The 461373-nt window shown below is 64.4% G+C and carries 399 protein-coding genes, 21 tRNA genes, 12 pseudogenes and 1 riboswitch (1 of these 433 running past the window's edge); of the genes and pseudogenes, 172 read left to right on the top strand and 260 right to left on the bottom strand.

The genetic code is table 11. From position 1 onward, the window contains the following. The first annotated feature begins 98 nt into the window (after positions 1-98). Complete coding sequence (locus FBY31_RS02870) at positions 99-929, top strand: hypothetical protein (RefSeq protein WP_142036632.1); 831 nt, start codon at positions 99-101, stop codon at positions 927-929. 240 nt (positions 930-1169) lie between these two features. Here the strand turns inward: FBY31_RS02870 and FBY31_RS02865 are convergent. After that, positions 1170-1241, bottom strand: a tRNA-Gly gene (locus tag FBY31_RS02865). A 179-nt stretch (positions 1242-1420) separates the two neighbouring features. Beyond that, positions 1421-1493: transfer RNA gene (locus FBY31_RS02860), tRNA-Phe, on the bottom strand. Between the two features lie 39 nt (positions 1494-1532). Here FBY31_RS02860 and FBY31_RS02855 point away from each other — a divergent pair. Beyond that, on the top strand, positions 1533-1778 hold the full coding sequence (locus FBY31_RS02855) for a hypothetical protein (RefSeq protein ID WP_142036629.1): 246 nt from the start codon (positions 1533-1535) through the stop codon (positions 1776-1778). A 20-nt stretch (positions 1779-1798) separates the two neighbouring features. Here FBY31_RS02855 and FBY31_RS02850 read toward each other — a convergent pair. The 15 genes from FBY31_RS02850 to FBY31_RS23190 all read right to left on the bottom strand — a co-directional run bounded on the left by FBY31_RS02850 (position 1799) and on the right by FBY31_RS23190 (position 6326). Beyond that, a tRNA-Pro gene (locus FBY31_RS02850) sits at positions 1799-1872 on the bottom strand. 35 nt (positions 1873-1907) lie between these two features. Beyond that, positions 1908-1998 (bottom strand) — tRNA-Ser (locus tag FBY31_RS02845). 12 nt (positions 1999-2010) lie between these two features. Beyond that, a tRNA-Pro gene (locus tag FBY31_RS02840) sits at positions 2011-2084 on the bottom strand. A 132-nt stretch (positions 2085-2216) separates the two neighbouring features. Continuing rightward, a complete protein-coding gene (locus tag FBY31_RS02835) occupies positions 2217-2582 on the bottom strand; it encodes a hypothetical protein (protein WP_142036627.1) in 366 nt (121 codons plus the stop codon). A gap of 273 nt (positions 2583-2855) precedes the next feature. Continuing rightward, positions 2856-2928, bottom strand: a tRNA-Ala gene (locus FBY31_RS02830). Positions 2929-2980: 52 nt separating this feature from the next. After that, a tRNA-Ala gene (locus FBY31_RS02825) sits at positions 2981-3053 on the bottom strand. A 105-nt stretch (positions 3054-3158) separates the two neighbouring features. After that, positions 3159-3247, bottom strand: a tRNA-Ser gene (locus tag FBY31_RS22760). Positions 3248-3361: 114 nt separating this feature from the next. Beyond that, positions 3362-3452, bottom strand: a tRNA-Ser gene (locus tag FBY31_RS22755). Between the two features lie 24 nt (positions 3453-3476). Next, positions 3477-3560, bottom strand: a tRNA-Leu gene (locus tag FBY31_RS02820). A 176-nt stretch (positions 3561-3736) separates the two neighbouring features. Continuing rightward, positions 3737-3820, bottom strand: a tRNA-Leu gene (locus FBY31_RS02815). Position 3821: 1 nt separating this feature from the next. After that, a tRNA-Met gene (locus tag FBY31_RS02810) sits at positions 3822-3897 on the bottom strand. Positions 3898-3899: 2 nt separating this feature from the next. Beyond that, positions 3900-3981, bottom strand: a tRNA-Tyr gene (locus FBY31_RS02805). A gap of 191 nt (positions 3982-4172) precedes the next feature. Continuing rightward, a tRNA-Trp gene (locus tag FBY31_RS02800) sits at positions 4173-4245 on the bottom strand. Positions 4246-5115: 870 nt separating this feature from the next. Beyond that, entirely contained in the window at positions 5116-5880 is a 765-nt protein-coding gene (locus FBY31_RS23195) for a Fic family protein (RefSeq protein WP_235012908.1), read from the bottom strand. A gap of 56 nt (positions 5881-5936) precedes the next feature. Next, a complete protein-coding gene (locus FBY31_RS23190) occupies positions 5937-6326 on the bottom strand; it encodes a hypothetical protein (RefSeq protein WP_235012905.1) in 390 nt (129 codons plus the stop codon). Position 6327: 1 nt separating this feature from the next. Between FBY31_RS23190 and FBY31_RS22750 the strand changes: the two genes are divergently transcribed. Then, positions 6328-6471 carry a hypothetical protein gene (locus tag FBY31_RS22750; protein WP_160142427.1) on the top strand — a complete coding sequence of 48 codons (144 nt, stop codon included), beginning with the start codon at positions 6328-6330 and terminating at the stop codon, positions 6469-6471. 69 nt (positions 6472-6540) lie between these two features. On the opposite strand, the gene FBY31_RS02790 is transcribed toward FBY31_RS22750, so the two are convergent. Then, a complete protein-coding gene (locus FBY31_RS02790) occupies positions 6541-7347 on the bottom strand; it encodes a hypothetical protein (RefSeq protein ID WP_142036625.1) in 807 nt (268 codons plus the stop codon). Between the two features lie 262 nt (positions 7348-7609). Between FBY31_RS02790 and FBY31_RS02785 the strand changes: the two genes are divergently transcribed. The 3 genes from FBY31_RS02785 to FBY31_RS02775 all read left to right on the top strand — a co-directional run bounded on the left by FBY31_RS02785 (position 7610) and on the right by FBY31_RS02775 (position 9778). Continuing rightward, positions 7610-8155, top strand: coding sequence for a hypothetical protein (locus tag FBY31_RS02785; protein ID WP_142036622.1), 546 nt, complete (start codon positions 7610-7612; stop codon positions 8153-8155). 335 nt (positions 8156-8490) lie between these two features. Further along, complete coding sequence (locus FBY31_RS02780) at positions 8491-8769, top strand: hypothetical protein (protein WP_142036619.1); 279 nt, start codon at positions 8491-8493, stop codon at positions 8767-8769. A 316-nt stretch (positions 8770-9085) separates the two neighbouring features. Then, the gene (locus FBY31_RS02775) at positions 9086-9778 is read left to right on the top strand and encodes a hypothetical protein (RefSeq protein ID WP_142036616.1); all 693 of its coding nucleotides are present in this window, start codon (positions 9086-9088) and stop codon (positions 9776-9778) included. A gap of 120 nt (positions 9779-9898) precedes the next feature. Here FBY31_RS02775 and FBY31_RS02770 read toward each other — a convergent pair whose 3' ends face one another. Beyond that, positions 9899-10171, bottom strand: a complete 273-nt coding sequence (locus tag FBY31_RS02770) for a hypothetical protein (protein WP_142036613.1) — start codon at positions 10169-10171, stop codon at positions 9899-9901. Positions 10172-10999: 828 nt separating this feature from the next. Between FBY31_RS02770 and ltrA the strand changes: the two genes are divergently transcribed. Further along, positions 11000-12376 carry a group II intron reverse transcriptase/maturase gene (gene ltrA, locus FBY31_RS02765; RefSeq protein WP_200833292.1) on the top strand — a complete coding sequence of 459 codons (1377 nt, stop codon included), beginning with the start codon at positions 11000-11002 and terminating at the stop codon, positions 12374-12376. A 76-nt stretch (positions 12377-12452) separates the two neighbouring features. Here the strand turns inward: ltrA and FBY31_RS02760 are convergent, their stop codons facing one another. Continuing rightward, on the bottom strand, positions 12453-12869 hold the full coding sequence (locus tag FBY31_RS02760) for a CBS domain-containing protein (RefSeq protein ID WP_142036608.1): 417 nt from the start codon (positions 12867-12869) through the stop codon (positions 12453-12455). A 349-nt stretch (positions 12870-13218) separates the two neighbouring features. Further along, complete coding sequence (locus FBY31_RS23755; protein WP_142036605.1) at positions 13219-13695, bottom strand: hypothetical protein; 477 nt, start codon at positions 13693-13695, stop codon at positions 13219-13221. Between FBY31_RS23755 and FBY31_RS02750 the strand changes: the two genes are divergently transcribed. Next, on the top strand, positions 13686-14378 hold the full coding sequence (locus tag FBY31_RS02750) for an SGNH/GDSL hydrolase family protein (protein WP_142036602.1): 693 nt from the start codon (positions 13686-13688) through the stop codon (positions 14376-14378). The two genes, FBY31_RS23755 and FBY31_RS02750, sit on opposite strands and share 10 nt — an antisense overlap. Positions 14379-14415: 37 nt before the next feature. Here the strand turns inward: FBY31_RS02750 and FBY31_RS02745 are convergent, their stop codons facing one another. The 3 genes from FBY31_RS02745 to FBY31_RS02735 form a co-directional block, all read right to left on the bottom strand. Then, positions 14416-14628, bottom strand: coding sequence for a hypothetical protein (locus FBY31_RS02745; RefSeq protein WP_142036600.1), 213 nt, complete (start codon positions 14626-14628; stop codon positions 14416-14418). 63 nt (positions 14629-14691) lie between these two features. Continuing rightward, positions 14692-15663 (bottom strand): glycosyltransferase family 9 protein, encoded by a 972-nt coding sequence (locus FBY31_RS02740; RefSeq protein WP_142036597.1) that lies wholly within the window; start codon positions 15661-15663, stop codon positions 14692-14694. Beyond that, positions 15660-16802, bottom strand: coding sequence for a glycosyltransferase family 9 protein (locus tag FBY31_RS02735; RefSeq protein WP_142036594.1), 1143 nt, complete (start codon positions 16800-16802; stop codon positions 15660-15662). The genes FBY31_RS02740 and FBY31_RS02735 overlap by 4 nt, the downstream gene beginning before the upstream one ends. Before the next feature lie 208 nt (positions 16803-17010). On the opposite strand from FBY31_RS02735, the gene FBY31_RS02730 reads away from it, so the two are divergent. Then, the gene (locus FBY31_RS02730; RefSeq protein ID WP_066275770.1) at positions 17011-17313 is read left to right on the top strand and encodes a DUF4193 domain-containing protein; all 303 of its coding nucleotides are present in this window, start codon (positions 17011-17013) and stop codon (positions 17311-17313) included. Positions 17314-17399: 86 nt separating this feature from the next. On the opposite strand, the gene FBY31_RS02725 is transcribed toward FBY31_RS02730, so the two are convergent. Then, positions 17400-17864, bottom strand: coding sequence for a GatB/YqeY domain-containing protein (locus FBY31_RS02725; RefSeq protein ID WP_142036590.1), 465 nt, complete (start codon positions 17862-17864; stop codon positions 17400-17402). Between the two features lie 139 nt (positions 17865-18003). Between FBY31_RS02725 and FBY31_RS02720 the strand changes: the two genes are divergently transcribed. The 4 genes from FBY31_RS02720 (at position 18004) to FBY31_RS02705 (ending at position 22210) form a co-directional block, all read left to right on the top strand. Beyond that, positions 18004-18735 (top strand): M50 family metallopeptidase, encoded by a 732-nt coding sequence (locus FBY31_RS02720; protein WP_142036587.1) that lies wholly within the window; start codon positions 18004-18006, stop codon positions 18733-18735. A gap of 18 nt (positions 18736-18753) precedes the next feature. Continuing rightward, positions 18754-19845 carry a glutathione S-transferase family protein gene (locus tag FBY31_RS02715; protein ID WP_142036584.1) on the top strand — a complete coding sequence of 364 codons (1092 nt, stop codon included), beginning with the start codon at positions 18754-18756 and terminating at the stop codon, positions 19843-19845. Positions 19846-19876: 31 nt separating this feature from the next. Further along, complete coding sequence (locus FBY31_RS02710; protein WP_142036582.1) at positions 19877-20986, top strand: serine hydrolase domain-containing protein; 1110 nt, start codon at positions 19877-19879, stop codon at positions 20984-20986. Positions 20987-21061: 75 nt separating this feature from the next. Continuing rightward, positions 21062-22210 (top strand): FUSC family protein, encoded by a 1149-nt coding sequence (locus FBY31_RS02705; protein WP_442858158.1) that lies wholly within the window; start codon positions 21062-21064, stop codon positions 22208-22210. A gap of 9 nt (positions 22211-22219) precedes the next feature. Here the strand turns inward: FBY31_RS02705 and FBY31_RS02700 are convergent, their stop codons facing one another. From FBY31_RS02700 to FBY31_RS02690, 3 genes are read right to left on the bottom strand one after another with little or no spacing between them, the layout of a single operon-like run. Further along, positions 22220-23131, bottom strand: a complete 912-nt coding sequence (locus FBY31_RS02700; RefSeq protein ID WP_142036579.1) for a MaoC family dehydratase — start codon at positions 23129-23131, stop codon at positions 22220-22222. Then, entirely contained in the window at positions 23128-24468 is a 1341-nt protein-coding gene (locus tag FBY31_RS02695; RefSeq protein ID WP_142036577.1) for a 3-oxoacyl-ACP reductase, read from the bottom strand. The genes FBY31_RS02700 and FBY31_RS02695 overlap by 4 nt, the downstream gene beginning before the upstream one ends. 9 nt (positions 24469-24477) lie before the next feature. After that, a complete protein-coding gene (locus tag FBY31_RS02690) occupies positions 24478-25839 on the bottom strand; it encodes an acetyl-CoA C-acetyltransferase (RefSeq protein ID WP_142036574.1) in 1362 nt (453 codons plus the stop codon). On the opposite strand from FBY31_RS02690, the gene FBY31_RS02685 reads away from it, so the two are divergent. Then, positions 25838-26590: a TetR/AcrR family transcriptional regulator gene (locus FBY31_RS02685; RefSeq protein WP_142036571.1), complete on the top strand. Its 753-nt coding sequence runs from the start codon at positions 25838-25840 to the stop codon at positions 26588-26590. The two genes, FBY31_RS02690 and FBY31_RS02685, sit on opposite strands and share 2 nt — an antisense overlap. A 92-nt stretch (positions 26591-26682) precedes the next feature. Further along, positions 26683-28791: an acyl-CoA dehydrogenase family protein gene (locus tag FBY31_RS02680; RefSeq protein WP_142036568.1), complete on the top strand. Its 2109-nt coding sequence runs from the start codon at positions 26683-26685 to the stop codon at positions 28789-28791. 85 nt (positions 28792-28876) lie between these two features. Here FBY31_RS02680 and glgA read toward each other — a convergent pair whose 3' ends face one another. Then, a complete protein-coding gene (gene glgA / locus FBY31_RS02675) occupies positions 28877-30082 on the bottom strand; it encodes a glycogen synthase (protein WP_142036565.1) in 1206 nt (401 codons plus the stop codon). Positions 30083-30184: 102 nt separating this feature from the next. On the opposite strand from glgA, the gene glgC reads away from it, so the two are divergent. The 3 genes from glgC (at position 30185) to FBY31_RS02660 (ending at position 33607) form a co-directional block, all read left to right on the top strand. Further along, positions 30185-31603, top strand: a complete 1419-nt coding sequence (gene glgC / locus FBY31_RS02670) for a glucose-1-phosphate adenylyltransferase (RefSeq protein WP_142036562.1) — start codon at positions 30185-30187, stop codon at positions 31601-31603. A gap of 77 nt (positions 31604-31680) precedes the next feature. Further along, the gene (locus FBY31_RS02665) at positions 31681-33132 is read left to right on the top strand and encodes an SDR family NAD(P)-dependent oxidoreductase (protein ID WP_142036559.1); all 1452 of its coding nucleotides are present in this window, start codon (positions 31681-31683) and stop codon (positions 33130-33132) included. 16 nt (positions 33133-33148) lie between these two features. Continuing rightward, positions 33149-33607 carry a pyridoxamine 5'-phosphate oxidase family protein gene (locus tag FBY31_RS02660; RefSeq protein WP_235012903.1) on the top strand — a complete coding sequence of 153 codons (459 nt, stop codon included), beginning with the start codon at positions 33149-33151 and terminating at the stop codon, positions 33605-33607. A gap of 45 nt (positions 33608-33652) precedes the next feature. On the opposite strand, the gene FBY31_RS02655 is transcribed toward FBY31_RS02660, so the two are convergent. From FBY31_RS02655 to FBY31_RS02645, 3 genes are read right to left on the bottom strand one after another with little or no spacing between them, the layout of a single operon-like run. Next, positions 33653-34504, bottom strand: coding sequence for a transglutaminase family protein (locus FBY31_RS02655; RefSeq protein ID WP_142036553.1), 852 nt, complete (start codon positions 34502-34504; stop codon positions 33653-33655). Continuing rightward, on the bottom strand, positions 34501-35427 hold the full coding sequence (locus FBY31_RS02650) for an alpha-E domain-containing protein (protein ID WP_013600945.1): 927 nt from the start codon (positions 35425-35427) through the stop codon (positions 34501-34503). Before FBY31_RS02650 ends, FBY31_RS02655 begins: the two co-directional genes overlap by 4 nt. Before the next feature lie 60 nt (positions 35428-35487). After that, positions 35488-37044 carry a circularly permuted type 2 ATP-grasp protein gene (locus FBY31_RS02645; RefSeq protein WP_142036550.1) on the bottom strand — a complete coding sequence of 519 codons (1557 nt, stop codon included), beginning with the start codon at positions 37042-37044 and terminating at the stop codon, positions 35488-35490. 113 nt (positions 37045-37157) lie between these two features. On the opposite strand from FBY31_RS02645, the gene FBY31_RS02640 reads away from it, so the two are divergent. After that, positions 37158-38219, top strand: a complete 1062-nt coding sequence (locus tag FBY31_RS02640; RefSeq protein ID WP_142036548.1) for a YeiH family protein — start codon at positions 37158-37160, stop codon at positions 38217-38219. 33 nt (positions 38220-38252) lie between these two features. After that, on the top strand, positions 38253-40886 hold the full coding sequence (gene pepN, locus FBY31_RS02635) for an aminopeptidase N (RefSeq protein ID WP_142036545.1): 2634 nt from the start codon (positions 38253-38255) through the stop codon (positions 40884-40886). A gap of 100 nt (positions 40887-40986) precedes the next feature. Here the strand turns inward: pepN and FBY31_RS02630 are convergent, their stop codons facing one another. The 5 genes from FBY31_RS02630 to FBY31_RS02610 form a co-directional block, all read right to left on the bottom strand. Beyond that, the gene (locus tag FBY31_RS02630) at positions 40987-42078 is read right to left on the bottom strand and encodes a lipoate--protein ligase family protein (protein ID WP_142036542.1); all 1092 of its coding nucleotides are present in this window, start codon (positions 42076-42078) and stop codon (positions 40987-40989) included. A gap of 129 nt (positions 42079-42207) precedes the next feature. After that, complete coding sequence (locus FBY31_RS02625) at positions 42208-42465, bottom strand: type B 50S ribosomal protein L31 (RefSeq protein WP_018761303.1); 258 nt, start codon at positions 42463-42465, stop codon at positions 42208-42210. 141 nt (positions 42466-42606) lie between these two features. After that, a complete protein-coding gene (locus tag FBY31_RS02620) occupies positions 42607-43416 on the bottom strand; it encodes a TrmH family RNA methyltransferase (RefSeq protein WP_142036531.1) in 810 nt (269 codons plus the stop codon). A 7-nt stretch (positions 43417-43423) separates the two neighbouring features. Then, positions 43424-44209, bottom strand: coding sequence for a sulfite exporter TauE/SafE family protein (locus FBY31_RS02615; protein WP_142036528.1), 786 nt, complete (start codon positions 44207-44209; stop codon positions 43424-43426). A gap of 17 nt (positions 44210-44226) precedes the next feature. Further along, on the bottom strand, positions 44227-45012 hold the full coding sequence (locus tag FBY31_RS02610) for an ABC transporter ATP-binding protein (protein ID WP_142036525.1): 786 nt from the start codon (positions 45010-45012) through the stop codon (positions 44227-44229). A gap of 120 nt (positions 45013-45132) precedes the next feature. Between FBY31_RS02610 and FBY31_RS02605 the strand changes: the two genes are divergently transcribed. Continuing rightward, a complete protein-coding gene (locus FBY31_RS02605) occupies positions 45133-45489 on the top strand; it encodes a VOC family protein (RefSeq protein ID WP_142036522.1) in 357 nt (118 codons plus the stop codon). A gap of 82 nt (positions 45490-45571) precedes the next feature. Next, entirely contained in the window at positions 45572-46465 is an 894-nt protein-coding gene (gene serB, locus FBY31_RS02600; RefSeq protein ID WP_142036519.1) for a phosphoserine phosphatase SerB, read from the top strand. Positions 46466-46550: 85 nt separating this feature from the next. On the opposite strand, the gene FBY31_RS02595 is transcribed toward serB, so the two are convergent. Together FBY31_RS02595 and FBY31_RS02590 are read right to left on the bottom strand one after the other, a co-directional pair. Next, the gene (locus tag FBY31_RS02595) at positions 46551-47315 is read right to left on the bottom strand and encodes an SDR family oxidoreductase (protein ID WP_142036516.1); all 765 of its coding nucleotides are present in this window, start codon (positions 47313-47315) and stop codon (positions 46551-46553) included. A 124-nt stretch (positions 47316-47439) separates the two neighbouring features. Next, on the bottom strand, positions 47440-48165 hold the full coding sequence (locus FBY31_RS02590) for a beta-ketoacyl-ACP reductase (protein ID WP_142036513.1): 726 nt from the start codon (positions 48163-48165) through the stop codon (positions 47440-47442). Between the two features lie 153 nt (positions 48166-48318). Here FBY31_RS02590 and FBY31_RS02585 point away from each other — a divergent pair, with 153 nt between their 5' ends. Genes FBY31_RS02585 through FBY31_RS02575 form a run of 3 tightly spaced genes read left to right on the top strand, consistent with a single transcriptional unit; the run spans position 48319 to position 49892 of the window. After that, positions 48319-48753, top strand: coding sequence for a DUF3099 domain-containing protein (locus FBY31_RS02585; RefSeq protein WP_142036510.1), 435 nt, complete (start codon positions 48319-48321; stop codon positions 48751-48753). After that, the gene (locus FBY31_RS02580; RefSeq protein ID WP_142036507.1) at positions 48750-49016 is read left to right on the top strand and encodes a hypothetical protein; all 267 of its coding nucleotides are present in this window, start codon (positions 48750-48752) and stop codon (positions 49014-49016) included. The genes FBY31_RS02585 and FBY31_RS02580 overlap by 4 nt, the downstream gene beginning before the upstream one ends. Continuing rightward, a complete protein-coding gene (locus tag FBY31_RS02575) occupies positions 49017-49892 on the top strand; it encodes an SURF1 family cytochrome oxidase biogenesis protein (protein WP_142036504.1) in 876 nt (291 codons plus the stop codon). It abuts the gene before it with no gap. 232 nt (positions 49893-50124) lie between these two features. Here FBY31_RS02575 and FBY31_RS02570 read toward each other — a convergent pair whose 3' ends face one another. Further along, positions 50125-51723 (bottom strand): ABC-F family ATP-binding cassette domain-containing protein, encoded by a 1599-nt coding sequence (locus tag FBY31_RS02570; RefSeq protein WP_142036501.1) that lies wholly within the window; start codon positions 51721-51723, stop codon positions 50125-50127. A 245-nt stretch (positions 51724-51968) separates the two neighbouring features. On the opposite strand from FBY31_RS02570, the gene arfB reads away from it, so the two are divergent. The 8 genes and pseudogenes from arfB to FBY31_RS02530 all read left to right on the top strand — a co-directional run bounded on the left by arfB (position 51969) and on the right by FBY31_RS02530 (position 57547). Further along, the gene (arfB, locus tag FBY31_RS02565) at positions 51969-52391 is read left to right on the top strand and encodes an alternative ribosome rescue aminoacyl-tRNA hydrolase ArfB (RefSeq protein ID WP_142036498.1); all 423 of its coding nucleotides are present in this window, start codon (positions 51969-51971) and stop codon (positions 52389-52391) included. A 107-nt stretch (positions 52392-52498) separates the two neighbouring features. Continuing rightward, positions 52499-52726, top strand: a complete 228-nt coding sequence (locus FBY31_RS02560) for a hypothetical protein (protein ID WP_235012902.1) — start codon at positions 52499-52501, stop codon at positions 52724-52726. Positions 52727-52864: 138 nt separating this feature from the next. Further along, the gene (locus FBY31_RS02555; protein WP_142036494.1) at positions 52865-53572 is read left to right on the top strand and encodes a hypothetical protein; all 708 of its coding nucleotides are present in this window, start codon (positions 52865-52867) and stop codon (positions 53570-53572) included. Next, entirely contained in the window at positions 53556-54239 is a 684-nt protein-coding gene (locus tag FBY31_RS02550; protein WP_142036491.1) for a DUF4166 domain-containing protein, read from the top strand. Before FBY31_RS02555 ends, FBY31_RS02550 begins: the two co-directional genes overlap by 17 nt. Before the next feature lie 52 nt (positions 54240-54291). Then, positions 54292-55355, top strand: a pseudogene (locus tag FBY31_RS02545) (spore photoproduct lyase family protein). A 37-nt stretch (positions 55356-55392) separates the two neighbouring features. Beyond that, positions 55393-56250, top strand: coding sequence for a hypothetical protein (locus FBY31_RS02540; RefSeq protein ID WP_142036488.1), 858 nt, complete (start codon positions 55393-55395; stop codon positions 56248-56250). A 152-nt stretch (positions 56251-56402) separates the two neighbouring features. Then, entirely contained in the window at positions 56403-56729 is a 327-nt protein-coding gene (locus FBY31_RS02535; RefSeq protein ID WP_142036485.1) for an ArsR/SmtB family transcription factor, read from the top strand. Next, the gene (locus FBY31_RS02530) at positions 56726-57547 is read left to right on the top strand and encodes a cation diffusion facilitator family transporter (RefSeq protein ID WP_142036482.1); all 822 of its coding nucleotides are present in this window, start codon (positions 56726-56728) and stop codon (positions 57545-57547) included. The genes FBY31_RS02535 and FBY31_RS02530 overlap by 4 nt, the downstream gene beginning before the upstream one ends. A 154-nt stretch (positions 57548-57701) precedes the next feature. On the opposite strand, the gene FBY31_RS02525 is transcribed toward FBY31_RS02530, so the two are convergent. Together FBY31_RS02525 and FBY31_RS23645 are read right to left on the bottom strand one after the other, a co-directional pair. Further along, positions 57702-58010, bottom strand: a complete 309-nt coding sequence (locus tag FBY31_RS02525) for a hypothetical protein (RefSeq protein ID WP_235012898.1) — start codon at positions 58008-58010, stop codon at positions 57702-57704. Between the two features lie 184 nt (positions 58011-58194). Then, the gene (locus FBY31_RS23645; RefSeq protein ID WP_327436906.1) at positions 58195-58383 is read right to left on the bottom strand and encodes a hypothetical protein; all 189 of its coding nucleotides are present in this window, start codon (positions 58381-58383) and stop codon (positions 58195-58197) included. Positions 58384-58924: 541 nt separating this feature from the next. Here FBY31_RS23645 and FBY31_RS02515 point away from each other — a divergent pair. The 3 genes from FBY31_RS02515 to FBY31_RS02505 are packed head-to-tail and all read left to right on the top strand — an operon-like array spanning position 58925 to position 60948. Continuing rightward, on the top strand, positions 58925-59587 hold the full coding sequence (locus FBY31_RS02515; RefSeq protein WP_142036480.1) for a biotin transporter BioY: 663 nt from the start codon (positions 58925-58927) through the stop codon (positions 59585-59587). Between the two features lie 9 nt (positions 59588-59596). After that, a complete protein-coding gene (locus tag FBY31_RS02510; protein WP_142036477.1) occupies positions 59597-60328 on the top strand; it encodes an energy-coupling factor ABC transporter ATP-binding protein in 732 nt (243 codons plus the stop codon). Further along, positions 60325-60948, top strand: coding sequence for an energy-coupling factor transporter transmembrane component T family protein (locus FBY31_RS02505; protein ID WP_142036475.1), 624 nt, complete (start codon positions 60325-60327; stop codon positions 60946-60948). Before FBY31_RS02510 ends, FBY31_RS02505 begins: the two co-directional genes overlap by 4 nt. 18 nt (positions 60949-60966) lie before the next feature. Here FBY31_RS02505 and FBY31_RS02500 read toward each other — a convergent pair whose 3' ends face one another. Together FBY31_RS02500 and FBY31_RS02495 are read right to left on the bottom strand one after the other, a co-directional pair. Next, entirely contained in the window at positions 60967-62142 is a 1176-nt protein-coding gene (locus FBY31_RS02500) for a thiolase family protein (RefSeq protein ID WP_235012897.1), read from the bottom strand. Continuing rightward, on the bottom strand, positions 62132-63538 hold the full coding sequence (locus FBY31_RS02495) for a class I adenylate-forming enzyme family protein (RefSeq protein ID WP_142036470.1): 1407 nt from the start codon (positions 63536-63538) through the stop codon (positions 62132-62134). The genes FBY31_RS02500 and FBY31_RS02495 overlap by 11 nt, the downstream gene beginning before the upstream one ends. Positions 63539-63597: 59 nt before the next feature. Between FBY31_RS02495 and ypfJ the strand changes: the two genes are divergently transcribed. Further along, positions 63598-64476 (top strand): KPN_02809 family neutral zinc metallopeptidase, encoded by an 879-nt coding sequence (gene ypfJ, locus FBY31_RS02490; RefSeq protein ID WP_142036467.1) that lies wholly within the window; start codon positions 63598-63600, stop codon positions 64474-64476. A gap of 154 nt (positions 64477-64630) precedes the next feature. On the opposite strand, the gene FBY31_RS02485 is transcribed toward ypfJ, so the two are convergent. The 6 genes from FBY31_RS02485 to FBY31_RS02460 all read right to left on the bottom strand — a co-directional run bounded on the left by FBY31_RS02485 (position 64631) and on the right by FBY31_RS02460 (position 69812). After that, positions 64631-64963 (bottom strand): metal-sulfur cluster assembly factor, encoded by a 333-nt coding sequence (locus FBY31_RS02485; protein WP_066275677.1) that lies wholly within the window; start codon positions 64961-64963, stop codon positions 64631-64633. 14 nt (positions 64964-64977) lie between these two features. Beyond that, complete coding sequence (gene sufC, locus FBY31_RS02480) at positions 64978-65766, bottom strand: Fe-S cluster assembly ATPase SufC (protein ID WP_142036465.1); 789 nt, start codon at positions 65764-65766, stop codon at positions 64978-64980. A 79-nt stretch (positions 65767-65845) separates the two neighbouring features. Continuing rightward, a complete protein-coding gene (locus FBY31_RS02475) occupies positions 65846-66205 on the bottom strand; it encodes a non-heme iron oxygenase ferredoxin subunit (protein ID WP_142036462.1) in 360 nt (119 codons plus the stop codon). Positions 66206-66229: 24 nt separating this feature from the next. Further along, entirely contained in the window at positions 66230-67513 is a 1284-nt protein-coding gene (gene sufD / locus FBY31_RS02470) for a Fe-S cluster assembly protein SufD (protein WP_142036459.1), read from the bottom strand. 2 nt (positions 67514-67515) lie between these two features. Then, entirely contained in the window at positions 67516-68979 is a 1464-nt protein-coding gene (gene sufB, locus FBY31_RS02465; RefSeq protein ID WP_104997916.1) for a Fe-S cluster assembly protein SufB, read from the bottom strand. Beyond that, positions 68979-69812, bottom strand: a complete 834-nt coding sequence (locus tag FBY31_RS02460) for a helix-turn-helix transcriptional regulator (RefSeq protein WP_142036457.1) — start codon at positions 69810-69812, stop codon at positions 68979-68981. Before FBY31_RS02460 ends, sufB begins: the two co-directional genes overlap by 1 nt. Positions 69813-69927: 115 nt before the next feature. Between FBY31_RS02460 and FBY31_RS02455 the strand changes: the two genes are divergently transcribed. From FBY31_RS02455 to FBY31_RS02445, 3 genes are read left to right on the top strand one after another with little or no spacing between them, the layout of a single operon-like run. Next, the gene (locus FBY31_RS02455) at positions 69928-70896 is read left to right on the top strand and encodes an ABC transporter ATP-binding protein (RefSeq protein WP_142036454.1); all 969 of its coding nucleotides are present in this window, start codon (positions 69928-69930) and stop codon (positions 70894-70896) included. Between the two features lie 47 nt (positions 70897-70943). After that, positions 70944-71705: an ABC transporter permease gene (locus FBY31_RS02450; RefSeq protein ID WP_142045001.1), complete on the top strand. Its 762-nt coding sequence runs from the start codon at positions 70944-70946 to the stop codon at positions 71703-71705. A gap of 7 nt (positions 71706-71712) precedes the next feature. Further along, complete coding sequence (locus FBY31_RS02445; RefSeq protein WP_142036451.1) at positions 71713-72657, top strand: COX15/CtaA family protein; 945 nt, start codon at positions 71713-71715, stop codon at positions 72655-72657. A gap of 83 nt (positions 72658-72740) precedes the next feature. Here FBY31_RS02445 and FBY31_RS02440 read toward each other — a convergent pair whose 3' ends face one another. Further along, the gene (locus tag FBY31_RS02440) at positions 72741-75068 is read right to left on the bottom strand and encodes a SulP family inorganic anion transporter (RefSeq protein ID WP_142036448.1); all 2328 of its coding nucleotides are present in this window, start codon (positions 75066-75068) and stop codon (positions 72741-72743) included. Between the two features lie 231 nt (positions 75069-75299). After that, a complete protein-coding gene (locus FBY31_RS02435; protein ID WP_142036446.1) occupies positions 75300-76256 on the bottom strand; it encodes a heme o synthase in 957 nt (318 codons plus the stop codon). A 540-nt stretch (positions 76257-76796) separates the two neighbouring features. Here FBY31_RS02435 and tkt point away from each other — a divergent pair. From tkt to pgl, 6 genes are read left to right on the top strand one after another with little or no spacing between them, the layout of a single operon-like run. Further along, positions 76797-78914 carry a transketolase gene (gene tkt, locus FBY31_RS02430; protein ID WP_142044999.1) on the top strand — a complete coding sequence of 706 codons (2118 nt, stop codon included), beginning with the start codon at positions 76797-76799 and terminating at the stop codon, positions 78912-78914. A 26-nt stretch (positions 78915-78940) separates the two neighbouring features. Next, entirely contained in the window at positions 78941-80056 is a 1116-nt protein-coding gene (gene tal / locus FBY31_RS02425; protein ID WP_142036443.1) for a transaldolase, read from the top strand. 6 nt (positions 80057-80062) lie between these two features. Further along, positions 80063-81697: a glucose-6-phosphate isomerase gene (locus tag FBY31_RS02420; RefSeq protein ID WP_142036441.1), complete on the top strand. Its 1635-nt coding sequence runs from the start codon at positions 80063-80065 to the stop codon at positions 81695-81697. Between the two features lie 15 nt (positions 81698-81712). Further along, positions 81713-83284, top strand: coding sequence for a glucose-6-phosphate dehydrogenase (gene zwf, locus FBY31_RS02415; protein WP_142036438.1), 1572 nt, complete (start codon positions 81713-81715; stop codon positions 83282-83284). After that, entirely contained in the window at positions 83281-84222 is a 942-nt protein-coding gene (locus tag FBY31_RS02410) for a glucose-6-phosphate dehydrogenase assembly protein OpcA (protein WP_142036436.1), read from the top strand. The genes zwf and FBY31_RS02410 overlap by 4 nt, the downstream gene beginning before the upstream one ends. Further along, entirely contained in the window at positions 84212-85030 is an 819-nt protein-coding gene (pgl, locus tag FBY31_RS02405; RefSeq protein WP_142036433.1) for a 6-phosphogluconolactonase, read from the top strand. The genes FBY31_RS02410 and pgl overlap by 11 nt, the downstream gene beginning before the upstream one ends. Here the strand turns inward: pgl and FBY31_RS02400 are convergent. The 17 genes from FBY31_RS02400 to FBY31_RS02320 form a co-directional block, all read right to left on the bottom strand. Next, positions 84983-85375, bottom strand: coding sequence for an RNA polymerase-binding protein RbpA (locus tag FBY31_RS02400; RefSeq protein ID WP_142036430.1), 393 nt, complete (start codon positions 85373-85375; stop codon positions 84983-84985). The genes pgl and FBY31_RS02400 overlap by 48 nt on opposite strands. Positions 85376-85487: 112 nt before the next feature. Continuing rightward, positions 85488-85745: a preprotein translocase subunit SecG gene (gene secG / locus FBY31_RS02395; protein WP_142036427.1), complete on the bottom strand. Its 258-nt coding sequence runs from the start codon at positions 85743-85745 to the stop codon at positions 85488-85490. Between the two features lie 49 nt (positions 85746-85794). Beyond that, complete coding sequence (gene tpiA, locus FBY31_RS02390) at positions 85795-86610, bottom strand: triose-phosphate isomerase (RefSeq protein WP_142036424.1); 816 nt, start codon at positions 86608-86610, stop codon at positions 85795-85797. A gap of 104 nt (positions 86611-86714) precedes the next feature. Then, entirely contained in the window at positions 86715-87941 is a 1227-nt protein-coding gene (locus FBY31_RS02385; protein WP_142036421.1) for a phosphoglycerate kinase, read from the bottom strand. Positions 87942-87951: 10 nt separating this feature from the next. Then, positions 87952-88962 carry a type I glyceraldehyde-3-phosphate dehydrogenase gene (gene gap, locus FBY31_RS02380; protein WP_142036418.1) on the bottom strand — a complete coding sequence of 337 codons (1011 nt, stop codon included), beginning with the start codon at positions 88960-88962 and terminating at the stop codon, positions 87952-87954. Between the two features lie 261 nt (positions 88963-89223). Next, positions 89224-89850: a superoxide dismutase gene (locus FBY31_RS02375; RefSeq protein ID WP_102978081.1), complete on the bottom strand. Its 627-nt coding sequence runs from the start codon at positions 89848-89850 to the stop codon at positions 89224-89226. 99 nt (positions 89851-89949) lie between these two features. After that, the gene (gene whiA, locus FBY31_RS02370; RefSeq protein ID WP_142036416.1) at positions 89950-90930 is read right to left on the bottom strand and encodes a DNA-binding protein WhiA; all 981 of its coding nucleotides are present in this window, start codon (positions 90928-90930) and stop codon (positions 89950-89952) included. A 9-nt stretch (positions 90931-90939) separates the two neighbouring features. Beyond that, a complete protein-coding gene (locus tag FBY31_RS02365; protein ID WP_142036413.1) occupies positions 90940-91956 on the bottom strand; it encodes a gluconeogenesis factor YvcK family protein in 1017 nt (338 codons plus the stop codon). Continuing rightward, positions 91956-92879, bottom strand: a complete 924-nt coding sequence (gene rapZ / locus FBY31_RS02360) for an RNase adapter RapZ (RefSeq protein WP_142036410.1) — start codon at positions 92877-92879, stop codon at positions 91956-91958. The genes FBY31_RS02365 and rapZ overlap by 1 nt, the downstream gene beginning before the upstream one ends. Before the next feature lie 108 nt (positions 92880-92987). Further along, the gene (uvrC, locus tag FBY31_RS02355) at positions 92988-95027 is read right to left on the bottom strand and encodes an excinuclease ABC subunit UvrC (protein ID WP_142036408.1); all 2040 of its coding nucleotides are present in this window, start codon (positions 95025-95027) and stop codon (positions 92988-92990) included. 115 nt (positions 95028-95142) lie between these two features. Then, entirely contained in the window at positions 95143-95811 is a 669-nt protein-coding gene (locus tag FBY31_RS02350; RefSeq protein WP_142036405.1) for a lysophospholipid acyltransferase family protein, read from the bottom strand. Beyond that, positions 95798-96514 carry an HAD hydrolase-like protein gene (locus FBY31_RS02345; protein ID WP_142036402.1) on the bottom strand — a complete coding sequence of 239 codons (717 nt, stop codon included), beginning with the start codon at positions 96512-96514 and terminating at the stop codon, positions 95798-95800. The genes FBY31_RS02350 and FBY31_RS02345 overlap by 14 nt, the downstream gene beginning before the upstream one ends. Before the next feature lie 78 nt (positions 96515-96592). Next, a complete protein-coding gene (uvrA, locus tag FBY31_RS02340; protein ID WP_142036397.1) occupies positions 96593-99517 on the bottom strand; it encodes an excinuclease ABC subunit UvrA in 2925 nt (974 codons plus the stop codon). A 47-nt stretch (positions 99518-99564) separates the two neighbouring features. Next, positions 99565-99945, bottom strand: coding sequence for a GntR family transcriptional regulator (locus tag FBY31_RS02335; RefSeq protein WP_142036394.1), 381 nt, complete (start codon positions 99943-99945; stop codon positions 99565-99567). Continuing rightward, a complete protein-coding gene (locus FBY31_RS02330) occupies positions 99942-101663 on the bottom strand; it encodes an ABC transporter ATP-binding protein (RefSeq protein ID WP_200833430.1) in 1722 nt (573 codons plus the stop codon). The genes FBY31_RS02335 and FBY31_RS02330 overlap by 4 nt, the downstream gene beginning before the upstream one ends. A gap of 86 nt (positions 101664-101749) precedes the next feature. Further along, a complete protein-coding gene (locus FBY31_RS02325; RefSeq protein WP_235012896.1) occupies positions 101750-103582 on the bottom strand; it encodes an ABC transporter ATP-binding protein in 1833 nt (610 codons plus the stop codon). 150 nt (positions 103583-103732) lie between these two features. Beyond that, positions 103733-104509: a trans-aconitate 2-methyltransferase gene (locus FBY31_RS02320; RefSeq protein WP_142036388.1), complete on the bottom strand. Its 777-nt coding sequence runs from the start codon at positions 104507-104509 to the stop codon at positions 103733-103735. 93 nt (positions 104510-104602) lie between these two features. Between FBY31_RS02320 and FBY31_RS02315 the strand changes: the two genes are divergently transcribed. The 3 genes from FBY31_RS02315 to FBY31_RS02305 all read left to right on the top strand — a co-directional run bounded on the left by FBY31_RS02315 (position 104603) and on the right by FBY31_RS02305 (position 109162). Further along, positions 104603-107149 (top strand): DEAD/DEAH box helicase, encoded by a 2547-nt coding sequence (locus tag FBY31_RS02315; RefSeq protein ID WP_142036385.1) that lies wholly within the window; start codon positions 104603-104605, stop codon positions 107147-107149. Between the two features lie 145 nt (positions 107150-107294). Then, positions 107295-107795, top strand: coding sequence for a GNAT family N-acetyltransferase (locus FBY31_RS02310; RefSeq protein ID WP_142036383.1), 501 nt, complete (start codon positions 107295-107297; stop codon positions 107793-107795). A gap of 5 nt (positions 107796-107800) precedes the next feature. Further along, entirely contained in the window at positions 107801-109162 is a 1362-nt protein-coding gene (locus FBY31_RS02305; protein ID WP_142036380.1) for an alpha/beta fold hydrolase, read from the top strand. Between the two features lie 25 nt (positions 109163-109187). On the opposite strand, the gene FBY31_RS02300 is transcribed toward FBY31_RS02305, so the two are convergent. From FBY31_RS02300 to coaE, 4 genes are all read right to left on the bottom strand, one after another. Continuing rightward, the gene (locus tag FBY31_RS02300) at positions 109188-110546 is read right to left on the bottom strand and encodes an MFS transporter (RefSeq protein ID WP_142036377.1); all 1359 of its coding nucleotides are present in this window, start codon (positions 110544-110546) and stop codon (positions 109188-109190) included. 107 nt (positions 110547-110653) lie between these two features. Then, complete coding sequence (locus tag FBY31_RS02295) at positions 110654-111682, bottom strand: TerC family protein (RefSeq protein ID WP_142036375.1); 1029 nt, start codon at positions 111680-111682, stop codon at positions 110654-110656. A gap of 202 nt (positions 111683-111884) precedes the next feature. Then, positions 111885-113981: an excinuclease ABC subunit UvrB gene (uvrB, locus tag FBY31_RS02290; protein ID WP_142036372.1), complete on the bottom strand. Its 2097-nt coding sequence runs from the start codon at positions 113979-113981 to the stop codon at positions 111885-111887. Between the two features lie 119 nt (positions 113982-114100). Next, positions 114101-115321 carry a dephospho-CoA kinase gene (coaE, locus tag FBY31_RS02285; RefSeq protein WP_142036369.1) on the bottom strand — a complete coding sequence of 407 codons (1221 nt, stop codon included), beginning with the start codon at positions 115319-115321 and terminating at the stop codon, positions 114101-114103. A gap of 82 nt (positions 115322-115403) precedes the next feature. Here coaE and FBY31_RS02280 point away from each other — a divergent pair, with 82 nt between their 5' ends. Together FBY31_RS02280 and FBY31_RS02275 are read left to right on the top strand one after the other, a co-directional pair. Continuing rightward, a complete protein-coding gene (locus FBY31_RS02280) occupies positions 115404-116093 on the top strand; it encodes an IMPACT family protein (protein ID WP_235012894.1) in 690 nt (229 codons plus the stop codon). Then, entirely contained in the window at positions 116077-116580 is a 504-nt protein-coding gene (locus FBY31_RS02275) for a GNAT family N-acetyltransferase (protein ID WP_142036364.1), read from the top strand. The genes FBY31_RS02280 and FBY31_RS02275 overlap by 17 nt, the downstream gene beginning before the upstream one ends. 109 nt (positions 116581-116689) lie before the next feature. On the opposite strand, the gene rpsA is transcribed toward FBY31_RS02275, so the two are convergent. The 5 genes from rpsA to polA all read right to left on the bottom strand — a co-directional run bounded on the left by rpsA (position 116690) and on the right by polA (position 123803). Beyond that, the gene (gene rpsA, locus FBY31_RS02270; RefSeq protein ID WP_142031173.1) at positions 116690-118165 is read right to left on the bottom strand and encodes a 30S ribosomal protein S1; all 1476 of its coding nucleotides are present in this window, start codon (positions 118163-118165) and stop codon (positions 116690-116692) included. Between the two features lie 226 nt (positions 118166-118391). Continuing rightward, on the bottom strand, positions 118392-118814 hold the full coding sequence (locus tag FBY31_RS02265; protein WP_142036361.1) for a DUF6098 family protein: 423 nt from the start codon (positions 118812-118814) through the stop codon (positions 118392-118394). Positions 118815-118949: 135 nt separating this feature from the next. Further along, positions 118950-120239, bottom strand: a complete 1290-nt coding sequence (locus FBY31_RS02260) for a GNAT family N-acetyltransferase (protein WP_142044995.1) — start codon at positions 120237-120239, stop codon at positions 118950-118952. Between the two features lie 76 nt (positions 120240-120315). After that, positions 120316-120927: a GyrI-like domain-containing protein gene (locus FBY31_RS02255; protein ID WP_142036359.1), complete on the bottom strand. Its 612-nt coding sequence runs from the start codon at positions 120925-120927 to the stop codon at positions 120316-120318. Between the two features lie 32 nt (positions 120928-120959). Then, positions 120960-123803 carry a DNA polymerase I gene (gene polA / locus FBY31_RS02250; RefSeq protein ID WP_142036357.1) on the bottom strand — a complete coding sequence of 948 codons (2844 nt, stop codon included), beginning with the start codon at positions 123801-123803 and terminating at the stop codon, positions 120960-120962. Between the two features lie 19 nt (positions 123804-123822). Between polA and FBY31_RS02245 the strand changes: the two genes are divergently transcribed. Next, on the top strand, positions 123823-124299 hold the full coding sequence (locus FBY31_RS02245; protein ID WP_142036354.1) for a hotdog fold thioesterase: 477 nt from the start codon (positions 123823-123825) through the stop codon (positions 124297-124299). A gap of 116 nt (positions 124300-124415) precedes the next feature. Here the strand turns inward: FBY31_RS02245 and FBY31_RS02240 are convergent, their stop codons facing one another. The 7 genes from FBY31_RS02240 to FBY31_RS02210 form a co-directional block, all read right to left on the bottom strand. Continuing rightward, complete coding sequence (locus FBY31_RS02240) at positions 124416-124967, bottom strand: dihydrofolate reductase family protein (RefSeq protein WP_142036351.1); 552 nt, start codon at positions 124965-124967, stop codon at positions 124416-124418. Positions 124968-125038: 71 nt separating this feature from the next. After that, a complete protein-coding gene (locus FBY31_RS02235; protein ID WP_142036348.1) occupies positions 125039-125260 on the bottom strand; it encodes a hypothetical protein in 222 nt (73 codons plus the stop codon). Continuing rightward, complete coding sequence (locus FBY31_RS02230) at positions 125257-126582, bottom strand: inorganic phosphate transporter (protein ID WP_142036346.1); 1326 nt, start codon at positions 126580-126582, stop codon at positions 125257-125259. The genes FBY31_RS02235 and FBY31_RS02230 overlap by 4 nt, the downstream gene beginning before the upstream one ends. 150 nt (positions 126583-126732) lie before the next feature. Beyond that, positions 126733-127242, bottom strand: coding sequence for an HAD domain-containing protein (locus FBY31_RS02225; protein ID WP_142036343.1), 510 nt, complete (start codon positions 127240-127242; stop codon positions 126733-126735). 108 nt (positions 127243-127350) lie between these two features. Further along, on the bottom strand, positions 127351-127782 hold the full coding sequence (locus FBY31_RS02220; protein WP_142036341.1) for a VOC family protein: 432 nt from the start codon (positions 127780-127782) through the stop codon (positions 127351-127353). Between the two features lie 105 nt (positions 127783-127887). Further along, the gene (locus FBY31_RS02215; protein WP_142036338.1) at positions 127888-128583 is read right to left on the bottom strand and encodes a response regulator; all 696 of its coding nucleotides are present in this window, start codon (positions 128581-128583) and stop codon (positions 127888-127890) included. Further along, entirely contained in the window at positions 128580-130508 is a 1929-nt protein-coding gene (locus tag FBY31_RS02210) for a DUF4118 domain-containing protein (protein WP_235012890.1), read from the bottom strand. The genes FBY31_RS02215 and FBY31_RS02210 overlap by 4 nt, the downstream gene beginning before the upstream one ends. A gap of 94 nt (positions 130509-130602) precedes the next feature. Between FBY31_RS02210 and FBY31_RS02205 the strand changes: the two genes are divergently transcribed. Then, entirely contained in the window at positions 130603-131223 is a 621-nt protein-coding gene (locus FBY31_RS02205) for an L-threonylcarbamoyladenylate synthase (protein WP_142036332.1), read from the top strand. 4 nt (positions 131224-131227) lie between these two features. Here the strand turns inward: FBY31_RS02205 and ligD are convergent, their stop codons facing one another. After that, positions 131228-132250 carry a non-homologous end-joining DNA ligase gene (ligD, locus tag FBY31_RS02200; RefSeq protein WP_142044993.1) on the bottom strand — a complete coding sequence of 341 codons (1023 nt, stop codon included), beginning with the start codon at positions 132248-132250 and terminating at the stop codon, positions 131228-131230. 69 nt (positions 132251-132319) lie between these two features. Here ligD and FBY31_RS02195 point away from each other — a divergent pair, with 69 nt between their 5' ends. Then, positions 132320-132997, top strand: coding sequence for an alpha/beta hydrolase family protein (locus FBY31_RS02195; RefSeq protein ID WP_142036329.1), 678 nt, complete (start codon positions 132320-132322; stop codon positions 132995-132997). Positions 132998-133063: 66 nt separating this feature from the next. Here the strand turns inward: FBY31_RS02195 and FBY31_RS22945 are convergent, their stop codons facing one another. From FBY31_RS22945 to FBY31_RS02180, 4 genes are all read right to left on the bottom strand, one after another. Next, positions 133064-133219, bottom strand: a complete 156-nt coding sequence (locus FBY31_RS22945; RefSeq protein WP_200833289.1) for a hypothetical protein — start codon at positions 133217-133219, stop codon at positions 133064-133066. A gap of 151 nt (positions 133220-133370) precedes the next feature. Next, positions 133371-136013 carry an ATP-dependent helicase HrpB gene (hrpB, locus tag FBY31_RS02190; protein WP_142036326.1) on the bottom strand — a complete coding sequence of 881 codons (2643 nt, stop codon included), beginning with the start codon at positions 136011-136013 and terminating at the stop codon, positions 133371-133373. Positions 136014-136038: 25 nt separating this feature from the next. Continuing rightward, positions 136039-136608, bottom strand: a complete 570-nt coding sequence (locus FBY31_RS02185; RefSeq protein WP_142036325.1) for a hypothetical protein — start codon at positions 136606-136608, stop codon at positions 136039-136041. Continuing rightward, a complete protein-coding gene (locus tag FBY31_RS02180; protein WP_142036322.1) occupies positions 136598-137011 on the bottom strand; it encodes a hypothetical protein in 414 nt (137 codons plus the stop codon). Before FBY31_RS02180 ends, FBY31_RS02185 begins: the two co-directional genes overlap by 11 nt. Before the next feature lie 268 nt (positions 137012-137279). On the opposite strand from FBY31_RS02180, the gene FBY31_RS02175 reads away from it, so the two are divergent. Further along, entirely contained in the window at positions 137280-137693 is a 414-nt protein-coding gene (locus FBY31_RS02175; RefSeq protein ID WP_142036320.1) for a CBS domain-containing protein, read from the top strand. A gap of 171 nt (positions 137694-137864) precedes the next feature. On the opposite strand, the gene FBY31_RS02170 is transcribed toward FBY31_RS02175, so the two are convergent. Then, on the bottom strand, positions 137865-138380 hold the full coding sequence (locus FBY31_RS02170) for a flavin reductase family protein (protein WP_142036317.1): 516 nt from the start codon (positions 138378-138380) through the stop codon (positions 137865-137867). A gap of 311 nt (positions 138381-138691) precedes the next feature. On the opposite strand from FBY31_RS02170, the gene FBY31_RS02165 reads away from it, so the two are divergent. From FBY31_RS02165 to FBY31_RS02150, 4 genes are all read left to right on the top strand, one after another. Next, positions 138692-139525, top strand: a complete 834-nt coding sequence (locus tag FBY31_RS02165; RefSeq protein ID WP_142036314.1) for a DUF4397 domain-containing protein — start codon at positions 138692-138694, stop codon at positions 139523-139525. Between the two features lie 163 nt (positions 139526-139688). Continuing rightward, positions 139689-140468 (top strand): class F sortase, encoded by a 780-nt coding sequence (locus FBY31_RS02160; protein WP_235012889.1) that lies wholly within the window; start codon positions 139689-139691, stop codon positions 140466-140468. Between the two features lie 50 nt (positions 140469-140518). Continuing rightward, positions 140519-141163 (top strand): RNA polymerase sigma factor, encoded by a 645-nt coding sequence (locus tag FBY31_RS02155; protein ID WP_442858157.1) that lies wholly within the window; start codon positions 140519-140521, stop codon positions 141161-141163. Beyond that, positions 141150-141917 carry an anti-sigma factor gene (locus tag FBY31_RS02150; RefSeq protein ID WP_142036308.1) on the top strand — a complete coding sequence of 256 codons (768 nt, stop codon included), beginning with the start codon at positions 141150-141152 and terminating at the stop codon, positions 141915-141917. Before FBY31_RS02155 ends, FBY31_RS02150 begins: the two co-directional genes overlap by 14 nt. 27 nt (positions 141918-141944) lie before the next feature. Here FBY31_RS02150 and FBY31_RS02145 read toward each other — a convergent pair whose 3' ends face one another. The 4 genes from FBY31_RS02145 to FBY31_RS02130 form a co-directional block, all read right to left on the bottom strand. Further along, positions 141945-144110 carry an elongation factor G-like protein EF-G2 gene (locus FBY31_RS02145; RefSeq protein ID WP_142036305.1) on the bottom strand — a complete coding sequence of 722 codons (2166 nt, stop codon included), beginning with the start codon at positions 144108-144110 and terminating at the stop codon, positions 141945-141947. Positions 144111-144173: 63 nt separating this feature from the next. Continuing rightward, entirely contained in the window at positions 144174-144599 is a 426-nt protein-coding gene (locus tag FBY31_RS02140; protein WP_142036302.1) for a ChaB family protein, read from the bottom strand. Between the two features lie 132 nt (positions 144600-144731). Then, a complete protein-coding gene (locus tag FBY31_RS02135) occupies positions 144732-144938 on the bottom strand; it encodes a hypothetical protein (RefSeq protein ID WP_142036299.1) in 207 nt (68 codons plus the stop codon). Between the two features lie 161 nt (positions 144939-145099). After that, positions 145100-146044: a 5'-3' exonuclease gene (locus FBY31_RS02130; protein WP_142036296.1), complete on the bottom strand. Its 945-nt coding sequence runs from the start codon at positions 146042-146044 to the stop codon at positions 145100-145102. 14 nt (positions 146045-146058) lie between these two features. Between FBY31_RS02130 and FBY31_RS02125 the strand changes: the two genes are divergently transcribed. The 7 genes from FBY31_RS02125 to map all read left to right on the top strand — a co-directional run bounded on the left by FBY31_RS02125 (position 146059) and on the right by map (position 155796). Then, complete coding sequence (locus FBY31_RS02125) at positions 146059-147447, top strand: SWIM zinc finger family protein (protein WP_235012888.1); 1389 nt, start codon at positions 146059-146061, stop codon at positions 147445-147447. Further along, a complete protein-coding gene (locus FBY31_RS02120; protein ID WP_142036294.1) occupies positions 147444-148919 on the top strand; it encodes a DUF5691 domain-containing protein in 1476 nt (491 codons plus the stop codon). Before FBY31_RS02125 ends, FBY31_RS02120 begins: the two co-directional genes overlap by 4 nt. Next, entirely contained in the window at positions 148916-150022 is a 1107-nt protein-coding gene (locus FBY31_RS02115) for an ATP-binding protein (protein ID WP_142036291.1), read from the top strand. The genes FBY31_RS02120 and FBY31_RS02115 overlap by 4 nt, the downstream gene beginning before the upstream one ends. 17 nt (positions 150023-150039) lie before the next feature. Beyond that, positions 150040-152376 carry a DUF5682 family protein gene (locus FBY31_RS02110; protein WP_142036288.1) on the top strand — a complete coding sequence of 779 codons (2337 nt, stop codon included), beginning with the start codon at positions 150040-150042 and terminating at the stop codon, positions 152374-152376. After that, positions 152373-153560, top strand: coding sequence for a VWA domain-containing protein (locus FBY31_RS02105; protein ID WP_235012887.1), 1188 nt, complete (start codon positions 152373-152375; stop codon positions 153558-153560). The genes FBY31_RS02110 and FBY31_RS02105 overlap by 4 nt, the downstream gene beginning before the upstream one ends. 131 nt (positions 153561-153691) lie before the next feature. Continuing rightward, positions 153692-154978: an MFS transporter gene (locus tag FBY31_RS02100; RefSeq protein WP_142044987.1), complete on the top strand. Its 1287-nt coding sequence runs from the start codon at positions 153692-153694 to the stop codon at positions 154976-154978. Between the two features lie 41 nt (positions 154979-155019). After that, entirely contained in the window at positions 155020-155796 is a 777-nt protein-coding gene (gene map, locus FBY31_RS02095) for a type I methionyl aminopeptidase (protein WP_142036282.1), read from the top strand. A gap of 14 nt (positions 155797-155810) precedes the next feature. Here map and FBY31_RS02090 read toward each other — a convergent pair whose 3' ends face one another. Continuing rightward, complete coding sequence (locus FBY31_RS02090; protein WP_142036281.1) at positions 155811-157826, bottom strand: vWA domain-containing protein; 2016 nt, start codon at positions 157824-157826, stop codon at positions 155811-155813. A 53-nt stretch (positions 157827-157879) separates the two neighbouring features. Further along, positions 157880-159268: a sigma 54-interacting transcriptional regulator gene (locus FBY31_RS02085; RefSeq protein WP_142036279.1), complete on the bottom strand. Its 1389-nt coding sequence runs from the start codon at positions 159266-159268 to the stop codon at positions 157880-157882. A 224-nt stretch (positions 159269-159492) separates the two neighbouring features. Here FBY31_RS02085 and FBY31_RS02080 point away from each other — a divergent pair, with 224 nt between their 5' ends. The 3 genes from FBY31_RS02080 (at position 159493) to FBY31_RS02070 (ending at position 161733) form a co-directional block, all read left to right on the top strand. Continuing rightward, complete coding sequence (locus FBY31_RS02080; RefSeq protein WP_142036277.1) at positions 159493-160143, top strand: MSMEG_4193 family putative phosphomutase; 651 nt, start codon at positions 159493-159495, stop codon at positions 160141-160143. A 31-nt stretch (positions 160144-160174) separates the two neighbouring features. Beyond that, entirely contained in the window at positions 160175-160876 is a 702-nt protein-coding gene (locus tag FBY31_RS02075) for an SCO1664 family protein (protein WP_142036276.1), read from the top strand. An 86-nt stretch (positions 160877-160962) separates the two neighbouring features. Continuing rightward, the gene (locus tag FBY31_RS02070; protein WP_142036273.1) at positions 160963-161733 is read left to right on the top strand and encodes an MBL fold metallo-hydrolase; all 771 of its coding nucleotides are present in this window, start codon (positions 160963-160965) and stop codon (positions 161731-161733) included. A 44-nt stretch (positions 161734-161777) separates the two neighbouring features. Here the strand turns inward: FBY31_RS02070 and FBY31_RS23530 are convergent. Together FBY31_RS23530 and FBY31_RS02060 are read right to left on the bottom strand one after the other, a co-directional pair. Then, positions 161778-161864, bottom strand: a pseudogene (locus tag FBY31_RS23530) (hypothetical protein); the annotation flags it as partial. Positions 161865-161943: 79 nt separating this feature from the next. Then, positions 161944-162642, bottom strand: a complete 699-nt coding sequence (locus FBY31_RS02060) for a cyclodeaminase/cyclohydrolase family protein (protein WP_142036271.1) — start codon at positions 162640-162642, stop codon at positions 161944-161946. Between the two features lie 208 nt (positions 162643-162850). Between FBY31_RS02060 and FBY31_RS22745 the strand changes: the two genes are divergently transcribed. Continuing rightward, positions 162851-163027 carry a hypothetical protein gene (locus FBY31_RS22745; protein WP_160142424.1) on the top strand — a complete coding sequence of 59 codons (177 nt, stop codon included), beginning with the start codon at positions 162851-162853 and terminating at the stop codon, positions 163025-163027. 28 nt (positions 163028-163055) lie between these two features. Here FBY31_RS22745 and FBY31_RS02055 read toward each other — a convergent pair whose 3' ends face one another. Next, positions 163056-164087 carry an NADPH:quinone reductase gene (locus tag FBY31_RS02055; protein ID WP_142044985.1) on the bottom strand — a complete coding sequence of 344 codons (1032 nt, stop codon included), beginning with the start codon at positions 164085-164087 and terminating at the stop codon, positions 163056-163058. A 546-nt stretch (positions 164088-164633) separates the two neighbouring features. Next, entirely contained in the window at positions 164634-165269 is a 636-nt protein-coding gene (locus tag FBY31_RS02045) for a dihydrofolate reductase family protein (protein WP_142036269.1), read from the bottom strand. A gap of 138 nt (positions 165270-165407) precedes the next feature. Here FBY31_RS02045 and FBY31_RS02040 point away from each other — a divergent pair, with 138 nt between their 5' ends. From FBY31_RS02040 to FBY31_RS02030, 3 genes are all read left to right on the top strand, one after another. Further along, positions 165408-165821: a Rid family hydrolase gene (locus FBY31_RS02040; protein ID WP_142036267.1), complete on the top strand. Its 414-nt coding sequence runs from the start codon at positions 165408-165410 to the stop codon at positions 165819-165821. Between the two features lie 229 nt (positions 165822-166050). Then, positions 166051-166653: a dihydrofolate reductase family protein gene (locus FBY31_RS02035; RefSeq protein ID WP_142036264.1), complete on the top strand. Its 603-nt coding sequence runs from the start codon at positions 166051-166053 to the stop codon at positions 166651-166653. Positions 166654-166783: 130 nt separating this feature from the next. Then, positions 166784-168286 (top strand): FAD-binding oxidoreductase, encoded by a 1503-nt coding sequence (locus FBY31_RS02030; RefSeq protein WP_142036261.1) that lies wholly within the window; start codon positions 166784-166786, stop codon positions 168284-168286. Positions 168287-168345: 59 nt separating this feature from the next. Here FBY31_RS02030 and FBY31_RS02025 read toward each other — a convergent pair whose 3' ends face one another. The 4 genes from FBY31_RS02025 to FBY31_RS02010 all read right to left on the bottom strand — a co-directional run bounded on the left by FBY31_RS02025 (position 168346) and on the right by FBY31_RS02010 (position 173290). Next, positions 168346-169377: an aldo/keto reductase gene (locus tag FBY31_RS02025; protein ID WP_142036258.1), complete on the bottom strand. Its 1032-nt coding sequence runs from the start codon at positions 169375-169377 to the stop codon at positions 168346-168348. 2 nt (positions 169378-169379) lie between these two features. Next, positions 169380-170282 carry an SMP-30/gluconolactonase/LRE family protein gene (locus FBY31_RS02020; RefSeq protein WP_142036255.1) on the bottom strand — a complete coding sequence of 301 codons (903 nt, stop codon included), beginning with the start codon at positions 170280-170282 and terminating at the stop codon, positions 169380-169382. A 303-nt stretch (positions 170283-170585) separates the two neighbouring features. After that, positions 170586-172712: a bifunctional polysaccharide deacetylase/glycosyltransferase family 2 protein gene (locus tag FBY31_RS02015; RefSeq protein WP_235012884.1), complete on the bottom strand. Its 2127-nt coding sequence runs from the start codon at positions 172710-172712 to the stop codon at positions 170586-170588. A gap of 56 nt (positions 172713-172768) precedes the next feature. Further along, a complete protein-coding gene (locus FBY31_RS02010) occupies positions 172769-173290 on the bottom strand; it encodes a hypothetical protein (protein WP_142036252.1) in 522 nt (173 codons plus the stop codon). Between the two features lie 428 nt (positions 173291-173718). On the opposite strand from FBY31_RS02010, the gene FBY31_RS02005 reads away from it, so the two are divergent. The 7 genes from FBY31_RS02005 (at position 173719) to FBY31_RS01975 (ending at position 179888) form a co-directional block, all read left to right on the top strand. Further along, positions 173719-174885, top strand: a complete 1167-nt coding sequence (locus FBY31_RS02005; RefSeq protein ID WP_142036249.1) for a cytochrome P450 — start codon at positions 173719-173721, stop codon at positions 174883-174885. 11 nt (positions 174886-174896) lie between these two features. Then, complete coding sequence (locus FBY31_RS02000) at positions 174897-175682, top strand: isocitrate lyase/PEP mutase family protein (protein ID WP_142036246.1); 786 nt, start codon at positions 174897-174899, stop codon at positions 175680-175682. A gap of 420 nt (positions 175683-176102) precedes the next feature. Next, positions 176103-176546, top strand: a complete 444-nt coding sequence (locus FBY31_RS01995) for a GyrI-like domain-containing protein (protein WP_142036243.1) — start codon at positions 176103-176105, stop codon at positions 176544-176546. A gap of 74 nt (positions 176547-176620) precedes the next feature. Then, a complete protein-coding gene (locus tag FBY31_RS01990) occupies positions 176621-178018 on the top strand; it encodes a DUF5129 domain-containing protein (RefSeq protein ID WP_235012880.1) in 1398 nt (465 codons plus the stop codon). Between the two features lie 77 nt (positions 178019-178095). After that, positions 178096-178566 carry a universal stress protein gene (locus FBY31_RS01985; RefSeq protein ID WP_142036238.1) on the top strand — a complete coding sequence of 157 codons (471 nt, stop codon included), beginning with the start codon at positions 178096-178098 and terminating at the stop codon, positions 178564-178566. After that, the gene (locus tag FBY31_RS01980; protein ID WP_142036235.1) at positions 178553-179419 is read left to right on the top strand and encodes a universal stress protein; all 867 of its coding nucleotides are present in this window, start codon (positions 178553-178555) and stop codon (positions 179417-179419) included. Before FBY31_RS01985 ends, FBY31_RS01980 begins: the two co-directional genes overlap by 14 nt. A gap of 10 nt (positions 179420-179429) precedes the next feature. Next, positions 179430-179888: a pyridoxamine 5'-phosphate oxidase family protein gene (locus FBY31_RS01975; protein ID WP_142036232.1), complete on the top strand. Its 459-nt coding sequence runs from the start codon at positions 179430-179432 to the stop codon at positions 179886-179888. 38 nt (positions 179889-179926) lie between these two features. Here the strand turns inward: FBY31_RS01975 and FBY31_RS01970 are convergent, their stop codons facing one another. The 3 genes from FBY31_RS01970 to FBY31_RS01960 all read right to left on the bottom strand — a co-directional run bounded on the left by FBY31_RS01970 (position 179927) and on the right by FBY31_RS01960 (position 184416). Next, positions 179927-181828 (bottom strand): heavy metal translocating P-type ATPase, encoded by a 1902-nt coding sequence (locus tag FBY31_RS01970; protein ID WP_142036229.1) that lies wholly within the window; start codon positions 181826-181828, stop codon positions 179927-179929. A gap of 73 nt (positions 181829-181901) precedes the next feature. Next, positions 181902-183464 (bottom strand): DUF4389 domain-containing protein, encoded by a 1563-nt coding sequence (locus tag FBY31_RS01965; protein ID WP_235012879.1) that lies wholly within the window; start codon positions 183462-183464, stop codon positions 181902-181904. Positions 183465-183564: 100 nt separating this feature from the next. Continuing rightward, positions 183565-184416, bottom strand: a complete 852-nt coding sequence (locus FBY31_RS01960) for a universal stress protein (protein ID WP_160142423.1) — start codon at positions 184414-184416, stop codon at positions 183565-183567. A 218-nt stretch (positions 184417-184634) separates the two neighbouring features. Here FBY31_RS01960 and FBY31_RS01955 point away from each other — a divergent pair, with 218 nt between their 5' ends. Further along, positions 184635-185321, top strand: coding sequence for a response regulator (locus tag FBY31_RS01955; protein WP_142036223.1), 687 nt, complete (start codon positions 184635-184637; stop codon positions 185319-185321). A gap of 21 nt (positions 185322-185342) precedes the next feature. Here the strand turns inward: FBY31_RS01955 and FBY31_RS01950 are convergent, their stop codons facing one another. Continuing rightward, positions 185343-187061: a GAF domain-containing sensor histidine kinase gene (locus FBY31_RS01950; RefSeq protein ID WP_235012877.1), complete on the bottom strand. Its 1719-nt coding sequence runs from the start codon at positions 187059-187061 to the stop codon at positions 185343-185345. A 161-nt stretch (positions 187062-187222) separates the two neighbouring features. On the opposite strand from FBY31_RS01950, the gene FBY31_RS01945 reads away from it, so the two are divergent. The 8 genes from FBY31_RS01945 to FBY31_RS01910 all read left to right on the top strand — a co-directional run bounded on the left by FBY31_RS01945 (position 187223) and on the right by FBY31_RS01910 (position 194353). After that, on the top strand, positions 187223-187540 hold the full coding sequence (locus FBY31_RS01945; protein WP_142036220.1) for a pyridoxamine 5'-phosphate oxidase family protein: 318 nt from the start codon (positions 187223-187225) through the stop codon (positions 187538-187540). 23 nt (positions 187541-187563) lie between these two features. Further along, positions 187564-188577, top strand: coding sequence for a zinc-dependent alcohol dehydrogenase family protein (locus FBY31_RS01940; RefSeq protein ID WP_142036217.1), 1014 nt, complete (start codon positions 187564-187566; stop codon positions 188575-188577). A gap of 72 nt (positions 188578-188649) precedes the next feature. Further along, a complete protein-coding gene (locus tag FBY31_RS01935) occupies positions 188650-189108 on the top strand; it encodes a universal stress protein (protein WP_142036215.1) in 459 nt (152 codons plus the stop codon). Continuing rightward, positions 189101-189616: a universal stress protein gene (locus FBY31_RS01930; protein WP_142036212.1), complete on the top strand. Its 516-nt coding sequence runs from the start codon at positions 189101-189103 to the stop codon at positions 189614-189616. The genes FBY31_RS01935 and FBY31_RS01930 overlap by 8 nt, the downstream gene beginning before the upstream one ends. 7 nt (positions 189617-189623) lie before the next feature. Then, positions 189624-190487 carry a universal stress protein gene (locus tag FBY31_RS01925; RefSeq protein WP_235012876.1) on the top strand — a complete coding sequence of 288 codons (864 nt, stop codon included), beginning with the start codon at positions 189624-189626 and terminating at the stop codon, positions 190485-190487. 105 nt (positions 190488-190592) lie between these two features. After that, complete coding sequence (locus tag FBY31_RS01920; protein WP_142036206.1) at positions 190593-191648, top strand: zinc-dependent alcohol dehydrogenase family protein; 1056 nt, start codon at positions 190593-190595, stop codon at positions 191646-191648. Then, positions 191645-191914, top strand: a complete 270-nt coding sequence (locus FBY31_RS01915; RefSeq protein WP_142036203.1) for a hypothetical protein — start codon at positions 191645-191647, stop codon at positions 191912-191914. Before FBY31_RS01920 ends, FBY31_RS01915 begins: the two co-directional genes overlap by 4 nt. Before the next feature lie 3 nt (positions 191915-191917). Further along, positions 191918-194353, top strand: a complete 2436-nt coding sequence (locus FBY31_RS01910; protein WP_142036200.1) for an HAD-IC family P-type ATPase — start codon at positions 191918-191920, stop codon at positions 194351-194353. A gap of 29 nt (positions 194354-194382) precedes the next feature. On the opposite strand, the gene FBY31_RS01905 is transcribed toward FBY31_RS01910, so the two are convergent. The 7 genes from FBY31_RS01905 to FBY31_RS01875 all read right to left on the bottom strand — a co-directional run bounded on the left by FBY31_RS01905 (position 194383) and on the right by FBY31_RS01875 (position 205695). Further along, entirely contained in the window at positions 194383-194847 is a 465-nt protein-coding gene (locus FBY31_RS01905; RefSeq protein ID WP_142036198.1) for a pyridoxamine 5'-phosphate oxidase family protein, read from the bottom strand. 103 nt (positions 194848-194950) lie between these two features. Then, on the bottom strand, positions 194951-195976 hold the full coding sequence (locus FBY31_RS01900) for an ATP-dependent 6-phosphofructokinase (RefSeq protein ID WP_142036195.1): 1026 nt from the start codon (positions 195974-195976) through the stop codon (positions 194951-194953). Next, positions 195973-198375, bottom strand: coding sequence for a phosphoenolpyruvate synthase (gene ppsA / locus FBY31_RS01895; RefSeq protein WP_235012875.1), 2403 nt, complete (start codon positions 198373-198375; stop codon positions 195973-195975). Before ppsA ends, FBY31_RS01900 begins: the two co-directional genes overlap by 4 nt. Before the next feature lie 81 nt (positions 198376-198456). Continuing rightward, entirely contained in the window at positions 198457-201033 is a 2577-nt protein-coding gene (locus tag FBY31_RS01890) for a cation-translocating P-type ATPase (protein WP_142036192.1), read from the bottom strand. Between the two features lie 52 nt (positions 201034-201085). Continuing rightward, positions 201086-204229 carry a beta-phosphoglucomutase family hydrolase gene (locus FBY31_RS01885; protein WP_142036189.1) on the bottom strand — a complete coding sequence of 1048 codons (3144 nt, stop codon included), beginning with the start codon at positions 204227-204229 and terminating at the stop codon, positions 201086-201088. Position 204230: 1 nt separating this feature from the next. Continuing rightward, positions 204231-205094 (bottom strand): hypothetical protein, encoded by an 864-nt coding sequence (locus tag FBY31_RS01880; RefSeq protein WP_142036186.1) that lies wholly within the window; start codon positions 205092-205094, stop codon positions 204231-204233. 184 nt (positions 205095-205278) lie between these two features. Beyond that, a complete protein-coding gene (locus tag FBY31_RS01875) occupies positions 205279-205695 on the bottom strand; it encodes a DUF1003 domain-containing protein (protein ID WP_142036185.1) in 417 nt (138 codons plus the stop codon). 220 nt (positions 205696-205915) lie between these two features. Here FBY31_RS01875 and FBY31_RS22740 point away from each other — a divergent pair, with 220 nt between their 5' ends. The 3 genes and pseudogenes from FBY31_RS22740 to FBY31_RS23745 all read left to right on the top strand — a co-directional run. Beyond that, entirely contained in the window at positions 205916-206425 is a 510-nt protein-coding gene (locus tag FBY31_RS22740; protein WP_160142422.1) for a hypothetical protein, read from the top strand. Positions 206426-206445: 20 nt separating this feature from the next. Beyond that, positions 206446-206643 (top strand): amidase family protein, encoded by a 198-nt coding sequence (locus FBY31_RS23750; protein WP_160142421.1) that lies wholly within the window; start codon positions 206446-206448, stop codon positions 206641-206643. Then, positions 206640-206933: pseudogene (locus FBY31_RS23745) on the top strand (amidase family protein); the annotation flags it as partial. The gene FBY31_RS23750 and the pseudogene FBY31_RS23745, both read left to right, overlap by 4 nt. 138 nt (positions 206934-207071) lie before the next feature. Here the strand turns inward: FBY31_RS23745 and FBY31_RS23525 are convergent. Beyond that, positions 207072-207197 (bottom strand): hypothetical protein, encoded by a 126-nt coding sequence (locus FBY31_RS23525; protein ID WP_268815621.1) that lies wholly within the window; start codon positions 207195-207197, stop codon positions 207072-207074. A gap of 342 nt (positions 207198-207539) precedes the next feature. Here FBY31_RS23525 and FBY31_RS01860 point away from each other — a divergent pair, with 342 nt between their 5' ends. The 9 genes from FBY31_RS01860 (at position 207540) to FBY31_RS01820 (ending at position 217409) form a co-directional block, all read left to right on the top strand. Then, positions 207540-208271, top strand: a complete 732-nt coding sequence (locus FBY31_RS01860) for a DUF998 domain-containing protein (RefSeq protein ID WP_142036179.1) — start codon at positions 207540-207542, stop codon at positions 208269-208271. A 58-nt stretch (positions 208272-208329) separates the two neighbouring features. Further along, entirely contained in the window at positions 208330-209901 is a 1572-nt protein-coding gene (locus FBY31_RS01855; protein WP_160142420.1) for a serine hydrolase domain-containing protein, read from the top strand. Positions 209902-209973: 72 nt separating this feature from the next. Next, positions 209974-210402, top strand: coding sequence for a WS/DGAT domain-containing protein (locus tag FBY31_RS01850; protein WP_142036175.1), 429 nt, complete (start codon positions 209974-209976; stop codon positions 210400-210402). A gap of 222 nt (positions 210403-210624) precedes the next feature. Further along, positions 210625-212010 (top strand): MBL fold metallo-hydrolase RNA specificity domain-containing protein, encoded by a 1386-nt coding sequence (locus tag FBY31_RS01845; protein ID WP_142036173.1) that lies wholly within the window; start codon positions 210625-210627, stop codon positions 212008-212010. A 31-nt stretch (positions 212011-212041) separates the two neighbouring features. Next, positions 212042-212350: a DUF3040 domain-containing protein gene (locus tag FBY31_RS01840; RefSeq protein ID WP_160142419.1), complete on the top strand. Its 309-nt coding sequence runs from the start codon at positions 212042-212044 to the stop codon at positions 212348-212350. A gap of 385 nt (positions 212351-212735) precedes the next feature. Beyond that, the gene (locus FBY31_RS01835; protein ID WP_235012874.1) at positions 212736-214391 is read left to right on the top strand and encodes a GAF domain-containing sensor histidine kinase; all 1656 of its coding nucleotides are present in this window, start codon (positions 212736-212738) and stop codon (positions 214389-214391) included. A 199-nt stretch (positions 214392-214590) separates the two neighbouring features. Then, positions 214591-215061: an Hsp20/alpha crystallin family protein gene (locus tag FBY31_RS01830; RefSeq protein ID WP_142036164.1), complete on the top strand. Its 471-nt coding sequence runs from the start codon at positions 214591-214593 to the stop codon at positions 215059-215061. Positions 215062-215365: 304 nt separating this feature from the next. Further along, positions 215366-216433 carry an alpha/beta hydrolase gene (locus tag FBY31_RS01825; RefSeq protein WP_235012873.1) on the top strand — a complete coding sequence of 356 codons (1068 nt, stop codon included), beginning with the start codon at positions 215366-215368 and terminating at the stop codon, positions 216431-216433. 28 nt (positions 216434-216461) lie between these two features. Beyond that, complete coding sequence (locus tag FBY31_RS01820) at positions 216462-217409, top strand: alpha/beta fold hydrolase (protein WP_142036161.1); 948 nt, start codon at positions 216462-216464, stop codon at positions 217407-217409. Here the strand turns inward: FBY31_RS01820 and FBY31_RS01815 are convergent. Beyond that, positions 217406-218167, bottom strand: a complete 762-nt coding sequence (locus tag FBY31_RS01815; RefSeq protein ID WP_142036159.1) for a glycosyltransferase family A protein — start codon at positions 218165-218167, stop codon at positions 217406-217408. The genes FBY31_RS01820 and FBY31_RS01815 overlap by 4 nt on opposite strands. A gap of 218 nt (positions 218168-218385) precedes the next feature. Here FBY31_RS01815 and FBY31_RS01810 point away from each other — a divergent pair, with 218 nt between their 5' ends. Both FBY31_RS01810 and FBY31_RS01805 read left to right on the top strand, forming a co-directional pair. Next, positions 218386-219384, top strand: coding sequence for a polysaccharide deacetylase family protein (locus FBY31_RS01810; RefSeq protein WP_142036156.1), 999 nt, complete (start codon positions 218386-218388; stop codon positions 219382-219384). A gap of 259 nt (positions 219385-219643) precedes the next feature. After that, the gene (locus FBY31_RS01805; RefSeq protein ID WP_235012872.1) at positions 219644-220591 is read left to right on the top strand and encodes an adenosine deaminase; all 948 of its coding nucleotides are present in this window, start codon (positions 219644-219646) and stop codon (positions 220589-220591) included. 38 nt (positions 220592-220629) lie between these two features. Here the strand turns inward: FBY31_RS01805 and FBY31_RS01800 are convergent, their stop codons facing one another. Then, positions 220630-221499, bottom strand: a complete 870-nt coding sequence (locus tag FBY31_RS01800) for a universal stress protein (protein ID WP_142036154.1) — start codon at positions 221497-221499, stop codon at positions 220630-220632. Positions 221500-221722: 223 nt separating this feature from the next. Between FBY31_RS01800 and FBY31_RS01795 the strand changes: the two genes are divergently transcribed. Beyond that, positions 221723-222247 (top strand): hemerythrin domain-containing protein, encoded by a 525-nt coding sequence (locus FBY31_RS01795; RefSeq protein WP_142036151.1) that lies wholly within the window; start codon positions 221723-221725, stop codon positions 222245-222247. 24 nt (positions 222248-222271) lie between these two features. Here the strand turns inward: FBY31_RS01795 and FBY31_RS01790 are convergent, their stop codons facing one another. The 6 genes from FBY31_RS01790 to FBY31_RS01765 all read right to left on the bottom strand — a co-directional run bounded on the left by FBY31_RS01790 (position 222272) and on the right by FBY31_RS01765 (position 226967). Beyond that, the gene (locus FBY31_RS01790; RefSeq protein ID WP_142036148.1) at positions 222272-223183 is read right to left on the bottom strand and encodes a CPBP family intramembrane glutamic endopeptidase; all 912 of its coding nucleotides are present in this window, start codon (positions 223181-223183) and stop codon (positions 222272-222274) included. Positions 223184-223254: 71 nt separating this feature from the next. Then, the gene (locus FBY31_RS01785; RefSeq protein WP_235012871.1) at positions 223255-223779 is read right to left on the bottom strand and encodes a flavodoxin domain-containing protein; all 525 of its coding nucleotides are present in this window, start codon (positions 223777-223779) and stop codon (positions 223255-223257) included. 120 nt (positions 223780-223899) lie between these two features. Next, positions 223900-224646, bottom strand: a complete 747-nt coding sequence (locus FBY31_RS01780; RefSeq protein ID WP_142036142.1) for a hypothetical protein — start codon at positions 224644-224646, stop codon at positions 223900-223902. Positions 224647-224919: 273 nt separating this feature from the next. Beyond that, positions 224920-225396, bottom strand: a complete 477-nt coding sequence (locus FBY31_RS01775) for a DUF4383 domain-containing protein (protein ID WP_142036140.1) — start codon at positions 225394-225396, stop codon at positions 224920-224922. A gap of 123 nt (positions 225397-225519) precedes the next feature. Continuing rightward, positions 225520-226206 carry an SRPBCC family protein gene (locus tag FBY31_RS01770; RefSeq protein WP_142036138.1) on the bottom strand — a complete coding sequence of 229 codons (687 nt, stop codon included), beginning with the start codon at positions 226204-226206 and terminating at the stop codon, positions 225520-225522. 71 nt (positions 226207-226277) lie between these two features. Continuing rightward, on the bottom strand, positions 226278-226967 hold the full coding sequence (locus FBY31_RS01765) for an SRPBCC family protein (RefSeq protein WP_200833288.1): 690 nt from the start codon (positions 226965-226967) through the stop codon (positions 226278-226280). Between the two features lie 283 nt (positions 226968-227250). Between FBY31_RS01765 and FBY31_RS01760 the strand changes: the two genes are divergently transcribed. Then, the gene (locus FBY31_RS01760) at positions 227251-227709 is read left to right on the top strand and encodes a universal stress protein (protein WP_142036137.1); all 459 of its coding nucleotides are present in this window, start codon (positions 227251-227253) and stop codon (positions 227707-227709) included. Between the two features lie 232 nt (positions 227710-227941). Further along, complete coding sequence (locus FBY31_RS01755; RefSeq protein WP_142036135.1) at positions 227942-230710, top strand: cation-translocating P-type ATPase; 2769 nt, start codon at positions 227942-227944, stop codon at positions 230708-230710. 42 nt (positions 230711-230752) lie between these two features. Here the strand turns inward: FBY31_RS01755 and FBY31_RS01750 are convergent, their stop codons facing one another. Both FBY31_RS01750 and FBY31_RS01745 read right to left on the bottom strand, forming a co-directional pair. Continuing rightward, positions 230753-231364 carry a hypothetical protein gene (locus FBY31_RS01750; protein ID WP_142036133.1) on the bottom strand — a complete coding sequence of 204 codons (612 nt, stop codon included), beginning with the start codon at positions 231362-231364 and terminating at the stop codon, positions 230753-230755. A 227-nt stretch (positions 231365-231591) separates the two neighbouring features. Beyond that, positions 231592-232032 (bottom strand): universal stress protein, encoded by a 441-nt coding sequence (locus FBY31_RS01745; protein WP_142036131.1) that lies wholly within the window; start codon positions 232030-232032, stop codon positions 231592-231594. Positions 232033-232327: 295 nt separating this feature from the next. On the opposite strand from FBY31_RS01745, the gene FBY31_RS01740 reads away from it, so the two are divergent. Both FBY31_RS01740 and FBY31_RS01735 read left to right on the top strand, forming a co-directional pair. Next, the gene (locus FBY31_RS01740; RefSeq protein WP_142036129.1) at positions 232328-232798 is read left to right on the top strand and encodes a pyridoxamine 5'-phosphate oxidase family protein; all 471 of its coding nucleotides are present in this window, start codon (positions 232328-232330) and stop codon (positions 232796-232798) included. A gap of 15 nt (positions 232799-232813) precedes the next feature. Next, complete coding sequence (locus FBY31_RS01735; RefSeq protein ID WP_268815620.1) at positions 232814-233206, top strand: DUF5655 domain-containing protein; 393 nt, start codon at positions 232814-232816, stop codon at positions 233204-233206. A gap of 72 nt (positions 233207-233278) precedes the next feature. Here FBY31_RS01735 and FBY31_RS01730 read toward each other — a convergent pair whose 3' ends face one another. The 8 genes from FBY31_RS01730 to FBY31_RS01695 form a co-directional block, all read right to left on the bottom strand. Then, on the bottom strand, positions 233279-233521 hold the full coding sequence (locus FBY31_RS01730) for an acyl carrier protein (RefSeq protein WP_142036124.1): 243 nt from the start codon (positions 233519-233521) through the stop codon (positions 233279-233281). Beyond that, complete coding sequence (locus tag FBY31_RS01725; protein ID WP_142036122.1) at positions 233518-234954, bottom strand: 2-oxo acid dehydrogenase subunit E2; 1437 nt, start codon at positions 234952-234954, stop codon at positions 233518-233520. The genes FBY31_RS01730 and FBY31_RS01725 overlap by 4 nt, the downstream gene beginning before the upstream one ends. Continuing rightward, positions 234947-235927 carry an alpha-ketoacid dehydrogenase subunit beta gene (locus FBY31_RS01720; protein WP_142036119.1) on the bottom strand — a complete coding sequence of 327 codons (981 nt, stop codon included), beginning with the start codon at positions 235925-235927 and terminating at the stop codon, positions 234947-234949. Before FBY31_RS01720 ends, FBY31_RS01725 begins: the two co-directional genes overlap by 8 nt. Beyond that, positions 235924-236979, bottom strand: a complete 1056-nt coding sequence (gene pdhA / locus FBY31_RS01715; protein WP_142036116.1) for a pyruvate dehydrogenase (acetyl-transferring) E1 component subunit alpha — start codon at positions 236977-236979, stop codon at positions 235924-235926. The genes FBY31_RS01720 and pdhA overlap by 4 nt, the downstream gene beginning before the upstream one ends. Next, positions 236976-238793: an acetate--CoA ligase gene (gene acsA / locus FBY31_RS01710; protein WP_142036113.1), complete on the bottom strand. Its 1818-nt coding sequence runs from the start codon at positions 238791-238793 to the stop codon at positions 236976-236978. Before acsA ends, pdhA begins: the two co-directional genes overlap by 4 nt. Before the next feature lie 80 nt (positions 238794-238873). Continuing rightward, complete coding sequence (locus FBY31_RS01705) at positions 238874-240199, bottom strand: erythromycin esterase family protein (RefSeq protein ID WP_200833287.1); 1326 nt, start codon at positions 240197-240199, stop codon at positions 238874-238876. Continuing rightward, complete coding sequence (locus FBY31_RS01700) at positions 240196-241539, bottom strand: phosphoribosyltransferase family protein (protein ID WP_142044966.1); 1344 nt, start codon at positions 241537-241539, stop codon at positions 240196-240198. The genes FBY31_RS01705 and FBY31_RS01700 overlap by 4 nt, the downstream gene beginning before the upstream one ends. 6 nt (positions 241540-241545) lie before the next feature. After that, complete coding sequence (locus FBY31_RS01695; protein WP_142036110.1) at positions 241546-241893, bottom strand: CU044_2847 family protein; 348 nt, start codon at positions 241891-241893, stop codon at positions 241546-241548. Positions 241894-242444: 551 nt separating this feature from the next. Here FBY31_RS01695 and FBY31_RS01690 point away from each other — a divergent pair. Continuing rightward, a complete protein-coding gene (locus FBY31_RS01690; protein WP_142036107.1) occupies positions 242445-242867 on the top strand; it encodes a pyridoxamine 5'-phosphate oxidase family protein in 423 nt (140 codons plus the stop codon). Positions 242868-242956: 89 nt separating this feature from the next. On the opposite strand, the pseudogene FBY31_RS23740 reads toward FBY31_RS01690, so the two are convergent. Beyond that, positions 242957-243321: pseudogene (locus FBY31_RS23740) on the bottom strand (pyridoxamine 5'-phosphate oxidase family protein). Between the two features lie 354 nt (positions 243322-243675). Between FBY31_RS23740 and FBY31_RS01680 the strand changes: the two are divergent. The 6 genes from FBY31_RS01680 (at position 243676) to FBY31_RS01655 (ending at position 253307) form a co-directional block, all read left to right on the top strand. Then, entirely contained in the window at positions 243676-247389 is a 3714-nt protein-coding gene (locus FBY31_RS01680; RefSeq protein ID WP_200833286.1) for a nitrate reductase subunit alpha, read from the top strand. Continuing rightward, on the top strand, positions 247389-249194 hold the full coding sequence (gene narH, locus FBY31_RS01675; protein ID WP_235012869.1) for a nitrate reductase subunit beta: 1806 nt from the start codon (positions 247389-247391) through the stop codon (positions 249192-249194). The genes FBY31_RS01680 and narH overlap by 1 nt, the downstream gene beginning before the upstream one ends. Continuing rightward, complete coding sequence (gene narJ / locus FBY31_RS01670) at positions 249191-249811, top strand: nitrate reductase molybdenum cofactor assembly chaperone (protein ID WP_142036104.1); 621 nt, start codon at positions 249191-249193, stop codon at positions 249809-249811. The genes narH and narJ overlap by 4 nt, the downstream gene beginning before the upstream one ends. A 2-nt stretch (positions 249812-249813) precedes the next feature. After that, the gene (narI, locus tag FBY31_RS01665) at positions 249814-250626 is read left to right on the top strand and encodes a respiratory nitrate reductase subunit gamma (RefSeq protein WP_142036102.1); all 813 of its coding nucleotides are present in this window, start codon (positions 249814-249816) and stop codon (positions 250624-250626) included. Positions 250627-250677: 51 nt separating this feature from the next. Next, positions 250678-251892: an MFS transporter gene (locus FBY31_RS01660; RefSeq protein ID WP_142044962.1), complete on the top strand. Its 1215-nt coding sequence runs from the start codon at positions 250678-250680 to the stop codon at positions 251890-251892. Positions 251893-252164: 272 nt separating this feature from the next. Beyond that, positions 252165-253307: a tellurite resistance/C4-dicarboxylate transporter family protein gene (locus tag FBY31_RS01655; RefSeq protein WP_142036099.1), complete on the top strand. Its 1143-nt coding sequence runs from the start codon at positions 252165-252167 to the stop codon at positions 253305-253307. Between the two features lie 457 nt (positions 253308-253764). On the opposite strand, the gene FBY31_RS01650 is transcribed toward FBY31_RS01655, so the two are convergent. Then, positions 253765-255162 carry a wax ester/triacylglycerol synthase family O-acyltransferase gene (locus FBY31_RS01650; protein WP_160142418.1) on the bottom strand — a complete coding sequence of 466 codons (1398 nt, stop codon included), beginning with the start codon at positions 255160-255162 and terminating at the stop codon, positions 253765-253767. Positions 255163-255764: 602 nt separating this feature from the next. Continuing rightward, on the bottom strand, positions 255765-256160 hold the full coding sequence (locus tag FBY31_RS01645; protein ID WP_142036094.1) for a hypothetical protein: 396 nt from the start codon (positions 256158-256160) through the stop codon (positions 255765-255767). Between the two features lie 103 nt (positions 256161-256263). Between FBY31_RS01645 and FBY31_RS01640 the strand changes: the two genes are divergently transcribed. Beyond that, on the top strand, positions 256264-257013 hold the full coding sequence (locus FBY31_RS01640; protein ID WP_235012868.1) for a hypothetical protein: 750 nt from the start codon (positions 256264-256266) through the stop codon (positions 257011-257013). An 890-nt stretch (positions 257014-257903) separates the two neighbouring features. Here FBY31_RS01640 and FBY31_RS01635 read toward each other — a convergent pair. Further along, positions 257904-258830, bottom strand: a complete 927-nt coding sequence (locus tag FBY31_RS01635; RefSeq protein ID WP_160142417.1) for an alpha/beta fold hydrolase — start codon at positions 258828-258830, stop codon at positions 257904-257906. A 729-nt stretch (positions 258831-259559) separates the two neighbouring features. Further along, a complete protein-coding gene (locus FBY31_RS01630; protein WP_442858204.1) occupies positions 259560-259817 on the bottom strand; it encodes an IS110 family transposase in 258 nt (85 codons plus the stop codon). On the opposite strand from FBY31_RS01630, the gene FBY31_RS23170 reads away from it, so the two are divergent. Beyond that, complete coding sequence (locus tag FBY31_RS23170) at positions 259797-260159, top strand: hypothetical protein (RefSeq protein WP_235013231.1); 363 nt, start codon at positions 259797-259799, stop codon at positions 260157-260159. The genes FBY31_RS01630 and FBY31_RS23170 overlap by 21 nt on opposite strands. A 1411-nt stretch (positions 260160-261570) precedes the next feature. On the opposite strand, the gene FBY31_RS01620 is transcribed toward FBY31_RS23170, so the two are convergent. From FBY31_RS01620 to FBY31_RS01585, 7 genes are all read right to left on the bottom strand, one after another. Further along, entirely contained in the window at positions 261571-261876 is a 306-nt protein-coding gene (locus FBY31_RS01620) for a helix-turn-helix domain-containing protein (RefSeq protein ID WP_142036089.1), read from the bottom strand. A 42-nt stretch (positions 261877-261918) separates the two neighbouring features. Beyond that, positions 261919-262230, bottom strand: a complete 312-nt coding sequence (locus FBY31_RS01615) for a type II toxin-antitoxin system RelE/ParE family toxin (protein ID WP_200833285.1) — start codon at positions 262228-262230, stop codon at positions 261919-261921. An 840-nt stretch (positions 262231-263070) separates the two neighbouring features. Further along, positions 263071-263805, bottom strand: coding sequence for a hypothetical protein (locus FBY31_RS01605; protein WP_142036086.1), 735 nt, complete (start codon positions 263803-263805; stop codon positions 263071-263073). A 29-nt stretch (positions 263806-263834) separates the two neighbouring features. Then, the gene (locus FBY31_RS01600; RefSeq protein WP_142036084.1) at positions 263835-264080 is read right to left on the bottom strand and encodes a hypothetical protein; all 246 of its coding nucleotides are present in this window, start codon (positions 264078-264080) and stop codon (positions 263835-263837) included. A 27-nt stretch (positions 264081-264107) separates the two neighbouring features. Continuing rightward, positions 264108-264530, bottom strand: coding sequence for a hypothetical protein (locus FBY31_RS01595; protein ID WP_142036082.1), 423 nt, complete (start codon positions 264528-264530; stop codon positions 264108-264110). 410 nt (positions 264531-264940) lie between these two features. Beyond that, positions 264941-265384: a cytotoxic translational repressor of toxin-antitoxin stability system gene (locus FBY31_RS01590; protein ID WP_142036081.1), complete on the bottom strand. Its 444-nt coding sequence runs from the start codon at positions 265382-265384 to the stop codon at positions 264941-264943. Further along, positions 265381-265821 carry a prevent-host-death protein gene (locus tag FBY31_RS01585; protein ID WP_142036079.1) on the bottom strand — a complete coding sequence of 147 codons (441 nt, stop codon included), beginning with the start codon at positions 265819-265821 and terminating at the stop codon, positions 265381-265383. The genes FBY31_RS01590 and FBY31_RS01585 overlap by 4 nt, the downstream gene beginning before the upstream one ends. 676 nt (positions 265822-266497) lie before the next feature. On the opposite strand from FBY31_RS01585, the gene FBY31_RS01580 reads away from it, so the two are divergent. Further along, complete coding sequence (locus FBY31_RS01580) at positions 266498-267538, top strand: DUF2293 domain-containing protein (protein WP_142036077.1); 1041 nt, start codon at positions 266498-266500, stop codon at positions 267536-267538. A gap of 85 nt (positions 267539-267623) precedes the next feature. On the opposite strand, the gene FBY31_RS01575 is transcribed toward FBY31_RS01580, so the two are convergent. Together FBY31_RS01575 and FBY31_RS01570 are read right to left on the bottom strand one after the other, a co-directional pair. Next, positions 267624-267839 (bottom strand): hypothetical protein, encoded by a 216-nt coding sequence (locus FBY31_RS01575; protein ID WP_142036074.1) that lies wholly within the window; start codon positions 267837-267839, stop codon positions 267624-267626. A gap of 357 nt (positions 267840-268196) precedes the next feature. Next, a pseudogene (locus FBY31_RS01570) lies at positions 268197-268573 on the bottom strand (VOC family protein). Positions 268574-269386: 813 nt separating this feature from the next. On the opposite strand from FBY31_RS01570, the gene FBY31_RS01565 reads away from it, so the two are divergent. Both FBY31_RS01565 and FBY31_RS01560 read left to right on the top strand, forming a co-directional pair. Beyond that, complete coding sequence (locus FBY31_RS01565; RefSeq protein ID WP_142036072.1) at positions 269387-269683, top strand: hypothetical protein; 297 nt, start codon at positions 269387-269389, stop codon at positions 269681-269683. Between the two features lie 279 nt (positions 269684-269962). After that, positions 269963-271828, top strand: coding sequence for an alpha-amylase family glycosyl hydrolase (locus FBY31_RS01560; RefSeq protein WP_142036069.1), 1866 nt, complete (start codon positions 269963-269965; stop codon positions 271826-271828). A gap of 77 nt (positions 271829-271905) precedes the next feature. On the opposite strand, the pseudogene FBY31_RS01555 reads toward FBY31_RS01560, so the two are convergent. Then, a pseudogene (locus FBY31_RS01555) lies at positions 271906-272415 on the bottom strand (IS3 family transposase); the annotation flags it as partial. 784 nt (positions 272416-273199) lie between these two features. Next, on the bottom strand, positions 273200-273406 hold the full coding sequence (locus FBY31_RS01545) for a ribbon-helix-helix protein, CopG family (protein ID WP_235012867.1): 207 nt from the start codon (positions 273404-273406) through the stop codon (positions 273200-273202). 449 nt (positions 273407-273855) lie between these two features. Between FBY31_RS01545 and FBY31_RS01540 the strand changes: the two genes are divergently transcribed. Next, the gene (locus FBY31_RS01540; RefSeq protein ID WP_142036067.1) at positions 273856-277590 is read left to right on the top strand and encodes a heparinase II/III domain-containing protein; all 3735 of its coding nucleotides are present in this window, start codon (positions 273856-273858) and stop codon (positions 277588-277590) included. Positions 277591-277765: 175 nt separating this feature from the next. Here FBY31_RS01540 and FBY31_RS01535 read toward each other — a convergent pair whose 3' ends face one another. From FBY31_RS01535 to FBY31_RS01475, 13 genes are all read right to left on the bottom strand, one after another. Then, a complete protein-coding gene (locus FBY31_RS01535; protein WP_142036064.1) occupies positions 277766-281692 on the bottom strand; it encodes a Tat pathway signal protein in 3927 nt (1308 codons plus the stop codon). 125 nt (positions 281693-281817) lie between these two features. After that, positions 281818-283446, bottom strand: coding sequence for an extracellular solute-binding protein (locus FBY31_RS01530; RefSeq protein ID WP_142036061.1), 1629 nt, complete (start codon positions 283444-283446; stop codon positions 281818-281820). 48 nt (positions 283447-283494) lie between these two features. Beyond that, positions 283495-284433 carry a carbohydrate ABC transporter permease gene (locus FBY31_RS01525; protein WP_142036058.1) on the bottom strand — a complete coding sequence of 313 codons (939 nt, stop codon included), beginning with the start codon at positions 284431-284433 and terminating at the stop codon, positions 283495-283497. Then, entirely contained in the window at positions 284430-285443 is a 1014-nt protein-coding gene (locus tag FBY31_RS01520) for an ABC transporter permease (RefSeq protein ID WP_142036055.1), read from the bottom strand. Before FBY31_RS01520 ends, FBY31_RS01525 begins: the two co-directional genes overlap by 4 nt. A gap of 153 nt (positions 285444-285596) precedes the next feature. Beyond that, positions 285597-287525, bottom strand: coding sequence for a glycoside hydrolase family 127 protein (locus FBY31_RS01515; protein WP_142036052.1), 1929 nt, complete (start codon positions 287523-287525; stop codon positions 285597-285599). A gap of 74 nt (positions 287526-287599) precedes the next feature. After that, on the bottom strand, positions 287600-288553 hold the full coding sequence (locus tag FBY31_RS01510) for an N-acetylglucosamine kinase (RefSeq protein WP_142036049.1): 954 nt from the start codon (positions 288551-288553) through the stop codon (positions 287600-287602). Beyond that, the gene (gene manA / locus FBY31_RS01505; protein WP_142036046.1) at positions 288550-289854 is read right to left on the bottom strand and encodes a mannose-6-phosphate isomerase, class I; all 1305 of its coding nucleotides are present in this window, start codon (positions 289852-289854) and stop codon (positions 288550-288552) included. The genes FBY31_RS01510 and manA overlap by 4 nt, the downstream gene beginning before the upstream one ends. A gap of 107 nt (positions 289855-289961) precedes the next feature. Next, a complete protein-coding gene (locus FBY31_RS01500; protein ID WP_142036043.1) occupies positions 289962-292058 on the bottom strand; it encodes a glycoside hydrolase family 36 protein in 2097 nt (698 codons plus the stop codon). 2 nt (positions 292059-292060) lie between these two features. Next, positions 292061-293110 carry a hydroxyacid dehydrogenase gene (locus FBY31_RS01495; RefSeq protein WP_235012866.1) on the bottom strand — a complete coding sequence of 350 codons (1050 nt, stop codon included), beginning with the start codon at positions 293108-293110 and terminating at the stop codon, positions 292061-292063. Then, a complete protein-coding gene (locus tag FBY31_RS01490) occupies positions 293107-293955 on the bottom strand; it encodes a sugar phosphate isomerase/epimerase family protein (protein WP_142036040.1) in 849 nt (282 codons plus the stop codon). The genes FBY31_RS01495 and FBY31_RS01490 overlap by 4 nt, the downstream gene beginning before the upstream one ends. 23 nt (positions 293956-293978) lie before the next feature. Then, positions 293979-294848 carry a carbohydrate ABC transporter permease gene (locus tag FBY31_RS01485; RefSeq protein WP_142036037.1) on the bottom strand — a complete coding sequence of 290 codons (870 nt, stop codon included), beginning with the start codon at positions 294846-294848 and terminating at the stop codon, positions 293979-293981. After that, entirely contained in the window at positions 294841-295797 is a 957-nt protein-coding gene (locus tag FBY31_RS01480) for a carbohydrate ABC transporter permease (protein WP_200833284.1), read from the bottom strand. Before FBY31_RS01480 ends, FBY31_RS01485 begins: the two co-directional genes overlap by 8 nt. Next, the gene (locus FBY31_RS01475) at positions 295794-297071 is read right to left on the bottom strand and encodes an extracellular solute-binding protein (protein ID WP_142036035.1); all 1278 of its coding nucleotides are present in this window, start codon (positions 297069-297071) and stop codon (positions 295794-295796) included. The genes FBY31_RS01480 and FBY31_RS01475 overlap by 4 nt, the downstream gene beginning before the upstream one ends. Positions 297072-297270: 199 nt before the next feature. On the opposite strand from FBY31_RS01475, the gene FBY31_RS01470 reads away from it, so the two are divergent. Together FBY31_RS01470 and FBY31_RS01465 are read left to right on the top strand one after the other, a co-directional pair. Then, positions 297271-297855, top strand: a complete 585-nt coding sequence (locus FBY31_RS01470) for a DUF624 domain-containing protein (protein ID WP_160142416.1) — start codon at positions 297271-297273, stop codon at positions 297853-297855. Positions 297856-297895: 40 nt separating this feature from the next. Beyond that, complete coding sequence (locus tag FBY31_RS01465) at positions 297896-298939, top strand: LacI family DNA-binding transcriptional regulator (RefSeq protein ID WP_142036028.1); 1044 nt, start codon at positions 297896-297898, stop codon at positions 298937-298939. 1095 nt (positions 298940-300034) lie between these two features. Here FBY31_RS01465 and FBY31_RS01460 read toward each other — a convergent pair. The 19 genes and pseudogenes from FBY31_RS01460 to FBY31_RS23730 form a co-directional block, all read right to left on the bottom strand. Continuing rightward, complete coding sequence (locus tag FBY31_RS01460; RefSeq protein WP_142036025.1) at positions 300035-300238, bottom strand: hypothetical protein; 204 nt, start codon at positions 300236-300238, stop codon at positions 300035-300037. A gap of 806 nt (positions 300239-301044) precedes the next feature. Continuing rightward, positions 301045-301752, bottom strand: a complete 708-nt coding sequence (locus tag FBY31_RS01455) for a GntR family transcriptional regulator (protein ID WP_142036022.1) — start codon at positions 301750-301752, stop codon at positions 301045-301047. A gap of 422 nt (positions 301753-302174) precedes the next feature. Continuing rightward, on the bottom strand, positions 302175-303449 hold the full coding sequence (locus FBY31_RS01450) for an NAD(P)/FAD-dependent oxidoreductase (protein WP_142036020.1): 1275 nt from the start codon (positions 303447-303449) through the stop codon (positions 302175-302177). Then, entirely contained in the window at positions 303446-303778 is a 333-nt protein-coding gene (locus tag FBY31_RS01445) for a 2Fe-2S iron-sulfur cluster-binding protein (protein WP_142036017.1), read from the bottom strand. The genes FBY31_RS01450 and FBY31_RS01445 overlap by 4 nt, the downstream gene beginning before the upstream one ends. Before the next feature lie 36 nt (positions 303779-303814). Further along, a complete protein-coding gene (locus FBY31_RS01440) occupies positions 303815-304789 on the bottom strand; it encodes a phosphotriesterase family protein (protein ID WP_142036014.1) in 975 nt (324 codons plus the stop codon). A 32-nt stretch (positions 304790-304821) separates the two neighbouring features. Beyond that, on the bottom strand, positions 304822-305595 hold the full coding sequence (locus tag FBY31_RS01435; protein WP_142036012.1) for an HpcH/HpaI aldolase family protein: 774 nt from the start codon (positions 305593-305595) through the stop codon (positions 304822-304824). Further along, entirely contained in the window at positions 305592-306680 is a 1089-nt protein-coding gene (locus tag FBY31_RS01430; protein ID WP_142036009.1) for an amidohydrolase family protein, read from the bottom strand. The genes FBY31_RS01435 and FBY31_RS01430 overlap by 4 nt, the downstream gene beginning before the upstream one ends. Further along, on the bottom strand, positions 306677-307243 hold the full coding sequence (locus tag FBY31_RS01425) for a Rieske (2Fe-2S) protein (protein WP_142036006.1): 567 nt from the start codon (positions 307241-307243) through the stop codon (positions 306677-306679). The genes FBY31_RS01430 and FBY31_RS01425 overlap by 4 nt, the downstream gene beginning before the upstream one ends. Before the next feature lie 18 nt (positions 307244-307261). After that, entirely contained in the window at positions 307262-308470 is a 1209-nt protein-coding gene (locus FBY31_RS01420) for an alpha-hydroxy acid oxidase (protein WP_142036003.1), read from the bottom strand. Between the two features lie 5 nt (positions 308471-308475). After that, positions 308476-309639, bottom strand: a complete 1164-nt coding sequence (locus FBY31_RS01415) for an amidohydrolase family protein (protein WP_142036000.1) — start codon at positions 309637-309639, stop codon at positions 308476-308478. Between the two features lie 35 nt (positions 309640-309674). Then, entirely contained in the window at positions 309675-311024 is a 1350-nt protein-coding gene (locus tag FBY31_RS01410) for an MFS transporter (protein WP_142035996.1), read from the bottom strand. A 1324-nt stretch (positions 311025-312348) separates the two neighbouring features. Further along, positions 312349-314766, bottom strand: coding sequence for a DEAD/DEAH box helicase (locus FBY31_RS01405; RefSeq protein ID WP_235012865.1), 2418 nt, complete (start codon positions 314764-314766; stop codon positions 312349-312351). 254 nt (positions 314767-315020) lie between these two features. Further along, a complete protein-coding gene (locus FBY31_RS01400) occupies positions 315021-315365 on the bottom strand; it encodes a hypothetical protein (protein ID WP_142035990.1) in 345 nt (114 codons plus the stop codon). A 3-nt stretch (positions 315366-315368) separates the two neighbouring features. After that, on the bottom strand, positions 315369-315824 hold the full coding sequence (locus FBY31_RS01395; RefSeq protein WP_142035987.1) for a prevent-host-death protein: 456 nt from the start codon (positions 315822-315824) through the stop codon (positions 315369-315371). An 866-nt stretch (positions 315825-316690) separates the two neighbouring features. After that, complete coding sequence (locus FBY31_RS01390) at positions 316691-317059, bottom strand: type II toxin-antitoxin system death-on-curing family toxin (protein WP_142035984.1); 369 nt, start codon at positions 317057-317059, stop codon at positions 316691-316693. Continuing rightward, positions 317056-317262 (bottom strand): ribbon-helix-helix protein, CopG family, encoded by a 207-nt coding sequence (locus FBY31_RS01385; RefSeq protein ID WP_235012864.1) that lies wholly within the window; start codon positions 317260-317262, stop codon positions 317056-317058. Before FBY31_RS01385 ends, FBY31_RS01390 begins: the two co-directional genes overlap by 4 nt. Before the next feature lie 107 nt (positions 317263-317369). After that, a complete protein-coding gene (locus tag FBY31_RS23735) occupies positions 317370-317534 on the bottom strand; it encodes a transposase (protein WP_142035981.1) in 165 nt (54 codons plus the stop codon). An 89-nt stretch (positions 317535-317623) separates the two neighbouring features. After that, complete coding sequence (locus FBY31_RS01375; RefSeq protein WP_142035978.1) at positions 317624-318154, bottom strand: YbhB/YbcL family Raf kinase inhibitor-like protein; 531 nt, start codon at positions 318152-318154, stop codon at positions 317624-317626. Positions 318155-318163: 9 nt separating this feature from the next. Further along, a pseudogene (locus FBY31_RS23730) lies at positions 318164-318313 on the bottom strand (carbohydrate kinase); the annotation flags it as partial. 954 nt (positions 318314-319267) lie between these two features. On the opposite strand from FBY31_RS23730, the gene FBY31_RS01365 reads away from it, so the two are divergent. Then, the gene (locus tag FBY31_RS01365) at positions 319268-319654 is read left to right on the top strand and encodes a VOC family protein (RefSeq protein WP_142035976.1); all 387 of its coding nucleotides are present in this window, start codon (positions 319268-319270) and stop codon (positions 319652-319654) included. A 756-nt stretch (positions 319655-320410) separates the two neighbouring features. Here the strand turns inward: FBY31_RS01365 and FBY31_RS01360 are convergent. The 11 genes and pseudogenes from FBY31_RS01360 to FBY31_RS23725 all read right to left on the bottom strand — a co-directional run. Beyond that, positions 320411-320719, bottom strand: a complete 309-nt coding sequence (locus FBY31_RS01360) for a type II toxin-antitoxin system death-on-curing family toxin (protein ID WP_142035973.1) — start codon at positions 320717-320719, stop codon at positions 320411-320413. Positions 320720-320966: 247 nt separating this feature from the next. Further along, entirely contained in the window at positions 320967-322001 is a 1035-nt protein-coding gene (locus tag FBY31_RS01355; protein WP_142035970.1) for a LacI family DNA-binding transcriptional regulator, read from the bottom strand. A gap of 131 nt (positions 322002-322132) precedes the next feature. Continuing rightward, positions 322133-324460 (bottom strand): glycoside hydrolase family 3 N-terminal domain-containing protein, encoded by a 2328-nt coding sequence (locus FBY31_RS01350; RefSeq protein WP_142035967.1) that lies wholly within the window; start codon positions 324458-324460, stop codon positions 322133-322135. Positions 324461-324648: 188 nt separating this feature from the next. After that, a complete protein-coding gene (locus FBY31_RS01345; protein WP_142035964.1) occupies positions 324649-325428 on the bottom strand; it encodes an SDR family NAD(P)-dependent oxidoreductase in 780 nt (259 codons plus the stop codon). A gap of 261 nt (positions 325429-325689) precedes the next feature. Beyond that, positions 325690-327060: an MFS transporter gene (locus FBY31_RS01340; protein ID WP_142035961.1), complete on the bottom strand. Its 1371-nt coding sequence runs from the start codon at positions 327058-327060 to the stop codon at positions 325690-325692. A gap of 352 nt (positions 327061-327412) precedes the next feature. Next, a complete protein-coding gene (locus tag FBY31_RS01335) occupies positions 327413-328279 on the bottom strand; it encodes an ATP-binding cassette domain-containing protein (RefSeq protein ID WP_142035958.1) in 867 nt (288 codons plus the stop codon). Beyond that, positions 328276-330075: a dipeptide/oligopeptide/nickel ABC transporter permease/ATP-binding protein gene (locus FBY31_RS01330; protein WP_142035955.1), complete on the bottom strand. Its 1800-nt coding sequence runs from the start codon at positions 330073-330075 to the stop codon at positions 328276-328278. Before FBY31_RS01330 ends, FBY31_RS01335 begins: the two co-directional genes overlap by 4 nt. After that, the gene (locus FBY31_RS01325) at positions 330072-331013 is read right to left on the bottom strand and encodes an ABC transporter permease (protein WP_142035952.1); all 942 of its coding nucleotides are present in this window, start codon (positions 331011-331013) and stop codon (positions 330072-330074) included. The genes FBY31_RS01330 and FBY31_RS01325 overlap by 4 nt, the downstream gene beginning before the upstream one ends. Positions 331014-331124: 111 nt before the next feature. Further along, positions 331125-332546: an ABC transporter substrate-binding protein gene (locus tag FBY31_RS01320; protein ID WP_235012862.1), complete on the bottom strand. Its 1422-nt coding sequence runs from the start codon at positions 332544-332546 to the stop codon at positions 331125-331127. Positions 332547-333259: 713 nt separating this feature from the next. Then, positions 333260-334129 (bottom strand): substrate-binding domain-containing protein, encoded by an 870-nt coding sequence (locus FBY31_RS01315; protein WP_235012861.1) that lies wholly within the window; start codon positions 334127-334129, stop codon positions 333260-333262. Between the two features lie 44 nt (positions 334130-334173). Continuing rightward, positions 334174-334284: pseudogene (locus FBY31_RS23725) on the bottom strand (hypothetical protein); the annotation flags it as partial. 393 nt (positions 334285-334677) lie between these two features. Between FBY31_RS23725 and FBY31_RS01305 the strand changes: the two are divergent. Both FBY31_RS01305 and FBY31_RS01300 read left to right on the top strand, forming a co-directional pair. Continuing rightward, on the top strand, positions 334678-336051 hold the full coding sequence (locus FBY31_RS01305) for an MFS transporter (protein ID WP_142035941.1): 1374 nt from the start codon (positions 334678-334680) through the stop codon (positions 336049-336051). A 62-nt stretch (positions 336052-336113) separates the two neighbouring features. Continuing rightward, complete coding sequence (locus FBY31_RS01300; RefSeq protein WP_142035939.1) at positions 336114-338666, top strand: glycoside hydrolase family 2 TIM barrel-domain containing protein; 2553 nt, start codon at positions 336114-336116, stop codon at positions 338664-338666. A gap of 804 nt (positions 338667-339470) precedes the next feature. On the opposite strand, the gene FBY31_RS23720 is transcribed toward FBY31_RS01300, so the two are convergent. Then, complete coding sequence (locus FBY31_RS23720) at positions 339471-339764, bottom strand: alpha/beta hydrolase fold domain-containing protein (protein ID WP_142035936.1); 294 nt, start codon at positions 339762-339764, stop codon at positions 339471-339473. 42 nt (positions 339765-339806) lie between these two features. Here FBY31_RS23720 and FBY31_RS23715 point away from each other — a divergent pair, with 42 nt between their 5' ends. Further along, complete coding sequence (locus tag FBY31_RS23715) at positions 339807-340007, top strand: IclR family transcriptional regulator domain-containing protein (RefSeq protein ID WP_142044947.1); 201 nt, start codon at positions 339807-339809, stop codon at positions 340005-340007. Between the two features lie 468 nt (positions 340008-340475). Here FBY31_RS23715 and FBY31_RS01285 read toward each other — a convergent pair whose 3' ends face one another. Genes FBY31_RS01285 through FBY31_RS01275 form a run of 3 tightly spaced genes read right to left on the bottom strand, consistent with a single transcriptional unit; the run spans position 340476 to position 345764 of the window. After that, positions 340476-341153, bottom strand: a complete 678-nt coding sequence (locus FBY31_RS01285) for an SDR family NAD(P)-dependent oxidoreductase (RefSeq protein ID WP_142035934.1) — start codon at positions 341151-341153, stop codon at positions 340476-340478. Continuing rightward, positions 341150-344050 (bottom strand): FAD-binding and (Fe-S)-binding domain-containing protein, encoded by a 2901-nt coding sequence (locus FBY31_RS01280; RefSeq protein ID WP_442858156.1) that lies wholly within the window; start codon positions 344048-344050, stop codon positions 341150-341152. Before FBY31_RS01280 ends, FBY31_RS01285 begins: the two co-directional genes overlap by 4 nt. Beyond that, positions 344037-345764, bottom strand: coding sequence for an IlvD/Edd family dehydratase (locus tag FBY31_RS01275; RefSeq protein WP_142035931.1), 1728 nt, complete (start codon positions 345762-345764; stop codon positions 344037-344039). The genes FBY31_RS01280 and FBY31_RS01275 overlap by 14 nt, the downstream gene beginning before the upstream one ends. Positions 345765-346044: 280 nt before the next feature. Here FBY31_RS01275 and FBY31_RS01270 point away from each other — a divergent pair, with 280 nt between their 5' ends. The 4 genes from FBY31_RS01270 to FBY31_RS01255 are packed head-to-tail and all read left to right on the top strand — an operon-like array spanning position 346045 to position 349724. Next, positions 346045-346863, top strand: a complete 819-nt coding sequence (locus FBY31_RS01270; protein WP_142035929.1) for an IclR family transcriptional regulator — start codon at positions 346045-346047, stop codon at positions 346861-346863. A 13-nt stretch (positions 346864-346876) separates the two neighbouring features. Further along, entirely contained in the window at positions 346877-347734 is an 858-nt protein-coding gene (locus tag FBY31_RS01265) for a fumarylacetoacetate hydrolase family protein (RefSeq protein ID WP_142035926.1), read from the top strand. A 1-nt stretch (position 347735) separates the two neighbouring features. Beyond that, positions 347736-348752, top strand: a complete 1017-nt coding sequence (locus tag FBY31_RS01260) for a zinc-dependent alcohol dehydrogenase (RefSeq protein WP_142035923.1) — start codon at positions 347736-347738, stop codon at positions 348750-348752. Between the two features lie 57 nt (positions 348753-348809). Next, on the top strand, positions 348810-349724 hold the full coding sequence (locus FBY31_RS01255; RefSeq protein WP_142035920.1) for an SMP-30/gluconolactonase/LRE family protein: 915 nt from the start codon (positions 348810-348812) through the stop codon (positions 349722-349724). A 135-nt stretch (positions 349725-349859) separates the two neighbouring features. Here FBY31_RS01255 and FBY31_RS23710 read toward each other — a convergent pair whose 3' ends face one another. From FBY31_RS23710 to FBY31_RS01245, 3 genes are read right to left on the bottom strand one after another with little or no spacing between them, the layout of a single operon-like run. Beyond that, complete coding sequence (locus FBY31_RS23710) at positions 349860-350306, bottom strand: LacI family DNA-binding transcriptional regulator (RefSeq protein ID WP_200833283.1); 447 nt, start codon at positions 350304-350306, stop codon at positions 349860-349862. Positions 350307-350360: 54 nt separating this feature from the next. Next, positions 350361-350522, bottom strand: a complete 162-nt coding sequence (locus tag FBY31_RS22730; protein ID WP_160142413.1) for a hypothetical protein — start codon at positions 350520-350522, stop codon at positions 350361-350363. 23 nt (positions 350523-350545) lie between these two features. Further along, positions 350546-351133 carry a TetR/AcrR family transcriptional regulator gene (locus tag FBY31_RS01245; protein ID WP_160142412.1) on the bottom strand — a complete coding sequence of 196 codons (588 nt, stop codon included), beginning with the start codon at positions 351131-351133 and terminating at the stop codon, positions 350546-350548. Between the two features lie 303 nt (positions 351134-351436). Here FBY31_RS01245 and FBY31_RS01240 point away from each other — a divergent pair, with 303 nt between their 5' ends. The 4 genes from FBY31_RS01240 to FBY31_RS01225 all read left to right on the top strand — a co-directional run bounded on the left by FBY31_RS01240 (position 351437) and on the right by FBY31_RS01225 (position 356968). Next, positions 351437-352789 carry an MFS transporter gene (locus tag FBY31_RS01240; RefSeq protein WP_200833282.1) on the top strand — a complete coding sequence of 451 codons (1353 nt, stop codon included), beginning with the start codon at positions 351437-351439 and terminating at the stop codon, positions 352787-352789. 163 nt (positions 352790-352952) lie between these two features. Beyond that, positions 352953-355427 (top strand): glycoside hydrolase family 2 TIM barrel-domain containing protein, encoded by a 2475-nt coding sequence (locus tag FBY31_RS01235; protein ID WP_142035914.1) that lies wholly within the window; start codon positions 352953-352955, stop codon positions 355425-355427. A gap of 27 nt (positions 355428-355454) precedes the next feature. After that, positions 355455-355691, top strand: coding sequence for a hypothetical protein (locus tag FBY31_RS01230; RefSeq protein WP_142035911.1), 237 nt, complete (start codon positions 355455-355457; stop codon positions 355689-355691). Positions 355692-355756: 65 nt separating this feature from the next. After that, complete coding sequence (locus FBY31_RS01225) at positions 355757-356968, top strand: family 1 glycosylhydrolase (RefSeq protein ID WP_142035908.1); 1212 nt, start codon at positions 355757-355759, stop codon at positions 356966-356968. A 632-nt stretch (positions 356969-357600) separates the two neighbouring features. Here the strand turns inward: FBY31_RS01225 and FBY31_RS01220 are convergent. Both FBY31_RS01220 and uidA read right to left on the bottom strand, forming a co-directional pair. Next, positions 357601-358608 carry a LacI family DNA-binding transcriptional regulator gene (locus FBY31_RS01220; RefSeq protein WP_142035905.1) on the bottom strand — a complete coding sequence of 336 codons (1008 nt, stop codon included), beginning with the start codon at positions 358606-358608 and terminating at the stop codon, positions 357601-357603. 300 nt (positions 358609-358908) lie between these two features. Beyond that, entirely contained in the window at positions 358909-360729 is a 1821-nt protein-coding gene (gene uidA, locus FBY31_RS01215) for a beta-glucuronidase (RefSeq protein WP_142035902.1), read from the bottom strand. An 889-nt stretch (positions 360730-361618) separates the two neighbouring features. Between uidA and FBY31_RS01205 the strand changes: the two genes are divergently transcribed. From FBY31_RS01205 to FBY31_RS01195, 3 genes are all read left to right on the top strand, one after another. Further along, positions 361619-362650 (top strand): alpha/beta hydrolase fold domain-containing protein, encoded by a 1032-nt coding sequence (locus FBY31_RS01205; protein WP_142035899.1) that lies wholly within the window; start codon positions 361619-361621, stop codon positions 362648-362650. A 67-nt stretch (positions 362651-362717) separates the two neighbouring features. Next, entirely contained in the window at positions 362718-363914 is a 1197-nt protein-coding gene (locus FBY31_RS01200) for a hypothetical protein (protein ID WP_142035896.1), read from the top strand. Positions 363915-364092: 178 nt separating this feature from the next. After that, positions 364093-364689, top strand: a complete 597-nt coding sequence (locus FBY31_RS01195; protein WP_142035893.1) for a TetR/AcrR family transcriptional regulator — start codon at positions 364093-364095, stop codon at positions 364687-364689. Positions 364690-365297: 608 nt separating this feature from the next. Here FBY31_RS01195 and FBY31_RS01190 read toward each other — a convergent pair. The 3 genes and pseudogenes from FBY31_RS01190 to FBY31_RS23165 all read right to left on the bottom strand — a co-directional run. Next, complete coding sequence (locus FBY31_RS01190; RefSeq protein ID WP_142035890.1) at positions 365298-366887, bottom strand: glycoside hydrolase family 43 protein; 1590 nt, start codon at positions 366885-366887, stop codon at positions 365298-365300. A gap of 172 nt (positions 366888-367059) precedes the next feature. Further along, complete coding sequence (locus FBY31_RS01185) at positions 367060-368052, bottom strand: alpha/beta hydrolase (RefSeq protein ID WP_142035887.1); 993 nt, start codon at positions 368050-368052, stop codon at positions 367060-367062. Positions 368053-368622: 570 nt separating this feature from the next. Further along, a pseudogene (locus FBY31_RS23165) lies at positions 368623-369078 on the bottom strand (substrate-binding domain-containing protein); the annotation flags it as partial. 12 nt (positions 369079-369090) lie between these two features. Here FBY31_RS23165 and FBY31_RS23160 point away from each other — a divergent pair. Beyond that, a complete protein-coding gene (locus FBY31_RS23160) occupies positions 369091-369540 on the top strand; it encodes a hypothetical protein (RefSeq protein ID WP_235013230.1) in 450 nt (149 codons plus the stop codon). Here the strand turns inward: FBY31_RS23160 and FBY31_RS23705 are convergent. Both FBY31_RS23705 and FBY31_RS01175 read right to left on the bottom strand, forming a co-directional pair. Then, a pseudogene (locus tag FBY31_RS23705) lies at positions 369541-369714 on the bottom strand (LacI family DNA-binding transcriptional regulator); the annotation flags it as partial. It abuts the gene before it with no gap. Between the two features lie 90 nt (positions 369715-369804). Continuing rightward, positions 369805-370965: a GDSL-type esterase/lipase family protein gene (locus tag FBY31_RS01175; RefSeq protein ID WP_160142410.1), complete on the bottom strand. Its 1161-nt coding sequence runs from the start codon at positions 370963-370965 to the stop codon at positions 369805-369807. 79 nt (positions 370966-371044) lie between these two features. Here FBY31_RS01175 and FBY31_RS23700 point away from each other — a divergent pair. Continuing rightward, positions 371045-371152: pseudogene (locus tag FBY31_RS23700) on the top strand (hypothetical protein); the annotation flags it as partial. 96 nt (positions 371153-371248) lie between these two features. Here the strand turns inward: FBY31_RS23700 and FBY31_RS01165 are convergent. Beyond that, the gene (locus FBY31_RS01165; RefSeq protein WP_142035877.1) at positions 371249-372535 is read right to left on the bottom strand and encodes a glycoside hydrolase family 1 protein; all 1287 of its coding nucleotides are present in this window, start codon (positions 372533-372535) and stop codon (positions 371249-371251) included. Between the two features lie 225 nt (positions 372536-372760). Between FBY31_RS01165 and FBY31_RS01160 the strand changes: the two genes are divergently transcribed. From FBY31_RS01160 to FBY31_RS01125, 8 genes and pseudogenes are all read left to right on the top strand, one after another. After that, positions 372761-374314: an ABC transporter substrate-binding protein gene (locus FBY31_RS01160; RefSeq protein WP_142035874.1), complete on the top strand. Its 1554-nt coding sequence runs from the start codon at positions 372761-372763 to the stop codon at positions 374312-374314. A 62-nt stretch (positions 374315-374376) separates the two neighbouring features. Next, entirely contained in the window at positions 374377-375330 is a 954-nt protein-coding gene (locus tag FBY31_RS01155; RefSeq protein WP_142035872.1) for an ABC transporter permease, read from the top strand. Further along, positions 375327-377456 carry a dipeptide/oligopeptide/nickel ABC transporter permease/ATP-binding protein gene (locus FBY31_RS01150; RefSeq protein WP_142035871.1) on the top strand — a complete coding sequence of 710 codons (2130 nt, stop codon included), beginning with the start codon at positions 375327-375329 and terminating at the stop codon, positions 377454-377456. Before FBY31_RS01155 ends, FBY31_RS01150 begins: the two co-directional genes overlap by 4 nt. Then, positions 377453-378460 (top strand): oligopeptide/dipeptide ABC transporter ATP-binding protein, encoded by a 1008-nt coding sequence (locus FBY31_RS01145; RefSeq protein ID WP_142035868.1) that lies wholly within the window; start codon positions 377453-377455, stop codon positions 378458-378460. The genes FBY31_RS01150 and FBY31_RS01145 overlap by 4 nt, the downstream gene beginning before the upstream one ends. 390 nt (positions 378461-378850) lie before the next feature. Then, entirely contained in the window at positions 378851-379777 is a 927-nt protein-coding gene (locus FBY31_RS01140; RefSeq protein WP_160142408.1) for an alpha/beta hydrolase, read from the top strand. A gap of 157 nt (positions 379778-379934) precedes the next feature. Continuing rightward, a complete protein-coding gene (locus FBY31_RS01135) occupies positions 379935-382508 on the top strand; it encodes a beta-glucosidase (protein WP_142035862.1) in 2574 nt (857 codons plus the stop codon). Next, positions 382505-384844 (top strand): glycoside hydrolase family 3 N-terminal domain-containing protein, encoded by a 2340-nt coding sequence (locus FBY31_RS01130; RefSeq protein ID WP_235012859.1) that lies wholly within the window; start codon positions 382505-382507, stop codon positions 384842-384844. Before FBY31_RS01135 ends, FBY31_RS01130 begins: the two co-directional genes overlap by 4 nt. Positions 384845-384935: 91 nt before the next feature. Continuing rightward, positions 384936-386791 (top strand): annotated as a pseudogene (locus FBY31_RS01125) (glycoside hydrolase family 3 N-terminal domain-containing protein). Positions 386792-388009: 1218 nt separating this feature from the next. On the opposite strand, the gene FBY31_RS01120 reads toward FBY31_RS01125, so the two are convergent. Continuing rightward, positions 388010-388091, bottom strand: a tRNA-Leu gene (locus FBY31_RS01120). 205 nt (positions 388092-388296) lie between these two features. Here FBY31_RS01120 and FBY31_RS01115 point away from each other — a divergent pair. Next, a complete protein-coding gene (locus tag FBY31_RS01115) occupies positions 388297-388902 on the top strand; it encodes an ANTAR domain-containing response regulator (RefSeq protein WP_120691251.1) in 606 nt (201 codons plus the stop codon). A 70-nt stretch (positions 388903-388972) separates the two neighbouring features. Here the strand turns inward: FBY31_RS01115 and pyk are convergent, their stop codons facing one another. From pyk to hisI, 11 genes are all read right to left on the bottom strand, one after another. Next, positions 388973-390463 carry a pyruvate kinase gene (gene pyk / locus FBY31_RS01110; RefSeq protein WP_142035859.1) on the bottom strand — a complete coding sequence of 497 codons (1491 nt, stop codon included), beginning with the start codon at positions 390461-390463 and terminating at the stop codon, positions 388973-388975. Positions 390464-390527: 64 nt separating this feature from the next. Then, entirely contained in the window at positions 390528-391985 is a 1458-nt protein-coding gene (locus tag FBY31_RS01105; RefSeq protein WP_142035856.1) for a glutamate synthase subunit beta, read from the bottom strand. Continuing rightward, positions 391978-396591: a glutamate synthase large subunit gene (gltB, locus tag FBY31_RS01100; RefSeq protein ID WP_142035853.1), complete on the bottom strand. Its 4614-nt coding sequence runs from the start codon at positions 396589-396591 to the stop codon at positions 391978-391980. Before gltB ends, FBY31_RS01105 begins: the two co-directional genes overlap by 8 nt. 263 nt (positions 396592-396854) lie before the next feature. Further along, positions 396855-398009, bottom strand: a complete 1155-nt coding sequence (gene lgt / locus FBY31_RS01095) for a prolipoprotein diacylglyceryl transferase (protein WP_142035851.1) — start codon at positions 398007-398009, stop codon at positions 396855-396857. Between the two features lie 3 nt (positions 398010-398012). Further along, entirely contained in the window at positions 398013-398840 is an 828-nt protein-coding gene (gene trpA, locus FBY31_RS01090; protein ID WP_142035848.1) for a tryptophan synthase subunit alpha, read from the bottom strand. Further along, the gene (gene trpB, locus FBY31_RS01085; protein WP_142035845.1) at positions 398837-400165 is read right to left on the bottom strand and encodes a tryptophan synthase subunit beta; all 1329 of its coding nucleotides are present in this window, start codon (positions 400163-400165) and stop codon (positions 398837-398839) included. Before trpB ends, trpA begins: the two co-directional genes overlap by 4 nt. A 124-nt stretch (positions 400166-400289) precedes the next feature. Beyond that, positions 400290-401111 (bottom strand): indole-3-glycerol phosphate synthase TrpC, encoded by an 822-nt coding sequence (gene trpC / locus FBY31_RS01080; protein ID WP_142035842.1) that lies wholly within the window; start codon positions 401109-401111, stop codon positions 400290-400292. Continuing rightward, complete coding sequence (locus FBY31_RS01075) at positions 401111-401398, bottom strand: HGxxPAAW family protein (protein WP_142035839.1); 288 nt, start codon at positions 401396-401398, stop codon at positions 401111-401113. Before FBY31_RS01075 ends, trpC begins: the two co-directional genes overlap by 1 nt. A gap of 104 nt (positions 401399-401502) precedes the next feature. Further along, positions 401503-402165, bottom strand: coding sequence for a Trp biosynthesis-associated membrane protein (locus tag FBY31_RS01070; protein ID WP_142035836.1), 663 nt, complete (start codon positions 402163-402165; stop codon positions 401503-401505). Beyond that, a complete protein-coding gene (locus tag FBY31_RS01065; protein WP_142035833.1) occupies positions 402165-403727 on the bottom strand; it encodes an anthranilate synthase component I in 1563 nt (520 codons plus the stop codon). Before FBY31_RS01065 ends, FBY31_RS01070 begins: the two co-directional genes overlap by 1 nt. A 154-nt stretch (positions 403728-403881) precedes the next feature. After that, positions 403882-404337 carry a phosphoribosyl-AMP cyclohydrolase gene (gene hisI / locus FBY31_RS01060; protein ID WP_142035830.1) on the bottom strand — a complete coding sequence of 152 codons (456 nt, stop codon included), beginning with the start codon at positions 404335-404337 and terminating at the stop codon, positions 403882-403884. A 111-nt stretch (positions 404338-404448) separates the two neighbouring features. Here hisI and FBY31_RS01055 point away from each other — a divergent pair, with 111 nt between their 5' ends. Further along, entirely contained in the window at positions 404449-405093 is a 645-nt protein-coding gene (locus FBY31_RS01055) for a TIGR03085 family metal-binding protein (protein ID WP_142044937.1), read from the top strand. Between the two features lie 72 nt (positions 405094-405165). Here the strand turns inward: FBY31_RS01055 and hisF are convergent, their stop codons facing one another. The 14 genes from hisF to FBY31_RS00985 form a co-directional block, all read right to left on the bottom strand. Further along, the gene (gene hisF / locus FBY31_RS01050; protein WP_142035828.1) at positions 405166-405942 is read right to left on the bottom strand and encodes an imidazole glycerol phosphate synthase subunit HisF; all 777 of its coding nucleotides are present in this window, start codon (positions 405940-405942) and stop codon (positions 405166-405168) included. Positions 405943-405999: 57 nt separating this feature from the next. After that, complete coding sequence (gene hisG / locus FBY31_RS01045; RefSeq protein WP_142035826.1) at positions 406000-406860, bottom strand: ATP phosphoribosyltransferase; 861 nt, start codon at positions 406858-406860, stop codon at positions 406000-406002. Positions 406861-406951: 91 nt separating this feature from the next. After that, complete coding sequence (locus tag FBY31_RS01040; RefSeq protein WP_015936881.1) at positions 406952-407215, bottom strand: phosphoribosyl-ATP diphosphatase; 264 nt, start codon at positions 407213-407215, stop codon at positions 406952-406954. 104 nt (positions 407216-407319) lie between these two features. Further along, entirely contained in the window at positions 407320-407808 is a 489-nt protein-coding gene (gene ribH / locus FBY31_RS01035) for a 6,7-dimethyl-8-ribityllumazine synthase (protein WP_142035823.1), read from the bottom strand. Positions 407809-407857: 49 nt separating this feature from the next. After that, a complete protein-coding gene (ribA, locus tag FBY31_RS01030; RefSeq protein ID WP_142035821.1) occupies positions 407858-408637 on the bottom strand; it encodes a GTP cyclohydrolase II in 780 nt (259 codons plus the stop codon). After that, positions 408634-409374, bottom strand: coding sequence for a 3,4-dihydroxy-2-butanone-4-phosphate synthase (gene ribB, locus FBY31_RS01025; RefSeq protein ID WP_142035818.1), 741 nt, complete (start codon positions 409372-409374; stop codon positions 408634-408636). The genes ribA and ribB overlap by 4 nt, the downstream gene beginning before the upstream one ends. After that, the gene (locus FBY31_RS01020) at positions 409371-410015 is read right to left on the bottom strand and encodes a riboflavin synthase (protein ID WP_142035815.1); all 645 of its coding nucleotides are present in this window, start codon (positions 410013-410015) and stop codon (positions 409371-409373) included. Before FBY31_RS01020 ends, ribB begins: the two co-directional genes overlap by 4 nt. Continuing rightward, positions 410015-411082, bottom strand: a complete 1068-nt coding sequence (gene ribD / locus FBY31_RS01015; protein ID WP_142044935.1) for a bifunctional diaminohydroxyphosphoribosylaminopyrimidine deaminase/5-amino-6-(5-phosphoribosylamino)uracil reductase RibD — start codon at positions 411080-411082, stop codon at positions 410015-410017. Before ribD ends, FBY31_RS01020 begins: the two co-directional genes overlap by 1 nt. Before the next feature lie 224 nt (positions 411083-411306). Beyond that, positions 411307-411457: riboswitch (FMN riboswitch) on the bottom strand. A gap of 39 nt (positions 411458-411496) precedes the next feature. Further along, on the bottom strand, positions 411497-412174 hold the full coding sequence (rpe, locus tag FBY31_RS01010; protein ID WP_142035812.1) for a ribulose-phosphate 3-epimerase: 678 nt from the start codon (positions 412172-412174) through the stop codon (positions 411497-411499). Positions 412175-412276: 102 nt separating this feature from the next. Next, complete coding sequence (locus tag FBY31_RS01005; RefSeq protein WP_142035810.1) at positions 412277-413968, bottom strand: RsmB/NOP family class I SAM-dependent RNA methyltransferase; 1692 nt, start codon at positions 413966-413968, stop codon at positions 412277-412279. Continuing rightward, complete coding sequence (gene fmt / locus FBY31_RS01000; RefSeq protein WP_142035807.1) at positions 413965-414885, bottom strand: methionyl-tRNA formyltransferase; 921 nt, start codon at positions 414883-414885, stop codon at positions 413965-413967. The genes FBY31_RS01005 and fmt overlap by 4 nt, the downstream gene beginning before the upstream one ends. Next, on the bottom strand, positions 414882-415496 hold the full coding sequence (gene def, locus FBY31_RS00995; RefSeq protein ID WP_142035804.1) for a peptide deformylase: 615 nt from the start codon (positions 415494-415496) through the stop codon (positions 414882-414884). Before def ends, fmt begins: the two co-directional genes overlap by 4 nt. An 86-nt stretch (positions 415497-415582) precedes the next feature. Continuing rightward, positions 415583-416443, bottom strand: coding sequence for a cytochrome (locus FBY31_RS00990; RefSeq protein ID WP_142035801.1), 861 nt, complete (start codon positions 416441-416443; stop codon positions 415583-415585). Between the two features lie 95 nt (positions 416444-416538). Then, positions 416539-416610: transfer RNA gene (locus FBY31_RS00985), tRNA-Val, on the bottom strand. Positions 416611-416973: 363 nt separating this feature from the next. Between FBY31_RS00985 and FBY31_RS00980 the strand changes: the two genes are divergently transcribed. The 6 genes from FBY31_RS00980 to FBY31_RS00955 all read left to right on the top strand — a co-directional run bounded on the left by FBY31_RS00980 (position 416974) and on the right by FBY31_RS00955 (position 418022). Further along, a tRNA-Gly gene (locus tag FBY31_RS00980) sits at positions 416974-417046 on the top strand. Between the two features lie 47 nt (positions 417047-417093). Continuing rightward, positions 417094-417164: transfer RNA gene (locus FBY31_RS00975), tRNA-Cys, on the top strand. A gap of 43 nt (positions 417165-417207) precedes the next feature. Continuing rightward, a tRNA-Val gene (locus FBY31_RS00970) sits at positions 417208-417282 on the top strand. A gap of 57 nt (positions 417283-417339) precedes the next feature. After that, a tRNA-Gly gene (locus FBY31_RS00965) sits at positions 417340-417412 on the top strand. Between the two features lie 41 nt (positions 417413-417453). Further along, positions 417454-417525 (top strand) — tRNA-Val (locus tag FBY31_RS00960). Positions 417526-417767: 242 nt separating this feature from the next. Beyond that, positions 417768-418022 (top strand): antitoxin, encoded by a 255-nt coding sequence (locus tag FBY31_RS00955; RefSeq protein ID WP_142035799.1) that lies wholly within the window; start codon positions 417768-417770, stop codon positions 418020-418022. Positions 418023-418391: 369 nt separating this feature from the next. Here the strand turns inward: FBY31_RS00955 and FBY31_RS00950 are convergent, their stop codons facing one another. The 4 genes from FBY31_RS00950 to zapE all read right to left on the bottom strand — a co-directional run bounded on the left by FBY31_RS00950 (position 418392) and on the right by zapE (position 420804). Next, positions 418392-418763 carry a hypothetical protein gene (locus FBY31_RS00950; protein WP_142035796.1) on the bottom strand — a complete coding sequence of 124 codons (372 nt, stop codon included), beginning with the start codon at positions 418761-418763 and terminating at the stop codon, positions 418392-418394. Positions 418764-418772: 9 nt separating this feature from the next. After that, positions 418773-419285 (bottom strand): hypothetical protein, encoded by a 513-nt coding sequence (locus tag FBY31_RS00945; RefSeq protein WP_142035793.1) that lies wholly within the window; start codon positions 419283-419285, stop codon positions 418773-418775. Beyond that, positions 419282-419554: a hypothetical protein gene (locus FBY31_RS00940; protein ID WP_142035791.1), complete on the bottom strand. Its 273-nt coding sequence runs from the start codon at positions 419552-419554 to the stop codon at positions 419282-419284. Before FBY31_RS00940 ends, FBY31_RS00945 begins: the two co-directional genes overlap by 4 nt. Positions 419555-419766: 212 nt before the next feature. Further along, positions 419767-420804 carry a cell division protein ZapE gene (zapE, locus tag FBY31_RS00930; protein WP_142035788.1) on the bottom strand — a complete coding sequence of 346 codons (1038 nt, stop codon included), beginning with the start codon at positions 420802-420804 and terminating at the stop codon, positions 419767-419769. Between the two features lie 214 nt (positions 420805-421018). Between zapE and FBY31_RS00925 the strand changes: the two genes are divergently transcribed. Genes FBY31_RS00925 through ybaK form a run of 3 tightly spaced genes read left to right on the top strand, consistent with a single transcriptional unit; the run spans position 421019 to position 422951 of the window. Then, positions 421019-421942, top strand: a complete 924-nt coding sequence (locus FBY31_RS00925) for a sulfurtransferase (RefSeq protein WP_142035785.1) — start codon at positions 421019-421021, stop codon at positions 421940-421942. A gap of 39 nt (positions 421943-421981) precedes the next feature. After that, positions 421982-422440, top strand: a complete 459-nt coding sequence (locus tag FBY31_RS00920; protein WP_142035783.1) for a SufE family protein — start codon at positions 421982-421984, stop codon at positions 422438-422440. A 16-nt stretch (positions 422441-422456) separates the two neighbouring features. Next, entirely contained in the window at positions 422457-422951 is a 495-nt protein-coding gene (gene ybaK / locus FBY31_RS00915; protein ID WP_142035780.1) for a Cys-tRNA(Pro) deacylase, read from the top strand. Here the strand turns inward: ybaK and FBY31_RS00910 are convergent. Continuing rightward, positions 422935-424221, bottom strand: coding sequence for an alpha/beta hydrolase family protein (locus FBY31_RS00910; protein ID WP_142035777.1), 1287 nt, complete (start codon positions 424219-424221; stop codon positions 422935-422937). The two genes, ybaK and FBY31_RS00910, sit on opposite strands and share 17 nt — an antisense overlap. A gap of 116 nt (positions 424222-424337) precedes the next feature. Here FBY31_RS00910 and FBY31_RS00905 point away from each other — a divergent pair, with 116 nt between their 5' ends. From FBY31_RS00905 to FBY31_RS00865, 9 genes are all read left to right on the top strand, one after another. Next, the gene (locus FBY31_RS00905; protein WP_142035774.1) at positions 424338-424829 is read left to right on the top strand and encodes a hypothetical protein; all 492 of its coding nucleotides are present in this window, start codon (positions 424338-424340) and stop codon (positions 424827-424829) included. Between the two features lie 14 nt (positions 424830-424843). After that, the gene (gene msrB / locus FBY31_RS00900; protein WP_142035771.1) at positions 424844-425362 is read left to right on the top strand and encodes a peptide-methionine (R)-S-oxide reductase MsrB; all 519 of its coding nucleotides are present in this window, start codon (positions 424844-424846) and stop codon (positions 425360-425362) included. 141 nt (positions 425363-425503) lie between these two features. Next, positions 425504-426871, top strand: a complete 1368-nt coding sequence (locus FBY31_RS00895) for a DUF6421 family protein (RefSeq protein WP_142035768.1) — start codon at positions 425504-425506, stop codon at positions 426869-426871. A 59-nt stretch (positions 426872-426930) separates the two neighbouring features. Further along, positions 426931-427674, top strand: a complete 744-nt coding sequence (locus FBY31_RS00890; RefSeq protein ID WP_142044933.1) for an SDR family oxidoreductase — start codon at positions 426931-426933, stop codon at positions 427672-427674. 31 nt (positions 427675-427705) lie between these two features. Further along, positions 427706-428806: a threonine aldolase family protein gene (locus FBY31_RS00885; protein ID WP_142044931.1), complete on the top strand. Its 1101-nt coding sequence runs from the start codon at positions 427706-427708 to the stop codon at positions 428804-428806. A 58-nt stretch (positions 428807-428864) separates the two neighbouring features. Next, the gene (locus FBY31_RS00880) at positions 428865-429515 is read left to right on the top strand and encodes a DUF3000 domain-containing protein (RefSeq protein WP_142035765.1); all 651 of its coding nucleotides are present in this window, start codon (positions 428865-428867) and stop codon (positions 429513-429515) included. A gap of 87 nt (positions 429516-429602) precedes the next feature. Further along, positions 429603-430937, top strand: a complete 1335-nt coding sequence (locus FBY31_RS00875; protein ID WP_142035762.1) for an HRDC domain-containing protein — start codon at positions 429603-429605, stop codon at positions 430935-430937. 254 nt (positions 430938-431191) lie between these two features. Then, positions 431192-432502: a thiolase family protein gene (locus FBY31_RS00870; protein ID WP_142035759.1), complete on the top strand. Its 1311-nt coding sequence runs from the start codon at positions 431192-431194 to the stop codon at positions 432500-432502. Further along, a complete protein-coding gene (locus FBY31_RS00865) occupies positions 432499-434679 on the top strand; it encodes a 3-hydroxyacyl-CoA dehydrogenase NAD-binding domain-containing protein (RefSeq protein WP_142035756.1) in 2181 nt (726 codons plus the stop codon). Before FBY31_RS00870 ends, FBY31_RS00865 begins: the two co-directional genes overlap by 4 nt. An 87-nt stretch (positions 434680-434766) precedes the next feature. Here FBY31_RS00865 and FBY31_RS00860 read toward each other — a convergent pair whose 3' ends face one another. The 11 genes from FBY31_RS00860 to FBY31_RS00810 all read right to left on the bottom strand — a co-directional run bounded on the left by FBY31_RS00860 (position 434767) and on the right by FBY31_RS00810 (position 449820). Further along, entirely contained in the window at positions 434767-436368 is a 1602-nt protein-coding gene (locus tag FBY31_RS00860) for an ABC transporter ATP-binding protein (RefSeq protein WP_142035753.1), read from the bottom strand. Further along, positions 436369-437106, bottom strand: a complete 738-nt coding sequence (locus FBY31_RS00855) for an energy-coupling factor transporter transmembrane component T (protein ID WP_142035750.1) — start codon at positions 437104-437106, stop codon at positions 436369-436371. Between the two features lie 10 nt (positions 437107-437116). Further along, positions 437117-437935, bottom strand: coding sequence for an ECF transporter S component (locus FBY31_RS00850; protein ID WP_142035747.1), 819 nt, complete (start codon positions 437933-437935; stop codon positions 437117-437119). A gap of 236 nt (positions 437936-438171) precedes the next feature. Next, entirely contained in the window at positions 438172-439197 is a 1026-nt protein-coding gene (locus FBY31_RS00845) for a nucleoside hydrolase (protein ID WP_142035744.1), read from the bottom strand. A 7-nt stretch (positions 439198-439204) separates the two neighbouring features. Continuing rightward, positions 439205-440182, bottom strand: coding sequence for an aldo/keto reductase (locus tag FBY31_RS00840; RefSeq protein WP_142035742.1), 978 nt, complete (start codon positions 440180-440182; stop codon positions 439205-439207). A gap of 8 nt (positions 440183-440190) precedes the next feature. Further along, the gene (locus tag FBY31_RS00835) at positions 440191-440751 is read right to left on the bottom strand and encodes a hypothetical protein (RefSeq protein WP_142035739.1); all 561 of its coding nucleotides are present in this window, start codon (positions 440749-440751) and stop codon (positions 440191-440193) included. Beyond that, a complete protein-coding gene (locus FBY31_RS00830) occupies positions 440748-441365 on the bottom strand; it encodes a DUF402 domain-containing protein (RefSeq protein ID WP_142035736.1) in 618 nt (205 codons plus the stop codon). The genes FBY31_RS00835 and FBY31_RS00830 overlap by 4 nt, the downstream gene beginning before the upstream one ends. After that, entirely contained in the window at positions 441362-443335 is a 1974-nt protein-coding gene (dxs, locus tag FBY31_RS00825) for a 1-deoxy-D-xylulose-5-phosphate synthase (protein WP_142035733.1), read from the bottom strand. The genes FBY31_RS00830 and dxs overlap by 4 nt, the downstream gene beginning before the upstream one ends. Positions 443336-443476: 141 nt before the next feature. After that, positions 443477-446302, bottom strand: coding sequence for an aconitate hydratase (locus FBY31_RS00820; protein WP_142035730.1), 2826 nt, complete (start codon positions 446300-446302; stop codon positions 443477-443479). Positions 446303-446467: 165 nt separating this feature from the next. Further along, entirely contained in the window at positions 446468-447847 is a 1380-nt protein-coding gene (locus tag FBY31_RS00815; RefSeq protein ID WP_142035728.1) for a class I SAM-dependent RNA methyltransferase, read from the bottom strand. Next, positions 447844-449820 (bottom strand): APC family permease, encoded by a 1977-nt coding sequence (locus tag FBY31_RS00810; protein WP_235012858.1) that lies wholly within the window; start codon positions 449818-449820, stop codon positions 447844-447846. The genes FBY31_RS00815 and FBY31_RS00810 overlap by 4 nt, the downstream gene beginning before the upstream one ends. A gap of 120 nt (positions 449821-449940) precedes the next feature. On the opposite strand from FBY31_RS00810, the gene FBY31_RS00805 reads away from it, so the two are divergent. Next, positions 449941-450615 carry a potassium channel family protein gene (locus FBY31_RS00805; RefSeq protein ID WP_142035725.1) on the top strand — a complete coding sequence of 225 codons (675 nt, stop codon included), beginning with the start codon at positions 449941-449943 and terminating at the stop codon, positions 450613-450615. Next, entirely contained in the window at positions 450612-451355 is a 744-nt protein-coding gene (locus FBY31_RS00800) for a potassium channel family protein (protein WP_142035722.1), read from the top strand. Before FBY31_RS00805 ends, FBY31_RS00800 begins: the two co-directional genes overlap by 4 nt. Here FBY31_RS00800 and FBY31_RS00795 read toward each other — a convergent pair. From FBY31_RS00795 to dut, 4 genes are all read right to left on the bottom strand, one after another. Continuing rightward, entirely contained in the window at positions 451352-452167 is an 816-nt protein-coding gene (locus FBY31_RS00795) for a DUF3159 domain-containing protein (protein ID WP_142035720.1), read from the bottom strand. The genes FBY31_RS00800 and FBY31_RS00795 overlap by 4 nt on opposite strands. Beyond that, entirely contained in the window at positions 452164-452418 is a 255-nt protein-coding gene (locus FBY31_RS00790) for a hypothetical protein (RefSeq protein ID WP_327436902.1), read from the bottom strand. Before FBY31_RS00790 ends, FBY31_RS00795 begins: the two co-directional genes overlap by 4 nt. Before the next feature lie 100 nt (positions 452419-452518). Beyond that, a complete protein-coding gene (locus tag FBY31_RS00785) occupies positions 452519-453232 on the bottom strand; it encodes a DUF3710 domain-containing protein (RefSeq protein ID WP_142035717.1) in 714 nt (237 codons plus the stop codon). Between the two features lie 116 nt (positions 453233-453348). Beyond that, entirely contained in the window at positions 453349-453882 is a 534-nt protein-coding gene (gene dut, locus FBY31_RS00780) for a dUTP diphosphatase (protein WP_142035714.1), read from the bottom strand. A 140-nt stretch (positions 453883-454022) separates the two neighbouring features. On the opposite strand from dut, the gene FBY31_RS00775 reads away from it, so the two are divergent. Further along, the gene (locus FBY31_RS00775) at positions 454023-454511 is read left to right on the top strand and encodes a DUF3093 domain-containing protein (RefSeq protein ID WP_142035711.1); all 489 of its coding nucleotides are present in this window, start codon (positions 454023-454025) and stop codon (positions 454509-454511) included. A 107-nt stretch (positions 454512-454618) separates the two neighbouring features. Here the strand turns inward: FBY31_RS00775 and FBY31_RS00770 are convergent, their stop codons facing one another. Next, positions 454619-454918 (bottom strand): DUF4193 domain-containing protein, encoded by a 300-nt coding sequence (locus tag FBY31_RS00770; RefSeq protein ID WP_142035709.1) that lies wholly within the window; start codon positions 454916-454918, stop codon positions 454619-454621. Positions 454919-455143: 225 nt separating this feature from the next. Here FBY31_RS00770 and sepH point away from each other — a divergent pair, with 225 nt between their 5' ends. Then, the gene (sepH, locus tag FBY31_RS00765) at positions 455144-456565 is read left to right on the top strand and encodes a septation protein SepH (protein WP_142035706.1); all 1422 of its coding nucleotides are present in this window, start codon (positions 455144-455146) and stop codon (positions 456563-456565) included. A 138-nt stretch (positions 456566-456703) separates the two neighbouring features. Here the strand turns inward: sepH and FBY31_RS00760 are convergent, their stop codons facing one another. The 4 genes from FBY31_RS00760 to FBY31_RS00745 form a co-directional block, all read right to left on the bottom strand. Further along, on the bottom strand, positions 456704-458635 hold the full coding sequence (locus FBY31_RS00760) for an HNH endonuclease signature motif containing protein (protein WP_235012857.1): 1932 nt from the start codon (positions 458633-458635) through the stop codon (positions 456704-456706). A gap of 284 nt (positions 458636-458919) precedes the next feature. After that, complete coding sequence (locus FBY31_RS00755) at positions 458920-459651, bottom strand: thymidine kinase (protein WP_142035703.1); 732 nt, start codon at positions 459649-459651, stop codon at positions 458920-458922. Next, on the bottom strand, positions 459644-460876 hold the full coding sequence (locus FBY31_RS00750; protein ID WP_142035700.1) for an alkaline phosphatase family protein: 1233 nt from the start codon (positions 460874-460876) through the stop codon (positions 459644-459646). Before FBY31_RS00750 ends, FBY31_RS00755 begins: the two co-directional genes overlap by 8 nt. Beyond that, on the bottom strand, positions 460876-461373 hold the 3' portion of the coding sequence (locus FBY31_RS00745) for a DUF5998 family protein (protein WP_142035697.1). It continues 246 nt past the right edge of the window; 498 of the gene's 744 nt are visible here — the last part of the coding sequence; its start codon lies off the right edge, out of view — the gene reads right to left on this strand; its stop codon occupies positions 460876-460878. The genes FBY31_RS00750 and FBY31_RS00745 overlap by 1 nt, the downstream gene beginning before the upstream one ends.

The following is a 461373-nucleotide window of genomic DNA, read 5'->3' as shown; positions in this document are numbered from 1 at the left end:
CGTGATTAGTGTCCAGGTCTCTTGGGTAGGTCGTGACCCCGATACTTGCGTGCGAACGACTCAGAACGTAGGGCCGCAAGAGGGAGCCGGAGGCAGCGATGGCGTGTGAAGACATTGACAGCGCGTTGCAAGACGCCAAGGGGGTGCTGACAGCCGCCCAAGAAGACCTCGCGGCAGCAAAATCCACGAAGGAGAAGGAATTTTTGGGGAAGGCTGTCAAGAAGGCCAGATCCCGTGTTGACACGCTGACCAACGAACTGAACTCATGCCTCGGCTGCCTCCCTGTCACCACCACCCTTGAACCTAATTTCATAAGCTCAGTTAATTGCTCGCACCCGCGTCTGGGTTTGGACCCCTTCCCGACCTTTATCTCCTCCCATGAGGACACCGAGGGCAAACGGGCCCTGTCCATGGTGTTCCAAGGGTGTGATCACGAGTCCGTTGGTCCGAGGCTCGGCTGGGCCATGACTTTCTTCCCATGGTTTCTTATCACCGTCCCCGTGCCCAGGAGGTTCCCGGACATCTTCACAGGCTTCCCGCCAGTGTTCACTTTCGCCCCTCGTACTGTCAGTTTTTCACCCACGGGTTTCATGAAAGCTGTCACTGGCCACTTCGACCGCACATCGGGTCACCTTGACCTTTGGTGTGATGTCAGCGTCATCTTTGCCGGCTTCACCGGGCTCCCGCCGCTTCTGTACGACGACCTCGATTTCGGCGTCTCGACATACTCGGGCCTGTTCACCACCAAGTCGGTCCACAGGACCGTGGCCCCTACGGGAAGCGACTTGGTTGGAAAGCAGCTCGACTGGACGACAAAGAAGCTGAGAATGGTATCCGCCGGAACCTTTCAGGACGGCTTTGCCGGCGGACGGCAGATCGAGTTCGTCTTGGACTGCGTCGTCGCCGACGAGCTGCCTAAGGGACCGTAGGACCACCGCCCGCAATCCGTCCAGCTTGAGATCCGTCAACAGCAACCCGTTCGTCGAAGACCCCGTGGGTTTGGGGCAACGTCGAAGACCCGCCCCTCTGGGTGGGGGCAGGCCTTCATTACCCAGCCAATACCGATCGATAACCACGGTCCTCTCTGCCGCCTCCCTACGGAGGGCCCCGGTGACACCGCTCGTGAAGTAGATTCAGGGAGTAAGAAGATGCTTCCTGAATCTGATTCGAGTCGGTGACGGGAATCGAACCCGCGATGACAGACTGGCAGACTGTCGTGTTGCCGTTTACACCACACCAACAGTGCAGGGTTAGGGCCTTAGCGGGGCCCTACACCTGCCCGGGATCTCGTTCCCGCGGACGACCTCATGCCTGGGCAGGTTTTCCCTCATCGGTGTTGGGGCGCCGTTTCTTCGCACCGGCGCAGCACGACCGCTGTTTCGACTCATCGCGGCGAACAAGGAAGGACGCTACTCCTACGTGGCTACTCCCAGACTTGAACTGGGGACCTTCTAGTTTTCACCTAGACGCTCTACCAACTGAGCTAAGAAGCCGAAGTCCCGAGGCCTCGATTGGAGGCCAGGGTGATCCAAGTGCCGACCCCGCCTGCCAACGTTTTCCAGCGCGCCACAACCTGGGCGGTTATGCTCGATGGATCGTCGATTAGCAGGGAAGACATGGACAACTTTGAGAAGGCCGTCTGGACAGGAATGGCTGCCATCTTTGTGGGGCTGGCTGGCGCGTTCCTGAAGAGTGCATGGGACGACGCTGAGAAGCAGGCCGAGGAGGCCGCGAATCCGCATATTCGGTGGACTGACGGGACCCGCTGGGAGAAGTAGCAATTCCCTAAGCAATCCAGTCGGGATGACAGGATTTGAACCTGCGACCCCCTGGCCCCCAGCCAGGTGCGCTACCAAGCTGCGTTACATCCCGAAGACCGGAGCGCCAGGCACCCCGGGTACTGCAAGCGGCGGGACCGGGATTCGAACCCGGGGATGGACTGGTAGTCCATCTGCTGTTTTCAAGGCAGCCGCCTTAGGCCGCTCGGACCATCCCGCCATTTTTACTGCGTCGGGGTGACAGGATTTGAACCTGCGACCTCATCGTCCCGAACGATGCGCGCTACCAAGCTGCGCCACACCCCGATTTCTACTGCGGCGCCGGTCACGGAATCGAACCCAGGAACACTTACCTGCCCGGACCCCCATCCGGGGTGAACTCCCGCCAACTCGGGCGGGCGCGTTGCCATTTCGCTAACCGACGTGCATCCGTCCGGGTCAATGCTGCTGGTTGAGCGGCACCATCTCAACCACGTGGCTCCGGGTGAGCCCGTCGGTTGTCTTCGGGCAAACAGCCAGATGCGGCAGGTCGATGGTCCGCAGCCAATGGACGGCAGCGGGGTCGGAGGTGATGTCGTCGTCGAGCCAGATGAAGCCCTCGGGACGGTCCTTCTCCAGGTCCTCGTGGATCTTTGCCAGCTTCCACCAGTGCCAGTTCATCGGGTCGTCTTCGTCAACCCCGAAGATGACCTCCCAATCAGTCGCGTCCAGGCCAATCGCCGGAGCGAGCTGAAGGGGCGCCTGTTCCTCCCAACGGGTGAGCCATTTGCCGGTCACACCGGGATGACCCGCGATCCTGTTCACGGCGTCCACCTGCTCCCCCGGACCAGTAGCCCGGGAATGCGCCAGGCACGGTGATTGGGTGCCAGTTCTCCCAGCCGGTTTGTTCGGCCGGTGGTGGGGAGAAGCGGTGGTCTGTAGCGGCGTTGAAGATGCCGTCAGCATCGAAGTAGGCGGTGATCATGTGTCTTGCTCCGATCGTTGGTTATTGCCAATGCCGGGTGGCTGGCGGTCGATGTCCAGTGTCCTTCTTAGGGATCTTCTGACTGGAATCAATCCGCTGCCCTACCCCAGCCGTGGCGCCACGGGGTCTCGAACCCCGAACCCTCTGCTTGCAAAGCAGGTGCGCTACCAATTGCGCCATGGCCCCATTCGGATCCCGCCCTGAGCAGAGAGCGGGACCTATGATCTTGAGGAGATCGTGGAGCTACGGAGATTTGAACTCCGGACCTTCTGCATGCCATGCAGACGCGCTACCAACTGCGCCATAACCCCCATTGCCGGTGGCCTTCACCATCGGTGTTGGTTGTTCTGTCCCGCCTCATGTGTGCGGAGCCTACAAACTCTCTCACCACTGAGCTGCGGACTGTCCTTACGGAGCGGAAGGCGCGGGGTTCGAACCCGCAAAACGGTGTCACCCGTCTTAGCCGATCAGCAGTCGGCCTGCTCCCCAACTTCGCTTACCTTCCTCGTGTACTGCTCGCGGAGTCCAGGAGGATCGAACTCCTACGCGGTTGCCCGCAACCGGATCTCGAATCTGGCGCCGCCGCCAACCCTCGGCTGGGGACTCCATCTGTACTGCGCGGAAGGGACGAGGTTCGAACTCGCACACGGACCAGGTCCGTCAACTGCGCTCCAGGCAGCGGCCGTCGCCATCAGTCGGCTGGCCCCTCCAAATGCACTCCCCTGCGGGAGCAGTGCCCATCCCCGGACTTGAACCGGGACGTCCTTTCGGACAACAGCCTCTCAGACTGTCGCGTCTGCCAATTTCGCCAGACGGGCGAGACGCCGGGCGCCTGGACGCGGGATAAGCAGTGACTAGCTGCCGTCCGCGGACAAGCCTTGTGGTCGAAGCAACCCGGCGGCGGGTATCTGTTTTACATCACCCAGGCATGCACCCGCCGGTCAAGGCGTTGCGGTTAATGCCTGCGCTTGGGCAACCCTGCTCATGGCCACAGTGCCCATTCCCGGACTTGAACTCGGACGTCCCAAAGGACACCAGCTCCTGAGGCTGGCGCGTCTGCCAATTTCGCCAGACGGGCGTTGCAGAGGCGGGATTTGAACCCACGATCTCCGGGGAATGAACCCGGCGGGGACGGCCGACCTCCCCTACTCTGCGCGTGGCGAATACTGGATTCAAACCAGTGAAAGCTGAGCTACCGAATTTACAGTCCGGCCCCTTTAGCCACTCGGGCAATCCGCCGAGAATTCCCGGACCGGCCTTCAGGAATAAACCTGCGCGCCGGTCCGGAAACCGTTTATCACTTTGTTTTTGAGCGCGAAGAAATAGCACCACAGGATTTGGCTTTCCTGTAGATTCTCCGTCTCGTACTTCACATTCACTATGGAATTCTCAATGAGCAATTGCATCTCTTGCGAGTGCTTTGTCTTGCGCGGGGCGGACAGGGCTTGAACCTGCGACCTACGGTTTTGGAGACCGTTGCTCTACCAACTGAGCTACCTCCCCAGTGCCGGGATCCCGGCTGGGTGGAGGCGGTCCGCTTGTCCTCATGGGGACAAAAAGAGAGACCGCCTCGGGGTTGGACTCACCCGAAGCGGCCTCTGGTGGACGGCCATGCCGTCAAAACTTAGAGGATACTTCGGTGCCTTGCGTGGTCATTCCGCTGCCAGGTGTTTCCATAGGCTTTCGGGGATTCCAACGCCGGCTTGGTCGTGGGCAGGACAAAGCCGCGGCGGCATACTGCTGCCGAGATGCTGAGCATGGATGATGCGAGCATGGCCTGTCCTTTCCTGAACGATTTCGCGGGCCCTGATGACCTGCTGAATAAACTCAAACTGAGAGACGTTGAATTTGCATTCCAAATCTCTCACGAGTTTCAGAAGGAAAATCCCCCTCCATTTAAATGTGTGCGGCGATTCAAAAGAGCGTCACCGCGACAGAAATCAGGCGCGGCGGGCTTCAGCACGGCTTCTTCCCCGAATAAGGAAGAAAGCCGTCAGGGCGCCGGAAGTGGTCGCTCCCAGGAGGAACCATGCAGAGCGTGCGAGCATGCTTCCGGTGTAGTCCCCGCACGCCCTGTCGCTGAAGTCCACTGATGCCCCGCTCGTCAACGAGGTGAAAGCTGACGGGCATACCTGAAGGCCGCTCTCACCTTCGCTGCCGTTCAGGACGAGTGGAACTGTCAGCGTTTGGAAGATCGCCGCCAGGAAGATGACAGCAACCGCGGTACCTGCCAGAAGGAGCCCACGACTGATCCATCTCCTCGCCGGCACATCTCGACTGCCGTCCCGAGTATCACCATGATCTGCCAGCATCGTTCCCCCACCCTGAAGTCGTCTTCCTGTGCAGGCTACCCCGTGGACGGGACATATCTGGCTAATGCCGGGTCCGACGCCCTGCCCGGTCAGCGAAGGCGTCCAGGGCCGCGATGATGTCGGGAGCTACCCAGACGCGGGTGCCGCGGATCTTGCCGGCGGATGCCAGGATGCCCGCTGCTTCCAACCGTTCGACGGCCCGGTACGCTGTCGCCAGAGACGTCTCGGTGTGTTCTGCAACCATCTCTGCGGTCAGCGCCGGCTCCCGCGGTACCAGGTCCAGGACTCTGCGGACGGACGATGGGCCTCCGGCCAGCCGCTCACGGTAGCTTTCCTCTGCCGCCTGGATGTCGGCCGCCAGCTGGCGGCCATTGTCGACAGCCCTCACAGCGGACTCGGCGAAGCGTTCCACGATGGGCTGGGTGGCTCCTTCGCGATAGGCACTCAGGGCATCGAAGTACAGGCGGGTATCTGTCAGTAGTCCGGAGGACACCGGGACTGTGACATTCTCGGTGACGCCCTTGGCCCGCAGCAGCGCGCTGACGATGGCTCGGCTGGTTCGGCCGTTGCCGTCCGCGAACGGGTGGATGGTTTCGAATTGGGCGTGCGCGATCGCAGCCTGGGTCAGCGCGGGAATGTCGTCGCGGCGCATGAACGCCACCAGGTCATCCATGGCCGGCAGGACGCGGTCAGGATGGGGCGGGACGAACTCTGCGGTGTGCGGCGAGTTACCGCGGATCCAGTTCTGAGCGTCCCGGTACTCCCCTGCGATGTTGCTGTCCGAGGCATTGAGCAGGGCAAGGTGCATGACGGCGATGTTCTCCACCGACAGGTCCTCGGACAGATCGATCGCAGCCTGCAGCGCCTTGACGTTGGAAGCGATCAGGGAAGCGTTTTGCTTGAGGTGTCACCCAGCTGGGCCAGGGCAATCTTGCGGGCGCCTGCGGTCAGGTTCTCGATTTGGGAGCTGGACGCGGATTCACTGCGCAGCAGCAGTGCGGCGAAAGGAGTGGTGTCCCGGCCCAGTTCGGCGTCGAAGCGGACCATCTCCAGGGTTGCCGCCTCAGGCAGGGCCTGGGTGCGGGAATCGATGGAAGGATCCAGGTCTGCGATCGCAGGAGTGACGGCGGCCTCGTAAGGCCCGCGGGCCAGCAGCCGCTGCCGCTGGGAGGCGCCGCGGTCGAGGTCGGTCTCCCAGGGGTGCTCCTCGTAGCCAATCGCGGGCCAGGCCGCCGTACCAACGGGCAGGGAGAAGCCGGGCTCGGCATGCACGTTGGCAGCAAACTCCCCGCCGGCGGGAATCGCCGCAGCCAGTCACGGACTGTTCCGCTACCGCGACGAGGATGATTTCCACACGTTCCTGGACGGGCAGGCCGTCGGTGTCGAGGAGTCCATCGGCTTCCGGCCGAAGGATTAGCGAGCGTCTACACGAGCAACCACCAGCATGGGGCAGACGATACCGTCCGATGCTCGTGGTCGCTTGTCGTTAGCCCCTGTAGTTGCCGGGCCCACACGCCGACTTGATGTCCTGCTCATAGTCTTCGGGAGCAGGAACGACCTTCTTGCAGATACTGCCGCCTAAATAGACGGCCTCGTATGCGGATTCCCGCGACGGATCGATGGCTTCCTCGAAGGGAGCGAGCACAATGTCCTGATCTGTAATCCGCTGCTTGATCTCCTTCTCGCCGTCCATAACGGTCATCTCGACATGGACCTTGCACAGTTTTGTTCTGCTCGGAATGAGATTCAGGACCACATATTCTTCTTCTTCGGGACTACTGAGGGTGATCGTGCGTCCTGGAAAAAAGGGTTCGGTCTGGGCGGCGCCCGGTGTGTAAAGCTCTACAGGTTTTGCCGGATCATCGACGAATAAGTAGAGGATAGTTGACGGGGGCACGGCTCCCCTCCCCCATCCAGTCCTCACGAGAGTTCCGCGGCTCGGGTCCTCGCATTCGCTTACGGGTCGAATGTCGGTTACCCGTACCAAGTGACTACGGTTGCCTTTCATGGTCACGGTGAATTCCCGCGCCCCCACCGGCACACCGCTGTTCTCTTCAAGCCAGGCAATTTGAGCGGCTGGCTCCAGGGCGTTCATCCGTTCGAGGTCTGCGCTGGAAAGTGACCTGCTCGCCGGGAGCGATACGTCCCCATCGGATGGCTTCAGTGAAGTAACGACGGAGATCGGATCCCCACTTTCAATGACCGTCTCGATTGCGTCTGTGATCCTGGGCTGGAGCCAGGCAGTGATCGCAGCGCCTATCGCGGCCAACAGGAGGGTTCCGCCCCAGACCAAAGGTCTCTTCCACCACCGAACATTTCCGCCAGTAGACGGACGCGATGGCGCCTTCTTCCCCGCAGAAGCTTTGGCGGGTTTACGGTTCTTTGGCTGTCCCACTCGCAGGCTCCGCTTCAGCGTTGGCTCTCATCTAAGGGCTTTATGGTAGGAAGCCAGCGCCCCACCGTCAATGGGCGCCGGCTACCCTATTTGCCGCGGTTATCCGGAGGGTCAGGCAAGTGACCTGGCGTACTCCACAGTAGCCGTACACATCCGGAGTATGACCACCATCACTAGCCCCCAGCCCCACATCCCCACCGGAGGCCAATTCGCCGGCATCGCCCGCGCAGAACCGGCTTTCAGCCTCGACTTGAGGTCCACAGCGGACCTAGCCGCGCTGGCGACCGCCGAGACGCCGCTGCTGGCGCGCCGGCGGGCCTTCCTGCAGGACCAGCTGCTCATGGTTGAGACCCGGCAGCGGGCCATCGCGTGCGCGGCCGCCGCCCACCATGTCCTGCAGCAGCACCCCGATGCCGCGACCATTATCGTCTCGGTGAAGGATGGCAGTCCTGTCATGCTGTCCAATGTCCTGGACAGCGCCGGCAGGATCCTGCCGGCCCACCGTTTCGGGGACTGGGCGGATACCGTTATAGCCGAGATTCGGCAAGAACGTGCCGGTGCGCTCGGAGAAATTGATGGCGTCGAGGCTGCCGGAGCCACTCTCCGAATCGACATCGCAGCGGTCGTCGCAGGCGCTGCGGACGAGGTAGCGGGGCAGTATCTCTACCAGCCGAAGCACGACGCCTCAGCTATCCGTGCAGCCTGAGAGAGTCTCCTAACTACTCTGCTGTGTGGCCCAGTCCTCCCCGCACGCTTCGTCCTCCTCCGCGCCGCCCGGACCAAATTTGTCGCCGTCTGCATGGCTTCCCGCTCGGCCACTTCGGCAGGTTCCCCCTGGACTGCAGCAACACGCTTGGCGGCAGCTGCACGGCGCGCGGGGAGGTGACGCACGAGCTGCGGAACAGGCCCTGACCCCGCCCACTCCCGGTACGTTGGTGTCCTCACGTTCTCCATAGTGAGCGACAAGCCGTTGATCTGAACGAGCCTATGAGGGTCAAGGGTCCGCGACTCAGCCGGCCCGGGCCCAGACTCTGAGACGAGATGGAGGATCGGCAAGTCAAATTCGATGATTTCCCTGACCTGCCTCAGGCTTCTACCTCTTCAGCCACTGGTGACCAAGGGCTCGACACCATTGTCGACGATGAGGATGTCGATCATGAGATTTTGCCCCCACCCGGCGCCATTTTGAAGCGTGTCCGTCCGAGCAACCTGAACCTTGATGAAATCGCTGGTCGTTTCGCCGACCATGAGGGAAAACTGATTCGGCCATTTGAAGCCGTCGTTGTCGAACTGTCGTGTTTGGAGTTGGATGACGTGTAGTCTGGCGACACTGAACCGGAAGGGTGGATCGGGGACGAGCTTCACTGTGAGGTTGGCACCTCCAGCGAAGGGTCCTACGAGGGCGTTTCCAAATAGAAAGATGCTGCTGGCCGTCAGGTTATTTTGCTGCCCAGTGGAAGTAAAGGTGATTTGAACTTCACGCTCGATGACGTTGTTCTTGATACCTCACTTCGATTGGAACCGCTGTCGGCAACTCTGAGGAAGTTTGAAGAATGCTCCCGCCGTCCCGTGATGTCAACAGAGTCCCGCCATAGCCCGCTAGACCGGACCACTAACAGCCGCACACAGGTAAGTCATGACGTATTCACGCCAGCCTCGAGGCATCCCCGGCGGCGGCCAGTTCGTCCCCACCGCCCACGCCGAGCCGGGCTTCGACCTGAACAGCTCAGCTCCCGCGGTTTCTGTGCCTTTCCAGGGCAGCGTTGACCTCCACAACAGGGATCTCGGCAACCTCCCGCCGCTACCCGCCAGCGTAGGCACACCTGAAATGGCCTTCGACTTCAACATCGACGGCAAGCTCGAAACCCACGTCAATGTGGGAGGCAGCAAGATGTCCTTCTCGAATGACGACATGGCTGACGAGATCACGAACACCGTCGAATCCGGCCGTAGCGGCGAAGATGACGAAGCGCCCTGGTCGGGCATCGCTGAACGAGGGCTGGCAGCAGACCCGCACCTGGGCCGGGTCGGTACACGAGCCCATCCACGGCGACACCCTCGATGTCCTGACCACTGCTGTGGACACCAACGCCGCCCGCGCCTCGATCATCAGAAGGAGCTTGGGCCAAGCCATCGAACGACTGGAGGGACGCGGACTGGATCAAGCTGGGAGCCAAGAACGCGTTCTCCAACGCCGCTGTCCGCTTCACCAACGGGGCTCTTCCCTCACAACCGCCATCACGAAGATCGGTTCGCCAAACTGCTGATGGAGGGCGAAACGAATATCGACACGATCATCGGTGAGACGTTCGACGAGCAAGCCTTGTAGAAGTTCAGGAAGCGGCGCTGGACGCCTGCAGGCGGCCCTGGGTGCACTCTTGTGGCCTTTGGTGTCTTGCCCAATCCCAGCGACGGCTCTCGGCTGCAGACGGGCAGCGAAGCGCATGCCTTAAGCCGGCCGCTTTTGGCTCAGCAGTTCGGCCAGCTCGGATGCCTTCTGTGCAGATGTGCTTTTACGGACCAAAGTAGCGGGCCTCTTCTCGCTGAGCTCAAGGATTTGTTCGTAGTGATGCTCTGTGAAACGAACGGTTCGTTTGTTCAACCGGAGATGCGGCCAAGTGTTCGTATAGTACATCTCCCGCACCATGCGCAAGGAAACACCAAGACGCTCCGCAAGCTGATCTGGTGTTATCAGTTCATTTCTGTGTTCCGTGGCCGTCATCGCCGTGCCCCTCATCGTGTGATTCTAGGAATATTCCCTACTTACGGATACCCCTATGCCTCAACTTTTTCGACGGGTGTACGTTTCGGTAACAAGGCGTCTTTACGAGTATCTGTAAGGACCTGTCGCGGGACGCCGCGTGGGTGGTTTTTCGCGTGGGTGACGTGGGTGGAACTGGGAGCTCCCAGGATTGTTTACTGGAACAAGCAGTAACAAAAAGCCCGAAATCTAGGCGATCTTGTAGTTGACGACACGCCGTGAAGGGGGTTCAAGTCCCCCTCCGCGCACAAACGGAAGCCCCGGAAAATCAGTGATTTTCCGGGGCTTCTTTGTGGTTGCCCAGCATGGGCATTTGCTTGGAGGTGAAAGTCCTCTGAAGGAGAAGGTGGTTTAACTTCTAGCCAAGGGCAACTGCGTCATCGTGAGATGGGGTGGGAAGGAAGCCGGAGGCAAATCCCTGCACCGAGGGACACGAACCGCATAGAAGGCGTGCTGGTCGGGGTAAGCCAGCCACAAATGGTGAAGCCCGTTCCACCGAAACGGCCAGTGTGTAAATGCGGCGGCGGCAGGGGGAAAGTGAATGTTCTTATCTGGGGAGATCTGTCCCAGTGCGTCATCCGGTTTACCGGGTGGAGCGGTGCGGCTCTAAGGGTCGTTGCTGATGGGGCAGAAGTCAGCCGAGGCCATAGTACCGGCGGAATCATGCGTGATTGCCGGGAAGGGCTGAACGCTGGGAATTGATGGTTTGAAGCGGTGCTTCTCGCGTGTTCCCACAAGAATCGCAGCCAACCCACGGGAGTGGTGGGACAGAGAGTGAAGGAGCGAACGGTGAATCCGGGAGAGCCCCTGTCTGTGCGTAGTGAGGACCCGGCGGGTATCGGGGAGAACATCAGGGATACATCGGATCTGTGGGAGGCAGTGTTTTCCCGGCAGAATCTGATGATCGCGTTGAAACGTGTTGAGCGTAACCGGGGTGCTGCCGGTGCTGACGGGCTGCGCACGGACGAACTTCGTGCGTGGTGTTTAGGACATTGGACAGAAACGCGGGAAGCGTTGGATGCGGGTACTTATGCTCCGTTGCCGGTTCGTCAGGTGATGATTCCCAAACCTGACGGCGGGGAACGGAAACTGGGAGTACCGTCCGTGCTGGATCGATTGATCCAGCAGGCAGTCGCGCAAGTCCCGTCCCCGGTCTTTGATCCGGGGTTCGTGCCGGTCTCGTATGGGTTCCGGCCGGGCAGAAGCGCCCATGATGCTGTGAAGGTCGCCCGAACGGTGATTTCACAGGGGTATCGGTGGGTGGTGGAGGTTGACCTGGATGCGTTCTTTGACCGGGTGAACCACGACGTGCTGATGGCCAGGGTTGCGCGGAAAGTGAAAGACAAGCGGCTCTTGAAGTTGATTCGGCGCTATCTTGAAGCCGGGATCATGGCTGATGGGGTGCGGCAACCGACGGTGGAGGGGACCCCGCAGGGGTCGCCTTTGTCGCCGTTGCTGTCGAACATCATGCTGGACGATTTTGATCAGGAGTTCTGGGGCCGGGGGCACCGTTTCGTGCGGTATGCCGATGACATCAGGGTCTTTGTGAAGTCCAGGAGAGCCGCGGAACGGGTGCTGGATCGGGCAACGAAAGTGCTTGAAACAGGCCTGAAATTGAGGGTCAACCGGCAGAAGTCCACGATTAATCCGGCAAGTGTAGCTACATTGCTGGGTTTCGGGTTCTACTTCGCCAAGGGTGAGGTGAAAATCCGGATCGCTCCGAAGGCGTTCAAACGCATGAAGGACCGCATCAGGGAATTGACCTCGCGCAAATGGAGTATTTCCATGGCTGACCGCATCCAGCAACTGAACCGCTATGTCCGGGGATGGATGGGCTACTTCCGGCTGTCACAGACGCCGCGGAAGTTCTCCGACCTTGATGAGTGGTTCAGACGAAGGATGCGCCAAATCCGGTGGAAGGAATGGAAACGTCCGCGAACACGGGTGGCAAAGCTGCGCAAGCTCGGGATCAGGCCTAATCTGGCCTACCAATGGGGCATGACCAGCCGCGCCTACTGGCGGATCGCGGGCTCGCCCATTCTCCAACGCGCCCTCCCCAACCAACACTGGGTGGAGGAAGGCTTCCTACTCTTTCACACTGCTTGGGACCGTTTTCAACGACCTAGCGAACCGCCGTATGCGAGGCCCGCACGTACGGTGGTGTGAGAGGAGGGCCGGGAAACCCGGCCCTCCTACTCGATTCTCCAGCCATGCGGTTTGTAGTTGGCGGTATGAGGTCCACTCAGTAGAAGGAAATGAGCTCGACGAGTTCCCCCACTCTGTCCTCCGGGTAGTTGCGCGCGATGTCCGCCTGGGTGAGGATGCCGACCAGATCATGGCCGTCAATGACCGGAAGCCGACGCACCTGATGCTCCTGCATGGTGCTGATCGCTTCTTCGATGGAATCGTCCGCGCCGATGGTGACCGGCTTGCCCTGGCCAAAATCCCCCGCCTTTGCGGTCCGGGGATCACCACCCTCCGCGAAGCATTTAATGACGATGTCCCGGTCCGTGATCATGCCCTTGAGCCGGTTGTCCTCCCCGCAGATCGGGAGTGCACCGACGTCCAGGTCTTTCATCTTGCGCGCCGCTGCTTCCAGGGTTTCATTTTCACCGATGCATTCAACGCCGCCGGTCATAATTTCACGTGCAGTGGTCATGGCATTCTCCTTATATTGCGCCCGAGCGGGCGTTAGAAGTTCCCCGGTCCGCGGGGGGTTCCCTACGATTTCGTCGCCCTGCGTCAGATTTCTTTGCCGCCTGGTTCGCTGAACGCCATGACTTTCCACAGGTCCGCACTGACCTGCCTGCCACAGGGATTCAGCCTTTGTCCCGGTTCTCCTATAGGTTTCCTCCTATCCTTGCTGGATGGCCCTCAACGCGGACCGGAAGCAGTGGGGTTGCCCGGAATGCTCCAGTCTAAATCGGTGTGCTTCGTCCGGACAGTCCCGCGCCGGAGCGAAAGTGAGGGGTATCTTCGCGCTACGGGCCAGGGGGTTAGAAATGTCCCTACCAGCCAACGGCATTTGGGACACCGGCGGAATGGGCAACGTTGACGCTGATGCCAAAGAGTGTCTCCAGCGCGGCCGTGTACTCGTCATGCCGGCCCGCAGCAGCCATTTCTCTTGCACGGACCGCAGGCGTGTGCAGCACCTGGCGTACAAAACGCCGCAGCACCCTGGCAGTTTCCTCAGCGGAGGTGCCGGCTCCATTTCGCTTTCTGTCCTTTTCCATTTCACGCTCAAGCGCCCGATGAAGGTGGTGGCGCCGGTCAATAATCGCAGCATCGATGGTGCGGAGGGATTCTTGTTCGTGAAACCGGCAGGCGGACTGCCGGATCAAGGTTCGGGCCAGCTGGATTTGTGCAGCGTCCGTCTGTGGACCGGCTGCGGCCCAGCACGTCGTGCGTAATGAGTGGAGCTGCCGATTGCACCCTGGCTCTGTCCACAGTCGCCGCAATGGTGCAATATGTCCTGATGGAGGCATTTCCGGCGGCCAGCCTTGGCCACGTGGTTCTGCTGGGCGATTCCATCTTCGATAACAGGGCCTATGTTGGCGGCGGCCCGGACGTCATCAGCCAGCTTCGCCAGGAACTGCCGGGCTGGAAATGTTCGCTCCTGGCCATCGACGGGGATGTCATCACCGGCGTCGCCCGCCAGCTCCGCGACCTCCCCCCGGACGCCACCCACCTGGTGGTCAGCGTTGGTGGAAACGACGCCCTCGGCTACGCGCCGCTGTTGCAGGAGCAGCCTGCCTCAGTAGCCGAGGCACTGCTTATGCTTGGCGGGGCGAGGGAGAGGTTCGACGCCGACTACCGCACCATGCTGTCCGCCGTCCTGGCCCAGGGATTGCCGACGGCGGTCTGCACCATCTACGACACACCCTCCTCGCAGCCGGACCACAAGGTCATCAAGACGGCTCTGTCCCTTTTCAACGATTCGATAACGCGGGCAGCCTTTTCCAGCGGTACACCGCTGATCGACCTGCGGCTGATCTGCAGCGAAGATGGGGACTACGCGAACCCGATCGAGCCTTCATCTCAGGGCGGCTGGAAGATGGCGAAGGCTATTGCCACGCTGATAGGATCCGGCGCGGCCGGCCCTCATTCCATTGTTGTCGCGGGGGCGTCAAGGCATGAACCCGTTACCCCGCCAAGTCGGGCGAGGTAAAGGGGGCGCTCCTGCCATCAGTGCTGCGGGGCAGGCTTCACGTCCGCGGATGCCTGCGGCGTCCGGCCAGCCGGGAGCCAGCCGCGACGGGCCGGTACTGCACCCGCCGATTATCCATCCGGGTGGCCCGCCGCTCCTGGCGCCGGGCCTTCCGCTCCGCCCGGTCGATACCGGACAGGATAGCGAAGGTGCCCACAACCCAGAGGAACGCCATCGTCAACACCAAGGCAATCTCCAACTCAATGCCCATGGCTTTATTTTAGGACTTCGGAGCCGTAAGCGAGAGCCCTGGACTGACCGATCTTTGCTCGCTCTACAACACGCCCAGCCCCCGCGCCGCAGCCAGAACATCCTGCACGGTGATTGCCAGCAGCGCCGGATCCGGCTGGTCGGCGAAGGTGTCCCCCCGCCGCAGCTCAGCGCGGGTGAGGACGGCGTGCGGGCCCGGGGGCGGACCCCAGATCTCAGGTGGAGCCGGACCAAAGAGCACCACCGATGGCGTTCCGTACGCAGAGGCCAGGTGCGCAGCTCCGGTATCCGCGGAGATCACAAGCCGCGCTGCTGCGATGGTGGCTGCGAACTCGGCCAGCCCCAACTGCCCCGCCAGCACCAGATCCTCTGCAAAGCCTGACCGTCGGCAAACATCCAGGGCACGTTCGCGTTCACCGCTGCCACCGGTGAAAACAACGTTGTGCCCGGCCGAGGCGAGCGTGGAGGCAACTGCCGCGAAGCGCTCGGCCGGCCAGAGCCGGCTGCCGTAGGCGGCGCCCACGTGCAAAACAGTGGCACCGGGAACGGGGCTCGGCACGTGGGGTGTGTTCAGACCGATATCCAGGGGGTCGGCCTCGATGCCATGCCATTCCAGGAGCCGGACCCAGCGTTCCCGTTCATGCAGTTCCGCGCGCCAGGGCGGCCCGTCCCGGTACTGGCTCCGGTGCCCTATGGTCTGCCTGGCCTGCAACGCCTCGATCCGGCCCTGGCTCTCCGGCCCGCTGCCGTGCAGGTTCACGGCCACGTCCACCACGCCGGGCTCCATGGCCAACGGCTCATCAAGCCCGTGGGTGGGGAAAAGCTCATAACCGCCCACCAGGCCCAGCGCGTCAGACAACCATCCCTGGGCCGCGTACCGCAGCCTGTGCTCGGGGAATGTCCGGCGGATGGCCTTCAGGGCCGGAACCGCGACGAGCAGGTCCCCAAGCTTTAAGGCCCGAAGCACCAGGAGCTCGGGTTTCCCGTCGTGCAGCCCGTCCACTTCCCGCACTGGCGCACTTTCCGTAGCGCTCATGCTTGCTGGCTGATCAGTTCGGTTGCCGCAAGGCTCCGGACGTCCTCGTGGACATCCCGCGCGGCAATGCCGGCCACCACTGAATCATCGTGGGGGCAGCGCGGGGCCGTCCAGCCCACCTGGGTGACATCTATGCCGCAGGTGGGGCAGGCAGTCACCCAGGAAGCGTGAATCCGGTGAAGGCTCCGGCCCAGTGCGCCGGCATTGATAACGTTCCCGGCCCAGAAGATGCCGACCGTGGGAATCCCCAGGGCCTGGGCGAGATGGCGCGGGCCGCTGTCATTTCCGACCACCACCGCCGCGGCTGCGATCAGTGCCACCAAGCCTGCCATGTCCAGTTCACCGGCCAACGAACGTACCTGGCCCGAGGCGGCCAGTTCGACGATCCGCCCGGCAAGCGCCTTCTCGCTCTCATCCCCTACAACCACCACCTGGAAGCCGTCCGCGGTGCAGGCCAGCGCAAGTTCAGCGAAGCGCTCAACCGGCCAACGACGACGTGGGTCCGTAGCGCCAGGATGCATCACCACCAAAGGCTGGCCGTCGTCGTCGGCCATTCGGGCAAAGGGGCGCAGTCCCTCCGCCGGCGCCAGCCGAGCCTCCAGATCAACCGGGAACGCACCCGCGAACCCGGCTACCTCCAGGGCCCTCAGAGGTTCATGCTGGTAATAGAGGTACGGCACCGTCCGCTCGAGGCTCGCTGCGTCAGGCGTGCGGGTGCCCACCGTATGCCGGGCACCCAGCCGGAGCAGGAAGGGATTGGAATACCGCCCGCCCCCATGAATCTGAACCGCCAGATCAAAACGGCGGGCCCGCATCTCCTCGAAGAACCGTTCCAGCTCATCCTGGCTTTCGGCCCCGGGCCGGACACCTTCGGAAAACGGCAGGACCTGAACCTCGTCCACGGGACTCTTCGTCGCAGCGATCAAAGCCTTGTGCGCCGGGGTGCCCAGGAGGGTAATGGAAGCCCCGGGATATGCCGCTTTCAATGCGGCAATGGCCGGAATGGCGAAAATCAGGTCGCCGAGGCCCCCGCCGCGCAGGACGACTATCCTTGATACTGAGCCGAACTTTTCCAGAACCGGACCAACGCCTGTACCGGCCCGCCCGGCGCCCCCGAACTCCGCAGTGAGCTGCTCCACATATACCCCTTCGAATAGTGCGTCAGACCACAGCGTTCGCCGCGGCCTCCCTGCCCGTACAGCCACAGTAGGGTGATGAACCTTGAGGCCGCTTCCTTAAACCTCTACCCAAACGGCAGTCAATATACTCCGGCTATTGGGGAATACCCGGATGATGCTGTACGTTTCATACGCGACAGACGAACCAAAGAAAAGAGAAGCACCTAAATTGGCAACCGATTATGATGAACTGCGTTCCGACGTCAAGGAATCGCAGGACAACTCCCTCGAGCAGCTCCAGTCAGCCAACGCTCCCGACGCGCGCAGCGTTGTCCTGGAGCTGGACGAAGCTGACGGCCTCGACGGCGCGGGCGTACCCGGCGGCGAGTTTGTCGCTGAGGAGCTCGTGGTGCAGGTCATTCCGCAGGCCGAGGACGAATTCACCTGCTACTCCTGCTTCCTGGTCCGCCACCGCTCGCAGATTGCGCGCCAGAAGGATGGCCACAGCTACTGCACGGAGTGCGAAGGCTAATCAGGAAGTCAGGCCGGGGCGCGCATACAGCCGCCCCCCAACTGAGCAAAGGCACGCCCGCCATCCGGTGGACGTGCCTTTCCGCTTTAAGCGAGCTTTTGGCGCACCAGCTGGCTGACTTCCTTGCCGTCGAAGCGCCCTGCAACCTTCGCCGTCACGGGCTTCATCACCTCACCCATCTGCCGCGGCGTCAGCTCGCGCCCCCCGGCACGGAGCCCGGCGACGACCTCGTCCACAATCGCCTCCACCTCCTGCAAGGACAGCGGCTTCGGCAGGTAAGACTCGATCACCTCCGCTTCAGCAATCTCCGCTGCCGCCCGGTCCGGCTGGCCGGCCTCCGCGTAGATGGCTGCCGTGTCGCGGCGCTTGGCGGCTTCCTTCTGCAGCAGGGACGTCACCTGCGCGTCATCGAGCTGCACGGGTGCCTTACCCGACTTCTCCCGGGTCTCAATCTCACCCAGGACGTTCCGGACCGTGGTGAGCGCCGTCTTGTTGCGCTCCTTCATATGGCTGACCACATCGGCCTGCAGCCGTTCTTTCAGTGACGACACGTTTTCCTCTGTTCCTTTGGTTCCTGTTAGCCCTTGTTCGCTGGGCGGCGCCTGAGTACTCCGGCCGCGTACAGCCATCCCTAGTACCGTAGGGGCTTATGCCCGAAAAAGACCACCTGTCGTCCCCGGACCGTACCTCGTGAGCCTTCCCACCGACCTCTGGACCGCGTTGCTTAACGCGTTCGCCCGTACAGCTATCCCGGCCATTACCACCACGGAGCTGCTGCTGGTGGTGTCCATAGCCATTGCGTTGTCCATCCCCCGCCGGTCCTGGAAGTACGTTGGCCTGCTCGCCACCGCCACTCACGAACTGGGACATGCCTTCGCCGCTGTAACGAGCGGGCAGCGGCTCTCCGGAATCCGGTTGAGGTTTGACCATTCCGGAGCTACCACCACCTACAGCCGGAGCAGGCTTGCCACTGCCTGGTCCTGCTTCTGGGGCTATCCCGTACCTGCTGTTGTTGGTGCAGCGTTTGTCTGGTGTGGCTTCAATGGATGGGGGCCGGCCGCACTTGCCGCCAGTACCGTTGCCCTGGCCGCCACGCTGGTGTTCCTCCGGAACGCCGCAGGTTTCCTCATCACCACTGGAGCGATCCTGGGCTGCATCGCGCTGATTCTCCTGGTTCCTGCCGGGTTCTTGGGCCATACCGCCGTCATTCTTGGCCTGGTACTCCTGGTGGGCGCGGTGCGGGACCTCATCAAGCTCACCCATGTCCATCTGCGCAGGAGGGACAGGCTGGCCACGTCCGATGCCTATTTGCTGTACCGGACAACGGCGGTCCCTTCCGGGATCTGGATCCTCCTGTTCAGTGTCCTTGTGGCGGGGTCCTGGCTGGTCGCCTGGCAACCTGTCTCGGCAATCCTGCCGTAGGGCGCATAGGGTGGTTTCATGAGCCAGGAAACTGAAAGCACCCAGCAGACGGACAGCGGCAAACCCACTGAACACAGCACGCGTGGCGCCTACGTAACAGGCGGAGCGGAGTTCAACCGCGACACCAACTACATCGAGGACCGGATTACCTCCGACGGCAGGCCGGGTCTCAACGGGGAGCCCGGTTGGCCGGCCGAGGCCGGACGTTACCGCCTCATTGCTGCAAGGGCCTGCCCCTGGGCCAATAGAACCGTGATTGTCCGCCGCCTCCTGGGGCTGGAGGACGCTATTTCCCTCGGCCAACCCGGCCCTACCCACGACGCCCGGTCCTGGACTTTTGACCTGGATCCCGGTGGAGTGGATCCGGTCCTGGGTATCGAACGCCTCCAGGAGGCCTATTTCAAGCGGTTCCCGGGCTACCCGCGGGGCATTACCGTTCCGGCGATTGTCGACGTGGCCACCGGCGAAGTGGTGACCAACAATTTCCCGCAGATCACGCTCGACTTTTCCACCGAATGGAGCCAGTTCCATCGGCCAGGCGCGCCCCGGCTTTACCCTGAGCATCTTCGGGAGGAGATCGACCAGGTCAACAAGCGGGTGTTTACCGAGGTTAACAACGGCGTCTACCGCTGCGGCTTTGCCGGTTCGCAGGAAGCGTATGACTCGGCCTACGAACGGCTCTGGACTGCCATGGACTGGCTGGAAGACCGCCTCTCCCGGCAGCGGTACCTGGTAGGCGACACCATCACGGAAGCCGACGTCCGGCTGTTCACCACCCTGGCCCGGTTCGACGCCGTCTACCACGGCCACTTCAAATGCAACCGCGAGAAACTGAGCGAGATGCCGGCCCTCTGGGGCTACGCCCGGGACCTGTTCCAGACCCCCGGGTTCGGTGACACCACCGACTTCGTGCAGATCAAACAGCACTACTACATCGTGCATGAGGACATCAATCCCACCGGCATCGTCCCTGCCGGCCCCGACCTGGGCGGGTGGCTGGAACCTCACGGGCGCGAGTCCTTGGGCGGCCGGCCCTTCGGGGAGGGAACCCCGCCGGGGCCGGTAAAGGCCGGTGAAGAAGTTGCGCCGGGCCACGGCGCGACTTCCTGAAGGGAAGCGTTTGCTCGCCTAGACTGGCCGCATGCAGACTTCTCAAGGCTTTGTAGCGCCCGGTTTCGAAAATGTACTGGAGCTGTTCGAATCGTTCCTGGCCGTGGACCCGCAGTACAGTGCACAGCTGTCCGTGTACCGGAACGGGGCGCAGGTGGTGGGGCTGGCCGGCGGGCCGGACATGGACGCGCAAACCATCACGGGCGCATACTCCTGCTCCAAGGGAGTGGCGGCCATGGTGATCGCACTACTGGTGCAGGACGGTCTGCTGGACCTCGACGCCCCCGTGGCCAAATATTGGCCGGAGTTTGCAGTCCAGGGCAAGGACCGGCTCCTGGTGCGGGAGGCGTTGTCCCACCAGGCCGGACTGATGGGAGTGGAGGGCGGGTTCGCCCTCGAAGAGTTCACTACTGCGCAGGCTGCTGCCCGGTTGGCGGCGGCGCGGCCCGCCTGGCATCCGGGCCGGCAGTTCGGCTATCACGCCCTGACCATCGGGATCATCATGGAGGAATTGTGCCGGCGCGCGGCCGGAGAATCGCTGCAAAGCATCTACGACCGGCGGATCCGGACGGCGCTGGGCATCGACTTCTTCCTTGGCCTGCCTGCGGAGCTGGAGCCCCGCTACCGAGACGTCCTGTACACCGCCGATCCCCAAGAGCCCTGGGTCGATCCCCTCAGCCTCGAGGGCCTGAACAGCAACGCCCCCGTCAGCACCGTTATGGAGCTGCCCAATCTCCGCAGCGTCCGGCGCGCAGGCATGTCGGCGGCCGGCGGGGTGGGGTCCGCGGAGGGACTGGCCCGGCTTTATGCAGCGGCCACCACGGGGACCGACGGTAAGGCAGCCTTCCTCAATCTGCAGACACAGGAGCTTATGTCCCAGGAGCAGGTGTGGGGCCTGGACCGTTCGTCCGGGCTCGACAACGCTTTCGCGGTGGTGTTTATGAAGCCGCATCCTTCCCGGAACTTCGGCAGCCACCGCGCCTTCGGCCACGAAGGCGCCAATGCCGCCCTCGGGTTTGCCGACCCCGCCTACGGCCTCGGTTTCGGTTACGTTCCCCGGCGTGCGGAGGACGGCCGGACGCCAGGAAAGGCGCACCGGCTGGCTGCTGCCGTGCGCCGTTCGGCAGCTGTCCTCTCCTGAACGGGCCGGCCCGGCGGGTTGCGTGCTTGACCTGCGCTTTTGTGGTTGCGGAGCAGGCCCCCTAGTGTAGTGCGGATGGGCAATTCTCGAGCACGTCCGGATATCCGATGGGCCAGGGGAACCCAACTCTTAAAGCAGGCAGTGGAGGAACTGTCCGCGGCGTTCGCTGCACAGCGCCTGCAGTTGGCGTCCAAAGCGGCACTGGCCGCGGGGGTGGCATTTTTCATCGCCCCGCTGATGCCCGGCAGCGCGTCACATTACGCCTACTACGCGCCCCTGGGGGCCCTGGTGGCGATGTACCACAACGTGGCCGGTTCCGTTCGGCAGGGCCTGGAAGCCCTCACCGGACTGGCCGTGGGCATCGGGCTCGCGGTGGTCCTGGTCAACATCGCGGACCCGTCACCATTGACGGTGGCGGTTTTTATGGGGATCGGGGTGCTGCTGGGCGGCCTGCCGGGCCTCGGTTCAGGCAGTGATTGGATTCCGACGGCGGCCCTGCTGGTCCTGCTGGTGGGCGGAAACAATGCCGGTGACTTTTCCTTCGGCTACCTGGTGCAGATGGCTGCCGGCGTCGCAGTAGGCATCGCCGTTAATTTCCTGGTCTTTCCCCCGCTCCACCTGAAAGCAGCAGCGGCAAGCCTTGATGACCTCCGCCTCGCCCTGGGCAGGCAGTTGACAGACATGGGTACCGCGCTGAAGGAAGAGTGGCCGCCCGAGCACGACGAATGGTCGCGCCGCTCGGACGAGCTGGCAACGGCCACGCGCTCGGTCCGGCACCTCGTCAAGGAGGCCGACGCCAGCCGGAGGGCCAACCCCCGGCGCCGGCTCCACCCCCGCGACATGGACCTGGACTACCGCAACCTCCGGCAACTTGAACGGGTCACGTTCCACGTCCAGGACATGACGGACGTGCTCTCGGACGTGATCTGGGAAAGCGACGTGCCCTACACCGTTCCGCTGCAGGACAACGTTCCCCTCGCCGACGCCATCACGGCAACCGGTGAACTGCTGCGCTCCTTCAGTAACGACGATCCGCAACAGCAGGCGGAGCGCTTCAAGGCCGCCGAGACGGCGGTGGACTCCTGCATGGCGTCCACCGCGGGACGGGAGCTGGACCGACGGGAGCTGGACCAGGGTGTCCTCCCCGCATCCGAATCGATCCTTCTCAGCCTGCACCGGATCCTGCGTTCCGTCCGTCCGGGAACTGAGGCCGCGCCGTCGTAAAACGGAGGCCTAGAGCACGGCAACGGAGCCGCTGAAATGCCGGCGGCCCGAACGGGGGCTCCACGCTGCGAAGTCGGAACGCTCCCACGCCCCGAAAGTCCCCTGGGCGCTGCTGATATCCAGGGCAACCCCGCAGGGCAGGAACACCGGCGCCTCAAAATCGACATCCCAGGTGAAAGAATCGCCGCGGACAGCACCGACATCGGCGAGCGCCCGGGAGGCCAGGTACATTCCGTGGGCGATTGAGCGCCGCATGCCCAATGCCTTCGCTGAAAGCACACTGAGGTGGATGGGGTTGAAGTCGCCGGACACCGCTGCGTACGCCCTGCCGGTATCAACCCCAAGCTGCCACAGTGCCGTGGGATTGGGGGCCTTGAAGTCGGCACGCACGGGCGCGGGCGAGGGTTTGTCGATTCCCGGCAGGAAGACCCCCTTCGCGAGATAGGTGGAGACACCACGCCAGCAGGTGTCCGCTGACCCGGTCCGGCGCACTTCGCTGACCACGTCCACTTGGGTACCCCCACGGTGTCCGCGCAGGTTTTCCACGTGGGCCGTAATGTCCAGGGCGTCCGTGAAAAGCACCGGAGACCGATGTTCCACGCTGTTTCGGAGGTGGATCATGCCGAGCAGGGGAAGTGGAAAGTCGTCCCTGTTCATCACGCTCATGGCCAGGGGAAACGAGAGGGCGTGGATGAAACCGGCCGGCAGGACGTCACTGGCGGTTTCACCGATGAGGTGCTGGTAGGCCGTCAGGTTCCCGACGTCCACGCTCACCCCGCGGACCTCGTGGCTCTCAGCCGGCAGGGCGGAACCATCATGGGTACCCAGCAGCCGCCTGCGTGCCGCCTGGGCTGCCGCATTGATGTACAGCTTGGAAAGCGACGGCATCTCCCCCAGGATGACCGGCTGCGCTGGGATCATGCCCCCACCAGGTTCTGTCCGCAGACCCGCAGCACCTCGCCGTTGATACCGCCGGCGGCGTCACTGGCCAGGAAAGCGATGGTTTCCGCGACGTCGGTTGGCTGCCCGCCCTGCTGCAGCGAGTTCAGGCGGCGGCCCACCTCCCGCAGGGCAAAGGGTATCCGGGCCGTCATCTCGGTTTCGATGAAGCCCGGTGCCACGGCATTGACGGATCCCCCAAGGGCAGCGATCAACGGCGCGGTGGCCCGGACCATTCCCATCACGCCTCCCTTGGAAGCCGCATAGTTTGTCTGGCCGCGGTTGCCCGCAATGCCGCTGGTGGAAGCGACGGAGACTATCCGGGGAGACGAGCGGAAGTGTTCCGACGCGAGCAGGGCTTCGTTGATCCGGAGCTGCGCGGCAATGTTGATATCGATGACCGAACTCCAGCGGGACTGGTCCATGTTGGCCAGGAGTTTGTCCCTGGTAATTCCGGCGTTGTGGACCATGATGTCGAGGTGCCCGTGCCGCTGCGCGGTGTGCTCGAGGATCCGTTGTCCGGCGTCCTCCCTGCTGATGTCCAGCTGGAGGGCAGTGCCTTTGACCTCGTTGGCGACCTCGGCCAGGTGGTCCCCGGCCGCGGGGATATCCACCAGCACCAGTGCGGCGCCGTCGCGGTGCAGGGTCCTGGCGATGGCAGCACCGATACCCCGCGCTGCTCCGGTGACGACGGCAACCCTTCCCGCCAGGGGTTGCCCGACGTCCTGGGGAAGTTCGCCTGCCGTCGTCGATACCGTCACGAACTGGCCGTCCACAAAGGCGGACCGGCCGGAGAGGAAGAACCGGACCGCCCCCAGCGTGCTGGGGCTTGTTGCCCCCACCCCCGGTGCCAGGAGCACACCGTTGCCGGTGGCGCCGGCGCGCAGTTCCTTGGCCAGGGAGCGCAGGAACCCGTCCACCCCCTGCCGGGCGGCAGCCTGGGCCGGTGAGGAAGCGTCGGAGGCCGGCTTGGAAAGGGTGATGATCCGGCCTCCGGGGCCGAGGTCCCGAAGGGAAGCCGCGGCGGCAAGGATGGGCTTCGCCAGGTCTTCGGGGCGTGCCACTTCGTCCAGTACCAGGATTATAGCGCCGAGCTTCTCCCGCGGAACGGCATGTCTCCTGACATCGAGGCCCCAGGACAGCAGCTCGGCTGCCAGGCTGTCGGCGCCGGCCGTGTCTCCCTGGACCACAAGGGGCCCGCTGATCGGCGGCTGGCCCGGCTGGTACCGGCGCAGGACCGCCGGCTGGGGCAGCCCAAGCTTCCTGGCGACATTCCTGCCCAGGCCGTGGTTGACGAGTTGTGCATACTTGTCAGTCATCAGGGCCCCCTACACTGATTCCAGAATCGCGGCGACGCCCAGGCCGCCGGCTGCGCAGACCGAGACCAGGCCCCTTGCGGGACGGCCCTCCGTACTGGCCTTGGCGTGCAGCGTCTTGGCAAGCGACGCGACGATCCGGCCACCTGTTGCAGCGAAGGGATGGCCGGCAGCGAGGGAGGACCCGTTAACGTTCAGCCTGGACCGGTCAATGGTTCCGAAAGCGCCTTCCAGGCCCAGCCTTGTCCGCCCGAAGTCTTCGTCCTCCCATGCGGCCAGCATGCTCAGGACCGTGGACGCGAAGGCTTCATGGATCTCGAAGAAGTCAATGTCCGCCAGGGTGAGCCCCTGCCGGGCGAGCAGCCTGGGGACGGCGAAGACCGGTGCCATCAGCAAGCCGTCCTTCCCGTGCACAAAGTCCACAGCGGCAGCTTCAGCGTCCACCACGGCAGCCAGTTTGGGCAGGTCCCGGGCGTCGGCCCACTCGTCCGAGGCCAGCAGGACAGTGGAGGCTCCGTCGGTCAGCGGAGTGGAGTTGCCCGCCGTCATGGTCGCATCCGCCCCGAGGTTCTTCCCGAAGACAGGCTTCAGCCCTGCGAGCTTGTCCAGTGATGTGTCGGCACGCAGGTTCCCGTCACGGGTCAGGCCCCGGTAAGGAGTGAGGAGGTCATCGAAGAACCCGGTGTCGTAGGCCGCTGCGAGGTTCCGGTGGCTGTTGCGTGCCAGTTCATCCTGCGCCTCCCGGGGGACCTTCCACTGCGAGGTGGTGAGCGCCTGGTGCTCCCCCATGGAAAGGCCTGTCCGGGGCTCGGACGTTCCGGGGGCCAACGGGGCAAGGTCTTTAGGCCGCAGGCGGCTGAGGATCTGCAGGCGCTGGGGAAGGCTCCGGGCCCGGTTGAGGTCGAGGATGACTTCGCGAAGCCCTTCGCTGACCACCACGGGTGCGTCCGATGCGGAGTCAACACCGCCTGCGATTCCCGAGTCGATCTGGCCCAGCTTGATCTTGTTGGACAGGCCCACGACGGTCTCAAGTCCGGTGGCGCAGGCCTGCTGGAGGTCATAAGCGGGTGTCTCGGGTGACAAGGCCGAGCCCAGGACTGCTTCCCGGGTGAGGTTGAAGTCCCGGGAGTGCTTCAGTACGGCGCCCCCGGCCACTTCCCCAATCCGCTCGTCCTGCAGGCCAAAGCGCGCTATCAGCCCATCCAGCGCCGCCGTCAGCATGTCCTGGTTTGAGGACTTGGCATACGCCCCGCCGGCCCGGGCGAACGGAATCCTGTTGCCGCCGACGATGATTGCCCTGCGGAGCCCCGGGTCGGAGGCTGCGGCAGGAGTGGCAGGTTCGGGTCCGGTAGTGGTCTGTCCGTCAATGGACATGGATATCTCCTCGGGTCACGTGCGGTTACCGATACCCAGCGTACCTGATACGCTGGGTATCGTGAACATCCAGCAAACCGGCTCCTCACCTGCGCCCGCTGCTGCCGGCGCTGACGGCCGCTCTTCACGTTGGCAGAGCCACCGGGAGGAACGCCGCCGGGAGCTGATCAAGGCAGCCCGCCGGGCCGTGCACGCACTGGGCAGTGACGCGTCGATGGAGGACATTGCGGCTGCCGCCGGTACGTCAAAGTCCGTGTTCTACCGTTATTTCGGGGATAAGGCAGGACTCCAGCAAGCAGTGGGTGAGGTTGTCCTCGGCCAGATGCAGCGCCGGATCCGGGAGGCCGCCCAGAGTGCGGACACTCCCCGTGAAGGGCTCCTGGCCATGGTCACCGCCTACCTGCAGATGGCCAGCACCAGTCCCAACGTCTACACCTTTGTCACCCGCCACACCGCCGACATGGACAGTACCCAGGACCCGGGAGCAGGGTCCGCCGCCCTGGGCCACTTCTTTGACGCCGTCGCCGAAATGATCGCCACGCCCATGCGCTCCCACCTGGGCGACGGCAAGGAAGCGGTTATCGGCTACTGGCCCAAAGCGGCCATCGGCATGGTCCGGAACGCGGGCGAGCAATGGCTCAGCACCCCCGCCTCCCCTGCCAAGCCCGGGCAGGAAGCGATGGCGCGGCAGATCACCGACTGGCTCTGCATCGGCGTCGCCCCCGAGCTGTCCCCGTCCACCCGGACATAACAATCCATTGCCGACCCCTCGCCATTGCCCCCAGCGGCTCCTACGAGCCGCAGAACCATACCCGCCTGTCAGCACCAACGAAGGACTATGACATGACTGAACTAGTGGATCGCCCCGCAAGAAGAAGGCAGCGCCCCGCCACAACGGCAGCTGCCTCCGGAGCAGCTGCAGCACATCCCGCCGTCGACGTCGACGCGCTGGGTGAACAGCTCCTGGGCAAGTGGGCAGCAGCCCGGCGCCAGGCCCGGGCCCTTGCAGCACGCCCCGAGCTGCATAAGGTCGAGGGGCTCACTCATACCGAGCACCGCGCCAGGGTGTCCGGGCAGCTGAAGTACCTGGTGGAGAACGAAGCGGTCCACCGCGCCTTCCCGGAGTCGCTGGGTGGTTCCGATGACCATGGCGGAAACATCGCTGGTTTTGAGGAACTGGTAGTGGCGGATCCTTCTCTGCAGATCAAGGCAGGTGTGCAGTGGGGGCTCTTCGGTTCCGCCGTGATGCATCTCGGCACTGCTGAGCACCATGCGAAGTGGCTCCCCGGCATCATGAGCCTTGAAATCCCCGGCTGCTTTGCGATGACCGAGACCGGACACGGTTCCGACGTGGCCAGCATCGCCACGACCGCTACTTACGATCCCGCCGCCGGCGAATTCGTGGTGCACACGCCGTTCCGCGCAGCGTGGAAAGACTACATCGGCAACGCCGCCATCGACGGCCTGGGCGCCGTAGTGTTCGCCCAGCTGGTGACCCGGGACGTCAACCATGGGGTCCATGCGTTCTATGTGGACCTCCGGGACCCGGTCACAGGGGAGTTCCTGCCCGGCATCGGCGGCGAGGACGACGGCATCAAAGGCGGGCTCAACGGGATAGATAACGGCCGGCTGCACTTCACCAACGTGCGAATCCCGCGGACCAACCTGCTGAACCGCTACGGCAACGTCGACGCGGCCGGGACCTACAGCTCCCCTATCGCCAGCCCCGGCCGGCGCTTCTTCACCATGCTGGGAACCCTGGTGCAGGGCCGCGTGTCCCTCGATGGTGCTGCCGTGGCAGCCTCCAAGGTCGCCCTGAAGGCGGGCATCCAGTACGCCACCGAGCGCCGTCAGTTCAATGCCTCCTCCCATACGGAAGAGGAGGTGCTGCTCGACTACCAGCGCCACCAGAAACGCCTGTTCACCAGGCTGGCCACCACCTACGCGGCGGGTTTTGCCCACGAGCAGCTTCTGCAGAAGTTCGACGACGTCTTCTCCGGCGCCCACGACACCGACGTAGACCGCCAGGACCTGGAAACCCTCGCTGCCGCGCTGAAGCCGCTCAGCACCTGGCATGCCCTGGACACCCTGCAGGAATGCCGGGAGGCCTGCGGCGGCGCCGGCTTCCTGATCGAGAACCGCTTCGCCTCGTTGAGGGCGGACCTGGACGTGTACGCCACCTTCGAAGGCGACAACACCGTGCTGCTGCAGCTCGTGGCCAAACGGCTCCTGGCGGACTACGCCAAGGAATTCCGCACCGTGGACTTCGGCGTGCTGGCCCGTTACGTGGTGGGCCAGGCCACCGGGGCGGCCATCCACCGCACCGGCCTGCGCCAAGTGGCCCAGTTCGTCGCTGACACCGGTTCAGTGCAGAAGGCCGCGATCGCCCTCCGTGACGAGGAAGGCCAGCGCGCGCTGCTCACCGACCGGGTGCAGACCATGGTGGCTGAGGCCGCAACAGCGCTCAAGGGCACGGGGCGGTTGTCGCAGGAACAGGGCGCAGCCCTGTTCAACGGGCACCAGAACGAACTGATCGAGGCAGCCCAGGCGCACGCCGAGCTGCTTCAGTGGGAGGCTTTCACGGACGCGCTGGGCGATGTTACGGACCCTGGCACCAAAACCGTGCTGACCTGGTTGCGGGACCTGTTCGGCCTGTCCCTGATCGAAACGAACCTGTCCTGGTACCTCATGAACGGCCGCCTCTCAATGCAGCGGGGCCGGACGGTGGGCGAGTACATCAACAGGCTGCTGGTGAAAATCCGCCCGCATGCCCTGGACCTCGTGGACGCCTTCGGATACGGAGAAGACCACGTGCGGGCAGCCATCGCCACCGGCGCCGAGAAGGAACGGCAGGACGAGGCGCGCGCCTACTTCCGTAGCCAGCGGGCGAGCGGCAAGGCATCTGTGGAGGAGAAGCTCCTGCTGGCGCGGAGCGCCGGGAACCGCGGTTAAGCGTCCCCCCAACGGCAATAAACGACGACGGCGCCGCCCACCTTGCGGGGTGGGCGGCGCCGTCGTCGTGGGTTGCCTGGAAACGCTAGCTCTGGGCCGGCAGCACAGAGCGGTACACGTCGAGTGTGGTTTCCGTGATGGATTCCCAGGAGAAGTGCTTTTCGGCGCGCTCCCGGCCGGCCTGTCCCATGGCGCGGGCGCGCTCGGGATCCGAGACCACCTCGGTGAGGGCGGCAGCGAACTCGGTGACGAACTTTTCCGGGTCGAGGGGTGTGCCGGTGCCGTCGGTGACCTGCTCCAGTTCCACGAGCAGGCCGGTCTGGCCGTGCTCCACCACCTCGGGGATGCCGCCGGTGGCGCTGGCCACCACAGCGGCCCCACAGGCCATGGCTTCCAGGTTCACGATGCCCAGCGGTTCGTAGATGGACGGGCAGGCAAACGCGGTGGCGTGGCTAAGCACCTGGATCAGTTCATGGCGGGGCAGCATGCGCTCGATGAGCACCACGCCGGAGCGCTCGCGCTGCAGGTCCTCGATCAGGCGGGCCGTCTCGGCGGCAAGCTCCGGGGTATCGGCAGCGCCCAGGCACAGGACCAGTTGGACGTCGGCGGGGAGCTTTGCCGCCGCGCGCAGGAGGTAAGGGACGCCCTTCTGGCGGGTGTTCCGGCCCACAAACACCACGCTCGGCTTGTCCGGGTCGATGCCCAGGGCGCGGATGGCGTCGTCGTTCTCGTCGCGTTGCCACAGCTCGACGTCGATGCCGTTGTGGACCACGCGGACCTTGGCCGGATCAACGTTCGGGTAGCTCCGCAGGATGTCCTGCCGCATGCCCTCAGAGACGGCGATGATGGCGGCGGCTGCCTCGTAGGCGGTCTTTTCCACCCAGGAGGACAGGGCGTATCCGCCACCGAGCTGCTCCGCCTTCCAGGGGCGCAGCGGCTCAAGGCTGTGGGCACTGAGCACGTGTGGAATGCCGTGCAGCAGGGAAGCGAGATGCCCTGCCATGTTGGCGTACCAGGTGTGCGAATGGACCAGGTCCGCGCCCTCGATGTCCGGGACGATGCGCAGGTCCACCCCCAGCGTCTGCACCGCGGCGTTGGCCGAGCCCAGGTCCTCCGGCACCGAGTACGACGCCACCGCCGCACCATGATAGTCGGCGTCGCGCGGAGCCCCAAATGCACGAACGCGCAGGTCAACGTGCTTGCTCAGCACCCTGCTCAATTCGGCTACGTGGACTCCGGCGCCTCCATAGATCTCCGGCGGAAACTCTTTAGTCACAATGTCTATTCGCACATGACCCAAGGTAGTCCTTCGCGGATAACTGTTCTAGTGTGAAGAAGTCCGGGCATGCCGGACTGTCTTGGGGAGTTACGAAGGCGTACAGGAGCGACCATTATGCCGTTGAACAAAAAAGTCCTGGCCATTGTCCTCGCGGGTGGCGAGGGAAACAGGCTGATGCCACTGACGGCAGACCGCGCGAAACCGGCGGTGCCCTTCGCCGGAAGTTACCGCCTGATCGATTTCGCCCTTTCCAACCTGGTGAATTCCCGCTACCTGCAGATCGTTGTGCTCACCCAGTACAAGTCGCACAGCCTTGACCGGCACATCTCCGAGACCTGGCGCATGTCCACCCAGCTGGGTAATTACGTGGCTTCAGTGCCGGCCCAGCAGCGCGTGGGCAAGAGCTGGTTCCTGGGCAGTGCCAACGCCATCTACCAGTCCCTGAACCTCATCCACGACGCCAACCCGGACATTGTTGTGGTGGTCGGCGCCGACCACGTCTACCGCATGGACTTTGCCCAGATGGTGGCGCAGCACGTCCACAGCGGCGCCAAGGCAACCGTGGCCGCCGTACGCCAGCCCCTTAGCATGGCCAACCAGTTCGGCGTCATCGAAGTGGACCAGAACGATCCCCAGAAGATTGCGGCGTTCGTCGAAAAGCCCGCGAGCACCCCCGGCCTGGCAGCCGATCCCACCCAATTCCTTGCCTCCATGGGCAACTACGTCTTCGACGCCGACGCACTCGTCGCGGCGCTGCACGTGGACGCTGAACGGCTGGACACCAAGCACGACATGGGCGGGGACATCATCCCCTACTTCGTGAACCAGGGCGAGGCCGGCGTCTACGACTTCACGCTGAACGACATCCCCGGCTCCACCGAGCGTGACCGCACCTACTGGCGCGACGTTGGCACCATCGACTCCTTCTACGACGCCCACATCGACCTCATCTCCCCGCTGCCGGTCTTCAACCTCTACAACTCCGAGTGGCCCATCTACACCCGTCAGAGCATCTCGCCGCCGGCTAAATTTGTCCGCGGCCAGAACGACACCGTGGGAACGGCCCTTGACTCGATCGTTTCCAGTGGCGTGGTGATTTCCGGCGGCGTCGTGGAAGGTTCGGTCCTTTCCAACGATGTCTTCGTGGGAACCAGCAGTCGGGTCATCGACTCGGTCCTGATGGACAAGGTCCACGTCGGTGCAGGTGCAGTGATCAACCGCGCCATCATCGACAAGAACGTCAAGGTACCGGCGGGCGCTGCCATCGGGCTGGACCCGGAGCTGGACCGTGCCCGCGGTTTCAAGGTCACAGAATCGGGAATCACCGTGCTCTCCAAGGGCCAGGAAGTCCCTGAGCCGGGCGAGGCCGAGCGCCAGCTCGCGGCGGACAACCTGCACCTCGTGCCGAATGCCGTCAAGGCCGCCGTTGAGAAGTACCCGAGTGTGCGCGAATCGGTGGACAAAGTGGCCGAAAGGCACGCCGCGGCCGCCGCGGACGCTGCGGACGCTGCACCTGCCGCACGCATTTCCTGAACGTTCCTCCCCGGAACTTCCCCGCGGCCCCTGTGATGGTGGGTCCGCGGGGTGTCCCAGGCTGTAAAATCAGTACAATGAGCTCCCCCGATCTGACGCCTGAGGAAATCCAGGCATGCCTCAAGGTCCTCAACACGATCCACGCCTATGACGAGGAGCACCCGGACTACATCTCGGTGCGCCGCGCCACCGGCAAGATGTTCAAGGCCGTCAAGAGGCACCGCCGGGTCAGCAAACGGGACCTGATTTCCGAGGCTGACCGGGCAGTCATCGCCCAGACCGCAACCGCAGCCCCTGACCGGATCGACGACGAAACCCGCGGCAACAAGCTGGCCACCTCCGCCACCGGCAAGGTTGCCGGGCACCTGATCCGCTCGCGCCCGTGCTACATCTGCAAGCAGCACTACACCCAGGTTGACGCCTTCTATCACCAGCTGTGCCCGGAGTGCGCCGCGTTCAGCCACAGCAAGCGGGACGCCCGGACCGACCTGACCGGCCGCCGTGCGTTGCTCACCGGCGGGCGTGCGAAGATCGGGATGTACATCGCGCTCCGGCTGCTCCGCGACGGCGCCCACACCACCATCACCACCCGGTTCCCCAAGGACGCCGCGCGCCGGTTTGCCGCCATGGAAGACAGCGGCGAGTGGCTGCACCGGCTCCGCATTGTTGGTATCGACCTGCGCGACCCCGCGCAGGTCATGGCCCTGACCGACTCACTCAACGAGGCCGGGCCGCTGGACATCATCATCAACAACGCGGCCCAGACCGTGCGCCGGTCAGGCAACGCCTACAAGCCCCTGGTGGACGCCGAGGATGAGCCGCTGCCGGCTGCCCTCGAACACGCCCACGGCGGCCCCGAACTGGTGACCTTCGGCCACGCGCACGACAAGCACCCCCTGGCCCTGGCCAGCAGCGTCACTGAGCATCCGGTCCTCGCTGGAGATGCCATCACATCGTTGGCTCTTTCCACCGGTTCGGCTTCGCTGGAGCGGATCGCCTCCGGGACGGCGATCGACGCCGGCGGGCTGGTTCCGGACCTGGCCACCATCAACAGCTGGACCCAGGTGGTGGACGAGGTGGATCCGCTGGAGATGCTCGAGGTCCAGCTCTGCAACGTCACTGCTCCGTTCCTCCTGGTCAGCAGGCTGCGGCCCGCCATGAAACTGTCCGCCGCACGGCGGAAGTACATCGTGAACGTCTCGGCCATGGAAGGCCAGTTCTCGCGCGCGTACAAGGGCCCTGGCCACCCCCACACAAACATGGCCAAAGCTGCGCTGAACATGATGACCCGGACCAGCGCCCAGGAGATGCTGGACACGGACGGGATCCTGATGACGGCGGTGGATACCGGCTGGATCACGGACGAACGCCCCCACTTCACCAAGGTCCGGCTTATGGAGGAGGGCTTCCATGCGCCCCTGGACCTCGTGGACGGTGCGGCACGCGTCTACGATCCAATCGTGATGGGCGAGAACGGCGAAGACCAGTACGGGGTGTTCCTGAAGGACTACAAGCCCAGCCCCTGGTAGGCGTATGCTCAGCGGCATGACATCCCCCGAGGTACAGAATCTGGAACACCACGAGTGCTGGGCCATGCTGCGGACGGTCTCGGTGGGCCGGCTCGCTGTGCTGGCCGACGGGCGCCCGGACATCTTCCCCATCAACTACACAGTCGACGGCGGGACGCTCGTCTTCCGCACTGGAGAAGGCACAAAGCTGGCCGGCGCCTCGAAAGGCGCCCCGGTTGCACTGGAGGCCGACGGCGTGGATCCGGACACCGGTCTCGCCTGGAGCGTTGTGGCCAAAGGCACAGCCAGCGTCGTCACCGGAACGGAGCAGGTGATGGAGACTGCACAGCTCTACCTCTTCCCCTGGCAAGCGGGGAAGAAGGACGCTTTCGTAAGGATCACACCCGACAGCATCACCGGCCGCCGCTTCAAGGTCACCGAGCCACTGACCTGGTGGACCCAGCTCAGCGGGGCCACCAAGGCGTCGCCGGAGTAGGAACGGGGCCGGCCTGCCCAAGGCCGGACCGGCCGCCGTCATTGATCAGGCGAGCTGCGTGATTTCCACGCTGACATTCAGCGCCGAGCCGCCCCCGCCGGACAGGATGCCCTTCAACGGGGGCACATCACGGTAGTCCCTGCCCCGGGCGACCGTGACGTGGAAGTCCCCGGCAGGCTTGTGGTTGGTGGGGTCCCAGCTCCGCCAGTCGCCGTCCCACCACTCCAGCCAGGCGTGCGACTGCCCGGCCACCGTCTCGCCGATGCCCGCACTGGATCGCGGGTGCAGGTAACCCGAAACATACCGGGCCGGGATGCCGCAGCTGCGCAGCGAACCGATGGCGAGGTGGGCGAGGTCCTGGCATACGCCCTTGCGCTGGCCCCACGCCTCCTCCGCGTTGGTGGTGACGGCGGTGGAACCCGACATGTACGTCATCTCGCCGCGCATCCACTCAAAGACCGCCATGGCGGCGTCGTGCGGGTTCTTCCCGGCAACCACCCCGGGAATGATGCCCAGGACTTCGTCCCCGGGCCCACTCAGCCTGGACTGCGGAAGCCAGTCACTGAAGGTGTTGCGGGTCTCGGGTGAAGCCAGGACGTCCCAGCCCGCGATATCCGACTCAGACGGTATCTTCCCGGCCCGGTGCACCTCCACGGTGATGTTGGAGACCACCTCGAGGTGCTCATGCGGCATCTGCATGTCGAACGCAGTAACCTTGGTCCCCCAGTAGTCACGGTAGGTGCTGACAGCCGCCTGGGTGGGTGAAACCTTCACCACCGATTCCAGCACCACCTGCTGGGAATCGGTGAGCGGTGTCATCCTGGCCTCGTTGTAGGACAGGGTGACGCGCTTGTTGTACTTGTAGGCCGTCTTGTGCACGATGCTCAGCCGGGTCATGAAACTTCTCCCACCCAGGCCAGTTCGTCCGCCTGATTGAAGTACTTACGGGAAATGGCGTCGGAGGCCTGGGACACTGCCTTCTGCACCCGCTCCATATGTTCCGGCAGTTCGGACATCAGGTCGTCGGTGCGGTGGAACTCAAGGAAGGTCCGGGCCTGCCCCACAATACGGCGGGCGTCGTTGATAAAGCCCACCCGCTGGGCGGAGGGATCCAGTTTTGCCAGGCACTCGTCGGCATCGCGCAGGGCATAGACGATGGAGCGCGGGAACAGCCGGTCCAGCAGCAGGAACTCGGCCGCGTGCTGGTCACCGAAGGCCGCCCGCCTTGTGCGCAGGAAGGACTCGTAGGCACCGGCGCACCGGAGCATGTTGACCCAGGACATACCTGCGGACAGGACGTCACGGGTGGAAAGCATACGGGCGGTCATGTCAGCACGCTCCAGCGAGCGTCCGAGGACGAGGAACAGCCAGCTTTCGTCATGGCTCACGGTGGTGTCCGCGAGGCCGCTGACCATGGCGGTGCGCTCCAGGGTCCAGTTGCAGAACCGGTAGGTGCCCACCACGTCCTTGCGGTGCTGGCTCAGCCCGTAATACGTGGTGTTCAGGCTCTCCCACAGGCCGGACGAAACGGTCTCCCTCGCCCGCCGGGCGTTCTCCCGGGCAGCACCGAGAGACCCCGCGATGGAAGTGGCACTGGTTTTGTCGTAGGCCAGGGCATGGAGCAGCTCCGGCAGGCCGAAGTCTTCACTTTGCGGGCGCGCGCCCATCACCGCCAGGAGCTCCTGGGCCACGCTTTTGCGTTCCTCCATGGGGAGGTGGTTCAGGCGTTCCAAGTGGACGTCGAGGATGCGGGCGGTGCCGTCGGCCCGTTCCACATACCGGCCGATCCAGAAAAGGGACTCGGCAATACGGCTAAGCATTCGCGGTTACCTCCTGCGGGCGCGAAACTGTAAAAGACATTGGCTCGGTAGCGGCCGTGCTCACTGCTGCTGCTCCGACTGGCGGTCACGCCAGTTACTTTCCACCGGCCATACGGAGACGCGTTCGCGGACGTTGATGGAGGGCCGCGGCACGGTTTCCACGGGAACCTGCGGCGAATCCGCCAGGACCCAGGTGTCCTTGGAGCCGCCGCCCTGGCTGGAGTTCACAATCAGTGAGCCTTCTTTCAGGGCCACGCGTGTGAGCCCGCCGGGCAGCACCCAGACGTTCTCGCCGTCGTTCACTGCGAAAGGACGCAGGTCCACGTGACGGGGGCCAAACTTGTCCCCGCTCAGCGTGGGCACCGTGGAGAGTTGCAGCACCGGCTGCGCGATCCAGCCACGGGGGTCTGCGATGACCCGCTGGCGGAGGGCGTCGAGTTCGTCCTTGGAGGCGTCCGGGCCAATGACCAGGCCCTTGCCGCCGGAGCCGTCCACCGGCTTGACCACGAGCTCTGACAGGTTGTCCAAGGTGTACTCCCGCGCTTCCTTCTCCTCGAGGCGGTAGGTGTCCACATTGGCGATAATGGGCTCCTCGCTCAGGTAGTAGCGGATCAGGTCAGGGACGTAACTGTAGACCAGTTTGTCGTCGGCAACGCCATTGCCCACGGCGTTGGCGATGGTCACCCCGCCTGCCCGGGCGGCGTTAACGAGTCCGGGGCAGCCCAGCATCGAATCGGCCCGGAACTGCAGCGGGTCCAGGAAATCGTCGTCGATCCGCTTGTAGATGACGTCGACGCGCTGCTCGCCGGCGGTGGTGCGCATGTAGACGCGGTTGCCGCGGCAGATGAGGTCGCGGCCCTCCACCAGTTCAACACCCATGAGGCCGGCCAGCAGGGTGTGCTCGAAGTAGGCGCTGTTGAACACGCCTGGCGTGAGGACGACGACGGTGGGATCGTCCACGCCGGCGGGCGCGGTTTTGCGCAAGGCCGAGAGGAGCCGGCGGGGGTACTCCTCCACCGGGCGGATGAGCTGCTGGCCGAAGGCTTCGGGCAGGCCCTTGGCCATGGCGCGCCGGTTTTCCAGGACGTAGCTCACGCCGGAGGGGACGCGCACGTTGTCCTCCAGCACCCGGAATGTGCCGGCGGCATCGCGGACCACGTCGATGCCGGAGATGTGCACCCGGACGCCGCCGGCCGGTTCGAAGCCGTGCACCTGGCGGTGGAAGTGCGCACTGGTGGTTACCAGCTGACGCGGGATCACGCCGTCGGACACTACCGTCATCTTGTCGTATACATCGTTGAGGAACGCCTCGAGCGCACGGACGCGCTGCGCGACGCCCCGTTCCATCACATCCCATTCCGCGGCCGGGATCACCCGCGGGACGATATCCAGCGGGAACGGGCGCTCCTCACCGGCGAAATCGAAGGTGACACCACGGTCCAGGAAGGTGCGGGCCATTGAATCGGCACGTGCACTGACGTCGGCGAGGGACAGCTTGCGAAGGGCGTCCGCCACTTGCTCATAAGAGCTCCGGGCCTGTTGACCGGGGGCGAACATCTCGTCGTAGGCTCCGGTCCGGCCGGCGGCCACGGAGTAATCCTGGAATAGGTCTGACATGTCCTCAAGCCAACCATCTTTTTGTTTCGAATTCATTACTGCCATCCATTCTGGCGTGTTGGCGGAAGCGGCCTGGTTCGCGGATTCCGCAACTTTTCCGGCACAGTAGGTGAGTGCCCGTCAGCAGAAGCCTCCGAACCCCGGGTGCGGGCCTGCCTGAACGTGCCGACCGGCTCATCCCGGGCCTGGCCACAGCGGCCCTTGCGCTGGCCGCGGCTTTCCTCGTCCACCGGCTGGTTCCCGCACTTCCGGCCATGACCCTGGCCGTCGTTTTGGGCGTCCTGGCAGCCAACCTGCCCGCGGCCGGGGTGTGGACGGCCGGCAGGGCCCGGCCAGGGCTGGACTTCGCGGGCAAGCACCTGATGCGCGGCGGGATCATCCTGCTGGGGCTGAAGGTGAGCATCATGGACGTCCTGGGACTGGGCTGGCTTGCCCTGGTCCTGATCGCAGGGGTGGTCGCTGCCAGTTTCGGCGGCACCTACCTGATCTCCCGGCTGTTCCGGCTGCCGCCCGTGACCTCGCTCCTGGTGGCTACGGGGTTCTCCATCTGCGGCGCTTCAGCCATCGGCGCCATGGCCGCTGTCCGGCGGATCCGGCACGTGGACACTGTCCTGCCCGTGGCGCTGGTAACGCTGTGCGGAACCCTTGCCATCGGAGTCTTGCCCCTGCTCGTCCACCCACTGCAACTCTCCGCGCCCGCTTTCGGCGCCTGGACGGGCGCTTCCGTGCACGACGTTGGCCAGGTGGTGGCTACGGCGCAAACTGCAGGGACGGCGGCACTGGGCATCGCCGTCGTGGTTAAACTCACCCGGGTGCTGCTGCTGGCGCCCGTGGCCGCCATAGCGGGTACGCACCAGCGGCTGGCCGCCCGGGACGGCGCAGGCACGGCGGCAGGAGATGCCGACGCCAAGCTCCCGCCGGTGGTGCCGTTGTTTGTCCTGGGCTTCATCGCCATGGTGGGCCTGCGTTCCACGGGTTGGCTCACCGCCGGTTGGCTGGAGGCGGGCGCGGCGCTGCAGGACATTCTGCTCGGTGCCGCGCTGTTCGGTTTGGGATCGGCGGTGCGGATCCGCACCCTGCTGCACACCGGCGGACCGGCGCTCCTGGCAGCCCTTGCATCCTGGCTCCTGATCGCCCTCCTGGGGCTGGCGGCCGCCCTGCTGATCACGGCGTGACTTTGGACACCAGCGCCGTGATTAGATAGCTGGGTGTCACGTGAGAATCTGCAGCGCGCCGAAGCTGCCGCCCGGTCAGCACTGATCAGCACTACCAGCTACGACGTCTCGCTGGATGTGCGGCAGGCACCGGATCCGCAGGTGGCCGGCTATCCGACCCGCAGCGTGATCAATTTCACCGCAGCGCCGGGCGCCTCGACCTTCCTGGACTTCATCGGCAGTGATGTGCACAGCGTGTTCCTGAACGGCAAGGGACTCCGCGTGGAGGACGTGGTGGACGGCGCCAGGATCAGGCTGGACAACCTGCAGGACGAGAACCAGGTGACCGTCACCGGAACGGCCCTCTACAGCCGCTCGGGCGAGGGTATGCACCGTTTCGTGGATCCCGCGGACGGCCAGTGCTACCTCTACACGCAGTACGAGCCGGCCGACGCCCGCCGGGTCTTCGCCAACTTCGAGCAGCCAGACCTCAAGGCCGCCTACACCTTCCATGTGATGGCCCCCGCGGAGTGGCAGGTGGCGTCCAACGGCGTCGAAGTTAACCGCACCCTCCTCACGAGCGACCCCGCAACGGCGCGCTGGGACTTCGCCACCACCGAGCCCATGTCCACCTACATCACCGCTGTCCTCGCCGGGCCCTACTTCAAGGCGGAGGACCACTGGCAGGCAACGCTCGACGACGGGATCTCCCTGGACGTCCCGCTCGCCCTCTACTGCCGGGCATCCATGGCGGATTCCTTTGACACCGACGAGCTGTTCCGGCTCACGAAGAACGGCCTGGACTTCTTCAACCGGCTTTTCGACTACCCCTACCCCTGGGGCAAATACGATCAGGCCTTCGTCCCTGAATACAACCTCGGCGCCATGGAAAACCCCGGCCTGGTGACGTTTACCGAGAGCTATGTCTTCACCTCCCGCGCCACGGACGCCCAGTACCAGGCCCGGGCCAACACCCTCCTGCACGAGATGGCGCACATGTGGTTCGGCGACCTGGTGACCATGCAGTGGTGGGATGACCTGTGGCTCAAGGAATCCTTCGCCGACTACATGGGTACCCTGGGCGTGGACCGGGCCACGGGCTGGGACACCGCCTGGGTCAACTTCGCCAACAAGCGGAAGGCCTGGGCCTACGTCCAGGACCAACTGCCTACCACCCATCCCGTCGTCGCGGACATCCCGGACCTCGAAGCGGCCAAACAGAACTTCGACGGCATCACCTACGCCAAGGGCGCCTCGGTGCTGAAGCAGCTGGTGGCCTACGTGGGCTTCGAGGCCTTCATCGCCGGCTCCCGCGAGTACTTCCGCAAGCACGCCTACGGGAACACATCCCTGGCAGATCTGCTGGCCGCCCTCAGCACCGCCTCCGGGCGGGACCTGGCCGGCTGGGCGCAGCAGTGGCTGCAGACCTCCGGCGTTTCCACGCTGTCGCTGGAGTTCGAGGCAACGGACGACGACGACGTCCCGGGCCAGGTGGCCATCGTCCAGGAGGCCACCGATCCGGTGACGGGACGGAAAGAGCTGCGGCCGCACCGGCTGCGCGTGGGTTCCTACGACTTCGATGGCGGCGGCGCACTGGTGCGGACTGGAAGTTTCGACACAGACGTGGCGGGTGCACGGACGAACGTCCCCCAGCTCGCCGGCCAGCCGCGGCCCGCGCTCCTGCTCGTCAACGACGACGACCTCACCTACGCGAAGGTCCGGCTGGACGGGGCATCTGAGGCAACAGTCCGTACGTCCCTGGACCGGATCGCAGATCCCATGGCCCGGGCCCTGTGCTGGAGTGCACTGTGGAACTCGGCCCGTGATGCCGAGAGCCCCGCGGCGGGATACATTGACGCCGTAGCCGCATTCGGGCCGGCCGAAACCGGAATCGGTGTGCTGCTGAACATCCTCGACAACGCGGGCACCGCCGTCGAACGCTACACCCCCGGCCAGGAACGGATTGCCGTGCGGGCGTCCTTCCTGGCCACCGCAGCCGCTGAACTGGACCGGGCCAAGCCGGGCTCGGACCAGCAGCTGGCCTGGGCGCGGACCCTCGGAACCGTCAGCAGGCACGACGACTCCGTGCTCCCCCGGCTCCGTGGTCTGCTGGACGGCACAGCTCCCGTGGAAGGCCTGGCAGTGGACGCCGAGCTGCGCTGGCACATCTGGCACGCCCTGGCGGCAAACGGGCAGGCAACGGTTGCTGAGCTGGACGCCGAGCTGGCCCGGGATACTACGGCATCCGGACGCGCCGGCCACGCCACCGCCATGGCCGCCCGGCCGGACGCGGACGTCAAAGCCGAGGCCTGGAATGCGGCGGTGCACGGAAATGACCTCTCCAACCAGCTGCTGACCGCCACCATCAGCGGGTTCATGACAGCCCCGGCGGACCTGCTGGAACCGTACGCGGCACCGTACTTTGAGTGCCTGCGGGCCGTGTGGGACGAGCGGAGCATCGAGATCGCGAGCCGGATTGTCCGCGGCCTCTACCCGCTGGCGCAGGACCTGGCGGAAGGCGCGGAACCGGCGGAGCATCCGGTGATGAGGCGGACGGACGAGTGGCTGGAATCCAATGCCGACGCCCCCCGGGCGCTGCGCAGGATCATCATCGAGCAGCGCAGCCACCTGCTGCGGGCACTCACCGCGCAGGCCGCCGTCGTCACCACCCCATCGATTGCCCCGTAACTGCCCTTTTCAGCGCTCAAAACGGCGTTTACGGAGCAATCGATGGGGTTTCTGGCACGATTTGAGGGCACCACCGGGCACGGGCAGTACGAACCGTGCATTAAGGAACCCGGCGGAGCCATTCTTCGGTGCCGAATTTGGTGGCAACGCGCTTGCGGGCAATGGCCAGTTCAGACTCAGTCAGGTCCGAGGGCGTGGCACCGTACCGCTCGGCGAAGACCTCCATCATGGCCCCGATAATGTCGGCGCGGGCCAGGCCGGTCTGGCGGCGGAGCGGGTCCACCCGTTTCTTCGCGCTGCGGGTGCCCTTGTCCGAGAGCTTTTCCTTGCCGATGCGGAGCACTTCGACCATCTTGTCCGCGTCGATGTCGTAGCTCATGGTGACGTGGTGCAGCATGCCGCCGTTGGCCAGGCGCTTCTGGGCAGCTCCGCCGATCTTGCCCTGGTCCGTGGCGATATCGTTCAGCGGCACGTAGAACGCGGTGATGCCAATTTTCTCCAGCGCCGCCATAACCCAGGCGTCAAGGAACGGGTAGGAGTCGGCGAAGCTGAGCCCGTCCACCAGGGTGTGCGGCAGGTACAGCGAGTACGTGATGCAGTTGCCCGCCTCCATGAACATCGCTCCTCCGCCGCTGATCCGGCGGACCACTTTGATGCCGTGCTTCGCCACGCCGGCCGGGTCCACCTCATTGCGGTAGGACTGGAAACTGCCGATCACCGTTGACGGTTCCTGCCAGTCCCAGAACCGGAGAGTGGGATTGCGGCGGCCGGCGCCCACCTCCTCGGTGAGTACCTCGTCCAGGGCGACATTGATTTCGGTGGGCAGGACCGTGGGTGCGATCAGGTTCCAGTGGTGGTCCGCCCAGGATGTGGCCTTGGCCAGGGCGCGGCGGACTGCGATGGCGACGGCGTGGGCAGAGAAGCCGAACAGGGCGGCGTTGGGGGGCAGTGCATCCGTGACGGCGGCGGCAAGCTCGGACGCCGTCATACTCTCCGGCAGTCCAGTGAGCCCGCCGTTGATGTCCAGGAGTGCCTCGTCCGGCTCCAGGAAGAAGTCCCCGCTGACGGAGACGTCGGCCAGCCGGCCGGCCGCGACGTCAAGGTCCACCACCACCATCTTGCCGCCGGGGACTTTGTACTCGCCGTGCCGGCGGGATACGGAATCAGCTGCTGGAGATGGCATGGGGGTCATGGCTCCCATCCTGCCCCAGGAACGTGCATCGGCGCCAAGCCGCCGGAACGCACCGGCGGCTGACCGTTAAACGCGAAAGCCCGCGCCGTTGCCGGTGCGGGCTTCCCTGTGAAGCTTGGGCGAAGTGGATTACTTCTTGCCGCCGAAGCCCTTGAAGCGAGCGTTGAAGCGCTCGACGCGGCCTGCGGAGTCCATGATGCGCTGCTTGCCCGTGTAGAACGGGTGGGACTCGGAGGAGATTTCGACGTCGATGACCGGGTAGGTGTTGCCGTCTTCCCACTCGATGGTCTTCGAGGAAGACACGGTGGAGCGGGTCAGGAACTTCGTGCCGGAAGCCAGGTCGTTGAAAACAACAGCTTCGTATTTCGGGTGAGTATCAGACTTCATAATGGGACCTTTGTTCGCACAACTGGATTTTGCCAGCTGCCAGGTATGAATGGGATGGCCGTAAGCCGCGCCCGGAGGCGCACTACAGCCAGCTATCAATAATAGCGGAGAACGCGGGCACCCGCGAACCACCCGCGGGACCTAGTCCCGGGGGCGCAACTCCCAGAAGGCGACGGCCGATGCGGCGGCAACATTCAGGGAGTCCACACCGCTGCGCATGGGTATTTTCACGGCGAGGTCGACGGCGGCAAGCGTCTCTGCGCTCATGCCGGCGCCTTCGGTGCCGAGCACCAGGGCAAGTTTCTCCGGGTTCCGCGCGGCGACCTTGTCCACGTCCTGCGCATCCTGCGTGAGCTCCAGGGCGGCAACGGTAAAACCCTGGTCCTTGAGCAGGTGCAGGTCCTGCGGCCAGTTGCTGAGCCGGGCCCACGGCACCTGGAAGACCGTTCCCATGCTCACGCGGACACTTCGGCGGTAGAGGGGGTCTCCGCAGCGGGGCGACACCAGGACGGCGTCGATGTCCAGGGCGGCGGCTGACCGGAAGATGGCACCCACGTTGGTGTGGTCCACGATGTCCTCCAGGACGGCCACCCGGCGCGCGCCCGCGAGCAGTTCCGGCAGCGGCACCGGTGCGGGACGCTGCATGGCCGCCATGGCACCGCGGTGAAGATGGAAGCCCGTAATCTCCTCTAAGAGTGCTGCCTTGCCGATGAAGGCAGGTACCTCGGGGTAGGCACCCAGGACGTCCTGCAGGTCATCCAGCCACTTCTCCGCCAGGAAGAAGGACCGGGGCTGGTGCCCTGCCGCCAGCGCACGCCGCAGCACGCGGGATGATTCAGCGATGTACATGCCCTCGGCCGGCTCGCGGAGCTTCCGCAGGTGCACGTCCGTGAGCTGGGTGTAGTCGGAGACGCGCGGATCCGCGGCGGACTCGAGATAGTGGATTGTCACCGGCAGATTATTTCAGCAGATTGGCGGTCATGAATCCGAGGGCCACCAGCCCCAGGACGAAGATCACCCCGCGCAGCACCGTGGGTGACAGCCTGCGGCCCACCTTGGCTCCCAGGAGGCCGCCGATGCTGGAGCTGATGGCAATCAGCAGCACCACGAGCCAGTTGATCCGGTCGAAAGCGAACAGCAGGTAGGAGATGGCAGCCACCAGGTTCACGCCGAGCACCAGGATGTTCTTCATGGCGTTCGCGTTCTGGATGGTACCGGTGAGGAAGACGCCCAGGATGCCCACCAGCAGAATCCCCTGGGCAGCCACGAAGTAGCCGCCGTAAACACCGGCAAGGTAGACCAGTACCACCAGGAGGACAGCGTGCCGCTTGTCGCGCACGGCGTGCTCCGGGTTCTCCTCGCGATTGCGGACCCAGGCCTGCATGCGGGGCTGGAACACCACCATCAGCAGGGCCAGGACCAGCAGGACCGGGGCCACGTAGTGGAAGACCTTTTCGGGCAGGTGCAGGAGCAGCCACGCACCGGAAATGCCGCCGAGGAGGGACGCCGGCAGCAGCCTCATCAACTGGCGGCCGCGGCCCTTCAGTTCCCGGCGGTAACCGAACGCCCCGGCAGCCGTCCCGAAAACCAGGCCCATGGCGTTGCTCATTGAGGCAACCACGGGTGCGACTCCCAGGGCGATGAGGACGGGGAACGTCACCAGGGTGCCGGAGCCCACCACGGCATTGATGGTGCCGGCCCAGAGGCCGGCGATGGACACAAAAATGCTGCTGAGAAGATCCAAGGTGCTGCGGTGCCGCCTTAGCGGCGGGCGACGGCGGTGTACCGTCCGGCGTTCTCAGTCATGTCGAGCTCCAGCCCGAAAGTCTCGCTGAGATTTTCGGCCGTCAGCACCTCGGTGATCGGACCCGCCGCAACCACGCCGCCGTCCCGCAGCAGCATGGCGTGGGTGAAGCCCGGCGGAACCTCCTCGAGGTGGTGCGTCACCAGGACCATGGCGGGCGCGGCTTCGTCCCGCGCCAGTTCTCCGAGCTTGTGGACGAGTTCCTCGCGGCCGCCGAGATCCAGGCCGGCCGCCGGCTCATCCAGCAGCAGAAGCTCAGGATCGGTCATCAGTGCGCGGGCGATCTGGACACGCTTGCGCTCACCCTCGGAAAGGGTGGCGAACGTCCGGTTCATGAGGGGGCCCATTCCCCAGTCGTTGAGGAGGCGGAAAGCCCTCCGCTCGTCGTCGCGCTCGTATCCCTCGCGCCAGCGGCCCGTCACGCCATACGCGGCGGTGACCACCACGTTGAGGACGTTCTCGTGCTCGGGGATCTGGGTGGCGAGGGCGGCGGAGGAAAGCCCAATGCGGGGGCGGAGCTCAAAGACGTCAACGCGGCCCAGGATCTCGTCGAGGATCCCTGCCGTGCCGCTGCTCGGATGCATCCGGGCGGCCGCAATCTGAAGGAGTGTGGTCTTGCCGGCACCGTTCGGGCCGAGGATCACCCAGCGTTCGCCGTCGTTGACCTGCCAGTCGACTTTGTCCAGCAGGGTCTTTTTACCTCGGACAACGCTGACGGAGTCCAGTTCCAGAACATCACTCATAGGAGTAGACACTAGGACAAAAAAGAGGCCGACTGATAACTGGTGTGACCAGCCCAACTACGCAAATTCAAGCCAGCAAAACTGTATACGGTCCCGGGAGCCGCACCTAGAGTGTTGGCTATGGCTATCGCACGCTTTCCCGTCGTCGTTCTCGATTGTCCCGACCCCAAAACCCTGGCGGAGTTCTATGGCGCCCTGCTCGGATGGAAGGTCGAGGAGGGCGAGGACTGGTGCTCCGTCAAAGCCGAGTACGGCGATTCCCTGAGTTTTCAGAAGGTGGACTCCTACCGGCCGCCGCAATGGCCGGGCCAGGACGTACCCCAGCAGATGCACCTCGATGTGGTGGTGGACGACCTCGACGCCGCCGAAATGGAGGTGCTTAAACTTGGCGCCACGAAGCACGAATACCAGCCGGGAACAACATTCCGGGTGTTCCTTGATCCGGCCGGCCATCCATTGTGCCTCTGCCTGAGCTGACGTAATCAACATCAGTTCCTTACGTTGCGGCGGGACGCCTTGAATTCAAGGGGCAGCTCCGCCGAAAGCTAAGATTGCAGGCATGACTTCGAACGTGACTGCGGTCAGCTATGGCCTGAATGTGACCCCTGACGGGCTGGAGCAGCTGCGTTCCGTCCTCACCTCGCAAGGTGCCTCGGTGCTGTCTGAAACCAGCCTCGGGGACGAGCGCTACCAGGTCCATGTGGCCGGGCTTGAGCTTCCCGACGCCACCGCGGCTGGCCTGGCCGGGCTGCGCCGCGCCGTCGCCGAGGTCCCGGTCAGCGGATTCGACACCGCGCTGGTCCCCAACGGACTCCGCTCAGCCGAACGCAAGCTCCTGATCATGGACGTCGATTCCACCCTGATCCAGCAGGAGGTCATCGAACTCCTGGCCGCCTATGCCGGCAAGCGCGAGGAGGTGGCGGCAGTCACCGAAGCTGCCATGCGCGGCGAACTGGACTTCGCCCAGAGCCTCCACGCACGTGTGCAGGTGCTCGCCGGGCTGCCGGCCGACGTCGTCCGTTCCGTCCGCGAGGAAGTGAAACTTAGCGAAGGGGCGGCTGAGCTGGTGGCTGCCTTCAAGGCGGCAGGGCACGTGGTGGCAGTGGTGTCCGGGGGGTTTAACCAGATCCTGGAGCCCATTGCCGCTGAACTGGGCCTGGACTACTGGCAGGCGAACGAGCTGGAGATCGTGGACGGCGCCCTGACGGGCAAGGTACTCGGCGCCGTGGTGGACCGCGCGGCGAAAGAGAAGTACCTCCGCGAGTGGGCAGCAGCGGAAGGCATCGCCCTCGAGCACACGGTTGCTGTGGGCGACGGTGCGAACGACCTGGACATGCTCGGCGCTGCCGGGATCGGCGTCGCGTTCAATGCAAAGCCCGCCGTGCGCGCCGTGGCTGATGCCGCCGTCAACATGCCCTATCTCGACGCCGTCCGCCACGTCGCCGGCGTCTGAATCCCCCTGCCGCTTAACCGCGAAATGGGCCCACGCCTCCAGGGTGACCTGACGGGGTGGACCCATTTCGCGTTGTGCAAGGAACCTAGCTGGCGGGCTGGCTGGCGCCCTTGCCGAAGTAGTCCGCACCGCCGGCGTACTCGGTGTGGCCGCTCTCGACGTCTGCCGTAACCATGCTGGCCACTACCTCGGCGAACTCTTCCACGGAGTACAGCTTCCCGGCCTCAGCCCGGCGCGCCTCAATGGCACCGGGCGCGGAGCGGTCCAGGAGCGTTGCGGTGACGGTGCCCTCGATCATGTCGCCGGAAACAACCACCAGGGTGATGCCCTTTTCTGCAAGGTTGGGGATGAGTTCGCGCAGGGCGTCCTCCCCGGCGCGCTTGCTGCGGGCCACGGGCTCGTAGGCCTCCATGGTGGGCACTGTGTTGATGAAGTGGGCCTGGTGGCTGGTGACGAACACCACGCGGGAGCCTTCCCGCATCAGCGGCACTGCGGCGTTGAGCATGTTGACCTGGGCGTCGCGGTTCAGCTTGAGCGCGTAGTCCTCGCCCATGCCGGTTTCCATCCCGCCGGAGGCGTTCAGCACCAGGATGTCCAGCGACCCGAAGTTCTCCATGGCGGCGGAGGCCAGGGCCTGCACGCCCTCCTGGGTGGTGAGGTCTGCGCCCACGGCCACGGCGCGGCCGCCGGCAGCTTCAATCCCCTGCACCACCTTGTTGGCGCGCGGCGCCTTCTGGCGGTAGTTGACCACGACGGCGGCACCTTGGCCGGCGAGGATCCTGGCTACGTCAGCGCCGATGCCGCGTGATGATCCGGTGACGATGGCGGTCTTGTTGTCGAGCAGTCCCATACGAGCTCCCTTTGTTCGAAACGTCTAAATCACTGATGGTCTGCTGTCCATCATGCCAGTGGGTGTTGGCGATTCGCTTGTGTGACCCCCACAAAGAAGCACCGCACCTGGTGTGCTGAAAAGGTCAGTGGCCCATGCCCAGGCCGCCGTCCACGGGGATGACAGCGCCCGAGATGTAGGCTGCCTCGTCGCTGGAGATCCAGCGGACCACGTTGGCAACCTCGGAGGCTTCGGCAAAACGGCCGGCGGGAATGCTCGTCAGGTAATCCTTCTGGGTGGCTTCGGGGAGCTCTGCGGTCATGTCCGTATTGATGAAGCCCGGCGCCACCACGTTGGCGGTGATTCCGCGCGAGCCCAGCTCGCGGGTCAGCGAACGGGCGATGCCCACCAGGCCCGCCTTCGAAGCGGAGTAGTTGATCTGCCCCGGCGCGCCGTACAGCCCCGACACGGAGGAGATCAGCACAACACGGCCCTTACGGAGGCGGATCATGCCCTTGGAGGCGCGCTTGATGACGCGGAAGGCGCCCGTGAGGTTGGTGTCGATGACTGAGGTGAAGTCGTCTTCGCTCATGCGCAGGAGCAGGGTGTCCTTGGTGATGCCGGCGTTGGCGACGAGGACTTCCACAGGACCATGGGCAGCTTCCACTTCTTTGAAGGCTGCATCCACCGAAGCCTCATCAGTGACATCGGCCCTGACGCCCAGGATTCCCTCCGGCAGCTTCGATTCGCTGCGGTACGTCACGGCCACCTTGTCGCCATTGGCCAGGAACGCTTCAGCAATCGCGAGTCCGATGCCGCGGTTTCCACCGGTGATCAGGACGCTGCGGGGGGCGGTGGCTGCTTCAGTCATGTAGGGGCTCCGGTATTCTGCGGCAGGGTGCACCGCGGTAGAAGAGGGTGATTTGGCTGACTTTGATCTTAGCGTCCCCTTGCGGGAAGGGTTTGGGCGCCACTGCCGATGGTGAGAGAATTGACGCAAGCCTTTGGAGCGTGATCAACCACTGTGACCCTTGAAAACCATGCGGGACAATCCGTGCCTGGAGAACCCGGCCGGTTCTCCGGTGATGCGGAAGTCCACAGCATCACGGATGCCGCGGGAGCCCATTCCGAGGACATGCGGCAGCGCATGATCAAGTACGCGCTGGCCATGGGCATCCGCATGGTGTGCCTGATCATGATCTTCGTGGTGGATGGCTGGCTTAAGATTGTGATGGTTGCCGGAGCGGTCTTCCTGCCGTGGATAGCGGTGGTCATCGCGAACGGCAGCGACAAGGCGGAGGAGCACAGCGACCTGCTGCTGGACTCCGCGCCGCTGGCGGAGATCGAGAGCCCGCCCGCCCCTACCGCCGATGATGAGCATGGCAACGAGGTCCTGCAGGGCGAGCTCATCAACGAGGACGAGGAAACACCAACTGAGCAGGAGCGGAGGGCATCATGAGTATTTTTGACTTCGCTGCGGGAACCGATCCCACGATGGGCGGATCCGCTGACATCTGCTCCCGCAAGGCGTGCCGGTCCCAAGCCTCCTGGCAGCTCCTGTGGAACAACCCGAAGATCCACACCCCGGAGCGCCGCAAGATCTGGCTTGCCTGCGGAGACCACCGCGAGTGGCTTGAGGACTACCTTCAAACACGTGGCCTGTGGAAGGACACTGTGCCGCTCGAGGACCGGATATCCGGCGCCCTGGAGCAGGACAGCTGAATGTACCGTTTTCTCTTTTCCAGCAAATGGCTGGGCTACCTCCTGCTGGCTGCCATCTTCGCGTCTGCCTGCGTTTTCCTGGGCCGCTGGCAGATGGACCGTCGCGCCGAGACGCTGGCGGAGATCAACCGGGTGGTGACCAACTACTCGGCAACGCCCATCCCCTTTGCCGATGCCAGGCAAGAGTTCGATCAGCTCGACCCGGGCAAGGAGTGGACGCAGGTGGAGCTGAAAGGCTCGTATCTCCTTGACGGGCAGCGCATCGTCCGGAACCGGCCCCTGAACGGCCAGCCGGGCTACGAAGTGGTTGTCCCGTTCCGGCTGACCAGCGGCGAAACCGTGGTCATTGATCGGGGGTGGCTGCCCATCGGCAACAACAATCCCGGCAGTCCCGATGCGGTTCCGGCACCTCCCGCGGGTGAGGTGACCGCCGTCGTGCGTTTAAAGCATCCTGAGCCTGCACTCCAGCGTGGCGCCCCGGAAGGGCAGCTGGCGTCCATCGACCTCACCGCCTACTCTGCCCAGCTCGGGTATCCCCTGCTGACCGGGGCCTACGGCCAGCTCGCGTCCGAGACGCCGCCGGCCGCGGAGATGCCGCTGCCGTTCCCGAAGCCTTCCACCGAGGAAGGCACGCACCTGTCCTACTCGCTGCAGTGGTTCGCGTTCGGCGTGCTGATGTTCGTGGGCTTCGGTTACGCCGCCCGCCAGCAGGCGCGCAACGCAGCCATTGACGCCGAGGACGACGACGATGAGTCCGGGCGGCCAATTCATTCCGCGACTGCCGCCACACGCCGTCGTCCGCCAACTCCACGCAAACGCAAGCGCGCCACCTCAGAAGAAGAGGAAGACGCCCTGCTGGACGCCCAGGGGTACTGAGTCGCCCTTGGTTGCGTCCACTGCGCACCCTGGGTGATTTCCCGCGTGCTGCTCGTTCCTCGCTTTGACGCACGCTACATAAATCACCCACGCTGCTCCGCTTGTGCCTACGCCCGGGACCTGACCTCGAGCGCCAGCAGCCGCATGATTCGTGTAGCTTGCGTCAAGGGCGAGGGACGAGCCAGCAAGCGGCGAATTATGCGGCTGGGGGCGCGAACGCAACCCCAGGCGGCTAAGCCAGAGTGATCAGATCCAGGTAGTCTTCGTTCCAGTGGTCTTCGACGCCGTCGGGCAGCAGGACAACGCGCTCCGGATTGAGGGCTTCGACGGCCCCTTCGTCGTGGCTGACCAGGACGACAGCGCCACTGTAGTTCTTCAGGGCGCCCAGGATCTCGGCGCGGCTGGCAGGGTCCAGGTTGTTGGTCGGTTCGTCCAGGAGCAGCACGTTGGCGCTGGAAGCCACGATCGTGGCCAGCGCAAGGCGGGTCTTCTCGCCACCGGAGAGGACGCCGGCAGGCTTGTCCACGTCGTCACCGGAGAACAGGAAGGAGCCCAGGATGCCGCGCACTTCCGCGTCCTTCATGTCGGGAGCAGCGGAGCGCATGTTCTCCAGGACGGTGCGGCCGACGTCGAGGGTCTCATGTTCCTGGGCGTAGTAGCCCACCTTGAGTCCGTGCCCGGCGATGACGTCCCCGGTGTCCGGCTTGTCCACGCCCGCCAGCATCCGCAGGAGGGTGGTCTTGCCGGCGCCGTTGAGGCCGAGGATGACCACCTTGGAACCGCGGTCGATCGCCAGGTCCACGTCCGTGAAGATCTCCAGCGAACCGTAGGACTTGCTGAGGCCTTCGGCCGTGAGCGGGGTCCTGCCGCAGGGCGACGGATCCGGGAAGCGCAGCGCTGCGACGCGGTCCTGCTCGCGGACGGCCTCCAGCCCGCTCAACAGGCGCTCGGCACGTTTGGCCATGTTCTGGGCGGCGACGGCTTTGGTCGCCTTGGCCCGCATCTTGTTGGCCTGGTCAAAGAGGACCTGGGCCTTCTTTTCGGCGTTGGCGCGTTCCCGCTTGCGCGCGCGCTCGTCGGTTTCGCGCTGCGTGAGGTAGCGCTTCCAGTCCATGTTGTAGAAGTCGATCTGCGCGCGGTTGGCGTCGAGCAGGAAGACCTTGTTGACGGTGGCTTCGAGCAGCTCGGTGTCGTGGCTGATCACGATCAGCCCGCCCTGGTGGTTCTTCAGGAAGTCGCGCAGCCAGGCGATGGAATCGGCGTCGAGGTGGTTGGTGGGTTCGTCGAGGAGCATGGTCTCGGCGTCCGAGTAGAGGATCCGGGCCAGCTCCACACGGCGGCGCTGGCCGCCGGACAGGGTCTTGAGCGGCTGGTTCAGCAGGCGGTCCGGCAAGGCCAGGTTGGAGCAGATCGCCGCGGCCTCGGCTTCGGCAGCGTAGCCGCCGGCGGCGAGGAACTCGGACTCGAGCCGGTCATAGCGGTTCATCGCCTTGCGCTGTACCGCGGCATCCTCGCTGGCCATCTCTTCATGGGCCAGGCGGAGTTTGCCGACGGCGATGTCCAGGCCGCGGACGGACAGGATGCGGTCACGTGCGAGCTGCTCCATGTCGGGTGTGCGGGGATCCTGGGGCAGGTAGCCGATTTCACCGGTGCGGGTGACTTTGCCGGCGGCAGGAAGTCCTTCCCCCGCCAGAACCCTTGTAAGCGTGGTCTTGCCCGCTCCGTTGCGGCCCACCAGGCCGATCTTGTCTCCCTTGTCGATGCGGAAGCTCACCTGGTCCATCAGGAGCCGGGCGCCGGCACGCAGTTCAAGATCCTGGACAGTAATCACAGCAGGTAGAGCCTTTCACAAAGGGGATAAGCCGCAGCCCGGAGCGTCTGTGGCGGGCGTGGGCGGCTATGGCCGGAGAACGGCCTATCCAAGTCTACCGTCCGCGCCTGCACTGCAGAACCGCAGCACGTGCGGGGACTGTTCGGTTTCGGGTGCCGGACGCGGATCGGGTTTGCGTCCGCACCCTGTCGAATCGGGAAACGAAGAAGCTTCTTGAAGCTCCCGGATCATGCAACGCTGGTTCCATGGATCTGGAGGTGCTACCCGAGCTCACGATTCCCGCGTCCGAACTCGACTGGCGGTTTTCGCGCTCGTCCGGACCAGGCGGTCAGCACGTCAACACCACCGACAGCCGGGTCGAGCTCTCGTGGAACGTCAGTGAGTCATTGGCGCTCTCAGACAGCCAACGGCTGATCCTGCTCACGCGTCTCGGACCACGCCTCATCGGCGGGGTGATTACCGTGACCGCTTCCGAGCAGCGCTCCCAGTGGCGCAATCGCGGGATTGCCCTGGCCAAGCTCGCCGACCTTGTGGCAAACGGCCTTGCCCCGGCTGCACCCGCCCGCCGGGCAACCAAACCTACCCGCGGCTCGAACCGTCGCCGGCTCGTGGCGAAGAAACTGCGGTCAACAACGAAACAGCAACGCAAGCGGCCGTCCGCCGAGTAGCGGAACTTTGAGAAGTCGTCAGCACGGAAATGTCCGGGACATCAGCTGGCTCCTCGTTAACGACGAAGTACTCCAACACTTCAATGATGAGATCAGGACGAGGGGGCATGAGCGGAAGGATCACCCACGAGCTTCTGGCCGGATTCTGGTCAACGGCCGTAACGGTTGAGTTCGCCCGCATCTGGCGTGACAAGCCCAAGTTCGTCTTCTCCCGTGTGGTGCCGGGCCAAGGACGGCCGCTGTTCCAGGCGCCGGACGTCAGGATGAACCTCAAGCTGGACGGGACGTGGACCTTCGGCAACGGATTTGTTCTACTCTGCCACCAACCCCAATAAGCAAGCGCTGCCGCTTAGGATGCTCAGATGGGGGAAAATTCAAGCAGGAAAAAGTCGGCGCCGCACCGGCCCATTTACGTTGAGGCCCGCATTCAAGCTCCCATGGACCGGGTATGGAAACTGAGCCAGGATACTTCCTTGCATGCCAAGTGGGACCTGCGGTTCTCGAGGATTGTTCCACTTTCGATAGACGGCGAGGGAGTACAGCAATTCCGCTGCGAGTTCCGCCTTCCGTTCCATACCATGCACGGAACCGGGACATCTTTGGGAAACCGGGACCGGTCCGACGGGCAGTCGACTTCGGTACTGAAATTCGACACCTTTGACCCATTGTCGCCAATAGGCCGCGGCTCCGGTTATTGGCGGTATATCCCAACGAAGGCCGGTCTTCGGTTCATTACGGGGTACAACTATTCGCCCGGCATGGGGGCACTGGGAAAGCTGATGGATTCCTGGTTGTTCCGCCCGGCATTGGGTTGGGCGACAGCCGTAAGTTTTGACCGTTTACGGATGTGGGCGGACTTCGACCTCGATCCGAAGGCATCCCGCAACCGGTGGTTCATGGATGCAGTGGCCAGGGCGGTAGGCATCGTCACGGCCGCCTTGTTGCTTCGCGCAGCGGTGGAAAAACGAAACGCCACAGCTGCCATCGCATGCCTGGCGGTTGCGGGTGCCTCGTGCCTCGTTCCGCCGCATCGGACGGTGCCCAGGGCAGGGCGATGTTTGCGGCAGGCTCCGGACCTTCGTTCCTGGCACGCCCCCTCCGCCCTCGCCACCCTGGCTGCTCCGGCCGGTCGTGACGGTGTCAGCTTTCGAGCAAAGGGTGGCGATGGCGTCGATTTTTGAGCGGGCGCTGGGGAAAGACTTCCACCGTCTGCATCCGATGCTGCAGAAACGCTTCGGCGTTGGCACTGCCGCGGGCTACGCCTGCGTGGGGCGCGGCGTGTTTTCGGAGGTCCGCCGGGGGGCATGGTGGACCGTCCCGTTCCTTCAGCTGGGGGCCTACCGCAACATCCTCTTTCCGGACCAGGGCAAGGACATCCCCTTCACTATCGAGAATTACCCCTACACCGACGGTTTCGGGCGCCCTACAGTCACTTTCGTCAGAACTCTGGAACTGCCCGGATCCAAACAACGGCGTTTCGACGCCACGATGGTGCACAGCGCAGGAAGGGGCGGCGTTGTCGACTATCTGGGCACGCACCAGCATCTGGCAACTGACCTCGCCCTGGAGGTCTTGTCCGACGGGTCGCTTCACCTTCAAACGGGGGCGCAGCGATTTTACGAAGGCTTCGCGGCGTTCGAGTTTCCGGCTGCCCTCACCGGCACAGCGGACTTGTATGAGAACTTCGACGACGCCCGCGGGGTTTACACAATTCAGATGCAGGTGCGGAACCCGTTCCTCGGATTTCTCTTCGGATACCGTGGCGAGTTCACATGCACGTTTCCCGCTCTGTCCGCTGGAGCAGTCCCTGGGCACCTGAAGCCAGTGCGGGAAGAAAGCCGCGAATAGGCCGTGGGCTTAACAGCCGGGGACGGGTTCGGAGGCTTGGGAGAATCTATCCATGGAATTCAACCGGCTGTTGCAGATCCGGCGCATCTATGCGCAGCCTGCTGCACTCGACCTTCCCCGGGGCAAGGAGATCATCGAACGCTGGCCGGACGCTGAGGTGGTGCTGGTTGAGAACCACTGGAACATCCCGGAGGTGCACGGTGACGAAGCGAACGTCCCGCGCTGGTCCCGGATTAAGACTGAGGCGCTGGTCCTCGGCGTCAAAAAGGCGCTGACGGTCAAACCGAACGGCAGGTCCGCGGATTTCATTGCTCCCTCCACCGCTAACGGCTGCGCCATGGCATGCGCCTACTGCTACGTGCCCCGCCACAAGGGCTACAGCAATCCTGTAACGGTGTTCGCGAACATCGAGCAGATTGCGGCCACCCTTGAACGCCACGCCACCCGCCAGGGCATGAAGCTTGAGCCCAACCAGTGCGACCCTGAGCTCTGGGTTTACGACATCGGCGAGAACAGCGATTGCTCCGTTGATGCCCTGATCAGCGACAACGTGGAAGATCTTGTGACGCTCTTCCGCGACCTGCCCACCGCAAAGCTGTCCTTTGCCACCAAGTACGTGAACCCGGCGATGCTGGGCTGGGACCACGGCGGCCACACCAGGATCCGCTTTTCCCTCATGCCGGCGGACCTGGCGAAATCGATTGACGTCCGGACCTCGCCGGTGGCCGATCGGATGGCTGCCATTAACCATTTCGTTGATGCCGGGTACGAGGTCCACGTGAATTTCTCCCCCGTCGTCATTACTGACACCTGGCTCAGGGACTGGGAGGAATTGCTGCGCGAGCTCGACTCCACCCTGAGCCCCGCCGCCAAGGCCCAGCTCGCGGCAGAGGTGATCTTCCTGACCCACAACGAACGGATCACGAGGTGAACCTGGGGTGGCACCCGCAGGCCGAGCAGGTCCTGTGGCGTCCGGACCTCCAGGAACCGAAGGTCTCCTCCAACGGCTTCAACAACGTCCGCTACCGTTCAGGAACCAAGGCCCGCTACGTGCATCAACTGACCGCCCTTATTGAACAGATTGCCCCTTACTGCCGCATCCGCTACGCCTTCTGAGGGCATTTCCCCCGCGCCGCGCTAGACTGGATCGATCATGATCGGTGCCCGTAGGCGTCTTCTGGCCTGGCTCATTGTCCTGGCAGGCTTCCTCGCGGGCTGCACACCCACAATCGGCGTCGGCGACGCCGCGACAGGCCACCCGCTCCCGGCTTCCTCCGCCACGACGACCGTGACTGAAGCCGCCGTCGCCCCTGAACAGGTCCCGGCAGCCGTAGGGGATGCCGCCGTGGCTCCTCAGCAGGCGCCGTCACCCACTTCGACGCCGGTTCCCACCCCACCCCCGGTCCCCCAGCCGTTCGCCCTCAACCTTTACCAGGAGGGGGACTTCGTGCCGCAGTACACCTTCGACTGGTGTGTTGCAGCGAGCATCCAGATCGCGCATAACCTCGTGGACGACACAGGGGGCGGCAGCTGGACCGATTCCGGCCAGCAGGGTGAGCTGTGGGAGATGGCCCGGGCAAGGTCTTCGAACTCATTCAACGGTGCCAACCCCTTCGGTTGGGCCCAGGTGCTTACCGAGGCGGGGATGGGGCCCTACGGTGTGGTCAGCATCGCCGACTACGACAACGCGCTGCAGGCCGCGGCACGCGCCATGGCCGACACGGGCCGGCCCGTCGGGCTGGTGATGTGGAGCGGTCGGCACGCGTGGGTGATGAGCGGGTTCGAGTCGATCGGCGATCCCGCCGAGTTCCCCGAGTTCTCCGTAACCGGCATCCGCGTCCAGGATCCGCTCTACCCATACGGCAGCGGCCAGTGGGGACCGTCGCCCGAGCCCAACAGCCTGCTCACTCCGGAGCAACTGGCGACGCAGTTCGTCGTCCGCGAGCCGCGCCGGTGGAGCAGCGACCTGCCAACCGGCTACCTGCTGGTACTGCCGCAAGCCCAGGGCTGACCTGGCCCTCGCGAGGAATGGAAGGGTGCTGCGTCCTTACAGGCCAGGACTTAGCACCCCTTTTGAAGAATTGGTCCGCGTTGGAAATCGCGGGCGGTCGCATGCTTTTATACACTTTGCCGTGAATACAGCCAAGGCTGTACTTTTGGGTTATGGAAAAGCTCATGCAGGCACCAGTGCTGGCCCGGTTCGGCTATGCGGTTTCAGACCCTACCCGCGCCCGGGTTCTGCTGGCACTCTCGGGCTCCCCGTCCTACCCCTCGGACCTGGCTGAGTCCCTGGGCGTTTCCCGGCAGAGCATGTCCAACCATTTGACGTGCCTGCGGGGTTGCGGCCTGGTGGTCGCTGTCCCGGATGGGCGTAGGAGCCGGTATGAGCTTGCCGACGCGCGGCTGGGCCGTGCGATCAAGGACCTGCTCGGTGTTGTCCTGGCCGTGGACCCGGCCTGCTGTGCTCCGGATGGGGAGTGCTTCGCATGACCGCGCTGCTGCAGAGGCTAAGCTCAGAACGCCGGGCGTTGCTGAACCGTCGGATTCGGCTCTTTGCCGCCGCGACCATCACCTACAACCTCATTGAAGCGGTGGTGGCGCTCTGGGCCGGCAATGTTGCCGGCTCCGTTGCCTTGATTGGGTTCGGGCTGGACTCCGTCATCGAGGTGACCTCCGCCTTGGCGCTGTCGTGGCAGTTCTCCGCGAAAGACCCAGAACGGCGTGAGCATCTGACGTTGCGGATTATCGCTATCTCCTTCTTCGCCTTGGCCGCGTTCGTAACCATGGACGCTGTGCGGTCACTGACGGGCGGGGAGGAAGCTCAACATTCCACCCCCGGTATCGTGATCGCGGCCCTGAGCCTGGCGATCATGCCCGTTCTGTCCTGGGCGCAGCGCCGGGCTGGACGGGAACTGGGGTCCCGGACGGCCGTGGCCGACTCCAAACAGACCCTGCTGTGCACATACCTTTCCGCGGTCCTGTTGGTTGGCCTGGTCCTCAACAGCACTCTGGGCTGGTGGTGGGCCGATGCAGGCGCAGCCCTGATCATCGCCGGTATCGCAGTCCGTGAAGGCGTCAACGCCTGGCGGGGCGAAGCCTGCTGCGCCCTTCCCCGCACCGGAGACGTCCACGGCCATGGTGAAGAAGACGATGACTGCTGCGCACCTGCAACCACCGTCACAGCCTCAGCAGTATTGGGAGCTCGCGTGGATCTGGAGCAGGAGGGCGGCTGCTGCGCCGGCTGCCAAGCCGATGCTAAGCCTGCGCCGGGGATCCTTACCCTCGGGACGAAACCGGTCGATCGTTGAGCGCCCTCTCCACCGCCGGAACGTCCGGATCGCAATCCGGCCCATCCTCACGATCCTCTTTACTCGCGGTTTGATGGGCAGCTGAGCCCCGGTGCCCTTGCAGTTGTGGTCGGTTATCTACGGCCCTGCGCACCACCGTGGGTCGGCTTTTGTTCTACAGCCTCTCTTCGCGGGCGTCAGGGTAGTCCTCTTCGTCGTCGAGGGAGGGAGCCATGGCCTGTTCCATCAAATCTGCTTCCGAGGCCTCCTGTCCTGCTGCTGCGCCCGCTATCCCGGCATAGCCTGTGCTGCCGGGCAGCACGTCCGTATGTTGCTCGATGACATCGGCTTCCGGGGCATCATCAGGCAGCGGGTCTTTGACAGTGAACTCCTCGGACCCCTCAGGCAGGATGGGCGTCTGCTGCTCGAGGGCGTCAGCCTCCGGTAAGTCCCGCGGCGTTTCCGGCTGTGAGTCCGTGTTCATCATTTACCTCCTGTAACCGAGTGGTGCTGTTCTCTGCCAATGGATGCCCACCGGAACGTGGTCCGAACCCAGGAAATGCGCCTCTTGCATCAGTCTGACACTGGTCCTGAGAAATTTACAGGCGGGGATCCCCGTACTCATGGGCCAAAGCCGCCATTCACGATTCAGCTCGCAGGGCGTGACCTTAACCGATCCGCTCCGCCAGGGACACGATGATTCCTTCCGGGCCCCGCACATAGGCCATGCGCCAGACGTGCTCGTATTGGCCGACGCCGCCCACCAGACCGTAGCCGTCCGCGGCCAGCCGCTCAAGGGCGCCTTGAAGATCGTCCACCTCGAAAGCGACGTTCCGCAGGCCCAGTTCAGTGGACATCGCAGCGGGAGACCCTGGCTCGTGGCCCGGTTGGACGAAGCTCGACAGCTCCACGCCAGCACCCCATCGGGCGGCCGCAGCATAACGATCTCGCTGCGGGAGTCGGGAATGCCGATGACGGTGTCCACAAACTCTCCCTCCATGAACATCCGGCCCTCCACCTCAAGCCCCAAACCGACGAAGAATGCCGTTGCTTTATCCAGGTCAGCAACAGTGATGCCGACGTGGTCGAAGCGTCGCACAAGTGACACAGGGGGCAGTCTCCAGTTCCCGGTTGTAGTACGTCTGCCTGGCCGGAGCGGTGGTGGGATCTGCCACCCTGAAGGTACTAGCCGTCAGCCTACGCCCCGAAGGCCTGGAACGGTGCTCTCCACCGCGCACGCCTGAGGGAAGCAACCGCGGAGGAGAAGAGACAGAGTTGTGCCGAGCGCTCAGCTCCGGCCCCCGGCCTTAGTAGGTCACCTACAAAATGCGGGCAGTCACGCCCCGGTAACGTCGGCAGTACATTAGATTCCGCTTGTACAACCCCGACAGGACCGCCATGAGCAACGCCGACACCGCCGTTACAAACACCCTGAACAGCGGGCGCCGCCGCTGGAACGCCACCGACCTCGGACTGATTGCCGTCTTCGCCGCCCTCGTCGCCGGCGCAGCCCTCGTGCCCGGACTCGCGGTCAACGGCTTCGGCGTCCCCATCACCTTCCAGACCCTTGCCGTGATGCTCACCGGCCTGGTCCTGGGCCCCGGCAGGGGCTTCGCCGCCGTCGGCCTTTACACCCTGCTGGGCCTCGCCGGCCTCCCCATTTTCAGTCAGGGCCGCAGCGGGCTGGGTATCCTCGCCGGCCCTTCAGCCGGTTACATCATCGCCTTCCCCATCGCCGCCGGCATCGTCGGATGGTTAGCCACCGTGGTGATCCGCCGGACCACCAAGGCCCGTGCCCTGTGGCTGTTCCTGTCCGCCACTGTCACCAGCGTGCTGGTGGTGCACTCACTCGGGGTCGCCGGCATCGCATTGAACACCAAGGCCACCCTGGGCCAGGCCTTCGTGAGCGACCTCGTCTTCTACCCCGGCGACATCGTCAAGAACATCCTGGCCGCGGTCATCGCCGTCGCCCTCCACCGCGCCTTTCCGGACATCCTGGTGCGCCGGGTCCGCCGCAACGCCGCCAAGACCACCAACGCCGCCCAGACCACCAACGCCTAGGTCTCCCGCATGCCCGCTGTGACCTTTGACCAGGTAACGGTCGCCGCCGAAACAGAAAACTCGCCGGAGCCCAAAGTCCTCCTTGACGCCGTCGACCTCCGCCTCACGGAGAGGCGCGTGGGCGTCATTGGCGCCAACGGTTCCGGGAAATCCACCCTCCTGCGCCTGGTCAACGGCCTCATCCAGCCAACAACAGGCAGAGTGGAGGTCGACGGCGACAGTACAGTCAGTGCCGTCCGCAAGGTCCGCAGGAACGTCGGCTTTGTCTTCACAGATCCCCTCTCCCAGCTGGTGATGCCCACCGGCCGGGAGGACGTGGAACTCTCCCTCCGGCGCTCGGTGAAAAACGGCGCCGAGCGGCGGAACCAGGCAGGCGCAGCGCTGGATCGCCTCGGGCTCCTGCACCTGGCCGACCAAAGCATCTACGAGCTCTCCGGCGGTGAAAGGCAGCTGATGGCGCTCGCCGCCGTGCTCGCGGTAAACCCAAAAGTCCTGGTGCTCGACGAGCCTTCCACCCTCCTGGACCTCCGCAACCGCGAACTCCTCCGGGGGACCCTGGCCGGGTTGGACCAGCAGATCATCATGTCCACCCACGACCTTGACCTCGCACTGGAAATGGACCGTGTGCTGGTTATCGAAAACGGCAAAGTCGCATTCGACGGCGCCGCGGCGGAGGCTGTGGCGGCCTACCGCACCCTCTGCATGGAGGGCCTCCACGCGACAGAACCGAGCCCCCGGTGAGGGGCCACGGCTTCCTCCTGGCCAACTACGTCCCGGGGAACTCCCTGGTCCACCGCTCACCGCTGGCGCTGAAGTTCCTCCTGGTCTTCGGCTGCGGCCTGGCCTCGTTCATCATCCAGGACTGGCTCATCTCCGCGGCGGTGCTCGCCGTACTGGGCGGCCTCTTCCTGCTCACCGGCGCCGGCATGAAACGGTTGTGGGGCGCGGTCCGACCGCTTGCCGCCGTCCTGCTGGTGATCGGGCTCTTCCAGTGGTGGCAGCTGGGAGCACCCACGGCGGCCCGGATCGTCCTGAACATCCTCATCTGCGTAGTGGCGGCATCGCTGCTCACCGCCACTACACCGGTGCAAAAGCTCCTGGACGGCGTGGTCAAGGCGGCGACGCCGTTCCAGAGATTTGGCGCCGACCCCGAACGCTTCGCCCTGACCATCGGCATCATGCTGCGCAGCATCCCCTACATCGCCGGCACGTTCGCCGACGTCCGGGATTCCGCCCGGGCGCGGGGATTGGAGCGCAATCCGCGGGCCCTGATCCTGCCCGTGTTCATCACCTCCGTGGCCTTTGCCCGGCAGACGGGCGAGGCACTCGCTGCCCGCGGCCTGGGTGAGGCAGAGGACTGACGTGCCGCTGGTAAGCGGCTAAAAGCACTCGTACCGCAACAAGGCCGCCGTCCCCATGCCGCCGGCGATGCTGATCATGGCCAAGGCCAGGCTTCCCGGCGTTCCGTTTCGGCGTGCCTGGGCGAGCAGCCGGGTCACCAAAACGGCGCCAGACGCACCGTACGCGTGGCCCAGGGCCAGCGCCCCGCCGTCGAGGTTTACCCGCCCGGCGTCAATAGCCAGCTCGTCGAGGCTGGCCAGCGTCTGCGACGCGAACGCCTCGTTGAACTCCACGAGGTCCAGCTCATCCGCGCTCACGCCGGCAGCAGTCAACACGTCCCGTGCCGCGGCGGCAGCACCGATGCCCAGTACCTCTGGTTCCACACCGGCAGTGCCGGTGCCCAGCACGAGCAAGCCGTCCGGCGCACCCAGTTCCCGGGCGCGTTTCATTGAAGTGATCACGACGGCGGAGGCAGCGTCCGCGTCGAAGCAGGAGTTTCCGGCGGTGACAGTTCCCCCCTCCACGAAGGCCGCCGGGAACCGCGCCATCACCGCTGCGCTCAGCCCCCGGCGGGGGCCGTCATCCACGGCAACCGTCCCGTCGCCGACAGCGAGCGGAACCAGTTCGTCGTCGAAATGTCCCGCCTCGGCTGCGGCAAGGGCCCGCCCGTGGCTGCACAGGGCGAACGCATCCTGCCGGTCCCTGCCGACGCCGAACTTCTGCGCCACGGTTTCGGCCGCCACGCCCATGTCCGGGTCGCCGAACTTCTCCGGCACAAACCGGGCGCGCCGGTAAAACTCCGGTGCACCATCGTCGTTCCGGTGCGCCCGCAAAGGCGCGGTGCTGGTGCTTTCCACTCCCCCGGCCAGAAACAAGGGATTACCGCCTGCCGCTACCAGGCCCGCAGCGAGAACAATGGCGTCCAGTCCCGAACCACACTGGCGGTCCACCGTGAGGCCGGGCACGCTGACCGGCAGGCCGGCATCCAGCAATGCAAGCCGCGCTACGTTTCCGCCGCCGCCCACGGCGTTGCCGACTACAACGTCGGTGACGGCACCAGGCGCCAGCCCGGTCACGAGCTCGCGCAGGACGGGCGCCAGAAGCTCATGGGCCCGGAGTTCCCGCAACGCACCATTGGTCCGGCAGACGGGAGTCCTCCGGGCTGCGATGATGACAGGCTGGCGGTCCGGCGGAAGGAGGAGTTCAGGTGCCAAGGCTGCGGATCCTGGGATCTCCCGCGCTGATCCAGTCCAGCAAGAGGTTCCGGCTGACCTTGCCCCGCTCCGTGGCGGGCAGTTCAGTGACCGCATAGTATTGCAGCGGCCACTTGTCGCGCGTCAGGATGCCCTCCAGTCCCGCCTTCAGCTGGGTGGCAGTCACAGCTCCGGCGGAGGGAACGATTGCGGCCACCACGCGCTGGCCCCGCAGGTCGTCCGGCATCCCGGCGGCAATCGCAGCGGCTACGCCGGGCACAGCGGCCAGGGCCAGCTCCACCTCATGCGGGTACACATTTTTGCCGGCGGTGAGGATCATGTCTGCGCGGCGGCCCAGGATATGCAACTCCCCTGCTTCCAGGTAGCCCTGGTCCCCCACGGTAAACCAGCCATCGAAGGACTTCAGGGCCTGGCCGTCGTCACCCCAGAGGTAGCCGTTGCTGACCATCCCGCTGCGCACGCAGATGTTGCCGGCTGCCCCGCCCGGTAAGAATTCGCCGGAGTCACCGAGGATCCTGACGTCCACGCCCGGGAAGGGCCGGCCAATGCCGGTTCCACCGGCCGCGGCCGCTTCACCGGCAGGAAGGCCCGCGCCGGAAACGAAGCTCAGCTCGGAGGCACCGTAGTACTCAAAAATCGTGGCATGAGGCGCCCAGCGGCGGGCAGCTTCCAAGGTCCGGGCGTCCAGCTTGGACCCGGCACAGATGATGGTGCGCACCCCGGACGCGTCCACGCAACCGGTCATTCCACGTTCGCTGAGCATCCTCAGCATCGTGGGCACCAGTACCAGCCGGGTGACACGGTCGTGCGTAATGGCCGCGTGGACGTCGCCGACGTCGAACGCTTCGAGGGTCTGGAATTCCGAACCCGCGTACAGGCACTCGGCCAGGGCATACAGGTTGAGGCTCGCGGCGAGCGGGCCCGGCGCCAGCGTCACGTCGTCCTGGTCCAGTCCGAAGAATTCGATGGAGGCTTCGAACGATTCCTGCCAGGACCGCCGCGACCGGCTGAAGGCCTTCGGGACGGAGGTTGTTCCCGAGGTGAGCCCTATAAGGAACGTGGCCTCGGGCGCGCCGTCGGCAAGGTCATCATCCGGGGATACAGCGGCAGGCCGGGCGGAAGACTCCACCCGGCGGACGATATCCTCCTGCAGTGCTTCAGGCCAGGCAGGATCAAGGACGGCGCACTGGCGGCCACCCGCTACAGCGGCAGCGAACTTCACCGCGAAGTCCACCGAATTGGCCTCGCAAAGGGATGTAACGGCTTTTGTATCGGGCACCATGCGGGCAGCGGACGCGCGCAGCTCCGCCCACGTGAGCCGCTGACCGGCAACCACGACGGCAGTGTCGTGCGGCCGCTCTTCGGCCCAGCGCTGGATCTTGTTGAGGAAAGGCATCGGATCAACTTTACCGGCCGGCGCGGATTGAACTCCGAGTCCGCGGGTATTGTGACCTTATGAGCTTCAACGACAACGTTCAGCTGGATCCTTCACAGGTCCAGGATCGGCGCGGCATGGGCCGTGGAGTGAAGGTAGGCGGAGGAATCGGCGGCGGGCTCATCCTGCTCATCGCCACGTTGCTGGGCGTGAACCCGCAGTTGCTTGAGGGCCTCGCGGGTGCCGGGCAGGCACCGCAGAGCCAGGGCACGGCACCGGCCTGCGAAACCGGCGCCGACGCCGACGCCCGCGTGGACTGCCGCATTACCGGCACCGTGAACAGCCTGAACGCCTTCTGGCCGGCTTATCTGCAGCAGTACAACGTGCAGTACCCGCAGCCGGAGACGGTAATTTTCGAGCAGGGGGTCGACACCGGCTGCGGTACGGCCTCCAGTGCCGTTGGACCGTTCTATTGCCCCACCGACACCACGGCCTACTTTGATCCCGGTTTCTTCCAGGAGCTGGTGGACCGTTTCGGGTCCTCGGGCGGTCCCCTCGCCCAGGAATACGTGGTGGCCCACGAGTTCGGGCACCACATCCAGAACGTGCTGGGAAACCTGGACCAGGCCCAGCAGGATCCGCAGGGACCTGAATCCGGCGCCGTGCGCGTTGAGCTCCAGGCCGACTGCTACGCCGGCCTGTGGGCAAAGCACGCCTCCACCCAGCCCGGGCCGGACGGCCAGCCCTTCCTGGAGCAGCTCACCCAGCAGGATCTCAACGACGCCCTGTCCGCTGCTTCGGCGGTGGGCGACGACCGGATCCAGGAAGCGGCTACCGGGCGGGTCTCTCCCGAGGCCTGGACCCACGGCTCCAGCGAACAGCGCCAACGCTGGTTCTACACCGGCTACGAAACCGGAGACATCAACCAGTGCGATACCTTCTCAGCAACTAACCTCTAAGCCACCGACTGCTCCGTAAACGCCGTTTTGAGGGTCCATAAGGGCACTTACGGAGCAGTCGATGAGCCAACGACGACGGCGGGTCACCCAGGAAAGGTGACCCGCCGTCGTATTCCCAAAAGGGGCCTCCGCCGGCCAGGGAGGCGGTGGGGATTTAGATGTTGAAGCCGAGGGCCCGCATCTGGTCCTTGCCGTCGTCGGTGATGCGCTCCGGACCCCATGGCGGCATCCAGACCCAGTTCAGGCGCCAGTCGTCAACCACGCCGTCCAGCGCCTTGCCCACCTGCTCCTCGAGGACATCGGTGAGCGGGCACGCTGCGGTGGTCAGGGTCATGTCGATCAGCAGCGCACCGTCGTCGTCTGAGTACTTCAGGCCGTACAGCAGGCCCAAGTCCACGATGTTGACGCCGAGTTCAGGATCAATAACGTCCTTCAGCGCCTCCTCGACGTCCTCAAGGCTCGTGCGTGCCGCGTTGATTTCGGTCATGGCGAATGTCCTTACTAGGCCTGTGCTGCAGCGGGGGCAGCGGCTGTGCCGGCGCCCTTGGCGTAGCGGTCGTAGCCTTCTTCTTCAAGGCGGTCGGCGAGCTCGGGGCCGCCCTCTTCAACAACCTGGCCGTCCACGAACACGTGCACGAAGTCAGGCTTGATGTAGCGCAGGATGCGCGTGTAGTGCGTGATGAGCAGCGTGCCCATGTTGCCGTCCGCGTGGGCGCGGTTGACGCCCTCGGAAACAACCTTCAATGCGTCAACGTCCAGGCCGGAGTCAGTCTCGTCCAGGACGGCAAACTTGGGCTTGAAGAGCTCCAGCTGGAGGATCTCCACGCGCTTCTTCTCGCCGCCGGAGAAGCCTTCGTTGACGTTGCGCTGGGCGAAGTCGGCATCGATGCGCAGCTGCTCCATGGCAGCCTTGACGTCCTTGGTCCAGGTGCGCAGCTTGGGGGCTTCGCCGTCGATGGCGGTCTTGGCGGTGCGCAGGAAGTTGGTCATGCTGACCCCGGGGACCTCCACCGGGTACTGCATGGCCAGGAAAACGCCGGCGCGGGCGCGCTCGTCAACGCTCATTTCCAGGACGTTTTCGCCATCCAGGGTGATGGAGCCGCTGGTCACGTTGTAGCGGGGGTGGCCTGCGATGGTGGAGGCCAGCGTGGACTTGCCGGAGCCGTTGGGGCCCATGATGGCGTGGGTTTCGCCGGTCCGGATGGTCAGGCTGACGCCCTTCAGGATTTCCTTGGTGCCCTGTTCCGTCTCAATGCTGACGTGCAGGTCCTTGATCTCAAGAGTAGACATATGTCTTGTTCTCCTCTGCACCGTGCCTGGCGGCGGCGGTGCGGTCTCTGTCTGGAAGTTGGTTCGTAATTCTGTGGTGCTAGCTGAAGTTGGGGGCTTCGGCGCCGTTGAGGATGTTGGTGAAGTCCACGTAGACCTCATCGCCCCTGATTTCGACGGCGAAGACGGGCACGGGATCATAGGCCGGCAGCTGCAGCGGTTCGCCGGTGCGCAGATCGAACTGGGAGCCGTGGCCCCAGCACTCGATGGCACAGCCCTCCACTTCGCCCTCGGACAGTGAAATGTCCGCGTGCGAGCAGGTGTCGCCGATTGCGTGGATCTCCCCCATGGAGTCCTTGACGATCGCCACAGGGTAGTCATCGATCAGGATCCGCAGCGCCTGCTTCAGCTGGATCTCATCCACCTTGCAGACAAGCTCGCCCTTTGGCTGGTCAGTCATCTGTAAACCCGTGCTCCGTGCCTTCTAGTTGTCCGTCAGTGCGAGCTCGTGCTCAACAGCCTCGGTCAGCCGCTCCTCGATGGAGGGGACCTTGATCTGCTGGATGATCTCGTTAAGGAAGCCGCGGACCACCAGGCGGCGGGCAACATCCTCCGGGATGCCGCGGGCCATCAGGTAGAACAGGTGCTCATCATCCATCCGGCCCGTGGCGCTGGCGTGGCCTGCACCCTCGATCAGCCCGGTCTCGATTTCGAGGTTGGGCACGGAGTCGGCGCGGGCGCCGTCGGTCAGCAGCAGGTTGCGGTTGGCCTCGTAGGTATCGGTGCCTTCGGCTTCCTTGCGGATCAGGACGTCGCCAACCCAGACCGCGTGGGCGTTGCGGCCCTGCAGTGCGCCCTTGTAGAGCACGTTGGACTTGCAGTTGGCCACGGCGTGGTCCACGAAGAGGCGCTGCTCCAGGTGCTGGCCGGCATCGGCGAAGTACAGGCCGAACATTTCAGCCTCGCCGCCCGGGGCGGTGAAACGGGCCGACGGCGTGACGCGGACCAGGTCGCCGCCAAGGCTGACCATCACGTGCTTGAGCTTGGCGTCGCGGCCGATCTTTGCCTGCTGGGAGGAGGCGTGGACGGCGTCATCGTTCCATTCCTGGAGCGTGATAACCGTCAGGCTGGCGCCGTCCTCGACGATGATCTCGACGTTCTCCGAAACAACGGCGGAGCCCTTGTGGCTCAGGACCACAACTGCCTTGGAGAACTTTTCGGCCACGATCACCAGGTGCTGGGCGGCGGCCTCGAGGGACGTGCCTTCGATGTCGACCGTGATTTCCGTCGTCGCCTCGAACTCGGACGGGATGGTCACCACGGTGGCCCCGGCGAAGTTCTCCCAGGCGTTGGCGGACACGCGGTCCTCGGGGATGCCGGCGGTACCGATGCGCTTGTCATCGCGGTTGACGCTCTCGACGGTGACCTGCTCGGGACCGTTGACCACCACGGTGGGAGCGACGCCGGCCAGGACCTCGGAGTGCAGGCCGCGGAGACGCTTGAGCGGGGTGAAGCGCCAGTCTTCCTCCATGCCGGTGAGCGGCTTGAAGTCGGCAAGCTTGTAGGACGTCAGGCGCCCGGCGCGTGAGCTGTCCGGGATGCCAACGCCGCCGCCGTGCGAGTGGCTCTTGGCCGAAGCGCCGGCCAGCGGTGCCTTGGTGCCCGCATTGATGGGTGAGAGGCTCTCGCCTTCTTCGGTGAAGCCGTTGATGAACGGCTGGGCTGAGGGCGCGCCGATGCGCGCCTTTTCGGTAGTGATTTCAGTCATCGTTATCCGACGGACCCTTCCATCTGCAGTTCAATCAGGCGGTTCAGCTCAAGTGCGTACTCCATGGGGAGCTCGCGGGCAATCGGCTCGATGAAACCGCGGACGATCATCGCCATGGCTTCGTCTTCGCGCATGCCGCGGGACATCAGGTAGAAGAGCTGCTCTTCGCTGACCCGGGAAACAGTTGCCTCGTGGCCCATCACAACGTCGTCCTCGCGGATGTCGATGTACGGGTAGGTGTCCGAGCGGCTGATGGTGTCCACCAGCAGCGCGTCGCAACGCACAGTGTTGGCGGAGTGCTTGGCGCCTTCACGGACCTGGACCAGGCCGCGGTAGGCGGCACGGCCACCGCCGCGGGCCACCGACTTGGAGATGATGGAGCTCTTGGTGTTCGGCGCGATGTGGACCATCTTGGAGCCGGTGTCCTGGTGCTGGCCTTCGCCGGCGAAGGCGATGGACAGGGTTTCACCCTTGGCGTGCTCACCCACGAGGTAGACAGCCGGGTACTTCATGGTGACCTTGGAACCGATGTTGCCATCGACCCATTCCATGGTGGCGCCCTCTTCGCAGATGGCACGCTTGGTCACCAGGTTGTACACGTTGTTGGACCAGTTCTGGATGGTGGTGTAGCGGACGCGGGCGCCCTTCTTCACGATGATCTCAACAACTGCCGAGTGCAGCGAGTCCGAGGTGTAGATCGGAGCCGTGCAGCCCTCGATGTAGTGGACGTAGGAGTCCTCGTCCGCGATGATCAGGGTCCGCTCGAACTGGCCCATGTTCTCGGTGTTGATCCGGAAGTATGCCTGCAGGGGGATATCCACGTGGACGCCCTTGGGAACATACACGAAGGAGCCGCCGGACCAGACCGAGGTGTTCAGCGAGGCGAACTTGTTGTCGCCCACCGGGATGACAGTGCCGAAGTACTCCTGGAAGATCTCCGGGTGTTCCTTCAGCGCGGTGTCGGTGTCCAGGAAGATGACGCCCTGGGCTTCGAGGTCCTCGCGGATCTGGTGGTAGACAACCTCGGACTCGTACTGGGCGGCAACGCCGGAGACGAGGCGGCTGCGCTCAGCTTCCGGAATACCCAGCTTTTCGTAGGTGTTCCGGATGTCCTCGGGCAGGTCCTCCCAGGTGGCTGCCTGCTTCTCCGTGGAGCGGACGAAGTACTTGATGTTGTCGAAGTCGATGCCGGACAGGTCCGCGCCCCAGGTGGGCATGGGCTTGCGGTCGAAGTACTTCAGGCCTTTGAGGCGCAGGTCCAGCATCCACTCCGGCTCGCTCTTCTTGGCCGAAATGTCCCGGACTACCTCTTCATCGAGCCCGCGGCGTGCGTTGGCGCCGACGTCGTTCTTGTCAGCCCAGCCGTACTCGTAGTTGCCGATGCCGTGGAGCTCGGGATTCTTTTCCAGAATCTCCGAGATCACAGTGTTTTCGGCGACTGCTTTCTCTGATAGTTGGTCCGTCATCACGGCCTTTCTTGCTGATGGTTGTTTACTTCATTCAGGCTGGCGGGGGCTGCCGGGGGCCTTGTGGGCGCCTGGGCAGACAGCCTGCCTGTGGGAATGTGGGTGGTGCAGACGTGCCCGCCGCGCGCCAGGGTGGAGAGCCGGCGGACGTCCACGCCCACCAGGCGTGAGAAGACTTCGGTCTCCACGTCGCAGAACACAGGGAACCGGGCGGCGAGCTGCTGGATGGGGCAGTGGCCCTGGCACAGCTGCACGCTGGAAAGGGCCGCCGGGAGCGGAGCCTTGGCTTCGATGGAGGCTGCCGAGGCGACGAAATTATCGCGGCTCAGCGCTTCGGCCAGCGCCCTGGCACGATCAGTAACATCGGGCCCGGCCTTTTCGATTTCAGGCGCGTAGCGGCGCTCCATGTCAGCGAAGCGTTCGACGGCGAAGGCCCGCACGGCGTCCGGGCCCGCCATTTTCTGGAGCTGCTGGAGTGCCAGGGCGGCGATATCAAGGTAGTCGTTGCCCAGGCTGGACTGTCCCTGCGAGCTGAGGACGTAGCGGCGGGCGGGACGGCCCGCCCCTGCACCGGACCTGGCCACGCGCTTGACTTCAATCACACCTGCCCGCGATAAATGGTCCAGGTGCCGCCGCACGGCTGCCGGGGTGAATCCCAGCAGGTCGCCGAGTTCGGCCGCACTGACAGGTCCGTGTTCCAGGACGGCGGACAGGACACGGTCCCGGGTGCGCTCATCGGCGTCAGCCACCGGACCGGCAGCCGGGCGGCTGCGGTCTGCGGGAGCCTGGGAGGCCCCGTGCCCGGCGAAGGGCACAGCAGTAGCGTTGGTCATGGAATACACAACACAATAGTGTCGTAATTTAGTCCCGCATTCCAGTAAGGACAGGCTGACCTGGGCGGACCGCCGGACGGAGCCCGCGAAATACTACATCCCGTAGAATACTGGGGTGCGATCCCCCCAATCCCCCGTTCTGTCCATCAACGGGCTAGTTAAGGATGTTGGCCCGCTTGCCAGCCTGGACGGAAAAATGCTCCGGGTGGTCAGCGGAGTCTCCCTCATCGCCGAGCGCGGCCAGGTCACAGCACTGCTGGGTGCCAACGGCGCCGGAAAAACCACCACACTTGAGTGCGCCCAGGGCCTCCAGAAGCGCAGTGGCGGCACCATCTCGCTGCTGGGCCAGGACCCCGCATCGGCAGGGGCGGACCTCCGCTCCCGCGTTGGTGTGATGCTCCAGGACGGCGGGCTGCCGCCGTCGTCCAGGCCTGTTCCGCTGCTGCGGCACATCGCCGGACTGTACGAACGCCCGTGGCCCGTGGACGACCTGATCCAGCGCCTCGGCATTGATACGTTCAGCCGCGCTACAGTCCGCCGCCTTTCCGGCGGCCAAAAGCAGCGGCTGGCCCTTGCCGCCGCTCTGATCGGCAGGCCGGAAGTCCTGTTCCTTGATGAGCCCAGCGCCGGCCTGGACCCGCAGTCGCGCCAACTGGTGTTCGATCTGATCACCGAACTTCGTGACGCCGGGATGGGCATCATCCTCACCACCCACCTGATGGACGACGCCCAACGGCTGGCCGACTACGTCTACATCATCGACGGCGGCCGGAACGTTGCCGAGGGAACTGTGCAGGAACTGCTCCAGCGCAGTCCCGGGGTGGAGGCCGGCGCCGAGCATATCCGCACCCTCGAGTTCGAGGCTGCTGCGGGGCTGGATTTCGACGGCGTCCTGCCGGACGGCATCGCGGTCTCCGAGACGCGCGCCGGCAGCTACTCCGTGGCCGGCAGCCTGACTCCCGGCCACCTCGCAACCCTGGCCCGGTGGTGGGAAACGCATGACATCATGCCAGCTTCGATGAGCCTGCAGGCGCGTAGCCTTGAAGACGTCTTTCTGGATATCTCGGGAAAGGACATCCGATGAACGGAACAGCGCCCGGCGCCGCTGCCGGCAATGCGCCCATCGCCGCAATGGGCGGAGTGTCCGGTACCCAACAGCCCGCCTCCCTGCTCCGGCGGGTGCTGCTGCAGGGTAAATACGAGGCTTTGGCCATGCTCCGGAACGGCGAGCAGCTGATCCTGGCAGTGGTGTTGCCGCTCCTGGCCCTCGTCGGCCTGACCGTGACGCCTTTCCTGGACGGGATGGGCGGCAGCCGTGTGGACGTGGCCGTTCCCGGAATCCTTGCGCTGTGCGCCATGTCCACGGCATTCACCGGCCAGGGCATCGCCACGGGCTTCGACCGACGCTATGGCGTGCTCCGTTTCCTTTCCACCACGCCACTTGGCCGCGGCGGCCTGATCGCCGGCAAGGCACTTTCGGTCCTTGCCGTGCTTTGCCTGCAGGTAGTCGTCGTCAGCGCTGTTGCCTTTGCCCTTGGCTGGCGGCCCGAGGCAGCCGGCTGGGTGCCCGGCCTGCTTCTCCTGGCACTGGGTGCAGCTGCCTTCACCGCGCTGGGCCTCTTGGTGGCGGGAACGGTCCGGCCGGAAGCAACCCTGGCCATCACCAACCTGCTGTGGATCCTGCTGGGCGCCCTGGGCGGAATCGTCATCCCGGCGGAACGGCTGCCCGCCGGCCCCCAGAACGTGGTGCACTTCCTGCCCTCGGGCTCGTTGGGTGAGGCCCTGCGCGAAGCTTTCCTCGGCGGCACGCTCAATGGCGGCGCCGCCCTCATCCTGTTGCTTTGGACGGTCATCGCCGGGGCAGCTGCCATCCGTTGGTTCAAGTGGAATTGAGATATCCGTGAGCACGGCGTCACGCCTCCCCCAGTTCGTCAACCGCCTGTCGTCCCGGCTGCCCCGCACCGTGGACGTCCGGGTGCGCCGTCTCGCCGTCGCCTCGCTGATCGGGCAGACCCTCCTGGTGGTGACCGGCGGAGCGGTCCGGCTGACGGCATCCGGGCTGGGCTGCCCCACGTGGCCGCGCTGCACCGACACCTCCCTCGTAAACACAGCCGAGATGGGCATCCACGGTTTCATCGAGTTCGGCAACCGGCTCCTTACCTTCGCCCTGGCAGCAGTTGCCGCCCTGATGCTGGTGTACCTGTGGAACCTCCGCAAGGAGCGCCGGGACCTGTTCCTGCTGGCCCTCGGCCTCCTGGCCAGCATTCCGGCGCAGGCCGTCATCGGCGGCATCACAGTGCTCACGAACCTTAACCCCTGGGTGGTGGGCCTGCACTTCCTGGTGTCCATGGCGCTGGTGGTGTTTGCCACGCTGCTGGTGAACCGTGCCTTCGGCCGGACCGGCCGGTTCCTGGCTGCCCGGCACCCCGCCCTGCCGGGGATCATGCGCCCCGTGACGGCCGCCGTCGCGCTCTTTTCCGCCATCGCCGTGATGCTCGGCGTTGTGGTCACCGGAGCCGGCCCGCACGCCGGCGACGCAGACGCTCCCCGCAACGGCCTGGACTGGGACCTCTTCTCGCACGTCCACGCCGTGCCGGCCTACCTGGTGACTGCCGGAACGGTGGTGGCCCTGGCACTGGTGTTCCTGCGCCGGATCCCGGGCCCCTTCCGCACCGCCGTGCTGGGACTCCTCGGCGTGACACTCCTCCAGGCCATCATCGGCTTTACCCAGTACTACAACGGCATTCCGGCCCTCCTGGTGGCGGCCCACATGCTTGGGGCCGCGCTGCTGATGGTGGCCTCAGCGAACGCCTGGGACCTCGCCAAAGCCAGCCCGGTGGAGTAGGTGGCACTTTCCGTCGAGTCAAACCCACGCGCCCGGTTCAGCTGAACCCGGGCGCCTGGGTTTCTTTGAGGGCTTCCTACCCGTCAGCCCGCATGCGCAGAAGCGGATTTCGCAGCCTCCTGGGCCGGGTCAAGGAGGCGGATGCCCGTTGGCTCCACCAGCAGTACCCGCGCGCTGGCGATGTCGTAGAACAGGCCGGTGGCCTGCACGGTGCCGGCGGCGAGTTCGGGACCTGCCACCGGATGGCATTCCAGCTTGTGCAGCTGAAAGGCAACGTTGACCATGGCCAGCTGATCCACCCGGCCGTAGCCTGCGGCTGCAGCTGCATGGGCAACAGGGTGGTCCGCCAGCTCCCGGTAGCTGGGCCGCGCGTGGTCCAACCAGGCGTCGAAGCCGGCGCCAAGCGTACCGTTGCCATTACCTTCGGCATCCTCGATCAGCGCCTTCATCGCACCGCAGTTGGAGTGCCCGCCGATAACGATCGAATCCACGTTCAGGGCCTTCACCGCGAAGGACAGGGCAGAGTCGATCGATGCGTCCTCGCCTTCGTGGCACACCACATTTCCGATGTTGCGGAGGGTCAAGAGGTCACCCGGGCCGCTGCTGGTGATCAGGTTGGGGTTCACCCGGGAGTCCACGCAGGCAACGAACAGTGTGTCCGGGTTCTGTCCGTCCGCCAGATCCTGGACCAGTGGCCGGACCTGGTCGGCGAAGCGCCGGTGGTACTTGTTGATTCCCTGCAGGAGCGACTCCCGTGCGCCTGGCCGTCCGTCCACGGTCACGGCTCCGCCCCCGGCAGACCCGGCGGACTGCCAGGATGTCCGGGGCGGGAGCGGAAGCTCCCGGACCTCCTGCCGCTGGGGTGCGCGGTGCGCCGCGTCCTGGAAGAGGGTGTTTCCGTGCTCCTCAAGGCGGACGGTCCCGCCGCCCGCCTGGTGCTGGTCCTGCCAGGCGATCAGGGCTTCGCGGAAGGCGTGGTCGACGTAGTCCGCGTTCAGCTCCACCACAATGTCCGTTCCTGCAGGAACCGAGTGCAGCACCCGGTTCAGCCGCGGCAAGGCAAAGAAACTGCATGAACCGGCAACAGTGACCCGCCAGGGGTCCGACGGCGAGACGGGCTGGTGCGCGTGGACTGCGGCCCGCAGTACCCGCCAGAGTACGCTGGCCGCGGCCAGCGCCAGGCCGATCATGACGCCTTCGAGCAGATTAAGGAACACCACGCAGAGCAGGGTCGCCACGTAGATCAGGAGATCGCCCGTGCGGAGGCTGGTGCGGATATCCGCAACCTTGATCAGGCGGGCGCCGATCACCACCAGCAGTCCGGCCAGGACGGACAGCGGAATCAGCTGGATCAGTCCGGCGAAGATCGCGGAGAAGGCCAGGACCCAGACACCGTGCAGCACAGCGGAGGCACGGGTGGCTGCACCGGCCTCCACATTCGTGGCACTACGGACAATAACGCCCGTCACCGGCAGTCCGCCCAAGAACCCGGAAACGATATTGGCCGCCCCCTGGCCCACAAGCTCCCGATTAAGGTTGGTGCGCGCCCCGCTGTGCATCTTGTCAACGGCCACCGCGGACAGCAGCGATTCAATGCTGGCGATCAGCGCCATGGAGATGGCGGCAAAGGCGACGGCACGCCAGTTGCCGTCGGGCAGCTGCGGCAACGCCACGGCGTCGAAAATAGACCCTTCGAAGGAGATCCGCTCAACCCCCGGGGCGAAGGCGACAGAGAGGGCGGTGCCGGCTGCGACAGCGGCCAGCGGCCCCGGAACACGGCGCACCGCGGCCGGAAGGTGCTTCCAGCCGAGCAGGATGACGACGACGGTGAGCCCCAGGAGGGCTGCGTGCAGTTCCACGTTGATGATGGCCGCGGGCATTGCCCCGAGGTTCTCCAGCGCGGAGCCGGCCGGTTGGGAGCCCAGCAACACCTGGATCTGCTGCAGGATGATGGTGATGCCGATGCCGGCCAGCATCGCCTTCACCACCACGGGCGAGACGGCCAGCGCGGCGCGCCCCACGCGGCTGATGCCGAGGAGCAACTGGACGACGCCGGCTGCCGCGGTGATCGCGCACGTCACCTGCCAGCCGAACTCCTGCACCAGCCCGGCCACGACGACGGTGAGTCCCGCGGCGGGTCCGCTGACCTGGAGCGGGGAGCCGCCCAGGCTGCCGGCCACCAGGCCGCCGATGGCGGCGGCGATAAGCCCGGCCATGATGGGCGCACCGGACGCTGCGGCTATGCCGAGGGACAGCGGGAGGGCGACGAGGAATACCACCAGTGACGCCGGGATGTCGGCGCCGGGATGCCCGAGGAGGCTTGGACGCCGGAGTCTCCTGGGGCCCTTTCCGCATGCGGGCGGGCCGTGGATAGCAGTTGGGACGGTGGAGGGATCAGGCGCCTGTGCCATGGTTATTCCTTTGCTCGCGGAGGCAGGATCCATTCCACCGTAACCAGACAGTCATGAAGGCTGACAGCAAAAGTGACCAGCATGACAAAAATGTCACATGCAGGGCGGCGCGAAAAGCTATCGCTGATTGGTCGTTAAAAACAGCCGGTGATTAAGCCTGTCGAAATCCGGCTCGACAGGCTCAACCACCGAGTAAACCCATCCGGGCGGCAGGAAAATGCGGTGTGCCGGTTAGCCGGCGATGACCGCGGGACCGACGAACGGATCCACTGCGAGGGCGATGAAGAGCAGGGTGAGGTAGCTGATGGAGCCGTGGAAAACCTTCATGGCCCGCTTGTCCGAGATGTCCTCGCGCTGGGCCCGGTTGTACAGGGAATGTGATTCATAGAGGAACCAGGCCCCGGCCAGAACGGCTGTGACTGTGTAGACCCAGCCGGCCCCGCCGGCGGGAACCATGAGCAGCGAGCAGGCCACCATGGCCCAGGCGTAAAGGACCACCTGTACGGAAACCACCTTGGCTCCGGCGATGGCGCCAAGCATGGGAACCTTGGCGTTGCGGTAGTCCTCGCCGTAGCGCATGGACAGCGGCCAGTAGTGCGGCGGCGTCCAGAGGAAGATCACCATAAAGAGGATGACGGCGGGCCATTCCACCGAGTTCGTGACGGCCGCCCAGGCGATCAGCACGGGGAAGCAGCCTGCGGCGCCGCCCCACACGATGTTCTGTGCGGTGCGCCGCTTGAGGATGATCGTGTAGATCACCACGTAGAAGAAAATAGCGCCGAGGCCGAGCCAGGCGGACAGGGGGTTGGCCCCGAACCACAGGATGGCGATGGCGGCCGCACCCAGGAGCCACGAGAATACCAGGGCTTCACGCGGGGTGACTTCGCCGGTGACCAGCGGCCGGTTCTCGGTGCGGTGCATCAGCTTGTCGATGTCCCGGTCAATGTAGCAGTTGAACGCTCCGGCGCTGCCGGCCGCGAAGGCACCGCCCACCAGGGTGGCCAGGATCAGCCCGATGGAAGGAAAGCCGCGCTCGGCGTAGATCATGGTGGGCAGTGTGCTGACCAGCAGCAGCTCAATCACGCGGGGCTTGGTGAGGGCGAGATACGCCTTTGCCTTACGGGCAATCCCGGCGCTTGACCGGGATGCGTTCAGCGGCGTATCTGTTGTGCTCACGGTGGCAGTCACCCGTTCTGTTGGCAGTTCTGTCTGGCTAACCAGCTTTGTCATGCGGCCCTGCCCGTCCGGGCACCGGCGGAACCATCATTCGGTGATCCGCGCACCGGCCGGGAGTGCCGGGCGGCCAAAAAGGTCCGCAACCCGGCGCTGGCCTCCAAATATCATACCGTGCCGCTCCCCTCCCAACGGCCCGTCAAGAGGGCACAGCAATTGCCCCGTATTTGATGCTGGTGATTGCTCCCGCACCAATTCGAGCAGATTAACTCAACCTCACTTCAGGAGGGTTCATATAAGCGGAAATTGCGTCCACAAGGTGAGATTTGGGCCGCCCGGAGAATGGAATAGAGCTAAGCTGTCAACAGATCAGCACGCAGCAGGGAAGCAGTGGAAAACGCATTCCGGGACTGGCCAGTGGCTGAGTGAAAGATCAACGTTTCGATGGTGAACGGCTGGTACACACCGCAACGGGCGCCACACAGCGTGCCTTCATACGGACCCCGTGTGCCGCCTGCCATCAGCACAGAGAGGGGCCCGGTTTTCGTGCCACATTTGGAAGAGCAAGAACTGTCTTGGACCAGCTTGGACCAGCGCGCGGTGGATACCATTCGCGTCCTGGCCGCAGACGCCGTGGAGAAGGTGGGCAACGGCCACCCCGGAACGGCCATGAGCCTGGCGCCGGCCGCGTACCTTCTCTTCCAGAAGCTGATGCGCCACGATCCGCGCAACCCTGAGTGGCTGGGCCGTGACCGTTTCGTCCTGTCCCCGGGCCACACCTCGCTCACCCTTTACATCCAGTTGTTCCTCTCCGGCTACGGCCTGGAACTGAAGGACCTTCAGGCGCTGCGCACCTGGGGTTCGCTGACCCCGGGCCACCCCGAGTACAAGCACACCGCCGGCGTGGAGATCACCACCGGCCCGCTGGGCCAGGGCCTCGCCTCCTCCGTTGGCTTTGCCTACTCCCAGCGCCGCCAGCGCGGCCTGTTCGACGCCGATGCTCCCGCCGGCGAGTCACCGTTTGACCACACCATCTGGGTCATCGCATCCGACGGCGACCTCCAGGAAGGCGTCACGGCTGAGGCTTCCTCGCTGGCCGGCCACCAGGAACTCGGCAACCTCGTAGTGATTTACGACGAGAACCACATCTCCATCGAGGACGACACCGACATCGCGTTCACCGAGGATGTCCTGAAGCGCTACGAAGCCTACGGCTGGCACGTCCAGCGCGTGGACTGGACCAAGACCGGCGAATACAAGGAAGACGTCCAGGAGCTCTACTCCGCGCTCCTCGCGGCCAAGGCCGAGACGTCCAAGCCGTCCATCGTCTCGCTGCGGACCATTATCGGCTACCCGGCGCCCAAGAAGCAGAACACCGGCAAGATCCACGGTTCTGCGCTCGGTGCAGAGGAAGTCGCGGCGCTCAAGGAAGTCCTGGGCTTCGACCCCGCCAAGTCCTTCGACGTGGACCAGGATGTCCTCGCCCACGCCCGCGCCGTCGTTGACCGTGGTGCTGCCGCCCGCAAGGAATGGGAAGAGTCCTTCAACGCCTGGCAGGCAGCCAACCCCGAGGGCGCGGCCCTGCTGCAGCGCATTGAGGCCAAGGAACTGCCCGAGGACCTCGAAGCGGCCCTCCCGGTCTTCCCCGCCGGCAAGGACGTCTCCACCCGCGCCGCCTCCGGCAAGGTCCTCAACGCGCTGGGCCCGGTGCTTCCTGAACTGTGGGGCGGCTCGGCTGACCTTGCAGAGTCCAACAACACGACTATTGAGGGCTCGCCGTCCTTCGTGCCTGCCTCCAAGCAGACCGACGCCTGGAAGGGCAACCCGTACGGGCGCGTCCTGCACTTCGGCATCCGCGAGCACGCCGCCGCGTCAATCGTGAACGGCATCAGCCTGCACGGCCGCACCCGTGCGTTCTCCGGCACGTTCCTGATCTTCAGCGACTACCAGCGCCCCGCCATCCGGCTCGGCGCGCTGATGGGTGTCCCGTCCCTCTACGTCTGGACGCACGACTCCATCGGTCTCGGCGAAGACGGCCCCACCCACCAGCCCGTGGAACAGCTCGCCTCGCTGCGTGCCATCGTGGGCCTGGACGTGGTCCGCCCCGGTGACGCCAACGAAGTGGCCGTGGCCTGGAAAACCATGCTGGAAAACCACAGCAACCCCGCCGGCATCGTCCTGACCCGCCAGAACATCCCCACGTGGGAGCGCGGAGACGGCGAGGCCGACGGCGACACGTTCGGTTCCGTAGCAGGAGTCGGCAAGGGCGGGTACGTCCTGGCCGAAGCATCAAAGGACGGCGCTACCGTTCCGGCCGACGTGATCCTCATCGGCACCGGCTCCGAGGTCCAGCTGGCCGTCCAGGCCCGCGAAGCCCTGCAGGCCGAAGGGATCGCCGCCCGCGTCGTATCAATGCCCTGCGTCGAGTGGTTCAACAAGCAGGACGCTGCCTACCGCGAGTCCGTGCTGCCCGCCGCCGTCAAGGCCCGCGTCTCCGTAGAAGCAGGACTTGCCCTGGGCTGGAGGGAGTTCGTCGGCGACGCCGGCCGCTCCGTCAGCCTCGAGCACTACGGCGCTTCCGCCGACTACAAGCGCCTCTTCCAGGAGTTCGGCATCACCGCGGAGGCAGTTGCCGCCGCTGCCAAGGACTCCCTCGCCGGCCTCCAGGCCTGAAACCCGATTTTTAGGAGATAAACACTATGACTACTCCCACCCAGCAGCTCTCCGACGCCGGGGTATCCATCTGGCTCGATGACCTTTCCCGCGGACGCCTGGAAACCGGCACTCTCCGCAAGCTCATTGAAGAGAAGAACGTGGTTGGCGTGACCACCAACCCGTCCATCTTCCACGCGGCCATCACCGCCGGCACCGACTACGACGCCACCATTGCAAAGCAGGCAGCAGCAGGCGCCAGCGTCGAGGACACCATCTTCGAGATCACCACCACCGACGTCGCCGATGCCTGCGACCTCTTCGCTCCCGTGGCAGCGGCAACCAAGGGCGTGGATGGCCGCGTGTCCATCGAAGTAGACCCGCGCCTTGCCTGGGACACCGCAGGCACCATCGCCGAAGCCAAGCACCTGTACAAGAGGGTCAACAAGGACAACGTCCACATCAAGATCCCGGCCACGCTCGAGGGCCTCGAGGCGATCACCGCAACCCTTGCCGAGGGCATCAGCGTCAACGTGACCCTGATCTTCTCCCTTGAGCGCTACCGGGCCGTCATCAACGCCTTCCAGGCCGGCCTGGAGCAGGCCAAGGAAAACGGTCACGACCTCTCGAAGATCCACTCCGTGGCTTCCTTCTTCGTCTCCCGAGTGGACACCGAGATCGACAAGCGCCTGGACGCCCTCGGCACCGACGAGGCCAAGGCCCTCAAGGGCAAGGCCGGCGTGGCCAACGCCCGCTTGGCCTACCAGGTGTACGAAGAGCTCTTCGCCACCGAGCGCTGGGCCCTGCTGGCAGAAGCCGGCGCGCTCCCCCAGCGTCCCCTGTGGGCCTCCACCGGGGTGAAGGACCCGGCGTACCCGGACACCCTCTACGTCACTGAGCTCGTTGCTCCCGGCGTCGTGAACACCATGCCCGAGAAGACGCTGGACGCCACCTTCGACCACGGCGTGGTCACGGGTGACACCATCACCGGCAAGTACGCCGAAGCCAACGCAACCCTGGACGCGCTTGAAAAGCTGGGCATCTCCTACAACGAGGTCGTCGCCATCCTCGAATCCGAAGGCCTGGACAAGTTCGTGGCCAGCTGGAAGGAACTGCTCGGCGACGTCGAGGGCGCCCTCGCCTCTGCACGGAAGGCTTCCTGACCGACAATGAGCACACTCAGCTACGAAGCCACCGGTGCCGCGCAGCAGGCACTTGAACAGCACCTTCCCGCCCTGGTGGAGGACCGGATCGCCACCCGGATCTTTGCGAAGGATCACACGCTGTGGGGTCCTGACGCCGAATCCGAGTCGGCCATCCGCCTCGGCTGGGTCGAGGCGGCCACCGTCTCCCAGCCGCTGGTAAAGGAGATCCTGGAACTCCGCGACGCCCTCCGGGCCGAGGGTGTGACCCGCATCGTGCTTTGCGGCATGGGCGGATCCTCGCTGGCTCCGGAGGTTATCGCCGGCACCGCCGGCGTCGAGCTGACTGTGCTGGACAGCACGGACCCTGACCAGGTCCGTGCTGCCCTGGCGGACCGGCTGGCAGAGACCGCGATCGTGGTCTCCTCCAAGTCCGGTTCCACCGTTGAGACTGATTCCCAGCGGAGGGTCTTCGAGAAGGCGTTCAACGACGCCGGCATCGATGCCGCCAGCCGGATCGTCATCGTCACCGACCCCGGCTCGCCGCTGGACAAGGCCTCCCGCGAGGCCGGTTACCGGGCCGTCTTTAACGCTGACCCCAACGTCGGTGGCCGCTTCTCCGCCCTGACCGCCTTCGGCCTGGTGCCGTCGGGCCTGGCTGGCGTGGACATCCAGGCTTTCCTGGACGAGGCCGAGGAAGCCGCCGAGGTCCTCAATGAGGATGCTCCGGAGAACATCGGCCTTGCACTGGGAACAGCGCTCGGCGGTACCAGCCCGCTGCGCAACAAGATCGTCATCGCCGAGGACGGTTCGGGCATTGTGGGCTTCGCCGACTGGGCCGAGCAGCTCATCGCCGAGTCCACCGGCAAGCTCGGCACCGGCATCCTGCCGGTGGTGGCAGGTCCCAACTCACCCGAGGTGACCTCCGGCGCCGACGACGTACTCGTGGTCCGGCTGGTAGCCGCGGATGCCGACGTCGAACCCGGTGACAACCAGGTTGCCATCGCCGGCGGACTGGCCGCCCAGATGATGGTGTGGGAGTTTGCCACGGCCGTGGCCGGACGCCTGCTGGGTATCAACCCGTTCGACCAGCCGGACGTTGAGGCTGCCAAGGTGGCCGCCCGCGGCCTCCTGGACGCACAGCCCGAGCCCACTGCGGCGGCCTTCGTTGACGGTGCCATCGAGGTCCGCGGCGGAGACTGGCTCGGCAGCGCAGCAACGGCCGAAGAGGCAGTGCGCGCACTCCTGGACACCCTCGAGGCGGACAGCTACCTCAGTGTCCAGGCCTACTTCGACCGCCTGGCGTTCGCACAGCTGGAAGGCGTCCGCGACGAGCTCGCAGCCGTCACAGGCCGTCCCGTGACGTTTGGCTGGGGACCGCGCTTCCTGCATTCCACAGGGCAATTCCACAAGGGTGGCCCTGCCATCGGCGTGTTCCTCCAGGTCACCGCTGCTTCAGCCGAAGACCTTGCCATTCCGGAGCGTCCCTTCACCTTCGGGAAACTGATTGCCGCCCAGGCCGCGGGTGATGCACAGGTCCTCAGCGAGCACGGGCGTCCCGTGCTTCGCCTGCACCTGACGGACCGGGCCGCCGGTGTGGCACAGTTGCAGGACATCATTGCTGCGCTGTCCGCCAGGTCAGCCTCCGTAACCGAGAGCTAAGGCACAAAAGCAACCATGCCAGAAACCGAATACGGCAGGCCGTCCGGGACGCGTCCCGGGAAACCGCTGCGTAATCCGCTCCGGGACCCCCGGGACCGCCGCCTGAACCGGATCGCAGGTCCGTCGTCGCTGGTGCTCTTCGGGGTGACCGGTGACCTTGCCCGCAAGAAGCTCATGCCGGCTGTCTATGACCTCGCGAACCGCGGGCTGCTTCCGCCGAGCTTTGCGCTCGTGGGCTTTGCCCGGCGCGAGTGGGACAAGGAGGATTTCGCCGCTGAGGTGAAGGCTTCCGTGCAGGCGTACGCGCGCACCCCGTTCGACGAGGCGGTGTGGAACCAACTGTCCGAGGGCATCCGTTTTGTGCAGGGCGAGTTCGACGACGACGGCGCTTTTGAGCGCCTGGGCGAGACCATCAAGGAACTCGACGACGTCCGCGGCACCCGCGGGAACCACGCGTTTTACCTGTCGATCCCGCCCAAGGCCTTTGAGCAGGTCTGCCGGCAGTTGTCCAAGCACGGCCTGGCGCAGGCCGAGGGGGACAAGTGGCGCCGCGTGGTGATCGAGAAACCGTTCGGGCACGACCTTGAGTCGGCGCGGAAGCTGAACGACATCGTCGAGTCGGTGTTCCCGCCGGACGCGGTGTTCCGGATCGACCACTACCTGGGCAAGGAGACAGTCCAGAACATCCTGGCGCTGCGGTTCGCGAACCAGCTGTTCGAGCCGTTGTGGAACGCGAATTACGTGGACCATGTCCAGATCACGATGGCCGAGGACATCGGCACCGGTGGCCGGGCAGGGTATTACGACGGCGTGGGCGCTGCCCGCGACGTGATCCAGAACCACCTGCTCCAGCTGCTGGCCCTGACCGCGATGGAGGAGCCCATCTCCTTCAACGCCGATGACCTGCGCGCGGAGAAGGAAAAGGTCCTCGCCGCCGTCAAGCTCCCCGATGACCTGTCCACGCATTCAGCACGCGGGCAGTTCACCGGTGGCTGGCAGGGCGGCGAACAGGTGCAGGGCTACCTGGAGGAAGAGGGCATCCCTGCCGATTCCACCACCGAAACGTTCGCCGCGATCCGGGTGGACATCCATACCCGCCGCTGGTCCGGGGTGCCGTTCTACCTGAGGGCCGGCAAGCGCCTTGGCCGGCGCGTGACGGAGATCGCGGTGGTGTTCAAGCGCGCCCCCAACCTGTTGTTCCGCGACCATGGGGAGGATGACTTCGGCCAGAACGCCGTGGTGATCCGGGTCCAGCCCGACGAGGGCGTCACCATCCGGTTCGGCTCGAAGGTGCCGGGCACGCAGATGGAAGTCCGCGATGTGACCATGGACTTCGGCTACGGCCACTCGTTCACCGAATCGAGCCCCGAGGCTTACGAGCGGTTGATCCTGGACGTGCTCCTGGGCGAGCCGCCGCTCTTCCCGAGGCATGAGGAAGTGGAGCTCTCCTGGAAGATCCTCGACCCGTTTGAGGAATACTGGGAGCACCTGAACGAACAGCCCGAGCCCTACGCCCCTGGCAGCTGGGGCCCGGCCTCTGCTGACGAGTTGCTGGCCCGCGACGGACGAACCTGGAGAAGGCCATGATTGTAGACCTGCCGGACACCACCACCTCGAACGTATCCAAGAAGCTGATGGCCCTGCGCGAGCAGGGCGGCGTGATTGCCTTGGGACGGGTGCTCACCCTCGTGGTGGTCACCAAGTCAGGGCTTGAGGAAGAAGCGATCGAGGCCGCCAACGATGCGAGCCGCGAACACCCCTGCCGGATCATCGTCCTGGCCGACGCCGGAGCCGACGCCGAAGACCGGCTGGACGCCCAGATCCGCGTCGGCGGTGACGCGGGTGCCTCCGAGGTGATCGTGCTGCGCGGCTACGGCCAGCTCGCGCACGAAAGCGAATCCCTGGTGGCCGCGCTGCTGCTGCCGGACGCGCCGATCGTGGCCTGGTGGCCGCACGGTGCCCCGGAAAACGCATGCGAGACTTCCATTGGCCGGATCGCCCACCGCCGGATCACCGACTCAGCGAATGAACCGGACCCGCAGGCAGCATTGGAGAGAATCCACAAAACCTATCGGGCCGGGGACACGGACCTGGCCTGGACGCGGCTGACCAACTGGCGTATCCAGCTCGCTGCCGCCCTGGATGAAGTGGACTCCTCGCCGGTGAACGCCGTCGCGGTCGAAGGTGCCTCGGACTCCCCGAGCACGATCCTCCTCGCAGCGTGGCTCACCCTTGCCCTCGAAGCACCGGTGACCATTGTGGCGGACCCGGCAGGGACCGGCATCCGCCGCGTCCGGCTCTCCCGCCCCGGCGGCGACGTCCAGCTCTTCCGCCCCGGACTGTCCGTGGCCGAACTGACCCAGCCGGGCCAGCCCGCCCAGCGGATCTCACTGCCACGCCGCAGCCTCCGCGACTGCCTGGCAGAGGAGCTGCGCCGCCTGGACCCGGACGAGGTCTTCGGCGAAGTGATTACTATGGGACTGCCACGAACCAATCTAAGGAGCGTCCGACCCAGTGAGCGTTGAGCCAAGAGTAAGCATCCATCCTGATTCGTCCGTGCTCATGGCGGCCATCGCGGCCCGCCTGATTACCAAGCTTGTTGATGTTCAGGACATATACGGTGAAGCTACCGTGGTGCTGACCGGCGGCACGGTGGGCATCGGCACGCTGAAGGCTGTTGCTGACTCTCCGGCTGCCCCCGCAGTGGACTGGTCCAAGGTCAATTTCTGGTGGGGCGATGAGCGGTTCGTCGCTTCCGATGATGCTGACCGGAACACCAGGCAGGCGTACGACGCATTGCTTGCGCATATCCCGGTGGACCCTGAACGGATCCACGAGCCCGGGTCCTCGGACCACTTCGGCAGCCCCGAGGAGGCTGCCGAGGACTACGCCCGCCGGCTGCGGGAAGCGGCAGTCGCCGAGCACGCGGCCGACATGTCCGATGACCGGCCGGAGAATCCTCCCGCACTCCCCCGCCTGGACGTTGTCCTGCTGGGCGTGGGGCCGGACGCGCACATCGCATCACTGTTCCCCGAGCAGGCCGGCATCCGGGAGAAAGTCCGTACCGTGGTAGGCGTCCGCAACTCGCCCAAGCCGCCTCCCCTGCGCGTGTCCCTGACGCTGCCGGTCATCAATACGGCGGCCGAAGTGTGGATGGTAGTGGCTGGCGAAGACAAGGCCGGCGCTGTGGGGCTGGCCCTCGCCGGCGCCAACCCCGTACAGGTCCCGGCGGCGGGTCCGCGTGGTACATCACAGACCCTGTGGCTGATCGATGAAAATGCTGCCTCACGAGTCCCCCGGCAACTCGTCCGGAAGGACGCTGCGGGCGCGTAGCTTTTCCAGCGCTCCAGCCAGGAGGTCTTCGGCGTCCTGGCTGGAGCGCCGCTCTTTAACGTATTCCAAGTGGCTCTTGTAGCCGTCCTCAAGGACGTTCCCCTCAGCAGGCGCCGCCCCGTCCCTGGCTGCGGCCACCCCGCAGCGCCTGCAATCCCACACCGCCGGGATCTGGTCCTCGGGAAGTTTGAAGAAGACCAGCTGGGTTTCGTGACCTTTTGCGCACCAGTACGAGATCCGGATGCGCGGAAGGCTGTTCCCGTGATCCCCGGCCTCGAGGCTGGTTCCTGCTCCTGCCGTTGCACCTGCCCGGGTGCCCCGGAACCCTGATGCTGGATGGATCATCGGGACACCTGCCTCTTAAAACAGAACTGTGGCTGCCGGGGAACCGACAGCCACAGTTTAGTTCGCGGACCGGCGCGGCGGCAGTGTCCGCGCAGATCCTTTTATCCGGGGATCAGGAGTCGCCGCTGCCGGTGAAGCGCATAATCAATCCCAGGGCGATGATCACAACGCCCCAGGTGACGCCGAGGATGATGGTGAACCTGTTCAGGTTCCGCTCTGCCACCCCTGAGGAGCTCAGTCCCGAGCTCATGCCGCCACCGAACATGTCCGACAGTCCGCCGCCCCGTCCCTTGTGGAGGAGGATCAACAGCGTCAGCAGGAGGCTGGTGATACCAAGGAGGATCTGCAGAATGACATGAAGAACGTCCACGACGGCCTTTCGGAAGGTTGGAATTGCGGGAGTGTGCTGGCGGGACGGACTAGTCCGTCACCAGGTGACTCTCGAACCTGACAATATTAGCAAACTCGGCCGGATCCAGGCTTGCGCCGCCCACCAGGAGGCCGTCGACGTCGCGTTCCTTCAGGATGGCGGCGGCGTTGTTCGCTTTGACCGAACCGCCGTAAAGCAGGCGGGTCTTGGCGGCGGTGTCGGCCCCGAACAGGGACTCAAGCTCGGCGCGGATGGCCGCGCACATTTCCTGGGCATCTTCCGGGCCCGCAACTTCGCCCGTGCCGATGGCCCAGACGGGTTCGTAGGCTACTACAAGCTCCGCTGCCTGCTCCGGGGTCAGTCCGGCGGTACCGGCGCGGAGCTGGGCCAGGGTGTGCTCGACGTGCGTGCCGGCCTGGCGGATCTCCAGGCCTTCGCCCACGCAGAGCACGGGAACGAGGTTGTGTTTGAAGGCAGCCTTGACCTTGGCGTTGAGGACGTCGTCGGACTCGTTATGGATGGTCCGCCGTTCGCTGTGGCCCACCAGGACGTACTTGCAGCCCAGCTTGTTCAGGAACTGGCCGGAGATGTCACCGGTGTAGGCGCCGGAGTCGAACTGGGAAAGGTCCTGGCCGCCGTAGGCGACATCCAGGTCGTCGCCCTGGACCAGGGTCTGCACCCCGCGGAGATCGGTGAACGGCGGGAAGACGGCAACCTCAACACGGCTGTAGTCGTGCTTGGCGTCCGAGAGGGTCCATGCCAGTTTTTGCAGGAGGGTAATTCCTTGGACGTGGTCCATGTTCATTTTCCAGTTGCCCGCGATGAAGGGCTTGCGGTCAAAAGCGCCGTTCGTTGACGATGTCACGTATTCTCCAAAAAAAGTTCTTGATATGTGTGCGGCCGGCAGGCTGCCGCGTGGCAACCTGCCGGCCGGAGGATTGAAGCAGGTACTGCTACCGGAAGATGCCGCTACCGGTCCAGGACGCTGAGCCCCGGAAGTTCCTTGCCTTCGAGGTATTCCAGGCTGGCGCCGCCGCCGGTGGAAATGTGCCCGAACTGGTCATCCGCGAACCCGAGGGTGCGGACTGCGGCGGCGGAGTCGCCCCCACCCACTACCGTGAACGCGCCGGCCTCCGTGAGGGCCCGGGCGATGGCGCGGGTGCCGGCAGAAAATGCTTCGAATTCGAAGACACCCATGGGGCCGTTCCAGAAGACAGTCTTGGCACCCTTGATCCGCTCGGCGAAAGCAGCTGCCGAGTCGGGTCCGATGTCGAGGCCGATGCCCTGGGCTCCAAAGCTGCTGCCTTCGATGGCGTCCGCGGCAACGGTCTCGTGGGCGGCGTCAGCAGCGAACTTCTCCGCCACCACCACGTCCGTGGGCACCACAAATTCGGTGCCGGCGTCTGCTGCGCGCTTCAGGTAGTCCTGGACCACGGGGATCTGGTCTTCTTCCAGGAGGCTGGAGGCAACCTTGTGGCCGGCCGCGGCGAGGAAGGTGAACAGCATGCCGCCGCCCACCAGGATGGTGTCTGCCTTGCCGAGCAGGTTATTGATGACTGCCAGCTTGTCCGAGACCTTTGAACCGCCGAGCACTACCACGTAGGGGCGTTGAGTGTCAGCAGTCAGCTTGCGCAGCACCTCCACCTCGGTGTGTACGAGGTCACCCAGGTAGGACGGCAGCCGGGTGGCGACGTCGTACACGCTGGCATGCTTGCGGTGCACGGCGCCGAAGGCGTCATCCACGTAGGCTCCATTATCGCCGGTCAGGGCCACCAGCTCGTCAGCGAAGGCGCCGCGCTCGGCGTCGTCCTTGCTGGTTTCGCGGGCATCGAAGCGCACGTTCTCCAGGACCAGCACTTCACCGTCCTGCAGGGAGGCTGCAGCTTCCTTGGCAGAACTGCCCACGGTGTCCCCGGCCAGGGAAACCTTGAAGTCCGCCAGCTCCGCCAGTCGGGCGACCGCGGGGCGGAGGGAGTATTTGTCCTCAGGGGCGCCCTTAGGGCGTCCGAGGTGGGCTGTTACCAGCACGCGGGCACCGGCGTCCGTGAGCTTTGACAGCACTGGGAGGGAGGCCTTGATGCGGCCGTCGTCAGTGACTGTAGAGCCGTCGAGCGGCACATTCAGGTCACTTCGAACCAGAATGTACCGCCCGCGGACACCTTCAGCGATGAGTTCGTTGAGGGTGTGAGATGTCATGTGTCTAACCCTAGCCCAGCTTGGATGCGACAAGCTCCGTAAGGTCAACGAGGCGGTTTGAATAGCCCCATTCGTTGTCATACCAGGAAACAACCTTGACCTGGTTGCCGATTACCTTGGTCAGGCCGGAGTCGAAGATGGACGAGGCCGGGTCGCCAACGATGTCGGAGGAGACGATGGGCTCATCCGTGTAGGTCAGGAAGCCCTGCAGCTCCTCGGATTCAGCGGCACGCTTGAGGGCGGCGTTCACTTCCTCCACGGTGGTCTCACGGGAGACGGTGACCGTGAGGTCGGTGGCGGAGCCGGTGGGCACGGGAACGCGGATGGCGTAGCCGTCCAGCTTGCCCTTGAGCTCGGGCAGTACCAGGCCGATGGCCTTGGCTGCACCGGTGGAGGTGGGAACCATGTTGATGGCTGCGGCGCGTGCACGGCGGAGGTCGCTGTGCGGGCCGTCCTGCAGGTTCTGGTCGGCCGTGTAGGCGTGGACCGTGGTCATCAGGCCGCGTTCGATGCCGAACTCGTCGTTGATGACCTTGGCCAGCGGACCGAGGCAGTTGGTGGTGCACGAAGCGTTCGAGATGATGTGGTGCGTGGCGTTGTCGTACAGGCCGTGGTTCACGCCCATGACGATGGTGATGTCTTCATCGGACGCCGGGGCAGAGATCAGGACCTTCTTAGCGCCTGCATCGATGTGCTTCTGCGCGGCTGCAGCCTTGGTGAAGAAGCCGGTGGATTCGATGACAATGTCCACGCCGAGCTCGCCCCAGGGCAGGTTGGCGGGGTCGCGCTCGGCCAGCACCTTGATGACGTTGCCGTTGACGACGATGTTGCCGTCCTTGACCTCGATGGTTTCCTTCAGCCGGCCGCCGACGGAGTCGTACTTGAACAGGTGGGCCAGGGCTTCCGGGCTGGTGAGGTCGTTGACTGCAACGATCTCCAGGTCCGCGCCCTGTGCGAGTGCTGCGCGGAAGTAGTTGCGGCCAATACGGCCAAAGCCGTTGATACCAATACGGGTCGTCACTTTTTCAGTCTCCTTGGTGCTTTCAGAAGCACAACTAGTTGAGCGGGCGTTCAAGCCAACTAACAGATCCCGCACGCCATTGGGCAGAGATGATTTACAGACGGAGGGCGACCAGCCTCATTGCTGAAGGCTAACCGCCTTCCGTGACCTATCTTACGTTTAACTGGGTCCGCCCCCGCAAGTGCGGGGGCGGACGGTCCACATTGCGGTTGGTTTAAGTCCGAATGTGAAGTTTGTTACAGGCGCGTGTAGCGCTGGTCACTAGGGGAGGGTGATGAGGCCCGTGGCGTTGGTGCGTGCGGCCTCGAAGCGCTTGGCGACGTCGGCCCAGTTCACGATGTTCCAGAATGCCTTGACGTAGTCGGCCTTGACGTTGACGTAGTCCAGGTAGAAGGCGTGCTCCCACATGTCCAGCATCAGCAGCGGGGTGGTGCCCAGCGCGGTGTTCCCCTGCTGGTCGTAGAGCTGCTCGATGACCAGGTTTCCGCCGATGGGCTCGTAGGCCAGGAAGCCCCAGCCGGAACCCTGCAGGCCGAGGGCGGCTGCGGAGAACTGGGCACGGAATGCGTCGAAGGAACCGAAAGCGTCATCAATGGCCGCTGCCAGCTCGCCTTCCGGCTTGTCGCCCCCGTCCGGGGAGAGGTTGTTCCAGAACACGGAGTGGTTGACGTGTCCGCCGGTGTGGAACGCGAGGTCCTTCGACAGCCGGTTGATGTTGGCGAAGTCGCCCTTCTCGCGGGCTTCGGCCAGCTGCGCCAGGGCGTTGTTGGCGCCGGCCACGTACGTGGCGTGGTGCTTGCTGTGGTGCAGCTCCATGATGCGCGCAGAAATGTGCGGCTCCAGGGCAGCGTAGTCGTAGCTGAGTTCAGGCAGTACGTACTCGGTCACAAAATCCTCCAATATCGTGGACCCTTGGTCCGGTTGGTAACTCTCGGATTGTGCATCCGGGCGTCTGGCACCCGGAATCTTTTTGATTCTATGGGCCTGTTACTCGTCCAGCATTTCAGGCGTCACATTGGCGTCGGTGCCCGGGATGCCGAGGTCCACGGCACGTTTGTCGGCCATGGCCAGCAGCCGGCGGATCCTTCCGGCGATGGCGTCCTTGGTCATCACGGGATCAGCCAGGCGGCCCAGTTCGTCCAGGCTGGCCTGCTTGTGCGCCACCCGGAGTTCGCCGGCGTACTTCAGGTGCTCCGGGACGTCGTCGCCCAGGATCTCGAGCGCCCTGTCGACACGGGCACCTGCGGCCACAGCGGCCTGGGCTGAACGGCGCAGGTTGGCGTCGTCGAAGTTGGCGAGCCGGTTGGCGGTGGCGCGGACTTCCTTCCGCATCCGGCGCTCCTCCCACACCATGAGGGCGTCGTGGGCGCCCATGCGGGTGAGGAGGGCTGCGATCGTGTCGCCGTCGCGGATGACCACGCGGTCCACTCCCCGGACCTCGCGTGCCTTCGCCTGGATGTCCAGCCGGCGTGCCGCACCGACCAGTGCCAGTGCCGATTCCGGGCCGGGGCAGGTAACTTCCAGCGAGGAGGAGCGCCCGGGTTCGGTGAGTGAGCCGTGGGCCAGGAACGCACCGCGCCACACCGCTTCGGCGTCGGATGCGGAGCCGTTGACGACGGCGGACGGCAGTCCCCGAACAGGGCGGCCGCGGCCGTCGAGCAGGCCTGTCTGGCGGGCCAGCGCCTCGCCGTCGCGCACCACACGGACCACGTAGCGGCTGGCGCGGCGCAGTCCCCCGGCCGACACCACGATAATTTCGCTCTGGTGTCCGTAGACTTCGGCGATAGCCGCGCGGAGGCGGCGGGCGGTGGAGGCCAGGTCCACTTCGGCTTCGATAACGATCCGGCCGGAGATGATGTGCAGTCCGCCGGCGAAGCGCAGCATGGCTGAGACTTCCGCTTTCCGGACTGATGACTTCTTGATATCCAGACGGGAAAGTTCTTCCTTGACTGATGCTGTCAGTGCCATGGCACCTTCCTAACTGTTCCCGAAAATGTCGTGGTACGCCGTGGCCAGACGCAGGGGGTCATGGACAGGCCGGCGGCCCGACGCCCCTACTTTACCCAAGACCACCTCGGCTCCGATCATCGCGGCGGCCTTCTCGAACCCGGGCAGGTCGGGAACCGATGCGGGGTCGGCCAGGACAACGTCAACGGTGAAGTCGGGGGCGTACCGGCGCAGGACGTGGAGATGGTCGGCGGCCGTCATGCCGGAAGTTTCCTTAGTGTCCGTGGCCAGGTTCATGGTGAGGAGGCGTTTGGCCGGCGTATCACACAGCGCCTCCCGCATCTCGGGGAGCAGCAGGTGCGGCAGCACGGAGGTATACCAGGAGCCCGGCCCCAGGATCACCCAGTCCGCCAGTTCGATGGCCGAGAGCGCTTCGACACAGGCGGGCGCGGCTTCCGGCAGGAGGCGCACCGCTTCCAGTGAACCGGCTACGGCGCAGCGTGCCTGGCCGCGGATGGTCTGGAGTTGGGAAGTGCCGTTCGGGGCGGTGACCCGGACGTCGCCTTCGATGGTCAGCGGCTCCGTGGCCATGGGCAGGACCTGGCCGCGGGCGCCGAGCAGCGCCCCGGCCCACCGGAGGCCGGCGACGGCGTCTCCGAGGAGTTCCCACAGCGTGACGATCAGCAGGTTGCCGGTAGCGTGGTCGTCCAGCGAGCCGCCCGGTCCCTTTCCGGGGCGGAAGCGGTGCTGCATAACATCCCGCCATGTCCGGCCCCAGTCCGTGTCGTCGCACAGGGCGGAGAGGGCCATCCGAAGGTCCCCGGGCGGGAGGACGCCGTACTCGTCCCGCAGACGGCCGGAAGATCCGCCGTCGTCCGCTACCGTAACGATGGCCGTCAGCTCCGTGGTGAGCAGGCGCAGCGCCGAGAGGGAGGCCGACAGGCCGTGGCCGCCGCCGAGTGCAACAACGTTCGGCCCTTTATCCTGCTGGTTCCCGGCCGTTCCGGCCGGTGGAACCAGCGGCAGGGCCCCAGTGAACAGCGACATTACTCGCGGCCCAGGTCCCGGTGCGTGGTGGTCACGGTGACCCGGGGGAACTGGGCGAGCTTCTTGGAAAGTTCGACGGCGACGGCCACCGAGCGGTGTTTGCCTCCGGTGCAGCCCACGGCGATGGTGGCGTAGTGCTTATTCTCGCGGCGGTAGCCATCCAGGACCGGTTCCAGCGCCATCACGTAGCGGTCCACGAAGTTCTTGACCCCTTCGGCTTCGAGGACGTAGTCGCTGACGTCCTTGTCCAGCCCGGTGTGCGGGCGCAGCTGGGGCACCCAGTGCGGGTTGGGGATGAACCGGACGTCTGCCACGTAGTTTGAGTCCACGGGAAGGCCGTACTTGAAGCCGAAACTCATGACGTTCAGCCGCAGGGCCACGGGGCCGGTTTCAGTAAACAGCTCAGTGATGGCGGTGGCGAGGCCGTGGACGTTGTAGCCCGAGGTGTCCAGGACGACGTCGGAGCTGTCGCGCAGTTCCTGCAGCAGCTCCCGTTCGGCGGCGATGCCGTCGAGGATGCGGCCGCCGCCCTGCAGGGGATGCGGCCGGCGTCCCTGTTCGAACCTCCGGACCAGCACGTTGTCGCTGGCGTCGAGGAAGAGGACGCGGAAGGTAACACCGCTGGCGGCCAGCGCGCCGAGTGCCGCGCGGATGTCCGCGAAGAGTCCCTTGCTGCGGACGTCGATGACCACCGCCAGCCGAGGGATGGACTGCGGTGCATGTGAGACGAGTTCGGCGAGGGTGCCCAGCATCTGCGGCGGCAGGTTTTCCACGACGTACCAGCCGTGGTCCTCCAGTGCGTCAGCCGCTGTACTCCGCCCCGCTCCGGACATCCCGGTGACCACCAGCAGTTCCGCTTCGAGCGGCTTGACGGGTTGCATCCCGTCCTGCCCTGCTCCGGATTCCGCCGTTGTGTCTGCCATTAAGTCCGCCCCGTTTCTTCAATTGCCTGGTGGGTGGCTCCGGTGGCCCGTACCCCTCCCCAACCCTAGCTAAGAATCGTCGAACTCCGCTAAGTTTCGGCGGTGTCTCTAGGATTCGATGACTTCGCCGGTGGTCATGTTGATGGCCGGTACGGTAACTGCCTCCGGTCCGCTGGCGGAGAAATGGTTCACGATGGCGCCGGCGAGGGCAGGTCCGATCCCCTTCGCTTCGGAAAGCTCCGCCGCGGAAGCCGCCTTGACCCCCTTTACGGATCCGAAGTGCGCCAGGAGGGCCTTCCGCTTGGAAGCGCCGAGGCCCGGTACCCCGTCCAGTGCGGACACCGTCATGGCCTTTCCACGCTTTTGCCGGTGGAACGAGATCGCAAACCGGTGGGCTTCGTCGCGGATCCGCTGCAGCAGGTACAGGCCCTGCGACGTCCGCGGCAGGATCACCGGGAAGTCGCTGTCCGGCAGCCACACTTCCTCCAGCCGCTTGGCCAGGCCCACCACATATACGTCGTCAATGCCGAGGTCGGCGAGGGCGCGGGCCGCCGCGTTGACCTGGGGTTTGCCGCCGTCCACCACCACCAGGTTGGGCGGGTACGCGAACCTGGCCCGGGGCGCCGGCGTAGTGGTGTCCAGCAGGGCGCTGTCCGGCACGGCCTCTGCCTGGGCGGGTTCTGCCCTGCCAACCTCTGCGGCGTCGGCCCCACTCGTATTGAGGATGGATTCGTCCACCTGCGCCGACTTGTCCTTCAGGTAGTGCCGGAAGCGCCGGGTCAGGACGTCGTGCATGGCCGCGGTGTCATCGGCAGCCGCGGCACCGGTGACGGAAAACTTGCGGTAATCCGATTTCTTCGGCAGCCCGTCCTCCACCACCACCATGGAGGCCACCACGTTGGTGCCCTGGACGTGCGAGACGTCAAAGCATTCGATCCGCAGCAGCGGCACCGGCAGGTCCAGCGCCTCCTGAAGTTCCTGCAACGCCTGGGACCTGACCGTGAGGTCACCGGCGCGGCGCGTCTTGTGGAGCTTGAGGGCGTGTTCGGCGTTTTCCCGGACCGTGGACATCAGCGCGGCTTTGTCCCCGCGCTGCGGCACGCGGATGTCCACCTTGGCGCCGCGCATTCCGCTCAGCCATTGCGTCAGCTCCGCCTGGTTGCTGGGCGCGTCCGGCACCAGGACTTCGCGGGGCAGCCTCCCGTGGCTTTGGCCTTCGTCCCCGTAAACCTGCTGAAGCAGGTGTTCCACGAGGTCCGGGGTGGTCGAATCCTCCACCTTCTCCACCACCCAGCCGCGCTGGCCGCGGATCCGGCCGCCGCGGACATGGAATACCTGGACGGCAGCTTCCAGTTCGTCCTCATGGAGGGCAAAGACGTCGGCGTCGGTGTCTTCGGCGAGCACCACCGCGTTCCGTTCAAAGACCTTGCGCAGCGCGGTGATGTCATCGCGCAGTCGGGCCGCCCGCTCGTAGTTCAGCTCGGACACCGCTTCGGCCATTTGCTTTTCCAGCTTGCTGATAAAGCGTTTGGCTTCGCCGCCCATAAAAGCGCAGAAATCCTCCGCCAGGTCCCGGTGGTCGTCCGGGGAGATCCGGCCCACGCAGGGCGCGGAGCACTTATCGATGTAGCCCAGCAGGCAGGGCCTGCCGCTGGCCTCGGCCCGCTTGAATACGCCCGCACTGCAGCTGCGGACCGGGAAGACACGGAGGAGGGTATCCATGGTTTCCCGGATGGCTCCGGCGGTGTAGGGGCCGAAGTAGCGGGTGCCCTTCCTCTTGTCTCCGCGCATCACCTGCACCCGCGGATACTTTTCGCCCATGGTCACGGCGAGGTAGGGATACGTTTTGTCGTCCCGGAAGACGACGTTGAACCGGGGCTTGAACTCCTTGATCCACGTGTATTCCAGCTGCAGCGACTCCAGCTCGCTGCCCACCACTGTCCACTCCACGCTGCTGGCCGCATGGACCATGGCATAGGTTTTGGGCAGGAGCCCGGCCGGGTTGGCGAAGTACGAGTTCAACCGGGAGCGAAGGCTTTTCGCCTTGCCCACGTAGATGACCCGTCCGTTGGGGTCGCGGAACCGGTACACCCCCGGATTGATGGGTATCTCACCCGTCTGGGGCCGGTAACTTGCTGGATTTGCCACCTATCCATTCTACTGAGGCCCGCAGGGTGCAATGGCCGGCAGGCCTGGGAGATGTGCCAGTCAGCGGCCGCGAGGCTGTGCCAGGCAGGACCAGGCCGGCATTTCCGCTGTCCCGCTACTCGATGGTTTTGCTCTGGTTGTAGCTGGCGGAGCGTTCCTGGCCGCTGAGTTCGGCGATCGCGTCCATGACACGGTCCGTGACTTCCCTGCGGGCGGGCAGCGAATGGTCCGGGCCCGTCTTGTCGAAGTACAGCGGCTCCCCCACCTTCATGGTGAAGTGCTGCGGCCGGACCCCGCTTTCACCCGCGCGCTGAAGGTTTTCGGTCCCGATCAGGCCCACGGGGATCACGGGGGCGCCAGTGGTCAGCGCCAGCCAACCAACACCGGTGCGTCCGCGGTAGAGAATCCCGTCCCTGGACCGGGTGCCCTCCGGGTAAATACCTATCCCCTTGCCGGACTCCAGGATGTCCAGGAGCGTTTTGAGTGCCTGCACACTGGCGGCCTGCTCACCGCGTTCCACGGGAATGGAGCCTACGGATTCAAAGAAGGCCTTCATGACCTTGCCCTTGGCGCCGCCGGTGGTGAAGTACTCGGCCTTCGCAAAGAACGCGACCGGGCGGGGCATCAGCGCCTGGACGATGACACTGTCAAAAAACGAGAGGTGGTTGGGCGCCACGATGAACGGGCCGTCGTCGGGAACATTTTCCAGGCCGACGACGGTGGGCCTGCAGGTGCCGGAAATCAGGCTCCGCGTGGTCCAGCGGACAGCGTCAAACAGTGCCATCGTTGGTCACCTCGCTCATGGCGGCGGTGTGGATGGATTCAAGGCGGCCGATGGCGGTCACCAGCTCTTCCGCGGTCTCCACCACGGCCACGGCTCCGGCATTCTCCAGTTCCCCGTTGGGGGCAAATCCCCAGGCGATCCCAATGCAGTCCAGGCCATTGGCAATGGCACCGGCGACGTCCTGCGCGCGGTCTCCAACCATCAACGCGTGTTGGGTGCCCAGGTCCTTCAGCGCGGCAGCGATAACCTCCGTCTTCCCGACCGGGACCCCCGCCACGGCGGACTCGTCATCTGCCGAGCCGTGGATCCCCTGGAACAGCCCGTCGATTCCGTGGTGTGCGAGGACCGTCCGGGCCAACCCCTGCGGTTTCTGCGTGGCCACGGCAATCGGCCGGCCTGCGGCCGCAAAAGAATCCAGAAGCTCACGGACGCCCGGATAAACCCGGCTCCGGCTGATCCCGGTGGCCACGTAGTACTCGCGGTAGCGGCGGATCACCTCGTCCAGGAGCTCGGCCGGAACCTGGGCCACGTTCAGCAGGGAGTCGCTCAACTTCGGGCCGATCATCGCTTCGAGCAGATCCTGGCCGGGAACCGGAAGCCCCACCCCCTGAAGGGCGGCAGCAATTCCATCTGTTATCCCACCGGCCGGATCGACAAGAGTGCCGTCCAGGTCAAAGATCACGGGCACTGTTGTTTGAGTCACCGGGTTAGTTTCTCACGACAGCACTCATGCCTGAAACTCGCATTCCCGCTACGGAATACTTCGGGGATGGCTGGCGATCTACGGCAGTATCTCGGCGAGGAACGTTGCAGTGTGGCTCGTGGTGGACTTGGCGATCTGCTCAGGCGTGCCGGCCGCGACAACCTGGCCGCCTCCCGAACCGCCGTCCGGACCAAGATCCACAATCCAGTCGGCACTCTTGATGACGTCCAGGTTGTGTTCGATGGTGATCACCGTGTTGCCCTTGTCCACCAGGCCCTGCAGCACCATCAGCAGCTTGCGGATGTCCTCGAAGTGCAGGCCCGTGGTGGGCTCGTCCAGGACATAGACGCTGCGGCCGTTTGACCGTTTCTGCAGTTCGGCTGCCAGTTTGACGCGCTGGGCCTCGCCGCCGGACAGCGTGGTGGCGGGTTGTCCAAGCCGGACGTACCCAAGGCCCACGTCAACCAGGGTGTTCAGGTGGCGGGCGATGGGAGAGAACGCCGCGAAGAACTCTGCGCCCTCCTCGATGGGCATGTTCAGCACGTCGGCGATGGTTTTGCCCTTGTAGTGGACTTCCAGCGTTTCACGGTTGTAGCGCGCACCATGGCACACCTCGCACGGCACGTAAACGTCGGGCAGGAAGTTCATCTCGATCTTCAGTGTTCCGTCACCGGAGCAGGCCTCACACCGTCCGCCCTTGACGTTGAAGGAGAAGCGTCCGGGAAGGTAGCCGCGGACCTTCGCTTCGGTGGTCTCCGCGAAAAGCTTGCGGATGTTGTCGAAGACGCCGGTGTAGGTGGCCGGGTTGGAGCGCGGTGTCCGGCCGATGGGGCTCTGGTCAACGTGCACCACCTTGTCCAGGTGCTCCAGGCCCTGGACCGTTTTGTGCCGGCCGGCCACCTGCTTGGCGCCGTTGAGCTTGTTGGCCAGCACCTTGTACAGGATTTCGTTGACCAGGGTGGACTTGCCGGAGCCGCTGACGCCGGTCACGGCGGTGAAGAGACCCAGCGGGAAAGCGGCGTCGACGTTCAGGAGGTTGTTCTCCCGGGCGCCCACCACCTTCAGCTCACGCTTCTTGTCGTACTTCCGGCGTTTCTGGGGGACCTCAATCTTCTTGCGTCCGGACAGGTAGTCCCCCGTCAGCGAGGCGGTGTTCTCCAGCAGGTCCTTGTAGGAGCCGGAGTGGACCACCTGGCCGCCGTGTTCGCCGGCGCCCGGTCCAATGTCCACCACCCAGTCGGCCACGTGGATGGTGTCTTCGTCGTGCTCCACCACAATGAGTGTGTTGCCCATGTCGCGGAGTCTGGTCAGGGTGTCGATCAGGCGCCGGTTGTCGCGCTGGTGCAGCCCGATGGACGGTTCGTCCAGCACGTACAGGACGCCCACCAGGCCGGAACCGATCTGGGTGGCCAGCCGGATGCGCTGGGCCTCGCCACCGGAGAGCGTGGCGGACGGCCGTTCGAGGTTCAGGTATTCCAGCCCGACGTCCAGCAGGAAGGTCAGCCGCGCCTGGATCTCCTTCAGCACCTGGTGCGCGATCTGCGCTTCACGGCCGGTCAGCACCAGGTTGTTCAGGAAGTCAGCGCACTCGCGCATGGGCAGGGCGGCGACGTCGGCAATCGACTTCCCGTTGATGAGCACCGACAGGGAGGCAGGATTGAGGCGGGCGCCATTGCAGGCAGGGCACGGAATCTGCCGCATGTACTCTTCATAGCGGTCGCGGGCCCACTCGGAGTCCGTCTCGCCGTGCTTCCGGTGGACGTACTGGATGGCACCTTCAAAGCCGGTGCTGTATTTCCGTTCCCGGCCGAACCGGTTCCGGTACTGCACCACCACCTTGTGGTCCTTGCCGTGCAGCACCGTCTGGCGGACATCGCTGCCCAGCTTCTCCCATGGCGTATCCATGGAAAACCCGAGTTCCTTCGCGAGGCCTTCCAGGAGCCTGTTCCAGTATTCCGTGGTGGCAGTACCCAGGGACCAGGGAGCGATGGCGCCCTCGGACAGCGAAAGCTCCGGGTTGGGGACGATGAGTTCCTCGTCCACCTCCAGCCTGGTGCCGATGCCGCTGCACGCCGCGCACGCGCCGAAGGGGTTGTTGAAGGAGAAAGACCTTGGCTCGATTTCGTCGATGGCCAGCGGATGTTCGTTGGGGCAGGCCAGGTTCTCCGAGAAGGCGCGAAGGCGGTGCGGATCATCGGCCTCCAGGTCGACGAATTCGGCGAGGACCCTGCCCTCGGCGAGGCCCAGGGCGGTTTCGATGGAGTCGGTGAGGCGCTGGCTGATGCCTTCCTTGACCACCAGGCGGTCCACTACCACTTCGATGGTGTGCTTGAACTGCTTGCCCAGCTTGGGGGGGTCATTGAGCTGGACGAGGTCTCCGTCCACCCGGGCGCGGGAGTAACCCTTGGCGGTGAGTTCCTTGAAGAGGTCGACAAATTCCCCCTTCCGGCCGCGCACCACGGGGGCGAGGACCTGGAAACGGGTGCCTTCGTCCAGCTCCAGCAGCTGGTCGACGATCTGCTGCGGCGTTTGCTTCGCCACCGGCTCGCCACAGACAGGGCAGTGCGGCCGGCCCACGCGCGCCCAGAGCAGGCGCATGTAGTCGTAGATCTCGGTGATGGTTCCCACGGTGGAACGGGGATTCTTGCTGGTGGACTTCTGGTCGATGGAGACGGCCGGGGAGAGCCCCTCGATGAAGTCGACGTCGGGCTTGTCCACCTGGCCCAGGAACTGGCGGGCGTACGCGGAGAGCGACTCGACGTAGCGGCGCTGGCCCTCGGCGAAAATGGTGTCGAAGGCGAGGGATGATTTGCCGGAGCCGGACAATCCCGTGAAGACGATCATGGCGTCCCGCGGCAGGTCCAGGTCAACGTTGCGCAGGTTGTGCTCCCGTGCGCCCTTGACCACAAGACGGGACAAGTCCGGACGCTTGGGCGCGGCGGAGCGGGCGGGCGAAACGTCAACGGATTGGATGGCAGATTCTTCAGCTACGGCTTTAGGCACCCACTAATGCTAATCGAAAACTTCTTCGAACACCCACGCGGCAGCTCTCAGGAGCCGTCGTAGGCTGCGGCCAGCAGCTGCACCGCCTCGGCGAACGATGCGCCTTGGGCCTTGGCGGCCGCCGCGTACTCTGCGGCGGCAGCGGACAGCCCGCCCAGGCGCTCATCGCGGGCGCAGACGAAGGTGCCGTTCCTCCCCCGGGTGGCCACGACGCCGGCGGCCTCGAGCTCCTTGTAGGCCCTGGCCACGGTATGGGGTGCGACGTCCAGCCGTTCCGCCAGGGACCGCACGGCGGGCAGCCGGGTTCCCGGCGGCAGCTTTCCGGCGTCGGCCCAATGGATCACCTGGAGCCGCAACTGCTCGAACAGCGGGACCGAACTGGCTGAATTGGGCTTCCAGGCCCCCGGGAAGTCGGCCGCCGTTTTCAAATGCCGGCCTCAAGCACGCCGCTGCGCTCCGCCTGCAGCGAGAACTGGGCGTTGTAGAGGCGCGTGTAATAGCTGTTCGCAGCAAGGAGGTCCTGGTGGGTGCCCTGCTCGACAATGCGTCCGTGGTCCATGACCAAGATTAGATCAGCGTCGCGCACTGTGGACAAACGGTGGGCAATAACAAAGCTGGTCCGGCCCCGGCGCAGCCGCTGCATGGCCTGACGGATCAACAGCTCCGTCCTTGAATCCACTGAACTTGTTGCCTCGTCGAGGATCTGTACGGCCCGGGCTGCCAACTGCGCCCGGGCAATGGTGATCAACTGCCGCTGGCCCTGGCTTAGCCCGTCACCCCCGTTCTCCAGCACTGTGTCATAACCATTCGGCAGAGACCTCACAAAGCGGTCCACGTAGCTGGCCTCGGCTGCGGCCAGGATCTCCGCCTCGGCGGCTCCCGGGCTTCCATAGGCGATGTTTTCGCGGATAGTGCCTGCGAAGAGCCATGCGTCCTGCAGCACCACACCGAACTGTGCCCGCAGGAGGTCCCGGGGAAAGGCCGCGATATCCGCGGTGTCGATGGTAATCCGCCCCGTATCCGGCTCGCAAAAGCGCAGCAGGAGGTTGATCACAGTGCTCTTGCCGGCCCCTGTATGCCCCACGATCGCCACCGTCCGGCCCGGTTCCACCGTAAAGGAGAGGTTGCGCACCGCCGGCGCGGCATCGTTATAACCGAACGTCACGTCATGGAATTCAATGCGTCCGCGCCCCTGGACAACAGCATCCGCTGCCGGCTCGTCGGGCGGCTCCTCCTGCGTATCGAGCAAGGCGAAGACGCGGGCCGCCGAGGCCTCGCAGGACTGCATGAGGTTGAGCATGCCGCCGATCTGGCCCACAGGCTGGGTGAAAAGCCTGCTGAACTGGATAAAAGCCTGGATTCCCCCGATGGTCATGGCGCCGGCGATCACCTGGAGGGCACCCACCACCGCCACGGCGATGTAACTGAGGTTGGACATCAGGACCATCAGCGGCTGCACAACGCCCGCCGTGTACTGCGCTTTGGTGGCCGCGCGCGCCAGGCGCTCGTTGCTCCGGGCAAAGACTTCTGCTGCCTGCGCCTGCCGTCCGAAGGCCTTGATGACCTCGTGGCCGGTGACGAACTCCTCCACGTGCGCGTTCAATTCACCTGTTTCGGTCCACTGACTGTCGAACTGTGCCTGGGATTTCCGCGCCACCTGCACGGTGATCAAGGTGGACAGCGGGACCGTCGCGATCGCAATGGCAGCCAGCAAGGGCGAGATCCACAGCATCATGGCCAGCGAGCCGGAGAGCATCAGCACGGACATGATGAGTTGTGTCAGGAGCTGGTTCAAGGCCTGGGTGATGTTGTCGATGTCGTTCGTGGCACGGCTCAGGACGTCGCCCCGGGACCGTTCCCGGAAGTAGGTCACCGGCAGCCGGTGCAGCTTTTCCTCCACCGACCCGCGAAGTCCGTACATCAGGCCCTGGACCGAGTGGGCGGCGAGTGACCCCTGGATCCAGTTGAGCAGGGAGGTGCCGATATACATGAGCGCCACTGCTCCCAGGATTAATCCCAGCGCGTGCTCGTCCAGGTTCCCGCGGAGGACGCCGTCCACCACGACGTCGGTGGCGTCGCCCAGGTACTTCGGCGCCGCGACATTGAGGCCCGCGAACGCGCAGGTGGCGGCAACGGCGCCCAGCATCTGCCGCCGGAAGGGCCGGAGCAGTCCAAGGAGACGGCGGGCGGTGGGCCAGAACGCTGTCGCCGTCCCGGCGGCGGCTGCAACGGTCACCGGCTGCCGTCCAGGGCCAGCTGCGATTCGGCTATTTCACGGTAGGTGGCGGACGTCTCAAGCAACTCCTGGTGCGTTCCCTGCGCTACCAGCCGCCCGCCGTCGAGCACCAGGATCAGCCCGGCGCCAACAACTGCGGAGATCCTTTCCGCCACCATAATCACCGTGGCCGCTGCCAGCGTTGCCTGGAGGGCCTGCCGCAGCCGGGTATCGGTATCGTAGTCCAGTGCCGAAAAGCTGTCGTCAAAGAGGTACAGCGGCGCCTTGCGCAGCAGCGCACGGGCAATGCAGAGGCGCTGCCTCTGGCCGCCGGAAAGGTTTGTGCCGCCCTGGCCCAGCGGGGTTGCTAGCCCCAGCGGCAGGTCCCGCATAAAGCGCATGGTCTGGGCGGTCTCAAGAACCTCCCAAAGTTCCCCATCCGTTGCGTCAGGTTTTGCCATCCGGAGGTTGTCCCCGATAGTGCCGGTGAAGAGGTGCGACCGCTGCGGAACGATCGCCATGGATGCCCGGAGGCTGTCCAGGGACACGCCCTTGATGTCCACCCCGCCCAGGCTGACGTGCCCAGCCGTGGAATCCAGGAAGCGCGGAATGAGGTTGAGGAGGGTTGATTTTCCGCTGCCGGTAGAGCCCACGATGGCTGTCATGGTGCCCGGAACTGCGGTAAAGCTGATGTCGGCGAGGACCGGCACCTCCGCACCCGGATAGGAGAAGGAGACCTGGCTGAACTCGAGCGTCGCGGGCACCGCCCGCTGCGGCCGCTGGCCGTTCCCGACGGCGGCATCCTGCAGCGGGACGCGCTGCAGCGGATCCGCAGCCGGGGGAAGAGGCTGCAGGGGCTCCAGGAACAGGAACCGGGGGTTCTGCGGTTGACGCACGGATGGCTCGGTGTCCAGGACGGCCCCGATCCGCTCGGCGCTGACGGATGCGCGGGGCGCAGTCATGAGGACGTACATGGACATCATGATGGCGAGCAGGATCTGCAGGATGTAAGCGATGAAGGCCGTCAGGGCACCGATGTTCATCACGCCGGTCTGGACCCGGTGCCCGCCGAACCACACCACGGCCACCGAGGAGATGTTGACCACGAGCATGACCAGCGGGAGCATGCCGGCAACCAGTAGCGCGGACTGGAGGTTGTTGGCGGTGAGGCTGCTGTTGACCTGGCCAAAACGGCGGACTTCATGGTTTTGGCGCACAAAGGAACGGATCACGGTGGCGCCGATGATCTGCTCCCTGAGGATGCCGCCTGCGCGGTCCAGCAGTTCCTGGCCTTCGCGGTAAAGCGGAATCAGCCGCCGGACAATGAGGTACATGATCAGCAGGAGCACGGGCACGATGGCGATCACCACGGACGACAGCGCCACGTCCTGCTGCAGGGCCAGGACCACCCCACCCACGCCCATGGCCGGACCGGCCACCAGCATGGTGAACACCAGCACGGCGAAGGACTGGATCTGCTGGGTATCGTTGGTGGCCCGGGTGGTCAGGCTCTGGGTCCCGAAGACGGCAACATCCTGGGAAGACAGCGACTGGATTTTGGCAAAAATTTCACCGCGGAGCTGTTGCCCGATCTTCATGGCGACCACGGCGGCAAGATAGCCGGCTGCTATGGCTGCCGCCGCCTGCAGGACGGCAATCAGCCCCATCACCACGCCCAGGCGCGAGATGACTGCGGTGTTGCCTGCCACGATGCCGTCGTCGACAATCGCTGCATTAACCGTGGGCAGCAGGAGGTTGGCCGCGGCCTGGACCAGTTGCAGCAGAACGATGGCGGCAATCCGGGCTTTATGACCCTCCAGCAGCCGCCTCATCAGAGCGATCAGCACCATACCTCCACTGCGGTTGGGGACGCCAGCTGGGGCGGCTGATGGCGGCCCCCCAACCGGCCAACTCCGCCATTGTAAGGCAGATCACTATCTTTTGCTGTCATACGACGTGACGGCCTAGTAGAGAACGTCCAACGAACGGACTTGCGCCCCCTATCCCTTGCGCCCTACAGCAAAGATTCTGCGGAAAGGAAACACGGTGCCGTGAACGGTTGGCGGATAGGCGTCCCGGAGCGCTGCGGCATATTCAGCCTCAAATGCTGCGCCGTCTTCCGGGGACAGGACTGCCAGGACCGGGCGAAGCGCGGTGCCCCGCACCCACTCCAGCACCGGGTCCGCGCCGGACAACACCTGCTGATAGCTGGTCTCCCACGCATCGGCCCTGAACCCGGCGTCGAGCAGGATCCGAAGGTACTCCCCGGGCTCGCCCACGGACTCCCCGCCCCGCAGCACTCCGCGCAGCTTCGGCTCCCAGCGGGATGATCCGGCCAGCCCGCGCATCAGTGCGTGGGACGGGGCATTGAAGTTTCCGGGAACCTGCATGGCAAACCACGAGCCGGGACGAAGGGCGGCCAGCCACTTCCGCATCATGTCCTGGTGGCCGGGCACCCACTGCAGTGCGGCGTTGCTCACCACGACATCCGCATCAGCGGAGGGCATCCAGTCGGCGATATCTATCAGTTCAAAGCGCAGGGACGGTGTTCCGTCCGCAATGGCCGCCGCCTTGCCAAGCATCTCGGCCGAGGAATCCAGGCCCACGACGTCGGCCCCCGGCCAGCGCTCAGCCAGCGTTGCGGTGAGATTTCCAGGACCGCACCCCAGGTCCACCACCTGCACCGGCCGGTCAGCGTGGACCCTTCCGGTGAGGTCGAAGAATGGGCGGTCCCGGTAATCGCCGAACTGAACGTACTTTGCCGGATCCCATTTCATACTTTTCTCCACCTTCTTGTGCCGCAGGTACCGCCGAAGCCTATCCTGCGGCTCGCTAAATTCCGGGGGCGTCCGGCACTAAGCTGGAAAACAATGAAACTCGTTGACCAGCTGCCCGATGTCTCCGCCCGGGACCTGCCCGCGTCCGTCGTCGATCCTGACGCCCTTTACTCCCGGTTCCTCGAATGGACGGAAAGCCGCGGCCTGGACCTGTACCCCGCCCAGGACGAGGCGATCATGGAGCTGGCAACCGGCGCCAACGTGATCCTTGCAACCCCGACGGGCTCCGGAAAGTCGCTGGTGGCCATCGCCGCGCACTTCCAGGCGATGGCCCAGGGCCGGCGCAGCTATTACACCGCCCCCATCAAGGCGCTGGTCTCGGAAAAGTTCTTTGCGCTCTGCGAGATTTTCGGGGCCGGGAACGTAGGGATGATTACGGGTGATTCAGGCGTCAACCAGGACGCACCCATCATCTGCTGCACGGCCGAAATCCTTGCCAACATCGCCCTTCGGGAAGGGGCCGCCGCGGACCTGGGATCCGTGATCATGGACGAGTTCCACTTCTACTCGGACCCGCAGCGCGGTTGGGCCTGGCAGGTACCCCTGCTGGAGCTCCCCCAGGCACAGTTCCTCCTGATGTCCGCCACGCTGGGTGACGTGAGCAGGTTCGAAAAGGGCCTGACGGACCTGACCGGGCTTCCCACCACCACAGTGAGCTCGGCGGAACGGCCCATCCCGCTGCACTACTACTACCACGAGACTCCCGTCCACGAGACGCTGGAGGAGCTGCTGTCCACCAGGCAGGTGCCGGTCTACGTGGTGCACTTCAGTCAGATCGAGGCGATCGACCGCGCCCAGACGCTGATGAGCATCAACGTGTGCACCCGCGAGGAGAAGGACAAAATCGCGGAGCTGATCGCCAACTTCCGTTTCGCCGCCGGCTTCGGCAAAACCCTCAACCGGCTGGTGCGGCACGGCATCGGGGTGCACCACGCCGGGATGCTGCCGAAGTACCGCCGCCTTGTGGAACAGCTGGCCCAGGCCGGGCTGCTCAAAGTCATCTGCGGCACGGACACCTTGGGGGTGGGCATCAACGTGCCCATCCGCACGGTGCTCCTGACCGCCTTGAGCAAATACGACGGCGTACGCACCCGGCTGCTGAACCCGCGTGAGTTCCACCAGATTGCCGGCCGGGCCGGGCGGGCGGGCTACGACACTGCGGGCACCGTGGTGGTGCAGGCTCCAGAACATGTCATCGAGAACGTGAAGGCGATGGCCAAGGCCACCGCCAAGTTCGGGGACGACCAGCGGAAGCTGCGGCAGGTGGTGAAAAAGAAGCCGCCGGAGGGTTTTGTGTCCTGGGGCGAGCCGACGTTCAAGCGGCTGGTTGAATCCGTGCCGGAGCCGTTGAATTCCAGCTTCACGGTGACGCATGCCATGCTCATGAACCTCATGGAACGGCCCGGCGATCCTTTTGCGGCCGCGCGCCGGCTGCTGACGGAAAACCATGAGTCCCGGTCCTCCCAGCTGAAGCTGATGAAGAAGGCGCTGGGGATCTACCGTGAACTGCTGGCCGCCGAAGTGGTGGAGCGGATCCCTCCCGCGCAGCAGGGACCGGACGGCCGCACCGTCCGCCTCACCGTGCATCTGCAGCCCAACTTCGCCCTGAACCAGCCGCTCTCCCCCTTCGCACTCGCCGCGCTGGAGCTCCTTGATCCGGAGTCGCCGTCGTACGCCCTGGACGTGGTGTCCGTGATCGAGGCAACGCTCGAAAAGCCGCGCCAGATCCTTTCTGCGCAGCAAAAGAAAGCCCGCGGCGAGGCCATAGCGGCAATGAAGGCCGACGGCATTGAGTACGACCAGCGGATGGCCATGCTGGACGAGGTGACGTACCCGCAGCCGCTGGCCGAAATCCTGGGCGAGGCGTTTGAGGTGTACCGCAAGGCGGCCCCGTGGGTGGGTGACTTCGAGCTGGCTCCCAAGTCCGTGGTGCGGGACATGTACGAACGTGCCATGAACTTTGGCGAATTCGTGCAGTTCTACGGGCTGGCCCGCTCGGAGGGCATTGTGCTGCGGTACCTCGCCGATGCCTTCAAGGCGCTGCGGCAGACGGTGCCGCAGGACATGCTGCGGGAGGACCTGGAAGATCTCAATGCCTGGCTCGGCGAGCTGGTCCGGCAGGTTGACTCCAGCCTGCTGGACGAGTGGGAGGAACTGACGTCGGGCGCGGCGCCCACCCCGCACGACGCACCGCCGCCTCCCCCGCCGGCGCTCACGTCCAACATCCGCGCCTTCCGCGTCATGGTGCGCAACGAGATGTTCCGCCGGGTGGAGCTGTTCGCGGACGAGGACGCCGAGGCCCTGGGCGAACTGGACGGCGCCGCCGGCTGGGACGCCGGGCGCTGGGAGGACGTGCTGGACGACTACTTCGACGAGCACAACGATATCGGCACCGGCCCGGACGCCCGCGGCCCCGGGCTGCTCATCATCACGGAGGAACCTGGCGTCTGGAAGGTCCGGCAGATTTTTGACGACCCCGCCGGCAACCACGACTGGGGCATTTCCGCTGAAGTGGACCTGGACGCGTCGAACGAATCCGGCACCGCTGTGGTCCGCGTGACAGACGTCAACCGGCTCTGACAGCCGTCGTTGGCCGGGACGGGGCCGGGGCGGGCTGGTGCCTTCGCCGGCAAACCGCCTGCACCGGCCAACCGCCTGCGCCAACCGCCTGCACAAGGGGCGCCTGCTCACTGCACGGGCGCGACGGCGGCGGTAAGCTCGAACAATGAGTGTAATCCGCCCTGCAACCCCGCATGATGTCCCCGCGATCCTTCGCATGATCCACGAACTCGCGCACTACGAAAAGGAACCGGACGCCGTCCGCAACACCCCGGAAATGCTGGAGCAGGTTCTCTTCGGCGCCGACCCCCGGGTCTTCGCCGCCATGGCGGAGAACGATAACGGGGAAGTCCGCGGCTTCGCATTGTGGTTCCTCAACTACTCCACCTGGGAAGGCGCGCACGGGATCTACCTGGAGGACCTCTACGTCAGCCCGGAGGCCCGCGGCGAGGGGCACGGCAAGGCCCTGCTGCAGCACCTGGCCGGAATCGCCGTCGAAGAAGGCTACGCGAGGGTGGAGTGGAGCGTCCTGGACTGGAACGAGCCGTCCATCAACTTCTACCGGCGGTTGGGTGCCCGGCCCATGGATGGCTGGTCCACATTCCGGCTCACCGGCGAGGCGCTGGAGCAGTTCGGCAGCGCCGTTCCGGCCGCCGCCAATGGCTAACGCACATGCCTGAGGCCAGCGTGGACGCCGGGCGCCTGACCTCCGGAACCAGGACCGTCCAGCACGAGACCAGGGCCCGGCACGAATTCCGCGGCATGCGGACCGTTGAGCACTACTTCAGGGTGCCCCTGGACCATTTCGGCGCCTCCGGCAGCTCCGCAGCGATTACGCTCTTTGCCCGTGAGTACGTTTCGGCTGCCCACAGCGCCGAAGAAGCAGCAAGGCTGCCCTGGTTGCTGTTCCTGCAGGGCGGCCCGGGCGGCAGCGGCAACAGGTTCGGCTCCCTGGGCGGCTGGAGCAAGGCTGCGGGCAAGGACTTTCGCATCCTGATGCTGGACCAGCGCGGCACCGGCCTGTCCACTCCCCTGGACCGGAATACGCTGCCCCTGCGGGGGACGGCGGCGCAGCAGGCAGCCTATCTGGAGCATTTCCGCGCAGACTCGATCGTGGCCGACGCAGAACTGATCCGTGCTGCCCTGGGTTCACCGCCCTGGAGCATCTACGGGCAAAGCTACGGCGGCTTTTGCGCGCTCACCTACCTCTCCTTTGCCCCCGAGGGTTTGCGCGAGGCGCTGATCACCGGGGGCCTTGCACCGCTCGCGGCCCCGGCCGACGATGTGTACCGGGCAACGTTCAAACGGGTGGCGGCACGGAACGCCGAGTACTTCACGTGGTACCCGGAGGACCGGAGCACGGTGGACGCGATTGCGCACCACTTGCGGACCACCCCGGAGTTCCTGCCCGACGGCAGCCCCCTCGCCGTGGAGCGTTTCCAGATGGTGGGCGCCTTCCTGGGCGGCAACACAAGGGTGGACAGCCTCCACTACCTGCTGGAGGATGCCTTCACGGACGCTTCCGGCGGCCGCCGGCTTTCGGATCCGTTCCTTGAACAGGTGCAGGGCATCGTATCGCGCCGCTCCAACCCGCTCTATGCCCTGATGCATGAGTCCATCTACGGGCAGGGCGAAGCCACCGAGTGGTCAGCGTGGCGGGTACTGCGCGAGTTCCCGGAGTTCCGGCCGGACGCAGACCCGCTGCTGCTCACCGGCGAAATGGTGTATCCGTGGTATTTCGACCAGGACCCTGCTCTGCGGCCGCTGCGCGAAGTCGCGGAACTGCTGGCGGCCAAGCCTGACTGGAAGCCGCTCTACGATGCCGGGCGGCTTGCCGCCAACAGCGTGCCTGTCGCGGCCGCCGTCTATGCGGAGGACATCTATGTGGACCGGGACCTCTCCTTGGAGACGGCCGCGGCCGTCCGTGGGCTGCAGGTCTGGGAAACGCCGGACTTCCACCATGACGGGATCGCCGACGATGGTGAGGGGATCTTCAACCGCCTGTTGGGAATGGCGCGCGGGGTCCGCAGCTGAGCTGCGGCCGGGCAGGTGCCCGCCTTTAGGGCGTCAGAGACCTGCGCCGCCGCGCCACCCTCGTCCATATGGCGGCGGCCAGTACCGCCGCTCCCACCACCGCACCCGCCAAGTTCAGCCCCAGGTAGCCGGCCTGGCTAAGGACCAGGCCGGACGTGGCACCGCCCACCGCGCCGGCTACCCCCATCAGCATGTCCGAAACACCCTGGACCACCACGCGGGATTCCTGGCCAACGCTCTCGGCAAGGAGGGTGGAGCCGGAAATGGTGGACGCGGACCAGCCGATGCCCAACAGGACCAGTCCCACAGCCACGGCGACGGTGGACGCCTGGCCGAATCCGGCAACGGCGACGGCAGCGATCATGGTGGCGAAGCCGATGATGATGGTCTCAGTCCTGCCGGCCTTGTCTGTCAGCCAGCCCATCACCGGTGACAGCGCAAACATCCCGGCAATGTGCAGGGAAATGGTGAAGCCGATGATCACCAGTACGTCGCCGGCGGCCGCATGGCCGGCGTGGCCCGGCCCGGCCACCAGTTCCTGCAGGTGGAGCGGCGTCATGGACATCACGCCCACCATCACCCCGTGTGCTCCCACCAGGGCGGCCAGCGCCAGCAGGGCGCCACGGGAGCCCCGGATGGCCCGCGTCCCCCGGACCAGTGACCCGGGTGCCCGGGCCTGCAGGGCTGCCGGCTGATTAACGGGGTGGCCTGCGGGCTGGCTGGCATGCTGATTCACTGCCGGCGCGGCGGCGAGTTCCCGGGCCAGCAGCAGTGGGTCAGGCCGAAGGCCAAAAAACAGCAGGACGACGGCGAGCAGAAGTCCCACGGCGGAGATCACAAAGGGACCCGCCACAGGCGGGAGGCCAAGGGCCTGGCCCACCACAGCCCCGGGCTGGATCAGGTTCGGTCCGGTGACGGCTCCGACCGTTACGGCCCATACGACGGCGGACAGTGCCCGGCCGCGGTGTTCGGCGTCGGCAAGGTCGACGGCGGCGAAGCGCGCCTGCAGGCTCGCGGCCGTGCCTATCCCGATGCCGGCGGCGCCAAGGATGAGCAGGACGAAGAGGCCGGACACCACCGACAGGACCATCAGCAGCGTGCCGGCCATGGCGGCCGACAGTCCCGCGACCTGGCCAATGCGGCGTCCCCGCCGGTCAGCCAGGGCGGCCAGCGGCAGGGCAGCAAGTGCGGCGCCGAGGGTCATCACCGTGGCCACGGCACCCGCCCACGCGCTTGAACCGGAGAGCTCGACGGCGAGGATGGACCCGATGGACACCGTGGCGCCGGTCCCAATCCCGCCAAACACCTGGGCTGCACTCAACAGCACCACGGTGCGCCGCTGCACCTGGCGCACTCCGCTTTCCGTCATCAAAGTGCCGGCCATGATCCGAGCATAGACCTCGGTGCTTCCGTCTTGCAGAGCGATTTTTAAGCAAGTAATCCCGGCCGCGGGGGGCGGCCGGGATTACTTGCTTTGCAGTTGCGGAAAAACTAGTCGACGTCGCTGTGGCTCTTCCGCACGTCTTCCTCGAGCCGGGGATCGAGATGGGCTTCCTTGGCTTTGGAGCTGAGGAGGCTGGCCACCACTGCGACCAGGATGGTGCCCACGATGACTGCCAGGGACACGAAGGTGGGGATCTCGGGAGCCCATTCGATGTGCCGGCCACCGTTGATGAACGGCAGTTCGTTGACGTGCATGGCGTGCAGGACCAGCTTGACGCCGATGAACGCCAGGATGAAGGACAGTGCGTGCTTCAGGTAAATGAGGCGGTTCATCAGGCCACCCAGCAGGAAGTACAGCTGGCGCAGGCCCATCAGGGCGAAGAGGTTTGCCGTGAACACAATGAACGGGCTCTGGGTGAGTCCGAAGATGGCCGGGATGGAGTCGACGGCGAACAGCAGGTCGGTCATGCCGATGGTGATGAACACGATGACCATCGGGGTGAAGACCTTCTTGCCGTTCACCACCGTGCGGAGCTTGCCGCCGTCGTACTTCTCCGACATCGGGATGATCTTGCGGATCTTCGCGATGAGCGGGTTTTCCCGGTCCTCCTCATCTTCGCCCTCATCCTGGGCCTGCTTCCACGCGGTCCACAGCAGGAAGGCGCCGAAGATGTAGAACACCCAGCTGAACTGTTCGATGACGATGGCGCCGAGCAGGATGAAGATGCCGCGCAGGATCAGGGCGATGATGATGCCCACCATCAGCACTTCCTGCTGGTATTTCCGCGGCACGGAGAACCTGGCCATGATGATGATGAAGACAAACAGGTTGTCGATGCTGAGGCTGTATTCGGTCACCCAACCGGCGACGAACTGGCCGCCGAACTCGGGGCCGGTGAACGCAAACATGGCACCGGCGAACACCAGGGCCAAAGTGACGTAGAACGTCACCCACAGGCCGGCTTCCTTCATGGAGGGTTCGTGGGGGCGGCGGACCACCAGGAGAAGGTCGGTCAGGAGGATCAGGCCGAGGACGACAAAGGAGCCGACCTCGAACCACACGGGCAAATCGAGCACAGGGTAGCCTTTCGCAGGGTACAGAGATGCGTTGTAAGTCTCTCCGGCCTGCCTGTGCACTTGGTGCTGATGTGGCGGCCCGCTACGCCCGGCGGGGCAACCATGCCCTGCGTGTTGACGATCGTAGCGCTTGGGATACTCCCCTACGTGACCTTAACTGTACCCCAGGCGGCTGCCGGCCCGCTCCAAGCAGGTGTTTGCGTCAGGCGTGCCCGGCGGCCTGCATCTGGCGCAGTTCCTTCTTCAACTCGCTGACCTCGTCCCTGATCCGCGCCGCAACCTCGAACTGCAGCTCAGCTGCTGCCCCGTGCATCTGCTCGGTCAGCTGTTCAATGAGTCCCACCAGGTCCTCGGCGGGAGCCGCGGCGAGACCGTCAGAACGCGCCTGAGCTGCGCCCTTGGCTGCCGCCTTCCGCTTGCCGCCCTTGGCCAGGCGGTTGTTGCTGAGCAGCTCCTGGGTGTCGGCGTCTTCCTTGGCCAGTTGGTCGGTGATGTCGGCAATCTTCTTCCGCAACGGCTGCGGGTCGATGCCCTTCTCCGTGTTGTAGGCCACCTGGATGGCACGGCGCCGGTTGGTCTCGTCAATGGCGTGGGCCATGGAATCGGTAATGCGGTCCGCGTACATGTGGACCTGGCCGGACACGTTGCGGGCGGCACGCCCGATGGTCTGGATCAGGGACGTTGAGGAGCGCAGGAAGCCTTCCTTGTCCGCGTCCAGGATGCTGACGAGGGAGACTTCCGGCAGGTCAAGGCCTTCACGGAGGAGGTTGATGCCCACCAGTACGTCGAAGCTGCCCATCCGCAGTTCGCGGAGCAGTTCAACACGCCGCAGGGTGTCCACGTCGGAGTGCAGATACTCCACCTTCACGCCGTGGCCCAGGAGGTAGTCCGTGAGGTCCTCCGCCATGCGTTTGGTCAAGGTGGTGACCAAAACACGCTCGTCCCGCTCCACGCGGGTCCTGATTTCACCCAGGAGGTCGTCGATCTGGCCCTTGGTGGGTTTGACGATGACTTCGGGGTCCACCAGGCCGGTGGGGCGGATGATCTGCTGGACGAAACCGTCGGCCTTGCCCAGCTCGTACTTGCCGGGAGTGGCGGAAAGGTAAACGGTCTGGCCGATCCGTTCCAGGAACTCGTCCCATTTCAGCGGCCGGTTGTCCATGGCGGACGGCAGCCGGAAGCCGTGGTCCACCAGGGTGCGCTTGCGGGACATATCCCCTTCGTACATGGCCCCGATCTGCGGGATCGTTACGTGGGATTCGTCCACTACCAGCAGGAAGTCGTCCGGGAAGTAGTCGATAAGGCAGTGCGGGGCCGTGCCGGTGCCGCGGCCGTCGATGTGCCGCGAATAGTTCTCGATCCCGTTGCAGAAGCCCATCTGCTGCATCATCTCGAGGTCGTAGGTGGTGCGCATCCGCAGGCGCTGAGCCTCCACGAGCTTGTTCTGCCCTTCCAGCACCGACAGCCGGCTGGCGAGTTCATCCTCGATGGACTTGATGGCGCGGGTCATCCGCTCGGGTCCCGCCACGTAGTGCGAGGCCGGGAAAACGTACATCTCGGTTTCTTCCCGGATGACCTCGCCCGTGAGCGGATGCAAGGTGTAGATGTTCTCCACTTCGTCGCCGAAGAACTCGATCCGCAGGGCCAGTTCCTCGTACATGGGGATGATCTCGACCGTATCGCCCCGTACCCGGAAGGTACCGCGGTGGAAGTCCATGTCGTTGCGGGAGTACTGCATGGAAACGAACTTGCGCAGCAGCGCGTCGCGGTTCATTTCCTGTCCCTTGCGAAGGGTGACCATGCCGGCGATGTATTCTTCGGGCGTGCCCAGGCCGTAGATGCAGGACACGGTGGCCACCACTATGACATCGCGGCGGGTCAGCAGGGCGTTGGTTGCGGAGTGGCGCAGCCGCTCCACTTCCTCATTAATCGACGAGTCCTTCTCGATGAAGGTGTCCGTCTGCGGCACGTAGGCTTCCGGCTGGTAATAGTCGTAGTAGGAGACGAAGTACTCCACCGCATTGTTGGGCAGCAGCTCCCGGAACTCGTTGGCCAGCTGCGCGGCGAGGGTCTTGTTCTGGACCATCACCAGGGTGGGTCGCTGGACCTGCTCGATCAGCCAGGCAGTGGTGGCGCTCTTACCGGTACCGGTGGCGCCAAGCAGCACCACGTCCTTTTCACCGTTTTTGATGCGCTCCGTGAGTTCCGCGATGGCGGCGGGCTGGTCACCTGCCGGCTTAAACTCGCTGATCACCTCGAAGGGTGCTACAACACGATTGATCTCCTGCGCAAGGCTCATGGATCTAATCTACAACCGGGCACCGACACCGGCATGGCCAGTCCGTTACGGGCGAACAAGCAGGACAGTTTCACGGAAGACTTCGACGGCGGCCGGCAGGAAACGCGCTTGGCAGCGGGTCAGGATACGGACGACGGCGCCTGCCAGCCAGAGCGCTCAGCCCACCGTTCAAGGGGTTCTTCGGCGGCCGCGAGCCAGTCTTCCTTGGCATCCGCGTAACCTGCCGTCGATCCGTCGCCTGAGTGGGCGGCGGCGAGCTTGCGCTTCAGGGCCACGTATTCCGCCGCGGCTGCCGGTTCAGTCCGGAGCCAGTCGCGGAAGCACAAGGCAAAGCGCCAGCCGGCGGAATCCTCGGCCCGGACGTGGAGGTTGACGTCCCGCCCGGGGTCGGCGTTGGCGTGGAAGCGTTTCTGCCAGTCTTCCCCGTGCGGATGGCGGGGCTTCGGGGTATCCGACCTGATTCCGGGAACCACGGGAAACCCGGCGGCGGCCAGGGCAGGGGCGAGGGAATCGGCAACCTCAAGGTCCGGCACTGTGAGCTGCAGGTCGATGACGTCCTTGGCATCCAGTCCGGGGACCGCTGTGGACCCGATGTGATCCAGCCGCACCGCGTCCGGATGCTCCACGGGAAGTGCCTTGGCAATCCGGTTCATCAGCCGCTGTGCCTGCTGGGGCCACAGCGGGTTCGCGGGTACCAGCACGGGTCCGCCGTTCCTTTCGGCGCACGCTCCTGCCGCTAGATTCCGCGTGAAGGGCTGTAAACGTTGGTCCCAGAGCCGGTTCACCTGGTCCAGCAAATCCTGCACGCTGCCGGAGTTGCCCAGGACCACGTCGGCTGCGGCCAGCCGGTCCTCCCGCGTGGCCTGGGCGGCCATTCGGGACAGCCCAGCCTCCTCCGTCATGCCCCGGTGCTCCAACATCCGCTGCAGCCTGATGTCCTCCGGCGCGTCCACCACCAGGACGAGGTGGAAGTCGCTGCCCTGCCCGGTTTCCACAAGAAGCGGAATGTCCTGCACCACCACGGCATCATCCTGTGCTGCTGCCACCATGGCCGCGGCGCGTGAGCGTACCAGCGGATGGACGATTCCGTTCAGGACCGCCAGGCGTTCAGGGTTTCCGAATACCAGAGCGCCCAGCTTCGGCCTGTCCAGCCGGCCGTCGCGGGCAAGCACCCCGTCCCCGAACTCCGCCGCGATCCGCTGCAGGCCCTCGGTTCCCGGTTCCACGACTTCCCGTGCCAGCGCATCAGCATCCACCAGGACTGCGCCGAGTTCCTTCAACCGCGCGGCAACCACTGACTTCCCTGAGGCGATGCCGCCCGTCAACCCGATTTTCAGCACTCCGTCAGCCTACTAGCCCGCACCGCCAGGTTCCCTGACCGGGCGCCTCGGGATGAGGGCAGCGGGGCCTAGACTTGGGCGGGTGCAAGAGCAAGAGAGCCGGGCTGCCAGCTACACCACCCTGGCGCCCGGGCAGGATTTCCGCCACGAGATCGAGATCAAGCGCTCCAGGTTCATCACCGTCCTGCGACGGGCCGGCACGGAAGAAGCAGCACGGGACCTGGTGGCCGGCCTCCGCCGTGAATTCCATGACGCACGGCACCACTGTTCGGCATTCATCATCGGCCCGGACCGGGACATCCAGCGCTCCAGTGATGACGGCGAACCGTCGGGAACAGCGGGCATTCCGATGCTGGAGGCCCTGGCCAAAAGGGCAACCGCAGCCGGGGTGGCCGACCTCAGTGACGTAAGTGCCGTCGTCGTGCGCTATTTCGGCGGGGTCCTGCTGGGGGCGGGCGGGTTGGTCCGCGCGTACTCAGAGTCCGTATCCTCAGCGCTTGCGCTGGCGCCCATGGTGCGCCGGAGCCGGCTGCGTGTCTGCGCAGTCGAAGTGCCGCACGCCGCTGCCGGCAGGCTGGAGAACGACCTTCGTGCCGCGGGCTTCGTCATGGCTGAAACAAGCTACGCCGCCCGGCATACAGTCCTGCGGGTGGCCGTACCGGACGAGTCTGCGGCTATCGCCAGCGCCGCGGAACGCGTGCAGTTGTTGACTGCAGGCAACGCCCACCTGACCACCGAAGGAACGGAGTGGGTGGATGTCCCGATCTCCTGACGTGTCCCTGCTGGACGTGGATGAAGCTGTCCTGGATCAACTCCTCGAACTGGCCAAGCGCGATGCCTCCCCGGACGAGGTTGCTCCCCCGCTGGGCGGACCGGGCTGGAACCTGGAGCGGACCGCGTGGTTCTTCAGCTACCACCGCGCCGCCGCCCATGGCCTGGAAGGGGAAGCCGGTGAGAAAACCTGGGCCATTCGCGCTGATGGCAGCCTTGCGGGGACCATCAGACTCAAGCTCGCCGATACCGGCAAGGGCCGGGAAGCGGCAGAGACCGGCCTCTGGCTGGGCAGGAGCTTTCGGTCCCGTGGTATCGGAAGCGCCGCGCTGCGCCTTGTCCTGGCGGAGGCCCGCGAAGCCGGTGTCCTCCGGGTGACCGCCCGTACGCTGGCCGGAAACCTCGGTGCCCGGCGCCTGCTTGCCTCTGCCGGCGCCGTACTCACGCCCGACGACGACGGGACCGTAAGCGCCGTCGTCGAACTCTAAGCTGCTGGTTGCCGGTAAATCACGGCCCATCAGCTGCGTTAAACAACAGACCCCCTGCCGGAGGCAGGGGGTCTGTTGCGGTGGCCCGGATGGTCCGGGCCGGTGGCAATTAGTTGCCGGTCAGCTTCTCGCGGAGGGCAGCAAGAGCCTCGTCCGAAGCCAGGGTGCCGGCACCGGTGTCGGTGGCAGCAGGCTCCGAGGAGTAGCTGGTGGTGCCGGAATCGCTGTCACCGGACGTTGCAGCTGCAGCGTCGTCGGCAGCGTGCTGGGCAACCTGCTTCTTGTGGGCTTCCCAACGGGTCTGGGCGTCAGCGTACTGCTGCTCCCAGGCGGCGCGCTGGTTCTCGTAGCCTTCAAGCCACTCGTTGGACTCGGGATCGAAGCCCTCGGGGTACTTGTAGTTGCCCTCTTCGTCGTACTCTGCGGCCATGCCGTACAGAGCCGGGTCGAATTCGGTGCTGTCGGCGTCGACGCCCTCGTTGGCCTGCTTGAGGGACAGCGAGATGCGGCGGCGCTCGAGGTCGATGTCGATGACCTTGACGAACAGTTCGTCGCCAACGGAGACAACCTGCTCTGCCAGTTCAACGTGGCGCACGGCGAGCTCGGAGATGTGGACCAGGCCTTCGATGCCGTCTTCGACGCGGACGAACGCACCGAACGGAACCAGCTTGGTGACCTTACCCGGAACAACCTGGCCGAGGGCGTGGGTGCGGGCGAAGGTCTGCCACGGGTCTTCCTGCGTAGCCTTGAGCGACAGGGAGACGCGCTCGCGGTCCAGGTCCACCTCGAGAACCTCGACGGTGACTTCCTGGCCAACTTCGACAACCTCGGACGGGTGGTCGATGTGCTTCCAGGACAGCTCCGAAACGTGCACGAGGCCGTCTACGCCGCCCAGGTCCACGAAGGCACCGAAGTTGACGATGGAGGAAACAACGCCGGGACGGACCTGGCCCTTTTCCAGCTTGTTGAGGAACGTGGAGCGGACCTCGGACTGGGTCTGCTCAAGCCATGCACGGCGGGACAGGACCACGTTGTTGCGGTTCTTGTCCAGTTCGATGATCTTGGCTTCGATCTGCTGGCCGATGTACGGAGCCAGGTCGCGCACACGGCGCATCTCGACGAGCGATGCGGGCAGGAAGCCGCGCAGGCCGATGTCGAGGATAAGACCACCCTTGACGACCTCGATGACGGTACCGGTGACAACACCGTCTTCTTCCTTGACCTTCTCGATGTCGCCCCAGGCACGCTCGTACTGAGCGCGCTTCTTGGAGAGGATCAGGCGGCCTTCTTTGTCTTCCTTGGTGAGCACCAGGGCTTCGACCTGATCGCCAACGGAGACAACGTCTCCGGGATCAACGTCGTGCTTGATGGAAAGCTCGCGGGAGGGGATGACACCTTCGGTCTTGTAACCGATGTCGAGCAGAACTTCATCGCGGTCGACCTTGACGACGGTACCTTCGACGAGGTCTCCGTCGTTGAAGTACTTGATGGTGGCGTCGACAGCTGCGAGGAAGTCCTCAGCGGTACCGATGTCGTTAATCGCGACTACGGGGGTACCGGGCTTCTCGGTGGAGGTGATGGTCATGTAGTAGGGGCTCCGTTGTGGATAGTTAGTTGGTCAGGCGACCACCACCTCCGGGTACTGACCTGGAGGCGGAGCGCGGCGGATTGCCGGGTCATCCTGATTGCGTGGCGTTCAAATGCGAACCAAAGCTGCGCACACGTAACACACGCCCGTTCATTCTAGTCGCTGCCCGTAACGCGGGTCAAAGCGGCATTCGGGCCGCCGGGCGCATGCCCTGCCGGCCGCGTCATGGGCCCTGCCGTGCGTTAAACCGTTCTTCGTAAACCCGTTCCGCCTCTTCCAGCAGCCCGTTCGTGAGCCGGCCAAGCGGGTGGACACTGGCAAGGAGCGGCTCGCAGTCCGGTCCCCGGCCCACACACTTCCCGGTCAGGATCCATGCGTGCCGGTCTTGCCTCTTGCCCAGATGCAGGTACTGGCAGATCTGGCGGGCAAGCCAGTCCCTCAACGGCCTGGTCCACCACTCTTCCGGTGTCAACGGGTTGACCGAGAGGCCCGGCAGCGTCAGTCCGCTTTCGGTGTCGGTGCTTCCGGAACCAGCGTCCGCCTCATACCCGCGGGAGTACCGGACATACACGGGGTCCTCTCCCCGGACAATGTCTTCGAGTTCCCGCAGTGTGTCGATAACACCTTCATCCGCTTCATTGGGCATTGCTGCCTCCTCAAACGAAAAGATCAAGCCATCGGGTAAACAACGGCGTGGAGAAAGTGCGCGGTCGGCTTCACGACAAGTTCAGCGTAGGCTTCCGGGCACGGACAGGCCATAGTCGACAAATTCAGCGCGCCGTCAGAAGTGGGTGAGGCAGTGCGTGGACCGCTCGACGGCGAACATCTGCCGCGCCTTCAGCGCTGAGCCGGCCGCGTTTTCGCGGATCCTTCCTGCAGCCGCGAGGGTCACCGGACAGACGGCGCCCAGGTAGATCGACGACAGGGCCGAGACATCCAGCGTCAGGTCCGCTTCCGCGGCATCGGCCAAACGCTCGACGGCGGCCTCGCCGCCGTCGGCCCGGAGGGCGTAGGTGCCTGCCGTGAGGCCCAGGGGGTCCCGGACTTCGAGGACCAGCTCCCCATTCGCTGGGTAATGCCTGGCTTCAAGGGCCCTGCCGGCGTCGAGGATGCGGAGCCACAGCATGTCACGGCTGTCCGAGGAATCGATGCAGCGGGGGTCCGCGAGGGCCCAGGTGAGCGGGTCATCGAGTGGCGCTTCATCCCAGGAGACGCGCTGCACCAGGTCGATGGCGGCAAGGAACTGCCAGAGTTCCAGGTAGGCGTCATTTGCGGCCGCTACCAGGTCAACCACTTCCACCGTGTAGGGCTGCGTGTCCCAGCCAAGGAACTTGTAGGAAACGTAGCCATCCACGGTACCGTCAGCCGAGTAGTGGAGCGCAACCTTGACGGCTGGATCCTCCTTGCCGTCGCGGCCAAGTGATCCTGAGGCCAGTTGCCGGTACCACTCCTGGCGGCCGAGCGAACCGGGGGTTACCCGATGCACCCGCTCGAAAACTTCCGGCGCCAGTTGCAGCAGGGCTTTGGGCTCGGCGATTTCCACGCTGCCCGTCGGCTGGTGCGGCAGGACGAAGCGGGCGGTGGTATCCACCTTGACCGTCCGCTCAAAGCTGGCGACGCCGTAGCCGAAGCGTCCGTAGATCGTTCCTTCCGAAGCGGTGAGGGCAGCCATCGCGATGCCGTCATCCTTGGCGAGGCGCAGGTCCTCGCTCATCATCCGGCGCAGCAGCCCCCGGCGGCGGTGCGAGGTCCGCACTGTGACGGAGGTGACCAGTTGGCTTTCCAGGCTCCGGCCGAACCCGATGTTGAGGGTCTTGCGGAAGGTGGCGAACGTGGCCACCGGTACGTCGGCCGGCAGCGAGGCCGGCGCCACCTCACCGGTCTGGTAAACGCCGGTCAGGACGCGCCCGTCCCGTTCGTAGGTGGCGAGGGATTTTGCCACGTGCTCGGGCGTACGGGTGGACTCGTGGAATCCGAAGGCGACAGCCCGCGCCCAGGTCTCCGCCGCCGCATAGCCGTCGTTGCCCTGGGACACTGCGCCGAAGCGCCGGATCTCGTACTTACCGCTCAGCTCAGCCACCCGTCCGAGCCTAGCCAATAGTTCCCCTGCCCCGCCAGCGCCGGCATACGGGCGCGGGAGGCAGACGTCAGAGCCGCCGCACGGGTTGGCGGAGGATGGTCTTGAGTTTTTCCGGCGCCACCCTGCGGGCATCGTTGAGGTAGATCTCGTGGTGCAGGCCTGCAAAGGCAAGGCCATTGGCCGGCATGAACTCGCTGTGCAGCCGGTGGAGTATGGGGCCTTCGTCGTCGTAACTGCCGATGTGCAGCACCTGCACCGACAACCCCTCGTCAAGTGTTTCAAGGCGGAGCAGGTCCAGCGCCGGGAGCTTTTTCGTTGCCGCCTTCGCGATGCCGTCGTGGACTTCCGGCGAGCCGGTCCAATCAGGTTGCGCGATCATCATGGTCCACTTCCAGCTGTCCTTGTCACCGCGGCTGAAAGCGCCGGGATCATCGGCCGTCCACAGACCCTCCAGGGGTCCGACGGCGTAGTCGCGGCCCGCGTGCTTGCTGGCGAACTTCACGGCGTAAGACACCGAGAACAGGGCTTCCAGGGCGTCCTTGTAGGCCGGGGCCGTCCCCGGGTTGCCGTGTCCGTCCACCATGAGGTACTTCAGCGGCGGGACGGTGACCAGTTGAAAGTCCCGGGCGCGGGGCGCGTACAGTTCCTTGAACTGTTTCCGGACGTCATACTTGTCCATCGCGCCCCGCCCGCGTCGTGTCCTGGATTTCTCTAGTGCCCGGCGTCGTACCAGCTGGGACCGAAACCGATCTGGACCTCCAGCGGAACGCTGAGGTCCGCGGCGGCGGCCATCTGTTCGGTAACCAGCTTTTCCACCGCTTCGCGCTCCCCGGCCGCAACTTCCAGCACCAGCTCGTCATGGACCTGCAGCAGCATCCTGGACTTGAGGCCCTGCGACTGGAGCTCCCCGTGGACGCCGAGCATGGCCCGTTTGATGATGTCCGCGGCAGAGCCCTGGATGGGGCTGTTAAGCGCGATCCGTTCAGCGTTTTCCCGGAGCTGCCGGTCGGTGCTGGTGAGGTCGGGCAGGTACCGGCGGCGCCCCTCGATGGTTGCCGTGTAGCCGTCCACACGGGCCTGGTCCACCACGCCCCGCAGGTAGTCGCGGACGGCGCCGAACCGGTCGAAGTAGTCCTTCATGAGGCTCCGTGCCTCGTCCACCGAAATCTCCAGCTGCTTCGACAGGCCGAAGGAGGTCAGCCCGTAGGCCAGGCCGTAGGACATGGCCTTCACCTTGGAGCGCATGGCGCTGGTGACTTCTTCAGTTGGCACGTGGAAGATGTTGGAGCCCACAAAGCGGTGCAGGTCCTCCCCGTCCTTGTACGCCTGGATCAGGCCCGCATCACCGGAGAGGTGCGCCATGATGCGCATTTCGATCTGGGAATAATCCGCGGAGAGCAGGCACTCGTACCCGTCACTGACCACAAAGATCCCGCGGACACGCCGGCCCTCCTCGCTGCGGATGGGGATGTTCTGCAGGTTCGGGTTGTTGGACGAGATCCGCCCCGTGGCCGCAACGTTCTGGGCGTAGGTGGTGTGGATCCGGCCGTCCTCCGCCACGGACTTCTTCAACGACTCCAGCATCTGGCGCAGCTTGGCAGCCTCACGGTGGGCCATGAGCTGGACCAGGAACTCGTGACCGGTCTTGTCCAGGAGATTTTTCAAGGAGGCGGCATCGGTGGTGTAGCCGGACTTGATCTTTTTAGTCTTGGGCAGCTGGAGTTCCTCGAACAGCACGGTCTGCAGCTGTTTGGGTGAACCGAGGTTGACCTCGTGACCGATCGCGGCGAACGCCTGCTCCTGGGCGTTGTCGATGACCCTGGAAAGGTCTGCAAGCTGCTCGTCCATCCGGGCCATGTCGATCCCGATGCCGGCAAGCTCCATGTCAGCCAGCACACGGCTGACCGGAAGTTCGAGGGTGGAGAGCAGTTCCTCGGCGCTGCGCTCCTTCAGTTCCGCTGCGAAGAAGCGGCTCAGTTCAAGCACGACGGCGGCGGCCTGCACCAGCGCCCCCGCGGCGGCTTCGTCGTCGCCGTCGAAGGACAGTTCCAGCTGGCCGGCCTTGGCAGTGGCGGCGGGGATGCCGACGTTGAGGTGGTGCTGGGCGAGTTCGGCGAGCTCGTAGGTGCGCCGGTCCGGCTCGATGAGGTAGCCGGAGATGGACGTGTCATCCACCACGCCTTCGAGCTCCAGTCCCCGGGAGGTCAGGGCCTTCAGCGCCGCCTTGAACCCGTGCATCACCTTGGGCGCTTCGGGGTCCCGCAGCCAGGCGGCCAGGACGTTTTCGGCCTCGGCGTCCTGGGTGCCAAGATCGATGTGGGCGGCGGCGCCGTCCCGGACGATGGCCAGGCCGGCGGCGTCCTCGCCGATCCGCCCGGGAACCAGGTCCACGGCGAGGGCGGACCGCTGGCCGGCACCTGCGTCCAGGAATGCGGCGAGCTCCGCGGCCCCTGAGGGTGTGGTGAAGTCGGGGGTTTCGATGCTCGCGCGCTCGGGCGCGGGGGTATCGTCGTCGCCATAAAGGGCAAAGAGCCGGCCCCGGATGGCCTTGAATTCGAGCTGGTCGAAGAGATCCTCAAGGGCGGCCTGGTCAGGGCGGGGCTGGTACAGGTCATCCAGTGTGACGGGCAGTTCAAGGTCCGGGAGAAGCCTGTTCAGCCGGCGGTTGCGCTTGACGGACTCGACGTTCTCGCGCAGCGCGTCTCCCACCTTCCCGCCGATGGAGTCGAGGTTTTCCAGTACACCTTCAAGCCCGCCATAAAGGTTGATCCACTTAGCGGCCGTCTTGGGGCCCACACCCGGCACACCCGGCAGGTTGTCGGCCGTCTCCCCCACCAGCGCGGCGAGGTCTGAATACCGTTCGGGGCTGACGAAGTACTTCGCTTCAATGGCGGCGGCATCCATCTTGGGGATGTCGCTGACACCCTTCTTCGGGTAGAGCACAAAAACGTTGTCCGTGATCAGCTGGAACGCGTCCCGGTCACCCGAAACGAGCAGCACTTCGAAGCCCGCCTTTTCGCCCATGGCGGCAAGGGTGGCAAGAATGTCATCGGCCTCGTAGCCAGGCATTGCGATGGTCTTGATGCCCCAGGCCTCCATCACCTGCGCGATGAGGTCGATCTGGTTGTTCATCTCGCGGGGCGTCTCGTTGCGGCCGCCCTTGTATTCGCTGTACTCGGCCTTGCGGTGGGTGGTCTCATCCGAGACGTCGAAGGCAACGGCGATGTGCGTGGGCTGCTGTTCCTTGATGAGGTTGATCAGCATGGAGGTGAAGCCGTGGATGGCGTTCGTGTGCTGCCCGCTCGCGGTGGAGAACTTGTCCGCAGGCAGGGCAAAAAACGCGCGGAAGGCCATCGAATGCCCATCCAGGACCAGCAGCCGCGGCTGCCCGGTGATGGGAATCACGGGTGCGGCAGTTGCTGAAACCGAGCCGCCGGCCTGGGTTTGCGCCTCGTCCTGAACTGCAGGGTCTTGAAGGGCAGAGGCGCCCTCCGGGGAAGCGTCCTCCTGCAGGACGTTGGACGGGTAAGGGGCCGGTTTGGTTGTTTCACTCACAGATGCCAGCCTAGTTGCCATGATGGACAATTTCACGCCCGGCCCCTACGCCGGGGAGCTCACTGCCGCTGGAGTCCCGGAGCACCTGCATGGCTGGCTTGGCCAATTCGGAATTGGCGCACTGGTGGTGAAAATGGGCATCCATTTCCTGGAGATGAGCCCTGAGCGGACGGTGGCCACCATGCCGGTGGCGGGAAACACCCAGGTGGCTGGAATCCTTCACGGCGGCGCCCACGTGGTGCTGGCGGAAACGCTTGGATCATTTTCGGCCGGCATGCACGCAGGGCCTGGCCGCCATGCAGTGGGCATCGAGGTCAGCGCTACCCACCACCGTTCCATCTCAGGCGGCACGGTGACCGGAACCTGTACGGCCATCCATCTGGGCCGGACGCTTGCAACGCACGAAATCGTTATGACGGATGATCAAGGCCGCCGGCTTTCCACTGCCCGCATCACCAACATGATCCGGGACAACGCCGCGCCTTCCCAGGGCTAGAGCGCGGAACCGACGCCGTCAGAGGCCCCATCACCTTCGGCAGTTCCAAGGCGGGACGTGGTGGGGCGTCCCAACCAGCGGGTTTCGACAGGCTCAACCACCGGGTTTCGACAGGCTCAACCACCGCTGCCATTGAACAGGTACCGCAGCTCAACAATGCCCCTGCCCATGGCGCGCGAGGCAGTCAACTCAAGTGGCGGCGTCGGGCCCGCCAACGGCAAAAGGCGCTTGCCGTTTCCGAGCACCACTGGGATGACGGAGAGGATGAGTTCATCCAGCAGGCCGGCGTCGGCGAACTGGGCGGCGAGCTCTCCGCCGCCCACCAGCCAGACGTTCTTGCCTCCGGCGTCCGCTTTGAAGTCCACGATGAACTCGCTGATGTTCCCGCGGACGAAGGTGATGTCCGCCCCGTCAGGCGGCGCGTACTCATGCCGCGTGAAGACGTAGCAGGGCGTGCCCGCGTAGGGCCAGTTGCCGGGTTCATGCTCCATGAGCCAGGTGTAGGTGCCACCGCCCATAACAACACAGCCCACACCTGCCATGAAGGCCTCGTAGCTTTCCATTCCGCCCTCGAACCCGTCGAACTGCAGGAGCCAGCCGAGGTCGTCGTTGGGGGTGGCGATAAAACCGTCGAGGGACGCCGCTACAAAGTACTGGATCCGTGACATGGCTCCAGCCTAGCCATGTGCCGCGGCTTGGCAACGGCCTAGGCAACTGTTGCTTTGGGTGCTGCGGGGGGCTAGCTGGAGAAGTAGGGAATGATCAGGTAGAGCCCGAAGAGGACGGCCAGCCCGCAAAGGCCAAAACAGGCGTAGGCAAGGGATCTTTTCAGGCCGGGCGAGGCCTGCTGCACGTCGCCGGCAATGGCCGTAAGCCGAACGCCGAGCGAGTAGAGGACCACCACAGTTACTGCGGCCACCAGGGTGGCACCGGCCACGGTCAGCAGTTCCAACCACTTCATCGCTGGGCATCCTTCGTTTTGACGGCGTCGGCTTCAGCTTCAGCCGGGGCTTCCGTGGTGGTTTTGGCTTTCGCTTCAGCCGGGGCTTCCGCGGCGGCTTTCGCTTTGGCATCCGCCTTGGCCTTCGCCCTGGCTTCCGCACGGGCACGGGCCATCGCCTTCTTCTTGGCGAAGCGAACGGCCTGGCCGACTTCCTCGACTTCGACGGCGTTGTGGTGGCCCACGGCGGACTTGCGTGAGTAGAAGAACATAAAGAGGACGGCCGCCGTACCAGCGACGGCAGCGATCAGCACGCCCACCACCCCGGTCTTAACCAGCAGCGCGGTGAGCGCCCCCACGATCCCTGCAGCAGGAAGGGTGAAGAGCCAGCCGAGAGCGATCTTGCCCACCATGCCCCAGCGCACCGTTGTTCCCCTGCGGCCCATGCCTGAGCCGATCACGGAGCCGGACGCAACCTGCGTGGTGGAGAGGGCGAAGCCAAGGTGCGAGGATGCCAAAATGGCGGAAGCGGTGCTGGTTTCAGCGGCGAAGCCCTGCGCGGGCTTCACCTCGGTGAGGCCCGAACCCATGGTCCGGATGATGCGCCAACCACCGGCATAGGTGCCGATGGCGATGGCGAGGGCGCAGGCTCCGATCACCCACAACTGGGGGCCGGAGCCTGGAGCCTGCGTGCCTGCGGCGATCAGCACCAGCGTGATGATGCCCATCGTCTTCTGCGCGTCATTGGTGCCGTGCGCCAGCGCCACCAGGCTTGAGGTGAAGATCTGGCCGGTCCGGAAGCCGCCGCGCTTCTGCGTCAGCTTGCTGCCCGTTTCGGGGTCGTGGCGCGAAGTCAGTGCATAGGCGAGGCGGGTACAGACGTAGGCAGCGGCCCCGGCGATGACCGGAGCGAAGATCGCCGGCAGGATGACCTTCTGAAGCAGGGTCTCAAGATTGATGGAGTTGAACCCGATGCCTGCGATGGCCGCGCCAATGAGGCCGCCGAACAGTGCGTGCGAGGAACTCGACGGCAGGCCCTTCAACCAGGTGATCATGTTCCACAGGATGGCCCCCATGAGGCCGGCGAAAATAATGTCCGGTGTGATCTGTACGCCACCGGAGCCTTCACGGATGATGCCGCCGGAGACCGTTTTCGCCACTTCCGTGGACAGGAAGGCGCCCACCAGGTTCAGGATGGCGGCGAGTGTGACAGCTGTCTTCGGTTTAATGGCACCGGTTGCGATGGGCGTGGCCATGGCGTTCGCGGTGTCGTGGAAACCGTTAGTGAAGTCGAAAAATAGTGCCAGTGCGATGACCAGCGCCACCATGAAGGTGATATCCACCTGTTGCCCAATCTGCAGAGTCGACGTTCAGCAGTTTCTTTCCCCGGCTGCCTTGCACAGCATAATTCACCAGCTGTTCGCTTGGAATGACCTGCGGCGCTAAACAGCCGGCGTGAAACCTTATCGATCGTACGCGCCCGGGGCAAGACGTCAAAACACCGGCTGCCCGAGAAAGGAACTGACTGCTTCCAGCTCCGACGGCGAGATCCCCCGCCTGGGATCCGGTGAAACAGCCAGCAGCCGGTGGCCCATGATCCGGGCCCAGGCCTGGGCTTCGGCCTCGTACGCGAGCTGGTCGTCCACCCAGGCGACGAGATCGGGCGCGGTCCGTTCCACATCGTCCTGGATGGCGCCGAGCTTCCACCAGCCGGGGCCGCTGCCGGCTCCTTGCGCCGTCAGGTGCGGCCAGCGGGCGCCGGCCAGGCCGATCGCCGGGCAGAGGTACTGGGCCGCCAGCTCCTCCCAGCTGGTGAGCCAGACGCACCGCAGCTCCGCCATGGCCGCCAGGCTGTTGAGTCCCGCCACGAGTTCGGGCGCGAAGGCCACGGGCAACAGGCCGGCATCAGCGCGCAGCCACCGGGTGCCCCAGCCATTGTGCCCTTCCGGACCAAAAGGACACACGACGCCATCGACGTCGAGATAGAGCGTGCGTCGGGCCATGGTTCCTTCCGTCCGACAGGAAATCAAAGAGGGACTCCACGCGTACATCGTCGCGTTGCGTGGCGTCCCTCCTCAACGAAACATGGCCGGGCCCTGGCCGGCCGCCAGTTATGGAGTCCCGGCTGCCTGCGCGTTGTTGACGTTGACGAGCCAGGCCACCCCATACCGGTCGGTGCACATTCCGAAGATGTCGCCCCACGGAGCCTGTTCCATCGGCACTGCCACTGTGCCGCCGTTGCCACTGAGCTTGTCGTAGTAGCCGCGCAGTTCCGCCTGGTCATCCCCGCTAAGGGAGATGGAGATGGACGAGCCGGGCCTGAACTCCATACTGTTCGGAGTGTCGGCGCCCATCAGCACCAGGCCCTGCGTGGTGGTCAGCATGCCGTGCATGATCTTTTCGGCTTCGGCCGGGTCCTCGCTGGCCTGGAACTCACCAAAAGTGCTTAGCGTCAGCTCACCTCCAAAAACCGACTGGTAGAAGTTCATGGCTTCCCTGGCATCGTCACGGAAGCTGAGATAGGGGTTGAGGGTGGTGGGCATGGCCGGATCTCCTTGCGTTTGAACTGAAAGGAATGGAACCAGACAACATCCTGCCCCACGGGCAGCCCTCTGGGTAGGGGGCATGACCCCCGCGTTACCCCGAACTCAGGGAACGAAGCGGTAGCCGATTCCAGGTTCGGTCTGCAGGTGGCGCGGGTTGCCGGGGTCGGTTTCCAGTTTCCTGCGGAGCTGGGCCATGTAAACCCGCAGATAATTGGCTTCCTTCCTGTAGCCAGGCCCCCAGGCATGCGCCAGCAACTGCTGGTGGGTTATGAGTCCTCTCGGATTCCGCACCAGTATTTCGAGGATGCTCCACTCCGTGGGCGTGAGCCGGACCGGGTTTCCGTCACGCAGCACCTGCCGGTGCACGAGGTCCACAGTAAAGCCGGACGATGCCACCACCGGAGCAGATTCCGGTCCCGGCACGCGCCGCAACAGCGCGCGCAGCCGGGCCAGGAGTTCGTCGAGCCCGAAAGGTTTGGTGATGTAGTCGTCGGCGCCGGCATCCAGCGCCCCCACCTTGTCCGATGACCCGTGGCGCGCCGACAGGACCAGCACCGGGACCGAGCTCCACCGCCGAAGATCACCCAGGACGCCTGCGCCGTCCATGTCCGGCAGTCCGAGGTCCAGGACCACAACGTCCGGCACGTTGCGGCTCGCAGCCAGCAGGGCAGACGCTCCGTCCGCCGCCACGTCCACGTCGTAGCCATGCGCCGCCAGCGTGATGCGCAGTGCCTTCAGCAGATGGGGATCGTCATCCACCACGAGGACTTTCGCAGCATGCGGCGCGGGTCCAGTCACGTCAACACCGTCCCGGTGCCCCGGATGGCATCCGTACTCGGGGCAGTGCCGGCCGCGTCACCTTGGCTGCCGGTGGAGAGCGGCAGCCGGATAATCATCGTCAGCCCTCCCCCCGGAGTCCCCTCCGCCGTAAGGGTCCCCCGCATGGCCTGGACGAAACCCTGGGCGACGGCGAGTCCCAGGCCCAACCCGCTGGCCTGGGGCAGGTCGTCCACCCGCTGGAAAGGCCTGAACATGTCCAGCACCTTCCGTTCAGGGACGCCGGGGCCGTGGTCGACGATGCGGAGCTCGCCGCAGGGGTGCCCCTCAGGGGTCATGCCACCCAAGCCGTCCGCCGTCGTCGTCACTGCCACTCCCGAACCCGGCGCATGTTTGAGCGCGTTCTCAAGGACGTTCGCGATGACCCGTTCCAGAAGGCCGCGGTCAGCCTCCACGGGCGGCAGGTTGGCGGGCAGCGCCACCGCTACGGCAGCCTCCGGAAGCCCGCGCAGTGCCGCATCAATGGCCTCACTCCACCGGACCGGGCCCAGCAGCGGCTCCACCGACCGGGCAGTAATCCGCGACATGTCCAGCAGGTTCCCTACCAGCAAATCGAGCCGGTCGGTACACGCATCGATGGTCTCAAGCAGCTCCCGCTGTTCGGCCGGAGTGTAGGCAACGCCATTTTGGAGGAGCCCGCCAGCCGCCAGTTTGATCCCGGCCAGTGGCGTGCGCAGATCGTGGGACACGGCCTGGAGGATGGCGGTGCGCATGGTGTTCCCTTCTGCAAGCCGGAGGATCTCGTGCCGGCTGGCCTCCAACTGCCGGCGTTCCAGCTGGGCCTTGACGTGCACCGCGAAGGCGCCCAGCAGCCTCCGCCGTGACGGCGGCACCTCCCGGCCGAACAGGACCAGCCAGGTCACCGGGTCCACTTGGACGGTGGTGGTCCCCGGAGCGCCGCGGAGCTCCTGAGTTCCATCCTGCCAGCTGGAAATGTCACCGGCGCCGGCCAGCAGGACCCCCTTGTGCCCTGAATCCTCGTGCCCCGCTGTTGGAAGGTTGCTGACGACGGCGGCCCCGGAGGCGCCGAAGGCATCGAGGGCTTCCGCGAGCAGCCCATGGAGGGTGTCCTCGGAGCGGGAGGCGCCCAGGGCAAGATCACCCAGGGTGGCGGCTTCGGCCTGTGCCCTTGACGCCTCCTTGGAACGCCGTGCTGATCCGTCCACCACGCCCGCCACCGCCACCGAGACGCCGACAAAAACCGCCAGCGACAGGAGGTCCTGGGGGTCATGGATGGCGAGGTCGCCAAGGGGCGGAGTGGAAAAATAGTTCACCAGCAGGCTGCTCCACAGCGCACCGGCAACGGCTGGCCATAGTCCGCCCACGAGGGATACTGCGACGGCGCCCGCGAGCTGGATCAGCACCGCCGTCGCCACACTGTGCTCGAACATGGCCAGGAGGAGCTGCAACAGAGGCGGAAGGACTGCGGCGAGGGCAAACCCGAACCCCGTCCGCACCCGGCCCAGTTCCGCGCGCCTCCCGTGACTGCTGGAATACCGGACCAGGGGCACCACCTGGACGTCAATGTCCGCTGCTTCCCGCACCACCTTGGTGTCCACGCCCAGGCTGAAGGGGGCAGTAATCCGGTGGCGGCGCGACTGCCCCACGATGATGTGTGAGGCCTCTGCCGAACGGGCGAACTCCACCAGGGCAGCGGCGACGTCGGACGCCGACACGGTGTGATAGCTCCCGCCCAGGTCCGCAACGAGCCGGCGCTGGGCTTCGAGTGCCTGCGGAGACTCGGCCCGGGTTCCGGCCGGGGTGCGTACGTGGACGGCGAGCAGCTCGCCGCCGTCGCCCCGGTGGAGGAGCCTCGCGGCGCGGCGCACCAGGAGTTCCCCGTCGTCGTCACCCTGGAGGCCGACGACGATCCGTTCCATAGCCATGAGCCACATTCTCCCACCCTGCTCCTGGTGGCGGTGACGCTCCCGGCTGAGGAAGTGGTGCGGCGGGCGCGGCAGGGAACGTAGGCTCGGGTGCATGGCCAGATACTTTGACGTTCATCCCCAGGATCCGCAGCCCCGGGCCATTGCCCAGGCAGTGCGCATAGTGCTCGACGGCGGCCTGATCGCCTACCCCACCGACTCCTGCTACGCATTGGGGGCCCAGTTGGGCAACAAGGATGCGCTGGACAGGATCAGGAGCATCCGCAAGCTGGACGACAAGCACCATTTCACGCTGGTCTGCAAGGACTTCGCCCAGCTTGGGCAGTTCGTGAACATCGGCAACGACGTATTCCGCAGCATCAAGTCCGTGACGCCCGGAAGCTACACGTTCATCCTCCCGGCCACCAAAGAGGTTCCGCGGCGCCTGCTGCACCCCAAGAAGAAGACCGTGGGCGTCAGGATCCCGGACAACAGGGTAGTCCAGGCGCTGCTGGCAGAACTCGGTGAGCCGCTGCTTTCAAGCACGCTGCTGCTGCCGGACGAGGAGGACCCGCTGACCCAGGGCTGGGAGATCAAGGAGCGGCTGGACCACCAGGTGGATGCGGTGATCGACGCCGGTGATTGCGGAGCCGAGCCCACCACGGTGGTGGATTTCTCCAGTGGTGTGGCCGACGTGGTCCGGCGCGGAACCGGGGACCCGTCCCGCTTCGAATAGGCTGCTAGTCCTGCTTCCGGGCGCGGCTGGGCTGCACCCGGGGCGGCTCCCCGGGCATCTTGGGGTAATCCGGCGGAAACGGCAGTTCCTCCAGGCCGGCCTTCAGGTCGCGGTCCCACCACTCCAGCAGGGTGTCGATGGTGCCCGCATTGCTGTGCATGTCCGCCCACGGGTCGCCCGCGGTCCTAAGCCGGTCCGGCACGGTCAGGATGGTGAAGTCCTTCGGGTCCGCGGTCTCCAGCTCATCCCAGGTGATTGGGCACGAGACCGAGGCGTGCGGCAGCGCCCTGGGGCTGTAGGCGCCGGCGATGGTGCGGTCGCGGTTGGCCTGGTTGAAGTCCAGGAAGATCCGCTTGCCCCGTTCTTCCTTCCACCAGGCGGTGGTGACCTCCTTCGGCATCCTGCGCTCCACTTCCCGGGCGGCAGCAATCACCGCATGCCGTACGTCAAGGAACTCCCGCGTGGGCTCGATGGGGGCGTACACGTGCAGCCCCCGGTTGCCGGAGGTCTTAATGAAGCAGGCCAGCCCTGCCTCGGCCAGGACCTCCTTCATGACCAGCGCGGCGGGGACGGCATCCCCAAAGTCTGTTCCCGGCTGCGGATCCAGGTCGATGCGCAGCTGGTCCGGATTGTCAGTGTTCGCAGTGCGGGACGGCCAGGGGTGGAAGACCACCGTGTTCATCTGGACCGCCCACACGGCTGCGGCGGGCTCGTCCAGGATCAGCATGGGATGCGAGCGGGCACTCGGAAAAACCACCTTCTGCGTCCGGATGAAATCCGGCGTCCCCTTGGGCGGGTTCTTGGAGAAAAACATGTCGCCATCGACGTTGTCCGAGTACCTCTGCAAGGCCACCGGCCGGTCACCGTTGGCCGTGATGAAGGCCTCCCCCACATCACAGATGTAGCGCGCCAGGTCCAGCTTGGTGAGCCCCAGGTCCGGCCAAAGGACCCGGCTGGGACTGGAAATGCGCATCTCGCGCCCGCCGTCCGGGCCCGGAACGGTAATGGTGGTCTGTTCGCTCGCCATGGGGACAACGTACACCCCGGCTGCGGACACCGGACAGATTTCGGCGTCCCCGTCCGGCATGATGGAGGCATGCCAGTGCCGGAAGTGCCCCTGACCGTTACGGCGGGCGACGTCACCGTCACCGCCGTTTATGCCCGCCCCGCCAACCCGTCCGCCACCGTGGTGGTGGCCCACGGCGCCGGCGCCGGGATGGAGCACCCGTTCCTGACAGGGTTTACGGCAGCACTGAACGGGCTTGGCGTTGCGACGCTGCGCTTCAACTTCCCGTACCGGGAAGCCGGCAGGAAATTTCCGGACCGTCCGCCTGTAGCCATAGCCGCGTGGCGTGCTGCCATGGCCGCGGCGGCTGAGGAGGCAGCGAAGCACCAGGACACCGGCCCTCTCTGGGCGGCCGGCAAATCCTTCGGCGGCCGGATGGCGTCCATGGCTGTGGCGGAGGGAATGGAAGCCGCCGGGCTGGTGTACCTGGGCTATCCCCTGCATCCACCCGGAAAACCGGAAAAGCTGCGGGACGAGCACCTGTACGGGCTGGCGACGCCCATGCTGTTCCTGCAGGGCAGCCGCGACACGTTCGCCAGTTCGGAGATCCTGGCGGACGTGGTGTCCCGCATCGGCACCAATGCTGTCCTCCAGTGGGTGGAGGGAGCCGACCACTCCTTCGCCGTCGCCGGCATGAAGCGCCCCGCAGCTGAGGCCGGCGCTTCACTGGCCCAGCCGGTGGCCGCCTTCATTCAGGACCAGTCCTGACACAGGGCGCCCCTGGTGGGGCTACCCCCTGAGGCCCGCCACGGCACACGCCAGGGGAAAGCAGAGCTACGCTGCTGCCTCCTCGTGCCACCAGCCCTCCCAGGCGGCGGAGGTCAGGCGGCCTTCGGGAAACTCGCTGCTTCCGCCGGCACCGTTGTGGGGCCGGCCCTCCTCATTGCGCCGGCCGTCCAGCAAAAAGTTAAGGCTGTTCAAAAGAAACATCTCTACGTCCTTCCATGTCTGATGTGGACCACTCTGTCCAGGTAGGAACGAGCCTAACCGGGGCATGTTTCAGCACGTCGACGGGAAGTTTCGGCTGTGTATCTTAGTTCTCACGCCCCTGGTTCTGCTGCCTGGGCGTGCCCGGAAGCAGCTACTGACGCGGCTTGACCCGTGCCGTGGCCGTAGCCGACCAGGGATCCTCAGGCCAGGGGTGCTTGGGGTAGCGGCCGCGCATTTCGGCCCGGACCTGCGCGTAGGGACCGGACCAGAACGAGGTGAGATCGTCGGTGACAGCCAGAGGGCGCCGGGCCGGTGACAGCAGGTGGAACAGCACCGGCACGCGGCCGCCGAGGAGGCGGGGTGTCTCTGCCCACCCGAAGCATTCCTGCAGCTTGACGGCCACCACCGGGCGGGCCGTCTCATCCGACGCGTCCGGGTACTCGATCCTGATCCGTGACCCGCTGGGTACCTCGAGCCATTCCGGCGCGAGGTCATCGAGCTTGGCGGCTTCAGGCCAGGGCAGCAGCCGGCGGAGCGGGTGGGCCAGGTCAATGGAACGTGCGGCCGTTCCGCCGGCGAGCTGTTCCAGCTCCGGACCCAGCCATTCCTGCAGCCGCAGCAGCAGGGACTGGTCCGAGACATCCGGCCAGGGCGCGCGCAGTCCTCGGTGGAGGAAGGCGAGCCGGCGGCGCAGCGCGTCGGCCGCCGTCGACCATTCCAGGACCCCGAGGCCTTCCCTCTTCAAAGCCTCAGCGACGGCGGCGCGCCCCTCGGCGGGCGACGGCCGGACGGGGGTGGAGGCCAGGACGATCGCCCCGAGGCGGCGTACCCTCCGTGCGGAAACGCGCCCGCCGGCAAACTCTGCCTCAACCGCCTCGGCCAGGAGGTGCGAAGCTGCGGCCTCGGCAAGGTCGGGTGTCAGCGGCGCAGCCGACCGGATCACGGCGCCGGTACCGGCGGAGTCCCTGCCATCGGCCCGGGTTACTTCCGCCACGGCCAGCCATTCGTGGCCGGACAGGGAGCTGCCGGCCGGCAAGCCGGCGCGGGTTCCGGAGGACAGCAGGTAGCGGTTCGGTGCGCCGCCGCCCACCAGGCGTGCCACCCGGTCCGGGAAGGCCAGTGCGACGACGGCCCCCACCACCGCAGTGCCGGTCACCGGCGACGGCAGGGCGGGTGAGGTGGAGAGCGGCCCCCGCTGCGCCAGGGCAGCAAGGCGGCGGGTGTCCTCCGCCCAGCGCCGGGCAGCCGGGCCTGGTTCATTCCGCAGCTGGGACAGGAGACGGGTGAGGTCGGCCCCGGGGGCGCGATGGTCACCCGACACCAGCGCCACTGCCTCCGCCGCAGCCAGCTGACCCGCGGCGGCCGCTCCGTCCAGCAGGGCCCGGCCCAGCCGCGGATCAGCCGGAATGGTTGCCAGCAGCCGCCCCATGCCGGTGGCGTGGCCATCTTCGGCCACGGCCCCAAGTTCGCGCAGGACCTCCATGGCATCGTCCATGGCCTGTTGCGGCGGCTGGTCCGGCAGGGCGAGGCCAACACCCCGCGGAGCTCCCCAGGCCGCGAGCAGCAGCGCGGCTCCCGCGAGGTCCGCCACCCTGATTTCGGGCGTTACGTGGGCCGGGGCGGCACCATAGGCCTGCTGGTCATAACACCGCACAACACGGCCGGGACCTTGGCGGGCAGCACGCCCGGCGCGCTGGTCGGCCGAGGCGCGGGAGCAGGAAACGGTGACCAGTCCGCTCATGCCCCTCCCGGCGTCACGGCGGGGTTCCCGGGTGAGGCCGGAATCAATGACCAGCCGGACACCCGGAACAGTAAGGGAGGACTCGGCAAGATCGGTGGAGACGATCACCCTGGGATTGCCGCCGGGCAGCCGCCCGGAAACCGCCCGGTCCTGATCAGCGGCGGCCGCCTGGCCATGGAGTTCCAGGACGTCAACGCCAGTTCCCAGCCGCCTTTTAAGATCGGCCGCAACCCGGGAAACTTCCCTCGCGCCGGGGAGGAAAACGAGGGCGTCCGTCGAGCTGTCGGCGCTGAGGGCGCGGGTGAGCTCCTCCGCAGCCGTCCGCGCCACGTGGTCCAGGAAAGTGGGCGTCACTCCCCTGCCATCCAGCCGCGGTCCCGGCGCCGGCTGCCAGTCGATCTGAAGGGGGTGGAGAGCCGAGGGACAGTCCACCACGGGAGCCGGCGTTCCGCCGTCGTGCGCTCCGCCAGCGTCAGTGGAAAGCAGTGCGGCAAACCGGGGTGCGTCCAGGGTGGCGGACATGGCCACGACGGTAAGGTCACCCCGCAATTCCCTGACCTCGGCGAGCATGCCCACCAGCAGATCCGTTTCCAGCCCGCGTTCGTGGACCTCGTCCAGGACCACCGCGGCCACGCCCTCGAGTCCGGGGTCGGCCAGCAGGCGGCGCAGCAGGATGCCGGGTGTGAGAAATTCGACGACGGTTCCCGGGCCCGCCTGCCGCTCCCCGCGAACGGAATAGCCCACGCGGCTGCCCAGGGGGCTGCCGTCAAGCGAGGAGAGGCGCCTGGCAGCGGCCCGGGCAGCAACGCGGCGGGGCTGGGTGACAACGATCCGCCCGCCGCCGTGCACCGGGAGGTTTGCCAGCAGCGGCGGGACGAGCGTGGTCTTACCGGTGCCTGGCGGGGCCTGCACCACTGCCGCCCGGCCGGCCCCGCCACCCAGCACCTGCGTGAGGGCAGCCAAGGAGTCCGCGAAGACCAGCCCGGCACCAACGGCCGCCAGGTCGAACGGTTTGCCGGCGAACGGCTGTTGCTGCCTGCCCGGAGAAGTCATCCGTCCATTGTGCCCGGAACTGAAGCTAGGGTTTTCCCTTCACTTTCCCCTTGCCCCTGGCTTCACTGGCCGGATCCGGCAATACCGGTTCCGGTTGGACCGCAGACGGGGCCGGGACCGGAACAACGGCAGGCTGTTCGGGTCCGGTCCCGGGTGCCTGTTGCGTTTGCGCCGGTTCGTCGGGTGTGGACGTATCCGATGCGGTTGCGGCAGTGTCCGCGGATGCTGCCGCGAGCTGGCCGGCGATGTCTGCCCGCACGTCCTCAACTGCAGCTTCGATTCCGCGGTAGCGGGACAGGGAGATCAAACCTTGGCCGGCGGCGTCGTTCAGGTCCTTCTCCAGCGCTTCCAGTGCCGCGAGGGCACCGTCCATTCTGTTTTCTGCTGCCGCCTGGCTGATGTTCAGGACCCTGATCTGCAGGCCCCGAAGCGTCCCCTCATCGGAATCCGGGGGCCGCAGCAGCGGGGAGGCGGCATATAGGGCCAAGGCAACGCACGCGGCACCTGCCAGGGCCGCCGCCCGCCACAGCCGGAAGGCCTTCCGGCCAGGTCTGCCGGCAATGACCCCGGGGGGCGCCGACGCTTCAGGCGGCATGCCTGCCCCGCAGCGAACCCAGCGCGGCAGGCGGTGCCGGCAGTACGGTTACCGGAGCAGTAGCTGCCCGGGCAGCGGGTGCCTGAGCCACTGCTCTGGAGGTCACTGCTCCGGAGGCCACTGCTGCGGGGGCCATTGTTGCCGGACGGGCCGGCAGTACTCGCTCCGGAGCCGTCTGCCCCGGAGCCGCAGGGGCATTGCCGACTGCCCGCCGTGCTACCAGCCGCTTGACTGCGATCCGCAGCAGGATGGCGATCGACTGCCCGAGGCCCAACCCCAGGAGCACGTGGCCGGCAAGGTACTGGCCTCCGTGGCCGGCAGCACCAAAGGGAGCGCTGAGAGCCGCGGCCGCACCGGCAGCGGCGACCACCAGTGCCGAGGTGGCAGCAAAAATGGTTCCCATAGCCCTACTCCTGTCGTCAAATTAATCAGCAGGCTTACTAGTATTGGTCAGCAAGCTTACTACCTGATCGCAGCGAAGCAAGAACGGATCTCCAGAAGAATGCGGCCCGCCAGTGTGCTGCGATCCGGCAGCGCTGGACACAGATAATCAGCAGGCTTAGCATTTTGGTCATCGGCGGGTTCTCCGGGCCGTCCACTGCAAGCCATGTCCCGAAGGCCATCCGAACAGGCCGCAGAGTCGGCACCACATCATGGACCAAGGAGCGATTATGGCAACGGCACGGGAAATCATGACCGGGGGCGCGGAGTGCGTGGGTGAAAACGAAACCCTGGAAGCGGCCGCGCGGAAGATGAAGGATCTTGACGTCGGCTCACTGCCCATCTGCGGCGAGGACAACCGCCTCAAGGGCATGCTGACGGACCGGGACATCGTGGTTAAGTGCCTGGCGGAGGGTGGAGATCCACGGACGGCCACGGCCGGTCAATTCGCTGAAGGCAAGCCCGTGACTATCGGGGCCGATGATTCGATCGAGGAGGCCATCAGGACCATGCAGGACCACCAGGTCCGGAGGTTGCCGGTCATTGACGGGCACAACCTGGTGGGCGTCGTCAGCCAGGCCGACATTGCCCGGAACTATCCGGAGGACCGGGTGGGCGAACTCGTTGCCTTCATTTCATATTGATGCCGGTATTGCCCTGTCAACGATGCCGGCAAGCCACAACGGGACTAGATAAACATCAAGCAGGTTGCCACTTCGCCGTAACGGCGGGCCGGCAACCTGCTTTTTAATGCCAACTCCGGATGGTGACGGCAGGCCTTTGAGGTCCGGTGCCGTGCCAGGCCCGAACCAGTGTCAGCCGGCAGCCTCCAGCAGGCGTCCGGCAGGCGCCAGTTCCGCGTACCGGCCCTTGAAAAACAGCAATGGTTCCGCGTCCTGCCGTGCGCTGAGGTGGCGCACTGCGGCCACCACAATGGTGTGGTCGCCGCCGTCGTACTCTGCGTGCAACTCACAGTCGATCCAGGCCAGCGCGTCATCCAGGACCGGGTTACCCAGGGGCGAGGACGAGTGGCTCACGCCGGCGAACTTGTCCGCCCCCGAGCGGGCGAACTGGCCGGCCAGGTGCTGGTGCTCAGCGGGAAGGATGTTGACCGTGAAGGAACCCGCCTCCCTCAACGCCGGCCAGGTGCTGGAGGTCCGCGCCGGGCTGAACGTCACCAGCGCAGGGTCCAGGGAAAGCGAAGCGAAGGACTGGCACGTGAAGCCGGCACGCCCGTTTGCGGTGGAACTGGTGATCACCGTCAGCCCGCTGGCAAAGTTTCCAAAAATATCGCGAAGCCGGCGCGGAGCAAGATCTGATGTGGCTGTCATGGATTGGCCTCTCGTTGGATCGTTACCTCACCAAACCATCGCCTTTACCCGGATTCAACTGGCCCTCAATGTATCGACACGGACAGAAACGGGGAGTCATGCCCGTACATCCGCCGTCATGGAAAACGGCTCCTAAGCCCTCAGATGCCCCGGCGGCCTGCGTGCGGCTGCCGGCTTTCCGCTGAGCGCGGCAGCGCCCAAAGAACTTCCTCCAAAAATCTTTCATGCAGGTGCATCCAGATGGCGGCCCGCGGCGGTAGTAGGTGTGTAAGCAAAAACCGCCCGCACCGCGGGCCGAAGAAGGAGAAATCATGCGCACCAGCATTTTCGCATCAGGAGCAGTGGCAATCGCGGCGGCACTGGCTTTCGCCGGCCCCGCCCAGGCTGCCGAGGGAGATGCCCGGCTGTCCGTCCTGCACGGTGTTCCCGGCCTCACCGTCGACGTCTGGGTTAACGGTGAACGGACCCTGGACGACTTCACTCCCGGCACCCTGGCCGGTCCCCTGGCACTTCCGGCAGGAAACTACGCCCTTGCGATCACTGCCGCTGATGCCGCAGACGCCTCCGCCGCGGTGATCGGCCCGGTCAACGTGACCCTTGCCGCCAACGGAAACTACACTGCGGTGGCAAACCTGGATGCTTCGGGGAAGCCCACCGCCAATCTGTTCACCAACGATGTCTCGCCGATTCCAGCCGGCAAGGGCAAGCTGACCGTCAGGCACACCGCTGCCGCACCCGCCGTCGACGTCCTGGCTGCCGGGTCCGCGGTCATTTCCAACCTGGCGAACCCAAACGAGCAGACCCTCACACTGGACCCGGGCACTATCCCGGCAGCAGTGGCGGCGGCGGGAACCACGCAGCCCGTCATCGGCCCGGCTGACGTGACGGTCGCCGAAGGCACGCACACCATCGTGTACGCCTGGGGCAGCCTGACGGACAAGAACCTGCAGCTTGCCGTGCAGACCATCGAAGGGCTGCATTCGGCTCCGGGAGCAGTCCCGGGCGGCCGCTCAGGTGCGGCGGATGAGGGTGCCGCAGGGCAAGCCACCGCAGTTGCCGGCATCGGAGCGGCAGGCCTCGCACTGGTGCTGGGCGCACTGGCTGCTTCCCGCGCCGTGGCCCTGCGCAGGGCCGGCCGCAACTAGCCGGCCGTAAGTGTTAGGGCCCGGGTGCTCACCGCGTGCGAGCCCTGACGTAAGAGACCGGCCGCCCGGATTTCCCGCCGGGCGGCCGGTCTTCCGGCCTTTCAGAGGTCAGCTGAAGCACTGTGGCATTGAACTTCAGGTTGGGTTTGAAGGAGGGTTTGACATGGGCAGCACGACGCCGGCGGCATGGTTCCGAGGCTCCTGGAAGGTCCGAGCACAGATGAGCCCTGCGCAGGTGGCCACGGCGGGCCGTCCACCCCGCGCGCGGGTGGTGGGTGCCGTCGTCGTCCTTGCCACGGCCATCCTCTCCGCATGCGGTACACCGGCGCCGCCCCCATCCGAGGCCGTCCCCTCCGGGACGATTTCCGCTGCAGAGCCGATAACTGCCCTTCCGCCTGCGCCGGCTTCTGCCGCCGCAGTCTCACCTGCACCGTCCGCGCTACCCGACGTGCCCCTCCGCCAGGCCACTGCTGCACCCGCTGCACCCGCTGCGCCCCGCGACCCGGCACCGCGCTTCCTGACGGTGGAGGGCACCGCCATCAGCATGGAGATCGTGGAAGTGGGCGTCTCGCCGGACGGGGCGATGGAGATCCCCGAACCTTTCAACCTGGCGGGCTGGTACCGATATGGACCGGCACCAGGCGCAGGGTCGGGGGCAGCGGTGGTTGCCGCCCACGTGGACACCACTTCGGACCGGGCGCCGTTTTCGCAGTTGAAGGGCCTTGCGGCGGGAACGCTCGTCACCATTGAGCGCTACGGCGCGCCTGCGCTGAACTACCGGGTGCGTTCGGTCGAGCTGATGGCTAAGGACAAGTTCGACGGCGGTTCCCTGTTCCGCCGTGACGGGCCGCACCAGCTCCGGCTCGTGACGTGCGGCGGCCGATGGCTGGACGAGAAACAGGACTACAGTGACAATGTCATTGTCACTGCGGAACTGGAATGAGCCGCGAGTCAGCCCTGACACTCACTGCCGAGGAGGGGAAGGAGGCCGGTTTGGCACCTTCTGGCCAGTCGCCTTCCGGCCAGCCGCCTTTGGGCGACGGGCAGCCCACTGGTGGATCACCGCACCGGCCCCCTGCCGGCAGCAGCTGGAACCTGCAGCTCGACCACTCGTTTTCCGAGGGGGATGAGAAGGCTTTGGCTGAGGCCTACCGCCAGTTCTCGCCGCTTGTGTACACACTGGCGCTCCGGGCGCTGCGGAACCGCAGCGCCGCGGATGATGTCACCCAGGAAGTGTTTATCCGGGTATGGAAGTCACGGTCCGCGTTCGATCCGGAGAAGGCGGCACTGCCCGCCTGGATTGTCGGCATCACCCGGAACGCTATCTCCGATGCTCTGGGCGCCTCCGCGCGGGAATCCAGCAAGGTGGTGGCGGCGGCGGGACTGCAGCCCCAGGCAGAAGACGCAGTGGCACCGCCGTCCACCGAAGTCCTGGCGGACCGGCTGCTCCTGGCCGGCGAGTTGGCCCGCCTGGGCGAACCCCAGTGCTCCATCATGCGCCTGGCCTTTTACGACGATCTGACCCACGACCAGATTTCACGGCAACTCAACCTTCCCCTTGGTACGGTCAAGAGTCACATCCGCCGCAGCCTAAGCCACCTGAGACACCGATTGGAGGTGGATCATGCAGCACCTTGACCCTGAAGTCCTGAGCCTGTTCGCCCTGGACGAGCCAATCGACGCCGAGAGCACGAACCACCTCCGCTCCTGCCCCGAGTGCGCTGCCGAGGTTGCCGCGCTGCGCCGCGCCGTCAGTGCAGCACGGACCGTCCCGGACACCGCCGGCCTGGCGGCCCCGGGCGCGAATGTCTGGGAAGCAATCCACCGGGAGCTTGGGCTTACTGACGCAGTGGCGACGGATCCACTGGGCCCCGCCGGCGGGCAGGCTGCAGACGCCCAAAAAGTACGGCCGGACGAACCTCATGATGCAGGACCCTCGGCTGAAAAACCGCGCAGCAATGTGACCTGGCTGCGCCGGCCGGTGACGTGGCTCGCCGCCGCCGCAGCCGCCGTGCTCATCACCACCGGCGTGGTGCTGGCCGTTAACCAGACTGCCGCCCCGGTGACCCTCGCCTCGGCCCGGCTGGAACCTCTGGAGCAGTTCACTGCCACCGGTTCGGCCACGGTCACGGAGGCCAGTGACGGTTCGCGGACTATCGAGGTGCAGCTCAATAAGGCAGAGGCCCGGGGTTACCAGGAAGTCTGGCTGATTGCCCCGGACCTGTCCCGCCTGGTCAGCCTGGGGATCATGAACTCGCCGTCCGGCCGCTTTGAGGTTCCGGCCGGCCTGGATTTGTCCGGGTACCCCATCGTCGATGTTTCCGATGAACCGCTCGACGGCAACCCGGCGCACTCAAGCGTCAGCATCGTCCGGGGTACGCTCAGCTCCTGAATGCCGGCCGCGTGGATCAACCCGGTGTCAGCGGCCGGCGGCGGCAAGGTTGCCCGGCACGGGATCATGCCGGAGGTAGCTGCGGCTGAAAGTACCCGTGCCGGCCGTCAGGGCGCGCAGTTCCACAGCGTATTTCAGGAGCTCCTGGTCCGGGACCTCCGCTGTGATTTCGGTCCGGTCCCCGCCGGATGACGAGGTCCCCGTGAGCCGGCCGCGGCGCCCGGAAAGGTCGCTCATCACTGTTCCCACGTGCTCGTCCGGAACGCTGAGCACCACCGACGAGACGGGCTCGAGCAGCTGGATGCTTCCCGCCGCGGCCGCCTCCCGCAGTGCCAGGGCCCCGGCCGCCTGGAAGGCTGCGTCCGAGGAATCAACACTGTGTGCTTTGCCTCCCACCAGGGTCACGCGGAGGTCCACCACGGGAAAGCCGGAGGCAACGCCTTTCTGCATCTGCGCGCGGACGCCCTTTTCCACGGACGAAATGAACGTTCCCGGAATCACGCCGCCCACTGTTTTGTCCACGAATTCGAAACCGGCGCCCCTGGCCAAGGGTTCCACCTCGATGTCGCACACCGCGTACTGGCCGTGGCCGCCGGACTGTTTGACGTGGCGCCCGTGACCGGCGGCCGGAGTTGCGAAGGTTTCCCGCAACGGTGTCACCACCTCCATGGTGTGCAGCTTCACTCCCTGGTCGCGCAGCCTGTCCAGCACCACTTCCGCGTGTGCTTCCCCCATGCACCAGAGGATCAGCTGGTGGGTCTCGGCGTTCCGTTCCACCCGAAGCGTCGGGTCTCCCGCCGCCACTTTCCCCAGGCTGCGGGCAAGGGCATCCTCGTCGCTGTGGGAATCGGCTTCGATGGCGACAGGCATCAGCGGCTCCGGCATCTCCCAGGTGGCCAGCAGCAAGGGCTGCTCCTTCGCCGAGATGGTGTCCCCGGTCTCGGCAGTGCCCAGCTTGGCGACGGCTGCGATGTCACCGGCGATACAAAATGGGACGGGGCGAAGATTGGCTCCCAGCGGCGAGTAAAGATGCGTGAGCCGCTCGTCGGTGTCATGGTCCTGGTGCCCGCGGTCCGCGAGCCCGTGCCCGCTGACGTGTATCGGCGTGTCCCCGCTCAGCGTTCCGGAGAAGACCCGGACCAGGCAGACCCGGCCCAGGAAAGCGTCCACCGTCGTGCGGACCACCTCCGCCGCGAGCGGCCCGTCGGGGTCGCAGGTAAGGGCGCGGACCGGGGATCCGGACAGGTCCGTGGCCGGCGGCAGGCTGCGCTCCGGGGGGGACGGGAACGCCTTTGTCAGGAGCTCCAGCAGTTCGGCGGTTCCGAGCCCCGTGAGCGCCGAGGCGGGCACCGCCGGGAAAAAGGACCCGCGGGCGACGGCCGTTTCCAGGTCCGGGATGAGGACATCGGCAGCGATGTCCTCGCCGCCGAGGTAACGGTCCATCAGCGTCTCGTCTTCGCTTTCGGCGATGATTCCCTCGATCAGCTCGGCCCTGGCAGACTCCGCTGCCGCCAGCTCCCCCGGTTCCGCCGGCCGTGCCCGCGGGCCGGAATTCTCCGCCGGATACTCAAAGACCCTCCCGGACAGCAGGCCGAGCAGGCCGGTGACCTCCCCGCCGCCCGGGAGCGGGACGTACAACGGCAGCACCGTGTCGCCGAACGCTTCGCGGCAGGCGGCCAGGACGCCGTCGTAGTCCGCCCGGGGATGGTCCAGCCGGGTGATGACCACGGCACGGGGAATTTCCAGGTACTGGCACTCCTGCCAGATGGCCGTGGTGCCCGCATCCACCCCGTCCACGGCGGAGACGGCGAACAGGACGGCGTCAGCAGCGCGCAGGCCCGCGCGGAGTTCGCCGATGAAGTCCGGATAGCCGGGCGTATCCAGGAGGTTGATCTTCATGCCTGCCACCGGCAGCGGCACCACCGACAACGCCACGGAGCGCTGCTGGTGGATGGCGGCGGGATCGGAATCGCTCACGGTGGTTCCGTCAACTACCGAGCCCTTCCGCGTGATCATCCCGTTCGCCTCAAGCAGCGCCTCGATGAGGGTGGTTTTGCCGGCACCGGAACGGCCTACGAGCGCCACATTCCGGACCAGGGCAGGGTCCCTGGGCGAGATAGCGGCGGCGCCAGTGCCCTGGCGTCCTTCCGGTCCGCCCCGGCCTGCTGCGTCCTTGGTGCCTTTCACCGACATCGGAACCTCCTGGCCTCTTTGCCTGGTTGTTTTACTGGCCGCTGTTTTACCGGGCCGCTGTTGTTACCGGCCGCGTGCCTTGCGGGTTGCGGCGTCGTTCGCCTTTTGCAGCGCTCTGACCAGTTCTTCTTTGTCCATCGCGGAGCGGCCGCTGATATTCAGTTCCCGGGCCCGCTCCATCAGGTGCTTCTTGGAGGCATTGGCGTCCACACCTCCCGCGGTGGGCTCGGCCGCGCCAAGTCCCTTTTCCGCCCGCTCGTCCGAAGGCCCGCGCTTCTCCTTGGGCTCCCAGTGGTCACCCACCTTTTCGTAGCTGTGCTTCAAGGATGCGTAAGCGGCCCGGGCGGCACGGCTTTCGTCGTTGTTGTAGGACTCCATCGCGGAATCGTAGGTTTTGGCGAAGGTGTCCTGTGCCTTCTGGTCCGAGCGCTGCAGGGTCGAGGGAAGCTCGTCCTTGCGGGCGTGATCGTTCTTTCCCGTCTTCGGCATGGCACCCACCGTACTTTCGTCAGCAAGACTGATCATGGCAGAACACACCCAGCTTAGCCACGCCCTGCTTTGCTTGTCTGCGTGCAGAGGCCGGCGGGAAACTTCCCGGAAGCTTTGACCCGGAACCGTCCATCAATTCGGTTCCGGCCATTGGTCGGGGTCGTAGCCGTAAAGTCGTGGCGGGCGGTGCGCCTCCTCCGGCCCGGCTTCCTCTTCCTCCGGCCCGGCAGCCGCGGTTTCTTCCTGCTGCACGTCCTCTGCCTCCCCCGCGTCGGACGGCGGGCGTTTCTTCCGGCCTTCGTCTTTGCCGCTGCCGCCCCTGTGCGGGCTATCAGCCATGACCCACTCCCATCCCCCGACGAAGAGGTCCGGCTGCTTGAACCACTGAAGCCCACCCTAGCCGCAGGGGAGCCGTCCTTTGATGTCACTTTTGCTCAAGAAATGGGCAGTTTCCGCTCACTTTCGGCCAGGCAGTCCCGGCCGGGCAGGGGCGGCCATGTTCAGGCCGGCCGGGGCCGGTCCAGTGCGTCGAGCAGCCGCCGCACAGAGCCGCCCAGGTTCCAGTCCACGCCGAGGCGTTCCAGTCCGGTACGGGCTTCCCCCGTGACGGGGTGCAGCCGGGCGCCGGCCTCCTCCAAAGTGGGCAGGTCAAGGTCCCGGACCAGGCGCACGACGGCGGGCGCGGCCGTGAGGTAGTCCGCGGCGGCCTCCAGCTTGGCCCGGACTGGTGAGGAGAGTCCGCTGTGCGCATCTGCTGTTGCCTGGAGAAGGTTTTCGAGGGATCCGTATTTCAGCAGCAGCGATGATGCCGTTTTTTCACCTATTCCCGCCACACCTGGCAGCCCGTCCGAGGCGTCACCGCGCAGTGTGGCGTAATCGGCATACTGCTGGGGCAGGACCCGGTACTTTCCCACCACCACTTCTTCGGTCATCACCTCCAGGTTCTTCATGCCCCTGGCGGTGTAGATGACGCGCACCTTGCGCTCGTCATCGCAAACCTGGAAAAGATCGCGGTCCCCCGTGACCACGTCTACCGGGATGCCGGCATGGCTGGCGTAGGTGCCTATGACGTCGTCGGCCTCGTGCTCGGCCGCACCGACGATGGCGATGCCGGCCAGCCCCAGCACTGTCCGGATCATGGGCAGTTGCGCGTCGAGCGCATCCGGCACCACCTCCACGTCAGGAGCGTCAGTATGGGCCTCGGCCACGCGGTGGGCCTTATAGGTTGGGAGAAGGTCCACGCGCCATTGCGGCCGCCAGTCGTCGTCCCAGCAGGCGATGAGGTGGGTGGCCCCGTAATCGGTGGTGAGCCGGGCGATCATGTCCAGGAGGCCCCGGACTGCGTTGACGGGCGTTCCGTCCGGGCGGCGGATCGAATCGGGCAGGCCGTAGAAGGCACGAAAGTACAGCGAGGCGGTGTCCAGCAGCATCAGGCGGTCAGGCATACCCTGATCCTGACATGGAAGAGGGCGGCCCGGCGCAGGACCGGGCGGCCGCCACGCCGTCGGTGCGTCTTGCGCCGCCCGGAACATCGGGCACAATGTGGTTTATGGGGCGTTGGAGCGAGGACAGGGTGGCCGGCGCCGCGCCCGACGCAGCCTCCCTGGCTGCTGCCCGCAAGCTTGCCCGCCCGGGCCCCTGGTCCGGCACAGGCAGCAACGACGTGCTGGTTTGGGGCAAATGCCAGGGCAGCGGAAAGACGCCCTACCAGGTGAGCGTTGACATCGCCGCCCCGGCCTACCGGTGCTCCTGCCCCAGCCGGAAGTTCCCCTGCAAGCACGCACTCGCCCTCCTGCTGCTGTGGTCACGGGGAGAAGCGGCCGACGGCGGCACGGAGGCTGCCGGTTTCGCCCAGGAATGGGCGGCCCAGCGCGCGGACCGGGCAACGGTGCGTGAGCGGCGCCAGCCTGACCAGCCGGCCGATCCTGCGGCGCAGGCCAAAAGGCTGGCCGACCGGCTGGCACTGATGGACGCCGGCATCAGCGACTTCTCCCGATGGTTGGCCGACCTGGTGCGGACCGGCATGGCGTCCGCCCGGACGCAGCCGTATTCCTGGTGGGACGGGGCGGCTGCCCGCCTGGTGGACGCCCAACTGCCTGGACTGGCCGAACAAGTGCGCGCCATGGGCTCGGACATCCACGCCCGCACCGACTGGACCGATCACCTCCTCCACCGGGCGGGCCGGTGGTGGGCGCTCACCAAAGCCTGGCGGATGCGGGACCAGCTGACCCCCGGGGAGCTTGCCGACCTCCGCGTTGCCGTCGGCTGGACGGTTCCTGCTGCGGAAGTCGAGGGAACAGAGGCACTGCCCGGTCCGTGGCTGGTGCTCGGCGCCCACCGCAGCGACGACGGGCGGCTCCAGCAGCAGCGGACCTGGCTGCGCGGGCCGGACGGAAGGGTGGTGCTCCTCCTGGATTTCGCTGCCCGCAGCGAGTCCCTGGCGACACCCCAGCTCGCCGGTGCGGTGCTGGATGCCTCGGTGGCCCGGTACCCCGGATCGGCACCCCAGCGGGCGAGGTTCACCGGCACGGTGGGCACGCGTGGAACGGCCGGATCACTGGGCGGGGGAAGCAGTATTTTGCAGGCGCTCGCCGACGAGTCAGCCGCCGTCGCCCTGTCCCCGTGGCGGGACCGCCACCCGGTGCTGCTGGCCGGAGTGCGCGTCTGCACCGGCGGCTCCGGCTGGCTTCTGGACCAAGCCGGTGATGCCCTCCCCCTGGTCGATGCGCCCCTGCACTCCCTGCTCGCGCTCACCGGCGGCCATCCCGTCGACCTTTTCGGCGAGCTGGAGGAGGGCCGCGTGCGGCCGCTGTCCGCCGTCGTCGATGGGGCAGTGGTGACGCCATGACATGGAGGGAAGAGCTGCGGGTTGCCGCCCTGGTAGGGACCGCCAGGCACGCGGCGCCTTCCCCGCCCGCGGAGCTGGGCGTCCTCCCGCCGCAAGCTGTGCCGGCCGAGGAGTTACTCCTGGACCAGGCCGCGCTCGCCGACGCCATCACCCGCTCCGCCCGGCACCCCCGCCGCCCGGACCCCGCCGCACTGGCCGAGCCGGCGCCAACGGACGATTGCCCCCAGGCAGCAGGCGAGGCCGCCAGGCTGCTGGACCTCCTGCTCACCCAGCCGCCGGTGGGGGCGGAGCTGCGGACCCAACTGGTGGCGGACTGGCTGCAGTCCGCCGCAGCGTCCGGGTTGCGGGTCCCGCACCGGCTCCTCCCGCCACTCCTCGCGGTGGCGGATTCCAAACCATCCGTGGCGGAACACTTAAACCCGGCCATTGGAATGCGGGGCCGCTGGCTGCAGGGCCTGCCGGCCGGTACTCAAGGGGGCAACGATATACCGGGTGGAGATCAGCAGGCTCCGGCGGTGGATGACTGGGCGGAGCTGGCTAGCGCTGACGCCACCACCGAACTGGAGAGGCTCCGCCGCACTGATCCTGCCGCCGCGCGCAGGCAGCTTGGCGAGCACTGGGAGGGCCTGGCCGCCCGGGAGCGTGCAGCCCACCTTGCCACGTTTGCCACAAACCTCGGGCCCGACGACGAGGAACTGCTGGAGCGCGCCCTGGACAGCAAAGCCAAAAGCGTGCGTGACACCGCCGCCGGACTGCTCGACCGGTTGCCGGACAGCGCCCGTGCCGCCCGGATGGCCGCCAGGCTCCGCCCGCTGCTCCGGCTGGGCGGCGTCCTGCGCAAACACCTCGACATCGACCTCCCGCCCGAACCGGACACTGCCGCACTCCGGGACGGAATCCCCGCGGATTCCCACATCGGTGAACCCGACCGGCTGGTCCGGCTTGACGCCATCATCCGCGGGGCCCCCCTCGATACCTGGACATCGCTTGCCGCCGGAAGCCCGGCGTCGACGCTTGCGCTGCTCAAGGGAGAAACGCGGGTGCTGGAGGCCATCGCGTCAATCGCCGCCCTGCGGGCCGACCTTGAGTGGGTGCGTGCGCTGCTGGATGACCACCTGGACCTGCGCCTGCTGGCTTGCCTCCCGCCGGCCGAACGCGAGGAGAGGCTGCTGCGGTATCTGCGGAGCGGCCCGGTGCAGCCCTTCACGCTGGTTGAACCGCTCCGCAGCCTTCCCCGCCCGTGGGGACCACCACTGGCTGCCGCAGTGCTGGAGCAAATCACCGCCAAAAACGGCGGCCAGCTGGCGGTCATGCTGGCCGGCATCCTTCCCGCGGCGCTTCCGCCCGAGGCGGCCGGACAGTGCCGGCAGCTGCTGGAGCGCTCCGACGACGACGCCGGCCGGCGCCGCGTGCTCCGCGACGCCGTGCAATACCAATCGTTCCGACAATCCCTGACGGAGGCTTTCCAATGACCGACGCCCAGCCCGCCCAGGACGTGCTCCGCGCCCACGCCGAAAACGCCTACGCCGGGGAGCTCGCAGCCCTCGCCGCTGCAGACGAGCGGCCCAGGCCGCCCAGCTGGCGGCTGTCCCCCTGGGCCGTCACCACCTACATCCTCGGCGGCCAGCTGCCCAGCGGTGTCCGCATCACCCCCAAGTACCTGGGCTCGGAACGGCTCGTGGAAATCGCGGTGGCATCACTGGCCACGGACCGGGCCCTGCTGCTGCTCGGCGTGCCGGGCACGGCCAAGACCTGGCTCGGAGAACACCTTGCGGCGGCCATCTCGGGAACCTCCACCCTGGTGGTGCAGGGCACCGCCGGCACCCCCGAAGAGGCACTGCGCTATGGCTGGAACTATGCCCGCCTGCTCGCCGACGGACCGTCCCGCGCTGCCCTCGTTCCCGGGCCGGTGATGCGCGCCATGGAGGCCGGGAGCCTGGTACGGGTGGAGGAACTCACCCGGATCCCCTCGGATGTGCAGGACTCCCTCATCACGATCCTCAGCGAAAAGAGCCTGCCCATTCCGGAACTCAATGAGGAGGTGCAGGCACGGAAGGGATTCAACATCATCGCCACGGCCAACAACCGGGACAAAGGCGTCAATGACCTCTCCTCGGCACTCCGCCGCCGGTTCAACACCGTGGTGCTGCCGCTCCCGGACAGCATGGAACAGGAGGTGGAGATCGTCACCACCCGCGTCCGCAGCCTTGGCGAGGCCCTTGAACTGCCGGCGGACCTGGCCGCTCTCTCCGAGGTCCGCCGGGTGGTGACAGTGATGCGGGAGCTCCGTGCCGGCGTGACGCAGGACCAGCGGACCACCATCAAATCGCCCTCCGCCACGCTGTCCACCGCGGAAGCCATCTCGGTGATGACCAACGGACTCTCCCTGGCCGCGCACTTCGGGGATGGAACCGTCCGGGCGCAGGACGTGGCGGCCAGCCTGGTGGGCGCCGTGGTCAAGGATCCTGTGCAGGACCGGGTGATCTGGCAGGAATACCTGGAAACCGTGGTGCGGAACCGGCCGGAGTGGAAGGACCTGTACCGGGCCTGCCGCGACCTCGAATCGTCGAACTAGGCCGGGATTCCTCAACCATGACAGAGGTCCATGTCCTTGGGATCCGGCACCACGGTCCCGGCTCGGCGCACTCCGTGGCCGAGGCACTCGCCGCCCTCCGGCCGGACCTGGTGCTCGTGGAGGCGCCGCCGGAACTGGACCAGGTGATCCCCCTGCTCAACGACCCGGAGATGCTCCCGCCGGTGGCAGGGCTGATCTACGTCCCCGATGAACCCCGGCTGGCCTCCTTCTACCCGCTGGCCGCGTTCTCCCCCGAATGGGTGGCCATGCGCTGGGCATTGTCCACCGGTACCCCGGTACGGGCCATCGACCTTCCCGCGGCACATACTTTTGCCCTGCAGCTGGCGGCTGAGCCTGCCGTGCAGCTGCCAGGCGGGGCGCTGCCAGAGGAGCAGCTGCCAGAGGAGGCACTGCCAGGCTCGGCGCCGTCAGCGGAGGACGACGACGGCACCTCCGCCACGCGGTCACGCCCCTACCGGCCGGACGCCATAGGTATCCTTGCCCGCGCCGCCGGATACAGCGACGCCGAGCGCTGGTGGGAGGACGCCATGGAGCACCGCCACAGCGACCCGGTCGAACGGTTCGCGGCGCTCACGGACGCGATTGCGGAGATCCGGGCCGCCGATGACAGGCCCGCCCACCATCCCGATGTGGTGGAGAACAACCGGCGGGAGGCTTGGATGCGGCGGCTGCTGCGGGCCGCGCTCCGCGAGGGGCACGCCCGGATTGTTGTGGTGTGTGGAGCCTTCCATGCCCCGGCGCTGGTGCCTGCCGACTTCCCTCCGGCCTCGGCTGACAACAAGGTGCTGGCCGGCCTGCCCAAAACAAAGGTCGCGGCAACCTGGGTTCCGTGGACCTCCGGCCGGCTCAGCCTGGCCAGCAGCTACGGTGCCGGAGTCACGGCGCCCGGCTGGTACCAGCATCTTTTCACCCACTGGATGGGCCAGGATCCCGGCACGGACGTAGCCACCACCTGGCTGGTCCGGGTAGCGCATGCCCTGCGCCACGAGAACCTGGACGCGTCCACGGCCTCCGTGGTGGAGGCGAACCGGATGGCAAACGCGCTCGCCGCCGTCCGCGGCCGCCCCAGCCCGGGGCTGGCAGAACTTGATGATGCCGCGCAGTCGGTGCTGTGTGACGGGTCGCCACTCCCGCTGGCCCTGGTGCACCGGGAACTGACAGTGGGGCTCGAGCTGGGAAGCGTCCCGGATTCCGCCCCCACCGTCCCCCTCGCCGCCGATCTTGCCGCCACCCAGCGCAGGCTGCGGTGGAAGCCAAGTGCCATGGAGGAGATCCTGACCCTCGACCTGCGCAAGCCCGCCCAACTGGCCCGCTCCGTGCTGCTGCACCGGCTGGCACTGCTCGGAGTGGACTGGGGAATCCCCACCGAAACGGGCCGGACCCTGGGTACGTTCAAGGAGGCGTGGACGCTGCAGTGGAAGCCGGAACTGGCCATCGCAGTGGTGGAGGCCAGCCGGTACGGCACCACCGTGGCCGCGGCTGCGGCAGCCTGCGTATCCGAAAACGCCCGGGAAGACGGCAGCCTGGCCACCCTGGGCGAACTGCTCGCGAACTGCCTCCTGGCCGACCTGCCCGAGGGACTTACAGCGGTTGTGGCGGTCCTCGCCGAGCGTACCGCCCTGCAGCAGGATGTCGCCCCGCTTCTGGAAACCATCGCACCCCTCGCCCGCACCTGCCGGTACGGCAACGTTCGCGGGGTTGACGTCACGGGCGTGCGGAAGATCCTGGACACCACCGTAGTGCGGGCCTGCGTGGGCCTGCCCACTGCATGCGCAGGCCTGGATGACGAAGCAGCGGAGGAGATGCGGCGCGCCGTTGACTCGGCCCAGCAGGGCCTGTCCCTGGTGCCGGACCTGCCCTTGGATGACTGGCACAGGGCGCTGGCCGCCGTCGCAGGCTCGGACGTGGTCCACGGATCAGTGGCAGGAAGGGCCACCCGGCTGCTGCTGGACGCGGGACTGGTGGAAACTGATGAGGTTGCCGCCCGGCTCAGCCGACGCCTGTCCATCGCCGCCCCCGCCAGGGAAGCCGCCGCCTGGCTGGACGGCCTGGTCTCCGGCGATGCGACACTGCTGATCTACGACCGGCGCCTCCTGCAGCTCGTGGACGGCTGGGTGGCAGGCGTTGACGAGGACATCTTCGCCGATGTCCTGCCGCTGCTGCGCAGGACGTTTTCGGCGTTCAGCCAACCCGAACGGCGGGAGATCGGCGAACAAGTCAGCCGGATGGGCGGCACCGTCCAGGCCGGAAGCGACGAAACGATGGACCTGGCTGCGGCCGGGCCGGCGGTCCGGACGATGGCCCGGTATCTCGGATGGGACGTGGTGGCGTGACAGAACCGGATAACAAGAGCCGCAACCGCCTGGGCCGCTGGCGGCTGGTGCTTGGCGGCCACGACGCGGACGGGGTTACCGACGGCAACGGCAACCGGGTGGAGCTTTCGGCCGCCGACGCCCGGCGGGACCAGGCCTTGGAGGACCTGTACGGGGACGATCAGCGCCGCCGCGGCGGACTGGGCGCGTCCAGCCCCCGGGTGTCCCGCTGGCTGGGCGACATCCGCGGGTACTTCCCGTCCAGCGTGGTGCAGGTGATGCAGGCGGACGCCATGGACCGGCTGGGCCTGCGGCAACTGCTCCTGGAGCCGGAGATGCTGCGGACTGTACAGCCCGACGTCGGCCTTGTCAGTACGCTGATCGGCCTCGGCCGGGTGATTCCCGAGCACTCCCGGGAGACGGCTCGGACCGTGGTGCGGCAGGTGACGGACGAGCTGGAGGAGCGGCTGCGTGCCCGGACCATCCAGGCGGTTACCGGCGCATTGAACCGGGCCGCCCGGACCAGGCGGCCCCGGCACCAGGACATCGATTGGAACAGGACTATCGCCGCGAACCTCAAGCACTACCAGCCCGAGCACCGCACCATTATTCCCGAGCGGCTGGTGGGCCATGCCCGGCGCAGCACCGAGATCCAGCGCGACATCATCCTGTGCATCGACCAGTCCGGCTCCATGGCCGAATCCGTGGTGTACTCCAGCGTGTTCGGCGCGGTGCTCGGCTCGCTGCGGTCGGTGCGCACCCGGCTGGTGGTCTTCGACACCGAAGTGGTTGACCTGACGGACGAGCTGGATGATCCGGTTGATGTGCTGTTCGGCGTGCAGCTGGGCGGCGGCACGGACATCAACCGTGCCCTGGCCTACTGCCAGGACCGGATCACCCAGCCCGCCGAGACCATCCTGGTGCTCATCAGCGACCTCTATGAGGGCGGCATTGCCGAGGAGATGCTGCGGCGCGCCGCGAGCATCGTCGGATCCGGTACCGCCCTGATCGCGCTGCTGGCCCTGAGCGACAGCGGCCACCCGTCGTTCGACTCCAACCACGCCGCCGCCCTCGCCGGCATCGGCGTCCCCGCGTTCGCCTGCACGCCGGACCTGTTCCCGGACCTCATGGCGGCGGCCATTGAGCGGCGGGATGTGGGCGAATGGGCCGCGTCGCACGATATTCCCGCCACGCACGAGCCTTAGCGGCTGAACAGCGGGTCCGGAACAGAGGGTCCGGAACACACCGGCCCTGGTAGGGGCCTCTGGCATAGCGGGGTGAACGGCGCGAGAATGGCCTCGTGTTCCCCGCTCTCCGCAGCGCGGGCAGCGAACCGATGAACGCCGCCGCCCGAAGGATCCAGCGCATCTACCTGACATTGACGCTGGGCAATACCCTTGCGGCCTCCTTCATCTGGGGCGTCAACACGCTGTTCCTGCTGGACGCGGGCCTCAGCAACTTTGAGGCGTTCGCCGCCAACGCGTTCTTCACGGTGGGCATGGTGATTTTCGAAATTCCCACCGGGGTGGTCGCCGACGGCTGGGGCCGCCGGGTGTCGTTCCTGCTGGGCACCGTAACCCTCGCCGGCTCCACCTTCCTCTATTACCTCCTGTGGCAGTTCTCGGCCCCGTTCCCGCTGTGGGCGGTGGTGTCGGTCCTGCTCGGCCTGGGTTTCACCTTCTTCTCCGGCGCTGTTGAGGCCTGGCTTGTCGATGCACTCCGCTACTCCGGATATGAGGGCGGGCTGGAGGCAGTATTCGGCCGCGGACAAATGGTGGCGGGGGCGGCCATGCTGGCCGGGTCTGCATCCGGCGGGGCGATTGCCCAGGCCACGAACCTTGGCGTGCCGTTCCTGGTGCGCGCAGGGGTGTTGCTGGCAATGTTCGGCGTAGCGATGTGGCTCATGCACGACGTCGGGTTCACCCCCGCGCGCTCCACCCACCCGCTTGGGGCGACCCGGGCTGTCCTGTCCGCGTCGATCGATAACGGACTGAAAGTCAGGCCCGTCCGTTACGTGATGCTGGCCGCGCCCTTCAGCGCCGGCGTCGGGATTTATGTCTTCTACGCCCTGCAGCCGTACCTGCTGGAGCTCTTCGGTGACCCCAGTGCCTATTCGGTGGCCGGGCTCGCTGCGGCAATTGCAGCGGGCGCGCAGGTCGTTGGCGGTTGGCTTGCGCCCTACACCCGAAGCCTGTTCCGCAAACGGACTTCGGTGCTGATCGCCAGCGGCTGTATCAGTACGTTGATTTTTGTGGTGTTGGGGTTTACGCGGGTGTTCTGGGTGGCCTTGGTCCTGCTGGCGATCTGGGCCGTTGTCGACTCCTCGGCAAGGCCGGTGCGGCCGGCGTACATCAACGACATGATCCCTTCGAAAGAGCGGGCCACGGTCCTCAGCTTCGACTCGCTGATGGGATCGAGCGGGGGCGCGGTAGTTCAGCCGCTGCTCGGCCGGAGCGCCGACCTGTTCGGTTATCCGGCGTCTTTGGCGCTGGCCGGTGTTTTCCAGAGCCTGGCGATTCCGTTCCTGCTGGCCAGCCGGCGGCAGGGCGCCCCGGCCGATGAGGCCAACGCGTCCACTACTAAGGCCCAGGACAAGGGATCCGCCGAAGATTCCCGCGCCTGACACGGTGGGTATAGTTGTTGGTCTCCCCAGGAAGGCGCCGCATGATCGAGATCCTGAGCCCCACCGAAATCTCCCGGGCAAGGGAAACAGGAGCCTTGGTCGCTGATATCCTGCAGGCCCTGAAGAGCCGGGCGGCAGTGGGAACCAACCTCCTGGACATTAACCGGTGGGCCGGGGAGATGATCCTCGGCGCCGGAGCCTCGTCCTGCTACATCGACTACGAGCCGTCCTTCGGACGCGGGCCGTTCGGCCACTACATCTGCACAGCCGTCAACGACGCCGTGCTGCACGGGATGCCCTACGGCTACGCACTGGCCGACGGCGACCTGCTGACACTCGACCTTGCCGTCTCCAAAGACGGAGTGGCTGCGGACTCCGCCATCAGCTTCCTCGTCGGCGACGCCAAGCCGTTGGAGGGCATCACCATGATCGACGCGACCGAACGCGCCCTGTATGCCGGGATCGCAGTGGCCGGTCCCGGAGCGCGCATCGGCGACATCTCCCATGCCATCGGTTCCGTCCTCAGCGAAGCCGGCTACCCGGTCAACACCCAGTTCGGCGGCCACGGCATCGGATCAACCATGCACCAGGACCCGCACGTTCCCAACACCGGCCGTCCCGGCCGCGGGTACACGCTGCGCCCCGGGCTCCTGCTGGCGTTGGAGCCCTGGGTGATGGCGGACACCGCAGAACTCGTCACCGATCCCGACGGTTGGACGCTGCGCAGCGCCACAGGCTGCCTGACGGCCCACAGCGAGCACACGATCGCCATCACCGACGACGGTGCGGAAATCCTCACCCTGCCTACGCAGAAGTAACACCCGCCAGACAGTCAGCGGTCCCAGGAAGCCCAGTCGGCGTCGTCGAATGCCCGGCCGCGGAAGTGGGCACGCAGGTACTCCCCCACCACTGCAGCGCCCAGGCCGCCGACGTCGGGCGCCACCACCCTGGCCCCCACCCGCCGGGCCATGCGCTGCACGAACCGCTCGAGGCTGGGGTCGTTCCCGAGCCGGAAGAACGTGGCCTGCGTGCCGGCACGCCCCAGCCGGTCGAGCTCGGCCACGGTGGCCCGGATGGTTTCCGGGTCGGAGGGCCAGCAGAACCAGGCCTCGCCGTCCGGAAGCAGGTGGACGGTGGGTTCGCCGTCGGTCACCAGCAGGAGGACGGGCTGCATTGATGGATGGCGGCGGAAGAAACGGCCGGCCAGCAACAGGCCGTGATGGAGGTTGGTTCCCTGTTCCCGGCGGGACGGCAGGGCGGTCAGCTCGCCGATGTCCATGGACCGTGCGTAGCGCCCGAACGTGACCAGCTCCAGCCGGTCTCCCCGGAAGCGCGTGGAGATGAGGTGGTGCAGGGCCAGCGCGGTGCGCTTCATCGGCACCCAGCGTCCCTCGGCGGCCATGGAGAAGGACACGTCAACAAGCAGGACGACGGCGGCCTGGGTACGGGCCTCCGTTTCGCTGACTTCGATGTCGGCAGCGGTGAGGTGGATCCCTTGGGCCGGGTTGCCGCCGCCGGCCACGGTGCGGCTGAGCGCGTTGGTCAGGGTGCGAGTGACGTCCCAGGGCTCGGCGTCCCCGAACTCCCACTGGCGGCTCGAACCGGTCTGCTCGCCGGCTGCGCCGGCGACGCGCGTGTCCCGCCGCCCCTGCCGGCCGGACAGCTGCTTTGCGGTGTCCCGCAGCAGGGACCTCCCGAGTTGCCGCATGGCCTGCGGGGACAGCCGCAGGTCGCCGTCGCTTCCCCGCCGCAGGTAGCCGCCGTCCTGCATGGCCCGTTCAATCTCAGCCAGGGTGCGGGCGGTGACGGCGGCGTTCTGCCCGAGCTGGCGGGCGAGGGCATCGAGGTCCAGGTCATCCAGGTTGGAGCCGTTGTAGGACTGGGACAGCTGGTCGGCCAGCCCGTCCAGCTCAGCGATGTCCTGGAGCACGCCGGTGCCGTCGCCCAGCCCCAGGCCCTCCTGGCCCTCGAAACGCTCCGAGCCGGTCCAGTCCTCGCCCGGCCGCAGGGCACGCAGGCTTGAATCGAGCTGGTCAAGCTGCGCCATCAGTTCCGGGGAGCCGAAAGCCTGGGCGGAGAGCCGCATCAGCTCATCACGCTGTTCCGGAGACATCGATTGCAGGAGCCGTTGGGCCGCGGCTGCACGCTTGGCGAGGGCGTCGATCAGCTCCTCGACGGACTGGGGATTCTCCGGAAAGTAGTCGCCGTGCTTGGCCATGAACTCCTGGAAGTCCGCCTTCGTGTCCTCGCCGCGCCGGTGTTTGTCCAACAGTTCGTTGAGGTCCCGCAGCATCCCGGCCACGGCTGCCTTGTCTTCGTCCGTGGCGTTTTCGAGTGCCTGCTTCATACCGGCGAACCGCTGGTCCAGGACCTCGCGGCCCAGGAGGTCCTTGATCCGCTCGTAAGCCTCCCGGGCGGTACTCGACTGCCAGTCATAGGAGGCCAGTTCGTTGACCGCAGCCGGTGTGGACTGCGGCAGGTTCTGCAGCTGCATCTCCCGGAAGGCGCGATCGTTGTTGTCCATCATGGCGTCGCGGGCGAGCTGCTTGCGCTCCTCCAGCACCGCCGTCTCCAAGAGCTTCTGCACCTCGTCCAGGGTGCCGTCCAGCCGGTGCCGGCCCAGCAGTTCGCTGCGGCGCTGCTGGACACGCCGCGCAAGATCATCCAGGCCCTCCCGGTCCCGGCCGCCGCGGCGCAGGAACTCCTGCAGCGCATGCCGGGGTGAGTAGCCTGCCATCACGTCCTCGGCCACGGCGTCCAGCGCCTCGGCAAGGTCAACCGGCGGCGCGAGCGGGTCCGGACCGCCCGTGTACCGGCCGTACCTGGCGGAGTGGTTGTGGCTGGCCATGACGCCTCCTGTTCCGGCCCCTGTTCCTGGCTGTACTGCTTCCAGCCGTGCGGCTAGCCGTAAATGGTTTCCTCGTCGTCGGACTCCTTGGAGATCCGGCGGGCGAGGTACAAGCCTTCCAAGGCAAGTTCGATGGCGGCGGCGCGCTGCCCCTGGTTCGTCGCGCCCAGGCGCCCGCTGATCTCGTCGTAAAGCCCCGACCCGTTGAGCGAGGGCAGGTTCTCGAGGAATTCCTGCGCCGTAATCTGCTCCCCGGTGGTCACTGTCCGGTGGCCGTCCAGTGCAGCGACGAGCGGTCCCAGGTCGATGCCGTGGTAGTGGGCGCGCACCGCTTCTGCCGTGGCCGTCCGCAGGAGGTGGTCGAGGACCGCCTGTTCCCGGCCTTCCTCGCCGGATTCGAATTCGATCTTCCCCGAGAGGACGTCCACTGCGGTGCCGAGGTCCACGATCCGTGCCACGGCCTCGCTTTCCCCGCGGACGCTGGCGCGGCGCAGTGCAGCTGCCGCGACCGTTTCGGCACCCGCGATGGCAAACCGTGCCGATACGCCGGAGGTCTGGTTGATCGCGGGCGACTGCCGCAGGGCACGGGTATAGCGGGCCAGGATTTCAAGGATCACCGGCGGAACGTCGGCCACCAGCTGTCCCTCCTGCCGGACCACAGCCACCTCGTCATCGAGTTCGATGGGGTAGTGCGTTCGGATCTCGGCGCCGAAGCGGTCCTTCAGGGGTGTGATGATCCGCCCGCGGTTGGTGTAGTCCTCCGGGTTCGCGGATGCGACGACGAGCACGTCCAGCGGCAGCCGCAGCACGTAGCCGCGGATCTGGATATCGCGCTCCTCCATCACGTTGAGCATCGACACCTGGATCCGTTCGGCCAGGTCCGGCAGTTCGTTGATGGCGATGATGCCGCGGTTGGAGCGCGGGACCAGGCCGTAGTGGATGGTTTCGGGGTCGCCCAGGCGCCGGCCCTCGGCCACGCGCATCGGGTCGACGTCGCCGATGAGGTCGGCGACGCTGGTATCAGGGGTGGCAAGCTTTTCCACGTACCGTTCGGAGCGGTGGCGCCACGCCACCCGCAGCCTGTCCCCTTCAGCGAGGGCACGGGCCCGCGATTGCTCGGTAATGGGCTCGTACGGGTGCTCGTTCAGTTCCGAGTCCTCGATCACGGGCGACCATTCGTCCAGCAGCCCGGCCAGTGTGCGCAGGAGCCGTGTCTTGCCCTGCCCCCGCTCACCCAGCAGGACCACGTCGTGGCCCGCGATCAGGGCGCGCTCAAGCTGGGGAAGGACTGTGCGGCTGAAGCCGTACAGTCCCGGCCAGGGATCGCGGCCTTCCGCGAGCGCGGCGAGCAGGTTGTCGCGGATTTCGTGGCGCAGGTCTTTCTGGAGATGGCCGGCTGCACGCAATTCGCCAACAGTGAAGATTTCGGGTCGGTCAGTCACCACTCCACGGTAGCCCTACCCCTGCCATGAATCGAGGGAATTCTCAGAATCCCCTCGCAAGCTCGGGCGGGGCCCCTGCCGCTACCGCTACGCGCCTCCCCCATCCCTCGCAAGCTCGGGCGGGGGCCCCTGCCGCTACCGCTACGCGCCTCCCCCATCCCTCGCAAGCTCGGGTGGGGCCCCTGCCGCTACGCTTAGTGCTGATGAATGGAGCCACAGGGACGATGCCTTCGCGTGCGCTCCTGGCGCCCGGGCGGACACTCCTTCTACTGGTGCGCCACGGGGAGACGCCTACCACCGGGAAGGTGCTGCCCGGCCGTGCGCCGGGACTGCACCTCTCCGAACGGGGCCTTGCCCAGGCTGAACGGGTCTCCGAACGCCTCACGGGTTTGCCCGTGGGCGCCATCTACTCCTCACCCCTGGAGCGGACCACTGAGACTGCTGCCCCCACCGCATCCCGCGCCGGCCTGCCGCTGAATCACGACGACGGGCTGATCGAATGCGACTTCGGCGACTGGACGGGCGAGGCACTCGCCGACCTGGCAGCCTTGCCGCAGTGGCAGGGCGTGCAGTACAGCCCGTCGACGTTCCGCTTTCCCAACGGGGAAAGCTTCACGCAGATGCAGGCAAGAATGGTTGGCGCACTTGAGCTGCTGCGCGCCGCACATCCCGGCGCCGTCGTCGTATGTTTCTCCCATGCCGACCCCATCAAGGCCGCCGTGGCGCACGCCATGGGCACGCACCTGGACCTGTTCCAGCGGATCATGATCAGCCCTGCTTCGGTGTCGGCCATCGAGTATGTGGAGGGCCGTCCGCCAGCCGTGCTGATGGTGAATTCGACGGCGGAACCCCTGAGCGGGCTGAGGGCGCCATGATATTTCCGGGCACCAAACAAAGGGACGGCCGGTGTCCGGGCGGGAACTGACGCTGCTGGGCGAAGGCCGCGTGGAACTCATTGCGCGCATCCCCCGCAGCAGCAACGCAACCTTCCTGGTCAGGGTCTCCTGCGGCGACGACTCGGCCCATGGTGTGTATAAACCCGAGTCCGGGGAACGGCCGTTGCGGGACTTTGAGCCCGGGCTGTACCGGCGCGAGCGCGCGGCGTACCTGCTGAGCGAATACCTGCGGTGGGGCCTCGTGCCGCCCACGGTGATCCGCGATGACCCACCCTTGGGTGTCGGCTCGCTGCAATGGTTTGTAGCCTGCGACTACCGGGAGCATTACTTCATCCTGTACGAGGACGCGCCTGAAACGCACAGCGTCCTGTCCCGGATTGCCCTGTTCGATTTCGTTACCAACAACACCGACCGCAAGAGCGGGCATGTCCTGCGGGACCGCGACGGACGCGTGTGGGGCATCGACCACGGGCTGTGCTTTGCTGCAGACTTCAAACTCCGCACTGTCATCTGGGACTTCGCCGGCGAACCGGTCCCGGACGCCCTGCTGCAGGATATCGCCCCGCTCGCAGAGGACGTCCCGCCTGAGGTGGCGGAGCTGCTGGATCCTGCGGAGGTCCGTGCGCTGCGGCGCCGGGTCCAGCGCGTACTGGACAGCGGTGTCCTGCCGGTTGACCCCACGGGCATGCGTTACCCCTGGCCGCTGGTATAGGTCACCAAAGGCATTCGGCCAGTGACAGGACCGGCGGGCAGGCACGATTTACGCCAGCTGCGATTTACGCCAGCTACGCTTTACCCGTGCAACCCGAAGCCACTGACTGGCAACCCGCATCCCGTGTTTCCGAGGCGGCACCAGGCGTCTATCACGTCCAGGGCCCGGCCTCGAACTGGATCGTGGTCCGCGACCTGACGGGCTTTATGCTCATCGACTCCGGCTACCCGTCCGACCGGCCCCTGGTTCTGGAGTCCATCCGCCACCTGGGACTGGAGCCCGCTGACGCCCGGGCTGTGCTCATCACGCACGGCCACGTGGACCACACCGGGTCCGCGGCCTACTTCGCCAACACCTTCGGCACCCCCATCCTCTGCGGGCCGGAAGAGCTGGCCCACGTCCAGGGCAGGGAAAAGCACCAGGTCACTTTCGGCCAGGTCATCGTCCGCGCCTGGCGTCCCCGGGTCTTCCGCTGGATGCTCCACGTCATTAAAGCCGGCGCCCTGACGGCACAGCCGGCAACCCAGGCCCGTGAATGGGACGCGGAGACGCTTCGCAGCCTGCCCGGCCGCCCCGAAGCAATCCCGGTGCCGGGACACACGCCCGGGAACGCCGCGATACTCCTCGCAAAAGCCGGCGCTATCGCCGTAGGGGATTCCTTTGTCACCGGCCATCCGCTGAGCCGGAAGGGCGGACCCCAGATGCTCCACCACATGTACCACTCGGACCCGGCCGCGGCCCTGGAGGCAACGCACCGGTTCGACGACGTCTCCGCATCAGTGATACTTCCCGGCCATGGTCCGGCCCTGCAGATGAACCTTGCGGACGCCTTGGCGGCCCTCCGCCGCCAAGACTGATACAACACGGGAGAAATCGCCATCAGGATGAGCACCAGCCGGTTGATGAGCCTGGCCACCGGCGGGGAGGTTGCCAGCACGTAACCGGTGAGCAGCACCAGGGCAATCTGCAGCGTGAAAGCGGTCAGGGCCCAGAAGCCGTTGGGACATCCCCATCGAGTGCCACGTCGCTACCCTAAGGAGCCTGGTGCGGATTGGGCGCGAAACCGGTTAATCAGCACTAACCCTGGGCGCCGCCGGCTCAACCGCAGCATCGGTGTCTGTCGGCGCGGCGCGGTGATCCACCCCGGCTGCCAGTTCGTCGATCCTTTCCAGCGCTGAGTTGAGCTGCTGGACCGTTGCCCACAGGACCGGCTGCTCGTCGCGGATCTGTTCGAGTGTGGCGCCGGCGGATCGAAGGGTTGCGAGGTCGAAGCTGATGTTGGTGCGCGCCCCTGCCACCGCTGCCCGCAGGGCGCCGAACGCGACCACCACATCGGCAATGAGCGCAGGGTTGCCGTTGGCAGCAAGCCAGCCGAGGTCTTCAATGGCTTCAATGGCACGTTCGCCCAGCACGGCCGATGCTTTGGCGGCGTTCACCGAGGCCCGGTGGATGGCGTCGTCGCGTCCCGGCCCTGGTTCCAGGCGGAACGCGGCGCCAAACGCCTTGGAAGCGGCAGCATCGTCGTCGGCAAGTGTGAGGGCCGTCCTGCGCAGCGTGTGCGCCCGTGCGTGGACATCCGCCAGTTCCTTCCGCCGCTCTTCACCGGGTTCGGTGTAGCCGGCCACCATGGACGCGAGCGACGCGGCGATGGCCAGCATGACTCCCGTCCCGGCCCCTCCTCCCGGCGAACCCTTGGACTCCGCCAGCGCCCGGGTCCATGCTTCAACCGTCGAATCCTGGGTCGTCACCGCTTCAGAATCAGCCATGGCACCCATTGTCCCCCACTTCTTCGGCCGAACTTGAGCAGATTTTGGGCGTACACCATGCTGATTCCTGATTGTTCTGCAGGAGGATCAAGGCAGATTGGGTACCCACTGAAGGAGAGCAAGGTGAAACGGCTTGGCAGAGGACGCTCCACCGTCAGGAATTCCTCGCGACGACGAGCCTGACCATCCTGCGCCTTGGATGGGAACTATGGTCATCCGAACCTGGAACGAACCAAACCAGAGTCCCGGCTTTCGGGCACGGATGACCTACAGCGATTCCCCGGCTTCCGGGCCGAAAACCATCTACACCGTTGATCCGGACGAAGTGGTGAATGCGGTACGCCGCTGGCTCCACACGCAAACCGAGGCCCCGCACCAGCCGTAGCCGGCGCCAGGCGTAGCCCGGGCGCCGGCTACTCGTCAGAGACGTCAATCAGCACCTTGCCGACGATGCTGCCTTCCACGGCGGCGTGGGCGGCAGCCGTGTCAGCCAGTCCGAAGCGGTGCAGCGGAAGTCCTGCAGGCCCTCCCACAGGGAGCGCCCCGTCAGCTAGCGCCGCCTTGATGTCCTCGGCGGCGGCGCGTACCGCCTCCATGCCCACGGTATACAGCAGCACAAACTGGTACCGGACGTTCAGGCTGAAATTCTTCCGCACGTCCAGGTTCACAAAGTCGCCGCCGTTGTTGGCATACACGGCGACGGAGCCGCGGTTGCGGATGACGGCCAGGTCGAGTTCGGCGTTCTGTGCAGGTGCCACCTCCACGATCACATCAACGCCGTCCGGAGCGATTCGACGGATTTCCGCCGCTGGATCGCTTTCCTTGTAATTGATGACGTGGTGGGCTCCGGCGCTCCGGACCAGCGCCTCCTTTTCGGGACTGCTGATGGTGGTGATCACGACGGCGCCGGCCCACTTGGCGAGCTGAACCGCGGCATGACCGACAGCACCAGCCCCTCCGGCGACGAGCACTACCTTGCTGGCGAGGGCTCCGGGGTGGAGCCGCCGCGGGCCGTCCTCGGCAACAGTCAGGGCCCGGTGGGCAGTGATGGCCGGAACACCAAGGCTTGCGCCGACGTCGAACCCGGCGTTGTCCGGCAGTGCAAAGACACGCTCAACCGGGAGGACCGTGAACTCCTGGGCGGTTCCGCCATCAGCCCTCTGGTAGGCGGCGAGGGCCACCCATACGCGGTCTCCGATCTCGAACCCGCTGGTTCCGGGGCCCACCGCGTCCACCGTGCCCGCGCCGTCCTGGTTCGGCACGACTTCCGGGAAGGCCAAGGGTGCACCAGGTCTGGCGCCTCTGCGTGACTTCCAGTCTGTAGGGTTCACCGCGGAGACCACCACGCGTACCCGCACCTCCCCGGGCCCCGGGTCGCGGACCTGCCGGTGAACGAGCTCAAGAACTGACGGATCGCCGGTGGCGCGGTAGACGATGGCTTTCATAGTCACCCAACCTACGCACACACACGGCAGCGGGGCTACCCGCTTGGTTCCCGGAGTCAACAACTGGACCGCGGTGGCCAGGGTGCCTTCAGCCAGACTGCCCCAGGCATATACGATCGTGTTTTTGCCGCCCTCGACGGTGATGTCGGCCGGCTCGATCAGGAACGGTGGTCCCGGCCGCGGCAACGGAGGCCGAAATGGTTCCGGCCGTCAGCTTCAGGGTGGCCTCGTCAGGATTTGAAGTCATCAAGGGTGAGGTTGCCGTCGACCCATACGTCCACGGTCAACCCGGGCACACCATGCAGAACCGAGAGCGTGCCTGGGTCATCGCCGTGGTGGTTCCGGCCGCCGGCCTGGGCCGGAGCCGCAAAGGTCAGAGCGGGCCGCGAGTTACAGTGCTCCGGCGGCGGAGGTTGTTTTGCGCATTTCAAACTCCTCAGAGGGACGCCCGGGGGACGGGCTGTGCTTGTGCTTGCACCTCTACTACCGGCGGAGCGTCCTCTGTGGATGCACAATAATGAATCTCTTTGGCGGGGGTCCGGCCCCTCACGAAACGCCCGTGCCGGGTGGCCCGTCAAGCACGGTGGGGATGTATTCGAGCAGCTGGAGCCGGCCGTCGAACGTCCGGCTGTTCACCATCTCCAGCAAGACGTCGGGGTAACTGTCATAGATCCGCTCGCGTCCCGTCCGGCCTGTGATCACCGGGAAGAGCACCAACCGGAACCTGTCCACCAGGCCGGAAGTCAGCAGCGACCGGGAGAGGCTGAGGCTGCCCAGCGTGGCCATGGGCCCGGCCGCGGTAAGTTTCATCTCCGCCACTGCCTCCACCGCGTCCCCAGCCACAAGCCGGGAGTTTGGCCATGTCAAAGGAGCCTTCAGGGTGGAGGAGAAGACCACCTTGGGCACGGCGGCCAGGCCGGTGAGGCTGGCCCCCTCGTTGTCGGAGAATTCCGAACCGCCGCCCGCGGCCTCCTGCGACATGCTGGACATCAGCCGATAGGTGTTGGCCCCGAGCAGGAAGGTGTAGTTCTTCTGCCCCTCCTCCTCGAGCCAGGCAAGGTATTCCGGGCCTTCCAGTCCCCACCAGCCTGGCCATCCCTCGGCGGACGCATACCCGTCCAAAGAAATGATGAGGTCGACCATCAGGTTTGCTGCTGGTGCTTTTCCGGTTGGGTCACCCATGGCCGTCCCCTCGTTGAATCGGCGGATTCCGGACCGGCAGCAAGGTGCTAAGACGCCGCAGGTTCCGGTGCCGGCCATGCTATCCCTGGAAGGCTGCCGGGTCTATCCGTCCAGCAGCCTGCATGAGAGCATACGGACATGTCGCCCATACAGCGCCTCCGCCCCAAAGGACTCGTTGCGAGTCCTGCCTTTAGCCATGTTGCTGTTGTGCCTCCGGGCGCCACCACCATCTATGTCGGCGGCCAGAACGCGGTTGATGCCAACGGTTCCCTTGTCGGCGCAGGCGACGCCGCCGTGCAGTCCGCCCGCGCCCTGGCGAACGCGAAGACCGCCCTCGCCGCGGCCGGCGCAACCCTCGGCGACGTGGTGCAGTGGACTGTGCTGTTCGTCGACGGCGCCGACATCGCCGGCGGGTACCGGGCCATCGCTGCGGAACTCGCGTCCGACGAGCCGGCTTTGGTGACCGCTGCCCTTGTGGCCGGGCTGGGGGTGCCCGGTGCCCTCGTGGAGATCAGCGCGGTCGCTGCCGTGCTCCCATCAGCGGCGCCTTAGTTCCGCGGGCTGCCGGGTGCCGCGACCAACGCCCGGAGCCGGTACGGCTACGCGAAGCGCACGGGGTCCCACTCAGGACCGTTGCCAACGGATTCCATGCCGCCGATCCTGCCTGCCGCATGCTTAAGGCGACCTTAAGGAGATCCCTTCCGGCCGCCGTCGGACGCCATTAGCATGGCCCCTAGCCCATCCACGTCCTGAACACCCCTGCCACCGTAAAAGGGAAGCCATGAACAGCGTCACCTGTGATCTCACCGTATCCCTTGACGGCTTCCTCGCCGGCCCCAACCAGACCCCTGACAATCCCCTGGGCGAGGGCGGCGAGGACCTGCACCGGTGGCAGTTCGAAGAACCCGAGGCCAATGCCGCAGCGCTTGAGGGCATCCTCGCCGCCGGCGCCTACATCATGGGCCGCAACATGTTTGCCGGCCCCGGGCCAGGACCTTGGGACGAGGACTGGCGCGGCTGGTGGGGCGAGGAACCGCCGTACCACGCCCCCGTCTTTGTCCTCACGCATCATCCCCGCCCGCCGCTGGAGATGCAGGGCGGCACCACATTTCATTTCGTGAACGACGGCATCGAATCCGCGCTGGCCAGGGCGCGGGAGGCCGCGGCCGGAAAGGACGTCGCCATAGCCGGTGGGGCGGAAACTGCCCGGCAATATCTTTCCGCCGGGCTGATCGATGAGTTGCGGCTCCACATCGCACCCCTTCTCCTCGGAGCGGGCGAACGGCTCCTGGACGGCGTGGGAAACCTTCAGCTTGAGCCGACGGAAGTGAGCGGCACACCCCTGGTGACACACATCCGCTACCGGGTGCACGAACTGGGGTAACTGAAGTGCTGCTGCGCTCTTGACCCGCATGAGGCCCAGGCGTATACCGGGAGGGTCATAGCGCTGGCCCTCGCTGGGACTCGAGACGGAGCCGGCTGCCCTTTGGTCTCTGAAGGTATCTGGAGTTGTCATGGGTAGCGATCGGTTTGACGTACTCCGCGAGCAGGTCCGCGGGCAGGTTATCGAGGAAGACGACGCCGAGTACGAGGCGGCGCGCCTCGTGCACAACGGCATGATTGACCGTCGTCCTGCAGCCGTGCTGCGGGTGTCCCAGGTGGCAGACGTCCTGGCCGCCGTCCGCTTTGCCCGGGGCCTGGGAATTGAGGTCGCCGTGAGAGGCGGCGGGCACAGTGCGGCGGGCTTCGGAACGGTCGACGGCGGCCTCGTCCTTGACTTCTCGGCCCGCCGCGGGGTCCGCGTCGACCCCGTCGCGAGGACTGCGCGTGTGGAACCGGGCGCCACGTGGGCTGACTACAACCACGCGACTCACGGGTTCGGCCTCGCAAGCACGGGCGGCATCGTCGGCTCCACCGGTGTAACAGGCCTCACGCTGGGTGGCGGCATCGGTTACCTTTCCCGCAAGTACGGGCTCGCCTGCGACAACCTGGCCTCGGCGGACGTGGTTCTTGCGGACGGAACATTCGTGACGGCCAGCGAGGCCGGGAACGTTGACCTCTTCTGGGCACTCCGCGGCGGCAGTGGCAATTTCGGCGTGGTTACGTCGATGGAGTTCCGCCTGCACCCTGTGGACATGGTCCATGTGGGGATCATGTTCTTTGATGCTGCCAGGGGAGTTGACATCGGCGCGGCGTACCGGGAATGGATTGCCTCCGAACCCGAGGAGATGGGCGCCTTCCTCGGATTCCACCAAGGTCCCCCGGTCCCCTTCCTGCCTGAGGAATGGCATGGGCGGCCAGTAGCTGTGATCGCCGGCATGTGGACGGGCGATCTTGACGCCGGGCCTGCACACTGGCAGACCATGCTGGACGCCGGGCCGGCGCTGGGGAGCTTCTTTTCGCCGATGCCGTACCCGGCACTCAACGTCATGTTCGACGGGCTCAATGCCGCCGGACTTCAGGGCTACTGGAAGGCCGATTTCCTTCGCACCCTCAGTGACGATGCGCTCCGCACCGCCGTCGAATTCGCCCCGGGAATTCCCAGCATCCACACGGCCAACCACTTCTATCCCATCGATGGGGCCGTCAACCGGGTTGCGCCCGAAGCCACTGCCTTTGCCTACCGCGATGTGAAGTTCGCGCCGGTCATCGCCGGGCAGTGGCCCGAGCCTGCAGAGAACGCTAATAACATTGCCTGGGTCCGCGCGTACTGGGCCGCGCTCCACGAGTATTCCGAGCCGGGCGGCTACATCAATTTCCAGGACGCCGACGACCAGTCCAGGATCGAGGACACTCTCGGCTCGAACTACGCTCGGCTCGCCGAGCTCAAGGCGAAGTATGATCCTGACAACTTCTTCCACGTCAACCAGAACATCAAGCCCGCCGTTGCCGGAGCCGCCGCCGTTCCTTCCCGGGAGCAAGTGAGCCTGCAGCCTGAAGCCGCCCCAGCAGAGGCACTGCCATCGGAAACAGCACCCCCGGAGGCTGTCCCTCCTGAAGCTGCTCCGACTTCCTGAATGGACTTCGAGCGACGGACTTTGAGCGCCGGGCCCTGGTCGGAGGGTCCGGCGCCCAGCTACCGTCCACCCTCAATCTTGCGGCTGCGCTGCTCCTGCGCCATCGGCCCGTAGGGATAGACCCCCGTCTCGGGCTGGCTGACCTGAGTCAGCTGATTCGCGTCGTCAGGACTGAGCTGCAGTTCGGCCGCAGCGAGGTTGTCGGCAAGCTGCTCCTTGCTCCGGGCACCCAGGATCACTGACGTGACCGCCGGCCTGTCGACCAGCCAGGCCAGCGCCACTTGGGTAGGGCTGACTCCCCGGGCAGCGGCAATGTCTTCCACCGCATCGATGACGGCCCAGGTACGCGGGTTGTCGTTGCGCGCCTTCCAGGCCTCCATTCCGCGTTCGGGGTTTTCACCGAGCCTCGTGGCACCTGCAGGAGGCTGGTCCCGCTTGTACTTGCCCGATAGCCACCCACCGCCCAGCGGCGACCAGGGCAGCAGGCCGATGCCGGCGTCGAGCGCCGCCGGAACAATCTCGGATTCGATGTCCCTGACCAGCAGGCTGTACTGGGGCTGCAGGGTCACCGGCGGATTCCAGCCGCTCGCCCGGGCGACATGGACGGCCTTGGTCAGTTGCCATCCCAGAAAGTTGGAAAAGCCGTAATAGGCAATCTTGCCCCGGCTGACTGATTCGTCCAGGAAGCGCAGGGTCTCCTCCAATGGAGTAATCGGGTCCCACGCGTGCATCTGGTACAGGTCGATCTGTTCCACGCCAAGACGTCGGAGGGAATCATCCAGGGCGCGCGTCAAATGCCGGCGGGATGTTCCGACGTCGTTCGGTGCTGTCCCCATCGGAAAGCGGCCCTTCGTGGCTATCACCGCTGTATCCCTGACGTCCGGACGCTTGGCCAGCCAGCGGCCGATGATTTCTTCCGAAATACCGGCGCTGTAGACATCGGCAGTGTCGATGAAATTCCCGCCTGCCGCAAAGTACCTGTCCAGGATGGCGTGTGAGGTCTCCTCGGTGGCCTCCGCACCGAAGGTCATGGTTCCCAGCGAGTAGTTGGAAACGACGGCGCCGCTGCGGCCCAGGGTCCTGTATTCCACTGTTATCCTCGTGTTCGGTTGCGGGTGTTAAAATCCTTGGCCGCCGCGTCCCGCGTGGTGCTGCGGATGCAGTACAGGCTGGCGGTGGCTGTGATGTAAAGGTCCTGGCCGTCCGGGCCGCCAAAGCACAAGTTCGACACCCGCTCAGGCACTGCCACGGTAGCCAGGAGTTCGAAGGACGGTGAATAGACCCGGACGGCGGGGCCGGCAGAGGTCCAGATCCTGCCTTGCACATCAACCCGCAAACCGTCAGCAGCATTGCCTTCTTCCAGCTCGAGAACCATTCCGCTGGGGCGGCAGGTGCCGTCCGCCACATCGTAGGCGGCGATCCTCAACGGAACCCCATAATGAGGACCTGCTGTGTCCGCAACATAGAGAACGGACTCATCCGGTGAGAAGGCCAGCCCGTTGGGGTGGACGAGGTCAGTGATCATTGCTGTCAGTGTTCCTGAAGCGGGCTCGAACCGGAAAACGTAGCAGCCGCCGTACTCCTGCTCCCCCTCGTGCCCTTCCTTAGTGCCTGGAAGGATCCCGTACGGCGGGTCCGTGAACCAGATGCTGGAGTCACGTGCAATCACGACGTCGTTGGGCGAGTTCAGCCGGCGGCCCCGGTAGGAATCAACCAGTCCTGTCACCACTCCCCCGCGGTCACGCTCAATCCTGCGGCGCCCGTGGCTGCACTGCACCACACTGCCGTCGGCGTCGAGGGTACGGCCGTTTGTGAATTCGACCCCAAGCGCGTATTCGCGGGTCCTCCCCGCGGCGGGGTCGAACTCGAGGATGCGGTCATTCGGGATATCGCTCCAGCGAACTGCCTGGGACGATGGCACCCACAAGGGACCCTCGGCCCATGCCGAGCCCGTGAACAGGCAGTCCAGCCCGCCGATTGTCAGTGCAGCAACCATCCGAGCCCCTTTGCATCCAGTTCTCGCGCATTTCCTGCACGACATCCGCCAGTGGAACGCCCGAGCCGCCGGAAAGGCAACTCCCGTCGCACTTCCTGTTCCAGCACCCGAATTCCACAATATCAACCATGCTCCGGACTCTTGGTCGGTGCCCGATCAGACTGTCTGAACTTCCTGATGTCTTGAGGCACCGACAGTGATTCACGGCGCTGATCCTGGACAGGCAAACCGCGCACCCGGTGGGATAGGTGTTGGATACCGGGTTTCCTGGCCCCAAGACTCCATGGCGGGCTTCCGCACGTCCTAGGCTTGGCCCTGGCCAATCGGGGCGTCGCCCAGGCTGCCGTACCTTTCCATGCGGTGCCACCGAAGGTGCACGCCGGCCAGCGCCGTAACCACTGCCTGGATGACCACGAGATACATCAGCTGCCGGTAGACGAACTGCTGAAGCGGAAGCGTCCACAGCGGCCGTAGCCGTTCATTGTCGAGCCTGAACGCGTAGGCAGCCATCAGGAACTGAACGGCCAGGAAGATGAGCCAGAGCGCGGCAATCCGGAGTGGATCGAGGAAGATCAGGCCGTAGACAGCAAAGACATCGACGACGGGCGCGAACAGGGGCAGCAGCACCTGCAGGACCAGCAGGTAACCAAGTCCGCGCCGGCCGAGCTTGCCCGCAGCGCCTCCCTGCACCACCGCGCCCCGGTGCTTCCACATGGCCTGCAAAGTGCCGTAGCACCAGCGGTAGCGCTGTTTCCAGAGCGCTGCGAGGCTTGCCGGCGCCTCGGTCCAGGCCCGCGCATCCTCCTGATACACCACACGCCAGCCATCACGGCACAGGGACATGGTCAGGTCGGTGTCCTCGGCGAGTGTGTCGTCACTGACGCCACCGACCCGGAGGAGGGCCTCACGGCGGAAAGCACCGATAGCGCCGGGGACAGTCGGCATGCATTCGGCGACGTCGAACAGCCTTCGGTCCAGGTTGAAGCCGACGACGTACTCGATGTGCTGCCAGGCGCCGAGGATGCCCCCGCGGTTGGCGACCTTCGTGTTCCCGGAAATGGCGCCCACGCGCGGGTCGGCGAAGGGCTGGATGAGGGCATGGACCGTGTCCGGTTCGAAGACGGTGTCGCCGTCCACCATCACCACAAGCTCGTGGGTGGCAGCTTGCAGCCCCGCGTTCAGCGCAGACGGTTTGCCGCCGTTCTCCTTACGGATCACCGTGACGCCCGGCAGTCCGAGCACGTCCACGATGTCCGCCGTTCCGTCGGTTGAACCGTCGTCCACCACGATGATCTCAACGGGGTGGGTCGAGGCCACAATGGACCGGACCGCGGCCTCGATGCCGGCCGACTCGTTGTACGCGGGCACGATCACGGTGACCGGTTCAGTAATCTCGGGCCGGACCATCACGTCCACCCTGCGCCGGCCACGGCCGGCCGCCGTGATGCGGCGAGCGGCGCGGCTGTGGCGCGCGGCAAAGAAGACCACGAGGACGGCGCGGATGAAGGTTACGACTCCGGCAGCAACGAGCGCCCACGAGATGGCCGTGACCACGAAGTCACTGAGGCGGATGCCCCACAGGAAGGCTGTCCCGCTGACCTTTTCCATGCTGGAGGCTGGCCGCGTGCTGTCAATGCCTATTGAGTCACCCACGGTGGTGACCCGGAAGCCCTGGTCCTCGAACTTCGTCAGGGCGGAGTCGAGGGCGGCGACGGTCTGCTCCCGGTCGCCTCCGCCGTCGTGCATCAGGACCACCTGCCCCTGCGGGCCTGAAGGATCGAGGTTGCCCTGGATCGCCGCCGCGCCTGGGAGCCGCCAGTCCTCGCTGTCCATGCTGCTGAGCACGGTGAGGTAACCATCGTCCGCCAGTTCCTGCATCGCGGACCACGTGCCATTGGTGAGCGCCGCGTTGCCGGAACTGTACGGCGGACGCAACAGGGACGCGGATTGACCCGTGATGCCCACAATTACATCCTGGGCACCCTGCACCTCGAGTTGCGTGCGCCACGCCTCGGCAGTGCCGAGATCAGCGTGGGTGAGCGTATGGACGCCCACTTCGTGGCCTTCAGCGACAATACGGCGCAAAATATCGGGGTTGTCCGCTGCCGCGGAACCGATGACGAAGAAGGTTGCATGGACCTGGTGCTTCCGAAGGATGTCGAGGATCCGCGGCGTCCAAACGGGGTCCGGTCCGTCGTCGAAAGTCAGGGCCACGGTGCGGTCCGGAGGGCCGGCCGCACGGACCGCCCCGCCACGGGAATCCACCACCGGACCGCCCTGCGATACGGCCTTCGGGACTTCACCGGCAGATTCGGCTGCCGCTACCGGGTTATCACCGACCCGACCCTGGTGGTGCATGTACCCCTGTACCACCAGGGCAAGGCCCAAGGCCAACAGGGTGGCCATGAGGACCAGCCAGTGGGCCCGCACCTTGGCAGGACGAGGGCCTTCGGTGCGGACGCCGTCTCTGCTCGGGCGAGGATAACTCACGGGCGCGGCGGTGACGAGGGCCGTGTTGCCTGGCCTGGCGCCAACTCGTTCGCGCCCTGCACGGAGCTGCTCATTCCGGGGGCCGTCGGCTTCCCAGTGGCCGCTGGCGCAACTACGGCTCCGGCGGGGGCCGCAGGCGGGAGCGCGGCAGCAGCAGGCGGTGCTACGGGAACGGCCTGGGGCGCTGCTACCGGGACCTGGAAGGCGGCTGGCGCTGCCGGGACAGCAGCGGGGCCTTCAGCGCCTTGGAGGTTACCGGCGTGGGAAGCCGGTGCCGGTGGGGAAGACGGCAGATTGCCCGTCCCCGCGGCGGCGGGGAGGGGCAGGTAGGGTGCAGCCACGTTGGAACCGCCCATGAGCGCAACCAGGAGGAGGACCACGTACCCTGCCACGATCCCGAGGGCCCCCAAACCCAAAAGCTTGACCCGCCGCAACCGCCGGCCCGACGCATCAACAAATACAGGACCATGTGGCGACGCGGCGCGCGGCTGATCGGACGTCTCGTTAGGGGCTTTCATCGAGCACCAACCTTAGAGGATGGGCTTTCTTAACCCAACTTGGTGATTCCTCGCGGAACGGGCTGCTATGGGGCCACCGCTGACGATGGCTGCAGCTTTGGAACTCTTTCCTTGGAACCAGCCGAGGTGTTCGAAATAGTCCTCGGAATCGTGCTCGGCCCCAATCTGCTGGGATGGATACCATTCACCCAGTTCACGGAGCAAGCACCGGTATCGACCGGCAAAACGACCCCACAAGGGGAAATGCTTGGCCGACCGTACTGAAAGATGCCGCCGTGGCCGCTGCCGCCCGCCGAGCAGACCCGGGTTCGTCGCCTGCTAATGACCCAGGAGCAGGCGATGGATAAAATCAAGGCTCAAGGGTCAGTCAACCGAAGCCCGGGCGTCCGTCAGGCCGACAGAGCGCCAGGCGGGCAGAGAGGCCATCCATGGACTTCACCCAGTTCGGCGAACATCAGCTCGACCCCTTTCCCGGGTATGAACGAATGCGGGAAAAAGCCCCTGTCTTTCACGACGAACAATCGGGAAGTTGGCACGTCTTCCGGTACGACGACGTTCAACGGGTCCTGTCAGAGCATGCTACGTTCTCGTCGCGCATCGGCGGTGAGGATCCATCAGGGACCGGCCAACTGTTCGCCTCGAGCCTGATCACCACCGATCCTCCACGGCACCGGCAGCTACGCTCCCTGGTCACCCAGGCGTTCACGCCGAAAGCTGTGGATGCCCTGGCTCCCCGTATCGCCGGGCTCGCGGACGAGCTTCTGGAGGGGATTGCGGCCCGCGGGAGCGCCGACTTGATTAGGGAACTGGCGTACCCGTTGCCGGTCATAGTGATCTCCGAACTTATGGGCATTCCTGCCCAGGACCGTGAGCACTTCAAGTACTGGTCCGATGTGATTGTCAGCCAAACGCGGACTGGTTCGACCAGTGAGGAGCACTACGCCACCAACTCCGAGATGACGGAGTACTTCCTGGCCCTGATCGAACAGCGCAGGAGCCGGCCCGGTAAGGACCTGATCAGCAACCTGCTTTCCGCCAAGATTGACGGCCAAAATCTGACGGTGCCCGAACTGCTCGGTTTTTGCAGTTTGCTGCTTGTTGCCGGCAATGAGACCACCACCAACCTGATTGGCAACGCCGTTTTGTGCCTCGCTGAGTCGCCCGGCACCATCGACCGTCTCCGGCAGGAACCCGCCTTGCTTCCCCAGACCATCGAAGAAGTGCTGCGCTTTCGGTCGCCGGTCCAGTCCATGTACCGGGTAACGGTCGCAGGGACAACCCTGGGAGACGAACGGATTCCCGCGGGTGCGCCGATCGTGGCTTGGATCGGCTCCGCCAACCGCGACGAGCGGCAGTTCCAGCGGCCTGGTGAGTTCGACGTCGACCGCGGCCAGAACCGGCATTTGGCTTTCGGCCACGGCATTCACTTCTGCCTCGGCGCGCCGCTGGCCCGGCTCGAGGCCAGGATCGCGCTGGAGGCCCTGCTGTCCCGATTGCCCGGGCTTTCTCTGGTTGAGGGAGCCAATCTGGAACGAATGGAAAGCACTATCGTCTATGGGCTGAAGGCGCTCCCGGTCAAGTGGCAGCCGGCCTGATCGGAATGAAAATGGCTACTTTTCGGGAACTCCACCACGCTGTGGCGCCACTGCTCCTGCCCAATGCCTGGGACATCGGATCCGCCTTGGCATTTGTGACGGCGGGATTCCCGGCCGTCGGCACCACCAGCTTCGGCATTGCGGCCAGTGCTGGCCTGCCTGACGGAGGCCGGTCCAGCAAGGCGGTAACCGCCGCACTGGTGGCGCAGCTGTGCCGACTGCCTGTCCACGTCACGGTAGACATCGAGGACGGTTACTCCGACGACCCCGCCGAGGTCGCGGAATTTGTCGCCCAACTGGCTGCCCTGGGTGTGGCCGGGGTCAACCTTGAGGACAGCAAGGCGGGGCACCTAATCGATCCAACAGCCTTTGCCGACAAGCTCGCCGCCGTTAAGCGACGAAGCCCGGCTATGTTCATCAACGCCCGAGTCGACAACATATGGTTCGGCGAGCAGGCCACTTTGGAAGCCGTCCTGCTCCGAGGCCGTGTCTACGCCGACGCCGGGGCGGACGGGATCTTTGTCCCCGGACTCGTGGTTCCGGAGGACATCCAGATCATCACCGCCGGTATGCGGCTGCCGGTCAACGTGCTGGCACATCCCTCGCTGACTGTTACCGAACTTGGTGAGCTGGGGGTCCGACGGGTGAGTTCCGGCTCCCTGCCGTACCGTGCAGCAGTTGACGCGGCTGTGAACGTCGCGAACGCCCTGCGTGACGGCAAGCCGCTGCCGGCCGCCACTCCGTACTGGGAGATGCAATCGCGCCTCGTCTCATTCAGCCAGGGACTCACGGGCTGAAGGCCAGCGGTGCGAACCCGTCGGGAGGCAGATATATGCGACATCCGCCGCCAGCTGAAAAAGCCCCCGAAGGGGCCCATAGGAAGGATCTGTGACGGTCAGAGAGCGGCATCGCTGGTCCGGAGAGAGCGGTATCGCTTGACGAGTTCGATGATCGCGACAATATGCGACGGCTCCCAAACCGCACGCCGCCACCATCGCCGCACCCACCCAAACCGGCGGAATCAACGCCGAATCCATCTACCCCGCCGGCACCATAGAGCCAAGGACTTCCTGGCATTTTCCAGCTCTCGTCCCTGACCGTGGCCGCGTACCTCCGCAACGCATTCTTTAGCTCACGCCCTGTGCCATTCGGCCCTGTCGCAGACCAGTTCCAAGTGAGATCTTCTCCTTGTGAATACCGTGCACACAGAACCGAGAATGGTTCACATAGCTGAGCAGCAGACTGCTGTGCTTCGCGAAAGCGTTCCGATGGCTGCCCTGACTGATTTCTTCGGTCGTGCGTTCGCTGCCGTCGCAGCGGAGGCCGAGGCGCAGAACGTCCAACTCGCCGGTCCGCCTTTTGCGCTCTACCGCGGCGCACCCACCCGGACAGTCGACGTCGAGGCCGGTTTTCCGATCGCAGGCAACCTAGCAGGCGCTGGGAATGTCGTCACCAGCAACCTTCCGGAGGCCGACGCTTTCGAGGCGCTGCACACCGGGCCCTACGAGACGTTGAACAGGACCTACGCGGCCCTTCAGGAACAGATAAAAGTGGCAGGACGAACCCCTTTGGACACGATGTGGGAATACTACTTAAACGGTCCATCGACGGAGGTCGATCCCTTGAAATGGCAGACAAGAATCGTGTGGCCGGTCGCCTGATGCGTGGGCGGTTTCTGCTTCAGGCACCTTGGTGGAAAAGTACCGCGCTGCTGCTGCTGGCTGCTCTGCTGGTTGTGGCTGGCCCAACAGCCTTGGCAGCTGCACCGGGGGATGTGGTTGTCGAGGACCGGGCAGGAGTTCTTGACCGCAATACCCTCGACCCGGCCATCAGCGCGGTCGAGTTTCATGAGCCCACCAAGGTGGCCGTGTACACCTACAACGGCAGCGCCGCTGACAATCTGAACGAAGAAGTTCTTCGCTTCGCCCGCGCCGAACACCCGGAATGGATCAGCTCGGACGGGCAGAAGTGGGCAAACGGGCTCTTCATCTTCGCCCTCGACCCCGTGGGACGGCACGTGGGCACCTACATGGGCGAAGACCGAAAGGTTTCCCTGGAACAACGTGACGACATCCAGAACGCTGCAAAGGACCTCCTGCGGGACGCCCAATGGACAGAGGGAACCATAGCCGGTGTCCGACGTGGCGCTGAACTGATTAACCAGCCCTGGTACCAGTCGGCTGCCTTCGTCATCACCGCCTGGATAGCCGGTTCACTCGCCGCGCTGGCCGCTGCCGCATGGTTGATTGTCCAGGTAGTGACCAGGGCCGGCAGCCGTAAGGAGTTGGAGCGGGGGGACCGGAGTTACGTCAACGTGAGTACGGACCTGGACGTCACTGAACTCAATGCCAGCACCATCCCCGAGTCCTCCCGCTATGGCAGCAACGTCCTGGAAAAACATCGCACCTTCCTCAACCGGTACAACGCCGCTACTGGATTGGCCAACCGGGTGCACGCCCTCAGCCCGAAGGCGCTGGGCCGCAGGTCCAGCCTCAAGCTGGTACAGGAGTACGCAAATGCGGCGGCCGAACTGGACGCCCTGGATGACGTCATCGCGGACAGCAACGCTTTGCTGAACCTGGCCAGTACCTGGCCCACGGCTTGGGACCGACAACTGGCACCGTTCCGCACCGACCTCGCCGGGCTGGAACAACTGCTCACCAAGCGTCACGGGCAAGGCGGCTCGGCCACGGCCGCAGCACTCAGGTCCTTCCGGGCCGAGAGCCTGCACAACATCGAGCGCTGGACCGCCGAACTCTCCGACGGCTCCATCACGCCGGAAGCTGCGCTCGACCGGTTACGTGATGCCCGGACCCAGCTGTCAGAGCTCTTGAAAAGCCATGCCGAAACGGTCATCGAAGGTTTTGCCAGGACCGAGCGGGAAGCGAAGCTCATGCGCGCGGAGATGGAGAACGCCGAGGATGGCCTGGACCGCCACCGGGGGCGGCGGTACGAACCCAGCATCCTGGGAACGGTCTATCCCTCCTACTACTTCTTCTCGGTTCCCGCCTTCAACTCCGGCCTCAGCACCGGCGTTGGCAGCGTCAGTACAGCGAGGGGCGGCGGGGCAACCACAGGATATGGGAGCAGCGGGGGAAGCTTTTCCGGATCGGGCAGTTCGTCCAGCTTTTAGGTGGCTTTTGGCCCTATCGGCGCCCGGTGGAACCCCGCAGGCTGATAGCAGCAACGGAGCGATGAAGGGAAGCGGCCATGGAGGAGTCAGCGTCAGAGGGTGGCAGGTTCGTGGTGGGGGTGGACGGATCGGAGGCGTCGGTGGAAGCCCTCCGGCAGGCCCAGCGGCTGGCTCTCCCTCTTGGGGCCAAGGTACTGGCCACCGCCTACTGGGAGGATCCGCAAGTCTATGCGGGCTACGTGGCGATGGGGATCGACCGCTTCGAGGAACGAGTGATGATGGTCCTCACGGACGCCTTGAGACAGGCCTTCGGCCAGGAGACTCCGCCGAATGTCATACCGCAGGTGGTCCGGGGCCATGCCCGTGAGTCGCTAATAGACGCCAGTCGGCATGCCGACATGCTCATCGTCGGCAGGCGCGGTCATGGTGGATTCGGCGGCATGCTCCTGGGGTCCGTCAGCTCCGCCTGCGTAGCCCATGCGCACTGTCCCGTCCTGGTGGTACATAGCCCCAATAAGGAAAGGAAGACCAGCAGTGAGAAATTCTAAGCCGATCGCCGTTGCAACCAATGAGTCTGCCCAAAGCCAGGCGGCTGTGAGGTGGGCTGCAGCCCGGGCCGCACGTGCCGGTGTGCCGCTGGTCATCCTTCATGTTGTTGACGACCGCTGGGTGGCGGAGCCTGTCTCGTGGACCGGGATTCTGCTGGAGAAGGGCAGCGAACTGCTGGATGTGGCGGCCAAACGGGTTCGCGGCACCGTTCCGATTGACATCACTACCAAGGTCCTCGAGGGAAGCATCGCGGGCGAGTTGCGCAGGTATTCCGGCAAGGTGTCGATGCTTGTGGTGGGGTCCGGCGCCCCCCATCTGGGTGGATCACTGACCGATCGCGCCCTGCAGGTCGCTGCCGCGGCGAAATGTCCGGTGGCCGTGATCGGAGACACTGGGACAGAAGGCGGCCGAGGTGTGGTTGTAGGGGTTGACGGCTCGGAAGAAGCCACCCAGGCCGTTGCCTTCGGTGCTGCTGAGGCAGACCGCGAGGGACAGGAACTGACAGTCCTTTATGCTTTCAGCCCGCCCGACCGGTTCACTGACAGCGGCCTCCTGACCGAAAACCTCCCCCAGTTGATGGAGGACGAGGAGCGGATCGTGCTCGCAGAAACCATCTCCGGACTTCGAGAGGACTACCCGGACCTTGTGGTGCACCAGGTCCTGGACACCGAGAAGGAACCCGCAGCGGCACTCGTCCAGGCCGCGGCCGGCGCACAAATGCTCGTGGTGGGAAGCCGTGGCCGGGGCGGCTTCAAACGGCTGCTTCTCGGCTCCACCGCACACGCGGTGCTGACGCGTTTGCCCTGTCCCACGGTGATAACCCCTATCCGGCGTATGAAGCACGGGAAGTAGGCGCACAGGAATGCAAAACAACTCTTCAGGACCGGACACGGAAGTCCTCAGCACTCATGACTGCTGGAAATACCTCCGTTCGGCTTCAGTAGGCCGGATAGCAGTCACCACAGGCGGGGAGCCTGAAATCTTCCCGGTGAATTACGTCCCCGACTACGGCACGGTGGTCTTCAGGACGGGCCGGGGAACCAAACTGGATGCCGTGCTGGGGGGAAGTCCGGTCGCATTGGAAGCCGATGGACTGAATACCTACGGCACCATTGCGTGGAGCGTCGTCGTCAAGGGAACTGCCGCCGTTGTGGACACCGAAGCGGATTTCCAGGAAGCAGCAGACGCAGGGCTTTCGCCCTGGGAAGCGGGAAGCAAAGACCACCTGGTGCGGGTAACGCCGACGGAGGTCAGCGGCCGGCGTTTTGTCATCAACCCGGCGGCCCGCTGGTGGCCGCCCCTGGACACCCAACGGCAGTGACGCCCCGGCAGGGCAAAACCAGCTCACGACGCCGGCGCTCACCTCAGGCCGGCGGCGATGACTGGGCTGCCGCCCATCGCCGTCGTGCTGCCCCGGCCGCCGCTTCGCAGGGCACGGAGCGCGTTCAGGATGGTGGCCAAGTCCACCAGCTCCTGAAGGAGCGCACCGGCCACAGCAGGAATGTAGCCGAATACTGCCGCAATCATTAGGCCGATGCTCAGCAGGATCCCGGTCCAGATGCTTGCCAGCGCTATCCTGATGGTTCGTTGGCCGATGTCGACCGCCAACGCTGCCTTGGATAGATCGTCGAGCAGGATGACCACGTCGGCTGACTCGCTCGCCGCGGTTGATCCTTTTGCGCCCATGGCGACGCCGACATCCGCTGCCGCCAGGACAGGAGCGTCGTTGACTCCGTCGCCCACCATCATGACCGGGCGTTTCCGCAGTCCTGCGACGATGGAGACTTTGTCACCGGGCAGGCATCCTGACTTGACCCGGGCGATCCCGGCCTGGGATGCAATTTGTTCGGCCGTCCCTTGGGCATCACCCGTCAGGAGGAGGGTTTCCTGGACGCCCAGCCTGCGCAGGGCATCCAGTGTGCGCACCGCATTGTTCCGCAGCGGGTCGCGCATGACCAGCGCGCCAACGAAGTGTCCGTCAACACCGACGTAGACCGCCAGTTGTCCCCCTGCCGTATCGGCTTCCTCAAAACCGGTGGTGACGGAACGCACGAAGCCGGGTTTGCCGACCACCACCGCGTGATGGCCGCATGTTGCGGTGACACCCTGCGTGGCGTGTTCAGTCGCGTTGCTGCCCGGCAGCAGGTCCAGACCATGTTGGCGGGCCGCGTCAATGACGGATGAAGCAAGGACATGGGAGGAGTACTGCTCGGCCGACGCGGCAAGCTGTAGCAGCCGGTCCGCGGTGATTAGCCCTGCGGCTTCCGTTGAGATCCTGGTCTCCTCCAGCGTGGGCCGGCCGTGGGTGAGCGTGCCCGTCTTGTCGAAAACGGCCGTCCGCACCCGGGCCAGCTGTTCGAGGGTGCCCCCGTTCTTAATGATGATTCCCGAGCGGGCTGCCCGGCTTGTGCCGGCGAGGAACGCCACCGGGGCTGCGATGAGTAGCGGACAAGGGGTAGCCACGACAAGAACCTGGGCGAACCGCGCCGGGTCCTGGCTCATATACCAGCCCACCATCGCCAAGGCGAAGGCGAGGAGCGTGAAGGGAACGGCGTACCTGTCAGCGAGCCGGACCACCGGCGCCCGGCTGGCTGCCGCCTCCTGGACCAAGGCAACGATCTGGCTGTACTGCGAGTCCTTGGCCGTCGATGCGGCCTTCATGTGTACAGCGTTGTCACCATTGACGGATCCGCTGAGCAACGCATCGCCCTTCACGTGTTCCACCGGCAGGCTCTCGCCTGTCAATGTGGATTCATCGAAGCTGCCGGCAGCGGTCAGCAGCATCCCGTCAACGGGGACCACTTCTGAGGGTTTGATCAGGAGGACGTCGCCGGGGCAGACGGCGTCGGCCGGGATGTCCTCCGGCGGACCGCCGTTCCGTTCCCGGTGGGCAGTTTGCGGGGTTCGCTCCAGCAGCGACCTGAGCTCGCGGGTAGCCCGTCCTTCGGCAATGTCTTCCAGGGCTTCTCCCCCGGCCAGCATCAGCACAATGATCAGAGCGGCCACATACTCCCCGACGACCACCGTCGCGGCGATGGCTGTCACGGCCAGGAGGTCAATCCCCCACCGGCCCCGCAGCAGCGCCTTGAACATCGAGCCGGACCGGACAACGGCAACCACCATGGCATAGGCGCTTGCAGTCCATCGGGCCGCCAGGTCCTCCCCCAGCCCCAGCAACACCGCGACGACAATTCCCGCTGCTACCGTGGCCGCCACCAGCGGAAACCGCCCAATTACCGCCCTCAGAGCTGCTTGGTCCATGATCTCGACCTTAGGTCCGTCCGACAGTTGCAGCTAGAGGCCTCCGGATCCGCTATCGTGCTTCCGCGCAGCCTCAACCGAGCCCTGCAGTGGGCCGGGGCGGGGCAGGAGGCCGGCCCGGCCCGTCATCCACACTGATCTGCTGCCGGTGGTTGTCGCTGGAGCCCTGGTCCAGGCGGAACGGCGGGTACTCATCCCGCAGCAGGGCCACGTACGTGATGACCCGGTAAATCCAGCGATTGATGCCCAGGATCAGCCCAAAAAGCGGCCGCTGGTAGCGTCCGCTGAACAGGAGAATTACGGCGGCGATCAATACCAGCAACCCCAGCAGGGAGATCCCCGAGCCCGTTTCGTATCTGACGGCGGGGGTTTCGGGGTTGCTCCAGCGGATGGCGCTGGCACTTGTGAAGGCGGCGACAACCAGCAAGTGCGGAATCGACAGCAGCCACCACTTGACCAGGACAAGCCCGCGGGAAAGCCGTTCCGGATAATCCACTTCAAAATCGGCGGGATAATCCGTCCGGGACAGCGTGAAGGGCGGATACCTGTCCGTTCCCACCGCGGCGTACGCATAGAAGGCCACGCGCCAGTTCCAGCGCAGGACGCCCACGTTGAAGACGAAGAGCGAATGGGGATAGCGGCCGGTGAACAGAATCGCGAACCCGGCCACGATAGTGACCACTGCGAACGCGAACCACAGGAAGAAGAGGACAATCAGGTGCGGGATGGCGAGGAACCATTTGACCAGCCACATCCACCTGGACAGCAACGGGTCGATTTCACCACTGAGCCGTGCGGGGTACGGCGCCGCCTCGACAGCCTCCAAAGACCCCGGAGTTGAATCCCGTCCCGTAACTGAGCCTTGAGCCTGCCCCTGAACCACTACCGGCGCCGAGCCGCTTCTCTGCCCGGGATAGGCAGCAGACGCCAACGCCGGAGTTCCGGACCCGGTGGGAGGGCCGGTCCGCCGCCCCAACCCGCGGGCACCAAAAACCAGCAACGGGACGCCAATGACCAGCAGAATCACACCCGCTGCCAGAAGCCCGGCCGCGATCGGCCCGAACAGCTCTGACCTGAAACCGGCCTGCAGGTCCACCGCAAGCCCAGGGGAGGCGTCGGTGTTCATGATCACCACCGACCAGTTCCCGGACTCGATATTCCAGTTGACCTCCTGTTGGCCAGGGCCGGCGGCAGAAGCTACCCAGAATTCCTGTTCCGCCGGCGGTGAGAGGGGCTCCGTACCTGCCACTTCCCGATATTCGGCCCGGAAGGGCCTGAAATCCACCTCCCGCAGCTCCGAATAGTTTGATCCGCCCAGATAGCGCTCGACGTCGGCCCTCGCCGCAATCCCGATGAAGACTTCCTTGGCTGGGTTTGCTGATTCCCCGCTAATACGGAGGCTGCCCACGTCGAAGGGCAATGGGGCGGGCCCCACGTCGTCGCGCATGCCTTCCGTACTGGCAGACACAATCGCATGGGTGTCGACGGCGAAGCGTTCCTGAGGTGAGGTGAGGTACCCGTCGTCGTTCTGGACGAGGTTCAGCCAGGATGCACCGATGCCGCAGAACAGGAGTCCTGCACCTGCCATCGACAGCAAGATACCAAGTATGAGCATGACTATGGAACGGGCCTTCATGGATGTCCTCCTTAGGTGCCAGTGCTTCTTAAGGGTGGGTTCTCGAAGAGGGATGGAGTAGGGCCAAAAGTCACTCCAGGGTCCACGGCTGCCGAGGAGCTCAACGGGCGATCATGGTGGGGCAGGGCAACTCCAGCAGCACCTTTTCGGCGATGGAGCCCACTGGTTTCCGGAGACCGCCCCGGCCCCTGCAGCCGATCACCAGCAACTTGGCATGCATGGCTGCCCGTATCAGTGCGTCGGCAGGGAGGACGCCCGTTTTGAGCGCCTGGTGCACCTCCAGCCCGGGGCAGGAGGTCGTGACCCTACGGACAGCAGCGGACAGGAGTTCTTCCGGGTCGGCCTGATGGGTGCGTCCAGCATCACCCGGAAATGCCCTTCCCGAAAGATCTCCCCCGGCCACAGCGTGCAGGACCGTCAAGACGGCTCCCGTTCGGAGGGCCTCCTCCCCGGCCGCCTTCAGCGCGAGTTCGGATTCTTGTGAGCCGTCAACGCCGACCAGAACGCCCACGCTGTCCGCCGTTGGTACGGCCGGATCAACATCCGGCACGACAACCACCGGACTCCGGCACAGGACTGCTGCCTGAAAGCTTATGGATCCGAATCCTTCTCCCCTGCGGTCCGGCCGGCGGTCCGAGCCCAGAACCACGGCTTCTGCCGCTTGGGACAGCACGAGCAACACTGCCACCGTCTCACCGGCCCGGCAGCTGGTGACGATCTCCAGCCCGGGGTGAAGGGCGGCAATCCTGCGGCTTTCAGCGTCCAGTAGACCTTCGGCCTGCGTGGCCGCTTGACGATATTCGGACGGAACCCTGAAGTACCCGGGCTCCGGGACTGCCCTTACCAGATGCAGCCGGAGTGCCAGGTCGACCGCCCGTTGCGCTGCCCACTCCTGGGCCCTTTGGCCACTGGTTGAACCGTCCGCGCCTGCCAGCACCTCCCGACCAGACACAACCTTGCTCCCCTCCAGTGAACCACGGAATATCTTCAGTGTGCCCGGTGGAGAGCCAGCGCCCAGTGCCATTAGTCCCCGATCGTCATCGGCCTTCAGGTCGGCTCTTCCCATGAGCGGTGACTAAGGGCCCTTGTGCACCCGATACGGTTCCTCAAGGATGAGTGGTACGAGGATTTGCACGGCCGTCCCCTCGGACAGGCCCCGAACCATAAGGAATGAAAATGAAGTCGGAAGCATCAGCGGGCAGTGCTGCAGCGCCGGGCACCGGCATCCGGGTGTTCATCCTCGATGACCATGAGCTGGTCCGGCGCGGGCTTCAGGACCTGTTGGAGAGCGAAGGATTCGTCGTCGTCGGAATGTCCGGCTCAGCTGCCGAAGCGGTGCGTCGCATTCCTGCCCTTCGTCCCGACGTTGCCGTGCTGGATGCCCGGTTGCCCGACGGGACCGGGATCGAAGTCTGCCGTGATGTCCGTTCCATCGATGGGACCCTGAACTGCGTGATCCTGACGAGCTATGACGACGAACAGGCACTCAGGGGCGCGGTCATTGCCGGGGCCTCCGGCTACGTTCTGAAAGAGATCGGCGGCACGGATCTGATTGGGGCGCTGCGCCGGGCAGCGCGCGGGGAGTCCTTGTTCAGCGCCGACCTCAAGGCTCGGATTATCCAAGGACTGGCGAAGCCCGAAAGAGTGGATCCCAGGCTGGAGTCGCTGACGCCGCAGGAACGGCGCGTGTTGGAACTCGTAGGGGAAGGGCTGACGAACCGCCAGATCGGGGAACGCATGCAGCTCGCGGAAAAGACGGTGAAGAACTACGTGTCATCCCTGCTGGCAAAGCTGGGATTTGAGAGGCGGACCCAGGCGGCCGTTCATGTCGCATACAACGCAGGACAGGCGCAGTAGAACCGCCAGAACATTGGTGGTTCAGAAGACCGGGGCGGTCCACTCCACTTCGGTTCCCGCCCCCGGCGGGCTGTGCATCTCGAAGTTGCCGCCGAGGGCATTTGCCCTGTGCAACATGTTCGACAGGCCGTTGCCTGTCCCCGGAGCGGAGAAGCCCCGGCCGTCGTCTTTGATGCGAACGGCAAGCCTTCCTTCGCTAACGGCAATCGACACGCTGATCGACGCTGCCCCCGAATGCCGGACCGCGTTGCTCAAACCTTCCGTGAGAACTGCCAGCACATTTGACACCGTCGACTCGTCCCGGATGGCGTCGATCGGCCCGGTCAGCGTCAGGTGGGGTACGAACGGCAGGGATTGCGTGGCAGACCTTACCGTTTGCAGAATCCGGCTGCTGAGCAGTTCCACCTCGCCCGAGGATCTGCTTAACGAATAGATCGTGTTGCGCAGTTCACGGATAGTTTCGTCGAGTTCAGCCGTGACTTTCGCAATCGTCCCGGCCTGCGACTCCCTGGAGCTGAAACGTTGAAGACTCTGGATACTGAGCCCTGTAGCGAACAGCCGCTGGATCACGAGGTCATGGAGATCCCGGGCGATCCGGTCCCGGTCCGTAAACACGGCAAGCTGTTCGCGCATCCGGCGTGCCCGGGCAAGTTCCAGCCCCATGGCGACATGGGAACAGAAAACTGTTCCCATCTCAACATCTGCCGGCCGGTATGCGCCTTCCGTTCGCTTCCGGACCAGGACAAGGAGCCCGTGATGGGTGCCGTGGGTGCTCAGATCCATGGCCAGGAGGCGCCCTGGCATTGCAGCCGCATCCTGCCCCAAGATCGTCGCAGCGTCTTCAATCACCGCCGCTTTGCCTGTGTCAATAACCGCCCGGATCTCCGGGCAAGTCAGGGCCAGAAAGCGTCCCGCCCAATCGGAGGACCTTTCCCCGGCGGCCCCCGCGACGTGAAATAGCTCGGACGCATGCTCCTGGACAAGGAGCAGGGCCAGCTCCGAAGCGGATTCCCGGAGCGCCCGTCCGGCAATCATGTCCGGGGCCCCTTCCTCGCCCTCCTGCGTGTCCCCGTCCATCATCCTTCTGGTTACTTCCATCGAAGCTTCCAGCCACCTCGTTCTTCGGCGGGAGTCGTCGTAAAGCCTGGCGTTTTCGATAGCGACGCCGGCCGCCGCGGCCAGTGCCTGCGCCAAGTCTTCATCCTCGTCGGTAAAGTCTCCACCGCCTTCCTTCTGCGTCAGATAGAGATTGCCGAACACAGAGTCACGCACCCGGATCGGCACGCCCAGGAACGACGTCATGGGCGGATGGTTTTTCGGAAATCCATACGCTTCCGGGTGCCGGCTGAGGTCATGCAGCCTCAGCGGCTTCGGATCACGGATCAACAAACCCAAAACGCCATGCCCGGTGGGCAGGGGACCAATCTTCCGCGCCGTTGCGTCATCGATGCCAACGGTGATGAAGTGGCTCAAAGCATCATGCTCTTCACTGATGACTCCCAGCGCTCCAAACCCTGCCCCGAGGAGAGTGCACGCGGAGTTGACCACCCTTTGAAGTACGGCCTCCAGGCTTAGGTCCTCCGCGAGGGCGACGACCGCTTCCAGGAGGCCGCGCATCCGTTGCTGCGCATTCACCAGTTCACCGGCCTGGTCAACAAAGCCAGTGAGAAGCTCATTCATCCTGGCCCCGGCAAAGATCGGCCGGTCACCAGTTCCGGAGGCATGCATTGGCTCGCTCATTTGGGCAGCCTCTCGAGCGAAGTTCCAGCCGGACCGTCATGCCGGTTGATGTAGTCCGCAACAGACTACCTTTGCCAGGAGGGCCGGACTAGGGGTGGCTGCTTTCCACTACGGTCTTTGTGCCCTGTTGGTGGCTTGGCTGACTTCATAGCATCGAGAGCATGACCCTGGTTTTCCGAACCGGCCCGGGCACCAAGCTCGCCACTGCGTTGGGCCAGCGGGTCGCCCTGGAGACCGACGGCACAGACACCAACGGGGGCGCCTGGAGCGTCATGGTGAAGGGCCAGGCTACGGCGCTGGACCGCACTCCGGAGCTTATGGACTCAATGGGGCAATGGCTTTTCCCATGGGAGCCCGGCCGGAAGGACCACTTCATCCGTATCGTGCCGGACAGCGTCAGCGGGCGTCGATTCAAGATCGCCGCCCCGTTGGCCTGGGACGGGCCCCTGGATGATGCAATCCGGTCCGGGCTGGAGTGACGTGCAGGAACTGAGGCGGGATCATGCAGGCATGGTGGGTGGAGAAGCCGGGGCCCATCACTGACGGGCCGCTGCGCTCAGGTAATCGTCCGGATCCATCTCCTGGCTCCCACGAGATCCTTCTGGCGGTGCGCGTCTGCGGTGTCTGCCGCACCGATCTTCATCTTGCCGAGGGAGACCTCCAGCCGCGCGGCCCCGCCAGGATACCGGGACACGAGGTCGTCGGGGAGGTCATTGCGTTGGGGCCCGGGAGCACCCGGTTCAGCTTGGGTGAACGTGTGGGAGCAGCCTGGCTCGCCCGGACATGCCGTTCCTGCCGTTTTTGCCTTCGCGGGGATGAGAATCTTTGCCTCCGGCCGCTCTTTAACGGCTGGCATGTCGACGGCGGTTACGCGGAGATGATGACGGTCAACGAGGATTATGCCTACCGGATTCCTGCTGTCTTCACGGATGAAGAGGCAGCACCGCTGCTGTGCGCGGGCATCATCGGATATCGTGCTCTTCGGCGCTCAGAACTGCCGCCGGGCGGAAACCTGGGTATCTACGGGTTCGGCGGCTCCGCCCACCTGACAGCGCAGATGGCCAAGTTCCAGGGCGCGAAGGTGCACGTCATGACCCGTTCACGCGCAGCGCAGTCGCTGGCCCTGGAGCTCGGAGCGACATTTGCCGGAGGCGTTGAGGACAGCCCGCCCGTGCCCTTGGATGCGGCCATCCTGTTTGCGCCCGCGGGTGAACTGGTACCCGTTGCCCTGCGGGCCCTTGACCGGGGAGGAACCCTGGCCGTAGCAGGGATCCACTTGAGCGACATCCCGGCTTTGAATTACCAGGAGGATCTCTTCCAGGAACGGCAGCTGCGCAGCGTGACAGCCAACACGCGGGCTGATGGGGAGGAGTTCCTGGCGCTGGCCGCAAAAATCCCCTTGCGGCCCACCACAGTCCCATACCCCTGGGACAGGGCAGACCAGGCGTTGCTGGACCTCTCACGTGATCGTTTTGCCGGCGCTGCAGTACTGGTACGCCCCGGCGTCGCGACCTAACCGGGGATGGATCGCTCCTTTGAGTGACCTTCGGCCCTAGGCCGCAGAACCGCTGGGGGGCAAGGTACTTTTATGACTGACTTCGAACGGATCATTGTTGGGATCGACGGCTCCGAATACTCCCCGGCTCCGCTGCGCTTGGCAGGTCGTCTGGCTTCGGCGCTGGGCACACGGATAGAGGTCATCACCTGCCTGGGGTTCTCTGACTTCTATCTGCCGGCGCACCTGCCGGCAGGCTATATCGACAGCGCTGCAGAGCTCGAGGCAATCGCCAAGCGTCTGATGGAGCAGGCAATCGAGCGGGCCTTCGGGGACGCACGGCCGCAGCACCTGTCGACAACCGTCAGGACGGGTTCGCCTGCGAAGGTCCTGGTCGAGGAAAGTAAGAGTGCGCAGCTTCTGGTTGTGGGCCGGCGGGGCCGCGGCGGCCTGCTTGGACAGCTCATGGGCTCGGTAAGTTCCGCCTGCGTGGCGCACGCCCATTGCCCGGTGCTGGTTGTTGGCCAGGATCCCGAGGAACACGGTGAGTGAGTCCAGCGGCGTTTCGGCGATTGTTGTCGGCGTCGACGGGAGTGAGCAATCAATCCTTGCCCTCCGCTGGGCAGGGGCGTTGGCACCGTTGTTTCAAGCGTCCATCCGGGCTGTAACCTGCTGGCAGTTCCAGATCGCCGTCGGCACGTTTACCCCGCTGGTCTGGGACCCCGAAAAGGATGCGCGCGAAATCTGTGCAGCGGCCGTCTCCAAGGCTTTCGGTGACTCCACTCCGGTTGACATCCAGATGGTGATCTCGCAGGGTCCGCCTGCGAAAGTGCTGGTTGAGGAAAGCAGGCGCGCCCGGCTTGTAGTTGTCGGCAGCCGTGGTCATGGGGGGTTTGAGGGCCTGCTGCTTGGTTCGGTCAGCGCCGCTGTCGCGGAGCACGCGAAGTGCCCTGTCCTTATCGCTCACGGTTCAGATCTCCCGCCGGCGTTTCCGGATGCAGTTGCTACGGCATTGACCGTCGGGGGCAACCATCCTAGTCCAGCCCGTGCAGGAAGCTAAGCGTCTGGTGGCGGGCTATGATGGCTCCGCTGGATCATCCCTGGCCGTCCGCTGGGCAGCACAACACGCCCCCCTTCTGGATGCAGAACTGTTGGTGGTTCACTGCTCCTTGTGGCCTTTGTTCACCCAGGATCTGGGGCCGGTCCAAGGAATCTCCGATAGCGGCCTCCGCCACCACGCCCAGGCAGTCCTGGATCAGGGCGCTGCTGAGGCATTGACTGTCGAACCCACCCTGCGGATCCGAACAGTGCTGCTCGACGGATTGCCGACAGCCCAGTTGCGTCGGCTGTCCAATGAGGCGGCGATGCTGGTTCTGGGGAGCCGGGGCACCGGTGGCTTCCTGGGACTTCTCGTAGGTTCTGTGAGCCTGGAACTGGCCGCGACGGCGAACTGCCCCGTTGCCGTCGTTAGGCTCGACCCTGCCCCTGAAGGGCCCATAGTCGTGGGCATCGACTCCACCGGTTCCCCGGTGGCCCTGCACGATGCTTGCGTCCTCGCCGAAGCCATGAGAACGGATGTGGTTATCGTTCACGTCCTGCGCCTACCCTTTAGCGGGGGACGGGATGCCGCCGCTCCCCGCGCCCGGCGCGAAGCCCGGGCTCTGCTCGGGGCAGCGGCGGCAAGCGCCCGGACTTTGTCTCCGGGCGGCAGCATCCATGAAGAACTCATTGAAGAAACTTCCGTTCCCCGCGCCCTGCTCAACAGCTCGCGGGGCGCGGGAATAACCGTCGTCGGAACCAAAAGCCAAAGACTGGCCCGCGGAACAATCGGTTCAACGGCGCACGCGGTCCTGCATCACGCAACTGGCCCCGTATTGATTTCCCGGGAACGCCCGATAGCCAAAATCCAAGGCATGGGCCCAGGGGCATAAGGCCAACGATCAGTTTCCGGGACTTTCGTCCCTTACCGCGAAGCGGCCGCACGCTCATGGTGGAAGTGCGTCGGTATCCGAACAGCATCAAAGGAGGGAGCGGTTATGAAGGCCGTAGTTTACGGAGGCCCCGGCAGGAAATCCTGGACGGACGTACCAGATCCCACACTTCAAAACCCCGCGGACGCCATCGTCAGGGTCGACACCACCACCATCTGCGGAACCGATCTGCATATCCTCAAGGGAGATGTGCCAGCCGTTACGGAAGGACGCATCCTCGGCCACGAAGGGGTAGGCACCATCACTGAGGTCGGATCATCTGTAACAGGCTTAAAGCCGGGTGATCGGGTGATCATCTCCTGCATCAAGTCCTGCGGCCATTGCGCCAACTGCAAGACAGGCCTGTATTCGCACTGCATGGGTGATGAAGGAGCTTCGGGAATCGGATGGGTTTTCGGTCACCTGATCGATGGGACGCAGGCCGAATTCGTGCGGGTCCCCTATGCGGAGAATTCCCTGCACCTCCTGCCGGACAACGTCAGTGATGAGCAGGCGGTCATGCTCTCTGACATTCTTCCGACCGGGTTCGAGATCGGGGTCCAATACGGGCGGGTCAAGCCCGGCGACACTGTAGCAGTGGTCGGGGCGGGTCCTGTCGGGCTGGCGGCAATCGCCACCGCCGGGCTGTACGGTGCAGCAGCCATCATCGCCGTCGACCTCGACCCGAACCGTCTGGAAAAGTCGCGGGAGTTCGGCGCCACGGACATTGTCCTGTCGGGCAGCGGCGACTGGAAAGAGCAGGTCCTGGCCCTGACGGACGGCCAGGGCGTGGACGTTGCCATCGAGGCTGTCGGCATTCCTGCCACCTTCGAGATGTGCACCGGGATTGTTCGTCCTGGCGGAAACGTCGCGAACGTCGGTGTCCACGGCAAGTCCGTTGAACTGCACCTTGAGAATCTCTGGATTCAGAACATCAACATCAGCATGGGTCTGGTAAACGCCAACACCACACCGATGCTGCTCAAGCTCGTTGCGCAGAAAAAGCTTCCGGCGGAAAAGTTCGCTACCCACCATTTCAAATTTGACGAGTTCATGGACGCCTACGATACTTTTGCCCGTGCTGCTGAAACGAATGCACTGAAGGTGGTCATTACGGCATGAAAGCGCACATCGTCTATGACTCGGCGTATGGCGCACTCAAGGGGGTGAAGGCCGCCGCCTTTGACACCCGCGTCCGCTTCTTCATTCACGGTGACGCTGGGAAGAAGACGACGAAGCTGCTGAAAAACGCCGGTGCCCACATTGTTTCCAGCCCGGTCCCCTTCTGTGTCAGCGGAACCGAAGGGCCCCTGCGCCAGGGAGAAACAGAAAAGGCGGCTGCCTGGGCCAGGACCCTCATGAAGGCTCATCAGGAACCTGCGGACTAAACGATGCTTTCCGGGGCTGGCTCACCGGCAGGAACCGGCCTGTCAGCGGCTGACGTCCGGGAACGCACTCTCGCGGGGCTGTCCAATGAAGCCCCGGATGACCAGACCAGGAGCCTGTGGCTGATTATCCGCGCGAATGTTTTCACACTCTTCAACGCAATCGTGGGTGGCTGCTTCATCCTGCTCCTTTTTTTAGGGCAGTGGCGGGACGCACTCTTCGGCTTCGCCGCGCTGAGCAACGCCATCATCGGCGTGGCCCAGGAATACCGCGCAAAGAGACTGCTGGACAGGCTGGCGGTCCTTAACGCCCCCCGTGCCAGAGCCCTCCGCGAGGGCCTGGTCCGAGAAATTGCCGTGGCCGACGTGGTGCGCGACGACATCGTGGTACTCCAAGCGGGTGACCAGGTGGTTGCTGACGCTGTGGTTCTGCAGGGCGACGGCCTCGAACTGGACGAGTCGTTGCTGACGGGAGAGTCCGAACCGGTCGCCAAGGTCCGGGGGTCGGAAGTGCTGTCGGGGGCCACTGTCATGGGGGGCCAGGGGACGGTACTGGTAACCCGTGTAGGTCCGGACTCGTATGCACGGCGTCTGACCGCCGAAGCCAAGCGGTTTTCCTTGGTCAACTCCGAAATACGGAACGGGATAGGCCGCGTTCTGCGGTTCATCACCTGGGCGCTCCTTCCGGTGATGGCGATAGTGGTAAATGGGCAGATGCAGGCGCAAGGCGGCTGGAACCAGGCCCTGGCCACGGGCGCCTGGCGGGGTGCACTGGTTGGGGCTACCGGTGGCATCATTGCCATGATTCCGCTGGGACTTCTCCTGATGTCAAGCGTCGCCTTCGCCATCGGCGGGGTACGGCTGGCGCGCCAAAATGTGCTGGTACAGGAGTTGGCGGCGGTCGAGGGACTCGCGAGGGTGGATGTTCTCTGCATCGACAAAACAGGCACCTTGACGGAGGGCCGGATGGTCTTCGACGCCGTCCACGCCCTCGCAGCGCCTTCGCCCGCAGGTTGGGAGGAGGCCCTGGGCTGGTTCGGCAACGATCCCCATGCCAACTCCACCGCGAGGTGCCTGGCAGGCAATTTCCCTGGCCTCGCCGGCCAGGATCCCGCCGTCGTCGTTCCCTTCTCATCGGCCAGGAAGTGGAGTGCGGCAGCCTTCGAGGAGCCTCATCCAGCGGCCGGCACCTGGATTCTTGGCGCTCCGGAACTGTTGCTGGGGCCGGATGACGCCGGTGCAGCGGTCAAAGCCGCTTCCGCCGAGCTATCCCGGAAGGGCCTGCGGACACTGCTCCTGGCCCACGCCTGGCAGGTGATGAACAAGGACGCGGCAGGCCGGGAGGAACTGCCCCGAATGCTCAACGCCGTGGTGCTGCTGACCTTCCGCGAAAAGGTCCGCCCCGACGCCGCCCGGACTCTGTCCTTCTTTCGCCAACAGGGTGTCGTACTGAAGGTCCTCTCCGGCGACGACCATCGGACAGTCGCTGCGGTGGCACGGGAGGTGGGCCTTAACGCGGGTAGCGGCTACGATGCCCGGCTCCTGCCCTCAGACCCGGACAAGTTGGCTGAAATTCTCAACGCCTACTCCATATTCGGCCGCGTCACACCGCAACAGAAAAAAGAGATGGTCCACGCGCTGCAAAGAAGCGGCCACACCGTCGCCATGACAGGCGACGGCGTCAACGATGCCTTGGCACTGAAGGAAGCGGATCTCGGTATAGCGATGGATTCGGCTGCGCCCGCCACCAAGGCCGTGGCCCGGCTGGTCCTGCTGGACGGCCGGTTTGAGAGGCTTCCGGCTGTCCTCGCCGAAGGCCGCCAAGTGATTGCCAACATTGAACGGGTCTCGGTGCTGTTCCTGAGTAAGACAACATACGCACTGGCGCTGTCCGTGACATTTGGGGCGCTGATGTGGAACTTTCCGTTCCTTCCGCGCCAGCTCTCGGTTACGGACGGCATCACCATCGGCGTACCGGCCTTCTTCCTGGCACTGATGGGCAATTCGCGCCGCTACACCCCGGGCTTCCTGAAACGCTCGCTTGCCATGGCGGTCCCCGCTGGCATCATCATCACCTTGGCAGTGGTTGCAGTGGAGCTTTTCTCCCGCGCAGCCGGCGGATTCAGCGCCGAGGCCAGCCGGACGGCGTCGGTCATCACCCTGTCCCTCGTTGCCCTCACTGTGCTCGGGGCGGTGAGCCGGCCCCTTAACCTCGCGCGACTGGGGATCATTGCTGCGATGTGCCTGACGCTGGGCCTGGTGCTCACCATCCCGGCCCTCCAGGAGTTCCTCCTCCTCGAATGGCCCCCGCCCCCGCTGGCCGCGGCCTCGTTGCTCGCGGCAGCTGGGGGCATGCTAGCGATGGAGCTGCTGAGACGGGCGCATGCGCGGAGGTTTCCCGCCCCGGATCCATCTTCATCCGGCGGGCCTTTCCGCCGGTAGCCGGGGGAGCTCCGCGGGCAGGCAGCCGCTTACAGCCAGTCGGCCGAAAAATCCTGTGGCGGCCACCACCGGGTCCTCGGGCTGACGGCAAACCTGCGTCCGCTGACCTCCGACGGCGTGATCTGCACCAAATGCTCTTTGAGCCCCTGCTGCCACGGCTCACGGTCGGGACCGGCCGCCTCAAGGTCTGCCTCGTCTCCCTGGAAAGGTCCGGGGACTCCCTTTACCACCACGCTCCAGACCTTGTTGGAGTAGGCATTCATCCCATCTGCCTCAAAAGCCGCAGTCCCGCCCTTGAGCAGGGCACGCAGTTTGGTTCCGGGGCCGGTGCGGATCACCAGCGTCTGCCCGACAGTCATGAAATTCACCGGGAAAATCTCAGGAATATTGCCGTTGATAACAGCCAGCCGCCCGATGTACGACGCTCTCAGATAGCCCCAGCATTCTGCCGGCGCAAGAAATTCCGTTTGCGACCCTGATGATGCGCTGCTCATGTCAATGATCCTAGCGTCGGCAAGGACGCGGCCAAGGCCGGCTCGATGCTCACTTGTTCCTGGTGGGCGATGATCCGGGCGACGGGGGCTGATCGTCCCTGTTTCACCCGAACAGGACCGCCGCCTCCCGGTACCGCTCCTCGGGCACCGTCTTGAGCCTTCCCAGCGCTGCTTCGAACCCGACGTTCACGATGTCAGTGCCCCGCAAGGAGACCATGGTTCCCCAGCGGTTGTTGGCGGCAGATTCAACGGCTGCTATTCCCAGCCGGGTGGCGAGGATCCTGTCGAACGCCGTTGGGGCACCGCCCCGCTGGATGTATCCGAGGATGGTTGCCCGGGTTTCGATCCCCGTCAGGGACTGCAATTCCTGCTCAAGGTAGAGTCCGATGCCACCGAGGCGAGGCCTGCCGAACGTATCCAGACCCCTGGGGGCATAGGGCGCGTCCTGCCCTTCGGGGACGAAAGCTTCCGCGACGACCACCAGGGGCGCCCGGCCCCGGTCACGGGCTGATTCGACCCAGCGGACGACCTGCGCCAACGACACCGGTTGCTCGGGAGTCAGAATGGCATGCGCACCCGACGCCATTCCGGCATGGAGTGCGATCCAGCCGGCATTTCTGCCCATGACCTCGGCGATCATGCAGCGGTGATGGGATTCGCCTGTGGTGCGAAGCCGATCGATTGCCTCCGTAGCGGTCTGGACCGCCGTATCGAAGCCGAAGGTAAAATCGGTGGCGTTCAGGTCGTTGTCAATGGTCTTCGGGACGCCGATCACTTTTATGCCGCGCTCTGACAGGATCTTCGCAGCTGCCAGCGTCCCCTCTCCCCCGACGGCGATGATGCCGTCGACGCCGAGGCGCTGAAGACTTCCTCGGACGGCTTCGACTCCCCCATCCTTCAGGGGATTGGTCCGGGAGGTGCCCAGCATGGTGCCGCCAAGTCGTGCAATCCCCCGGACGGCGGGCCGCGGCAGCGGCATCATGTCCCCCACGAGTACGCCCCGCCAGCCGTCGCGGAAACCGACGAAGTCGTACCCGTGGGAAATTATGCCGCTCAGCACTGCTCCGCGGATGAGGGCATTCAGCCCGGGGCAGTCACCGCCGCTGGTGAGGATTCCAAGTCTTGTCACCGGCGGAGATTCTCGGCAGCGGCGATGATCGGAACAGTCCTGAGGAAGGTATCCGGGTTGAGGGAAATGGAGTCGATGCCTCGCCGCACCAGGAACTCCGCAAAGTCTGCGTGGTTGCTGGGCCCTTGGCCACAGATGCCAATTTTCACGCCGGCGGCATGGGCCTTTTCGATAACCTGGCCGATCATCGTCGTGACCGCCTCGTCCCGCTCGTCAAAAAGGCCGCCCAGCAGCTCCGAATCCCTGTCCACGCCCAGCACAAGCTGGGTCAGGTCATTGGAACCGATGGAGAACCCGTCGAAGCGCTGCGCAAACTCGGAGGCAAGGATGACGTTGGAGGGAATTTCGCACATGACATAGATCTGCAGTCCTGCCTCCCCGCGGACCAGGCCGTTGTCCGCCATGACGCTGATGACCTGGTCCGCCTCGTGCGGCGTCCGGCAAAACGGAACCATGACAATGAGATTTGAGAAACCAAGCAGGTCACGCACCCGTTTCACGGCACGGCACTCCAGGGCAAACCCGTCCCGGTATCGTTCGTGGTAGTAGCGGGAGGCTCCGCGGAACCCCAGCATCGGATTCTCCTCCGGCACCTCGAAGGAGCGGCCCCCGATCAGGTGGGCGTACTCGTTGCTCTTGAAGTCGCTCAAGCGCACGATGACCGGGTGCGGATGGTACGGCGCGGCGATCTTCCCGATTCCCCTGGCGAGGACCTCGACAAAGTATTCCTCCAGGTCCACGTACCCATAGGTGAGTTCCCGGATCAGGTCAGCTTCGCCGGGGTCCTTCACCAGATCCGGACGGACCAGGGCCATCGGGTGGATGCGGATGAGGTTGCTGATGATGAATTCCATCCGCGCCAGCCCCACCCCGGCCGCCGGGAGGCGCCACCAGCGGAACGCCGCCGCCGGGCTGGCTATATTGACCATCACCGCAGTCCGCGTGGCCGGGAGCGCACCGATGTCCACTTCTTCGACGTCGAACCCCAACGTCCCCTCGTAGACGTTGCCTTCTTCGCCGCCAGCGCATGAAAGCGTGATCGCCGTCCCGTCCCCAATCACGGAGGTCGCGTTGCCGGTTCCCACCACGGCAGGCACCCCGAGTTCCCTGCTGACGATCGCGGCGTGGCTTGTCGGACCGCCGTGGTCCGTGACGATCCCGGCTGCCCGCTTCATGATGGGTACCCAGTCCGGATCGGTCATCCGGGTGACAAGGATGGCCCCGTCCCGGAAATCGTCGATGTCCTGTGCGTCCCGGACGACACACGCGGTCCCCTGGGCAATCGATTCACCAATGGCGGCGCCGGATGCCAGAACCTTGCCTGTCTCCTGGAGGTGGTACACGCGGAAGGCGGAGCTGCTGCGCTGCGCCTGAACGGTCTCAGGCCTCGCCTGAACCAGGAAGAGCTCGCCGGTTGACCCGTCCTTAGCCCATTCCATGTCCATGGGCCGGCCGTAGTGGTTCTCCACGGCCACTGCCCAACGGGCGAGGGCCAGGATGTCAGCGTCCGCCAGAACGAAGGAACGGCGCTCCTGGTCGGTTGTAGTGATGGTCCGGGTCCGCGCGTGGCCGCCCTGGTTGTAGACCATTTTGCGTTCCTTGGACCCGAGGGTCTTTTCGATGATGGGTTCAAAGCCATTGGATGAGAGCAGGGGCTTGAACACCTGGTACTTATCGGGGTTGATGCTGCCTTGGACCACGGTCTCCCCGAGCCCCCAGGCGGCGCTGATCAGCACGCTCCTGGGGAAACCTGATTCCGTGTCGATGGAGAACATGACCCCGGAGGCGCCGATATCCGAGCGCACCATCCTCTGTACGCCGACGGACAGGGCAACCTGCAGGTGGTCGAATCCCTTGATTTCCCGGTAACTGATGGCGCGGTCGGTGAACAACGAGGCGTAACAACGCCTGCAGGCGTCCATCAGTCCCCGCTCTCCGGCCACGTTGAGGAAAGTCTCCTGTTGTCCGGCAAAGCTCGCGTCCGGAAGGTCCTCGGCGGTGGCGCTGCTGCGGACGGCAACGGAAACCCGCTCCTGCCCGGTGCGTGCCGACAGCGCCCGGTAATGTTCGCGGATACCGGCGGCGATGTCCGGCGGGAACTCACCTTCGAGAATGAGCTCCCGGATCTTCTCACCGGCGTTACGCAGGCCGAGGTGACCCTCACGGTATCCGTCGATGGCGGCCCTGATGCCGGGTTCGAGTCCGTTCTCGGCAATGAAGGCCCGGTACGCGCTGGCCGTGGTGGCGAAGCCTTCGGGCACGCGCACGCCGGCGGAAAGCAGGGAACGGGTAAGCTCGCCCAGCGATGCATTCTTGCCGCCCACAGCGGGAACATCCTCCATCCCCACCTCGTCGAACCACCGCACGTGAACGTCAGTCATCATCGTTCTTGCATCCATGGATCGATCCTCGCGGTTCCGGGGCAACGGCAGCAGAGGCTTTGGTCCCGCGCTGCCACCGGCAGGAGCTGCAAGTGGCGTTTAGATCCGCTTCCCTGTCTTGTAGAGCCAGTCAGCTGCAAAGACCGCGGGAATCGCGAGAAACGCTATGGCAAAGCCAAGAGGTGTCGGCGGCCGTTGCCCCAGCAGCGCTGCCAGCGGAACCATGTACAGACAGGCGGCGAGGACGGCCAGCTCTGCGATCACCGCCCACACTAGCAACGGGTTGGTCAGCCAGCCCTGGCGCCAGGGCGGCACGGTAGCGCTGCGGCAGGCGAAGGCATTGGCCAACTGGCCGAGCACGACGGCGGTGAAGGCCGCTCCGGACGCGGCCATCAGCAGTGCCGGATCCCCCGGGTTCCCCCGGCTCCAGCCTCCGCCGAAAAGGACCACGGAGAATGCCGTCATTTCCAGGGCCGCCTCCACCGGGCCCAGGACGAAGAAAGCGCGGATCATCAGCGCGCGATCCATCAGGTGGCGCCGCTCCGGCGGCCGGTTCAGAACCCGCTTGCCCGGTGGTTCCGCACCGAGGGCCAAGGCGGGGAGCAGGTCCGTCCCGATGTCCAGTGCCAGGATTTGAAGCACCCCCAGGGCGAGGGGAAACTGGCCACCGGAGAGCGCCCAGATCATGAAGGGAGTCAGTTCGGCGACGTTGTCAGTGAGATGGTAGGTAAGGAACCGGCGGATGTTCGAGTACGTCGCCCGCCCTTGTTCAATGGCTGCGACGATTGTGCCGAAATGGTCATCGAGGAGGACAAGGTCCGCTGCTTCGCGGGCAACGTCCGTTCCGCTGAGCCCCATGGCCACCCCGATGTCCGCCTCCTGCAGCGCCGGGCCATCGTTGACGCCGTCCCCCGTCATGGCCACGACATGTCCGCGGCTTTGCAGGGCCTTGGCAACACGCAGTTTCTGCTCAGGGGACACCCGGCTGACCACGACGCCGTCGCGGTCCAGCAGTGCGCCCAGCATCTGCTCATCGGCGGGCAGGTCCGCCCCCTCCAGGACCACTTCAGGAGTTCCGGCCAGGCCGATCTCACGGGCTATCGCAGCAGCGGTGGCAGGATGGTCCCCGGTAATCATTGCGATCCGTATCCCCGCACGCCGGGCAGCCTGAATCACAGCGGACACGTCGGGCCTGGGCGGGTCATGAAGCGCTATCAGCCCAAGCAGGGCCAGGCCGGCTTCGACTTCTGCCGCTGGCCGGTCCAGCCAGACATCCGGCGGGCCAGGAAGTTCCCGCTCTGCAACGGCGATGATGCGCAGACCATGCGAGGCCATGTCATCAACTTCCGCAGCGGCGGCACCAGCGGACTCGCCGCAAAGGGGCAGCACGGATTCCGGTGCACCTTTAACGAAGAGCGTGCTTCCGATGATCACCGATTCCCGCCGGCGGCCGGGATCAAAGGCAAAGCGCCGCGAAGGCTTGGCGCTCTCTGGTGCGCTTCCGTTTAGCCGGCGGGCGAGGACGTCGATGGCGGCCTCCATCGGGTCGCCGTCGGCCTTCCACTCATCCCCGTGCAGGACTGCGCGGCCCTGGGAAGCGGCGCGAGCCGCGAGTGCTGTCCGGGCGGCGAGCGCAACACCGGTTCCCTCTATGGCCGCGGCAGGCTCGTAGCCCGCCCCGCTGATCCTGACACGGCCTTCAGTGGTAAAAACCTCGACGGCGTTCATCCTGTTCTGTGTCAATGTCCCGGTCTTATCGGTGCAGATGAAAGTGGTGGAGCCCAGGGTTTCGACTGCTTCCAGATTGCGGACGAGCGCGTTCCTCGCTGCCATCCGCTGTGCGCCCATCGCCAGCGAAAGAGTGACAGTGGGCAGGAGTCCCTCAGGGATGAGCGCGACGGCAACACCGATGGCGAACAGGAAGGCGTTGCGCCACGGGATGCCCACCAGCAGGGAGACCAGGAAGAAGAATCCGGCCATGGCCAATGCCACTGCCGCGATGACGCGGACGATCCGCCGCAGCTCCAGGGCAAGGGGCGACGGCGGCGACACCGTAGCGCTGGCCAGCGCGGCGATCCCCGCAAGACGCGTATCGGCCCCGGTGCGTGTCACCACCGCGTCGGTTTCCCCGTTGACCAGGAAGGTCCCGCCCCAGGCGCTGTCCCCGCTGCCCTTCGGCACGGCTTCACTTTCGCCGGTCAGCATCGACTCGTCAACCGTGCAGGAGGACGCCTCAGCCAGGACAACGTCGGCCGGCACCCGGTCACCCGCGGACAGCAGCACTGCATCCCCCGGAACCAGTTCACTGCCGTGCACCCTCATGACACGGCCGTCCCGCCGGACAGACACCTCCGCCGGGAGCAGGGTGCGCAGTTTCGCCGCTGCATGCTGGGCACGTTCCTGCTGGATGTGGGCAAAAATCCCGTTGACAATAACCACCACGATGATCGCAAGGGCAAGTTCGGGCATGCCCGCGACAAATGCCAGTGCCGCTGCGAACCACAGCATCAGGGCGAAGAAGTGGGTCAGCTCAGCGAGGAGCTTCCGCCATTGCGGCGTTCGCTTCTCCCCCGGCAGGACATTGGGGCCCCGCTCCTTCAGTAGCGCCGCGGCCCGGTCCGAACTCAGCCCGGCGGCGTCCGGCAGCTGCGTCGGCTGGCCTGCCCATTGCGTCATTGTCACTCCCCTCAAGGAAAGCTGGTTCAATCTGCGAAAGGCGCCCCTGAGGTCAGTCGAGCACGAACAGGCGGGACTCCCCTGCTCCAAGCTGGACGTTTTCCGAGCCGACCTGCACCAGGATGTCGGGGGCGTCGCCGGATGCCGCGGAAACTGTCAGTTTTCCGTGTTCCAGGCCAACGGTGAGCAGGTGACCGCGGTAGCGGACGTGGAAGGATACTCCCTGCAGGCCCTTCGGCATTTTCGGTGCGAAGAGGAGTGCGTCCGCGGTGATGCGCAAGCCCGCGAAACTGCGCTGGACGACGTCGATGGAACCTGCCATGGCACCAAGGTGGATGCCGGTGCTGGTGGTGCCTCCCTGGGTGTCGTCGAGGTCCGCGCTGAGTGCTTCCCGGAACGTTGTCCAGGCGCGGTCGGGGTCCGTTGCCGCCAGCACGGAGGCGTGGGCCACCCGGCTCAATGTGGAGCCGTGGGCTGTTCTTGCCAGATAGTAACTGACCGTGTCCCCCACTTGGGCAGCCGTGACCGCGTAACCCAGCCCGGACAGGATGAGCCTGAGCTCTTTTTCGCCGAAAACGTACAGGAGCATCAAGACGTCCGCCTGCTTGGCCAGCCGGTACCGGTTGGTGCTGTCCCCTTCAGCCTCCAGAATGAGGTCCAGGCGTTCGATGTTCCGGTACGTGTTCCGATAATGCTCCCAGTCGAGCTCCTGCAGGCCCTCGTAGCCCTGGAACTGGCTGATGATGCCATCATGGAACGGCACCGCCATCCGCTGGCTGACGTGAAGCCATTCGGCTGTTTCTCCGGGCTTCACCGTCAGGCGTGCCTGCAGATCCTCAAGATCGTGGCCGTGAAGCGTTGCCATGATCATGGCCGCCTGGGCACATACCCAGGCCGCCATGACATTCGTGTAGGCGTTATCGTCCAGTCCGGCGCCCGGGTTGTCCGCGGGACCCGTATGGTACTCGTCCGGGCCCATGACACCGCGAAGGTGAAAGCGGTCCTCTTCTTCCTCGTAGTCGGCCATCGACACCACACACCGCGCCACCTCCACTATCAGCTCGGCCCCATGGCGAAGGAGCCACTCCCTGTCTTGGCTGGCGAGGAAATACTGCCAGGCGTTGTAGGCCACGGCGAGGCCCGCGTGGCGTTGAAGATGGGAAAAGTCAGGTACCCATCGGCCGGAGCGCCGGTTGAAAAGCCAGCGGGGCGTTTCCTCCCTGCCGTCGCTGCCGCTCTGCCAGGGGAAAAGCGCTCCCCGGTATCCGGCTGCGGCCGCGGCCTCCCGCGCGGCAGGCAACCGCCTCCACCGATACGTGATAAGTGACCGGGCAACGGAGGGCATCCGGGATGTGAGGAGCGGCAACACAAAAAGTTCGTCCCAGAAGATGTGCCCGCGGTATCCCTCCCCGTGCAGCCCACGGGCAGGTACTCCGGCATCCAGTTCGGCGGTGTGCGGACTGAGCGCCTGGAGCAGGTGGAAGACATGGAGATTCAGGATCAGCTGTACCTGGGTGTGGCCTTCGATATTTATTTCAAAGAGACGCAGCAGCCGCACCCACGCGTCCTCGTGCCGGGAAAGCAGGGCCTCAAAGTCTGTGGCCGACGTCCGGAGCACTGCTGCTGCGGCAAGGGCCGGCGCAGACACGGCCCTGTCGCGGGACGTCACCACGGACGCGGTCTTGGTCACCGCCAGGGGGACGCCGTCGTGCAGCTGAACGTCCCAGAAGCGGTAGTACAGCCCCGCCTCCCCGCCCGCCGTACCGGTGCCAGGCTCTCCGGACACCTGGGTGCGAAGAGCCGTGGCGATCCTGACGTGGCTCTGGGTCGTCTGCACCTCGGTAACGGGCAACGGATCCGCTGCGTCCGGCGGGTCCAGCGCAACCAGGTGGCGGTGGGACAGAAGTACATCCTCGGGGACGTTTTCGTTCGTGACGTCCGTATCAACCCCACTGCGGATGGCGGCCGGCCCCGTCCACCCCACGGCAACCAGTACAGTTTCCAAGGCCGCCAGGTGGGGCTGCGCCATCGAGGCGAAGCGGCGCTGCCGCACCTTCAACCGGCGGCCGTCCGGGGCTTCAAGCTCAACTTCCCTTTCAAGGATGGCCCGGCGCATGTCAAGGACCCGCCGCTCTCGGCGGATCTTCAGCCCGCCACGGGACCACCAGTCCGTCCCTTCAATCCGGACATCCAGCACGAGCCAGTTTGGCTGGTTCACCATGTGCTCGTCTTCGCTGACCTGTCCCTGCACGCTGCTGGTGAGCCGGTTGTAGACGCCTGCCAGGTAGGTGCCGGGGTAATGGACGTCGCCCCTCCTGCTCTCGGGAGCCGAACCCCGGACGGCAAGGTAGCCGTTTCCGACCGTGGTGAGTGCCTCACGATGTCCTTCGTGAGCTGGATCATAGCCCTCATAGACAAGGTGCCACGGGTCGGTGATGACACGGCCGAGATCGAGCTGGCTGACGTCGGTCAGCACGACGTCAGCCCCTGCCGCCTCCAGCTCAGCCCTCCTGTCAGCCCTGTCAATGCCAACAACCAGGCCGAAGCCGCCGCGCCGTGCCGCCTCCACACCTGCAACGGCATCTTCAATCACCACAGCACGGGCAGGAGGAACACCCAGCCGGTGCACCACCTCAAGGAACAGTGCGGGATCAGGTTTACCGGCAAGCCCCAGCTCCCCGGCCACGACTCCGCCCATGACTAAATCAAAGGCGTCCGACAGTCCTGCAGCAGCAAGGACTGCAGAGGCATTGCGGCTTGATGTGGCCAGGACTACCGGCACCCCGGCCGCCCGGAGCCTCCTGAGAAGAGCGACGGTTCCTGGGAAGGTTCGGACTCCTTGCTGTCCAAGCCGCTCCTTGAAAATCCTGTCTTTCATGGCAGCCAAGCCGTGGACCGTCCATTCACCGGCAGGATCAGAGACATGGCCGGACGGCAGCGACATACCCCTGGATTCCAGGAAGGCGCGCACGCCTTCCTCCCGTGGCCGGCCGTCCACATAATTGAGGTAGTCACTGCTGGTGCAAGGGTCCGCGCGCACGTCGGCGGGTACCCGTGGATCCGTGAGCACGCCATCGAACAGTTGCCGCCAGGCAGCTTCATGAACCGACGCCGTATCGGTCACCACGCCGTCCAGGTCGAAGATCACGGCGTCAAACGGTGAAAGCGCAGCGGATGCGGTGGGAGACCCCGGCAACTTACGGTCCTTTCACCCGGTGGTGCACGGCGCGTCCATGATCTTCACTTCCTGCTGTCAGCGGGCCAGCCGAAGATAAAGCCCGAAGGTCCAGGCGCGCCAGATGCAAGGCGCCGAGGACGGCGAAAAACAAGGAGAGAGCCAACGAAGTCCAGAAAGCCGATGTGTTGGCGTCCAGACCCCACAGGGGCTTGACCAATTCGCCGAGTGCCAGGGAAAAGATGAGTGTGAATCCCAGGACGTACATGGCCGGCAGCAGGAGCAGGCCCAAGGGATGGGCCCTGTAGGTCAGCACTGCCAGCAGCAGGAACGCGGGCATGATGAAGCAGAGATCAAGGATGTAAATGGAATACAAGGAGTCAATTTGGTTGCCGGTGCTCATCAGGGGCAGGAGCATGGCAATCCAGAGCGGGTAGAAGATCAGGGGCTGGAGGAGGGCTCCGCTGGCCGAAGTGATACGGAGCGCCCTGGAGAGGCCCGGTGCCTGGGTGTCCCTTCTCAGGCAGATCCCCGCGCTGACCAGCGCCCAGAACGTAAGGGCAAAAATGGCCATGTACAGGAGATACAGTCCGTTGTAGGCCCGTTCGATGACATAGATTCCGTAGGCGTAAAAAAGGTAACCGAGCAGCCCCAGCTGCAGGATCTGTCCCTTTGGCCGATCATTCCGGCTCGTCCAGGCAAGGAGTATCAACGAGACCGAAGCGACCGCTGAAATGAGATCCTGGGAGTAGGCGCCGGGTAAAAGCTCACGGGAAACAACGCCGGAGTAAATGTCCGGCCTGGCTACGCCAATAACTGCTGCTGCAAGCGCCAGGACGCCGATCAGCACCCAGAGAAGCCTGTGGCGGCCAAAGTTCGTGATCACACTGCTTCCATCCTCCTGGGTCAGGGCCACTCAACCACGCCGGCATCCCCGCCAATAGGGGCTTTGGTCCTAGCTGCTCCCCCTCCCTGGGGCTGCATGCGGTGACAGCCATCAGCATGCCCGTTGCAAAATAGGCCCCAGCAGCACCGGTGGTGCTGTCTCCGTCGTGTGGGAAGCACTGTTCCTACACCCTGCCGATGCCTTGGGCCAGCGACTGAAGTTCACGGAGGATCAGAAGCTGTTGTTCATTGATTTTCGTGAGCTCTTCGATTTCACTCTTCGCCTCCATATCGGTGTCGTAGTCGTGCTGCGCCATGGCAGAAGCGATGGCATCCTGGCGCTTGGCTGCGATCAGCAGGATGGCGCCCTGAAGACCAGCGAGCATCGATAGAAACAGGTTCAGCAGGATGTAGGGGTAGGGGTCCCATGCCCGACTGGCCATCGCGAAGGTGTTGACGGCGGCCCAGAGGACCATAAAAAGGATGAATCCCCCGACGAAAGGCCAGCTACCCATGCCGTTGCGCAGGTAGTCGGCCGCCCGCTCTCCTTTGGTCAGTGAAGACTTATGCCGGGTATGCCACGTGACATTCTGCTCACTCATGATTCAGGGTAAACCCGCCGGGCAAGCGAATTTCCAGCGTGCTGTGAGGGTTTGGTGGATGGTGCCCGGGCGATTCGCCGTCAGGCAAGCGCCCGCCGCAACATCGCGCTGCCCGGACATGGTGGCCGCCGCGGGGACTTATGACTCTACCCGCACAGGAAGAGGCGATCGTACCCTGAAGTGAGAGTGACTGGCCGCGGTCTTCAAGGAAGGGTTGCCAATGAACACACTTGTCCAAACCTCCATGATTGTCTTCTACATCCTGGCTGTCCCGGCTTTCATCGGGGACGTGCTCGCGGGGATGAGCAGGTGGGCCAGGTACATCGGGCGCATCGGGACCGGCCTGATGATGACACTCGGAGGGGCAGGGGTAAACGCATCATTCCTCGCCTCTGGCTACGACTACAGTGATTTCGCCAACGATGCGAAGTTCGGATGGGTGACGCAGACCTGGCAAGCGGTCATGCCCGCCAATTACATGCTGCTCATCGGGCTTCTCATCACGTTCGAGGCGGTCGTCGGGATCCTGATCCTCTGGGGCGGCAGGCCGGCCCAGTTCGGGCTTGTTTGCGCCATCGCATTCCATGTTGCACTTGCGCTGTTCTTCTCGTGGTTCCTCACCGGCTACGCAGTGGTCATGCTCGTGGCTCTTGCGCTGCTGCTGCGTGCCGAACTCCGCCCGCCCGCCCAGCCTGCGGTCCGCCGTCGCCTGCGGCATGGTCTGGCGTAAACAGGCGGCCGCGCCACCGGTTGGCGGGGAGACCGGCATGGAGACTGCCACGGATCTCTGGCGAGGCCTATCCCACCCGGGACGCCCCGGCAATCTGGAGGCTCCGGGCGGCTGGGGCCGTCCCCCTCGGCCCCACAAACCTGGCCAACTTGGCCATACGTTGGCTCTGCGTCAGTGAGTCGTGGGGTGCGACGATCAACCCCTGGGACCCTAGCTGACACTCGGCGCCTCCACCGGTGGCGAGGCAGCGGCACTGGCCACCGGGATGACCTCGCTTGGGGTCGGGGCGGACGGGCTGGGATCGCTCCGCCGGCCAGCCCAGTGCTGCGGCATCAGCGTGCTCAAGCCCACCTTGGGCCGCATCCCGAACGCCAGCACAATCGAGCCGGCGAATCAGCCGATCGGTGCACAGCTCCTGGTAGCCGTCGGCCCGATGGCGCGCCGGGTGGCCGACCTCCGGGCCGCGTTCGAGGTCATGGCCGGGCCCACCTGGCGGGACCCGTGGTCCGTGCCGGTGCCGCTCCGCGGCCCTGGGCCGGCCAGGCCGGTCCGTGTAGCGCTCCGTCGTCGACCCCGCCGGCCGGGGCGTCGCCCCGCAAATAGCCGACGGCGTGCGGAAGGCAGCGGCGGCACTGGAGGACGCCGGCTACAGCGTCCCGGAAGCGGAGCCGCCCTTGATCGAGGAGGCGGCCCGCGCCGCTCTCGCGATGCTCAACACTCCCGAATGCCGGGCGGTTATCCTGCCAATGCTGGACATGTTTCCTGCCGACACACGCCAGTTCCTTTCCGCTTTCTATGACCTGGCAGGCGGACCGGACCCCGTAGCCGCACTTTCGGCGTTCATAACCCGACCTCAATGGTGTTCGCGGACCGAGGATACTCCCAGAGGCCAAGGTCCCGCATAACGCGACCGAGCGACGGGCCATCCGCTCTCCGGGGCCAATGAGTCTCAGTCCTTATTACCCCGTGCCCACACCTGTGAAAGCACGTTCGTGGACGGGCGGCTGTCGCATTGGAGGGTGCGGATAGTACTGACATCTACCGATTTCAGGTCCTTTTGGCACTGGCCGGATGGTCGTTGCTGGACAGATCATGACGCTCAGGAGGCAACGGCATGAGTACCTTTGGAATTGTTGAACCAGGTGGCGACGTGATCTCACGTTGGTGGCGCAGCCGGGCTGTCACGAAAGGCCTGATTTTGGCGGCGATCCCGGCGGTCGCGGTGTACGTCATCACGGACGTCGTCTCGGCCCTGTTGTACAAGGGCTACAGTTTCCTGGACCAAGCGATCAGTGAACTGAGTGCCTTCGGGTCACCTGTCCGACCGCTCATGGTGACCGCAATCCTCACCCACGCTGCGCTGCTGCTGGCATTCGCAATCGGCGTTCTCCGGGTGGCGCGGCGAGGAAGCGCCTTGTGGTGGATTGGCGCCATCGGGGTCGCGGGTTTCCTGGTCGTGGGCATCCCGAATCACACGTTCTGGGCGATGAGTTCACGGGGGACGGTGACAGGGTTCAACGACACGATGCACATCACGTTGTCGATCGTGTTCACGGTGACCGTGATTGCCACGATGATTCTCTCCGCCATTGCCTACCGGGGCTGGTTCCGCCTTTATGCGATGGCAACGTTGGCCGTTGTGGTCGCGTTCGGGGCGGCTGCTGGGTTCGCGATCCGAGGGATAGAACAGAACGAGACGGCGTGGGCAGGTGGGTTTGAGCGGATCAACGCTTATGCCTACTTAGCATGGCTCATCATGCTCACCGTCATGGTGACTCACCATGAACTCGGCTCTCCGAGGGTCGGCGGTGAGGTCGACGTTTCCCGTCCCGAGGCACCCGCGTGAGTGCTGTCAGCGATTCCAGGCTCGGCACTTGCCGCCGAGTCGGCGGAGAGGGTCAGTGATGGCCACGGCACAGATTCCGCCTCCCACCGGGGAACCCGGGCCCATCGACGAGGTTGCCCTGCGTGCGAAGGTTGCGGGGGTGCTGAACAGCTGGCCCTCCGCCGGCCTGGCAGTTGCGGTTGTGCGTGACGGGAGGCTGGCGTGGTTCCACGGGCATGGTGTTGCAGAGGTCGCGACTGGGAAGCCGGTCACCGAGGACACGGTGTTCCGGGTCGGCTCGCTCACGAAGACAGTCACGGCGGTCGCGGTCATGCAGCTGTGGGAGCGCGGCCTGGTTGATCTGGACGCGCCGGCGAACGACTACCTGACGACCTTCCGGCTGGCGCCGGTTCGGCAGGGCCTCCAACCGGCGACCGTCCGGCACCTGCTCACGCACACTGGCGGTGTGGGCTACTGGCGCCGGATGTCGGATCTGCTCCGTCCGGCCCTGGGCTCGGGCGTTCGCGCAACCCGGGTGCTGCCTCTGAGCGACTATTACCGCCGGGGGTTGCCGCAGGAGATCCAACCCGGCACCAAGTGGGCCTACAGCAACCACGGCTTCGCGGCGCTGGGCCAGATCGTCGAGGACGTCACGGGCCAGACGCTGGCGGATTACATGCGCGAGCACGTGTTCGACCCGCTGGGAATGGACAACACCGGCCTCGTCCGCTCCGACCGCGTGCGTCCCGGCATGGCCACCCGCTACGTCGTACGTCCCCGGGGGCTCATTCCCGTCGCCGAGTATGAGATGCCGACGCCTGGTGGCGGCGGCCTGTACTCCACCGCAGCGGACATGGGCCGCTACGTCGCCTCACTGCTCCAGGAAGGAGCCGCGGACCGGAGGCAGCTACTGCAGCCTTCGACGGTGGCGATGATGTTCCAACCCCACTTCCAGCCCGACCCCCGGGTCCCGGGAGCGGGGCTGGGGTTCAGCCTCGATTCCGAAGGGGGGCACCGCACAGTAGCCAAGAACGGCGTTTTGAGCGGTTTCCTGGCAGACCTGGCCATGGCACCGGGCGAGGGCATCGGCGTCGTGGTCTTGACCAACACCGGCGCGTTGAGCGGCCAAGGAGCAGCCGTCCCGCTCGGCACGGCGGTGCTCCGCCAACTGCTCCGCCTTCCCGACGAAGCGCTGCGGACCGACCTCGCCCCGCACGCAGAGGTGTGGGCCGATCTTTGCGGTTGGTACTCTCCTGCCCCGGGCCCCGTCACGAACCTGTTCACTCGACTGCTCCTGGGCGCCGGCGTCGAAGTTCTCGTCCTCCACAACCAGCTGATCATGAAGCCCCTCACACCGCTCCCCGCGATGCGCAAGGGCATGCGTCTGCACCCGGACGACCCGAACGATCCGTGCGTTTTCCGCGTCGACATGTCCGACGTCGGCCTGGGCACAATGCCGGTCGTGTTCACCGGTGCCCGGAACACGGGCAACAGGCAGCTCTTAATGGATGTAATGGCGTTCCAGAAGCGCCCCGACGCACGCAATCCCAGGCGTCTGGCCACCGCAGCCCTCGCCGCGGGTGCAGCAACGCTGACGGTCCTCCATGGTCTGCGTTCCCGCCCGGCAGCCGGGTCCCCAAGCGCGCATTGACCACCCGCCCCAACTGTTGTCACCCGCAACTAAGGAGATCCCTGAAGTCCCGGCGAGACAGGGGGAAATCGGGTGGGCATCCGCATCATCTCCATGGGAGTGGGGGAACCCGACGCCGTTAAGCGGCTGGACGCAATCGCCGCGCGTACCGCCGCGCAGCGCGGGCAGCCGCCATACCAGCCCAACGGTCGCTTCCTGCAGCGCTGGATGGTCGGCATCATGTTCCACCAGCGGCTGATCAACCTCGTGGTCAGCAACGTCGTGGGGCCGCCGGTGCCGGCGTACTTCGCCGGAGCGTTAGTTCGCGAGGCGTTCCAGCTCAGTGTGCTGCAAGGCAACCTCGGAATCGGCGTCGGAGTGCTGTCATACGCCGGGCAGCTCCACATCGACATCGTGGCAGACATCGACTCCGTGCCTGACGCCGGGACGTTCAGCGCGGGAGTCTCCGAGGCTCTCGAACAGCTGGGGGCAATCACCGGAAAGCCGCGGCGGGGTAGATGAGACCCAGGGTCCTTGTGGTTGCTGTATCACCTTGTCCGGGACTCTACCCACCCTTTGCGCCACTTCGTCCCCTCCGTGGGCTGGCTTCGGCGGACGCCGTGGGCAGTTCGTGACCTTTGGCCCTGTTGATAGCTCATGGGCCGGATCAAGCTTGGATTAGAGCAACCAACGGAGGGAGCCGAAGAAGGCCATGGCAGCGAGACAGCCCCGCGGGCAACTGTCATGAAAGGCGCTTCCCGGACCAGGCTGCAGTTCCTCGGAGCTACAGACACAGTCACAGGATCCCGGTACCTGGTTGAGTCACAGGAGCGGCGCGTTCTGGTCGACTGCGGTTTGTTCCAGGGATACAAGCGGCTCCGCGAGCGCAACTGGCTCCGCTTTCCGGTAGTCCCACAATCCATTGACGCCGTCCTCCTGACGCATGCCCATCTGGACCATACAGGGTACCTTCCCAGCCTGATCCGCGACGGCTTCTCGGGTCCGGTCTATGCCACTTCGGGAACAGCAGAACTTTGCACTGTGCTGTTGCCGGACAGCGGCTACTTGCAGGAGGAGGAAGCGCGCTATGCCGAGTACCGGGGTTCTTCACGGCACAGCCCTGCCAAGCCCCTCTACACCAGGGAGGATGCCTTTGCTTCGCTCAAGCACTTTAGGGCCCATGAGTTTGACCATCCCATAGATCTGGGCGGCGGCATGGAGGCAACATTCCTGCCGGCAGGGCACATCCTCGGGGCGGCCCAAATTCATCTCGATGTCGGTGGCCATTCCGTCCACTTCACGGGTGACCTCGGCCGTTCAAACGACCCTTTGATGCAGCCGCCAAGGGGCTTGGAGCCTGCCCACGTCCTGGTAACGGAATCCACGTATGGTAATCGGGCCCATCCTGCTGGCGACCCAGGCACCATACTCGCGGACATCGTCAACCGCGTCGCCAAGAAGAACGGAGTGGTGCTGATTGCGGCTTTTGCAGTTGGCAGGGCCGAGACCCTCCTCCTTCACCTATCCAGGCTTCGGGCCGAAGGGCGTATCGCCAAAATACCCGTCTACCTCAATAGCCCCATGGCGATCGATGCTACCGATATGTACCGACACCACCGCAAAGAGCACCGGCTCGAGCAAAACGAATACGAAGCCATGTACAAGCTGCCCATTATGACCAGGACGGCTGATGACTCACGCCTCCTTGACCTCCGCGGCGGGCCCATGATCATCATTTCGGCAAGCGGGATGCTCACTGGTGGCCGTATCCTCCATCATCTCGAAAGCTACGGTCCGGATCCACGGAACGCGATCGTGCTGAGCGGCTACCAAGCCGGTGGAACCCGCGGGGCCGCCCTTGCCGGCGGCGCCAAGGAACTGCGCATTTACGGGCAGGATGTCCCAATCCGTGCCGAAGTAGTGCAGATCGAGGGATTCTCTGCCCATGCCGACTCTGACGACATCATGAAGTGGCTGCATGCCGCCCCAAAAGCACCTCGAATGACCTATATCACCCATGGTGAACCGGAAGCCTCGGACGCCCTGCGGCTGCGCATCAACCATGAACTCGGCTGGCCCGCCCGGGTGCCGGAGTACCTCGAGAGCGTCAACCCGGCGAACCCGCGTTAAATTGCCCGCATTCACACCTGAGGAGGAGTCGATGGCACTCACGGAACACGAACAGCACCAGCTTCAGCTGCTCGCGGAACAACTGCAAAGAGAAGACGCTCACCTGGCTGCGAAACTTTGTTTCGATCCAACTAAGCCTGCCGCAAGCACCGGTCGCACGGCAGCGGGCGGCTTGATGCTGCTCGTCGGAATTGTCGTCCTGCTGACGGGGGTCGCCACGCATGTTGCGCCTCTTGGAATCCTCGGTTTCACGATCATGGGCACCGGTGCCTATCTGCTGTCGCTGGGCGTGCGAGGACGAATTTTCAGGCACCGGCCGGAGGGCCCGTTGGCCGGATGACCATGGTGCACGGTGAGAGCGGCCTCGGGGCTCACCCGGGCCGCCTGCTTCAACCAGAATTACCGCCATGACGTGTCCCGGGGGAAGCCTTTCCGACCGGATGTCTGAACCGCTTGGACGATGGAGACCGCAGAATCCCTTAAGCGAGCTAGCATATAAGTGGAGGCGACTGGGACTCCGATAACCGAGTCCGGCAAACTACCACACGTTGGACTTTCTCAGATGACACAAGGGTGTGCCATGAAGAGGTTGCTGCAACCATCAGTCCCGCGTCGCTCCAGAGTGCTGACCCACATGAGCCCACACGTCTGGCTTGTCGTGAAGACCACGGCCCCGGGCTGTGGTCATCGTCTCCGGATGGTCATCTTCCATGTGGCGTGAACCGATGCGCCAACGCAGCCAGGTCCTCTTCAGGGAATTCATTGACCGGGCAGATGAACTGGTCCGCCCCCAGGAGCACATGGAAGGACTGCTTGCCGCCGTCGTATCCCTGACCGAAGACCTAAGCCTCGAAGCGGTCCTGGACCACGTTGTGCACTCCGCGTGTGAACTCGTCGGAGCGCGCTATGGCGCGCTCGGCGTCATCGGCGAGGGGCAGCTATTAAGCCACTTCATCACTGTGGGGATAGACGAGGAGGGTACTCGGATCATTGGCGAACTACCCACCGGGCATGGTGTCCTTGGGCAGTTGATCACCGAACCCAAACCCTTGGGGCTGCATGACCTGGGTGAACTTATAACGGCCGCCGGGTTCCCGGCCAATCACCCGCCCGTGAAGACATTCCTGGGTGTGCCTATCCGACTCCGCACTACCGTGGGCAACCTGTACCTGACCGGGAAGAACGACGGGCAGGACTTTACCGCAGAGGACGAAGCGCTCACGGTTGCCCTGGCTGCAGCGGCAGGAGTGGCCATCCAGAACGCAAGATTATTCGAGGAAAGCAACCGCCGCCGTCTTTGGCTGGAAGCGGGAATGGAGGTCACCGACGCCCTGATCGGACAAACACACCCCCATGAGACAGACAGCCTGGACCTCGTTGCCGAGCGGGCACTGCGTGCCTCGGACTCGGTGCTGGCACTCATTGCGGGTCCGGCAGGGGACGGAATCGTCAAGTCCTGGACTTCTGTGGGCGCCCAGTCACTCCCGGCGGGATACCGGCTGCCGGTCTCCCCGGTACTCACCGAGGTCTTGGAAACGGGATTGTCCCAAACCGTGCCGGACGCAGCCCAACTGTTTGACCCGGAATGGGGTATTAAGCTGGGGCCTGTCCTCGTCACCGCCCTGGGCCACAAGGGAAACCGGAACGGCGTACTGATCCTGGCCCGGGCCGCCGGTGGACCAGGATACGGGGATGTCGACTTGGAACTGAGCGCCGTTTATGGATCACGAATAGGCCTGGCGTTGGACCTGCTCGAGGCAAACAGGCTGCGGGAGGAACACATGCTCTTCTCCGACCGTGACCGGATTGCACGCGACCTGCATGACCTGGTAATCCAGCGCCTGTTTGCTGCGGGACTGAGCATGCAGAGCCTGCGCCGCTACACCGAAGATCCCGTCGCTCACGAGCGGATTGCCAGCGTCACGGGGGAACTGGACGACACCATACGGCAACTGCGGGACACCGTGTACTCGCTGCAAGCGCGCGGGTCGGCGCAGGAACTCCTCAGCAGCCGGCTCCTGCGTACTGTGCAAAAAGCTGCCTGGCAAGCCGGGTTCAACCCGGACATGGAGCTCACAGGCCCCATCGATGAGACCGTGACCGAGGATGTCGCCATGCAATTGGTACCGGTGCTCACCGAAAGCGTCAGCAACGCTGTCAGGCACTCCGGCGCGGACTCAATAAGTATCCGCGTAACGGCGCACAGGGACAGCGTGGTCCTTATGGTGCGGGACAACGGCTGCGGTTTTGAGAACCCCGGACGGATGGGCGGACTGGACAACATGAGGCAGCGCGCCGCCAGGGTGGGCGGCCGGTGTGTCATTAGCAGTTCCCCCGGCCAAGGCACGTTCGTGACGTGGACGGCGCCCGTCGCGACCTGACGACAGCCCGAGGAACCTGGCCATCAGTGAACAATACAAAACTCACCAGGTGAGGCCTCCCCCACACATATTTCGTGGTTATCCATGCTGCAGGCACCACGGGTCTTTGGTCCCTGTCACCTCCATCCACGGGGGTATCTACTGGAAGAACACTTGGCCCCTGCCCGGTGGTACGCTACGAGATTTAGAAGGAACCGTCATGTCAGACATGCTTAGATGGACGCCGTTCAACACACCCCGGTGGAGCTCCCCGTTCCAATCCCTTTTGAAGTCGCCCTTGGACTTTGGGGACCTCATGGACCGCATCTTCGACGCCGGGAACGGACCCGCCCCGATCCGGGTTGAGGAATTCGTCGACGGCAAGACCCTGGTGGTGAGGGCCGAGATGCCGGGCGTAGATCCGGACAAAGACGTGGAGATCACGATCGATGATGGATATCTGCGGATTCGGGCCGAACGCCGGGAAAAGGAAGAGCACAAGGACAAGGGCCGTGTCCGGTCCGAATTCCGTTACGGCTCCTTCAGCCGCAGCATCCCCCTTCCCGAAGGCGTGAAGGAAGAAGACATCAAAGCCTCCTACAAGGACGGGATGCTGGAAGTCCGGACGCCCCTGCCGGAGGAAGCTGCCCCGCCTGAGGCGCCGAAGAAGCTTCCGGTCACCCGCGGCTAAGCATTGACCTCACGGGGCTCGGACAGCCGCGCGGCGGCGTTCCGGCCGCCATCGTTTCAAGGGGCGGCCGCCCTGGCCGGTCCACGGCTGGCCCTGCGGGCGACAACACGGCTGGAAATCATTCCAGGTGCCACCCAGCTCTTCGAAGAGCGCGCAGCACTCCACCGGCGGCCGTGCTGGCCTCTGACGGGTTCATCCGTTATCTCTTGGCTGCCGGCGAGGGCTAGTCTGCCCCACTGGCGCCAAGCCTTCCGGATGCTTTAGGCGTGTCGTTTGCTTAATGTCTGCCCGGTAACATGAAGCCATGACCGCGGTGGCCGCCCCTTCCGGCAGCGCCTTCTCCCTGGCCCGCAGCGCCCGGGGAGTGTTGCGCCGGGTACCTGTGTGGTCGTGGCGTCTCCTGATGCTTACGGTGAGCTCACGGGAGCAGACGCGGTTCAACATGGATCCCGTCAGTGAGGTCACGTATACCGACGACGTCGACTACTTCGGCGACGGTCTCCGCGCCCACCGCCTCGACGTACTGACCCCGCCGGCCACAGGGCCTTTGGGGCCGGCGGGGGCTGAAGAGCTGCTGCCCGTCTATGTCTACTTCCACGGCGGAGGGTGGACGTCCGGGGACAAAGCGGCCGTGACCAAATACTGCGCGAACCAGGCGCTTGGGGGGATGGTGGTGGTAAACGTCAACTACCGCCGCGCTCCCCGCTTCCATATGGGCCATCTTCTCGAGGACGCGAATATTGCCCTCGCCTGGGTGGGCGCCAATATCCGGAAGTACGGAGGGGACCCCGAGCGGCTTGTCCTGGGAGGCGACTCCGCTGGCGGCCAGATCGCCGCCTTGCTCACCGCCGCGAGCCTGCGGCCCGAGCTTGCCGCGCATTACGCCCTACAACCAGCCCTTCCAGGAAAACACCTCAAAGGACTGGTCCAGCACTGCAGCGCCGTGGATTTTTCTGTATTCTTCGACCGCGGCTTTGTCCTCAGCCTGAACTTCATCCGCATGCTGCTGCCATCGGGTCTGCATCCGACGGAACGAACGCAAAAACCGCTGCCGGCACCGGAAGCAGCCGAGCGGCTGAAGTCTGCGGCCGGTTTTATGTCCCCCATCGAATGGCTGGACGACAGCCACCCGCCGGTGTTCGTCACCACTTCCGAGCGGGACTTCTTCTACCAGGCAAACCTGAACTTCATTGAACGGCTGCAGAAGCACCGCATACCGGTGGACGCCTTGATCTACCGGTGGGACAGTGCCAACACTGAACACACCTGGCAGCAGGATTACCGCTACCCGGAATCCCAGGAAGTCTACCGGCGCTTGCATGCCTTCGTAAGGAGCGCCGCCCGGGCTTCCTCCGCCGAGGCTCCGCACTGAGCCCAGCCGCGGGAGCTATGTTTGGAGCATGGCAGTTCCGGATCAAGGGCAGTACGGGATCGACCCTGAGGATTTCGGCTCCGCGCGGGTGGATGCCGCCGCCCTCCAGGACGCCGAACTGGGTGACGTCGACTGGTCCGTGCCGCCCCCCGGCTCGGTACGCCGGCGCATCCCTGTTCCCAGCGGTCACCTCGCGGCGCTGACCCTCGGAGATCCCGGCAATCCGTGCATCGTGCTGGTACCCGGAGCCACGGGTTCCAAAGAAGATTTCTCGCTCATGATGCCCGACCTCGCCGACGCCGGCTACTTTGTGGTGAGCTACGACTTGGCAGGCCAGTATGAGTCGGCGGCAGCGGGCCCGGAGAACCTGGTACCGCCGAGGCGGCATTATGACTACCGGCTTTTCGTGGATGACTTCCTGGCAGTCCTGCAGGCCGTTGGCGCGCCCGCCCATGTTGTGGGCTACTCCTTCGCCGCAATAGTTGTCCAGCTCGCCTACGCGGAGCGCCCGGAGCTGTTCAGGACCCTCACCCTCCTGAGTTGCCCGCCCGAGTCCGGCCAGAGCTTCAGGGGTATCAGCCGGATCGGCCGGTTCAGCAGCTGGGTGAATGGCAGGATCGGTGCCGCACTGCTGATCTGGGGCATCCGCCGCAGCTTCGTGATCGTACCGCCAGGAAGGCTCCGGTTCGTCAATTACCGGTTCCGCTTCACCCGCCGCGCCTCGATCCGGGACATCTACATGCTCATGAAGAACGTTCCGGATCTTCGGCAGGTGCTGGCGGAAGCGACCGTCCCAAAGTTCGTCGCGGTGGGCGAGCATGACCTGTGGCCACTGCAGCTTCATCGGCTCTTCGCCCAGGCGATCGCAGCCCGGATCGGGGTATACAGGGGCGGCCACAGCCCCTGCGAAACGTCGCCGCACGAGTTCAGCCGTGACCTCCTGGCGCTCTATGCCAAAGCCGACCGGGCGGCCTAAGTTAATTCCTGGTGCCGTTGCCGGCAGCGCCAGCGCAACCGCTCCAGGCGGCGCTTCAGCGGCGGTTCAAACGCAAACTCGATGCGGAACGTCACCAGCGACATCACGACGCGGCGCCGAAACGATGACCAGCTGGCGAACGGGCGAGCCGACACCCCAACCCGCAAGGTTGGATCGTAGACCACCGCCATCTCCGGCCTCAGGCGGTAGGAGATATCGAAGTCATCATGGACGTCGGCATTGTCCCGGACCACCAGCATGCGGATGCCCGCCCAGACGTCCCGATGCAGGGCGAAGTTGGAACCGTAGGCCGGCGGATGGCCCAACAGGAAGCCGATAACGGTGAAATAGCCGCCCCTCAACAGGCATCGGCCAGCAAAGCGGACCAGGATGTTCCCGCCGTAAAAATCACCGGGCCCGGTGACAACGGTAAGCGGCCCCGCGGTCCGAAGGATGCCCTCGACGTGCTCGAGCCAATCCTGTGGCGGCCGGGAGTCGGTGTCGAGCCGGGCGATGATGTCCCCCGCCGCGGCATCAAAACCGGCGGCGGCAGTCGCCGGAATACCTGGCAGGTCCACCGCTATCCGCCTGACGCCGGCCGTGGCACAGACGGCAGCGGTGCCATCGCTGCTCGAGTTGTCCACCACGATGATCTCGTCTGCCGGCCGGCTCTGTTGGGACAGTAAGGCCAGGCAGGTCTCCAGCTCCGAGGCGTCATTGCGGCAGGGGATGACAACCGAGACGGTGGGAACAGCCATAGCGAGAGCCTACCCGTACGCCGGTTGCCAGCGGACCTTCACAACAAGGGGATTCCCGGGTGCAGGGATGACGGGACCAACGCCTCTGCCGCGGCGCCCGGCGATGGCGCAGCATTATCAGAAAGGTAAGGCCGGCGAAAGGGGTTGGCAGTGGCACAGCTGCCCGGGAGTGTATCCGCCGGGGCGGAATCTGCAGGTCCCTGCCGGGGCGGGCAGCGGTGACGTCCGCATTGTCCGGCAACGGACGACGGCGCGTCGTCGCCGTCGTGGTGGCGCTCGCCCTCGTGGCACTCGCCGTCGCGCTCGCCGTGGTGACCTCGCTCCGCCCCGGCAGCCAGCCGTCGTCGGCTCCGCCGACCGGGACCTTGCCGGGGCAGGTCACGGATTCCCCCAGCCCATCGCCCTCAGCGCCAACCTCCCCTTCCGCGCCTGCGACTGGTACTGAGACTGAGACTGAGACTCCGGAGGCGGGCCAGACCCCGGTCCAGCCGCCGGTAACCGTCCCGCCCATCCCCCAACCAGTACCGCCCGAACCAGTACCGCCGGAAACAGCGGCTCCGCCGGCACCGGCGCCCTTCCCGCCGTCGCTCCGTGGCCAGGACCTGACAGTCATCCCGGGGGCCGGGCGTGTGGTGGCGCTGACCTTCGATGCCGGCGCAAATTCCGCAGGCCTTCCGAAGATCCTGTCAACCCTGTCCGCGAGGGGTGTTGCCGGCACGTTCTTCCTGACCGGCAACTGGGCCGCCACGAATCCTGGAGCGGTGGGGCAGATCGTCGCGGCCGGCCATCGCGTGGCCAACCATTCCATGACCCACCCCGGCTTCACGGGCCTCTCCAATCCGCTGATTGACCAGCAGGTCCTGGGAGCTGAGCAGGCCATCCTGGCGGCGGGCGGCGATCCCCGCCCGTTGTTCCGCTTCCCTTACGGCGAACGGGATGCGCGGACCATCGCGGAGGTGAACGGCCTGGGCTACGTCGCCGTCCGGTGGACCGTGGATACCCTGGGCTGGAAGGGCACGAGCGGCGGCATCAGCACGCAAACGGTCACGGACCGGGTCATTGCCGGCCTCCAGCCAGGCGAGATCGTCCTGATGCACATCGGATCCAACCCGGACGACAGCACCACCCTGGATGCCGACGCCCTGCCCCAAGTGATGGACCGCATCAGCGCCGCCGGGTACGGCTTCGTTACCCTCGATGCGCTCCTGGGCGGTTAGGGCCTTGGTCAGGGGCTGTTCGAGAGGTAGTCAAGGAGTCCCTTGACGGTTGCCACTGCCCGGTAGTCACGTTCGGGATGTCCACTCCGGTGTCAGTGTTGAGGGTGCACCAGTAGAAAGTCCCGCCGGCACGAAACCACCGGCCCTTCCGGAAATGCCGTTGTTCCGGTAGCGTCTGCCCATCGATTGCCGGCGAGCGCGGAAGAGGATGGTCGGGCTGTCACTACCCCCTCAGGACGGTAAAACCTGGCTGCACGATTTGCCCCACGATCCGCTGACGCCCCTGCTCCTCAGCGGCCACGCCGCCGTCGGCTACTGGACGAAACAGGACCTGCTGCAGCAAACCCAGGAGGGCCCGCAAGCTGCCCTGTGGGCGCTGCCGGTTCCCGTCCGGATCCTCCACCGCCAGCGGTCGGACGGATCCTGGGCCTATCCCGGCAGCACCTCCCGGCGCAGGACGGACTACGACCTGCTGGAGACCTACCGGCAGCTTGGCTTCCTGGTGAGCATGTTCGGTCTTACCCGCCAGCACCCTGCGATTGCTAGGTCGGCCGACTACGTTCTCTCCAAGCAGTCACCGGAGGGGGACATCCGCGGGATCTACGGAAACCAGTTCTCCCCCAACTACTCAGCCGCCCTGCTGGAGCTGTTGGTGAGGGCCGGGTACGGGGACGACGAGCGCGTCGCGAGGGGGTTCTCCTGGCTGGAGGACACACAGCAGGACGGCGGCGGATGGGCTCTTGCCATCCGGACCAGGGGCAGGAACCTGACTGCCTTGGACGAACCCGAAACCGTGCAGCCCGACCGGTCGAAACCATTTTCACATTTCGTCACCGGAACGGTGTTGCGGGCCTACGCCGCACATCCGGGCCACAGGCAAAGCGGGACGGCCCTTTCGGTGAGCAGGTTGCTCACCGAAAGGATATTCGAGAAGGACAGGTACCCGGACAAGAACCGGGCAACTGATTGGACCGAATTCTGCTACCCCTTTTGGGCCACCGATATCGTCTCCGCTCTGGACGCGGTCAGCTTGATAAACCCACATCTGCGCGGTGAGAAGATCAACCAGGCCAAGGCGTGGCTGATCATGCACCAGGAGCCCGGCGGATTGTTCAGCGGGCATCTGATGCGGGACCGCTATCACGACTTACAGCTGTGGTTCACCCTGGCGGTATGCCGGCTGTTCAGCCGGATGCCCCAGCCCTGAAGGGGACCCATGACGGCCCCCTTCAGCTGCCGCTGCGGCTATTCCTGGTGCTTCACGGCATGTAAGCGGGTCACAACGGTGGGGCACGGTACCCGCTGCAGGACCGCGTGTGCGGTGGAACCCAGCAGGAGCCTGCTGAAGCCTCCGCGGCCGCGGCTGCCGAGAACCAGCAACCGCGCATCGGCTGCAGCCGCTACCAGCGCCTTCGCCGGATCCTCGTCATTCTCGAGCCGCTGACGCACTACGAGGTCCGGGTACTTGTCCGTTAGGCCGGCGACTGACTCTGCCAGGACAATCCTGTCCTCTTCCTCAATCGCCTCGGCCAGGCCTCTGACGGGCATCCCCCGCTGAGCCCACCAGGACGGGCGGCGGAATGCCAGCACGGCAGTGAGCACGTCCCCCTCGCGGTCTGCTTCGGCCGCCGCCAGCGCCACCGCCTGGAGCGATTCCTCAGAGCCATCCACCCCGACCACCACTCCACGGCCCGCCGGTCCTTGGTCCTGGGGAATGACCGCCACCGGGCAGTCTGATGCCGCGACCACCTGCAGTGCGCGGTCCGTCATGGGTCCTCCATCAGCCCAGGTCCGGTTGTGCGATCCAATGACTACCATCGAGGCATCCCGTGAGAGGTCCTTCAGCACGGAGGCCGGGCTCCCTTCCCCCAATCGGATCCTGACGTCAACGCCAGGCTCCTTCTTGGCGGCATCCTCCTGGACCTGCCGCAGCAGCTGCATGCCGGATTCCCTGATCACGTCCTGATAGGTGAACTCCGGCGACATCCACCGGTCATCGAGTGCGTGCACGGCAATGACGGAAAGCTTGTGCCGGGCAGCGCGCTGGAGCGACCACAGCATTGCTGCCTCGCTGCCGCCCGACCCGTTAACTCCGACGACGATTGGCTTGTTCATCTGAAACCTGCTCTTCCGGGCGCGATGGTGGGCATCAACACCGAAACAGTGCCGACGCGTTCAGTGTGATCCTTCCGCCGGTACGGACGTTAGGGCCTTTAGCCCCAAAGGGCCGAAAGGCCCGGTAAGTGTCGATGATTCCGGCCTACGATTGGCAAGAGAGGTCACATCGCTGGCCAGGCGAGTTTTACCCGGCAGCCAGCATTTTAACCAGGGAGATGCCATGAACCAGCACGCGGAACGGGGAGCCGAAGCAGCGGCAATGCAGGCTGTTGAAGAACATCATGCCGGCATGCTCAAAGAGCTGAGCGGGTTGGCGGCCTCGCTGATCGGGTCCGTCGAGTCCGGGGACTCCGCGGCCGAAGAAAAGGCCCGCGGCACGCTGCTGGCATGGTGTGACAGCGAACTCATTCCACATGCGCTGGCAGAGGAGGGTCCGCTGTACAGCGGCCCGCGCTCAACTCCGGAAGGAAAACTGCTGGTGGAAGGCATGCTAAGCGAGCACAAGGTGATCGTGGGGCTTGTCGAGGAGCTGCGCAGTTCACGGGGCGTTCCTGCCGCCGTGGCCGGCGACGCAATCCGGCGCATATTCGCCCTGCATCTCGACAAGGAAAACCGCCTCCTGATGCCGTTCATCGTGCAGTCGCCCACCATGTCGCTGGCTGAGGCGGTTTCAGGGCTTCACGAGCTGGTGGGAGAACACAGCCCGGACCACCACCGCCACCATCATGCCCGTTCCGCGGAGTAGGTTCACCCTCAGCGAAGATCCTGCTCACGGAGCTTGGCCATGTACTCCCGTTATTGCTCCCTGTTGCCTCCTGCGCCGCAACAGTAACCTCTGAGCCAGCCAAATCGAAGCGACCATTAGACCCAGCACGTCGGCGAAGCCCAGAATGGCGGCCCAGGGCAACTCGATCTCTCCTATGTTGAGGTTATTGAAGAAGGAACCCAATGGGGTGAGTAAGGGCCACAGCACAAGGACGTTGCGGGTCAGAGCGAACGCTACCGCGTAGACGATGCCGAGCCCAAAGAGGAACACCATGCCTTCGCCGCTCATTCCGTACCCGATATGGTATGCGGCGTACAGTGCTGCAGCTATGGCGACACCGGGGGCCCGGCCGAAACTGGCGCTGAGGCGAGTCTGGACGAAACCGCGGAAGAACACGGTCTCGAAGGCGCCCACAGTCAAAGACATAACAAGCAAAGGCACCCACCCCTCCGGTTCGGGTAAGGGATACCCGAAGAGCGTGATGGCGAACTGAATGGACGCCAGAATCAACCCCAAGGCTAGCGCCGGCTTCCAGTTACCCAGCCACAATCCCAGGTCGGACAACGGCCGTCCCCGCCTGGCGGTATAAAAGACCGGACCCGCGACCCCCAAGACCAGTCCTGCACCAAAGCAAAGGAACAAGCCGGGCACGTTCGTAACAGTGAACACGGTAAAGGCCACACGAAACAGTGCGACGACCACCAGGTAGAGGCCCGCCACCACGATGAGATCCAGTTTGTCGACGCCCTGCCGCCGCCAGGCCGCAGGGCCGGAAATCGCGGCCAGCAAGAGCGCAGAGGCGGGCACCACCAGGCCATAGACCGTCAGGTCAAGGAGCGCCAGCAAGAGCATCGCGGCGATCAGCCAGACGAACCACATCCAGGTGCGCCAATTTTCAATCCGCTGAACACTCATCAGGACCGTCCTTTCGTGCTGAATCACTCCGGCAACAGATCCTGTCGGAACTTTGCCGTGACGCTTCCGGATCAGGTCAACGGAGCGTGTTTGGCGAGTTGGGCTGTGATTTGATCCGTCCAGGCGTCGACAGCCGCCCAGTCCCGCAAGTCTCCGAAGCGGCCTCCCGTGAGCCGAAACAAGAGACGGAGCGGTGCCGGCATCTGCGCGGCCTTGTAGACACCGGAAAAGACTTTGTGGCCGCGGAGCGGAACCTCCTGGAACTGAGCCCGTTCCAGGCGTTCCTGTTGCAGTGCCGCACCGCGCTTGCGAAACGGCTTGGGCAGGGCTTCGGACATCCCCACGCTGAAAGCCCAGACAGGTCGTTTGGCCAGCTGAGGCACATGGCGTGTGAAGAACAGCAAAGCCGCAGGCAGCCACGCCTGATTGTGGATGGCGCTGCCGACCACGACAGCATCGTAGCCGGAGACAGACTCAACCTCCTCCACGGACCGGCACTCGACCTCGCCCAGCGCAGGCGCCATGCGGGCGGCTATATGTTGAGCAATTTCCCTGGTGGACCCCAGTCCACTTGCATACGCAACAAGAACAGTCATGGTTGGTTCTCCTGCCTTCCTTGCTCCAGTCTGGTGGAACCCGCACCTGTTGGAACCTGCCATAAGTCCCGGGCTGGCGGACGAAGTTCGGTATCCGGCAGCAGCAGTCCCGGCACACTTTCACGGCATGTCTGGGGAATTCTTCGTTCGGGCAGACTTTCCCTGCACCGGCATTGGTGTCTGCTTCGAATGCACCAGTACCACGCCGACGACAAGGAACCAGAGCGCCGGGGGAAAATTAGCCATAAGGACCGGTAACCAGCCACCGGCGTTGTACCAACCATTGAAATCAACGGGGCCGCCGTAAATCGCGGGAACTGATACTGCGCATGAAACGACCGCCGCCCAAGCCAGCCATCCTGTCCAGCGCGGGAGTATGCCGGTGGCGAAGGTGGCGTAGGCCGCCGTCGCCATAAACATGCCAGTGATGACGAAGGCGATCGGGCCGTTGTAGATCAACAGGGTGCCTTCGAACATCGCGCGAACCGCCGAGGGATCTGCATTTCCCCCGAGGGTGTCAAGAACAGCGCCACCCTCAAGTCCGTTAGCCACCAGGGTTACCCCGACCCAGACAACCATGGCTCCAAAAGCCAGTGTGCCGACCCACTCGAATTCCGGGTCCGATCTCCGAATCAATTCCCGGAAGGCCGCCGCGAAGACCATCATCACAACGTAAAGCGCCATGTTGAGCAAGATCCGCGTAAAGACGGCGTTCCGGATCCGGAACAGGTCCTGTGCTTGGGCGGCCCCGTCGTAGACCGAAACGGAAGAATCTCCAGCCATGTAGAGCGGAAACTGTCCCAGCGACAGCAGAAGCGCTGCAAGGCTGAAAGAACCGGCTAACCGCCGCATCTTCACATCATTCATTTTCTGTCACCTATCCCCCACTGCTCGCGTCGGACGGCCGAGCCGTGTTCGCCCTCCTGGCAACTCCTTCAGCAGGAAGCCCCACAGGCCTTCCGTGTAGGAAAAGGCCCTGGCTGTGTCGCGTCAAGGCGGTGTCCCAGCGGGTCACTCAGCCCATGCAGTCCCAGGAAGCGATTCGGGTCAAGTGCTGTGGAACTGCTCCCCGGGAGTCGGAAACCGAATTTCTCAGGCCAACTTCCGGGAGCAGTTCAAGCCCCCGGCGAACCGTTCCTCTTACAGCTCCCGTGCGCGGCCAGCGCTGCCCGTACCGCGGCCAAGAAGGAGGCCCAGGGCGATCATCGCGACTCCCAGAACGACGTGGAGCCAGTTGTCTGCGGTGTTGACCGGGATGAAGTTGGCAGAAGACCCATGATCGATCAGGAGGCCGTATACCCAGATCACCAGGTAGAGAGCGCCCCCGCCGATCAGGTAATACTTCGCCTGCATTACGGTCCTGCCCATGAGCAGGCCAGCCGCGCCGAAGAGCAGATGAACAATGTTATGCAGTATGGATACCTGGAAAACGCCCAGGAGCATGGCGCCGGAGTCGGGACCAGCGAAGGTCATCTGCGAATAGTTCGTAGTGATGCCGGGGATGAAACCGAGAATTCCCACGAGGGCGAAAACAGCTCCCGCTGCAAGGGCCGTGATCTCGATGGGCGTTCGATGGTGGCGGGCACCGATACCCGGGTGTGCTGATGACGCAGACATTTTTTTCTCCTTGGATTTGTTTGGTGTTGCTGATGGGTCCGCGACGAAAACCGGCCCTGCTACGGGCTGAGCCCGGCCGTGTTCAGGCTCATGATCAATGCTCAACGCCTCCCTGTCCAGGAGTCAGAGGCTTTGGTCCTCCTTTTGCATACCGGGTTCCCATGGGGATGCAACGGAATCCAGTTTCTCGGCACGTTGACGGATTCCCTTGAGCATCTTTCGTTCCATGATGAACCAACATGCATCGACCAGCGGCGCCAGAATCCAGAGGACGGGCCTGGTGTAGATTCGGATGCGTACCCGGCTCACCAATCGCGTAAGGTCCCCATTCGGATACAGCGCGAAACACCAGCTGACGCGGCCGGAGACCGGTTCCAGCACCATGGCCCGTTCGGGGTCAAGGACTGCAACCGGCCAGTCCGGGCCCTTGCCCAGGGGAATCACGTCGCCAGCCGCAAGCCGCTGGAACTCGGGGAGTATCCTGTCGGCGCTTGGGCCGCTCAGGATGCCGAAGGCCCGGTCCAGGAAGTCGTAGCTGTACAGGCCCCCGCGGCGGTCGCCCATTTGCACAAGCCACGGCCAGATGTCGCCTGGGCCGGCCTTGATGGACACGGCCCTGGTTGTCGTGATGTACGCGGCATCCACCAACTCGTCTCCGGGCATGGAACGTTCCGCTTCCTCCTTGCTCGCTCCCCACTGAAGGTGGAGCGGGCGGAGGAACCTGTGGTAGGCATCCACCGCGGCGAGGATTGCGCCGACAATGCGAAAGATCCTGGGGAGCAATTGAGGTGAAAGCCCGGGATTGTCCATGATTGAGAACTCTCCGTACTGTGAATGGCGCCCCCAGCGGATGTCTGTACCTGCACTGCTTCCAGGGCGCCTCATGCAAGCGGGCTGCTCAGTAAGACAGCTGCGCTGCCCGCCTTGTTCCCTGCAAGGTTCCCCTCGGCCCGGCGCCTGATCCCGTGGAGCATCCGGACGGACATGACGAAGCTGGCAATTTCCACGGTCTCGACGAGGAAGCGGGCCCACCACTGCCGGTAGGCGTACCTCTCACGGACAACGAGGCGGGTGGTTCGGTCTGGCTCTGGCCGGAGGACGAATGACCAGGTGAAGTCAAAAGGACCGGTTGCCGGGCCCGGTGGAACGCGCAGGACAAGCGCCCTCTCCGGTTCAAGGAGTGCCACCTGCAAGTCCCCCGTGTCCGTGGGCGCCAGATGAACCGGGTCCCCCACTTTGATGTCCTGCCACTCGGGGTGGATCCGGTCCGCGCTATGGATGTCCAGGCCCGCGAGGTTCTCGAGGAAATCGTAGCTGTAGAGGCCCCCTCGGCGCTGGCCCATCTGCACCAGCCAGGGCCACACCCTTTCAGTCGGAGCATGGATAGTGATAGACCGTGATGCCTGCAGTCCGGGGTTGGTGATCAGGTCATCGCCTGGCAGTTCGGCACCCACCTCCTCCGGCCTGGAACCCCAGCCCAGTTGGAAGCGCCGGAATGCGAGTCCGCAGGCGGCAACGCAAATAAGTGCTGCCGGTACCGGCACCCGGCCCAAGTTTCGTTCCTGCTCCATGCGCCGAGTCTTCCACTCCGGCGGTTCCCTGTCGTGGGCCGGAAGGCCCCCCTTATAAAGCAGTTTCATTTGCCGGAGCAGCCGAAGATGCAGAAATCCGAGGACAGCCAAGGGATCATCCGCTCCGTGTTTTGCACTATCCTCCCGCCCACACATTGACACAGAGTCTTGGTCCCGCAGATGTCAGTAACGCGCGGCGTTGCAGTGACCTTCGGCCCTACCCGGCCCTGCCCCAACCGGGGAATCATTACGTGAGGCCGTCCCGGTCGCGTGAGGAGCTGAGATGAGTACTGCCGGAGCACCATTCGCCAGAATCGTTGTCGGAGTTGACGGATCCGAGGCCTCCATCGAGGCATTGCGGCAGGCCCAGCGCCTGGCTGTGCAGCTCGGGGCCAAAGTTTCGGCCAACGCCTACTGGGACTACCCACAGGTTTATTCGGGCTACACGATGATGGGAATCGAGGGCTTCGAAGAACGCGCCGGGCAGATCCTCGATGAGGCGGTCAGGACAGCGTTCGGTGACGAAACGCCGTCGAACGTCATTTCCAGCCCGGTCCGCGGCCACCCGCGGGAGTCCTTGATCGAAGCCAGCCGGGATGCCGACATGGTCGTGGTGGGGCGGCGCGGGCACGGCGGCTTTGGCGGCCTGCTGCTGGGTTCGGTCAGCTCGGCCCTGGTGGCCCACGCCCACTGTCCGGTGCTGGTGGTCCACACACCGGAAGAACGCCTGGAGGCTTCCTAGAGGAGGGCGCTGCCGGGAAGGACTACAAGAGGCATGTGCCGGTGACAATAATGCTGCAAGGCGGACGACGGCGGGTGGTGGCCATCGTGCCGATCATCGCCCTGCTGGCGCTTGCCATAGGTTCGGTCCCGCCGTCCGGTGGACCGTGGACACTTTGTGCTGGAAAGCGGAAGATACGGCTTCGTCACCCTCGATGCGCTGCCCGCCCGGCAGATGAAGAACGGCCAGGATCATGGAAAAGACCAGACAGGCAAAGACCACCGGCACAAGGCATGCTTCGGGGCCGAACGGAACGCCCGAACCGGCCCACCACGGGCTCCCTTTGCACGAGGTTGTCCTGCTGCTTGAAACAGACCCCAGGCAAGGCCTTGCTGCCGACGAGGTGACCCGCCGGCAGGTCCTTTTCGGAGCGAATATCCTCCCGCGTTCGCGATCCGGGGGTATTGCGCGTAAGCTCGCGCGGCAGTTCAACAATCCGCTGGTGTACGTGCTGCTGGCCGCGGCCGCCGTCACCATGGTTCTTGGCGAGTATCTGGACTCGGGCGTCATTCTCGCTGTCGTATTGGTCAACACGGCAGTTGGCTTTGTCCAGGAAGTGCGCGCAGAAGCTGCCCTCGATGCCCTCCACACACTGGTCCGTACCCGGGCAGTGGTCATGAGGAGTGGGCATCGGCTGGAGGTTCCTTCCGAGGATCTTGTCCCGGGCGACCTTGTCCTGCTCGAAGCCGGCAACAAAGTCCCGGCGGACCTCCGGCTGGTCCGGCTGTCCGGGCTGAGAGCCGATGAGTCTGCGCTAACCGGGGAGTCCGAAGCAGTAGCAAAGGATGAGGTGGTCCTTCCCCCGACTACGCCGGTGGCCGACCGCCGGAACATGGTCTATAGCGGCACTTTGGTGACTGCGGGCACCGGCGCCGGTGTTGTCGTCGCCATCGGTGGTGAGACGGAACTTGGTGAGATTCATCGGCTCATGGGAGCTGTCCGGCCAGTGGCCACACCGCTGACCCGAAAACTGGCCCGCTTTAGCATGACGCTTACCGTTGCCATTCTTGCATTGGCCGCCGTGACCTTCGCTGCGGGAGTGGCACGGGGCCAGCCGCCCGCACAGATGTTTACCGCCGCCGTCGCGCTTGCCGTGGGGGCGATCCCGGAAGGCCTCCCCGCAGCAGTCACCGTAACCCTCGCCATCGGCGTCCGTCGCATGGCCCGGCGCCGTGCCGTGGTGCGCCGTCTGCCGGTGGTTGAGACGCTGGGAAGCACAACTGTCATCTGCTCGGACAAAACCGGTACGTTCACCGAAAACCAGATGACCGTACGTGCGCTCTGGACTCCATCCGCCAGTTACATTGTCACAGGTTCCGGGTACGGTCCGGAGGGACGGATTGTTACACCAGGGGAAGATGCGCAGGCTGCGGCACCAAAAGCGGAAGAGCATGACGCCGCACTGTACTGGTCGCTGCTGGCAGGAGGCGCGTGCAACGACGCCAAGGTCATCCCCGAAGGACATGTCTGGCAGGCCCAGGGAGATCCCACGGAGGCAGCAATGCTGGTGGCAGCCGGAAAAGGGGGCGTGGACTTAGCTGGGTTCCTTGCCGGCCATCCTCGAATCAGTACCCTGCCCTTTACTTCCGAGCTGCAGTACATGGCCACACTCCACTCCGCGGGACCGGCGGGCGGCAGCAGCCTGGTGCTGGTAAAGGGCGCCGCGGAAAGGGTGCTTGAGCTCTGCGGGGCGCAGATGGTCAGCGACGGTGAAAGCAGGCCCATCGACAAGCAGGGGGTACTCGAGGTGGTTCACCATTTCGCAGAGACCGGGCTGAGGGTTCTCGCGACTGCAACCATGCAACTGCCGCCTGGTACCGCCTTTGAAGTGGCCAGCCTGCAGCGGCGGATGACACTGACTGGGCTCCAGGCCATGTTTGATCCGCCAAGGGAAGCAGCGGCGGCAGCCGTGCGCGCCTGTCATCAGGCGGGCGTCGCCGTAAAAATGATCACCGGAGACCACGTCGGAACTGCGGCCACCATCGCCGAAGCCGTGGGCCTGACCCCGGACCGCAACCGCGGGACGGCGCTGACGGGGGCCGAACTGGACGGTATACCGGCTGATCGACTGCCACAGGCCGTGGAGCAGGCCACCGTCTTCGCGCGCGTATCTCCAGAACAGAAGCTTCGCCTGATCGGGGCCCTGCAGTCGGTCGGACATGTGGTCGCCATGACGGGCGACGGCGTCAACGACGCACCGGCGCTAAGGCAGGCCAACGTGGGTATCGCCATGGGGCGGTCAGGAACGGAAGTGGCAAAGGAGGCCGCGGACATCGTCCTGACCGATGACAATTTTGCCACTATTGAGGCCGCTGTCGAAGAAGGCCGCAACGTCTTCGACAACTTGACCAAATTCATCGTCTGGACGCTGCCTACCAACATGGGAGAAGGCCTGGTGATCCTCGTAGCGATCCTGGTGGGAACAACGCTTCCCATCCTGCCCACGCAGATTCTTTGGATCAATATGACAACCGCCGTGGCCCTCGGCCTGATGCTTGCTTTTGAGCCAAAAGAACCCGGCCTCATGTCCCGTCCGCCCCGCGCCCCTGACCGTTCGCTTCTGACATGGACACTCACCCTTCGCATACTGCTGGTCTCCGCCCTCCTCGTTGCCGGCACATGGTGGATTTTCGAACTGGAACTTGCCGGTGGTGCATCGGTTGCCGAAGCGCGGACTGCGGGAGTCAACCTCTTCGTTGCGGTGGAATTGTTCTACCTGTTCAGCTGCCGTTCCTTTACCCGCTCAGCCTGGCGGATTGGGTTTTTCAGTAACCGCTGGATCATCCTGGGCGTGCTGGTCCAGACGGCCGGCCAGCTGGCAATCACTTACTTCCCGTTCATGAACGCCCTCTTCCACACGGCCCCCATCAGCCTGGAATCCTGGGCCCGGATCCTGGGCCTCGCGCTGCTCGCTTCCCTGGTTGTGGCAGTGGACAAGCGCTTTCGCCGCCACACGTTCTAGGTCCCGCGGACGTTCCCGGCGATGCAGGACCGGAGGCAGGCCTCACGTCTTTGGCAGCAGCCGCACCATGACCAGGCCAGTGACCACCGCCATAGTCACTGCCATCAGAACTGCGGCCCAAATGCCGATGACGGCAGAAAGCCACAGGTCCTGGCCCGGCTGCCACAAAGGAGTCGCAACCGCCATAAACACGCCCAAGCCCGCGGCCCAGGCTGCCGCACTTCCGGCTATCCAGCGCCAGGCGCGAGGGACGTGATGCCGCAGTTCAATCCACTGCGCAAAGCCGATTGAGGCCAGGAGCACCAGGCCGGCCATGGTTCCTGCGGCTATTTGGGCAGCGACAGGCCACTCCTGCCAGCCGCTGCCCGCCGACGGCAGCAAACCCAGGGTCCAGGCCCCTGCGGCTGCCGCAGCGGTAAACAGGACCCAGCGACGGATGGAAACACCAGGAAGCCGGCCACGTAGCACGTGCACCTCAAACCACCCCAGGACCGCGCCCTCAACAAAACCTGCCAGCACGAGCAGCGGAAGGGTCGCAGCTGGCCAGAGTGCGGCTGCAAGGAGCTGGGCAAGAGCCGGAGCAAGGAAGCCCAGGCTTTCACCGAGGCTTACCCAGCCCACCCACTTGGCAAGGAATACGTTCCGATGCGTCACGGCAGCACCTTTACCCGAACTACCGGCAAACACCACGCCCCTCCTTTGGCTCTTGCTGTGCTGCTAAGCCAGGATTTCTTCGTATCTGCTTGGTGTTTGCCCGTGGCGGCAAGGGTCGGCACGAGCTGGAATAAGAACAACGGTTGCCATGCGGATATTCGCCCTGCATCCCGATAAGGAAAACGCCTCCGGCACACACCATCGGAGAATGATCGCCACCGGCGGGGTTACCGTCCCCCGCCGCTATTCCCGGCGCCATGCACCACCAGGACAGGGCAGTGGGCGTGGCTGACGCAAGCCGAACTGACCGAACCAGGAACAAAGCTGCCGTGCCCCCGCCTCCCCACGATAAGCAGCGAGGCATTCCGTGTCCCGTCGATCAATAGCGGCGCAGGCCTGCCTTGAACGAGCCGGCCGCGCAGGTAGTCTGGCCGTTCGCCGCCAAAAGCCGTCTCGAGGGACTGCTCCAGAACTTCTTTGGCGGCGTATTTGAATCCCTCGGCCCCCACAGCAAGGTAGAGCCCGTAGCCCGGGGGTACATCCCAGCATGCCCAAGCCTCCACTGACGCTCCGAGAGGTCCCGCCAGCGTCCGCGCTACGCGAAGCGCTTCGATGGAGGCATCAGAACCATCGACGCCCACCAGAATCTTTTGCGGTTCCGGCGCCATACCTCGCGCTCCATTCTCTCTAAGAGTCTCTGCTTCAAGAGTGAAACAAGATGTGTGGCCGCCAACAGGGCCAAAAGTCATGGGGGTACGCGCTAAATATGTTCACCGGAGCTCCCGGGCCACAGGGCTGTAAGTGGCGCCTTTTCCGGTCTTTGTTCCCTGGCAGCGGGCGACCTGGCAGCCCGTGGACTCGCAGGTGTAACGGCTGCGGATTCTCCTCGCCTCTCCGGATGAGGGCGGGTCAAAGGTCTTTGGGCCCTGTTAGGGAAGTAGTCCCGCACCATAGGATCTGGGCATGGCCGACAAGAAGATGGTGCCCGACGTTGAAATCCTTGACTCCGACGAGTGCTGGAAGTTACTGGGACATACCAGTGTGGGACGCCTTGCCGTCGTCGTCGATGGCCAGCCCGATGTCTTCCCGGTGAGCTTTAAGCCTGACGGCCAGGGCCTTCTTTTCCGCACCGGAAGCGGAACTAAGCTGCGGGCCATCGAAGCCAATTCGCTGGTTGCCTTGGAAGCGGACAGTGTGAGCGCCGAATTCGGCCTGGCGTGGAGCGTTGTGGTCAAAGGCAAGGCGGTACAGGATGACGCCGCCGGGCCGGCACTGAATGAGGTACGCCGCGGGCTCTTCCCGTGGCAGGGCGTTGGCCAGGAGCACCTCATCAGGATCGTTCCCCAGTCCGTGACGGGCAGGAGGTTCACCATGTCGGCCAGCGGGACTTGGCGGACACCCTTGGATGAGGCCACCCGCGCCGGGCTCGAATAGCCACTGCCGGTTCAGGTGGACGGCACCGGCCCGTGGACAGTTGCCCGCTTCTTTGAAGGTTGTCCCGCTGGGTATGACATTTACCGGGCGGTAGAGCGTATGGCGTCCGGAATCGGGCCGATGGAAGTTCGTATCACGAAGAGCCAGGTTTCGTTCCGGCGCCGGCGTGGCTTCGCGTACCTCTGGCGTCCCGGCACCTACGTGAAGTCCCTGGTTCCTGTTGTCCTGTCCCTGGCGCTTCCCTATGAGGCCGCCTCGCCGCGGTTCAAGGAAATCGCACACCCCTCTCCTGGTGTTTGGATGCACCATCTCGAGCTTTTGGACAGCAGCCAGCTGGACGGTGAGGTGGCGGGATGGATGCGCCAAGCCTATGAGGGGGCCGGCTCAGACACCTCGCGGGCGGGGTGACTCTTTGTCACTTCGCCCTTTACCGGGGCCTGCCCAGCGAGCCACCTGGCCCCAGTCAGCTGCGCAGGGGCTTCAGTCTCGGCCGGCCAGGTATTTGACCAGGCCGGCAACAGTTGCCACCGCCGGATAGTCGCGTTCCGGAATGTCCACCCCTGTGGACGCGGCGATAATCTCCACGAGGCGGAGGAAGTCAAGGGAGTCCAGTTCCAGGTCCTGGCGCAGCCTGGCGCCGTCTTCGAGATCCTCAGGTTCGACGTCGGGTGCCACCTCACTGATCGCTGCCTGCACTGCCTGCCAGGCGTCCTGTTCGTTCACAGCTCCTCCGGTCTCTGCAGCAATTCATCGATGCGGGAAAGGAAGCGCCCGCCGCGCAGCCCATCACTGACCCGGTGGTCGGCGGAAAGCGTGGCCTTGACGACGTGCCGGACGCCGAGCATTCCGTCGCGCGCCCAGGGCTGCTCCAGTACCTTTCCCAGGCCAACCATGGCCACCTGCGGGGGGTAGATGACACCGTAGACGCTTTCCACGCCAAGGTCACCCAAATTGGTCACGGTGATAGTCGGATCGGCCATCTCGGCGCGCTGCAACCTGCCTGCCCGGGCTCGGCTTACAAGGTCGCGCAACTGGTCCATCAGTTCATCGAGGGTCAGCGTTTCCGCTTCGTGCAGGGCAGGCGCCACAAGCCCGCCGCGGCGCAGGGCCACCGCGACGCCGAGGTGGACACTGCGGCTGGGGCGGAACTCGCCGCGCGTGAAGAAGCCGTTCATGTCCGGCACTTCCTTCGCCGCCAACGCCGTCGCCTTCAGCAGCAGGGCTGAGGGAACCAGGCGGGACGAGACTGGCCGCTGCTGGTTCACCGACTGCATCCAGGCCGTGGCCGCTGCCAAGTCAAGGGTGGTGGCCAGGTAGTAGTGCGGGATTTCCTTTTTGGAGCGGGCCATCAGCGAGCCGACGGCGCGCCTGAGCGTGCCGGCTTTGTCTCCCACCAGCGCCTTCCGGCTCTGCCGCGGTGCAGTCTGCGCTGCTGCTTCGGCGGGCTGTGCCTGCGGGGGCGGCGGGGCTCCCTCGCGGGTTCCAGTGGCGGCGGCACCTGCGGCGCGGCGAACATCGGCTTCCGTGACGGCGCCGCCCGGCCCGGTTCCAGGCAGGCCCTTAAGATCGACGCCGAGTTGGGCTGCGACACGACGTGACAGCGGCGAGGACCGCACCCGGGGCTCCTGCGTTTGACTGCCCTGTGCTGTGGAAGTTGCGCGCACTTCGGCGACGGAACGCCCGGCGGCCCTTTCGACGTCGGCCCGGATCACCTCGCCGTTCCTGCCGCTCCCGTGGAGGGACCGGACGTCCACGCCCAGCGTATGTGCCAGATGCCGGACCGGCGGTGAAGCGGAGGCTGCTTGTTGGACGGGCGGGGGCGTTGGGGCCTTGGGTTCCCCCGGTGCGGGTGCCGGGTGGGGAGCCGAAGGCGCCTCCACGGCCGGAGACTGTTCAGGCGGAGCGGGGATCGGACCCGCCGGAGTGGCAGCGATTCGGGCAATGGGAGTACCCACCTCCACCGTGTCGCCGATCTCGACCAGGAACTCGGCGACGACTCCTTCCTCAAACGACTCGATGTCCATCACTGTTTTGTCTGTATCCACGGCGGCCACCAGGTCGCCCTTGTGAACGTAGTCGCCCGGCTTGACCAGCCACTCCACCACTTTGCCGTGCTCCATGTCCGCGCCGAGGGACGGCATCCGGAAGTCAGCCACGGGCGCCCACGGCCCTTCGCGCGGCAGCCACTACACGTTCAGCCGAGGGAAGCGCCGCCAGTTCCATGTGCTTGGCGTACGGCACGGGCACTTCTTCGCTGCAAACCCGTTCCACCGGCGCGTCCAGATCGAAGAAGGCGTGCTCGCCGATCCTGGCAGCGATCTCCGCCGAGATGCTGCCGCTGCGCCACCCTTCGTCCACCACCACCGCCCGGTGGGTCCTGCCGACGCTGCCAAGGATGGTCCCGTCGTCAAGTGGCCGGAGGACCCGAAGGTCGATGACCTCGGCATCGATGCCTTCTCCCGCCAGCTGATCTGCTGCGTCCAACACGGCGGCAAGCGTGCCGCCGTACGTGATGAGCGTGACATCGGTGCCAGGGCGCAGGACGGCAGCCTTATCAAGTTCCACCGGACCGGCGTCGTCCTCCAGTTCCCCGGCCACGTTGTACAGCGAGCCATGCTCGAAAATCAGCACCGGATCCGGATCCTCCAGCGCGGTCCACAGCATTCCACGGGCGTCGGCCAGGGTGGCAGGGGTCAGGATGCGCAAGCCCGGAATGTGCGCGTACCAGCCTTCGAGGCTATGAGAGTGCTGGGCGCCCAGCTGGCGGCCGGCGCCGGTGGTCATCCGGATGACCAAGGGAACGTTGAATTGTCCGCCGGACATGTGCAGCAGCGTGGCTGCGTTGTTGACGATCTGGTCGAGCGCAAGCAGACTGAAGTTGACGGTCATGATTTCAACGACCGGACGCATGCCGCCGAGGGCGGCTCCGATGCCGGCGCCAACGAATCCGGACTCGGACAGGGGCGTATCGCGGACGCGCTCGGGCCCGAATTCCTCGAGCAGCCCCAGGCTGACGGCGAAGCCTCCTCCGTACCGGCCCACGTCCTCGCCCATGAGGAAGACCCGTTCATCGCGCCTCATCGCGTCACGGAGAGCTGCGCGCACAGCTTCCCGGTAGGTGGATTTCATCCCGCCCTGCCTTCCGCCGACCTGGCCCTGTTGTGGTCGCTGGCGGCGCGGCTGGTCAGTTCGCTGCCAGGTTGGCTGGTCACGAAACGGGTGAGGTCCTCCACAGGTTCGAGGGTGCCCGCCTCGGCGAATGCGACGGCGTCCGTTATCTCGGCGTCGACGTCCGCCTGCAGCGCGGCCCATTGCTCCTCAGGCAGTTGGCCTGCCGTCTCCATGGCGGCCTGGAGCAGGCGGATGGGGTCGCGCTCCATCCACTGGGCCACCTCCGACTTCTCCCGGTACAGCTCCGGATCGAACATTGAGTGAGCCCGGAAGCGGTAGGTGCGCAGCTCCAGGAAATGGGGGCCGCCGCCGGAGCGGACCCCATCCACAGCCCTCCGGGAAGCCTCCTCCACGGCAAGGACGTCCATTCCGTCAACGCTCCAGGCAGGAATCTCATAGGCTGCGGCCTTCAACGCCATGTCGGTCTGGGACTCGGAGCGGGCCAGTGCCGTGCCCATGGCATACAGGTTGTTTTCACAGCAGAAGAGCACGGGAAGCTGCCACAGTGCAGCCAGGTTCAGGCTTTCGTGGAACTCCCCTTCAGCCACCGCACCCTCCCCAAAGAAGCATGCCGTCACCCTGCGCCGGCCCGCCATCTTGTCGGCCAGGGCGAGTCCGACGGCGAGTGGCAGCCCGCCGGCTACGATCGCGTTTCCGCCATAGAACCTCGTGGTGGCGTCAAACAGGTGCATTGAGCCTCCTCTGCCGCGGCAGCATCCTTCGGCCCGGCCGTACATTTCAGCCAGGATGGCTCCGGCGGACACGCCCCTGAGGAGGGCGTGTCCGTGCTCCCGGTACGTGGCCACTACCGCGTCCTCGGCTGCGAGGGTTTCTATCACCCCGGCCGCTACGGCTTCTTCACCGATGTAGACGTGGAGGAACCCGCGGATCCTGGCGGCGCTGTAGAGTTCAACACACTTTTCCTCGAGCCGGCGCACCCGCAGCATCTGCTGCAGGAGATGACGCGAATGGGCCGGGTCCGGAAGGGCCGTGTCGAGTAGGGGGCTCATAGCGGCAGGCCCGCCGCAGTTTCGAGCGTTGAAAGGTCCCCCTCCGGAAGGCCCAGTTCGCGCGACTTCAGGAGGCGGCGGAGGATCTTTCCACTCCGCGTCCTGGGAAGGTTTGTGGTGAAGTCGAGCAGCCTCGGGGCAACTGCAGCCCCGAGCCGCTTCCGGGCGAAGCCAATGATTTCCAGCCTGAGCTCCTCAGAGGGTTCCCGGCCCGGCCGGAGCTCAACAAACGCCTTGACCACTTCCCCGGCCACGGGATCGGGAACGCCAATCACGCCTGCCTCGGCCACTGCAGGGTGCTCCATCAGGCAGCTTTCCACTTCGAAGGGACCGATCAGGTGGCCCGAAGACTTGATGACATCGTCGCCGCGCCCCACGAACCAGAAGTACCCGTCCTCGTCGCGCTTTGCGAGGTCCCCCGTCAGGTACCAGCCGCCGGCGAAGCAACGCTGGTAGCGCTCCTCCTCGTTGAGGTAGCCACGGAACATGGAGGGCCAGCCAGGCCGCAGCGCCAGTTCCCCCAGGGCATCCGGTTCCGTGATGAGGGCGGCCTCGCCGTCGTGGATGACAGGCTTTCCCTGGGCATCCCGGGCCACCAGCACTGCCTCAATGCCGGGGAGCGGACGTCCCATGGAGCCGGGACGGATCGGCATCGAGGCATAGTTGGCAATCATGATCCCGCCGGTCTCGGTTTGCCACCAATTGTCGTGCACCGGCAGGCCCAGCACGTCCCGCCCCCATACAACAACCTCGGGATTCAGCGGCTCGCCCACGCTTGCAACAAACCGCAGCGCGGACAGATCATGTCCTGCCGCCCTTTCCGCCCCGGCCTTCATCAGCATGCGCAATGCCGTGGGAGCGGTGTACCAGACGGTGACGCGGTGTTCGGCGAGGATCCGGTACCAGCGGTCCACGTCCAGTTCCTCTTCGTCCACCACCGCAGTGACCCCGTGTACCAGCGGGGCAATGATTCCGTAGGACGTTCCGGTCACCCACCCCGGATCGGCGGTACACCAGTAGATATCGTCCGGGTGCAGGTCCAGGGCGAAGTAGCCCGTGGCGTGGTGGGCGGTGACGGCGTCGTGGACATGGATGGCGCCCTTCGGCGTGCCGGTGGTCCCGCTCGTGAAGTGCAGCAGGGCCATGTCCTCGGGCTGCGTGGCCGCAATGGCCTGATCCGGCGGTGCCGACTGCAGAAGTCCGGCGAGGTCCAGGGTGTCCGGCTCAGGGTTTCCCCCGGCGTCCACCAGCAGGACAAAGCGGAGCGCGGGCAGGGAATCCCGGATGGGGGCGACTTTCTTGCGGTACAGTGCCCTGGTGGTGACCAGGACACGCCCGGCTCCGAGATGCAGCCTCTGCTTTACCGGTTCCGGGCCGAAGGCGGAGAACAGCGGGCAGAAGACGCTGGCATTCTTGAAAGTTCCGAGGACAGCAATGTAGAGTTCCGGGCTCCGCCCCAGGAGCGAGAACACGCGGTCACCTCGTCCGATTCCTAATCCCCGCAGGACGGAGGCGAACCTGCTGGTGTGCATGGCAAGCTCGGCGTAGCTCAGGGACCGGATGCTCCCGTTTGCCCGAACGAAGCGCAGCGCTTCCTTTCCGGCGCGTTCGCCCGCGGCGTGTCGGTCCACCGCCTCATAGGCGATGTTCAGGCCCCGGCCCCCAGGGAGTCCGGCCAAAGCCTGCCGCGCTTGATCCCACGTGAAGGCCGCGCAGCCTGCCTCATAATCGGCCAGGTTGGGCCTCACCGGCAAGGACCCTGTTTCCTTTGTGATGACGGGCCAGTGCGTGGGCCGTTTGGTTTCAGCTGTCATGGTTCCATCGGACGTCCCCGCCGGGCTTCGGGGTAGAGTCCAAGGTCCCCCGGGCCGTGCGGCCCTTGCTGCGGACAGGCTTAGAAACCTGTCGGCTCGGTTTCAAATTCAGGTTCAGTGGGCAGGTGCTCATGGTGGAGCGGCCGCAGCGCCGATGTCTGCGGGAACCACAACAACGCGTCATAGCGCCTGCCCATGACGGTGGGTACGTAATTGCCCCTCTCGCGGCGCGGATTGTAAACCACCCCGATTGCCCGGTGGCCGCGCCAGGAAGAGAGCCAGCGGTCCGCCCGGCCCGCGCCGAATACCAGTGTGGACGGGCCTTCGAGCGCACTATGAAGGAGGTCTTCGTGGCTGCCGGGCAGGGCATCCGGGACGTCCATGGCCTGTTCCGGGGCTCCCCAGGACCGTGCGGCCGTAACGGACCCGTTAAAGGACGAGAACCCTAGGACTACCGACCCGTGATGGCGCTGGCGCATCAGCTGGCCGATGTTGACCATCCCGTCCAATGCCATATCGGTGGCCCTGGCGTCACCTATATGCGTGTTGTGGGCCCAGACGACTCCCTTTGAGCCGGGACCGTGATGGCGTGCCAGGCGGTCGATGGTGTCGCTCATGTGATGGTCACGGATGTTCCAGGATTGCCTGTCAGCGCGGATCATTGTGCGGTAGTAGCGTTCAGCATTAGCCGCGACGATGGCGTTCTGCACGGCGTCAAAAGCTGCAGGATCGTCCTCCACCTGACCGAGGGTTTTCCGGTGCACTGCCGCGAGGAGCGCCACAACGTCCGCCTCACAGGAGTGTGGGACCAGGCGTGTACTCGAAGCATAACGCTGGGGGTCCTCCGTGAAGGGTACAAAGCACTGCCAGGCACCCAGGGCTGCGGGCACGGCATCGGGCGCATTGGTACTGAGCCAACCGAAGATTTCCCGCAGGGAATCCCAAAGGGAGTAGACATCCAGGCCGTAGAAGCCCGTACGCTTGTTTTCCGGCTGGCCCAGGTTCCATTCGCGCAGCCAGGTAAGGAACGCTGCCACCTCTTGGTTTGCCCACATCCAAGTGGGCCACCGTTCAAAGCCGGCCAGTACTTGCCGCGCGTCGAGTTCCTGGTCGCCTTGGCCGCGGATCCAGCGATTGATGCGCCAGCAGTCCGGCCAGTCACCTTCCACCCCGATCCAGCTGTATCCGTGCTCTTCGATGAGGCGGCGGCTGAGCACGGCCCGCCAGTGGTAATACTCCTGCGTGCCGTGCGAAGCCTCGCCAAGACAGGCGAAGCGTGCGGCGGCGCACAACTCGACTACGCCGTCGAGTTGGCCTTCTGCCGGCTGCAGCGGCTGGCCCAGGGCTCGAATCTCTTCCAGCTCCTGCCCGCGGGCAGAGGATGGACGCCCTGTTCCGCCGCTCACCGCGGTAGCCCCCGCACATTTTCCCCGTGCCTGGACGGCAGGAGGTAGCGACTAAACCAGCCGCTGGCCAAGGTGGCTACCCGGGCCAACGTTCCCGGTTCTTCAAAGAGGTGGGTGGCCCCGGGAATGATTTCCAGCCGGGCAGGGGCCCGCAGCAGCTCCAAGGCCTGCCGGTTCACGGCAAGCACTTGGGTGTCCGCGCCGCCCACGATCAGCAGGGTGGGGGCCCGCACGGCCCCGAGGCGGGCGCGGGCCAGGTCCGGGCGGCCTCCCCGGGACACGACGGCGGCGATCCGGACCTCCGGATCGGCTGCGGCCCAGAGAGCTGCCCCCGCACCCGTGCTGGCCCCGAAGTAACCGATTTGGCCAGGCCACCCGTCCTGCTGCATCTCAAGCCAGCGGGTTGCGGAACCGAGTCGCTGTGCCAGCAGGGCGATATCGAACACATTGGCCCGGTTGACTTCCTCCGCCGGAGTCAGCAGGTCGAGCAAGAGCGTACCCAGGCCAGCGTCATGAAGGACCGAGGCCACGAACCGGTTCCGCGGGCTGTGCCTGCTGCTGCCGCTGCCGTGGGCGAAAATTACGATGCCTTCGCACCCCGCGGGGCGGTACAGGCTGCCCCGAAGCCGCACCCGCCCTCCGGCAATCTCCACCTCCTCCTCGGCCCCCTCGCCCTGGTCACCTTGCCCCTGGTCAGGGTGCAATGAGCGGGCGGCGGTGTCGAGCAACCGCACTACTTCGTTATCCTCCGTGGGCGAAAAGTCGTGATAGTAGTACCCCACTGCCTGGAAATCCCGCGGTGCAGCCAGGCATACGACGTCGTCTGCTTCCGTGAACGAGGCCACCGTCCGGGCGGGCGCGACAGGCACCGCCAGGATCACCCGGCCCGCGCCGAGCTTCCGGGCCACCTGGCAGGCGACCCTGGCCGTGGAACCGGTGGCGATGCCATCGTCCACCACAATGGCCGTACGCCCGTGCAGTTCCAGGCGACTCCTGCCCTGACGGTACCGGGCCAGGCGCTGCTCCAGAAGCTGGCGTTCCTTCCGTTCAACCGTCGTCAGATCCTCTTCGGTGACGCGGGCCAGCGATATGACGTTCGCGTCGAGGACACGGGCATTGCCCTCCCCGATGGCGCCCATGGCAACCTCCGGCTGAAACGGAACCCCCAGTTTCCGCACCACAATCACGTCCAGCGGAGCATCCAGCGCTTTCGCCACCTCAAAGGCCACCGGAACACCGCCGCGGGGCAGCCCCAGAACCACCACGTCCTGACCCCGCAGACCGGCCAGACGTTGTCCCAGCCGCCGGCCGGCGTCGGTCCTGTCCAGAAACTCGAACATCATCCCTCACCTGTCCTGGAGAGTTTCCTCGCCGTGCAGGGGGGCCTGCCCCGGGGTCCAGGACATCCGCAGGACGAAGTGGGCGTCCTGCGTGCCCTTGGCAATTAACGCCCCCGCATCCCCGGCCAGTTTCACCCCGAATTCAATCTCCACCTGTTCCGGGGTTAACTCCGCCATCGCCTCCATCACTGCAAGTGCAGCCGGGCGGACGCTGGCAAGTGCGTCTTCGAGGCGCCGGCCCACATCCAGGATCCCTTGTTCATTCCGGGCTGGATGGTCCACCCCGTAGCTGTTGTCGTCAACCTCAACGAGGACAGTCCCGGAACCTACTTCATACCGCAGTACCTCAGTCATGCTGGATTCCTCCGCTAATGGGACATCCGGATGTTTTGGTGGACTTCCGGAACCGGAGGCCGGCGCGTCCCACCACCGGGCTGTTCCGCCCCACACATTCCAGTCAACGCTTTGCAGGCGCCGCTATCTAGGGCAGAAAGACCTGCCTGTAGATCATGGGCGCTAAGTGCCGTTTGGGTATAGCCCCTATGGCCGGTGGGCTACGTGGGGGAATTCGCGACCAGCTCGTGGGTGAGTATTTCCCAGTACGCGTCCAGATTCGGTTCCCCAGCCGCCTTCAGCGCTTGGCCCCATAACTGGGCCTCTGCCGAACTGCCATATGCATTTATCGCGCCGTCGTCGATGAGGTCCGTAAGCAAGCGTGCGACACCCAAGGGTCTTCCACGGCGAGGCTTCATTGACGGGGCCTGGCAGCAAATGACCATCGATCCGCTCCACTGTCTGAACGCGCTCCCCTCTGTCGCCGGCCGCGGATCTCCGCGAGACTAGTTGCCATACGGCACCCCGCCAACCGGGCAGGAGGCCTCTAAGCAAACCAGGAGGATAATGCCATGGAAAATGACGAACGGCCCGGGACGGTGCTGTCCGACGATGACTCGTGGAGGGTGCTCAACCGATGCCGGCATGGCCGACTGGCCGTCAGCGTTTCGGGCGACCCTGACATCTATCCCATCAACTTCATCGCACACGACGGGGTCCTGCTTATGCGCACGAACCCTGGGACCAAGCTGGCCGAACTGACGGTGAATGAAAAGGTGGCCTTTGAAGTGGACGAGGTCACTGACGACGAGGCCTGGAGTGTGGTGGTCAAGGGTACGGCAAGAGTGATCGAGTCTCAGTCTGAGATAGATGAAGCGGACAAACTGCCGCTCAAGCCCTGGATCCCGACGCGCAAGTACACCTATGTGGAAGTCACCCCTGCACGCATCCATGGGCGCCACTTTGAATTGGGCGAGGAACCAGAGCGGTACTGAGCTCGCAGGGACCGGGTGCGTGATTTGCGCACTCTTGCTGGGCGCTGCCTACTCCGAGGAGGACCTACGGCACCGCTCACTTGCGTCCGTCATGTCAGCGGCCGCGTGACCTTGAAGCGCCTGCCGGTGACCGAGTCCGGTGCAACCCGGACAAAGTGGTCTTTCCTGCCGGCCTGCCAGGAGAACAGGTACAGGGAGGCTGAATCAAGGATTTCCTCTGTCCCTGTTATGGCCGCGGCTTTGCTCTTGACCATTACGCTCCAGGCCAACCCGGTAACCGCGTCTACGCCTCGGCCTGCAGCGCCACTGGGATTTCCCCGATGGCGCTGGCGAATTTGCTTCCTTCAGCAGTCCGGAATACCACAGTGCCGTGGTCCACGATGTAGTTGAGCGGGAAGATGTCCGGTCGGTCATCAATCCAGAAGGCCAGGCGGCCGACGGACACCTGCCGCATGAGATCCAGACGCTGCCTGAATTAAGGTGTTCCACCTACGTCGGGGACCCAGAAGCCGCCGCGTCGTTCGTTCGCCGGCCGCGGCCCGTTAGGTCGGGTGTCCCACACGTCCAGACGTCGACCTTCAAGTGCCGGCCTGTCATGGCTTTCCGGTGCCTGTAAAAAGTTTCTTCCCTGTTACGGATCACATTTAGGACAAGAACGGGGACCTCTCGCCAGAAATCCCCGTTCGTGCTGTGCGCTGTACTCGAGAGTAGTACCGGAGATAGCAGCCCCAGGCGGAGCCGGCCGCCGGGCGATAGAGTTCAGGCTTGACCCATAGCCTGGCCGCTGCCTATCACATAGTGTGTCCGCATGGCTGAGGAACGTTTTGTCCCGGGGTTCGATGGAGCCGCCTCGGATGCGATGTTGAAGCTGGGGCGTTTCTTCACGAAATGGGACCAGACCGACGACGGCAGGGCGGTGTTCCGGGAGGGCGGCCGGAAGGGCGATATTTTCTACCGTGATCGGTGGAGCCACGACAAGGTAGTCCGCTCCACTCACGGTGTGAACTGCACGGGCTCCTGTTCCTGGAAGGTGTACGTCAAGGACGGCATCATCACTTGGGAATCCCAGCAGACGGACTATCCCTCCGTGGGTCCGGACAGCCCGGAATACGAACCGCGGGGGTGCCCGCGAGGGGCGGCATTCTCTTGGTACACCTATTCGCCCACGCGCGTCCGCTTCCCCTATGCCCGGGGCGTCCTCGTCGAAATGTACCGCGAAGCCAAGTCCAGGCTCGGTGACCCGGTGCTGGCCTTCGCCGACATCGTCCGGGACCCGGAACGCCGACGCCGCTACCAGCAGGCCCGCGGCAAGGGCGGCCTGGTGCGGGTCTCTTGGCAGGAAGCCATCGAAATTGCAGCCGCCGCACACGTCAACACCATCAAGGCCTACGGGCCGGACCGCTGCGCGGGCTTCTCGCCCATTCCTGCAATGTCGATGGTCTCGCACGCGGTCGGGACCCGCTTCATCCAGCTGATCGGCGGGGTGATGACGTCCTTCTACGACTGGTACGCCGACCTTCCTGTGGCCAGCCCGCAGGTCTTCGGAGACCAGACTGACGTCCCGGAATCCGGCGACTGGTGGGACGCGGGTTACCTCATGATGTGGGGCTCCAACGTCCCCGTCACCCGGACCCCGGACGCGCACTGGATGGCCGAGGTGAGGTACCGCGGCACCAAGGTGGTGACGGTTAGCCCGGACTACGCGGACAACACGAAGTTCGCGGACGAATGGCTCCCCGCCCAGGCCGGAACCGACGCCGCGCTGGCCATGGCCATGGGGCACGTGATGCTCAAGGAGTTCTTCGTCGACCGCGAGGTTCCGTTCTTTTCGGACTACGTCCGCCAGTACACGGACCTGCCGTTCCTGGTACGGCTGGAAAGGAACGACGACGGCGGGCTGACGCCGTCGAAATTTCTTACCGCCAAGGACCTCCCGGCCGAGTCCGGGGCTGAGGATGCGGCGTTCCGCACCGTACTGTTCGACAAGAAGAGCGGCCTCCCGGCCGTGCCCAACGGCTCCATGGGGTTCCGCTATTCGGGCAGCGGCGAGGGCAAATGGAACTTGGACCTCGAGGGGATCGAGCCCGCACTTTCGTTGGGCGAGGTCTCCGGGGAAAGCGCCGAGGTCCTACTGCCGTGCTTCGAAGACGCCGGCGGCGCCGGAAGTGTGCTCCGGCGCGGCGTTCCCGTCATCGAGGTGGAAGGCCAACTGGTCACCACCGTATTCGACCTGATGCTGGCGCAGTACGGGGTTGGCCGCGAAGGGCTCCCAGGCGAGTGGGCCGCAGGCTACGACGACGCCTCCACTCCGTACACCCCGGCCTGGCAGGAGGAGATCACGTCCGTCCCGGCGCAGGCCTGCGTCCGGGTGGCCCGCGAGTTTGCCCGCAACGCCGAAGAGTCCAAGGGCCGGTCGATGATCATCATGGGGGCCGGTATCTGCCAGTGGTTCCATGGCGACACCACCTACCGGGCCGTGCTGGCCCTCGTGATGCTGACGGGCTGCATGGGCCGCAACGGGGGCGGCTGGGCGCATTACGTGGGCCAGGAAAAGACCCGGCCCGCCACCGGCTGGGTGTCCCTGGCCAATGCCCTGGACTGGTCCCGGCCACCGCGGACGATGATCGGCACCGGCTACTGGTACATGCACACAGACCAGTGGCGGCAGGACGGCTACTCCACAGATGCGCTGAAATCCCCGCTCTCCACCGGAGCCCTGGACGGCATGCACACCGCAGACGCGTTGGCCCAGTCTGCGCGGCTCGGCTGGATGCCGTTCTACCCGCAGTTCGACCGCAATCCGCTGGACCTCGCCGACGAGGCGGAGGCCGCCGTCGCCGCCGGAACCGCGAAGGACACCCCCACTTACATCGCGGACGCGCTCAAGAACCGCACCCTGAACCCGGCGATAGAGGACGTGGACGCCCCGGAGAACTGGCCACGGACCCTCGTGCTGTGGCGCTCCAACCTGTTCGGCTCGTCAGCCAAAGGCAACGAGTACTTCCTCCGCAACCTGCTGGGAACCCACAACAACGTCCTGGGCAAAGACCACGCCGAAGGGCTCAAGCCCAGGGACGTGAAATGGCATGAGCAGGCACCGGAAGGAAAGCTGGACCTGCTGGTCTCCGCCGACTTCCGGATGACCTCCACCACGCTGCTGTCCGACGTCGTATTCCCGGCCGCCACCTGGTACGAGAAGCACGACCTGTCCTCCACCGACATGCACCCCTTCGTGCACGCCTTCACCCCCGCGATCGACCCGCCATGGGAGACGAAGACGGATTTTGACACCTTTCACCTTCTGGCCCAGGAATTCTCCCGGCTGGCCAAGACCCACCTGGGCGTCCGCCGGGACCTGGTCAGCGTGCCCCTGCAGCACGACACCCCCAGCCAGCTCGCCCAGCCCGGCGGGATCGTCCGGGACTGGCGGGACACATCCATCCCCGCGGTGCCGGGGCAGAACATGCCCACCTTTTCCGTCGTGGAACGGGACTACACCGCCATCGCCGACAAGCTCGCCGCCATCGGGCCGCTGGCTGACAAGCTGGGCTTCACGGTCAAAAACGTCACTTACAAACTCGCCGGTCCCCTGGACCGGCTCAGCCGCTCCAATGGCGTGATGTTCGGCGGAGCCGCGGACGGCCGCCCCGCGATCGATACCGACGCGAAAATGGCAGAGGCCATACTGGCCTTCTCCGGCACCACCAACGGCACCCTCTCCGTGCAGGGCTTCAAGGACCTGGAAATCCGCACCGGCCGGAAACTCGCGGACCTTTCAGAGGGCTCCGAGGAAAAGTTCATCACCTTCGCCCAGACGCAGGCCGGCCCGGTCCCCGTGATCACGTCACCGGAATGGTCCGGCTCCGAAACCGGGGGTCGCCGCTACGCCCCGTTCACCATCAACGTCGACCGGCTCAAGCCCTGGCACACCCTGACGGGGCGGATGCACTTCTTCCTGGACCACGACTGGATGATCGACATCGGTGAGGCGCTGCCGATCTACCGGCCGCCCTTGGACATGCACCGGCTCTTCGGCGAACCCAAACTCGGCGGCAACGGGGAGCTGGAAGTCGTGGTCCGCTACCTGACGCCGCACTCCAAGTGGTCCATCCACTCGGAATACCAGGACAACCTGCTGATGCTCTCCCTCTCCCGGGGAGGGCCCACCGTGTGGATGAGTCCGGCCGACGCCGAGTCCATCAAGGTCAGGGACAACGACTGGGTGGAGTGCCTGAACATCAACGGCGTCCTGGTGGCCCGGGCGATCGTGAGCCACCGCATGCCGGCCGGAGTGGTCTACGTCCACCACGCGCAAGAGCGCACCATCGATGTGCCGAAGTCCGAGGCCACCGGAAGGCGGGGCGGCATCCATAACTCCGTGACCCGGCTGCTGGTCAAACCCTCGCACCTGATCGGCGGCTACGCCCAACTGGCCTACGCGTTCAATTACCTTGGCCCCACCGGGAACCAGCGCGACATGGTTGCCACCGTCCGCCGCCGTTCCCAGGAGGTGCAGTACTGATGCGTGTGATGGCTCAGATGGGCATGGTCATGAACCTGGACAAGTGCATCGGCTGCCATACCTGTTCGGTGACCTGCAAGCAGGCCTGGACCAATAGGGCGGGCACCGAATACGTCTGGTTCAACAACGTCGAAACCCGCCCCGGGCAGGGCTATCCGCGCCGCTACGAGGACCAGGAGAAATGGCAGGGCGGCTGGGAGCTGAACAAGCGCGGCAAGCTCGTGCTCAGGGCCGGCGGACGGGTGAAGAAGCTCCTCGGGATCTTCGCCAGCCCGGTCCAGCCCGAGCTCAAGGACTACTACGAGCCATGGACCTACGACTACAAGACCCTCGTGGACGCACCCCTGGGCGACGATTTCCCAGTGGCGCGGCCCAAATCCTTGATCACCGGTGAGGACACCAAGATCACCTGGTCCGCGAATTGGGACGATAACCTCGGCGGGTCGGCCGGAATGGGGCACCTGGACCCGATCGTGGAGAAGGTCCGGCGCGAGTCCGAGGACAAGATCAAGTTCGCGTACGAGCAGACGTTCATGTTCTACCTGCCGCGGATCTGCGAGCACTGCCTCAACCCCTCCTGCATGGCCTCCTGCCCCTCCGGGGCGATCTACAAGCGGGTGGAGGACGGCATCGTGCTGGTGGACCAGGATAAGTGCCGCGGCTGGCGCCAGTGCGTCACGGGCTGCCCCTACAAGAAGGTCTACTTCAACCACAAGACCGGCAAGGCCGAGAAATGCACCTTCTGCTACCCCAGGGTGGAAGTCGGGCTGCCGACGGTCTGCTCGGAAACCTGCGTGGGGCGGCTGCGGTACCTCGGGTTGTTCCTTTATGACGCCGACGCCGTCACCGAGGCAGCGTCCGTCACCGATCCCCGGGAGCTGTACGACGCGCAGATGGACGTGCTCCTGGACCCGGATGACCCGGGCGTGCAGGCCGAGGCGCGCGCCCAGGGCATCCCCGAGGACTGGATTGACGCCGCCCGGCGCTCACCGGTCTACGCGCTTGCGAAGGTGTATAAGGTGGCGTTGCCGCTGCACCCCGAGTACCGGACCATGCCGATGGTCTGGTACGTGCCGCCCTTGTCCCCGGTGGTTGATCTCCTGCGGGACCAGGGCCATGACGGGGAGGACGCGGGCAACCTCTTCGGCGCCATCGACGCGCTGCGGATCCCGGTGGAATACCTCGCCGAACTGTTCACTGCCGGTGATGCGGACCGGGTCACCGCGGTGCTGAAAAAACTCGCGGCCATGCGCTCGTACATGCGCGGCATCAGCCTGGGGAACGATCCGGACGACTCCATTCCCGAGTCCGTGGGTATGGACGGTCAAACCATGTACGAGATGTACCGGTTGATGGCGATCGCCAAGTACGAGGAACGCTACGTCATCCCGAAAGCCCATGTGGAGCAGGCCCACGACCTGGAAGAGATGGGCTGTTCGCTGGATTTCGACGGCGGCCCGGGCATGCAGGATTCCGCCCCTTTCGGTGAAGCGAGCGGCAGGCCCCTCCCGGTGGCAGTGGAGACTTTCAATGCCCTCCGCGACCGGCAGACTTCCGACTCCGCCGCTGGCGAATCCTCCCTCCGCGGGCGGGTGAACCTGCTGAACTGGGACGGCAACGGTGCGCCGGAGGGACTGTTCCCGGACAAACGGGACGTTCCGCGGATGAGCGGCACCTCTCCCGCCCACGGCGGAGGGAAGGCCGGTCCCAGCCCGGACGCTGCCGGGCCCACCGCGGAGGCCTCCGGCGCGTCGGGTAATCCGGAGGACAATGACCCCGGCGCCCTCGCCCGGGAGGAACCGTGACGCGCCGTAACCAGGTGGTGTACCTCGCCGCGGCCTGGTGCCTGTCCTATCCGGACGAGGAACTGATGGGGCGGGTTCCGCTGATACGGGCTGCTCTTTCCGAGTTCGACGGGGCCCCAGATGATTTCGAAGGGGTCCTGAAAGACCTGGAGTCGGCGCCGGCCATGGACGTGCAGGCCCGCTATGTGCGCGAGTTCGACCTGGGCAGGCGGCACGCCCTGCACCTGTCCTACTGGACAGACGGGGACACCCGGCGCCGAGGCGAGGCGCTCGGCAGCTTCAAGAACGTCTACAGGCAAAGCGACATCCTGGTGGACACCCAGGGCGAGTTGCCGGACTACCTGCCGATGGTCCTGGAATTCGCGGCCGTGGTGGACATGGCGGCGGGCAGGGACCTGCTCATCCGGTACCGGCCCAGCCTCGAAATGCTCCGCTTCGGGCTGCTCCGGGACGAACTGCCGCACGCCCTGATCCTGCAGGCGATCTGCGACAGTCTGCCCGGCAAGTCCCCTGCGGACGAGCAGGCCGTAATGCGGATGGCCGGTTACGGGCCACCCACCGAGGCCGTGGGACTGGACCCGTACGATCCCCGCTTGTTGCCCGTGAAAGGGACCTGACCATGCTCGCATCCTCAACGGAACCTGGTGCCGCCGTCGAACTTTCCACCGTGGACATCGCGCTGTGGGGTGTCCTGCCCTACGTCATGGTGGTGGTGCTGGTGGGAGGGCTGGTCTGGCGCTACAAGTACGACCAGTTCGGCTGGACCACCAGATCATCCCAGCTTTACGAATCGAAGCTGCTGCGCATCGCCTCACCGCTGTTCCACTTCGGCCTGCTCGCCGTAGTCGCCGGTCACTTCTTCGGGCTGGTGATCCCCATGGCGTGGACCCAGGCGGTGGGGATGAGTCAGGACTTCTACCACTTCAACGCCCTGTTCGTGGGCGGCATCGCAGGGGTGGGAACATTGGGCGGGATCCTGCTGCTGATCTACCGCCGCCGCACCACCGGGCCGGTGTTCATGGCCACCACCAAGAACGACAAGACCATGTACGTGGTCCTCACCGCGGCCATCGTGTTCGGGCTGTGGACCACACTGGTGTCCGTGTTCGAGGGCGAGCACGGACACAACTACCGCGAAACCGTAGCCCCGTGGTTCCGCTCACTCTTCATCTTCCAGCCGGACCTCGCAGCCATGGCGGCGGCACCGTTCTCATTCCACCTGCACACCCTTGTAGGCATGGCGTTGTTCATCATCTGGCCCTTCACGCGGCTCGTCCACGCTTTCACGGCGCCGCTGCACTATCTTTTCCGGCCCTACATCGTGTACCGCTCCCGGGACAAGGACCTGACCGGAACCAGAGGGTCCAGCGTCGCCTCACGCCGGGGATGGTCAGCCGTGGGAACACCGGACCGCGATACCCGGAACCGCTGACCTGGAACTTATCCGAAGGAGGAACCGGTGACAGAATCAGGACCGGCAAAGATGCCAAGCGGCAGAACCTTAAACCTGGTGCTCGCCACCTCAGCCTCCGTGGTGTGCTTCTGGGCATGGAACTCCGTGGCCACCTTGGGTTCGTTCTACACGGAAAACCTCCAGCTCAACCCGGCTACAACCGGCGTGCTCATAGCCATGCCGGTGTTCGTCGGATCACTGGGGCGGATCGTCGTCGGAACGCTGACGGATAGGTACGGCGGCCGCGCCATGTTCACGTTTGTCCTCCTGGCCACCATCCTGCCGATCCTCCTCGTGGCCCTCGGGGGCACCCTGAGTTCCTTCGCGGTGGTGCTGGGCGCCGGCCTGCTGCTGGGGGTTGCCGGAACCGTCTTCGCCGTCGGGATCCCTTTTGTCAGCGGCTGGTACGAGCCGTCCCGGCGGGGCTTCGCCACAGGGGTTTTCGGCGCTGGCATGGGTGGGACGGCGCTGGCCGCATTCCTGAACCCCCGTCTCGTCGCCGCAATCGGATACTTCCCCACTCATCTGTTGATCGCCGCAATCCTTGCCGTCATGGCGGCTCTGGTCTGGTTCCTGATGAAGGAATCCCCCGGCTGGAGCCGCAATAACGCACCCGTGCTGCCCAAGCTCCTGGATGCCGCCAAGACACCTGTCAGCTGGAAGATGTGCTTCCTCTACGCCGTCGTCTTCGGCGGCTTCGTGTCCTTCGCCACCTACCTGCCCACCTACCTGCGGGACGTGTACAGCTTCGACCCCAGCGGCGCCGGTTCCCGCACGGCGGGGTTTGCCCTCGCCGCAGTCCTGGCGCGGCCGGTCGGCGGCGTGCTCGCGGACAAGCTTGGGCCCAAACCGGTGGTGGTCACTTCGCTCGCCGCCGTTGCCATCCTCGCCTGGGTAGTGAATCTACGGCCCGATGGTGAGGTCCCCGCCGGCCTGACGTTTGTCGTCATGGCCGCGGCCCTTGGTCTGGGCGCAGGTGGCGTGTTCGCCTGGGTGGGCGTGCTGGCCCCGCGGGGGAAAGTGGGCAGCATCAGCGGAGTGGTCAGCGCCGCCGGGGGGCTCGGCGGCTACTTCCCGCCCCTGGTCATGGGCGCAACGTACGACGCCGCGACGCGCAGTTACTCGATCGGACTGCTGCTGCTCGTAGCGACGGCCCTTGCAGCCCTGGCCTTCACGATCTTCACCGTACAGGCCCGGGCCGGAACAGCGGCCGTCCCGCCCAGACTCACGGGCCCAGGCCGCTAGCCAACAAACGGTGCCGGTTGCTTACGCCGGGGGCCGCAGGCGCTGATGTCCTGTGCGCGTTGACCTGAGTTGAAGGAAAGCCCCAGGAGGCACAGTCCTGCCTTAGCCCCGATCCACCGATCGCGTTGAAGGCGTGGCGGCGTTTTAAACGGAGAATGCCTGTCGGATCGGGAAAAATGGGATTGTCTGGGACTCCGTTTGGCCAAGCCGAGAGGTATCTCGTACGTGCAGCTTTTCCATAGATCCAAGCATTGCCACTTAAGCTTGGCGCCATGACCACGACCGTGCAAGTGAGTTCTTTCGGCTCCCGCTTCGCCGAGGCGGTGCAGACCCTCACCCCAGGGTATTTCGCCCTCACTATGGCCAGCGGGATCATTTCGGTGGGGCTCGAACTCGAAGGCTTCCCTGCGCTCTCGGCGGCACTCCTCGTGGTCTGCGCGGTCTCCTACACAGTGCTCCTCGTGCTCAACCTCGTGCGTCTGGTCAGGTTCCGCGAAGATATGCGCCGGGACTTCATGGACCCCGGCCGGGCGTTCGGCTTCTTCACCTTCATCGCCGGGACGGACGTACTCGGCGTGCGGCTCGGGATGGCGGGGTGGCCGGGTGCAGCAGCGCTGCTCCTCGTTGTCGCGATCCTCACTGGGGTGATGCTCGGCTACATCGTCCCGTGGACGGCCGTGCTGGGCCGGGACGAGCGGCCCGTGCTCAAGGATGCTAACGGCACGTGGTTCATCTGGTGCGTGGCGAGCCAGTCCGTGGCGGTCGCGGCCGCATCCGTCGAGCCCCTCGCCGGACCGGATTCGCGCGCGGCCTTGGCAATCGTCGCCATCGTGGCCTGGTCGGTGGGACTCATCCTGTATGCCGCGGTGGGGGTCTTCGTCTCACTGCGGCTCATGACCTACCCCATCCGGCCGGAGGACCTCCGCCCGCAGTACTTCGTGGCCATGGGCGCGATGGCGATTAGCGTCCTCGCTGGCGCGCGGATCGTTGAAATGGCCGGCGCGCCCATGGTGGACGCGACGCGGGGCCTCGTGGCAGGCTCGTCCGTTGTGTTCTGGTCCTTCGCCTCATGGCTCTTCCCCGTGCTCCTCGCAGCCGGGTGGTGGCGGCACGTGATCCACCGCGTGCCGCTGGCCTTCGAACCCGGGCTCTGGAGCGTTATCTTCCCCCTCGGCATGTACGCCGTGGCCAGCATCTATCTGGGACGCGCCGACCGTCTGCCCATTGTCGCCTTTATCGGCCGCACGGAACTGTGGGTGGCTCTCGCAGCGTTCCTCGCCACCTTTGCCGGGATGCTCTGGCACTTGTGGGCCACACTCGTGCGGCCCGGCATGCGGCCCCGACCGCACGGCACGGTTCGGCCGAGGCTGGGTCCCCCTGCCGGGACGCCGGACCGTCGGGAGCCCGGACCATAGGGACGCTGAGGACGCGGACCGCCCGTTCCTCCGGCAAGTACAACCACAAGAATCTGCCGGATGTCGCCTTTGCGCCCCTCTGGAGGGGGTTGCCGGTTGCGCCCTCCGACGGAGGGGACGAAAGTGCACGCGCCGCTGGACGTGAGACAGCTTGTAGTGCGGCGTCTTCCTGAGAAACCAGGATCTTTGGCATGGCCCTGCATCGTGAAGGACCGCGGCGGTCATTCTTGGTGTCTTGAAAAGCTGTAGTTTTCTAAGACGCCTGCCAGGGACGCTCTCCCGGTTATGGAGCGAGCTTCGAAACTAGCGATGGCTCATGAAATTAACGACAGGAACCAGACCACCGCCTGCACTGGATGAAGAGGCGGGTATGGCCCCCATCCGGTGTCGCTGGGGATCCCTAACCTCATGGCCTCTGATTCATGACGGTTATCGAACGCCCCCACCCAAGGCCTGCTCAAACTCCGTACTCAGATACGGATCGGGCAAGGTCATCGAGGGCAATCCGCGCCCCGTGGATAAACACGTCCACGTCCGGGCAGACGTTCTGGTCCGCAATCGCCGTCAGGTTGAGCTGCCCGTTATAGGAGAAGACGGCAACAGCAAGCGCGATGTTGCCCATGAGCGACACCACCGGGAACAGCTCGAGCAGCTGCGCTCCGGAAAGATACAGCGGCACGGGCGGCCCCGGGACGTTGGTGACAGATATGTTGATGAACCGCTGGTGGGCGAATCCGTGCAGGAATGCACGCTGGAAGAGCATCGATTGCGAAATTCCGCTGCCCGTCTGCGGATGGGCGTTGCGCTTGCGTGCGGTAGTTTCCGCCTTGATCAGGTCCAGCCTTCGAACAGCGTCAGACTCGCCGAGTGGCAGCGGCACCACCATCCACCCGTCCAGGTTGCTGGCCCCCTCCTGCCCACGCTGCTCCCGGTGAAGAGACACAGGCACCATCGCTCGCAGCGCCAGCCCATCAAGATGTTCTCCCCGGCCAGAAAGCAGCTCGCGCAGCCCTCCGGCCACCACATCCAGAACGACGTCGTTGACTTTGGCGTCATGGGCATGGGCAATCTGGCTGGTGGCTTCCAAGCGGCTGCGAAGAACGCCCAGCCTGCGGTCAGCGCCGACAGGACGGTTAAGGCTGGTGCGGGGTGCACGTTGTTCGGCAAGCAGCTCCCGCCATGCCGGCCAGGCACGCCGCGTCCGGCGCAGCAGGTCACTTGCATGAGCAAGGCCAACCGGGAGCCGGGCAAGCCGGCGAGCGTGACGGCGTAGGTTGTCGCGGAGAAGCTCCCCCGCCGTCGGCATAGGGGTCGGCGCCCATGATGGAGCCACGGGGTTAGGCGCATCCGCAGCAGTGTCCAGCAGCGACCCGAAGGCGGCCACGGCAGCTATCCCGTCCGCCATGATGTGATGCATCCGCAGGAACAGGCCCACGCGTTCCTGCGGCAACCCGGGCAGCAACCACACCTCCCACAGCGGTCGTGCTGGGTCCAGCCGTCGGCTTGCCAGCTCTGCGCAGGCCTGCAACAGGCGCGACTGGTCGCCAGGAGGACCGACAGGATGCACCCGGACGTGATCGGCGAGGTCAAGCGACGGCGCGTCGATCCACAGGGGCCCGCCAAGCCACCACCGGGGCCGATACAACAGCTGACGGACGTGGGGGACGCCCTCCAGTCTCGGTTCGAGCCAGCGGCGGACGGCCTCGATCCGGACGCGACCGTCCGAGTCCAGCAGCCCATGGCCGTCGAGGACCCCAAGAGCGCCTATGTCCGCAGCCCAGCCCGAGTCGTCCCACAAGAGCAGGAAGCGGTCCGACGCGGTCAAGCGCTCAAGGCGGGATGTCTCATTTTTCACAGTCACGTTCCTGTCCCCTCGTGACCAACAAACCAACCTTACTCCCAGGACCGATGATCGGTTAGTGCCAAAGGGAGTCCCGGACCAGGAGAACAGCGGGTCGGCGCGACGCCTCATACCCCTACGGATACGAGACTCAGAGAAGAGGCCAGGCCCTCGCTCCTGCGTGCCATTTAGCGATCACAGAACACTGCCACATTGAAAGTCACGCTCGAGAGGCGTTGTTCTCGACTGGAAAGGTTCCCGGAGTCCTTCGTTTGCAGGTCTTCCGACGCCGACGTCCTATGGGCTTGGCTAGAGCGACTTGTTCTGTATCCATGTCTGGAGCACTATCTTTCCTGAAGCGTCAGGCAGCAGGAGCCAGGCCCAGAGGTAGAGGGCCGGGGCAGGACCTGGGAACAAGGCCAGGACCAGGAGCTGGGCTCTTTCTCCCGGTGATGATCCAGCTTCCGCTTGGGCATTAATGCCAAGCACAACAGCTAGACCCACTGATATCTTCTGAGTAATCGTATCGGCGCTCCTTCGGGGCGGGCCCTCGCCGACGGGACGATGGCAAGTATCCCGCGAGCATCAGGTATGTGCCTGCAGAACTCATATCGGTCTTATCCCATCACCTGCTGGTTAACCCACCGCTCGAGGGGTGGGACCAGCAGTAGTACCGCCACGATAGCGACCATCAGGACGTGCACGAAGGCATTCCATGCCGCAGTGCCGCCCGCTTCACCTCCCCCTACCGCAGCGAACCAATAGGGCACCAAAGAAACGAGTCCAAGCCCGGCTGACGCGAGGGCAGCGTACTCCCACCAGTTCCACCGGGCGAACAACGCCCAAGTAGCTATACAAAAACCGAGAATAGTCAAGAGGCAAAGCGCCATGGTCAGGTTCCACAGGAACCCGGAGGTTCTGACCCCCTTGGTTGCGAAGGTAGGTGTCAGCCAGAGCCAGCTGCTCCCTGCCATCAGGAGGGCGAGTCCGCCCAAGGTGCGAAGTGTGAACATTTTTCTCGCCTCCTCAGGCAACTAAGGTTAGAAATTTGCTCCGTTGAGGCGTAGGGCCAAAAGGCCCCACCACCGAATGGATGGGGCTCGTACAGTGTGAACCATGGGCAGTGATGAGATTTCGCGTTCCTCCCCCTCGTTGGGTGAGGCCTCCCGCCTTTACGGGCTTGGCCGCCTTGGCGTACGGATTGCCTGGGCCACCTCTGTGGTGACGCTGGTTTCGTTCGTTCTTGCCCTCACGGCACTACCGGACAAGGTGCCCTACCCGTTCACGGACGAGGTGATTGCCGCCCAGTGGCCGGGTGACTACTACTGGATGTTCCCCGCAATGGTGCTGATGCTGCTGTTCGTGGCACTGGTCGCAACTCTCCATGAATATGCTCCGGCCGCGCGCAGGATCTATAGCCTGACCGCTCTGTGCGTCGCAGTCATCGCTGCAGGTGTCCTGCTCATCAACTACTACATCCAGTCCTCCGTGATGCAGCCAAGCCTTGAAAAAGGGCAACTCGATGGGTGGTCCATTTTCACCCAGTACAACCCAAACGGCGTCTTCATCGCCCTTGAGGAGCTCGGCTACCTGTTGATGAGCATCGTCTTCCTCTGCCTGGCCCCTCTCTTCACTTCCAGGACGCGGCGGGAGAAGGTGCTGCGGTGGCTTTTCCGGCTCAGCTTTGCGGCAGTCGTGTTGTCCCTCGGCGTGGTTTCGGCGCTTATGGGAATCGACCGGGCGGATATCTTCGAAATCATTGTCATCAGCATCGTTTGGCTGACGCTTATCACCGCAGGGCCGCTCCTGGCGGGATACTTCAAGCAGGAGGGCACTGCAGCGGCTTCATCCGCGGATAGAAGTTGAACCTAAAGGGACGTGTGTGTTCTCACCTGCTGAGCCCTCGCCGAATGGGGGATGCTGGTGCCTGTTCTTCTTCCCGTTTGAACCGGCCCCAGCCCGCTATCGGGCACCAGCGGGGAGATTCTGGCAACGATCCATCGTCCTTCCGGGCACCGACAGGATGATGAAACGATGGGGCTTGTCTCACCAAGGCGCAGAAATTCCGCCAAGAACTTCGAGCCGCCCTAATCCCTCAGTGCAGCCGGATGCGGGTGGGCGAGGACTTTGGACTGAAAAGGCACAGTAGTGAAACGGCAATGCAGAATGTCAGCCAAGGAATAAAGTGTTCCATTTGACCTTGCTCCTAGCTTCCCGCATCCAGGACCGTGTCCCTGGGCGTTCGAGGATCCAACGTTGTCCAAAGAACACAATCGCTGAGTTCCACTTTCCTTGACAGAAATAGGTCGGGTCCAGCAGATAATCGCGCGTCGTGTCCTTATCCGGCGATCATGTCGCGTCTCTGCGGTCGGGTCATCGCGGGGTGGCCGGCGGCCAATCCTTCGAAGCCGTCATATGAATGTCCGGCACAGCAACCAAAGCCATACCCGCCTCCCCTGGCTAGCCACGACCCTACAGCGGCCGCGGTACTGAACCCGGTAACAACCTAAGGACAGTAGTAAAAAAGCAGGAAAAACGCTTTTACAGCCCCGAGCGCAGCGAGGTCCGAGCCGATGAAAGCCCAACTGCAGGCGAAGTAGCTAGGCGGCCGAGCCTGACCGGGCAGGACCTCCCGGCCGCTCAACGTCCGCCGGCTGTAGAGCACCAGAGACCATGGCGGGTCAAGGACTACCACTCACCAAGCCCGACATCGGCGTCGCAGTTTGGACCGTCACGCAGGAGGTCGCTATCGGGTTTCAAATACTGGAAACGTTCCAAACTTGCCGAGCTATAGGGCTCTTTATGAACTCGGCATTCACTTTTTGGATCTCAGCTTCCTGCCCGAGCAGGAGATGTCCGCCCGTCAACCTGATGAGAGTGCTGTTCGGGATTCGTCCGTGCATCTCCTGACCGCCAACGGCTTCGCGGAGATCGTCCGTTGACTGGATGATCAGGGTGGGTGGCTTAATCTGCTCGAAGGGCACGACGTTGATACCCGGGAGACTCACGCTGTTGTCGAAGAGGATTCCCTTTGTTCGTTCGGAGATCGGCATCGATGCAACGAAGGCGTTCTGAACCGCGAAGCGCTTCTGGGCCTTGGTCATTCCGGCGATGATCGGGCCGGGCAGCAACAACCCTAAGAGCTTCTCCGGTGCAAGTTTTACCGCCAACCAGTAAATAAAGTCGTGCTGGGCGACGATCTTTGGGATGTATTCGGCTTCTGGCCCCGGAACAGCGGAGGAGTGAAGGATCAGGCCACGGGTACGGCGCGGATGGTCGATGGCGAACCACATGGCCGAGGGCCCGCCGGCCGAGTTGCCCACAAGGAACACGCGCTCAATGCCCAGGTGGTCCAAGAGCTCACGGTATGCGTCGGCTTGCGTTCGTGCCGTTGCCTGGTCCGGAAGTTCGGATCCGAGGTATCCGAAGCGGGACACGTAGATGAACGTGTACTGCTCCGAGGGCAAGATCCGCCACTGAGTCACGAGCGCCGCTGCCTGATCCACGCCGCCTGTGATGCCATGTGAAATGAGCACGGCAGGGCCAGTGCCCGAGACGCGGTACTCGATGTTCCCGTACCTAGACTTGAAAACCTTCGTGGGCTGAGCCTGCAGCCGAGCGCGAGCTTCTCGCATATCGTGGCGGAACGAGACCGCCACGAGAGCCGACAAAAAGAGTGCCATGCAAAGACCGTCTAGAGCCCGGCCCGTGACGTGGCGTCCGTTGCCGAACTTGTCAAAGTGGCGAAGCCGTCCCTTCCCACAGCGAGGAGCTCCACCGGCCCTCTTGGCGGTCGACTCGGTAATAGTCATCGCGGGCATCTATCGCCCAGGCAGCTGCGCAACCACAGACTGCCAAGCTGCGTATAAGATCCCTGCGTTGATAACGACAGCCAACGTCCACCACGGGGTGAACGTCGCGACGATGAGCGCCATCGATGCAATGACGGCTACGACGGCCGAGTAGGCCCACAGTGGTAGGTGCATGGCGTACGCCACGCCAGAGAGCGCAAAGCCACTTGCCGCGATCACTGCCAGGGTCACGACCACCGGACGTATATTGGCGAACAGCCATGACGCTTGCCAGCCGAAACCCGGTAACTCACCCACTTTCTGCGGCGGGACCCATATGGCCGCATTGAGGACCCCGTGCAGGATCAAAAACGCTGCGACAACTAGCCGCCACATGCCGGTCACACTCTCCGACCGCGGGCGGGAACTTGCACCATGTGGTACGTCATGAACGAGTAGTAGTCACAGAACTTCAAATGCAATTTCTCATTCCTGCTCATATCAATATCTTCAGCGCAAAGTGATGCTGAGGTTCAGAGGCCTTAGTCCTGCAGTATTCCGGCGGCGCACGTGGTCGATGGCAGACGAGCAGCGCAATCAGCAGTGCCGGTCCCCCGTGATTCAGGTCCGTCGCCCAAACCACAGGTCCCCAGCTGCGATCTCAAGGACGCTGGCCAGGAGCTGTAGCAGCGCTGGTTCGTCGTCCGGGACTCTCTGTGAGAGCAGCCGGTTTCCGTCGCCATCGATCACAAAGCAGTGGTGATGGGCTTTGCCAGCATCAATGCCGGCCGATAATTGCACCAAGAACAGCCTCCAGTTCTGTTGGATAGGTAGAGCCCAGCAGATAACCGCGCCGTCGTGTCCTTGTCCGGCGATCATGTCGCTTTTCTCAATCAGCGGGCGGGTCATCGCGGGATGACGGGCGGCCAATCCTTCGAAGCCCACGATTCGTCCGGCACAGCAACCAAAGCCATACCCGCCTCCGGTAACAACATAAGGAGAAGGAAAGATGCAACGACTGATTTCAGACGTCGTATCACCGACCCATCGAGCCGCGCTGCTGAACTGAACAAGGCCGTCAAGATGGCAGCAGAAATTGCCGGGGAGCAACGCTGTGGAATCCTGATCACACTCCATGACTTCACAAAGTTCACGGTGGCACTTTCACCTGATGTCCCCTTCGGACTGATACAAGAACACGACCTCGCAAAGCGCGAATAAGACAACACCCGCCAGACCCAGCGCACCGCCACGACGGCATCTGGCCCTGAAGCCTTAGCTGTCGGCCACCGATAGGCGCTCAAGCGTAGGATCGCGCGTCACTACCGCGATCGAGGAAGAAGCAGGGCTGTGCAAAGCAGTCCGAGACGAAAAGTGCGGACAATGTCCACAGGCTCCCTTAGGTCGAAAAATCAGCAAGGTGCATGAACGCCTGTACTAGCTCCCCCTCGTCAGCGTGACACGAGTCACCGACAGTCGATCGGACTTCTTCAATCAACCTGAAATCGGGCTGCCTCCTTCATTTCTCAAAGCCATGACGCTAGTGGTTGACCCAAGGAGCGATCCCCGAAAGTGCCTGCGGATGATTGTTTCTATCCCCGTGAATTGAAGCGGTCCTGCCTTGGGCGAGACAGGAACGCGCCGCACTGGTGTGTGGCACGGGCGACTCTCTCTCGTCGACGGGACGAGTCAAGTTACTTGTAAAGAACAAGGAGGCGCCTCTCCATTGCAAGAAAGCAGTACCGTACTACGCGCGGTGGTCAGCCAGGTCACATCCTCTCAAGGCGAGCCTCTCCCTCACCAGCACCGTAAGACGGTATCGCCGGGAAGAAACTTCGCTTGACGGACGCAGGGGTTGTTCAGGAAAAGCGCTCAGCCCTAATGCGCCGAACAAGAACTAGAGCCACAGTCTAGGAGCCCGCCGACTCGAGCTTCGAGGGGATGCAGTAGTAACGACTCCGCCCCACACGCTTAACTAGACCCCCACGGACAAAGCCGTCCAAAAGATCCAGGAGTTCAGCTCGATTGAGGTTTGCCGAAATTCGTTCTTCGTGCGCTCTCCGAAGCTTATTAATTGCTGACAGATCATCCATCGCGAGCGCGGCTTCTCCGGTGAGCGATCCATGCAGAGTGAGCAAGTGTTGGACGTCGTGCCGGTTGAGCCCGGGTGTACGGCCGGTGTGATTGCGGTGGTTCAACTTAACGAATACATCCTCGAGTGTTGGCTCGGAGCGGTTCTCCGGGAAGCGACAGCCTCGGCAGACCCACGGGTTCTGAGTGGAACGGAGTACTTGGAAAGGATGCCGAATCGCTCCTCAAAGTTTCCCCGCGGCTGATTTCTAGCAAACTGGGGTCGAGAATCAGGCAAGCGATCGAAGTTTGTCATGTCTCTAAACCTACGGCGTCAGCTGGCGGGAACTGCCCTCCAGTAGGGACAACGAGGCCGGTCCAAGAAGCGGCCCCCGGAACGGCTAGATAGCTGCCCGCCGCAGAAAGTGGGCGACTTCTGCGCAGTAGGCGGGGTCGTCGGCGAGACAGGGAGCCCCGCTGTCGTGCCCTGCGCCCCTGCTCTGCGTTTCACAGTCGTCGATAGCGGCGATTCATAGACGATGCATACCTGCCAGTAACTTCGTCAGGCGATCTGGATTCGTTGGTCGCCTAGCTCTACCTCGACACGAAGCCGGCCGCCGAGCGCCTCGACGTATTTCCGCAAGGTGTCGACCTGGGCACGATCAATGTCACCGTGCTCGATACGGGAGACCCGGTTCTGGCTGACATGCAGGCGCCCAGCCAGCTCGACCTGCGTCAGCTCAGAGGCCTCGCGGAGCTCCCGAAGCCGGTAGGCCCGGACCTCATCGAGCATGCGCTTCTTGTGAGCATTCACAGCTGCCCGGTCAACCGGACGCTTAGCCAGTAGTTCTTCCATGGACTTCGCCACTATGCCTCTCCTTTCAGGATCCTCAGATGATCATCGAACAGGTCATCCGCAACCGGAATGTTCGTCGTGTACGACTTGCTCCAGTTGCCCCCCCTTGTCCCCGGCGACAAGCAGGATCGCCCGCCGCTCCGGATCAAAGGCAAACAGGATTCGTAGTTCCGACCGCCCGCTCGATCCCGGCCGCAGTTCCTTCATGTTCTTATGCCGTGAACGGACCACCGTGTCGACCAATGGACGACCAAGTTGAGGTCCGCGCTCGGCGAGAAGCTCTAATGCAGCAACAATCTGCTCATACGAGTCTTGGTCAAGACCTAACAGCCACGGCTCAACCAGGCCCACATCCACAGTGCACATCGAGTCCAGAATACAACTCACCTGTTGTACAACTCAGCTGCTATATTTTCTGCCATAACTCGGTTGGACGTGCAGGAGACAAGCCGTCCACCCCACTTGAGGCCGCGCCCGTGGCCTATCGCCCCGAGTGAAAGCTACGGGAAAGTGGACACGGCGAGGGAAAGGTCGTCCTCACCCTCTACATTCAGCGCGGGCACGAAGAAGGTTACGTCCTGCACGTCGAGCACCTAGCCGCGCCCCTGCGGGTAGACGGCACGCTCCTTCGCCTGAGCCCGACGCCGCGCGTTGACAGGGACGCCGCGGACTTCCGCCGGATAACCGCTGCCCGTACGGCTGCCGCTAAGGCCGAGGCCGAGCTAGACGCCGCTGTCAGCGCCGCCCGAGTGAACGGAGACTCTTGGGAGGTTATCGGTGCCGCCCTCGGCACGTCCGCTCGAACTGCCCGGGAGCGCTTCGGACACGCACACTGAGGCGACCGCGAAATGGGATGTCGACGAGATGACGAACATGCGCGTGATTGCCGTCGAGCAGGAGAACGCAAAAATCATCTGCGATATTGGACATCTGGGGATCGTTCGCAGAAAGCGGCCGGGCCTCCGATAACCAACCCCTCTACGGCGACGCGACCGACCTGATTCTGGACGCTCCGACGACGCCCCTGATACCCGATGACTATGCAGAAAAGTGATTACTGAAGAGCAGGCGCCCACTGCGCCACCTTGGAATAGTTGGGCATCAGCTTCCAGTTTCCGAATGGCTAGGCGGATTTCTAACGGCCGTTCGCCGCTGAAAAGCCGAGTCACTAGGACTCACCCACGGAGTCGCGGTCATCGGGATGTCTCACGAAATTTCGGGGTTCGCGACTCCCCACTTACCGAGCCCTTCTTCATACTCAGATTTAATCAAACGACCATCTTCCCGGCGCATTTCAACAGTTAGTCGAACAGGCCTAGCACCACCTAGTACCTCTAGATCGATATCCAACTTCAGCGATGGACTGTTTTTAAGAATCTGACGCTTCTGTGGCGGGATGTTTTTCGATGCGAAGCCCAAAGTGACAGCACCCGACGTAGTAACTGTGATGGCCTCCCTTGTCGTAATGGGTGCGGCTAGAGGGTCCAGCTGTTTATCTTTATCGAGTACCTGCGGCCCTACTTTCGTCGCGAAAGCCTCGTCACCAATCCAAAGTTGGCCACTCATGATGTGCGTCGGTAGCGTTACGGTTTCACGCCCGTTATGGGCGATGAAGACGCGAAGACTGCCGTTGCAAACTACCGCCTCTTCTTGGTGCTCCGAGCGGCCTTGCGGGGTAGCCCGCTGAATCTCAGGTCGATATGTGGCACGGAGATAGCCCTGGAGTGCGATCACTTCGGGCAACTTGGTGACCGGTATCAACATTCTGAGCAATTCATCGCGTCGAGCGCTCCGAGTTCCTGTGCCTTCCCGCATGGGCACCTCAAGGCTTGGGTTAGCAGAACCAGTTTTGACGACATACGGCGCCCGGTCTGAAGCGATGGCAACGGCTACAACACTTTCTCCATTGGGACCGACCGGAACATGAATGTGACGTGTCATCTCAGGAGGCGTGTGGTCGAACTTGTTCGTTATTTGCGCCCACCGAGGATGTCAGTCCCAGCTACATCGTGGACCGCACCGTCCTTTTCATCGATGCCGATGATGTAGACGACAGGATCGCCTGCAGCGCGGTTTAGGCTACCGGCCAGCTGACGCGCCTTGTTCTCCTTAGGCGAGTCCCGCTTGCACTCGATGAAATCATTCTCTACCGACTGTCCGGACCGTATCTGATCGACGGCCGAAATCACTCTGGCTTCAAGATCGATGGCACGCATGGCATCCAATGGCAGCGATAACCAAGCTCAGGCGTTGACGGTCGGCGTGGTATGCCCTAGATCTGACGCCTCGTCCAGGAACAGCACTCCGCGTTGCACCCCGGGCTCGGCGATGAGGTTGTGCAGAGTGAGCCCGGCACCGCGGCGTGCGTCGACGCGGAATGCCCCATACACGTTGCGTTCCCGCCAGTCCTCGTAAACGAGCCGGTCTTCCGGGGCAATGTTCCTGTTGGTGCGCAGACACCGGTCCAGCAAAGGTTCGCGACTGTCCGAGGGCTCATAAAGCAGCGCCTCGACGGCCTCTGCCCAGTGATCCTCTCGCCCGGATTCGGGTCCGGAGGCTGATGCGACGGCCAGTGCGAGGCGCCGGGCGAACCCCGGCGTAGTCGCGTAGCCGACCAGGGCTGCCTTGAGATCTGCCGCCCGTTCCATGAGTGCTTCCACGTCCATGCCCCCATTCTTATCCATCAGTGGCCGGGACGCCTGATCCCGGTCCGACATTGCATGCGTGCGATGCGGACCCGTAGCGACAGGAACTACTGCAGGAAGCCCAGACTGAGTCGGCCGTGACTGGGTCCAGCCAAGGGGACATAACGACCTCGCCGCGGATGAGCTCTATTCGTCCTCGGTGGAGTCGCTTTCCTTCGGCGCGTTTTCAATCGTAGGCCCTCTACGAAACGTTTTTTCAGGGGGACACGGAAAGGAAGTGCCCCATAAGGGCTTTATTCCCCCGCGGTACGCGTCACCGCGGATGGAGGATCCGGACCTCCACGTCGCCGGTGCGTTGGAAGCCAGGTGCCTGAGGAGGCAAAGTCTTTTCCCACGCCACAAGCAGCTTGTCCCCGCAACCGGCAATCGCCTCAATCGTCCGGTGCGTCCCCTTGGGACATCCAGTAATCGTTGATCGCCTGAACGGCCTGCTCTTTCGTCATCCTGGCAACAACTCGTTCATCCATTCCAACCGTTTGCGTGAGTTGCCAGACCAGCGCAAGAGGAACAGCCGAAGTCGGAGCCGCAGGGGCTCCGCGGGCAGGCAGTGCTCCGTCGTCGACACAGGCCCAAAATTCATCTTCGCTGACGACGAGCTGGTCTTGGAGAATGTGGTTCCAGATCGAACTCGAATACGTGGTGCGGTCCACCGGCCGGGAAATCCGGGTCCGGAGGATCCGCCCATCCGGCAGAATCAACCGGTAGGTCGCATGGTGGCGCACGGGCTTCCCGCGTGCGTTCGTCACGAGTTCCCAGTGCTCGTTCAGACAGAACTTCTCATGGTCGTCCCGTCCGCCCACGCGGCGGACGCTCATGCCACCGAGCCGGTGAGCCAGGCGGTCAATTGCTCATCGGTGGACAGGTCAATGAGCTGAACCATCGCCCAGTTCTCACGGTGGTTGGGCGCCGCATGCAAATGGTCCTCCCAATCCTCCGCGTAATCCCGCAAAGCGTCGACAAAGTCCGCCAAGGCCTCGCCCAACTCCGTGGCTTCGGCGGCAATAGGCTGCCCCGGCATAAAGACGGCCCAGGCACCGTCCTCATTCACGACCTGAACATTCGCGGCGACCGTCAGCTCCAGGTATCTCCGCAGGCTCTCGCCATTAACGACCGCGGCCGTGGCCCGGTCTGGCCGCCGAATCGTGGACAGCCCTCCCCGCTCGCTGAAATCCAGGATCGCCTTCAACGAATCCCGTGCTTGGGTAAACCCATAGACGCGTCCACCGACCGCGCCATGTGTAGGAGTGCTCATGTACCAATCATCCGCACGTACACCACGTACGTCAAGTACTCCATCGCTTGTGTTTTCGGTCCACCGCTCAGCGCTGAATGACCACGGTGGGCGGCTGGTGCCGCCCAAAGTCCCCGAAGACTTTTCCTGCGGGGAACACGATGTCACTTGCCTAATAGTTTCCGCGGATCAGGAAAACCGAGCGCGAAGTGCCCCGCCGCCCCTCTGTTCTGCGAGGCTGCCAGGACCGGCGCCCACCCGTCGTGGCAGTCGTGAACGGTCGCCACCGCTTTACCCGGATACGGTCAAATAACACGGCCGCCATCTTGGAGCACCTGCCCTTGATGGAGACGGGGCGCAAGGAGCAACATATCCAGTTTCGGGCAATCAAGACTCTCGCAAATGTACGACTCGGTGGCACCTTGCCAGTCCATACCACACCGGGAGACTCGGAGTTGAGTGTACCGAGCATCTCGTGTTCGATAGCTCGGCCGTGTCTAGTCGGCTCCACCACAGCGAGGCTTTCTCCTGTCACCGTTCCGCGTCCGTTCTCGCGGCCCTGTGCGACCAGGAGTAGGATTTAGCCCTGCTCCGGCGCGGAGGTCCGATCACACCTCGCGGCACAATACGCCGCCCGCCGACTGCTTACTGCGCCGTGGCGCGGGGCGCGGGAGCCGCAAGGCGGTGATGGGAGAGAATGGCGCAATCAATCGAGCAGCGGGTCGCCCGGGCGGCTGAGGAGGCGTTGCAGGACCACGGTTACGTTGCGCCGGTCGACGTGCTCGTTGGAATGGGCTGGCTGCAGCCGGTGCACCGAGACCACTGGCGCCAGGGACGCATACCCTATCTCGAGCAGGTGGTGCCGGTCGGCTTGGGCAAGGTCTCGACGGCGATGCGGGCATTGACTCGCTGGGCCCATGAGCAAGGGTTGCAGCCCAGTGAGACCGATTACGTTGCCCGGACCCGCGGCCGCAAAACGCTGCAGTTCTCCGCCAGCGGCAGTCCGTCCATCGAGCGCGCATACAGTACGCACTGGGTCTCCCCGACACTGTCAGCGGCCAAACGCGCACGCGTCCAGGAGCAGGCCAGCCGAGCGCCGGACCTCGTCGTCGTCTCGCCGCTGAAGGACTGGACATGCACGGGGTGCGGCGGGCACGGGGACTTGCTGCTCATGGAAGACGAAGCGCCCCTGTGCATGAGGTGCGCCGATCTCGACCACCTCACCTACCTGCCGGCCGGCAACACCACTCTGACGCGCCGGGCGCGCAAAGCCAGCGGCCTGTCGGCGGTAGTAGTGCGCTTCAGCCAGTCCCGACGGCGCTACGAGCGACAAGGCGTCCTCGTCGAGGAGCAGGCGCTGGTGGACGCCGAGGCATCATCCCTTGCGGACGTGGAGGCGCGCACCCGCCGTCGAGCCCGCGATGAGCAGCGACGCCGCGAGGCTGACAGCCAGCTCGCGGACCGAATGGCCGCGGAGATCAGCCGACTGCTACCCGGATGTCCCCCTCAGCGTGCCGCCGCGATCGCCGCACACACCGCGGCACGGGGCAGCGGCCGGGTCGGCCGCACCGCCGAGGGACAGCGCCTTGACCAACAGGCACTGGAGTTAGCGGTCGTTGCCTCCATTCGCCACCGAGACACCGACTACGACGCACTGCTCATGGCGGGCGTGCCGCGCGACAATGCCCGCGAGAGGGTCCGTGAAAAAGTGGGCGACGTGCTCGACCACTGGCGTTAGGGCTGAGACCGATAGACGGCACACCCCATCCCTCTCGTAGTCATGGCCCTACTCAACGAAAGCCCTGTCGCCAACACGTCACCGGCTAGCAAGTTGCCACGGCCTCCTCCTCGAGGGCGAGGCCGCATTCGGCCATGGCGACCGCCAGCTTGGAATCCCACGGGCATTCCGCTGGTTTCCCGCCAGACGAAGCGAAGGCTTCGAACAATGCCGCCTCGTCGGACGGAACCCGGGGCCGTCCCACCGCCATCGGGTGACGTGCAGTGAACCAGCCACTGCTGATGATCGATCGAGTAGGCATCAAGGGAGTCCCGGGCGTATCCGCGGGACTAGACCGCCAGCAGTTTAGAGGCCACGGAATCCTTCAGCGACAGGACCGGGCCAGGATCCACGATTGCGGGCCTGTCCTCCCACCAGTCCAGCCTAAGATCCATGACGACCAGGGTGCCGCCCTTGTCCACGGTTAGGCTCGCGAACTCCCGGTACTGGCGCGTGAACTATGGGCGCTTATCGGCTCTCGGAAGTTTAACTTGCCGAAGAGCCCTTACAGCTGAAGTTGATATGAGGCTCTACCTGCGCGAGGCTCGCTCCAGCATCCGTGGAACCAGGCACCCTTATGGCGCTTAAAGATCGCGCGTGCGACCGGCATATCATCGGATCAGGGTCCAAGCCGCTTGCGCAGGAGGCAGAACTCGTTGCCCTCAGGGTCGGCCGGACGTGCCATTGCTCGTCGCCGGTCTGCCCGACGTCGGCGGGACGGGCGCCGAGGGCGAGTAACCGTTCCAGCTCGGCGTCCTGGTCCCGATCGACGGGGTTGACGTCGATGTGCTGTGGGAGCTTTCCGGTCCGCGGATCGCTGCTGGGGCTCAGGATGATGGTGGGCTGCAGGCCTCCGAACCCGGCGTCGGGCGGGCCAATCTCGATCGTACCGTCCTCCCGGTCGAGCTCGATGTAGCCGAGGACCTCGCTCCAGAACCGCGCGAGCCGTTCGGGGTCGGCGCATTTGAGGACCAGTTCGCTGATACGGGATGCCATGAATCTCATGGTACGGAGACGCTCGGTGGGAACGAGTCGATACCCGGGCCCGCGTGGGACGGCGCCGTGCCGAGGTGACGTCGAAGCGGTAAGTCTGAGCCCCTCGCGACGCGGGCGAGATTCGACGGATAGATGTCGGAACGCGCAGCACCGGCTCCTCGATCCGCCACCCAGGCGGTGTCCCTCAAGTCACCACGCTAGGAAAAGGTAAGCGAAAGAAACTCGGTGGTCATGCTGCAACCCACGAATAAACCCATGAACGGTCATGACCACGAAACAGACAACGGGCCGGCGCAGCCCCACTCCCCTGCTCCAAGAAAGTCATGTTGCTGCGCCCAGACCGCGTAATGAAGGAGTAAGAAGCAGACCCTCGCTCACTACAGGAAAGGGAGGAAGCACCCGGCCACAAGAACGTCCGCCGACAAATACGGCGTGGCTGACACCCGTCATAACGACCCCTCGTGCAGGGTGTGTACAGTGTCCACAGGGCCAGAGGCCGAAGAACCGCCTCTGACCTGCGGAAACCCTGTGCCCGAGGTGGGACTCGAACTGCATTCCCGGCCTTGCAAACACCGGGAACCCCGAAAACATGCGGAATCCGAAGCAGTCCGAGGGCTGTAAAGCCCGATCCAAAGGTGAAAGTGTGGACAATGTCCACACCCTCAGTTCGGTCCCTTGCCGCTCACTGTTCAACAGCAACTGCACGCCTAGCGTTTGAGGTGCGTGAGACCGTCCGTTTATTTCACTCCTGCAGCACCAGCAGTGTGCAGGTGCTCGAGGCATCCTCGCTTGAGAGGTCCTCCGCACTCCCCTGTGAGACGCCTTTCCGAGACGCCAGCGCCTGGGCTTTTGCTTGGCGACTACGCCTTCACACCCTGGGAGACCTTCGACGCCACCGCCGTGATGGACCAGGCGCCGCTGCTTGCCGCCACGCCTCATTGGATGGGCACCAGGGACAGGACGGCACTGATCGGGACACGGATGGACCGGGCCGGGGAGACCGCACCGCAGCCGGCGCCGGTCAGGCCCGAGCTGTCCCGCGGCCGAGCCCTCGGTGCCGGGACTGGCAGTGCTGGGGACGCGAAACTGCCGCCGCGCCTGCGGCTGTAAGAGAGGTTATTCCTGACCGTGGCCCGCGAGGTTCAGCGCCCACGGAAATCCAAGCCGGCGGCCTCTTCCGCCCCGCGGCCCAAGTCCTCATACTGGGCTCATCGTGCAGTCGGATGCCACACCAAGGGCGCGTCTCATCGCAACTGGCGACCGGTGGTGGGCCTTCATCGCGTCCTCTTCACGATTCATACGAGCCCGGCTTCCGGGCCCATCCGGAAGAGAGCGAGAAAAAGCTTCATCCTCCAAGCCCCTCAAGTCAGCAAGCGAAAGAAGGACCCTATGCTTTCCATCCGAGCCATCCCTTGGGCGAATCTCCTGAACCAGAACAACTTCCACCCCTCTCCCCACGACTGGTCCGACCAGGTCATCTACTTCCTCCTCATTGACAGGTTCTCCGACGGCAAGGAAGACGGATACAAAGACGCATCCGGACAGGTCGTCCAAGGCCAGACGCCCCTGTTCACTGCCGGCGACGCCAACAACGCAGTCGCGAACCCGGCCGACGTCGCAACATGGGAAACCGCCGGTACGCAGTGGCTCGGCGGAAACCTGAAAGGGATAGCGACTAAGATCGGCTACCTAAAACGACTGGGTGTGACCGCGCTGTGGATCAGCCCAGTGCTCCGGCAGCGGCAAGGTGTCGACGACTACCACGGTTACGGAACGCAGAACTTCCTCGAGGTCGATCCGCACTTCGGCACGGACAAGGACTTCAAGGACCTGGTGTCCGCCGCGCACGCGGAGGGGCTGTACGTCATCCTCGATGTGATCCTCAACCACACCGCCGACGTCTTCCAGTACGCCGCAGACGATCCGGAACCGGGATGGAACGGCAGCACGTTCCCCGTGGCCGGGTGGAGAGATTCGAACGGCAGCCCCACTCTTCCCTTCCCTTCCCCTGTTGATCCGAATAACCCCGCCAGCGCCGTCTGGCCAAGTGAACTCCAGGCCAACGGTGTCTTCACCTGCAAGGGAAAGATCATGAACTGGGACGCCAGGCCAGAGACGACAGAGGGTGACTTTGAAGGACTGAAGGACATCCAACAGGGAACCGGTCCTGTCGACGGCTACCAGCCCTCCCCCGCATTTCAAGTCCTCACCGAGGCATACCAGTACTGGATCGCCTACGCCGACGTAGACGGCTTCCGCGTCGATACCGTGAAGCACATGGATGCTGGGGCTACGCGATACTTCGCGTCCGCCGTTCATGAGTTCACACAGACCATCGGCAAGGAGTCCTTCTTCCTTGTCGGCGAGATCACCGGCCCCCGTGGAGAGGCCATTGCGACCCGTGACGAGACGGGACTCGACGCTGCCCTCGGCCTTGCCGATGTGCAGGGAAGAATGGTGGATGCAGTCAAGGGATGGGGAAACCCCGACGACTACTTCAAGCTTTTCCGCAACTCCTATCAGGTCGGCAAGGCATCACACACCTGGTTCCGCAAGCACGTCGTCACGTCCTTCGACGACCACGACCTGGTCCGCATGGGCCGGAGCTTCAAGGCCCGTTTCGCATCGGACCCGGAGGGCAAGGCGCTGGAGCTAGCCGTCCTGGCCATGAACGCAACAACGATTGGCATCCCCTGCATCTATTACGGAAGCGAACAGCTTTTCAACGGCAAGTTCCCGACTAACGTGAACCTGGATCCAGGCAACGACCACAAGGCAGACCGCTACATCCGCGAAACGATGTTCGGCGGCGGCTTCGGCTCGTTCCGCAGCAAGGACCGTCACTTCTTTGACGAGTCGACCGACACCTACAGTCAACTTGCCCGGGTTCTGGACCTTCGCCGGAACGACCTTGCGCTCCGGCGTGGCCGCCAGTACTTCAGGCCCATTTCAGAGGACGGTGCCAACTTCTGGTATCCGAACCGTATTGGCGATGGACGCATGACGTCCGTCGTGGCCTGGAGCCGCATCATGTCCAGCCGCGAGGTGGTGTGTGCCTTCAACACCGATCTTGTAGCGACGAGGACGGTATGGGTAACCATCGACGGCGGGCTGCATTCTGCCGGCGACAAGTTCCGGTGCATTTACTCGATCGACCAGAACCAGCAGGGCTCCGAGACAGCTGTCGAGGCTCGAAACGGCAGGGCCATCAGCATCGCCGTCCCGGCCGCCGGCTTCGTCATCATGGCCCCTTAGTCCGGACGGGAAGCAGCCGGGGCAGCCAGCAGCCCTCACGTCTTATCCGCCCATAGAGCTCCAGCGACCGTCAGCGGGCGGCTTCCCACCCCCCGCGGTGACCCCCGGACGGCAAGCGAGGACTTCATCCGGGAGTCCATCGAGTACCCGACAATCCTTCCGGAATAGACCTCCTTAACAGCGCAGAGGTAGAGCTTCCCCTCGGCAGCCGGGTGCTCGGTAATGCCCGTCAGCCACAGCGCGTTCGGCGCCGCGGCGTTGAATTCCCACTCCACCAGGTCATCGTGGACCGGCGGTGCAGGTCTGCGGTTCAGGACCGGCTTCTTCGAGAACACCGGCCAGATGGCGTGGTCCCCGCACAGGCGCTGGACCCTGTTTTCACCCGACGTGATGCCCTTCCCGGGGAGTTCGTCGGCGATGAACCGGTACCCGAACGCAGGGTCCTCGGCATGGATGTCCCGGGCGGCATTGACGAGGTGCGCATCGATCCAGTCCCGTTCGGTCACCGGACTGGCCTTCCACCGGTAATAGCCTTGCTTGCTGAACTTCAACACCCTGCAGGTCACTACCACGGGAACACCGTCGGCGTGCTGGACGCTCTGTCGGGCCTGATCGACAGCACCATCGGAGATGAGCCGTTTCTCGTATCGGATAAGTCCTACGGTGGGTACCTGGACCAGGCGATCGCCAACCGGAGACGCGGCCGGGCCATCGGGCTCGCGCGCATCTGCCGCGTTGGCGGGCAGACGCGTGATGTGCCCGAACACCAAGAACTTGTTTCGTTGGCCGACCCGGCCGGGCGAACTGGAGCCCCATCTCAAGGCCACGTACCGCACCTACTTCGCGGTGCAGAAAATCACACCCGGGACGCCGCCGATGCAAATCCGCCACTCTACAAGTCGTTAATGGCCAGGCTGGAACCACAGCGAATGATACGTATGGCCATGCCAGCCAGTTTTTGACCAAGGCGATGGGGCTGTCGTAGCGTCGCCCGGAATCCAGTCTTCAATATGTCGTGATGGGAGGAATCGAAAACTGCTAAGACATAGCGCGAAAGCCTGCCGGGGAGGAGGAACCACCTTTTTCAACGGCGCTCTAAACGTGACCCGCCAGACCACCGGTGAGGCTGCACGTCCAGGATCCGCGACTGTGAAAGTGACTTCATCAGCATTGTGCGTACCAGCACCGGAAGCAGCATTAGGTCACACTTACTCAGGAATCACCCATGTAACCCATCAGTCCTAGGCGCCGTTTGTACCATAACTCTCGTTGCCGGACGGGCCAAGGCCGAGGCCAGAAGTCCGATATCGCGAACATGGAACCCATACCGGTCAACGACCTGCAACGCGTCTTCAACTTCAAGGTACGCGGTCACGCATCCTCAAGGCGCGTCAAGAGCTCAGCATCATGGCTCATTACGAAATCCAGTCCTTCGCCGATCTCGCGACTTCGACGGTGTCGCTGCAGTACAAGCTCTGCACCTTGGAGCAGCAACGCCGATTTCGAGGTGTGTTCCTCGGCCGCGAGCTTGTCCAAACGACGATCCAGATCCTCGGGGACACGCAGATTCATAGCCATGACCTCATGGTACCGAGCCAGTACCAAACGAGGATCTATTGCGCGAAGCCCTCGGTTCACCTAGTCTGATATCGATATCAGTGATACAGGTCTCGTATTGGCTGCTGCCTTTGCCCCTGCCCAATTACTGCTTCGAATATGACGAACGAAGGGGTTCACCTTTGAAAGACCCAGCAATTTGCCGCCCGGTGGGGGCTGCCCTCGCACTTTCCCTGCTTGTCGCGACTGCGACTGCCGGGGGCGCAGCCGCAGCATTTCCTCAGGCACCTTCAACCGACACCTCGCAAGGTTTTTCGTTCCCAGGAGCAACCTTCGAGGAGGGAACGCAGCCGTCCCTGCCCGAGGGCTGGAGCCAGAGCGGACCGGGGACGGCCTCTACTGGCACGACTTCGGCACGTACGGGAAAATCAGGTGCCAGAATCAACTCAGTCTCTGAGACTGACGCGACGGTGCTCAGCTCCCCTGCCGTTAAGCTGAAGAAGTCATCTGACGTTGTTTACTACCGTGCGCTGGTGCGGCCAGCGGAAGGGGCACCAAGGGTTGAACTTCAGGTCCGGTTCACAGCGGCGAATGGCGACGAAGTAGGCCAGCAGGTTTCCGCCCCTACCGGGATGAAGCCAGGGTCCTGGTCCGAGCTGTCCCTGACAGCCGCCACCCCAGCTGACGCGGAGGACGTGCAGGTCTCGATACACGTTCTGGGAGCCGCGGCCGTGGATGTCGATGACATCTCCCCCGACGTCCGTCAGCGGCGGGAATTGGTGCCTGATGGAGGCGCAGAAACTGCTACCGGTAGTGGCCAGACGGCGCCCGCCGGCTGGTCCCCGGCATCAGTTCAATGGACCCCTGTTACAGTCCCGAACCCGTCAGCGGAATCAGGGACAACAACCCCGGAAAACTGGAAGACGTTTAACTACTCCGCAGCCAAAGCCACGATGGTCTGGGACAAAGCGGTTGCCCACACTGGCACAAAATCACTGCGCATTGACGGCGTCCCCGGCGGCATCGGTGACTGGCAGCAGGTCAACTATGTCCCGATCTCTCCAGGCACCTACAAGTTCGGATTTTGGATTAAAGGACAAAACGCAGCCCCGGGTGACATCCGGCCCTTGGTGATTTTCCGTAACGCCAACGGCCAAACGGTCGGCGGTGACAGAATCATCCAGAACAGTGTGTCCACCTCGGACTGGACGTATGTTGAGTCAGTTTTGGCAGCACCGGCAGGTGCCGTCTCGGTCCGAATCGACTACCGGCTCTACAACGGCGGGACCGCGTGGTTTGATGACATCACCATCGCGAAGCAAACCACCGTATCCGGCGTTGCCGAGGGAAATACAGCCGGTACGGACTCCGGAACAGCCCAAACCGGGCAAAATTCCCTGACTCTCATCAATAAATCGGAAGGCGACCAATCCGTTCTTGAGTCCTCCCCCATCCCGATCGAACGGCTTGCTGGTTACGACTTCTCCGCCGGAGTGAAGACGGACCTGGCCAACGGCACAGCCACCGCCGGGCTGAAATACCTGGACGCCAACGGCGTCACCCTGAGCGAACAGCTGACACAACCCGTGAGCGGCGCTACCGGATGGCACGCCAGCGGCCTGCAGGGCTTCCCTCCCGCGGCAGCAACCGAGGCACGGGCATTCGTTCGGCTCACAGGCAAAGGCCAGGCCTGGTTCGACGACATCTCCCTCATCCGCAGCACCGTCATCAACCAGGACGCCACAACAACCGCCCGCCCGTCACTGCTGCTCGAAAAGTCTGAGGTCAAGGCTCTGCAGGACCGCGTCAAGACAGGCGTAGTCGGCGAGGAGTACCAACGCCAGCTCGCGCTGTCCCAAAAATGGACAGTTGAACAGCTAAAGGACCCCGCGTACCTGGCCAACCCACACCGGGGGCAAAGCAACATCTACACGGTCCCCGCCGGCGCCACCAAGATGCGCCTGTCCTTCGACGTCGAAGGTAAAGGCTCGACCATGGTCGATGCCATCACCCTCACCTCCCTGGCCAACGGTCAGCCCGTGACAATTCCGGACAACAGTTTCGAGGATTTCGGCTCAGGCGTGAGCCCCTGGACTGCGACAACGGCGGGTGCTGAGGTGAGCAAGACCAGCGAATGGGCCGCAACCGGTGCCGCATCCCTCAAATACACCGGCGCTTCCCCCACCGACAAGGCCACCGTCACCTTGAACCAGGACCTCCCGGCAACAGCAGGGGCGCGCTATTCCCTTGGGGCAACGATCAGCCAGCGTGGACTCATTGAAGGTGCCGGCCTCACATGGAGCGTCTCATACACAAATGACGCCGGGGCACCAGTCGGCGCAGCCTATAAGACACCTGCCTACAACTGGGACACACACACCCGGTGGGATTCCCCGCTGTTTGAGGCAACGCAGGCAAGCGCCAACGTGTACCTCGTAACAGGGAATGAAGAAGCAGCACAAAAGGCGATCCTGGGAGTCAAATACCTCATTGGTGAATCCATTTGGGGTATGAACTACGCCCTTACGACGGGTGGAAAGCCCAACGGTGAGGACGGCTATGGGGCCGTGCACTTCGGCCGCGCCATGGGAGGTTATGCCCAGGCCCTGGATCTTGTCATCAACTCCAAATCCATGAGCGCCACCGACCGCGCCTGGCTCACCGACCGGCTCGGCTGGATGCAGGACACCCAGATGAACCTGACCTACTACGACCGCTCCACCGAAGCAGGCAGGATCTCAAACTGGAATCTTGACCGGGCTATCGGCGTCGGACTCGTCAGCATGGCCCTCCCGAACCTGACCTCATCGGCCACGTACCGCGCCCACGCCCAGGGCGAAGTTGAATGGACCCTGGAGACAGTCGTCGGGGAAGACGGGGCATTCCCCGAAACCATCCGCTACCACGCCGCCCCGCTGGTGAGGCTCGTGCCGTTTGCGCAGGCCCTCAAGCGGGCCGGTGGGGCCGACCTGGTCAATGACGCAAAGCTGAAGAAGATGTTCTCCTTCCTCGTGAACATCCAGACTCCCGTCGATTCAACCAACACCAAGGCGCCGGGAACCGTCCTGATGCCCGCCATCGGCGACGCTGACTACAACGAAAAGCCCTACCGGATCCTCGGCTGGAACGCCGCGTTGTACAAGGATTCCGACCCAGAGCTTTCCGCCGCCATGCAGTGGACCTGGAACCGGGCAGGGTCACCGATGGCCGACACCGGCGCCAACCCATGGGCGTTGCCGCCGCTGCTGAACACCGACCCGGCCCTTCCCTCCAAAGACCCGGCCCTGTCCTCGTCGGCAGTGGAGACCGTCGGTTACGACATCCTGCGTGACAAGGTAGGAACAGCCGACGAGAACTACCTGATCATGTCCAACACCCCCCGGACGCTGGGCCACAACCACGATGACCGCACCGGCTTCTCCCTCTGGGGCAAGTCCGTGCCGCTTGCCCTGGACGCGGGTGTTGGAGGCTACTTCAACGGTGACAACGTCTGGTTCAACAGCGCCGCGGCCCACAACGTTGTCCAGTTCCAAGCCGACGGTTCCTGGCAGGGCACAGCCGTGTCTGTGGAAACTCCTGTCCGCTACTACTCCGACAAGCTCGACCTGGTCCAGACCGGTGGGGCCACGCCGGGCGCTAGTGATTACCAGCGCAACATGATCCAGCTCAAGGGTGGCTTCGGCGCATTCCTTGTCTGGGACCGCATCAAGTCCTCCGTACCGAGCCGGTTCAATCTGCACACGCTGACCACATCGGTAGATCAGGCCCCCGGTCTGCTCACGGCCCACGGTTATCAGGGAGTGGATCTGGATGTTCACCTCCTCGGATCGGCCCAGCCCTCGGTTGGCCTCGACAAGGGCAAAGTCTCCGGTGACTGGCCGCAGGAGAACCAGCAGTGGCTGCAGCTTGGCCAACCCGCGGGAACAGACCACACGGTCTTGCTGCAGCCACGGGCGAAGGACGCAAAGCCAATCGAGACCATCGAACGCGCGACCGGCTCCGGGACCCTCAAAGCGTTCGAGCTTGTCGCTTCCAACGGAGAGCGCGCCCTGGTTGTCCTCAACAGCGGGGACGCCACCGCTAGCACCGAGCTCGGACTGACAGGAGCCTGGACGAGCGCTACCCCCGAAGAAAACGGCTCCATCAACGGCACCACCGTGAACGTCAGCGCTCATCAGGCTCTGATTCTCATGAAGGCCTCGTAGGGCCAAGAAGGCGGAAGGATTAGCTGAGGCGGCCCGAGAAGGCCCGCCTCAGCTAACCTTCAGAACTGAAAGCTGGCACGGCGCACAAAAGGCCGGTGGAAATGGCATTATCAGCCATCTCCACCGGCCTTCCGGCATTCTAGGAAGATCACGTCCCTTGGTGTTCGCCCAAGTCTCAGCCGTTCGGGATTCCCAGCAGGAGCTCACGGCTACCGACCGTCCGGCCGTCGGGCCCTTTTCCCACGACCTTGTACCTGCAAGGTCTTGAGGGTGCGGGCAGGACAACGGAGGTCTGCCACAAATTCTCGCCGGCCAGTGACAGGCCATCCTCGTCAACAAGGTAGAGGTCGAAAACGGTTACCGCCTTGGGCTTGGTCCAAGTCAACTGAACGGTCGATTCCCGATAGCCAGCTGTCAGCACCGGGATGTCGCGCGGAAGGCAGGAGATGCCGACCGCCTCAAACACGGCGTCATCGGATACACAGACGCCGGCGTGCACAATTTCCGCCATGGGCACGATGTCCTGGGCGACCCGCTGCCACAACCTGCCATCAGCAGAAATAAGTGCCGTGATTTGGTGGCCCTCAGCGTCGCGCTGCAGGCGGAGCCATGGCCGGAGCGGAACCGGCAGGCCGCGGACCTCCCATGTGTAGGGGCTTCGCGTCTGCCCTCCGCCGGCGTCGTCGCCAGGGTTTCCTGCGCCGAAGTCTTCGCGGGTATCCAGCGTGCGTGTGCGCAGCACCAGAGAGCCGTGGTCGAGTCCGAAGAAAACGTAGCGGGCACGCCCTGCCAGGTTTTCCCGCAGCCACACACCTGCCGTGGTTGCAGCGTCGGAGAGACGGGCCGTGATGTGGAACGATCCCTCTGCCAGAGCCGTTGCGGCCGCCACAGCATCGGCCTCGTTGCGCAGATAAAGGTTCGCGTCATCGCCTCCCGCAAACCCGGCGGCCTTTACTTCCCTAAACTCATACCGGTCTATGAAGGATGCGATCAGGGCAGCAGTCCCCCGCCCTATCAGGGCCGGCTGGAGGCTTGCGCGCGCGGTGCCCGGCAAGGCCGCACACCGCACCGGCTGGGAGGGCATCCCTGTTCCAAGGGTGCCGTTTGCAGTGACGGTATAGTCAGCCGGTGTTTGGTCGTCGGCAGCAAAAATTGCCGACGTGCCCGGGATTCCTTTGGCCAAAATTTCCGGTTCGGAGTGTCCCCCCGTCCTAGCGACGGTGTAGCTGGTTGCTCCTGCAACTGTTTTCCAGCTCAGGCCGACTTTTCCCTGCCCGGGCGTGGCGATGACCGCCGGGACGCGGGCGGGCGCCATCGGCGTGCCGCATGGCCACGTTCCTGTTTTGAGGACGACGGCGGACAACGGCTCAAGCATCAGTTGACCGTTAACCACGGGAAGCCGTGCCCCAGTGACCAAGTCCTGAACGCCATCCTGGTCGTGTTCAAAGGGCAACGTGACAGCAGCGGCACGCCTGTTTCCGTAGCTGGTCCGGGTGGTGTTGATCGCGATGAAGTACTCACCCAGGCAGGCGGTGGCAAGCTCCGGATAGGCCGAATAGGGGTTGTCCTCGACGAAGTTGTCACGCCGGATCTCCCCGACGCCGGGCTGGGCGGCCACGGGAAGGAGTTCCCCCGTGAGGGCGAAAGGCCGGCCTTCTATAACTTCGTCTTGGGCCTTTTGCCGGTATTCCTCACGGGTTATGCCCCGGATCGCCACGTAGCTGGTGGTCATGTCGACGTCGGCCTGGAAGTGGAGGAGCTGTTCGGTACTTCCGTACTGCAGGTGGGCCCTGCTTGCGCCCGACATTCCGGTGTTTCGTTCCAGCAGGTTTGCAAAAAGGTGGTTGTCGCCGTCGCGCACAGAGACCAGCAAATTGTCGATGTCGACCCAGGCGAAGGATGTGTTGTCCCAGCCCGCTTCGACGCCGAGTTCCTTCAGCTCCTGCGAGGAGAAGGCGTCCAGATGCGCGTGGGGCAGGATGCGGCCGGCACCGGCAGACCCGAGAAGGGCTTCCCTGCCTCCGGTGAGGTAGTGGAAGGTTTCCTGGATCCGGAGATCGTATTTGAGCTTACGGTCGAGCCAGCGCCGCTGGAATGAGTCAAAGAATTGCGCGTCCAGCAACTGCTGTTGGGCGTAACCGGTCGCTTCCCTTGCATACTCGCGGTACTCTTCCCATTCCGGTGCGGAGTACCGGTCCGGGTTCCGTGCCATGAATTCTTCCAGCGCCGCGTAGCGCAGGGCGGCGCCGGATTCCTCGTCGGTGCCGTAGGCCGGGCGGCCCGGGTAGTCGCTGTTCCGGTCATCGATCACCTGCTGCATGAACATGGCCCGGTGTCCCGCCGCTGTTTGTCCCTGATACCGGGTGAATCCCCGCGCATGCAGGTTCTTCAAGGCCACTTTCAGGATGTCGTCGTTCAGTTCTTCGTCGCCTGCGTGCCCGAGAGTCCGAAAGAACCAGCAGGGGAAGTAGTTAGTTGATTCGCCGTACACTCCGACGTAGCCGTTTTCACGGGTCAGCCCGGCCAGGGTCAGCCCGTAGTAGTGCGGCCCGTACGGCATCCTGCGGGCCTGGCTGCCGTCGTCGGTAAGTTTGCTCTGGGCCAGGCCCTTCATAATGATCTGGACGTAGTCTTCGGTGTATCCGGCGTTGCCGTCGTGATGGAAAAGCGAGTGATGCACCTCGAGTTCGCGGCCCTCGGGTCCGATCAGCACTTCCTCGCCGAGGAACGGCGCTGTCCCCAGGAACTCGCGGACGATGCGGTGGCTGCGTTCCCTCCCCTGGTAGAAGGTCGAGCCAATGACGCGGAGCCCTTCGTGCGCCTTCCAGGCACCTTCGTAGGTGTACATCACCTGGTTGTAGATGTAGCTGAGCCGGGAGCGGGCGAAGTCAAAGTTGGCTTTCAGGACGCGTTCCCACGCCGCCTTCCGGGTCAGCGGACCGCCGTCCCAGCCGGCGTCCGCAAGTGACGTTCTGCCCTCTGTGGTGCCGGTGGAGAATGGCTCCGCGAGGAAGGATTCGAACTCTTCGGAGCCATACGCGTCCTGGTCAGCGATCAGGTTCTCGACGACGTACAGGGCTTCGCCGAGGGCTGCGTAGTAGCCGCCCCAGTCGGACTGGTGTCCCCCGGTTCCGAGCAGGAGGACGTTTCCGTAGTATTCACGGGTGTAGTGGTCGATGGTTGCAAAGATGCGCCGTAGACCCTGCCGCTTATGCTCCTTGGTCTTGGCAAGGGACCACTCCATCAGGAGCGCTTCGGCGTAAAAGCGGAGGTCGTCGTCGTACCTGCTGATCGGCAGCGGCTCGCCCCGATCAGTACGGGCTTCCAGCGCGTTCAAGTGATCCTTTTGCCACCGGCGGAAGCCGTGGACCATCGCGGTTTCCTGCTCAAGGGGCGCTCGTTGGGGCTTGAGGTAGGCAGGGTGCCATGCTTTGCCCGCTGCGGAGTGTGGGCCGGCCAGCAGGGTTGAGGGGGGCAGCGCAGCGACGGTGTGTGTGCCCGCGGAGAAAAACCGCCGCGAGATATTGGTGGCCTTTTCAAATCCGGTCTCTCCAGCGAGGGTCCGGTAGGACAGGGCGTAGGTCCTGAGGGTGATTTCGACGATCTGCTGCCCGGTGGTTGAAGCCAGCGGAAGCGCGGCGGTCGAGTGGAAGAACCGGCCGGGGAGGCCGCCCCGTGTTCCAACGTTGATTGGTTCGTAGTCCCCGACGGTTCGGTAAGCTGCCTGCTCGCCGTTAACAAGGACCAGGGTCTTGTAGGCCGATGAGTCCTCGCCCCAGAACTTGACCGTGAGGTAGTTCTGCCGGAGCGGGTCGACCTTCATGGTGAAGCGCAGGTCTGCGAGTCTGGTCGCCGCTGGTTGAAGCGGCAGCGCTATCCTGCCTGGCTCACGGGGGTGCCCGATGAGTGTCGTGTCCGCACCCGTGGGGAGAACCGGGATCTCAACATCCATGCCATCCGCGATGACGCTACTCGCCTCACTGTTGAGCGCGTGCTCGGCTTCGGATTGTTCGTGGCCGAAGTCCACGAAATCCTGCCAGTAGTCGGGGTGAGCTCGTCCGGTGTCCTGCGCGTGGGCGTTCAGGCCGATGGCAGATGACATGGGGTCCTTTCGGGACTGATAATGCGGTTGGAGTGGATAGGTGCTGGCCCGCGTCGCCGTCAGGTGGCCGGGTGTGCGGGAACGGCGTTCTTCGAGACCGTTCCCGCACACCGGATACAAAGGGTCTATCCTGCGGCCAAGGCTTCCTCGAATTCCTTGCGCGCCTGGTCTCCCCCGGCTGCCTTCCATGCCGGAACCAGTTCGGACTTGATCGCCGACACGGGCTTACGGCCCAGCACCACGTCATTGATGGCGGTAGTGATCAGCGTGTTCAGCTGGGCCTTCTTGTTGCTCCATGCGTCGGAGAAGAGAACAAGGCTGGGGTCACTGATCAGCATGGGTTCAGTCTTGGTCTGGAATTCGTGGATGAGCTTGGTGCCTTCCTCGAAGCCGGGGCTGAACTGCGGTATGGGTGCATTACTGAGGTAGCTGAAGCTGATGCCCTTTTCGGTCTTTGCCAGGTCCGTAGGGGTGATGACACCGTTTTTGTCTGTCCAGTGGAGGTCCTTGACACCGTAGGTGATGTTGAGGTGTTCCTGGCTGCCGAAGGGCGAAGCCATGTAGTTGGCGATTCGAAGCATTTCCTTGATGCGCCCGGCATCGTCGGTCTTTGCGAATGCGGTAAAAAACCCGTACGGGCTGCCGGCGTGAAGTACTACCGACTTTCCTGCAGCGGCCGGGGCCACCCAGGGCGCAACCTTGGTGCCCGCTTTGACCGCTGCAGCGTACACACCGGGCCAGCCGGTGGCGCTGCCAAGAGTGGTAGCCACGTTGCGGGCGGCAAAGAGCCGGTTGCCGTCCTCCACGGTGATCCCGTCAGGATGTATCGAACCGTCCTGTTTGACCTGGGCGGCCCACGCCAACGCCGCTTCGAACTCTTCGGTTTCGATCTCGTGGGTGAACTTCCCGGCCTCTTCACGCCAGTTGTTTGGAGATCCATTGCCAAGGCGCCCGTAGTACGCCGCGGAGAAGGGATTTGACACCCCCCAGAGAGACTTTCCGGGGTCAGTTACGGCTTTGAGAGCGTCCCGGAGGTCCTCGAGGTTCTTGGGTGCTGCCGCTACACCGGCTGCCGCGAAGCTGTCTGTGTAGGCAAGAATGGGAGCACCGCCTGTCGGCCGCGGGCACGGAACGCCATAGATGCCGCCGTTGAAGACAGTTGCCTGCCACGCCTCGGTGGGAATGTTGGCCAGGTTCGGGTAGTCCTTGATGGCATCGCCCGAAACGTGCGATGTGATGTCGGTGAATTTGGACTTCAGCAAGGCAGGCGTCTGCGGGATCGGATAGTTACTGCCGAAGGTGACCATGTCAGGTATTTGGCCGCCGGCGACAACGGTCTGGACTTTCTGCAGGTACGAGTCCGCCAGAGTGGTCTGGACGTCCATGTCTGCGTTCAGCTCCTTGTTCATGAACTGCCAGTATTTGTTCTGCTCTTTTGCCGTTCCGACCGCTCCGAAGGTCAGGGTGAGGAAGCTGAGGCTGCTGCCCTTACCCGGAGCAGCCTCCACGGTCCTCCTCAGATTATCGAGGGGGTACTTGAAAAATCCGGCCTGGATCGCGGCGCCCTTGCCGGGCAGATCCGCCTCGACCAGGGAAGAGGGAATGTATGCGGGGAGGGCCACTTTACTGTTGGCGGCAGTGTTTCCGGTGGAGGAGCCACCGCTGCAGCCGGAGAGAAGCCCGGTTCCAACTGCTCCTCCCAGCAGGACGGCTGCGCTGAGGAATCCCCGTCGGGATGGTTTGAGTACGGTCATGTCATTTCTCCTTTGAAAAGTTGCAGTGATGCCGGGGGCTGGAGGGCCTTAGCCCTTGACCGCACCGGTGAGCATGCCTTTGGCGAAGTGCTTTTGCAGGAAGGGGTAAACAATGAGGATGGGCACGATGGAGACCACGAGGATGGCCATCTGCAGGGCTGCCTGCGGCGGCGGGATGGAGCCGTCGAGCGATTGCTGGTAGGTCTGGCCCTGCACCACGAAGGTGCGCAGAACGAGCTGCAGGGGCCATTTGGAGTTGTCGTTGAGGTAGAGGACGGCGTTGAAGAACGCGTTCCAGTAGCCCACCGCATAGAAGAGAGCGACGACGGCGATCACCGCGCGGGAGAGCGGGAGCACGATGCGGGTAAGGATGGTGAACTCCGAGGCGCCGTCAATCCGTGCACTGTCGATAAGTTCCTGTGGGATATCCATAAAAAAGGACCGCACCACGATCACATTGAAGGCGTTCACGCAGACCGGAAGGATCAGTGCCCAGTAGGAATCAATCAGCCCGAGTTCTTTCACCATCAGGTAGGACGGAATCAGTCCCGGAGCGAAAAGAAGGGTAAAGAGGACGGTCATCAACAGCGGTTTCGCGCCCAGGGTCTTGGGCCGTGCCAACCCGTATGCGAGGGCCACGGTCGTCATGATGCTGATGAGTGTGCCGACCAGGGTCACGCCGGTGCTGACCAGCACTGAGCGGGTGACAACCCCGCCGGAGAATATCTGCTGGTAGGCGGCGAAGGTGGGTTCGGTTGTCCACAGGACGAAGCCGCCGGCCTGCCGGACCGTCTCCTCATCGGACAGGCTTGTTGAAATGACCGCAATAAAAGGCAGAATCACCAGCACGCAGGCGATGGTCAGGACGATAGCCTTTAGGGCTTGCACGGCCGGGCTGGGCCTGCCCATCCACATCGGACGCTCGGTATCGGCAAGGCGCCGCTCCCGCGCCGAGGCTTTGCGCTTGCTAAGGGTGGAATTGGTCATGATTGGTACACGCCCCTTTCGCCGAACATGTGCGCGATTTTGTTGGCTCCGAGGACCAGTGCCAGGCCAACGATTCCCTTGACCAGTCCTACTGCGGTGCTGACACCCCACGCGCCACCGATGACGCCGTTGTTGAAGACGTAGGTATCCAGTACTTCCGAAACTTCCAGCCCGACGTGTTGCTGTTGGAGGATGATCTGCTCGAATCCGACAGTGAGTGCATCGCCCAGACGGAGGATGAGCAACAGGATGATCAGGCCGCGCAGGCCCGGAAGGGTAACGTGCCAGATCCGCCGCCAGGGAGAGGCCCCGTCCACTGCGGCGGCTTCGTGCAGGGACTGGTCGATTCCAGCCAGCGCCGCCAGGAAGAGGATAGTGGCCCACCCGGTGTCCTTCCAGATCACCTGGGATGTGATCAGCGCCTTGAAGAGGTCCGGGTTGCCGATGATCGACACTGTGGCCATGTCTGCCGAGCGGAGCATGGAATTCAGTAGTCCACCACCGCCGAGCATCTGCTGGAATATTGCCACAACGATGACCCAAGACATGAAGTGCGGCAGGTAGAGGATGCTCTGAACCCATTGCTTGACCCGATTGGATATAAGGCTGTTCAGGAGCAGAGCCAGTGCGATAGGTGCGGGGAAAACCAGCACTACCTGAAGCAACAGGATGATGAGCGTGTTGCCCAATGCCCTCATGAATGCCGCGTCGCCGTTGAAGAGAACGTTAAAGTTCTCGAATCCCACCCACGGGCTGTCCCAGATGCCAATGAACGGCTGGTAGTCCTTGAAGGCGATGACGTTCCCGAGGAGCGGCACGTAATGGAAAGCCAGGATCAGCAGGATGCCTGGTGCGGCGAGCAGCAGCAGAGGCCAGTCGGTGCGAAGCCTCGCCCTGAACGTGCTCTTATTCCTGGCGGGGCCACGAGCCTCGGGCTGTGGACCTGGCCCGGTTTGCTGATCCTGCGTACGCGCCGGATCAGCCAAGGAGGTTGTTTTGATGTTGGACATAGTTCCTGACGCCTTCGTTGGAGACGAGCTTTGCTGAACTGAGGGACGCGGCCCTGCCGCATCCAAGGAAAACCCTCAGTGTGAAATCGATATCACAGGTCACCGTAAAGCAGGCCGGCGTGTTGTTCAAGTCACACCGGCCTGCTTTAAGTGTTAGGGAATGACCGGGGTGTGTACCGGGATCCATATCCTCATGGTCGAGCTGCCGCGTTCGGCCCAGGAGTGGTACGGGACCAGTGCCACCCCGCACGTGGGACCAGCAGGCGTGTGATACTCGCCTGCGAAGGGCCACAAACGGTTTGATGTCTCCCGCTGCAGTGAGGCCAGTTGTACGGTGACGGTACCGTCCATTTCGCCTATGCCAGCCGTCGTGTCTATGTGTGCGTCCGACAGTTCCCAACCGGAGGGGAGGTCGACGGATTCCAGCGCGAAGACCTCCGGGCCGCGCTCGACGGCAACGCAGCCGCGAACAGCGTCAATCCGGTCATCGGGCCAGGAGAACCTGGGCTCCATAGGCAGCTTCAGACTGATTTCCTGCCCGGACAGGAAAGCCCTGGTGACTGTGGCTGTGCCCGGAACGGAAAGCTGCGCGCCCTCGCCGGCGTCCATCGTCGCTCCCATTGCCCAGCCGGGAACCCGCAGGCTGATGCTGACTGCCGAATCCGGCGCTTCGACCACGGTGATCTTGATGCTACCGGTGGTTGGGTAGTCGGTCTCCACATCCAGGACCAAGGCGCCGGGGCCCAGTTCGGCACGGATGCGTCCAGCCGCGTACTGGTGAATCTGTACTCCGTCTGCGTCCGTGGTTGCTACATAGGAGCTGAGGCTTGCCAGGGTCCGGGCGACGTTGGGCGGGCAGCAGGACACTTCGAACCATGCTTCACGGCCGCTGGACCCTCCGCGGATACAGACGCCGTCCTCGTTCAGTGGTGCTTCCCCCGCCGTGGAGCGCTGGTGCAGGGTGTTGGCGTAGAAAAAGGACTTGCCGTCGGCCGAGGGGGAAGTTGCCAGGATGTTGAACAGGGTCCGCTCGATCAGGTCCGCATATTGCGGGTCACCGGTTGCCAGCAGCAGGCGCCAGCTAAACATGACGGAGGCGACGCCTGCGCATGTTTCGCAGTATGAGCGGTCCGGCGGGAGCACGAAGTCTTCCCCGTAGGCCTCGTCCATGTGGTGCGAGCCCATCCCGCCGGTGATGTAGGTGCGGCGGGCGACGGTGTTCCGCCATTGGAGCTTCAGGGCATCCAGGAGCTCCGTGTCGTTGGTTTCAACCGCAACATCGACGGCGCCGGCGGCGAGGTACAGGGCACGGACGGCATGGCCTCGCAGGACGGTGGCCGCGCGGACGGGCATGTCGTCCTGCCAATAGGCCTGGCCGAATTCAAACAGGGGCAGCGTTCCAGTGCCTCTGCGCTCGATGAAGGTCTTGGCCTGGTCCAGGTAGCGCCGTTCGTCCGTGACCCGGAACAGCTCCACGAGGGCGACCTCGATCTCGGCGTGCCCGCACACTTTCTCCAGCCCCTCGGGGCCGAACATGGTGCAGACGTGGTCGGCCAGTTTCCGTGCGACGTCCAGCAGCTTTGTCGCCCCGGTGGCACGGTGGTTGGCTACTGCGGCCTGAATAAGATGGCCGAAACAGTAGAGTTCATGGCCCCACTTGAAATCCGAGTAGCGGGGCTGCTGCCAGGGCCTGCCAAATAAGGTGTGGAGGTAGCCGTCGGGATCCTGGGCTTCGGCCAGCTTATCGATGAATGCCTCCAGAACCTCGTCGAGTTCGGTTGCGCCGGAGCGGGCATGTTCCCAAGACATGGCTTCGATGAGCTTATAAATTTCTGAGTCGGCGAATTCGCGTCCTCGGTGCTCGTACTTTTCCTTGCCAGCCGCCTTCTCAAGGTTGCCCAACCAGTCAAGCCGGGTGACCCAGGAGACGCCATGGGGAATGATGGCGGCACGGTTCAGTTCCTGGCGTTCCCCCCAGAAGCCACGCGACAGGGATACAGCCGGCAGGGGCAATGGCGAAAGAACACCCGTCGAGGGGGCGACCGGGAACGTTTCTGTTGCGGGAGCGTGGACGGATTGCATAGGACCTCCATGCCGCTTCAACGCGGCGGACTAAATTTTCGACAATGTTTGCGGAACGGGAAATTACGGTATTGCTAGGCCGACCTCGCCGGATGTTCGGCGGCGAGTTGGGTGACACCGAAGACAGGGGCTCGGGTAACAGGGCGGACATCGGTTATTCCGTCCTTGGCCAAGGCGTCACGGAAGGCTGATTGAAGCCGCGGTACGTGCATGCCAAGGCCTCCGCCCAGAACGACTGGTCCGGTAATGCCCAATTGAGACAGTGTCTGCGTTGTCATATCAGCGAGATCCTGCCCGGCACGGTCAAGCATCTTCTGACTGGGGAGGTGTCCGGCGTCGGCGGCGTCTACTACCAGACGTGCCTGCTGCGCCCAGTACCGGCGTCCGGTGCCCGCCGAATGGAACAGGGCGATCAGTTGATTCGGATGATCCAGATCGCATGCGACGAGAAGGCTCCGGGTGAGGGCGTCCGCTTCGTAGCCTTGGTTCATTCTGCGCAGGCTGTGGCGGACAGCTTCCCGACCGAGCCAATATCCGCTTCCTTCGTCTCCCAGCAGGTATCCCCAACCCCCTGCCCGTGCCTCCACTCCGCGCGGATTACGCCCCCAGGCCGCTGACCCCGTCCCGGCGATGACGGCGACTCCGCTGCTGACACAGCCTGCTGCCAGCAGCAGCCGCGAGTCATGGACGATGGTGGTCAGGGCCTTCGGTGCGAAAGGGGCAATGAGAGCTTTTAGAGCTTCGGCATCGGCTTCCGTGTCGATTCCGCCGGCACCGGCGTATACCTGCACAACGTTTCCGTAGCCAATATCCGCGAAAAGCTCCGCGAGGTGGGCCTGGGCAGCTTCCCGGCTGACGTTCTGGACGTTGGCACTGCCGGCGATACTGTCGGCGACAGGCAGGCCATTTTCGAACCGCACGCCGTGAGTCTTGGTGCCACCGATATCCAAACCGATCAAGGCGCCTGTTGCGCCGCTGGCCGTAGGGATCCCGTCGGCGGTGAACAGGGAATTCGCTGAGTTGGTCATATCATGCCTGAGGTGTCGTTACGGCTTGGTCGAAGGGTGGGCGGGCCGTCAATGGGTATCCCTTCCTGAATCCCTGTGGTGGCGACGAAGGCAACCAGCGGCTCCGTGCTGCCTGCCCGTAACGTAATAGGGCTTTCATTGGCTCCGGCAAAAGCGCTGTCGCCTTTCCCCAGCTCCAATGTCTGCAGCCTGGTGCCTAGCAGGCCACTGCCGGAGGCCACCAGGACAATCACCGGAAGCACTGCTGGAAGCTCCATGTTTGGGGCTCCGGGTTCCAGCTCAATCCGCTGCAATTGGAACTCGTCGAAGGGGGGTTTCCAGATCAGGTGCCCTTCTGCGGGAGAAGTTGCGGCAAGTCTTGGAACGGGCAGGGGCGTGAAGTCGACTGTTCTCAACAGTTCGTCAACGTCAATATGCTTGGCGGTTAGTCCGCCGCGCAACACGTTGTCGGAGGAAGCCATGACTTCGATGCCTAAACCGTGCAGATAGGCGTGAATGTTCCCGGCAGGCAGGTATATCGCCTCGTTTGGACGAAGGGAAACCCTGTTCAGCATCAGGGATATCAAAACCCCGGGGTCCCTCGGGTACGCTTCACTGAGCTCCAGTGCTGTTTTCAAAGCCGCGGTATACGGACCCTCGGGAATCCTCGAGCCCAGCAGCGCCGCCACGGCGTCAACCGCACGGGAGACTTCATCGCCGCCCCTGATCAGTCCGGTGAAGGTTTGCCGGATGGCAGTTGGTTCATCGGCGCCGGCAAGGGTGGAGCTGGCCTGCTGCAGGACCTCGAGGATTTCGGCCCCTGTCTCCCTGAAAAGGGTCACGAGCGCGTCGAAAATCGCTTTGGCCTCAGTTGCAGGGCGAAACCCGCACAAAGCCTCGAAGTCCGTGAGGGCCACAATCATCTCGGGCTTGTGGTTAGGGTCCTTGTAGTTGCGTGTTTGGGCATCCTTCGGGACGCCGAGGGCATCTTCGGCTGCGAAGCCGGACGCGGCCTGTTCCCGTGTCGGGTGTACCTGAAGTGACAGTGGAGATTCGGCAGCCAGCACCTTCATCAGGAACGGCAGTGTGCTCCCGAAGGCGGCGTGGCTGTCCGGCCCCAGCATGCCTTCCGGGTCAGCCTCTATCAATTTATCCAGGCGTCTGTGACAGCTGTCCAGGAGTGCCTCTGACGGCGCTCCTGGATGGGCGCCGATCCACATCTCCGCCTCAGGGGCACCTGAGGGTGTGCGGCCAAGGTAGTCAGCGATAAGTGTCGTGGAACCCCAGGCGTAATCCCTGATCCGGTTGTTCAGTTTGTACATAGCTTCTTCTCTCGAAATCAGGAACCGCATGCTCAGAGGGATGAGCGGTGGGAGGAAGTCGTCAACCATTGGGTTTCACCGCTCAGGCGTGACCGAGGGGTAGGCCCCTATGCAGCTTGTACCGTGAAGGTCATTGCGGAGGGATGTCCATTGGGCGTGGTAGCGGTGAGGAATAAGTACCCGGATGGGTCCCACTTCGTCTCGAAGCCCTTACCGGAGTCCAGGCAGCGGAGGGTGATTTCCTGTCCGGCCCAACGGGGCAGGTGCAGGGTCAGTTCGTTCTGTGCGTGACCGCGCTGCCAGACGGTCACCAGGTCCCTTTCGGAAGCCCGGAGTCCCACGGATAACCACTGGTCATTCCACAGGGGTATTCCTGACGGATAGAACGCGGTGGACGCTTGGATCTCCGGAAGTATTTCCTTGTGCAGGGAGACGGCTTCGCGTACCAGCGCCAGCTGGCCGGTTGTCATCCTGTCGAGGAAGCCCGAGAGGCACATCCGGCCGAGCATCCCGGTGGCCATGGTGAAGCGGATTTCCTCATCGTCCATTTCGGGCTGAGGGTAGGCCCAGTTGGCTGCCTGCTCGGGGAGGACACTGAAGAAGGCGTTGGCGGCGATGGGCGGATACAGCAGCGGATCCTGCTGGTCCGAGGTCGACTGAAGGTCAAGGCGTGCCAGCAGCGCATAGTCCTGCCGCATCGCACCGGAGGCACAGTTTTCAATGATTACCTGGGGATGGCGTGCTTTCACGCCGTCCAGCCAGTCAAGGTAGGCCCGATTATGTCCGAGCAGGCCGGCGCCGGAGGAGCTGGCGCCGAGGTCAGTTCCGGTACCGGCGGTGATGTTGTAGTCGAGCTTGAAATAGACCGTGTTGAAGTCGGCCACGAGCCGGTCCACCGTCTCATCAAGGTGGGCTCTCGCTGCCGGATGCCTGAAGTCCAAGTGGTACCGGCCGTGTTCTACTACCCGGACACCACGGCGCTGAAGGAATGCCTCTTTGGGGAGCGAGGCTGCCATGGTGCTTCGGACGCCCACCACTTCCGGTTCCAGCCAGAGCCCGACGCCCATGCCTGCGGAGCTGATGGCGTCGGTGACTTCCGAAAGGCCTTTGGGGAATCGTGCAGTGGAGGATTGCCACTCCCCAACGGCGTCCCACCAGTCGGTTGTGTCGTCGTACCAGCCGGCGTCAATGCAGAAGATGTCAGCACCGGCTTCAGCAGCGGCTGTGATCAGCGGGAGGAGTTTGTCGGTGCTCGGATCCCCCATCAGGGTGTTCATGAAGTCGTTGTAGATCACGGGCGGCCGGCCCGAAAAAATGTGGCCCCGCAGTGCCCGGCGGTGTGCGGTCATCTGGGCAAGCGCCCCATGCAAGCCGTCCCGGCTGACGGCCAGGGCGGCTGGGACGGTAGTGAATTTGTCGCCGGGCTCCAGGGCATGGAGCCAGTTGTGTTGATCATCTGTCGGCCCGAGCAGGGCGAGGTCGAGGGCGTCACGGGTCTCGCTCAGTTCCCATGCCCATCCCCCGTTGTGTTCGACCTGCCACATCCAGCACCACTGGTTGTCGGCGTCAACCAGGGCCGCGGTGGGCAAAGGCCCCCCGGTGGACCAGGACGAGGTCGAAGCGCGAAGCAGATGCCCGCGCTGGTCCTGTTCGTGAAGGCCCAGGTTGAGGTCAGGCAGGGACCGGCGCAGGTCCTCCAAGGTCCATTGGTTTTCGCCCAGCCACTGTGAGGTGGCCGAGGCGAGTTGCAAAGTTGTGGCCTCGGCAGGCCGGTGTCCGGCCAGGAGTGGGAGGGCCAGGGTGGTGACGGCCTGAAGCGCGACGCGTTTGCGTCCGTTGTTGCGGAGGGTCGTCACGGCCTGTACCGTGCTTGCGCCGTTGGCCGCGCGGAGGACAGTTTCTGCTTCCAGCCCAGTTTCCGCGTCACGCTGGAGCACCCTGAGGATGTACCAGATGCCCTTCGATGCGGCGGTGTGACTGACGTACCTAAGGCGTTTACCGACGGTGGATTCCGCGTACCGTTGGCTGGTTCTGGCTCTTCCCTCCTCCACTGTGAGGATTTCCACAAGCGCAGGGCCGGACGCCAGCGGTGACGAGGCGGCCTCGGCTGGGTGCAGGTAGGCGATGCCGACAGGGCTTTCGTTGCCGGCATGAAGCGCGAGATGCAGGGTGCCGTTTGACCATGAAATAAGACCGGGTTCCATTGTTATGCCATCCTCACCAGGTCGGCCAGGCCGACAGGGAACCGCTGGTGGGCTGCTGTGGCGTAGCGTTCGATTTCGTCGATTGCGTAGGCCGCCAGCCGGTGCAGCTCGGTACCCATCGAACCGGCAATATGGGGAGTCAGCAGTACGTTGGGAAGGGTGTACAACGGATGGCCGGCGGGCAATGGTTCCGGGCTGGTCACGTCCAGGAAAGCATTCAGCCGGCCTGATTCCAGCTCATGGATCAGTGCGTTGTGGTCCACAAGTTCCCCCCGGGCGGTGTTGATGAGTGTCGAGCCGTCCTTCATAGCGGCAAGCTGGGCAGGGCCGATCATGTTAAGGGTTTCTGGCAGAACCGGCGCATGCAGAGACACGATGTCACTGCAGCTCATAAGCTCGTCCAGGCTTACCCGGCGGGCCCCCAGCCGCAGCGCCTCGGCGTCGCTGATCGTGGGGTCATACACGGTGACATCAAAATCGAAGGGCCGCAGGCGCTCGAGAACCAGCCTTCCGATGGTGGACGCCCCGATGATCCCGATGGCCCGCTCGTAGTTGCCCGTGTCCGGGAACTCCAGTTCCCGGTCAATTTTGGTTTGGCGCTGCGTGTAGAGGTGGCTGGCAGCAATTGTTGACTTTCCCGCCAGGAGGATGAGGCCAAGGGTGTACTCGGCCACCGGCAATGCGTTGGCCTCTGCAGCCGTTGTCACTGTGATGCCCCGTTCCCAGCATTCAGGCAGGACATGGCCCTTGACGCTTCCACCTGCGTGGGCAATAAGCCTGAGCCGGGGCATACGGGCAAGAACGGTTGCGTCGACGCGGGGAGAGAACCAGCCCGTGAGGAGAACATCAACATCTCCGATGGCCTCATCGGGCGTGGCATTGAAGTCCTGAATGACCAGGCTGAAGTCGCAGTCACAGATCGATTCGAGCCGGCTGCGGAGACGTTTGGAAAAAAGGGCGTCCCGCAGGTCAGCGTCCTGCATCGCCAGGGCCACTTTGGGCCTGAACCGAGGCGTTTTTGGCACGGCGGTGCTGTGCAGTGCTGCATTCAATTGATGTCCTCATCCCAATGGTTGTCGAGCCATGCCCGGACGGACCCTAGTGCGACGTCCAGTTGAGCGGCCTGCGGATACCAGGCTTTTTCCCACTCAAGAGTGACCGGGCCGCAGTAACCGTGGCGGACCAGCAACTGGCCAAACTCCTCGGTCGGCAAGGAACCCTTGCCGATGGGCAGCGGTGTACTGCTGGCGGGCATGTCGGCGTCCTTGATCTGGACGCAGCCGCGACCGGTCGCCAGCCAGGGCGCGAGGGTTTTCCACGTCTCTTCCAGCTGTTCGCCTACACGCCAGGGATGCAGCACATCCCATACCACCCCCACTGGTCCGTCCACGCGGTGGAGGATCCCGGCGATGTCCTTGCCTGTGGGATGCGAATCGTGAGTCTCCAGCACCGGCAGGACGCCGAGGTCCGCGGCGTATGAGGTGACGGCACTGAGCCTCCCTGCCGCCCGGTCATCCACTTCTTCACGGGATTCCACCAGGGGCGGGACGTCGGTGAAGGCGGCAGGTCCGGTATCTGCTCCGGGGAATACCCGGACCATCGGTGCCCCGAGGTCTCTAGCGAAGGCGATTGCCTGGGTGAGCCCGGCGAGGACGGCTTCATCGGACCCCGGGGCCGCTACCTTCACGTAGCTCGCGATGGCCGTTACCTGCACTCCTGCTGCCTCAATCTGGCGTCGGAGGTCGTCCCGGGCCGGTACGCCCATGTGTGGGTCGGCGATTTCCCCTGCAGCGAGCCGGAGTTCGATGCCAGGGATGCGGTGTTGTTGCAGCCAGGCCAGGACGACGTCCAGGGGTATTCCGGGTGCGCCCAGCGTTGAGGCTGACGGCGTGATCATGTTGTTCCTCTTGTTTGAAAGGGTCAGCCCTTGAGGCCTGCGCTGGCCATGCCCTCAACGAAGCGTTTCTGGGCAAAGATGAACAGGATGATCATGGGCAGCGTGGCAAGCGTGGCGCCGGCCATAAGGTAGGGCCACTGCACGTTGAGCGGATCCTGCGAGAAGATAGCAAGCCCTACCTGAAGGGGCCGGAGCTCATCCGAGTTGGTGACGATGAGGGGCCACAGGAAGCTGTTCCAGGCCGCTTCTATCTGGAAGACGCCGATGGTGACCAGAGCGGGCTTGACCAGGGGCGTCATGATGCGGAAGAAAATCCCGAACTCTCCAAGGCCGTCCACACGAGCTGCATCCGCCAGTTCGGAAGGAAGCGTGACGTAGAACTGGCGGGCAAGGAAGGTGTAGAGCGGTGCGATCGCCAAGGGAATGATCAGCGCCCACCAGGTGTTGAGCCACCCAGTCCCGCCCATCCCAAAGATGTCGTTCCCACCGAAGAGCGGGATGGACTTCACCAGGAGGAACATGGGCACCAAAATGATCTGGAAGGGAACCATCATCAAGGCGATGAAATAGTTCAGGATCCCCTTCGCGCCGCGGATCGGAGCTTTTGCCAAGGCGTATCCGGCCATGGTGCAGAAGATCAAAGTCAGGGCTGTCTGCCCGACCGTGAGCACCAGGCTGTTCCAGAAATACCGAAGGAACGGCGCTGCGTCCATGGCTTCCACGAAGTTGGACCAGTGGAATTCCTTGGGCAGCCAGGTGAACGTTCCGACCTCGCCGGTTGATTTGAGCGCGGTGAGGATCATCCAGATGAACGGGCCAACCATGAGCAAACTGCCCAGTGAGAGTACAACGTAGAGGACAACGCGCCCCGGCGTTAGTTTCGTCTTAACCATCCTGGTTCTTCCTTTGCGAACGACCACCCAGGTATATGAAGGCAGCGACGAGTATGAGCATGATGACCGTTTCGGCCGAGGCATAGCCCAGCCGGAGGCCTTCGAAGGCGTTGTTGTAGATGTCGAAGGTCAGCACGGTCGTGGAATTGACCGGACCGCCCTTGGTCATGACGAAGACGAGGTCGAAGACCTGGAAGGTCTGCACGATTGCGGTGATCAACACGAAGTAATGGGCCGGTCCCAAGGCTGGCCAGATCACGTTGCGGAAAACCTGCCAGCGGTTGGCGCCGTCCAGGTTTGCGGCCTCCAACAGTTCCTTGGATACGCCCTGAAGGGCGGCCAGATAGACGATCATCTTTGCACCAAGTCCTTGCCAGATGCCGACGGCGATCAAGGCGGGCAGGGCTGTGGCGGGGTCATTCAACCACTCGGACCGGGTGAGTCCGAACAGGCTTCCGACAGCGTTGGCAAGGCCTGCGCCAGGGTGGTAGATCCACAGCCACACTGATGCGACAGCCACAGTTGCGGTCACGACGGGGAGGTAATAGACCGTCCTGAAGAACCCCAGACCGCGGATCTTTTGGTTCAGGCCCAACGCGATGATCAAAGCCAACCCCATGGACAGGGGAACCACGGCGAGGGTGTAGAGGATGGTGTTGCGGAACGCCGCTTGGAACCGGGTGTCCTGGAACAGCTCCACGTAGTTCTCCGTGCCGATCAACTGCCAGGCGCCAGAGAAATCGTAGTTCGTGAAACTCAGGAAGATTGCTGCGAGGGCCGGTACGGCGAGAAAGAATGTTGAATGCAGCAGGGCTGGTGCCAGGAGCAGCCAGCCGGCGCGGGACTGCTGGCGGGTAAGACGTGACTTCCGCCCCGCAGGGCGCGCGGCGCGGGTGTTAGCCGCCCCCGCCGCGCGCACCGCTGGTTTGGTCTCTTTGAGAGTGCTCACTTTGACTGCTGCTCCAGAGCCTTGAGCGTTTCCTCGACTGACTTCTTGCCCAGAAGGGCATCGTCAAGGCTTGTTCCAAACGTCCCACGCAATTCGAGCCAGTTGGCGGCTCCGCCCTCAAACTTGGCGTCGTCGAGGTTTGCGGCCACGAAAGTGCTCGCGGGGTTGGACTTTACGACCGGCGACTCCGCGGCGTCCTTGCCTGCTGGTACCGCGAAGTTCAGAGTCGCGATGCCGGCTTCAGCCTCTGGCTTGCTGAGCTCCTGGATGAAGTCCCACGCCGCTGACTTAAGCTTGCTGCTCTTACCCACGGAGGCAAGCTGGCCGCCGGTGAACATGGAGCCTTCCTTGTCTTCGACGTTGAAGTAGACGAGGTCGTCACAGACGGCCTTGCCTACGCCCTTGTCGGAGCAGTCGATATATCCGCCGGTGAATCCCATGGCAGCTTCGCCCGTGTTGACCAGCGGGGATTTCGCGGCGTTCTGTGCGCCGTACTTCTGCACGTTGTTCACCATGCTCTTCATCCATTCAAGGGTCTGAACGCCCTCGGAACCGGCGAACTCTGCCTCGCCGTCGGTGTTGTACAGGGGCTTGCCCAATGAACCGAGCAGAGCAACAAAGTCCTGGCGGTAGCCACCCGGCGCGGCCCAGAAGTCAAAGCCTGCCTGGGTGATGTTCCCAGCGGCATCTTTGACGGTGAGCTTCTCGGCAGCGGTCTTGATTTCGGCCATGGTTGTAGGCGGCTTTGATGGATCAAGACCCGCCTTCTCGAAGAGTGATTTCCGCAGAGCCAAAGGCTTGGGCCCGGCGATCAACGGAACGGCGTAGACCTTGTCCTTGTATTCTGAGGCCGGAACGAGGGCGGGATTGGTCGATTCCCCGAGCGATTCAGCGGTGGCGCCAAACGTTGAAAGGTCTTCAAAGACGTTCTTGGCGGCAAACGGAGGCACCCAGCCGATTCCGGTCACCAGGACGTCGTAGCCCTGGCCTCCAGCAATGGAGGTGGAGATTTTCTGGTTGAGGGTGTCGAAGGTGGCAAAGTCAGGCTCGACAGTTACCTGCGGATACTTCGTCTTGAAGGATGCCACTACCTTCTCAAGCTCGGCTTTACCCTCGTTGCTGGCTGGGTAGCTGGGAACCAGCACCCGTAGAGTCCCTGTCACTTCCCCGGGGTTGGAAGCCGGGGCAGTAGATGTACCGCCGGAGCCGCAGGCTCCAAGGGCCAGGGTGCCAGCGACTGCCAGCGCGAGAAATCCTGCACGTCGACGTGCCATATCAAATCCTCCTGATGTAGCCACCCGGCGTTGGATGGCGCTGCAACGAGTGTATGATATCGATATCAGAGGCGCAAGTCACAGCCTCATTTCATAGGATGATGAGATGTGAAGCGGCTCCCCTCCCCAGCAACGATGCCGCAGACAGTGAATGGAAGTTATGGAACAGCAAAGGCGCAAACCCCGAAGTGTAGCGGTCATGGCTGCTTTGGAAACGATCGGGGACACCCTCCTGCTGCAGATCCTGTTCCTGCTCGTGAGCCTTCCCCTTTTTACTATGGTTCCTGCGGCCGTTGCCTTGCAGCGTGCGCTGCGCAAAACAGTCATCGAAGAGCGCGCCGGGGTGGCCCGCTCGTTCTTTCGGGAGTTCTCGTGGGCCTGGCCCCGTGTTGGATACTTGGGCCTGGCCGTCCCGGTAGCCATGGCAGCAGCTGTCTTCTCCATACTCTTCTGGCTTGCAACGCCAGGGGTTCCCGGTCTGCTGGCCCTGTGCGTGATTATCCCGATTTGCGGCATCGGGGCCGCGGCGTACGTGGCACTGTTGGCAGCGTCCATGCTTGCAGAGGATGACGTCACCGGCCGGGAACTTGTGAGATCTATTCGGAGTTTGATGCTGGCTAAGTCCCTGCCCCTTGCCGGCTGCGTGGTTGTCTTTAGCACCTGGCTGCTTCTGGCCTTCCGCCTGCCGACTTTGATTCCGCTAGGCAGCGGATTAGTTCCTGCCCTTCTCGCCTGGCTGCTCGTCCGCCAACAAATGGGCGCCCCGAACGGCGCCACGGGATAACCTTCCCCATAGAGCTCAAATTGGAACGGCAAGGACTGACATGAGAATTACGAAAGATTCCCGCCAACCGGTGATCGCCGACGTGGCCCGTCTTGCGGGTGTCTCCGTACCAACAGTCTCGCGCGTTTTAACCGGAAACATCCCGGTCAGCGAGGAGCGACGCCAGAGGGTGCTGGCTGCAATCGAAGAGCTGAATTACCGACCGAGCTCACTAGCCAGAGCGCTCAAGAGCGGCGAACGATCGATGATCGCGATCTTTGCTGCCAGCACTTCCACCTTTGGCTACGCCAATACGCTGGCCGGCATAGAGGAGGTGGCGCAGGGAGCAGGCTACTCCGTCGTGATATCGGCCGTGAAATCTTCGGAAGACCCGGACGTGAAAGCCGCGCTCGAAATAGCCCTGCAACAGCAGCTAGCGGGGATCATCGTCCTCGACTTCGATCCCTCAGGCGCAGAGGTGCTCAAGCAACTGCCGAAGAGCATACCCACTGTCGCCGCATCCGGGTTCTCAGCTGGCCAGCCCGGCTTTCCCTACGCGTTCATTGATGAGTACGCAGCCGGACGCGAGGCGACGCAACACCTGCTCGACCTGGGACACTCAACAGTCCACCACCTGGGCCTTTATCCTCTGACACAATTCTCGGGGCGATACCAAGGATGGCACGACGCACTCTCTGACGCCGGCATCAAGCCGCCCCCTGTACTCGAAGCCTCGCGCGCTCCGAGATCGGGCTACGAGCAAGGACTTCGGATCGCCGCCGATCCAGGAATAACAGCTGTCTTTTGCTCAAATGACGGACTCGCTCTCGCAGCCCTCCGCGCACTCACCGAAAAGGGAGTAGCGGTTCCCGACCAAGTATCCATCATCGGTTGGGACAACCAGCCCTTCAGCGAGTTCACATGGCCCGCCCTGAGCACAGTCGCCCCCGACTTCAAGGACCTCGGTGTTAGAGCCTTCCGTTTGCTCCAACAGCAGCTGTCCGGAGCGGAGGACATTGCCGACTCAACGGTCCGACCCCAACTTCTGGAAAGAGAATCCACTGCCGCACCAGGGCGGCGGCCAGTAGGCTCCCCCTCCCAGTGAGCGCCGTACAGGGCAACTGCCGGTACGTCCGCAGGCGAACGTGACCCCTATGTAACTGGGCTCAGGTCCGGAACCAACTCAAGCGAAATGGTCCAGTTAGGCCACGCTTCAACCTGACGTCACCCGGCGATGTGAAGGGTGTCCGGGTGTCGGGCTGGGCTCGTCTCTTCATTTTCTGACGCCGGGAGCAAGGAACTCATGTACCCGAACCTGACACTGGATACCGCCCAACTGCCAGTCCAACAAAGCAGAAATAGCTGCGAACGCTGTCCACACCTCCCCTGGCAGGACAAATCCACGACCACAACTCCCCCGCGCAAAGCGGCCTTCCAAAACTTCTACCCGCCGGAGAGTTTCGTCATGTCGTTCCCGCACCCCAAAGCCATGAACAGTTGTTGGCCAGCCAGGAGCAACCCGAGAGAACCGGAGCGAGGAACCACCCACACCCATACACAGCAGGCGGAGGGCACCAGCCAGGACCTTGAACCCGCCACCCCACACACCTGAACAGGGCCCCGGCGGCCAGGCCCAGCCCGCGCACCAGCGTCAGAGGGACGCCACCACAAGCTTTGTACACACGTCTAAAGCAAAAACCCCCTCTGACGAGGGGGTTTGCGTGCCCAAGGTGGGACTCGAACTGCATTCCAGCCCCTGCAAACATTGGGAACCCGCGGAAACATGCGGAATTCGGACCTATCCGCTCCAAGATACGACCCGTTCCGAAGCCCCAAGTGTGGACGTTGTCCACACTGGGCAATGGGCCGTTCCGCGACATTCCGAGACGGCAACTCCCGTCCCCCGGGAAACGCGGTTTCTCTTTGCGCTGGGGAGAATGGGGCTGCGCACCGGCTCGCCGCGTCCGAGATTACTGGTGACGCCGCCCGCGCCGGATAGATCATGAGATGGGAGGCCTGCCCAACAAAGAAGCACTTCGCGGCGCCGGCACTCTCTCTTCACACATCCTACGAGGTTCTTTGCCGTCGCACGCGTGACCAGGCCAAAGTGATGCATTTCTTCGACCGCGGGCAGTCAACTACCCGGTCCACCCGTCGAACCGGGCAACCAGGCGTGGCCAGCGCCCCTGGGCCTGGACAGTCAACCGGCTGGTGCCACCACATCCTCCAGCACCGACCTGTCGAAAAAACGGACCTCGCCCGTTGCCTCGAAGAACACTGGGACGACGGATGTACTCGGGTCCTTGGACGTTTCGTAGATCTCAGCCGCACTCCCGTGCTTCCTGGCAATAGTTCCAACCAGTTCGGTACCGCGCACCCGAACAGTTCGATATTTGTAGCTCATGGTGACCCCTTCGTCGGCTAGGGCAAACCCTACTCCTCGAAGTACCGAAGGGCGGGAAATCGGAGGGCGCTGTCGCGACCCCTATTGGTGCCGGCCTGGGCGCCGGGCTCGCAAGCAAGCCAAGTCACCGGGGCCACGACCAGGCACCCCAAGGAAGAGCGGGCATCCGCCGCGCAGGTTGCCGCTACCTCAGTGACTCGCGGACAGGTTCGCAATTCGGCACAAGCATGGAAACCTTTAGGCTGAATTGCCAGCACGACGATTTAACAATATTCGGACGTATCCTCGTACATTAGTCGGCTATAAGCTCGAAACGTCGTCAACCTCCATACCCCGGAACAAGTCCAACTCAAGGGCCGCTGAGCAATCGCGCTGTCCGCCCCGCATTCGATCCGCGTTCGAAGGCGCCGGAAGAGGTTGAATACGGTGAACAGGTGAAGCAGGCTACCCATTGCCGGGTCTCGAGCCGATTCATGGGCAGGTAAACCGCCGATGGAACATGCCATGAGCTCTTGCATGACTGGGAGTCCACACATCTCACCCATCAGCCCACCATGGCTCAATCTTGCCGTCTTTGACTGATTCCAGGTCCAGCATGTGCGTGGTTGCCTGTCGAACGGCAGCCAATGTGCCGATCTTCAACTGACGGGGGGGCCGGCGACCGAACAATGATGTGGTGATTAAGGGGACGTCTCACGAGAACGGTGCTCATTCGGCCCATGCCCGGGAGTGCACCTGTCTCTTGGGCTTGTCGACGTATTAGCGTCGCCGGCCACGCTCCCGTATGTCTTCAGAGCCCCGCTCTGTCAGTCGTTTCCGAGGGCCTGGTGTGGCTCTCGTACTGATTCCGGTTCCCAAAAGTCCAAACTATCCAGCCAGGTCACGAGCAAGTTGCATGTACTTTCGAAGTGATCGAACATGAGCTTCCTGGCACCTGGGGAATCACCCGATTCGATCCGGTCGATAACTGCTGTGTGACCGAAACGGTTGATCTCCGCCCATCCCGGCACGGAATGAAAAGACGAGTCAAACTGCAGGGGTACCAGCCGTCGTGCAGCCTCGGCGAACCACAGTAATTTAGGGGCATCCGCCATGGCATGGATGGCGGTGTGCAGCTCGGAGTTGAGGTCCAGCGCGTGTTTGCTGTGATGGTCGTCGAGTCGGTGCAACTCAGCGTCTAACCTGCGCAGGAAGGTGATGCTCTCCGAGTCGGACCGGGACGCCGCGCGGGCTGCCAACTCGCCTTCCGCGGTGGCCCACATAAAGTAGGTATCGACGACGTTGTCCCGCCGTATCGGTACGACGCGGAAACCTCGGTTGGGCTGATGGACAACCCACCCGTCTCGGGCTAATTGGAGAAGGGCCTCTCGGACAGGTGTGATGCTCACATCCAGTTTTTCAGCGAGAGGGGCCAGGCGCAGGGCGTCGCCGTGTTTGACTTCGCCGCTGAGGATTTGTTCGCGGATCAGCGCAGCGACCGCCTGACCCATCAACTCAAGCTTGAAGCCTTTCATAAAAAATAATTTATCATGATGGTTTTAGATACTAGCTCGGGTCCACGCCGCGTGTGGCCGTTTTTGGTTCCGCAGGAGGGCGCGGTCCTGTCGCTGCCGGGGTTCCCTCGGCCCCTTGGAGCCACCACCCCTCCCATGCCATAGAGATGAGCTGACCTGATGGGAAGCCGCGTGTGTCCCCCGCGGGGGAGGACACCCCGGTGGCATGCGCCGCATGTCGTTCATTGGGGCAGGCAGTACCTTCAATGGCGTGGGCCGCTTGGATAAATAGGTCCGTTTGACTAGCGGGGCCGCCGCTCTTGCGTCCTCTGTCGGCGGGAGGTAGAAAGCTCATAAGCGGAACCCTTTCAAGCATTATTCGTGATTCGACCCTGTGAACGGCTATCCAGTGCAGGTGCCCGTGCCCCTATAACCTGTGCCGTTCAGACCGTCGCAGAGTGTTCAAGGTTTTTCGCATCGTTCGGTTTGAGGAATACCAACTGCCTCGAAAAGCCCTTCGGGTCGAAATCAGCATCCATTACTAGTTCGGGTGTGAGCGGAAGCCGTTGTTCGAGGACCTTTCGGGCGGCCATATGCTCCGAGGGGCTGTTGACCGACTCCACTCCGGTGAGTCGGCCGTCCCTGAAGCAGTAGACCGAGAATTTGCCGCTAGCGGGCTCGCCACGCACGATCGATTCGTCGTCGCTGTGGATAATGCCTGCTATCTGAAGTTTCACTGTTCCCTGCTGGGACCAAAACCACGGGAGGCTGTCGTAGGGCGTGGGTTTGCCAGTGAGGGTCTTCGCGAGGCTTCTTGCCTGGTCGGTGGCATTCTGTACCGATTCCAACCGGATGCGCGTGCCGGTGTGCGCGCTGGGGTAGCTGCTGCAGTCGCCCAAGGCGAATATGTATGGGTCGCTCGTTCGCAGACACGCATCCACGACGATTCCGTTGTCGGTCTCCAGGCAAGCTTGTTCCGCGAGCTCGCTGTTGGGAAGTACCCCGATTCCGACAACGACGAGATCAGCGGGGTATTCCGTGCCGGTCGTGCTGACCGCGCCGGTGATCTTTCCTTCGGTCCCGGTCAGCGAGGCGATGCCTTCGCCCAGTTTCAGCTTGATGCCGTTATCTGTGTGCATGTCTGCGAAGTAGCCTGACATGAACCGTGAAAGGACGCGGCCCATGGGGCGCGGCCCAAACTCGAGAACCGTGACGTCAAGCCCTCGTTTGCGGGCCGCCGCTGCGAACTCCAGGCCTATAAAACCCGCCCCGATGACGACAACGTGCCTGGCGCTGCCGAGCTCGGACTGCAGTGCCTTGGCATCATCGAGCGTTCTGAGGTAGCGGATTCCATCCAGCTCGGAGCCCGGGACTGCTATCTCCCGGTTGCGGGCTCCCGTGGCGAAAACAAGGTGTGTGTAGGCGAGGGTGGCGCCATCGCTGGCGACGACGGTTTGCCCTGCGGGATCGACGGCGGTGACCTGCACGCCACGGTGGAATTCTACTGCGCGTTCGCCGAAGAACGCATCGGCCCTGAGTGGCAGCGGGCTTGCACTGTCGTTTTCAGACATGAAGTCCTTGGACAGAGGCGGTCGTTGGTAGGGCAGGTGTGGTTCCTCGGCGAACAAGTCGATGGCGCCCTCGTAACCTTCCGTCCTGAGCGAGTCGGCCAATTGCACACCGGCCTGTCCGCCTCCGATGATGACGATGCGGCTCATGGCTGGACCTGGGTCAGAGGGAGATCGACGGCGATCTCCTCCAGGGAGGGCCCAACCTTGATTTGGCAACCGAGGCGCGACCGTTGCTCGTGGCGGGGAGAAGAGGTGACATCCAGCATTTCTTCCTCATCCTCATTCATGGCCGGCAATGCTCCGATGTACTCTTCGCGCACATAGACGTGGCAGGTGGCGCACATGGCCTGCCCCCCGCATTCGCCAATGATTCCGTTCACCCCGTTGGTGATGGCGGCCCGCATGACGGAGGTGCCGGGGACAGCGTCGATGACGTCCGTGGCGCCGCCGGGGTGGTGGTAGAAGATTTTTGGCATGGTCTCGTTCCTAACTGATAGTGGGTGAAGTATTGGTCAGGCCCTGCGGCCGACCATGACCCGGGCCGCGTTGATGACCATGATCTGGTGAATTGTTTCTTCGGACACTCCGCGCGCCATTACGGCGGGAAGGATCCGGTCGGAGATGTTGGCGTGGTGCCAGTTCGGTGCGTGTTTGGCCCGCCAGGACGGAGGCGTGTTGATGCTGAAGAACCCGGCGTCGTGCGAGAGCGTCAGGCGGTCGGCGTAGCCGAGTTCGCAGAGTTTTACGAGCATGTCGATTCGTTGCTCGTCCGGCAGGACTTGTTCCATTCCGAACCTGTCGAGGCCGAGCGTTGATCCGTTATCCATGAGTTCGCGGAGGTAGCCCAGATCCGTGCTGTCCCCGCAGTGACCGATGACGAGGTGTTCTAGCGGAACACCGAGGGATTCGAAGAATTTTTGCTGGTCCCTGCCTGTGAAATCCTCTGCATGGGTGTGGGTGGTGATCGTTGCCCCGGTTTCCTGGTGCGCTACGGCTGCAGCACGCATGATCCGTTCAACGTCCGGGGTGATCCCGTATTCGTCGGTGGCGATCTTGATCATGGCGGCCTTCACCCCGGTGTCGGCAATCCCGGTCGTGAGATCCTTGATAAAGAACTCTTCGAGTGGTTCGGAACGGTCCACCATGAGGCCCGGTCCGTTGATTTTATAGAACATGGGGAGGTCTTTGAAGGAGTAGAACCCGGTGGCAACCACGATGTTGATGTCCGTTTCGGCCGCCACGCGCTGGACCCTGGGGATGAAGCGGCCAAGTCCGGGGACAGTCAGATCAACCACTGTCCGGATGCCTTTGGCGCTGAGGGCGTTGAGACCATCGATTGCCGTTTGTACCAGCCGTTCTTCGTCCCACTCCGGGTGCGGGTAGTCCTGCTCCAGCTCAGGGTTCTTGGTAAACAGGTGCTCGTGCGTCAGTGTTGTGCCCAGGTCCTCTACAGCAACGGGACCGCGGACGGTTTCGACAGTAGTCATGACGTGCCTTTCTAAAGCAGTTGAGGTCTTTCTTAGTGGCCAGCAGCGACTGCGGCCGGCCGGCGTACTTCGCTGATGGCTTTGCGGATCATGGCGACATCCAAGGCGGCGGTGATCATGTTGAAGCCTTCTGCGGCGAGCGTCCCGGGGTCCCCGCTGAGCCCGACGATCCGGTCCCTTTCGACACACGCCTGGCGGATCCTGCTAATCGCGTCCAGCTGCAGCGTGTCGCTGGTCTGTTCGAAGCTGAGAGGTTGGCCGCCAAGACTCACTCCTAAATCTGCGGGGCCGATGTAGACGCCGTCGACGCCTGGCGTATCCAGGATCTCCTCAAGGTTCTTGAGGCCTTCGCTGGTCTCGATCATGACCAGGCAGAGCACTTCCTGATTGACGGTTTGAGGGTCCGATCCGAGGCCGTAGCGCGCCCGGATCGGACCCCAGCTCCTGGTGCCCTGGGGATGGTAGCGGCAGGCCTGCGCCGCGAGCCTGGCCTCGTCGGCGGTGTTGATCATCGGCACAATGACGCCTTCGGCACCCGCGTCGAGGGCAATTCCAATGAGGGCTGTATCGTTGGCGGCGACCCGCACTATAGGGGTGGTCTTGCTGCGTGAGATGGCTCTGAGCATTTCAATCAGGGTGTCGTGGGATGTCAGTCCGTGCTGTTGATCTATGTAGATGAAGTCGAATCCTGCCATGGCGAATTCCTCGGCGATTTGCGCGCTGCCCAGAGCGCAGGAGAAGCCTACCGCCGTATCTCCGCCGGCCAGCATGGCTTTGAGCCGGTTGGGACGGCCGTGGCGGGTCACAGTTTGTACCAGGCCCGGGCAGTTTCGGACATCAGCTTGGCCTTCATCGTCTCGGGGATGATGGCGAGGAGTTCGTCGATGTCGTCGTCATGGCGGTGCGGGTAATCTGTAGCGAACATGAGCAGGTCTTCGGATCCGAGCCATTCAATGATCCTCTGCGAATGTTCCCGCGGGCCGAGATCTGCAGGGGCAGCGGAGAAACGGACGTGGTCCCGGATGATCTCAAGGGGGAGGCGGTCGACCCACGGTGTTTCGCGGCGCAGGCCCTTCCATTTCTTGTTCATGCTCCAGCCCCACGTGGGGACCCAGCTGAATCCGCCTTCCATGACTGCAACTCTGAGGTTCGGGAACTTCTGGAATGCGCCTTCGAACACCATGCTGGTGAGCTGGGCAACGTAGACCTGGGTTTCGGCCGCGTACTGCTCTGCGTACCACGAGGCGTAGCCGGTCGGGGATGGCGCGTCTTCGGTGGTGCCGCCCCAGTGCAGGCCGATCACGAGATCATTGCGGGTCGCGGCTTCATAGATGGGGTTAAAGATCCGCTGACCGTACAGGCGTTCTGACCGCACCGGAAGCATGACCTGGACAAAGCCCGGGTGTGACCCGACGCGGTCTATTTCCGCTGCCGCCGCGATCGGGTCGCGTGCCGGAATCACCAGTGACGCTGCCAGGCGCGGGTCCTTATCCAGCCATTCGGCAATGATCCAGTTGTTGACGGCGGAAGCCAGTGCCGCCGCCCAATCAGGGTGCCGCAGGGAGTCAACGCCGTAGTAGCAGTTCAGGACCGCGCGGTCGACGTGCCAAGGATCAAGGATGTCGTTTTGAAGCATCGACAGCTTTGATGCGGGCATCAGGCCGTCACGGCGCCATTCGTCCCGCGCAGTGGTGGCCGCCCCGGGCGGGTAGCTCAGGCGGGGTCCGGTGGGGCCGTGCCAGCCGCGCTCCAGGGTCCCTTGGACCCATACGGGATCCATGTAGTCGAAGAGGGTTTCAATGGAGGGGACGTTGGCATGGACATCGCAGTCGATGACGGGGCCGGTCCACAGGGTGCTTCGCTGGGTGCCGGTGAGCAGGGGTGTGGTCATGGCCTGACCTCTACTTTCATTTCGGTGGTCTCAGTGGGCGGGGGCGCGCAGGCGCCGGGTTTAACGGCAGTTCCGGGCCGTTGCGGCCGCATGGACAGGACCACGTAGTCGGATTCGACCGACACTTCGATTGTTTCGGCCTGGTAGGGGCCTTTAATCCGCCCCACACTCCCGCCGTCGACCTGGTCAGCCACGTCTGTGCCGGCTTCAACGTTCACGGCAAAGGGGCGGGCACGCATGTGTTTGGGATCCCAGTAGGACTGTCCGGTTTTGATGTCGAACTCCCAGTTGTGCCAGGGGCATGTGAGCAGATCCTGTGAGTCATCCAGGGTGATGTGTCCGGGGACCGTGGCTGTCACGGAGTTGACGAGTTGCCCCTGGCACAGGGGCCCGCCGACGTGGGGGCAACGGTTGAGCATGCCGTAGTAGGAGCCCTTGATGTTGAAGATTCCCACTTCGCGGCCGCCGACATCGACGATGAGGCGGCTGCCCGGTGGTATCTCTTCTGCCCGAGCCACCACAAATTTCTGGGGTTTCTTGACGGAAGCTACTGCTTCGTTCATTTCGTATTCGCTTTCTGCTTACCGGGCAACGGCGCCGGCGCGGGATTGTTGGCTGAGCCAGGAAGGATCCAGGTCCTGAATGGAGGAGCATCCAAGGAGGCGCATGGTGCGAACCATCTCGGTGCGGGTCGTTTCCAGAACGTGGGATACGCCCGCTTCCCCGTCAACCGCCAGCCCCCACGCGGGCAGTCGGCCCACCATGACGGCCTTCGCGCCGAGGGCGAGAGCCTTCAGGACGTCGCTTCCGCGGCGGATTCCGCTGTCGAGGATGACGGTCACGTCGTCGCCGACTGCCTCCACGATCTGAGGGAGAACGGCTATGGAGGCGGGAACGCCGTCGAGTTGGCGACCGCCGTGGTTTGAGACGATGATTCCGTCCACACCCAGCTTGACCGCCGTGCGCGCATCGGAGGTGCTGAGGATTCCTTTGATGATCAGCGGACCGTCCCAGTTCGCCCTCATCCAGGCGATGTCATCCCAAGACGGGGAATGCGATTCTTTTCCTGTCCGGATCATTTCGGTGAGTTCCATTGGCTTGCCGTCGACGGTGAGATCGGCGGTGTTTGGCAATACGAACGGCATGCCGTCTCGCATGAACCGGTACACCCACCCGGGCCGGCTGATCATTTTCGGGGCCATCCTGAACACGTTTGAGAGATTGATGCTCATGTTGTAGCTGAAGCCGTTGCGGAAGTCCTTTTCTCGGTTCCCGGAGACACTGGTATCGATTGTTGCCACGAGTCCTTCGAAGCCGGCCGCTTTGGCGCGGCGGATGAGTGATCTCATGGCGTCCTGGCTGGAAAACTTGTAGGCCTGGAACCATTGCTGACCCGGCGTCTCGGCGATTTCTTCCAAGGTGTATCCGGAAGCGGAGGTCGCAACGTGGGCGATCCCGGCCTTTGAAGCCGCTGCTGCGATGCCCAGATCCCCGTGCGGATGCACAAGCCGCATCCCCCCGCAGGGTGCTGTGAGGATCGGCATGGAGAGCTCGAGTCCTAGCAGGTTGGTGCTCAGGTCGGGTTTCTCAACCCAGGTTGCACCATGGGGTTCGAAGGCCAGGTCCCGGAAGCCCTGGACATTTCTCCGTAGCGTGACTTCGTCTTCGGCTCCGCCGTCGACGTAGTCGAAGATGGCCGCGGGGAGCTGCCTTTTGGCGCTGGCCCGGGCGTCGTCGTAGTTAAGGACTGTTGCCAGCCGGCGTTTGCCCAGAGCGCTTGTGATCGCCACAGTTGCTACGCCCCGTTCGGGGAGGGCAGGCCGCTGTTTTCGCGCAGCGGGATGCCGTAAAGTTTGCTGGCGTTCTCGCCCAGGATGCGGCGGCGGCGATCTTCGGGAAAGCTCTCAGGTACGGATTCGTACGGCGAGTCGTAGTCCCAGTGGGGATAGTCCGAGGAGAACATCAGCCGGTCAGCGAAGCCGGAGTCTTCGAACATGCCGAATACACCTTCCAGCATGTCGGGCCGTTCCGGTTCCTCCAGTGGCTGCGTGCTGAACCAGAAGTGTTCCTTTAGATACTCCGAGGGCTTACGCTGCAGATGCGGCAGTTCGTGGCGGAGCTTTTCCCACGTTGCGTCCAGACGCCAGCTGAACGGGGCGACCCAGTCCCAGCCCATCTCAAGCATCGCAATTTTGAGTTTCGGGAAGCGATCGAACACGCCCTCGAAAATGAGGCTCGGCACAAGGGCCAGCGGAAGAACTCCGAAGGCCGCGTGGGTTTCAGCGTAGAAGTTCTGGCGTCCGGCTCCCGTGGGCTGCCGTCCCATACCGGGTACATGGAAGGACAGCGGAATGTCGTAGCTTTCGCAGGCCTCAAAGATGGGCCAGTAGCGGCGCTTTCCCAGCGGATCCTGGCCGGAGGGTGACATCAGCACCTGCACGAATTTGTCCCCGAATTGGCCCTCCTTGCAGCGCTGGATCTCCCGCTCGCCGCCGGGCAGGTCGCGGGCCACGGTGACGGAGGCCCGGAACCTGTCATCTGCTGCGCACCAGGTTTCGGCCAGCGCGTTGTTGTAGGCACGGTACAGACTGGTTGCCAGCTTGTGGGGCATATTAGCCCCGCCGTTGGTGATGATGTAGGTCTGCGGGCAGGTCAGGACGGCGGCCGTCATATCGAAGGGGTCAAGTACTTGCTCGACGGCCAGGTAGGGATCAAGGCCAACCCGTCCGTTGTCGTCCATGGCGTCAAGCCGGTGGGTGAATTCGCGCTGGGAAGGGTAAACGCCGCCGCCCATGGCGCCCAGACCATAGCGGCTGATGTATTCCTTCCACTGCTGCGGGAGGTGATCGGCCACCTGGGGGTCAGTGGGCAGGGGCATTGGGTGGAAATCCACATCAATAACCCCGAGCTTGGATCCGGTTTTGGACACGTTGGAGACACTTAAGTCTGTGATAGTCATTGTTTCCTTCTAGATTCTTGTCTTAGGCGGAATCCCTAGAGCTTTGCTTTGTAGGTTTCCTTTGCCATCAGCACCCCGATGAGTGACAGCAGGCTCACGGCTCCAGTGAAGACGACGACCAGTTCGGAATGGGGCGCACCGCCCCCGGTGATCAGCAGCCAGGTGCAGACAGCGGGGGTCAGCCCGCCGCCCAGGGTACCTGCGATCTGATAGCCCATCGAGGAACCGGTGTAGCGAAGATGGGTGGGGAACAGCTCTCCCAGCCATGCCGCCAAGGGTGCGTAGCAAATGGCGTGGGCGATGGAAATGAGGGAGATGGACCAGTACAGTCCCGCGATGCTGCCGGCATTCATCTGGGCAAAGAAGATCACACCTGTGACTGCCTGCATGATGAGGCCGAGACCCACGACCTTTTTACGCCCGATGTAGTCAGACCACGTCGCGAAGATCGGCTGCCCAATCACGCCCAAGGCAGCCGCGACGATGGAAGCGGTCAGCAGGTCCGACCGGGAGAAGCCCACTTGCAGGCCGTAGGAGGCAGCGAACGTCAGATACACGGCACTGACGGCAAACGGCCCGATAACGAGCAGGATGGTGACAATCAGTGTCCGCGGGTGTCGGAAGACCTCTACGAGAGGTGCCTTCTTCTGGGCGGGCGTCTGCGCCTGTTTCTTTTGTTCGGCGAGGAAGACCGGGCTTTCACTCACGCCGAGGCGTATCCACAAACCGATCATGACAAGAACCGCCGAGAGCAGGAACGGGATGCGCCATCCCCAGGCCAGGAGTTGATCTTCGGGCATCACCCCGGCGACCAAAGCGAACACCCCATTAGCAACGAGGATTCCACCTGTCAGGCCCATCTGCGGGAAGCTGCTGGAGAAGCCGCGGCGCTTGGGTGAGTGCTCCATGGCCATCAGAACTGCCCCGCCCCATTCGCCGCCGGCGGCGATGCCCTGGACGAGCCGGAGGATCAGCAGCAGGATCGGTGCCGCCACGCCAATTTGGGCGTAGGTGGGGAGCAAACCCATGGCCGTGGTGCAGACGCCCATGGCCAGGATGGAGAGAACGAGCATTTGTTTCCGTCCGACCTTGTCGCCGTAGTGGCCCCAAATGGCGCCACCCAGCGGCCGTGCGAAGAACCCGACGGCAAGGGTGGTGAAGGCGAGGAACGTGCCGACCAAGGGATCGAACTGCGGGAAGAACAGGACGTTGAACACCATCGCTGACGCGATTCCGAACAGGTAGAAGTCGTACCACTCGATCAAAGCCCCGACCAGGCTCGACAGCAGGACCCTCCGCTGCTGCCGGGGAGTAGAGACAGCCAAATCCGGGTCTATGGTCAGCCCGCTTGGCGGGATAGATGTGCTCGTCGTTGAGTCGTCCATTGCGGCCTCCGTGTACAACCGGGCACTTCCCGGCTTTGAGTAGACGATAGCTTTTATATTTTATTAAATCAAGCAAAAAAGTGATGTCAGTTACTAAGTGATATCCGGGCGCCGGGATAGAGACCAGGGCAAATTTATTAAAGGGATGGCGTATTGGCAGCCGCGAGGGGGCGCATGACCAGCCGCTGGCGAGGTGCGTCAGACCCTGACATGACCGGCGTCCTGTTGAGCGGTCAACCCCGGCGTCATGCCATGCCGCCGAAGGATATCCATGAACCACCAGAAGCAACTTCGCTGTTTGTCATTCTGATCCCCATCATCGCTGGGTCGGCCCTCCCCGCAACGAGGGCCCTACGCGCCGGGCTCGATTCAACGTTTCGTTCGGCGCTCCGCCGTCGCTTATCTCCTCCCGCAACGTTGAACCGCTCCGGTCCCCCAAGTTGCACTCCGGACCCTCAACCCAGCTGTGACTCCGTGTATCTGACAGACACATCCTGTGCCGAGCCAGCCGCTGAAGGAGAAGGAACATGGAACCCATCACCATAAAAACCCCAGCCGACGTCCTGAGCTTCATTGGGCACTGAAGAAACTTCGCTTCACGGACACATGGACGCAGGGGCTGTCTAGGAAAACGCGCTCAGCCCTATTGCGCCGAACAAGAACTTGAGCCACAGTCTAGGAGCCGGCCGACTCGATCTTCGCGGGGATGCAGTAGTAACGAGTCCGCCCCACGCGCTTAACTAGACCGCCACGGACAAAGCCTTCCAAAAGATCCAGGAGTTCAACGCGATTAAGGTTTGCAGAAACTCGTTCTTGGTGACCTCTCCGAAGCTTATTCATTGCTGGCAGATCATCCATCGCGAGCGCGGCTTCTCCGGTGAGCGATCCGTGCAGAGCAAGCAAGTGTTGGACGTCGTGCCGGTTGAGCCCGGGTGTACGGCCGGTACGATTGCGGTGGTTCAACTTAACGAATACATCCTCAAGTGTTGGCTCGGAGCGGTACTCCGGGAAGCGACAGCCTCGGCAGACCCACGGGTTCTGAGTGGAACGGCGGGACTCTGGCAACTTGAAAATGCTCTCCCCGGTGATCCAAGAAGCTCCGCAAACACCGCAGACACCGGAGTACTTGGAGAGGATTCCGAATCGCTCCTCAAAGTTACCTCGTGGCTGATTCCTAGCAAACTGGGGTCGAGAATCAGGCAAGCGATGGAAGTTTGTCATGTCTTTAAACCTACGGCGTCAGCTGGCGGGAACTGCGCTCCAGTAGGGACAACGAGGACGCGTCCAAGACGCGTCCTCGAAGGGGCCTCCGGAACGGCTAGACCTAGGCTTTGAGCTTCCGCGGATCAGGGAACCCGAGCGAGACATACCCCGGAGCCCGCTTGTTCAGGGACGCGGCCAGTACGGGTGTGGATTCGTCGTAGTAGTCGTGAACGGTCGACACAGTTTTCCCCGGGTACGGCCGGATTACCCGGCCGACGTACTGGACCAGTCTGCCTTTGAACGACACAGGCGCTGCAAGGAATAGGGTATCCAGTTTTGGGCAGTCAAAGCCTTCTCCAATGTATGAGCCGGTGCCCAAGACCAGCAGAGGCTGCGCATCATCCGTGCTGGCAAGGAGGTCGACGGCGGCCTGTCGTTCCTTGGCCTTCATCGCCCCGGTGAAAACCACGGGATTCAGACCAGCCGCCTCGAACCGGGACCTCAGGGACTCAAGATGGGCTTTCCACGTCGTCAGTAGGAGGATTCGGGAGTTCTGTTCGTAGGCTTCAATGACGTCGTCGTAGATTTGCTGCAGGCGTTCCTCGTTGGCGATCAAGTCCTTGTAGATGGCAGAGATCCCGCCCGGTTCGCTGGGGTCTGCGGCGCCGTCGTACACGTATGAGGTCCGGTGCAGTTCCAAGGCCAGCGTCTGTTCGGCAATCGCGTGGGCGTGCGTTGGCAGCTGCTGCGGAACAGCTGGGGAAATCGTGTGGGAGATTTGGCCGAGCTGGTGATAGATCAGCGAGTCCAACTTGTCGCGGCGGTATGGTGTTGCCGTCAGCCCCAGCCAGTACCGGGCCTGGATCTGGTTCATGACGTGGGTGAACGCTGCCGCCGGGACGTGGTGACATTCGTCTACGATGACGAAACCGTAGTCGGCGGTCAGCTCGGCAACATTTTCCCGCCGTGCCAGCGTAGGCAACAGCGCGACATCGACCCGCCCCGTCGTCTTGGCACGGCCACCTCCGATTTGGCCGCACTGCTCGTCCATGAATTGGCGGATGCGGCTGCGCCATTGCTCCGCCAAGGCTTTGCGATCAACCAGAATGAGGGTTGAGACGCCGCGCAGTGCCATCGCAGCACACGCCATCACAGTCTTTCCCGTACCGGGCGGGGCTACCAGGACTCCGTGCTCGGCGGCAGTGGCGGCGTCCAAGCCGCTTTGTTGTTCGGAGCGCAGGCTGGCCGAGAACTCGAAGCTTTGAGCCGTGCCTCGCGCCCGTTGATCATCAATGCGCAGCGAGCTGCCACTCGATTCGACGAGTTGCTGTAACAGGGGCAACAAACCACGGGGCAAGATAAGGTCGCCGTCAAGCGTTTCGTCGTAGTTCCGCAGGTATCGAGGAATGTTCCAGGTGGACCGCCTCTGGCGTTGGCGTTCATAGAACTCCGGGTTCGGCATGGACGCGGCATGCTTGACGGCCGCGATCATTGCTGGTCCAAGGTCCGCAGCTTTGATCGTCAGACGGGAACCGAAACCTGCGCGGACAACCAGCGCGGGGCGCGGAACAATTTTGGACGATTGGGGCAACTCCAGCCGGCGAACTTCATTTCCCAGCTTAACTGCCGGAAGTCTCCGGATGTGGTCGCGAACTTCACGGTCCGAAAGCCGATCCAAACTGGAAAGATACGCCCACTGGTCCTCATATGGTTCGAGGGTCGTTGTGCCGAGGAACAGGGTGGTGCCATGCTGCCGGCGCTTGCCGTTCAGCGGTGCGGCTATCAGGTTCCCCATACCCTTGCCTGAGTGAACGTCTTGGGCGGGAAAAAGCCTGTCGTAGCTGGCCAGGCTCATGCTGCCTCGCAGTGCCATCGCCTCATGAATGAGGCCGGTGCCAAGCTGGCGAGCTGCAGAGGCAGGGACTGCCGCGCTGAAGAAGATCCAAACATGGGCACCACGACCGGACTGGGACACTTCCAGGGCCGCGGGAATACCTCGAAACCGAGCAGCCTTAGCGTACGCAAGTGCATCGAGCATTGCGGCGCCGCCGTCAAAGTCCGCTGCGACCCACCAGCAGGTGTCCTGTTCCGTCAAGGGATAGAGGCCAATGTGCTGCTCTCCGCGCAAATGGTCGGCAACGACTAATGGAGTAAGCGGCAGGAACCTGGCGCCTGCGATGTTCGCGCCTTTACGCCAACCACCGGCGACGGCAGGAACCCAGCCGGAGCGCCCGTCCCGCGAGTTTTCCCACCGGACTGCGTACACATCATTGCGCGCCCTGAACAGATCCTGGAACAGCCGGACTTTCGCTTCCGGAGACGAATCCATGGTGACCGGACCATGGTGCACCACTGAAGGAAGTACAGCCTGAGCCAAGTGGGCTGCCTTTGACTCCGCTTCCGTGAGTTCCAAGAGCTTCCGCAGTCTGGCGTTGTCCAGACGAAGCTCCTCGAGCTCACGTCTTAACGCCCTGTCTGCCGCAAGGGAAAGGCCCGGCAATGCAGTTTGCGCACCAACTTCAGGAGTGTCTTCAATCACGGTTCCAATTCTCATACAGCCGGCAGGGAACCACGGGAACATGCGGAATCCGCGGCAGTCTAAGGCTGTGCGTGACCGTCCGGGACGAAAAGTGTGGACGCATCCACACTTTCTTTTGGGCCCTATCCCGGCATCGGAGCACTCAACAAGAGACCCTGCAGGCTAGTTTGGACGAGGCTTACAAAGTGGCGGAATCCTTGTTATCAGCGTTCGCTGCATCTCAGCGCTGAAGGCCGGGGACTGTCCATGTTCTGCTATGACTTTGTTTCGTTTGGGTGGCTTGTATGGACCTGCTCTAGGTAGACAACCTGGTCCAAAACGTAAAACCAGATGCGTGCATCACCCTTCAAGGTGGGCTTGTGCTGCCATCTGTCGTGGGTAACGCCGCCTCGTGACACGCTGCCCAGATCACCACGCAATCTGTAGTTCGTTGGTGTCGTCACTTGCGGAGTGCGGGTAAGAAAGTCCCATGAATCCACCAGTGAGTTCCTGATCGTGGCTTTCAGATCCGTCCAACCGCGTTTAGCCTGCACCGATGCGAAACGCAGCTCGTATTCACTCTTCTTTGTCGGCCGCTCGACCTTTTCGCTCTTGGCCATCCCTTAGGGACGCTCAACAGTTTCGGCGTCATCAAGCCATTCGATCGTTTCCTTGCCGAGGCCGGCGGCGATGGCAGTTGCAGTCTCACGCCAGGCATTGAGTTCCGCAATGGCCAGATGCGGCTGGTTGGTTGCGAAAGAGGCTCGTGCTGCCGCCACGATCTCCGAGGCGCATGTTTCCCGGTCTATCTGGCTCAGGGCAAGCATCCAGGGAAATCGATCACTCATGCGGTTCGCGAGCGTCCCCTCTGTACTGGTGGTAACAGCAATTAACTGCGCGGCCAGTTCCAGCAGTGACGCACGTGCCCGGTCTGCGCTCTCGGACATGAGCACCAGATGCTCGCCGTCGCGTCGAGTGATTTGAATCGGGTGATCCGCTGCAGCGGCAAAGGCCTCAGCGGAGGCGCGGCTTAGTTCGGAAGACTGGAACGTCGTTCGGGAAGTGGCTAATGCGCTCATACACTTACACTACTTCAGACCATGTTCTGAAGTATAGCCAGCTGTCCCGCAGACGCCCACGTTGTGAATGCCTGCCCATGTAGGTCATGCCGTTTGATTCCCCGACGGTGATGAACCCACAGGCGCTCCGTCGCCGCTTGTTCATTCTGATGGCCCACTGATGTCTTGGCGGGTGGTCTCGCGTAGACCGGGTTCGCTGCAGCGCGCCCGTACGTTTGACAAGCCCGTCGTGCAGCCCAGAAGTCGTTCCGCTATCCGAACGACATCCCACCCGCAGAGAGACTCGGTGCCGATCGAAAACAAAGCAGACATAAGTGCGGACAATGTCAACACCCTCTTTGGCAGGACAAACCCAGCACCCTCAGCGTCTGGGCGGTAAATAGAGCGAGCTTTTGCAGCAAAGCCGCACCAAGGTCGGTGTCGTCATGTCGTACCCGTCACCAGGAACCATGAATAGGTGTTGGCCACCCACGACCAACCCGAAAGAACGGAACGAGGAACCACACACACCCAGCCACAGCAGGCGGAAGGCCCACCAGTCAGGGACTTGAACCCGCCACCCCACACACCTGAACAGGCCCCGCGGCAGTCAGGCCGTAGCCCGCGAACCAGCCGTCAGAGCGGCGCGACCACAAGCTTTGTCAACACGTCAAAGCAAAATCGCCTCTGACGAGGGAAAACATCGTGCCCGAGGTGGGACTCGAACTGCATTCGAGCCCTTGAAAACACTGGGAACGCCAGAAAACATACGGAATCCGAGGCAGTCCGGCCGACATATGGCCCAGTCCGACGCCGAATGTGTTGACAGTGTCAACACTCTCTTTTTGCCACTTCGAAGCATCTCCGAACCGCAGGTGAACGCACGGCTACCGTTTGACGAGGTGGGTCGCAATCGTCCCCGCGCTGTCCTGCAGTGTGATGTCGCCGGCTGCCACACCCACGACGAGATTGAAGGCCTCGTCAGTGCTGAAGTCATGCCGGGAGCCGTTGATCCAGAGCATCAGAACCATCAGCGTCCAGGCCGTGCGTTTATTCCCGTCGATCAGGGGGTGAAACCGCGCCACCGACTCCATGAGCGCCGCTGCCTTCGTCGCTAACTGCGGATAGGCTTCCACCCCCATCACAGTGGTCGCAGGCCTCGCCAGTGCCGAGGCCAGAAGCCCGATATCACGGACATGGTATCCAAACCGGTCAACGACCTGCAAAGCGTCCTCAATCTCGAGGTACTCGGTCACGCATCCTCAAGGCGCGTCAAAAGCTCCGCATCATGGCTCAACACGAAATCCAGACCCTCGCGGATATCACGGGTCCGACGGTGACGCTGCAGGACCAGCTCTGCACCCTGGAGCAACAACGCAGACTTCGACGTATGTTCCTCGGCAGCCAGCTGGTCCAAACGCCGGTCAAGATTTTCGGGAACACGCAGATTCATAGCCATTCACCAATGGTACCAAAACAGTACCAGCAAGGGTCCCGTCTCAGTTAAGTTGGCAACGCCGATCCGCTACCGTCAACAGCGCGGCCAGGGTACTGTCCCAAGTTCCATCACCGCTGTAGCGGCGGTGCCGCTCCCAAGCATCTGCCACGAACCAACTCGGCCGGCACATCCCGCCAAGCGATCCCGCAGCGGTATCGGTAAATAATGTCCTCGACCACCCGCCGGTCGTCCCGGAACGGGCGACCCCGGCGGCCAATGGAAGACGGCAGCAACGGCTAAATAAGGGCCCACTGCCCATCAGTCAAAACATAGAAATACGAGACACCCATCACGCATTCCGGACAGGCTTGGGAGACACGCCCTAGCGGCGTTCGAAGGTTCCCGTCAGCCTCGCCCGGCCCAAGGTGTGGTTGGAGAGCGCGGATTGCAGGGCGGCTGGGGTGTCATCAGTGCGAAGGTCCAGCCGTTCAACATCCATGGCGTGGACCACCAGCAAATACCGGTGCTGACCGTGCCCGGGAGGCGGGGCAGCTCCCACGAAACCGACAAATCCGGCATCGTTCTTCAATTGCACTGCACCAGACGGTAACCGGGAGTTGTCCCGGGAACCTGCACCGGCCGGGAGGGAGGTGACGTCTGCCGGGATGTTCACCACAGCCCAATGCCAGTAGCCCGCGCCTGGGGCATCGGGGTCGAAGACGGTGACTGCGTAGCTCCTGGTTCCCTCGGGCGCGCCCGACCAGGTGAGCTGGGGCGATTCGTCCCGCCCGCCGGATCCCAGGACGGCGCTGCGTTGAGCTTCCGGAAGAACCTCGCCGTCCTCGAAGGATTCGCTGATGACTTCGAAGGATTCGATCCCGGATGTTGGTGCAAATGGATCATGCGTTTTCATGGCTTCCTTTCACTTGCTGTCAAGCTCCGCACCCGTCAGTTCGACAGCAGGAGCGTCCTCTGCGGCGGTTTCAATGCAGTTGAGTTCGGCACGCGTGGGCGGATTAGCGCCAGCGCGTGAGACGGTCACGGCCGCAGCCCTGGCCGCGTGCGTGAGGAGCTGGCAAGGCGGGCCACTCTATCTCGTCTGTCACTGGGACAGCCTATCTAAGGGGTGGAATTTTGGCTTGGTAGCACAGAATTCGGGCGATCGAGCCCATTTCGCATCAAGAAAGTCGACGATAACCCACAACTGGACTCAAGAACTCCGCGGGCCTCATACGAGCATCAGGGGTTCATTCTGGGCTGGCTCCCTTTTAACACATGGCTTTCTCACTGCAAAAATCTACACCGCGCGACACGCTGCCTTGATCCAACTGTCCCGAGTGATCAGACGAATCATCGCTGCCTGTCATTCTGATGCTTCATCGTCGCTGGGGCCTCCGCGCAACCAGGGCCCAAGCGGTAGCTCCGCTGCAAGAACGACGCCCCGATCCATTGGCCGCGAACTGGAAGGCCTGGAGGCAGAGCGCGAGTACCAAGTCGCCCTGCCAGCGGGAGTCCCGATGCTTGGGTCAACTAGCTTGCCGATCGAGCCTGGACAAGAAGACGAAAGCAACCCGTTGGTAATGCAGTAGCCCAACCGGCCGCTATACGGACCGATCCGAAGCCGGAAGTGTGGACATCGTCCACACTTCCTTTTTGCCACATTCCAAGTGACGTCCGAACAGCTGCCGCGTGTGCATTAAGCACGCCGCAGCTGCTCCGGGGTTGCCCCGGGGAAGATGGGCTCCCAAGATCTTCAATCGGTCTGCCCCCTCACTTCTTTGAAGCGAATAACCGCAGGTGCAACGACCGTTCCCTCACTCAGTTGCCGTCGTCGGCGAAAACTGTCGATCGGACGATTTGGAACTCGTCCGTGTTGAGTCGCCGACAGGGGCACGTGGCCGATCGGTCGACCGCCCCGAGCGCTACGGTTATGTTGGGGTAGCACCCGTTGTAGGTACTCACCGAGTGGTTGCCATCAGCAGTGAGAGCTTCCCCGACTGCTGGATAAAACAGCTGAGGAGACGCCATGACGGTCACTTTCAACCACACCATCGTCTACGCAACGGACAAGCGCCGTTCGGCGGACTTCCTGGCGAACGTGCTCGGACTGCCGAAACCCCAAGCCATGTGGTCATTCATGACCGTGCCCCTCGACCACGGAGTGGCCCTCGATTTCGCCACCGCGGACCGGCCCATCTCCCCGCAGCACTACGCCTTTCTCGTCAGCGAGGAGGACTTCGACGGAATCTTCGCAAGGATCCAGGCCCAGGGCATCTCCTACTGGGCTGACCCGGGACGGTCCCGCCCCCAGCAAATCAACCACAACGACGGCGGACGTGGCGTCTACTTCGCGGATCCTGACGGGCATTTCCTCGAGGCGATCACGCGTCCATACGGATCGGGTGCTGCATGAAGTCCTTGGTACCCTGACGGTCGCCTTTTGCAGCTCGCCCGTCCTTCTGGGAGCGGAGCGCCGCAGTTGCTGCCAGATCTGCTGGATTAGAACGGCCTGAAGATACACGTCTGTCGTCTCCGACACCGCTGCCGGTTGGCATGCACGCCCTGCGGCCGCTCTGTCTGGAAGCCCCGATGCGTAGAAGATTGCAGCGCTCAACGACACTCTGTTCAGCTATGTGTCGATGTAAATTGTGCCCTGATATTTGCAAAGACGGGCCGTGAGCGCAGTCCGGGGCCTTATGTCCCTCATTACGGTGCCCGTACCAGCCCTCGTGATGGTGCACCGTAACAACACCTGGGGCGGCAAAAAGTCAAGCTTTGTCAACAGTCAGAAGAGAAAAAGCTGCTGACCTGCGGAAACACGTGCCCGAGGTGGGACTCGAACTGCATTCCAACCCTTACAAACACTGGGAACCCGCGGAAACATGCGGAATCCGAAGCAGTCCGAAGACTGAACGAGCGAGTCCGAGCCGAAAACTGTGGACAATGTCCACACCCCAAATTCACCCGTCTCAGCACTCCAAAACGGCAGCGGCACCCAGCTGAGGAACGCGGTTCTTCTCTGCGCTGGAAGTCCGCGTGGGTGGGCCCGGCCCCTGCTTTGGCTGACGCCTCCTGCAGCTCTTGGGCAGAGAAACACATGACGGAGGGGCGCGGAATGCCCGCACGTGATCCCAGGATCACCAAGCACCTGTCGACAGGAAACCTGCCATTACCGCTTCACGAGGTGCGAGGCAATCATCCCCGCGCTGTCCTCCAACAAGATGTCGCCGGCGGCCACTCCCACAACGAGACTGAACGCCCCATCAGTGCTGAAGCCATGCCTGCAGCCATTGATCCAGAGCATCAACACCATCAGCGTCCACGCAGTCCGCTTGTTCCCATCGATCAGCGGGCGGAACCCTGCCGCAGACTCCATAAGCGCTGCCGCCTTCATCGCTAACTCCGGGTAGGCTTCCACACCCATGACCGTCGTTGCCGCACGGGCCAAGGCCGAGGCCAAGAGTCCGATATCGCGGATATGGAACCCATACCGGTCAACGACCTTTCAACATGTCCCGCTACCAGTCGAACATCAGTTCAGGGACTGTTCGCACAAGGGCGGTGCTGTCCTTCAATTGCTCGAAGGGCGTGACACTTGACGGCGCTTTAGACATTGTGGCCTATCTGTCGCTACACGTTGGTTCCCTTCAAATCGGGTGTTGTGCGTCCGGCCAAGCCGATGTTCGGCGGCATTGCAACAATTGAAGAGGCCTCCAGTCTTCTTTCTACACCCTTGGGGCTAGGAGTCGGCCGCTGGATCCGCGTACGAGCAGCCTGGTCCGCAGGACCGAATCACCCGTCTGCACAATGCGCGGATTTTTGCCTTCGCCGGAAAGGGCAGCCAGGAGGAGGTCCAAGGCCGCTGCACCGCATGCGCTGAACGGGGAAGCTACGGTGCTCAGCGCCGGCGTCGTAAAATCCGACCCGAAAATGTTATCGAAGCCCACCACGCTGAAGTCGTCAGGTACCTTCACCCCTGCTTCCTGGAGTTCCTGCATCAGCCCGATGGCCAGCAGGTCATTATAGCATAGGGCTGCGGTGGCGCCGGACGCGATGACGTCCCGGGCAGCGAGTCTTCCCCCCTCGGTCGTGGGCGCCGTGCTGGGAATGAGCTGCGCTTCCCTCCCGGTCCACTCACAGGCCAGGCGGAAGCTGTCCCAACGACGTGCGGATATCCATGACTGCTCAGGGCCCGCCAGGAAAGCGATCCTGTGGTGGCCATTGGACCCCAGGTGGCGGACTGCTTCGTTGACCCCGGACTCTACGTCCGGGACAACCGAAGCAATGCCATCGACGCAACGGTTGAGCACAATCACGGGCCTTATTCCGTTGAGCGCGCGGATCTCCGGATCGAACATGCGGGGGCTGGCCAGGATGATGCCGTCAGTGGACGCCTGCATGCGTTGGACAATAGCGGTCTCTGTCGATGCCGACTCGGCCGATTCGGCCAGCACCAACGTGAAGCCACGTGCTGCGGCCTCGGACTGGGCACCGCGGATGATGTCGAAGAAGCTGGGGTTGGTGATGTCCGAGACGATGAGCCCGACCATGCCCGTGCGGCCGGTGGGCAACGCCCGGGCAAGCGGATTGACGCTGAAGTTGAGCTCCGCTGCAGCCTCCTCGACGAGCTTCCGCGTCTTGACACTGACCCGGGCAGGGTTGCCTAAGGCGCGAGACACGGTGGAGGCATTGACCCCCGCCAGTTTGGCGATGTCGTAAATCGTGGCCCTGGCACCGGCTGCGCGTGAGCTTTTTGACATGTCTACATTTCTTCCGAATCGATGATGCTCATGACGTGCCGGATAGGCGCGTCATGCAGAGATAGCCTGGATGAGCCGGCAGACACCACCTTCATCGAGTACGGCCTTCCCCGTCAGTGACTCACGTGCCTCTAGGCCTTTGCTATGTGCAAGCTCGGAGTCCAGCCGACGCTGGTTGCGGCCGGTGCTGAATCGGTCACATCAAGCACAGTGGTAAGTTCGGCAGTGGAACTGCCTCCGACCCAGACGTCAATGGTGGTGGCGTCCTGCACGTACCCGCCCGTGACCGCGCTCCAGTACTGCAGTTGGTCCGGGCCGAGGGTGAATTCAACGGTCCGCCTTTCGCCTGCTGCGATCTTCACGCGTTCGAACGCTTTGAGTTCCCGGACAGGCCTCGACGAGGTTCCGTATCGCTGGTGGATGTACAGCTGCACCACTTCTTCCGCGGCGGAAGCTGACGTGTTGGTTACCTCAACGGTTGCTGTGACGGATTCACCGACCCCAATCGAGCCGCGGTCCAGCTGGAGGTTGGCGTAGTCGAAGGTGGCGTACGACAGGCCATGCCCGAAGGGGTACAGAGGTGTGCTGCTTTCCTCCCAGTAGCGGGCTTGCTGATCCTGAGGAGCAAAAGTCCGATAGTGGGAATACACCATGGGCACCTGGCCCACGTGGCGCGGCCAGGTGAACGGTAGCCGGCCCGCCGGCGAAGTGTCACCGAAAAGTACGGAGGCGACGGCGTCTCCTCCCCTGGTGCCCGGGTACCAGGCCTGCAGGATTGCCGGGACGTTCGCGTCGGCCCATCGAAGGTCCAACGGCCGGCCGGACATCACGACGAGGACGACGGGAGTGCCCGTTTTGACGATTTGACGCAGTTGTTCCTCCTGGGCGCCCGGCATTTCAAGCGTGGACGTTGAGGCGTTCTCCCCAATCTGGTTCTGCCGCTGTCCGACGACGACAATAGCGATGTCTGATTCGGCGGCGAGCTGCACGGCTGTCCGGATTTCGGCGGCGTCGTCGTAGTCGTCCTGTGTCGCGACGACGGTGGAATCCATCTGGTCGAACATGGACGGGAAGATCCGTTCTGGAATGCCGGCTCCAGGTGCATAGACGACGTTGACAGTGTCGCCTAGCCGTGATCGCAGACCTTCGAGGATTGTCACGGTTTCCTTGGTGTCGTGATCAAAGACCCACGGTCCAAGGGTGTCACGCTTGCTGTCGGCGAGCTGGCCGATCACCGCAACAGACGTCAGCGAAGACGCCGCGAGAGGCAGTGCACCTGCGTCGTTCTTCAGGAGCACGAGCGACGCCTCAGCTGCTGAGCACGCCAGATCGCGGCTCTCAGTCCCTGCCAGCACCACGGCCGCTGCCTCTTCATCAACATAGGGCGATTCGAACAGGCCAAGCTCGAACTTAACTTTGAGGATCCGGCTGACGGCATCATTGATGACCTCTTCTCCTACCAGGCCGTCCCGTACCGCTTGAGCAAGGCGAGAGAAAGCTGGGTCCACCATGCACATTTCCATGTCAACGCCGGCTGTCACAGCTCGAACGGCTGCGTCGGTCAGGTCTTTCGCGAAGTGCTGGGTTTCGAGAGACCGCACTGCGTTGTTGTCGGAGACCACAAAGCCAGTGAAGCCAAGGCCGTTACGCAGCACGTCACTGAGCAGACGGCGGTTCCCGGATGCCGGGACCCCGTTGTAGTCCATGTACGCGGTCATGACGGTGGCGGCACCGGAGTCGATCGCTGCACGGAATGGCGGTAGGTACACGTTCCACAGTTCGGAGTCGGAGATGTCTGCGTCGTCGTAGTCACGACCTCCACGGGACGCACCGTAGCCGGCAAAATGCTTCGGTCCGGCCAGGATGCTGTCCGGTCCCAAGCTACCTTGAAAGCCCCGCACCTGAGCGGCCGCAATTGCAGCACCGAGCACCGGGTCCTCACCGGCGCCCTCAATAATGCGTCCCCAGCGGGGATCGCGCGCGACGTCGACCATGGGGGCAAATGTCCAGTGGATCCCCACTGCACGCGTCTCGCGCGCAGCTGTCGCCTGGACTGCCTCGATGGTCTGGGGCGACCAGGTGGCCGCCAGAGCAAGTGGGACCGGAAAGATCGTTCGAAGCCCGTGGATGACGTCGAAACCGAACAACAGGGGAACACCGAGCGGGCTTTCTTCGACGGCGAGGCGCTGCATTCTGTTGGCCGTTGCCGCATCTTTGACGAAGAGAATCGATCCGGTAAGCCCGTCGCGGATGGCGCTTTCAACAATCGTGGGCTGCTCGGCGTAAGCGCGCTGCTCGGGCGGAAGAAGGGAAACGTCGAGGCCCTCGGGAACCTCGATGCCCAAGTGGAAGAATTGCGTGAGCTGCCCAACCTTCTCCTCGAGCGTGAGCCTGAACAAAAGGTCAGCGACCCGCTCCTCGATAGGGAGCGTTGCGCGGCGGAAGGGTAGGTCAGTCATGATGTCCTTCGATGTGGTAACAGAGGCGGCAAACCTGCCGGATTCCTGAGGATGTTTGTCTTGGTGCATGCGGTTGCGGAGGGAGATCATCGGCTCCCCCCCCACCGCAGATCAGCAACCGCCGGTATCGGTAAAGGCGCCTATGTGTACAGCAGCGGGTAGTTGCATCAGTCGCCGGTCAAAGGCCTTTACAGAGCTGACCAGCCGGCGTCGGAGGCGAGGACGGCACCATTGATATTGGTACCGTCGTCGCTGAGTAGGAAGGTGATAGACGCAGCCAACTGTGCGGCCGTCGCCGGAGTGGGGATGTTTGCCTGCATGAGCGGGCCGAGTCGTTCTGCCGCCATCTGGGACCCGAAGTTCGCAACAATGCCGGTAATGGTTGGGCCGGGGGCGACCGCATTGAAACGTAGGCCCTTAGGGCCATAGATCACGGCGGAGTTTTTGGTCAGGCCCACAACGGCGTGCTTGGAGGCCGTATACGCCGCACCGGCGGCCGAGCCACGGATGCCGGCCTCGGAGGAGACGTTCACGACCGAGCCCGCACCGGCCTCAAGCATGAGGGGGACAACGGCGCGGGTGAGGCGCATGAGGGCGGTGACGTTGATCCTGAAGACCCGGTCCCAGAGTTCGTCGTCCACCTCGTGGATGGGTGTGAAGTTGTCCATGATCCCCGCGACGTTGGCAAGGGCATCCACCCGCCCACCGGCAGCAGTGATGACCGCGGCGATAGTTTCCTCGGTAGAGATGTCACCGGCTACGGGCACCAGATCCAGGCCGCTGTTCTCTTCCACCAGAGCGTCGAGGCGCTCTTTGCTGATGTCCGCGGCGATTACCCTCCCTCCCTCTTTGGCGATACGTAGCGCGGTCGCCTTCCCAATGCCGGAAGCTGCGCCGGTGACGATGACTGATTTTCCTGCGAATCGGTTTGTGGTGATGGCTTCATACCAGGTGGCTTCGTTGCCCATGATGTCCTTCCAGACGGTGATGTTAACTCGGCGGGAGCCGAAGCCAACTAGCTTATGACACTCTGTGTCATTATGTAAGGGGGGGGAATGCTGGCGGGATACCTTCGGACGAACGGCTCTCCCCCACCCGCTCACGAGGACGGCGACTAAGCTCAACTAAAAAAGAACCGGGCTGTAGGTCTGAGGTGCGAGTGGGTGTGAAACCGCTTTGTCAGGTTCAGCTTCTTAATTCAGGGGCGGTTCAACCGGCTGTCGAAGTGCTTACCGCACGCCGCGAACCTTCATTGCGATAACTATCCCGCCAAAAAGTGCCAGCGCCGCGGCGACAAAATAGAGAACCGTATAATTTCCGGTACCCGTTCCAACTGTTAGGAGCAGCGGTGCCACCCCAGGAGCAAGCACCCCGGGAATTTTTTGCGAGAAGCCCGTGATCGCCATGTACCGCCCCGCCTGGGTCTCACGGTGGGGCAGGACGTCGAGTACCACCGCTTGACCGACCGCGATGAACACCGCGACGCCGAATGACGAGATCAAGCTGCCTGTGAGGAGAAGTGTCAGGTCATACGCGAGTGCGGAGACAACTGAACCTCCCGCAAAAAAGACCACGCCGAGGACGATGAACAGGCGCCGGCGCTGCAGCCGGTCACTGAGCCAACCGACGCCGAGCGACCCAAGCATTGCGGTGATGATGCTCAATCCGGAGCTAAGGGCCATAAAGCCAACGACGTCCGCGACCGGCACAGAGAGCCGTTGTGCATAGAAAAATGTGGAAAAGCTTGTGGTAAGCGTCAGCCCAAGGAAGAAGATGAACCTGCCGAGCCAGTTCCATCCGAAGTCGGGCATGCGGCGCGGCCGGAAGGCATAGCTGCCGAGTATGCGACGCACCGAGAGACGGTCCAAGTACACTGCCCCACGGGAGTCCGCTTCCGGTGCAAATGCTATAAAGAGCATGACAAGGGCAGCGCCTATCCCGGCAGGGAGCAAGAACAGAGGCAGGGCGTCGCCGTGGACAAGACCGACAAGAAGGATGCCGAGGACGGGAGAAACCTGCATCACGACGGTTGTCATGCCAGAAACCCGGCCTCGCTGGTGTTGCGGCAACACGTCGGCCTGATAATTTCCAATTGACCCAGCAGCAGTCCCCCACCCAACCGCCGACAACACCCAACCTAAAGTCAGCCACAACGGATCCGGCGCCATAGCCATTACCGGGGCCGCTGCAGCCCCGACCAGGAGACCGGCGAAAGTGTAGGGCCGACGCCGTCCCCAGCGGGAGCGAGTGCGGTCACTTAGGATTCCGGTGAGGGGAGCAACGAGGAGCGTGACGGCCGACCCGACCCCGAGCATGTAACCGAGGATGTCAGGCCGGCCTGCCACAAGTTGCTCCAGACGCACGGCCAGCGAGTAGACCATTGGCACGACCAAAGCCATCCCGCTGCCGAAAGTCGCGAGAACAATCAGCGCGAGGACGCCAGTCCTGACCGACTGTGCGGGCGCCGGCACCGTCACATGTACCGCGTCATCCGCAGTGCGAACTGCGGGCACTACAGCATTAACCTCAGGTCGGTATTTATCCTTATTAAAGCTTTCATTCTTGCTTGTTTGCGGATTCGCCTCGACTTTTTCAGCCATGAACTTCCCTTATTCATTTTCCACGAAGGAACTTGCCCGCCTCAGTCGTACGCGGAGTCGGCCCACAAGAGCCGCGCAGGTCGGAATCTGCCTCAAGACGCTGGCGCTGTTTCTGCGTACGCACCCATATTTTGGACAAACTCCACAGCCTTCGGCCCCGTCTGCTTCTGTGATCTGCGTGAGCAACATAGCGGCCAAGCCGGCCATGCGAGGACGCATCGGTATGGTGGCTTCCGACATGTCCCCGCAAAACCGTGCAGCCGCCAGCGGTCCTAAGAACCCAGTCAAGTGCGGCGGCCATGCAAGGGTAGAGGCCGGACGTGCCGTCTTTCCTGCCGAAATGGCTGGTGTATCAGATGGGCTGGGCTGCGCCGGCCTGAATGTCTTGCTCCCGTTGGAGTTCACGCAGCCGGAGCCGCTCGGCCCGTCGGCGTTCTTGCTGTATGGGGTCCGCGACCGGCGAGGCCAGGAGCAGCCGCTGCGTGTAGGGATGCTCCGGCTGGGTCGTGATGTCCCTGGCAGCACCGGTCTCCACGATGTCCCCTTGGTAGACGACGGAGACACGGTGACTGATGTGTCTGACGACTTCCAGGTCGTGGGAGACGAAGAGGTACGCCACACCTGTGCGCCGCTGGATGTCAGTCAACAGGTCGAGCACCTTGGCTTGGGTTGACAGATCCAGCGCGGAGACCGGTTCGTCGCAAACGATAAGGCGCGGTTCCGGGGCGAGCGCACGGGCAATCGCAACACGCTGCCGCTGACCGCCGCTGAATTCCCGCGGCAGCCGCTCGATCGCGTTTGCGGGAAGACCCACCCGATCGAGCAGGGTACGGACACGCGAACGTGCATCAGACTTCGTAGCTCCCTGAACGACGAGCGGCTCGCTGAGGATGTCGCCCACTGTCATTGTGGGGTTTAGTGAGGTGTAAGGATCTTGAAAGACGACCTGGATGTCACGGGCAAGTCGACGACGTTCCTCACCGCGGACGTGAGTGATGTCCTGGCCATCGAAGGCAATCGTTCCACCGGATGGCTTCACGAGGCCGAGCACGGAGCGCCCGATTGTTGTCTTTCCCGAGCCGGACTCCCCCACTACTCCGAGTGTTTCCCCTGCGGCGATCTCGAGAGAAACTCCATGAAGTACCTCGAGCGGCTTTGCCCGGAAGCCGCGGCCAGGGAACTCGACTCGCAGGTTTTCAACCTGCAGCAGGGCGGTCATCGCTGGGCCTCGTCCGCGCCCACCGTGACGGGCGGATCCAGGCGAACCACACTCTCGTCAAGAATTGAGTTCAGCAGCATGCGGGTGTAGTCGTGTTTCGGAGACCGGAACAACCCGACCGTGTCACCTGTCTCTACAATTTCTCCATTTCGCATGACCGACACGCGGTCACATATGTCGGCGACCACGCCGAAATTGTGTGTTACGAGAAGAACTGCCATTCCAAGCTCCTGTTGCAGATCGCGGAGGAGGTCGAGAATTTCGGCCTGCACCGTGACGTCGAGTGCGGTGGTCGGCTCATCTGCGATGAGAAGACGGGGACGGCTGGCCACCGCACCAGCGATAAGTACACGCTGAGCCATGCCACCTGAAATTTGGTGCGGATACGATGCAAAGGTTCGCTCAGGGTTTCGAATTCCGACCCGCCCCAGCAGTTCCATCGCTCGGTTCTCCGCCTCCGCCGCACTCACGTCGCTCGTTGCACGGATACCTTCAATCAGTTGCGCGCCGACAGTAAACGAGGGATCGAGGTTCGACATGGGTTCCTGCGGGATGTAGGCGATGTCACGGCCGCGGATTTTGCGCAGCTCGCGTTCATTGAGCCCCAGCAGTTCTCGGCCCATAAGTCGAACGGACCCCCGGAGAATAACGGCTTCATGCGGCAGCACACCCAGGACAGCAAAGGCAGTCTGCGTCTTTCCGGAACCCGACTCGCCGACCACTCCCAGTGTTTCCCCGGCGTTCACCGAAAACGAAACCCCCTGCACCACCTCATTCAATTCGCCCGTTGGGGATGGATAGGCAATCACCAGGTCCTTGACGACGAGTAGCGGAGACTCCGCCAGAGTCGCGGTCTGGTCCCGGGGCGGGGTCATGGCTGCTTTCTCAGGGGCTGGACCTGAGCGCCGGCGGCGCTTCTGCTTCGCACCCTGCAGGGTGTCCCGGAGGGCATTACCGAACAGCACCAGGCAGGCAGTAAGAATTCCCAGAACCAAGCTCGGCCATATGAACTGCAGCGGACTGATGTAGAGATTGGTGAATCCGACGGAAATCATGGAGCCAAAACTTGGGACCGAGTTGGAGCCGACGCCAAGGAATGCGAGACCTGCTTGCACTCCGATCGATGCGCTTGCCAGGAACGCGGCCGCGATGATCACTGGTCCTCGGACGATGGGCAGGACATGCCGGGCGAGGATGCGGAGGTCTTTCAGCCCGGAGACCCGGGCGGCGTCTACATAGAGTTCCCTGCTGACACCTATTACCTGGTTGCGCACGATCCGGTAGATGCCAGGTGAGAGCAGGAAACCGAAAATCAGCATTGTAGCCCGGAAGTCGCCCTTTGTGACGGGCATTAACACGATCAGCATGAGTAGGCCCGGGAAGGTCATGATCAGGTTGAATACCCATTCGGTCACGCTACGCGTGCCGGCGAAGTATCCGCCCACCAGGCCGAAGGTGATGCCGACCAAAAGTGCGACACCGGTACCGATGACCGCGGAAATCATGCTGGTGTTGATGGAGTGCAGCAAGCGCGAAAGGATGTCGCGGCCGCTTTGGTCCGCACCCATTGGGTAATCAGGTGTCCCCATAGGTGCATTCGCTGCTTGAAGCGAAGCGGCGTTCGGGTCGTGCTCGGCCAGGACGGGTGCGAGAAGACCGAACACGATGATCGCCAGCAGGATCAGCACCGTGATGAGGCCCTGCGGGTCTTCGAGCAGCCTGCGCCAGGATGGTTTCCGGGATGTCGGCTGCTCTGCGAGCGTGACGAGCGGTTCTACAGGAGTTTCGGAGCTCAATAGATCCTCGCCTTCGGGTTGAGCCAGCCATTTATGAGATCTACAACCAGATTTATGGCAATTACCATCAGGACACCGAAGAAGGCCACTCCCAGTATTACGGGAACGTCGCCTTGCAGGGACGCGATGAAGGTGAAGCTGCCATATCCCGGCAGGGCAAAAACGTTTTCGATGATGAGCGCGCCTCCGAGCATCTGGATGAACTCAAGTGAAAGGACGGTGAGTGCTGGTCCGGATGCATTTCGCAAGGCATGCTTCAGCACTACCGACTGAACCGGGATTCCTCGCGTTCTTAAAGTTCGAACGTAGTCCCTGCTCAGTTCGTCGACCATCGACCCTCTGACCTGGGCCGTGATGTTTGCGGCACCCCCGATCACGAGCACGATGACTGGGATGGTGATGGAGCGAAGCCATCGCACCGGGTCCTCGGCGAACGGGGTGTATCCGCCCGCCGGAAGGAGTTTCATCTGAACGGCGAAGAGGTAGACGAGGCCGATCGCGAGCAGGAGGCCCGGAACCAGGTGACCGATCAGGGAAAGCCCTTGTGAGAGACGGTCGGCAAATCCGCCGCGCGCTGCGGCCCAGACGCCGAGTACCACGCTGATGGTCACGGTGAAGAGTAGTGCCACAAGGACAACGGAAAGCGTCACCGTGAGACGGGTGAGCACAGCGCTCATCACCGGTTCGCTCGTGATGAGCGAGCGACCGAAGTCGCCATTGATCGCTCCGAAGAGCCACTTGAAGTACTGCACGGGAAGCGGCAGGTCCCAGCCGAGCTCGGCCAATCGTCTGTCAACAGACTCATTGGTGGCTGCCGAACTCAGGTTAGTCGTCACGATGTCCCGGAACGACAGGCTCAGCAACCAGTAAGTGATAAACGTCATCAGAACTGCCAGCACGAGGCCGGCGCCGAGACGGCGCGCCACGTAACCGATCATGTTGATTCCTTCGGGTACTGGATGGGGATAGACCCCAGAGGGAGAATAGTGCTGGACAGTGGTGTGGGCACCCGACCCGCTCTTAGGCCGGGTACCCACCACGGGAACTATCTATTTCGCTTGTTCGTACTGGCGCACGTTGGATCCCATGGCCGACTTCGGATCGACGAACTCCACCCCAGGATCTGTCGCTATGGTTCCACCCATGTAGGCGATGGGGGCATTCAGTGCGTGCTCTGTTGCGAACGCAGCTATTTTTTTGGAAAGTTCAACCCGCTCAGCTTCGTCCGCCGTCGCTGTCGCCGCTACCAGCTTTTCGAGCTCCGGGTCGGTGTACCGGAAGGGGTTTGTGTAGGCGTTTGGGCCGTAGTAAGTTCCGATCATCTTCTGCGCCGCAGGCAACGCGTCAATGTAGAGGACCATCGGGAATTTCTTGCCCGCGATCGCCGCGCCGGTGTTCTGGGGAGGTACCGGCTCCCAGCTCACCTTGATGCCGATATCGCCGAGGGCCTGCGTGACGGTCGGCTCGAAGGTAGTGGAGTAGGGCGTGCTCGGCATTGTCACGCTGAAGCCGTCCTTGTAGCCAGCCTCGGCCAGCAGGTTTTTGGCTCCCTGCACGTCGTACTTGTAATAGCCTTCCAGCTTCTCGTTGTACTCCTTGGAATCGGGGTTGAAGATCTGCACTGTCGGCTTGCCGGCGCCCTGGAGGATTGCTTTGACAATCCCTTCACGGTCGAACGCCATGTTGATTGCCTTACGGACCCGCTCGTCAGCCAACGCCGGTACGAGCTCTCCCTTCTTGTCAAGCAGCAGCATAGTGAGGTGGGCCTGGCCGGCAAGTCGCGTGACCTTAAGGCCCTTGGCCTCCATCGGTGCTACCTGCTGGGGCTGGAGCTGGCCGGCTGTCAGCTCGCCAGCCTGAAGCGCGTTGAACTGGGCCGTGGGGTCAGCAATCACGCGGAACGTGAGCTTAGGGAACGGAAACGCACCGAGGTTCCAATAATCGTCCCGACGCGTCAGCACGTACGAACTCCCCGGGACAGTGGCTTTATCCAGCACGTACGGTCCCGAACCAATGGGATTGGCTACAATGTCCTTGTTGTCAAGGGCCTTTGCCGGTGCGATGGCACCGGCACCCTGGGAGAGTGCAATCAGCAGAACTGGGTCGGGACGCGAAAGCTGAAGCACCACCGTCTTGTCGTCGGTCGCCGTAACTGATGCAACTGCACTCAGGGCGGGGGCCTGCAGCCCCTTGGCTGTGCGGGACCGCTCAAGCGTTGCCACAACATCCGCCACAGTGACGGGCTGACCGTCGCTGAACTTCATGTCGTCGCGAATGACCAACGTAAGCCTGGTTTTGTCGGGGTCATACTCCCACTTCTTGGCCCCGTTCGGCTGGACTTCCCCGTTGTGGTCAACGAAGAGCAGCGTGTCGTAAATCGCGGACCAGACGTAAGCGGCCTGACCGTCATTCAAGTTGGCCGGTTCCATCGATGAAATGGGAGTCTGGATCGCCAAGCTGAAGTTTTTCACGCTGGGGCTTCCAGGCTCAGGGGACCCAGCGCTTGGGCCGGAGCATGCCGATAATGCAAAAACAGTGAGAGCTGCAAGAGCCCCGACCCGAATGCGGGTCGCAAGCGTCTTAGATAATTTGCTACGCACAGAAAACTCCTTTGTTGCGTGCATGGATATGGATTTCGAGAGCGCAGACCGCGCGACACGGCGGTGTGGCTTCTGAAACGGTCGCAGGGTCATGGGCAGGTCCGCCGTCATGTGGATGGGCGAGGCATTCCAAACCGGTGTCTAGTGGTCATTAGATTAGGTCTAGTGAGTTGTAGATTACAGCAGCTAGATTGGTTCGTCCAGTAGGAAAGTGAGATTCGCCACGTCGCCAGCGATCGAGAAAAGAGTGCACAAGGTTTGGCGCCTGACATAAGCCGCCCGGTTGATGCCGTATCCCGGACATCGCTGAAGTCTGCGGTATTCGAAGACCCCCGGTCCTTCACTTCCAGCCGTTATCCGAACGCCGAAGGCAGGCCCAGGCGGTAAAGGCTAAAGAAGCATACGGTGACTGCCATCCTGGAGCAGCTGACCGCGCCCGCCCAGCATCATCGACCTAATGCCGCTGCTGATGCCGACCCATCCCAGAGGCGGGCGACCCATTCTCGTTCTCGTGCTTCTCCTGCGAGGGAGTCAGACTCGATTAGTGGCCGAAGCAGCCGCCTGCAGAGAGATCGGGGAACCGCTTAGGACGATTGTCCTCGGACCAGACGAAGCATCGTGTCATTTGAGGCGATAGGGATGATGGGGAGCGGGATGTTGAGCTCATTCGCAAGATCCTCTACCGCCCGGTCCATCAGAGCATCCATGTTCACATCGATGGTGGTGAGGCGCGGGGTCAGGAGTTGCGCGATGGGAGTGTTGTCGACTCCCACGATGCTCACGTCATCCGGAATGGATAAACCCAAGCGAGTGGCAACGTGTGCGACCGCTGCCGCAACGGTGTCGTTGTACGCAGCGACACCCACGACACCCCCCTCCTGCAGAAGGCCTGCAACAGCTTGATACGCGCCGTCAGGGTCGACGGGAACATCGATGAGGACCGGTTTCATGATGCCCGCTTTCGAGCAGGCACGTTCGATCTCCACGAATCGCATTGGGCTGTAAGGGTCGGGACGTCGATCCCGGAGAGAGGCGTAGACGATGCGGCGAGGACCGGTTCGGATCAGCTCGGCGACTTGCATGTGGCTGATCGATACGTCCAAGCGGATGCTGTCGTTTTCCCCGATGCCCAAGCGGGGAACCGTGGGAACACCCTGCTGGGCGAGACGTTCCCGTGATGCGGTAGACAGCGCTGCACCGAGATCGATAACAGCCAAAGGGCGCAACGCAAGTATTGACGCCGCTGTCTCGTCGGAGTCCGGGCCGACGAAGCGCAGCACGACGTTTCCGCCCATTCCCGCGGTGTTCACCGTCAGGCGATCCAGGGCATCCTGCTGATTTTCACCGATCGTGGAGTTTGGAACCAAGGCCACAATGATATCGCCGCGACCTCGAACGAGGCTTCGGCCAGCGGGCGAAGGCCGGTAATCGAGCTCTTTCGCCGCTTCCGGCACACTTGCTTCCGCGCCTGCGGGGCAAAGTTCTCCGCACGTCCGTTGAAGATGTGGCTCACGGTAGCCCGTGACACCCCCGCTCGGGCCGCTACGTCCGCTGCAGTAGAAGGGCGCCGGCAGTGGTAGCTCACCAAACTCTTCTCACGAGTGCACATTGCATGACTATTCGCACTCGCTTCTCGTCCACGTGCACCAACGGCGAGTTTGAAGCTTGTCTCGACCGCAATAGACGATCACGGTGAGTCCTAGCTCTTCAGGCGGGGTCCCCCACACGTTCCCCGGTCTGCGGGGCAGAGCGGTCGTGCGTCAGTTGGAAACGTGGCTCATGCTGCGCGGCAGACCCCGCTCGGGCCCCTACATCAGCCTGCACCATAAAGTCGTCCGGGAGTGGCGGTCGAGGTTTACCTTCGCATGACGGACGCAACACTAGCCAAGTTGTTATCACGTGTGCATAATCTTAGTACCACGTGTGCATTGCTCATGACAGCGTGAAGTCCGGGTTTTGAAGTGGCCCGGGGTAACCACTAAACCCCAACAATGGAGTTGATATGCCTGATCGCACACAGCCGCCGGCACCCGAGGCCGGTGCCCTCCTCACGCCGACAGGACTTGCATCCTCGGCGGAGGTCGCCGCAGAAGGTGCCGCACTCTCTGCTGGCAGCGAGCCCACTGTTCCCCTAAAGAAGGGGTACTTGGCGGTCCTGATTTTCGCGTATTTCGCTCTCTACATCGCCTGGATCGCCCCGGGCGCGTTCTCACTCGCGGTTCGCATCGGACAGATCGATCCGGCCGGTCGAGACACATCAATCGCGTTCGCCGTGGGTCTTCCCTCCTTGATCGTCCTGTTCACCGGTCCCTTGGTCGGTGTGCTCAGCGACCGGACGCGCCTGCGCTTCGGGCGCCGGCGCACCTGGTTGCTGGCCGGAATGCTCACCGGTTTCGCCGGTTCGACTCTTGTTGGTCTGGCATCAACAGTCCCCTTGCTTGTGGCCGCGTGGACTGTGGCGTTCATCGGATACACTGCCGCGGGCGGGATGTTCCTCACCCATCTCGGAGATAAGCTGCCAGCAAAGCAGCGCGGCAAGGTAGCCGGATTCACCGGCGCAGTCACACAGATTGCCCCCATAGTTGGAGTCGGGATCGCGAGCGTGTTCGCAACGCTTCCCCTGGCCATGTTCGCAGCACCTGCTGCCGTTGCATTCGTTCTTGGCCTCGCGTTCGTGATCGGAATGAAGGACGAGTCCGGGCCAGCCACTAAATCGCGGTTCGAGTTGCGGCAGTTCACCCAAGGCTTCTGGTTCAATCCTCGCCGCCACCCGAACTTCGCCTGGGTATGGATCAGCCGATGCCTGATCTTCCTCTCGCTGGCCTTCATGCAGCTATACACCGTCTATCTGCTCAGTTCGCGCCTGCAGATGGATTCCGCAGCCATCGGTGGACTGGTCGCTACTCAGGGCCTCCTCGGCTTGGTTATCGCAATCGGCGGGTCTTTACTGAGCGGAGCGCTGTCTGACCGGATCGGTCGTCGCAAGCCATTCATCGTCGCCGCAGGTTTCATCCTCGCCACCGGGCTCGTCATCACCGCCACCATGACGTCGATACCGCAGTTCTTCATCGGCACCATGCTGGCGACCTTCGGCGTAGGCATCTTCGGCGCGATCGATCAGGCGATCGGCCTGGATACCTTGCCGAGCGACCAGGGGCAGAACGGCCGTTTCATGGGTATCTTCAACTTGGCCAATCAGCTGGCGCAGGGTGTGGGACCGTTCCTGGCGGCGGGGATCCTCGCCCTGTTCGGGGGTGACTACACCTGGGTGTACATCGCCGCAGCCGCATTCGCCGTCATCGGCGGCCTATTGATCCTCCCGGTGCGGCCAGGTCTCCCGAGCACCGTGAGCATCTCGCTGACCAAGACCCGTTGACTTTCGGAGGTGCACCGGGCACGTACCGGTGCACCCGCCTTTGATCTCCTAGGAGCTATTTCGTGACCCCTACCCTTTTCAACGACAACTGGACCGTCCGCCCGAAGGTCAGCATCTTCGCTGAAATCGGCCAAGACCCCGCCAGCACCCAAGAGGTGCGGCTACCTCATGACGCTCTCATCAACCAGCCGCGCCAGGCAGAAAACAGCGGCAAGACGGCTTACTTCCCTCGGTCTGCAAATTTCGAGTACCTCAAAAGCTTCCACGCACCTGAAGAATGGCGTGGACGCGCGGTTCGACTGGAGTTTCAAGGCGCTTACCGCGATGCGGTCGTGTACATCAACGATGAGTACGCGGGCCAACGGCCCTACGGCTACTCCATCTTCGACGTGCACCTCGACGACCATCTGATCTTCGACGCGGAGAACACCATCCGGGTCGAGGTCCGTGCCCAAGACGATTCGCGCTGGTACAGCGGCGTCGGGATCACACGCGACGTCCTCCTGCACGTGACTGACCCATACCGCATCACCGCCTACGGTGTCCACGCTCACGCGAGCGACATCGATGACGAACGCGCAGTGGTCGACGTCGCCGTCAGCCTGACGAATGATCGCCGCCACCGCGCGACGGCGACCACGGAAGTCACCGTCCTCGACAGCGCCGGCGAGGTCGTTGCACAGCGGAAAAGCCCCGCCACAGTCAGTAGCGGGAAAACCGGAATCTCTCGAGCACGGGTCTACATCCCTGAGCCCACCCGGTGGTCGCTCGAGGACCCGTATCTGTATAGCGTCCGCGTGCGCCTCACCGACGCAGACCAGATCCTGGACGAAACGACCGTCCCGCTGGGGATCCGCACGATCCGTCTGGACCCGCAGCATGGGTTGCGAATCAACGATAACCCGATCAAACTGCGTGGTGCTTGCGTGCACCACGACAACGGACCCCTCGGCGGGGCTGCCGTGGCAGCAGCTGAAGAACGGCGCGTGCGGCTTCTGAAGAACGCCGGCTTCAACGCGATCCGTAGTGCACACAATCCGCTGAGCATCCCGATGCTCGAGGCGTGCGACCGTCTCGGCATGATCGTCATGGACGAGCTCTCCGACGTGTGGACCGAAAGCAAATCCCCCTTCGACTACTCCCTGGACTTCCCGGAATGGTGGGAACGGGACCTCGAGTCGATGGTCCTCAAAGACCGCAATCACCCCAGCGTTATCTTCTACTCCGTCGGAAATGAGATCCCCGAGATCGGCAGCTCTGCAGGAGCTGAATGGAACCAGCGCCTGGCGGAGAAGGTCCGGGATCTCGACCCGACACGATTCATCACCAACGGCGTAAACGGATTCGTCGCAGCACTCAAAGATGTCCTGCAGATGATGCGCCAGGCCACCGACGCGGCGGGCGGAGTCAACGACGCCATGGGCAGCGCCGGGGACATGATGAACCAGATCAGCGCATCCGAACTCGTCTCAGCACGCCTCGAGGAGCCCTTTTCGGCTCTCGACGTCGCCGGCATCAATTACGGCGATAGCCGGTATGACCTCGATGCCGATCTCAACCCCGACCGGCTCATCGTAGGTACCGAAACCTTCCCTGGCCACATCGATGTTCTCTGGAAGTTGGTGCAGGCCCACCCCCAGGTGCTCGGCGACTTCACCTGGGCTGGATGGGATTACCTCGGCGAAGTAGGCGTGGGCCGCACCCGCTATCTCGATGACAATGACATGCAGTTCGAAGCAAGCTACCCGTGGATATCCGCCTGGGTGGGTGACCTCGATATGACGGGGCAACGCCGGGCCATCTCCTATTATCGGGAAATCGTCTTCGGGCTGCGCCTCCAACCGTACATTGCCGTGCATCGTCCGCAGCTGCACGGCAGGGCTGCAATGACCGGCGGATGGTCGTGGCCTGACGCGCAAGCCAGCTGGACCTGGTCGGTGAACGTCGAAGACCCGATCCGAGTCGATGTGTATGCCGCCGCCGATGAGGTGGAGCTGGTGTGTAACGGTCGTTCGCTGGGGCGCCAGCCCATCGGTGCAGGCAAGGCTTTTATCGCGGAGTTCGACGTCACTTACGAACCCGGCATCCTCGAGGCGATCGCCTACAAAGCCGGCGTCGAGGTCTCACGAGAAATCCTGACCTCGGCGACGGGCCCTGCCCGCATCGGGCTGAATCCATCCGCTTCCAGCATCTCGGACACCGGGAATGACGCGGCGTTCATTGAGATCGAGTTGCGCGACGAACACGGTCAGCTCATCACCGACGCAGACGCCAGCGTCAGCGTGAGTGTTCGGGGTGCCGCCCACCTGGCAGGCCTTTTCAGCGGCCGACCGAACCCCCTCGAACCAATCACGGGATCCGCCTGTTACACGCAGGACGGACGCGCCCTTGCGATCATCCGGCCCGATCGGCCGGGTGAGGCGCAAATCAGCGTAACTTGCGGCGAGCTCCGTGCAGAAGCAACCCTGTCGATCACAGGATCCCCGTGTCACACTCACGACGGCGTAGCCCTTGGGACCATCCTGCCCGATCAGGCAGGTGAGACGCAGATCACCGAAACTAGCGACGAACTCCGTGCAAAAGCATCCGTATCGATCGGAGCAACCGATGCGTAAGCTTCGGCCTGGACTTCTGGGGAGGGGTGGCGACCCCGCACCCCACCAGGTCGAGGGAACCAATCTCAACAGGGACTGGTGGTCAAATGAGGGCCACGCTCGCCCGTGACGTTCTCGGGGACGCCCGACGCGGCAGGCGCCTCGGGCAAAACGGGCGAATGATCTAGAAAACATCTGTATTTCTCTGGGACTCAGGTCTGCATTTCTGCTTCTCCGTGCTCAGTGGCGAGTCTTCGCTTCAGGTTAGAACCGCTCCTTCTCCGGCCGGCTGCTGATGCCATACCAGCAGCCGGCCGAAGCTGGCAGTGCGCAAGCTGACAAAAGCTCTCCATTGTCGAGGTCCGGAATTGTCTGTTTGAGTGCCGCGGAAGGGCTGTCCTGACCGTCGTGGGCGAACGATTCCATCGGTAGCCTGCACTCCAACGGCTGGGCCGGTAAGCCGCCAGCGACTTTTTTGGAAAGGTGCCGGCCGTTAAGTTCTCCGAGCAGACCGGGGCTTCCGGGAGGACTATTGCCCACGCGCAGGTGGGTGTCCGGGCCGGTCAGCCGTCGAATGGGACCGGTCAGCATTGGGACGGACGCGAGCAGCAGTTCTATCGGGTCAGCGGACCGACGGCAGCCATCCGGGCTCGAGGCGGGGGCCGGTGAGTGATGCGACTGCCGCGCATCGACCTCCGCCCATGATTTCGAGCCGGGCTAATTCGTCGACCAGGCCTAATAGCGGCCCGGGGTGACCCAGCGTAAATGAGAGCGGACCCGTTGAATTCGTTGGTATTTGATTTGCCCGCCCAGCAAGGGACGGCTTTAGGACGTCGCCCGAGCCCTGCAATCCCCCATGCATCCTCGGGAGGTGATGAACCCAGCCATCCGGTTGAGCGATGAACTAACTTCCGGGACTACTTGTGTCCGGTTCAGGTGCCCGTGAAGCATTCCCTTGGCCAGGTAGGTCTCCAACCGGGCGCCGTCACCTTTAGCCTGCTCTGCATAAGCTTCCCCTGAGGGGCGTAGGTCATCGTATTCGGACAGGATAACCAGCGAGGGCGGGAAGTCGTTGAGGTTGTTGTGGTCGAGTGAGATGAAGGGTGCGTCCGTAATCATCCCGCCCCGTACCCCGCATTCAAGCACCACCGTCTCCCAGCTCTGGAAAGAACTCCAGGAGACATCGCACGTGGCTATGGTGTCGATAATCAGGAGAGCGAACTCGCAGTAAATTGCGTTGCGGTACCAATGCGGATGGACCAAGCCATGCCCGTAATCGGCGCCGCCAGCGTCAGCGCTTTGGCATTCCGTTTACCCCTGGACCGCTTGATAACCGAGGTCCCGAATATTCAGGCCGTGTAGTCCTTCCCAAATGAATTCCGGAAGGACTACACGGCCAGGTGGGCTGGGCTGCCTAAGGAGCAGTTGTGTTCCGCCGCGAGTGGCCATCAGGTCGCAGTAGCCCGACCAACCCGCAGGCCGGTGGAGGTCAGGTCCGCTAACGGACATTTTTTAGGCTCACGCCAGGATCCGATTTGTCTTGAGTCTTGTCTCCCGCTTCGTCAGGTGTTCTTCATCTATCCAGATTTTGTAATCTTCTGCCCTGTGGATAAGCGTCCGGTCCCAGCAGCCGTTAGCCGCCAGCCAGATTGCCCTGGAATCGGGGGAAGCGTCGATCACGGTTCCCGTGCGCGCTATCCTGCCGTCGTAATGCAGGTCGGCGTGAAAGCCTAAGAGTTGATTTCAGTCCTCGGTGCGGTATCTCTTGTCGCTCACTCCGAAATCCTTTAGCGATGAATTGGTTCCCGGCGATTGCCTTAAAGGCTGGGGTCAGTAGGTGGCGCGGCCGCCGGAAATGTCGTAAACGGCTCCGGTGGAGAAGCTGCATTTGTCCGATGCGAGCCAGGCTACGAGCTCGGCTACCTCCTCGGGGCGGCCCACCCGGTTCATTGGGATGAGGCTGGTGATGTGTGCAAGTACGGCCGGATCCGTGGAGGCGTTCATGGGGGTTGAAACAACGGCGGGTGCGATGGCGTTGACCAGCACTCCTCGCTTGGCCAGATCCTTGCCCATGGTCTTGGTCAGTCCGATGACGGCGGCCTTGGTGGCGGAGTAGGCGGCCATGTTCGGGTTCCCGTCCTTTCCGGCCATGCTGGCGAAGTTCACGATGCGTCCCCATCCGGAGTCGGCCATGGCCGGGGCAAAGGCGCGGCAGAGGTTGAAGGTACCGTCGACGTTGACGGCGAAGGTCCGTTTCCATTCCTCATCGCTGACTTCCCAGAACGGCTTGTTCGGGCCGACGATGCCGGCACTGTTGATGAGGATGTCGATGGGGCCGACATCTTCTGCGGCCTGGCGTACGGCTTCGGCGTCGGAGATATCGAGCACGATGTCTGCACCGTCGCAGACGTCGATCGTGATGACCTCGACGCCATCCTGGGTAAGGCGGGCGGCGGATGCTGCACCGAGGCCGCTGATGCCTCCGGTGATGACTGCTTTGCGGTTCATGTAATGATGTCCAATGTCTCGGGACGCTCCGGAAGGGCCGGGGTCTGGTTGGTGGGTGAGGTCACTGCCGCCAGCAGTTCGAGTACGTGCTGGTATTCATGCCCTGTGGCCCGGGTCATGCCCAGCTCACAGGTTCGGTTTACTGATGCGTAGGCATCGAAATCGCGTTCAGCGACTGCTGCCGCTTCAGCAGCGGTCGCCGACGCCGTGAGCTCCGGGTGGAGCATGCCGCGGTCGCCGGCGAAGGCGCAGCATCCCCAGTTGTCGGGGATGACGACTTCTTCAGCCACTGCGGCAGCAACTCTGCTGAGGGCGGCGTTGATGCCCATTCGTGTTGATGAGCATGTTGGGTGTAGGGCGAGGCTGCCGATGCGTTTGCCCTGTGGCAGGAAGGGAAGCACCTGTTCGTCAACAAATGCCACGGCGTCAACGATGCGTAGGCGCTTGTCTTCTCCGATGACTTCAAGCAGGCTCTCCAGGCCCTCTGTGCAGGAAGAAGCATCGCAAACCACCGGCAACGCACCCTGGCCACTTGCTTCCCAGACCGCGGACTGGACCTTCTGGCGCATGAGAGCGTAGCCGTCTGTCATTCCTTTTGATTTCCAAGGGGTGCCGCAACACATATTTCCTATCCCCTCAGGGATGGTGACGGTTACGTCAGCCCGTGCGCACAGATCCAGGAAGGCACTCGAGACGCCGGGCCCCTGAGCGGCCGGGCCGAACATGGTGCTGATGCAGGCGGCCAGATATACGGCCTTCGGTTCCTGGACGTGCAGGGGCCGACGCCGGGCGCCTCCTCCGGGCAGGTCCTTGTCCCAGCGCGGCACCGTTTCGCTGCCGAGCACTGCCCGGGCGGCTTCGGAGGCGCCGGTCACCAGCGCAGAGGGGAGGAACTTGACGCCGGAGAGTGCAAGTCCTCCTACCTGCGCCGCCGCGCCCCAATTGTTGGCTGCCGCCTTCCATCCGGCTTGTTCGACGCGGCCGCGTCCTTCGGCCCGCAGGCGTTTGACAAGCTCTCCTGTGTCAATCAGAACCGGGCAGGCGGTCTGGCACATGCCGTCGGCCGCGCAGGTGTCCAGACCGTCGTAGCTGTATTCCCTTTCGAGTTCCCTCTTCAGCGCGGTGTTGCCGTTCTCCTCAGCGCGGGCGATTTCACGCCTGAGGACAATCCGCTGGCGCGGGGTGAGCGTGATGTCCTTGCTGGGGCAGGCGGGCTCGCAGTATCCGCACTCGACGCAGCGGTCGACTTCCTTCTCGACCGTCGGGGCGGTCTTGAGGTGAGCAAGGTGGAACTCAGGATCGTCGTTAAGCACGATGCCCGGGTTCAGTACGCCCTGCGGGTCGCATAGCCGCTTGATTTCGCGCATGACCCCGTAAAGGGCGTCGCCGTACTGGCGGCGGACGAACGGGGCCATGATGCGCCCGGTTCCATGTTCGGCTTTGAGAGTGCCGTTGTTGGACAGGACGAGAGACACCATGTCTTCGGTGAAGGCGGCATAGCGTTCGAGGGTTGATTCGCCTCCTGAGGATTCGAGGCGTTCGTTGAGCAGGAAATGAATGTTGCCATCCTTGGCGTGCCCGAAAATGACGCTGTCTTCGTAGCCGTAATGCTCAAAGAGTTCGACCAGTCCCTCGCAGGTGGGAAGGAGGTTCGCGACAGGGACGGCGATATCCTCCAACAGCGCGGTGGTGCCGCTGGGCCGGTTTCCGGCCACCGTTGCGTAGAGGCCTTTACGGATATGCCACAGTGATGCCCGGCGGGCGGGGTCCGAGGACAGTTGTGCCGGCCGGACCAGGGGAAGTGCAGCCAGGACCTCGGCACTGGCACTGACGCGGCCCGCCAGCGCAACCGGATCCGGCTCCTGAAACTCCACAAGCAAGGCCGCGTGCCCCTCGATCTTGATGGCCCGGAGCACATCGTCCGCTTCCGCGTCGCGCTGGGCAACGCCCAGGGACGTCGCATCGAGCAGTTCGATGGTGGCGAAGCCGGCCGCGACAAGTGCGGGCAGGGCTGCGGTGGCAGCTGACAGGCTTGGAAAGAAGAGGAGGTCGGTTGCTGTGTGTGGTTTCACCGGGACTGTGTTGAAGGTGACTTCGGCCAGGAATGCCAGAGTGCCCTCGCTCCCGATGACCAGGTGCAGGAGGATGTCCACGGGCCGCCCATAGTCCAAAAACGAGTTCAGTCCGTAGCCCATGGTGTTCTTGATCGCGAACAGCTGCCGGATCCGCGCGGCGTGGGAAGCATTGTTCCGGAGCTGGTCGCGCAGGCGGATAAGGCCGGCGTGCAGTTCCGGTTCCAGCCTCCTGAGCGACTCGTCCGCGTCAGGGGCGGCCGTGTCGATGATGGTTCCGCTGGGCAGGATAATCACGGCTGAGTCGATGGTGCGGTAGGTGTTGGCCTCCGTGCCGCACGCCATTCCGCTGGAATTATTGGCAACCACGCCGCCGATCGTGCAGGCAACCTCGCTGGCGGGATCCGGTCCCAGCTTGCGTTTGTGGCGGGCGAGGCGGACGTTGACTTGCCGTACGGTGGCTCCGGGCTGGCTGCGGACCCGTGCTCCCTCGTCCAGGACCTCAACGGAGCGGAAGTTTCGGCGCGTGTCGACTAGGACACCATCTGAGGAGGTCTGGCCGCTGAGGCTGGTGGCGCCGGAGCGGAAGGTAAGGGCAACGCCGTGGCGGACCGAGCCCCGCATGAGGGCAGCCACCTGCTCCGCGTTCTCCGGGAGGACCACGGCGCGAGGGGTCAGGAGGTAGTGGGAAGCGTCGTGTGCATTTGCCAGCCGGTCGGTTGCACGGGCCCGTACCTTTCCCGGGGCGGCGCGTTCAAGTTCATCAAGGAGCACCTGGCCTGGCTCGGGCAAACCGGGCCGCGTCAGGGCATCAGTGTGACTCACGGGAAACCTCCGGTCCGGAAGATCCGATCAGGAAGTCCAGGTCCACGCCGGTATCCGCCTGAAGGACGTGGTCCACGTAGAGCCGCTCCCAGCCTCGCTGCGGGTTGGCATAACCCTCGACTGTGGCTGCGTTGGGAAGGCGGGCCGCCAGTTCTTCCGGGCCAATCTCAAGTTCGAGGGTTCTTTCCTCGACGTCGAGGCTAATGAAGTCTCCGGTTTCAACGACGCCCAGCGGTCCCCCCGCCGCGGCCTCGGGGGTCACGTGCAGGACCACCGTGCCGTATGCGGTTCCGCTCATCCGGCCGTCACAGATCCGCACCATGTCCCGCACGCCCTGTTCAAGGAGCTTCTTCGGTAAGGGCATGTTCGATACCTCGGGCATGCCCGGGTAGCCCTTGGGGCCGCAACCGCGCAGCACCAGCACCGAATTCTCGTCCACATCCAAAGCAGGATCATCAATACGGGCGTGCATGTCTTCGATGCTGTCAAAAACGACGGCGGCTCCACGGTGCCTCAGCAGATGGGGCGAAGCCGCGGCAGGTTTGATCACGGCACCGCCTGGGGCGAGGTTCCCCCGAAGGATGGCAATCCCGGCTTCGGGCTGCAACGGATCATCGCGGCGGTGAATGACCTCTTCGTCCCAGATGCGGGCGTCGTCAAGGTAGTCCACAAGGGGTTTGCCTGTCACGGTCAGCGCGGAAGGGTCCAGCAGGTCTTTGACTTCGCGCAGGACAGGCAAGAAACCTCCGGCGCGGTGAAGGTCATCCATCAGGAATTTCCCCGAGGGCTGCAGGTTCACCAGCAGGGGAACACCAGCACCAACGCGGTCGAAGTCATCGATGGTCAGGTCAATCCCGAGCCGACCGGCGATCGCCAGGAGATGGACCACAGCATTTGTCGATCCTCCGATTGCTGCCAGGGCAACAATGGAGTTCAGGAACGATTCCCTGGTCAGAAGCGCGCTTGGTGTCCGGCTTTCGGCGACCATCTCCACGATGAGCCTGCCGGTCTCGTGCGCGCCGGCGAGCAGGTTGCTGTCCACGGCGGGTGTGCCGGCAAGCCCTGGAAGGACCATTCCCAGCGCCTCGGCGACCAACGCCATCGTGGATGCCGTACCCATGGTGTTGCAGTGACCCCGGCTCCTGATCATGGATGATTCGGACTTCAGGAACTCCCGGTTGGAAATCTCGCCGCCACGAACCTCTTCGCTCAGGCGCCAGACATCAGTGCCGCAACCCAGAGGCTGGCCGCGGAAAGTTCCTGTTGCCATCGGCCCCCCGGGCACAACCACCGCGGGAATATCGACCGAGGATGCGGCCATCAGCAGTGCCGGTATGGTCTTGTCACAGCCGCCCAGGAGTACCACCCCATCAATAGGATTCGCCCGCAGCATCTCCTCCGTGGCCATCGCAGCCATGTTGCGCCAAAGCATTGCGGTGGGCCGAACCTGTGTCTCCCCCAGGGAAACCACGGGAAGGTTCAAAGGAACCCCGCCCGCTTCCCAGATACCTTGCTTGACGTGTTCGGCGACTTCGTCCAGATGGGAATTACAAGGAGTCAGATCCGAGGCAGTGTTCGCAATGGCAATTTGCGGCTTGCCCTCAAAAGAATCCTCCGGAACACCGCGACGCATCCATGCGCGGTGTATGTAGCTGTTGCGGTCATTACCGGCGTACCACTGGGAGCTGCGCAGCTCGCCCATGACTGGTTCCATTCTCTGAATTGTTGTTTTAGTACGAAATATGCGGGCAGGTCCGCCGTACATCTTTGCGGCAGAAAGACGGGGTCGGGACTTGTCTAGTGGTCACTAGATATGATCTAGTGTGTTGTAGGTTACAGGGGTTACACGCATCCGTCCAGTCAGAAGGCGACACAGTTCCGAAGCTGCCAAAGTGCAAGTTCTCGGGGCGCACCTTTCGAACATGCGGAGGATTCCCAGCCCAATATTTTGAATCCGAGGAGCCGCTGAGGCTTCCTGGCTACGGAGGTTCGAGATGGACAATGAGCGGCGGATCGTCGGATCAGACCGCGTATTGGCCTCGCTCAATCAACTGGGCAAGCATCCGAATGGCATCAGCTTGGATGGTTTGTCCCGGGTGATCGGCGCGGCTAAGCCCACAGTTCATCGGGCATCGGCAACGCTTCGGCGGCGGGGACTGGTCTCCCAGGATGGTTACGGCAGCTACCTTCTGCGTGATGGCTTCCTGCGTATTGCATTCACCTTCCACGAGGCGAGGCCCGAGCATTTGCGGGCGCAGCCGATTCGGCAACACCTCAGCGACCGTTTCGGGGAGACCGCGCACTATAGCCACCTCGAGGGCCGGGACGCGGTGGACCGCTCAAAGGTCGATCGGGCGACTGGCCCAATGAAGTTAACGTCTGTTGTCGGCAGACGTAACCCCGCACACGCCACGGGGGGCGCAAAACTGTTGCTTGCATTCGCATTGCCCGATGTCGAATCCATCAAGCAATGGATCGGCAGTGTTCCACTGATCGCAGCCACGCAGAACACAATCACGAGCGCGCAGGAACTTCATGCGGCGTTCAATGAGATCAGGGAGCAGGGCTTTGCGGTGGACGACCAGGAGAACGAAGCCGGCATCAATTGCATTGCGGTTCCGGTTTTCTTCTCCTCCCCCGCGCACCCCAGCTGCGCCATCAGCCTCAGCACACTCGCCCACCGCACGCCGTTGAGGCAACTCGGGGATGCTGTCGGCAGCATCCAAGCCGCCAGTGGCCGGCCATATGGCCATCCCCAAGGCCGACACACGCGGCCGCACATAGCCTGCCCCCAACTTTTCCCTTCCAACTAATAGGAGATCCACCATGTACCTCATGCGAATCGGCGCGCCCGGCAAGGAAAAACCTGTCGTCCGCATCAGCGACACCCACTACGTGGACGTCTCGGACGTCGTCAACGATTTTGATGAAACTTTTTTTGGCCAGGACTGGAGGAAGCTCTCGAAAACCGTGGCCAATCGGGCGGCCGCAGGCGCGACCGGCGCCTTCAATGGTGAACGAATTGGTGCGCCGATTGCCCGTCCGCACCAGATCCTGTGCATAGGCCTGAACTACAGCGATCATGCAGCCGAAACGGGACAGGCTGTACCCACGGAGCCCATCCTGTTCACGAAGTCACCGAACACCCTCATCGGTCCAAATGATGACGTACGCATCCCTCGCGGTTCCACCAAACCTGACTGGGAGGTGGAACTGGGCATCGTCATCGGCAAACGTACAAGCTACCTCGACTCCGTGGAACAGGCCAAGGACGCAATCGCCGGCTATGTTCTGGTCAACGACGTCAGCGAACGGGCCTTCCAAATGGAGCGCGGAGGCCAGTGGGCGAAAGGCAAGTCGGCTGAAACCTTCAACCCTTGCGGTCCCTGGCTCGCCACAACCGACGAAATCGAGGACGTCCTGGACCTGCAGATGTGGCTGGACGTCAACGGAATCCGTCGGCAAAACGGCTCAACATCGACGATGATCTTCGATCCCTATTTCATCGTCCATCACCTAAGCCAATTCATGGTGCTCGAACCCGGCGATCTTATTAATACGGGTACCCCCCCGGGCGTTGGCATGGGCCTCACTCCGCAGGTCTGGCTGCAGCCGGGGGACCGCATGGACCTGGGCATCTCGAAGCTGGGCTCCCAGAGTCAGCACGTTCTGGGACCCCGCTGACATGCGGGCCTTCGTTGTCACCGGCCCGGGCAAGTCCGAAGTCCGTGACGTCGAATCCCCCACCGCCGGACCCGGCCAGGTGGTTGTCAATATCCACCGCGTCGGCGTCTGCGGCACCGATCAGGAATTCTTCAGCGGCGAGATGGCATATCTGAAGGACGGGTTTGCCCAATACCCGATCCGGCTCGGCCACGAGTGGTGCGGCGTGATTGCGTCCGTAGGCGACGGAGTCGACGAGTCGCTGGTGGGTAAACGCACCACAGGGGATACCATGCTGGGCTGCGGCACCTGCCGGCGCTGCCTCACCGGCCGGCACCACGTTTGCGAATTCCGGTATGAGATCGGCGTCCGGAACGGTTGGCCCGGGGCGCTGGCAGAACAACTCGCCGTTCCTGAATCATCGCTGCACATACTCCCCGACAGTGTGGGCGACACAGCAGGGGCTCTCGTGGAGCCCGGCGGAAACGCGCTGCGCGCCGTTGAAGCAGCCAACCTGCAGCCCGGTGACCGCGTGCTTGTTCTTGGCCCGGGCACCATCGGTTTGCTCGTTGGGCTGTTTGCCCAGGCCGCCAAAGCCGAAGTCCATCTCTTGGGCCGGTCAGCATCGTCCCTCGAATTTGCCCGGACTTTCGGATTTGCGGGCGCCTGGACGGAAGAAGATCTTCCACCATTACCGTTCGACGCAGTCATTGACGCGTCTAATGCCCCCGGTCTGCCCGCGGCGGCTGTGCAACTGGTAGAACCGGCCAAGCGGGTGGTATACGTCGGCCTCTCCGGGAGCCCCAGCCTCATTGACACCCGCGCCCTCGCGCTGAAAGATGTGACAGCTGTCGGGATCCTGGGGGCCTCTGCAGGGCTGGCCGGAACCATCGCAAGCTACGCGGACGGCTCCGTCGACCCGCGTCCGCTCGTGCACGCCACAATTGCTTTGGAAGGCCTGGCAGAGGCTTTTGCGGGACCCCGGCCGCCAGGATCAGGGCAGGGCCCCAAGCTGCACGTGGACCCGCGACTTGTCTAACCCACGGCCCTTGTCGGCTGCGCAAAACCCTGCCTAAAACTCAAAGGAGAAAACAATATGATCATCAACGCCCAACCGGCCACGGCCATCAGGGACACCCTCGGCGAAGGGGTGATTTGGGATGATCGAACGAACGAGGTGGTGTGGGTCGACATCCTCAATGGCAAGATCAACCGCGGCCAACTCACAGCAGACGAAGTAGTCATCACTTCCACCGTGACCCTGGAGGGATTCGTCGGGGCCGTCGGCCTCGCCGAAGACGGCGGCGTGCTCGCCGCCGGCAGCCGCGGACTGGTGACCATCTCGCCTGAGGGGGACATCTCCTATGGCCCTGACCTCATGGGGGACCTCACCGACGTGCGGTGGAACGACGGATCCGTTGACCCGCAGGGCCGGTTCATCCTCGGTTCCCTGGCGCTGAACAACCCGGGCCAACGCGAGCGGCTCCTGAGGATCAACCCCGGGGGAAACACCGAAGTCCTCCGCACCGGGCTGACGCTCTCCAACGGCGTGGGGTTCTCGCCCGACGGCGCAACGATCTACCATGTCGACAGCCTCGCAGGCACCGTGAGCGCCCACAGTTACGGGCCAGGCGCATTTGACACCGACGAGGACTGGAAAACAGTCCTCGATAGATTCAACGCCACCCCCGATGGGCTGACAGTCGACACGGAGGGGAACCTCTGGGTCGCTGAATGGGGTGCAGGCCGGGTGCGCCAATACGCCATCGACGGAACAGTCCTGCAGGTGGTGAAACTTCAGGCACCACACACAACCTCTGCAGCGTTCATCGGCGAAAACCTGGACGTTCTCGCCATCACGACCGCAACAACAGGAATCAACCACCCCGAGCGCGACGGATCAGGCTTCCTGCATCTCGCCCGCCCCGGCACGAAAGGCCTCCCCACACCACGCTGGGCCGGCTCGACACGCACCCCCTCGTGGGATCTTGCTCCCGCCGCAGGATCCTGACTTCCGCACTGTCTAGGCATTCCTATCCCGCAGGCCCGACACCTGCGGAACATCGTGAGGTCCTAACCAGCACGGGTGGCCACGCCCACACGACGAAACGAACCATAATTGTCCCGCGACTTTCAAGGGACACCCTCAATGGTGGTTGTTTCGTAGAGCCAGTGCGCATTGGCTTGGGTAAGCTGCGTGGGACTCGCGTCCTTCAGCGCCGTAGCGTAGAACTCGGCCAAGCCGAGGCCCAGGGCATTGCTGATGAGGAGCGGCTAGAGCCCACTCAAGGTCCTGGATCCCTCGCCATCCGTTCCGGCCCCGTTCCTTCAAGGGCCACGACGTCGAGCTTGTGACCGGCCACACGGGCGGTGTCCGCCCCGTTGAACATCCGGGACGGACACCGCCCACGGCATCAGGGCCAGGGGCGGGTACGTTGACCTGTTCCTCGCTGCACAGGGCCGTGAGGTTGGGCGGGTACTTCAGGTCTGCCATGGCCCGCTCCACCTTTTCGGAGGTCGCCGCCTTCAGCCTCGAACTGTCCGCCATGTACCGTGAGACCGCTTGGTGCGAGACACCAGCGAGCCGCGCCACGTCATAGATCGTGGGAGCCGCGGGCGGGTTGCGGGGACTCAGCGGGGGTTTGGTTCACAGCCTGGAATCTTCCCACGTGGTAAGCCGGCTGCACATGCCGTAGCCTTCACCAGTCCCCTGCCGGGCCCGGACCACTGCCCCTCCCGCGATTGCTACTGCCGAGCCGTACTTCAGCTCCAGCAGGGCCTGCTCGCTCAGATGTCTCTCAGACACCATGCACCCATGGCTGCTCTGGCCGGTCAGTCTCTGACGAAGAACCGATCCGCAAAGTTGTCCCACACTGCCAAAAAGTCGGTTGACGGGGTCAGGATCCATTGGTGCTCGAGGCCATTCCAGAACGCCATCAGTTCGCGGGCCGCGAGCGAGGGGTGGCGCTTCCATTCCAGTAGATTCTCAAAGGCAACCAATGTGCTTCGCTCTCGGTCTACAAAGTACTGATGCGCGGGGTGCTCAGGATCGACCGCTTCGGCTGCGAGCACCACATACAGGCGAACCAGTTGCAAGCGATCGAGGTTACGGGATGCCGACGAGCGCAAGAATGCGCGCACTCCTTCCGGTGTCGAGAGGGATTCTCTTGCGGGTGGATCGGCGGCGTCGACCTCATCCCGGAAAGCAAGAACGGCAGCCAATAAGTCAACCATCGAGGGAAAGTAGTGAAGGACCGAGGGGCCTCGAATGCCGCACGCCTCAGCGATGTCCGTTAGGGATACCGCATTAAAGCCTGAAACGGAGATCAGGCGTGTAGCTTCGGTGACAATCTGCCGGCGCCGTACGTCAGGCGCCAAACGCTTCTGCACCCTTTTCTCAACTTCTGGCGACGTGGTCAATCTCACTCCCCTACTGGACGAATCAATCTAGCTATTATAATCTACTAATCACTAGACACCAATCTAGTGCCCACTAGACCGGCTTCCGACTCTGCCTATGCACACAAAAAATGCAAGGCGCGCGGCCCGCGACCCCTACGAAAATTCTCAAAGGCGGGGTTAGAGGGCCCGGTAGGACGAGCGAGGGCGTAGCTGGCGAAGGCGGGAATACGGCGCCACCGCCGCCATGGGTTTACACCAACCACCGCCAGATTCAGCTCCAACTAACTTCAACCACCAGCACCAATGACAAGGGAGTCCGTTATGAGGGATTCGATCGATGAAGTCACGAGCCCGGCAGGAGCTCTTCCTCTGACCGGCGCTGTTGCGGTCGAGGAGAGGGAACACATTCCTGCAAAGGCTGCACCGGGGGGCGACGACAAAGCCAAGGTGAGCAAGGGATTCATCACCATGCTGGGGGTGGGTTTTTTCGCCTCTTATGTAGCGTTCGTGACGCCCGTCGCCATTTCGCTGGCCATCCAGGTGAAAGCCCTCGCGCCTGAAAATGAAGAGTACTTGGGGTTAGTTCTTGGTCTTGGCTCGTTTGCTGCCCTTCTTGTCGGTCCGCTCGGTGGACAGCTCAGTGACCGGACCCGGTCCCGGCTGGGACGCCGTCGCCCGTGGTTGATCGCCGGATCGGTAATCGGTTTCGTCGGACTCGCAGTCATGGCTTCGGCGCCGAATATTCCTCTGCTCGGGCTTGGTTGGATCATTGCTCACATCGGGTGGTCGCTGGTGGTCTCGAACTTCGGGATCATCCAAGCCGACCGTCTGCCGGCATCGCAGCGTGGCAAAGTGGGGGCAATTACTGGTTTTGCGGGCATGGTCGCGCCGGTGGCTGGAGCCCTTATCGGGGGCCTGGTCGCAACCCAGCCTTTCCTGCTCTTCCTCCTCCCGGGAGCCATCGGGCTCGTCGGCGTGTTGATCTTCGCCGTCTTCTACAAGGACCAGGACAGCCGGGCGCTCACTTTCGACACCCGGCTCACCCCCAAGGTGGTACTGGGGAAGTATGTCTACAGTCCCAAGAAGTACCCGGACTTCTCGTGGAACTTCCTCGGCAGGTTCTTGTTCAACTTCGGACTCACACTTGCCACCAGCTTCACCGCATTCTTTTTCGCGCAGCGCCTAGGCATTCCGGTCCATGAGATCGGCGGCACAGCGGCAATTGTCGGCGGTCTCGGCATTCCTGCCACGGTCGCTGGCGTATTCTTCGGCGGCTTCCTGTCGGACAAGATCCGTCGCCGCAAGGCGTTCGTTCTGGGATCGGGTGTGCTGTACGCGATCGGAGCGATCACGACAATCCTTGGCCCCGACCTGCCGATCCTTCTGGTTGGTTCGGTCACGTGCAACATCGCCATCGGAGTATTTTCCGCCGTCGACCAGGCGCTCATCCTCGACGTCCTTCCGGAGCGAGACACCGAGGCTGGCCGATTCATGAGCATCGTCGCGTTCTCCACCAACATTCCACATGCCATTGCACCAATTGTTGGCGCTGGGCTTATCAGCATCGGCGCGGTGGCAGGCGGAGACAAGAACTACACCATGGTCTATGTGGCGGCGGCCATCCTGACGATCTTCGGCGGCATCGCCATACTCAAAGTGAAGGCCGTGCGTTGACACGGCTGTGACGGAGTCGGCGCCGAGGGCGGACTCCCCCACATCCAGAAGCCAACCGCCACTCTGAAAACGTAGCCCAGGGCCGCAGCGTCAAGGGACCCGGAATGTGAGCTGGAATTTCCGACGAAGCACCTCCTGTGAATCCAAACGACAAGGTAAGCAATTGACACGCTCATCGTTCAATCAAGGATGGATTGTCCGTCCCAAGACAAGCATTTACGGCCAGCTGCAGGGCGGCGGGTCCGAGGGGACGGCCGTGACCTTGCCGCATGACGCGATCCGCACGCTCCCGAGGTCTGCTGATTGTACCGAAGGGTCACGCACGGGCTTCAGTCCGGGAGGGGTCTTTGAGTACACCAAGAGCTTTGACGTGCCCCAGGAGTACCGTCAGCAGCGTGTTTCGGTCGAGTTCCAAGGGGTGCATCGCGACGCCATGGTCTTCGTGAATGGAGCCTTCGCCGCGCAGCGTCCTTTCGGCTACTCCACATTTACCGTCAATCTGGGCCCGTTCCTGAAGTATGGGGAGACCAACACCATTCGCGTGGACGCCCGGTCACACGAAGATTCACGGTGGTACACCGGCGCCGGCATAACCCGCGACACCTTTCTCCTCGTTACCCAGCTCATCCATTTGGAAACCAATGGAGTCGCTATCACCACGCCGGACGTTGACGCCGAACGCGCCGTGGTTGAGGTTGCTGTGACCGTCACCAACGACAGCCTCACAACCGAAACCGTCACCACCGACTCGGAAATCCGGGACGCTAAGGGCACAGTGGTCGCCCGTGGCAGCGCTCCCGTCACCCTGTCACCCGGAGCATCCGCAACCACCAGGCACCGCCTTTACGTGCTGGAGCCCGCGTTATGGAGTGTGGATGAGCCCAATCTCTACACTGCTGTTGTAAGCGTCCGCGACGTGACCGACCTCTTTGATGAACGGGACGTGGACTTTGGCATCCGTTCCCTAAAACTCGATCCCATGCACGGGCTCCGCATAAACGGCAGCACCGTCAAACTACGCGGAGCCTGCATCCACGCGGACAACGGCCTCCTCGGAGCCGCTGTAATCGGCCGCGCTGAAGAACGCCGGATCGAGCTGCTCAAAGCCGCAGGATTCAACGCCATCCGCAGCGCCCACAATCCGATCAGTCAGCCAATGCTTGAGGCCTGTGACCGGGTGGGCATGCTGGTCATGGACGAGACCTTTGATATGTGGGCCGATGGGAAGGCCTCGTTCGACTATTCCCTTTCCTTCCCCGAATGGTGGGAGCGCGACGTCCAGGCGATGGTCGCCAAGAACTTCAACCACCCAAGTGTCATTTTCTACTCGATCGGGAACGAGATTCCCGAGACGGGGACGCCCCTGGGCTCGGAATGGGGCCGGAGACTTGCCGAGAAGGTACGCGCCCTCGACGGCACCCGGTACGTTACGAACGGTATCAACGGGTTTGTCTCGGTGCTGCCCGATGTGACTGCCATGATGAAGCAGCGCTCCTCAGATACCCAGACGGGGGGCGTGAACGATGCCATGAATGCCGGTGACCTGATGAACCAGATCAGTGCCTCGCCGCTGGTTACGGCGAAAACCGAGGAGTCCTTCTCCGTGCTCGACGTCGCAGGAATGAACTACGGCGACAGTCGCTACGTGTTGGACCGGGAGCTCTTCCCGAATCGAGTGATTGTCGGAACCGAGACTTTCCCGCCGCACATCGGCTCAAACTGGAAGCTGGTCGAACAAAACCCGCACGTCCTGGGCGACTTCACCTGGACAGGCTGGGACTACCTCGGCGAGGCCGGTGCCGGGCGCATCCAGTATGTCGATCAAGGCAACCCGACGTTCGAAGCCCCATACCCCTGGTTCACGGCATGGACCGGCGACCTGGACATTACAGGTAACCGGCGACCAATCTCCTACTACCGCGAAACAGTGTTCGGCCTTCGCCAGAAGCCTTACATCGCCGTCCACCGTCCTGAAAACTATGGCCGCCCCGCCCTCCAGGGCCAATGGGCCTGGAGCGACTCCATCTCCAGCTGGACATGGCCTGTCTCCCCTGAAACGCCCATCAAGGTCGAGGTCTACAGCGGTGCGGACGAAATCGAACTCATCCTGAACGGCGACTCCGTTGGCCGGCTCCCGGCTGGACGTGAGAACTCCTACATGGCCCTCTTCGACCTGCACTACTCTCCAGGCGAACTCGTCGCCGTCGCATACTCCGGCGGCGAGGAGCAGGCACGAACTGCCCTGCGGACTGCCGGCGATGTCGCCATCCTGTCGGCCGTACCTGACAGGACCGAGATCAACGCCGATGACAGCGATCTGATCTACATCGCCATTGCGCTTCAGGACCAAGCGGGCACAATCACCCCGACCAGCGACCGTGTTGTCACAGTGCAAGTCGACGGGGCAGCGCTACTGCAAGGCCTGGGCAGCGGCCGGCCCGACACTGAGGAACGCTTCGATGGACCAAGTTGCACCACCTTTAACGGACGCGCCTTGGCCATCATCCGCCCCTGCGGCCCCGGATCCATCACCGCGACCATCACGGCCGAAGAACTCGAGCCCGTGATCGTCAACGCCGCAGCTGTTGCACCCCGGACCGGCCCTGAAGTGCCAAGCACGCGCCAACTGGTGTCGTGAAAGCACGCTCTAAGGATGTGATGGGAAATGGCTGACCTACTGAATCATCCGGAAGGCACCACGGCTGCGCCCGGGATGGTGGAAGTACTGATATCGGATCCATCAGAGCTGGAAATTGCCTTGGCAGAGGCCATCGAAGTGGTATCCGAAGCCGCGACCAATCACAGTTTGGGGATCATGGTCACCCGGGTCGGTATCGGCAGCTACGTGGTCAGAGCGCATCCGGAGGTACCTTTTGGACTAATCCGCCAGCGGCATAAATAGCTGGCCCGCCCTCTTCCTGCCTGCAATAGACACCCAAGAACATTCCAACCAGAAAAGGACCAAAAATGACAATGCTGCCGAACACATTCCTCTGGGGAGCCGCCGGGGCACCGCACCAGATCGAGGGCAACAACGTGAACAGTGACTGGTGGTTGTACGAGCAGTTAATGCCGCACATGGGGCCCAGCGGCGATGCAGTCGACAGCTATCATCGGTACGAGGAAGACATGCGGCTGCTCGCTGACGCCGGACTCACGGCGTACCGGTTCGGTATAGAGTGGGCTCGCGTGGAGCCGCTTCCCGGCGAGTTTTCCCGCGCCGAGCTCGCCCACTACCGCAGGATGATCGACACCGCCATCGGCCTCGGGCTCACACCGGTCGTCACGTTGCACCATTTCACGAGCCCACGCTGGTTCGTCGAAGAGGGCGGCTGGCTCGGCGAGACCGCCATTGACCGGTTCACGGCCTACGTCACCCGGGTCACCGAGATCCTCGACGGCGTCGAATGGATCTGCACCATCAACGAACCGAACATGCTCGCGCTGATGGTCCTCATGGCAGGTACCATCAACCCGGATGCTGTGCCTGGGTTCGTCACCCCCACGGTGCAACCCGGCGAAGGAATCGTGATCCCTAAACCGACCCTCGAGGTTGGTCGGCGACTCGTCGAAGCGCACCATGCAGCGAGGGCAGTATTGAAGGAAAGGACCAGCGCCAACGTCGGTTGGACAACAGCGAACCTTGCCCTGTGGGCGAAGCCTGAAAACGCCGAATATCTCGAATCCGAGCGTTACGCACGGGAAGACCTGTACCTGGAGGGCGCTCGTGGTGATGACTTTATCGGTGTGCAGGCCTACTCGACTCAGGAGATCGACGCGACCGGTATGGTCCCCGCACCGCCAAGCCCCGAAAACACCCTCACAGGAGCCGCCTACCGCCCCGACGCGCTGGGCATCGCTATCCGTCACGCGGTGGAGGTTAGCGGCGTTCCAGCCCTGGTGACGGAGAACGGCATCGCCACAGCCGACGACGAGCGACGTATCGATTACACCACCGGCGCCCTGCACGGACTACTGGAGGCCGTCGCCGACGGAATCGACGTACGCGGCTACCTGCATTGGAGCGCACTGGACAACTTCGAGTGGGGCCACTGGGAGCCTACATTCGGCCTGATCGCCGTCGACCGCGAAACCTTCACCCGTTACCCCAAACCCAGCCTCGCGTGGCTGGGGAAAGTTGCCCAAAGCAACGGGGCCATTCTGACGGTGCCGGCATGACAGCCCCACGTTGTAGATGAGATTCAGACCAGGACGATCTGCGAGCCGCGAGACCTGCGCGCGACCTTCTTCAATGCCGTTCCCGAAGGAGGGCTGCATCAGCAAGTGGGATCCCACGCGCGGCAGTGGCGCGCAGATCGTCCAAGGCATTCACCCCGTCACACTCGCCTGTGCCCTGTTCCGCAAATCCGTAGCCGTCAAAACGGTGGAAACAGCGCTGGTGCCGGACTCAATGTCGCGCCGAGATTCACCTTCAAATACTGGGAGGGGCGCCTGTACACGGTGGGCGCACGGTACTTGTGGACCGTCGGCGCCGCTGGATAGACCTACACCGCCGTTTTGGGCTACCACCGATCTTCAAATCTATGCCGGTGGCCGCGGCTGACCTCCACGCCGGGGTGGAGTACCCCCGCCGAGGGCGACTATCCCATGCTGCGTTCGGTTTCCCTGCGATCGCAAAGGGACTAACAGAGCTCCCTGTACACCTCGCTGCCGACACAGCGCCAGGGTCCTCTGCCGAGTATCAGGGCCGTCGTCGTCGGGGAGCTCTCACAGACCGTGACGGTAGCCGGCCGGAATTCCCTTCCAACGTCAGCTTCGTGAGCCGAAAGACCCGTGACGATCACGCTCAATCAGGTGGTCTCGCCGGAGATGATCTTGACGAGCGATTGTTCCGTGGGCTCATAGCTCTCGATGTCATCTTCGACGCCGAGGATGTCACCAAGTTGCGAGGACATTTGGCGCGTGGCATCTCGGACGATCGCGCGCATGTCGACCGCGACGGACGTCAGCCGGGGAGAGATGAGTTGCCCGACGTCGATGGCGTCCATGCCAACGATAGTGAGCTGATTGGGGATGTCGATGCCGGCTGAGCGTGCAGCGGTGAGAAGGGCGATGGCGACGGTGTCGTTATACGCGGCGATGCCGACGGGTCCGTCGGGCAGATGCTCGATCCCCCGACGTTGCGCGGCTGCTTTCGGTTCTATCTCGATGCGCAGGGGTGCCGGTAACCCGGCTGCTGCGCAGGCGTGCTCGACTCCGGCCAGGCGCCCCGGCTCGAAGGGGTCCATCCGGCGACCGGACAGGCCAGCGTACACGATGCGTCTCGGGCCGCGCTTAAGTAACTCCGATACCTGGGCGCCCGCGATGGCGTCCTGCATCTCTTCGCCCCGATTTCGTAACGGGCGACGATAGTCGGGCACGCACGGGATACCTTGTGCTGCTAGCCGGTCCCGCTGCGACGTCGGCAGCGACCCGAAGTCTACGACAGCGAGCGGTCGCAATTTCAGCAGCGCAGCAAGCGTGGACTCCGGGTCGGCGTCGGCGAAGCGCAACACGACGTTTGCACGAGACCCGAGCGACTCGATGATCGCCTCGAACGCGTCGGGAAGGTTGATGCCCAGTAGGAGGGTCGGAACAACGACCACGACGGTATCGCCCCGACCAGTTACGAGGTTCCGTCCGGCAGGAGATGGGCGATAATCCAGTTCGGCGGAAACCGCGAGGACCCGCGCCTTAGTGTCGTCCGTGAACCGTGCGTCACGCCCGTTGAGGATGTGGCTCACCGTGGCGCGGGAAACCCCCGCACGGCGAGCCACATCAGCGGCAGTCACAGGTCGCGCTCGATCAGGAACGCTCATCCTGTTTTCCTCCACCAAGTCAGTCGTTCAGATCGACACTATCACGTGATAACAGACAGAATCCAAGAGCGCTGTCAATGTGCAACTCTCTTTCACAATCCGAGCACGAGGCGAGCGGCCTGACGAAAGGGGGCGGTTTTCAACATTGCTGCAAGGCTGAGCCTGGCCGTAGGAGATTGTCCGCAGCCAGTCCCATTTCTCGAAAAAAGCCAAGTCAGCCGGTGTTCTCGGGCAGGGCTCAATCGCCGACTACTAACTTGCCGGAGGCGACTCACGGCCAGACGGTGTCCCCGACATTTCTCACAGGCCGGTCGGCTTACTGCCGTTCAAATCCGCCCAGCGTCCGCGCAGCGTCTTTACAGCGGCTTTCGGCTTCCGGTCACGAGTGAATACGCCCTTCTTGTTTCCGTCTACGCGCAGCACCGCATATCCGGCGGCGAAGTCGGCGAAGTTCCACACGTGTTCGCCGATGAACTCCGGGATGCGATCAAACACTCGGTGATGCATGTCCAGAAAATCCACCTGGAACTCTTCGGACCAGGGCGCGCCGTGCACCGAGTGCACGCCAGCGACGGTGTCGGCGCCGTATTCGGACATGATAATGGGCTTGCCGTACTTCGCTGCCCAGCCTCGAAGCTCGTTCTCGAGAATCTTCTCGCCAGTTTTCAAATCGCCGGTGAGAATGTACCAGCCCCAATACCGGTTCAGGGAAATGACGTCGAAGAGGTCCACGATCTTGTCGCCCTCGCAGCTGTACCCCGATTGGGAGAATGTGATCGGACGTGTGGGGTCCAATTCGCGCGTAAGGGTGGTGAGAGGCTCGAAGTACGCGCGCGATCCTTCTTCCTGTGAAGCGGGCTCATTGGCGATACTCCACATGACGACGCTGGGGTGATTCTTGTCCCGCTCGATCAGATCGCGCAGGTGCTGGGCATGAGCGGCGCGTGTCTCGTCGTTCGCGTACGCCTCAGAGAAGCTCGGGTCTGTCCGGCGGCCGCCAAGGCCCACTCCCAGGCCGAGGTTCAAGCCGACGGCTGCCGTTTCGCCAATCACCACTATGCCGTGGCGATCGGCATAGTCCAGCACCTCTTCAGCGTAAGGGTAGTGGGATGTTCGGAAGGAGTTCGCCCCCATCCACTTCATCAATTCGAAGTCATGGACGAGGTAGGCCGGGTCATGGCCCTTTCCGCGGATTGGGGTGTCCTCGTGTTTGCCGAAGCCCGTGAAGTAGAACGGTAGATTGTTGATGAGAAATTCGGTGCCGCGAACCTCGACAGTTCGGATGCCGACCTGCAGACGGTAGTCATCGACGAGCCGCTCACCATCCCGCAACTGCACCTCGAACTCGTATAGATAGGCGGCGCCGGGCTGCCAAAGAGATGCGTCGGCGACGACGAGCCGGCCCTGCGCACCGCGCCCTTCCGCGACGACGGCGCCGTCCTCGTCGCGAAGGCAAACCACGACCTCCGCCGGCTCGGTCGTGCGCACCGTGTAGTTGACGACGCCGTCCGTACCTTCAAGGTCGGTGGTCACAGTCACGTCCTCGACGCGAGTCGCCGGTGCACTATAGAGCCATACGGAACGGGCAAGCCCGGCATAGTTATAGAAGTCGTGAAAAACCGTTTGAACTTCGCGTTCCTCCTTCACTATCGTGAGTTGGCCAGGCAGGGTGACTTCCATCTTCGTGATCTCACCCGGCGGTATTGTCGTGTTGGTCAGTCGGTTGTCGACACCAACGGTGAGGCGAAACGTACTGCCGGCCTCCACCAAGTCTGTGATGTCTGCTTCGAAAGGCAGGTACCCGCCCTCGTGGTCTGCGACCAAGTGTTCGCCAACGTACACGAGGCCGTGATGTGTCGCTGCATCCAAGCGGACGAAAACTCTGTCGTTACCCCAGCCGCGCGGAACATGTACATCGCGCTGGTACCACACCCACCCGACATGATCTCTGATCGAGGAATCCAGGAAAAGATCGTTATAGCTGGCTGGCACAGGCGCCTCGAGGCCTTTCGGGAGTGAATTCCTCCACGGGTCTATTATCTTGCCATCGTCGAGGGCAAACGCCCACATGCCATCAAGCGAGACCAGCTCGCGAGTTTTCGAGTTCAAGGGTTTAAGCACGGGCATCCTTCGGATTGTTGGAAAATCAATGTGTGACAGGTATCACGTGATAGCCATGTGAGGAGCTTATCACGTGATACCAGAGGCGCTACTTGCCCTGTTGACCCCTAATTGGCCTGGAAGGCTGCTTCCCCGGGCCGTGCGGCGCGTACAGAGAGCGGTAAAAAATCGAACCCTACGGGGGGGTCGAAGTTGGTCCGGCCCGCGGTGTTCGATTCCATGACGACCCTCCTCGCCTGCGAAACGGTGATCCCCAGGGAGACCGCCAACCCAGGATCAGCGCCACCCCGGGCGTAGTCACGTCGTCGCTAAGCAAGAAGGTGATCGAAGCGGCGAGCTGACCGGGCGCTGCCGGTGTGGGGACTGGCTGCCTCCATAAGCGGTCCGGGGCTGTTCTGTGGCCAGCTGCGAGCCAAATTAGCTGAGATTCCGGTGACGCGGGGCTAGGGACCACTGCATTGAAGCGGGAAGCCTCGCTGGGGTCGCCGCAATTCTGCCCATCTAGTCAGTCAAATAGATCTTCGGGCCCGCGGCAGTTCAACCGAAAAGCGTCGGGAGGACCCTGGCGCGGCCGCGATTCTGCCGCTATCCCTCTCGTGCACCGAGTATCTGACCGTACCGGCGCCCACAGGTGTAGCTGCTTCCGGCCATGGGAGCAGCAGTGCGTTGAAAAGGGGTTTCGCTACGAAGTATCACGTGCTAATGTCGCACCGAAGCGAAAGCCGGTCCCAACACTTTGAGAGCAGCGTTGTGCGCCGATGTCGCAGCCCCGGCCGGACCTCCAGCCCGGCGTGAATGACTGACACCACTGGATCACTCCGACTTATGAGCCGATATGCGGAGTCTCCCTCCATAGACGTTCCCTCCCCTCCCACGAAGGATTGAGAAAATGACGAACACCACCGCGCATCCACCTTTGCAGGTACCGGCACGGGACATCCCGGTACCTTCTACGCCAAGTGTTGAAGCTCAGACGGTGTTGGGGACCCCTGTTCCTTCGGGAGCGACGTGGACATTGGCCGATGATAAGGCAACGATCCAGGCAGCCATCGACGCCGCGGATCAAGTGGCCGGGACCACGGGTCCTCTCCTGTCCAGCATTTATGGCACCGCGGACTCGGGTGTGCCGGCCAGCGTGGAACTCATCGACGCAGAGGGTGTTCCGGTGTACGTTGCGACACCGGAGGGTCTGGACCCTGAAGACCGCAACGTATATATGTTCATTCACGGGTCCGGAATTCATGGTGGAGGAGAACTCGCCCGGGCAGGTGCCCGGATGGTTGCCGGCGGCCTTGGTGTGCGTACCTGGGTGGTTGACTTCCGGATGCCTCCCTACCACCCGTTCCCGGCAAACGTGGATGACTGCCTCACGGTGTACAGGTACCTGCTCAAGGACCACAATCCGGAGGAGATCATCATCGGCGGTATGTCCGCAGGGGCCAATGTGACCTTGGCGACGATCTTGCGGGCTCGGGACGAGGGGCTGCCGCTGCCGGCCGCAGCTGTGGCAAACAGCCCGGTAGCGGATTTCACTTGGTCCGGAGACACAATGCAGACCAACGCCCATATCGACGTCGGCTACGACCGCGAGTTCCTTAACGACATCCTTAGCCTCATCGCCGGAGACCACGACCGCACCGACCCTTATCTGTCCCCAATATTCGGCGACTACTCCAAAGGCTTCCCGCCCACCATTCTCACCGCCGGAACGCGGGACTTCCTTCTCTCAGATACCGTCAGGATCCATCGCAAGCTTCGTGAAGCCGGCATTGAAGCTGACCTGCATGTGTGGGAGGCCGCACCACACTTCATGTTCATGGGCATGGCACCGGAGGACCACGAACGAACGGCCGAAGTCCGCCGGTTCATCATTCACCAATGGTCCAAAGCAAAGACAAACAACTTGGAAGGAGCGAAATGACGGCCCGCGACGACCCCGGCTACATGCAGCGCTTCGTGCCGGACTTCACGGTGGACCTTCCCCGGTGATGACGCAGCCAACGCCGCTGGTCACGGGGTACCTCTACCCCTGGGATGTGCTCGGCGACCCTGCTGCCGCTTCCTGGGTCAGGGACACCGGCATCCACCGCGTGGCGCTGGCCTCTGCTTATCATTCGGTGCGGGCCGCCACTCCGCGGCATCCGGAGCGCCGGGTGGTGGATGCGGATTCCGCCGCGCTCTATGTGCCGGTCACCAGCGCATGGGACGGCAGTGTCCTCCGCCCCGGCGATGCCGCTGCCTGGACCGGCCACCATGACTCCTTTTCGGAAGCCGCCGAGGTGATGCGCGGTGCCGGGCTTCCCGTGGATGCTTGGATGGTCCTAACTCATTCGAGTGCCGTGGGAGGCCAGCATCGGGAACTGTGCGTGCAGAATGCCTTTGCCGAAATCTACCGCTACGCCTTATGCCCGTCCCAGCCAAAGGTCCGCGAGTACGCGGCGAAGCTGGTAGGAGAGGTCCTAGCCCATGGCCGGCCGGACGGACTGGTCCTCGAGGCGGTAGGCCCACTGGGATTCGCCCACCAGAACCAGCACGAAAAAACCGAAGGTGCTGGGTACTCACCCTGGATGCAAGCGCTCCTCTCCCTGTGCTTCTGCAACGCCTGCCGGCGCGCCTATTCTATGCGGGGGTTGGACGTAGAGGCCGTCCGGGCGCAGGTCCGGGATGCTGTCCGGCAGGAGGATGATCCGGACACAACCCCCGCAACCGCCCCCGACGCCGCCAAGTTCCAGCCGCTGCTGGACGTCAGATGGGAGGCCACCGCGGCCCTCCTGGATGCCTGCCTCGACTCCATAACCGATTCCGGATCCCGTCCCAGAATTTCGCTGCATGCTTCACCAGATCCCTGGTCCACTGGCCCGTTCGTCTCCATTGAAGCACTAAGACGGAGCAGGTTGTGGTCCTCAGGGGACGACGTGACCGCCGTCGTTCCCTGTTGGGGTGAAACCGCGCAGGGCTCCGCAACGGTAGAAGCCTTGCAGGCGGCCGCGCCCGAGGCGCGGGTGGGCTCCTATGTGCTGGTTCTGCCGCCAAAGACATCCGACGCCAGTGCTTTGGGGCGGGATTGGAACGCTCTCATTGGGGCCGGCAGCAGCGAACTGCACATCTATCATCTGGGACTGGCATCCACGCTCCGCTTGGATGCCGCCGCTTCTGCCGTCCAGCGATTCCGTGCCGCTGGATAACCTTTAGAAGCGGTTTCGCGGCGGCCGGGCTGCCCTGCCCGGAGCTACTTGGCCTTCCGGGCCTTCAGTATGGGGCTGATGGTGCCCGGGAAGAAGAGCGAAGAGCTGGTCCTTCAGGCTGAGTCCGCCCTTCTATTATGACGCACTGTGTCATAATAGAAGGGTGAATACTGGTGGGATGTCTTCGGATCACCTGATTACCGCCGCCCCCAAGTCGGGGCGTCCTGTCAGCATCGATCCTGATGCGATTGCCGCACTTGCCCTGGAGATGTTTGCTGAGCGCGGTTACGAGCAAACCTCAATGGATGATATTGCCCGAGCGGCAAATGTTGGCCGCAAGAGCCTCTACCGCCACTTCGCCAATAAAGCGGACCTGGTGTGGGGTGGCATGGGGCCGGTAATAGAGGCGTCAGAACGTGAACTTGAATCAACGCCCGCTGAGTCCAGGTCTCCAAGCGAGATCCTGGACGCCCTCCGACAAGCTGTGATTGCCGGTGTGGCAGTCCTCCGGGATCTGTCAGTGACCCGCGGGCGGCTGCGGCTAATCGCCGAACACCCTGACCTGATGGGCCGAAGCTATGACTTCTTGGGCTCCCGGCGAGAGCAGACCGCGTCCTACCTCATCAAGCGGGGCATCTCGGAGGAAACAGCCCGATTCCTGTGCGCAGCCCTCATCGGTGCGTCTTTTGAGGCCTGGCTTCATTGGGCGGCCAGTGAGGACCCCGACCCGGTCCCCTACCTTCGTCGGGCCCTTGCAGTCCTCCAGCTGGAGTGAGTTTATTCTTATCCGATCCCCTTCCTGCGCGGACTTCAATCCACAGCAAAGGCACGAAGATAGTGCGGAGAATGCTCGGCCTTCCGTTAACGTCAATACCGGCGAGGTTTACCGCGAAGGCGTCTTCCGTCCCTGCAAGCTTGAACCGGGATCTGTAGATCGTCAGAACTACTAACAGACTACGTTTCCGGTGGGCATTAAAGTCCGGGTCGACACCGTGCGTGAGGTAATGCCTGATAGACCTGCTTCCGGATTTGGACGGACGGCGGCATCGGCCGCGCATGATTGATGCCCGTGATGGGGGCTTCAGTTGAGCGTGAAGCCCGCCCTGCCGTTGGAAACTCTGCCCCAAGTCCATCCGGGAGCCATCTGCGACCCACCTTCCGCGGCTCTCAAATGTTTGGGTCTTTTTGATCTTCCTGAACGTATCGTGGTGTTCGTTTAGTTAGAGCACACCCCAAACTGACAGCTCTTGGTCTTGACGTTGGAAAATGAGACTGCCACCGCCACAACCGCGACAATTCTGATAGGTCGGGAGTGCCGCGCAGGGTTGTCCCTGACCGCAGGGTGCGGGTCTTTTCCCACAACCTCCGGTCAGGGATCACTGGTTAGGACGAGGTTGGCGCGTAGCCGACGTGGTGTAGGCGAATTGTTCCATCGGTAGCCTGGACCCCAACGACTCGACCCGTGAACCCGCCGGCGACTTCTGTGGAAAGGTACCGGCCGTCGAGTTCTCCGAGCAGCACCGGACCTTCCGGGAGGACTATGCTTGCGCGCAGGGTGTCAGGCCCGGTTAGCGATCGGATGGGACCGGTGCGCGATGGGACGGACTCGAGCAGCAGTTCTATCGGGTCAGTCGGAACCCGGGGCAGCCATCCCAGCTCGACACGGGTGCCGCATAGTGCTGCGACAGCCGCGCACCGGTGTCCGGTCGTGACCTCGAGCCCGAACCAGTTGTTGTCGTCCATGCGAACAATGAATCTTCCGTCGCCTGAACTGACATCGATCGTGATGCTGCTGGTCCAATGCGCGTCGCGGGTCCGGTAGCTGAGCAACCGCGGGCTGCCCCCGGGGGCAGCGGCAGGGATCAGTACCCCAGGGCGCGCATCGCGTTCAGTAAACCGGTCCGGATAGTCGCCTGGAGAGAGCCAGCGTGGGTGGAGGGTCGGGGCATCGAACACGTCGGCAAACGAGGTATCGATCGCAGGCACAGTAAAGGCATCATTATCGACCACGGGCCAGTCATCGACCCAGGTGACGCCGGCGATGAAGGTCTCACGGCCATTGACGTGAAATGGGTTGCTCCCTCGGGGGCGCACGGCGAGGTAGACCATGGCCCAGGTGCCGTCCGGGCATTCGACGAGGTCAGCGTGCCCGGTGTTCTGTACGGGGTGGATGGTGCTTCTGTGCGAGAGAACCGGGTTCCCGGGAGCGGGCTGAAAGGGGCCCTCCGGACGCTTGGACCGGGCAATGCTGACGGCATGCCCAGTCTCGGTCCCGCCCTCCGCGATCAGGAGATACCACCAATCGCCGCGCTGATACAGATGGGGCGCCTCCGGGTATTTCATTCCGGAGCCACTCCATAGCGGGCGTGGTTCTTCCAACGCTTCGCCCGTCGCAGTATTGATCCGGGCCTGGACGATCCGACTGCCGTTTGCTTCGTCCCGGGCTGCCCAAGTAACGAAACAATCGTCGCCATCCCACGCCAGATCTGGATCAATCCCGACCACTCCACTGGTGATGACCGGGTCAGACCAGGGCCCTGTCGAGTCGCTGGCCGTGAGAATGATCTGCTCATTGCGGAATGCGCTGGTGTTGGTAGTGATGAGCCAGAACCGCCCGTCGTGATGGCGGAGCGTCGGCGCGTAAATGCCAGCGCTGCCAGGAACAGGCCCCTGGGGCATTTGCGCGGGCCGCTCGAGGATGTTGCCGAGCTGCGTCCACGTGACGAGATCCTCGCTCTTCCATAACGGCACGCCCGGGAAGTACTCGAAACTCGAATTGGCAAGGTAGTACACATCATCCACCCGGCAGATGCTCGGGTCCGGATAGAATCCCGGAAGAATCGGGTTCGTGCTCGCCGGAACCGTCCACTCGGGTTCTTCCTCAGCGTTAACAGCAGTCGCGAGAGTCACAGAGGGTTCCCGCCGATCACGGACCGCAGCGGTCTGCGGTGATGCGTTCCTAGTGTTGCTCATGTTCATTCCTAGTTGGTCTTTAAAAAGTGGTGCTGCGCCGCTGATTTCAATCCAGTGGAACTTTTCATGGCGCAGGGTTTGCGGGCTTCCCGGGCCGAGAGGGTACTGGGCGAAGCCCGCGGCGGCCGGCGCCCCGTCGTGGGAAGGAGCTGCGGGCCCTGCGGCCCGAAGGTCATGGGCGGCCCAGCGTCTGGGAGAAGAACGAGACCGCGGCGGCAAGGATGGCGTCGATCTGGTCCTCCGCGCCGAAAAAGCAGTGGTCCCCGCCCTCGACGGTCACTACCTCATGCGCCACTCCGGCGTCCGCAAGTGCGGCTGCAAGGAGGTCGGTCTGCGCATGCGGAACCAGACCGTCACTGTCGCCGTGGATCAGCAGGAACGGCGGCGCCGCTGCGGTCACGTAACTGACCGGGCTCGCCGCGGCCAAGAGCACGGGATCGTGCGAACCGCCCACCAGCATATGCCCGGGCTGCAGGGGCATCCCGGCCGGAATGGCGGCGGTCAAAGCCGGCGGAAACAAAGCGGCGGGAGTGCCTGTGGACGGGATATCGACCAGTGAGGAGACGCCGTAGAAATCGACCACCGCGCTGATGCCGCTTGGATGCCCCTGCGCGCCCAGGCCGCCGTCCAGGTCCTCCCGGCCGCCGGTGAGCCCCAGCATTGCCGCGAGGTGGCCGCCGGCGGATTCGCCCCACGCTCCGAACCGGTCCGGATCGACCCCGAGGTCCCCGGCGAATTCCCGAAGGTACCGCACCGCCGCCTTCAGGTCATGCAGCTGTGCCGGGAACGGGGCCTCCAGGCAATGACGGTAATCAACGGTTGCGCAAGCGATCCCGGCCTCGTTGAGGACGCGGAACACCGAGTCGGGTGCGAAGCTGGAGGGCAGCTCGCGGCGGTCTCCGAGTTGGAAGCCGCCGCCGTGGACCCAGACCACCAGCGGCACGGGATCGCTGGCCCCGAGTGGAAGCCAGATGTCCATTTTGAGGGGCCGGAAACCGATGGCGCGGGCGTAAGTGACTTCGCGGTGCACCCCGGAGACAACCGAGACGTTCTCCGGAACCCCCGGGGCATCGAAGACGGGGAACGACGGGAGGTCCACACTGCCCGGGGCTGCAGGATCCAGGCGGCCGGTTTCGTAGATTTCGGTGGCTTCGTTGACACTCATGGTGCCCTCCTCAGTAGATGGGATTGGCGGCTATTCCGCCGCTGAACGGGACATCAATTTTGATGCTTGGAAAGCAGAGTTTCTCCTGCTGGTCGCCTACCCGCGCGCCGTTGAGAACAGCTCGTAGATGCAATGGGTGCGTCGTCCAGTCCGCAGGGTGGAGAAGTCTCAGCTCCACAGGCATCCGTTCGGACCACGCATGCCGTTTCCGTGCCGTCCGCGGCAACGTTCCACTCCCGAACTTGCCACTGAAACCGGCTGCGTGGCTCCAGCGGCGGGCGGAGTACCGCCCCAATCGGCACGGCGTCTGCGGGGTCAGGAACGCGTCCTCGGCATGGGCGTATAAACGGGCGCGGCATGTAGGAACTCCTGAGTGTGTACCGGAGTTCCAGCTTCCTTTCCGGCGGGCAATCACCCACAGCCCAATTTCATTGGTTGAAATAGAATTGGGACCACGCGCGAACGAAGCTCCAACTCCGCTGGAACGGCCCGACGAATGCCGGTGCGTCATCGAGGTACGTCCATTGGTAATCGTGCGGCCTCTAAGGGCGGAAAAGGTCTTTTGGGGCCCTAGTGGGCGGGCCCGGTTGAATCTCGTTGGATGAGTTCGGTGTGGACGTAGTCGGGTTTCGCGGCAACGTCGTTCCCCTGGATCCGGGCGAGTATCGCCTCGAAGGCGTACTGGCCTTGGATGTCGAAGTGCATGGGGACTGTCGAGAGTGACGGGTTATAGAATTTCGCTTCTGGAGCGTCGTCCATACTCACAACGCTGACGTCCCCGGGAACGGCAACGCCCCGCTCGGCCAGGGCGTGCAGAGCCCCCAAGGCCATGTGATCGCTTGCGGTGAATATCGCGGTGATGCTGTGGTCGAGGTCAAGAATCTCAAGGGTTCGGCGGTAACCCGACTCGGCTGACCAGTCTCCTTCGAAGACCGGGTGTTCCGGAAGTTGATGAGTTGTTGCGCTGTGCTGGTACGAACGTGCCCGGAGACGTGCGGAAGGCCAATCGAGAGGTCCTGAAATGTGTGCGATGGATCGATGACCGAGATCGAGGAGATGATTCATGGCCAGCTCGGCCCCGATCGCGTTGAAGTTGGGGCGATGGCCTTGCTGAAGATCGCCTTCGTCAATTTCGCTCTCGACGTAGAGTGGAACCCGAAACTCTGTCGATGCCAGCTGTGCCCTCGTTTGGTCGTTGGGAGCGAAGGCAAGGATTCCGGCGACATCGAGCTGATTCAGAATGGTGATGGTCTCGGTGAGAGAACCGCTGTCCGAGGGGTCCAACTGGACGATGTCAAGGACATAGCCCGCCCTCCGCGCCGCGGTACTGGCACTCTGCAAGCTCTTGACCGGGCCGAGTTCACCGATCTCATAGATCAATGTCGCGATTCGATTGCTGCGACGGGTAGCAAGGCTTCGGGCAGCAAGGTTTGGCCGATAGTTCAAGTCCGCCAAAGCCTGATCGACCCGCAGCTTGAACGCCGGTGAGACGGTCTGACCCTTGAGAAGCCGCGAGACAGTCTGGTGTGACACGCCTGCGTGTTTCGCGACATCGTAAATTGTTGGGGCTCGCTCAGAACCATTTTCCAAGGCCAACGTAATGCATCCCTTCTGGTGAATTCCTAACCGGATCGTAGTCTCGTCCCGCAGAGTCGTTGCCATGATCAGGACATCGGCACTCCTGCACTCCACCCCGGGGATCTTAGCTCTGGCTGGCAGAGTCAGTGCAGGCTGCCAGCCAGAGCTCGGTGATTAGGTAGAAGCCGGGAGCCATGGTTCAGAGCGGGCAATCGCCGTGAAGCGTTTGCCCATGAGTTCGTATCCCGCGGCATTCGGGTGCAGATCATCCGGCAGGTACTGGGCGTCGTCACTGCCGAACAGGCGGAGCCCGTCCAGGAAATAGAGGTTGGGGTCATTGGCGGACCTCGCCTCGACGATGGAAGCAAGAATTTTGCGGATCTCCACCAGTGTCAACTGCCCATCGTTGGGGCGGCGGGGAATATCGCTTCCACGAGCGGTCGCGTTTTCCACCAGCGTCGGTCCGGGGGTTTCCTCGTGCGCGGGGCAGAAGATGGGTGCGATGACGACGATTGGGGTTTCTGGCTTCCCCTCACGGATGGTATCCAGGAAGCCGTGCACGGCCGGCTCAAAGGTGCGCTTCCGAAAGGTCGCGCCATTGACGACATTGATTCCGAGTTTGAGCGTGATGAGCGCGGCCGGCTCGTCCCTGATGGACCTGGCAGCGAAGGGATCAAGCTGTGCCGAACCGGCCAATCCGAGGTTGAGCAGATCGAGACCCAGTGCACGCGCGGCGATGACCGACCAGACGCCCAGAGGTGTCTCGGCCTCGGATGCCTGACTGATGGAGCTCCCATAGTGGATCCAGCGCGGACCGGTCTGCGGTCCCGGCCGCAGCCCGGAATCGGCACGCAGCCGGTGCAGCTGGATACTGGAGTTATGCGGCAGCCAGATCTCGACAGTCTGATCACCGTCAACCGGAGGTAGTTCGAAGCGCACGCGGGTCGGCGAACCGGGGACCATTGCAGGGGGCTGATCAGGTCGGATTTCCTGGAGATTGCCCTCTTCGAAGAAGGCACTCTCCTCGTGCCCGCCTCCGGTCGTGAGACTAACCACCGCGGGCCGGGCGGGGAACCCGAGCCACTCCGCCGAGACCCGGGTAAATGTCATTTCCAATTCGATCCAACTGGCACTGGACATAAAGACCAGTCGGACTCCAGAAGTTTCGGAGGATGCTCGCCCGATCAGCGGGTCCTCACCGTACTGCGCGCGCGTCCAACCGGGAAGACGAGAGATGCTGATCCCATTTTCCACAGCCTCTACCTGCAAGGCCCCGCAGACCGCGTCCCGGATCAGAGCGAAGCCCTCCCCCGCAGCAAAGTCCAGATCGGTCAAGAATGATGTCATCGTCAAATTCCTTCAAGTTTCCAGGGCGGGTGCCCTCACTGATTTCATGTACTGACAAGCAGGCGAAGTGCTAGTACTAGCTGCTCCTCACGCTCGTGGGCAGCCAGGAAGCCGTCCGCGCGCCCTCACCTTGTCAGAGGTGGCTCGTCATGCAGATTTGCCGGTGGCTACAGCATTCCGTCTGGTTGACCTCGGTGCCGCTTCCCATGCACGGGAGGAGTGCCGCCGTCGGCCCTTGCGGGGTCCGACGGCAGCGCCGGCGACGACGGCGTCAGGCAGGTTGGACGGTGTTGGCCTGCATGGCAAGGTTGGCGCCCAAAGCGTGTTCCTGCGCCTTACGGCCCAGCCAGTGGGCGCTTTCCTTCGGCGTGCGCTCCTGGGTGGTGCGGTCGACGGCGATGAGGCCGAATTTGGGCCGGTAGCCGAAGATCCATTCAAAGTTGTCGAAGGCCGTCCAGGCGATGTAACCCCGGACGTCGATGCCGTCCGCCAGGCATGAAGCCACACAGTCCACGGCAGCGCGCAGGTACTCCACCCGTTCGGTGTCGTCCTCGGTGGCGAGTCCGTTTTCGGTGACGATCACCGGAATGCCGGCTATCCGGTGGGCTTCCCGGATGGTGGCTTCGAGGCCTTGGGGGTAGATCTCCTCGCCGGATTGGTTGAGGTTGGCCCCGGCGGGTGCTGGTGCCAGGCCGTCGGCGCTGAATATGGTACGGCCATAGGTTTGGATCCCGACGAAATCGTCGCCGCGCGAGGCTTCCAGGAAGCGTTCGTTTACGTTCCGGCGTACCCTGTCGGCACGCTCCTGGCCGCCCTCAACGAACTGGATGTCCGTGTTTGCGAGGGTCCATCCCACTGGAAGGTCGGGCCGGCGGGCTTTGATGGCATCGCGGCCGGCGTGGTGGGCATCCAGGCGCACGTCGTAGGACTCCGCGGTCGCGGCGAATTGGAATGGTGCCACTTGGGTTGGATCCAGGTCCAGCCGCTCCGCGGCGGCCGCGAACATGGGGAGGTCCGCCCGTGACTCTTTGGAGCCGCCCGGAACCCCGAGTTCCACGAGCAGGAACGGCAGGTTTGGTTCGTTCAGAGTGCAGGCGACGCCGATCAGTTCACCGAGGTGCGCCATCACCCGGTCGCAGTAGCGGGCAAAAAGCTCAGCCGTCCGAGGTCCCTCCCAGCCTCCCTGGGCGAGGAGCCAGAGGGGCGAGGTGAAGTGGTGGAACGTGACTACCGGGGTGAGACCGTGCTCGTGGCAGGCCTCCAGGACCCGCCGGTAATGGTTCAGTTCGGCCTGTGAGAAGAGCCCTTCCTCCGGCTCGATGCGCGCCCATTCGAGCGAGAAGCGGTAACTCGTGAACCCGAGGCTTGCGATCAGGGCGATGTCCTCGCGGTAGCGGTGGTAGTGGTCCACGGCATCCCCGGACGGCTCCGAGAACAGGGTGCCGGGCAGGTGCTCGAGGAACCAGACGTCGCTGTTCACGTTGTTCCCCTCCACTTGGTGCCCGGCGCTGGCGACGCCCCAGAGGAAGTCCTGGGGAAAGGGTGACGTGACGGTCATATGGTTCCTCTCGGTTCTACGCCCTACATCGGCGCACGAGGGCTTCGCTGCCCTGACTTCCCATCCTGTCCCATCACGCGACCGGCGCCACGATACCTTTTCAATCAATGACATTCTGATGTGACCGGTAACTGTTACCGGTAAATGCTTGATGGGAGTTGGCGAGCTGCCAGCCCCTCCAACTGTTTCCCTCCGTTGTCACATCAGAATGCAAAGGCGCACTACATGAAACTTCTGAACGCCACTGCCCGTGGGAGCTCCGCCGTTCTGGCCGGAGCGCTCCTGCTGGGATCTTTGACCGCCTGTGGCGGTAGTTCGGCTCCTACGACTGCGAAGGCGGACACCCGTGCCCTGACCCTTGCAGTCGAGTTCGACTCGGCGTCGTTCGGTTACGACCCGTTGCGCGGCGGGTCGTCGACCCGCCCGTTCTTCGAGGGCCTCTACGAGAGCCTGATGACGCTTCAGCCGGACGGCTCTGTGGGTCCGGGCCTGGCCACAGCCTTCACGTACAACGCGGACAACACGGTCCTGACGCTGACCCTCAAGGACGGTGTCACGTTCACCGATGGGTCGAAGCTCGACGCCGGCCTGGTTAAGGCCAACCTGGACCGCCGGTCCGATCCTGCGCTGACTGGATACTCAGCGATTGCCAAGGGCGGGGCGCAGGAGATCACGTCGGTTGACGTGGTCAGCCCCACCCAGGTGGCCTTGACCTTCGCCAAGCCGCAGCCGGGGTTCGAGCAGAACCTGGCCTCCACCACGGGCATGATCGTGGGCAAGAACGGCGCCGCGGACACCGCGAGCCTTGCCGCGACCCCGGACGGCTCCGGCCCCTACACCCTGGATCCTTCCACCGTGAAGGGCAACAAGTACGTGATGGTGAAGAACGAAAAGAGCCCCGAAGCCTCGAAGTACGCCTTCGACAAGGTGATCTTCAGTGTGGTCACTGACCCGCAGGCGCGTGCCAATGCGCTGGTGTCCGGTCAGGCCGACGTCGCCCAGCTCATGTCCTCCACGGTGGACTTCGCCAAGTCCAAGGGCGCCGGTGTCTCACGGATTGGCGGCACGGTCAACACGTTGATCTCCTTCGACAAGATCGGCAAGACCTCCCCCGCGTTCGCGGAGGAAAAGGTTCGTCGCGCCTTCAATTACGCCATCGACCGTAAGGCCTTGGTGGACGCACTCCACAAGGGTGACACTCCCGCCTGGAACGCCCTGCCGAAGGACTCGCCGGGCTTCACCACGGACCTGGAAACCGAATATGCCTACAACCCTGAAAAGGCCAAGGCCCTGCTGGCGGAGGCCGGGTACCCGAACGGCTTCGAATTCACGATGGTCGGCGCAGCGGCCATCACCGATCTGCCGGTCATCCAGAAGGACCTCGCCGCGGTCGGCATCACCATGAACATCAAGGTTCCCGCCTCCACCGATGAACTCTTCGCCTCCGTCGCCACCACACCCATGGGATATCCCCCGCTGAACTGGGACAATCCCGCGGGCGTGATGTACGGAACAATCCTCAACGGCTTCACCAACGTCCAGAAAGCTACCGACGAGCAGTTGAGCGCCGCCACTGCCGAGGTTGCCGCAGCCAAGGACGACAACGCCCGGAAAATTGCTCTCACCAAACTCAACAAGCGCCTCGTGGAATCCGGCTGGATGATCCCGATCTACGAAGCCCTGACCAACCAGGGCTACAACACCAAGAAGGTGGCCCCGGTGGAGTTTGCCGGCACCAATGCCTACCCGCTCCTCTCGTCCTACAAGCCGGCCAGCTAATACCCGGACCTGCCGGGCGGGCACTCCCCACACAGGAGGGCCCGCCCGGCGGGGCCTGACCGATGGAGGTCACCATGGCACTTTTCATCACCAAGCGCCTGCTGATGGCGCTGGCCACCGTGCTGGTGGTTGCAGTACTGGCATTCCTGCTGGTCCACGCAATGCCCGGCAGCCCGGGGGCCGTGTCCCTCGGCTCCGGCGCCTCCCAGGAAGCCATCGATGAGGTCAACCAGAGGCTGGGCTGGAACGACCCACTGCTGACGCAGTTCTTCACCTGGCTTGGTTCGGCGGTCCAGGGCGACCTGGGCATCTCGCTCATCGATGGCCGGTCGGTCAGCGCCGACCTTGCCAGCCGCCTGCCGGTCACTGCCTCGCTTGCTGCCGGCGCCACCGTCCTCAGCGCGGTCCTTGGCATTGCCCTGGGCGTCACCGCCGCCGTCCGCGGCGGCCTCCTGGACCAGGTGATCGGCGGCTTCGTCGGCCTCCTCGTTGCCCTGCCGGCGTTCTGGGTGGGCGTCCTCTTCGTCTACCTGTTCGCGGTCCAGTCTTCCGTCTTCCCGGCCACCGGCTACGTGCCGTTCGAGGTCTCGCCGCAGGACTGGGCCCTGTCCCTGGCGCTGCCGGTGATCACCCTGGCCGTCGGCGGTGCGGCGTTCATCGCCCGCCAGACCAGGGCGTCCATGCTCGAAGCCCTGCAGCAGGAACACATCCGCACGCTGCGCGCCACGGCAACCCCCACCTGGAAAATCCTCTACGTCCACGCCCTGCGCTACGCCAGCCTGCCCATTGTGGCCGGCATCGCGCTGCAGTTCATCGGCCTGTTCGGCGGCTCCGTCATCGCGGAGCAGCTGTTCGCCATGCCCGGCCTGGGCCAGGCCGTCCAGACCTCCGTCAGCACCCACGATGCCCCCGCCGTCCAGGGTGTGGTGGTGATCGCCACCGTGGTGGTGGTTGCGGTCAACCTGGTGCTGGAGCTGGCCACCAAGTTCCTCGACCCGAAGTTGCGTGTCTCATGATCCCCACAGTTGCCCCGGCCCCCGCGGATGCGGACCAGGCGGGAAGTACGACGCCGGGAGCAGCGCCCGTGCGCAACGCCGGCAAGGCCACCATCACCAGGTTTTCCCGGCACCGGCTGTTGACCTCGCCGGGCGCCGTGGCCGGACTCATCTGGCTCGCGGCCATTGTCATTGCGTCACTGACCTCCCCGCTGTGGCTTCCGTTCAAGACCGAGGACCAGGACTTTACGGCGGTCCTCTCCGGCCCCACCGCCGCCCACTGGCTGGGCACCGACGAACTGGGCCGGGACATCCTCAGCCGCATCTTCGCTGCCGCGGCCGGCACCCTGGGGACGTCGATGCTTACGGTGATTGTCGGCGTCGGACTTGGCACCATCCTGGCCATGCTTGCCGCCGGTGCCGGCGAACGGACCGAAGCCGTGATCAGCAGGGTCACCGAGATCATGATGTCCCTGCCGGGAACCGTGATCATCCTGGCCGTCATCGGCGCAGTCGGAACGAACATCCCGGTGGTCATGGCCATCCTGGGCATTCTGATGTCCGCCGGCATCTACCGGGTGATCCTGGGGCAGGCCAAGTCCCTGCAGTCCCAGCTCTACGTGGACGCGGCAAAGGTGGACGGCGTCAGCCCGCTGGGGATCAGCCTCCGCCACGTCCTGCCCGGGCTGGCCAACACCATCGTGGTGCAGGCCGCGCTCATCTTCGCCGTGGGAATGCTCATCCAGGCCGGCCTGGCGTTCATCGGCTTCGGGCCCCCCATCCCGCAGCCCAGCTGGGGCGGCATGATCCAGGGCGCCTCCCAACACGTCTACGACGCCCCCTGGCTCATGGTGCCCACCGGTGCCGTCCTGGCGTTGACGGTCCTCGCAGCCAACGCCATCGGCAACGCCCTCGGCAAGGCTCCCAATGCCGCGGCCCCGCACCTGCCCTCCGCCGCGGCCCGGCGGCAGCGCGCCAAAGCAGTCGCCGCCATTGCCGCAGCCGCCCCGGCTCCTGTTAATGAGGATGGCGCCGCGACGGGGATGCTCACCGTCCGCAACCTCTCGGTCGGCGTGGACCCTGTAGGTGCGGGCAAGGGGGTCCGCCTGGTCACCGATGTCTCGTTCGACGTCGAACCCGGCACCGTCCTGGGCCTGGTGGGGGAATCCGGCTGCGGAAAGACCATGACCGCGTTGTCCCTGCTCGGGCTGCTGCCGTCCGGCGTGTCCGTGACCGGCGGCCAGATCCTATGGAACGGCAGGAACCTGGCCGCGGCCACCGAGAAGGACATGGAAGCCGTCCGCGGGCGGCAAATCGCGCTGATCAGCCAGGAACCAATGCGGGCCCTGGACCCGATGTTCACCGTGGGCTACCAGCTCACCGCGGCCATCCGCCGGCTCCGTGGCATGGGCAGGGCCGAGGCGAAGGCCGAAGCCCTGGGCCTGCTGGAAAAGGTGGGCATCGTCGACGCCGCCCGGATCCTGAAGACCTACCCCCACCAGATCAGCGGCGGCATGGCCCAGCGCGTGGCCATTGCCCTGGCGCTCTCCGGACAACCGAAACTGCTGGTGGCGGACGAACCCACCACCGCCCTGGACGTCACGGTTCAGGCCGAAATCCTGTCCCTGCTGCGGACCCTGGTGAAGGAAACCGGCATGTCCGTGTTGATAGTGACCCACGACCTCGGCGTGGTGGCGGACATCTGCGACCAGGTGGCCGTCATGTACGCCGGTCAGGTAGTGGAGAACGGCAAAACCTACGCCGTCCTGGACAACCCGCGCCACCCGTACACCCTGGCCCTCCTGGCCGCCGACCCGCACGCCAACCATGCAGACCACATGCCGGAACGGCTGGCTACCATCAGCGGACAGGTGCCGCAGCCCAAGGACTGGCCGTCGGGGTGCCGTTTCGCCGCCCGCTGCCAGTTCGCCGGCTCCGCCTGCCTGGAACCCGTTCCGCTGCTGCGCTCCGGCACCGGGGAAGGGCTGGTGCGGTGCGTCAAAGCGGACCAGCTGGCCGTTGAGGGCATGGACTGGCTGGCCACGGACGTACCAGCCTCCCGCGTCCTGGACCTCGTCGAAGCAAGACCCGCCGAATCCAGGACCGCTGATGTCGAACCTCAAACTGCTGAGAAGGATCCCGCATGAGCACCGCAACCTCAATCCGTCCGGAACCGGCATCGCCCGCAGCCGCCCAGCCCCTGCTGGAGGTCAAGGACCTGGTGGTCCGCTACGGACGCGGCCGCAAGGCAGCCGCCGCTCCCGCCGCCGTCGACGGTGTCAGCTTCAGCATTGCACCGGGCGAGATCGTGGGCCTGGTGGGGGAGTCCGGCTCCGGAAAGTCCACCATCGGCAAGGCGATCCTGGGCCTGCAGAAAGTCTCCGGCGGCACCATCACCTATCAGGGCAAGGACATCACTGCCGCCGGCGCATCCCAGCGCAGGGCTTTGGGCGGGGAACTGCGGGCCGTCTTCCAGGACCCCAACTCCTCGCTGAACCCCCGCAACACCATAGGATCATCCCTGGCAGAACCCCTCCGGCTCCGCGGCGTGTCCGCGGCGGAGGCGCGCACCAAGGCCGAGGACATGCTGGAACGCGTGGGCCTGCCCCGCGAAGCCGTGGACCGGTACCCGGGCCAGTTCTCCGGCGGCCAGCGCCAGCGGATCTCCGTGGCCCGCGCCCTCATCTGCGACCCTAAACTGGTGGTCTGCGACGAAGCCGTGAGCGCCCTGGACCTCTCCACCCAGGCGCAGGTGCTGAACCTCCTGGCCGACCTGCGGGACGAGCGGAACCTGGGCTACCTGTTTATCGCCCACGACATCGCCGTCGTCCAGTTCCTGGCCCAGCGTGTGGTGGTGCTCTACCGGGGGCAGGTGATGGAAAGCGGCCCCGCCGCCGCCGTCACCGAGAACCCCAAGCACCCCTTCACCCAGGCCCTCGTCGCAGCATCCCCGGTGCCGCGGCCTGCCGAGCAGGCGGCGCGCAGACAAGCCCGGGAGTCCCTCGGCGTCCGCACGGGAGCAGCAGCCACCCCCGGCCCCGGTGGCTGCCCTTTCCGCCTTCGCTGCCCGCTGGCCACCGACCTCTGCGCCGCCGAGCGGCCCGCACTCCGGCGGGTCGGCCCTTCCGAAGTGGCCTGCCACTACGCCTGACAGAATTTCGTCATCAACCGCGTAAGCGAGTCGGCAAGCGCGCCTTATCGAGTTCGAGGAGGGGTTTCTGGCCAGCCGTTGTGGTTCCTTGCGGGCATTGCCCCTTGATCAGTGGCTGAACCGGCGCCGGTACCCGTCGTGGACGCTGGCAACATGCCAAGCCGGAAGCAGACGGAGCCCTGCCTCATCATGCAGTACGCCGCCCTAACCCTAATGAGTCTGGAAGGTCGCGGCATCTTGTACGGATTTCTGGGAATCACCCGGAACCTAACGAATGAAGGAAGACCACACGCAATGACTGGTACTCAATTTGAATCGACTGAACGCAGATTGGTTCCCGAAATGGAAGCACGTCGATACCTGCTGGATGGCCTCGGAGGGTGGGAAGACATGACACCCGAGATTGGACAGAAGTGGGGCGCCCCTTACGGCCCTCCCGAGGAGTGGGACCTGTCTATCGAGGATCGTGAAATTGAAGGGCCTTACGGAACGGTCCCGGTTCGGGTCTACAACCCCTCCAAGGGCTCGGAGGGAAGGCCGTGTCTAATTTGGTGCCATGGCGGAGGCTGGGCCTTCGGCGATTTGGACATGGCCGAAGCGCATGAGGTGTCCCGGGGAATCGCCGGCAGAGCGAACGCAGTAGTGGTCTCCGTGGACTATCGCCTCTGCCCGGTTCCACAGGGTTTTGGGCCAGCCGTGACCGGAGAATCCACGACAACTACCGAGGGTGTCCCTGCCGTCCATTTCCCTATCCCGCACACTGATGTGATGGCTGCGTACCGCTGGGTCAGAGAAGTCAGTGGCCAGCTTGGAGTCGATAAGGACCGGATAGCAATTGGCGGCGCCAGCGCCGGGGCAAACCTCGCTGCCGGAGCAGCGCTCAACTTGCGTGACGAGGGAGAAGCCCCCTCTCAAGTCCTTCTGTCGTACCCTGTCGTCCATCCCGAACTGCCCCAACCGTCAGAGGAACTGGCAGGAGCGATTGCTTCCACCCCCTCCCTCTTTCTCTTCCCGCCAGAAGTCCTCACTCCGTTGGTGACCAGCTATCTCGGGGAACGTGACGATGTCCCGGCATATGCTTTTCCGGGCACCTCCGACAGCCTTGCCGGTTACCCGCGGACCTTCATCGACAACGCCGAATTCGACGACCTGCGTAGCAGCGGTGAAGCATTTGCTGACAAGCTCCGGGCCGCAGGAGTTCACGTTGAGCAGGTCACTACCTACGGCGTCATCCATGGCCATCTCAACAACATCGGGCATGGCCCTGCGAAGGCTTCCATGGACCGAATGGCCAAGCGTCTTCGAGACCAGGTGTAAAGACCGACACCGGCTGGAGAGCCTTCAAACATCTTGGTAAACGCCTGACATACCCGGGCATTTCCGGCGTTCACTCCCTCCCTGATTCCCAGTCCGCAGAACCCAGCAGGTTGCCTGCCATGGTCGTTCGCCAAAAACAGAAAATGGACCCTTCCCTATGAGCACACAAGCGAATCCCAGTGAGATCCGCTACGGCACCGCAACGGACGCACCCCTGACCGTCGGTTCCGGCTCCCCGCCAGACACATCGGTTGATGAGTCCTTCCAGCCTTGGCGTGACCAAAGCCGGTCAGCGGTAGAGCGTGCACAATCGGTGCTTGCCGACCTGACCGAAGAGCAGAAGATCCGGGTGGCCACCGGTGACCTGGAGGTGCTTGAGCCGTACGGCATCCCAACCTTGTGGTCCAGCGACGGGCCAGCCGGTATTACGCGTCCGGGAACGACCGTCTTTCCTTCCGGCTTCTCTCTCGCATCGACCTTCGACACCGGCCTCGCATACCAGGTCGGTTCCGCGATCGGCGGGGAGCTGCGCGGCAAGGGCCTGTCTGTGTGGCTGGGGCCGGCGGCTGACGTGGCGAGAAACCCCTGGTCAGGACGGCAGGTTGAGAGCTTCGGTGAAGATCCTTTGCTTAACGGTGTGCTCGCCTACGCCGAAATTTCCGGTGCCAGGCAATCCCACACGATCCAGTGCCTCAAGCACTACGTGGGAAACAACCAGGAGCTGGGCCGGGTGGGCGACCGAGGCGAGGACGGAGTCCGCACCCCGGCGATCGATGCGCGTATATCTGAACGTGCATTGCAGGAGATCTACATCGCCCCCTTCCGGAAGGCCACAGCGGCTGGCGGGACAGGATCCGTTATGGGCTCCTACAACAGAGTCAACGGGCTGCAGGCCTGTGAGCACCCGGCCATTATCGCGTCCTTGAAGGACGGTTGGAACGGCGTCTACATCCCCGATTACTCCCAGGCTGTCCGTGACCAGGTTGCGGCGGCGAACGCCGGAGTGGACCTCCCGCAGTTCGATCAGGGCAACGGCGGGCGAAGCCCAGAGATGTACCTGGATGGGTCAGTCTCAGCGGAACGGCTGGACGATACCGTTTTCAGAACGCTCTGGATGATCTTCGACAGCGGCTTGGTCGAGCACCCTGTCGGGCAGGCGAAGGACAACGTCTCAACGCCCCAGAACCGTCAACTCTCCGCCCGTGTTGCTGCACGTGGGGCGGTGCTGTTAAAGAACGACGGCATTCTCCCGCTGCGCGCTTCCTCGCGCCTGGCCGTCATCGGTGCGGCCGGCCCGGAGGCGGTCTACACGATCGGCGGGGGCGGCGGCGCCACCCTCGGACCAGATGACCTGGTGTCTCCACTGGAAGCACTTGGACGCCACGCGAGTGTCATCCATGCCGCCGGTTCCGAAGGCATCCTCTCCAAGGGCAATCCCATCGACGTCAGCATGCTGCGCACACCGGACGGGGAGAGCGGTTGGTGGGCAGAATACTGGGATGGCTTCCAGCAACCCGGCAACCCGCTCGTGGCCCGCAAGGAGGCCGGGATTGCCCTCGCGGGCCCCCCGGAGAGTCTCGGCCCGATGTTCTCCGCGCGCTGGTCCGCGACACTGACGGTTCAGGAATCAGGGCTGTACACCTTCACTTCGCTGCATGCCGGCTTCTCGAAGCTCACAATCGACGGCGCCACTGTCCTCACGGGCGAGCGGGATGCAACGAAATTCGTCCATGGCCCTGAACTGCCGGTCTCCGGCAGCGTGGAGCTCATTGCAGGGGCAACTGTCGACATCAGGTTCGAGTACAGCTCACGCCCCTCGCTCTTTGGGCAGGCGGTGGCCCTGACGTGGTCCACCCCCGCCGATTCCGGGCTGGCCGAGGCTGTCGCCGCTGCCGCCAGTGCAGAGGCCGCCATTGTCTTCGTGAACGATGTCGCCGGCGAGGGCGCTGACCGCACGTCCCTGTCGCTCTCGAGGCGGCAGGAGGACCTGATCCGGGCGGTCGGCGCCGTGAATCCGCGTACCGTCGTCGTGCTGAATACCGGTGGGGCCGTCCTGATGCCCTGGCTCGATTCGGCTGCCGCCGTGCTGCAGATGTGGTATCCCGGGCCCTTCTTCGGACAGGCCGTCGCTGACCTGCTGTTCGGGGAAGTCGCCCCAGCGGGCAGGCTGCCGGTTTCCTTCCCCACCGCTTCTGAGAACTGCGCCGCTGGTGCCGGTGGCGCCCGGACCTACCCTGGCGTGGGCAATACGGTCTCCTACGATGAGGGGATTCTCGTCGGCTACCGCTGGCACGACGCGACCGGAATCCGGCCGCTCTTCCCGTTCGGGTTCGGACTCACGTATACCGAATTCAGCTACACCGACCTCCAGGTAACGCCCGCGGTTGAAGGCGGCGCGGAGGTGTCCTTCACAGTCATGAACACGGGCGAACGGACGGCCGCAGCCGTCCCGCAGGTGTACCTCACATCCCCCGACCAACCGGCAGGGGTTCAGTTTGCCCCCAACGCGCTGGCCGGTTTCGCCTCCGTCACGCTGGAACCAGCCGAATCCCGGCGTGTCAGCGTCACAGTGGAGGGCGACTGCCTCGACTTCTATGACGAGACCAGCGGTGCGTGGGCTCGAGCTGCCAGCGGACGGCGCCTCTGGGTAGGTGCATCCTCGGCAGAGATCGTCCTCGGACCCGTACCGCTACCGCACCTCAATGCCTCCACGGAATCCCGGATGGCATGAGCTGCCCGCCCGTGCCCATCGATGGAAAGAACACGCTCATGTCCTCCCTGCCCATGCCCTATCTCGACTCCGCGCTGCCCGTGGCGGATCGCGTCGCAGACCTGCTCGGGCGCATGACGCTCGCTGAGAAGGTGGGGCAGATGCTGCAACTCGATGCCCGCGGCGACCTCGAAGACCTCGTCCAGGGAAAGCTCGCCGGATCGCTCCTGCATGCCTCACCCGAACGAATCATCGAAGCGTCCCGGCTCGTCGAGGCGACCCGGTTGCGGATTCCCTTGCTGATGGCCGACGACTGCATCCACGGATACTCGTTCTGGCCAGGGGCCACCATCATGCCGACCCAACTGGCAATGGCCTGCACCTGGGATCCGCGACTAATACAGGAGGGAGCCAGGGCAGTCGCCCGCGAAGTCGCGACCACAGGGCTGCACTGGACCTTCTCCCCCGTTCTCTGCATCGCCCGGGACCCACGATGGGGACGCGTGGATGAAACCTTCGGCGAGGACCCCCACCTCATCGGCGAACTGGGTGCCGCCATGATCCGGGGCTACCAGGGCAACGGGCTCAACGATCCGGAGGCGATTCTCGCGACAGCGAAGCACTTCGTCGGGTACTCCGAGACGCAGGGAGGCAGGGACGCCAGCGAAGCCGATCTGAGCCGCAGGAAGCTCCGCTCCTGGTTCTTACCGCCCTTCGAGCGCGCAGTCCAGGAAGGCTGCGCGACCTTCATGCTCGGCTACCAGTCCATTGACGGGGTGCCCGTCACCACCAACCATTGGCTGCTCGAGGAAGTACTCAAGCAAGAGTGGGGGTTCCCGGGCATCCTCGTCACCGACTGGGACAACGTCGGACGGATGGTGTGGGAACAGAAAGTCGCCGCAAACGATGTGGAGGCAGCGACGCTGGCCATTGACGCCGGCAATGACCTGATCATGAACACCCCCCAGTTCTTCGAGGCCGCCCAGGAATCAGTCACCCGCGGGAACTCGCCGGAAACCCAGATCGACGACGCCGTCCGACGGATCCTGACGCTCAAGTTCGAGCTGGGACTGTTCGAGGACCCGCGACTCCCTGACCAGACCCGCCAAAAAGCGATCATCGGCTCCACGGGCCATGCCCGGCTGAACCTTCAGATGGCGCGCCGCGGCCTGGTTCTCCTCCGCAACGATGGCACCCTCCCTCTTGCCGGGGGGCTGGTCCGGGCGGGCGGGCGAGCCGCCGACCGGCAGACGCATCGCGTCGCTGTGATCGGTCCGAACGCCGATGACCAACACGCACAGCTCGGCGACTGGGCAGGAGCATCCGGACAGGTCGAGTGGATGATGCCCGACGGGCACCCCCGCGAGCTCACACAGACAGTCCTGGACGGCTTCAGGAATGTGGCTCCCCTGAACTGGACCATCTCCCATGCCCGCGGAGCAGACATTGGCACCCTCGTGCCTGATCCCGCCGGGGCAACCTTCCCCGACGGTCAACCGCGCCCTCCCCTCTTCGAAGCAGCAGAGCCGGACGCCGCGCTCATTAATGAAGCCGTCGCAATGGCGAGGGAATCTGACTGGGTCATCGCGGTCCTTGGCGACACCACAGCCCTCGCGGGTGAGGGCCGCTCGACCGCGACCTTGGAACTGCAGGGCGGCCAGGTGGCTCTGCTCGATGCCCTGATTGACACGGGGACGCCGGTGGTCCTCGTGCTGATCCACTCCAAGCCAGCCGTGCTCCCAGCATCCGCGATGCAAGCGGCCGCGATCCTTGAAGCCTTCAACCCGGGTATGCAGGGTGGCCAAGCCATCGCCGAAGTCCTCCTCGGGCTCGAAGAGCCGAGCGGACGGATGCCGATCACCGTCCCGCGCCACGTCGGGCAGGTGCCGGTCTACTACAACCAGGTCCGTGGGCAACACGGGGACCGATACGCCGATCTCACCCAAGATCCACTCTTCGCATTTGGTGAAGGGCTGAGCTACACCAAGGTGGAGTATTCCAACCTGCGCGTAGCACACAGCGACATCCCCTCCACCGGCCAGATAACGGCCACGGTGACGGTACACAACACCGGCCCACGACCGGTTTTGGAGACGGTGCAGGCATACATCTCTGACCTTGTCACCAGCGTCACCTGGGCCAGCAAAGAGCTGAAGGCTTTCGCGCAGGTAGCTCTGCCATCAGGCGGAAAGGCCGAGGTGGAATTGGTCTTCCCTGCCTCTGCATGCTCCCTCGTCACAGCCGCTGGTCACCGCATCGTCGAGGAGGGTGACTTCGACGTCCTCGTGGGATCAAGTTCACGCGACGCCGACCTGCTGAAAGCCCGCTTCACCATCCGGGATCAGCAGACCAGCTAGCCCGGGCCTGCCACCGCGCAGTCCGTAAATCCGACGTAGTACCCCTGCGGGGCGGGGTCCCTTACCCCGTCCTATTTTTGAAAGAGATGACATGTCGCTCCGCACGTTGACCGCACCCGACGGGACCACCTTCCGCGACCTTAACCACAACGGCACGATGGAACCGTACGAGGATCCCCGTCTCACGCCAGATGAACGCACGGAGGATCTGCTCACCCGTCTCACCTTGAAGGAGAAGGTCGGTCTGATGTTCCAGACCGTCATCGAGGTCGGCGCCGACGGTGATCTGCTGGAGCAACCCGGAGCCATATCAAAATCTGCCACCACCGAGGTCATCGTCGGCAAGTGCATGACGCACTTCAACGTCCATCAGATCCGCACTGCGCGCCAAGCTGCACGCTGGAACAACGCGCTGCAGAAACTCGCGGAAACAACACAACACGGTGTTCCCGTCACCATCAGCACCGACCCCAGGCACGCCTTCACCGAGAACGCCGGAGTTGCCTTCGCCGCCGGCCCGTTCTCCCAGTGGCCCGAAGCCCTCGGACTCGCCGCCCTGAACGACGTGGAGGCAATACGGGCCTTCGCTGAGATAGCCCGCCAGGAATACCGTGCAGTGGGTATCCGGGCAGCGCTTCACCCTCAAATCGACCTCGTGACCGAGCCGCGGTGGGGGCGCCAGGCGCAAAGCCTCGGACACGACGCCGATAGGGTCGCAGAGTTCACGGCCGCCTACATCCAAGGGTTCCAGGGTAACGTCCTTGGACCGGACAGTGTCGCTTGCACTGCACCACCAAGCACTTTCCCGGCGGCGGACCGCAGAAAGACGGAGAAGACGCGCACTTCCCCTACGGACGAGAACAGGTCTACCCCGGCGGGATGTTCGAATACCACCTCCGGCCATTCATCACCGCAATCGAGCGCCGTACCGCAAGCATGATGCCGTACTACGGGATGCCCCAAGGATTGGTCCGCAACGGTGAGGCCATCGAGGAGGTCGGATTCGGCTTCAACAAGCAGATCATCACCGGCCTACTCCGCGGTGAGCTCGGCTTCGACGGCGTCGTCGTCACAGACTGGGAACTGGTCAACGACAACCATGTCGGGGACCAGGTGCTGCCCGCCCGGGCATGGGGCGTCGAACACCTGAGCCCGAAAGAGCGCATGGAACGGATTCTTGAGGCCGGCGCGGATCAGTTCGGAGGCGAGGAATGCGTCGATCTTCTCCTCGAACTGCTGACGGAAGGCCGCATTGAAGAGGCCCGTATCGACGAATCCGTCCGGCGCCTCCTGCTCGTCAAGTTCCGCCTTGGCCTTTTCGATGATCCTTACGTGGACGAAGACGCAGCGGAAGCCCTCGTTGGGCGCGAGGATTTCCAGAGGCTCGGCCTCACCGCCCAAGCCGCATCGATCACGGTCCTCGAAAACAAAGAACACCACGGCGTGCCCATCCTGCCTCTCGCGCACTCCATGAAAAGCGTTGCCATCTACAGCGAGAACATCAAGGCGGATGTGGTCTCAAACTGGGGCCACCCGGCTGAGTCACCCGAAAGCGCTGATGTTGCCGTTATGAGGCTAGGAGCACCCTTTGAACCCCGCAACGACCTGTTCCTGGAATCGTGGTTCCATCAGGGTTCACTGGAGTTCCCTCCCGGGCTCATCCACAGGCTTCGGCGTATCTCCGAGCATTGCCCGCTCATCGTCATCATCAACTTCGACCGACCGGCCATTGTCACTCCCCTGGTGCCATTCGTGTCCGCCCTCGCTGTGGATTATGGCAGCTCGGACCGCGCAGTGTTTGCTGCTCTCACCGGTGACATCCCACCAAGAGGAAAGCTCCCGATAGAGATACCCCGATCAATGAACGCCGTCCGGGCGTCCCGCGAAGACGTACCCTCCGACACTAAGAACCCCATGTACCCAGTGCACTTCGGGCTTTCCATCTAAATCCGTTGCTGGCCCCGCTGGTCCGTAGGGGCAAACACACGGCCAGCATGTCAAAGCAGCCGCATCGGTCACCGAGGGATGGAGGCAAGAGTGAGCAACATTTTGAGGGGGAAGCTTTGAACTCACATCATTCAGAAGCGAATAGCTGTTCCCCCGATTCGTCCACGTTTTGGCAGCCAGTTGATGACTGGACAACTCTCCTCGGCGCGAACGTAGAGGTCTATGAGGGCTGGAGAATCGTCGACCGGGGCCGGGTCGAAGCCGTGACTGAGGACGGCCGAATCTTGTGGCTTGCCCAGGAAGGGGCATCTACAAGACGCCTCTGGGAAACCGCGCCGGGACGATTCGTGAAGCTCGCTCCAACGCGCACCGGGTCTGAGCTGCCCTTGAAACAGTTGACAGGCGAAGGCCGACACGTGCTCCATGAATTCTAAGACCCACGCTGATAACAGCAGCCAGAGCAACCGATTGACTCCAGACAGCCGCCCCGAATTGTGACGGATGCTTCAGACTGCTGGCGACCTGTCCAACTACGCCGCCAGCTTCTGAATTTTACTGGTACGCGCGAAAATTCGACCGCGAACTATTTGTGCCTTCTGAACAACCCTGCAGGCGGGACTCCCTCAAAGTTTTCGTGAACATGGCTCCTTGCGCACCTAGGCTCATCAGGTCCGGAGAGGGCTCACGGCGGCTAATGGCGGGGTTGGGAACACCTCAACCTTTCGTCAAGCGGTGGTGTGAAGGGTGTCCGGCTGGGCTCGGTTTCTTTTCTGACACCGCGGGTATGAATTCATATCCCTGAACCTGATAGTGGACACGACCCCTACGGCCACTCCAAGAAGCAGACGTAGCTGTGGACACTGTCTGCACCTCCCGTTGGCCGGACAACTACACGACCACGACTCCCCCGCGCAACCAAAAGCCGCCCTCCCAGACCGTTCCGCACCAGAGAGGCCTCGTCATGTCGTTCCCGCACCGCAAAGCCATGCACAGGTGTTGGCCACCCCAGACCAACCCGACAGAACCGAAACGAGGACCCACCCACACCCATAAACAGCAGGCGGTGAGCCCACCAGCCAGGGCACTGACCCGCCACCCACACACCTGAATAGGCCACCGCTGCGGCCAGGCAACGGCCGCGAACCACCGTCAGACTCAACGGGCCAAAGCATCGTACACACGCTTAAAGCAAAAACCCCTCTGACGAGGGGGTTTGCGTGCCCGAGGTGGGACTCGAACCCACACACCTTTCGATACCGCATTTTGAGTGCGGCGCGTCTGCCAATTCCGCCACTCGGGCGCGGAATACATGAAGCAAAAGGCTACGCCCACAGCTGATTGTGAGCAACGCGATCACTTCACGTACGCGGAATTACTCTACATGCAGATAGGCTGAATTCCAGAATCGCGCCGCTGACGCCGCAACCAACCATGCAGATCAAGTACAGGACCGGGCGCGCACCTAAGATAGTGATGTCCCCGCCGTACCTTTCCAAGGAGATCCCGTGACTGAACAGACGGAGTCAAAACCATCGTCCCAGCCGGCGCGCCGCGTCGTTGTGGCCGAAGATGAAACCCTCATCCGCCTCGACATCATCGAAATCCTGCGCGGCGAAGGCTATGACGTCATCGGCGAAGCTGACAACGGCGAGAAGGCCGTGCAGCTGGCTGAGGAACTGAAGCCGGACCTGGTCCTGATGGACGTCAAGATGCCCGTCATGGACGGCATCTCTGCAGCAGAGAAGATCGTCAAGGCCCGCATCGCCCCCGTCGTCCTGCTGACTGCCTTCAGCCAGAAGGAACTCGTGGAGCGTGCCCGCGACGCCGGCGCCATGGCCTACGTGGTGAAGCCCTTCACCCCCGCGGACCTCATCCCGGCACTGGAAATCGCCCTCTCCCGCCACGAGGAGATCAAGGCGCTCGAAAGCGAAGTCTCCGACCTCCAGGAGCAGTTCGCCACCCGCAAGCTCGTGGAGCGCGCCAAGAGCCTGCTGACCACCAAGATGGGCCTCACCGAGCCGGAGGCCTTCCGCTGGATCCAGAAGACCTCCATGGACCGCCGCCTGAGCATGCGCGAAGTGGCTGAGACCATCATCAACCAGGTCAACTAAGAGCGTTGTAAACAAAAGGGAGGATCCCCGCCACACGGCGGAGATCCTCCCTTTTTGTTGCTTAGAAAGCCTAAGCCTTCTTCTTCCGTTCCGGCCAGGGGCCGAGCTTTTCCTTGTTGCTGCTGACTTCACCCGCATAAGTGGAGTCGGCAAGGTCACCCACCTTGTGCACCTTCAGGGAATTGGTGGAACCGGCCTTTCCGGGAGGGGAACCGGCGGCGATGACCACCAGGTCACCGTCCTGAACAAGTTCCATCTCCATGAGGCTGCGGTCAACCTGAGCGGTCATCGCATCGGTGTGGTCCACCATCTGGACCAGCACCGGCTGGATGCCCCACGTCAGTGCCAGCTGGTTCCAGACCTGCTCCACCGGGGTGAAGGCGAAGACCGGCTTGATGGGGCGCAGGCGGGACAGGCGGCGTGCGGAATCGCCCGACTGGGTGAACGCACAGATGTACTTGGCGTCCAGCTGGTCGGCGATTTCGACGGCGGCACGGGTGATTGCGCCGCCGCGGGTCTTGGGCTTGGTGCCCAGCGGGGGGACGCGCTCCAGGCCGTGGACCTCGGTGGACTCGATGATCCGGGCCATAACCTTGACGGTCTCAATCGGGTACTTGCCCACGCTGGTCTCACCGGAGAGCATCACGGCGTCGGCACCATCAAGCACGGCATTGGCGCAGTCGGAAGCCTCGGCGCGGGTGGGGCGAGGGTTGTCGATCATGGATTCCAGGACCTGCGTTGCCACGATGACCGGCTTGGCCCAGCGGCGGGCCAGTTCGATGGCGCGCTTCTGTACGATCGGCACTTCCTCCAGCGGAAGTTCCACACCCAGGTCGCCACGGGCCACCATGATGGCGTCGAACGCGTCGATGATCTCGGGCAGCTGCTCCACGGCCTGCGGCTTTTCGATCTTGGCGATGACGGGCACGCGGCGGCCTTCCTCGTCCATGATCTCGTGCACGCGGGTGATGTCGGAGGCGTCACGCACGAATGACAGGGCCACCAGGTCAACACCGCGGCGCATGGCCCAGCGCAGGTCGTCCTCATCCTTTTCGCTCAGCGCGGGAACGTTGACGGCCACGCCGGGAAGGTTGATGCCCTTGTTGTTGGACACCATGCCGCCCACGGTCACCTCGGTAACGACCTTGACGTCGTCGACGGCCGTGGCACGCAGCGCAACCTTGCCGTCGTCGATCAGCAGCGCGTCTCCCACGTTGACGTCCTCGGTGAGGCTCTTCAGCGTGGTGGAGCAGATGTCCTTGGTGCCGGGGACGTCCTCGGTGGTGATAGTGAACGTGTCACCGACGGCCAGGGCGTGCGGTCCGTCGACGAAGCGGCCCAGGCGGATCTTGGGTCCCTGCAGGTCGGCCATGATAGCCACAGCCTTGCCAAGGTCGGCGGCTGCCTTCCGGACGTTCTCGTAGGTGTTGTCATGCACGGTGTAGTCGCCGTGGCTCATGTTCATGCGGGCGACGTCAACGCCGGCTTCCAGCACCGCGAGGGTGTTTTCATAGCTGGCAATTGCCGGGCCGAACGTAGCCACAATTTTTGCGCGTCTCATATACCTACCCTATTGGTCTCTTGCATTGGTTAAGTTGTCGAAGAGGTGAACCCTCGGTGCAGCTCTAGAGGACGGCGATGGCCCGGTCGGTAGGCGCCACGGGTGCGGGCAGGATGGTGCTGCCCATCAGGTACTTGTCCACAGCTGCTGCAGCGGCGCGTCCTTCGGCGATGGCCCACACAATGAGGGACTGTCCGCGGCCGGCGTCGCCGGCGACAAAAACGCCCTCGGTGTTGGTCATGTAGTAGCCGTCGCGGGAGACGTTGCCGCGGCCGTCGAATTCCGCGTGCACCTGTTCGGTGATGCCCGCAGGCTCGGCGCCGGTGAAGCCCAGGGACAGGAACACCAGGTCGGCGGGAATGATCCGCTCGGTTCCTGCCTTGGGGAGGCGCTTGCCGTCCACGAATTCCGTCTCGGCTACCTTGACGCCGGTGAGCTTGCCGTTTTCGCCAACGAACTCCACGGTCGAGGCGAGATAGGTCCGCTCGCCGCCTTCCTCGTGGGCGCTGGCCACCTCAAAGAGGGTGGGGAACGTCGGCCACGGCTGGTGGCCGGCACGCTCGGCCGGGGGCTGCTTGCCGATGGCAAGCGTGGTAACTGAGGCAGCGCCGTGCCGGTGGGCGGTGCCGAGGCAGTCAGCTCCGGTATCGCCGCCGCCAAGGATCACTACGTGCTTGCCCTGGGCGTGGATCTGGTTCTCCACCGACTCCCCCGCTACGACGCGGTTTGCCGGAACGAGGTAATCCATGGCGAAGTGGACACCTTCAAGGTCCCGGCCCGGGATGGGCAGGTCGCGCGGAACCGTAGCGCCGGTGCAGACCACGACGGCGTCGTAGCGCCTGCGCAGCTGCTCCCAGGTCACGTCCGTGCCCACCGTTACACCGGTGCGGAAGCGGGTCCCCTCCGCCTTCATCTGCTCGACGCGGCGGTCAACCTGCTCTTTTTCCATCTTGAAGTCGGGGATGCCGTACCGCAGCAGGCCGCCGATCTTGTCGTCGCGCTCGTACACAGCCACGGTGTGGCCCACGCGCGTCAGCTGCTGTGCGACGGCCAGGCCGGCAGGCCCGGAGCCGACGACGGCAACGGTCTTTCCCGTCAGTCGTGCGGGAGGCAGCGGGTTGACCCAGCCGTTGTCCCAGGCTTCGTCGATGATGGAGACTTCCACCTGCTTGATGGTCACGGCGGGCTGGTTGATCCCCAGCACGCACGATGCCTCGCACGGGGCGGGGCACAGGCGGCCGGTGAACTCCGGGAAGTTGTTGGTGGCGTGGAGGCGCTCGATGGCTTCCTCGCCCTTGTCCCGCCACATGAGGTCGTTCCACTCGGGAATGAGGTTGCCCAGCGGGCAGCCCTGGTGGCAGAACGGCACGCCGCAGTCCATGCAGCGGCCGGCCTGGGCCTTCAGGGTGCCCTTTTCCTGCGCCTCGTACACTTCCTTCCAGTCCATGATGCGGACGGGAACGGGACGGCGCGGCTGGGTTTCACGCTGACGTACTTTCAAAAATCCGCGTGGATCAGCCACCGGTTACCTCCAGGATTCGGGACCACACTTCTTCGCCGTCGGGGTCCAGGCCCTCTTCGATGGCGTCGAGACGGGTTTGCAGCACGGCCGCATAGTCGCGCGGCAGCACCTTGGTAATGCGGGCAGCGGTGTCATCGAAGTTCTCGAGGAGGCGCGCGGCCAGCTGGGAGTCAGTTTCTTCAACGTGCTTGACCAGGAGGCCGTGCACGATGTCGCGGTCTTCGGCGTCCAGCTCGCGGAGCTGGAGTTCGCCGGACTGCAGGGCGTCCTTGTTGACCTTGGCAGTGTCCAGGTCCAGGACGTAGGCGGTGCCGCCGGACATGCCGGCGCCGAAGTTGCGCCCGGTACGGCCGATGATCAGGGTCTGGCCACCGGTCATGTACTCGCAGCCGTGGTCGCCGATGCCTTCGACGACGGCGGTGGCACCCGAGTTGCGGACCAGGAAGCGTTCGCCCACCTGGCCGCGCAGGAACATTTCACCGCTCGTGGCGCCGTAGCCGATCACGTTGCCGGCGATGACGTTCGTTTCGGCCTTGAACACGTTGGTGCGGTCCGGCCGGACGATGATGCGCCCGCCGGAGAGTCCCTTGCCCACGTAGTCGTTTGAGTCGCCGAACAGCCGCAGGGTGATGCCTGCGGGCAGGAACGCGCCCAGGGACTGGCCGGCGGTGCCGCTCAGGGTGACGTCGATGGTGTCCGTGGCCAGGACGTCCGTGCTGAACGTCTTGGTGACCACGTGGCCCAGCATGGTGCCCACGGAACGGTCCGTGTTGATCACGTCAACGGAGATCTTCACCGGACTGCGGTCCGTCAGGGCTTCGGTGGCCATGGTGATGAGCCGCTGGTCGAAGTGCTTGTCCAGCTCGTGGTTCTGGCCGGTCATGTTCCGCAGCGGGGCGTCGTCGTCGAACTCCAGCCCGTGCAGGATCGGATCCAGGTCCAGGCCGTCGGCCTTCCAGTGGTTGACCGCTTCCCGGGCATCGAGGACCTCGGCGTGGCCGATGGCCTCTTCCAGGCTGCGGAAGCCCAGCTCGGCCAGGATTTCGCGGACTTCCTCTGCGAGGAACTCGAAGAAGTTGACCACGAACTCGGGCTTGCCGCTGAAGCGTGCCCGCAGTTCCGGGTTCTGGGTGGCCACGCCCACCGGGCAGGTGTCCAGGTGGCAGACCCGCATCATGATGCAGCCTTCCACCACCAGCGGTGCGGTGGCGAAGCCAAACTCCTCGCCGCCGAGCAGCGCGGCGATCACCACGTCGCGGCCGGTCTTGAGCTGGCCGTCGACCTGCACCACCACACGGTCGCGCAGGCCGTTGAGCATCAGCGTCTGCTGGGTCTCGGCGAGGCCGAGCTCCCACGGGACGCCGGCGTGCTTGAGCGAGTTCAGCGGCGAGGCGCCGGTTCCGCCGTCGTGGCCGGAAACGAGCACGACGTCGGCCTTCGCCTTGGTCACGCCGGACGCCACAGTGCCGATCCCTACCTCGGAGACGAGCTTTACGTGCACCCTGGCCGAAGGGTTGGCGCGCTTGGCATCGTAAATCAGCTGCGCCAGGTCCTCGATCGAGTAGATGTCGTGGTGCGGGGGCGGGGAGATGAGTCCGACGCCGGGGGTCGAGTGCCGTGTCCGGGCCACCCACGGGTAGACCTTCTGCGCCATCAGCTGGCCGCCTTCGCCGGGCTTCGCACCCTGCGCCATCTTGATCTGGATGTCGTCAGCGTTGGTCAGATAGAGGCTGGTGACGCCGAAGCGGCCGGAAGCGATCTGCTTGACGGCGGAGCGGCGCTTGGGGTCGAGCAGGCGCTCCACGTCCTCGCCGCCTTCACCGGTGTTGGACTTGCCGCCCAGCTGGTTCATGGCGATGGCCAGCGTCTCGTGGGCCTCCTGGGAGATGGAGCCGTAGCTCATGGCACCCGTAGAGAACCGCTTGACGATGCTGGAGACGGGCTCAACCTCTTCCAGCGGAACCGCAGGACGCTCGTTCTTGAACTTGAGCAGCCCGCGCAGGGTCATCAGGTTCTGGGACTGATCGTCCACGCCCTTGGTGTAGGCCTTGAAGATATCGTAGCGGCGTTCACGTGTGGCGTGCTGCAGCCGGAAGACGGTCTCCGGGTTGAACAGGTGCGGCTCACCGTCACGGCGCCACTGGTATTCGCCGCCGCCCAGCAGCGGGCGGTGGGGCAGCTCGATGCCGCCCTCGGGGTAGGCCATCTGGTGGCGCGCGGACACTTCAGCCGCGATGACGTCCAGGCCAACGCCACCCAGCTGTGAGTGCGTTCCGGCGAAGAATTCGTCCACCAGTTCCTGGCCCAGGCCCAGTGCCTCGAACGTCTGCGCACCGGTGTAGGACGCCACGGTGGAGATGCCCATCTTGGACATGATCTTCAGGACGCCCTTGCCCAGGCCCTTGATGAGGTTGTAAACGCCGTCCTGGGGGGTGACGCCGGTCACGTCGCCGGCAGCAATCAGCTGCTCCACGGATTCCATCGCCAGGTACGGGTTGACGGCGGAGGCGCCGTAACCGATGAGAACGGCCACATGGTGCGTCTCGCGGACGTCGCCGGCTTCGACCACCAGGGCGGTCTTGGTGCGGTTGGCGCTGCGCAGCAGGTGGTGGTGCACGGCGCTGACCAGCAGCAGGGACGGGATGGGCGCCCACTGTGCGTTCGAGTCGCGGTCGGACAGCACCACGTACTGGACACCGCGGTTGATGGCACCGGAAACCTGCTCGCAGATTTCCGTCAGCCGGGCACGGAGCGCGTTTTCGCCGCCTTCGGGGCGGTACAGGCCGCGGACCTTCATGGCAACGCGGTTGCCCTCGGCGTCCTCGATGTTGGCGATCTTGGCGAGCTGGTCGTTGTTGATCACCGGGAACGGCAGCTGGACCTGGGGCTGGCGGACCTGCTTGGTGTCCAGGAGGTTGCCGTTGGGGCCGATGGCACAGGTCAGCGACGTGACCAATTCCTCGCGGATGGCGTCCAGCGGCGGGTTGGTCACCTGGGCGAAGGACTGCACGAAGTAATCGAAGAGCAGCCGGGGGCGCTTGGACAGCACGGCCACCGGGGTGTCCGAGCCCATGGCACCCAGCGGTTCGGCGCCGGTGCGGGCCATCGGGCCCAGCAGGATCTTCAGTTCCTCCGTGGTGTAGCCGAAGGTGCGCTGGCGGATGTTGACGGACGCGGCCGTGTGGACCACGTGCTCGCGCTCGGGAAGGTCGTTGAGGTCGATCAGGTTGTCCTTGACCCACTCCGCCCACGGGTTGGCGGCGGCCACCTCGGCCTTGACCTCTTCGTCGTCGATGATGCGGCCGGATTCGGTGTCCACCAGGAACATCTTGCCCGGGGACACGCGGCCCTTCTTAACCACCTTGGAGGCTTCGACGTCGATCACGCCCACCTCGGAGGCGAAGACGATCAGGCCGTCCTCGGTGATCCAGAAGCGGCCCGGGCGCAGGCCGTTGCGGTCCAGGGTGGCGCCCACGAGGTTGCCGTCCGTGAAGGAAACAGCCGCCGGGCCGTCCCACGGTTCCATCAGCAGGGAGTGGTACTCGTAGAACGCACGCCGTGCCGGATCCATGGTGGCGTGGTTTTCCCAGGCCTCAGGGATCATCATCATGATCGAGTGCGTGATGGGGCGGCCGGAGAGCCACAGCAGCTCTGCTACCTCGTCGAAGGACGCGGAATCCGAAGCACCGGGGGTGCAGATCGGGTACAGCTCTTCCGGCGAGTCACCCAGCAGCGGGTTGGCGAGCTGGGACTGGCGGGCACGCATCCAGTTCCGGTTGCCCTTGACGGTGTTGATTTCACCGTTGTGGGCGATGGTGCGGAACGGCTGCGCCAACGGCCAGGACGGGAAGGTGTTGGTGGAGAAGCGCGAGTGGACGATTGCCAGTTTGGTCTTGAACCGTTTGTCCGAAAGGTCCGGGTAGAACGGCTCCAGCTGGGCGGTGGTGAGCATGCCCTTGTAGACGATGGTCCGCGAGGACAGCGACGGGAAGTACACGCCGAACTTGTTCTGGGCACGCTTGCGGATCCGCCAGGCGCGGGAGTCCAGTTCGTTGCGGTCCAGTTCCTCGCCGGTGGCGGACGCCAGGAACGGCTGGGAGAAGTAGGGCATGCAGGCGCGCGCCATGGCACCGACGAGGTCGGCGACAACGGGCACTTCGCGCCAGCCCAGGACCTTCAGGCCCTCGTCGGCTGCGAGGCCTTCGATGCCGGCCTTCGCGGCGTCGGCTTCGCGCTGCTCGGCCGGCAGGAACGCAGTACCGGCCACGTACTGGCCGGGGCCGGGCAGTTCGAACTCAGTGACCGCACGGAAGAACTCATCCGGGATCTGCATGAGGAGGCCTGCGCCGTCACCGGTGCCTTCGTCCGCACCTACGGCACCGCGGTGCTCAAGGTTGCGCAGGGCGGTCAGGGCGGCATCGACGATGTCGTAGCCGGGCTCGCCGCGGAGGGTGGCGATGATCGCAAGACCGCAGGCGTCCTTCTCCTGCTCGGGGTTGTACAGCCCGCTTGCCTCCGGCAGGGATGCGAAGCGCTTGAACGGCGACATGGCAGCCTCAGGCTGATCCGGTTCAGACCAGCTGGGAGTGTGAAGAGTTTGGGTCATGGGAGACGTCCTTCCTCCTGATCGTGCGTATGGAAGGGACACCGTTGGCCCCACTCGTCGGGCGCCGGTCATATGGGCACAACAAAGTGTTACTTACTGGAAATTGTAGGTCAGCGTGGCCTGCTGAACTAACAGTTACGCAGGCCCCTGCCCCGGGCAACACCAGCCAGCAGCTCTGTGCTGGCCAGGATGGCCCCGATGCCACGACACTGTGGTGATTGGGAGCTTTGAGCGGTGGCTCTGCTGCCCTGCCTGGCCGCGCGCTACTTCGTAGTGCCGGCTTCCGGCGCGGTTCCTGTGGCTGTGCTGCCGGAACGTCCGGCAGCGGTCGCGTCCGGTCCCGGCTTGGGGCCGGCCGGCGCAGCCTCGGCCTCTTCCGTGGGGACGGAAGCACGCCGGGAACCACTTTGGTTATCAGGGAGATTATCACGCAATTCACTATCTGAGACAACGGGGTCCGTATCACGGACCGAATCACCGGTACCTGTTACGTCCCCGCCGTCCTGCTTTTCCGCCGGTTGACGGCCCTGCAGATAGGGGCTGTCAGCGCCCGCCGGCTTCTTGAGTCCCAGCAGGATGAACGCCGTCAGTGCCGCCAGGAAAACGAGGATGCTGGTCCAGACATTCAGGCGGGTGGTGATGCCGAACAGCGAGATCTGTTCAGCGTCGTCGATGCGCATGGCTTCGATCCAGACCCTGCCCAGGGTGTAATACATGGCGTAGAGCCAGAACAGCCTGCTGCGGCGGAAGTTGAACTTCCGGTCCAGTGCGAGCAGGGCGACGACGCCGGCCAGGTTCCAGAGCGATTCGTAGAGGAACGTTGGGTGGAACAGGGTGTCAACGGCTACTCCGGCCGGAAAGTTCGGGTTGTCCGCGTCAACCTGCAGTCCCCAGGGCAGCGTGGTGGGGCCGCCGAAAAGCTCCTGGTTGAAGTAGTTGCCCCAACGGCCCACGGCCTGGGCCAGCAGCAGCCCCGGTGCGGCGGCGTCGAGGAATGCGCTGAGTTTGACCCCGCTGCGGCGGCAGCCGATCCACGCGCCCAGAACGCCAAGGACAACGGCGCCCCAGATGCCCAAACCGCCGCGCTGGATCTGCGGGATCAGGGAGAGGTCGCCAGTGCCGTCAAAACCCGGGCCGAAGTAGGCGTCCGGTGATGAAACCACGTGGTACAGCCGGCCGCCGATAATACCGAAGGGGATCGCCCAGACCACAATGTCCCAGACGCTGCCTTCAGGTGCTCCGCGCCTGGCCCAGCGGACGGAAGTCAGCCACAGGCCCGCCACGATCCCGGCCAGGATGCACAACGCGTAGGCGTGGATCCGCAGCGTTCCCCAGGGCAGGGGGATGTCGAAGCCGGACCAGTCCGGGCTGGGAATGCTGGCCGGCACCATGGCGGCTGCCTGAAGGAGCGTCTGCATGGATTAGGCTTCTTCCCTGGTCAGGCCGGTTTCCCTCGTCAGGCCCGTGCTGAGGTCCTTGGTGAGGGCGGCGACGGCGTCCACGCCGCCGTCGCGGATGGCGGCCACCAGTGCGGTGCCCACGATCACGCCTTCGGCGTACGCGGCGATCTCGCGGACCTGCTCGGCGTTGGAGACGCCTAGGCCAACGCATACGCGTTCGGCACCGGCGGCATGTGCTGCCGCCACCACGTCCTTGGCAGCAGTGCTGACGGACGTGCGGGCGCCGGTGACGCCCATGATGGACACAGCGTAGACGAAGCCGCGGCTGGCGTCCACAGTGCGCTGCATGCGCTCAGAGGTGGAGGACGGAGCTACAAGGAACACCCGGTCCAGGCCGTACTTGTCTGAGGCTTCCATCCATTCGGCGGCCTCGTCAGGGATGAGGTCAGGGGTGATGAGCCCGGCTCCGCCTGCTTCGGACAGGCGCCGTGAGAACTCGTCCACGCCCATGCGGATGACCGGGTTCCAGTAGGTCATCACCAGGACGGCGGCGTCAGTCTTGCTGGTGATGCCTGCCACCACATCGAAGACCTGGCGCACGTGGAAGCCTTTGGCCAGGGCCTCCGTGGTGGCGGCCTGGATGACCTGGCCGTCCATCACCGGGTCCGAGTAGGGGATCCCGATCTCGATGAGGTCGGCACCGTTCTCGGCCAGGGCGATGCCCGCGGCGATGGTCTCCTCCACGCTGGGGTAGCCCGCGGGAAGGTAGCCGATGAGGGCGGAACGGCCTTCGGCGCGGGCCTTGTCAATGGCCGCGGCCGATTTGCTGATGCTCTGTGCGGTGCTCACAGCTGCTCCCCCTCTTTGCCGATTTCGGACTCGGCCGAATTCTTGTCCAACAGGTCAAACCATTCCGCTGCGGTGGCCACGTCCTTGTCCCCGCGGCCCGAAAGGTTCACGATGACGATCTTGTCCTCGGGCCTACCGCCGCTTGCTGCGGCTTCGGCAGCGAGCCGCTGCCCCACCTTGATGGCCCCGGCCAGGGCATGCGCGGATTCAATGGCCGGGATGATGCCTTCGGTGCGGCACAGGAGCCGGAAGGCTTCCATGGCCTCGCTGTCCGTGATGGGCTCGTAGCTGACCCGTCCAATGTCGGAGAGGTAGGAATGCTCCGGTCCCACGCCGGGGTAGTCGAGGCCGGCGGAGATCGAGTGGGACTCGATGGTCTGGCCGTCGTCGTCCTGCATGAGGTAGGAGCGGGCGCCGTGCAGGACGCCCGGCTTGCCGAGGGTAATGGTGGCCGCGTGCCGTCCCGTTTCCACGCCGTCGCCGCCTGCTTCGAACCCGTAGATCTTCACCGACGGGTCGTCCAGGAAACCGTGGAAGATGCCGATGGCGTTGGAGCCGCCGCCGATGCAGGCGCAGACCGCATCCGGCAGCCGGCCTTCCTGGTCCAGGATCTGGGCACGGGCTTCCTCGCCGATCACCTCGTGGAAGTAGCGGACCATCGCCGGGAACGGGTGGGCGCCGGCGGCCGTGCCCAGGAGGTAATGGGTGTTGTCCACGTTGGCCACCCAGTCCCGCAGGGCCTCGTTGATGGCGTCCTTGAGGGTCTGCGAGCCGCTGGTCACCGGGATCACGGTGGCGCCGAGGAGCTCCATGCGCGCAACATTCAGTGCCTGCCGGCGGCAGTCCTCGGCGCCCATGTACACCACGCACTCCAGGCCCATCAGGGCGGCGGCGGTGGCGCTGGCCACGCCGTGCTGGCCGGCGCCGGTCTCGGCAATCACGCGGGTCTTGCCCATGCGCTTGGCGAGCAGCGCCTGGCCCAGGACGTTGTTGATCTTGTGGGAACCGGTGTGGTTCAGGTCCTCGCGCTTGAGGAAAATCCGGACTCCCCCGGCGTGCTCCGAGAACCGTTTGGCCTCAGTGAGCAGCGAGGGCCGGCCGGAATAGTTCTTATTCAGGTCCGCGATCCGGGCCCGGAAATCAGGGTCGTCCTTGGCCTTCTCGAACGTCTCTTCGAGCTCGTCCAAGGCTGCGATGAGGGACTCTGGCATCCAGCGCCCCCCGTAGCTGCCGAAGTACGGCCCCGGGGCATGTTTCAGGGAGCCGCCCTGCAGGAATGCTTCCGCGGCGTTGTTGTCAGCGTTTCCTGAGGGTGCGTCAGCCATCAGTCCCGTCCTGTTCGAAGTTGATCGTTCGGTAAGTGTGGTGTTCCGGCGGGTGGGCCGGAAACAAATACGTCGGGGGCGGCAAGCAGCCCCCGTCCACGTACTGTGCCCCAAGGGCGGTGGGTCAGCCCCGGGCGGCGATGGCGGCGGCACCTGCCGCCGTGAACTCGGCAATCCGCTCGCGCGGCGTGGAGTGGCTCACCAGGGCCTCCCCCACCAGGATTGCGTTGGCGCCGCTGGCGGCGTAGTGCGCCACGTCCTCCACGCCGCGGACGCCGGATTCGGCCACCACGAGGGCCTCAGCCGGAATCAGGCCCGCCAGGGAGGCGAAAACGGAACGGTCGACGTCGAGGGTCTTCAGGTTCCGCACGTTGACTCCGATGATGCGCGCCTGGGCAGCGACGGCCCGCTCGATTTCCTCTTCGGTGTGCGTTTCCACGAGCACGTTCATGCCGAGTTCCCGGCTCAGCGCCGAGAACTCGCTTAACTGTGCGTCGGAGAGCGCCGCCACAATCAGCAGGATCAGGTCCGCGCCGTGTGCACGGGCCTCCCAGATCTGGTACTCGTCGAGCGTAAAGTCCTTGCGCAGCAACGGCACGTCCACAGCGGCACGCACGGCGTCCAGGTCCGCCAGGGACCCGCTGAAGCGGCGCTGTTCGGTGAGGACGCTGATGACGGAGGCACCGCCGTCGGCATACTGCTGTGCCAGGGAAGCGGGATCGCCGATGGCGGCCAGGTCACCCTTGGAAGGGCTGCGGCGCTTGATTTCCGCGATGACTTTCAACTGCTCCCGCGTCGGGGAGGTACCGCCAAGGGCGGCCCAAGCGTCACGGGCGGGTGCTGCGCCCTGGGCCAGGTCCTTCAGTTCAGCCAGGGAAACGAGGCGCTTCCGGGCGTCCATATCCTCCCTGACACCGGCGTTGATGTCATCGAGAACAGTTGCCATCAGTGGCCGGAGTTCTTCAGCTTGCTGCCGTCGACGCCGTAGCCTGCCTTGCGCATGACGTAGCCGAGGATGAGGCCGAGGACCATTACGCCGGCTCCGGCGATGAAGATGGGCGTGCTGGCGATAACGAAGGCGATTGACGCGATGAGGGCGCCCACCAGCATCACGATGACGCAGGTCCAGGCCGCGGGGCTGTTGCCGTGGCCGAGTTCCTGGCTGTGGTCAATGGCGCCGGGGGCAACCGTGCGGGTGCCTGACTTGGAAACGGACGCAGGTGTTTTGCTCATGGAAAATCTCCTCAGGGTGGATACTGCTTACATTCTGCCATTTTTTGGCTGCCCGCCGCGTATCGGCGGTCCGGGCGGCCGGCGGGCGCAACGCCATGGACTGTTTAGGTGGGATCGTCGCCGCGGGAGAGCCGGTCCCAGCTGTCGATCTCGTCAACGGGCCCTGACGTGGCCGCGGTGCTGCCGGCGGCCGGCGCGTCATATTTTGTCCGGTTTTTCCAGTGCCGGCTGGCCGGAATGATGAGCAGGGCGGCGACGGCGAGCAGGCATCCGGCGACGACCGCGAGGACCGGGAAAGCGGTGACCGCCACCTGCGCCTGGCTGCCGGTGACGCCGGTTGCGGCAGCAATGGCCCCCTGGGCTGCCGCCAGCGGATCGGCCAGGACCGTGGCCGCAGCGGCAACAATCCCTGCCGAGGCCAGGACGATGATGCCGGTGATGATCCACCGGGCGATCCTGCCGGCGATGGCGGCTGCCAGCCCGCCGGCGAGAGCAACGAGTGCCGATGCGGTTACCGCAGTGGCGGCTTTGCTGCCCTGGACCTCCAGCGACGATTGGGCGGCACCGCCCTGGCCCACTTGGTTCGGGTCCAGGGTGACAGTCATCCAGGTCTGGGTGGTGGTGCCGAATACTGCCAGCGCCAGGACGGCGACCAGCAGCACCAGCGTGGATTTGCGGGCCAAGGCCGGCGTGGCCGGCCGCTTTTTTGACGTCCCGGCCTGCCCTGCTGCCGGTCCCGCACTTCCGGGGACAACGGGACCGGACATCAGGAGTCAGTCCCGCCGGGCAGTGATTCCGCAGAGATGTTCTGCAGCGAGCCTGCGGTGTGCACAGCGCGGAGCGGTGCGGCGGCCTTGTTCACGGTTTCGAGGGCTTCGGTGGGGTTGACGGAATCAGCCACAATTCCGCCGCCCGCCTGCACGTAGGCGCGGCCTTCGCGCAGCAGCGCAGAGCGGATGGCGATGGCCATGTCCATGTCGCCCGCGAAGTCGAGGTATCCCACCACCCCGCCGTAGATGCCGCGGCGGTGCGGTTCGAGCTCGTCGAGCAGACGCAGGGCGCGGGGTTTCGGGGCGCCGGACAGGGTGCCTGCCGGGAAGGTGGCCTTCAGTACGTCGTAGGCTTTGGCCCGTGGCGATAGCTGGCCCACGACGGTGGATACCAGGTGCATGATGTGGCTGAAGCGCTCCACCTCCATGAACTGCGTGACATCCACCGTTCCCGCAACGCAGACCTTGGAAAGGTCGTTGCGGGACAGATCCACCAGCATCAGGTGTTCGGCGCGTTCCTTCTGGTCCGCGAGCAGCTCCTCGGCCAGGGCCTTGTCCGCTTCCACCGTCTTGCCCCGCGGGCGGGACCCGGCGATGGGGTGGGTGATGACCTCTTCACCGGTGACGGTGACCAGGGCCTCGGGCGAGGACCCCACGATCGAGTACTCCCGGCCCTCGGCGTCCTCCAGGCTGAAGATGTACATGTACGGGCTGGGGTTGGTGTTACGCAGGACCCGGTAGACGTCCAGGGCCGAGGCCTTGCACTCCATTTCGAAGCGGCGCGAAATGACCACCTGGAACACTTCGCCGTCAACGATGGCTTCCTTGCCGCGGTCCAGGGCTGCCAGGTACTCGGCTTCATCCCAGCGTTCCTGGACGCTGGAGGCGAAGTCCAGCGCGGCGGGGGCCAGCACCGAGACGGGCTGGGCTACGGGCGTGCTGACTTTGGTGAGCAGCGCCTTGACCCGGGCCACGGCGTCGTGCCAGGCCTCGTCCACCCGTGCGGAACTGTCGTCGAAGTTGATGGCGTTGGCGATCAGCAGGACGGTGCCGTCCACGTTGTCGTGGACAGCCATGTCCGTGACGAGGTTCAGGGCCATCTCCGGCAGCTGCAGGTCGTCCTCGGGCGGGCTCACCAGGCGTTCCCAGTGCCGCACAGTTTCCCAACCAAGGAAACCCACCAGGCCGGAGGTGAAGGGCGGCAGGCCCTCGAACCTGTCGGTGCGGAGGGCTTCGATGGTGTCGCGGATGGCGTCCACCGGGCTCCCGGCCACGGGGACTCCCACCGGCGGCTCCCCCAGCCAGTGCGCGTTGCCGTCCTTGGTGGTCAAGGTTGCCCGGGAGCGGGCGCCGATGAAGGAGTAGCGGGACCATGCCCCGCCCACGGCGGCCGATTCCATGAGGAACGTGCCGGGCTGCCCGTGCGCGAGCTTCCGGTACAAACCAATGGGCGTTTCAGCGTCGGCGAGTACTTTGAGCCGGACGGGGATGACGCGGCTGTGGCCGGCCAGTTCCCGGAACTCCTCGAGGCTTGGGCTGATGGTTCCAAGGTCCTGCATGGCTATGCTGTTCCGCCTGTTCTCGTCGGGGCCGGTTCTGGTTCTGGTGGGGCCGGTGCTTGGATGCCCTGCTCCGGCAGCCGGTGGTGTGCTTACAGGGGTGGCCGGCCCTCCCCTGCCTAACTGCAGAATGCCTGCGGCCAGTGGAAGAATTTCAGACTGCCTGGCCTGTGGTGACAGCCAGGTCCCTGCCGTCGAAGCACGTGCGGGTGCCCGTGTGGCATGCAGCACCCACCTGGTCCACCCGCACCAGCAGCGCGTCGCCGTCGCAGTCCATGGCCACGGACTTGACCCACTGCACGTGCCCGGAAGTGTCTCCCTTGCGCCAGTACTCCTGGCGGGAGCGGGAGTAGAAAGTGACCCGCCCGGTGGTCATGGTGCGGTGCAGCGCTTCGTCGTCCATCCAGCCCAGCATCAGCACCTCGTTGGTGTCGAACTGCTGCACGACGGCGGCCACCAGCCCGGCGCTGTCACGCTTCAGCGCGGCGGCCAGGTGGGACGGCAGCGGACTGGCCGCAGGTGCAGCGGCGGGAGTTCCGGCCGGGCCAGGCAAGGGTGTTGCGGGCAGGGCGGAAGCAGGGGCAGGGACGGGGGCGGGCTGCTCAGACATCAGGTCAAGTCTAGTGCCTTTGCCTGCCCGGAATCGTGTGTGAACAACGGCACGCCAGCACCGGTGGCTACGGTGCCCAACTGCGCGGGTGTCGTGCTAGTTTCACAAGTGATGCATTTCGTCGATCCGTCCCGAGAAGTCCTGGCCGAAACCCTCCTTGCGGCCGGCCCTGACGCGCCCACCCTCTGCAGGGGCTGGCGCACCAGGGACCTTGCCGCACACCTTTACCTGCGTGAGCGTAAAGCTGCTGTCGGGCTCGGGCTGATCATCAAGCGCCTGGCCAAGGCATCGGACCAGGCCACGGCCAAGCTGGCAGCAAAGCTGACCACGCCCGAGGCGTATGCGGGGCTCGTGAACACCTTCCGGTCCGGGCCGCCGGCGCTTTCCCCCATGAACATCAAGGCACTGGACGAAAGCTCCAACCTCATCGAATATTTTGTGCACACCGAGGATGTCCGCCGCGCGGTGGACCGCTGGGCGCCCAGGGCATTGGATGAGGCCTACTCGGAAGCGCTGTGGGATGAGCTGGTGAAGCGTGCCGCCATCCTGTACCGGGGCGTCGACCTCGGGATCGTGCTGGTGCGGCCCTCCGGCCCGCGGCACGTGGCCAAGCGCGCCCCTGTTTCCGTCGCCATCGTAGGCGAGCCCGGTGAACTGCTTATGCACGCCCACGGCCGCACCCGCCACGCCCTGGTCACCTTCGAAGGCCAGCCCGACGCCGTCGCGCTTCTTCAGTCAGCAGAAGTCGGGCTTTAACCCAACACGGAGTCACTTTCGGCCCAATAAACCCAGGTTTTTGGGCCGGAAGTGACTCCGTGTTGCTGTGGACTAGCGGACTTCGAAGCCTGCTTCGCGGATCGCCTTCTTGACCTGGGACATCATGTCGTCGGGGCCCCAGTGGAAGATGGATGCGGCCAGGACGGCGTCTGCACCGGCCTCGATGGCGGGCGGGAAGTGCGCCGGTTCCCCGGCACCGCCGGACGCGATGATGGGGACCTTGACGGCGGCGCGGACCAGGCGGATGAGTTCGAGGTCGAAGCCGTCTTTGGTGCCGTCGGCGTCGATGGAATTGAGCAGGATCTCCCCCACGCCGCGGTCCGCGGCTTCCTTGGCCCAGGCGATGGCATCGATCCCGGTACCCGTGCGCCCGCCGTGGGTGGTCACTTCAAATCCCGACTGCGTGGGCTGGGATCCCGGGCGGGTGCGCCGGGCATCCACGGACAGGACGAGGACCTGGGAACCGAAGTGCCGCGTGATCTCGTCGATGACGTCGGGCCGGGCCACGGCTGCGGTGTTGATGGAGGCCTTGTCCGCGCCGAAACGCAGGAGCTTGTCCACCTCGGCCACGCCCCGCACACCGCCGCCGACGGTCAGCGGAATGAACACTTCCTCGGCAGTGCGGCGGACCACGTCGAAGGTGGTTTCGCGGTTGCCCGAAGATGCCGTGACGTCGAGGAACGTCAGTTCATCGGCACCGGCGTTGTCGTACCGGTGGGCAAGCTCCACGGGGTCCCCGGCGTCGCGGAGGCCCTCGAAGTTAACGCCTTTGACGACGCGCCCGGCGTCCACGTCAAGGCAGGGAATGACGCGTACGGCTACTGCCATGGGAAACTCCTGGAATTCTATGGTGGATGTCGGCTGCGCTGGATCCGCTATGCGGAATCAGATGCGGCAGGCGTGGATGCTGCTGACCAGGATGGCGCGGGCCCCGAGGTCGTAGAGCTCATCCATGATCCGGTTGGTTTCCCGCTTGGGCACCATGGAGCGGACGGCCACCCAGTCCGAGTCACGCAGCGGCGAGACCGTGGGCGATTCCAGGCCGGGCGTCAGCGAGGCAGCCTGTTCCACGAGTTCCTTGCGGATGTCGTAATCCATCAGGACATACTGGCGCGCCACCAGCACACCCTGCAGGCGGCGGATCAGCACCTCGATTTCCTTGGCTGTGCCGTTCGCGGCACCGCCCGCGCCGGTCCGCCGGATCAGGACGGCCTCGGACTTGAGGATCGGTTCGCCAAAAATTTCCATTCCGGCGGCCTTGAGGGTGTTTCCAGTTTCGACGACGTCGGCGATGGCGTCGGCAACGCCGAGCCGGACCGAGGACTCCACGGCGCCGTCGAGGCGGACCACCTTGGCGTTGATGCCGCGCTCAGCGAGGTAGCCGCGGAGCAGGCCGTCATAGCTGGTGGCCAGACGCCTGCCCTCCAGCTCCTCAACCTTGCCGAAATCACCTACCGGACCGGCGAAGCGGAACGTGGAGGCCGCGAATCCCAACGGAAGCAGCTCCTCTGCCTCCACCTCGGCGTCCAGCAGCAGATCGCGTCCGGTGATGCCGACGTCAAGCGTTCCCTGGCCAACATAGACGGCGATGTCGCGGGGCCGGAGGAAGAAGAACTCGATGTCGTTATCGGGGTCCACCATCACCAGCTCGCGCGTATCGCGGCGCTGGCGGTATCCGGCTTCGGACAGCATCGCGGAGGCGGCTTCGGACAGGGAACCTTTGTTGGGGACGGCTACTCGCAGCATGGGAAATCTTTCTGGATGTGGAAATGTCTAGGGATTCAGGCAATGCAGGCCACAGCAGGCACCGGCGGCAACAGGCGCGCCGGACCGGTGGCTACAGATGCTTGTAGACGTCTTCCAGGGTCAGGCCTTTGGCGAGCATCAGAACCTGCAGGTGGTACAGCAGCTGGGAGATTTCCTCTGCCGCCGCTTCATCGGATTCATATTCGGCGGCCATCCACACTTCGGCTGCTTCTTCAACGACTTTTTTGCCGATGCCGTGGACACCGGAGTCCAATTCAGCGACGGTGCGGGAGCCTTCCGGGCGGGTGGCTGCCTTCTCACTGAGCTCAGCGAACAGCGTCTCGAAATTCTTCACGCCCTCCAGCCTACTTCCTGCTGCCCAAAGGGCGCCTGTCAGGTTGTTGCATGACGGGCGCGATGTGAGTGAACACACACATCGCGCCCGCCACCTGCAGCCAGTTAGCTGCTGTACTGCTTCAGCACTACAGCGGTGGCCAGCGCTGCGGTCACGGCCTCGTGGCCCTTGTCTTCCTTTGAGCCGGGGAGTCCGGCACGGTCCAGGCCCTGCTGCTCGGTGTCGCAGGTCAGGACGCCAAAGCCCACGGGAACCCCGGTGCGGACGCTCACGTCGGTAAGTCCCGACGTTGCGGCCTGGCAGACGTATTCAAAGTGCGGTGTGCCGCCGCGGATTACGACGCCGAGGGCCACCACGGCGTCAAAGTGCGGTGCGAGGCGCGCGGCTGCCACGGGCAGCTCAAAGCTTCCCGGCACCCGCAGGACGGTGGGTTCGGCGATGCCGGCGTCCTTGGCGGCGCGCAGGGCACCGTCCAGGAGGCCGTCCATGATCTGGGTGTGCCAGCTGGCCGCGACGATCGCCAGCTTCAGCTGGGACGTCTCGGCCGGGTTGAGGGTGGTGAGGTCGATCTCGGGGGCGCCGTGTCCGCTCATAGCTCAGTATTGTTCCGTTCAGTTTTCGTTCGTCAGTTTTGTTGGTGGATCAGTCTTGTTCGTGGTCAAAGGCAGGGCCCGGCGTGGCGACAGGCACTGCACCGCCCAAGTGGGAGTCAAGCAGCAGGCGGTGCTCCATGCGGTCCTTCTTGGTCTGCAGGTACCGGATGTTCTGGTCGCGCGAGGGCACCTCGGTGGGGACCATTTCCACCACCTTGACGCCGGCCTTCGCCAGCCTGTTCTGCTTGTCCGGGTTGTTGCTCAGGAGCCGCACCTCGTGCAGCCCCATTTCAGCCAGCACCTGCGCGGCGGCCTTGTAGCAGCGGGCGTCGACGGGAAGGCCCAGCTGTTCGTTGGCCTCAACCGTGTCGAAACCGGCTTCCTGCAGAGCGTAGGCCTTGATCTTGTTGGCGAGGCCGATGCCCCTGCCTTCCTGCCCGCGCAGGTATAGCAGGGTTCCGCCGTGCTCACGGATCATTTCCAGGGCATAGGCCAACTGTTCGCCGCAGTCGCAGCGGTAGGAACCAAAGACATCCCCCGTGAGGCACTCGGAGTGCAGCCGGACCATGGGTGCCTTCCCGTCCTTTGGCGGATTCGGGGAGCTGACAGCCAGGTGTTCGGCGCCCGTGACAAGATCGATCCACGCCTGGGCGACGAAGTCACCGAAAGCCGTGGGCAGCTGCACGATGGGTCCGCCACTGACGGGATAGGGTACGCCGCCGTTGCCTGATTCGGCGTTGTGGTGGCCATTGCCCGAATGGGGCAGGTGGTGACCGTTGCCCGAACCAGGCAGCTTGTGGCCATTGCCCGAAGCTCCGGAAGCCGTCATCGTATCTCCTCTTCTACGCCCGCGCGTCCTGCCCGGGTGTTGCCGTCAGCCGATGTGCCCGCCGCGTCGAGGTAGGCCGCCAGGTCCTGAATGGAGATCAGGGGGCATCCGTGTTCTGCAGCGAAGGCACGGAGCCCGTCCAGCCGCATCATTTCGCCGTCGTCGTAGACAACTTCGGCGATCACCGCCACTGGTTCCAGGCCGGCCAGGCGGCACAGGTCTACTGCGGCTTCGGTGTGGCCGGGACGTTCCCGCACACCACCGTCAACCGCGCGCAGCGGGAAAATATGCCCGGGGCGCGTTATGGACGCCGGCCCGGACTGCGGATCCGCCAGCACCTTGGCCGTAAGCGCCCGGTCCGTGGCGGAAATTCCGGTACTGACGTCCGTGGCAGCGTCGCAGGAAACGGTATACGCGGTGCCCTTCGCGTCCTCGTTGACTTCCACCATCGGCGGCAGTGCCAGGGCATCGGCCCGTTCGCCGGACAGCGGGACGCAAATCACGCCGGAGCTGTACCGGATGGTCCATCCCATCAACGGCGCGGTGGCGAACTGGGCGGCGAAAAGGATGTCGCCCTCGTTTTCCCGGTCCTCGTTGTCCACGGCCAGCACAGGCTTGCCGGCGGCCATGGCCTGCACTGCTTCCTCGATGGTGTTCAGTCGCACGGCAGCGTCTTCCTGGGGACGGGGGCTGGCAGAGGTGGCCACCCCGGGTTCGACATGGACGGCGGCGTTCATCGTGCTCCTCCTTCAACGGCGGCGGGCGCTGCCGTCCTGAACGCCAGCAGGCGTTCGGTGTACTTGGCCAGGACGTCAACTTCCAGGTTGACCCGGCTGCCGGCGGCTTTGGTACCGAGGCCGGTTTCGGCCAGGGTTGTCGGGATCAGGCCCACCTCAAACCAGGGCTCCTGCTCCGTGGCGGCGCTGACGGCCGTCACGGTGAGCGAGACGCCGTCGATGGCAATGGAGCCCTTTTCGGCTATGTAGCGGGCAAGGTTCCCGGGTACGCCGAAGCGGAGCCGCTCCCAGTTGCCCTGAGGCTCGCGCTCCAGCAGCACGCCAACGCCGTCCACATGGCCCTGCACCACGTGTCCGTCCAGCCGTCCCCCTGCGGGAACGCAGCGCTCAAGGTTGACCGGGTCGCCCGGTGCAAGTTCGCCGATGGTGCTGCGCACCAGGGTCTCCCCCATGACATCCACGCTGAATTCCTTGCCATCTATTTCGGTGGCAGTCAGGCAAACGCCGTTGACGGCGATGGAGCCGCCCAGGGTGAGCCCTTCGGTGGTGCCCGGCGCGCGCAGCCGGAGCGTGGCGCTGGCTTCGCCGTCCCTTTCCACGGACAGGACCTGCCCCTGCTCGGCAATAATTCCGGTAAACATCAGTAGCCTCCCTGGGCTTGCTCCGCGGTGTCGCGGGACGGTTGTGGGTCGAGGGCAACAGTGCGTTGCGGTCGGAGGTGGAGTCGAAGGTCACGGCCCAGCGTCCGGACGGCGCCGCCGTCGGACGGGTCCCACTCCCAGTGCTGTGCCTCAGCAAGGGTGGTGATCCCCAGGCCCGTAAGGGCAGGAGTTCCGGAGCCGAGCAGTGTGGGCGCCAGGTAAACAATGAGTTCGTCAACCAGCCCGGCCGCGAGGAATGCACTGAGGATACGGGATCCTCCCTCCACCATCAGGTGGCGGACTCCGCTCCCGTACAGGCTGGACAGGGCTTCCCGGGGGTCGCGGGTGGGCAAATGCACCACCAGGCCGTCGCTTCCGTGAACGGCGGCATCGGCTGGAATGCTGCGCAGCCCCATGACGGCCCGCACGGGTTGCTTCACGGCCTGCGTGCCCGCAGCGTCCCTCGCGGTGAGGCGCGGGTTATCCACCAGCACGGTCTGCGTGCCGACGAGGATGGCGTCGATGCGCCCCCTGATGGCGTGGTTGTCCGCTAGGGATTCCGGGCTGGAAATCCACTGGCTGGTGCCGTCCTCCGCCGCGATGCGGCTGTCCAGCGTCTGGGCGATGTGGAGGGTGACGAACGGACGTTTTACGGCCACCGCCTCAAACCACTGACGGTTCAGGTCCAGCGCTTCGCCGGCACCGAGTCCGCTGCGGACACGAACGCCCGCCTGGCGCAGGGTGGTTGCCCCGCCCGCCGCGGGGTCGTGAGGATCGTCCACCGCGTAGACCACGTCCGTGATGCCGGCGTCAATGATCGCCTGGGCGCAGGGTCCTGTGCGGCCGATGTGGTTGCAGGGCTCAAGGGTGACCAGCATGGTGCAGCCGGAAAGATCGATCCCGGCAGCAGCTGCCTGAGCAATCGCATCCACCTCGGCGTGGGCGGTACCGGCGCCGCGATGGAATCCCGTGACGAGTTCGCGCCCCTCAGGATCGACGACGACGGCACCCACCAGGGGATTCGCACCGCGGGGACCGTTGAGGGCCGCCTTCAGGGCGGTTGCCATGGCGGTGGTCTCAGCAGCGGTAAACGCTGTGACCACTCCGGCCGTCACGCAGCGGCCTCGATGGTTCGGCCGGCAGGCATGCCGGCAGCAGGAATAGTGGCCTCAAAGAGCCATCGCAAACGGTTCATGGTGCTTGTGTCGTTCCTTCCCTCTCGAACCGCGATGGCTCCGGGGGTATACGACAGCAGAAGGCCGCGGCGTCGCAGGACGCCGCAGATACAGCTGTACGTGCTTCTCTCATCCAGACTTTAACTGTCGGTACCGGAATTTCACCGGTTCAACCGTCTGCCGATGTCCTCCCGAAGGAAACCACCGGCTCGCGGGTCGCGGACTGTCACCGCCGGTTCGGACTTACACCGACCCCGGAGCACGTATGTGTGTTGCTATTGTGCCATAACGAGCGAGGACTCTCCGCTATTCCGCCGCGGAACGTAACGTTTCGCTCCCCGCCTGGCGTAACCGGTCAATGGCGGCAGCCGGGTCCTCGGCACCGTACACTGCGGAGCCGGCAACGAAGACGTTTGCACCGGCCTCTGCCGCGCGGGTAATGGTGTCCTCGGTGATGCCGCCGTCCACCTGGATGGCCACACCAATACCCGAACCGTCGATGGCTTTCCTGGCGCGCCGGATCTTCGGCAGGGTCACGTCCAGGAACGACTGCCCGCCGAAGCCCGGTTCCACCGTCATGATCAGCAGCATGTCCAGCTCTGACAGCATGTCCAGATACGGCTCCACGGGTGTTCCCGGCCGGAGGGCCATGCCTGCCTTGGAACCCCTGGCCCGCAGTTCCCGAGCCAGCTTGATGGGGGCAATCGCGGCTTCGGCGTGGAACGTGACGGACGCCAGGCCGGCATCCGCGAAGCCGGGTGCCCAGCGGTCGGCGTCGGCAATCATCAGATGCGCATCGAGGGGTACTGGACTCACTGCCTGGATCCGCTGCACTACCGGCAGGCCGATGGTGAGGTTGGGCACAAAGTGGTTGTCCATCACGTCCACATGCACGGCATCCGCGTTGCTGATGCGCTTGAGCTCCGCCTCAAGGTTGACGAAGTCGGCAGAGAGGATGCTCGGGTTGATGCAGCATTGCGTCACGGGGACACCTTTCACAGGGCAGGACTGCTGGGAGTCAGTGCTTTCGGCGGATCAGGGGTTGTACGAATCAGGCGCTTTTTACGGATCAGTTCTTTAGACGAATCACTGCTTTTTACGGATCAGGGCAAGGAACATGGCGTCGGTGCCGTGGATGTGGGGCCACAGCTGCGCGGTGGACTCGTGCCCGGCGCCCAGGTTCCCGGTCAAACTCACGCTGTCCAGGACCTGCCCGGCCTCCAGCAGTTCGAGGTCATCGCGCTTGCGGAGTGCATCGGTGACCACGGCGGTAGTTTCGGCAGGGTGGGGCGAGCAGGTCACATACGCAACCACTCCACCGGGCCGGACAGCAGCCAGTGCCGAGGTGAGCAGCTCGCGCTGAAGCGGGCCCAGGTCGGCCAGGTCCTTCGGCGTACGGCGCCAGCGCGACTCCGGCCGTCGCCGAAGCGCGCCAAGCCCGCTGCAGGGGACGTCTACGAGTACCCGGTCAAATGCTCCTGACTTCTCGGTGCCCACGTCGCGGCCGTCGCCGGTCCGGACCTCCCATGTTTCCCGGGGTACGGCTGAAAGCGCCTGGCTGACCAGCTTGGCCCGGTGCGGGGCAGGCTCATTGGCCAGCAGCGTGGCTCCCCTCTGGCTCGCCAGCGCACCGAGCAAGGCGGCCTTGCCGCCAGGTCCAGCGCACAGGTCCAGCCAGGCCTCGCCGTCGTTTGAACTTCCAGCCCCCTCGGCGCTGGCAGTCCCCTCGGCTCCGGCAGCGCCGCCCGCGTTGTCACCACGATGCCCGCCGAGGTCAACGGCGGCCATGGCGCGTGCCACCAGCTGCGAGCCGACGTCCTGGACCCTGGTGCTGCCCTCCCGCACCGAGGCAAGCCGGCCCAGGTCACCGCCGCTGGAGAGCGCGGAACCTTCCACCAGTTCACCGGCAGTGGCACCGTTTTCAAGGGCTTCATCGAGGCTTCCGATGCCGGGCAGGGCCACCAGGTTGACTACGGGTGCGGCATTGTCCGCTTCGAGGAGGTCGTTGATTTCCGTGGCTGGACGCCCATGTGCCACCAGTGACTGGCGCATGGCGCGGACAATCCACTCGGGATGCGCGTAGCGGACGGACGCCACCTTGGTCTCGTCTGTTTCTCCGCTGGTCAGCAGCTCCAGCCATTCGTCAAGGCTGTGCGCCGCGACTTTGCGCAGGACGGCATTGATGAGGGCCGAGGGTCCCGCACCGATGACTGCACGGGCGAGGCCCACGGTCTGGTCCAATGCCGCATGCGCTGGAACGCGCATGGCCAGCAGTTGATGGACTCCGAGCCGGAGGGCATCCAGGATGGCCGGGTCCAGCTGGTCCAGGGGACGGTCCACGCAGCGGGCCAGGATGGCGTCGTACGTGCCTTGGCCGCGCAGGGCCCCGTAGCTAAGTTCTGTGGCGAACCCGGCGTCGCGTTTGTCCAGACCGTGATGACGGATCCGTGCCGGCAGCACCAGGTTGGCATACGCATCCTCTGCGGCCACGGCCCGGAGGACTTCGAACGCCACCAGCCGGGCAGGATCAGCCCGGCGCGTCCGCTGGGAAGGCGCGTTTTCAGTAAAGGCGCGCTGGGTGGCGCGGTTCCGTTCCCGCCCCTTGGCGTTGCGGTTGCTGGAATCGCGCGGTCCGCCGTTGCCGCGGCCGCTGCCACCGCTTCCTCCCCGCTGGCCGCCGCCCTGGCCGCCACCCGGGTTTCCGCCGTGCTGGCCGCCCCCCGAGCCTCCGCCGCCGGTTCTTCCGCGGCCGCCTTGGTTGTCACCGGAACCGCTCATTCGAACACCACGCTTTCAAGGGAAGCCATGCCACGTGCCCAGTCGGCAGCGGCCATCATTTTCTTGCCGGCAGGCTGGACCCGGGTCAGCTCCACGGCGTGCGAACCGGTTCCCACCAGCACGCTCTTGCCCTGGACGGACACGGCACCGGGCGCCAGATGCGGGACATCGGGCCGCAGCCGGACGGGTTCCAGCTTGACGCGCTGGCCCTCCAGCACGGTCCACGCTCCCGGTTCCGGAGTGACTCCCCGCGCCCGCCGTCCGATTGCCAGCGCCGGTTGTTTCCAGTCCAGGCGGCCGTCGTCGAGGGTCAGCTTGGGTGCCAGGGAGACTTCACCGGTCTGCGGCACGGCGGCGCCCTTGCCGGCCTCGATGGCCGACAGGGTTTGGGCGAGCAGCACGGCGCCACTGCGGGACAGCCGTTCAAGGAGCTCCCCGGCGGTATCTTCAGGCCCCACCGTTTCCGTCACGGTTCCGAACACGGGCCCGGTGTCCAGCCCTTCCTCCAACTGGAAGGTCACAGCGCCGGTGACGTCATCACCGGCCATCACGGCCCGCTGAACAGGCGCAGCGCCGCGCCAGGCGGGAAGGAGGGAGAAGTGCAGGTTGATCCACCCGTGCCGGGGGATACCAAGCGCCGCCGGAGGAACCAGGCCGCCGTAAGCCACAATCGCGGCAACATCCGGACCCACCGCGGAAATCCTGGCCATCGTTTCTTCGTTGATCCGGGCAGCGTGAATAACGTCGATCCCAAGCTCAGCTGCCCGAGAGGCCACCGGCGACGGAGTGAGCACGCGCTTCCGGCCGATTGGCGCGTCCGGCCTGGTAAGGACAGCGACAACGTCGAATCCTGCATCAACGAGCGCATTGAGGGACGGGACTGCGACGGCGGGGGTTCCCGCGAAGAGAACCCTCATCCGTTGGTTCCAGCCGCGCCGGCACCGAAACTTGACCCGGAAGCCGCACCGCCGAAGCTGGAACCCCCGAAACTGGAGCCGACCGTCCTGGCGCGCTTCGCCGTCGTCTGTTCAGTGATGGAGTCGTAGTTGGCGTTGCGGATGGAACGCAGGGCCGCCTTGCGGTCCTCCCCCTCCAGCCGGTCGGTGTAGAGGATCCCGTCCAGGTGGTCATTCTCGTGCTGGAAGCAGCGTGCCAGCATCCCCTCGCCTTCGATGGTGACGGGATTGCCGTGCATGTCCACGCCGGTGACCCGTGTGACGCGGTAACGCCGTACCGGGAAGCCCAGGCCCGGGATGGACAGGCAGCCCTCCACGTGGTCCGGCTGGAAGTCCTCGCTGTTTTCCAGCACAGGGTTGATGATGTGCCCTTCCACGCCATCAATGCGGTAAGTGAAAACACGCTTGCTCACGCCGATCTGGGGTGCGGCAAGGCCGGCACCGTCCACGTCCTCCATGGTTTCGGTCATGTCCGCCACCAGCCTGGCCAGCTCAGGCCCGAAATCCGTCACAGTATCGGCAACTGTGCGGAGCACAGGGTCACCAATGATGCGGATATTCAGAATAGCCATGCGCTGTTTTTCCTCACGTAAGGCGGCAAAGGGGACCCATCCAGTTTAGGCGCAGACAACTCCCGGGCTGTCCGCGCCCCACATTCCTAGGCGGGCTGTACCTGTACGAGCGGCGGAGGGGCAATGGGCAGGAGCGCCGTGCCCGCTGAGCTGGTGTCCGCGGACAGCTCCCAAACACGCCGCAGGGCGCAGAATTTCCACCAGTGGTGCTTGAGGACGTCGGGGTTGGCGCGGACGGGGCGGACCTCGGTCTCGCCGATGGCCACGGCCAGCAGGACCGGGTTTTCGCCGTACTTCCACGGCTCCCACGTCCCTGCTTCCGGGTCCACCAGGCTCTCCTCCGCCTTCATGCCGGCCACCAGCTGCATGACCACCTTGTCATCGAGCGGCTTGACCAGGCCATCCCTGGTGGTGCCCTTGGTTTTGTAGTCGATCAGGCAGATCCTGCCGTTGATCCGTGCCACCAGGTCCAGGGTGCCGGCGTACCCCACCGAGTTGTTCCAGACGGTGATCTCGGGGGCGATGGGCTCAACCTGGAAGAGCTCCCACCATTCGTCGAACCGGACTGCGAAGGCTTCTTCGCCGTTAGCTGCCAGGGCCTCGCGCGCCTCCTTCATGCCGTGGGGACGGCCCAAGGCCCGCAGGGCAACCTGCTCGCAGTAGAAATGGACGCGGTCCCCGCGCTTGGCGGCCTCGTCCCGGTAGGTTTCCGCCGCCTTGGCAGCACGGTTGACGGCCTGCTTGATTTTGGCCGGGCTTCCCAGACAGTCGGCCAGCAGCGGATCCTTGGCCAGGCTGCTGGCGCCCATGTATCCAAACCAGCCGTCAAGCCCGTGCGGCTGCTGGCTGATCACCGTGGTGATGGACGGCACGGAGAAATGCTCGGAAGTGGACCGGGCGTACATCCGCCCATAGTCCGTGGCGTGGGCAAGAAGTGGAGCTGTCATAAGAAAAACTCTTTCACAAGGGGCTGACAGAATGTCCGGGCGCACAAAAAAGGTCCGTTTCCGCTGCAGATGAGCGGAAACGGACCAATGTGCGGTGGGCGATACTGGGTTCGAACCAGTGACCTCTTCGGTGTGAACGAAGCGCGCTACCACTGCGCCAATCGCCCTGATGCAGTTTGAATGTTAGCGGACCGTACGGCCATTTCGGAAATCGGCCGCGAGCGGCAGCAAACGGGGCACTACACGGACAGCGGACCAGGCGAAAGATGCAGACCCTGCGCGATTGGCCGTGCACCGATCCCCCACGAAAACTAACCCATCGGAATGGAAGCCCGCCCGCAAAGCCTCATGACGCCGTCGCGAATTACACGCCTGTAACTTCCCAGGATCCGCGCTATTGCTGGGAAGCAGCGCCATTATGTCTCCCGCACCCAGGCCCGATTTGGAGAATCCCGGAACCTCCTATATTGTTTTTACTCGTTGGAAAGCGAGGAAATGCCGGGAACGGCAGCGAATCAGCCCTCCAGAATGCGGACGTAGCTCAGCTGGTAGAGCACCACCTTGCCAAGGTGGATGTCGCGAGTTCGAATCTCGTCGTCCGCTCGCAGGACACTGTCACGGCAAAGGTTCTTTTGAACCGGCGCTTACACGGTGGGTTGGCCGAGAGGCGAGGCAGCGGCCTGCAAAGCCGTATACACGGGTTCGAATCCCGTACCCACCTCGGTGAAAACCATGGTTTTTCGGACAAACCTCCGGATAAACATGGGCGATTGGCGCAGCGGTAGCGCGCTTCCCTGACACGGAAGAGGTCACTGGTTCGATCCCAGTATCGCCCACCAGGCAAGGAAACTTGCTTCATGCAGTACAACCGGCCTTGGCCGGAGCGCACTGCATACGCGGACGTAGCTCAGCTGGTAGAGCACCACCTTGCCAAGGTGGATGTCGCGAGTTCGAATCTCGTCGTCCGCTCTCTTACTTCTTGCAATCCCATACACCGGTCTCCCGGTTCCGGGCGATTGGCGCAGCGGTAGCGCGCTTCCCTGACACGGAAGAGGTCACTGGTTCGATCCCAGTATCGCCCACATCCAGCAGCTCCCCGGAGCTGCTTTTTTCATGCCCGCTGTCCTGCCGTTGCGCTATCAGTTATGGTCCCCAAAACCCCGGTCAGAACGACCAAAACTGATAGGGCAACCAGTGGAGGCGGACCCTGCATCCGCTCCGGGCGAACGCCCAAAACCCCTGATTTCCTTGGCACGCCCCCGCGGCGGGGCTAGGATCGAATGCGACAGGAGCGACCTGGCTCCGCGATTGAAGGGAGGTGCTCGTGGGACTGATTGGCGATCTAAAGGGCAAGGCTCAAGGTCTTATCCGCGGCAACGAGCAGGCCATCAAGAACGGCATCACCAAGGCCGGCGATCTCGTCGACACCAAGACCGGAGGCAAGTACTCCGGCCACGTCAACAAGATCCAGAATGGCGCTTCCAAGCTCATTGACAAGAACGGAACCCCGGGCGCGGCACCTGCCGCTGAGCAGGTTCCGCCGGTCAACCCGGTTCCGCCGGTTGACAAGGCTCCGTAAACAGGATTTGGCCAGGGCGTTGCCCTAGTACGTCAACGGGGTGCGGGTCCCGCCGGGAGGCGGCGCCCGCACCTTTGGCATTTAAGGCCATTCGGTGGTCTGCGACCCGCCATTGCCGCTCATGCCTGCAGGACAATTGCCCGTTGGTTGGCAGCGCCGGTCGCCGACCGCGGCGGGCGTCGTAGAGCGAGTCGATCCTCGCCGAGCCGATCCACCAGGTCTCCTCACCGAAGAACATCAGCACCGCGGGCACGGACCGGCCAACACCTACTCATGCGCCCGCCCGGCAAGGCGCAGGCCCGGCAGCCGGCCGAAGCACCCACCAGGGACGGCTGCGACCCCGTGCGGATCTCCGGACCGGTTCCGGGATCACTTCGCGTGGGCGAAGGCCTGGAAGAAGATCGGGAACGTGCCGACGAGTCCGAGCCCGATTAGAACAAGCGATGCAGTCACCACTCTGCGGCCCTCGACTTCCCTCTTCCGTAAGGCCATGTGGAGAGCCCCCCAGCACAGCAGCCATACGACGACGGTCAGGGTCGTCTTCCCGGACAACGGCCCGACGGGGTCGTAGAAGGTCAGAAACGCCTTAATGGTGGCATTGGCCTCGGCCAACGTGGTGAGGATCCCCAGACTTAGTGCCCCTGCTCCAGCGGCGAGGATGGCTGCAGAGGCCGGGCCTTCCGGCTTGTCGGCAGGCTCGAGCCGCGCCCCTGTTGGCGTGGGTTCTACTTTCGGTGTCATGACTCTCTCCTAATTGGCAGACGCGGTCTTATTAATGAGCGCACCCAACGCTCCAGCGATGACTGCGAAGAGGAACGCCAGGGCGAACAGCGTGATGGCGGTCTTTCGTATCCGGTCATGCCTGACCAGCGACATCCCGTAATAGACGACAATGAACGCGACCACCGTTGCGAGGATGGGGCTCATCCAAGCGAGATGTTCCTTCCACTCCATGCCAAACGTATGCCAACCGGCGGTAGACGGGTCCGACAACAAAACAGTCTTCGCACTGGTCGCGACCTCCTCCCGGTACCAGGGGTAGACCACCCACGTCCCGGTGAGTACGGTGCCCCAGGCAGCAACGGCCATCGCGACAACGCCGACCTTCATCCGACCCACCCTGTCTCTGATGCCCCTGCCACTGACCACCTCCGGCCGAAGGCTGTAGAGCGCCTCCAAGCCACCGGCGAACGCCAAGAGGAACACGCCCCCCAAGACCATGCCGTGGAGCACATTCCAGAACTCATGATGTGTCAGAGTCATGGCTTCTCCGCCTCGTACATGGGGCAATTTTGTGGCCCGCACCACAGTACGCATAGGGTCTTTCGGTCCAGGATCCAAATCAGTCCGCGGGTGCCCCCACAACCGCCCGCCATAGTGCCCAGCAGCGCCAGCCCGGCCACCGCTTCCAGCGTCACCGCCTGCAGGCTGAACGACGGCGTCGTCCGGACGAGGGTGGGCAGGACGGCAACGGTGCGGCGCCATATCACCAACCCGAGGACCTCGTCGGGGTGCTCGCGCCGTCGCCGCACCAGCGGATGCGGTGGAACCGGACCGCCCGGCAATCACCTTCCCCATGGCGGCCTCGGGACTCGCGTTCGCCGGACTCGGCTCAGCTTTGTGGGCGCAGCCGGGAGGGCTTGCGGTCCGGGCCGCGATCCGACCGTCCGAACGGGACCGCCAGGACTAACCAAGCCGCCGGAGCACCGTCACGCGCCGACGCCCGCACCGCAGGGCTGGACCGTTAAGAGGGTTCGTGGTTCTGGCCTTCACGGGCCAGGGCGGTGAGGCGGGAGACCGCCCGGAAGTACTTCTTCATATAGCCGCCGGTCATCATTTCCTCCGTGAACAGCTGGTCGAACGGAACACCGCTGGCGAGGATCGGCACATCCTTGTCGTAGAGCCGGTCAGCAAGCACCACGAACCGCAGCGCCACCGCCTGCTCGGTGATGGTGCCGACGTTTCGCCACACCACCCCGTCGATGCCGTCGATCAACTGGCGGTAGCGGCTGGGGTGCACGCCGGCCAGGTGGGCGATCAGGGTGCTGAATTCGTCCTGGGCAACAGTCTTGCCGTCGAACTCCGCTTTCATGTGCGCGGACAGTTCGCTGTTCTTCAGGGGCGCCGGGGCTGCCGGGAGCCCGCGGTGGCGGAAGTCCTCACCGTCGATCCGCACCACGTCGAACTGGTCCGCGAGGACCTGGATTTCGCGCTGGAAGTCAACTGCGGCGAACCTGCCGTCACCCAGTGAGCCCGGCAGGGTGTTGGACGTGGCCGCGAGCTTCACCCCTGCGTCCGCGAGCTCACGCATCAGGCGTGACATCAGCACGGTGTCGCCCGGATCGTCGAGCTCAAATTCGTCAATGCAGACAAGCTTGTACCCGCTCAGCGCATCCACTGTTTTGCGGAAGGAGAGGGCGCCCACCAGGTTGGTGTATTCGACGAAAGTGCCGAAGGCCTTGGGCCCGGGCGCTGCGTGCCAGAGCGAGGCGAGGAGGTGGGTCTTGCCCACGCCGAAGCCGCCGTCCAGATAGATACCGGCGCGGGAAGTATCCTTTTTCCCGAACAGTTTCTTGAACAGCCCGCCGCCGTCACCTGACCCCACGCCGTCGGCAAATCCCTGCAGGGCACGGACAGCGTGCGCCTGGCTGGGCTGCTTCGGATCGGGGCGGTAGCTTGCAAAAGAGACCTGGCCGAACCGGGACGAGGGAAAGAAGCCTTTCAGGAGCTCGTCCACCGATACTGCCGGAGTGCGGGCGGCAAGCTGTTCAATCTGTACCAAGGTGGTCCGTTCTGCTGGTGGTTGGTCCCCAGAAAGGATACCGGCAATGCGCCGCCGCTCCCGATGGCGCCGGCCACACCGGGCGCCTGCGTGACGAAGCCAACATTTCCTCCTGTTAACGGAATACGGACATGATTCGGGGCGCTGGCTAGGGTAGGAGCAGGTCCCCATCCGGTCCCGCGGATCACCTGTGTTCTCGATGAAAGGCAAAGCTATGTCCTACCCGGTTGAACAGAACGAAAAGTTTGCAGCCTACGCCCACCCGGAGCGCCTCGTTTCCACTGAGTGGCTTGCAGCCGCCGTGGAAAATGGTGCCGTCGCCAGTGGCCAGCTGGTGGTGGTGGAGTCCGACGAGGACGTGCTCCTCTACGAAACGGGGCACATTCCCGGTGCCGTCAAGATCGACTGGCACACCGACCTGAACGACGAAGTGACCCGCGACTATGTGGATGGAACCGCCTTCGCGGAACTGGCGGCGTCGAAAGGTATTTCCCGCGACAGCACCGTGGTGATCTACGGTGACAAGTCCAATTGGTGGGCTGCCTACGCACTGTGGGTCTTCACCCTCTTCGGGCACCAGGACGTGCGGCTCCTCGACGGCGGCCGGGACAAGTGGATTGCCGAGGGCAGGGAACTGACCACCGAAAAGCCGTCACCGGCCAGGGGCGACTACCCGGTTGTCGAGCGCGAGGACGCCCCGATCCGCGCCTTCAAGGACGATGTCCTGGCCCACCTGGGCAAGCCCCTCATCGACGTCCGCTCCCCCGAGGAGTACACCGGCCAGCGCACCCACATGCCTGCCTACCCCGAGGAAGGCGCCCTCCGCGGCGGCCACATTCCTACTGCTGCCTCCATTCCGTGGGCACGGGCCGCCGCACCGGACGGAACCTTCCGCAGCCGTGAGGAACTCGACGCCCTCTACCTGGGCGAGGCTGGCCTGACCGAAGGTGACGACGTTGTGGCCTACTGCCGCATCGGCGAGCGTTCCAGCCACACCTGGTTCGCGCTCAAGTACCTCCTGGGCTTCGAGTCCGTCCGCAACTACGACGGTTCGTGGACGGAATGGGGCAACGCCGTGCGTGTTCCGATCGTCAAAGGTGCCGAGCGCGGTTCCTTTCCCGTCGCCGTCGGGGCCTGACGAGGCCTCACCCGGGGTTCGGCGCGTAAACTTGGAATGATGACTACTCAAGCACTGCCCTCCGCCCTTGCCGACATTGTGGACGACTTCCAGGCCCTGTCAGAGCCCGAGCGGCTTCAACTGCTGCTCGAGTTCTCGCAGGGGCTCCCGGAGCTGCCCGACCGGCTGAAGGACCATCCCGAGTTGCTCGAACAGGTGGTGGAGTGCCAGTCCCCGCTGTTCCTGACCATCGAGACGGAAAAAGCCGGCGGCCCCGCCGGCGCCGTACGGCTCTTCTTCAAGGCCCCCGCCGAGGCTCCCACCACCCGCGGTTTTGCCGGAGTCCTGCACGAAGGCCTGGACGGACTGTCCGCCGAAGAGATCCTCTCGGTACCAGATGACATGCCGGAATTGCTGGGCCTGACCCGCGCCATCACGCCCCTGCGGATGCGGGGAATGACGGCCATGCTGGGAAGGATCAAGCGCAAGGTGGCCGCTTCCACCGCCGTGCGCTCCTAACCGCCGCCCAGCACCGATGGGACGCAAAAACACATCACAGGGGACTCCGGCCACCGCCGTACTGGCGGCAGCCGGGGTTCCCTTTGTGCTGCATCCGTACGACCACGATCCCTCCGCCGCAAGTTACGGCGCCGAAGCCGCCCAGGTCCTGGGGATCGAACCCTCCAGAGTGTTCAAAACACTGATGGTCGACGTCGAGGGCAAGCTGGCGGTGGGCATCGTGCCGGTCAGCGGCACACTGGATCTTAAAGCGGTCGCTGCCGCTTTGGGAGCCAAGAAGGCGGCGATGGCGGACCCCGCCGACGCCCAGCGGCGCACCGGCTATGTGCTCGGCGGCATCTCCCCGCTGGGCCAGCGGCTCCCCTCCCCTACGGTTCTGGACCAAAGTGCCATGGCCTTGGAGACGCTGTTGGTGTCGGGCGGCAAACGCGGCCTGGACATCGAACTGGCTCCTGCGGACCTCATCAGACTCACGGACGCCGTCACCGCACCCATCAGCTCGCTGTCGTAGTCCTTGGACGGGCACCACCCGGATTCAGGCGGGGCGCCAGCTGTTTCCGCAGCCACGCCTTGACCACGCGCTCCCACCGTTCGGGATCAACGTTCCACTCCTTGGTGTGCCGGGCATGGTCAAAAGCCTCGAAGGTGACCATTTCCGGATTGCGTTCAGCCAAAAGCTCGGACGGGCCGTACGGCACGTACTCGTCATCCACGCTGTGGATGACCAAGGTGGGAGTCCGGAGTTCAACTGCCCGCGACACCCAGTCCATCGCCTTGAGGTCCACCGGTGCGGACAGTCCCGTGAGCCGCCGCCCCAGCGGATGCCCCAGCATCAGTTGCCCGTAACGCCCCACCAGGGACGGAATCCTGTTCAGCTGCGCATGGTGGGCCAATACCGTCACCCAGTCAATGACCGGGGCATCCAGCACCATGGCCCGGATCAGGTGCCGGTAGCGGGACAAATCCGCGGTCTGCAGACAGATAGCGCCGCCCATGGACCAGCCGAACAGCACAATCTCCTCGGCCCCGTTCGCCAGGGCATACTCAATGGCTGCCTCGACGTCGCGCCACTCGGTGGAACCCAGGCCGTAGCGCCCGTCGTCCGCAGAGGGCGCCAGCCCGTCATTGCGGTAGGACACCACCAGGGTTGTCAGTCCCAGCTCAAGGGCGGGCCCCACGGCGCGCAGGGCTTCCTGCCGGCTTGCACCCCGTCCGTGGACCATCACCGCCCAGGTACGTGCCGTCCCGCCGGCGCGGACCAGCCAGGCCGGCGCCTGCCCCCGGTCAACCTCGATCATGACATCTTCGGCAGGGATTCCGACGGCGGCCGGGTCCGGGTAGAGAGCGCCGCTCCACCAGCCCCAGCGAGCCTTGCTCAGGTCTCCTGCGTACACCGCTTCGACCTCGCGGGACACCGTGCGCTCAGCCGGAGAGTACGAGACGATGCGGCCAATCCTGGCGTGCCCCTTGCCGCCATCGAAAAAGAACCCGTACACCCCGTCAACGGTGGTGTCCTCATTGGCTGCCATGATCACGTGCTGCTGGTGCCCGTCCCGGATCACCGCCAGGACTTCCTGGTTGGCCGCCCGCTGGCGCGCAGGGGTGATGACACGGCGGGCAAAGTAGACGGCCAGCGCTGATGATCCCGTGGCCAGCAGTCCTGCCAACGCGCCTCCACCGATGGCCCCGCCGATGGCCCATTTTGTCCGCAGCGACAGGCCAGTGCCGGAATCCTTGGTGCTCAGGACGGGTGCGGAGGTGCTGCGCTGGAAAAATGCCATGGAACTATTCTTACCGCCCCGGCACCGGCAGGCCGTATTTCCCGCGGGGAGGCGCAAAGGCCGGTCCGTCCCTGAAACCAGTGCGGCGGCACCATGGGCGGGACTAGGCTAAGGCCATGAGTGATCCCATCGTCATCCTGACCGAAGAACCCCTGGGGGCGGACGACCGCCTGAACATCGAGCGACTCGTGGACGGAGGAGACACCCGGCTCCTGGTCCTGGTTCCGGCGAACACCGAACGGCATCTGCTGGTGGACTTCCTCGAGAACCTTTCCATGCTGGACATTGCCAAGGCCTTCCGCGAACTGACATCCCACGCCCCGGATCCTGCCAGTGAACGGGCCCAGGCGGCCGAGACCCTGGCGGTGTCGCTGGCAGCGCTGGCGGGGCTGGGTGCAGGCGTCACGGGAGAAATAGTCGACGGCGGTGCGGTGCAGGGCCTGGTGGCCAAGGTCAAGGAAAGCGGTGCTTCGCAGGCAGTGGTGGTCACCCGGCCGCACGCGGTGGCGGATACCTTCCACACGGACTGGGCCAACAAAGCCCAGGACCAGCTGGGCCTGCCCGTCCTGCATCTGTACGCGGGTTCGGGATTTATCGGTGACTCCTGAGCGTTGACAAGGCTATGAGCATATTCGGAAACAACATCCTGGGAAAAAACATCTTCGGAAACAAGGACGCAGATCCGGCTCCCGAGTCCGCGGCCGCCGGGCCCGGCGTCCAGAAGACCGATGCTGAGTGGCGGCAGGAGCTCACGCCGGAGGAATACCACGTACTCCGCCAGTCCGGAACCGAGCGTCCGTTCACGGGTGAATACTGGGACACCCATACTGCCGGCGTCTACCAGTGCCGGGCCTGTGGCGCAGAACTGTTCACCAGCAACGAGAAGTTTGATTCCCACTGCGGGTGGCCCTCCTTCTTCGCCCCACTGGCAGAAGGCACCGTCCGCTACATCCACGACCGGACCCTTGGCATGGAGCGGGTGGAGGTGCGCTGCGCCACATGCGACTCGCACCTGGGGCACGTGTTCGACGGCGAGGGCTACCCGACGCCCACGGACCAGCGCTACTGCATCAATTCCGTCTCCTTGAAGCTCGTTCCGCGCGAAGAACCGCAGGTCAGCGGGCCGGAAGCGGAAGCATGAGACCACCGAAAGGCTGGACCTTCTCCCTGCCACAGCGCGAGAAGGAAAAGCTTTTCTTAGCCTAAGCCGCTTTTCGGATTAGTCTTGCTGGTTGCTTGTTACGCTCGCCGTAGATAGCAAGCAACCAGAAAGGCGCCGACGATGACCGAAACACTGATCACCGCTTCCACCGGGATTTCCGCGGAAAACCAGGACTGGACCAGGCTCAAGGCGGCCGCCACCGCCATCCAGGCGCTCCAGGCGAAGGACGGCTCCGTTCCCGACCCGGCAAACCATGGTGAGGCGTCCCGGCACGTCAGCGAGATCGTTGACGCCGTGCGTACCTTGGCCCCCGCCTTCCCGCACGACGCCGCCTACCTGGACGCCGTCGTCGAAGACTTTTCCGCCTGGGAAACCAACGGCTTCTCCGTCCCCGACTTCCTGTCTTCGCTGCTCGCCTTCCAGCCCCAGGAACAGCGCCAGGACGGCCTCCAGCACCTGGTGGTCTTTCCTATGTACACGCAGAACGGCAGCAGCAACAGGCTGGTCGAGGCCGTCCTGATTGAAGTGATCTGGCCCGGGTTCATCGCCGGACTGGAGGCCGCAGAGTACTCCAACAAACTGTTCGTCCCCATCCGCTTCGTAGACTTCACTGCCGGCTACGACACCAACTCGGCAGTGCTTTTCCCGGAGACCGTTGCCGTCAGCGAAACCCCCACATTCACCTGGGGCGCCATCTTCGCCGACCGGGAAGCCGCCCGGTTCCGCCGCGTGCTCAAGGCCGCCGCCGAAACCACCCGCCTGGAACTCCCCGAGGGAGCGGCGGAACTCCTCGCTGACCAGGACCTGACGGAGGCCACCTTCGTGATGTGGGACCTCATCCACGACCGGACCCACATGCGCGGCGACCTTCCCTTCGATCCCTTTATGATCAAGCAGCGGATGCCGTACTTCCTGTATTCGCTTGAAGAACTGCGCTGCGACCTGACCGCCTTCCGGGAATCGGTCCGAATTGAAAAGGATGACGACGCCGATCCGGAGGCGCGCCGCCACGCCAAGCTGGTGCAGTACGCCATCATCTTCGACCGAATTTTCCGCTTCGCGATCACCGGCAGCCGCGTCCGCAACTACGACGGCCTCGGCGGCCAACTCCTGTTCGCCTGGCTGCACCAGCAGCACGTCCTGCACTGGACCGACACCCGGCTCACCATCGACTGGGACGAGGTGGCGGATGCTGTCATCGCGCTCGGAAACAGCATCGATGAACTGTACTGGCGTTCCATTGACCGGCCGAAGACCGCGCACTGGCTCGCCGCGTACAAGCTCATCTCGGCTACCGTTACTCCCAACCCGGCTTCACTCTGGGCCAAGGGTCCCGAAGCGCTGGCGCTGGCCGGTCCGCCGCGCGGCCTCACAGACCAGGTGCTTGACGATGAGTTCCCGCTGTCCATGTTCTACGAAGCATTGGAGAAGAAGATGCGCCACGTGATCGAATCCACCGCCGGAATCACCGGAGCCTCTGCACTGTGACGGAGGAACCGGCAACAGCCGGACCAGGGTCAGCGGCACATCAAACCGGAGTCCCCCGGCTGAACATCCTGGTAACCGGCGGCAGCGGGCCATCCGGCATCGCGGTCGCACGGGCGCTCCACAACGCCGGCCACCGGGTATTTACGGTGGGTTCGGACCAGGCAAGGATCGAGGCGGCAGCGCAGCAGGCGGGCGACGGCGTCACTGGCCTCGTGTGCGACCTCGCCGCTTTGACGGACGTGCGGCAGCTGCGGACGGAGGTGACCGAGGCCGGCGGGAACGTCGATGCCCTGATCCACCTGGTGGGCGGCTGGCGCGGAGCCAAAGGCATCGCCGACCAGACGGACGAGGACTGGGACTTCCTCGAACGCGGCGCCATCACCACGCTCCGGAACGTCTCCCGGGTGTTCTATGACGATATTGCCGCTTCGCGCTATGGCCGCTTCGCCATGGTGTCCTCCACTGCTGTGGACAAACCGGCAGCGGCCACCGCCAGCTACGTCGCCGCCAAAGCCGCGGCCGAAGCGTGGACCATGGCCATGGCGGACGGATTCCGCCGGGCAGCCGCCAACGACGGCGGGGCGGCCACGGACTCTGATGCGCAGGGCGCCGGTCCGGCCGCCGTCGTCCTGGTAGTCAAAGCCCTCGTGGACGACGGGATGCGACGCAACCACCCCGAACGCAGCTTCCCCGGCGCCACTGACGTGGAAGACCTTGCCCGCGCCGTCGTCGGACTCTTTGAAGCACCGGCGGACGAGCTGAACGGCACCCGGCTCGTGCTGGCGAACCAGGTGGCCTCATGACTGTACTTAGACTGAAAGCGTGACCAAAGCCATGACAACAACAGCTGAAACTGCCGCCGGAGTCCGCCTGCACGATCCCACCATCCGCGGGTTCGCCTCGGACAACTACTCCGGCGTCCATCCGGAAGTCCTGGCGGCACTGGCCGCCGCCAACGAGGGCCACCAGGTGTCATACGGCGAGGACGAGTACACCACCAGGCTGCAGGACGTGCTGGAGGACCACTTCGGCCCCGGCATCGAGAGCTTCCCGGTCTTCAATGGCACCGGCGCCAACGTCCTGTCCCTCCAGTCGCTGCTTCCCCGGTGGGGGGCAGTGGTGTGCGCCTCCACCGCCCACATCAACATGGATGAAAACGGCGCGCCGGAGCGCGTCGGCGGAATCAAGCTCCTGCAGGTTCCCACCCCGGACGGCAAGCTCACGCCCCAACTGATCGACCGCGAGGCCTGGGGCTGGGGCGACGAACACCGGGCCCAGCCCCTCGCCGTCTCCATCACCCAGACCACTGAGCTGGGCACCTGCTACACCCCGGAGGAGGTACGGGCAATTGCCGACCATACACATTCCAAGGGGATGAAACTCCACATGGACGGTGCCCGGCTGGCGAACGCGGCCGCGCATCTCCAGGTCCCGCTGCGCGCATTCACCCGGGACGCAGGCGTGGACATCCTTTCCTTCGGCGGCACTAAGAACGGGCTGCTGTTCGGAGAAGTGGTGGTGGCACTGAACCCGGAGGCGGCGCACGGGCTGGTGTACCTGCGCAAGATGAACATGCAGCTGGCGTCCAAGATGCGCTTTATGTCGGCGCAGTTCATCGCCCTGCTGGAGGGTGATCTCTGGCTGCGCTCCGCCTCGCATGCCAATGCGATGGCAGCCAGGCTGCGCGCCGCCGTCGACACCATTGACGGTGTCCAGCCCACGCAGAAAACCGAGTCCAACGGCGTCTTTGCCATCCTTCCCGAGGGCGTGGCAGACCGGCTGCGGGAGTCCTTCCGTTTCTACGACTGGAACGAGGCGGCCAGGGAAGTGCGTTGGATGTGCTCGTTTGATACCACCGAGGAGGATATTGATGCCTTTGCCGCAGCAATCCGGCATGAGCTTCGCGCTGATGGGAGCGGGCAGGCCGGCCAGTGACTGCATAACGACGGCGAGCCTTCCCGCCGTCACCGGCCCGGTTGCGTAACCTGCGAAGGTGAACGCACTTGACCAGGTTCCCCCGGAATTTCTCCACGCCTTGGGAACCCTCAGGAAAGCCCGGTGCCGCAGGGAACTCCACCTTGCGGAGATCCCCGCGCCGGCACGCCTGGCGCCTTTCGCCGTCGCGCTGGGCGCGGAGGTCCTGGCACCGGGCCCAGGAACCGCTGCCGCTCCCCTGCATGGCCCTGCCGCGATGGCTTTGGCAGCCGCCTCAGGGACCGCGGACGACGACGGGACAGAGTTGGCAACGGGGCGTTTCATCCTGCTCCACGACCCCGACGGCTCGGCCGTGTGGGACGGCGAATTCCGCATTGTCACCTATATCCGGGCGCAGCTCGAGCCCGAGATGGGCAACGACGAGATGCTGGGAACTGTGGCGTGGACGTGGCTGGTGGAGGCGCTCGAGAACCATCAAGCGCCTTACCGCGCCGCCGGTGGAACGGCCACGCGGGTTCTTTCCGAGAGTTTTGGAACGCTGGCGGAAAGGCCCGGGTCCATCGACATCGAACTGCGCGCCTCCTGGACCCCCGCCACCTCCGATGTCGCCGCCCACCTTGAAGCCTGGTCTGACATGGTGTGCACCTTCGCCGGCCTGCCGCCCCTTCCGGACGGGGTCACCCCGCTGCCGCAGCGGCGCCGGAACTAACGGCGTGGCGAGTGGCGGAGGGCGGGCAAAGCCCGGAGGGGTTCCGGCGGCAGTCCGGATACGGCCGGCCGGTAAACTAAAGGCATCATGACCCCTAACATTCCGGAAAACACCACGGCCGGCGTCCCGGCTGCTGATACCGCACCCCACATCACAGTGGAGGGCTTTGACGCCCCCATCCCCGAAATCATCGAGCTCGATAGGCCCCGCGACGGCGTTCCGCTGGTCATCGAAACGCAAGCCGGGCTGGAGCGGTGCGCAGCCGCCATCGCGGCCGGTACCGGACCGGCTGGAGTAGACGCAGAACGCGCGTCCGGTTTCCGCTACGGACAGCGCGCCTTCCTGGTCCAGATCCGCCGCGAAGGTGCCGGGACCTGGCTGATCGACCCCGAACCCTTTGACAACCTTGACATCATCAACGACGCCCTGCGCGGCGTTGAGTGGATCCTGCACGCGGCCAGCCAGGACCTGCCCTGCCTGTCGGAGCTCGGCATGTGGCCGGACAAACTCTTTGATACCGAACTCGCGGCGCGCCTGGCCGGCCTGCCGCGGGTGGGGCTTGCCGCCGTTATTGAACAGCTGCTGGGGTTCGGGCTCGCCAAGGAGCACTCCGCGGCGGACTGGTCCACCCGGCCACTTCCCGAGCCGTGGCTGCGGTACGCCGCCCTGGACGTTGAGGTCCTCACCGAGCTGCGGGAAGAACTTATCGAACTCCTCGAGGCGGACGGCAAGCTGGAGTACGCGGAGCAGGAGTTCGCCGCCATCCTGGCGGCAGGACTCCCCCCGGCCCGTGTTGACCCGTGGCGCAAAACGTCCGGCCTGCACCAGATCCGTGACCGGCGCCAGCTGGCGGCCGTCCGGGAACTGTGGCTGGAACGCGATTCACTGGCCCGGAAGCGGGACGTGGCGCCGGGCCGGCTCATCCCGGACTCGGCCCTGGTCGCCGCCGCCAAGGCCATGCCATCCACCGTGCCGCAACTGCTGGGCACCAAGGGCTTCCATGGCCGGGCGGCCCAACGCGAAGCTCCCCGCTGGCTGCGCTGCATCGCCACGGCCCGGGACCTGGCGGAACTTCCGCCGCTGCACCTGGCCACCAACGCGCCACCGCCGCCCCGTGTCTGGGCGGACCGTGACCCGGAAGCGGCAGCACGGCTCGCCACCGCCCGCCCCATGCTGCAGGACAAGGCCGACCAGCTGAAGCTCCCGCTGGAAAACCTCCTGACCCCCGATTACCTGCGTCGGGTCGCGTGGTGGCCTCCGGCCGAGATCAGTGAGGCATCCGTCGCGGGCGAACTTCGTGCGCTGGGCGCCCGCGAATGGCAGGTGGACCTGGCAGCACCCCTCATCGCGGAGGCGTTCCTCCATCCTGAGCCCTTGCCGGCCAAGGAACCCAGGCCGGGCGTCGCCGCAGCCGGGCAATAGGCGCCGCCAGGGCCACGGGCTCCCAGATCCCCCAACGCTCTCCCATTTGATGCATGAATATTGCCAACGCTCTCTCACTTTCTTCAGGAAAGTGAGAGAGCGTTGGTGAAAAGGGCGCATTAAGTGAGAGAGCGTCCCTTCGTCCGGGGCCTTGCCGCTGAAGTTACTCACGAGTAACATCGCAGGTATTGCCGTTTGGCTGCTTGCCGCATTGCGGCATGCGCCGGCGCCTACGTCTCGATGAGGAGTTACACGTGAGCCAAGCCCCCTCCAGCGGAGAAAACAGCCGCGCATCCACGCGCAGTGTCCGGGACGTCGTTTTTGTCGACGGCCTCCGCACCCCCTTTGGCCGGGCGGGAGAAAAAGGCATCTACGCCGGAACCCGTGCCGACGACCTGATAGTGAAATGCCTCCGCGAACTGCTGCGCCGGAACCCGTCGCTGCCGCCCGAACGCGTTGATGAAGTTGCCATCGCTGCCACCACCCAGACCGGTGACCAAGGCCTTACCCTGGGCCGGACCGCGGCTCTCCTCGCCGGACTTCCCAGGACCGTTCCCGGCTTTGCCATCGACCGGATGTGCGCCGGCGCCATGACCGCCGTAACAACCACCGCCGGCGGTATTGGTTTTGGCGCCTACGATGTGGTGATCGCCGGCGGCGTGGAGCACATGGGCAACCACCCGATGGTCTCGGGCGCAGACCCCAATCCCCGGTTTATGTCCGAACGCCTCGTGGACCCGGCCGCGCTGAACATGGGCAACACCGCCGAGAACCTGCACGACCGGTTTCCGTCCATCACCAAGGACCGGACCGATGCCTACGCGGTGGCGTCACAGGCTAAATTCGATGCCGCCCGCCGCAACGGCCGGATCCAGCCGGACCTGGTTCCCGTGGCAACCCTGAAGCCCGGCCAGGGCTGGACCCTCAACACCGTTGACGAACCGCCACGGCCGGGGACCACAACCGCTGACCTCGCTGCCCTCCGCACCCCGTTCCGTCCGCACGGGCGCGTCACCGCCGGAAATGCTGCTGGATTGAATGACGGGGCCACCGCGGCCATCCTGGCATCCTCCGAGGCCGCTGCCGAACTGGGGCTGCCGGTGCGGATGCGGATGGTCAGCTACGCCTATGCGGGGGTTGAACCTGAGGTGATGGGCATTGGCCCTGTTCCCGCCACCGGGAAGGCGCTGAAAAACGCCGGCCTGTCCATCAACGAGATCGGCCTGTTCGAAATCAACGAAGCCTTTGCCGTCCAGGTGCTGAGCTTCCTGGAGCATTTCGGAATTGCCGACGACGATGCCCGCGTCAACCGCTACGGCGGCGCCATTGCAGTGGGCCACCCCCTCGCATCCTCCGGCGTGCGGCTGATGAACCAGCTGGCCCGTCAGTTCGAGGAGGATCACTCCGTCCGCTATGGCATCACCACCATGTGCGTGGGGTTGGGAATGGGTGCCACCGTGATCTGGGAGAACCCGCACCACGCCGACTACAGCGGAGCCCTGCCAGGGTCATCCAAAGCCGAGACCGTTACCGCCGCCGAAACCGTTTCCGAAGGAGCCGCATGAGCGCCGCAGATTTCACCAGGCTTGCCGATCTGTTCCCCCGCGAGACCGTGACGCATTCCTATGTCCAGGACATCGAACTCCCGGCACCGGCCGGCAAGACGAGTCCTGGAACTTTCGTCCTCATCACCTTGGACAACGGCCTGGATCACACCAAGCCCACCACCCTTGGGCCGAACACCCTGGTAGAGCTGGGCACCGCGCTTGAGGAAAGTCGGGAGCGGGCCCGCCGCGGCGAGATCGCAGGCGTGGGCGTGACCGGCAAGCCCTACTTCCTGGTGGCCGGAGCCGACCTGTCCACCGTCAAGAACCTGGAAAAGCGTGAGCATGGACTGTGGATGGCGCAGCTGGGCCACGACGTGTATGCCACCCTTGCCAACCTCGGCGTGCCCAGCTTCGCGTTCATCAACGGCGCAGCGCTGGGCGGCGGGCTCGAGATTGCCCTGCAGTCCACCTACCGCACCGTGTCCACCGGTGCGGGTGCGCTGGCCCTGCCGGAGGCGTACCTCGGCCTGGTCCCAGGCTGGGGCGGGGTGTACCTCCTGCCGCGCCTCATTGGCCCGGAGAACGCGGTGAAGGTCATGATCGAAAACGCCCTCAGCAATAACCGCACGCTCACCGGCCCGCAGGCCTTCGCGCTCGGAATTGCCGACGCCATGTTCGAACCGGCGGACTTCCTCGAGCAGTCCCTTGCCTGGGCCGCGAAGGTCATCTCCGGCGAGGCAACGGTGGAACGTCCCAACGCCGTCGACCCCGCCGCTCCGGAAACCGCCGCGCGCTGGGCAGCAGCGGTGGCCGCCGGACGGGCACTGGTGGAAGCGAAAACGTCCAACGCCGCCCCTGCTCCCGGCAAGGTCCTGGACATCCTGGAAGCCAACCGGACCATGAGTCGCGCGGAGTCCGCGGCACTGGAGTGCGAAACACTCGCCGAGCTCATGCAGACCGACGAATTCCGTGCCACCGTGTACGCCTTCCTTGACCTGGTCCAGAAGCGGTCCAAGCGTCCGGCCGGCGCTCCGGACCGCACACTGGCCCGCCCGGTCACAAAAGTGGGAGTGGTGGGCGCAGGCCTGATGGCAAGCCAGCTTGCGCTGGTCTTCGCCCGGCAGCTGAAGGTGCCCGTGGTGATGACGGACATCGATCAGGCCCGGGTGGACAAAGGGGTGAGCTACGTCCACGCCGAGGTGGACAAGCTCCTGGCCAAGAAGCGCATCAGCCAGGACGCGGCCAACCGCACCAAGGCCCTGGTGAGCGGTTCCGTATCGAAGGATGTTTTCGCGGACGCGGACTTTGTGATCGAAGCGGTCTTTGAAGAGCTGAACGTCAAGAAGCAGGTGTTCGCCGAACTGGAGCAGATCGTTAGCCCGGAGTGCATCCTGGCCACCAACACCTCGTCGCTGTCGGTTACGGCCATGGCGGAGGACCTGCAGCATCCCGGGCGGCTGGTGGGCTTCCATTTCTTCAACCCGGTGGCCGTGATGCCGCTGCTGGAGATCGTCCGTGCCCCGCGGACCGATGACGCCGTGCTGGCCACCGCTTTTGAACTCGCCAAGGCCTTGAAGAAAACCGGGGTGCTGGTTAAGGACGCAGCGGCCTTTGTGGTCAACCGCATCCTGCTGCGGCTGATGGGCGAAGTAACCGCGGCTTTCGATGAAGGCACTCCCGCCGAGGTCGCCGACAACGCGCTCCGCCCCATGGGCCTGCCCATGACTCCTTTCACCCTCGGCGCGATGGTGGGCCTTCCCGTGGCACAGCACGTCCAGGAGTCACTCCACGCGGTCTTCGGCGACCGCTTCACTGTCTCCGCCAACCTGCAGAAGCTGATCGATAACGGTGTCAAGAGCCTGTGGGTTCCCGGGCCTGATGGCTCCCAGGTCATTCCGGAGTCCACACTGTCCCTGATGTCCTTCGGAACCAGCCCCTCCACCGCCGACGAGGTGCTGCGCCGCACCCAGGATGCCCTCGCCGAAGAGATCGGCCTGATGCTTGCGGAAGGCGTCGTGGCGGGGCCGGAAGACATCGACCTCTGCATGATCCTCGGCGCCGGCTGGCCACTGTTCCTCGGCGGCATCACCCCCTACCTGGACCGGGTGGGAGCCTCAGAACGGGTCAACGGCAAGCGGTTCCTGCCGCCCGGCGCGGCTTCCCGTCCGGCGGCAGGCCAGCGTGCCAACGCCTAACGACCAGCGCGTAAGAACCAGCGCTTCAGCAGGATCAGCAGGATCAGCAGCCCCTTGGGCGCAGTAGCTCCGGCAGTCAAGCCGGGGTCAGAGCGCTGCCAGCCGCCCGCCGTCGAGCGTTAACAGCCGGTCCGCCACCGAACGCGCGTAGGGCACGTCATGGGTGACCAGGACGACGGCGGCGCCCGCCGCCGCCGCGCTCCTCACCGCCGCGTCCAGCAGCCGAAGCCCGTCCCCGTCCAGGGCAACGGTGGGCTCGTCCAGGGCCAGCACCGCCGGCTTGCGGGCCAGGACGGTGGCCAGGGCCAGCAGCCGTTGCCGGGACGCCGGCAGCTCAGCGGGGTGCTCATTTCCGGCTGCGGACAACCCGACGGCTGCCAATGCGGCCTCGGTCCTGGCCGCCGCCTCGCTGGCGCCAACCCGCCGCTCCAGGCCGAACCGCACCTCCCGGGCGGCAGTCCGTTCGAACAGCTGGTGGCGCGGGTTCTGGAACAGCAGGCCCACGGATGCCGCCACCTCACCCACGGGCTTGGCGTCAATGTCCTCGCCGTGCACCAGGACCGAGCCCGAGGTGGGCCGCAGCAGGCCGTTGAGGTGCCGCAGGAAGGTGGATTTCCCCGCCCCGTTGGGCCCGGTGACAGCAACAATCTGCCCTGCCGGGAGCTCAAGGTCGATGTCCCGGAGCACTGGTTGCGGCCGCTCGTCGCAGGTCCCGCCAGCGGCTGCCCGGGCCTTCCTGCCGCTCCTTCCCTTGTCCGCATACCCGAAGTTCACGCCCCGAAGCTCCAGGACGGGTGTGGCGGCAGCAGAGTGATCATCCCGATGGTCATCAGGGGCTGCGAGATCCCGCGCCAGGGCAGGCCCGTCCTTCGCCCGGGGCCTTTGCAGGAGTTCTTGCCGGGGAGCCGGCATGGTGCCGGGCCAGCGGATGCCGGCCGGCAGCCGTCCGGGCGCTGAGGTGAACTCGGCCGGGGTGCCGCTGGCCGTCGCGGTGCCGGCATCAAGGACAATCCACCGTTCTGCCTGGCAGAGTGCTTCCTCAACGGCCTGGCTAAGGATCACCACGGCGGTCCCCCGCGTTACGAGCGAAGCCAGCAGGATGGCAAGTTCGTCCGCCCCGGCTGCGTCCAGGGAGGCGAGGGGCTCGTCCATGATCAGCACTTCGGGTTCAGCGATGACGGCGCATCCGATGGCCAGGCGCCGCTGCTGCCCGCCGGAGAGCGTGTCCGGATGGCGGTCCAGCAGCGCGCTGAGGCCAAGCAGCGCCGCAGTCCTTTCCACGGCGGCCTGCATGGCAGGCCGGTCCGTGCCTGCGTTTTCGAGGCCGAACGCCAGTTCTTCGGCGACTGTGGCCCTCACGGTGGACAGGATGGCAGACGCGTCCTGCGGAACGAACCCCACCTGCCGGCCCCACTGTGCGGGGTTGATCCGCGGATCATCTGCAGCGCCATCGAACTGCAGCCTGGTTCCGCCAAGCGTCAGCTGTCCTTCCAGCCGTCCGCCCGGTCCCGGTGGAAGCCAACCTGCCAGAAGCCTGCCCAGGGTGGACTTGCCACTGCCCGACGGCCCCAGGACTGCCGTAAAAGTTCCGGGTTCGAAGGAGACGTGCACGTCATGCAGGACCGGCGCGGCCTCGTCATGGAAAGCGAAGCTCCTGATGCCGGCAGCAAGGGCCGTAGGGGATTCCACCTAGGCTCCCGCCTGCAACAGCCGGGCGGCAACCGCAGCGGCGGCGGCCAGCAGCAGGACCATCCGGAGCCATCGCTCCCCCGGCCGGTCCGGCACTTCACGGTAGCTGGTCCGCGGGCCGGTGCTGCCGAAGCCGCGGGCTTCAAGTGCGGCAGCCCGGGTTCCCACGTCCTCAACGAGGGTGGTCACGAGCGGGACCACCTGCAGGCGGAAGGCCGCGGCCCGGGCCAGGAGCCCGCTCCGGATCACCAGCCCGCGTGCTTCCTGGGCCTGGCGGATGCGCTCCAGCCGGGATGTGATGGCAGGCAGCAAGGTAAGGGTGGACGCCAGGACGAAGGCAAGCCGCCCGTGAACTCCCTTGGTGGACAACGCGGCCACCAGGTCCGGAACATTCACGCTGAAGGAGAACACCAGGAGGGCCAGGACCGCCGCGGAAAGCTGGGCCGCCCGCTGCAGGGCGAAGGAGAGCCCTTCGGAGGTTGCGCGTGCCGGGCCCCACTCTGCCAGCACGGTATGGCCCTCCGGGAAAAACAGGCCGTGCAGCACCAGCAGCGACGCACACAGCGGCCCAAGGATGGCAGCTGCCGCGGGCACCAGCCGACGCAACGTACCGCCCCAGGCGGCAAGGCCAAGTACCGCCGCGATCACGGTGAGCGACAACGGCAGGTACGCCGCCGCCGTCGTGATGATTGCGGTACTGCCGGCGGCCGCCAGGGAGGTCAGCGGATGCAGTCGCATCGGGAGGCGGTCAGGCGCCCTGTTCCGCAGCCTTGCCGGCCAGCACACGGTGCCGCCGGACAAACGGGAACTGCAGGCTCGCGCGCCGGGGCAGTGCGTAGATGAGCACGGCCACGGCGGTAAACACGATCGCCTTGTCCATGGGGTCGGAGATGAGGGCCTGCTTGGTGATGGCTGCCAGGAGGCTGTCCCCCATGGAGCGGAAGGCGCTGACGATGGCGCCAGTGGCTACGCCGGACGTGCCGCCGAAGACGAAGGCGGCCACCGGGGCGGAGACCACTCCGCCGATGATGCCGGTGACGAATCCGGCCACGGGTGCCAGGTAGAAGCGGCGGAAGAGGCCGTAGCGGGCGGCAAGGCCTGCGAGGCACCCGATCAGGGCGGCGCCGGCGGCGAACGGCAGCACGGTGGGGTTGAAGAAGGACCAGACGATGCTGCTCAAGGCGCCGGTTGCCGCACCGGCGGCCGGCCCTGCGAGGACCGCGACCAGCACGGTACCGATCGCGTCGAGGTAGAACGGCACCAGGGTGCTGCCCACGAACTGGCCGAGGACGATGTTGAGCACCAGGGCCACCGGAATCAGCACCAGGGTGGACGTCGGCAGGGTAGGCAGGACGGCCGCAATGAGCAGGATGGCGCCGGCCAGGAAGCCGGACAGGGCGATCAGGGCCGAGGCACTTCCCGGTCCGCCGGTAATGTCAGTGGGCTGGTTGAGGACCAGGTAGAGGTAGGTGCCCGCGATGGCCAGGGCGCCGAGGATTTCCAGCAGCCGGCGTTTGCGGGCGGCGGCAGGTGACGTGGACGGCAACGTCAGGGAGTGCGATGACATGGAGTTCCTTCAGGGTGCGCACGGACGGCCCGGGAAGCCCGGGCCGGATGGAGCGCTGCCTATGTCACCTCGGCAGCAGCCGGCAGGCAATCTGCGCCTGCCCGGTCCGCGGACAATTCTACCGCGGTGCTCCCGCTGTGGCGCGAAGGGTTTCGGTGGTTAAGCCTGTCGAAACCCCGGGCCGGTTTCGACAGGCTCAACCACCGGGACGACAAGCTCAACCACCGGGGATCACACTAGGGCAGGCGGCGCGCGAGGCCGCCGACGGCGGACACCAGCTCCCGGAAGGCAGCTTCCGGATGGTTTGCGGACACCACGCGTGCATTCGGCGGCGCTCCCCACAGGCCGCGGAAGTCGGCAACGGTGGTGCCCATCAGAATCTTTGAGCCGGTTTCCACATCCACGGTGGCGGGCCGGGCCTCGAAGTCCAGCGTGCCTGCGGCGACGCCGGCGGCGAAGTAGTCGTGGACGTGGGCCAGGTAGCCCTGGTCGTAGTGGCGGTGGAATTCGAAGTAGAACCGCAGGGCGTCGGACAAGTGCCGTACGAGCGTGTTGTCGGAGGTACTGTGCAGGCCCTCCGGCTGGCCGGGCAGCACCAGTTCGGGAACTGCGGCGCCTGCAGCCTCCGCCAGCTGCCGGACATGGTGGGGGTGCAGTTCCATCCGCTCGGTGGTGTCCAGGGAGCAGATGACGGGCAGCTGTTCCCGCGGCCAGCCCTGGAAGGCGGCGTAGACCTCCCTGGCCGCGTGCGGGTCCACGTGCGTGTTCCACTCTGCGGTGGGTGTTGTATTGCCCTGATGGTAGAAGCTGCCACCCATGATGACCACCTTCGCGAGCAGCCCGGGCAGCTGCGGTTCCTGCCGGAGTGCCAGCGCAAAGTTGGTCAAGGGTGCGGTGATCAGGGCGGTGAGCTCCCCCGGCCGGGCACGGGCATGCTCAACCCACAGGTCCACGGCGTTCCGCGCCGAAACAGCGCCGGCGGGTTCGGGCAGGACCGCGTATCCGATGCCTTGCGGGCCGTGGGTTTCGGGCGTGGTCAGCAGCGGTATGGCCAGCGGTTCGCGGGCGCCAATGGCCACTTCCACCCCCGGGCGGCCGCACAGTTCCAGCAGCGCCAGGGTGTTACGCGCCACCTGGTCCGCGTCCACGTTTCCGGGTGTGGCGGTGACGGATACGAACTCCGTGTCCGGCAGGGCAGCAAGGTAGGCGAGGGCCAGGGCGTCGTCGATGCCCGTGTCCACGTCCAGCAGGAAGGCAGTCATGCCGGCCCTAGAACAGCGCCACCTTGGGCACTGGAGGGAAAATGGTGTCCAGCTCCGCGAGGTCCTTTTCCGAGGGAATCCAGTCCGCTGCTTCGGCGTTCTGCCGCACCTGTTCCGGCCGGGTGGCGCCGGCGATGACGCTGGAAACCGACGGCTGGGCTGCCAGCCAGGAGAATGCGACCTGGATTTCGCTCAGCCCGCGTTCCCTGGCGAAGCTGCTGAACCTGTCCAGCTGGTCCCAGTCGGCGTCGTGGACCATGTGTTGCCGTGTGTGGCTGAGCCGCGATCCGTCCGGGGCGTGGCCCGGCGCGTACTTGCCGGTGAGCAGTCCGTTGGCCAAGGGGAAGTAGGGAAGGACGCCCAGGCCGAACTCCTCCGCTGCCGGAGTCACTTCAAGCTCGGCCCGCCGGTCCAGGAGGTTGTAGTGGTTCTGGGTTGAGATGAAGCGTGCACCGCCAAGTTCCCGGGCAACGTACTCCGCCTGGGCAATCTGCCATCCGGCCCGGTTGGAGTGGCCGATGTAGCGTACCTTGCCGCTGGTGACGAGGGTGTCCAGGGCGGACAGGGTTTCCTCTATCGGGGTGAGCGGGTCCGGCGTGTGGAACTGGTAGAGGTCGATCCAGTCGGTGCCCAGCCGGCGGAGCGAGGCTTCGACGGCCTGGATGATGTAGCGGCGGGAGCCCCGGGCGCCGAAGTCCAGGCCGCTGGCGCCTTTCATGTCCATGCCGAACTTGGTGGCAACGACGACGCCGGCCCGCCTGCTGCCGAGGGCCTTGCCGAGCATCGTTTCGCTGAGCCCGGGTTCCCTTCCGTAAGTATCGGCGACGTCGAACAGGGTGATTCCGGCCTCCACCGCAGCGTTAACCACGGCGTCGGTGGCCTCCTGCGACTCAGTCAGGGTGTTGGCGCGGCCAAGGTTGTTGCAGCCCAGGCCGACGGTGGACACGGTCAGGCCTGACTTTCCAACGCGGCGGTAGCTGGTCATGGAAACTCCTAGAGGCTGAAAGTGTTCGCGGGCTTCGCTGAATGCTTGAGCTTGAAGTTCTGCGGATCGCTGTGCGGGGCTGCACCGATGCTGAGCTTGGTGAAGTCCAGGTCCTCGTTCCGGGCACACACCTTGATGGCGTTCACGGCCTTGTTGACCTCGGGGCAGAGACAGAAGATGTTGAGCTTGAAATCGGTATATTCAGCGCGTTCCACCGTGCCGAGTCCCCGCCAGGCGAGATGGCTGATGAGGGCATCCTTGGCCTTTTCCTCCAGGTAGCGGTCCCTCTCGGTGCCCTCCCTGGTCTTGAGCGCAAACTGCGCCACCACCCAAAACTGCTCCTCCTCCGGGATCTCGGCGTAGCCGTCCTCTGCGCACTGGACCGCAAAAGCGTCCAGGAGTCCCTCGGCCGCCGCGGCATCCGGAACGTCGGTTTCCTCGGTCTTGCTCTGGTGGCCCACCGCCCCGTAGTTCATCACGAACTGGTTGTAGTCCTCGTCGAACCAGGCCTCCCGGAAATGGAGGGTGCCCTCTTCGTCGCGTCTGTAGACCCTGACAATTCCGCTCATTTGCGTCCTTCTGTGAACCATTCGACGTCGGTACCATCAAATGGTGGATTCTGCGCCTTGACGGCCCGGTAGAGCTCATCCGCGGCGGCCTGGATATCCTCGATCAGCCGCTCCGGGTAGTTCATGGAGACGCTGTGGTCCGCAAATTCGTCCTGGTCGTCGATGAAGACGCCGCGGTCTGCGGTGCGGACTACGTCCAGGTCCATATCGATGACATGGAATTCGGTGACGGCCGGCCGGATGTCAGTCCACTCATGGCCTACCGCCAGGTCGACATACACCCTGACTCCGTTGGGGTGGGCAGAGTCATAGAACGTGGCAACCCAGTCACCCTGCCGCGGCACCAGCAGCACGGCGTCGGACCGCGTGTAGAAGGCTGCACCCGGGCGGGAACAGAACTCGTTGGTGTCCTGGAAGATCCACCACCCGTGCCGGTCTTCGCCAAGATATCTGCCCGGAACCACCCAGTGGGCCTTGCCGTTCCATTTCCTGTTCCGGGCGACCACCAGCTGGCCAGGCTGCAGGCCAGTGGGGACCCGGGTGGTGGTGGTGTGCATGGCCGGCCCCGCCTCCCCCACGGCGCCCGGGTACTTCAGCGCATCCTCTTCCCTCACAGGATCGGAAGGCTGCCGGTGGTGGGATGCTGCTGGCCGGGCAGTGGACGCGCAAAGGGGACCTTTGTCCCCAGAACCTGGGCTACGACGTCGTGCGTAATCTGCTGGGCCGTCAGGCCCACGCGTTCCAGGACCTGGTTGCGGGTGCCGTGGTCCAGGAATTCGACCGGCAGGCCCACCTCGTTCAGGGCGGTGTCCACACCGGCGGTACGCATCTCCTGGCGGATCCGGGAGCCCACGCCGCCGGCACGGACGCCGTCCTCGATGCAGACCACCAGGCGGTGGTGGGATGCCAGCGCGATGATGGACCGTGGGACCGGAAGCACCCAGCGCGGATCCACCACGGTAGTGCTGATGCCCTGCGCGCCGAGCCGGTTGGAAACATCCAGTGCAAGCTCAGACATGGCGCCCACGGAGATGATCAGCACATCGTTCTCGGTGGATCCAGAGGGCCGGCGGGAGAGGATGTCCACGCCGTCGCTGAGGCGTTCCAGCGCCTCCACTTCCGCTCCGACCGAACCCTTGGAGTAGCGGACCACGGTGGGAGCATCGCTGATGGCCACGGCTTCGCGGAGTTCCTCGCGCAGCCTGCTGGCGTCGCGGGGCGCGGCCAGGTGCAGGCCGGGGACGATCTGGACCATGGACATGTCCCACATCCCGTGGTGGCTGGCACCGTCCGGGCCGGTAACGCCGGCGCGGTCCAGGACGATGGTCACTCCGGCCTTGTGCAGGGCAACATCCATCAGCAGCTGGTCGAAGGCGCGGTTCAGGAACGTGGCGTAAACGGCTACCACGGGGTGGAGGCCGCCGAAGGCCATGCCCGCCGCAGAGGTCAGGGCGTGCTGCTCGGCGATGCCGACGTCGATCACGCGGTCCGGGTGCCGGGCGGCGAACTTGTGCAGGCCCACGGGGATGAGCATGGCGCCGGTGATGCCGACGACGTCCTTTCGCTCATCGGCGATGGCGGCGATCTCGTCGGCGAAAACCGAAGTCCAGGACTGCGCACCGGCGCTGCCGGTGGGTTCCCCGGTTTCGGGGTCGATGATGCCTACGGCGTGGAACTGGTCAGCCTCGTGGGCACGGGCCGGGGCGTAGCCGTGTCCCTTTTCAGTCATGGCGTGGACAATGACGGGACCGGCGTAGTGCTTGGCCGTGGACAGCGCGTGCTCCATGGCCTGGAGGTTGTGGCCGTCCACCGGACCGATGTATTTCATGCCGAGGTCCTCGAACATGCCCTGTGGAGCCCACCAGTCCTTGATGCCCTTCTTCATGGCATGCAGGCTCTTGTAGGTGAACTGGCCCACGGGTCCGCCGTTTTGGAGCTTCTTCTTCCACCAGTCCAGGGCGCGTTCGTAGGCCGGGGTGGCGCGGAAGGAGTCGATGGTGGGGCGCAGGGAGGCGAGGTAGTCGGCAAAGCCGCCCACGGTGGGGGCGTAGGACCTGCCGTTGTCATTAACCACGATGACCACGCGGCGCCGCTTGTCTGCCGCGATGTTGTTGATGGCTTCCCAGGCCATTCCGCCGGTCAGTGCGCCGTCGCCCACCACTGCCACAACATGCCGATGGCCATCACCGGTCAGCTGGCGGGCCCGGGAGATCCCGTCAGCCCAGGACAGCGACGAAGAGGCATGGGAGCTTTCCACGATGTCATGCTCGGACTCGGCACGGGACGGGTAGCCCGAGAGGCCGCCTTGCTGGCGAAGGGTGCTGAAGTCCTTGCGCCCCGTCAGGAGTTTGTGGACGTAGGACTGGTGTCCGGTGTCAAAGACGATGCTGTCCCGGGGCGAGTCGAAAATGCGGTGCACGGCGAGCGTGAGCTCCACCACGCCGAGGTTTGGTCCGAGGTGGCCCCCCGTCTGGGAGACGTTAGTGATCAGGAAATCCCTGATCTCCGAAGCCAGCTGGTTCAGCTGTTCTTCAGACAACTCGTTCAGGTCCTGCGGATTCCGGATGGTGTCCAAGATTCCCAATGACCCCTCCTTCGGGTGGTAGACGTGCCGTTTAACTCTAACGCCTCGCTTCAAAGGCAAAGATCAAATGCAAAGCCGAAGCCCCGGCTGGTCGGTGACCGGCCGGGGCTTCGGGAGGCGCTTACTGCTGGGCAGAAACCGCTAGTTTGCGGAGATCTGGCGCAGCACGTACTGCAGGATGCCGCCGTTGCGGTAGTAGTCCGCTTCACCCGGGGTATCGATGCGCAGCACTGCGTCGAATGACGTGGAACTGCCGTCCTCGGCGGTGGCGGTGACCTTGAGGGTCTTTGGCGTGGTGCCCTCGTTCAGGGCAGTGACGCCCTCAACGGAGAACGTCTCCGTGCCCGAGAGGCCCAGGGTCGCAGCCGATTCACCGGCGGGGAACTGCAGCGGCAGGACTCCCATGCCGATGAGGTTGGAGCGGTGGATACGCTCGTAGCTCTCGGCGATGACAGCCTTGACGCCCAGCAGGGCGGTACCCTTGGCAGCCCAGTCACGGGATGAGCCGGAACCGTATTCCTTGCCGGCCAGGACCACCAGCGGAGTGCCGGCTGCCTGGTAGTTCTGCGCGGCGTCGTAAACGAACGCCTGCGGTCCGCCTTCCTGCGTGAAGTCGCGGGTGTAGCCACCTTCGACGCCGTCCAGGATCTGGTTCTTGATGCGGATGTTCGCGAACGTTCCGCGGATCATCACCTCGTGGTTGCCGCGGCGGGAACCGTAGGAGTTGAAGTCCTTGCGCTCCACGCCGTTGGCCAGCAGGTACTGCCCGGCCGGGGTGTCCGACTTGAAGGAACCGGCCGGGGAGATGTGGTCGGTGGTGACCGAATCGCCCAGCTTCAGGAGCACGCGGGCGCCGCTGATGTCCTTGACCGGATCCGGCTGTGCCTGCATGCCCTCGAAGTACGGGGGCTTCCGGACGTAGGTGGAGTTCGGGTCCCAGGCGAAGGTGTCACCGGCGGGCGTGTCGAGCGCCTTCCAGCGGTCATCGCCGTCGAAAACGCCCTCGTAGCCCTTGGCGAACATCTCCTTGTCGATGGAGGAATCGATGACCTGCTGGACCTCAACCGGGTTGGGCCAGATGTCCTTCAGGAAGACGTCGTTGCCGGCCTCGTCCTTGCCCAGGGCGTCGGTCTCGAAGTCGAAGTCCATGGAACCGGCCAGGGCGTAGGCGATGACCAGCGGCGGGGAGGCCAGGTAGTTCATCTTCACGTCCGGGTTGATGCGGCCTTCGAAGTTGCGGTTGCCCGAGAGGACGGCCGCGACGGCGAGGTCGTTGGCCTGGATGGCCTCGGAGACTTCGGCTTCCAGCGGACCGGAGTTGCCGATGCAGGTGGCGCAGCCGTAGCCCACGATGTAGAAGCCGAGCTTCTCCAGGTAGGGGGTCAGGCCGGACTTTTCGTAGTAGTCGGTGACAACCTTCGAGCCGGGGGCAACGGAAGTCTTGACCCACGGCTTGGCGGTGAGGCCCTTTTCGACGGCGTTGCGCGCCAGCACGGCGGCGGCCAGCATGACGGACGGGTTGGACGTGTTGGTGCAGGACGTAATGGAGGCAATGGTCACTGCTCCGTGGTCCAGTTCGAACTCGCGGCCGTCAGCCATCTTCACGGGGACGGGGCTGGAGATGCGTCCGGCTCCCCCGTGCGCCGCCGAGTACTTCGGCGGTTCGCGGTCGGTGTCGGAGATGTGCGTGGCACCGGCCGTGAAGGAGGGCGAGTCGGAAGCCGGGAAGGTCTCCTCCAGGGACTCGTCCAGGGTTCCGGCGTCCGCATCGTGGGAGACGTAGTTCTTGAGGTCGTGGCGGAACTCGTCCTTGGCCTCGGTCAGTTCGATGCGGTCCTGAGGGCGCTTGGGGCCGGCGATGGACGGAACAACCGTGGAGAGGTCCAGTTCGAGGTACTCGGAGAACTTGATCTCGCGGGAGGGATCGTGCCAGAGGCCCTGTTCCTTGGCGTAGGCCTCCACGAGGGCCACGTTCTGATCTTCGCGGCCGGTGAGGCGCAGGTAGTCCAGCGTGACGTCGTCGATCGGGAACATGGCGGCCGTGGAACCGAATTCCGGGCTCATGTTGCCGATAGTGGCGCGGTTGGCGAGCGGCACAGCGGCCACGCCTTCGCCATAGAACTCCACGAACTTGCCCACAACGCCGTGCTTGCGGAGCTGTTCGGTGATGGTCAGCACCACGTCGGTGGCGGTGGCACCGGCAGGGATGGAGCCGGTCAGCTTGAAGCCCACAACACGCGGGATCAGCATGGAGACGGGCTGTCCCAGCATGGCGGCCTCGGCTTCGATGCCGCCGACGCCCCAGCCGAGCACGCCCAGGCCGTTAACCATGGTGGTGTGCGAGTCGGTGCCGACGCAGGTGTCGGGGTAGGCGCGGAGGGCGCCGTCAACCTCGCGGGTCATGACCGTGCGGGCCAGATATTCGATGTTGACCTGGTGCACGATGCCGGTTCCCGGCGGGACCACCTTGAAGTCGTCGAACGCGGTCTGGCCCCAGCGCAGGAACTGGTAACGCTCACCATTGCGCTGGTATTCGATCTCCATGTTGCGCTCCAGCGCGCCGGAGTTACCGAACGCATCGATCTGGACGGAGTGGTCGATGACCATCTCGGCAGGTGCCAGCGGGTTGACCCGCTTGGGGTCGCCGCCCAGTTCCTTGACCGCTTCACGCATCGTCGCCAGGTCCACCACGCAGGGGACGCCGGTGAAGTCCTGCATGATCACGCGTGCAGGCGTGAACTGGATTTCTGTATTGGGCTGGGCATTTGGATCCCAGCCGGCCAAGGCGCGAACGTGATCGGCAGTGATGTTCGCGCCGTCCTCGGTCCTCAACAGGTTTTCAAGCAATACCTTGAGGCTGAACGGAAGGTTTTCTGCACCTTCAACGGAGTTCAACCGGAAAATTTCGTATTCGGTTCCGGCTACATTAAGTTTGCCTTTTGAACCGAAGCTGTCCACAGTGCTCATCGCAGGACTCCTCTCGCAACAGTTTCATCTTTGTCGCGCGGTTGACCGCCTGCTAGTTAGGACGCCCTTATTAGCTCCGGGCCCGCAAATTGCACACGGCCGGCCGTGAATACGGAGCGCGACGTGGGACTACTACGGCCATCGTAGTCGAAAACAGCGGTGGCATCACCGACCCGGAGTCAGCAGCGCCACCGTTTCCAGGTGGTGGGTGTGGGGGTAGAGGTCGAAGGCCCGGAGGTCCGAGAGCTCCCAGCCGGCCTGGCGGAAGTACCCCACGTCACGGGCGAACGACGCCGGGTCGCAGGACACGTAGGCGACGGCGCGCGGGTGCGAGGCCACAAGCTGCCCCACCACCGCTTTCCCGGCCCCTGCCCGGGGCGGGTCCAGGAGCAGGGCGTCGAAATCCCGCGGTTTCTGGCGGAGAACGCGCTCGACGCGGCCCTGGACGATCTCGACGTGCGGCGCTGCGTGCAGGTTCTTTCGTGCGTCACGGCTGGTTCCCGGGGCGCCTTCCACGGAGAGGACGGACCCGGTCTCCCCCACGGCGTCGGCCAGCACGGCCGTGAACAATCCGGCCCCCGCATAAAGATCCGCAACCACGGCGCCGGCGTGAAGGAACCCGTCATCTTGCAGGAATTGTGTGACAGCCCCCACAAGTGTCCCGGGCGCGTCGCGGTGGATCTGCCAGAACCCGGCGCCCGTGACCCGGTATTCGTGGCCGGCCGCCGATTCCTGTACCCACAGCCGTCCGCGCAACTGCTCAACGGCCTCCGTCACGGGATCAAAGGCCGCGACGGATACGTCGGCGGGCAGCTGGGCCGCGATGGCACTGAGCCGCTTGGGTTTGGTGCCCTCCGCCGGGGCCAGGAGCACCAGCGGACGGGAACCGTTGGCCGGCGCAGCCACTTCCACGCGGTGCACGCCCTGCAGGTCGATATCCCACAGGCGCAGGTTGTTGATCGCATCCGTGGCCAGCGGCATCTCCCGCACCGGGACGATCTGCGTCGACCGGTGGGCGTGCATGCCCAGCTTCCCGCCGGGGGTGACCGAAAAGCTGGCTCGCGTGCGCCACCCGAGGCCGCTGCCGCCGTCGGACGTTCCGCCCACCGCTTCCACGGACGCACCTGCCCAGCTTTCGGGCAACTGCTCGACCCCGGCGAGCCGCCTGAGCTGTTCGGCGAGCACGTCTGCCTTGAGACTGCGCTGGCGGGCCAGGGCAATGTGGCCGAACTCCGCTCCGCCCACAGGCGGGTGGCCGTGCTCCCAGGCACGGCGTGAATCCGCCGCATGCCAGAAATGGTCCACGCGGTCCGGCGAGGCTTCGAGGACGTCCACTGTGTCGGCGCGCCAGAACTTGGCCTTCTCGTCAGCGTCCGTCAGCCGGGCCCGTACCTTCTCGCCGGGGATGGCGTGGCGGACAAAAATGACGCGGCCTTCATGCCTGGCCACGCAGTGCCCGCCGTGGGCCACGGGTCCGACGTCGAGCACTACTTCCGTGCCGGCTTCTCCGGCAGGTGCCGGCTGGATTTGTGTCTTTGCAATCATTGGACGTCCTGCAGGTTCTTCGCTTCTTCGGATGATTTGAGTTGCCAGGGAACGCTGGCCACCATGACGCCGGGTTCGAAGTGCAGCCGGGTCTTGATGCGCAGTGCGGTCTGATTGTGGACCAGCTGCTCCCACCACTTACCCACCACGTACTCGGGGATGTACACCACCACCAGGTCGCGCGGTGAATCCCGCCGCATCTGCTTGACGTACTCCATGATGGGTGTGACCGTCTCACGGTAGGGGCTCGCCAGCACCGTCAGCGGCACCGGAATGTCCAGCTTTTCCCAGTCGGCCACCGTCTGTGCCGTTTCTTCGGAGTCGATGTCCACGGTGATGGCATCCAGGCGCGAGGGCCGGGAAGCCCGGGCGTAGGCCAGGGCCCGGAGGACGGGCTTGCGTACGTGGGACACCAGCAGGACGGCGTGGACGCGGGTGGGTAGGGCACGCGGTGAGGAGTCCGCGTCCACTGCCAGTTCCCGGGCCACATTGTCGTAGTGCGCCCGGATGCTCCACATGATCAGGAAGAGGACGAACATGGCCAGCAGCGCAATCCAGGCGCCCTGCTCGAATTTGGTGACCAGGACGATGACCAGCACCAGGGCGGTCATGCCGAAACCTACGGTGTTGATGGCGCGGGACTTCGCCATCCGGCGCCGCACTGCCTTGTCCTTGGCCAGTTTCAGTTCCCTGCCCCAGTGCCGGATCATGCCCAGCTGGCTGGCAGTGAAGGAGATGAAGACGCCCACGATGTAGAGCTGGATGAGTTTCGTGACATCGGCGTTGAACGCGATGATCAGCACCAGGGCGCCGGCAGCGAGGGCCAGGACGCCGTTGCTGAAGGCGAGCCTGTCGCCCCTGGTGCGGAGCTGGCGGGGAAGGTAGCCGTCCTGGGCGAGGATGGAGCCCAGGACCGGGAAGCCGTTGAAGGCAGTATTCGAAGCAAAGACCAGGATGACGCCGGTGGCGGCCACCACGATGTAGAACGGGATCGAGCCGGCTCCGAATATGGTCTGGGCGATCTGGCTGATGGCCGGATTCTGGATGTAGCCCTCGGGCAACGGGTTGCCGTTGAGGAGGAACTCTGTGGCCGGGTCCAGCACAATATGGACCTTGGTGGCGTTGGCCAGGTAGATGATGCCCGCCAGCATCGCTGCGCCGATCACGCCCAGGAGCAGCAGCGTGGTGGCAGCGTTTTTGCTTTTGGGGACTTTGAAATTCGGGACGCCGTTGCTGATGGCCTCCACCCCGGTGAGCGCCGCGGCCCCGGAGGAGAAGGCCCGCAGCAAGAGGAAGGCCCCCGCCAGGCCCACCAGGCCTTCCTCGAAACCCGCCGTCGGGACGATGGTGAAGGCAGCGGAGGGGGCCTCTCCCAGCTGCCCGGTGGCGGCCTGGAAGATGCCGACAGCTGTCATACCGATAATGGAGGCCATGAAAATATAGGTTGGTACCGCGAACACGCTGCCGGCTTCCTTGATGCCGCGCAGGTTGACCAGGGCGAGGATAACAACGCCGATGGTGGCGATCGTGGCCTGCTGGCCGTGCAGTGACGGGACGGCCGTCGTCAGGTACGTCGCTGCCGAGGACATCGAGACTGCAACGGTCAGGACATAGTCCACCAGCAGGGCCGACGCCACAGTGAGGCCGGCGTACTTGCCCAGGTTCTCGCCCGCGATCTCGTAGTCGCCGCCCCCGGAAGGGTACGCGTGGACGTTCTGCCGGTAGGAGGCCACCACGGTCAGCAGCACCACCATCACGGCCAGGCCCACCCACGGCGAGAAGGCCACGGCACTGACCCCGGCCAGGGCCAGTGTCAGCAAAATTTCGTCCGGCGCGTACGCTACCGAGGACAGCGCGTCCGACGCGAAAACCGGAAGTGCGATCTTTTTCGGAAGCAGCGTATGGGCCATCCGGTCATTCCGGAATGGCCTGCCCACCAGCACGCGCTTGACCGCATTGAATATTGTCAGCACCCCACAAAGCTAGTCTGATTCCCGGTCTGTGTCATGACGGCCGGTCAACAGCGGCTTCCGGGACGCTGACGGTAGAGTTCTAGCGGCAGGACGAACGGGAAAGAAACTAAGGAGATACTGGTGGCGCATTTCGTGATCATGGGATGTGGCCGGGTGGGGGCCACACTGGCGCACACCCTTGAAGATGCCGGGCATTCCGTGGCCATCATTGACCAGGACGACCGCGCTTTCCGCAGGCTCCGCCAAGGCTTCACCGGCCGCAAAGTCACTGGGGTGGGCTTCGACCGGGACACTCTCAAGCAAGCCGGCGTTGCCGAGGCGTACGCCTTCGCCGCGGTATCCAGCGGTGACAATTCCAACATCCTCGCCACCCGCGTGGCCCGGGAGACCTTCCACGTGCCCCATGTTGTAGCCAGGATTTACGATCCCGGCCGGGCCGAAATCTACCAGCGCCTGGGAATCCCCACGGTGGCGGCGGTCCGCTGGAGCGCGGACCAGGTGCTGCGGCGGATCCTTCCGGAACAGCACCTGGCGGGTGACTTCCGGGAGCCTTCCGGACGCCTGGTGCTGGCCGAACTGGATCTCGACGCCGGCTGGATCGGCCACCGGATCAGCAGCATCGAAAAAGCTGCCGGCGTCCGCGTCGCTTACCTCACCCGGTTCGGCGAAGGATTGCTTCCCGATGCCGGAACCGCGTACCAGGACGGCGACACTGTGCACGCCATGCTGCAGGTCGACCGCAGCGCCCAGGTTTCCCAGATCCTCGCCAAAGCACCCGCCAAGGAGTACCAGTGAAAGTTGTGATTGTCGGTGCCGGCAGTGTGGGTTCGTCCATCGCCCGGGAACTCCTGGCACACAAACACGAAATCCTGCTGATCGACCTCAAGCCTGAGGTTATTGGGCGCAGCGGACTCCGCGGCGCGCACTGGCTCGTCGGCGACGCCTGCGAACTGAGCACGCTGCAGGGCGCCAAGGTGGAGGACGCCGACGTGGTGGTCTCAGCCACCGGCGACGACAAGGTCAACCTGGTGGTATCCCTGCTGGCAAAGACCGAATTCGGCGTTGGCCGCACCGTGGGCCGGGTGAACAATCCAAAGAACGACTGGATGTTCAACGATTCATGGGGCGTGGACGTCGCTGTCAACACTCCCCAGCTGATGACCGCGCTGGTGGAGGAAGCTGTGGAGATTGGCGACCTGGTCCGGCTGCTCACCCTCCAGACCGGTGTGTCCTCACTGGTGGAGTTCACCGTCCCCCACGATTCGCACGTCATCGGCAGTACCGTTGGCGACATTGTATGGCCGGAGGACTCCACCCTGGTGGCCATCCTGCGCGACCATGCGCCAATTACGCCAAGCCGTGACGACGTGATTGACGGCGGCGACGAACTGTTCTTCGTCACGACCATTGCCGCGGAGGACGAGCTGCGCGCCCTGCTCTCCCCTGATTCCCCGGAAGCATCACGGCCCAGGGCTGACGATGGAACCGCCCACGCGGACCAGCAGGGCCCGGAGGACGACGGGTTCGACGGCTAATCCCCCGCTGTTGCGTCCCGTGCGGCTGCGCCGTCCTCCGCGTCGACGCCTGCCGGGGCCGGCCTCGTGATCAGCCAGGCGACCCAGACGCCCAAAATGTACAGCGGAGCGCTCATGATGAGCCTGGTGGTGGCGAGGGCGGCCAGCCCTTCCGGCCCCAGGAGATAGAGCGGGACCTGCACCACAAGCCGGAGCACCAGGACGGCAACGATGACCCACGTGCCAAGCCGGTAGGCCTTAAGCCGGGCGGGGTCCTTGCGCCAGTCCAGGCCCTCGTTGCGGATGAACCCGAAGAGCAGCCCGGCCACCGGCCACTTGACCAGGATCGAGATCACCATCGCCACGATGTAGGCCGCGTTGGTGAAAAAGCCCGGCAGGTAGAAGTTCTCAGCCTTGCCCGTGGTGTTGGCGAGCCAGGCTGAAATGCCCACGCCCACCACACCGGCCAATGCTTGCGTCAGGGGACGCCGCTGCACCAGCCGGACCACGGTGAACACCGCGGCGGCCGCCAAGGCGGCTACGAGGGAAACCGTGAGGTCCTGGCTGACGGTGTACGCCACGAGGAACATCAGGCCGGGCAGGATGCTTTCGGCAATGCCTTGGACTCCGCCGGCGCTGCGCAGCACGTCCACGCGCCCGTCATGCGTCCGGTGCAGCCCTGCCTTGGCGGCGTATTCTGCGGCAAAGCCTGCCATCGGCGACGGTGCTTGTCCGTCAACCGCTTCCTGCCCCTCGGGCGCCTTCCCGGCAGGGCCGCCCGGCTGCCCGTCCTGTCCGGGACCGTTGGAGGGGCTGGGACTGGGCACGGTCATTCGTTCTCCTGGCGGGACAGTATTTCGTAGCGTGGGTTGAACATGGTGGGCAGGCCCTGCACCGTGGAGAGCATCCCTTCAAGCCGCACCTCGGTGCCGGCATCGATTCCTGGTACGCGCCGCCGTCCGAGCCACACCACGCGGAGCCTGGCAGGGCGCCCGGCAGCGGCGCCGATCCCGCGGTGGCGGGCATCGGCGTCGGAGACTATGGCGCTGAACTCCGCGGTCTGGTCCGTCGGAACATATGTCACGGATTCGATCCACCCATGGCACACAACCCGCCCTTTGGCCGGCAACTGGCTCAGGGGAATATCGCCGTTTTCGCCAAACGGAGCTCCCCTTGATGCGGAATCAGCCAATCTGGGTGATTTCAGGACCACGTTCAGGTTCCTGGAGTGAGGGTGCGCCGGGCGGCGGCGTGGGCGTGGCGTCCTTGGGCAGGCGCAGCTGCAGCAGGTCGCGCGGCGGCATGGGGTTGTCTCCCCGGATCACCACCACCTGCCGGAACAGTGCTTCGAGAGGTTCGGCGGCGGGCCGTTCGAGCGCTGCGGCACCGCCCAGGACGCCGCGCAGGAACCAGCGGGGGCCGTCCACTCCAACGAAGCGCGCCACCCGGTAGCCCTGGCTCCCGTCCGGCAGGCCTGCAGGAAGTTTCGCCACGAGCTCGGTTCCGAAGGGCCCTTCGATCTCCTCCACCTGGCCGCCCTGGCCGCCCACGGACTGGCCGATCTGCTCCCGGATCTCGTCCCAGAGTCCCTCGCTCTTGGGGGCCGCAAAGGCCTGCAGCTGGAGGCTGGAGCCGTTCAGGTCCATGGTCACCGCGACGACGCGCTGCGTGGCTTCTTCCACCTCCAGCCGGAGCTGGAGCCCCTCGCTGGGAGTAATCAGGAGTGCACCCAGGTCAACGTAGCCATCACGGCTGCTGATTTCGGATTCATCGAAAGGGCCGTTCGAGCGGTTTCCGGAACTGTCCTTCGCCTCCTCCGCGGTCTCCGCGGCAGGCAACAGTTCGTCCGGTTCGGCTGCTTGTTCCTTTTTGGCTTTCCTGCCGAGCCCAAAGACCATTTGGGTGTCTCCTTAGTTGTGAAGTTGCCGGTCCGGCCCGTAGGGGGTCCCGCCGTCGTGCTTTATTGCCGTCCCGCCGGCGCGTGCCGGAACTGAGGAACGGGGAAGGGAAGCGTTCAAGCCCGGGGCACGTTGAAGCCGCCGGTGGAACCGAATCCTCCTGTGCCACGTACGGATCCGCTCAATTCGTTGACGGGGATGAACTGCGCGTACTCAACACGCTGAATGACCATCTGCGCAATTCTATCGCCGCGGCGCAGCTCGATGCTTTGCGTCGCATCAGTGTTCAGCAGGGTGACGGCGATTTCGCCTCGGTAGCCCGCGTCCACGGTTCCGGGGGCGTTCACGATGGTGAGGCCGTGTTTGGTGGCCAGGCCCGAGCGTGGGTGAATCAGGGCAACGAAGCCGTCGGGGAGGGCGATGGCCACTCCGGTGGGGACCAGCTTCCGCTCCCCCGGCTGCAGGACAACATCCTCGCGTGCACGAAGGTCCGCGCCCGCGTCGCCCGGGTGGGCGTAGGACGGCGCCTCTATCTCCGGGTCGAGCATCTTCAGCTGGACCTGCAGCGTGGGGGCACCCAGGGCGGCGGGCGGCGCAAAGCCGGAGGCTTCGTCAGGGAACGTATCTACTGCGGCGGGATGTTCAGTCACAGTCACTCACTCTAACCCGCGCCCCCAAATCAGTCCTAAGGCCGCGGCACCGGAACCGCTCGTGCATCCCGTGCGACCTGTGGCCGCTGGAAGGGTTCTACCAAGGTGAAATAGCCGGGCAAAAATGGAAAGCTGGGCTTATGCCCGAATCAAGCTCCCCTCCGCCCGTGCCCGAGGTTCCTTCCACCGGGGCGCCGGTGATCTACCGGGAGAAGCTGTGGCCCAATGTGTGGATCTGGATTATCTCTGCCGGTATAGCCGGGGCCGGCATCCTGATGTTCGCCCCCATCAGCATGACAGCGGGTTATACGGCCGCTGCGGTGCTCTTCGCAATCATCGCCATTCTCCTGGTCCTGTCCACGCCGGCCATCGTGGTGACTGATAATTCACTGACCGTTGGCCGCGCCACCATTGAGCGACGGTTTGTAGGCTCAGTGGAAGCGTTCCGGGGCGAGGACGCAACGGCAGAGCGCGGAACCCGCCTCAATGGCCTGGCGTTCCTTTGCATCCGGGGCTGGATAGACCCGGTGGTCAAGATCCGGATCACGGACCCGTCGGACCAGACGCCGTACTGGCTGACCTCCACCCGGCGCCCCGACAAGCTGACCGCAGCCCTGGCAGGCAGGTAAGCCCCCTGCCGGCCCTGGCATGCCGGTGAGCAGCACCGGCAGGATGCGTCATCCAGATGAGCTGCCCTGCCGAGGCCGCACTCCGCCGTCGGCATGCTTGCCCTTGCTTACCCCTCACATTCCTTGCAATAGAGGCGGCCGTCCTTCTCGCGGGCAATTTGGGAACGGTGCCGGACCAGGAAGCACGAAGAACACGTGAATTCGTCCGCCTGGGCAGGCACCACCTGCACCATCAGCTCTTCACCCGAAAGGTCCGCGCCGGGGAGTTCGTAGCCGGCGGCCAGATCGCTTTCGTCTTCGTCCACCACCACGACCGGCTTGTCCGTGCGGCGGGTCTTCAGCTCCTCGAGGGAGTCCTCGCCGAGGTCTTCTTCAGACTTGCGCGGCGCATCGTAATCGGTGGCCATGTTCGCCGTATCCTTCTTCCTTTTGACCAGCCTGCCAATGCCACCCTTCATAACGCTGCAGGCATCGCGTTTGTGCCCGCAGGGAACCCCATTTCCACATCGGCCTCAGGGCCGACGGCCAGGCCGGCTGCCGGAATATCGCGGCGCGCCCTGCCCCTTGACACAAAACAGGTTCACCTGGTGGCAGAGTTTCGATTGATAGTAATGCCAGGGTGGAGGATTTGTATGCAGGATCTACGGCTTGTAGGCGTACACGACGACGGGACGCATCTCCTGTTGAGCGGGGCCGGCGGCGAGATGTTCCAGCTGCCGATCGACGAAGCGCTGAGGACCGCGAGCAGGCCTGCGCCCAGGCCTGCTGCTGAGCGGCCCGCCATTCCCCTGTCCCCGAGGGACATCCAGGCCCGGATCCGGGCCGGGGCGACGGCCGCAGATGTGGCCGAGCTGTCCGGCCTGCCGCTGGCCAAGGTGGAACGCTATGAGGGACCCGTCCTGGCGGAACGCGAGTACGTGGCCCAGCAGGCCCGGAAAGTGGAAGTCGCTTCGCCATCGCCGGGCCACGACATCTACCGGTCGGCGTTCGGCGATAGTCCCGCCACCTTGGCTGACATGGTGGCACACAGGCTTTCTGCCCACGGCATTGATCCCTCCTCCGTTGAATGGGACTCCTGGCGGCGCCAGGATGGTGCATGGACGGTATCGGCCAGCTTCGAGGCAAACACCGGCGGAAAAGCCGGCATCGGTGAAGAACCACCGGCACTCTGGACCTTCAGCCCAACCCGAAAGTCGCTGCAGAATGCCAACCGCTGGGCCCAGCAGCTCAGCGAGCTCGAGCCCCTGGACGGCCCGGTCCCCGCACGAAGGCTCTCTGCAGTCTCCGACCGCCCCTTCGATTTTGAAACCGACGCCGACTCCGTCCGGACGTCACCAGGCGGCGAGGGCCAGCCCGATAGCAAGGACCCGGACGGGCTCCTTGACATGCTGCGCTCCCGCCGGGGCCAGCGACTGGGCGTGGACGAGGACTCTGACGACGCCCTGGCGCTGCTGCTGACCCATGGTGTCCCCGCCGCCCACCCGAGGCCCTCCGAGGTACTGCCCGAGGCGGAGGAGCACCCGGACGAGTCACAGGAGGACCCTCCCGAAACTCCGGCCGCCCAAGGCAGCTCCTTCACCCGGCGACGGGACGCCAGGCCTTCCATGTTGTCGCGGCTCAGCCTCATACCTCCGCACCGGGAGGCGATGGAGGATGCCTTGAAGCTGCACGACGGCGTGAGCACCGAAACCCGTGAGATCACTATTGTCGCGTCGCCCCAGCGGCCCTCCAGCGGTGCCCAGGGAGGCACCCAAGCAACCGGCCATGGGGACGCGGGCAGCCGTGACGCCGGCAGCCGTGACGCGGGCAGCAGTGACGTGCGCAGCGGTGACTCTGGCGGAAGCGCCGGGGGCAGCGGCAATCTTTCCAGTGGCGCAATCCTGAACGAGTTGCTGGGCAACAACCCGCGGCGTCCGGCTCCACGGACCGACGACAGCTCTCCCGCTACCGGCCAGCTTCCCGAAACGGGTGCGCCCGAGCGGCAGCCGGGCCGGCCCAAGCGTTCCAGCGTTCCTTCCTGGGACGAGATTGTGTTCGGCACCCGCAGCGAGTAGGCGGGTCTCCCCAGTCAGAAAAGCTTGGGCTGTCGTCGCAGGAAATTTAGAGCGTCCAAAGCGTCCAAAGCCCCTGCTTCGTACCTCCGCCAGGAAACTCCCGTCACGGCGATAGGGCCAGCGAAGCATCCCTTCGCATTAGAAGGGCATTTGCCGCCGGAGGTGCTCCAGCTCCAGCATCAAATAGAACTCTCCGAACGGGTCTTGCGGCAGTTCGTTTTCTGGAACGCCGGGGTCCTCGGGGAGGTCAACGTCGGGCGGATCCAAGAAGCGCACGGCGTCGTCAGCTTCATCGAGCCAGCTAATGATCTGTTGGGACAGGGCTGGTTCAGGAATACCTTGCCCCTCCGGGTATAGGTCTGCTCCGTCCAGATCTGATGGGTACACGACGGGCATAGCTGAGCCGGGCACGGCTTCTTTCAGAAATTCACCCGTTTGCGCGCCCTTTATCGAACCGCCTGCCACCGCACCGCCAACCGTGCATCCGTCTACCAACCATTCCGGTTTCAGCTGTTCGGGCCAGTGGGGTGGTTCCCAGTCCTGGTGTTCGCTTTTGTAGTGCCGGCCGGTGGGTGAGGTCCAGCCTGGTGGTTCGTTTTTAGTGGCCGGGGTGGGTTTCCAGCTGCTGGTGTGCCGGAGTTTGTGGTGTTTCGGGCAGGGCTGTCCCAGGTTCGATACCCCGGTGGTGCCGCCCTTATGCCAGGCGAGGATGTGGTCTGCTTCGTTGTCCAGGGAGCTGTTGTTGCAGCCAGGGAACGGGCATTTGCTGTCCCGCAACCTGAGCCAGTTCCGCATCGCTTTGCCCACCCGGTAGCTGGTTCTGCCAATTTCCAGCGGCGCCCCGTCCCGCGGATCCACCAGCACCCGGTAAAACGAACCGGCCCCATTCGCGACGAGGTCCCGTGCCATCGAAGCCGGGATCGGCCCGAACCCGTCCAGCACCGCCGGCTCCTCCGTCAAACCCATCAGAGAGAACACGGGCACGGTGACCAGCACCTGCGCCCGAATCCCCGACGAGGACGGGCCGGGCGCTGTTCCCTCCCCGCCACCGGAACTGTTCGCCTCGCCGTTGCCGGTACTGTTTGCCGCGCCGTTGCCCGTACTATTGTGGCCGCCATTCGCGGTACTGCCTGCGTTGCCGGTACTGTTTTCGCCGCCAATACCGCCGCCGTCGCCGTTACCACCGGAACTGTTTCCAGGGTTGATACCGGCCCCGCTGTTCAGGAGTCCGTCGGAGAAGATGTCAGCGCACAACTCCGGCATGGTGCGGGTTTCGTTCGGGCCCTGCATCCCCCGGGCGATAGCCGTGAGTCGGTTGCGAATCGCGGAGGCCTGGTCCGCGGGCAGGTACCCGGCGACCCAGGCCATCCCGTCACTGTCCGGCCAGAACTCGACCCGCCGGTCCGCCGCACTCTTGGCATGGCGTTTCTCCAGGCTCTCAGGGTGGTGGCGTTCCCGCCACCCCCGGGCCTTGGCCTTGAACCGGTATGCCGGCATCTCCCCCACCGGGCACCCGCGGGCCGCGTCAGGCGCGTCCGGGTCCAGGAAATGCGCCTCCATGATGGCGGCTGCCGCGCGGTCAAGGCTCGCAGTCTGCTCCACCATGGTCCGGGCATGCGCCCAGGAGATCGTCCCGGCCTGCAGGGCCGCCAGGCACCGCGGCAAAGACGTGGTCAAAGCATGCGATTCAACCAGCAACGCCCCCGCAGCCCGGTCACCGATCGCCAGCACACACCCTACCTCGGCCACCAGGGACCGGTCCTGCGCCGTAGCCTCCTGCGGCGACGAAACCGGACCATTCAGAACCGCCGTGGCCGCGGCAAACACCGCCACGGCCTCCGCCTTCACCGCCGCCAGCTTCGCTTCCGACCTCGCCACCCCGGCCAGGACTTCCAACGCCCCGTCAGTAACCCGCTGCAAAGGATCATCATCAAACCCCACAGCGTCTGACCCGACTGCTGCACTGGCACCGGAACCGCCAGAGTCACTGCCGGCCAGGGCAGCCATAAACGCAGCGACAGCAGCCTCAACCGCTTCCTCCGCATGCACCACCACCGGGTTCTTTTCCATACCTCCATCATCGTGAGGGGGTCTGACAAAACAGGGCGTTTTTGAGCGCCGACGAAATAAGAACTCGAAAAACTTTCCGCCTACCTGTCCAGGAACCCAGCGAAGGTGCCGGGGTCATTTGTGTAGCTTGCGTCAGAGCGACGAAGGAGCAGCAAGCGGCAAATGGCCCCGGTGCCGGAGCGCAGCAACTCCCACCGGAGCATGAGGTGCTGTCGGATCTGCCTCAGCCTGTTGAGACACTCAGGCTCGTGCCGGGTCTCAGCGCGGCGGCTGGCGCACGGACCCTAACTCCCTGAAGCGCTGGTTCCGCCTGATCCCTGCCACAGGCAGGCATCAACCTCGAACGGCAGCAGCGGGTCCTGATGGCCCATCAAGGTCGCGCCGTGGGCGGTGACCCGCCGCATGTAGTGCCGGCGGCACAGCGTCTCGTACCCGACAACAGGGCCGTGGTCCACCGCTGGCGTTCCCGCGGCAGCGTCCATGGCCATGTCCACGTCGCCAACCACCACCTGGGCGCCTTCGGTGACCATCACGCCGTCGACCGTTCTGGCATTGTGCGTGGCGCGCCGGCCGCACCAGCACAGGGCCTCCACCTGCAGAACCTGCACCCGGTCCGCCAGTTCCACGAGCCGCTGGGAACCTGGAAAGAGACGGGTGCGGAAATCGGCAGTGATGCCAAACGCGAAGACGTCCACATCGATCTCGTCCACCACTTTCGCCAGCTGTTCCACCTGCTCCGGCGTGTAGAACTGGGCTTCATCGCAAATCAGGTAGTCGATGCGCTGGCCTTTGGTGCGGCGCAGCATGACTTCCTCCCAGAAGTCGGTGCCGTCCATCACCTCCACGGCATCGGTCTGCAGGCCAAGGCGGCTGGAGATACGTGATTCCCCTGCACGGTCGTTCCGGCTGAATCGGACGCCACCGCGTCCCCTGGCCCGGTGGTTGTGATCCATCTGCAGGGCAAGGGTGGACTTTCCGCAGTCCATGGTGCCGGAGAAAAACACGAGTTCAGCCACGCCGGGAACTCCTGCCGCCCGCCGTGAAACAGAGCAGGGGGACCTCCCGCTCGGCCCTGGTCAATGACCCGTGCTGTCCCACCACTTCCATGGCGGTGGGACGGACACGGCGTACGTCGTACAGCGCCAGTGCGTCGCGGGCAGCGATCATCACGTCACCGATCCTGCCTTCGACGGCGGGACGAACCGTCCCGAAGAGGCCTGCTGCAAGGGCGTCCTCCCTCGTGAATGCCCAGATCCGGTCCCCGAAACGCGCCCGCCATGCTGCGAGCAACCGGTCCCGGACGTCCGGCCCGGTACCGTTTTCAAGGTAGAGGTGGACCATCCGCGGCTCACCGGCCGTGTGCCGCACCCCTTCCACCAGCGCAGGCTCCGCGGAGTAGTCGATCCGTTGCTGCTCGGGGACATCCAGCATGCCGTGGTCCGCCGTGAGCAGGATGGTGGTGCCGGCGGGGAGTGTGCTGCTCAACCGCTTGACGGTAGCGTCAAGCTCTTCGAGCTGGTGTTCCCATTGCTCCGACTGGCAGCCGTAGCGGTGCCCGGCCTTGTCCAGCTCGTTGACGTAAAAGTACATCAGCGACGAACCTGCAGACGCCATTGCCTCGGCTGCGGAAGCCGTCCGGGCGTGGGCAGTGGTTCCGGAGATGTGCCTGCCTCCGCGCAGTGCCGCCCGGGTCATGGGCGAATCGGCGAACTGGGGCAGGCTGACGGTGGTGACATCCACGTGTTCTGCAGCGCGCTCCAGCACTGTGGGAAAGGGCTGCCAGGCGGCGGGGTCAACGCCAGGGTCCCAGTTCCCCAACAGGTTGACCACCTTGTCCTGCTGCGGATCGAGGACGTCGTAGCCCACCATGCCGTGCTGGCCCGGGGCCACGCCGGTGCCGAAGCTTGATAAGGCAGCTGCGGTGGTGGACGGGAACGCCGAATCGACCCAGACGGGGACCTCGCCCTGCCCGGCCTGGAGCACGGAGCGCAGGAACGGCGTGTGGGCCGATTTCTGCTTCAGGAGGTTCCGGCCCAGCCCGTCGGCAAGGACCACGCACACCCGTGAGGCGGGCGGAAGGCCGAGGGTGTTGGAAAAGCCGTCGACCCCCAGGCTCGCGGCGGCGCTGGTGAGTACCTCGGCAATGGAGCGCTGCCCGTAGGCGGGAGCCGGCGGAAGGAGATACTCAAGGCCTGGCCGGGCGGGCGGAACGATGTCTGCTGGCTGGCGGTCTTCGGGCATCAGCGCTGCTGGTGCCCGCGGCTGAGGCGGTTGCCGAATACTCCGGCCCGGGGCCGCGGCGGCATGGACTGGACGTGCGGCTGCGGGGCGGGGGAACCAGTGTTCACTGCACGGAGAGCCCGGGCAAAGAGCTTGGCGTCCTGGACTGCCTGCAGGCCGTCGGCTTCGGCGCTGATGCGCAGCACGATGTCTTCCTGGGCAATGGTCCCGCTGTAGCCGTGGTCCGCTTCGCACTGGGGGTCGCCGCAGCTCGCCGGTCCCATGTCCAGCCGCTGTCCGCCGGACCAGGCGATCGACAGCGTCACTTCGCGGACCGGGTCAGAGGGCTTGTAGTTCTGCGGCTGGGAGTACATGTAGCTGAGCACCACGGACCGGATCTGGGCGACGGGGACGGATTCGGTGGAGATCTGGGCCACGATCTGTTCGCCGGCATCATCGAGCTGCTGGTCATCCACGTGGGTGATGACCAGCATGTCCGAGGTCAGCACCAGCACCGT

It is taken from the genome of Arthrobacter sp. SLBN-100, from assembly GCF_006715305.1.
In the GTDB taxonomy this organism is placed as follows: Bacteria; Actinomycetota; Actinomycetes; order Actinomycetales; family Micrococcaceae; genus Arthrobacter.
The sequence above is the reverse complement of the archived record's forward strand: the minus strand, read 5'-3'. Positions and strand labels throughout refer to the sequence as shown.

What these genes read in the sequence shown, in the direction of transcription:
- FBY31_RS01070 (WP_142035836.1), bottom strand. Translation starts at nt 402,165, where the DNA reads ATGTCCGGTCCCGTTGTCCCCGGAAGTGCGGGACCGGCAGCAGGGCAG.
- FBY31_RS01910 (WP_142036200.1), top strand. Translation starts at nt 191,918, where the DNA reads ATGCTTTCCGGGGCTGGCTCACCGGCAGGAACCGGCCTGTCAGCGGCT.
- FBY31_RS01545 (WP_235012867.1), bottom strand. Translation starts at nt 273,406, where the DNA reads ATGGCTATGAATCTGCGTGTCCCCGAGGATCTGGATCGTCGTTTGGAC.
- FBY31_RS01335 (WP_142035958.1), bottom strand. Translation starts at nt 328,279, where the DNA reads ATGACCGCCCTGCTGCAGGTTGAAAACCTGCGAGTCGAGTTCCCTGGC.
- FBY31_RS01535 (WP_142036064.1), bottom strand. Translation starts at nt 281,692, where the DNA reads ATGTCATCTGCCATCGGCCTGAACGCCCACGCGCAGGACACCGGACGA.
- FBY31_RS02580 (WP_142036507.1), top strand. Translation starts at nt 48,750, where the DNA reads ATGAGTATTTTTGACTTCGCTGCGGGAACCGATCCCACGATGGGCGGA.
- FBY31_RS00795 (WP_142035720.1), bottom strand. Translation starts at nt 452,167, where the DNA reads ATGACCGTGCCCAGTCCCAGCCCCTCCAACGGTCCCGGACAGGACGGG.
- FBY31_RS02315 (WP_142036385.1), top strand. Translation starts at nt 104,603, where the DNA reads ATGAAACTCGTTGACCAGCTGCCCGATGTCTCCGCCCGGGACCTGCCC.
- FBY31_RS02030 (WP_142036261.1), top strand. Translation starts at nt 166,784, where the DNA reads ATGGGTAGCGATCGGTTTGACGTACTCCGCGAGCAGGTCCGCGGGCAG.
- FBY31_RS00840 (WP_142035742.1), bottom strand. Translation starts at nt 440,182, where the DNA reads ATGACCAGCTACCGCCGCGTTGGAAAGTCAGGCCTGACCGTGTCCACC.
- FBY31_RS01615 (WP_200833285.1), bottom strand. Translation starts at nt 262,230, where the DNA reads ATGTGCACTGTGGATGTGGGCCTGGTTGAGCCGTGGCTGTTAGGTCTT.
- FBY31_RS01905 (WP_142036198.1), bottom strand. Translation starts at nt 194,847, where the DNA reads ATGAGCAGCGCATCATCAGGGTCGCAAACGGAATTTCTTGCGCCGGCA.
- FBY31_RS02590 (WP_142036513.1), bottom strand. Translation starts at nt 48,165, where the DNA reads ATGACTGAAGCAGCCACCGCCCCCCGCAGCGTCCTGATCACCGGTGGA.
- ribB (WP_142035818.1), bottom strand. Translation starts at nt 409,374, where the DNA reads ATGAACGCCGCCGTCCATGTCGAACCCGGGGTGGCCACCTCTGCCAGC.
- FBY31_RS02530 (WP_142036482.1), top strand. Translation starts at nt 56,726, where the DNA reads ATGACCGCGCTGCTGCAGAGGCTAAGCTCAGAACGCCGGGCGTTGCTG.
- FBY31_RS02225 (WP_142036343.1), bottom strand. Translation starts at nt 127,242, where the DNA reads ATGGCCCGACGCACGCTCTATCTCGACGTCGATGGCGTCGTGTGTCCT.
- FBY31_RS01130 (WP_235012859.1), top strand. Translation starts at nt 382,505, where the DNA reads ATGAGCTGCCCGCCCGTGCCCATCGATGGAAAGAACACGCTCATGTCC.
- FBY31_RS02185 (WP_142036325.1), bottom strand. Translation starts at nt 136,608, where the DNA reads ATGCCGCCTGAAGCGTCGGCGCCCCCCGGGGTCATTGCCGGCAGACCT.
- FBY31_RS00875 (WP_142035762.1), top strand. Translation starts at nt 429,603, where the DNA reads ATGACCCCTAACATTCCGGAAAACACCACGGCCGGCGTCCCGGCTGCT.
- FBY31_RS01770 (WP_142036138.1), bottom strand. Translation starts at nt 226,206, where the DNA reads ATGGACAATCCCGGGCTTTCACCTCAATTGCTCCCCAGGATCTTTCGC.
- FBY31_RS01285 (WP_142035934.1), bottom strand. Translation starts at nt 341,153, where the DNA reads ATGAACCGCAAAGCAGTCATCACCGGAGGCATCAGCGGCCTCGGTGCA.
- FBY31_RS02045 (WP_142036269.1), bottom strand. Translation starts at nt 165,269, where the DNA reads ATGGGTGACCCAACCGGAAAAGCACCAGCAGCAAACCTGATGGTCGAC.
- FBY31_RS02080 (WP_142036277.1), top strand. Translation starts at nt 159,493, where the DNA reads ATGCCTTCGCGTGCGCTCCTGGCGCCCGGGCGGACACTCCTTCTACTG.
- FBY31_RS02400 (WP_142036430.1), bottom strand. Translation starts at nt 85,375, where the DNA reads ATGATCCATCCAGCATCAGGGTTCCGGGGCACCCGGGCAGGTGCAACG.
- FBY31_RS01695 (WP_142036110.1), bottom strand. Translation starts at nt 241,893, where the DNA reads ATGACTGAGGTACTGCGGTATGAAGTAGGTTCCGGGACTGTCCTCGTT.
- FBY31_RS02610 (WP_142036525.1), bottom strand. Translation starts at nt 45,012, where the DNA reads ATGAGTGATGTTCTGGAACTGGACTCCGTCAGCGTTGTCCGAGGTAAA.
- FBY31_RS02715 (WP_142036584.1), top strand. Translation starts at nt 18,754, where the DNA reads ATGAGCCAGGAAACTGAAAGCACCCAGCAGACGGACAGCGGCAAACCC.
- sepH (WP_142035706.1), top strand. Translation starts at nt 455,144, where the DNA reads ATGCAGGATCTACGGCTTGTAGGCGTACACGACGACGGGACGCATCTC.
- FBY31_RS00950 (WP_142035796.1), bottom strand. Translation starts at nt 418,763, where the DNA reads ATGACACCGAAAGTAGAACCCACGCCAACAGGGGCGCGGCTCGAGCCT.
- FBY31_RS01775 (WP_142036140.1), bottom strand. Translation starts at nt 225,396, where the DNA reads ATGTCTGCGTCATCAGCACACCCGGGTATCGGTGCCCGCCACCATCGA.
- FBY31_RS01640 (WP_235012868.1), top strand. Translation starts at nt 256,264, where the DNA reads ATGGGCAGTGATGAGATTTCGCGTTCCTCCCCCTCGTTGGGTGAGGCC.
- FBY31_RS02760 (WP_142036608.1), bottom strand. Translation starts at nt 12,869, where the DNA reads ATGACCACTGCACGTGAAATTATGACCGGCGGCGTTGAATGCATCGGT.
- FBY31_RS01460 (WP_142036025.1), bottom strand. Translation starts at nt 300,238, where the DNA reads ATGAGCTACAAATATCGAACTGTTCGGGTGCGCGGTACCGAACTGGTT.
- FBY31_RS01490 (WP_142036040.1), bottom strand. Translation starts at nt 293,955, where the DNA reads ATGATCACGCCGTCAGCCTCAACGCTGGGCGCACCCGGAATACCCCTG.
- FBY31_RS01260 (WP_142035923.1), top strand. Translation starts at nt 347,736, where the DNA reads ATGCGGGCCTTCGTTGTCACCGGCCCGGGCAAGTCCGAAGTCCGTGAC.
- FBY31_RS02385 (WP_142036421.1), bottom strand. Translation starts at nt 87,941, where the DNA reads ATGACATCTCACACCCTCAACGAACTCATCGCTGAAGGTGTCCGCGGG.
- FBY31_RS02265 (WP_142036361.1), bottom strand. Translation starts at nt 118,814, where the DNA reads ATGCCCAATGAAGCGGATGAAGGTGTTATCGACACACTGCGGGAACTC.
- FBY31_RS01240 (WP_200833282.1), top strand. Translation starts at nt 351,437, where the DNA reads ATGAGGGATTCGATCGATGAAGTCACGAGCCCGGCAGGAGCTCTTCCT.
- FBY31_RS01595 (WP_142036082.1), bottom strand. Translation starts at nt 264,530, where the DNA reads ATGGACGTGGAAGCACTCATGGAACGGGCGGCAGATCTCAAGGCAGCC.
- serB (WP_142036519.1), top strand. Translation starts at nt 45,572, where the DNA reads ATGACTTCGAACGTGACTGCGGTCAGCTATGGCCTGAATGTGACCCCT.
- FBY31_RS02870 (WP_142036632.1), top strand. Translation starts at nt 99, where the DNA reads ATGGCGTGTGAAGACATTGACAGCGCGTTGCAAGACGCCAAGGGGGTG.
- FBY31_RS00815 (WP_142035728.1), bottom strand. Translation starts at nt 447,847, where the DNA reads ATGATTGCAAAGACACAAATCCAGCCGGCACCTGCCGGAGAAGCCGGC.
- FBY31_RS02475 (WP_142036462.1), bottom strand. Translation starts at nt 66,205, where the DNA reads ATGACTGACCAGCCAAAGGGCGAGCTTGTCTGCAAGGTGGATGAGATC.
- acsA (WP_142036113.1), bottom strand. Translation starts at nt 238,793, where the DNA reads ATGACAGCTGAAACCAAACGGCCCACGCACTGGCCCGTCATCACAAAG.
- FBY31_RS01075 (WP_142035839.1), bottom strand. Translation starts at nt 401,398, where the DNA reads ATGAGCAAAACACCTGCGTCCGTTTCCAAGTCAGGCACCCGCACGGTT.
- fmt (WP_142035807.1), bottom strand. Translation starts at nt 414,885, where the DNA reads ATGAGGGTTCTCTTCGCGGGAACCCCCGCCGTCGCAGTCCCGTCCCTC.
- FBY31_RS01890 (WP_142036192.1), bottom strand. Translation starts at nt 201,033, where the DNA reads ATGACGCAATGGGCAGGCCAGCCGACGCAGCTGCCGGACGCCGCCGGG.
- FBY31_RS02100 (WP_142044987.1), top strand. Translation starts at nt 153,692, where the DNA reads ATGAACGCCGCCGCCCGAAGGATCCAGCGCATCTACCTGACATTGACG.
- FBY31_RS01515 (WP_142036052.1), bottom strand. Translation starts at nt 287,525, where the DNA reads ATGCAATCCGTCCACGCTCCCGCAACAGAAACGTTCCCGGTCGCCCCC.
- FBY31_RS01835 (WP_235012874.1), top strand. Translation starts at nt 212,736, where the DNA reads ATGCGCCAACGCAGCCAGGTCCTCTTCAGGGAATTCATTGACCGGGCA.
- FBY31_RS02195 (WP_142036329.1), top strand. Translation starts at nt 132,320, where the DNA reads ATGCCAGTGCCGGAAGTGCCCCTGACCGTTACGGCGGGCGACGTCACC.
- FBY31_RS01350 (WP_142035967.1), bottom strand. Translation starts at nt 324,460, where the DNA reads ATGACTGACCTACCCTTCCGCCGCGCAACGCTCCCTATCGAGGAGCGG.
- FBY31_RS01645 (WP_142036094.1), bottom strand. Translation starts at nt 256,160, where the DNA reads ATGTTCACACTTCGCACCTTGGGCGGACTCGCCCTCCTGATGGCAGGG.
- whiA (WP_142036416.1), bottom strand. Translation starts at nt 90,930, where the DNA reads ATGGCACTGACAGCATCAGTCAAGGAAGAACTTTCCCGTCTGGATATC.
- FBY31_RS02775 (WP_142036616.1), top strand. Translation starts at nt 9,086, where the DNA reads ATGACGTATTCACGCCAGCCTCGAGGCATCCCCGGCGGCGGCCAGTTC.
- glgC (WP_142036562.1), top strand. Translation starts at nt 30,185, where the DNA reads ATGCCGTTGAACAAAAAAGTCCTGGCCATTGTCCTCGCGGGTGGCGAG.
- FBY31_RS02625 (WP_018761303.1), bottom strand. Translation starts at nt 42,465, where the DNA reads ATGAAGTCTGATACTCACCCGAAATACGAAGCTGTTGTTTTCAACGAC.
- FBY31_RS02745 (WP_142036600.1), bottom strand. Translation starts at nt 14,628, where the DNA reads ATGGGCATTGAGTTGGAGATTGCCTTGGTGTTGACGATGGCGTTCCTC.
- FBY31_RS01830 (WP_142036164.1), top strand. Translation starts at nt 214,591, where the DNA reads ATGTCAGACATGCTTAGATGGACGCCGTTCAACACACCCCGGTGGAGC.
- FBY31_RS02560 (WP_235012902.1), top strand. Translation starts at nt 52,499, where the DNA reads ATGAGCGGAAGGATCACCCACGAGCTTCTGGCCGGATTCTGGTCAACG.
- FBY31_RS01760 (WP_142036137.1), top strand. Translation starts at nt 227,251, where the DNA reads ATGAGTACTGCCGGAGCACCATTCGCCAGAATCGTTGTCGGAGTTGAC.
- FBY31_RS02170 (WP_142036317.1), bottom strand. Translation starts at nt 138,380, where the DNA reads ATGACAGCCACATCAGATCTTGCTCCGCGCCGGCTTCGCGATATTTTT.
- FBY31_RS02220 (WP_142036341.1), bottom strand. Translation starts at nt 127,782, where the DNA reads ATGCCCACCACCCTCAACCCCTATCTCAGCTTCCGTGACGATGCCAGG.
- FBY31_RS01425 (WP_142036006.1), bottom strand. Translation starts at nt 307,243, where the DNA reads ATGAACGAAGCAGTAGCTTCCGTCAAGAAACCCCAGAAATTTGTGGTG.
- FBY31_RS01920 (WP_142036206.1), top strand. Translation starts at nt 190,593, where the DNA reads ATGAAGGCCGTAGTTTACGGAGGCCCCGGCAGGAAATCCTGGACGGAC.
- FBY31_RS02205 (WP_142036332.1), top strand. Translation starts at nt 130,603, where the DNA reads ATGGCCAGATACTTTGACGTTCATCCCCAGGATCCGCAGCCCCGGGCC.
- FBY31_RS02420 (WP_142036441.1), top strand. Translation starts at nt 80,063, where the DNA reads ATGAGCACACTCAGCTACGAAGCCACCGGTGCCGCGCAGCAGGCACTT.
- map (WP_142036282.1), top strand. Translation starts at nt 155,020, where the DNA reads ATGATCGAGATCCTGAGCCCCACCGAAATCTCCCGGGCAAGGGAAACA.
- manA (WP_142036046.1), bottom strand. Translation starts at nt 289,854, where the DNA reads ATGTACAAACTGAACAACCGGATCAGGGATTACGCCTGGGGTTCCACG.
- FBY31_RS02485 (WP_066275677.1), bottom strand. Translation starts at nt 64,963, where the DNA reads ATGACCGAAATCAACGCGGCACGCACGAGCCTTGAGGACGTCGAGGAG.
- uvrB (WP_142036372.1), bottom strand. Translation starts at nt 113,981, where the DNA reads ATGAGCCTTGCGCAGGAGATCAATCGTGTTGTAGCACCCTTCGAGGTG.
- FBY31_RS01590 (WP_142036081.1), bottom strand. Translation starts at nt 265,384, where the DNA reads ATGAGCGTCCGCCGCGTGGGCGGACGGGACGACCATGAGAAGTTCTGT.
- FBY31_RS01585 (WP_142036079.1), bottom strand. Translation starts at nt 265,821, where the DNA reads ATGAGCACTCCTACACATGGCGCGGTCGGTGGACGCGTCTATGGGTTT.
- FBY31_RS02700 (WP_142036579.1), bottom strand. Translation starts at nt 23,131, where the DNA reads ATGATCCCAGCGCAGCCGGTCATCCTGGGGGAGATGCCGTCGCTTTCC.
- FBY31_RS01855 (WP_160142420.1), top strand. Translation starts at nt 208,330, where the DNA reads ATGGCCACGGCACAGATTCCGCCTCCCACCGGGGAACCCGGGCCCATC.
- FBY31_RS02550 (WP_142036491.1), top strand. Translation starts at nt 53,556, where the DNA reads ATGGCGTCGATTTTTGAGCGGGCGCTGGGGAAAGACTTCCACCGTCTG.
- lgt (WP_142035851.1), bottom strand. Translation starts at nt 398,009, where the DNA reads ATGCAGACGCTCCTTCAGGCAGCCGCCATGGTGCCGGCCAGCATTCCC.
- FBY31_RS02240 (WP_142036351.1), bottom strand. Translation starts at nt 124,967, where the DNA reads ATGTCACGGATCCAGTACTTTGTAGCGGCGTCCCTCGACGGTTTTATC.
- FBY31_RS01450 (WP_142036020.1), bottom strand. Translation starts at nt 303,449, where the DNA reads ATGAGCCGCATCGTCATCATCGGAGGCGGACAGGCCGGTGTGCAATTG.
- ypfJ (WP_142036467.1), top strand. Translation starts at nt 63,598, where the DNA reads ATGAGCTTCAACGACAACGTTCAGCTGGATCCTTCACAGGTCCAGGAT.
- FBY31_RS00905 (WP_142035774.1), top strand. Translation starts at nt 424,338, where the DNA reads ATGAGTGATCCCATCGTCATCCTGACCGAAGAACCCCTGGGGGCGGAC.
- FBY31_RS01720 (WP_142036119.1), bottom strand. Translation starts at nt 235,927, where the DNA reads ATGAAATCCACCTACCGGGAAGCTGTGCGCGCAGCTCTCCGTGACGCG.
- FBY31_RS01185 (WP_142035887.1), bottom strand. Translation starts at nt 368,052, where the DNA reads ATGAGTGTCAACGAAGCCACCGAAATCTACGAAACCGGCCGCCTGGAT.
- FBY31_RS01200 (WP_142035896.1), top strand. Translation starts at nt 362,718, where the DNA reads ATGACGCAGCCAACGCCGCTGGTCACGGGGTACCTCTACCCCTGGGAT.
- FBY31_RS01470 (WP_160142416.1), top strand. Translation starts at nt 297,271, where the DNA reads ATGGCTGCTTTGGAAACGATCGGGGACACCCTCCTGCTGCAGATCCTG.
- FBY31_RS02450 (WP_142045001.1), top strand. Translation starts at nt 70,944, where the DNA reads ATGGGCGGAGTGTCCGGTACCCAACAGCCCGCCTCCCTGCTCCGGCGG.
- ybaK (WP_142035780.1), top strand. Translation starts at nt 422,457, where the DNA reads ATGGGACGCAAAAACACATCACAGGGGACTCCGGCCACCGCCGTACTG.
- FBY31_RS02055 (WP_142044985.1), bottom strand. Translation starts at nt 164,087, where the DNA reads ATGAAAGCCATCGTCTACCGCGCCACCGGCGATCCGTCAGTTCTTGAG.
- FBY31_RS22745 (WP_160142424.1), top strand. Translation starts at nt 162,851, where the DNA reads ATGGTCATCCGAACCTGGAACGAACCAAACCAGAGTCCCGGCTTTCGG.
- FBY31_RS01825 (WP_235012873.1), top strand. Translation starts at nt 215,366, where the DNA reads ATGACCGCGGTGGCCGCCCCTTCCGGCAGCGCCTTCTCCCTGGCCCGC.
- FBY31_RS01700 (WP_142044966.1), bottom strand. Translation starts at nt 241,539, where the DNA reads ATGTTCGAGTTTCTGGACAGGACCGACGCCGGCCGGCGGCTGGGACAA.
- FBY31_RS01840 (WP_160142419.1), top strand. Translation starts at nt 212,042, where the DNA reads ATGGCACTCACGGAACACGAACAGCACCAGCTTCAGCTGCTCGCGGAA.
- FBY31_RS01400 (WP_142035990.1), bottom strand. Translation starts at nt 315,365, where the DNA reads ATGGCCAAGAGCGAAAAGGTCGAGCGGCCGACAAAGAAGAGTGAATAC.
- FBY31_RS01275 (WP_142035931.1), bottom strand. Translation starts at nt 345,764, where the DNA reads ATGGAACCAGTCATGGGCGAGCTGCGCAGCTCCCAGTGGTACGCCGGT.
- FBY31_RS02685 (WP_142036571.1), top strand. Translation starts at nt 25,838, where the DNA reads ATGGATATCTCCTCGGGTCACGTGCGGTTACCGATACCCAGCGTACCT.
- FBY31_RS01635 (WP_160142417.1), bottom strand. Translation starts at nt 258,830, where the DNA reads ATGGCACTCTTTTTGTCGGCTCTCGTGGCGGTCTCGTTCCGCCACGAT.
- FBY31_RS01965 (WP_235012879.1), bottom strand. Translation starts at nt 183,464, where the DNA reads ATGAAGGCCCGTTCCATAGTCATGCTCATACTTGGTATCTTGCTGTCG.
- FBY31_RS01265 (WP_142035926.1), top strand. Translation starts at nt 346,877, where the DNA reads ATGTACCTCATGCGAATCGGCGCGCCCGGCAAGGAAAAACCTGTCGTC.
- FBY31_RS01395 (WP_142035987.1), bottom strand. Translation starts at nt 315,824, where the DNA reads ATGAGCGCATTAGCCACTTCCCGAACGACGTTCCAGTCTTCCGAACTA.
- FBY31_RS01305 (WP_142035941.1), top strand. Translation starts at nt 334,678, where the DNA reads ATGCCTGATCGCACACAGCCGCCGGCACCCGAGGCCGGTGCCCTCCTC.
- FBY31_RS01790 (WP_142036148.1), bottom strand. Translation starts at nt 223,183, where the DNA reads ATGAGTGTTCAGCGGATTGAAAATTGGCGCACCTGGATGTGGTTCGTC.
- FBY31_RS01875 (WP_142036185.1), bottom strand. Translation starts at nt 205,695, where the DNA reads ATGAGTGAGCAGAATGTCACGTGGCATACCCGGCATAAGTCTTCACTG.
- FBY31_RS02695 (WP_142036577.1), bottom strand. Translation starts at nt 24,468, where the DNA reads ATGACTGACAAGTATGCACAACTCGTCAACCACGGCCTGGGCAGGAAT.
- FBY31_RS01385 (WP_235012864.1), bottom strand. Translation starts at nt 317,262, where the DNA reads ATGGCTATGAATCTGCGTGTTCCCGAAAATCTTGACCGGCGTTTGGAC.
- FBY31_RS01160 (WP_142035874.1), top strand. Translation starts at nt 372,761, where the DNA reads ATGAAACTTCTGAACGCCACTGCCCGTGGGAGCTCCGCCGTTCTGGCC.
- FBY31_RS01510 (WP_142036049.1), bottom strand. Translation starts at nt 288,553, where the DNA reads ATGACCAACTCAGCGAATTCCCTGTTCACCGCCGACGGGATCCCTACG.
- FBY31_RS02750 (WP_142036602.1), top strand. Translation starts at nt 13,686, where the DNA reads ATGGAGGCATTTCCGGCGGCCAGCCTTGGCCACGTGGTTCTGCTGGGC.
- FBY31_RS02035 (WP_142036264.1), top strand. Translation starts at nt 166,051, where the DNA reads ATGAACAGCGTCACCTGTGATCTCACCGTATCCCTTGACGGCTTCCTC.
- FBY31_RS01220 (WP_142035905.1), bottom strand. Translation starts at nt 358,608, where the DNA reads ATGAGCGTTCCTGATCGAGCGCGACCTGTGACTGCCGCTGATGTGGCT.
- FBY31_RS00785 (WP_142035717.1), bottom strand. Translation starts at nt 453,232, where the DNA reads ATGGTCTTTGGGCTCGGCAGGAAAGCCAAAAAGGAACAAGCAGCCGAA.
- FBY31_RS02165 (WP_142036314.1), top strand. Translation starts at nt 138,692, where the DNA reads ATGCGCACCAGCATTTTCGCATCAGGAGCAGTGGCAATCGCGGCGGCA.
- FBY31_RS02140 (WP_142036302.1), bottom strand. Translation starts at nt 144,599, where the DNA reads ATGCCGAAGACGGGAAAGAACGATCACGCCCGCAAGGACGAGCTTCCC.
- FBY31_RS01765 (WP_200833288.1), bottom strand. Translation starts at nt 226,967, where the DNA reads ATGGAGCAGGAACGAAACTTGGGCCGGGTGCCGGTACCGGCAGCACTT.
- FBY31_RS01230 (WP_142035911.1), top strand. Translation starts at nt 355,455, where the DNA reads ATGGCTGACCTACTGAATCATCCGGAAGGCACCACGGCTGCGCCCGGG.
- FBY31_RS01140 (WP_160142408.1), top strand. Translation starts at nt 378,851, where the DNA reads ATGACACCCGAGATTGGACAGAAGTGGGGCGCCCCTTACGGCCCTCCC.
- FBY31_RS01955 (WP_142036223.1), top strand. Translation starts at nt 184,635, where the DNA reads ATGAAAATGAAGTCGGAAGCATCAGCGGGCAGTGCTGCAGCGCCGGGC.
- FBY31_RS01150 (WP_142035871.1), top strand. Translation starts at nt 375,327, where the DNA reads ATGATCCCCACAGTTGCCCCGGCCCCCGCGGATGCGGACCAGGCGGGA.
- FBY31_RS02365 (WP_142036413.1), bottom strand. Translation starts at nt 91,956, where the DNA reads ATGTCGCTGTTCACTGGGGCCCTGCCGCTGGTTCCACCGGCCGGAACG.
- FBY31_RS01340 (WP_142035961.1), bottom strand. Translation starts at nt 327,060, where the DNA reads ATGGCTGAAAAAGTCGAGGCGAATCCGCAAACAAGCAAGAATGAAAGC.
- FBY31_RS01440 (WP_142036014.1), bottom strand. Translation starts at nt 304,789, where the DNA reads ATGACTACTGTCGAAACCGTCCGCGGTCCCGTTGCTGTAGAGGACCTG.
- FBY31_RS01020 (WP_142035815.1), bottom strand. Translation starts at nt 410,015, where the DNA reads ATGTTTACCGGAATTATTGCCGAGCAGGGGCAGGTCCTGTCCGTGGAA.
- FBY31_RS00850 (WP_142035747.1), bottom strand. Translation starts at nt 437,935, where the DNA reads ATGTCATCGCACTCCCTGACGTTGCCGTCCACGTCACCTGCCGCCGCC.
- FBY31_RS01915 (WP_142036203.1), top strand. Translation starts at nt 191,645, where the DNA reads ATGAAAGCGCACATCGTCTATGACTCGGCGTATGGCGCACTCAAGGGG.
- pyk (WP_142035859.1), bottom strand. Translation starts at nt 390,463, where the DNA reads ATGAGACGCGCAAAAATTGTGGCTACGTTCGGCCCGGCAATTGCCAGC.
- ligD (WP_142044993.1), bottom strand. Translation starts at nt 132,250, where the DNA reads ATGGCGAGCGAACAGACCACCATTACCGTTCCGGGCCCGGACGGCGGG.
- FBY31_RS01985 (WP_142036238.1), top strand. Translation starts at nt 178,096, where the DNA reads ATGGAGGAGTCAGCGTCAGAGGGTGGCAGGTTCGTGGTGGGGGTGGAC.
- FBY31_RS01745 (WP_142036131.1), bottom strand. Translation starts at nt 232,032, where the DNA reads ATGGCGCCGGAACCGCAAAAGATTCTGGTGGGCGTCGATGGTTCTGAT.
- FBY31_RS01205 (WP_142035899.1), top strand. Translation starts at nt 361,619, where the DNA reads ATGACGAACACCACCGCGCATCCACCTTTGCAGGTACCGGCACGGGAC.
- FBY31_RS02710 (WP_142036582.1), top strand. Translation starts at nt 19,877, where the DNA reads ATGCAGACTTCTCAAGGCTTTGTAGCGCCCGGTTTCGAAAATGTACTG.
- FBY31_RS02145 (WP_142036305.1), bottom strand. Translation starts at nt 144,110, where the DNA reads ATGTCGGTGAAAGGCACCAAGGACGCAGCAGGCCGGGGCGGACCGGAA.
- FBY31_RS01255 (WP_142035920.1), top strand. Translation starts at nt 348,810, where the DNA reads ATGATCATCAACGCCCAACCGGCCACGGCCATCAGGGACACCCTCGGC.
- FBY31_RS01430 (WP_142036009.1), bottom strand. Translation starts at nt 306,680, where the DNA reads ATGACCACACCCCTGCTCACCGGCACCCAGCGAAGCACCCTGTGGACC.
- FBY31_RS01815 (WP_142036159.1), bottom strand. Translation starts at nt 218,167, where the DNA reads ATGGCTGTTCCCACCGTCTCGGTTGTCATCCCCTGCCGCAATGACGCC.
- ppsA (WP_235012875.1), bottom strand. Translation starts at nt 198,375, where the DNA reads ATGGATGCAAGAACGATGATGACTGACGTTCACGTGCGGTGGTTCGAC.
- FBY31_RS01375 (WP_142035978.1), bottom strand. Translation starts at nt 318,154, where the DNA reads ATGAAAACGCATGATCCATTTGCACCAACATCCGGGATCGAATCCTTC.
- FBY31_RS01055 (WP_142044937.1), top strand. Translation starts at nt 404,449, where the DNA reads ATGCATTTCGTCGATCCGTCCCGAGAAGTCCTGGCCGAAACCCTCCTT.
- FBY31_RS02605 (WP_142036522.1), top strand. Translation starts at nt 45,133, where the DNA reads ATGGCTATCGCACGCTTTCCCGTCGTCGTTCTCGATTGTCCCGACCCC.
- FBY31_RS22945 (WP_200833289.1), bottom strand. Translation starts at nt 133,219, where the DNA reads ATGTTTCTTTTGAACAGCCTTAACTTTTTGCTGGACGGCCGGCGCAAT.
- FBY31_RS01950 (WP_235012877.1), bottom strand. Translation starts at nt 187,061, where the DNA reads ATGAGCGAGCCAATGCATGCCTCCGGAACTGGTGACCGGCCGATCTTT.
- hisF (WP_142035828.1), bottom strand. Translation starts at nt 405,942, where the DNA reads ATGGCAGTAGCCGTACGCGTCATTCCCTGCCTTGACGTGGACGCCGGG.
- FBY31_RS01940 (WP_142036217.1), top strand. Translation starts at nt 187,564, where the DNA reads ATGCAGGCATGGTGGGTGGAGAAGCCGGGGCCCATCACTGACGGGCCG.
- FBY31_RS01600 (WP_142036084.1), bottom strand. Translation starts at nt 264,080, where the DNA reads ATGCGTGCCATCGATCTTGAAGCCAGAGTGATTTCGGCCGTCGATCAG.
- FBY31_RS00910 (WP_142035777.1), bottom strand. Translation starts at nt 424,221, where the DNA reads ATGGCATTTTTCCAGCGCAGCACCTCCGCACCCGTCCTGAGCACCAAG.
- FBY31_RS23645 (WP_327436906.1), bottom strand. Translation starts at nt 58,383, where the DNA reads ATGTCCACTGAACTGGGCCTGCGGAACGTCGCTTTCGAGGTGGACGAT.
- FBY31_RS01530 (WP_142036061.1), bottom strand. Translation starts at nt 283,446, where the DNA reads ATGACCGTACTCAAACCATCCCGACGGGGATTCCTCAGCGCAGCCGTC.
- FBY31_RS00835 (WP_142035739.1), bottom strand. Translation starts at nt 440,751, where the DNA reads ATGAGCGGAATTGTCAGGGTCTACAGACGCGACGAAGAGGGCACCCTC.
- hrpB (WP_142036326.1), bottom strand. Translation starts at nt 136,013, where the DNA reads ATGACTTCTCCGGGCAGGCAGCAACAGCCGTTCGCCGGCAAACCGTTC.
- FBY31_RS02630 (WP_142036542.1), bottom strand. Translation starts at nt 42,078, where the DNA reads ATGACCCCCATGCCATCTCCAGCAGCTGATTCCGTATCCCGCCGGCAC.
- gltB (WP_142035853.1), bottom strand. Translation starts at nt 396,591, where the DNA reads ATGACCCAAACTCTTCACACTCCCAGCTGGTCTGAACCGGATCAGCCT.
- FBY31_RS02740 (WP_142036597.1), bottom strand. Translation starts at nt 15,663, where the DNA reads ATGAGCGCTACGGAAAGTGCGCCAGTGCGGGAAGTGGACGGGCTGCAC.
- FBY31_RS01195 (WP_142035893.1), top strand. Translation starts at nt 364,093, where the DNA reads ATGTCTTCGGATCACCTGATTACCGCCGCCCCCAAGTCGGGGCGTCCT.
- FBY31_RS01975 (WP_142036232.1), top strand. Translation starts at nt 179,430, where the DNA reads ATGCAAAACAACTCTTCAGGACCGGACACGGAAGTCCTCAGCACTCAT.
- FBY31_RS00770 (WP_142035709.1), bottom strand. Translation starts at nt 454,918, where the DNA reads ATGGCCACCGATTACGATGCGCCGCGCAAGTCTGAAGAAGACCTCGGC.
- FBY31_RS00845 (WP_142035744.1), bottom strand. Translation starts at nt 439,197, where the DNA reads ATGACTGCCTTCCTGCTGGACGTGGACACGGGCATCGACGACGCCCTG.
- FBY31_RS02130 (WP_142036296.1), bottom strand. Translation starts at nt 146,044, where the DNA reads ATGCCTGACCGCCTGATGCTGCTGGACACCGCCTCGCTGTACTTTCGT.
- FBY31_RS23160 (WP_235013230.1), top strand. Translation starts at nt 369,091, where the DNA reads ATGACCGAGATCGAGGAGATGATTCATGGCCAGCTCGGCCCCGATCGC.
- trpB (WP_142035845.1), bottom strand. Translation starts at nt 400,165, where the DNA reads ATGGCTGACGCACCCTCAGGAAACGCTGACAACAACGCCGCGGAAGCA.
- FBY31_RS01345 (WP_142035964.1), bottom strand. Translation starts at nt 325,428, where the DNA reads ATGGGCAACGAAGCCACCTGGTATGAAGCCATCACCACAAACCGATTC.
- FBY31_RS02115 (WP_142036291.1), top strand. Translation starts at nt 148,916, where the DNA reads ATGACCGACGCCCAGCCCGCCCAGGACGTGCTCCGCGCCCACGCCGAA.
- FBY31_RS02110 (WP_142036288.1), top strand. Translation starts at nt 150,040, where the DNA reads ATGACAGAGGTCCATGTCCTTGGGATCCGGCACCACGGTCCCGGCTCG.
- pdhA (WP_142036116.1), bottom strand. Translation starts at nt 236,979, where the DNA reads ATGAGCCCCCTACTCGACACGGCCCTTCCGGACCCGGCCCATTCGCGT.
- FBY31_RS02655 (WP_142036553.1), bottom strand. Translation starts at nt 34,504, where the DNA reads ATGACCCGGCTGAGCATCGTGCACAAGACGGCCTACAAGTACAACAAG.
- FBY31_RS02595 (WP_142036516.1), bottom strand. Translation starts at nt 47,315, where the DNA reads ATGGGACTGCTCGACAACAAGACCGCCATCGTCACCGGATCATCACGC.
- FBY31_RS01135 (WP_142035862.1), top strand. Translation starts at nt 379,935, where the DNA reads ATGAGCACACAAGCGAATCCCAGTGAGATCCGCTACGGCACCGCAACG.
- FBY31_RS01935 (WP_142036215.1), top strand. Translation starts at nt 188,650, where the DNA reads ATGACTGACTTCGAACGGATCATTGTTGGGATCGACGGCTCCGAATAC.
- FBY31_RS01445 (WP_142036017.1), bottom strand. Translation starts at nt 303,778, where the DNA reads ATGCCAAAAATCTTCTACCACCACCCCGGCGGCGCCACGGACGTCATC.
- FBY31_RS02245 (WP_142036354.1), top strand. Translation starts at nt 123,823, where the DNA reads ATGATGGACAATTTCACGCCCGGCCCCTACGCCGGGGAGCTCACTGCC.
- ribD (WP_142044935.1), bottom strand. Translation starts at nt 411,082, where the DNA reads ATGGCAACCGCCCTGAAGGCGGCCCTCAACGGTCCCCGCGGTGCGAAT.
- FBY31_RS01655 (WP_142036099.1), top strand. Translation starts at nt 252,165, where the DNA reads ATGACCACGACCGTGCAAGTGAGTTCTTTCGGCTCCCGCTTCGCCGAG.
- FBY31_RS01455 (WP_142036022.1), bottom strand. Translation starts at nt 301,752, where the DNA reads ATGAAAGGCTTCAAGCTTGAGTTGATGGGTCAGGCGGTCGCTGCGCTG.
- FBY31_RS01410 (WP_142035996.1), bottom strand. Translation starts at nt 311,024, where the DNA reads ATGGACGACTCAACGACGAGCACATCTATCCCGCCAAGCGGGCTGACC.
- FBY31_RS01580 (WP_142036077.1), top strand. Translation starts at nt 266,498, where the DNA reads ATGGCGCAATCAATCGAGCAGCGGGTCGCCCGGGCGGCTGAGGAGGCG.
- FBY31_RS01860 (WP_142036179.1), top strand. Translation starts at nt 207,540, where the DNA reads ATGAGTACCTTTGGAATTGTTGAACCAGGTGGCGACGTGATCTCACGT.
- FBY31_RS01365 (WP_142035976.1), top strand. Translation starts at nt 319,268, where the DNA reads ATGACGGTCACTTTCAACCACACCATCGTCTACGCAACGGACAAGCGC.
- FBY31_RS02645 (WP_142036550.1), bottom strand. Translation starts at nt 37,044, where the DNA reads ATGTCAGACCTATTCCAGGATTACTCCGTGGCCGCCGGCCGGACCGGA.
- FBY31_RS01065 (WP_142035833.1), bottom strand. Translation starts at nt 403,727, where the DNA reads ATGCAGGACCTTGGAACCATCAGCCCAAGCCTCGAGGAGTTCCGGGAA.
- FBY31_RS02010 (WP_142036252.1), bottom strand. Translation starts at nt 173,290, where the DNA reads ATGAAAGCCCCTAACGAGACGTCCGATCAGCCGCGCGCCGCGTCGCCA.
- FBY31_RS01270 (WP_142035929.1), top strand. Translation starts at nt 346,045, where the DNA reads ATGGACAATGAGCGGCGGATCGTCGGATCAGACCGCGTATTGGCCTCG.
- FBY31_RS01740 (WP_142036129.1), top strand. Translation starts at nt 232,328, where the DNA reads ATGGCCGACAAGAAGATGGTGCCCGACGTTGAAATCCTTGACTCCGAC.
- FBY31_RS00775 (WP_142035711.1), top strand. Translation starts at nt 454,023, where the DNA reads ATGCCCGAATCAAGCTCCCCTCCGCCCGTGCCCGAGGTTCCTTCCACC.
- FBY31_RS02535 (WP_142036485.1), top strand. Translation starts at nt 56,403, where the DNA reads ATGGAAAAGCTCATGCAGGCACCAGTGCTGGCCCGGTTCGGCTATGCG.
- FBY31_RS01325 (WP_142035952.1), bottom strand. Translation starts at nt 331,013, where the DNA reads ATGATCGGTTACGTGGCGCGCCGTCTCGGCGCCGGCCTCGTGCTGGCA.
- FBY31_RS02515 (WP_142036480.1), top strand. Translation starts at nt 58,925, where the DNA reads ATGAGCAACGCCGACACCGCCGTTACAAACACCCTGAACAGCGGGCGC.
- FBY31_RS01165 (WP_142035877.1), bottom strand. Translation starts at nt 372,535, where the DNA reads ATGACCGTCACGTCACCCTTTCCCCAGGACTTCCTCTGGGGCGTCGCC.
- FBY31_RS00990 (WP_142035801.1), bottom strand. Translation starts at nt 416,443, where the DNA reads ATGACAGCTCCACTTCTTGCCCACGCCACGGACTATGGGCGGATGTAC.
- narH (WP_235012869.1), top strand. Translation starts at nt 247,389, where the DNA reads ATGCGTGTGATGGCTCAGATGGGCATGGTCATGAACCTGGACAAGTGC.
- FBY31_RS02135 (WP_142036299.1), bottom strand. Translation starts at nt 144,938, where the DNA reads ATGGCTGATAGCCCGCACAGGGGCGGCAGCGGCAAAGACGAAGGCCGG.
- FBY31_RS01575 (WP_142036074.1), bottom strand. Translation starts at nt 267,839, where the DNA reads ATGCCTACTCGATCGATCATCAGCAGTGGCTGGTTCACTGCACGTCAC.
- FBY31_RS02510 (WP_142036477.1), top strand. Translation starts at nt 59,597, where the DNA reads ATGCCCGCTGTGACCTTTGACCAGGTAACGGTCGCCGCCGAAACAGAA.
- FBY31_RS01605 (WP_142036086.1), bottom strand. Translation starts at nt 263,805, where the DNA reads ATGACACGTCACATTCATGTTCCGGTCGGTCCCAATGGAGAAAGTGTT.
- FBY31_RS02330 (WP_200833430.1), bottom strand. Translation starts at nt 101,663, where the DNA reads ATGCTGGGCGCCGTTGCCGCCACCTGCGCGTTCGCGGGCCTCAATGTC.
- FBY31_RS01465 (WP_142036028.1), top strand. Translation starts at nt 297,896, where the DNA reads ATGAGAATTACGAAAGATTCCCGCCAACCGGTGATCGCCGACGTGGCC.
- zwf (WP_142036438.1), top strand. Translation starts at nt 81,713, where the DNA reads ATGCCAGAAACCGAATACGGCAGGCCGTCCGGGACGCGTCCCGGGAAA.
- FBY31_RS01525 (WP_142036058.1), bottom strand. Translation starts at nt 284,433, where the DNA reads ATGACCAATTCCACCCTTAGCAAGCGCAAAGCCTCGGCGCGGGAGCGG.
- FBY31_RS00895 (WP_142035768.1), top strand. Translation starts at nt 425,504, where the DNA reads ATGACCGAAACACTGATCACCGCTTCCACCGGGATTTCCGCGGAAAAC.
- FBY31_RS02120 (WP_142036294.1), top strand. Translation starts at nt 147,444, where the DNA reads ATGACATGGAGGGAAGAGCTGCGGGTTGCCGCCCTGGTAGGGACCGCC.
- FBY31_RS00750 (WP_142035700.1), bottom strand. Translation starts at nt 460,876, where the DNA reads ATGCCCGAAGACCGCCAGCCAGCAGACATCGTTCCGCCCGCCCGGCCA.
- sufB (WP_104997916.1), bottom strand. Translation starts at nt 68,979, where the DNA reads ATGACGGACCAACTATCAGAGAAAGCAGTCGCCGAAAACACTGTGATC.
- FBY31_RS01005 (WP_142035810.1), bottom strand. Translation starts at nt 413,968, where the DNA reads ATGAGCGGTTCCGGTGACAACCAAGGCGGCCGCGGAAGAACCGGCGGC.
- FBY31_RS02680 (WP_142036568.1), top strand. Translation starts at nt 26,683, where the DNA reads ATGACTGAACTAGTGGATCGCCCCGCAAGAAGAAGGCAGCGCCCCGCC.
- FBY31_RS02300 (WP_142036377.1), bottom strand. Translation starts at nt 110,546, where the DNA reads ATGGCCGGCACTTTGATGACGGAAAGCGGAGTGCGCCAGGTGCAGCGG.
- rapZ (WP_142036410.1), bottom strand. Translation starts at nt 92,879, where the DNA reads ATGGCAGACACAACGGCGGAATCCGGAGCAGGGCAGGACGGGATGCAA.
- FBY31_RS00925 (WP_142035785.1), top strand. Translation starts at nt 421,019, where the DNA reads ATGTCCTACCCGGTTGAACAGAACGAAAAGTTTGCAGCCTACGCCCAC.
- FBY31_RS01520 (WP_142036055.1), bottom strand. Translation starts at nt 285,443, where the DNA reads ATGTCCAACATCAAAACAACCTCCTTGGCTGATCCGGCGCGTACGCAG.
- FBY31_RS00855 (WP_142035750.1), bottom strand. Translation starts at nt 437,106, where the DNA reads ATGCGACTGCATCCGCTGACCTCCCTGGCGGCCGCCGGCAGTACCGCA.
- sufD (WP_142036459.1), bottom strand. Translation starts at nt 67,513, where the DNA reads ATGACTGAAATCACTACCGAAAAGGCGCGCATCGGCGCGCCCTCAGCC.
- FBY31_RS01995 (WP_142036243.1), top strand. Translation starts at nt 176,103, where the DNA reads ATGGTTCACATAGCTGAGCAGCAGACTGCTGTGCTTCGCGAAAGCGTT.
- FBY31_RS02125 (WP_235012888.1), top strand. Translation starts at nt 146,059, where the DNA reads ATGGAAGAGGGCGGCCCGGCGCAGGACCGGGCGGCCGCCACGCCGTCG.
- hisG (WP_142035826.1), bottom strand. Translation starts at nt 406,860, where the DNA reads ATGCTGCGAGTAGCCGTCCCCAACAAAGGTTCCCTGTCCGAAGCCGCC.
- FBY31_RS00865 (WP_142035756.1), top strand. Translation starts at nt 432,499, where the DNA reads ATGAGCGCCGCAGATTTCACCAGGCTTGCCGATCTGTTCCCCCGCGAG.
- FBY31_RS02325 (WP_235012896.1), bottom strand. Translation starts at nt 103,582, where the DNA reads ATGGTGCTGATCGCTCTGATGAGGCGGCTGCTGGAGGGTCATAAAGCC.
- FBY31_RS02020 (WP_142036255.1), bottom strand. Translation starts at nt 170,282, where the DNA reads ATGGTTGCTGCACTGACAATCGGCGGGCTGGACTGCCTGTTCACGGGC.
- FBY31_RS01795 (WP_142036151.1), top strand. Translation starts at nt 221,723, where the DNA reads ATGAACCAGCACGCGGAACGGGGAGCCGAAGCAGCGGCAATGCAGGCT.
- FBY31_RS01485 (WP_142036037.1), bottom strand. Translation starts at nt 294,848, where the DNA reads ATGGTTAAGACGAAACTAACGCCGGGGCGCGTTGTCCTCTACGTTGTA.
- hisI (WP_142035830.1), bottom strand. Translation starts at nt 404,337, where the DNA reads ATGTCTGAGCAGCCCGCCCCCGTCCCTGCCCCTGCTTCCGCCCTGCCC.
- FBY31_RS02255 (WP_142036359.1), bottom strand. Translation starts at nt 120,927, where the DNA reads ATGGACAAGTATGACGTCCGGAAACAGTTCAAGGAACTGTACGCGCCC.
- FBY31_RS02410 (WP_142036436.1), top strand. Translation starts at nt 83,281, where the DNA reads ATGATTGTAGACCTGCCGGACACCACCACCTCGAACGTATCCAAGAAG.
- FBY31_RS00820 (WP_142035730.1), bottom strand. Translation starts at nt 446,302, where the DNA reads ATGAGCACTGTGGACAGCTTCGGTTCAAAAGGCAAACTTAATGTAGCC.
- FBY31_RS02040 (WP_142036267.1), top strand. Translation starts at nt 165,408, where the DNA reads ATGTCGCCCATACAGCGCCTCCGCCCCAAAGGACTCGTTGCGAGTCCT.
- FBY31_RS01560 (WP_142036069.1), top strand. Translation starts at nt 269,963, where the DNA reads ATGCTTTCCATCCGAGCCATCCCTTGGGCGAATCTCCTGAACCAGAAC.
- FBY31_RS02705 (WP_442858158.1), top strand. Translation starts at nt 21,062, where the DNA reads ATGGGCAATTCTCGAGCACGTCCGGATATCCGATGGGCCAGGGGAACC.
- FBY31_RS01225 (WP_142035908.1), top strand. Translation starts at nt 355,757, where the DNA reads ATGACAATGCTGCCGAACACATTCCTCTGGGGAGCCGCCGGGGCACCG.
- FBY31_RS01945 (WP_142036220.1), top strand. Translation starts at nt 187,223, where the DNA reads ATGACCCTGGTTTTCCGAACCGGCCCGGGCACCAAGCTCGCCACTGCG.
- def (WP_142035804.1), bottom strand. Translation starts at nt 415,496, where the DNA reads ATGGCTATTCTGAATATCCGCATCATTGGTGACCCTGTGCTCCGCACA.
- FBY31_RS23755 (WP_142036605.1), bottom strand. Translation starts at nt 13,695, where the DNA reads ATGCCTCCATCAGGACATATTGCACCATTGCGGCGACTGTGGACAGAG.
- FBY31_RS02785 (WP_142036622.1), top strand. Translation starts at nt 7,610, where the DNA reads ATGACCACCATCACTAGCCCCCAGCCCCACATCCCCACCGGAGGCCAA.
- FBY31_RS01785 (WP_235012871.1), bottom strand. Translation starts at nt 223,779, where the DNA reads ATGACTGTTCTTGTTGCGTATGCAAGTGGACTGGGGTCCACCAGGGAA.
- msrB (WP_142035771.1), top strand. Translation starts at nt 424,844, where the DNA reads ATGAGCATATTCGGAAACAACATCCTGGGAAAAAACATCTTCGGAAAC.
- FBY31_RS02460 (WP_142036457.1), bottom strand. Translation starts at nt 69,812, where the DNA reads ATGACCAACGCTACTGCTGTGCCCTTCGCCGGGCACGGGGCCTCCCAG.
- FBY31_RS01145 (WP_142035868.1), top strand. Translation starts at nt 377,453, where the DNA reads ATGAGCACCGCAACCTCAATCCGTCCGGAACCGGCATCGCCCGCAGCC.
- FBY31_RS02180 (WP_142036322.1), bottom strand. Translation starts at nt 137,011, where the DNA reads ATGGGAACCATTTTTGCTGCCACCTCGGCACTGGTGGTCGCCGCTGCC.
- FBY31_RS02650 (WP_013600945.1), bottom strand. Translation starts at nt 35,427, where the DNA reads ATGCTTAGCCGTATTGCCGAGTCCCTTTTCTGGATCGGCCGGTATGTG.
- arfB (WP_142036498.1), top strand. Translation starts at nt 51,969, where the DNA reads ATGGATCTGGAGGTGCTACCCGAGCTCACGATTCCCGCGTCCGAACTC.
- FBY31_RS02540 (WP_142036488.1), top strand. Translation starts at nt 55,393, where the DNA reads ATGATCGGTGCCCGTAGGCGTCTTCTGGCCTGGCTCATTGTCCTGGCA.
- FBY31_RS01690 (WP_142036107.1), top strand. Translation starts at nt 242,445, where the DNA reads ATGGAAAATGACGAACGGCCCGGGACGGTGCTGTCCGACGATGACTCG.
- FBY31_RS01155 (WP_142035872.1), top strand. Translation starts at nt 374,377, where the DNA reads ATGGAGGTCACCATGGCACTTTTCATCACCAAGCGCCTGCTGATGGCG.
- FBY31_RS02175 (WP_142036320.1), top strand. Translation starts at nt 137,280, where the DNA reads ATGGCAACGGCACGGGAAATCATGACCGGGGGCGCGGAGTGCGTGGGT.
- sufC (WP_142036465.1), bottom strand. Translation starts at nt 65,766, where the DNA reads ATGTCTACTCTTGAGATCAAGGACCTGCACGTCAGCATTGAGACGGAA.
- FBY31_RS00920 (WP_142035783.1), top strand. Translation starts at nt 421,982, where the DNA reads ATGACTACTCAAGCACTGCCCTCCGCCCTTGCCGACATTGTGGACGAC.
- FBY31_RS02575 (WP_142036504.1), top strand. Translation starts at nt 49,017, where the DNA reads ATGTACCGTTTTCTCTTTTCCAGCAAATGGCTGGGCTACCTCCTGCTG.
- trpC (WP_142035842.1), bottom strand. Translation starts at nt 401,111, where the DNA reads ATGGCAACTGTTCTCGATGACATCAACGCCGGTGTCAGGGAGGATATG.
- FBY31_RS01355 (WP_142035970.1), bottom strand. Translation starts at nt 322,001, where the DNA reads ATGTCAAAAAGCTCACGCGCAGCCGGTGCCAGGGCCACGATTTACGAC.
- FBY31_RS22740 (WP_160142422.1), top strand. Translation starts at nt 205,916, where the DNA reads ATGAACACACTTGTCCAAACCTCCATGATTGTCTTCTACATCCTGGCT.
- FBY31_RS01660 (WP_142044962.1), top strand. Translation starts at nt 250,678, where the DNA reads ATGCCAAGCGGCAGAACCTTAAACCTGGTGCTCGCCACCTCAGCCTCC.
- FBY31_RS02660 (WP_235012903.1), top strand. Translation starts at nt 33,149, where the DNA reads ATGACATCCCCCGAGGTACAGAATCTGGAACACCACGAGTGCTGGGCC.
- ribA (WP_142035821.1), bottom strand. Translation starts at nt 408,637, where the DNA reads ATGACGGCTTCCGGAGCTTCGGGCAATGGCCACAAGCTGCCTGGTTCG.
- FBY31_RS02005 (WP_142036249.1), top strand. Translation starts at nt 173,719, where the DNA reads ATGGACTTCACCCAGTTCGGCGAACATCAGCTCGACCCCTTTCCCGGG.
- FBY31_RS02210 (WP_235012890.1), bottom strand. Translation starts at nt 130,508, where the DNA reads ATGGCTATGGAACGGATCGTCGTCGGCCTCCAGGGTGACGACGACGGG.
- FBY31_RS00760 (WP_235012857.1), bottom strand. Translation starts at nt 458,635, where the DNA reads ATGGAAAAGAACCCGGTGGTGGTGCATGCGGAGGAAGCGGTTGAGGCT.
- FBY31_RS02235 (WP_142036348.1), bottom strand. Translation starts at nt 125,260, where the DNA reads ATGAAGTGGTTGGAACTGCTGACCGTGGCCGGTGCCACCCTGGTGGCC.
- FBY31_RS01780 (WP_142036142.1), bottom strand. Translation starts at nt 224,646, where the DNA reads ATGAATGATGTGAAGATGCGGCGGTTAGCCGGTTCTTTCAGCCTTGCA.
- FBY31_RS01630 (WP_442858204.1), bottom strand. Translation starts at nt 259,817, where the DNA reads ATGATCGCCGGACAAGGACACGACGGCGCGGTTATCTGCTGGGCTCTA.
- FBY31_RS01755 (WP_142036135.1), top strand. Translation starts at nt 227,942, where the DNA reads ATGGAAAAGACCAGACAGGCAAAGACCACCGGCACAAGGCATGCTTCG.
- FBY31_RS02160 (WP_235012889.1), top strand. Translation starts at nt 139,689, where the DNA reads ATGGGCAGCACGACGCCGGCGGCATGGTTCCGAGGCTCCTGGAAGGTC.
- FBY31_RS01500 (WP_142036043.1), bottom strand. Translation starts at nt 292,058, where the DNA reads ATGGAACCCGGTCTTATTTCATGGTCAAACGGCACCCTGCATCTCGCG.
- FBY31_RS02350 (WP_142036405.1), bottom strand. Translation starts at nt 95,811, where the DNA reads ATGGCACTGTTTGACGCTGTCCGCTGGACCACGCGGAGCCTGATTTCC.
- FBY31_RS00945 (WP_142035793.1), bottom strand. Translation starts at nt 419,285, where the DNA reads ATGACTCTGACACATCATGAGTTCTGGAATGTGCTCCACGGCATGGTC.
- FBY31_RS00885 (WP_142044931.1), top strand. Translation starts at nt 427,706, where the DNA reads ATGACAACAACAGCTGAAACTGCCGCCGGAGTCCGCCTGCACGATCCC.
- FBY31_RS01415 (WP_142036000.1), bottom strand. Translation starts at nt 309,639, where the DNA reads ATGACTATCACAGACTTAAGTGTCTCCAACGTGTCCAAAACCGGATCC.
- FBY31_RS22730 (WP_160142413.1), bottom strand. Translation starts at nt 350,522, where the DNA reads ATGGTGTCTGAGAGACATCTGAGCGAGCAGGCCCTGCTGGAGCTGAAG.
- FBY31_RS02525 (WP_235012898.1), bottom strand. Translation starts at nt 58,010, where the DNA reads ATGAACACGGACTCACAGCCGGAAACGCCGCGGGACTTACCGGAGGCT.
- FBY31_RS01680 (WP_200833286.1), top strand. Translation starts at nt 243,676, where the DNA reads ATGGCTGAGGAACGTTTTGTCCCGGGGTTCGATGGAGCCGCCTCGGAT.
- FBY31_RS02320 (WP_142036388.1), bottom strand. Translation starts at nt 104,509, where the DNA reads ATGAAATGGGATCCGGCAAAGTACGTTCAGTTCGGCGATTACCGGGAC.
- FBY31_RS01970 (WP_142036229.1), bottom strand. Translation starts at nt 181,828, where the DNA reads ATGGACCAAGCAGCTCTGAGGGCGGTAATTGGGCGGTTTCCGCTGGTG.
- FBY31_RS02060 (WP_142036271.1), bottom strand. Translation starts at nt 162,642, where the DNA reads ATGGCTGATTCTGAAGCGGTGACGACCCAGGATTCGACGGTTGAAGCA.
- FBY31_RS02690 (WP_142036574.1), bottom strand. Translation starts at nt 25,839, where the DNA reads ATGTCCATTGACGGACAGACCACTACCGGACCCGAACCTGCCACTCCT.
- FBY31_RS02780 (WP_142036619.1), top strand. Translation starts at nt 8,491, where the DNA reads ATGGAGGATCGGCAAGTCAAATTCGATGATTTCCCTGACCTGCCTCAG.
- FBY31_RS01800 (WP_142036154.1), bottom strand. Translation starts at nt 221,499, where the DNA reads ATGAACAAGCCAATCGTCGTCGGAGTTAACGGGTCGGGCGGCAGCGAG.
- tal (WP_142036443.1), top strand. Translation starts at nt 78,941, where the DNA reads ATGACTACTCCCACCCAGCAGCTCTCCGACGCCGGGGTATCCATCTGG.
- FBY31_RS02770 (WP_142036613.1), bottom strand. Translation starts at nt 10,171, where the DNA reads ATGACGGCCACGGAACACAGAAATGAACTGATAACACCAGATCAGCTT.
- FBY31_RS01820 (WP_142036161.1), top strand. Translation starts at nt 216,462, where the DNA reads ATGGCAGTTCCGGATCAAGGGCAGTACGGGATCGACCCTGAGGATTTC.
- FBY31_RS02275 (WP_142036364.1), top strand. Translation starts at nt 116,077, where the DNA reads ATGTCCCGATCTCCTGACGTGTCCCTGCTGGACGTGGATGAAGCTGTC.
- rpsA (WP_142031173.1), bottom strand. Translation starts at nt 118,165, where the DNA reads ATGACCATCACCTCCACCGAGAAGCCCGGTACCCCCGTAGTCGCGATT.
- FBY31_RS01475 (WP_142036035.1), bottom strand. Translation starts at nt 297,071, where the DNA reads ATGGCACGTCGACGTGCAGGATTTCTCGCGCTGGCAGTCGCTGGCACC.
- FBY31_RS02090 (WP_142036281.1), bottom strand. Translation starts at nt 157,826, where the DNA reads ATGGCCAGCCACAACCACTCCGCCAGGTACGGCCGGTACACGGGCGGT.
- FBY31_RS02305 (WP_142036380.1), top strand. Translation starts at nt 107,801, where the DNA reads ATGCCTGAGGCCAGCGTGGACGCCGGGCGCCTGACCTCCGGAACCAGG.
- FBY31_RS02440 (WP_142036448.1), bottom strand. Translation starts at nt 75,068, where the DNA reads ATGGCACAGGCGCCTGATCCCTCCACCGTCCCAACTGCTATCCACGGC.
- FBY31_RS01845 (WP_142036173.1), top strand. Translation starts at nt 210,625, where the DNA reads ATGAAAGGCGCTTCCCGGACCAGGCTGCAGTTCCTCGGAGCTACAGAC.
- FBY31_RS02150 (WP_142036308.1), top strand. Translation starts at nt 141,150, where the DNA reads ATGCAGCACCTTGACCCTGAAGTCCTGAGCCTGTTCGCCCTGGACGAG.
- FBY31_RS02495 (WP_142036470.1), bottom strand. Translation starts at nt 63,538, where the DNA reads ATGCCTTTCCTCAACAAGATCCAGCGCTGGGCCGAAGAGCGGCCGCAC.
- FBY31_RS02000 (WP_142036246.1), top strand. Translation starts at nt 174,897, where the DNA reads ATGGCTACTTTTCGGGAACTCCACCACGCTGTGGCGCCACTGCTCCTG.
- ribH (WP_142035823.1), bottom strand. Translation starts at nt 407,808, where the DNA reads ATGAGCGGACACGGCGCCCCCGAGATCGACCTCACCACCCTCAACCCG.
- FBY31_RS23720 (WP_142035936.1), bottom strand. Translation starts at nt 339,764, where the DNA reads ATGATTACGGACGCACCCTTCATCTCACTCGACCACAACAACCTCAAC.
- FBY31_RS02310 (WP_142036383.1), top strand. Translation starts at nt 107,295, where the DNA reads ATGAGTGTAATCCGCCCTGCAACCCCGCATGATGTCCCCGCGATCCTT.
- narI (WP_142036102.1), top strand. Translation starts at nt 249,814, where the DNA reads ATGCTCGCATCCTCAACGGAACCTGGTGCCGCCGTCGAACTTTCCACC.
- FBY31_RS01190 (WP_142035890.1), bottom strand. Translation starts at nt 366,887, where the DNA reads ATGAGCAACACTAGGAACGCATCACCGCAGACCGCTGCGGTCCGTGAT.
- FBY31_RS02665 (WP_142036559.1), top strand. Translation starts at nt 31,681, where the DNA reads ATGAGCTCCCCCGATCTGACGCCTGAGGAAATCCAGGCATGCCTCAAG.